Origin of the sequence: Legionella lansingensis (assembly GCF_900187355.1) — a bacterium.
GTDB classification, from domain to species: Bacteria; Pseudomonadota; Gammaproteobacteria; order Legionellales; family Legionellaceae; genus Tatlockia; species Tatlockia lansingensis.
In genome coordinates this window covers 1,773,358-2,234,730 of sequence record NZ_LT906451.1, presented here as the reverse complement: position 1 = coordinate 2,234,730, position 461,373 = coordinate 1,773,358, and the positions used below count along the sequence as shown (strand labels likewise).

Here is a 461,373-nt window from a genome sequence, read left to right as displayed (position 1 = left end):
ATTTCAAGTTGCAACATCAATTTGATGATTGTGGTTAAAACAAAAGAAGGAGTCCTTCATGCGTAAACTTGTACTTTGGGGACATCATATAGATGAATATCAGGAAATGTTTGCTTTAACTGATAAGGATAAGCACTCCCGGATCTTGGAGTACGGGTGTGGCCCCAGTGCAGTTAACGTTGAACTTACTCAACAAGAGCAGAAAATTGTAAGTGCAGATCCTTTGTTTAATTTGGATAAAGATACTTTATATAGCAAAGTTGATTTGGTTTTTGCAGACATGGTCGCTCGTGTCACAAAAGACCAGGACAAATTTAATTTTAGCCTCTATGGCAGTCTAGAGGGACTTATTAATAAACGGCGCGAGGGAATGAAACAATTTTTTGCAGATTATCAACAAGGTAAAAAAGAAAAGCGTTATTATGGCGTTAATCATTACGCCTTGCCGTTTAGTGATTTCTTCTTTGATTTTGCCTTAAGTTCACATTACTTATTTGCCGATCTTGATGATCAGGACGTCGACTTTCATCTACAAGTGATTAAAGAGCTGGCGCGTGTTGCTAAAGAGGTACGTATTTTTCCTCTAATTGATCGCCACCATCAACCATCCCCTTTCTTAGGCCCGGTGTTGTTGGGGTTGCAGCAAGAGAATTTTGGTGTGGAGGTAAAAGAAGTTACTTATCATTTACAACCTGGCGGTAATGCGATGTTAAGGGTCTGGGCACAACAGTGTAATCTCTAGAGGCTGTTGACATTTCTACTATCTTGGCCGCAAAGCCTTGATTTTCTGCGCTTCGCTGCTCACATACGTCTATGTATGCTGCGCTGCTCGAAAATCAAGGCTTGCAGCTCCAGCCAGCGAATGTCAACAGCCTCTAATTTTGCGCAGGGATTTTCTTATTCCTGTTTAACTTAGGTGTTAGTTTTAGTGGATAAAAGGTGAGTAGTAATACGAACAACAATCCCAGACTTAACCAACCCATTAAATAAAAGCAGTCGTCAAGTGCTAACGCCGTCGCTTGTCGTGTAAGGTATAGGTTTAATTGGGCTAAAGCTTGTTTCCCTTGTAGATTAAACTCCCTGGCTCTTTGAAAAAAATCCAAGGTTTGTTGCGAGAAAGATGTTAAGTCAGCTCCCAAGCGCTGATGGTAAAAATCCTGTCTACGGTGCCATAAAATGACAAAAAGAGAGGCACCCAAACCGCTACTTATTAGTCGTACTACATGGAAAAAATTTACACCTTCTTTTGCTTCCTCAGCTGAAAAAATCTGTGCCGATAAACGAAATAGGGGAGGCAAGAAAAAAGCAAGACCAATTCCTGCAAGAACTCGAGAAAAAGCGATGCGATTAAAATTAATCTCCACATTGAAATAAGTTGTATAAAAACTGGAGATAGCAAAAAACAACAAAGCAATGGCCAGGGGTAACCTTGGATCAAACTGTTCATAATCAAGGAAAATAGGGGCCCATGCTCCTAAAGCCATTGTTCCAATGATGATAGCGATCCAATTAGGCGTGTAATTTACGAATAGCTTAAGCCATAAAGCAAGAAGGAGCACCATGCCAAAATAAATCGCAAAAAGTAGAGCAATATTTAACATTGCGAAAGAAAAATAAAAATGTTTAAGCAGCCTAATATCAACAACGGGATGTGGAGAAAAGAAACTTTCTACAATAAACAAAAGCAAACTTATGCTACCAATTACAATAAGATAAGTAATTAATGTAGAGCGAAACCAGTCTAGTTCTTGTCCTGTAATTAGCGCTGTTCCAAGGCAAGTTAGGCTGATTACATACAAAAAGTAACCCAACTTATCTAATTGGGCTTTTTCTTGGGTATGGGGGTATGTTTTGAATTTACGGCTAATATAAATAATTAAGAAAAGGCAGAGAGGGATATTACTAAAAAAGAGAGTACGCCAATTGCCATCATAAGCAATCCATCCGCCCCAACTTGCACCAAGCACGGGGATAAATGAAAATAAAATAAATATAAAGGGCAGTAATTTTTCTTGTTTTTCGGCAGAGCAAATGTGGGGAATTAAACTCTGGGTAATGAGTAAATAGAGTGGTCCCGACGCAAAACCCTCTAAAAAGCGAAATAAAATAAAATAAAAATAATTCGGTGCAACAGCACACTGCCAGGAGAAAAGTGTCATGAAAGCCAAACATAATAAATAAAGTTGTACAGGATTTAGAGGTGTGGCTTCCGGTTTACCAAGAGGAACACTTAAGGCATTGCCGATACAAAAAAAGCTCACTCCATAAACACTTAGGAAGGTGCTACCTCCCAAATCACTCACAATATAAATGCCTGCCATGATAGGTAAGGTCAGGTTAAATATCACCGCCGCAAGAGACAAAATAAGAATGTATAAGCTCATTGAAGTCCCAATTCCTTAGCCGCTATTTCTTGGCCCAAAGGCTGATGTGCGTATCTTTCCAGAGTGGGATCGAGATTAGCAAGAATAATGGTGTTGATAAGTTCCTTGTCGCCAAGCTCTTCTTTTTGGAAAATCTCTGTGGTGTATGATGGGCCATCGTTGGTTAGTGGGATGCGGGGCCCTTGTTGATCAGTAAGATTGGCAGTTACTTCCATAGACAAACCGATGCGAAGAGGAAATTTTCTCAACTCATCAGCATCCAAGGCCACACGTACAGGCAAACGCTGGACAATCTTAATCCAATTGCCTGATAAATTCTCAGGAGGCAATAAAGAAAAAGCATTGCCCGCACCTCCAGGCAAACCAACAATCTTTCCATGGAAAACCACACCACGACCGTAAAGATCAGAGGTTATTCGAGCCGGTTGGCCGATGCGCATATGCTTTAGTTGTGTTTCTTTAAAATTAGCATTGATCCACATTTGATCGAGAGGAATAACGGCCATCAATGGTTGAGTTGGTGTCACTGTCATACCTACCTGAATTGTTCTTTGGGCAACAAGGCCCTCTACAGGTGCATAAATCTTGCAGCGATACAATTGTACCCATGCATCTCGAACCCTTTGTGCTGCTTTTTGCACCACGGGATGGTCAAAGATTGAGCTTCCTTGAACAAAAGCCAACGTTTTCTGATAACTATCTTTTGTACTTCTTAATGCTGCTGCACTTGCTTTTAAATCATCGGCTGCATTTTGATAGTCTTCCAGAGAAACACCTCTTGCCTTTATGACCCCAGCGCGATGTTGGAAATTTTGTTTGGCTTTTAAATACTCAGCTCTTCTAACTTCAATCTCTGCTGCCAGGCGAAACACATCATGAAAGGCTTGACAAACTTCGCGCACTGCTGTGGCCAGCTTTGTTTTCGATTTTTCAAGAGCAACCAAAGAATCTGTTTCATCAAGGGTTATAAGAAGCTGTCCTTTTTTGACAAGAAAACTATCATCGGTATAAATGCCAGTAACAAAGCCATTGCGCAAAGCTGTAATGAATACCTGATTGCCTTGAACATAAGCATCATTGGTGTATTCCCGAAATCGCCAAATAAATAACCAATATAGAAATATCAGAAAAGTCAAAAGCACGAGAGCAAGAACAATATAATAAATGCTTCTTCTTTCTGTCATGTTCGTTTCACCAATGGTACCTCGGTCTGACAATAGCCACCTCCCAAAGCTTTTGTTAATTTTATAGAGGCCAGGTACTGATTATAAAGAAGCGTAAGATTCGCCAGTTTTTTTTGAATCAAGTCTTCTTGTTGATCATACACGTCAAAGCCACTCGCTAAACCTTCTTTTTCGCGAAGGCGGACTAAACCGTAACGTTCTGTAGCATACTTTAAAATGTTTAGTTGTTCACGTTTCTGTTGATAAACCGATTGCGCAAAAGCCAAGAGATCGAGCACCTCCTGAGTGCTCTGTAATAGCAAATTATTGTACGCAAAAATGGCTGCATCAAATTCGGCTTTTGTCGCTCTAATATTGGCTCTGATGGCACCTGCTGTAAAAATAGGCAGATGAATGGCTGGTTTTAGGGCTGCAGTGAAACTTGACGAGCGGAAGAGCTTTTCCCATTTTGTGCTTTCAAGGCCAACCAAGCCGACAATATTCACGTCTGGATAATAGTCGGCCATGGCAGCGCCTGTCTCATAAGCCAAAGCTTTTGCTCGCCAGATTTGTGCCATGAGATCAGGCCGTCGTGCGATAAGGTCGAGAGATATTGTTTTGGGGATAGTTAGTTTTTTTGGCAAACCGGGGAGTTTTTTACTCGTGGATAGAGGGATTTCTGGATTACGTCCCGCTAAAATATTAACCAAATGTTTATCAACCGCGAGTTCTTCGTCAATATTGGCAAGTAACTTTTGCGCCTCCAGAACATTTTCAGCAGCAGTATAAGATAACAACTCATCTGACAGACCTTTGCGAACAAGTAAATTCTGTAAGGATGCCTTGTTTTGACGGACAACAACCAACTGTTGGAAAAATTGTTTTCTAATCAAGTTTACTTTATATGCAAAATAAGCTTGTGCGATGGCGGTCGTAGTAAGCAGTTGTACCTCAGCAGCTTCAGCTTGTTGTGCTTTTGCTTCGCCAATTGCGGCATAGAACAGATTACGATTCTTCCCCCAAAAATCAAAATCATACTGAAAAGACAGGGAGAGATCTATCAGATCAGTACGTAAGGGCAACTTAGGATTTAGAGCTCGTAACAAGCCATTCTTACTTAGGTACTGTCTAATTTCCTTGTAATCAAAAAAAACCAAAGGAAAAAGTTGCGATCGAGTGACTATTGCTTCTTGCTTGGCAGCCATGACACGGCTTTTAAACTCTTGAATGGTCGGATTGCAAGCAAGGGCTTGTTTGATTAAATCATTAAGTTCGGGTGAACCATAGGCAAGCCACCAATATTTATTGGGCCAATCCCCAGAAGTAAATGTTTGTGTTTTTTGCTTGGCGCTCACCGAGCGGTCTATATTTGGGAGCGCTTGCAAGTTTTTAAGCTGCTGCTGAGGTGGTAAAGAAATCCGGCAGGATATTAAAAAACAAAATAACAAATACATGCTTATCCTGAGGATACTTTGCATGAACCGATCCCTTGGTGAGTCTTAATAGATTAAAAATTTACTTTAACGCAGAATGATAAGAATGACTAGGGCACGAAGAGGGTGATTACTTCAATTGGAACTTGAGTTATTATGCGATTTTCTGAAAATAGTTATTATTCAATCTTCAAGTTTTTATTGCGTGACTTTTCAGAATGTCGAATTACCGTGGTCAAGCCACGGTAATTCGGTTTTTTGATTAGTCAAATTAAAAATTTGAAGATCGAGTATTATTCTGGAGTTTAAGATGTACTCACTTTTTCGTCCCTTCCTTTTTAGGATGGATGCTGAAAAAGCTCACGGATTGACGTTAGCCGCTTTACATTGGTTACCTAAGTTTTGTTTCAAACAACCTCCAAGAAAGCCACTATCGGTTATGGGGCTTGAGTTTGAGCATCCCATTGGTTTAGCAGCTGGTCTAGATAAAAATGGTGAACATCTTGATGCCCTAAATAAGTTAGGTTTTTCATTTATTGAGGTTGGAACCGTGACACCTCGCCCCCAGCTTGGCAACCCTAAACCCAGGCTTTTTCGTTTAGCGCAAGCCACTGCCCTCATTAATCGTATGGGGTTTAATAACCTTGGTGTCGACGCCTTGGTCGCTAATGTCAGAAAAGCAAAGTATAAAGGCATATTAGGAATTAATATCGGTAAAAACAAAGAAACAGCGATCACCTGTGCTGCTGATGATTATCTTTATTGTCTGCGTAAAGTGTATGAATATGCTTCCTATGTAACCATTAACATTTCATCTCCAAACACACCTGATTTACGCCTCTTGCAGCAGGATAAATTCTTTCGTGACTTGTTAGGTAAGCTCTGTGAAGAACAGCAACGCTTAGCCGATACTCACCAACGTTTTGTTCCTTTGGTTGTTAAATTATCACCGGATGAACCCGATGAAACACTTAAAGAAATCGCTGATGTTGTTCTTCAGATGGGTGTTTCTGGAATCATTGCCACAAATACAACCTGCTCTCGTGAGGGGGTGAATCATCTCCCACAGGCTAAAGAGCAGGGGGGGTTAAGCGGCCAGCCTCTTTTTGAACGCTCTACCCAATGTCTGCGAATTTTAAAGGAAATTGTTGGGAATGATGTAACGCTTATAGGTGTGGGGGGGATTGATAGTCCTAAAGCTGCACAAGAAAAACTATACGCGGGTGCGTCCTTATTGCAAGTTTATACGGGTTTGATCTATAAAGGACCAGCCTTAATTCCGGCTTTAGTTGCAGGGTGATTCATACTCAGTGTCAAGTTAAGTAATTATACCGTTCAGGCTGAGGAAGCACTTTAGCGCTGTCTCGAAGCCTTTGTCACTGACCAGAGAGCTTCGAGACGGCGTAAACACCTCCTCAGCCCGAACGGAGGAAGATTTTTATTGGGATTTTTTAAATCCCTCTATCGTTTACTTTTGCTCAAATCATCTCTATTGGCGTACCTCTTGTTTAGGAGTACAATTTGCCCTTCCGTAATGGCCCAACCGTAGCAGATGCATGAAAAACAAGCCCTATAACAAAACAGGTCCTCTTTATCGACGCTTGCTTGCTTATGTCAAACCCTTCTGGCCTATTTTGTTACTGGGCATATTCGCCAACGCATTATCTTCCGCCATTGATGCGGGCTTCACGTACATGATGCGCCCTTTTCTTGATAAGAGCTTTATTGATATTGATATGGCCTTCGTTAAACAAATCCCTTTCATTGTGCTTTTGGGTGTTACTATTCGTGGGCTTGTCAGTTCCGCGGGAAGTTATTGCATGACTTGGGTTGCCAGATCGGTAGTAAAAGTGCTGCGCCAACGCGTTTTTGCTCACATTATCAGACTCCCTGCTGATTATTATGATGAGGCAACCTCAGGGCAGTTATTATCGAAAATTCTTTATGACGTTGAGCAAGTCGCTCAGGTTAGTGCCGATGCCTTGACTGATTTTGTGCAAAACACCTGTCTAGTTATTGGCCTATTGATCGTGATGATAATTATTAATTGGCAACTGTCACTGATGTTTTTAGTAACTATCCCATTTGTTGGCCTTATTGTTAACTATACCAACAAACGTATACGACGGATTAGCCATAAAGTACAAAAAACAATGGGGGAAGTCACTGAGATCGCTGGGGAAGCAATTGATGGTTATCAGGTCGTGAGAATTTTCGGTGGTGCACAGTATGAAATCAAAAAATTCAATAAGGCCACGGAAAGTTCACGCAGAAACGACATGAAAGTTGCTACTAGCAAGGCGATTAATGTCTCGGGAGTCCAATTTGTTATTGCTGTGGGAATCACGGTAATTATGCTGGCTGCTATCCAGTTAGCAACAATTATTCCAATTACAGCGGGTTCATTTTTGGCCATTATTGCTGCCATGTTGCAGTTAATTAAACCGATGAAAACCCTAACAACGTTAAATGCGACGATCCAAAAAGGATTGGCAGGTGCTGAGAGTGTCTTTGCCTTATTAGACAAGCCAAGCGAAAAAGATGAAGGAAAGTTACTTAAACAAAGAGCAAGAGGTGATATTGAATTTGATCATGTCAGTTATGCTTACCGTGAAGGGCAGAGAGTTTTGCATGATATCTGTTTTAAGGTGGCAGCCGGCGAAACGGTTGCCTTAGTAGGCCATTCGGGTAGTGGGAAAACGACTATTGCGAGCCTCTTACCACGCTTTTATGAACTGAATCAGGGTTGTATACGCCTGGATGGTGAACCGATTGCCAACATCTCCTTGAGCAGTTTACGAGCGCAAATTGCTCTTGTCAGTCAACATGTGACCTTATTTAATGATAGTTTGGCAAACAATATCGCCTACGGTTCTTTTAATGCTACTCGCACGCAAATCATTCAGGCAGCAAAACTGGCCTTTGCTGATGAATTTATTTGTCAATTGCCTGAAGGTTATGACACCAAAATTGGTGAGAATGGGGTATTGTTATCTGGAGGTCAACGCCAACGTTTGGCTATTGCTAGGGCTATTTTAAAAGATGCACCAATCTTAATTCTGGATGAAGCAACCTCAGCTCTGGATAGTGAATCAGAGAGGTATATTCAAGCTGCCTTAGAACAGGTCATGCAAAATCGAACAACCCTTGTCATTGCACATCGATTATCAACAATTAAACAAGCGGATAAGATTGTGGTAATGAAGCGGGGACGAGTCGTTGAACAAGGCACCCACCAAGAATTGTTAGCTTTAGATGGATATTATGCTCAGCTGTATGGGACACAAAAATTGACCGTGGAATCTGAAGAAGAAATGATCGCTTCATGACGATGAATCTTAATAAATTATGGTATGGCAACCATCCCTTGTGTTGGTTTTTATGGCCTTTAGCACTCATTTATAGCTGCCTAAGCTGGATTCGTCGCAGTTATTTGTTGCGTTTTTCGCAACAGCAATTCCCAGTGCCTGTCATTGTTATTGGCAATTTGACTGTGGGTGGAGTGGGTAAAACACCGCTGGTAATTGCACTAGCGAAACAAATACAAGCCAAAGGATTACGGGTTGGTATTGTGAGTCGTGGCTATGGAGCGAGCATAAGAAACTTCCCACATGAAATTACCGTGACGGATGAAGCACGAATGGTAGGGGATGAACCCTTGCTTATTGCCAGAAAAACAGGTTGTCCAGTGGTGATTGCCCCAAAGAGAGTAGACGCCGTGCACTTCTTGCTTAGCAAATATCAGTGTCAAGTTATTATTAGCGATGATGGTTTGCAACACTACGCGATGGGGCGCTCGATTGAAATTGCTGTCATTGATGGGGTGCGCAAGTTAGGTAATGGATTATGTTTGCCGGCAGGACCGTTACGCGAAGGACCGCGACGATTACGACAAGTGGATTTCATTGTGGTAAATGGGGGTGAATGGCCAAAAGCCTATCCCATGCAGTTTGTCCCGGGCAACCTGATAAACATACTCACTGGACAAGAAATAAGTGCCGAAACGATCACATTTCCTGTGGCGGCCGTTGCAGGGATTGGAAACCCACAGCGTTTTTTTACAAGCTTGCATAATCTAGGAATATCCTTTAAAAAATATCCTTTTCCAGATCATCACCATTTTCAATTAAATGAACTACAATTCAAGGAAAAAACAGTAGTGATGACTGAAAAAGACGCCGTTAAGTGCCGCTCCTTTGCTGCGGATTCCTGGTATTTTTTACCAATAGAGGCAAAATTAAGCGACTCATTTTGGCAGGCATTATGGTCCCATAAACACTTACAAGGCTACAATTTGACATGAAAGTACGATTCCAGACGTGGTTTCTATGCGTTGCATTATCGACAGGAAGTTATTCCGCTGCAGCCAATACGACAGAACCTCAAGATGTTGCACCGGAGAATAAAATTCTTTCTTTAAGTGCTATACAAGGAGATTGGGTATTCTCTGGAACGGTGATAAATGAAAGTGGTGAGCGTTATAATTATTACTTCCAAATGCATCGGAAAGGCACGCAATTTAGTGCGGTAGCTGCACTGATTGATGGACAAACCAAAGCTGCTTTGGTATTTGAAGAAAGCTCTGCCACGATTGCGCAACCTGAGATTAGCAATTGGCGTGTTGGCCATACCTTTTTAAAATTTAATCCAATCAATAATAGCTGGATCTTCGGAGTCAAAACGAAAGACAAAAAGGGCTTTAATTTCAAAGCAGATATGTTAACACAAGTTGAACATAGGCCTGCTGTTCAAGATCTTCGTTCGGGTATGGAGCTATTAGTCAATCAAACGGGTCGTCTAAACGGTCATGTCCAACATGGGGCAGATGGTACTGAGGAATTTGTTACTGGCCAAAAAGCCTGGTTTAGGCAAATCTGGTTAAGTAAACCCCAGGAATCGTTACATCCTTTTACAGGCATTTTATGTCAATTTAATGATGGCAGCGGTTTTTATGCTGTAAATCTTCAAGAAGCAGATGCCTTGCGAGGAGCTATTGCAGGATGGCGTGATCCACAAGGAAAGCCTGGGTCTATGTCTCAGTTCGTTAGCATCAAAGAAGGTAAGGATGGGCTATGGAGCATTCATATTAATTCACCTAAAATTAACTTGCTTTTACAAGATGCTTTAGCTAAAGAAGGTGAGAAACATCACTTAATCGCAGGAGTTACCGATGATTTATGGCCAGGATTTTGTGCCATCAACAAGGATGAAATAGGACAACTTCCTGAACCTAAACCTGAACACATCAGCTAAAGTTACCTCTTCAGAGGTAATAAAACGACCAAACTAGCGGCTATGATGAGGCTCAAAGGAACTATTGAAAGCGCAATCTGATAAGCAAACAGGGTCGATTCTGGTGCCATTTCCTGCAATTTATCAAGTAAAAGCCCTAACAAAGGTTGTAGGATAGGTGCTGTAAGCATGGCCAGGGTATTGGTAAAACCAGTGCACGTTGATAGGGAGTCAATGGGAGCTAGTTCATTAGCTATAGAATAGGCGAGCATATAGGCCCCGCAACATACCCCTATTAAAAACATGAAGAAAGCCAACATAAAAATGTTGTTAAAGGGCAAATAAAGAATCACTAAAATTAAACCTGCGGTAGAAAAGCAGGAAACGATCATTAAGAATCGATAAGAGAATAAGCTTGCCAAGTAGCCAAAAAGAGGGCAACTTATGGCGGCGCCAAGAAAAATCATAGAGTCTACTGTGCTTGCAAGTTTCAGGCTGCAGGAAAGTTTGATTTGAATAAATGGGACCGCCCACATGGCACCAAAAACAGTGATGACAGTAAAGCTTAAACCGACAAATAGACCATTAACCCATGCGCTGCTGTTTTTAAAAATCTGTGTTAATTGTTGAGTATATTTCAAGCCTGTTATTTCTCGCGTAGTACCTGGAATGTATTGCCAACTGAGGAAAGCTATACAAAGACCAACAATGCCAGCACTATTGATGATACTTCTCCAACCCCATTGGGCGATGAACGCTCCCATGCCGATCATGCCAAACATCGTCGCAAGAAAGCCTAACGTTTCTGATAAGCCAATAATGAATGCAAATTGCTTTAAAGGGAAATGTTGTCTGAGCAGGTGAGATAAGCCAATAAAGGCAAAAGCTGAGCCTGCACCGATTAACATGCGTCCTATAATCAATAAAAACAAGTGATGACTATGTGCGAAAAAAAAGCAGCCAATGCTGCATAGAAGGGCATTAGCAGCCAAGAGTAGGCGGGTGTTTCTGCGATCGAATAATATGCCAACCGGAATTTGCATGCTCGTGTAAATATAGTAAAAGGCACTGCCCAAAATCCCGGCTTGCAAGGCAGAAAGTTGTTCTTCTTGCATGATGGCACCAATAATGACGCCGGATGACAATTGCAAAAAAAATTGGAACAATACAAAAGAGACACCAATGAGCCAAATACCATAAACCCTGGTTCTGGCTGTAATAGGAATACTTACAAAGCTCATTAAAACGTTTTGTTGCTTACATAAAAAATGGGTGACTATACACAACTTCCATGCGATTGGGTATATCTGCCAGACATTTTTAATCAGGTGAAGGAAAATGAATTTACGCGATTTGCATTATTTTGTTGTGCTTGCCGATGTTATGCATTTCGGTGAGGCTGCCAAGCGTTGTCATGTAAGTCAACCCACATTAAGTATGCAGATAAAAAAATTAGAAGAGGAGTTGGGGATTGTCCTTTTTGAACGTAATAACAAACAGGTGATGTTGACTGAGGCGGGTAGAGCATTGCTTGGTCGTGCGCAGCAAGTATTGACGAATGTTGCTGAAATGAAGGAATTGGCTCGGCAATCAGCGGATCCTTATGCAGGTGAACTGCACTTAGGCGTAATCCCTACACTTGCTCCCTACTTGCTGCCTCATGTCATGCCGGCGATTCAAGCTGCTTTTCCAAAGCTCAATATTTGGTTAATAGAGGACAAGACACATCGCTTAATTGAGAAATTGGCTGGAGGGCAATTGGATGCAGCGATCATGGCTACTCCTGTGGAGGCGGAGTTTTCCCAACGCATTCTTTTTGAGGAGCCGTTTTATTTTGTTTCTGCTAAAACCCCAAACCGCAAAAAAGCTGCAATGGAGGTAAATGACTTAGCGAATGAGCAAGTAATGCTTTTAGAAGAGGGGCATTGTCTGCGCGAGCAAGCGATGGCTGTATGTCAATTAGCCAAAGCAGAAATGCAAGCCAATTTCTCCGCAACCAGTCTTGAGACGTTGCGGTTTATGGTGCAAGCTGGATTAGGTGTAACACTTCTACCTGCTTTATCGATTTATGATAACCAACAAGGTTTACAAGTTATTCCTTTCGCCAAACCTGCCCCTTTTCGTACGATCGCTCTTTATAGTCGGCCAGGCTCAGCGAAATTGGCTTGCTTACAAGCGATAGGTGATATCATCAGAACGACGATCCAGAGGGTTATTGGAACTCATGGGTAATTAGAAGAGTTCTCGCTAGACGAGTAGGGCGTGTTGACAATTCATCCTCCGCCTACGTGCCACGACTTGTTCGCGGCATCCAGGAGATGGTCATATTAAAAACGAACTTAATTCATTGATCTAGTCCATTGATTAGGGACTGTTGACAATTCATTTATTCAATTTCTCGAAAACCTTACTTACCGCGGCTTGTCCGCGGTATTCACAAGATCCCTGGATGACGCGGACAAGCCGCGGCACGTAGGCGGGGATAAATTGTCAACACACCCTAAATACTTAGCTCTCGCGCGAAAAATATTAATTTATTTACATTTTCTGTCGCGGGAGAGGGAATGTCTGAATGCTTATTAGCTCTCTAACCCACTTGATGAACTTTAATGAGTATCCCTGCCTGTGGGTGATCAAGATAATATGTATCGCCGCCTTTTAATCGTTGTTTTTGTGCAAATACAAAAGAACCCTGACCGTAAACGGTGGAGAACAATAAATGAGTATCTAATAAATAATAATTTGATCGACGCACACGGATTGTCCCTTCAACTTGCCAACCATCTCGGCTCAGCTTGGGCAAGATCACCGTTTGTTGGTTATTAAAGGGTTGTAACCAACTGTAATGTAAGAGCACATGGTATTGTGGTTTACGATTTAAAGCCCAGTATTCTTGCTTTAATTTAGAGGCTGATGATGGGAGGAGTCTATAGGGTGTTGCTGTCCCCTTTCCTTCAGTTTTTAAATGAATCCCATGTAATGTGTTTTGGGGTACCTCTTTTAAATCATCCGCGATAGAAGAGGCATTTTGATGAGTGAAAACAATGAGATCCACTTGATAGAGTGAAGCGTTTTTTCCCTGAGCCAGGCATGAACAAATGATCATGCCCATGAAAATCAATTTTCTAATCATATTCTTCTTCTTTTTCTTGTCATATAGTTGGAGTCATTCTCGTGAAGGCGGGAACCTATCCAAAAACTTAAAAATTTAAACCAGAAAATAGTTTAAATGGGTATTTTGGTTAGAACAAGATTGGATTGCGTTTGCACCATGAATAACATGATATTTTATATGTGATCCCGTATTACGCTGCGCTAATACGGGCTACTTAAATAGCCCTCTAACAAACTTCTCGAGACCTAACAAAGAAACAAGATGAATTTCCTCCCTATCCCGCGCTTTATACTCGACAACATTCTCTTTCAAGTGCCGTTCACTCACCACTAAACGATGAGGAATACCAATCAAGTCGCTATCGGCAAATAAAACACCAGGACGCTCGTTTCGATCATCGAGGAGCACATCAAACCCTTGTTCGCTTAGTTGTTGATAAAGCGATTCAGCGGCTTCTTTAACGATAATGGAGCGATGACCATTGATAGGGATAATGACGATTTGAAAGGGGGATATCGTTTGTGGCCAAATAATCCCATTGGCATCATGGTGCTGCTCAATGGCTGCGGCGACAACACGAGTGATACCTAAACCATAACAACCCATGATCATGGTTTGCAAATGACCCTGTTCATTAATCACCGCCGCCTTCATCACCTCGGCATATTTATCCCCGAGTTGGAAGATATGACCCACTTCAATGCCGCGACAAGAGTGTAGTTTGCCCTTACTATCGGGACTTGTATCCCCTTCTTTGACATTGCGTAAATCATAAGCATCTTCATAATGTGCATCGCGACCCCAGGCAGTATGAAGGTAATGGGTATCGGGTTGATTGGCACCGCAAATAAAGGAGGGCATAGCCAGGGCAAAGTGATCAGCGATGACTGGAATACCAAGATGAACAGGACCGACAAAACCGACGGTGGTTTTCAATGACTTGGCAATCGTTTCATCATCAGCTAAACGCAAAGGCGATTTCACTAAAGGATGTTTGGCAGCTTTGACCTCATTTAATTCATCATCACCGCGCAGTACCAGTGCGACTAAAGGATGCTGGCTTCCTTCTACGATCAACGTTTTCACTGTGTCTTTGGGGTTGACCTTTAAGAAGTCCGCAACTTCGGCGATTGTTTTTTTGCCAGGTGTATTAACCGTCTTCATGTTTTCTGTTGGTGGCTGAGTAGCTTTTGCGGGGAGTAAGCAAGTCGCCTGTTCAATATTGGCAGCATAATCGCTACTATCGCTATAGAAAATCAAATCTTCACCTGAATCAGCCAATACTTGGAATTCATGCGAAGCGGAGCCCCCAATAGCCCCTGTATCTGCCTCAACTGCACGATAGCGTAGTCCTAGACGGTCAAAGATTCTGCAATACGTCTCATACATTATATTGTAGGTTTCTTGCAGCGATTCTTGGCTTAAATGAAAAGAATAGGCATCTTTCATGATGAATTCACGAGCACGCATTACGCCAAATCGTGGTCTGATTTCATCGCGAAATTTTGTCTGTATTTGGTAAAAATTAGCGGGTAGTTCTTTATAAGATTGCAATTCGTTACGTATTAAATCGGTAATCACCTCTTCATGGGTGGGGCCAAAACAATAATCTCGCCCATTACTATCTTTCATCGTTAATAATTGCCCACCAAAGGTCTCCCAGCGCCCGGTTTCTTGCCATAACTCTGCTGGCTGTATGGCAGGCATGAGAACTTCCATCGCATTAGCACGGTTCATCTCCTCACGAACAATCTGCTCCACCTTGCGCAATACTTTAAGACCTAAAGGAAGCCAGGTGTAAAGCCCGGAGCCAAGTTTGCGGATAAGTCCTGCTCTTAGCATAAGCTGATGTGAAACAATCTCCGCATCATTAGGCGTTTCTTTAAGAGTGGGCAAAAACCATTGCGATGCGCGCATTGTCTTCTCCTCTAGCTCTGGTAGGTAAAAAAAAGTCATTATACTCATTTGAGAAGTAAACAAAATAGTCTTTTTTACGTTGTTATGTTCTCTACGATCTCCATCGAGGTGGACTCTTTCAATTAGCCTTAAGTTTTTTGACTCCCTGAAAGCTCGACGTACCGCGGCTTGTCCGCGGTATCTATAAGTTCGAAGTTCATTACTTCACTTCTACCAAATGAATACCGCGGACAAGCCGCGGTACGTCGGCACTTAAAGTCAAGGTGAACTTAAGGTTAATTAGAGGTTAGTCTCCCAGGCGAATAAGCCTTCTCGAACGCACCTTTCTAGAATTTACAATATGTCTCTGCTAAGATTGTCCTCATTTTGATCATAGGGGTATATAATGGCAGAACTAGAGAAGCTTAAAGAAAACCAACTTGCGATTGAACATGCGCTAGACGAGTTAAAAATTGAACCTAAGAAGTTCGCCGAGCTCTATACAGGCACACCTGGTCTTCGTTTTAATACATGGTTACTCCGTTTAGGGGAAGCAGAAAAATCCCAGTCTCGTTGGACTGACTATCAAGGGGCTTTAAGGTTCATAACTCAAAAGCTAGAGGAATTAGCTAAAGAAAATGAGTTTGAGAAGCTGTTTCAACAACGACTATTATGCTGCACATTACTAAGTGCACTAAAATTACTTGGTTATATTATTGCCGCTGTTGAGCAAAAAGAAGATTCCAAGCAGAAAGAGCGTTTCCCGGAAATTCTGGCGTTTCAAAAATCGGTTGCGTTACATCTTCAGAAAGTGATGCCTCAATTTCAGTTACCTTATCAATCTCTTGAACCTGAAAAAAGAACTTATGTTCCAACCTTCGCCCTGAGAACAAATAAAATCGAAGAGGAATATGAGTCTGCTTATCTAAAAAATTTTAGTGGCGGCTGCTTGGGATTTTTCAAATTGGCGATCAAAACATCGTGCCGACACAAGAGTCGTACTGAGGAGTTGCAATTTCTTCAAAATGTTGATGGCTATCTAGAACAACAACGGGGTAAGATGCATATGAAAGACGCGAAACTCTTCAGACTTAGCGCGCTTAATTTAGTACGTTGGAAGATTGAGACGGAATGGTTTGGTCGCAACAGCTTATTGCATAAGATTATCGTAGGGAAACTAGAAGCAGCGGGTCTTAAACCTGATGATGATACCATGATAGAAGGGTTTTTGAAGATATGTAAGGAAAAAGCCATCCATGTACCTGATGGGTTGGTCTCATGTTATGAGAATGATCTGGTTGATGCTTCACCCGCGAATACTTTTTAATTACACACTTGAAATTTGACCTTGAGAGATTAGATTAGATTATCTCAGGGTCAAGCTTTAACTTTCTATTACGCTCTACTGATGATTGACTTCGATTCGCTTCCGTAAGAACTTTCTCCATTTTCTCACCAAGAAGCTTATATGTTTCCCCTTGTTGTTTTAATGCCTTGGAGTAATCATTGAAACTAACCTTGCCGGTAGTGACATCATAGATGGCACCGACAATAGCTATATCTTCGTGATTAATCATTCCTCTTAAAATGTCGCTATCATTGTAGATCTGTTTCAACGTATTGATAACATTGAGCTCAGTAATGTGTCCTACGAACTCAATGTTTTTACTGGTGCGATTCGTCTTTGTGTCCGTTTCAGCAGCAATGGCAGGTTTAATTTTATCTAGCAATTGGGTGATATGCCCTTTTTCGACACTGTCACAGGCAGCTTGAATGGCTCCGCAACGAGTATGGCCCAAGACAACAATCAATTTGGCACCAACAACGTGACAAGCATATTCAATACTTGCTAACACATCGTCATTAACAACATTTCCTGCGACGCGAACACAGAACAAATCGCCAAAACTCATATCGAATATGGTTTCTACCGGCACTCGTGAGTCAATACAACCTAAAATAACAGCCATGGGATGTTGTGTTTCGGCCGTGTACTGAATATCGATTTTTGTGCTTCTGTGGATTCTGGTATCTTGCAAGAAGCGCTGACTACCTTCCTGCAATATTCGCAAGACTTGATAGGGCTCTAAAGTAGCTAATACGTCGTAGGTCGTGACGTTAATAAAATCGATGTGATTATGAATATCATAATGATCTTGGAACCCAATTAAGTTTAAAGCAATTTGTTTTAGTGGTGCTTGTTCTTCTCTAAACTCTTTTAATAATTCGATGATTTCTTTATCAATATAATTGGAATAACGTGCATCAATAATAAGCTGAGAATTCTTGGGGATAGAATCAAGTTCAGCGACCAAGGACGCTTTATTTAAAAAAGTGATTTGCTGTGGTAGCACAAGCCGATTGGTAATACCTGTAGGATATATTTCTTTAATGATATCCAAACGTGCTCGACTATTGGATTTTAAAATATAAAACAGGCTGATGGCCAAGCCGATTAAAATACCAACTAAGAGATTAAAGGCGACAATGCTTACCACAGTGGCAAGAAAAGGAATAAATCTGTCCATTCCTTGTTCATAAGCCGCTTTGTAAATTGAGGGTTTTGTGAGCTTGTAACCTGTAAAAATTAAGATACTTGCCAAGGAGGAAAGAGGGATCTTATTTAGCCAGTTAGAGATTAGCAAAACGGCAAGAAGAATATAAATGCCATGCAAAACCGCAGACAATTTGGTCTTTGCACCCGATTGAATATTCACTGAAGTGCGCACGATTACCGAAGTAATTGGGATCCCACCAATTAAACCTGCTAAAAGATTGCCACAGCCTTGGGCCACGAGTTCACGGTCTTTTGAACAATAGCGTCGCTTTTTATCTAATTTTTCACCTGCTTTTACGTTAAGCAAACTCTCCAATGAAGCCACGGTAGCTATGATAAAAGCGTATAAATAGATTTTCGGATTGGTCCAAGAAGCCCAAGCAGGGAATTCGAGCTGACTAAAGAAATCCGCAAAACCATCTTGTTGGGGGATATTGACTAGATGCGGGTTATTTTGTGCAAATGAAGAGCCAGAAAAAATAAAAACCTCATTGAGCAAGATACCTAGAATGACCACGATGATTGGTGCAGGAATGCTCTGAACCCAGGCAGTCTTTGCTTTATCGGCATAAATTAAGATGGCAAAAGAAACAAGTGAAATGATCGCTGCGCCTTCATTGATGTGATAAGACAAATCATAAAGAGGGTTAAAAGCCAGGCTTTCAGTGGATTCCAGCAAATGGGCTTTTAATTCTTTCAGGTCGGTGGAGAGCGTAAAGGCCAATGGTAGTTGTTTAATAATCAATAAAAGGCCAATGGTAGTTGTTTAATAATCAATAAAATACCAATGGCGCATAATAAACCTTGGACTACATTGGAAGGTATGTAATCTGCGATAGAGCCTGAACGTAGGGCACCTACAATAATTTGTAAAATGCCAGCCAATGCCAAGGCAAGCAAAAAGGTATTAAAATCTCCCAATTGGGTAATGGCCGCAAGCACAACCGCAGCCATACCAGCGGCTGGACCACTGATACTGACTTGTGAACCGCTAATAGCACCAACGACGATTCCACCAATAATACCGCTTAGAATCCCTGAAAATAAGGGGGCGCCTGAAGCTAAAGCAATACCTAAACAGAGCGGAATGGCCACTAAAAAAACCACAATAGCGGCAATGAAATCATATTTAAAATAACGATTTCGATACACACGAAATTTACGAAAATTTGTAGTTAATGTCTCATTCATAATCTGTTGATACCGGATTTAGTGAACCCATGGTAGCGCAGTTTGTTTATTTTGTGAACCTTTTCCTTTACAAGAAAGAAAACTTTCTTAACTTAATTTCAAAGTGGGTGGGAGTCAATCTTCTTCTGCAAAAATCAGGTCTTTTTCGTCAAAAATGGCTCCCTGTTCAGCAAGGAAGGGTCGCAGTAATTCATTTTCCAAATCCCGGAAGCGCCAAAGCGTTTGGTCCATTAATTGACTTGGTTTAACACTTTGCAAAGCATGCAAGATGTTACTGGGAACTTTGGGGTTTTCTTCGGCTAATTGATCAATCAATTTAGCAACGCGTTTACGCATCAAATTTTCCTGTGAGCCACATAAATTACAGGGAATGATGGGGTAAGCCTGCTCTTGTGCAAAAGCAATAATATCTTTTTCTTGCACGTAACATAGTGGGCGGATGACAATATGTTTTTTATTATCACTTAGTAGCTTGGGGGGCATAGAGCGAATATCGCCATTGTAAAGAATAGACATCAGTAGCGTACGAATTAGATCGTCACGGTGATGGCCTAATGCAATTTTTGTAAATCCATGTTCTTCCGCATAACGATAGATAATGCCACGACGCAATCTTGAACATAAAGAACAATAGGTTTTACCTTCCGGGATTTTCTCTTTTACAATGCTGTAGGTGTCGCGGGTGAGAATTTCATAAGGAATATTTCTATCATTAAGCCAAGCACGTAAGCGGCTGTCGTCCCAACCAGGCTGTGCTTGATCAAGCGTAAAAGCAAAAATCTCGAATTTATTATTGGAGCGACGTTGTAAGCTGTGTAGAAGGGTCAGTAGGGTGAAGGAATCTTTGCCTCCAGAAAGACAAACCATAACCCTATCCCCACGCTGAATCATATTAAAGTCAGCGATAGCTTTACCTGTATAATGCAGTAATTTTTTTTCAATGGTGGAGGGTGTGGAAGACATATGTTACAACCTGGTAATGACTTAAAAGAGCAAGTTTATCGTAAATTTTACTTCATTACCTTAACAGCTATATCAATGGGGTGTGATTAAAGTGCGGTTTTCTTGGCCGACGCCCAGCAGCTTGACCGCGAGGTCCATGAATCTTCAAGATCACTGGATCCCGCGGTCAAGCCGCGGGACGTCGAGAATTATTGAAAATAAAACTTTAAATAAAAAAACCGCACTTTTAATCGCACTCTATATCAACAGGCGGTTGACAAAAAAGAAAAGTAGGCCAACATCCCAAGCAAGTTATCTTATCGAGTATTTTAAACCCCAAACTGGCAACCATTCGTTATGAGGCTAAATATTCCACAAACAAAAATTTGACTCTCATTTGATCCAGTTAAGAATGCATTACTATTGGTAGCTTGGGTCACAATGCTAGGATTAGTTAGTACAGCTGTACTGTCCAGATTTGCAAAAAAACCAGTTGCTGTGGATGAGGTTGTATTTAGAGCTGAAACGGAATAATAATCTCGCCTGTTAGCAGCAAGTTTCTCTATACTTGTAATATTATTAAATCGGCCCTCTATCTCTAACACAACTCCCACAGCTGATGCCGTATCAGGAGAGGATGCTGTAGCTGTGAAATAAGAGCTAACTGGCATATTTACATTATTTAAGATTTCTTGGATTTCGGCTGCAGCTGCACTAATCCCTTGAGCAGTACTATTAAGATCTGCGGATGCTTGGCTATTTAATCGGATGCCTGTAAAGAATAGAGTTGCTCTTCGTCCTGTTTCGGTGTTAATGAAGCCTCTTATCCGTATGCCAGTGGCTGTAGCGGTTCCTGCTGCTTCGGCCGTGGTATTAATTCGAGTTTGGCGGGTTGTAACGGTAGACAATGATTCATCAGTGGGATCATCGACTAAAAGACCTACAGCATCAGCTGAGCTGCTTGTCCCACCAAGGCTAGTGGAATTAACGCTCAGTGTGGAATTTTCTAGGGTGACACTGCCTTGCTCAACGCGTACCCCTTCAGCGATAGCATCTTGTCCTGCAGAATGATTCACTTGAACATTAACTTGTGAGTTCGATAGGGTGATATTTTCACTTTGATTAACAAATATTCCCCGACCCGTGATAGTACCTGCTGTTTGTCGCGTTGCATTGATTGAAATGATGTCATTAATAAGATTAACCCTGCTCGTTGGGCGTGTAGTTCCAATAAACACGCCGGTTGCTGTGCTGCCGTCATTTGTAAAAGCGTTTATTTGACTGTTTTCAATAGTGACATTAATGGGAGGGACATCAAGGGGTTCTTCAATAGAGACCGCTGTCCTAAATCCAAGAGAAGAACTGTTTGCACCAATGGCTGAATTGGAGATTTTCACTGAACCAGCGATAATAAGACCATTAGTGTATTGCCCATCATCATTTAATAAAAAAATAGAATCATAAGTGTTATCGCCCGTAAGAATAAAAGTACCTGTTACTACCTGTAACTGCCTCACAGAAAAATCGCCACTTCGTCCGTAAATGGATTGTCTCTCGTTCAATATAAGCGGAGAAGGCAATAATAATAAGCTAGCATGTGGAGCAAAAGCTGAAGCAAAAGAGGACGTGCCACTCTGGGTGTTGTAGGTACCAGGACCAAGATAAAGGTTGGCACCGGGCGAAAGATTGTCGATGGCATCGATGGTTAGTTGAGTAAATGAGGTATCGAGGCAATTGTTTTCAAAGGTACAATTGCTAAAGCCATTGGCAGCATCAAACGGGATGCCAGCGCCGCTGAAAAACCAAATATTGCCTCGGGTCAGTACACGAACACCAGTATCGATATAAGCCTGCTGACTGGGAATGCCAGAACCCGTATCCCAGGTGCCTAAATGCCTTGGAATGGGGTCTAATAAGCGATCATGGATATTAGAAGACTCACTCTTATCCATGCCACCTAATGTGAGGCGGATGGTTACTTGGGCGGTATTTTTTTGTACTCGGTCATAACTGTCACGAACAGAAACAGTAAAATACCTATTAAGCGGCATTTCTACACCACCGATAACACCATTGATATCCTGTGCTTCCTTAAAGGAGAAATGATAACCGCCAGTGTATAAACGAATGTTCTTGGCTGCTGGTAACGTTAACCCTATTTCACCGTCGACGCCATTACCAACTTCTTCCACTAAATTCACTAAATTATCAAACTGGTTGTGGCCGGCAAAGCTAATGTATTGCGTCGTCCCAAGTTGCTCACCTAAAAATGTGGCTTCTACTTTTTGTTTTGGTGAGGTTGGGAAATAACCATTGACATGGATGTCCCAAAGATTGGTCATAAATTCCAATCCCGGATTGACTACAGGGAAATGAGGACCTCGGGTTGTGCGGTTAAAGTCACCAAAGACATATGCACCCCATAAAAAGATATCATTACGAATGCCGCGATACCCACCACCAATACTTCCCAAATGACCATTATCACTGCCTGTCTTACCTAAGCCATCAATGTACAAAATACTATCGTGATTCCCATAAAGTGGTAATATGGCGTCGGCTTCACCAAGGGTATTATCACCAAAAAAACCTTCACTCAAGATACGAGGCATGAAAGGAAAAGCCCTAGGGCTGAATTCAGCATGCACTGTTGAATTAGCAAGTAATAGGGAAAGACTTAAAAAAGACAGCTTGTGAGTAAAACAATGCATGAAATCCCTTTTGCTTTTAAACTATTTCGTAATATCGGTCTTGACGACTACAGCCTTAACCGCAGGTTTCACTACTACTTTTTTCTTGGCTCTAGTGCTTTGCGGTGGAAAAGAGGATACTCTGGTTGTCGCTAACCATGAGTTAATCTCTTCAAGATCATTAACATTCAATGTTCCTGCAAGATACTTTAAGTTTAATATGGCATTAATTAAGCCGTATTGATCACGAGCAAGTTGCTCTTGTGCTTCAAAGAGGCGTTGTTGCGCATTGACAACGTCCACCATGGTGCGCGTTCCAACTTGGAATTGAGCTTCGGTGCTCTCCAAAGAGTTTTGTTGTGAAATGATGGTTTGCCTGTCTGCTTTAACTTTACTGATCCCATCGATGATCGTGTTGAAAGCAATGCGACTATTGACTACAACATCCCTATAAACTTGCTCAAGTTCTTGACTTGATGTCTGGAAGTTGAATTGTGCCTGGCGAGTCTGGGATTGTACCAATCCGCCTTGTACGACAGGAAAATTCATGGCTATGGCAATATTGGCTGTAGACTGCCTCGACGGGATGAAAAAAGAAGGGGGCGCTTGGTTATTGATCTGTTGTGCATTACCCTGAATAGCGAAGGTGGGCCAGTTACCCGCTGCTTGGACTTTAATATTTTCGCGTGCTGCTTGTAGACTGTATTTTGCTGAAAAAAGTTTATAATTTTGCAGCAACCCCGTATTTACCCACTCATCGGCGTTATCTGGTTCAGGTTTAATCAGAGGAATAGTACTATCGCGTAAAGGTGATAAATGTTCATAGATATGGTTTGTGAGCTTGCGTAAATCTTCATTCCTATTAATTTGATTATTTCTTGCTGAAATGACTTCAGCCACCGATTGGTCATAGGCAGCTTTTGCCTCATAGACAGAAGTGATAGCATCCAAGCCCACTTTGAAACGTTGTTCTGCCTGTTCGAATTGTCGTTTGTTTGCGCGTTTTTTTGCTTCGGCAAAGTTGAGGGTATCTCTGGCAAGCAAAACGTCAAAATACGCTTTTGCAGTTCGCAGGATTAAATCTTGAGCGGCATCATTAAAGGTTGCTTGTGCTGCTTTGACAGAATCCTTTGCCTGTTGAACCTGAGACCAAGCTTGGTAATTAAATACAGCCTGCGAAGTGGTTACTGTCCATTGATTGCTATTATAAGTGGCTGCAACCGAAGCACCTGCAGCTCTAACACTTTCGATATTGCGTGAAGCTTGACCACTTACAGTTAATTGGGGGTATAAAGCTGCTCGAGCTTGCGGAATAGCTTCTGTATTAGACATATAAGTACTGTATGCCTGCTTAAATGTCGGATCGTTTTCTAGTGCTTGCAGATAGATATCCATAAGGTCAGTGGCATGTACAAAAGGGGATAAACTAACAGTAAGTATCAAGCACAAAAGCGTTTTTTTCATACCAGCTTGTCCTAGAAAACAAATTCTTTCGGTTTTAATTTATCAATTAAAGGAGGGATGTGGGTTTCAAATAATTCTCTCGCGTGCCATGTGCCATCGTGATGTAAACGATGAAGTTGACCTTGCATTACAGGTTCTTTGCCTACAATGGCAAATAATCTCCCGCCCGGTAAAAGTTGTAAGCGTTGAGTATCGTTAATTTTTTCAATGGCACCTGTAAATACCATAACATCATAGGGAGCTTTATCAAGCCAACCACGACAGGCATCACCAGTAATCAACTCGACATTGGTACAATTGTGATCGTGCAATTTACGTTTGGCGTTGTTAGTAAAATCAGAGAAATAGTCGATACTAATGACTTTTTTGCAAAGTTTGCTTAACAATGCTGTCAAAAAACCAGTGCCTGTACCAACCTCCAGCACGAGTTCATTTTTTTTAAGATTCAAAGCTTGTAGCAAGCTACTCTCTTCTAATGGAGTCATCATGCGTTGATTGTGTGCTAATGGAATTTGCATATCGGAATAAGCAAAATGCTGCATGTTATGAGGCACAAATTCATGACGAGGTAACTCATCATAAAGAGAAAGAATGGTTTCATCCAGAACATCACCGGTGCGAAGTTGCTGTTTGATCATGTTAATTCGTGCATTTTGACTAGTCATTTGGGGACTCACCATCACTTTGAATAGACCTTTTCTAAAACTCATTCGAAAAAGGTATATGTAGGTTAAAACGTTGTGGGGATTTTAGCAAGAATTGATAAAAGGTGCGATTGCTCAAGTGTAAATTACCGGTGAAAAATACTGAGAAATCCTCTCATTTTGAGATCGAAGTAAGAGTCTCCTTGGCTCCGACTGGATTTCAGGAAAAACCGCGTCCTGCGGTCGGTGCGCACGTCCGTGTGCGCAACGTCCTGAAACCCAGTCGGAGCCAAGGAGACTCCGAGAGATCAAAAAAAATGAGAGGATTTCTCAGTATTTCTCACCGGGAATAACTGGATGAGGGATTTCATGGTGGAGCTGTGTAAAATTTGTTATCATTGTTGCTTTTGCTATTCAAAGGAACCTTAAGGAGACGAATGTGCTTGCGCGATTTACTGAGTACTTGCAATCCGAGTTAGATGCACTCAAGGGTGAGGGGTTATATAAAGGGGAACGTATAATAGCTAGTCAGCAACAAGCTGCCATAACAGTAAAAGGACATGAAGTCATTAATTTGTGTGCAAATAATTACTTGGGGCTTGCTAACCATCCAGTACTCATTGCTGAAGGGCAGAAGGCTTTACAAAAGTATGGTTATGGTATGGCCTCTGTGCGTTTTATCTGTGGTACGCAAACACCCCATAAAGAATTAGAAAAAAAGATTAGTCATTTTCTAGGCATGGAAGACACGATTCTGTATTCCTCCTGTTTCGATGCGAACACAGGATTATTTGAAACCTTGTTAGGACCTGAGGACGCCATCATTAGTGATGCCTTAAATCACGCGAGTATCATTGATGGTATTCGTTTATGTAAAGCCCAAAGATTCCGTTATGCTAACAATGACATGAAGGATTTGGAAGAGCAGCTTAAGGCCTCTAAAGGAGCGCGGTTCCGTTTAATAGCAACGGATGGTGTCTTTTCTATGGATGGTATTATTGCTAATTTACCAGCCATTTGCGAATTGGCAGAGCGCTATGATGCTATGGTGATGGTGGATGACTCTCATGCTGTCGGATTTATGGGGGATACTGGGCGTGGTACCCCAGAATATTGTGGGGTGGCGGACAAAATTACTATCATTACAGGAACATTAGGTAAAGCGCTTGGTGGTGCATCGGGAGGTTACACGGCGGCAAATGCGGTGATCATTGATTGGCTACGTCAACGTTCAAGACCCTACCTCTTTTCAAACACCTTAGCACCAATGATCGCTCAAACGTCTATTGCTGTACTAGACTTGCTGCAAAGTAGTAATGAGTTAGCGCAAAAACTGAAGCGAAACAGTGAGTATTTTCGCCATGGAATGACAAAGCTTGGCTTTGACCTTGTTCCTGGTGAGCATCCTATTATTCCAGTGATGCTAGGTGATGCAGCATTAGCAGGAAGAATGGCAGCTCGTTTGTTGGATGAGGGCATTTATGTGATCGGTTTTTCCTATCCTGTTGTTCCCAAAGGTAAAGCAAGAATTCGTACGCAAATGTCGGCAGCTCATGAACTAGAGCACCTTGATAAGGCAATGGAAGCTTTTGCAAAAGTTGGTAGAGAACTTGGTGTAATATCTTAGTCAAGTGCAACAACTGATCTAAAGTAATTAATCTCTTTCAGGGGAAGTGCATGAAATCATTAGTGAAAGCTAAACGTGAGCCCGGAATTTGGATGCAGGATAGTCCTGTACCCGAGTATGGGGTGAATGATGTTCTCATTAAAATTCATAAAACCGCAATTTGTGGAACAGATATCCATATTTATTCTTGGGACGATTGGGCACAGGCAACAATACCTGTTCCAATGGCTGTGGGTCATGAGTTCTATGGAGAGATTGTTGAAATTGGCCGAGAAGTAAGAGGATTGAGAGTAGGGCAACGTGTTTCGGGAGAAGGGCATATTACCTGTGGTATGTGTCGTAATTGTCGTGCCGGGAAACGTCATTTGTGCCGTAATACTCAGGGGGTAGGTGTTAATCGCCCCGGTTGCTTTGCCGAGTATCTTTCTATACCGGCCAGTAATGTTCTTGTTTTGCCTGACAATATTACAGGAGATCAGGCGGCTATTCTTGATCCTTTAGGTAATGCTACCCATTGCGCACTGTCCTTTGATGTTGTTGGTGAAGATGTCTTAATCACTGGTGCTGGCCCAATTGGCATCATGGCTGCTGCTATTGTGCGTCACATTGGTGCTCGCCATGTAGTCATTACTGATGTTAACGATTATCGCTTGGATTTAGCGCGCAAAATGGGTGTTACGCGCGCGGTCAATGTCAAATACCAACCTGTCAAGGATGTTATGGGTGAGTTAGGAATGACAGAAGGATTTGATGTTGGTCTAGAGATGTCTGGTAACCCCACGGCATTAAATGACATGGTAAAAGTCATGAATCATGGGGGACATATTGCCATGTTGGGTATCCCACCTCAGGAAACAGCCATCGACTGGAACCAGGTCATTTTTAAAGGACTAGTGATAAAAGGAATCTATGGCCGTGAAATGTTTGAAACATGGTACAAAATGATAACGATGCTCCAAAGCGGTTTGAATATAGAGCCAGTAATCACTCATCATTTCCCCGTAGCTGATTACCAACGGGCTTTTCAGATCATGGCATCTGGACAATCAGGTAAAGTCATTCTTGATTGGTCTTGAGAAATTAAGCTGATTGGTTTACCTTCTGCCCTTGCTTTAAAGAGGAGCATTTTATGTCGCAGTATATTTTTACTATGAACCGTGTAAGTAAAGTCGTTGACAACCAACGCTTTATTTTGAAAGACATTTCTTTAAGTTTTTTCCCAGGCGCCAAAATTGGTGTCTTAGGTTTAAATGGTTCGGGTAAGTCCACCTTATTGCGAATTATGGCAGGGGTTGACCAGCAATATGAGGGGGAGGCAAGACCACAGCCTGGCATCAAGATTGGTTATCTTGCGCAAGAACCACAATTGGATTTAGCTAAGACAGTTCGCGAGGTTGTTGAAGAAGGTGTTGCAGAAATCAAGAGCAAACTAGCTCAGTTTGATGAAATTAGCATGCGTTTTGCAGAACCCATGAGCGATGATGAAATGAATGCGCTATTGGCCCAACAGGGAGAGCTTCAGAATGAGATCGAAACCTGTGGTGGTTGGGATCTTGATCGTAAATTAGATATTGCTGCTGATGCACTTCGCTTACCCGATTGGGATGCAAAAATTAATCAACTTTCAGGTGGAGAACGCCGCCGAGTTGCTTTATGTCGCTTATTACTCTCAAGTCCGGATATGTTATTGCTGGATGAACCGACCAACCATTTAGATGCCGAAAGCGTTGCTTGGCTCGAGCGCTACTTGGAGGAGTTTCGTGGTACCGTTGTCGCCATCACTCATGATAGGTATTTTCTTGATAATGCTGCTGAGTGGATTCTAGAACTCGATCGCGGCGAGGGTATCCCTTATAAAGGAAATTACACGTCCTGGCTTGAGCAAAAAGAAGCACGCTTAAGCTTAGAGGACAAACAACAAGCTGCCCATCAACGTGCTATTAAAGCTGAATTAGAATGGGTGCGGACTTCTCCCAAAGGTCGTCATGCCAAGAACAAGGCAAGGCTGGCTCGTTTTGAAGAAATGAGTTCGAAAGAGTTTCAAAAACGCAATGAAACCAATGAACTATACATTCCTCCAGGAGAGCGCTTAGGTGATTTAGTCATTGAGGCCCATCATTTACGTAAAGCTTTTGGGGAGCGTCTGTTAATCGATGACTTAAGTTTCCAGTTGCCTAGAGGCGGAATTCTGGGGATCATTGGTCCCAATGGTGCTGGTAAGTCAACGTTTCTAAAAATGATTACTGGACAAGAAACGCCTGATAGTGGGGACATTCGCATTGGTGAAACTGTCGATCTCGCTTATGTGGACCAAATGCGAGATCATCTCGAGGATAACAAAACAGTCTGGGAAGAAATCTCCAATAATCAGGATATTATACAGGTAGGCTCTTTTCAGATGCCTTCCCGTGCTTATGTTGGACGATTTAACTTCAAAGGAGCCGATCAGCAAAAGAGAATGTCACAGCTTTCAGGTGGCGAGCGCAATCGCGTGCATTTGGCCAAACTTTTGAAACGCGGGGCGAATGTGATATTGCTTGATGAGCCAAGTAATGATCTTGATGTTGAAACGTTAAGAGCACTAGAAGAAGCCATATTGAATTTTCCTGGTTGTGCGATTGTCATTTCCCACGATCGCTGGTTTCTCGATCGAATTTGTACTCATTTAATGGCTTTTGAAGGTGACTCCCAGGTTGTTTTTATTGAAGGTAATTACACCGATTATGAGGCTGATAGAAGGCGAAGATTAGGTGATGAAGCGGATAGACCTTCTCGAATTAAATATCGTCGCTTAAAGGATTAATTTTGCAGAAGATGACAATGTCAACATAAGGATTTAATGATTTAAATAGGATATGCTTTGGGAAGTATTTAGAAATGTTACTGTTAATAACCAATAGAGAGAATGCGTTATCATGAATAAGTTGTTGTGGGTTGGCTTATTATGTCTTGGGCTTACGAGCTGTATGCAGTATTGCGATGAATCGTGCTATATCACTGATGATGTAGGTATGGTCCATCGTACTACCCATTATACACAAGATAAGCGTGGTCGCGAGTATTTCCCGGTAAAAGCCCCAGCAACTGGACGTAAACAATTCATATTTGACCCTAAGGCCTTTGCCTGGGCAGCTTATGATGCAGATGGCAATCGAGTAATGACTGGCAGTGCTTCTGGTGGTAAAGACGTTTGCGATGAAAATCCAAATGAGTCATGCCGTACCGTCACTGGAACCTTCCATGTTTATAACAAAAAAGGAATCGAATGTCGCTCTGGAGAATACCCTGTAGAGACCACAGGTGGGGCAAAAATGCCATACTGCATGTACTTCTTCCAAGGATACACGATTCATGCCGCTTATGACGTACCTTACGCCAATTCCAGCCATGGTTGTGTACGAGTCCTACCCAGTGCTGCTAAATGGTTGAATGAAGAGTTTATCACTGTAGGTACACAGGTAACGGTTCTTCCTTATACGGATGAGGAAAAAGTTTCGTAGGCATTGCTAATGTGTTGCTTTGATGTGTATCCCACAACAAAGTAGTTTAGTTAGTCGCTGTCGCGAAATTAAATTTTACACACTTATCGTCACCCTCCGCGAAAGCGGAGGGTCCAGAAGAGCCTTGCCAATACTGGATCCCCCGCTTTCGCGGAGTGACGTAATTACAAAGCGGAGGTGACGTAATTACAAAGAAAGTGTATTTCAGTCATTTCGCGACAGCGACTAGTTAATTGAAGATTATTTCAGAAAGGGGAGAGGATCTCGAAGTGGTTTAGAGAAATAAAATCCTTGCCCCAAAAGATGAGAATGGTTTTTTAAGATATTGAATTGAACTTGTGTTTCAATACCGGTCACTATGAATAACATATCCAGAGAGCGGATTAATAAATGGATCGCCTTAATCATTTTCGCATCATTTGGAGTTGTTGCGAGATTTTTTATAAAGGATCTATCCAGTTTCACGCCAGTGATGGGTAATTGACGAATTAAATTCAAAGAAGAGTAACCTGCGCCAAAATTATCAATCAAGAGATCACAACCCATAGTCGTTAAAGTGGCTAATTGCTCACCGATATCATTGACATTAAATACCATATCGGATTCGGCCAATTCAAAAATTAGCTCGCGAGGATCAATGTGATATTTGTTTATTAACGATTGAAAAGTTTGTAGCCAATTTCCATGGGCTAACTGATTAATAGACAGATTGATTGACAGTTTAAAAGGGCTTACTTTTATTTCTCGCCACGTTGATAATTGTTGGAATGTTTTTTCTAAAATCCAATTTCCTAAAGGTATAATTAATCCTGTTTTATTCGCAATCTCAATAAGGGTATTGACGGGAGTATGTTGCAGCACAGGATGATCTGAGCGCAATAATACTTCCATACCCAATAGTTGATTGGTTTCAATATGAATAATGGGTTGATAGCAAAGGTAGAAATTTTGCGTTTCTAATGCGTCATACAACGCATTTTCAGTTTCCATTTGTTGATTGGATTGGATCGTTAATTCTTCACTAAAACAGCGAAAGGTATTTCTACCGCTGTTTTTTGCCTTGTAGAGTGCTAAATCGGCATTGGAAAGCATTCTGGAAATGGTTGTGTTGGAATCTCGATAAATAGCAATCCCAATACTGGGTGACGTTTTTATTTTATGCCCATTGATGTTGAGTGGGACCGACAAAGCATCAATTAATTTCTTGGCAATGACCGCGATCTGTTCATGGTGTTCAATATGATCAGCAAGAACAGCGAATTCATCACCACCTAGCCTTGCCAGAATGTCGCTTTCTCGAAGGCATTGTTGAAAGCGTCGAGCCACTTGTTTTAAGAGACTATCGCCTGTTTCATGACCGTAATTATCATTGATCAATTTAAATCGATCGAGATCGATCAATAAGAGGGCAAAAGCGCGGCAATAGCGTTGTGCTCGAGCAAATACTTTTTTAAGATGTGTTTCAAATTGAGCACGATTGGGGATCCCGGTTAAAAAATCATGATAAGCCAAATAATTAATTTCTGACTCTTTTGCTTTTACTTTCCTGATCAACTGTGATTTTTCAACGGCGTTAGCGATAGCACTATAGAGAATCTCTGGCTTTAATTCACCTTTGTTAAGGTAATCGTAGGCGCCGATTTTTAAGGCCTCAATGGCAATCTTTTCATTGCCAGTGCCCGTTAACATAATCACAGGGGTAGAAATAACATCGCCGTCTTTAAGTTTTCTTAAAAAATCAAGTCCTGTCATATCCGGTAATTGATAATCTAATAAAATACAATCAACTTGATTGGTTTTAAGAAAATCAAGGGCAAGCTCCCCTTTCTCCATTGTTTGGATGCTCAGTTGTTGCTGAAACGTTTTTGAAATATAACGCTTATAGGCAACTTGATCTTCAATGTTGTCATCAACAATCAATAAGTGGTTCAGCTTATCCATAATAAGCACCTTACTTTCCTCTAGGTAAGATAACAATTTCAAACCAATAATCTTTTAAACGCCTGATGGCTTCAATAAAACGATTGAGATCGACTGGTTTTTGGATATAGCTGTTGGCACCCATTTGATAACAATAATTAATATCCCGTTCATCTAATGAGGTGGTTAACACGATAATGGGAATAATCTGCAAGTCAGGATCACTTTTAACGGTTTTTAAAACATCTCGGCCGTCTTTTTTGGGTAAATTGAGGTCGAGCAAAATCACATTTGGGCGAGGGGATGTGAGGGGATCAGCATATTTATCCCGACGATAAAGATAATCCAGTGCTTCTATCCCATCCGCGCAGCGATAAAGCTGATTAGCAACTCCTGATTTTTCAAAAGCACGTTTAGTCGCGTAATAATCTTCATTACTATCCTCAATCAGTAAAATCGTGCGGAATTTCTGCTCATCCATGATGATTTCCATTTAATAGTTCTGTAATTGCTACTTCATTGCCTGGTTTTAAGGCTTTAATAATGCTGAAGTAAAATGTAGTCCCTTTATCCACCTGCGAATCTAACCAAATTTTACCTTTATGGCGCTCAATAATTTTTTTAATCAACGTTAAGCCAAGTCCTGTACCCCCACCGTATTCATCACGGCCATGCAAGCGCTTAAAAATTTTAAATATATTGTCAAAATGTTCTGCTGCAATGCCTATGCCGTTGTCCTCAATGGAAAATACGTAGTGATCATTTGCTTCTTTGAAATCAATGGTCACGGTTTTTTCTTCACTGTTATTATATTTTATAGCATTAACAATGAGATTGTGAAAAATTTCGCCAACACGAGCTTTATCACAAACGATCATGGGTAAAGGACGTTTGATAATCACGTTGGCATTATTTTCTTTGAGGTATGAGTCCAATAACTGCAGCTTATTTTCTACAACTTCATTAAGATTACAGGGTTGATACACTAATTCAGCGCGTCCAGCTCTGGAATAAATTAACAGGTCGTTAATCAATGCTTCCATACGCTGACTAAGCCGCTTTAAGGTATTTAATTGTTCTTTTCCTTCTTCATCAAGCTTATCGTAATAATCTTCTAGTAAAAAAGATGAAAAATTATTAATGCCGCGCAAGGGTTCTTTTAAATCGTGTGAGGCGATGTAGGCAAAATCATCCAGTTCTTTATTGGATTGGTTTAAGGCTTCGTTCATTTTTTCAAGTTGCCACGGAGAAGGTATTTTAAATAAAATCGGTAATAGTGGCCAAATTAAAATCGCTGTTAGTAAAGAAACGATGCCGGTAAAGGCTAGAACGAGTGCTTCTAATCCGTACATGGGTTTCCACAGGGTAACAATGCTCATTACATGGGTAAGACCACAGGCAAGAATAAAAAGACCAAATAAGACAAACATCCATTTAAAGCCAATGTCTCTTCGTTTTAAAATGAGGTAAATTAATGCAATAGGAATAATAAAATAGGCTAGCGCAGTCACCGCATTACCAATCACCATCGTCCACAAAATAGCTGGTTTCCACAACAAACACATACCATGGGGCATAAATCCTTGTGTCTGAAAGAAATTATCAATTGCTTCCATGACGCTCATTCCAGTTCTCCTTTGATTAGCTTTTGAATGACTTGACTTAGATAGTCTGCACTGTGAATACCGTAAATTGTTTCTTGAATATCGCCTTTTTTGTTAATTAAAATAAGGGTTGGCCAGCCAATGATTTGATAAGCATTAAATAATTTGGCTTCCTTGTCATAAACAACAGGATAAGAAATACCAATTGATTTAACATAATAGCTTGCATCTAATTGGCCCAGTGGAGAATTCGGATTGGGTGTGTAAATACCGACTATATCAATGGATTTGCCATAATCGTTTTTTACTTTTGATAACGAAGATAATAATTGGATACAGCCTTCACAATCATTGGTTAAGAATTCAAGTAATAGAACCTGATTTGAAAAAGTAATATTCTGAATATTATCCGGATTGTTGAGCCAAATAATAGGTTTTGAAAGTGGGGGAGCTTTTTTAAGGGAATCATTCGAACAACCAATTAAAAAAATCCCTGCATAGGCTAGCCATAAAAAAATCATGAAAAATGATTTCCACTCGTTCTCTTTTGCCAAGACTGTCTCACAAATCCCTGTTTTTAAATGATAACCTTACCCTATAAAGAATCAATTTGACAGCGAGTCATTTATCTTACCATCCCTTACTAGCACAAATTTGTTCATAGGCTTTGCGGATTTTTTGTGTTTTATCGTTGGCAACTTTGATCATTTGTTCCGGGAGCCCCTGGGCAATGAGTTTATCAGGATGATTACGACTAATTAATCGCCGGTAAGCGCGTTTGACCTCTTGCTTGTTTGCGTGACTATCAATTTCTAAAATAGCGTAAGCGTGTGCAAGACTATTGGGGGGTGTTTGATAGTATCGCTGTTGGTTAGAAGAATATCGCGAAGATGATTCTTGAGATTGTGATGTCTCTCTAAAGCCAAAATCCTCATAAAAACGATACTGCTGGCGAACTGGAGCAAATCCCAAGCGTCTGAAGACAATATCTAAGGCTTGTAATTTTGCTTCAGAAAAATTATCCGTTTTAGCGGCACGGTATTGAATGTCCATGAAGAGCTTTAAAAGATCAGGATTGTCCCAACAAGCTTCATCTAATCGCGTGAGCACTGCGGCCAAATCAAAGGTCAGCGTTTTACCCTCATTAAAGAATTTCTTTGCCGCAATTTTTTGCTCACGGTTTAAGCGCATTTCATCCATAAGTGCTTTGGCCACGCGTATTTCTTCTTCTGAAATACGTCCATCAGATTTGGCAATATAGCCCATGATCGAGAACGTTGCTTCAAAAAAAATTTTTTGCACCGCTTCTCTTCTTTCTTGATAGTAATACTGATGGGGGCGGTTAAAATGCTCGATGATACCGCGATCAAAAAAGTTGCCAATGAGAATTCCAAACAAAGCTCCAGCCGGCCCGCCGATAAGATAGCCAAAAAATGCCCCAAGTAGTTTTCCCCACCAGTGATAGTGAGTAAAGAAATCGCGCAGATTCATGCAGTTTGAATATCCGATGTTATAAGGAAAAACTCCATTCTAAGTTTAATTATACGCCTAGAAACTTAACATAGGCTGAAATTAACTTTATCTTAGCAATGATAGCAATAATTATATTATACTTGTCCTTTTTTTAAGCCGGATAAGTGATGCGCCAGATTTATTCTCTTTTGCTGTATTTGCTCACACCCTATTTATTGCTGCGTTTATGGTGGAAAGGAAAACAAGCGCCTGCATATCGACAACGAATTTCGGAGCGCTTCGCCTTGAATGCAAAAAAGCCGGAGCAGTTCGATATATGGGTCCATGCTGTCTCTTTAGGAGAAGTGATTGCAGTAACCCCGCTCATTGATCATTTTCTGGACAAAGGTTACAAGCTGTTGGTCACGACAATGACCCCTACCGGTTCGGGGCGGGTACAGCAGCGCTTTGGTAATAAGGTTACACATCAATATGTACCTTATGATCTACCTTGGGTGGTACGCCGTTTTTATAAAAAAAATCAACCTAAAGTAGCTATCTTTGTGGAAACCGAGCTATGGCCAAATCTAGGGTTTTACGCTCAGCAGGCCAATATTTCCCTATTCATTGTGAATGCCAGGCTCTCAGAGCGTTCTTATCAAGGTTATCGGAAGGCAACATGTCTTTTTAAACCCGTATTGCAACGATTTGATCAGATTCTTGCTCAAAGCGAAGATGATGCTAAGCGATATATAGCGCTTGGTGCTCCAGCAAACAAGGTCTTGGTATTGGGAAATATGAAATTCGACCTGCAAACACAGAATATTAATGGTGAAAAATTTGCCGAATTAAAACAGAAGTGGGGGCAGGACCGCGTTGTTCTGATGGTTGCCAGTACCCATGATAATGAAGAGGAACTGATTTTATCACGATTAAAAGAGCTGCAAACCCATATCGCCAATCTAATTCTCTTGATTGCCCCACGGCATCCAGAGCGTTTTCACAAAATCTATGAATTAAGTGTGCAAATGGGATTTAACACGGGTCTTCGCTCCAATGTTGCAACATTAAACCCTAATAACGATGTGGTGGTACTCGACTGTTTGGGTGAATTATTAGGATTTTACCAGCTGAGTGACTATGCATTCGTGGGTGGTAGTTTTGTTCCTGTGGGGGGACACAATGTTCTTGAGCCCATAGCGATGAACGTTCCGGTTTTTAGTGGTCCTCATGTTCATAATTTTAAAACCATTTGCCGTGATTTGCAGGAAGCTCATGCGATCGAATTGGTTGCAGATGTTGAGGAGTTAATTGACAGGATTCTTATTCTCCACAAGGATGAAACCAGAAGGCAAGCTCTGGTTAGAAATGCTACTCAAGTCCTTGAAGCCAATAAAGGCGCTGTTGCCAAATATGCTGAGAAGGTGGAGTTGATTTTACAAGAGTAAAACCTTTAACTGTGTCATTCCCGCGTGGCATTGTTGCGTGGATAAATTCGGATGTAGAAACATTCGTCTTTGCGAGCGATAGCGAAGCAATCCAGAGCGAAACTTGAACAAAGCTCCGTACTGGATTGCTTCACTTCGTTCGCAATGACGGCAATTTGTTTGTTCTAATTTATCCACGCAACAATGCCACGCGAGGATGACACAGTTCGGTAAAACGCTCTCGTAAAACCCGGAGTTAGTGAAATGTTTTCTTGTCTTCATGTTGTTCTATCTCAGCAGACTCCTTTGGCTTTGTTTCAGAAAACATCGTTTTTACATGCCTGAAAGCCTCGATCGCTGTCTTATCCTTCAGTTTCTCGAGGGCATCTTGACCTAGCGGAGGATGGTCGCCATCTGCTGGGAGAGAAGGAATTTTTTCATGTAAAGATTCTTCTGCGCCAGTAATCTTGGGCAACACCTCTTGACGTACTTTACTTACTTTTTCTTCAAAAGTTCTTTCATACTCTTCTTTCTTGCTTTGTAACTCTTTTTTAGTTTCATGTGCTTCGTCAATGGTTGCAGCCGTATCTGTCTTAAACCAGCTTGATATGTTATCGGCTAACCAGTTAGACAGTTTAACGAACCAATCATCATGCCATTCGATAACTTTATCCAAAGCGGCTTCGTGGCTTTTAGCTTGCAGTAGGAGTTCCTTGTGCTCTTCAGCCTCCTTTAATAATTGTTGATATTCTTGCAAAACGTCTTTCATGACTTCATTGGCTTTCTGTGTTTTTTCTAGATCGTCAATGGTTGCATTAGCTAAGGAATCCTGTAATTTTTTATCATCCTCTGCGTCTATTGCTACAGGTATTGTTTCGTCAGGAGCTAATTTTTTAGTTAAATCCTCTATTGCTCCTTCGACTGTAGCTAATTCTTTACTTAACCTCTCTATCGTTTTTTCGGCTGTATCTAATTCTTTCTTTGAGCTCTCTATTGTTTTTTCAACTGTATCCAATTCTTGGCGCAGTCTGTTTAAATAATTTTGTGCTGAGTCTTTAAGTGTATCTTTACAATCACGGTCCTGAGTCTTAGGTAGCACACGAGAACTTGCAGTTTGTATGAATGTTGGAGTAACGCTCGAGAATGCATTCCCTAGAGAAGTATAGTAAGTAGGGTTTTGTAGTGATGCTATCTTTTCCTCCAAAAGCGCCCCTTCTTTAGTAGGCATTAAAAACAGAAAATCTTTTTTATGCTCATTAAGGAGGTCTGCGAACGTTTTTGTGTTTCCGGATTTGTCATTTTCTTCTACTGCATCTATTAGACCTTGCATGGCCTTCATTTTTCTTTCAATGCCTACTTTTTTACTGCTTTGTTGCTCTAATGTTTCCTCGTTTGCTTTTTTTGCTTTATCTTGAACCAATTTCTTTTCTTGAATCGATACTTTCGCTTCTTTCTTTTCTTGAATCGATGCTTTTGTTTTTTCTTGAATCAATTTAGTAATACGAGTATTTACTTTGTCGATTTCAGCAATGACTTCTCCGACCCCTGCAGCCGATTGTCCCTTGGAATTAAACATATCAGTTAAGTGCTTAGCAATGGTTGTGGAGACTTCAGATGGAGCGCTCTCTTCGGCAACTTTAGGTTGTGTTTCTGACGTTGTTTTATCCTCTACATCTAATGGTAGATCCCCTATATCTTCATCCTCTTTATCCTCTTCTATGTGAGGCACTATTTTTCCAGTCTGCGTTTTAATCCAATTCGCTGACTGTTTGATGATTGAATCAGTTGAATCGCCTTGCTGAATGGTAATTCCGGGAAAAGCTGTTTTAATCTTAGCGAGATTTTCCTCGTTTCTACAATAAGTATCAATTCTTCGTTTGATCTCTGTGGCATTCTCTTCTACGCGATCATTCTCTTTTCGGACACCCGACAAAAGGGCTCCTCTAACAGTAACGCCAGTGGTACTCGAATCAATCTTTTTATAACGAAGAAGGTGGTTGTAGTAGAGAACAGCAAACAAAAATTGCTCTGGGTCATTTACGTTGGGTAAGCCCTCATCCTTTTTACTTTTGCTATTGGAATAAGATTTGCCTAAATCTTTTGCAGCATTATCAATGTTAGATCCAAGAGTTTCTGCCGCTGTTTTATGCCACTGACCCGCCTCAAATTCTATTTGAATCCCATCAGTAGCCATTTTGCGAGCAGCATCAACCCATGGTTTAGTTTCCAATTTTTCTAGATCGTTCTTAAGATCTGTCCACCAGTCTGTTAACGTATAAGCCATTTGAGTAACCTGATAACTACAATACTTATGATAATTAATTGTATCATCTGAATATTACGCAAACATTAAGCATTTAAAATGGCTAAGTGGCACGAATTGCCTCAAATTATCTGTTGCCGAAGGATGACGTAAATAAGTCCATAAATTGCTTCGTTGCCTCAATATGGCTGTTGCCGAGCGAGAGGAACAGAAATGGGGCAAGTGAATATGGATTTGTATCTAAAAATACAGCGTATCCGCTATCAACGAGGCAATAGAGCGTTAAAAAAACGCATTCTGGATGAATTTTGCGAGACGCATCATTATCATCGCAAAGCAGCAGCTCGTTTATTAAGACAGTTACCCATTTCTGATAAAAGTCCGAAGAAAGTTGGAAAAAAGAAGACCTATGACCCATCCATATTGCTGGAGCCTTTAAAAAAGATATGGCTTGGCACGGATCAGATGTGTGGTAAACGATTAAAGAGAGCTCTTCCCTTATGGTTACCTCATTATCAAAATCATTATGAGCCTTTAGCGGCGGAGATATCCTCTCAACTGCTAACCATGAGCGCTGCTACAATTGATCGCTTACTCAAGCCTGTTAAAACTCGCTATGGAAAAGGCTTAAGTGGAACAAAGCCTGGAAGTATTCTCAGGAATCAAATTCCAGTCAATACGAATCAGTGGAATACTAACGAAGTGGGTTTTATGGAGGCCGACAGCGTTGCGCATTGTGGAGCATCACTAGCCGGTGATTTTGTTTGGTCTATTACGCTGACGGATATTTTAGTGGCTGGACAGAAATGCGGGCCACTTGGAATAAAGGAGCTCATGGTGTCTTGGGGGGTATTCAAGACATAGAAAAAAATTTACCTTTTGAAATCAAAGGGTTTGATTGTGATAACGGCTCAGAGTTTCTCAATTGGCATCTCATTCATTATTTTACTGAGCGGGACCCACAAAAAGCGGTTCAATTTACTCGCTCTCGTCCTTATAAAAAAGACGATAATGCACATGTTGAACAAAAGAACTGGACTCATGTGCGTCAACTGTTTGGTTATCATCGTTTTGGTAATCCAAAGCTCGTTGAGCTTATGAATGACTTATATTCTAACGAAGTCTCCTTGTTATTTAATTTTTTCTATCCTTGCATTAAGCTCATTGACAAAGTACGAATTCAATCCCGTGTAATCAAAAAATATGATCAACCCCAAACGCCCTATCAGCGACTGATGACGTCGAATGGTCTTACTCTCGCTCAGAAAACAAAATTACAAGAGACCTTTAATACACTCGACCCGTTTGACTTGCAAAAAAAGATTCAAAAAAAGCTAAAATTAATATTTAGATTAGTGAATATTCAACATGTAAAACAAAGAAAGGCTCTTTAATGAAAGTCTTATTCAATATTGTAAAAAGACAGGAACATAAAGCCTGTGGATATGATGGACGAGTCCTTCGGACCAGCCTGTGCCCTATGGGACGTGTGGACAAAACCATGAATAACAAAAAGACGTTATTCACAGTTATTGCCCACACTCACAGGCTTCTCGCCCACACACCCACCAGGCTCAATAGCAATTATTTTTTAATCGCAACAAAACCTCTCAAAAGCAACACCTATTCTGAGGCAACGACTCAGTATATTTTTTGTCCTTCGGCAACAGGTTCTATTGAGGCAACAGGGCAGAAAACAATCAAGAAATTGAAAATGGAGGTTTTTTAGACAGTAAGAGGTAGCCTGGTTGACGCTTTAGCGGCAACCGGGGAATGTCGAGGATTACTGTAATTTCTCCTTTATGATCCCGGATGTTCGCTAAAGCGACCATCCAGGCTACATAGGTGTATATGTATTAGAGAATATGTGGAATATAGAAAAAGATTATCCAGCGCAGGGCTTGATTTGTAACTTGCAAATTTACCCGCCTTGATTTTGACGTTCTTTGATTTCAGACAAAGTCTTACAATCTATACACAACGTAGCTGTAGGACGTGCTTCCAAGCGTCGTAATCCGATTTCAATGCCACAGGCTTCGCAATAACCAAAGTCTTCATCGCGTAGTCTTTCCAAGGCATCTTCGATCTTTTTAATGAGTTTTCTTTCCCGATCACGCGTTCTTAATTCAAGGCTAAATTCTTCTTCTTGGCTGGCGCGATCAGAGGGATCCGGGAAATTTGCCGCCTCATCTTTCATATGAATGACAGTTTTATCCACTTCTTCCATCAGTGATTGGCGCCAAGCAAGCAATATTTTCTCGATATGAGCGAGTTGTTTCTCGTTCATGTATTCTTCGCCAGCGGTTTCCTGATAGGGAGCTATTCCCATGCTGCTTACGGCGTCATTTTTCACGTTTCGTTTTCTCTCTTTGGGTGAATCGATTATTGGTTCTGGCATCTAAGCCTCCTGCTATTGCATTCCTATCAACAAGCCATATGGGCGTGATGATCGAAAAGGGCTAAGGTTATATCAAAAATCATCTCGGTCATCAACTAATTATTCGCCGGCCACCACTAACACGGTCATTGCCTTGCCAATCTTGCCAACATTGAATCTCTAAATACCCATAATCCTTAAGCATAGACGTTACTTTGGATTTTTGATCAAAACCATGCTCCAATAATAATAGCCCGCCAGGCTTAAGCCTAGCAAGACTATGTTTAATAATATGTTTTATCGCTGTGAGGCCGTCATCACCACTAACCAAAGCAAGCTGTGGTTCGAAGCGAACGTCTCCTTCACTTAAATGTGGATCATTTACCGCAATATAAGGGGGGTTTGCCACAATGGCATCAAAAAAAGATTGCGTTGTGATGTTTTCAAACCAATCAGAATGGTAGAAAAAAACATTGGTTAAATTTAAGCGAGCAGCATTTTCTTCAGCGGTTTGGATGGCACCCTGACTGCAATCGCAAGCGGTTATTTGCCAGCAAGGCCGTTCTGATGCACATGCGAGAGCAATGGCGCCACTGCCTGTACCCAAATCAAGAATGTTTGCTTGTGTTTTATCTGCGAGCAGGCTTAGCGTAAGTTCAACAAGAAGCTCAGTTTCAGGTCGTGGTATAAGCGTATCCTCACAGACTTTTAAAGGCAGTGACCAAAATTCACGTACACCTGTTAAGTATGCAATAGGCACGCCTTCTATTCGCTGAGCAATCAAACGTTGATAGGTTTGCCACTGTGCTTGCGTTAATTCTGCATCGGCATGGGCATAGAGGAAGCTACGGTTTTTCATCAATACATGTGCCAGTAAAATCTCTGCATCCAGCCGTGGACTAGCACTATGCGCTTTAAGCTGGTCTACCACATGTGTCAGTACATCTTTAATCTCCATCATGGTGGCCCAATTCAGCGAGCAATTCGGCGTGGTGCTCGCGTTGTAATGCATCAATGACTGGATTTAAATGACCTTCCATCACATCAGTCAATTGATAAAGCGTCAAGTTAATACGATGATCGGTCAAACGGCCCTGAGGAAAATTATAGGTGCGAATGCGCTCGGAACGATCCCCAGTCCCAACCAGGGATTTGCGCGTTTCGGCTTGCTGTTGACGTTGTTTACTTAATTCTGCATCCAGAAGTCTGGTTTTAAGCAAGGCCATTGCTTTGGCACGATTTTTATGCTGGGAGCGCTCATCCTGGCATTCCACGACAATGCCCGTTGGCAAATGAGTGATACGGATAGCTGAATCTGTCTTATTAACATGCTGACCTCCAGCCCCAGAAGACCGATAGGTATCGATACGCAATTCATCAGGGCTAATATCAACATCATCAATTTCTTCGAGTTCAGGCAAGACAGCGACAGTACAGGCAGACGTATGTACACGTCCTTGAGACTCCGTTTCTGGGACGCGCTGCACACGATGGGCTCCGGATTCAAATTTTAATTGTGAGTAAACGGAACCTCCACTGATGAGGGCGATAATTTCTTTATAGCCCCCATGTTCTCCATGGCTAGCACTAATCACTTCAACCTGCCAACCTTGAGTCTCCGCATAACGGTGATACATACGAAATAAATCTCCAGCAAAAATCGCCGCCTCATCGCCTCCAGTACCTGCCCGAATTTCCAAATAAATATTACGGGTGTCGTCGGGATCTTTCGGAATCAGATGCCACTGTAATTCTTCTTCCAATTTGTTAAGTGCTTTCTCCTCTGCATCAATTTCCTCAGCTGCCATGGTAGCTAATTCCTTGTCATCGCCGGCTGCTAGTTCTTGTAGAGATGTCAGATTATTGCGGGCTTGCACATAGTCGTTATAACAATTGGCTATTGGCTCTAGTTGCGCATACTCTTTAGATAACTGTTTAAATTGATTTTGGTCAGCAATCACTGAGGCTTCAGAAAGTAAACGCCCAACTTCTTGGAAACGCTCAAGCATTTGCTCGAGTTTCAATTCAATCGATTTTTTCATATGGAAATGGGTTGATAGAAGGATTAAATAAATATTGGGCTAAATCGAGCAGTTCTTCTCGTCCGTCCCAAGCTGCATGGCGTAAACCGACAGTTGGATGGTGGGTTAATTTGTTGACCAGGCGTTCACAAAACTCCTTAAGCACCATCGTTTGATCATGGCCAGCCGATAATTTACTCTGAGCCCGTTGTAATTCCTGCTGCGCCAAATTTTGCATATAAGCACGGTAATCACAAATGAGATTCTTTGCTCGCAATGAACGGTGCCGACGAATGAAATTATCAAGCTCGCTTTCTATCAATTGTTCAGCCTGCAACGCCGCCTCACGACGCTCGTCCATACCTTTTTCAATCATTGATTGTAAGTCATCAATATTATATAGATGAATGTTGTCTAATTCGGCAACATCTGCTTCGATATCTCTGGGTACTGCTAAATCCAGGAAAAACATCGGTGTTCCATCGCGTTTGGTTAAAGCATGTTGCACCAGACTTTTATTGATGAATGGCAGCGGGCAAGCAGTGGCCGAAATAATGACATCAGCTTGAGGAAGGTATTGCGGTATATCGCCAATCGTTAAGGCTTTTCCCCCAAAAACGGCTGCCAGTTGTTTGGCATTGTCGGTTGTGCGGCTAGCAATAACAAAATGCCTTGCACCTTGTTTATATAAATATCTGGCGACGAGGGAAGAGGTTTCACCTGAGCCAATGATAAAAACGTTCAACGTCTGATAATCTGAAAATAGCTCGCCAATAAGTTGTACCGCAGCGTAAGCAATGGAAACCGGGTTGTTACCAATACCACTGCGACTGCGTATCCGTTTACTGGCGCTGAAAATATACTGGAAAACATAACGCAAATTGGTTTTCACTGTGCCTAATTGACAAGCATGCTGATAAGCTTGTTTCATTTGCCCAAGAATCTGCGGTTCACCCAGCATCATGGAATCTAAACCACTTGCAACGCGTAGCGTGTGGCGAATACCATGATGTCCATGGTGAATATATAGTAATTCAGGGGCTAATTGATGCTGCTCTGCTAACCAAGTAGCGATGTTATCGGGTTCCTCAGTATCACAATAAATTTCTGTGCGGTTACATGTCGAGAGAATAGCTGCCTCATTCACTGCAGGCAATTCAATTAAATTGTGGAGCAAAGTCTCTTGCATAGGCAAAGGCAGAGCGACTTTTTCGCGCACATTGAGCGGAGCAGTCTTGTGATTTAGTCCACAGGCAACGAACATAGAGTATTTAAAAATAGCAGCAGAATAATCTTGGGATTGTAAACCATTAACTTTAGAATTTATAGACTTTTATCCTTTGCTATTAGGGCCTACGCATGAAAAAACACTTGACATCGACGTCCCGCGGCTTGACCGCGGGACGTCGAAATTAGGTAAATATCATGCGTAGGCCCTATCTGCACCACAAACTCAAGTAGTTTTTCTTTTGGCCGCTAACAAGAGCAAGCACTTTGCTCAGGAAATCTTTCCTGATAGGGAGCTTTTAGAATGGAAATCATTTTTCAAGGTCAACATAATAGTGAAGAAGCGGCCGAAAGTTTGTTAACCGTGCTACGCTTATTTAAACAACGATACCATATTGGACAATTTCGGGAGATGCATCTCACTGTAACGTTGGTGGATGAGAATGGAGATGAGGTAGAGCTTGTTGATAGCGAAACATCTAAACCCTATCGGACTTTTGAAGTTTACAGGCATGGGCATGAGTTGAAGGGTAAACGAGGGCATCCAGTTTTACAATTGGTAGTCGATAATACACGCTAACGGGGGTTTTAATGGTATGGGGTGTGCTTGCGTTTATTATAACCCTAATTTTGGTTGTAGGGATTCATGAGGCAGGCCATGCTATCGCTGCACGAATTTTTTCTGTAAAAATTCAACGCATTTTTATCGGTTTTGGCAGACCCTTATTTACCTGGAGAACAAAATCAGGTTATGAATTGGGTTGGGGTATTTTGCCGTTAGGCGGTTATGTGCACCTGCTCAATTCGCGTACCCAAACCGTATCCCCCGAAGAATTAAAATATTGTTTTGACAAAAAACCTGTTTGGATGCGTATTAGCATTCTAATCGCTGGAGCTTTGGCGAATTTAATTACTGCGTTGTTAGCGTTTACCATTATGTTCTCCATCGGTTACCGCGAAATTCCACCCATTATTCAATCTATCGTTCCTACGAGCGTTGCAGCAGAAGCGGGCCTAAACGCAGGGGATCGGATTGTGGCTCTCGATGGCAGAGAAATCCATTCATGGCAAGAAGCGGGGATGCGGGTGATTATGTCTCTTGGTAAAAAGAATGTTCTTGTTGTTGTTAGTAATAGGGAAGGAGTCTTACGAAACACGACGATTGATCTAAGCCGATGGTATTACCAAAAGCAAGATAGCTCCTTACTAAAAGGCTTGGGAATTGTACCTGATCCATCCACACATGCTATTCAGATAAAAAGAGAGCCATTGGGATATGCTTTTTACCATGCCGTCACCAAATCCATGCAGTTACTCATTTTCTTTTTAGTCATGATCAAGCAATTACTGACTGGAGTGCTCCCGTTTGCAGTACTTCTTGGACCAATCGGTCTATTGGAAGTTTCCACCACTTCTTTTTTGCAGGGGCTAGCGGTTTTTTTAAGTTTCATTGCAAGTTTCAGCCTCGCAGTTGGTTTGGTAAATTTATTTCCTATCCCCGGTCTCGATGGTGGTTCAATTGTGTATGCCTTAATTGAAAAAGTTCGCGGGCAGCCGGTTTCTGTTGAGATGGAGATTCTGCTACATCGTTTATTCGTGATTGCGTTTCTTGTTCTTTTGGTGCAACTGCTGCTAAATGACGCTCAGCGATATTTTACGTAGCACGCGCACAGCACCACACATCAACACGGTGTACTCCCTGTTTTTTGAAGAGCTTGGTTAATTCCGAAACAGTGCTGCCAGTGGTGAGTAAATCATCCACTAAAGTAATATGTTTATATTGCTGAGGTTTTACCGCAAAGGCATGACGTAAATTTCGCCTTCGTTCTTTTCCACTCAGTTGGGCCTGAGGTGCAGTGTGGTGAATTTTTCTGCACAAGGTTAACTCACACGGAATGTTCAAATGTTTTGCGAGTAGCTTGCAAAGCTCGGCAGCTTGATTAAACCCTCTTTCGCGCAACCTTTTAGGGTGTAAGGGAACTGGAACCAGGCATTGTGTTTGTATTTCAGGCCTAGGGAGCGCATCCAGCATTAATTTAACCAAGAAATGACGCAGAAAGAGTGCACCATTGTATTTATAGTCATGCAATAAAGTGCGCAATGGTTCTTCGAAGCGATATGCGATCAGTGTTTGATCAAAATTTGGTTTTGTTCTGCTGCAACGCCCACATACTAAAAACTGATCATCGAGTAAGGGAAAAGCACAATAATGACAAGCTGGTCCTAGTCGTGTGAAGAGTGTTATGCAACGTTTGCAAACGGCATAAGGTTCACGATGATAGCGATAACAAACGATACATACCGAGGGCAAACGTAACATTTGTGATATACTGCCCAATTTATGATACACGAGAGTTGGCTTCCTATCCTTTTACTTGCGCCTCTATGATGAATCTCCAAGCCGAAATTTGCAATACGTTTAACAAGCATGCAGCAGAATATGAACAAGCTGCCAAAATCCAGAATGAGATTGGTCAGCGTTTGTTCGAACGTTTGCATTATTTAAAAATTAATCCTCGCTATGTTCTTGATTTGGGTTGCGGCACAGGTCTTTTTACCCTACAACTGAAAAAGCGTTACCCAAAAGCTGAAATCATTGGCTTGGACTTAGCACAGGCGATGTTACTAGAGTCTCGAAAAAAGCAAAGCTGGCGGCGCAAATGGTCTTTAGTCAATGGCGACATGACAGCACTTCCATTTGCTACAGGGGCATTTGATCTCATTTTTGCTAATCAGGCTATCCATTGGTCTGAGTCATTAGACATGGTTATCCGTGAATTAAATCGTGTTATGAACGTTGCAGGCTGTTTAATGTTCTCAACCTTGGGTCCAGATACGTTCAAAGAACTAAAACAAGCTTGGCGATTAGCCGATGACCACCATGCTCATACGAATGAATTTATGGATATGCATGATATTGGTGATTGTTTATTACACGAGCGTTTTCTTGATCCAGTGGTTGACATGGAGTTAATAACTGTACATTATGGTAATTTAAAACAGTTATTAGCCAATTTAAAAGCACAGGGGGTGCGCAATATTAATCCCAAGCGTAATGAAGGATTGACAGGAAAGAATGCTTGGTTAGATTTTGAAAAAGCCTATAAAGAATTGCTTACCAAAGAGGGTAAATATCCTCTTACTTATGAAGTGATTTATGGTCATGCATGGAAAGGGGAACAGCGTCGAACGGGTGATATGACAGAAACGTTTATCCCGATATCGCAAATTTTACGAAGCGAGAAGTCGCCATAATAATCACCTAAACTTACAATTATTTCATTGAAAGAAATCTAGGCTTTAAGACCATTGCGCTTCAGTGTAAAGCGCTATAATTTAAGTGATCCAAGTTTACTGGTAATAGCATCTAGGAGTTCTCATGGAATTTGTCAGTCGTTATGTTGCTCATCAACCTGATGCCCAGGGTATGGTGGATTATTCAAATGAAGAGCATCGGATTTGGCAAATACTTTATGAACGTCAGATAAAAATTTTACCTGGAAGAGCGTGTGATGAATTTATCCAAGGTTTAGAAATGCTTGATCTTGGACCTCAAAGAATACCCCAGTTGCCAGAGATCACTCGTCGTCTTAAGGCTCTAACTGGCTGGGAAGTGGCGCCTGTTGCCGCATTAATTTCTGCACGTGAATTTTTTCAACTTTTAGCTGAGAGATGTTTTCCTGCGGCGACGTTTATTCGCTGTGAAGAAGAAGTTGATTATGTTAAAGAGCCGGACATTTTTCATGAGCTATTTGGGCATTGCCCTATGCTAACCCATCCTGTCTATGCTGATTTTGTTTGTAATTATGCCCGTAAGGTTTTAAGCCTGCCTGAGGAAAGATGGCCTCTTCTGCAACGTCTTTTCTGGTTTACAGTAGAATTCGGATTAATTAAAACGCACCAAGGTTTGAGAGCTTATGGTGGAGGTATTTTGTCTTCAATCAGTGAAACGCCTTATAGCGTCGAAAGCGATGCCGCTATGCGTGTACTTTTCGACCCAGTTGTTGCATTTCGCACACCTTACCGTATAGATATGCTGCAACGCGTTTACTTCGTCATTCATAGTTATCAAGAGCTTTATGATTTTGTTGAAGCTGACATTGTGAGACTTATGGATCGTGCCCAAGAATTAGGTGAGTATCCACCTTTCTTTCCTGTGGATAAGGATAACCCCAGTATTCACATTTTGGCTTGTTAGGGGCCCCCTAGTCCCTTTATCTTTATAGCGGGGACCTCAAAATGTGGACTATACTCAAAGTTGAACATTCCTGGTCCTTCCTTTTGATGAGGCAGGTAATGTTAGGGGACGTTTTAGCAAATTAACAAGGAATCAAGGTTAATTGAACGATAAATCAGCACCAATTGTAATGATTGATTACTCTTGCTAATATCGATGCATGTTTTGTGTTCATTGGCCGTGAGTCAAGGAGCATCGCTTGATTAAAGTTCTAATTGTTGATGACCATGCCCTAGTAAGAATGGGGATTCGACGATTATTGGAAGATCTGCCTGATGTAGAGGTGGTGGCTGACGCCGAGAGTGGTGAACAAGCTTTGACGTTAGTCAAATCACATAAGCCTGATGTTGTGTTGTTAGACATGAAAATGCCAGGCATAGATGGTTGGGAAGTAACAAGACGGCTTAAGAAAACGCATCCTCAAATAAAAGTTATTGCTGTGACGGCGGTATGTAGTGAACCTATGCCTACACGTGTTCTACAACTAGGCGCCATGGGTTACTTGACAAAAGAGTCGGGTGCGGAAGAAATGGCAGCAGCCATACGGAAAGTGGCTAAGGGCGAAAAATATCTCAGTGCTGAGATCGCACAAAAAATGGCGATCAGTAGTTTAGAAGCACCTCAGGAGTCTCCTTTTGATTTATTATCCGAACGCGAGATGCAGGTGATGTTAATGATCACCAGTGGCATGACCGTTCAAGACATTGCGGATAGGTTATTTTTAAGCTCCAAGACGATTAATGGGTATCGATATCGTATGTTTGAAAAATTAGGAATAAAAAATGATGTCGAGCTAACATTTCTAGCCATGAAACATCGTGTTATTGAGCAGCCCAATGACGCCCTGCATGACGAATAGGGGGCTGTCAACAGCCCCTGGTCTATTCTATATTTTATGCTGTTATAATTTTATAGATGAATGAAAATATACACTTCACGGACATAACGACTTTCTTAGCCAATCTTACGAACGACCCAGGCGTCTATCGCATGATAGACAAAGAAGGGACGGTACTATATGTAGGAAAAGCTGGCAACTTAAAAAAGAGAGTCAATAGCTATTTTAGTAAGCAAAATACTGGTGCTAAAACACGCTCACTGGTTAGCCAGATAGCTTCTATTGAAGTGACTATTACACGCAGTGAAACAGAGGCACTGTTATTAGAAAGCAATCTAATTAAAACGCTGCGACCCAAATACAATGTGCTATTGCGGGATGATAAAACTTATCCTTATATCCACGTAAGTACACATATTTTTCCACGCATGGAACTTTACCGCAGCAAAAAAAAGCCGCAAAAAGGTGAGTTTTATGGGCCTTATCCCAGCGTCGCTGCAGTTCGCGATACGCTGAGCACCATCCAAAAAGTGTTTAAGATCCGCAATTGCCGTGACAGCTATTTTAACGCCCGTTCCCGACCATGTTTACAATATCAAATCAAACGTTGCAGTGCCCCCTGCACTGGCTACATTTCTCCTGAGGATTATCAGCAATCTGTTAATGACGCGACTCGTTTTTTGCAAGGGAAATCACAACTGATTTTAGAAGAGCTGGCTAAACGAATGGAGCAAGCTGTAGCACGCTTGGCTTTTGAAGAAGCAGCAATTTTACGCGATCAAATCAAAAGCCTACGATTAATCCAAGAGCAGCAAGGCATTGTGCAATTAAGAGGGGATGCTGATGTCATTGCCATCGAGGCACAACCAGGTTTTGCATGCATTCAATGCGTAACAATCCGTGATGGTCGTGTCTTGGCAAGCCAAAGCTTTTTTCCGTCCGTTCCCCATCGTGAATTTATTGAAGATCAACAAGTCGAAAATGACTTGTGGCAACAGGTTTTTGAGGCTTTTGTTGCTTTCTACTATATTGACACTCCCGAACGAATTCCTGCTTTGATCGTGACTCACCAACCAATCGCGGATATTGAAGCGCTGCAAACGATGTTAGGTGAATTGCGAGGAAAGGCCTGCCAGATCCAAACAAAACCAAGAGGGGTAAAAGCTCGCTGGTTAGATTTCGCTCATAACAATTTGCGTTTGGCGGTTGCTGATTTTATTGCTTCTTCTGTGACCATGAAAAAGAGGTATGAGGCATTGGCTGAATTGCTACAACGAAAAGAGGCTATTCAACGCATGGAATGTTTCGATATCAGTCATACGCAAGGCAAAGCAACCGTGGCTTCTTGTGTCGTCTTTGATGCAGAGGGTCCGCGCAGAAGCGACTACCGACGTTTTAATATTCATGACATCACCCCGGGAGATGATTATGCAGCCATGGAGCAAGCGATTACCCGCCGATTTAAACGTTTACTACAAGAGCAACGCTTACCTGATGTCCTAGTCATTGATGGCGGTAAAGGGCAAGTTACTGTCGCAAAGCGTATTCTTGAAGCACTACAAATCACAACAATAACCTTATTGGGCATCGCCAAAGGTCCGGAAAGAAAAGCCGGTTGGGAACGTTTGATCTTGCTCACGCAGGAGAGAGAAATTAGCTTGCCCGCTGACTCACCTGCCTTGCACTTACTGCAACACATACGTGATGAGGCGCATCGTTTTGCGATCACCGCACATAGAAAGAAGCGCCAGCATGCTACCCTTGAATCGTCTCTCGAAACAATAGAAGGGGTAGGGCCTAAGCGACGACAAGCGTTATTGCGTCGTTTTGGTGGTCTGCGTGAATTGGCTCGCGCTTCTATCACTGAAATCATTAAGGTGAGCGGGATTAATGAGGAGCTTGCCAAGCGAATCTATCAACATTTCCATCCCTGATATTAGGGTGTGTTGACAATTTACCCCCCGCCTACGTGCCGCGAACAAGTCGCGGCACGTAGGTGGGGGAGATGAAATGTCAACAGACTCTAGAGAGTATGGTTATATAGGTGTTAAGAATACTCCATCACCCAATCCAAGACTTGTGGCCATAGTTCTTTGTGTGCCAGCGGAGAAACCAGTGGTCCAAGGTGCTGAAACATTGGTCCATAGTCGGCTTGATACGTAAGAACCGCTACTGGAAGGTTTGGGACAATTGCCAATGCCTTCAACAAGGAGTTGGGTGGGACGACTTTCCCAGGAGGATTAATAATGGCTAGTGTAGGCGTTTTTAATTTAGTGATACCTGTGCGGCGGTTGCCGATTTGTAGAGTGCCCTTGAGGAATCGATCCTTGCGAAAGAGCTGTTCAATGGTTTCTTCGAAGAGATGCCATGGCAAAGGCAACTCGTCATATGTCCAACGTCCAACGCGAGTATGAATTTCTAGAGCTTGGGGATCAAACCAACTCGCGGTAAGGTCAGTAAAACGCTGAAACTGAAAAACTTCAGGTGAGGCGGAAACACTCAGAATATTGATAAAAGAACCTGGAACAGGGCTTCCAACCAATAAATGAAGTGTTTCCAGTGAAGGTATGGCTGCTGCAGCATTAGCTATGGGGCCGCCATGCTCGCCGAATGCAAGGGGTGAATCAATAAGAACGAGTTTTTGCAAACGTTCTGGGAATAAGGTCGCAAAAATAGCTGCAAACGTTCCTCCAAGTGAGTGACCCGCAATAATTTGAACGCGCCCTCCGCTCTCTGCTTCAATCACCTCTATGGCGGCCATAGGCAAGTGATGAGCGTACTCAAGCAAACCAAAATCATCTTCTCTTTGGGTTGGTAATGTCCATTCAAGCGCGTAGACATTGATCCCTCGGCTTAGAAATTGACGTACCACACTTATATTCGGCATCAGATCCCAGATATAGACCTGTTTAAAAGGGGCAGGGATGATAAGCAGATTAAGTTCGGATTTTTCATTTTTATTGAGGTATTTGCGTACTCTGGCGCCAGGAAGATCGGCAATGACGTGATAGGCTGCTTCATGTGGGTCAAGACCACACTGGCCTAATAATCTACCAATATACTGACGTGTCTGGTCCATCCATTCCATGGTTTATATCACTATTTTTTCCCACTCTATTTAAGCTTACCAACGAATGCAGGTGGGTGCAAAAAAATGAACTTGAACGTTCAGCTAAGGGAGCGGATGGAGAAACGACATACTTCTGAAACACAAAATAAAAACAATTTCTAAACTTTTTAAACAGATGACCGAAATAGAACTTAGAAGGTAACTGCTTGTTTCGATATATCGCCGACGGCAAGGAATTTACCTTAGGAATATAAGTTTTGTATTTTAAGCACGTTTCTTGCATTGGAAACGTTATATTGTAAAGAGTAGGGGAATCACGATGAAGAAATTTCTAGAAGTGATTGCACTGATGATACCTGCATTTCTAGTAAATGCAAATAGTTATTATGGTACCGGGCTGTGTGCGTACCCACAATACGAGTGTATCAAAGTTGGTAGTGGGCAAACATGGGAAAAACTCTTCCCTGATCCACAGCAGCGAGATATTGTGCAGCGTATCAATCGTACATATAACCATCTTTGGGCTGGCAAAGAAATCGCTGTTCCCCGCAATCTAGTCAATAAGACCCTATTTGATTTTTCACCTTTTCCTTTAGAAGTTGATACTGAAGGTGAAAAACTCGTGGTTGTTGATCAAGATAAATTGGCTTGGGCGGCTTATGGTGCCGATGGGCAATTAGTGAGATGGGGGCCTATTTCCTCGGGTAGTGATATTTGTTCGGATCGCAGCAGTAAAACGTGCAGAACGATGACTGGAATTTTCCATTTCTTCAGTAGAGAAAATGAGAAATGTCGTTCCAACGTTTTCCCCATTGGTCGTGGAGGGGCAAGAATGCCTTATTGCATGTACTTCCATAAAGGGTTTGCTTTGCATGGTTCAGAGGATATTCCAGGTCACAGAGCAAGTCATGGTTGTGTACGAATGTTTACCGAAGATGCGAAATGGATGAACCATCACTTCATAGACTTAACCAATGATAAAACGCAAAAATTGGGTACGAAAGTGATTATTCGTCCTATCATGGCCACAGCAAGTGAGAAGAAGAAATGAAAACAAAAACGCCAATGCTTAAGAATATTGTTTTATTATCTGCCCTGTGTGTAGGAATGGGTGCCGGAAATGCTGCCAAGGAATCTAAGGAAGTAGAAGACAATAGAAATCCGCTTGGTTGCTATGACACAGGCTTTCAATTTGATTTAAAAACGTTGCATCTGCTTCCTGGAGAGGCGGGTCCAAGACAGTCAATGTATTTCATATTTAACACATTGGATCAAAAGATTAATCTTTACCAAATGCGTGATGAAGAAAGCTCACGTACGATGTATATGAATCACTCGATTAATGCACGTCAGTGGGCGGTACTATCCACTACCGAGAAAAAGGTTAAATTTATTTGTACCGTTCCAGATGGTAAGGAAGAGTATGGCAAGATAGTGGATTGTGCCGAAAGCCTGCGAGTGTGTGAATATACCAATGTGCGGTATGGTTTAAATAATCGAGGTAATTACTGGATAGTAAGTAGCAATACCAGAAGTGGCGCACTAAGGGCAGTTGTGCATTATGGCATTATTCCTGCGCAGTAAACCGTGATTAACAGCGGTACTAGAGAAGAGGGGAGTTACCATGAAATCATTTGCAACATGGTTTTGTCTGGTTGCAGCAACCGGAAGTCAGGTCGTATATGCGGCTAATGGCCTAGAGGCATACCGCCAAGGGAACTATCCTCTTGCGGCCCAGACACTCATCACTCAATCAGGTCAAGATCCTATTGCTGACTATTATTTAGGTCGAATGCGTTTGTATGGCTATGGTGAATTAAAAAATAATGCATTGGCGTTGCGTTATTTTGAGCAAGCTGCAGAAAAAGGGGTTTTGCCGGCGCAACTTTTACTTGCACGTTACAATTTGATTGCTGCAAATGATCCAGAAAAAGCATTGTATTGGTTTAAAAAGGCGGCTGCAGCAGGTGATCTTAGTGCACAATTATATTGTTCTGCTGCTAACCTATTTGGATTTGGTACCAAACCCAATGATGCTGGTAGACGTTACTTCATTGAGGCAGCCAAACGCGGTAACGCAATAGCCCAATACGCCTTAGGTGAACATTTTCTTGAGAGTCGTGACTCAAGAACTAAAAAATTGGGTGTAATCTGGCTAAATAAATCAGCCGAACAAGGGAATCCAAAGGCGCAGTTAAAATTAGCAGAATTACATGCTACTGGAGGCTTGGTACCTCGCAATGAAATTTTGTCTACTGACCTTCTACATAAATCTGCAGCCCAGGGATACTTACCAGCCATACGGAAATTAGGTGCGTTGGCTGCGGTAAAAAATGATATGGAAGCAGCGAAAGATTGGTACACCAAAGCTGCGGCCGCCAATGATACGCAAGCTGAAATTGCTTTGGCTGGTTTGTACTTGGATGATAAAAATAAATTATACAATCCTAAAACCGGCTTTATGTGGATGTTACAAGCTGCTCGCAACGGTTCTGCCGAAGCACAAGAGGCCTTAGCTCATATGTATGAGGAGGGGATTGGTGTTGCGGCTTCCCCACAGTTGGCTGAACAATGGCAACAAAAAGCAAAAGAGACGCTCGCTCAGCAAGCAAAATTAAATCCTGCGATAGAAGTATCCAAATGGTTAAGTAATGATAAGAGTAAACATTTTGATATTGATGGCTATCGTTTAGGTGGTATCTATAATGCCTGGAGGAATCCTCGTGCATTAAAGGAAAATAATTATAATGCGGCTCCGCAAATGCAAGCTGTCACTCGCACGGAGCTTTATAAGCCGCGTTTCACTATGATGGGGCCTAAACAAATTGCCATCAGTGAGTATTTTGATATGATTGCGCCGGCATTAAATCCTGATGATGCTACTTCCTTTTTGTTCCAACGCTACCCTCTAGATCCACAAATTGTAGCACTACAACAACATGAATCGTTGGCATTAGCTCATCCTCCAAGAGTTTCTATGGTTGAAGAAGGATTACCCTATCCGGTGAGTGGTGACCCTCAACCATTTGATTATTTTGAAGAAATGACGAGAGGATGGCAACATCAGGCCAATGTGCAAGCGGTTTTGAGTAAATTATATGGCCAGGCGATTTTAGGTGAATCTGCTTCTCAGTTCGAATTAGGCCAACTCTATCATTATGGTGTGGCAGTAGCTAAAAATATTCCGCAAGCAATCACTTATTATCAGTTGGCAGCCATGCAACAAGATGTCCGTGCTGAATATAATTTGGGTATTATATATCTGGAAGGAAAAACAGACCCAGTAGACTATAACCAGGGGCTTAATTGGCTCACTGATGCTGCTTTCAAAGGGAATGTTTACGCGCAATATGCACTGGCTAACATTTATGAAAAGGGATTTAAAGACCCGGCAGGCAACATGGTTATCCAACCCAATCCTCAGCAAGCAACGTCCATGTATTATCTCGCCTCATCGAATCATTATGGTCCGGCGCAATTCCGTTTAGCTGAGTATTTAGTGAAGCAGAAGAACGGAGGCTTAAGTGTTGCAGCCAAGCAAAATCGCATGCAATTAATTAAACGTTTGTATGAGGGAGCTGTTAAAGAGGGCGTCGCGGAAGCGAATCTGCCATTGGCCTTCTACAATGCAATGGATGGGGATCCAAAGAAACAACATCAAGCCTTTGAAGTTGCAAAAGAGGAGGCTAATAGAGGGAATGGCTATGCTGCTCTCTTGTTAGGCATTATGTTTGAAAGAGGGATTGCTGTCCCTACTAACGATGTTGAATCGTTATACTGGTATCAACAAGCTGGTTTAAATCCGGTTAATTCTTTTATTCTCGGAACTTATTATGCTCAAGGCTTAGGTGTTAATAAAGATCTGGAAAAAGGAAAGGCATTGTTGCAGCAAGCAGCTGATTCAGGTTTTTCTTATGCCGATCTTAATCTTGCTGTTTTAAAGCATGATGCCGGTGAGGATTTCATACAAGAGTTAGATAAAGCGCGTCAACTTGGCAATAGTACTGCTGGCCTGCTTCTCGCAGATTACTATCTTGCCCAGGCAGACAATCCAGAGAAAATGCAGCAAGCAAGGGATATTTATCAGCATTTTGCCGAAAAAGGTGACAAGGAAGCAGAGTTAAAGCTTGCATTCCTCTATGATAAGGGACTAGGTGGCGAGTCTAATACGGAACTGGCCGCAAGATGGTATCTCGCTTCTGCAGAACAAGGTCAGCCTGTTGCCCAATATTTATTAGGTCGTTTGTATCAACTTGGTAAAGTAGGCAAAGAACCTGATTATACTGAGGCAAAAAAATGGTATACCGCAGCTCGATCCAATTATCCTCGTGCGGCAGTTGCTCTTGGCTTCGTTTACGATACTGTCGATGATGATTATCAAAAAGCTTTAGAAAACTACCAAATGGCCGCGCAAAAGGGTGATAAGATCGGCCAGTTCAATTTGGGGTTAATTTATGAAGATGGTAAAGAAGTGCCTGTTGATTATGCCAAAGCTAAGGCCCTCTACAGCAAAGCAGCGGAGTTAGGTCATAAGCAAGCAATGACTCAACTCGCAGCGTTCTATTTTAATGGTTTTGCTGGTAAACGTGATGAACAACAAGCTCTGCATTGGTATAAAAAGGCTGCGGCTCTGGGTGATAGTGCAGCGCTATATCAGTTAGGGTTGCTTTCTGAGACAGGTGTTGCCACCAAGCTTGATTTTACCAATGCCGTTAAGTATTACGAAGAGGCTGCAAAAAAGGGAAATGAAAAGGCAAAACTGGCACTTGCTCGCATGTATCAATATGGATTAGGGGTGGTCAAAGACAGTCAAGCCGCAGCGCAATTATATACAGAGTTGGCTGCAAATAATAATGCTTATGCGCAGTATCAATTGGCTTTGCTTAATATAGAGGGTATTGATGGTGTACAAAAACCTGATGAAGGTAAACGTTTATTGCAACTGGCGAGTGCCAATGGCAGTCAACAAGCACGTAAGGTTCTGAATTGGCTTGATGCACAACAACAAGAACGTTTAAGTTTCATCGAACCAGTTATCATTCAACCAACACCTGTTTTAGCTGGTCAATCTGCTAATATGATGTATTTCGATGCCTTAAATGAATGGAATCGTGGAGATGAAACACTATCACGTATGATCTTGGATCGGATAATGAATCAATTCCCACAATACATACCAGCGAAGCGTGCTTATGAGCAATTAAACCAGGAGATTACTAACCCACTGCCTGTAAATTTAAGCTCTAATAATGAGTAACTCCCTATTAGGGCAACAATCAGAGAGGAATGACAATGCCGAATTTAATAGGACTTATCCTCGGTAATTTTGGTTTAGCCATGTTGGCTTTAGCTGTGTTGATGATTTTGATTAATTGTTTGGTGGACCGACAACTATCTTTTTTTGAGATCAGTTTTCGCTGGTTGAGTCTCTTACCTTTGGGCGTCACCGCAATTTACGCTTTTGCCATGCATGCTTTTTTCCCTAACTTTACCGCCGAGCAAATAGGGTGGCAAAATAGTCCCTTTCAGTTTGAGGTAGCAATGGCCAATTTGGGTTTTGGCGTTATCGCTATCCTCGCATTTAAAGCAAGTTTTGGTTTTCGTCTAGCCACGGTTATTGGGAATACACTGTGGCTATGGGGTGATGCTTTAGGGCACGCCGCACAGATCCTAGTCGCACGCAACTACACCATTGGTAACGCAGGTTCGTGGTTTTGGATGGACATTTTGATGCCGCTATTGCTGATTATTTGCTTAATCTTTATTGACCATAAGTCAGGATTGAAACGCCAAACCTCTCTGGAGATAAACCACACAAGAGGATAATTTTGTTTATTTCCCTAAAAAAAACCGAACCGGGGGGCCGGTTCGGAGTGTGTACAGACTAGAGCGACGGAAAAGATAGGATTAAGCAGCCATTCCCTTAACGCGGGCACAAAGACGGCTTTTTATGCGAGCAGCTTTATTTTTGTGAATTAGGCCTTTACCAGCTGCTTTGTCGATGATAGGTTGTGCTTTGGCATAGGCAGCGCGAGCGGCTTCTTGATCGCCGGCTTCAACGGCTTTAATCACATTTTTAACGTAGGTACGATACATTGAACGCGCACTGGCGTTATGTTTACGCAATTTTACGTTTTGGCGGGCACGCTTGATCGCTGATTTAATATTTGCCACTTAGAAATCTCCACTCATTATAAGATGTCAAAAAAGACGATGATCATGCACAATGTGTTAGAATTTGTCAACACACACAAGGGGTTAGTACAACTCTTACCTTTGAATTAAGACATTATAGCTTATTGAGAGTAAAATTGTATATAAGACTCTTGATTCTATTTTATATGTTTACCGAACCGTGAATAGTCTTGTATTAAGCCGTCATGTTTTCTAACAGCAAAATGCATAAAAAGCCGATGAAGAAACTTGCTGTAATGAATGGGGTTTCAATTGATCCTTCATGCGCTTCGACAAGTAATTCCTCAGTAACTAAATAAAGGAGAGCAGCTACCCCGAAGGCCAAGAGTCCCTCGGTCACCGCTGGCGGCAATTGGGATAATAGGCCAGCTCCAGTTATGCTCCCTAGTGGAATCAGTAAAGCAAGAAGGATAATAATCAGAAGTCGGAGTTTTATGCTAACAGCACGATTGCCCAAGGCGGCTGTTGTAGACACCCCTAAAAAAAGAATTTCCAAGGCTAAAGCAATGGCAATGAGAAGACCGCTTTGTGTACCTGCCAAAAAAGCGATGCCAATCAAAACCCCATCGATGAATAAATCAATACCAACGGTCGTAACTAAACCGGGTGAAACACCAGTTTGCTCTGTCTCTTTCTCTGTTAGTTTGTTGGCAAATAATTTAAGAACAAGCATACTGAAAATGCCGAAACAAAAACCAATGATTAGAGCCGGTAGGGGTTGATTAGCGCCTAATTTGGGAATAAGTTCTTTTGCTACTGCTGCCAAAACCACACCAGAAGCGAAGTGTTGTGCTGCACTGGTCAATTTATCACTAGGGCGATAAATCGTTGCAGCGAAACCGCCAACGATCATACTTAAGGTTGCCAAGAGAGAATAGAGACCGATGTTAAATAGTGAAACGGGCATGTGCCAAATCCTTTTTCTCTGTCCTTTTCTGTCGCAAAATGTAACATGAATTTTAGGATCTTAAAAAATCTTTATATGAAACTATAAAATTGGGCTGTTGAAGGTATATCATAGGCATTCTTTTTTTATTTGTTTGCGCCATGTCTGCAATTGAACAGATGATACCTAAACGACAAACGCTTTTACGCTCAACAACACTTGTCTCGGTGATGACGTTGCTCTCACGCGTGGTAGGGTTTATTCGTGACATGGTAATTGCTCAATTGTTTGGCGCACAGGCTGGTATGGATGCTTTTTATGTGGCTTTTCGCATCCCAAATTTTATGCGTCGTTTATTTGCGGAGGGGGCTTTTTCACAGGCCTTTGTTCCGGTGCTGGCCGAGTATCAACAAAAGCGTAGTTTCACCGAGGTACGTGAATTCGTAGCTCGTATTGCCGGTCAATTGGGAGCCGTGCTTTCTTTAGTAACTATCGTTGGTGTTTTAGGTGCTCCAATCATTATTTGGATCTTTGCTCCTGGTTTCGGAGAGCAGAGTGTGCGCTCAGTGTTGGCTACTGAAATGCTGCGCTTGACCTTTCCTTTCCTCATGTTAGTGTCTTTAACGGCTATGGCTGGAGCTGTCCTCAACACATACGGCTATTTTGGTGTACCTGCCTTTACTCCAGTATTATTGAATATCAGCATGATTCTGGCGGCACTTTATTTATGTCCTCACTTGGAGCAACCAGTGGTTGGCTTGGCCTGGGGAGTGTTGATTGCTGGGATTGCACAACTCTTGTTTCAACTGCCTTTCTTGTATCATCGCAAATTGCTTGTTAGGCCTAAATTGACTTGGAGTGATCCAGGTGTGAAACGGGTTCTGAAATTAATGGTTCCTGCATTATTTGGTGTTTCCATTGCGCAACTCAATTTAATGGTGGATTCCATTTTTGCTTCATTTTTGAAGGTAGGAAGTGTGACCTGGTTATATTACACCGACCGCTTAACCGATTTTCCTTTAGGGGTCTTCGGTGTTGCAATCGCAACCGTTATTTTACCCCATCTGTCGCGGCGTCATGCGGAACAAAGTAGCGAGAAATATTCACGAGCTTTGGATTGGGGTTTACGCTTAATTTTATTGATTGGTATACCTGCAGGTTTAGGATTGGCGATGTTTTCTATGCCTTTAATTGCTAGTTGTTTTGCTTATGGTGAATTTACACCGTATGATTTGATGCAAACACAAAAAAGTCTCATTGCTCTTGGTTCTGGTGTACCAGCATTCATGATGGTCAAGGTTCTTGCTTCTGGTTTTTATGCTCGCCAGGACATTAAAACACCAGTAAAAGTTGGTGCTCTGGCGATGATTATCAATAGCTTTTTATGTTTATTGCTGATTTGGCCTTTAGCACATGCTGGATTAGCTTTAGCTTCTGCCTTAGCAGGTTACGTCAACAGCGGTGTTTTGCTCTTTTTATTAGTACGTCGCGGAGTCTACCAACCCTCTGCTGGATGGCTGAAGTTTATATTGCAATTATTGTTAGCTAATGTTGCCATTGCTGGTTATTTGTTTTTCATGGCAGGTCAAAGTAACTATTGGCTAGCACAATCAGCTTTCTGGCGTTTATCTTTGTTGCTCGGTCACGTGTTTATGGCAGTTATTATTTATTTTGTAACCTTGCGCTTGGTTGGGGTGCATCCGGCTCAGTTTCGTGGCCAGGTGAAGGAGTAATTTTTATGCAAGCAAACCTTTTTTATCAATGTTTCCCTGAAAAAGCAGTGCCTTTATTTTTTATAACCCAAGCCCAATGGGAAAAGGGATTAGAATTAGCTCCCTCAGAGCGAAATGCATTTTCATTACAACAGTTTAAAGGCAACCCAGGTGATATCTGTTCGATTACCGATGCTGAGGGACATATTGCAAAAGCGTACGTCGGAACAGGGAACAACGACAAAAATTTAGCCATGGCCTGTGCTGCCTGCCGTTTACCTTATGGCAGCTATCTACCGCAGGAAAATTTATCACAAACGGCGATGATTAATTGGGCGCTTGCGCAATACCGTTTTACTAAATACAAAAAACAGGACATCATACCCAACCGACTCGTGGTGAAAGACGATCATCTGCCTGCTCTTCTTGATGAAGTTGATGCCATTTTTCTTGTGCGTGATTTAATTAATACGCCAACGAATGATTTAGGTCCAGAAGAACTCGGGACTGTATTGGCAAATTTAGCTAGAGATTTTGGCGCTACTTTTGAGCAATGGATCGGTGAGGGGTTGGTAAAAAACAATTTTCCTGCCGTGTATGCTGTTGGCCAAGCATCAGCTCAGGCACCGCGGTTGCTGAGTTTAACTTGGGGGAATGAAAACCATCCTAAGATTAGTCTAGTTGGCAAGGGTGTATGCTTTGATAGTGGCGGATTGGATGTTAAACCGGCTGTTGCCATGCGTTTGATGAAAAAAGACATGGGCGGAGCCGCTCATGTCATTGGTTTAGCGCAATGGATCATGAAACAAAATTTGCCTATTCGTTTGCAAGTTTTGATTCCAGCGGTGGAAAATGCCATCGGTCCCAATGCATTTCGACCGGGTGATATTTTAAAAATGCGCAACGGCTTAACAGTGGAAGTAGATAATACCGATGCCGAAGGGCGTTTGATTCTGGCTGATGCGATTGTAAAAGCTTGTGAAGAAGAGCCTGTATTATTGATTGATTTTGCGACACTAACGGGTGCTGCTCGTGCAGCAGTGGGAACCGAAATGGCAGCTATGTTTTGTAATGACGATGAGTTAGCACAAGCGTTGGCTGAATCCTCACATGACGTGAATGATCCTATATGGCGCTTGCCGCTTTTTAGTGGTTATGAATCCATGTTGGATTCAACACATGCAGATATAGCTAATGCAAGCGATTCACCGTTTGCAGGTGCGATTACCGCTGCTTTATTCTTACAACGCTTTATCTCTGCCTCTATTTCTTGGGTACATTTCGATATTATGGCGTGGAATCTTGGTAGCAAACCCGGTAAGCCTGAAGGGGGAGAAGCAATGGGTTTGCGGGCAGTTGCTCATTATTTGTTGAAGACCTATTCTCCAAGCGCTAAATGATCTCATGTGTGTGTATTTCGCATTGCTTTGCGCGATACTCTCGATAATGTTTTCTGCTTAATTCTTTGGCCTCATCATCATTAACCACAATTTCCATAATTCGCCGAAAACGCGAATAAAATGATGGGATTTCAGGGCTTAAATTTAACAAAATATCATCGAATCCTCGTGGTTGCCCCTGATAACCAATTTGTACGGGTGGGGGTGGTTCAGGTCCTTCCCCTTGCAAGTTATGTGGGATAAAGCTGTTGTCTTTAAACGTCCATAGGAGTTCATCAATGGTGTGAGCTTCTTGTTGGTTCCCGCAATGAACAAAGGCACGATGACCTCGAAGGTAGGCTTTTTCAAGTAGGCGACAAGCAACAAGCCAACGTGCATTACTTTCTTTGCTGCTTAATAAATAAAAATCAATGCGAACTGGCGACATGGCGTAATAACTGTATGAGTAAATGAACAGGACGACCGGTGGCATTGCGGTTCTTGCCTGTAACCCAGGCCGTGCCAGCAATGTCTAAGTGTGCCCAACGGTATTTTTTAGTAAAACGTGAGAGAAAACAAGCCGCTGTGATTGCTCCTGCAGCACGATCAAAAGAAGCGTTGATCATATCCGCCATTGGGCTCTCCAGAGCTTCTTCATAGGCTTCATCCAAGGGCATTCGCCAGGTTTTATCATCAGCGTCTTTAGCAGCAGCAAGAATTTGTGTTGCTAATTGTTCATCCTTGGTCATAAAGCCCGTGGTGATGTAGCCCAGTGCTACGACCATTGCTCCTGTTAATGTTGCGATATCAATGACAAAGGCTGGTTCCAATTGCTCAGCATAGGTTAATGCATCCGCCAAAACTAATCTACCTTCGGCATCGGTATTCAAAATTTCGATGGTTTGTCCAGACATTGAAGTAACAATGTCACCTGGCTTTACCGCTGAACCGCTAAGCATGTTTTCTGCACTAGCGATGATACCGATCACATTCACTGGGAGTTTCAGCAATGCACAAGCTTTAATTGTGCCGAATACACTTGCAGCGCCTGACATGTCATATTTCATTTCATCCATGGCATTGGCAGGCTTGATCGATAAACCACCCGAATCAAAAGTAATACCTTTGCCAACCAGAACGATTGGAGGGGAGTCGCCACCACCGCAATAATGCATTTCAATCAAACGTGGTTCCTGATTGCTTCCTTGGGCTACTGCCAAGAGTGCGCCCATACCCATGGAGCGCATATCCTCTGGACCCATGATTTTAGTGGATAAATAGTCATGTTGCTGCGCCAATTCCATAGCTTTTTCCCCTAAAAAAGTCGGGGTACAGATATTGGCGGGTAAATCCGCAAGGTGACGAGTGCATTTAATACCTTCTGCAATGGATTTGGCTGTCTTTACCGCTTTGGTGGTGGAATCAGCTAAATAAAATTGCACTGACTCAAGTTGATGGGGCTTGTTATCCTTGGTTTTAAAAGCCAAGGACTGATAAAGTCGAGCATCAATTTGTAAAATCATTTGCTCAATTTGCCAGTCTGCAGAGCGATCAATAACCTGCGGCAAGCAAATAGTAGCTGATTTAACCCGTTGTTTTATCAATGCAGTTGCTATGTCATTTAAACGTTTACGCAGGCCGGTTGCAGTGAATTCTGATTTTTTCCCACAATTGAGCAACATAAAATGGTGACCATCAAGGTCACCTTGCCATACCCAGTCACCCGCTTCATTAAGATTGGCAAATAATCGACTAATGAGTCCCTGGTATTGTTTATCAAGTGTTTTCGCAAAATCACTGAAGGTTGTGTCTGCGAAGAGCCCTAAGATCAAGCCGTCATTAGCTTTTAGACTGGGGCTTTCAGCGAGTCCATAATTCATTTTTATTTTCCTATTGTGGGTTAGGATCTAGTGTCATGGCGCTAAGTGTTCTCGAATCCCCGCGGCATCGACCGCGGGGTCCATCATGTCAATCTGGGTATGGATACCGCGGTCAAGACGCGGTAATTCGAGAATAGAAAAATCCATTAACTTAATGCCATTGGGATCTAGTGGTCTGCTGTCATTCTACTATAAGCCTTTAAAGGACAAAACTCAGAAAATGTTTTAAAATCGCAAAAATGATGATTGCTGTGAGTTGTCAAATTCCACCTCACCCGTAGTACCATAGGCATTTTGGAGACAAGTTGTTAATTTTTCGTTACTTAGCCAAAGAAGTATTTACGACGTTAATTGCGTTGACGGCTATTTTATTGCTCATTTTTATGAGTAACCAGTTTGTACAATACTTAAATCGTGCAGCTGCTGGCAGTATTCCTGGCATGGTTATCATGAGATTGATGATGTTGGAGCTCCCTAATCTTATGGGCTTGTTACTGCCACTTGGGTTTTATGTGTCTTTATTAATTGCTTATGGTCGTTTGTATGCAGAAAGTGAGATGACCGTTTTGCAAGCTTGTGGCTACGGACCCTCACAATTATTCAAACACAGTTTTATTATGGCAGCTGTGGTGAGTGTGATAGTGACTATCATTGTGTTGTGGGTGAATCCCATTATTGCCAAAGAAAGGACAAAACTGTTGCGCACATCTGGGGTGCAAACCTTGATTCAGACCATTGTTCCAGGTCGATTCCGGCAGGTTGCGGGGGGTAAGCAGGTTTTTTATGTTGAATCCATGAATCGCAATCATACCGACGCCCAACATATATTTCTGGCTCGTAAGGTCACTAAAGAAAATCAGCCACAGTGGAACATTCTTTGGGCGGAGCACGCTTTCGCAGAGACTGATTCTAAGACCTATGAAGACTATGTTGTTCTGCGGCAAGGCAGTGAATACGAAGGTCTACCGGGACAAGCTGATTATCAGATAGCGCAATTTGAACAATATAAGGTTCGGCTTCCTCACCCAACTTTGACTTTAATGCAGAGAGATATTCGTATGCTGCCTACAGCAAAGTTACTTCCTTTTGCAAATTCGGATTTGCGCAAAGCCGCTGAATTACAATGGCGATTGTCGATGCCTATTATGGTCTTCGTCCTGACCTTAATCGCTATTCCCTTAAGTCGAGTAAATCCACGCTCAGGAAAATATGCAAAACTCTTACCGGCAATTGTACTTTTCATTATCTATGCTAATTTCATGTTTGTTTCTCGCGATTGGTTGATAGCTGGTAAGATCCCCTTATGGATTGGCTTATGGTGGTTACATATTGTCGTGGTGATAATTGGTTTGTTTTTAATTTGGCGTAATCGGATAAAGCTATCATGAGATTATTGGATCGCTATATCGCCAAGAGTGTACTGTCTGCGATTGCCTTGGTCACATTGCTGCTCATTGGTTTGCAAGTCTTTATTCTTTTTGTTAATGAATTAGATAATCTTGGTAAAGCTGATTTTGGTATCGTGCAAACCGCCATCTATGTTCTGTTACAAGTGCCTTACCAAGTTTATTTATTCTTCCCTTTAGCCAGTTTGTTAGGATGTTTAATTGGTTTGGGCATCTTAGCTAACAATCGAGAGCTGGTGGTAATGCGGGCTGCTGGCATGTCCATTGCGCAAATTACATTGGGCGTACTAAAAGCGGCTTTGATTCTAATCGTTCTCGTCACTGTCATCGGTGAAACTGTTGTGCCCAGACTGGCACATTGGGGCAATGATCAGAAAATGCAGGCTTTGAATGGAGGTCAAGCGTTGCGGACGGCCTATGGGGTATGGTTACGTAATAAAGATGATTTCATTGCTATAGACACTATTCTATCAAGCAATGTCTTACAAAATGTTTATCAGTTCCATTTTGATAAAAACCATCATATGCGTCTTGCGCGGAAAATTGGAAAAATTACCTATGCCAATAATCAATGGCAAGCATACGATGTGGCGGAGACCATGATTGATGATGATAAGACAGTCGCACGGAGGCTGCCGCATATGATTTGGGATGTATCAGTCAAGCCCAATATTCTTCGGGTGAGCAGCAATGAACCTGATGAAATGACTTTACGTGAATTAGGTCAGTATGTGCGGGCACAAAAACAAAATCATCAGAGTGCCTTAAATTATCAGTTGGCTTATTGGCAACGCCTGATGCAACCTTTAACTACGGCGGTAATGATGATGCTTGCTATACCCTTTATTTTTGGACCATTGCGTTCCTCTACGATGGGCTCCAAGATAGTTGCCGGAGCAACCGTGGGATTTGGTTTTCATATCGTTAACCGTTTTTTTGGTCCAATCAGTCAAGTGTTGCAGTTGCCTGCTGAAATTGGTGCTATTGGTCCAACCTGTTTATTTGCGTTACTGGGCCTCTATTTAATGCGCAGAGTGAAGTGATGGTTATTCGTCATTTGCTGGAAACCATATTAAATCCCTTCTTTGTATGTTTGTTGCTATTTGCTTTTCTTTTGGCCTTGCTTTGGCTATGTGGGAACACGCGTATTGTTCGTTGGGGGTTTTTATTGGTATTGGTTTTATTGCTTATTTTTAGTACTGGATGGTTGCCAAGTACTTTGACTCACCAACTTGAGGACCGATATCCTGTAATAAAAAAAGTTGATCCTGATGTTCATTGGGTGGTGGTTTTAAGTGGTGGACAATCGGAAGTGAGAGATAGGCCAGTCAATACTCTTTTAAGTTCTGCGAGTCTTAAGCGTTTGCTAGAAGGTGTGCGTTTATATCGACAATTACCGCGAGCTAAATTGCTGTTGTCTGGTGGTGGATATGGTTTTGAGACACCGGAGGCTCAACGCTTGGCACAAATTGCTTCATGGTTTGCTATTCCTGCTACGGACATGATACTGGAAACCACTTCCATCAATACAGCCGATCAAGCGAAAGCGATCAAACCCTTAGTTCATGAGGAACGTTTCTATTTAGTCACGTCAGCAATTCACATGCCTCGTTCTATGAAACTCTTTTTAGCCCAAGGATTACATCCCATACCAGCACCCACCGATTATACGTATTTCTGGGATGATGAGCGTTGGAGGAAGATGTTTCTTCCAAATCCCTATAACCTCTTTTACTTAAGTATCGCCTTGCACGAATTATTAGGGACGTGGTGGAGTAAACTACACCATGATTATGCGAGAAGTTAATTCCGGTAGTAATACTAACATCATCTGATCTCTGCCTACGCCCCGCGGCTTGTCCGCGGGGTCCAGTGTTTTAGTGCCGTGCTCCTAGATCCCGCGGACAAGCCGCGGGACGTCGGAGAGCAGAGCTGGACTGGGTTTTCAGAGATGTGTAGAAGAGACAGGGACAAGCTGTTGAATTTTTTGAGATGAGGGATAGTGCCCTTAACAAGCATACTAAATAAATCCACTGCTAAAATTAAACAAATGGGTATAATCTTTAGGCAAAACTCGGTAAAATAGGCCATTTTATTCTTTATTTTGTAGTCGCTATGCCAAAACGAACTGATATTCAATCCATTCTGATTCTTGGTGCAGGCCCCATTGTCATAGGACAGGCTTGTGAATTTGATTACTCAGGAACCCAAGCAGTTCGTGCTCTTAAGGAAGAAGGTTATCGAGTTATTTTAGTTAATTCGAATCCAGCGACAATAATGACTGATCCAGAGCTTGCTAATGCTACTTACATTGAACCCATTCAATGGAAAGAAGTTGCACGCATTATTGAAAAAGAGCGGCCTGATGCTCTGCTGCCCACGATGGGTGGCCAGACAGCACTCAATTGTGCTTTAGATTTGGTTCGCGAAGGAGTATTAGCTAAGTATTCGGTGGAAATGATTGGGGCTACACGTGAAGCTATCGACAAGGCAGAAGACAGAGAAAAGTTCCGTCAATTAATGAAAAAAATTGGCTTAGACATGCCTCGTTCTGCAATAGCTCATAGCTTGGAGGAAGCCTTTCAGGTGCAAGCGCAATTAGGTTTTCCGGCCATCATACGTCCGTCTTTTACCATGGGTGGAAGTGGTGGTGGAATTGCCTACAATCGTGAAGAGTTTGAAGAAATTTGCTCTCGTGGTTTGCAGTTATCGCCTACTCATGAACTGTTAATTGATGAGTCAGTACTTGGATGGAAAGAGTATGAAATGGAAGTGGTACGCGATAAAAACGATAACTGTATCATCGTGTGTACTATTGAAAACTTCGATCCCATGGGGGTACACACCGGGGATTCAATTACTGTGGCTCCCGCACAAACCTTGACTGATAAAGAGTTTCAGCGCATGCGAAATGCTGCCATCAAAGTCTTAAGAGCCGTTGGTGTTGATACCGGAGGCTCTAATGTGCAATTTGCAGTTAATCCAGACGATGGTCGTATGTTGATTGTAGAAATGAATCCGCGGGTTTCACGAAGTTCAGCACTTGCCTCCAAAGCAACTGGTTTTCCTATTGCTAAAATAGCTGCCAAGCTTGCAGTCGGTTACACTTTGGATGAGCTTGCAAATGAAATCACTGGCGGTAAAACACCAGCTTCTTTTGAACCTACTATCGACTATGTCGTCACGAAGATACCGCGTTTCAATTTTGATAAATTCCCGCAAACATCAAATATCCTCACGACGCAAATGAAATCAGTGGGGGAGGTAATGGCTATCGGTTCTAATTTTCAGGAATCATTACAAAAAGCGATTCGAGGTCTGGAAATTGGTCGCACGGGTCTGGAGCCACTATTCCATAAGGGAGATATGGCACGCTTGCGAGGTCATTTACGTGAACCCACACCAGATAGATTGTGGTACATTGCTGATGCTTTTCGCAACGATTTATCACTGGAAGAAATTCATCAAGAAAGTAAGGTAGATCCTTGGTTTCTTGCGCAAATTCAAGAATTGGTGCTGTTAGAAAATACGATTCATGGCACCTCTCTTACAGACATTAGCAAAGCCACCATGCGACAATTTAAACGCCGCGGATTTTCTGATGCTTACCTTGCTCGCTTGCTCAATGATACGGAGGAACAGGTACGCTCCTACCGTTTAGATCTTGGAGTAGTACCAGTGTACAAGCGGATTGATTCTTGTGCAGGAGAGTTCCCTAGTGACACGGCTTATCTATATTCTTGTTATGAAACAGTATGTGAGGCAAGACCAGAAACAGACAAGAAAAAAATTATCATTTTGGGTGGTGGACCCAACCGCATTGGACAGGGAATTGAATTTGACTATTGCTGTGTACATGCCGCAATGGCTTTAAGAGAAGCTGGGTATCAAACCATCATGATCAATTGTAATCCAGAAACAGTTTCAACGGATTTTGATACCTCCGATCGTCTTTATTTCGAACCGGTAACACTTGAGGATGTTCTCTCTATTGTTGCTATCGAGAAACCAACAGGTGTGATCGTTCATTACGGCGGTCAAACCCCACTTAAATTGGCGCGTGATCTAGAATTAAATGGGGTGCCTATTATAGGCACTTCACCAGATGCTATCGATCAAGCTGAAGACAGAGAGCGCTTTCAGAAATTGGTATCAGAGCTGAATTTGCATCAACCTGTAAATGGAACGGTTCGCAGTGAAGCTGAAGCCATTGAGCTTGCTAAACGGATCGGTTATCCCTTGGTTGTTAGACCATCTTATGTCCTAGGAGGACGTGCGATGGAGGTCGTGTATCAAGAAGAGGATTTGCGTCAGTATTTATCTAATGCGGTAGCTGTTTCAAATGATTCACCCGTGTTATTAGATAAGTTTCTTAATGATGCGATTGAAGTAGATATTGATGCCATCTGTGATGGTGAGGACGTATTAATCGGTGGCATCATGGAACATATCGAACAAGCTGGCGTTCACTCTGGTGATTCCGCTTGTACCTTGCCACCGTTTAGTTTGAGTGTGGTGGTGCAACAGGATTTGATAGAACAAATTCGCCAATTAGCCTTAAAGTTGGGTGTTGTTGGTCTGATCAATGCCCAATTTGCTATCCAAGCAGACGATATTTATGTTCTTGAGGTCAATCCTCGGGCTTCACGGACTGTACCTTTTGTTTCCAAGGCAACCGGTTTACCCCTCGCAAAAATAGCTGCTCGCTGCAAAGTAGGGCAAACGTTAAAAGAACAAGGCTTAGCCATGAATTACCCTATGCCTGCTTTTTATTCCATCAAGCTTCCTGTTTTTCCATTTATTAAATTTTCTGGTGTGGATTCCATTTTAGGACCAGAAATGAAATCAACCGGTGAGGTGATGGGGATCGCGAGACGCTTTGGGCAGGCTTATGCGAAAGCGCAATTGGGAGCGGGTTGTAATATCGTAAAAAGACGACGCGCCTTTGTCTCTGTTCGTGATGCTGATAAAGCACGAGTGGGTGAGATTGTTAAACGTCTCATTGAGTTAGGTTTTGAAATCATTGCTACTCGAGGAACAGCTTTAGTATTGCAGGCAGCAGGCATTGAATGCCGACGAGTGTTTAAGGTAGCCGAAGGAAGACCTCATGTGGTAGATTTCATTAAAAATAATGAAATTGATTTCATTGTTAATACAACGGAAGGTAAGCAAGCTGTCGCTGATTCTTTTGCCATCAGACGCAATGCATTACAGCATAAGGTTAGCTATACTACTACTTTATCTGGTGCAGAAGCAGCGTGTTTAGCTATGAAATATGAAGATCGAGAAACAGTAACTCGATTGCAGGATTTACATTAGAGGTTAGTATGAACAAGCATCCAATGACAGTTAAAGGTGCAGAAGCGCTTAAAAAGGAATTACATCGATTAAAAACGGTAGAAAGGCCTCGGATTATTGAGGCTATTGCTACAGCTCGCGCACATGGTGATCTAAAAGAGAATGCTGAATATCATGCTGCCCGTGAGCAACAAAGTTTCAATGAAGGACGTATCAAAGAAATTGAGGCCAAGCTTGCTAATGCTCAAATTGTTGATATCAGCAAATTACCTAATAACGGCAAAGTTGTTTTTGGTGCAATCGTTCATGTGTGCCATATTGAAACAGAGGCTAGAATTCAGTATCAAATCGTTGGCGAGGATGAGGCTGATATTAAAGTAAATAAAATTTCCTATAGCTCGCCTATCGGCCGCGCCTTAATAGGCAAATTGGTAGATGATACGGTGACAGTCCAAACTCCTGGTGGTATGGTGGAGTATGAAATTGTGGATGTTGAATACTAAGGTGTTGACACCATACCCTCTTTCAAGTATGAAGATCTCTCCCCTTGTGGGAGAGGTCGACGCGCTTAAGCGCGGCGGGTGAGGGGGAAGTTAGTGAATATTAACAGATTCTAATCCCATCAAGAAATATGGTAAAAAGGATTAGGCAATTTAAATACTTTCTGCGTATATCCTCCCTCTAAATCGCTATATTGATCCCCAATAGAGGCAATGACCGTATAACCTTGGTCTGTGATTGATTTACGAGCTCTTGTCTTGAATGGAATAATAGAAGCTTGATGATAATTGTCAGGACGTAAATAAAGACCTGCCCAATTTGCGAATCCAGCGCGTAATAGATTATTGCGTGTGGCTTTAAGTTCCGACATAACACGACCGCTAACAAAAAAAATATGAACCCCATTTTTTTGGGCAGCATGATAGAGCGTTAAGGTTGCAGGGATTGCAGGTGAATTTGCAGCCAATATCTCTTGATGAATCTGCTTATGATTGTTCGTAAAATCACGGAGGGTGATTTTAGTGTAATTACTGAGACTTGTTTCATCAATATCAAGGACAATGGCTAATTTTTGCGGATTTTCTCGATGTTTATTGATCTTTACTTGTTTGAGAATATAATCCTGTGCCTGGGATAAAACTTGTTTCAGCTCTTTTTCATATAAGCCTGAATCGTGATACCGCCTGATCTCATGTTTTAAAAGGGCTAGGTTGTTAGGCTCAGAGAACGATGGACAGGAAAAAAATGTGGCAGTGGTGATTGCTATTAAAATGTGGGTTATCGTTTTAATAGTTCTTTTCATCATGAGTCCGTGACGTTAAAGAAGGCATGCATTATATAGCATAAAAATTTTGCCTGTCAATTGGTCATTATGCTCACATATTGTATTTTTTCAAGGAAGTTATTGTTGAGCAAACATAGGTTGGGCCTTGGCCCAACAAGCAGCATGTTGGGTCCTACAGAAAAAATTTTAGTTTTTAGAGAAAATTATGTCCCAACCTTTAATTAACATAAGTCGTAAGCAAGCACTCGTTTTTGCTGCTTTTTTAGTTCTTTATGAATTTCTGACTTATATTGCTAATGACATGATCATGCCTGGTATGGTCCAGGTTGTTGACTCCTTCCAGGGGCCAGAATCGGCTATAGCGACTTCACTAACAGCGTATATTTTAGGTGGGGCTAGTTTGCAATTGTTTTTAGGCCCAATCTCTGATCGTTATGGCCGTCGTCCCGTCATGATTTTTGGGGCTTCATTTTTCTTCGTTTGTACGATATTAATCGCTTGCTCGAACTCCATTGAGCAGTTTCTTTTGGCACGTTTTTTTCAAGGCATGGGGCTGTGCTTTATTGCTGTCATTGGTTATGCGACTTTGCAAGAAATCTTTGCTGAAATGGATGCCGTAAGATTAATAGCCATCATGGCGAATGCGGCTATATTGGCGCCACTGATTGGACCGCTATTGGGAGCTATCTTTGTCCACTATTATAATTGGCGTTTAATCTTTGTCATTATTGGTGCGATGGCTTTATTTGCCTTATGGGGTTTATGGCGATTTATGCCTGAGCCTGTCGGCCAAACAAAAACCAATGGAGAGGAAATCAAACCCATCTCCTTAGCTCCGAAGATGGTCGCTATCAACTATAAAAATTTATTATTCAACCCTTCAGTGTTCTTTGGCTCCGTCGCTCTAGGATTATTAGGTCTCCCATGTATCATCTGGATAGCCTTGGCGCCTGTGATTCTGATAAATGAGGCCAAGCTATCTGTCATACAATATGGCCTATGGCAAATGCCTTTGTTTGCTGCATCCATTGCTGGGAATTGGTTTCTGCAGAAACTGACTTATCATGGATCTTTAAAAAAAATCTTATTAATAGGCTCTCTTACTTCGAGCATTAGCCTATTGTTTGTCATGATTCTACCTTTACTTATGGGCAGTGATTTTTTATGGTTGATGCCAGGGTTGCTTGTGTATTTCTTTGGTTTGGGGGTGGCGACAGCACCTCTCAATCGTTTGATTCTCTTTTCCACCTCAGTTGGTAAAGGCACTACCTCCGCTTTTATGACGTTGGTAGGCATGTGTCTCCAGGCAGGAGGCATTGAAGTGGCAAATGTTTTATATAGCGCTCATAACAACATTGTTTTTGCAATGTTTTGTGCATTGGTAGGTATCATCTATTTTTTTGTGCTTGCTGTGACGTTTATGTTTGCTAAAACGGAACCTGATGTTGCTGTGCAGGGAGAAGGGGGTTGATTTAGATCTGTTGACAATTGCTCTACAAGGGCCTACGTGACGCGGCTTGTCCGCGTCATCCAGGGATCTTGTGGATACCGCGGACAAGCCGCAGTACGTAGGGATTTTCGAGAAATTGGATAAATAGAATTGTCAACAGACTCTAGATCGCATGATTTTATTTTACTTACCTTCGATTTTTGCTATCTTCTTGAATTGTGAATCATTATAAGCTACGGAAATTTAACACAATCAAGGGAATGATTAAGTGAAAATTTTAAATATAAAAGTTCTAAGAGGACCAAATTATTGGTCAAATTATCGTCAGAAACTGATTGTCATTAAACTCGACTTAGAACAATTTGAAACCCTCCCCACCAATCGTTTACCCGGATTTGCAGCAAGGCTCAAAGCGTTAATTCCAAGTCTCTATTATCATCAGTGTTCACCAGGTGTGGAAGGGGGGTTTTTTGAACGCCTAGATGAAGGTACTTGGCTTGGCCATGTGATTGAGCATATAGCCCTTGAGTTGCAATGTCTTGCAGGTATGGACTGTGGATTTGGCAGAACCTACAGCGCTCGTGAGTATGGTGTGTACCATGTTATTTTTTGTTATGAAATTGAAAAAGCAGGGCTCTATGCAGCTCAAGCTGCAATGAATATTGCAAAATGTTTGGCAGAAGGAAAAGACTATCATTCATTGGCTGAAGATATAGCCGAATTAAATCATTTATATGAGCAAGAAAAGCTGGGACCAAGTACCCATGCTATTGTTGAAGAAGCCAAAAAAAGAAAAATTCCTTACGCTCGCTTTGAAGATAGTTCTCTCGTCATCTTAGGACAGGGCCGCAATCAAAAAAAAATTTGGGCTACTGTGTCTTCAGAAACGAATGCGATTGCTGTTGATATCGCTGCAAACAAAGGAATGACTAAAAAATTGCTTGCTTCTAGTTTTATTCCTGTGCCAGCTTGGTTAACTATCCGAGATCTAGATGAGCTGGAAGGGGCAATAGCCACAATAGGTTTTCCCTTGGTTATTAAACCAATCAACGGGAATCATGGAAGAGGTATTACCACAAACATTTCTGCAAAAGAGAAAGCAATCATTGGTTTCAAGTTTGCACAGGAAGTTTCTAGCGAAGTGATCGTTGAAAAATTTGTTGAAGGCTTTGACTACCGCTTTCTCCTCATAAACAACCAAGTTGTTGCTGTTGCGAAGAGAACCCCTGCGATGATTGTGGGGAATGGAATCGATTCAATCCAAACGCTTATTGATGAAGCAAATAAAGATCCCAAGCGTGGTCATGCACATGAAAATGTCCTGACTTCCATAAAAACAGACGAAAATACCCTGGCTATTTTAGCAGAAAAAAAATTATCACTTCACTCAGTTCTTAAGAATGGTGAAGTTTTAATTCTCAAGGATACGGCTAATTTAAGTTCCGGAGGTACAGCAGCTGATGTCACGAATAAGGTCCATCCTTATAATATTTCTCTTGCTGAACGCATAGCACGATTAGTAGGCCTCGATGTCTGTGGGATTGACATTGTTTCTAAGGATATTGGATTACCACTGAATGGCAGCAATGGGGCCGTGATAGAAGTGAATGCAGCTCCTGGTCTTAGGATGCATTTGGCGCCTAATCAAGGTACTGGGCGCAATGTGGCTGCTCCTTTCATTGATATGCTTTACCCTAAAGGGAGCTCAGTTCGAATCCCAGTTGTCGCAGTAACAGGAACGAATGGCAAGACAACGGTTGTGCGCTTGATTGCTCATCTTGCCAAACAGGCTAAACATTACGTTGGTTTCACGACAACAGACGGCATCTATCTGGACGGTAAGCTAATTCATAGAGGAGATTGCAGCGGTCCTGTGAGTGCAATGGCCATTTTAAGGGAACCCACAGTTGACTTCGCTGTTTTGGAGTGTGCTCGTGGAGGGATTCTTCGTTCAGGTCTTGGTTTTGATCAGTGTGATATTAGTGTTATTACGAATATCACTAATGATCATTTAGGGCTGGATGATATCCATTCGATGGAAGAATTAGCTCGAGTCAAAGCGGTTGTGGCACATAGTACCTGTAAAAATGGCTATGCCATTTTAAATGCAGAGGATGATCTCGTGTATGCCATTCAAGATGATCTTCATTGCAACATAGCCCTATTTGCGCTGGCAGAGACACCTCGTATTAAGAGGCATTGTGATGTGGGAGGTTTGGCTGCTTTTATTGAGCGTGATGCGATTGTCATTAGCAGAGGTAAAGAGAGACAAATTTTAGCAAAAGTGAAGACTATTCCACTGACTTTTCACGGAACTGCCACATTGATGATCAAAAACATCTTACCTGCAGCTCTAGCTGGGGTAATTAGCGGCTTTACTCTTAAGGATATTGAGCAAGCGCTCTATAATTTTTATCCTTCTGTTGAGCATACTCCAGCCAGGATGAATATCTTTGATTTTGACGATTTCAAAATCATGGTTGATTACGCTCATAATGAAGATGCTTATGTGGAACTGCAAAAATTCTTTAGCCAGATAAACTGCAGCAAAAAAATTGGCATTATTGCTGCTTCGGGTGATAGAAGAGCTGAAGACATTCAAAAATTAGGGTACCGCTCCGCTCAAATGTTTGATGAAATTATTATATGGCATTATAAAGACAGCAGGGGGAGAATGAATCAGGAGATAACGGATTTACTCCTTCAAGGCATTGAATCAGCAAATTTCCATGCTCAGGTGCAGGTGATTTCTGATGAGTTCACGGCAGTAAGGTATGCGATAGCGACTGCGAAACAAAATAGCTTTATCTTTTATTCTGTCGATGATGTTTTTGATGCCGTAGAATTTATACTTGAAGAAAAACGAAAATTTAAGGAAGAAACGATAATCGCATGAGGCAGCCTAATTATGAAACCAAAAGGGAAGTTACTTATAATAGGTGGGGCCGAAGATAAAATTGACGAACCTCCTGATATTATGGAGCAAAGAAAGGAGTTTCCTCGATATGATATTTTAAGTGAGCTACTTCCTGATTCAAGAAATAAAAAGATAGAACTTATCACCACCGGTTCAGAGGTGCAGGAGGAGGTTAAAAAGACTTATCAAAAAGTCTTTGTTGAAATGGGTTATAGTAATGTGGGCTTTATTCCTATTAAAGAAAGGGAGGAAGCAAGAAAAAAGAATTACTTAACTCGCGCAGAAGAAGCTGGTGCTATTTTCTTTACCGGTGGCGATCAATTTCGACTTTCCACGATTTTGGGCGGCACTCCCATCATTGACATCATAAAAAATAGGTATCTTACTGATAGTACATTTATTGTGGCAGGCACGAGCGCAGGAGCAATGGTTATGTCTTCAGTCATGATCACCTGCGGTGGATTAACGGAAGCGTTGTTGTATCGTAACCTTGCTACTTCTTCCGGTTTAGGTTTACTGACTTCATGTATTATTGACACTCACTTCATTAAAAGAGGACGATTTAGTCGTCTTGCACACGCGATCATTATGAATCCTGAACAACTGGGAATAGGTTTGGGAGAGGATACGGCATTGATCATTAAAAATGGCTCTGAGGCCGAGTGTCGTGGTTCAGGAATGGTAGTCATCATTGATGGAAGAGATATTCGTCAAACCAATATAACCCAGATAAAAGAAGGAGAAGCGGTTTTTGTCGAGAATCTAAAAGTGCACATTCTGGTTAAAGGTTGTCATTTTTCACTTGCGACACGTAAGCTCGCGAAACCGGCAATGTCGCCTCACTTTGATTAGAGGTATATTGATATTTTCTACTATCTTGGAAGAATTTAGGACATCGAATTACCGTGGTCAAGCCACGGTAATTCGGTTTTTTGATTTGTGAAGTTAAAAAACTCGAGCTCGAGTATAAATCTAAAATCTAAGGAATCGGATAGAATTATGAAAATTGCAATCGCAGTCCATGGTGGCGCAGGAGATAATTCAGCATTCTTACAAAACAACATGAATGTAACGGAAGATGGCCTTGCTCAGGCGGCACAGTATGGTTACCAGCTTCTACAGGCAGGAGGGAGTGCACTGCAAGCGGTTGAAGAAGCCGTAAAATTGTTAGAGGACAATCCTTTATTCAATGCAGGCCGAGGTTCTGCTTTAAATTGCCTGGGTGAAGTGGAAATGGATGCTTCTATCATGGACGGAGAGAAATTAACGGCAGGTGCGGTGTCAATGGTGCGTGAAGTCAAAAATCCTGTTAGTCTAGCGCGCCTTATTATGGAAAGGACCAAGCATGTACTGCTTTCAGGATATGGTGCTCTGGATTTTGCAAAGTATCACGGACTTCTTTTAAGACCCGATTCTTATTTTATTACTGAGCATCAATATGACCAATATGAACACTTAAACCGTCGTGAACGTTATGAAGATCTTTTGCACAAGAAACGTCTTGGCACTGTTGGTGCTGTCGCTTTGGATAGCAAAGGCAACCTGGCAGCAGCTACGTCGACTGGAGGCACAAGTAATTGCTTGCCAGGCAGGGTTGGTGATAGTTGCCTCATCGGTGCGGGATGTTATGCCAATAATAGTGGCTGTGCTGTTTCAGGAACGGGAGATGGAGAGTATCTAATTACTGGCGTAATTGCACACACGATTTCAATGATGGTTGAAATGAAAATGAATGTCCGAGAGGCTTGCGATCATGTTCTGCATACTCGTAACAAAGCGAGCAAAGGAGAAATTGGAGTGATCTCTGTTGATACCCAGGGTGAAGTGGGTATTGCATTTAACACCGAAATCATGAAAAGGGCATGGATTGGTTTAGATGGTCAGTTGCAGGTAAAAATTAATAGGTAGCAAGCATTATCATCACATGAATATTTTCTCATCATATCGGTAAGAATGGTGTATTTGTTTTTGGTGGCGCCGAACTGAATATAGAAGCAAACAGCAACACAATAAAAATAAGCAAAGAGACATAAAAGATAAGTTTGGCGATATAAGTGGATGTGGACGGATTTCTATAACTAAATAGGGCAGTGACGGCCGCTATAGCTAAAAAAACGAAGGCTCCCCATAACATTATCTGTCCTTAGATTTGAATTGGTAGAGATTCTATTAAATAAATCCGTTGATTCATTTTACCATAATATTGCTTGACGGCCGATAACAAATCAACTTAACACATTCCTGTTTACTAATTTCTCTGTATGGCTTATAGTTGCTCAGTTTTTAGCCAATAAGAGTTAGTATGATAATTAAAATTCTATTCATTGGTGATACGAAAACGGGTAAAACTCAGTTAGTAAATCGGCTTGCTGGAAAACCTTTTGATATAAATTACCAAAAAACAATCGGTTTGGATTTTGCTGGTAAGACCATTGACGAAGAAACGAGGCAACGACTATGGAATACAACTGAAGAAATCAAATTACAACTATGGAGTACAGGAGGACTAGATAGTTATAGAGCTATTACCCTTGAGCTTTGCTCTAGTGCGCCATTTATTGTTTATTGCGTTGATTTATCAGAAGACATTAAGCAACAGCACATCGCTGAAGACCTTCAAGAGATAAGAAAGAAAAACCCAAAAGCTAAAATCATTCTGGTGGGGACCAAAAGTGATCTACCAGAAAGTCATCAAGAGCGACCTGCCGTGTTCGAGGGCGGTTTCGTTGCTCGTATCGTTACATCAAGTGATCTACCAGAAAGTCATCAACAGCGACTTGCCGAGATCGAGGGCGATTTTGTGGCTCGTATCGTTACATCAAGCCCAAATGATATTGGAATTGATGCACTTCTGCAGTCGATTGCAAAATGTACACCTGTGGAAAAAGACGAAGATACCTCTCAGATTGGGGGCCCACTTCCCCACGAAGAAGATAAGTTACTCGAAGCTAAAGATTTATTAGTCACCAATTCTCCTTTGTGGAAAGCATTAGATGATATGCATAAGGCTGTAGCAAACTTACCTGCAGCTAAATACAAAGTAGTCAGCTCGGAAGCACTTGCTTTAGTGAATGCTCTGCGAAATCCGGGAAAGTCCAACAAAGAAGAGGCTATTAAAAGATTTCTTGATAATTGCACAAAAACACTGAACGGTGAACACCCATACATCATGAAGACAATACTGGCTGTGGTAGCAACAGCGATTGTTACAGTGATTGTAGGGACACTTGCTTTTGCTATTGGCCTTGCCGCAGGAGCATGGAGTGGTCCTGGTGCGTTTTTCAGTGGTCTTGCGACGGGAAGTAGTGTTGCTGCGGTGACGGAAACTGCTGTAAGTGGTGCGTTCGGTTTAACCGCTGGTGCTTATACGTTCTTTAAAGAATCTGCTGCTATGAAGGCTTTAAAAGCAGTTGTTGCTGAAGCAGAGCATCCTGAGTTTGCAATCTAAGAATTCATCTTTCTATTCTTACCCCTTACCCTACCCTCTCCCACAAGGGGAGAGGGAAAAATGTATGTGGCCGCCCTCCTTCTCCCACAAGGGGAAGGGAAGATACCTCTCCCCTTGTGGGAGAGGTCGACGCGCTAGCGCGTCGGGTGAGGGGTTATCTCAATAGACACCTTCTCTTGTTAGGGCGTTTTGAATGACCAGCAATACCTCATTGATATTTCTGAGAACCTCATTATTCCAAAATCGTATGACCTGAAACCCATCTTTCTCAAGTCGTTGTGTTCGAATAGTATCGTTTACTGCTTGTTCAGCATGCTGTCCACCGTCAAGCTCTATAATCAATTTCTTTTCTAAGCACACAAAATCTACAATATGACCTTGTAATATGTGTTGTCGTCTAAATTTATAACCCAATAAACCTCGATTCCTCAGGTGATACCACAGTATGTGCTCTACATCCATTTGTGAGAGGCGCAATGTCTTTGAGAATTGTCTTAACTTATCCATAATGAGTCCTTGCTGCTATATCTTTTACCCCTCACCCGCCGCGCTACACGCGTCGACCTCTCCCACAAGGGGAGAGGTATTTTGAATTAATTCTTTTGATTTTTAAAGCAGGTTAAGTAATCCTTCTCCCATTGCCTTCCCATTCAAAAATAGAGTATTATTCGTACTTTGCTTTAAATAGAACCATTTCAGTACTATATTAAGAGTAGTAAATAAGACTTATTTGGTACTAGATTATTTGGGATGGGGGTGTTATGCTGCGCATCAGCAAATTGGCTGATTATGGAACAGTGGTAATGGTATATCTCGCCAAGCATTCGCAGGTATTATGCAATGCTCGAGATATTGCGCTACATACCCATCTGACCGTGCCGACAGTTAGTAAAATACTTAAACGTTTGACAGCAACAGGATTATTAACTTCTGTGCGTGGAGTCACTGGTGGGTATCGGTTGCAGCGACCGGCTTCAGAGATCTCAGTGGCGCAAATTATTTATTCCCTGGAAGAGCATCGTGGATTAACTGAGTGCAGTTTGCACCCAAACGTATGTTCTTTACAAAGCGTATGTCGTGTTCAGGGTAATTGGAGATTAATAAGTCAAGCTATAGAAACTGCACTGGATAGTGTGAGTTTAGAGGTGCTGGCAAAGCCAACACTCCAGACGGTTGAGATAGACCGCATTAAGCAGTTGGCAAGTGGAGTTAGTCATGGCGAAAGGCAATGAACAAATTCATTCCCTGCTGGAAAGGGAATATCAACATGGTTTTGTGACCGATATTGAAGTAGATACGTTTGAACCTGGTTTAAACGAAGATATTATTCGTCGTTTATCCGCAGTAAAAGGTGAACCTGAATTTTTGCTGGATTGGCGTTTAAAAGCGTTCAGGCATTGGCAAACCATGGTACAACCTAAATGGTCAAGTGTGCATTATCCACCGATTGATTATCAAACCATCTCCTATTACTCAGCACCAAAAAGTAAAAAAGATGCACCAAAAAGCCTGGATGAGGTGGACCCAGAACTGTTACGGACTTACGAAAAGTTAGGCATTCCGCTCAAAGAACAAGAGATGTTGGCAGGTGTGGCTATTGATGCTGTGTTTGACAGTGTTTCTGTGGCTACAACATTTAAAGCTAAACTTGCTGAGGTTGGTGTTATTTTTTGTCCTATGTCAGAAGCTGTGCATCAATACCCTGACTTGGTCCGCCAGTATTTAGGATCGGTCGTGCCTTATCGCGATAATTTTTATGCTGCACTTAATTCTGCAGTATTCAGCGATGGTTCCTTTGTTTATATCCCTAAAGGCGTTCGTTGTCCTATGGAATTATCAACGTACTTTCGTATTAATGCTGCCTCTACTGGGCAGTTTGAACGTACGTTAATCATTGCTGATACCGATAGTTATGTTTCCTATCTGGAAGGTTGTACCGCGCCAATGCGCGATGAAAATCAATTGCATGCCGCTGTTGTAGAACTTATTGCCTTGGATGGTGCGCAAATTAAATATTCAACAGTGCAAAACTGGTATCCAGGTGATAAAGAAGGTAAGGGTGGAATCTATAACTTTGTTACGAAGAGGGGAGCGTGCCGAGGAAAACGCTCTAAAATTTCATGGACACAAATTGAAACAGGCTCAGCAATTACCTGGAAATATCCAAGCGTTATTTTACAAGGTGATGATTCAGTGGGCGAATTCTATTCCGTGGCTTTGACAAATAATCTGCAACAGGCTGATACAGGCACGAAGATGATTCATTTGGGTAAAAATACCCGCTCTACGATTATTTCCAAGGGAATTAGTGCAGGTCGGGCTCATAATGCCTATCGTGGTTTAGTGCGTATCGCACCAACGGCAACCAATGCGCGTAATTATACTCAATGTGATTCCATGCTGATGGGGAGTGAGTGCTCAGCCCATACGTTTCCTTATATTGAAGTTAAAAATCCCACAGCAAAGGTCGAGCATGAGGCAACGACGTCAAAAATCAGCGAGGAACAATTATTTTATTGTCAACAACGTGGTATTGATACGGAAGATGCTGTATCGATGATTGTTAATGGCTTTTGTAAACAAGTGTTAAAAGAGCTACCCATGGAGTTTGCAGTCGAAGCCACGAAGTTGCTAGGTATTAGTTTGGAAGGGGCAGTAGGTTAATTATGTTAACAATCAAACAACTTAATGTTGCAATCAATGCACAACCCATTTTGAAAGGTATCAATCTAAGCATAAAGCCTGGAGAGGTTCATGCAATCATGGGACCTAATGGCTCTGGTAAAAGTACATTGTCAAAGATTTTAGCCGGACATCCTGCCTATGAAGTGACTCATGGTGAGATTCATTACCTCGATAAGGATTTGTTGCCTTTAGCTCCGGAAGAGCGAGCACAAGCGGGTATTTTCATGTCCTTTCAATACCCGGTTGAAATTCCTGGTGTTACCAATATTAACTTTCTGAAAGCATCAGTGAATGCTGTTCGTAAAGTGCAAGGTAAGAAGACCCTTGATGCCATTGAATTTCTAAGTTTTATACGCGAAAAATGTCAACTCTTGGACATGGACGAAAGCTTTTTGTATCGCAGTATCAATGAAGGATTTTCAGGGGGTGAAAAAAAACGTAATGAAATTTTGCAAATGATGGCTCTTGAGCCTAAATTGGCTATTCTTGATGAAACAGACTCAGGCTTGGATATTGATGCTCTGCGCATCATCTCGCAAGGCGTGAACGCCATGCGTTCACCTGAGCGTGCCATTATTTTGGTGACCCATTATCAGCGACTTTTAAATTATATTGAGCCTGACTTCATTCATGTTTTAGCCAATGGTCGGATTATTAAATCAGGCGATAAATCCCTGGCACTTGAGCTTGAGGAGAAAGGCTATAGTTGGCTTGAGGAGATGGAACAGGCATGAGTGAGGTACTTGATTTTTATCAAAAGCAAGCCAAAGCAGGATTGTCGACTATTCCCTGGGTAGCGGAACTGCAGGAGAAAAGCTTGCGTGAGTTAAGCTATTACGGTTTCCCCAAGCGCCATGATGAGGATTGGAAATACACCATTGTGGATGCGCTCTTGCAACATGGATTTGCCAAGCCGGCAAAGCGAGATGCAGAGATTATCGTGCAATCAGATATGCCCATAAAGAATCAGATTGTGATTCAAAACGGCCAAATTTTGGGCGTGGATGGAATAACAGCACATTTGCCTTCTGGTCTTTTGGTACAGCCGTTATTTGATGCCTTGCATCAGCATGAGGACAAGATTAGACCTTATTTTGATAAGTTATTAAAGCATGAGCATGGTTTTCATGCTTTAAATACGGCGCTCGTGCACACCGGCATGGTGATTTATGTGCCAGCTGGTATACGCGTTGAAGAACCCATTGTGCTTTCTCATTGGCAAGATAAAGAGCAGGCTACACATAGTCGCCATTTGATCATTCTCGAAGAAGGAAGTGAAGTGGCTGTGTGTGAAGAATATCGTGGTGCTGAGCAATGTAGTTATTTTACGAATACAATTACAGAAGTATTCACGGCAAAGAATGCAAAGCTAACGCATTATAAAATTCAGCGTGAAGGTCACATTGCCTATCATATTGGACAAATTGCTGTTCGTCAGGCTCAAAATAGTCAATTTGATAGTCATTCCTTAAGCCTTGGGGGCAAGCTAGTTCGCAGTGATATCCATTTGCAATTACAAGAAGAAGGCGGTCGATGTCTGTTGAATGGTATTTATGTGCCAACGGATGGACAACACATTGATCACCATACCATCATTCAGCATTTGGTCGGTCATTGCCACAGCGAGCAAGATTACAAGGGGATTTTAGCGGGTCGTTCACGTGCCGTGTTTAATGGTAAAGTTATTGTGTCCAAAGACGCTCAACACACAGAGGCTAGACAGCAGAATAAAAACGTATTGCTGTCTTCACAAGCTGAAATTGACACCAAGCCACAATTAGAGATTTTCGCGGATGACGTCATTTGCACTCATGGGGCGACGGTCGGACAACTCGATGAAGAAGCTTTATTTTATTTAGCAACACGCGGGATAGATAAGCAGGAAGCGAGTAATTATTTAATTCAGGCATTTGCTGCTGATAATTTACGCCTGGTTCCTCATCAGGCTCTTGCTGAGTGGATGAGAACGTTATTAATTCAGCAGTTGAGGTGAGATAGCTATGAGTACAGCAACCGCTTTAATTGAAACGCTGGATTTGGAAGCAATTCGTAATAATTTTCCAGCGCTCAAACAAAAAATAAATGATTATCCATTAACGTACTTAGATAATGCAGCGACCACACAGAAACCACAGTCAGTCATCGATGCGATAGCACGCTATTATGAACAGGATAATGCTAACGTTCACCGTGGTGTGCATGCTCTGAGTGTACGCGCAACCCAACAATTTGAAGGAGTACGCGATAAGGTACAACGTTTTATTAATGCTCGGGTTGCACGTGAATGCATTTTTGTACGTGGCACGACAGAGGCGATTAATCTGGTTGCTCAAAGTTTTGTGGCTCCTCGGATTTTACCGGGCGAGGAAATTTTGATTACCCACATGGAACACCATTCAAATATTGTACCCTGGCAGATGGTATGCAAGAAAACAGGAGCACTTTTGCAAGTTGCTCCTATCTCCATTGAAGGTGAAGTTCTATTAGAAGAATTCGAAAACAAACTAAATGAAAACACCAAATTTGTAGCGATTAACTATGTTTCTAATGCGTTAGGCACCATCAATCCAGTTAAAAAAATGATCGAAATGGCCCATGCCTATGGCGCGTTGGTACTTGTCGATGGTGCACAAGCCACTGCTCATTTACCTATTGATGTTCAAGATTTAGGTTGCGATTTTTATGCTTTTTCAGGCCATAAGATGTATGGACCAACAGGCATTGGCATTTTATGGGGTAAAGAGCAGTTATTAAATGACATGGTTCCTTACCAAGGTGGTGGTGAGATGATAAATTATGTCACCATGGAAGCCACAGAATATGCCCCCTTGCCTCATAAATTTGAAGCAGGGACACCAAACATTGCTGGCGCAATCGGACTTGGGGCAGCCATTGATTATCTTTGGTCTTTAGATATGGAAGCGATAGCAGCCTATGAAGCGCATTTACTTGATTATGCTACGCTTGCTGTACAATCGGTGAAAGGCTTTAATCTTGTTGGAACGGCAAAAAATAAGGTTCCCATCGTTTCTTTTGTGCATGGAAAAATTCATGCCCATGACATTGGTACCATTTTGGATAGCGCAGGTATTGCTATCCGCAGCGGTCATCATTGCGCTATGCCTTTGATGGATTTCTTTGGGGTTGCTGCAACCTCGAGAATTTCTTTGGCATTTTACAACACAAAAGAGGAGATCGATCGCTGTGTTAAAGCACTACACAAAGTAAAAGAGGTATTTGCATGATCATGGAATTGCGTGAGCTTTATCAAGAAATCATCATTGATCATAATCGCAATCCGCGAAATCATCATGTTATGTCTGATGCAACGGCACAAGCGCAGGGATTCAATCCGTTGTGTGGTGATAAGCTAACCCTTTTTTTAAAACTAGATGGCGATGTCGTTAAAGATGTAAGTTTTGTTGGTTCGGGCTGTGCGATTTCACAGGCTTCGGCTTCTTTAATGACGGAGACATTGATTGGTAAAACGATCAATGAGGCTCATGAACTATTTGAGCGTTTTCACACCATGGTCACAAGTGGCGAAGAACAAGTTGTCTCGCTTGATAAGCTTGCTGTACTTGCCGGAGTAAAGGCTTACCCTGCTCGCGTTAAATGCGCGACTTTAGCATGGCATACCCTGGAAGCTGCTCTCAACAAAAGTAGAGCAGTGGTTAGCACGGAGTGATGGTGATGTTTGGGTTTAGAAAAAAAGAGGATGATGACGTTCTGAAAGAAAAGGTGATTACCGCTTTGAGAACTGTGTTTGATCCTGAAATACCAGTAAATATTTATGATCTGGGGTTAATTTACGACATTGCTATTAATGAAGAACAACATGTTCATATACAAATGACGCTAACCACACCTGGGTGTCCTGTAGCCCAAACCTTCCCAGGAACCGTTGAACAGACAGTCAATCAAGTTGAAGGAGTAAACGACTGTACTGTCGAATTGGTGTGGGATCCCCCTTGGACACAGGAGCGAATGACAGAAGCAGCACGTCTTGAGCTGGGGATTTTTTATTAATGCAGGAACTTTGGCAATCATCAGCCTCCATTAAAACACTGAGAAAACGTGCCCAGCTTATTGCGCAAATCCGCCAATTTTTCCAACAGCGCGGGTATCTGGAAGTAGAGACCCCCGGGATGGCTCGTTTTGGTGTTACGGACGTTTACCTTGCGAATATCAAAGCAATCTTTCGTGGCGAAACCTATTGTTTACAGACTTCTCCTGAATACCACATGAAGCGCTTATTAGCTACTGGCAGTGGTCCCATTTTCCAGCTTGCACGCGTCTTTCGCGATGATGAGTTGGGTCGATGGCATAATCCGGAATTTACTTTGTTAGAATGGTATCAATTAGGCATTGATCACCATGCACTTATGAATGAAGTGGATGCTCTTTTGCAGCTTATTTTACAAGTGAAACCCATGCTGCGAAAAACTTACCGCGACAGTTTTCTTGAAATTTGTGATTTTGACCCGTTCACTGTAACTATCCCCGAACTAAAAAAAATTCTGCACCGTTATCAATTGGATAATGTTCTGCCGCCGGAAGAGGGCGACAACGATCAGTATTTATTTCTTCTTATGAGCCATGTGATTGAGCCCGAGCTGGGTAAAGAACAGGTACCTGTTGCTGTCTATGATTTTCCAGTATCACAAGCGTCTTTGGCTAAAATTCATCACGATGTGGCCGAGCGCTTTGAAGTCTATTTTAAAGGAGTAGAGCTTGCTAACGGTTTTCATGAGCTGACTGACGCTGACGCTCAGGCCTCTCGTTTTAAATGCGAGCTGGCTATTCGTAATCAAAAGGGTTTACCTCTTCCAGCTCCTGATGACTTTTTGCTACAAGCCTTAGAACATGGTTTGCCGTCTTGTAGCGGGGTTGCCTTAGGGGTAGACAGATTACTAGCCTTAGCTCTTCAAGAGTCAAGCATTGCAGGTGTCTTAGCTTTTGATTTTTCAAGGGCTTAAGGTCTAATCATTCCTTTATAACAGCGAATTACCGTGGTCAAGCCACGGTAATTCGGTTTTGATTTGTCAAATTAATATCGAGTCCAGATTTACTTCCTCTAACCACTATAATTAAGAAATATATAGTCGTAGGAGCCCAATAATGCTCACTGAGGAACTTTTACGGATGGCGGTTGAAGAAGGGAATGTGGAAGCTTTCACAAAGATTATAGCGAATTCTGATACGGAGAGTATTCTTGCTGTTGATAATAAAAGGAGAACTTTGGCTCATCTTGCAGCTAGGTTCAACCAGCCAGCTATTTTGGCGAAATTGATTACTGTTGTGGAAAAATTCGGTGAAAGCGGCCAAGCGATTTTGGAACAAACGGACAATGAGGGGTTCACACCTCTAGAATGCTCTTATTTGTACTCTGCACCTGAAATTACCGGGTTATTACGAGCAAAGACGCAGCTGTATTCAGGAAAACGAGCTCTTTTAACTGGCCGAAACAGACCGTTTGAGCAATTCTTTTCTCGTCTTGGAGAGGAGAAAAGAATACCGGCTGCTTTCTTTGCCATCATCCTTTGTGGGCTTCCTGTCCTTGAATCGATTACCAAATTTCAGAATGAAAATGAAATAATTTCATCTCAAACGAGTGAAGGATGGTCTCTTTTACATTTTTTGGTATTCAATCATAAAATTGACGTGATCAAGTATCTTTCTGATAAGTATAAGAATGAGCTAAACGCTGAAATAAGAGATCATGATGGCAATACACCTTTTTTGATAGCTGCGGAACGATATCATCCCGATGTGTTAAATTTTCTTCTGGAGGTTGGTTGTGACATTCACGCCAAAAACAATCAAGGTCAAAACGCAATTAGTATTGGCGCTAAACGAGGTCAGTTAGAATTGGTTAAAGTTCTGAGTGCAAAAGGAGTGGACTTAAATTCTAGCGATGAAAACGGTGAGAATGCCTTAATGTTGGCGGCCAGACATGGGCATGGTGACGTTGTTGCCTTTCTAAGGACGCAAGGGGTATCTTTGGATGCGAAGGATAAAGAAGGTAAATCTGCTTTTCAAAAGGCGTTAGATTCTGGACACTTGGATATTGCTAATCTTCTCATGGACACGGTCAGTCTTGAGGAAAAAAATGAGGCTTTAATAAAGGCGGTAACCACAGCAAATTTAGCAAATGTAAAATGGTTGATCGACAAAGGCGCTTCACCAGCAATTGTGGATGCCCATGGTGACTCATTATTAATGCTTGCTGCAGTTGGTGATGCCTCTTTTGTGGAGTACTTGCTGAGCTTGCCAGAGACACTCATAAACCATAAAAATAATGATGGTGATAATGCATTATTTGTGGCTATCAGACAGGGGCGTCAGAAGGTTGTTGAATGTTTATTAAAGCATGATTTTAATCCTCCCCAACATAACGCTTTGGGCCAAACCCCGTTGTTAGCTGCAGCCAAAAGCAATGATGCTGCTTTAATAGAGTTGTTTGCAAAACAAGGCTATTCTTTGGAGGACCAGGATAAGGAGGGTAACACAGCGCTGCATTTAGCTTTTACAAGTAACCAACTTGGAACTGCACCCGATTATCTTCTTAGTCATTCTCCGCAGTTAGTCTCAGTAACAAATCATCGTAAAGAAACGCCGCTTCATTGCGCCATTATTCATGGGCATACGGCTTACTTGCCCGAACTTGTGATGCATTCAGATCTTGAAAGTCGTGATAGCCTTGGAAATACCCCCTTATTGACGGCTGTTGCTGCAAGAGATTTTAAGGCCACAGAATTGCTGCTTAAACAAGGGGCAGATGTACTGGCAAAGAATGATAAAGAAGAAACGGTTACTAATATCACCGGTTTACATCACTTCCCTGAGGACATTCAACGACAGCTCCTTGGTGCCTATAAAATTGATTATGATGAATTCCAGTATCGACGCCGACTTTATTTTATTTTTGGCGGAGAGAAACTCAATGAGGTTCTTGCTTTTCCTCAAGGTAAAGTGAAGTTGGGAGCCGGTACCTTTGATGAGGGTATTGGAATTCTGCGTACCCACCTCAAAAACTTCCTACTTGAAAGACACCCTGAGTTGTCCACTCGTTTTGAAGGATTACTCAATGCTCTTGATAAGGTGGAATTCACTGATACCCCAAGCAGAATTTTAGCCCGCTTAGAAAGTGAGAGTGTTACTTTTCAAGCAACCGGTTTCACTGGACATCTCATACTTGCTGCATTGGCAAAACAAGGAGATGGCAATGTTAAATTGTCACTTGCAGAGCGAGGAGCAAGAGTGAGCGATGCCCCTTTGCTTCATTCTGAGAGTAAAAAATTTTCCTCTGTTAGAACGATTATTATCCTCAAAGAAAAGTGCCAAGAGGTTGTAGAGCTTCTCCATAATGCCAAAACCGAACCGCAGGGGGTAGCTCTTGATATTCTTTTTAAGCAAATTCCTGAAATAGCTGGAAGTGCTTATACTTTTCAGCCTATTTATCAAAAGAAATTCACTGACATTTGCTTCTATAGTAACCCCAAAACCGGTCTTTACGAACAGTTTATCAATATCTTGGGTGAAACCGAGGGCAGACCCTTTTATAAAAAATTTGAGCTTTACATGCGTGAAAAGGAATTGCATTCCTATGAAGATTTCTGGCAAGAAAAACATTCGGATGAGAGTTTGTTATCCAATCCTGTCATTGCAGAAGCACGTCATTTGATTGAAAGGCGAGCCGAGGGAAGTAAGGTAGATTTATCTACACGATCCAGTGGATAAATACAACGGAAGAGTGACTCATACGCCTATCAAAGATGTTGGTCGTAAAATTCCTTGGTACTTAAAACCTTTTTTCGAGACTGTTCATTAAACTGTGTCATCCCCGCCTACGCGGGGATGACACAGTTTGGTAAACACTCTCCTTTTCTGGAACCAAAAACGAAAATACGGTGCGTTGAACCTCAGGCGTTTTGCAATCGCATTACGAAAAGCCATAAAGGATAATAAAAACATATTTTGCTAATTAAAAATTCACAATGTATATTTTTTTATGATATATTTTGTTCCCTTGGCTAAATGCGACCTTCGAGTTTCCTTCTATTTTCGAACCAACAGGAAAAAATATGAAATTTAAACAAATAGTAGATAGATATAATCGTTATTGGAATGAAGTAGTTGTTCCTGCTTATAAGCAAATCAAACAGCTTGGAGGTACTAAAAACCATCCATTTTTTGCCTCAAATTCAAATGTTTCACCGGAACTGATGAGCCAATATTGTGACGGTGTACTTAACATATTACATAATATTTCTCGACAACTAGAAGCAGGACTATTTGAAGATCCTGAAAACGCGCGGGCTTATGTTGCGATCACTAGAGAGGCAGCAATCAAGGATCTCAAAAAATTTAAATCTTACCGACTTGATCCAGAGGTCAACAAAATAATTGACCGTATGCTCAATATACTCAATCCTGAGGTTCTAGAAGTCAGACCGCCCTCAGAAGATGTGCTGATGGAGCCTGTAGATGTAAATCATGAAGACAGGGCTGTTTACGAGTACGAGAAGGTCGATGATGATTTTGTTTTCAGCGTTAATCAGCAGGGATGGGAAAATTCCGTTAATATGGGGCATGAGCTTGATTTTGATGCAGAAGAAATTTTATCGACTACCACGTTTTCTCATAGGAATGAGGATGAGGATTTCGATTTCGAGGAGGAAATGAAGCGCTGGGTGGTAAGCTAACAAAAGAAAAGCATGAATGCAAGCATTCATGCTTTTGCCCCAAATTCCTTTTCCAACGCCAATCTCAATTCTGGGCTAAGGAATTGGTAACCAACTTCGGGTAACCTTTTTGAGATAACCCGTTGTCCTTTCAGCAATAAGTACTCTCCCATTTCGCCAAACAAACTGCGTACGATGAATGCCGGGGTTCTTAACCAAAGAGGTCGATGCATTGCTTTGGCTAACGTTCTAGCAAACTCTTCCTGGCTAACAGGATGAGGTGCTGTCACATTAAAAACACCTGTTAATTCTGGATGATTGAGTAGGAATTCAATGGCCCGAATAACATCTTGAATGTGCACCCAGGAGATGATTTGTTTACCGTTACCTAGAATACTTCCTAGTCCTAAGTAGAAACTTGGTGCTAATCTTTTTAGCATTCCCTGATTCTTTTTTAAAACCACACCAAACCGGGTAATTGTCACCCTCATACCATGATCGAATGCTGGGTTTAAAGCTTGCTGCCAACGTATGCCAATTTCGCTAAGAAAGTCACGGGGATGTTCAAAATCAATTGCAGTATCTTCATCTAAAACATCCGTATCGTTATCATTTTGTACACCATAAATGCCCACAGCATTGGCGCAATAAAAATGAGGTTTAGCTTGTTGTGATGTAGCCCAATTAATAAGTTGATGCGTTGTTTCCACCCGTGAATCAATGATTAGTTTTTTAACTTTTTCAGTCCAGCGAAATGCTGCAATATTATGGCCGCATAAATTAATCACAGCGTCATAGTTTTTTGCATCCAGGGTAGACAGATTTTCCCAAGTCGACTGTCTGACCTTGTTAGAGAAGTGATGTTGTAACTTTTGTTGTGAACGACCAACAACGATAATATCATGTTTAGGTAACAATAGATTAACGAGTTCGGTGCCAATAAAACCTGAAGCTCCTGCAATTAAAAGTTTCATATTTCGCATCCCTTTCAAATTATCCGTTCATGCTGAGGAGGAGCGTCCTCAGCATGAACGGATCGATAGTTACACAGAACATCATTCACTCGAATTACCCTCAAACCGACATAAAGCCTGATAATCACATTGCGTGCAAACAGCCAGACTATTCGGTCGCGGTGGACAATGCCCTTGAACGAATTCATGAGCGAGCTGAGTTAATTGTAGAGACCAGTATTGACGTAGGGCTGACCAACTTTGGTCTTTTTTTAATCCAACAATACCCAAGGTTGGATTTTTATTCTCACTTAAACCCTTCGGGGTAAACTTACCAGCTTTTAATTGCGCGAATAATAATGTGCTGATCGTTTCATCCAGTAAAGCATAGAGTAATAGTTGTGGTTCGCTAGGACGTTCTTCATTCCAAGGAAGGCTTTGGGGAAGGCTGGTCTTATAATCAATGACCCACTTGTCATCTTCAACCTTATCTAATCTGTCGACCCGAACATTAAACTCCATGTCAGCTAAGCGAATAGTAAATGCTGCTTCTAAGGCCTCAACTTCAAAAGGAGGACGCTGACGTTCCCAATCTAGGCAGGCATGCACCAGGCGCTTTAGTCGCTGGAATTCCACAGCCTGTACCAAGTTTGAAAAAGAGTGGGGTCGCTTTGCAATTAATGGTTGTAATGCAGTTTGAATGGAGGTTTCGATATGCTTATCTAACGCTTCATTATCAAGTTCCAATAAATTGCTCTGTTTTTTTAAAGCCCCCCATAAGAGTTCCATGACTTTGTGAATGACCTGTCCACGTTCCCTTTGATCGGGTCCCGCTGAATTTTCGATGCGAGCCTTAAGGTGCAGGCGGTGAGCTGCAAAGGCACGAAAAGGGCATTTTGCCTGATTGGCTAATATGGATGTTCCTCCTGCAAGCTTTTCTTCCGGCACAAAAGGAAGTACATAGCTCTCAGAGAAATGCTCTAGTTTAGATTCGCAGGCCTTGGCTTCATCTCTCATTGGTTGCAATGTTGCTAGGTGAGTGATGAAGGGACTGGGCATGTTGGGTTTATCATCTACTAAACGTGGGTAACTGAAAACAGCAAGAGAGCTAGCTCTTTGCAGACGTGATATCATTTTGTCTGCCAAATATAATTCCTTCGCAGAATGAGCGTGAGGCATCAGATTGTCGCGTTGGAGGGTAAGTGGGATAAATGCGGAGGGTTTGATTCCTTGTGGTAAACACTCATCAGTTAGACCGGTGAACCATAGGCTGTTAAATGTGCATCCCGAGGCTTCAAGCAGGCCTAAAATTTGAATAGGAGCATTTGCATTTTTAGGCTGAAAGATAGTGGTCTCAGCTAATTCTTTGAATGTGGCAAGAGCATCCCTTCTTTTCATCAGTGGAGATATTAATGCTAATTGCTTGAACTCTTCAAATAGCATTAAAAAACGTTGATAACATTGATAAGTCACTGAATTAAGCTCAAGTTCACCCGGAAATCCCAAGGATCTTAGCCTTAAATGAAATGCGTTTATCCAACCTTGAATACTCGCTTCTTTAGGATAAGGAATAACTTCTGTTAATGCATGGGCCAGCTTAGGTGCTATAGCCTTTAATTCAGCAACAAAAGCGCTTTGTTCGAACGTTGGTTCCGCTAGCGTTGTACTGTTCTCCAATATCTGCGCTCTTGCTAGTAATTCAGTCTGGGAGTAAGCAATAAAAGGGGAATGCAATAACAAGCGAGCTTGATGGACATCGAGCATTTTCCCATCGAGCTGAAGATAATTAAGTGCATGAGCCACCAAAGGGTACTCTGCTAATGGCTTCCCTAAAGAGATGTTAAATGTAGTTTGAGGGAAATGTTGTTGCAAGGTACGATGCAAATAGGACGATTTTTTCTCTAAGTCTGGGATGACTACTCCGAGTCGTCTTTCGCCACAGGCCAACCGTTCTTTTAACCAACAAAAGAGTTGCTGATATTCATCCTCTTCATTTTTTGCTGCATATTGGTAAAGATTGGTTGCTTGTGTAGCCAAATCATAATGATATAGCATGCAACCCTGATCATTGAGATAGTGTTGTAACTTTTTTTGCTGTGGAGTGTAATCGTCAAAACAGACCCATACGAGTTGGCTGACACTAAACGCGCTGTTTTGACTACATAGATACGGGGCTAATTGAGCTTCTGTTATTGCTCCAAGACAATCCAGCTCTCTAAGGAATTGCTGTGCCCATTGTTGAAATTGCCTCGTTTGCAAATTGTAGGCAAAGACAGAATGGTTTAAATCCAGCATCCATAAATGACACCTTGTCCAAGCCTCATGAATAGCATTTAACAAGCCTCGATTTACTTCAGTTTGTTTTGTCGCAATAATTTGGCGCCATAGATAACGGCATTGGAGTTCTGTAAGCAGCAGCGGATGGTTATTCCGTGAATACTTATGCCAAAATGTCTTGAAAGAATGTAGAAGGAAAGCAGTATAAGGTAAGCAGATTGGCTTCTTCTGAGCAGATTTAGGAAACGCGACTGCGAAATCATGCAGCAATTCATTGCTAAGACGGTTATTAGGTGTGATAACCGTGGCTCCGTTCTGCATTAACGCTAAGAGTTCTTCTTTATTAGTAAACGCTCCCCCTATTCCGACGTCCCGCCCCCACGATTTATTCGCAGGGTTGACCGCGGGCTCCGGTGATATTTCCAGATCGATGGATCCCGCGGTCAACCCTGCGAATAAATCGTGGGGGCGAGACGTCGATACATTAGGATGGGGAGAGCGGTTACCTTTATTATTCATCGGGCAGATCTATATCGGTTTTCTTAGACTGTCGTTTTTGATCGGCACTGGCTAGTCCTGGCCAAAAGCGTTTATTGAAATAAATAGCGACAAGTCCTGTAAAGGGTATAAGCCATATGCCAACCGTAAGTAGCAGCGCGACGAATATAGCTCCATAAAAGATAAAATAATCCTGCCAATGTTGAAAACGTTGTATCAAACTAGCGTCGGTCAGAGAGTAATGAGCAAACACAATAAAACCTAAAAGAATCAATACGATACAGGCAAGAACAACACCAAGTATAAAGGGTCGAATTAAGCTTCCTTTTTTAGCAAGTGCATTACCAAAGAGAGCGCCTAATAATAATCCTGTCACCAGAGAAAAAAGTAACGCGGGTAAAAGAGGTACAAGGGCACTATCTCTGAGGGATAGTAAAGTGTATTTGGTAAATAAAAGAAACAATAAAGCAAAAATAGCAAAAAAAACTGCTCCTGCAAATCTGGGATTCATTGATGTTTGGGGTTTTGTATTAGCTGTCATACCTTGTCTTTTCTTAATGAATTGTCCGTATCCTGTGGTGTGGCTTTCCGGATTTGGTTTTCGGTAAGCTTTTTTCCACGGGCTTTCTTCGCCGTTGGTTTTTTGAGTGTAGTATGTCGTAAACGAGATGTCCACGTAAATACATTGCTGCAAATCCCGCTGCTATCCCTAGCCAAAGCCCCGCTATAATAAAGCTATAGATAAGAACAAATAAATAAATAAGCACCATTTGCTGTGGATTTCCACCTTGGAATGAATTCCCCAGACGGTCATCGGAGAGTAATAGAAAACCTAAATCATAAACAGGCAAAGCTGCGATAACCATGATAAAACCCCATAAAAAAGCTTTTCTGCGGTAAGGTCTTTTGCTGTATATAATTTTTTCACCAAATAGCGCGCCAAAACAACTCGCTACGACAACAGCCAATAATATAGCTTTAAATAGCGGCAAAAATTGCTGCACGCCAATAAAATAAAGAATTCTGTCAATTACACACGTTGCAATGACAGCAAGTAAAGCAAAATAGACTGCCGCAAGAAGGCGAGGATTGGAAATAGTGAGGGCTTGATCGTCGTGACTCATGATGTTTACTCCCGATAACAACTTGGTGCAGTTACTTTTGCTTAATTCGGTGGTTTCTGTTTTAATTTTAGACTAAGCTCAGTAAAATATTGCACATTAAGTCTTGTTTTATTTCCCATGCCTGATTTCTATAACGATCATGAAATAACCTTGGGTTTAAAGGCAGGCCACTCAGGACATTTTGTTTTTAATGCCCTCCATAAAGGCATTCATCTATTTTATAAGTCAAATAAACGCAATAATCCTGATTTATCCCTCTACGAAGTGGCATTCAGCAATTTGCTCAGTGCTTTTTTAATGCCCTATCTCACTCCTAAGTATAAATTAGTCAAAGGTAATGGAGAGATACTTGGCTTAGCGTCTGAACATATGTGTTATTCTGCTGACAGTAAGGAAGCTGAAGAGAGCAAGTTTTATTACCTTAACTATGATGCTGAAACAGGCAACATATCCGCGGAAGTACAAGCCAAGCCGGATGACCAAATTTATTTTTTCAATGAGTTCCCCCCAGGCTTTTTTGCCGATTTCTATCAAACGGCAAGAAAAGGCGAGAAATTGGTTTTTGATATGGATTCCCTCGCCAGTGATTTATGTAGCGGTTATACCATGGAAGAAGACGATTTGCATAAAGGAAATATTGGTTTTTATATTGTTGACAGAAAAGGGGTGAAAACAGTTGTTTTCTTTAAGATTGATAATGGCTTGGTCCTGTCTGACAGTGTCATGTCTCATTATGAATCTCGGGTTGTGAATTGGCGTCATGGTGAACATGCTTTCAAAATTACTGCGCGTGATCTGATTAACTTTCCTAAGTTGCAGGATTCTAAAAATCATTATTGGCCCACTAGCAGGCGCTATCTTGTTAATCCCTGTGACCCCAAAGTTTATACCGATGCGGCTGAAATTGCAGCATTCGCTGAATTAGCCAATGATGAGGCATTTCAAAAAGCCAAATGGCGAGCTTGGTATAAACATATTTTGATTGAGTCTCGAGTAGTTGAAGAATACCTGGCACGTTCTCTTGATAGTCAGGATCCTGATGAGAGAGCCAAGATAGCTTTAATTACTCAGGCTACTGTTGCCAGGGTTTCTCGATTGAAAGCAGTGCTCTTTTCAATCTCTGATTTTCGTGATTATGTCCGAGATCTTGATGACACGGCAAAGGAGGCTTTAATTAAGGAAATTTTTCATGGCTTGAGTCAAGAAAGTCAAGTCCAGCTGCAGCCAGGCATTGTTGAGCAAATCAAAGGGTTTGATGCTTTGTGCCAGCCTGTAGGTGGTTTTGTGGGCGATGATACCCCGCTGCATGTTGCTATTCGTCTAGGTGACTATCGCTATCATGAAACTTGGAGTCATTTTAAAGAGTATGCAAATAAAGTGAATAAAAATGGAGAAACTCCTCTTGATGTCGCTGTGAAATTAGCTCAAATGCAATTAAGAAGCGAAAAGAGGGAGGAATCTCAAGATCGAGGAGTGCACTCGTTGGAGTCATCAATAGGAAGCACCGGAATAATCCATTCTCCGGATGTTCGAACAGATCCTTTTTTCATCATCAATCATCTGTTGAATGAAGGGGTAAATAGAACATGCTTTTATAGAGAATTCAGAAAAAAGTATCCGGATCTAAAGCTCATTTCTTATCGGTTTCGCACAGAGTACATCGATAGAGCACGAGATGCCAAAACTGCAGAAGAGCTAATCATGGTTTTTCATGGTTTAGGCGAAGATCACCGCTTTAGTCTTAAAATGAAAAAAGAGATTTCTGTTGTTTGCATGCAATACTTTCTGCGTAATAAAGACGCGAATGAGTCTTTGGGAGTTACTTTAGATCAATTAAAAATGGCTTTAAATGGCGGGAAGGGGAAAAAACCAAGACCAGAGTTGCAATTTATCCGCCAACTGCGCAGTAGTTTGTGGATAGTCCGCATCATTCGAGGGTTGTTAGGCGGTACGTCAACTCAGGTCGAATTGAATCATCTACTTGACGAGGCAAAGGCAACGATTCCGTCATCTTCTTGCTGTTCTTGTTTCTTTGGCCGAGAGGATAAGAGAGAAGTTGATTCCATAACAACCAGCAGCACCTGTCTTTCTTCTTGAGACAAGAAAAGATAATATCAAGCTAGGGCTGTTCCCTAATTACCTCATGATTATTTAGGATACTGATGGGTGTTTTATATAACCTAATTGAGAAATTGCGTTTTTTATTTCTTTTTGCCGTTCTTATCTTATTTTGCCTAACAAAAGCAGTGGATGCTCAATTTGGCTTTTTTGAATTCGGCAATCTTATATTTTTTGTTCTCATTGGTTTTAGTCTCTTCATTATTGGCAAAGGCTCCAAAGCACTTCTTCTCCTCATCGCTTTCCTTATGATGACAGAGGTTCTTTGTGTGCTGTTATCTTTTTTACTCGCGCATCCTATGGTGGAGCTTATCAAGACTTTCTTTGCCATGCTGTACTTTCTGTTGATGGCAATCGTTTCTCTGCGCTATACGTTGGCGGATAAAACCATTGATGTGACCACTTTATTTGGTTCGTTAACAGCCTATCTATTTATTGGTTTAGCCTATGCTCATCTTTATTTATTGATAGATCGTCTTGATCCGCAGGCGTTTTCAGGTATGTTAACGAATGACAGCTCAGTGATTTATTATTCATTTATCACTTTAACTACTGTTGGTTTTGGCGATATTTATCCGAAATCACCGATTGCGCAAACCCTTTCCTGGTTTGAATCGCTTACAGGACAGGCTTATCTAGCTATCATTATGGCACAATTAGTTGGTCGCTATGTGGCTGATACCTTGCATTTAAAAAATAAGCAATAGGGTTTTATACTGCTTCCAGAATGGCGGCAACACCCATTCCTCCTGCTGTACAAATGGAAATTAGTCCTCTTCCTTTGCCATGGTGGTGCAAAATTTTAGCAAGCCCACTCACGATGCGAGCACCTGTTGCGGCGAAGGGATGGCCAAGGGCAAGACTACCTCCTTTAATATTCATCTTCTCTCGATCAATGCTGCCTAAAGCCTCCTCACGATTGAGAGCGCGCTTGCAGTATTGTTCTGATTCCCATGCTTTTAATGTACAAAGCACTTGGCCCGCAAACGCTTCATGAATTTCATAGAAGTCAAAATCCTGAAGCTTTAACTGCTGACGTTTTAGTAACTCACTCACGGCGATTGTCGGAGCCATAAGTAAGCCTGCACCTTTTACAAAATCCACTGCGGCTACTTGCGCATCGACAAAGCGTGCTAAAATGGGATGCTGATAGTGATTGGCGATGGTTTCACTGACAAGATAGACCGTTGCAGAACCGTCAGTAAGAGGCGTGCTATTACCTGCTGTTAACGTGCCCTTGCCACTGGTATCAAAAACGGGCTTTAATTTAGCTAATTTGTCTATCGTTGTATCGGATCGTAAAATACCATCTTGCTTCAGACCTCTATATTCAATCAGTAAGTCGTCATAGAATCCTTCCAAGTAGGCCAACAACGCCATTTGATGGCTTCTCAATGCTAATTCATCTTGCTCTTCTCGCGAAATATTCCATTCCTTAACCATTTTTTCGGTATGTTCACCCATCGATAGGCCAGTACGTGGTTCCACTACAGCTGGAAATTCCGGTTTGAAATCCGCAGGTCTAAAGGATGCCATCGCTTTTAATTTCTCGAGGACGCCTCTTGCCTGTTTTAAGTGAAGGAGTTTGCGAGCAAAGCGGTTAGGGAACATGACAGGGATGTCACTATTTGTGTCTACTCCGCCGGCAATGCCATCGTCAATTTGATAATTGGCAATTTTAAGAGCAATCTGCAGGATTGTCTCGAGGCTAGTCCCACAAGCTCGCTGTAAAGTAAAGGCAGGTGTATAGGGATTCAGTTCTGTCCCAAGCACGCTTTCTCGAGCTAAATTCCAATTAAAGGAGCTGTTAATAACTGCACCTAATCCAACATCACCTACCTGCTTACCCTCAAGTTTCATTTTCCTTACTAAGGCTTGTAGCGAGGCGATCATTAAATCTTGAGTAGAAACATCCTTGTAAGTCGTCATTGATTTAACGAAGGGGGTACGAATTCCACCCGCAATGTAGACTGGTCTTGTTTTCATCAAGGATATCCTTATTACTTCAAGTAATCGTGTACTACCTTTCCATAGGGAAGTGTTAAGTCAGAAACAAAATGAAGTCCACTGATCACGCGTTTTACAGGTAATTTGGCAACAGGTGCCATGACATGATGATAGAGTTCTAACTCTGCTGGTCCAGTCCATGCTCCCTTTATTGTAATATCTGTAAGATGGTATTCCACCAACTCACAAATGCGAGTGCTGCCATCGACATGAGGAATAATCTTTAGCAAATAGGTCGGTCCACCTAAGGCTTCTGCTACTTTTTTATTATCAAGTGCTTGATATTTATACCCCATGGTCGCAGTGGCAACACGATTGCAGCCATAGTCCAAGGTACCAAGAAGGGTTTCTTTCTCAACCGTCAAACGGGGTTGGGCGAGTTTTTTAGGGAATCCCCAAATTTCGCGCCCCCCTGCGATGGGTGGATGATCATCCAGATACATAGCATGGGTATAGCCGCCTTCTTTACCCTTGAACCGAACAGGGATAACTTGACCTGACTCTGTGTAATCTCCGAATCCTGTTGAGTCTGGCATGCGAATGACTTCAAATTTAACTACCGGCTCCGTTACTTCTAGAGGAGCAGGAACGACTTCCCGCAACAAATCAATGTCCGTTTCATAAGTAACAATGAGATATTCGCGGTTGATAAAACGATAGGGCCCAGGAGGATAGGAAGGACTACAAAAAGGCATGTTAAAAGCATTTTTTTTGATCTGTGATTCGTTCATTCTCAACTCCTGTAATTGGCTAAATCTTTTTAATAGCGAACGGTTTCTTCTTATTCCATAAACCAGCCATGAGTAAGAATCATAGACTGTCCTGTTAATGCATTTGAAGGGAATGAAGCAAAAAACAATGCCGCTTGAGCAACATCATCAACCGTTGTAAATTCACCATCAACGGTTTCTTTAAGCATTACTTTTTTAATAACATCCTCTTCACTTATATTTAATGCTTTAGCCTGTTCAGGAATTTGCTTGTCTACGAGTGGTGTGCGCACAAAGCCAGGACAAATGACATTAGCACGGACTTTATATTGAGCTCCTTCCTTAGCCACCACCCTACATAGGCCAAGTAAGCCATGCTTGGCAGTCACATAAGGAGCTTTTAACACGGAAGCCTCTTTAGAATGTATGGAACCCATATAAATAATGCTACCGCCATTTCCTGCACCGTACATGTACTTCAGACAAGCTTTAGTGGTGAGGAAAGCTCCATCTAAATGAATAGCAAGCATTTTTTTCCAATCGGAGAAGGCGAGTTTATCTACAGACTCAATGATCTGAATACCAGCGTTGCTAACTAAAATATCAATTGTTCCATATTTGTTGGCTACGGAATCAACACCTGTATTCACTTGACCTTCGTTAGTGACATCCATAGCAACAGCCATGGCCTTGCCACCTTTAGATTGGATTTCATCAGCAACTTGCTGGGCTTGACTAAGATTAAGATCGGCAATAGCGACGCTTGCTCCTTCATGGGCATAGACAAGAGCAATTTCTTTACCAATTCCACTGGCAGCACCCGTAACGATAGCTACTTTGTTCTTTAATTTCATGTTTACATTCCTTTGTCATGATGTTTATTCTTATATGATTATAACAACGATTTTCCATTTTGCCTTAATAGTTTAGTAAAACTATTAATCAAGACAAAATGGAAGGGAGAGCTAGAAAAAAGACTCAGTGTGGTAAAGTATTAGTAGCAATAGTAACGCCCATAGCTCCACCAGCAACGTCTTCTTTCTTCTTCTCGGCCTATTGCATAACCGAGTAGTCCACCTGCACCGGCTCCAATAAGGGCTCCTCCTGCATCTCCACTAACAGCGTAACCGATACCTGCCCCTGCTGCAGCTCCAGTGGCAGTACCTACTTGCGTAGGAGTACAGGAAACCAAACCCATGGTCGATAACCCCAAGAAAAACATAACATAAATTAGTTTTTTCATGGTTAAGCTCCTCTTGATAGTTAGGTCCTTCATCAGAGATATTAGTACAAAAATGCCGCACTTGCTCAAAATGTGGTCAAATTCAGATTTGCTGTTCCAGGAAGAAAAGAAGATAAGTCATGTCTCTCATTGAACTATAATGAATAATGAAAAGACCGTTTGCATGATTTACAAACGGGGCTTTTTATGACTACTCGTAGGGGTATTCAGTCATTACATAGCAACGACGTTGAATAGATAGGGAAGTCTATGAAAGGAAAACACAATGGAATTGATTTTGAGTGTGTATCTCAAAAATGTAATGGAAAATATGCAGCAGAATATTCGCTCATCTTTCACTACGATCAATGTACTTATGTGGTTAGAAAATCAGTAGGAAAGGTATTTACAACAAAACAAGAAGCTGAAAGAAAAGCAATGGAAACTGCTAAAAGGCAAATCGAAAAAAGCCTTTTTTAACAAGACTGCTGCTTATTTAACTGTGTCATACCCGCATAGGTGGAAATCCATTCTGGGTGGTACGAGGCTTTAATCAGGATGGATCCCCGCCTACGCGGGTATGACATAGTTCGGTAAACGCTCTCTAATCCCTTTGTTTGATGTAGGACTCATTAGCTTTTTCTATTGCGCGCTTGAGAAATTCTCTATGCCCCAGTAGTATTGGCAAATATCCTAAGAAAAAGAGGGCGCTATGTTTCGAGGAAGTATGGTGGCACTAGTCACGCCGATGACGGAAGATCAAGTTGATGTTGCACGCCTACGGGAGTTGGTGGAATTTCATATCAGTGCAGGTACACATGCTATCATCGCGGCAGGAACTACAGGTGAGGCAGGTACCCTTTCTCACCAGGAAAAGCTTTTGGTTATAAAAACGGTTGTTGAACAGGTACGTGAGAGGTTACCAGTAATTGCCGGTACAGCCTCGAACGCCACAAAGGAGTGCATTGCTTTTGCACAAGAAGCAATGGAATGCGGGGCACATGCCGCGCTGATTATGACTCCCGCCTATATCAAACCCACGCAAGAAGGTCTTTATCAGCACTATAGTCAAATTGCCAAATCGGTGGCCATCCCGATTATTCTATATAATGTGCCAGGCCGTACTGCTTGCGACTTGCTCCCAGAAACGGTAGCTAGATTGGCAAAAGTTTCAAATATTATTGGTATTAAAGAGGCAACAGGACAAATAACTCGCCTGCAGCAAATATTGCGTTTGAGTGAGGGTCTTCTTGATGTGTACAGCGGTGATGATTTAACGGCTGCTCAGTGGATGCTAGCGGGAGCAAAAGGGGTGATTTCAGTTACTGCCAATGTCGCACCTCGTCAGATGGCAAAATTATCCGATGCTGCATTGGATAATGATCATGCAAACTGTCTACGTGTAAATGAGCAATTGGCCACGCTTCATGAATTACTATTTGTAGAATCAAATCCTATCCCTGTAAAATGGGCTCTAAGCCGGATGGGATTAATCAATGACGAACTGCGGTTACCCTTAACATCTTTATCTGCCGGTCATCACGCGGCATTAGAGCAAGTATTACATAACTTGCAGCTCGTTTAATGAGGAAAAATTGTTGTGAAAAAGATAGGTTTTGTAATCGTTTCAGTATCGTTATTATCAGCGTGTTCACAGTATGCCAAAAATGGGGAGTCACAATATTTAAACAGTAGGAATGGTCCGATTGTGGTAGTCCCATCGCCATTGACGGATAGTAATATAAGTCATTTTTATGATTTACCTCCGCAGAATCAAAATGCGCGAGTTAGTATTGCACCACCCTCTGATCCAACGATTACTGAGCAGGCGACTTAATTTAGAAGGTGACATATGGCCACTGAATCTGACGAGTTAGCAACCATCCAGGAATTATCTGCTCGTTTGGTAGAAGCACAGCGCACGATACGTATTTTGGATAGCATTAAGTGGGATGATTCAATCAAGCAAGAATTTTTTGCCAAGAAGGGGAATATCTTACCGAAGATAGATAAAGATTATTATCTCAGCAAGCCTCTGCCTTTTGATGCAACAGAAAAACAGGAAGAATTTCGCTTAATCTTGCGTGATGCCCAAAATAAACTTGGCCAATATTCGCCTGTGGCACGCTTAATTAAGCGTCAGTGTGAAGAGTATTCAAGGGCTGTACAGATGCTAGATGCTCGCGGTACACCTACATTCTGTGAGCTAGCCATGGAATTATATGGTAGTCCTCATGATGCTTTTTATTCTGGGGGACCACGTTTAAGCGAATTGGGTACAGTCTTGTTTGATGTGTTAACCGCACTTGATGTGCAATTGCAATCAGAGGCAGATGTCAAACGTTATACCCCAAAGCAAGCTCAGGAAATATTACAAGAACGTCTCAGCAATTTTTTCGAGCAACATCCTGGAAAAGTTACGGTTATGGTAAGTGATGGTATGGTTGCTGATGCCTCGGCTGGTGCTGATACCATTAAACTAAGCCAGCAAGCCATGTTTAGTGATCGGGATTTGACTTATCTAGAAGTTCATGAAGGTTGGGTGCATGTTGGCACTACACTTAACGGTGCTACACAACCTTATTGTTTCTTCTTGTCGAAAGGCTCACCATCAAGCAGTGTGATTCAAGAAGGATTGGCTGTTATTACTGAAGTAGTCACTTTCTCTTCTTATCCTGGTCGTGTCCGTAAGATTACTAACCGCGTTATCGCGCTTGATAAAGTTCGGGAAGGCGCAAACTTTATTGATATTTTTCGTTATTTTATTGAATGCGGTTTGAGTGAAGATGACAGCTATAATCATGCTGTTCGCGTATTTCGTGGTAGTACTCCTGATGGTGGTCCTTTTACTAAAGATTTGGCTTATGCCAAAGGCTTTCTCTTGATCTATAACTTTATGCGTTTTGCTATCAGTCAACACAAGATTAATTCCATTCCTTTACTGTTTACAGGTAAGTTGGTTCTGGATGACTTGCCTTTACTTGGTGAATTAAAGGAGCGCAATCTTTTGATCCCTCCTGTGTATTTACCCCCCCCATTTCGTGATTTGGCCGCTTTAGGCGCATGGATGAGTTTTTCACTATTCTTAAATAAGTTTGATCTTGCTGAGATACAAAAGAATTTTCGTTTTTTACTGGTTTAACTTGTAGCGATTTCTTTTTAACTTTGGGAGAGACGGATGGGCTTATTAATCGATGGGCATTGGCAGGATAAATGGTATGATACCGCCAAGACCGATGGGAAATTCAAACGCGAACCCACGCAGTTTAGAGAAGAAATACAAAGCTATCCCAATGCTCGTTTCCTCGCTGAAAAAGGACGTTATCATTTGTATGTTTCCTTAGCTTGCCCATGGGCACATCGCACACTCATCTTTAGGAAACTTAAGAAATTGGATCATTATATCGATATTTCTATTGTGCATCCTCATATGCTTGAACATGGTTGGGAATTTAAAGTAGGTATGGGAGCCACTGGAGATAACTTATATGGATTAAATTATCTTTATGAGATCTATATCAAGGCAGATAAAAACTATACAGGCCGAGTCACGGTACCCGTTTTATGGGACAAAAAAGAAAAGACCATCGTTAATAATGAATCGGCAGAGATTATTCGCCAGTTTAATCAGGCTTTTGATCATTTAACGGGTGATAAACAAGATTTTTACCCTGAGGCTTTGCGTGCCGAAATCGATGCCATAAATGATAAAGTTTATCAATCAGTTAATAATGGTGTTTACAAGTGCGGTTTTGCTACCACTCAAGAAGCTTATGAACAAGCCTATTATGAACTGTTTACTACCCTTAATGAGTTAGAAGGGCATTTGCAGCAGCACGAATATCTGGTTGGAGAAAGATTAACTGAAGCCGATTGGCGGTTGTTTACTACACTAATTCGTTTTGATGCGGTCTATTACAGCCATTTCAAAGCAAATCAACAGAGAATTACTGATTACCCAGCGCTGCAAGCTTATCTTAAAAGACTCTATCATCATCCAGGGGTGCGCGAAACAGTAAATTTTGAACAAATTAAGCAGCATTATTATTTCAGTCATAAAACAATTAATCCGACGCAAATTGTCCCGGTAGGTCCTCGATTGAATTTGGATTAAATTCGATAATTGTCAACACATCCTAGAACGCCGAATGATTTAAATTAAACCACCTCGACGTACCGCGACTTGTTCGCGGTATCCATAAGTTCGCAGCCACCAGTATTCTCCTGGATACTGCGGACAAGCCGCAGTACGTAGGGATAGGGAGCTATTGTTTTATTTAAATCATTCGGCGCTCTAGTTATAAACATTCTGTTTATTGCTCTTTATATCAATCTCAGCGGAAATATTAAAATCAAAAAAGCTTTGATAGCTTGGATTTGATAGAATATGCATATCCTCTAAATATTCTTTAGACTCAATTTTTTGTTTCCATGACAGATAATAAACGTCTACAAGACGTTTATAGAAAATATTTTCATCTTGAATATTGCCATGTAAATAATCATGTATTAATGAATGATGTGCTTTTTTCGAATCTGCATTTAAATCTTGATTTGCTAATAATTCTTTTAATTCTGCATCAGATTTAATATTCAACAAACCCACCATGCCAAGCCTAAGTTCAAATAACATTTGAGCAATATTGAGTAAAGCGATTTGCTTTCTTGAGGGTTCACCACTGAAATAAGATTTAAGTAGAGTTATTTTTTCATTTGCTCCTAAACCCATATAAGCAGCAAACTTTCCTAAATCTATAAATTTATCATCACAATGAGAATCAGTAAAATCTACTAAAAACGTTTTATTTTGTTGACTTAACAAAATATTCCCGGGATTTAAATCTAAATGACAAGGGCATAAATGACTATCTTTATAGAAAAATTCTCCCACCTGCTCAATCCAATGCCTTGCTCTTACAAGCAATTCTTCTTTTTCTGGATCAGAATTTTTTTCTTTAAGCATTTGTTTCAGCTGAAATAAAAAATGAGCATCAGATAAATTAATTGTTAAATCGGCAGAATGTAATATGCGAATGCTGTTTGCAATACTTGTTAGTTGTGGTTTGTCCAAAGTTTCTGGTAGCGGCCATTCTCCATGAATGAATTCCATTAATGTATAATCACTATCCCTATAAAGTATTTTAGGTCCAATTTCGGCAGCGGAACAAAAGTCTTGAAATAAAATCTCACGATTATAATCTCTTAAATCTATTTGCTCAGGATTCTTTCTTACAACAACACAATATTCCTTTCCTTCGTCTGATAGATTGACTTTGAATATTGTTGTAGCTATTCCTCCCTTGAGTGGAGCAATCTGCATATTTTCAAGATCACTATTGGGGTAATACTTATACAAAAAATCACGTACCTGTCTATGTTGCTCTGAACCTGGCATACTTCTGACTCAAACATTTAACTAAAGCATCGATGAGTTATCATATACTACAGTTATATGGTGTTGAAGCTATTTTCTGACTCTAAAATCCTGGCAGGAATAAGGTAATTTGTGCTTTAATAAACTATTATGTTAAGAATTAAGTATAGGGTTTGCTTATGACCTTTGTTGTTACCGAAAGTTGTATTAAGTGTAAGTATACCGACTGCGTCGAAGTTTGTCCGGTAGATTGTTTTTATGAAGGCCCCAATTTTTTAGTTATTCATCCTGATGAATGCATTGATTGCGCTTTATGTGAACCGGAGTGTCCTGTCGATGCTATTGTCTCTGAGGATGATCTCACGGACGATCAAAAGCAATTCCAGGAACTCAACGCAGAACTTGCAAAAGAGTGGCCTAATATCACTTCTAAAAAAGAGCCCCCGGAAGATGCAGAATCTTGGGAAGGGGTTGAGGGTAAGCTTAAGTACCTTGAAAAAGAGTGGAAGAAATAAGCTCTCTCGCGGGCGATGCTATCAACCATTGTCAGCGAGTTCTCGGTAATCATGGAAGGCTCTCTACTGCTATCCCTGGCTTTGTAGCGCGAGCACCACAAATTACTTTAGCAACAGCAATTGCACAAGCGATCACAGAGCAATCAACATTGATCGCCGAAGCCGGGACAGGTACTGGGAAAACGTTTGCTTATTTGATTCCCTGTTTGTTAAGTGGCAAAAAGGCGCTTATTTCAACAGCTACTAAGACATTGCAAGACCAGCTGTTCCATAAAGATTTACCCATGCTTATTCGCGCTTTAGGTATTGCTGTCTCTGTCCAAAATCTAAAGGGGCGAGCCAATTACCTTTGTCGGTATCGTATAGAACTACACGCTGAAGAAGGGCGTTTTAATTCTCCACAAGCTGTGCACGAGCTTTTACATATAAGGGAAAAGCTACCTCAGTTAGTCAATGGCGAGCGTTCAGAGTTACCGGAAATTAGTGAGGATTCTGCAGCATGGCCTTATGTAACATCGACAACAGAAAATTGCTTAGGCAGTGAATGTGAGTATCACGAAAGTTGTTTTTTAGTAAAAGCTCGCAAACGGGCCTTAGAAGCAGATATCGTTGTCATTAATCATCATCTTTTTTTTGCTGATTCCCGATTAAAGGAAGAAGGTTTTGGTGAATTACTTCCCGATATTGAGGTCGTCATCTTTGATGAAGCACATCAATTGGCCGAGATTGCTGCAAATTTTGATGGCGAGCGAGTAGGGACGCGACAGATCCGTGATCTGATTGATGATTTATTACGTGAATGGCCTGTACTTGATTTAGCGAATCAACCCTTAAAGGAATTAAGCTTAAAAACGGATCGAGTACTTGACCAGTTATTTCTGGCTCTACCAGCGCATGAAGAGCGAATAAGCTGGGACGTCGTGGAGCGCAATCAGGCGTTTATTACAGCCTGGATCATGCTATTGCAATTGATTGATGAATTTTTGGAATGTGTCAGGAGCGTGGATTTTGAGGTTACTGTTGGCTTGATGCGCTGTGCAAAGCGTTTTGAGGAATTGAAAGAGCGTTTATCGCATTTCAGCATGACCGAGAAAATACAAATCCGCTGGCTAGAGCGCTTTAAACATACACTGGTTTTTCACGCCACACCGTTTGATATAGCTGAGTCCTTTAGTGCATTGTTAGCACGTAAGCAAAGTGCTTATGTTTTTACCTCGGCCACATTAACGATGGCCTCCTCTTTTGATTGTTTTATGAAACCTTTGGGTTTATCGAGAGCGAAAACGTTATTATTGCCGAGTCCTTTCGATTATCAGCAACAAGCTTTACTTTATTTGCCACGTGATATACCTGATCCTAAAGATGCGCGCTACTATGATGTGTTACTAGAAAAAGCATTGCCTATCATCGAAGCCTGTGGTGGGCGTTGTTTTTTCTTGTTCACCAGTCATAAAGCGTTAAAGTTAGTTGCTCAAAGACTAAACAATGCCTTAAACTACCCTCTCTTAATTCAAGGAGAGGAAGCCAAACCTATTTTGTTGGCGCGTTTTCGGCAGTTGGGCAATGCAGTACTTCTGGGAACTGCTACGTTTTGGGAGGGTGTTGATGTCAAAGGTGAGGCATTATCATGTGTTATTATTGATAAATTACCTTTTGCAAGCCCAGGAGATCCTGTGATACGTGGTAAAATGGCTTATTTTAAATCGCAAGGACTATCAGGCTTTGATGAATTATCGTTGCCAAATGCCGTGTTGGCGTTGAAGCAGGGCATTGGACGACTCATTCGGGACGTTAATGATCGAGGCGTATTAATGATAGCTGATCCTCGTTTGACAGGAAGAGAGTATGGCCGTCATATCTTTGCTAGCTTCCCGGCGTTAAGGAAAACACGTGATGAGCAAACTGTACTAACGTTTATAAGTAAATTGGCTTTAAAAAATGAACCTGTTGGCAATTGATACTTCAACAGAATATATATCTGTCGGCTTAAGTGTAGGCGGCAAATTAAAAAATAGTGAGCTGCGAGGGCAGCGACAACATGCGCAAGTGATATTGCCTATGATTGAGCAGCTCTTAGCGGAAGGTGGACTTCAATTAAGTCAACTTGATGCTATTGTTTATGGTCGGGGGCCAGGCAGTTTTACTGGTCTTCGTATTGCTTGCAGTGTTGCGAAGGGCCTTGCTTATGCGCATGATCTTCCTTTATTCCCAGTAAGTAGTCTTGCAGCGATAGCCGAGGAAGCCTTTTATCATACCGAAGATGATGCAAGCAGCGTGCTTGCCATGATCGATGCCAGAATGAATCAAGTATACTGGGCATGTCTTGCACCTCACCAATATGAAGTGCAAGAGTCTGTGGATGCCGTTGCCAACATTACGGTCTCACCAGTTTCTCCCTTGATTCTTGCAGGGGTTGGATTTGAACCTTACTTCGATCAATTATCACCTGTAATTCAAGAAAGAATTATTAAAAAGTGCCTCATTTATCCTCAAGCACAAGCGATGATTCGTATCGCTTTGAGTGGTAAAATACAAGCTATTTCTGCTGCAAAAGCGTCACCTGTGTACATTCGCAACCAAGTAACCCAAGGAGAGCCCCGTGGATAAGCGATTGCTTGAAATTCTGGTCTGCCCACTTTGTAAAGGCAAATTGGTCATTAAAGAGAAAGAATTGATTTGTCGTTTTGATCGTCTAGCCTATCCTATCCGTGATGGCATACCTGTGATGCTGGAACAAGAAGCACGCTTGATTCCGTTAGAGGAAAAAGAACAATTATGAGTTGTGAGTTTCACGTCATCATTCCTGCGCGTTATCACTCATCTCGCTTACCCGGTAAGTTGATGATGGAGATTGAAGGGATCACGGTTATTGAACGGGTTTATCGACAAGCCTTGCAGGCTAAGCCAAAGTCCATCACCATTGCCACCGATCATTTGATCATTGCCAAGCATGCTGAATCGTTTGGGGCTCAGGTAAAAATGACGGCACTGAGTCATCAAACAGGCACTGATAGAATTGCGGAGGTAGTAGTGAGTGGTCAATTTTCTCCGCAAGATATTATTGTCAATGTGCAAGGTGATGAACCATTTATTGCTCCTGAATTAATTGCTCAGGTCGCACGAAGCTTATATGATTCACCAACCCCCATGGCCACGTTGTGTTGGCCTCTGGATCAACAGGAACAATTGCAGAATAGTAATGTTGTCAAAGTGGTGCGTGATTGCAATAACAATGCACTTTATTTTTCTAGAAGTGCTATTCCTGCAAATCGTGATAACCCAAATAGTATCAAGAATGTCTTTCGTCATATTGGATTGTATGCTTATCGTGCTTTCTTTTTGCTAGACTTTGTCAATTGGCCTGTATGCGAACTTGAAGCAACAGAAGCATTGGAGCAATTACGAGTACTTTGGGCAGGGCACCAAATTAGAGTTGAAACAGCCTGCGTTTCACCACTACAAGATATTAACACAAAAGAAGATCTTGTTTTGGCTCGTAAATTCGTTTCTTCTTTGTATGAGACAAATTAGGCCTGTTGACCATAACCCCTACGTACCGCGGCTTGTCCGCGGTACTCACAAGATCCCTGGATGACGCGGACAAGCCGCGTCACGTAGGCCTTGTAGAGCAGTTGTCAACAGACCCTAATAATTGGGTCTTGTGAGTGTTAGTGAACCCAGGTTCATCCTTCAGCCCATACTCTGAGGATAAGAACCTAGCAGAGTCATCATCACAGAGCGACTTGCTAACTCATTTAAGGCGGCCTGAATCTGGGGTTCGGATTGATGTCCTTCAAAATCAATAAAAAAGAGGTAGCTCCAATTTCTATGTCGGTATGGACGCGACTCTATCAATGTCATGTTGATTTTATATTTTTCAAAAGGAGATAGAAGCTGGATTAAGCTTCCTGGTTCATGGGGTGTAGAGATCACAATGGAGGTTTTATCACAACCACTAGGGCCTGGAAGTTGTTTGCCCAGAATAATGAAACGTGTGGTGTTATTGGGGTAATCTTCTATATGTTGATGGGATTTTTGCAATTTATAAATTTCAATCGCTTTATTGCCACATATGGCTGCTGATTCTGGATCTTGCGCCGCGAGTTGAGCTGCAAGCCCATTGCTGGCTACCTCTTTAAGCTCCACATTGTGGTAATGAACACCTAGCCAATGACGACATTGAGACAATGTTTGTTGGTGAGCATAAATGACTTTGAGAGGTTGGGAAGGAGCAATACGTGCCAGATGATGGTGGATACGTAAGGCAATTTCTCCACAAATCTGTACGTCACTAGTAACGAGATTATCGAGGGTGATATTAACCATGCCTTCTGTGCTATTTTCAATAGGGACAACCCCATAATGGACATTACCACTTTCTACCTGCTTAAATACTTCTGTGATCGAAAGTTCGGGAACCAAATTCACACTCTCCCCAAAATGTTTTTCCACTGCTTGTTGGGTAAACGTGCCTTCAGGACCAAGATAGGCAATGGATAGAGGTTGTTGCAAGGCAAGGCAAGCTGTCATGATATCACGGAAAATACGGGCTACTTCCCGATCGGGCAAGAGGCTATCATTGTTAGCCACAATTGAACGCAAGATCTGAGCTTCTCGCTCTGGACGATAATAAATAGGGGTGTGCTGCTGTTGTTTAATTTTGGCTATCTGTGCAGCTAAAGCAGCTCGCTCACGCACTAAGTTAAAAATGTCCTTATCTAACTTATCAATTTTTGTACGTATACTTGCAAGCTTATCGTCACCCTTCATGACAGGCTCCCAATTGCGTTTTTATCCAATCGCTTTTTACGTAAATACAATAGCAATGCTGGAAAAATCATAATGAAGATGCCGCTAGCAAAAATCAAGCGAAAATGCCCTGCTCCTCCCAGATCCATACTGGTTTCAGGGGGTATAAAACCTACAAACAAGGTAATAGCACAACCTGCCAAACCCAGAATGCACGTTGAATAGTAACCGAATGTTCTACCTGGTATCACAAAAGCACGTGGTAAGTGTGCAAATTTCTTCTTTAAAGACCAAGCTGCAATGAACATCAAGACGTACATCATAATATATAGTTCGGTGCTCAGATCAGTAAACAGCCAATAAATGGCATTGACACTTGGGAATAATAAAAATCCACTGCAAAGCAGTGTCACTAAAATGGCTTGTAAGACTAAAATACGGGAGGCCACTCCGTGACGATTTAGGCGATAGAGCCAATGTGGTAGGAAACCATTATCTGCCGCAAGCAATAAGCCTTTGGCGGGAGAGATAATCCAGTTAACCATACTTCCTAGGCTGCCAAGTAATAGTAAAACAACAATGAGCGGCATGAGTGCAGTTAGATGATAAGCCTGAAAAAAGTTCGTAAAAGCTTGCATCACTCCAGCAACCAAATTAATTTTTTCTTGAGGAAGAACAAATGCGATAGCTAATGAGCCCAGAATCATGGTGCTTAAAATTAGTAGAGCTGAAAAAAACATGGCTCGTGGGAAATTACGCTGGGGATCACGAACGTTGCGCACGTGTACTGCAGCAAGTTCCATTCCAAGAAAAGAGGTCATTATCGCCGTTAAGGATACCCAGGATTGTGTGTTCTTCCATTGAGGAATCAAGCTATGCAAGTGTAAGTCAATTGCAATCGGATTCCCTTTTACCAGCCATATAAGTGCAAGCAAAATAATTAACCCCATTGGTAAAATCATGCCAAAAATGGCACAAAAACTGGCGAAAGCCGCGGATGCGCGCAAACCTGCAAGCCCAAGAAAAGTAAGCGACCAAAAGACAATAAGGATAACCGTAATTAAGTAATATTTATTTTGTGCTAAAGCCGGGTTTATCAGATAAGCCAAGGTGCCGGCAATAAACGATAAAATGGTAGGATACCAAACCATGGTATTGATCCATTGCAGCCAGATGGTTATGAAAGCCATGCTTTCACCAAAGGCATGCTTCACCCAACTATAAACCCCGCCTTCTTCTTCAGGCCAAGTTGATGAAAGTTCTGCAGCAACCAAGGCTACAGGAATAAGAAATACAATGGCCGAAAAAATAAAAAAGAAAATGAGTGAGGAACCAAAAAGTGCTGTTGTGGGTAAATTACGAATACTATCGATGGCTCCGGTAATTAATAATACGAGGGCAACAACCGAAATTTTTTCCGAAGACCATGCTTTCATATAACAGTTCCAGTGGAGGTAATTGGCAAAAAGATAGACATTATAAGGGAAGGAGTATGGCTATGAAAAGTATTCCCGCGGTGAATTTAAAAGACAAATTTTGCTACAGAGCTTGTATCTTTGATGACATTTTGTTACAAAATTCTCACCTTCACGGAAAAGGAAAAATAAAATGCTAAGATTTTTTACAAGTTCATTTAATCGGCAAAACCTCGCACTAGCAAGTGTACAGGCATTAAATTTGGCTGCGATGGGAGCAGCAGCTTACAGCATGATTTCTAATCCCGAGACCGCTGGGGAGTTTTCTTTAGATTTCCTCGCTCATCTTATCAGTTTCAGAGCATTAGCTCCCAACTCAACAGAATCAATGGAACTGGGTGGTCTTTTTCTTAATACGGCAAGATTAGGTGCAATTTATATGGGGTTTGTCAACTCAGGCTGCTCTGATGTTCCAAGTGCAGCACTTGCGGGTGACGCTCTATTTCATGGTGTGAATATGATGTCTTCATTGCTCCATACTGGTGGTAAGAAGAGTGAAGAAAGGCAGCACACTCAAACTCAAGCCACTGTACACTAAAGTCAACATCCATGCACGGTGATAATAATTCGCCGTGCACTCGCTTGATTGCGATGTTCACATAGATAAATCCCTTGCCACTGGCCTAGTGCTAATTGTCCATCCTTAATGGGTATAGTAAGGTTGGTTCCAAGCAAGATGTTTTTAATGTGTGCTGGCATGTCATCTTCACCTTCCAGAGTATGTCGATATAATCGATTGTCTTCTGGTATGGCTTGATTAAAATAGGTTTCTAGATCCAGACGTACATCAGTACACGTATTTTCACTAATGGCTAAAGAAGCAGAAGTATGCTGTAGGAAAAAGTGAGCTAGGCCTGTTTTTATTTTTGGCATTGATAGCAATATGGGCTCTAGTTCTTTGGTGATCAGATGAAACCCTCGTGTTTTTGGGGCCAGGGTATGTTCTTTTTGCCAATAAAGAGGGTTATCCATGATGGTATCCATCCCGACATGATGGTGATTTTTGGGTTGTTCCGTTTCGTTGCTGCCATTCTTCTGGGGTATATAAATGAAGTGTTAGGGCATGTAACCCAGTCTTTAATTCATCGTCCAATAGGCTGTTAATTTTTCGATGGCGATTAATCATCGTCATCCCTTTGAAGGCATCGGAGACAACGAGCACCTTAAAATGGGTTTCTGACCCTAACGGAACATGGTGCTTACTGGATTCATTTTCTACAGACAAATGAGCCGCATCCAGTGCACCGTTAATTAACGTTATAATTCGATCTTGCCGCGACATAAAATGGTCCACCAAAGTAAATGTTTACTCTTTGCACAGGACAAAATTTTTATACTGTCATTGCGAACGAAGTGAAGCAATCTAGTACAAACCTTTGTTCAAAGTTCGATCTGGATTGCTTCGCTAACGCTCGCAAAGACGCCATTTTGATTTTTTGTCCTATACAAGATGTTTATTAAGTATACTCAATTTTCAAATGCTTTCTAAATTTAATTATGCTATCTTTTGCCAATTTTCTACAAACATGCCCAGGAGGGTCCGCATGAAGCAGAGAGGGTTCACACTCATTGAACTGATGATTGTTATTGCTATTTTAGGGATTCTTATTTCTATTGCTGTGCCTGCCTATAGACAGCATATTGTGCGCGCAAGGGTCATTGAAGGATTGAACTTGGCATCCCAGGCAAAAATTGCAGTGACAGAAACAGCAATGACCAATCGTGCTTTACCTGCAAATCAGGAGGCTGCTGGTTATACCAGCCCTTCACCTACTGTCAACGTGAAATCCATAACCATAGGAGATAAAGGGGTTATCACTATCACATACACACCTGAGGCAGGTGATGGCACCATCTTATTAGTGCCATCGATGAGGCAGAATGGCGAATTAACTTGGACTTGCACTGAAGGAACTTTACCAGAAAAATATCGTCCGTCTGGTTGTAGGTAAGAGCTCCTAAGATTTATTCATTCTCAAAACTCTTATGTCATTTGTCATCCCCGCGAAGGCGGGAATGACAAATGAGAATATGATCGTGAGGGTGATATTATTACGATCTAGAGTTTTTGCGCCACCAGTCTATTTTTAAGTCGCACATAATCAGGTAAACCGTTATTATAGGGTGGGTAAGCCTCGCCTTGTATTAATGGAGCCAGATAGCGGCGGCACTCTTCAGTAATCCCCATGCCATCCTCACTGATAAAACTTTTCGGCATGGTTTTTTCTTGATTGGCAACCTCAGCCAGCGGAACATGACTAATTGACCATCGATAAGGTGCATCTTGTTCACGTTTGATGATTGGCATGATGGCATTATGTCCTGATAAAGCCAAGTCAACGGCAGCTTTACCAAGTGCATAGGCTTGCTCAAGATCAACTTGAGAAGCGATATGTCTTGCGGCGCGTTGCAAATAATCGGCCACAGCCCAATGATATTTGTAGCCCAACTCGCTCTTGATTAATTGCGCAATGACAGGAGCGACACCCCCTAATTGCGCATGACCGAAGGCATCTCTTAAACCAGCTTCGCTTAAAAATTGCCCCTCTTCATTGCGAATACCCTCAGAAACAACCACAACGCAGTAACCATATTTTTTGACGCATTCATCAACCTTGCTTAAGAAATGTTGCTGTTTGAAAGGAACTTCGGGGAAGAGGATGATGTGAGGCGGCTCGTATGCATTTTGACCTGCAAGACCACTTGCTGCTGCTATCCAGCCCGCATGTCTTCCCATCACTTCAAGAATAAACACCTTTGTGGAAGAAGCTGCCATAGATGCCACATCGAAGCCAGCTTCTAATGTGGAGATGGCTACATATTTTGCAACTGAACCAAAGCCAGGACAAGCATCGGTGAAGGGTAAGTCATTATCCACGGTTTTGGGAATACCAATACAAGTGATTGGATAGCCCATATCACTACCTAATTTTGAGACCTTATAGGCAGTGTCCTGTGAGTCTCCACCACCATTATAAAAAAAGTATCCAATATCATGAGCCTTGAATACTTCTATTAGCCGTTGATATTCAGCGCCGCTATCCTTCAGTTTATAACGGCATGAGCCAAATGCACCAGAAGGGGTATGCATTAATTTGGCGATGTCTTCATCACTTTCTAAGGAGGTATCGATCAGTTGTTCATTTAAGGCTCCAATGATGCCATTTTGTGCGGCATATACTTTGCCTATTTTTTCCGGGTATCGCCGTGCCGTTTGAATGACTCCACAAGCTGAAGCATTAATAACTGCGGTAACGCCACCAGACTGGGCGTAAATTGCATTTTTGATTGACATGATTTCTCCGTGATAAAGATATACCCCATTCAGTTAGAAGGGTTAGTTTGATATAGATTGTCAAATTCATCGATGACTTCGTCAATACTTTGAATTAATTCTGCAAAGGCATTTTTAAGATCATCAATTTGTTTCGCCGTTTTTGCCTGTTTTTCTAAGCGAATGACCTGTGTTTGCAAATGAGGAACACCGCAGAAACAACAGGCTCCATGCAATTTATGAGCAGCACTCTCCAAACCTTTGATGTTCTTATCATGCAATAACTGGATAAATTCATCTCGGTTTTTACGTAATTCTTCAACAAAATGGCTAAGGAATTCTTCAGCCAAAGCCTGATTCCCTGAGACCTTTTGTACGCATAATTGCCAGTCTATGGCAGCCGATTTAGTCCCCTTTACTATGCGCAGCAAACAATTAAGCAATTGTTTTTCATCGATGGGTTTTTGTAAACAAAAATCTACCCCTGCTTTTTTTAGTTTTTCTTTGCTTAAATGGCTACTGTCTGCACTAATGACGATGGCAGGTGTTTGTTTATTTAATATGGATTGATGACGGATAAGACGAGCAGCATCAAGACCATTCAGTTTAGGCATCTGCAGATCCAGCAGAATAACACTATAGCGTTTGCCCTGACATGCCTTAACGGCTTCTTCGCCATTATCCACTGTCTCCATATTGCAGTTCTCTTGCAGTAACGATGTTAACAACATGCGGTTGATGGGATTATCCTCAGCAACGAGTACATCGGGATAAGCTAATCGCAATTGCGAGCGCAAATTATCTAATTCCTGGTTTGTATTTACTGATTGTGTTGCTTCATTAAGTAAAGATTCAATGGTTTCGTGCAGTTTCTGAATACTAATGGGTTTAAATAAGAAAGCCTTTGCACCTAGGGCTTGAGGGTTATGAATGACCCACTTGGATACCAAAATACAGGGAATGGTTTTTTTCTTAATACCTGCGCTACTTGTTTTTCACAACCTTCATTTACATTGATAAATGCCAAGGAGCAATCGCTATGTTCATTAAAGGCTTTTTCTAGTTGATTAAAGGCAGTAACACGGATGCATTCAATTCCCCAAAAACCTAAACCGTTACACATCGCTTCTAAATATAAAGGATTATCGTCAAAGCAGAGCACTTTTAGATTATCAAAACGATGGCTTTGTTCCTTCTCCACTTCATAAGCAGCCAATTTTTCCAATTTCATTCGTACAGAGAACGTTGAACCCTTATTGATTTCGCTGGTAAATGTAATGCGTCCTTGCATTTGTTCCGCCAGTTTCTTACATATGACCAAACCTAATCCTGAACCACCATAACGCCGAGTAATGGTTGTATCAGCTTGGTTAAATGCGTTAAATAATTTAGGTTGATCTTCAGGAGATATGCCAATGCCAGTATCGGTAACTGATAGACACAATGTGTAATCTTTGTCTGATTCTTGTTCAATGCAAGTACGAATCAACACATAGCCATGGTCGGTAAATTTGATGGCGTTATTTACCAGGTTGGTAATAATTTGTTTGATACGAATGGGATCACCGAGTACTTTGCGTGGCACATTGATTTCTGTTGCCGGGATAAGGTCTAGCCCCTTTCTGTGGGCGTTGGGTGCAGCCAACGCTAAAACTTCATCGATGCACGCACGAATATCAACAGGAATGCAATCTAAGTGCAATTTACCGGCATCCATTTTGGAATAGTCAAGAATATCATTAATAATTGTGAGCAAGTCTTGGGCTGAGGATTTAATCGTTTTCACATAATCTATCTGTAAACTATCGAGTTTTGATTCCAATAGCACATTGGTAAAACCGATAACCCCATTCATGGGATTACGAATTTCGTGGCTCATATTAGCTATAAACTCAGATTTTTGCCGGCTTTTTTCTTCACATTTCTTTTTTTCTAAAGATAATTCAATGTTTTTTTCTTCCAAAAGTTCCAAACTCTGTTGTAAATCTTCAGTAGCGACTTCAATGTGCTGATTCAAATCGCGTACGATATTTAGGTATTGTTTTTGTAAATGGGAGCAGCCTTTTTCAACAATTCCCAATTCCCCAGGACTTGATACATTAATATGGGTTTCAAACTCATTACTAAGAATTTGCTTCATGCTTCGTCGTAAACGAGAAATAGGAAGATAAATGCGTCTTGATAAGAAGAAATGAATAGTCAAACTAATGAGCAACCCCAGAAGTGTAATAAAAATGGTCACAATATACATTTGATAGCGTTTAATCAGCATGGATTGAGTATCAATATCAAGGGAAAGCCACCCCAAGATATCATCTGCCTGTAACGCCATAAGATAGGGGGATTTTTTAAAGGGGCTCGTTGAATAAAGATTAAATTTGGGAATGGTAATTGGTGCAAGGAAATTGATCGTATAAGGTTTGATTTGTTTGCTCTCAATGTAATCACCTGTATATTGAGGCGGTTTAAATGGTTTGTGAATGGCGTGCTTCCCGCCACGATAAGCCAGAAGTTGTCCTTGGGCATTATAGAATGCTATAGCTTGGATTTCAGGATTGATGGTAGATGCGTCAATTAAGCCCTGCAAGGTCTTACGATCATTACGCATCATGGCAAATTGTGCTGCAGGGAGTAGTTGACGAATATAGGACTCTCCCAGTCGTGACATATGTTGATTTAAATCTTTATTAAATTGGCCATTGTAGAAGACAGCAAAGAGGAGGGCGACTAAAAAAACAGGGATGAGTGTGGTGATGCGCAGTTGATATTTGATACCAAGTCGCTTCATAGGCGGCACCTATTGTAAATTAATTTGGATATAAGCGCTTCAGACATGGCAATTTCCTATGAAATAGTCCCAAAACGTTACTATGCGCTAATTGTTGACAATTCATGATGAACGATGGGCATCTTGCACTGTCAATTACAATCGCATCTTGATTAAGCTTAGCAAATTTAAAACCAGATCTTATAAGATACAAAGACAGAAAGCCCATGTGCGTTTATTTTGCGTTACTGGTAAAGTCGGCTATTATATACCCATTCAAAATGAAGTTGCTACTTTTTATGATTTTTAGAACTCGCTTTGCCCCTAGTCCCACGGGTTTTCTTCATGTAGGTGGAGTGCGCACCGCTTTATTTTCCTGGCTATATGCAAGACACCATAAAGGTGAATTTATCTTGCGAATTGAAGATACTGATCAAGAGCGCTCAACACAAGAATCCGTTCAAGCTATTCTCGATGGTATGGAATGGTTGGGCCTGAATTATGATGCGGGTCCTTTCTATCAAACGAAACGCTACGGGCGCTATCAGGAAATTGCGCAAACGCTCTTGGAAGAAGGTAAAGCTTATCGCTGCGAATGTAGTAAGGAGCGACTTGAAGCTTTACGCGAGGCTCAGCTCGCGGCTAAAGAAAAACCTCGCTATGATGGTCATTGTCGTGATAAAGATTTACCAGCAGGAGATGGACAAGTCATTCGCTTTAAAAATCCACACATGGGCACGGTCTCATTTACCGATCAGGTTTATGGTGAAATTCACATTGATAATAGCGAGCTGGATGATTTGATCCTGGTCCGCTCAGACGGTCACCCTACCTATAATTTTGCAGTGGTCATTGATGACTGGGACATGGAGATAACACATGTTATTCGTGGTGATGATCATATCAATAATACCCCTCGGCAAATTAACTTATTCAAAGCCTTGAATGCCCCGGTTCCTGTGTATGCACATTTACCTATGATCCTTGGGGATGATGGTAAGAGACTGTCGAAGCGTCATGGGGCAGTGAGTGTATTGCAATTTAAAGAACTGGGTTTTCTGCCTCATGCCTTGCTAAATTATCTGGTCCGTTTAGGTTGGTCCTATGGCGATCAAGAAATCTTTACACTTGATGAAATGATTAGCTTCTTTGATTTAAAGAATGTGAGTCGCGGCGTTTCAAGTTTTAATTATGAGAAACTAAATTGGTTAAATCAACATTACCAAAAAAACGATCCTCCAGAAGAAGTCGCAAAGGCTCTAAAATGGCATTTTGACCAACGTCACATCGATCTAAATCGAGGTCCCAAGTTGGCCGACCTGGTTAGCATACAGGCTGAACGTTGTAAAACCTTGGCAGAAATCTGCGAAAAAAGTCTCTATTTCTATCAAGATAAAATAGAATATGACGAAGACGCGGTAAAAAAACATTTAAGACCAGTGGTATTGCAGCCACTTGAAGCGTTGTATGAAAAATTAAGTCAATTGCAGAGCTGGGATAAAGACAGTTTGCAGACATGCATCAATGATGTTAGTGCGGCATTTGACATCAATATGAGTAAAATAGCTCAGCCTTTACGTGTTTCAGTGACAGGAAGCAGCACGTCCCCCGCCATTGATATGACCCTCACATTGTTGGGGAGGGAGCGTACTTTGATTCGCTTACAACAGGGTTTGGAACGTATTCGCGAACGAGCAGCTGCAGGGAATCAATAAACCCGAGACAAGTTCATGACTTTAGAGCAACTGATTAAGTTGTTGCACTGGCTTAGTAGTCCGGGCGGGAAGTGCCCGCTAGTTAATGACAATATCGTTTCTGAAGACCTCCATAAATTACATGCTGAATGTAAAGCCATGTTAGGAGACTTGTCTGTCACCGGCGAAAACGATCGAAGCTCGCAGCAAAAATCAACCGATCTGATCTCTGTAGAGAATACGGATCGGTTTTTACAATTCTGCCTTACGGAGTTAAATACCCAGAGTGATGAAGGGTCTATAAATCTGCATAAAGCAATTCTTCTTTGGCTTGTTCGCACACATGATGCTTTGAAGGGCAAGAAAGCGGAGCAAATGATATGCGGACAAAAAATTGCTGCTGTATTTAGTTGTTTTCTTGAGAGACAAGAAGAAGCTGTTATTTTTTATGAAGAAAATAAACCATTACAACAGATCTATCCCATAGGGGCGCAACTCATATCGGTTCACAAAAATAAACTGCAAGCAGAAGCAGAAGAGTTTACTCTGTCCATGCTCGTAGAAAACATTACAGAACAATTAGGAGAAATCAAAACGCCATTATCGATCGTATCTTTATTTAAAACATATTTTGACAGACCGCTATATCTAGCCGCTTATATTATTTGGATGTTAACGAAAGGGGTAGATGAACGCGATATTATTGGTTCCGGTTTATTGCATGATTTTTTTATGTTTCACGTGCACATGCTTGGTGAAGAAAATAATCCTATCCCTATACTTTATCGTCAACTAAGAGCAAGTGAAAGAGGACAAAAAATTGTTGAGCTTGCTATGCAAACAAGTGCAGGCTCGGAGGCTTTTAAACATTATAACTTACAAGGTAATCAGTCTTCTGCTACCGATCTTATCCAGGTCGAGTTGAATGAGCCTGTTTTTATAAAGATCGGTTCATCTTCCTTGTTTGACCAATTATACGAACGATTTGGAACAGAATTCCTCTATCAGGCATTTATCGCCAATTATAATGAGAAAAAAAATAACATCATACTAACGTCTGCTTTAAATCTTAAAGGTGCTGTCTTTGCAGCTGTACCACAGCTAATCAATAAATTATTGGATGCCTTTAGGGGGGAGGGGCTTTCTCTGAGGCTTAAAGCTCTCTCTAAGCTGATTTCATATGAATCTTTTGAAGTGCATCTGTTGGCTAAGAAGAACATGCTCGTTTTTTTTCTGATCGTTGATCGGGAGGACATGCGCACTTTGTTTACTTATGAGGATTTTGTTAGTTATATCCAAACGCTACTTGTTGATGACGTTATCCATAATAAGAAAAAATTTAAATTGCTTAAGAGACTTCAATCTTGGTACCACGAAAATGATGATCATGAGAAAAGTCATTATCTCTATCAGCAAATGGTTAATTTGTCATTAACTCATGAGGAAATAGGATGTAAAGACAGCACTATTCATCTACTTCGTGAGCGCTATGAAGAACTGATGGAGCAAGGTGACAACAGTGATGTTTCTTCCGAGATGGAGAGTGAGGATGAATCCATCACCTATGAATCTATCATGGCCAATGATAAGGAAGAGTCTAGTGATGCTGAGGAGAGTTTCCCTGAAGTCGAACTACAGTTTTCTACGTTAGAATTCCTAGAAAAACAGCAACATCAGTATGAAAGTCGATGGCAACAACGTTGCCAACGTATACTTGGGAAAGATGTCTTTGCTCAGAGGGATTATGAGGAGTTGCGTGAGGATTGGCAACTGATTGTGAGTAAGATGAATTTTTTTCTATCTATCCGTTCAGCGAATTCAACATTGTCTTCCGAATACACACAGCTAAAAGAAACCCTTATCAAAAAGCGTTTTCATCTGTTACAAGAGACGTTTGATCTGGAAACGATGCTACCTGCTTTATTTGATTTGAATGATGAGCAAGCCCTTTTTGAATGCCAACAAACGTTGGTCAATCTATTGTTGGAGAGTATTAGTGAGAAGCTAGCTATTCAAATAATCATGGTGCTGAGTCGTTACAATCGGCATTGGTGGTTGATCTCATGGCATAAGGATAAAAAATCGTTGTTGGAAGAGGCGGTTAGTCGCAAGAATGAATTCTTGATGACCTACCTGCTTGCTCAAGCTCGCATCTATTTTGATAAGTTGACTTTTTTAAAGGCATTTAGGGCTATTATCTGGGAAGAAGACCTCGCGTTGATTAACTTATTTCTAATTCCTGAAATGATTAGTCAATTGGATGAAGCAGATATTCGTTCCCTTTTTATGGCTGCCTTAAGTATAGAATCAACGCAAGTATTAGCGCTTTTACTTGAAAAGAAACAATTATGGGAATTGTCTGAAGAACTTCAAAGCACTCTCATATTCCAAGCAGTGGAACTCGGCTTTGATGAAGGATTGTCGCTAGTATGTCGAGCAGGTTCTGAACCTTTAGAATATGATCTTGCCAAAGCTCTAGGGTTAGCGGTGGTATGGGGTCATTGGCGGTGTGTGGAAGTCATATGTGCATTATCAGACAATTTTCCAACTCAGACGAGGTTGACTTCAATCTTTCGCCGCATTCTGAGAGAAATGGAGCCTAGGGAACAGCTACGTTTTATAGAAATTTGTAAGAGTCGTTTTACTTCTGACTTGATATGGGAAGGAGTACAGTACTGTCGTCATAATGGAAATAAGGAGACACTGGATTTTTTAATTTCTTTAAGAGAGGACAACGGGGAGAGAAAGTTAACCAAACAAGATGTTGCTGCTGCAATTCTTTCTGAGGTTGCGCCGAACGGTGACAGTGCTATGTTGAGCGCGATTTATAATGATTTTCCCGATGATTTATTGCCCGACTCAGCAGTAGAGCAAAAAGCGTTTGAAATAGCATGTCAAAATCACGATACCCAAATGATAAGGATCTTGATCGATAATGATCCTGAGCAATTATGGACTATGACCTTGACTGAAGCGGCTCCACGTATCAAAGATCAGATAATGTTTAGTCTTAGGCTAATTGATGCCAAGATTTTGGATAACCAACTGATACAAGCAGTCTCTAAGGGCAAATTGCAATGTGTCAAGGCAATTATGCTGGTCATTGCTCAGACTCACCGGCGAGTATCGCTGCATTCCTTGAGCGAACTGGCTGCAAAAGAAGGGCATCCACATCTGGTTGCTTGGTTTGATGAAATTCACGCTCTTGATAGCTATAGAAGGTTGAATCCTGTACGGGGAGACAAAACGCCGCTAGCTAAGGCTTATGAAATCCTTGAAGATTATACCAAGTGCGATTCACGACTTTTGCGTTTTTTTACTGGGCATTGGAACCGGCATCATATCGCTGATGTCAATAAAATCATGAGAGCCCCCCCGAAAAATCTAGAAACCTTGCTCTTAGAACTGCAAAAAATAAAGCTTGTGAATTCCCAGGGATCCTTAGCTCGGCGTATTACGTACATTAGAGATTTTCTCTTACCATTAGCTGATGACAATGACTTGTCATCAGAACGTAGCGAAGAATCTCTCCTGAATCTTGGTAGTTAATTTCTTATCAGACATTTATCCCTTTCTCTATTGAATGATAGTGAGCATTTTCAGGGTGATAACTGGATCTGATGTCAAAATGGGAGTGAGGAATGATTCTAAGATGTTTAATGTCATCCAATCGCAGATTTCTCCATTGCGGAAGACCGCCGGATTCGCTTTCACCACCAAATTGGTAGCAATGAAGGTGCTCCTTGCCTCCTAAAATGCCGTAGAGATAAGGTTCAAGCAATCTTTTCTTACCATGATAAATGCATTCTATTTGATGGTGTGATTCTATTGCTTGGCAGAGTATTTTTTTATCCTTCGCTTCCATAACCTTCATTTTTGGTTCATTTATATATATTGTAGCTATGCTATCCTCTAAAAAACGTTCCCGGGCAGCGGATGGATAGCACCAAGATGGCCTGCTGCGAATATTGTCTTTTCATTGCTCATTTCAAAGTGGCCACCTATTATTTATAGAATCATAGGAAATGAAGTTATGAAGAACACGACTAAAAAAATCTCAGATATTATTAGTCAAGAAGATATTCCGGCCATCATGGCTGATGAGGAAGGAATAATCACTCAGATTAATGATGCTTTTCATAAAGCATATGGCTGGAAACGACCACAAATTTTAGGCAAGCCTCTTATCACTATTATCCCCAAGGAGCTTCACACAGCACATGATATTGGTTTTTCTAGATTCTTAAACACAGAGCGACCAACACTTCTTGGCAAACCTTTAGTCCTGTCTGTTGTGCTTGCTAACGGTGGGAATTTAGCTTCTGAGCATGTCATTTATGCTGAAAAAAAACATGGGAAATGGACCTTTGCTGCAACCATTCAACCGTTGGAACATGAAGAATGAATGAAACACTTAATTATCAAATAAGCCAACTTAGAGACACCATTACAAAAATGGAGCTCATATTTAATGCCATTGATGAAGGGGTCATTTGGGTTAACAAAAAAGGGAATATTCAATGGTGTAATAAAGTCTTTGATGAGTTAGTTGGCGAGACCCATATTACGCTTTTAGGGAAGAATCTCTTTGAGGTATTTGATAAGATGCAGATTCACCCATTGGATTCCGCCTATGGTAAAGAACAATTATTTAATGAAGAACATGATGGGTGGATATCATTTGAGTTTTGCAAAATCGCCGAACAAGAAGAATATTACCTAATTTCTGTTAACAGGTTTGGAGCTACCGAAGAAGAGAAATCATATCTTATTATCTTTCGCAATATAACTGAACAGAGAAAAATTCAAAAACAATTAGAACACTTAGCACACTATGATTTGCTAACAAATCTTCCGAACCGTCGGCAATTTGAAGCCCAATTTGAACGTGAACTTGCTACGTCGCTGCGTCATAAAAGAAAATTCGCTGTACTTTTTATCGATGTTAATAAATTTAAACAGATTAATGATACCTTTGGCCATAAAGTTGGCGATTTATTTTTAGTAACTTTGGCTGAACGCCTAAAACGCTCTATACGTAATGAAGATTTTGCTGCACGAATTGGTGGTGATGAATTTATTGTTATCGTCACTGAAATTGAAAGTTATGATAAAGCGGAAAAGGTTGCCCAGAAAATTTCCAGGAAATTGTGCGCTACTTACACTTTATCTGGTAATAAGATCGAAGGTAGTGTGAGCATAGGTATAGCTTACGTGCCCAGAGATGGTCATACCATGGAAGAAATTATGGCGATGGCAGATGAAAGGATGTATCAACAAAAGAAAGAAAAATAAAGTCTTGAAATTTTATTCAGAGCCGCTATGCTTGTATGGCTGTGGGCCGTTAGCTCAGCTGGTAGAGCAGGAGGCTCTTAACCTCTGTGTCATAGGTTCGATCCCTATACGGCCCACCAATCTAGTCATCTGCGAAAATTTGTCCGTTATAGATAAAGTTCGTGGTGATTAAACCCTCCAAGCTTTTCAAAGAAATAAATCATGAAGCAAGATAGCGAAGTTATTACCAAGTATGAACTGAAGAAATTGCCACAATGGATTAGTCAGTTAATATTTATGGGGCGATGGTTACAGGCGCCCTTATATCTGGGTTTACTCTTTGTTTTAACGGCCTATGCTTATCGATTTATAACTGAACTTTTTCACTTAATGGCTCATATCAATAGTGCTGATAACACGCAAATCATGCTCGGTGTTTTAGATCTAATCGATGTGGTGATGATCGCGAATTTGTTAATCATGGTGATTATGGGAGGCTACGAGACTTTCGTCTCGAAGCTAAATTTACATGATCATCCCGACCAGCCAGAATGGCTTGATCATATCGATGCAGGTGCCATGAAAATTAAATTAGCACTCGCTTTAATCGGTATTTCTTCCATTCATTTATTGCGGACTTTTATCGATCCTAGCAAGCAAAGTTATGATAATGTCATGTGGCAAGTTGTCATCCATTTAACGTTGTTGGTATCTGCGTTAGCCATTGCATATACCAATAAGCTATTGGCACAAACAAATTAAGCTTGTGAAATGGATGAGGAGATTCTTTCCAGGATCGAGGATGTTTATCCAACTATGTCATCCCCGCATAGGCGATCAAAATCTCATGTCATTCCAGAATGGATTCCCGCCTACGCGGGAATGACACAATTTAATGAACAATTTTGTAATTGTCATCTCAAGCAGCAATTTTTAAATTTTTTACCACTCCCGCAAGAGCAAGGGGCATTCCGAGCTATCTTGGTTTTTGTTTTACCATCTTGATTCTTAGGCTGATGGCCTGTTGTGTAGAACCACGCTCCTTCATGATATTCAAATTCACTCAGTTCATGAATTTGGGTAATCTTATTATCGTCTTTAAAGGTGGCAATAAATTCAACATAGCCCTTATCAGGAATCATCTTGTCCAGATAGGCGTGTAGGACACGCAAGCTTATCCAGGTCACTTGTGCTGCCCAAGTAGTGGCTTCTATGGGATTGAAACCCGTTAATGCTTGTCCACGCATGGTTTTTTTTATGTAATCAATATTAGCTTGGGTATAAGCTGTATAGCGTGAGCGCATCAAGGCTTCAGGTGTTGTAGGTAGAGCACGATTCGTCACATATGGTTCACAGCAGGTCTGATAATCTCGTTGTGAACCACAAGGGCAGAGATTCATGTTTATTCCCTCATTATTTATCGCTTTCGTGGAAAAGAGTAGGTAAGTATAATCGCGGTCTCAACTATATAAAGAATAAATTACATAATCTAAAGGACTACCAGTATGATTATATTATACCAATTCCCTGGTGTTTGGGGCCTGCCAAATGCCAGCCCTTTTTGTTTGAAGGTTGAAACGTATTTACGTATGGCTGAAATTCCTTATGAAATCCGCTTTGTAAGGAACCCCAAAAAATCACCGAAAGGGAAACTTCCTTTTATCAAACTTGATGATAAGACGATTCCGGACAGTGAGTTAATCATTAATTATCTTATAAATAAGTTTGGGAATTCATTAGACAGGAATTTGACTAAAGAGCAAAGAGCGTTATCAGTCCTACTTGAGAATACTTTCTCTGAACATTTGTATTGGATCATGCTTTATTTTCGCTGGCAAGATGAGGCAGGTTGGTCCCATATACGCAAAGCTTTTTTTGCTAAATTGCCAACCCTTGCAAAGTTATTTATCCCTGATGCTGTGCGTAAGGAGACGAAAAACGCTTTATATTTACAAGTTAGTGGCCGTCATAGTGCTCAAGAAGTTCGTGAAATGGGTTTTAAAACATTAGATGCTATCGCGATTATGCTCGGTGAAAAAAAGTATTTTCATGGTAATGAAATTACTAGCATTGATGCTACAGCCTTTGCCTTTTTAGCAAATATAATCTGGCTACCTTTTGAAGATCCCTCAAAAATTCATCTGCGAAATCATAAAAATTTGCTTCATTATTGCGATAGAATTTGGGGTAGTTTTTATCCTGAAATGCCTAAACCATTTGCTATTATCTAGAGTGCGTTTGCGGCTGTACTTTGTAATTTAAATAAAATTTGTGACAAAACGATAAGCCTAGACTTTGCTTTGCAATGATAGTTTTATTTGTTAAGATTTAATTCGTTTAAATAACATTGAGGTCGGATATGCCAATCATTAACAGTACTCGTGTGCAAAAGAAAGAAAAAATTAAAGCTGAGATCAGCAGTGAAACCTTTGACATGATCAATGAGTATTGCGCCTGGGCGAATATTGATGATATCGGGTTTTTTATTGAAGAAGCAGCAAGTTTTGTTTTTGCAAAAGATCGTGATTGGAAACAATATAAAAAGGCAGCAAAAAGACGCGCCGAAGCTACTCAAGCTTAAAGGAAATATTAAAGGCGTGCCTATTATTTGGCCGCCTTTATTTTTACTCACATACTTCAGGACAGCCTGGCTTGGTAATAAATCCTTTGTTTAAAACGATAAGAGGAAAAAAGATCACGAAAATAAGGAATAACCCACTTAATAGAGCATAAAGGAATTTGAAATTTAAATACGAAGATGCGGGTGGAATAAAACTTACTCCAAGGCCGATACTAATTCCTAAAAGTCCCAGAAAAGACCAGATAATAACGATAATAGGGAGCTTGTTTGCGCTGAAACCAATCCTGAGTGCACTTAGAAAAAGCAAGATATACATCAATAAGTAAAGTTGTGTCGCAGCATTTAACAAGATCCTATAAGACGCATTTATTGAAGGGAAAATTAAAAACAGACAGCTAATAATCGATACAATCAACGCTTGTAATGTAAGAAGTCTTGCTGGCGCATGATTGGGATTCATTTGCATCAGCTTGGGACTAAGAAATCCTTCATCAATCGCAAAGCTTAGACCTTTAATTGGAGCGATGATCCAGTTATTTGCGGTTCCGATGCAACCCAAAGCAATTAAGCCATTGATGAAAAAAGCCATTTCGCCGCAATGCATTTCACGAAAAAACAAGTCAATTAATTGAGGAATACTGCTGATAAAGCTTAATTGTTGTAGAGGGATGATCATGGCCAAAGTTAGAGCGCCAAATAACATAGTAAGGAAGATCACGATAACCGAGATAATCATTGCCTTGGGAAAGGAGCCTGGCTGGCTTTCTTTTGCGTGAACTGCAGCTATTTCAAGCCCACAAAAAGATAGCATAATTGCTGTTAACGATGTCCAAGAAGAAGCATTAACCGTAGGGGACTGAATGATGATATTGTAACTATGGGTAAAATACCAAACTCCTCCCATGGCAAGAATAATCGTAAAAGGAAGCAATAATCCCACCAAAGTACAAAAACTATTGAAGCGGCTGGAGACATGTATTCCTTTTAAATTAATCCATGTTAACCCCCAAATGAGGCTTAGGATAATAAAAAAAACGAAATGATGGTTGGTGATTAATTTTGGTGAAAAACCATATAAAAGAGTACCAGCAATAAAGCTAAAAAAAGTAGGATAAATAAGAACATTTTGCACACACTGAAACCAAATGGCCATACAGGCAAACGGCTGCCCTAATCCTTGCTTAACCCAACCATAGATACCCTGATGGGATGTTGTTGAGAACCATATTGCAATGAAAGCACAAGGCAGTAAAAAAAATATCAAAGCAAGTAGAAAATAATGTACCAATTGATTACCCGCCATCGCTGCGGCCGGCAGATTGCGAATACTGTCTACTGAGCAAATTGTAATTAAACTGAGACTTAGTACAGAGAGTTGTTTGTTCATTTAAAATCTCAGGGATAAACAACTTAGGCCGCCATCAATTTTTCTAAATTCGCTGACATCTAAAGTGCGCACTGAGAGACCCATATCTTGTATCATCTTTTTTGTCTTAGGAAAGCCAGCAGGCATCAAAACAATTCCATTTACGAGGATGCAATTGGCAGCATAAATCTCTGTTGCTACAACAGGAAGTTGTTTAAACTGGCTAAATTGCGGATGATTTATCAATTCACCACTTACCAATAAATACCCATGGCCCAGATAGCTCACACCTGTCTTAAGATGCAGAAATTCTCTTAACACGATGGTAGAAGCGGTAAAACCAAGGGCTGTTAATAACTGACTTATTTGTTGAGCTCCCTCCACATTTGTTCTTTGTGACAAACCGATGTAAAAATGATCATCGATTCTAAGGATATCCCCAGCATCCACCGTTGCAGGTGTAGTTATTCTGGTTATGTTGTCCTTATAAAATGCATTAAGTATGGGGGCTATTTCGAAGACTTCTCCCTGTCTTGATTTGGCACCTGGATTGGTGAGTATGGCTAATTTTTCAGTCAATAATGCCACATCTTCAACAAAGCAAGAATCAGGATAAGCCTCGAGAGGATTAAGTACGCTCACTTCCACACCACAATCAACTAAAGCTTGAACATAGTTTTGATGTTGCACAATAGCTAAATCATAATCAGGTACACCGAGTTCTAAGAAAGTGGTTAGCCCAGCCACCAAAGAGGGTGCGGGGGGTCTGACAATCGCATTCACGAACATAATCTATCCTTAATTTAGTTGTCTTGCGCACTTTTTAGCGGCTGTAAAAGTCGCAATGTCCCGTGGCGTTGTTCGCGCTCCCCTCACCCGCCGCGCTGGGCGCGTCGACCTCTCCCCTCGTGGGAAAGGGCAGGATGAGGGGGTATTGGACGGGGATCACTTTAGCTCAAGCTTGTTAAGAAGACAATGACAGGGATTTTTAAAATCCCTGTCATCAAGATATTTTAGGCGAAACTAAAATTGGAGGAATGAAATTGAGTTGTTAATCGGTTAGAGGCGCTTTTAATTGATTCAAAACAGATTTGCTTTATTGTTTCGTAGTCCTCAGAAGAACATTTTTGCGCCAATGCTTCGAATACATTAGTAACAGCTGCATTAATGGTTGTATGGTTCAAATCAATAAGTCTTTCTTCTCGTGCCAATCTCCTGCCAATATTCGTTAGATATTGGTTAGAGTGCAAGGTTTCTTTTAGGAAGGGAACAATTGTAAATGGTTTGAGTAATTCAGCATATCGCCGTGATAATTTTTCCCTGGCTGCAGTTGCTGCATAAGGGGTATTGACCGCTAACTCCACTGATTTGAGTAAAAACTGAACGCCGAGATGCATGGCGGGATTAAGATTTTTACCTTGAAATATGAGACTTGATTGTTGAAGTTTACCTGCAGCCAACAATAAGATGTGGGCCAGTTTTTCGAAGATAAGGGCCTTTTTCATTTGTTCCCCTATGTCTTCTTGATGAGCAAAATATAGCTCACTCCAATTATCTAATAATCGACAACATTCATCACTGTCATTGGTCCACTGAGCTGGTTGTGCAGAGAAGTCAGAGGAAGAGGTAGTGCTTGGTTGGGTGGAGAAAGGAGATGTTTCGACAATCATTATTTCTTTAGGAATGGACATGGACTCAAGATTTAGAGGTAAAAAGTTAAGAGCCAATGTACTTAAAATCTCTAAACCTGACTCTGATTGCATGTTTGTGGGCGCTTCGTAAGAGGGTATTTCTCTGGATGAAACATCCGTATCTTGGGCCAATTCTGAGATTGAGGCAGAAGAAGAAGGAAGGTCTTCTTCTAGCTCATGAATGAAATCTTCATCTTCAGGTGCATGTGGCGCTTTAGCTTTGCCTTTGCTTTCATCGGAATTCTCAATCTCCATGCTTGTAATATTGGAGGAAGACGATGCTGTGTTTTCCAGGCTTATCTGCCCTAAAAGTTCTCTTGCTTCTTCTAACTCATGGTCAATTGAACCAATCAATTCATCATCGATGTTCAAAGCTTCGCGTAGGTAAGGATCTCTATAACTGTCTTTAATTAACTTTTTGAATTTGGAGCATATTGCAATAATAGTATTTAGGTCAGAGGCAAGGGTAGCAGAAGCATCATCAAGTGATTGTTTTTTAATAAAAAATAACTTCATTTCTGCTTGGTGGAACCTCATCTTTCTCTTATAAAATTGTGCTGCAGTATTCTGTTGCCCTAGTTCCTTTGGTAGGCTAAAAGGAGGGATTTGTTCTACGTAGTGACTGATAAAATTGTAACACTTAGTGGCCTTGGAAAGTATCCTATTAATTTGCTTTGAGGTTAGTTCGTTTCTTTTAGCGAAAACGTAAGCAGTGTATGTTTTTGCAACCAAAAATAAAACGTTGTTGCAACCTTCTAACTCGAAAACGTTTGCTTTTTGTAAATTTCTTTGAATGTCACGCTCTTGAATTTTCTCATACAGTCGTATACTGTTCTCTAGGGCATTTAGATCGCCGTTGCTTAAATATTTCTCATAATTATCATGTACTTTTCGAAATAATTTGATTAATGAAGGCATAAAAAAATCCTCGAGTGAATACTAAAAAGCAATAAAAAAGCAGCATTATAGTTGCCATCTCTTAAAAGCTTAAGAACTTTCAGCAAAATTAGGGCGCATTTACTGTGTCATCCCCGTGTAGGCGGGGATCCATCCTAATTAAAGCCTCATGTCACCCCAGAATGGATTCCCGCCTACGCGGGAATGACGCAGTTAAAATGAACAGTATCGCAAAATTTGCTTGACAGTGTTGAGGTGCCTCATTAAACTTCGATTCTCAATTTCGGGGCTATAGCTCAGCTGGGAGAGCGCTTGCATGGCATGCAAGAGGTCGGCGGTTCGATCCCGCCTAGCTCCACCATCATCAATTGCAATTGATGATGGTGAAACGTTTAGGGTCCCCATCGTCTAGAGGCCTAGGACATCGCCCTTTCACGGCGGTAACAGGGGTTCGAATCCCCTTGGGGACGCCATTTTTAGCGTTGATATAAAAAAATCAGTTTAGTAGGGGCTGTTACATTTCGCTAGCTTGAGCTGAAGAGCTTTGATTTTCGAGCATCGCAGCGCAGCATACACAAAGTATGTGAGCAGCGAAGCGCAGAAAATCAAGGCTCTTCAGCCAAGATAGTAGAAATGTAACAGCCCCGTCCAGGTCCCCATCGTCTAGAGGCCTAGGACATCGCCCTTTCACGGCGGTAACGGGGGTTCGAATCCCCCTGGGGACGCCATTTCATCCAATGAGTTCAACAAGCTCCTTTGAGCCAGTACTACAGTGGCCATCTAATTTTGATAGCTAACGATCTTGTTTTTCACCTAATAGCAATTCGTTCTCAACTTTTTGTGATAAGAGGTGAAAATGAGATGATATTCAAGGTACAATTTGTCATGCAGAAATTCATATATGCTTTAAGTGATTGAATTTACATATAGAAAAAAAACCATTGTTGATGAAAGATTCAGGTTAAAGGATTAATCAATATGCAAAGTCCAATACCTAAAGAGAAGCCATTATTATTTGTCTCACCATCACTTCCTGTTCAAGTTATTATTTCTTCTATTCTTGGTATTCTCGTTGGTTTATTTTTTGGTGATAAGGCAGCTCCGTTAGGATTCATTGGTACGATCTACACGATGTTATTAGAGTCAGTCGTTTTCCCTTATATTATTTGTACTTTGTTAAGTAGTCTAGGTGATTTATCGCCACATATTTCACTTAAATTACTAAAAAAAAGTTGGTGGATTTATTTATTATTAATCTTTATAACTTTGGGCATCTTAATCATATTGGGTTTGTCCATCCCCTTAAATATCCCTTTAACAAGTCCACAGCAAACTGATTACGCAACAAAATCTTCTATTCTTGAATTATTAATTCCATATAACTTATTTTATGCTTTGGCCAATAATTATGTGCCTGCCATCGTTATCTTTTGTATTTTTTTTGGCATTACACTACAGTTTATCGCTAACAAAACCATTTTTTTTAATATTTTAGAGATAATTAATAAGACTTGTTTGTCGTTTTGGAATTGGCTAGTTCGATTTGCTCCTTTGGCTGCTTTTTCTTTGTTGGCAAAAATCTCAGGGACTATTAGAATTGATCAACTGACTGCGCTTAGCGAATTTTTAATTTTATTCAGTATTGGAATCGTATTGCTAACATTTTGGCTGATTCCAGTTATTATTTCTTCATGTACTGATATTCATTACAAGTCTCTCTTTTTTGAACTCCGCAATGCTTTGATTATTTCTGTTTCTACCACCTTATCAGTTGTTGCGCTGCCTTATGTCCGCCAAGCAACTGTAAAATTTATTACACAAAAACAGCAAATAACGCCTAGCAGAGAGACAGTAGATATTATTCAGACGACGCTTTTAATCGGCTATCCAATTGCACAAGTTGGTAATTTTTTTGTTTATCTTTTTATGTTATTTGCCTTACTGTTCTTCAATCAAAACATTACTAACTTTAAGCACATCCTTTTACCTTTAATTTCATACTTGTCATCCATTGGCTCACCGACAACTTCTATTGATGCTGTTTTATTTCTTAGTGATTGGTTAAATCTACCTAATGATACTAATAATCTTTATTTAGGTATCATGCCCTTAATCCGTTATGGCCAAATACTTGCTTCCGTGATGGGGTTTTCTTTCGTGACTATTTTGGTTACCTTTGCTTTTACGGGTAATCTCACAATAAATTATAAAAGAATAGTAACTCACCTATTGATAGCCTGTTTCCTATTGGTTCTTTTGGTTCAATTTTTAAAATATTTTTTTCCTAATCCAGCCACAAAAAATTATAATCGCTTAAATTCGTTTTCTATCGATCAGGCATTAACCAATGGGGTTAAGGCGACTGTCATGCCGCCTTTTGATGAATCTAAAATTGCTCCTGTCAATACGGACGAAGATACATTATTCCGTATACAAAGGTCAGGTGTTTTGAGAGTTGGTTTTAATGCGGATATGCGTCCTTTTGTATTTTATAATGATAAACATCAATTGGTTGGATATGACATTGCATATGCTTATTCTCTTGCACAAGCGCTTCATGTTTCTCTAGAATTTGTTCCATTTACGTGGGAATATCTAATCAATGATCTTGAAGGCAATATGTTCGATATTGCCATGTCAGCAATCTATGTTACTGAGCAAAGATTACAAAATGTCATGTTCACAGAGTCTTATTTTCGTAGTCCTATTTCTTTGGTGGTACCTAAGCAATATCAAGATAACTATAAAGATGCTAATCAAATTCGAAATATAAACAATTTAAAGATAGGCGTATTTAACGATCCTGTGTTAATCCCTTTAATTAGACAAAATTTCCCTAATGCAAATATTATTATTTTGCAAAATGCAAGCGGTAATGCACCAGCCGTGGCTTTTGAGCAACAACGAATTAATGCCATGCTATGGAGTGAAGCACAAACCCGAGTTTGGGTTTTAGCTCATCCTGAATATGTTTCGGTCGTCCCATTTGGAGTCCCAGCTCCATTTTTAATGGCTTATATGATTCGAAGTAACTCTCCTCAATTTCTTAGATTTTTGAATTATTGGCTTGAGTTAAAGAAAAATGATGGTTTTCAAAAGAATATGTATAGCCAATGGATCTTAATAAGACCTATCAAAGATGAGCAGCCTCGTTGGAGCATTTGGAAGGCTTTAGTAAACTAGTACATGGCACGCTAATTTTGACGGGTACGATCTTGAACAGGGGGGTGGCACGGAAGGAGGGCTTCTTTTCTAGACTGATATCAACCAATCCTGGATAGCCTTTTTGGTTTCCATAATTACAGCATGAAGTTGGTGGTAAAGCTCTTCTTGCAAACGCAAATGCCCCGCTTTACGGTAGCGTTCTAAATACTGGCAAGCATACCGTAATTTTATTGTGCCACAGTATAAGGCACTGCTTTTTAATTTATGCGCGATTTTTTCAATGTTATCCCAGCGTTTTTCCTGGTAGGCTTTCCTAAGATCAAGTTCTTCTTGTGGTAAATTATCATGTAGCATGATGTCCAATAATTCTTTGACCGTTTCTTTTGACCCTAAGTTAATCAAAGCTGTATTAGCATCAAATAAAGGAAAGTTTTCCAGTTTAAACAGGTCCTGTTCTGTTTCTGGTAGCTCATAGCCTAGGTATCCGGGAGGTATGCTAGCCTTGAATTTTTTATTCGTTAGAAAGTCCTCTAAGATGTCTTGCAAAATCCTAATTGAGAGGGGTTTAGTTAGAATCTTATCCATCCCGGCTTTAAGACAGTCTTCTTCTACTTTCTTCACTGCATGTGCGGTTAAGCCGATAATAGGAATGCTATTTTTATTTGTTTCTGGCAAGCTTCGAATCGCAGCAGATAATTCTTGCCCTGACATCCCAGGTAAGCCAATATCGGTTAGCACTAAATCGAAGTCATTTTTCCCGATTAAGCTCAAAGCTTCTTCGCCATTCAATGCTGAAACATACCGACAACCCGTTCGCTGAATTAGTGATTCAGCAATGCGTAAAGCAACTGGATTATCTTCTACCAATAAGATGGTGGCCACCTCAAGTCGTTTATCCATCCTCCTGATCTCATGCTCAGATGAAGTGGAGGAGCTATCTGAAATGGACAAGGGTTCACCTAATTTAACCCGCAAGATAAAAGTGACTTTTGTGCCGACTTCAGGTTCACTTTCTAATTTAATTTCACTGCCTAAAAGGGTTAAATAGTTACGTACAATATGTAGACCTACTCCATGCCCGTCATATTTGCCTTTGTAGGAGGGGTTTACGCGATAAAACCTCTCAAAAACTTGCTGTTGCAATTCTGCCGGGATACCTATTCCTGTATCCCAGATAGTGAATTCAAGCAATTGATGATCATCTAATGTTTCAACTTCTCTTACATTTACACCGACGCTGCCTTTGTCAGTAAATTTAATCGCATTGCCAATCAAATTAAGTAAGATCCTCACTAGTTTAGTGCGGTCGGTAATAATGGCATTCTTAATTTTAGGGTCAAAATCAAGTTTTAATTCAAGTCCCTTGAGCTTGATAGTAGGTAGTTCAAGATTTACCAAATTTTTTAATGTTTGATGGAGATCAAATTCTTCTTCAATTAGATCTTTCTCTAGGCTATGACTAGCGGAGATAATATCCAATACGCTATTTAATAGACTTAGGAGCTGCTGTCCACTTTCATTAATCCAGTGCGCATATTGTTTCTCTTCGGGGTGTTCAAATCGTTCTTCTAATAACTTGGAGATGCCAATGATGCCACTGACTGGGGTGCGAATGTCATGGCTCATATTAGCAATAAATTCAGTCTTTGCTTTATTGGATAACTCAGCTTGTTCCTTGGCTTTAGCTAATGATCTCTCCATTTTAATTCTATCGGTAATATCAATATAGATACCCAATACCCCACAAACTTCACCTTTTTTATTAAGGAGGGGAACCTTGCTTGTACTTAGAACTCGCTCCGTGCCATCATTTAAAATTTGATATTCTTCAATACCAAGCTTGGGTTCTTTAGACTGGATGATTTTTCGATCGTCTGCCCGATAGCGGGCACTATTTTTCTCGGAAACAGGTAAGTCAAAGTCTGATTTGCCAATGATTTCCTCTTTGGAGTGCAACCCTAATGATTTAACGAAAGCAGTGTTGCAGCCCTGATAAATTAAATTGCAATCCTTCCAAAAAATCTGTGCAGGCAGATGATCAATGATAGTGTTGGTTAAATTTTCTTCAAATCCAATCAATGTTGTCGTCCTTTTTGACACTATAACTTCTACTCAGATCTTAGCATTGAGCCGTTGGAAAGGATCTCACAGGTTCAATGCCTTTCATATGCTCCCGTTGTTTGAGTAATGGACGGACTTTATTGGCATTACTACTGCAACAAGAGAAAAACGAATAAGGTGTGCTGGGAGTTCTTTCTCTCTTTAATGTTCTAGGCGGATTCAGGTCATCATCTCGTCCATCATCTTGTCGTTTAGTGTTAGTTTCCATCTTCGATGTTTTAGGTCCATCCGCGTCAACTAATGTAGCAGACTCTTCTGGCTTTAATGTTCTAGGCGGTGTACCCAGCTCATCTGGTCTAACCTTGGTTCCTATCTTTGTTTCTCCTTTTTCCCTCTTTCCAGTTTCTGTCTTTAATGTATCGTAGGTTTGTAGATTACAGGTGTTCGGTTCATTTAGCGTGGGTTTTGTCATAATTTCCGTCCTTGCTCCATCAAGTACGCCACCTCTCACAAACCGTATCCCGTTTTCAGTTAAACAATGACTATCCTCTAATAATGCCTGAACCTCTGGCCCCACGCTCATAACATTGCTTATCTTTCCAGGGATCATGTAGATAACACGATCTTTTGCGAATGTTACCGCACTGCGGAATTCTGTTTTGGTTCTAATTTTAGCGAGTACAGCTCCCTTCCAACCTTCATATTCAAATCGCTGACCAAACTCAGGCCAAAAACGCTTCATTTCGTCTTGAGAGCGTGTATTTATTTTTGTTTTAACAAAATCGTCAGTCAATTGATTTAAGACTGCATAAGCTTCCTCTGGCGTTTTACAGGAATTAAGAATCGTATAAGCGCCATTTGTTAAAATATATGTATTTTTAAAAGGATCATCTTCTATGCATGGCATCACACAGGGGAAAAAACCATCCATAACTATAAATGAAATAGGCTTTCCCTGAGGTTTGGTATCTCTATATTTCAAACCAAGACAAGGTTGATAAACAACCTCCATTGGAACTGGGAATTTATCTGTTATATCCGGCACCAAAGCTTGGAAACCTGTAGTATTAATCGCATAGTCATAGTTAATTTCGGCGCCATCCTTACCAGTAAGGATAACACCATCGGGATTGGATGATAGGTTCGAAACAGGGTGATTGCATACAACGTTAATACCAGCCTGTTTTAATTTATCTTTCATCAGATTACGTAACCGATCGCCGATCACAAGACTCGGTTCATCAAAATTGAACGCGGTATCAACCTCTTTAAAGCCATATTTATCTAATTCAACTTCTTCACATGTTGGGAAGCGATGACAAACTCTTTCAAACTCAGGTTGATCAACCCTGGATGGATGACCCAAGGCGTCATATTGTCCTAATGCATAGATAGAATATTCATGAGGCACAATGAATTCAGGATAAGCTTGGGAAAAGCTTGCCTTATCTTTTTGACAAGAATCTTGTGTGGCTTCTGAGCGAAGGTAATGAGCACCTACGTGTAACCTTATGGAAAAATCGCCAGATGTTCCTAGTAAGATATCTTCCTTTTTTTCATAAAGGGTAACATCATAACCAGCTTTCTTTAATTCTAGGGCTAAATGACACCCATACCAACCTGCACCAATAATAGCAATTTTCATACACTATACTTAAAACGTTGTTTAATTTCTCAAGATGTGAACATATTATACAATAATCGAACGTATTTGTACCCTTTTTTTTGCAGTTACTTTTCTTTTTGTTCTTCCTAAAGATGGTTTTTGCAATAATATCTTGAGGTTATGAAGATTGTTGATCAACAATTTTCTTAGGGTCGTTGCCTAGTATGTGTATTACAGCCTTTCGAATAAGGTTCGCGTGTTAAAGCCAAATAAGCGTTCATATATACGATAGGCATATTCATCAGTCATGTTGGCGATGTAATCACAAATGATTCTATAGACGGCTTTCTCTTCTTCGGCTTGGTGGAATAACTCACGATTTTTAGTGTCCAATAAACCACCTGGATTTGAGCTTATCGCTTCAAATAGGCGCAATATCACCGTTTGTCCACTATATTCGAACGTGCGTGCTGCTTGCGAGTCAATAACAAGTTGATAAATGAGTTTTTTAAAATAATCCAATAAAGCTCGAGCTTCTGGTACAAGGACAATATTATGCTTTAACAGATTATTCTCAAAATAGTCATTAGTAATGGTGATTTGCGTTGCAGTAATAAAATAATTCACCATTTCACCGATGGTTTGTTTACGCTCATGAGCTTCTCGGCTAAATAGAGAATGAATGAATCGGTGTTGATTTGCTGCAAGAGGTGTCTCGGCTAACAGTTGGTGAAAAAGGTGGTTGTCGAGTTGTTCACGGTGAATTAACCGTAAATGGATGGCATCTTCTAAATCGTGAACCCCATAAGCGATATCATCAGCCACATTCATGATGGAACAATCAAAACTGCGATAGGCTGACTCCCCATGTTCTCTTGCCTGTGGTTCCTTAACTAGGGACTGAAATAAGTTTTTGTCCTCCTCACTAAATGGTAACAAAAGCCAATCGACCTCTGCTTGCTCACTGTCAAAGTAGGCTTTAGGTGGGAGCCAATCATTGATTCGAGTCATCTTATTTGCGCCATCTACAGGATGAGGTAATTCCCGGGCAACCACTTTTGCACGAGTGACTGGGTATTTAAGTATTCCCAATAAAGAGCGCCTTGTTAAATCCATCCCGTAGGGACCGTAGCTATCCTCTGTTTTTGCTAATAGACGTAATGTTTGACCATTCCCTTCAAAGCCCCCGTGATTCCGCATCATATAATTCAAAGCGACTTCCCCTCCGTGTCCAAAAGGGGGATGTCCGATATCATGAAGAAGACAAATGACTGAAATTAAATCATCATTGGGTAGTAAGCTAGGCAATATGATTGGTTGCTGGTTGGTTGCAAGGTTACGAACGATGCTTCGACCTATGGAAGCCACCTCAAGTGAATGGGTGAGTCGTGTTCGATGAAAATCACCCTCGCCTGTCCCTAAAATTTGGGTTTTCCGCTGTAGTCGACGAAAGGCGGGGCAATGAATGACTCGCGTTCTATCTCGTTCGTAGGAATCTCGGTGATCCTGATTACCTCGCTGATGATTTTGTCCGGAGCGTCTATGGGTCCACATGTTCACTTCATCAATGAAAGTCTTATACTTTATTCGATCCGCTGAATTGAAACAACACAGATTGCTAAAGTTTTTTAGGATTTGAAAGATAACCATATTAGACACAAAATCATCTTAGAGTAGATGAAGGATCCCATATAAGAAAAAAAGCGACCCTGAGAAACTCAGGCAGCTTATAAGGGAGAAGGGCCATGAAAACGACGAAATTCCTGCCAGTCTGTGTTTGTGTTAGCAGTCTTTGTGCTTGCTCCACATTTGAGGGCAGTCAGTACACGAATTATCCAGCCTACCAGTATTATCCCCATCCGAGTACTTATTTCACAATCTATGGTGATGTTGATTATCGTTATCAACGTGGCGAGGTCAATATACCTGACTCCTATCATGTTGGGCCCGATCACTCCCCCGTTTCTCATAAAAATGTAGACAGCACTTGGGTGCATAGTCAAAATCCTCAAGGGTATACCATTGAAGTTGCTGGTGGGGAAAAAGCATCTGAAGTGGCACGCAAACTTTATAAAGTACCTAAGAATGATCGCACAGCACAAATTAAGTATCATGGAGGCGATGGAAGAGCATATTACAAAGGAGTTTATGGTAGTTACAATAGTTATGAAGAAGCTCAGAAAGCTCTAAACAATTTGCCGGAAGATATTAAACAAGGCGCTGATATTCAGCATTGGGGAAATATACAAAATAACGCAGAATAGGGGCACTGCCATTAAGTTAGGATTTTTCCATTCTCGAATTACCGCGGCTTGACCGCGATATCCATGTCCAGACTGACATGATGGACCCCGCGGTCGATGCCGCGGGGATTCGAGAAGGCTTAATTTAATGGCAGTGCAGAATAGGAGGGTCTCCCATAATATTATTTTGTAGCAATAAGAACCGTAAGTTTTACTACGCCCGGGGTATCTGTTTTCTCAGCACTAAATTGCTTTAGTGTAATGGCATAATTATTCGTTAAAGTCCATAACCAAGATAAAAATGAGTTAAAGGGAACCTGATCAAAAGATAATTGAACATCTCCTGAACCTGTTTGTTGTAATTGATAAGTAAACCGCTTTAACGTGCTACTAGTGAGCTGACCATCGATTAGGGCTAATAACTTGGCGTTGCTAATCACTTGCGGATTTTTTTTATTTTTTGGTTGTTGTCGAGCTTGCTGCATCCATGTGAGGGTTTCTTTTTTTTCTTTTAACTGCCCGGACTTGCTGTCGACCGCGGTAGTTAACGGAGAGTATATAAGAAGATAAAATAAATAAAAAAGAACACAAACAGCAGTGATACCCACCATCCATCGTTCTCTTTCATTTAGGTTATTCCAGTAATTCATCACAAGCTTAACTCCAATGTGCTAACAACTTTGTCATGCTCGGTTGATGCTTGTGTTTGTCGAACGTTTACGTTTGCTTTTTGTAAACGAGTCTGCAAGCTTTCCAATTCCTCAAAATTTGAAGTTGCCAAGGTCACCAAAAGGATTTGATTTTGAAAACGAATTTGTTCAAAACTCATGGAACTCGAGTTAAACGTTTTGGCTAAGGTATTTAGTAAATGCCAAAAACTACTGTCTGAATTACTTTGGTTGCTTTTTAGTAACTGTGTGATACGAAATTTCGGGCTGATGACTTGTTGTGCTTGGGGAAAAAATTCATGATAAATTACAGCGATTTGTGCATCTAATTCAGCTGTATCCTTATTTAATGCATGCAAAGTCGTCCAATAATTGCCGATAAAACTTATCAACCATAAAAAGCCCATAAGCCCCGCGGCTTGATACCAACGTTTTGTTGTCGTTTGCTTACTTCCGTGCTCTAGCCCACCTTGACATAGATTAATTGGTTTTATCTTTTGCAGCCGTTGTGCAAGCCAAATGTAAGAAGACTCTTTTATTTCTGTCACCTTTTGTTTCGGCAAACTGAGTAACACAGTATGGCTATCGTTGAAACTGTAAATAGGGTGTTCTTCTGGGGTTATTAGTGATTTGTTTAGATAAAATCCAGCTACATCAGGTTCTAGTGCACCTTGGAATTCTTCATCGTTGATAATCAAATTAGATTCTAGAATAGCCGCTTCATTGTTATTTAATGCAAACCAATCCAAGGTTAGGAGATTGAAAGTAATTCCAAGCTCATCAAGTTTTGCCATTAACTCCGAGAGATAAATTTTGTCCCCCACAATCACTAAATATTGTCCCTCGCTGTAATAGTTGCGATCGAAGGCAAAATGTAAAGTATTCACATTTTGGGCGAGCTTATCCTCAAGAGCGAAAGGAAGGGCCGCACGGGCTTTTTTCTCTGCAAGCCAGGGCAAACTTAGACGATGGATGCTAAAAAGCGATGTAGGAAGAACGACAATGGTCTGACAGTTCTTTTGTAGTTCTTTTATGTCGCTAAAACTGCGTTGCGCGAGCGGAGCTATTATCTGACCTTGAGGATCAAGGCCCAAACTCAGACAACCGTTGTCGTTAAGATGGTGAATAAATAGAAAGCATGTAGCCATGACATCCTTGGTAGATAAAGGTGGTTGCCATTAAATAGAATGAACAGTCTCTTAAATAACAGCTTACACGTAAGCGTATTTCCTGCCAACATTAGCGGCTGCCCATTGTAGCTTTAATTGTTGTGACAACAAGTAAACGACCATGGCATATTGGGGGCTGCTATTGTAGCGGGTAATAACATAAAAATTAGGATAGGCTAGCCAATATTCTGAACCATTCTGGTTGATTAACTCAACCAAACCAGCTTTACTCGGCTTATGGAAAGCGGCAGTTAGAGGTTTGATCCCTGCTGCAGTTAATTGTTGCCATTGATACGCGGCAGTTTTGTATGCTGTGTTAATTTTTTTATAACGGGTGCCTTCAACTTTTGCGGGTTGAGCAATTCCTTGATTCATCTGCCAACCATGTTTATGAAAATAATTGGCGATGCTGGCAATCACTGCTTCATCATCATTCATTAAATCTTTCTTAGTATTGCCGGTGAAGTTTACAGCATAATGGCGATAGCTACTCGGCATAAATTGCGGTTTCCCCATAGCACCTGCATAAGAACCCATGTATGTTGTGGGAGAAACATTGTGTTCCCGGCAAAGTAAAAGGTAGTGAGTTAATTCTTTAGTGAAGAATTTAGATCGTTTGGGGTAATTGAAAGCCAAGGTGGACAAAGCATCAATGACACGATAGTTACCCTGATGTTTGCCATAAAGGGTTTCGACTCCGAGAATGGCTACAATGATATTTGCAGGTACGCCATATTTTTTTTCAGCTTTTTCTAAGGCCTTTTGATTGTTTTTCCAGAAATCAATTCCGCTTTGTACTCGTTGAGGGGTTAAAAATAATTGTTTGTATGCATCCCAACTCTTTTTCTCATAAGGCTTATCCATTGATTCAATAATTTGTGGTTGCAGTTGAACTTCATTCATTACCGCAGTAAGCTCTGCTTTGTCAAAGCCGTACTGCTTAACCATAGAATTGATAAAATGTTGTACATCTTCGCGCTGTGTAAAGGCTGTGTCAGCCAGAGTAACAGCGCTCACTAAAAATGTAATCAAGGCCAAACAAAGCATAGTGAGTCGGCGCATTAGTTATCCTTATTCAATCATAAAGTGATGGATTTTAGTATAGAAAAGAATCAGCGGCAAATATTGGTATTATGCCTAGGGGATATTGAAATACTTTCTGGATACTAATAATTGAGCTAAAATAATTTATTTTTATGACCAGGTTTTTCAGTTGAGCGATTTAACGCGAATTCGTAATTTTTCCATTATTGCACATATTGATCATGGTAAATCCACATTAGCTGACCGTTTTATTCAGCTTTGTGGAGGATTGTCTGATCGAGAAATGGCTGATCAAGTCCTTGATTCCATGGATATCGAACGTGAACGCGGGATTACTATTAAGGCACAAAGTGTTTCCTTAAACTATACTGCGCGCGATGGCAAAACGTATTTGCTTAATTTTATTGATACCCCTGGTCATGTGGATTTTAGCTACGAGGTTTCACGCTCGCTTGCTGCCTGTGAGGGGGCAATTCTTGTTGTTGATGCTGCACAGGGTGTAGAAGCCCAAACGGTGGCTGTTTGCTATACAGCAATTGATCAGTCCCTGGAAATCTTGCCTGTTCTAAATAAGATTGATTTACCACAAGCTGAGCCTGAGCGAGTGATTAGCGAAATCGAAGATATTATCGGTCTTGAAGCAAAAGATGCTATTCGTGCTAGTGCCAAGAGTGGTTTCGGGGTCGAAGACGTTCTTGAAGCGCTTGTTGCTCGTATTCCTCCCCCGAAAGGCGATATCAATGCACCTCTTCAGGCTTTAATTATTGATTCCTGGTTTGATAGTTATCTCGGTGTAGTCTCTTTGGTTCGTATTGCCAATGGTTCTCTAAAAAAAGGCGATAAAATGCGGGTGATGTCAACGGGTAAAACCTATGAGGTTGACCAGGTTGGCATTTTCACTCCTAAACGCACCAAGCTTGATGTATTACAAGCTGGTGAAGTAGGTTATGTGGTGGCTGGAATCAAAGACATTCAAGGCGCTCCTGTGGGTGACACGCTAACACTTGAAAAGAATCAGGCCACGGCTCCTTTACCTGGTTTCCAAAAAGTTAAGCCACAAGTTTACGCAGGTCTTTTTCCTATTAGTGCTGATGATTTTGAAGCATTTCGTGAAGCTTTGGCCAAACTTAGTCTTAATGATGCTTCCCTATTTTATGAACCAGAGTCTTCCGAAGCATTGGGTTTTGGTTTTCGTTGTGGTTTTTTGGGTATGCTTCATATGGAAATCATTCAGGAAAGGTTGGAGCGTGAATATAACCTCGATCTGATTTCCACTGCACCGACTGTTGTTTACCAAGTTATAACAACAAAAGGGGAAACATTGATGATCGACAATCCATCACAGCTCCTCCCGTCACAACAAATTAAACAGATGTTTGAACCTATTGTACGTGCCAATATCCTGGTGCCACAGGATTACTTAGGCCAGATTATAACTTTGTGTGTGGAGCGTCGTGGCGTACAAGTGAATATGACCTACAGTGGACGTCAGGTTTCTGTTACCTATGATTTGCCCATGAGTGAGGTCGTATCCGATTTTTTTGATCGTTTAAAATCAGTAAGTCGCGGCTATGCCTCGCTTGATTATAACTTTATACGTTTTCAAGAAGCTGATTTGGTAAAAATGGATGTGTTGATTAATAGCGAGCGTGTGGATGCTCTCGCTGTTATTGTTCATCGATCGGATGCTTATAGTCGCGGCAAAGCATTGGTTGACAAAATGCGTGAGTTAATTCCACGTCAGATGTTTGATGTAGCTATTCAAGCTGCTTTAGGCAGCCATATCATTGCACGCCAAACCGTGAAAGCATTGCGCAAAAACGTTACCGCAAAATGCTACGGCGGAGATGTAACGCGCAAAAGGAAGCTGCTAGAGAAACAAAAAGCCGGTAAAAAACGCATGAAGCAGGTGGGGCAAGTAGAAATACCCCAAGAAGCATTTATGGCTGTATTTCAGACCGACAGAAAAAAATAGGAGGTCTGCTGCTATTTCTACTATCTTGGCCAAAATGGCTTGATTGTCGAGGTTTTTGCCCCTCACCCGCCGCGCTATGCGCGTCGACCTCTCCCACAAGGGGGAGAGGTACTCATTATTCTCCCTCTCCCCTTGTGGGAGGAGAGGGTAGGGGTGAGGGGTAAATCTCGACAATCAAGCCATTTTGGCCCAAGTTAGCGAAATGTCAGCAGACTCTCAGTGATGATAGGAACAGTTAAACTATGAATTTCGCTTTGTTATTAGTTATTCTTTCTTTAGTAAGTGGGTTTGTATACTTACTGGATGTTCTTTATTTTGCCAAAAGACGTAAACCTGAAGAGAAACCTGGTCGGATCATTGAATATTCCCGTTCTTTTTTTCCCGTATTTGTTCTTGTACTAATATTACGGTCTTTTTTAGTAGAGCCGTTTCGCATTCCCTCTGGTTCTTTGGAGCCTACTTTACTTGTGGGGGATTTTGTTGCAGTGAATAAATTTGCTTATGGATTGAGGCTTCCTGTTTTAGAAACAAAAATAATGCGCGTTTCTAATCCTAAGACTGGAGATGTGGCGGTGTTTCGTTGGCCTCCGGATCCTTCTTATGATTATATTAAAAGGGTTATTGGTGTGCCGGGCGACAAGGTGAGTTATCACAATAAAGTATTGTCTATCAATGGCAAAACAATGAAGCAGACCTTTGTCGAATACACAACGGATGAAAGCTCAGGTCATGCTGTGGCAAAATACCGTGAAAATCTGAACGGTGTTGTCCATGACATTTATATACGGCCTGATGTTCCTGCTGATGATTTTGATGTTGTCGTACCCCCAGGTCAATATTTTATGATGGGAGATAACCGAGACGACAGCGCAGATAGTCGTTTTTGGGGATTTACACCCAATGAATATTTGCGTGGTAGGGCCTTCTTGGTGTGGATGAGTTGGAATGGTAAGACGGATAGTATTCGTTGGTCGAAAATAGGTCGCCTTATCCACTAGGGGTCAGACCTATACATTAAGCGATGAGGTACGATATTGGTTCCAAAAGATTTGCAACGCCTAAGCAGACGATTGGGCTATACATTTAAAAACCCTGCTTTCTTGAAGCAGGCATTGACTCATTGTAGTGCAGGTGTTTTGAATAATGAGCGTTTTGAATTTTTGGGCGACTCCATTTTAAGTTTTATTATCGCATATGCTCTCTTTGAAAAGTTCCCTGAAGAAACCGAAGGTCAACTAAGCCGTTTGCGAGCTTTCTTGGTCAAAGGTGAAATGCTTGCCGAAATTGCCGCGGAATTAGAATTGGGGGATTGCTTGTTTTTGGGTCAAGGGGAGCTAAAAAGTGGTGGCTTTCGACGAGCTTCTATTCTTGCGGATGCACTAGAAGCAGTGATTGCTGCTGTTTTTCTTGATGGAGGTCTTGAAGCGAGTAAAGACTTAGTGCTCAAATTATATTGTTCACGACTAGAAGATGATAGTTTGCAAGATAATTTAAAAGATTCAAAAACTCAGCTGCAGGAATACTTGCAAGCAGTGAAAAAACCTCTTCCCGAATATAGCTTGATAAAGATTGAAGGTGAAGAGCATGAGCAAGTTTTTCATGTTGCTTGCAAAATCAGCGGTGTTAAGATGCCCGCTATCGGTATTGGGCCTAATCGTCGTAAAGCAGAACAAGAAGCTGCCAAGCTGTTGCTGCAACAACTTAAGGACTATTCCTAATGAGCAAGTGGCGAATGACTATTTTTTTCCTGCTAGTCCTGATGATTTTTCTATTAATCATTGGATGGTGGGAGTTTTTAGGTAAAAGAGCAAGCGCACTTCCTACAAGTCTTGGACAAGATGATGAGCAAAAACAAAATGCTCCTTTTATTTCCATACTGGCAAAGAAGCTGGATGTTCCTTGGGGTCTCGATTTTTTGCCGGACAACAAACTGATCTTCACTCAAAGGGCTGGGACAATCCATCTTATTGATTTAAAAGATAGCTCCCGTGAAGTCAAGCCAATTGCTCGGATCAATGATGTGGCAACTATTGGGGAGGGCGGATTACTTGGCATTGCCGTACATCCTCAATTTGCAAGTCAGCCTTTTGTTTATGTTTATTATACTTACGGCCGGCAAGATCATTACCTAAATAAGGTAGTTCGCTACCAGTTTGACAATAATCATTTATCGCATCCAATGATTATCATTGATGGTATTCCTGGTGCTGCAACGCATGATGGTGGCAGGATTCGTTTTGGTCCTGATGGCTATCTTTACATCACCACTGGTGATGCGCAGACTCCACAATCAGCTCAGGATCTTAATTCGTTGGCTGGAAAAATTTTAAGAGTCAAAGATGATGGTAATATTCCTGAAGATAACCCTTTTCCAAAATCAGCTGTTTATTCCTATGGTCATCGAAATCCTCAAGGACTCGCTTGGGATGAGCGTGGGCAATTATGGGCTACTGAACATGGCCCAACAGCGCATGACGAAATAAACTTAATCAAAGCAGGTGGGAACTACGGATGGCCGGTAATTACGGGTGAAGAGAGAAAACAAGGAATGGAAATGCCAATTCTTGAGAGTGGTTTTAGCACTTGGGCACCGTCAGGTGCAGAAATATTCAACGAGACACTCTATTTTTGTGGTTTGCGAGGAAGAACACTTTATGGGTTCAATTTGCAAACCAAACAACTGAACAAATACTTCCAGGGGGAGTTAGGTAGATTGCGTGCGATTAAATTAGGTCCGAATAAATTGTTTTATGTGGCTACGAATAATAGAGATGGTAGAGGGATCCCACAAAAAGATGATGATCTCATTGTTGTCATTAATCCAGAAAAATTAAACAAATAGCAGGACTTTCCTTTAAATAGTCCTACAGAAGATCCTCTCGCCTATAATTAAGAATAAATGAGCGAATGGAAGGCACTCATGGGCCTGGATCAATATCATCAAAAAAGAGATTTTAAAAAAACGCCTGAGCCACGCGGTCAAATCCATCATAATCAAAATTATCTCTTTATTATTCATAAACATGCTGCAAGCCATCTTCATTATGACTTCCGGTTAGAGCTTGATGGTGTATTGAAGAGCTGGGCTGTACCAAAAGGTCCATGTTTGGATCCAAAAGTAAAGCGTCTGGCGGTGCATGTCGAGGATCATCCAGTTGAGTACGGTTCCTTTGAGGGTATCATACCTAAAGAGGAATATGGTGGTGGGACAGTGATGCTGTGGGACAAGGGTAAGTGGGAACCTTTAGATAAAGATCCACGCAAAGCTTACGAAAAAGGGCATCTACGGTTTGAGTTAAATGCAAAAAAATTACATGGACGCTGGGATCTCGTGCGCTTTAAAAAAGAGGAGGAATCTTGGTTCCTCATAAAATATGATGACGAATTTGCGATACCTTTGCAGAAATATGACATTCTATTAGAAGAGCCTAATAGCGTGGTGACAAATCAATCCATCGATGAGATTGCCGAGAACTACGAAAAGGTGTGGAGCAGCAGTGAGGGGGGGCTAAAAAAAGTTGCCAATCCGAAGTCTCGACAAAAATCACTTAGCAAATTGTTACCGTCTGACCTAAAAGAAAGCTCTTTTCCGAAGAAAATTTCACCACAACTGACTACCTTGGTGGATAAGGCGCCTTTAGGAACCGAATGGTTACATGAGCTTAAGCTTGATGGTTATCGTATTATTGCTTTTAAGAATGGAACTTCCATCCGCTTAATGTCGCGAAATAATATAGAGTGGACGGAACATTTTAAGAATATCGTCAAGGAACTTAAAAAATTACCGGTAAAAAAAGTGGTTCTGGATGGGGAAATTGTCTTATTGGATGAACACCATCGATCTAGCTTTCAACTGTTACAAAATTCAATGAAGGGAGATAAAGACTATCCCTTTATCTACTACGTTTTTGATCTGCTTTACTATGATAAATATGATTTGAAGAAACGTCCTCTATTAGAACGAAAAGAAATACTTGAGTACGTCTTACCCGCCGCTCACCCAACGCTACGATATAGCGATCATATTATTGGTAATGGACAGGACGTTTTTGAGAAATCTTGTGAATTAAATCTAGAAGGAATTATTTCAAAAAATATTAATAGCTCTTACCAAGAAAAAAGAACAAAGCACTGGGTCAAGGTTAAATGCATTAAGCGTCAGGAGTTTGTGATTGGAGGTTATTCTAAAGGAACGAGGCAGTATTTTGGTTCTCTTTTCCTGGGAGTATTTAATGACGATAAGGAACTCGTTTATTGCGGTAATGTAGGGACAGGATTTACTGAAGCCTCTTTGAAAGACGTTTTTGAAGAGCTACAACAACATATTAGCAAAGAAAATCCTTTTAATTCAGAGCCATCTAGCCATAAAGATGCTGTTTGGGTCAAACCAACATTGGTTGCCGAAGTTGAATTTAGCGAGTGGACCGCAGAGGGGAAATTAAGGCATCCTAGTTTTAAAGGGTTAAGAAAGGATAAAAAAGCTTCCGCCGTTCATAAGGAAAAAGAGGTCAAAAACAAGACAAATCCTAAGCAAAAACATGTTATTTCCTTGTCGAATCCCAAAAAAATTCTTTACAAAGAAGATAAAATTACAAAACAGGACTTGTTTAATTATTACGATGAAATTAGCGAATTTATTTTACCGTTTATTGTGGATCGTCCCCTAACGTTGCTTAGATGTCCCAACAATTATGAAAAATGTTTTTATCAAAGACACTATTATAAGTCCACACCCAAGCAACTCCATCCTATTTCAATAGCCAATAAATCGGATAATGAGTTAGAACAGTATATTTATCTTAAAGATAAAAATGGTTTATTGAGTCTGGTGCAAATGGGTGCGTTGGAAATTCATCCTTGGGGAAGCAAAATCGACGATGTTGAATATCCCGATATGATTACCTTTGATCTTGATCCAGGACCTGACGTTCCGTGGGAAAAAGTCGTTGAAGCCGCTCGTGAAGTCAAGAAACATTTAGAAGACTTTAAATTAACTTGTTTTGTTAAAACCACAGGCGGTAAAGGGCTTCATGTAGTGATTCCAATACAACCTGAGTATGATTGGGAAGAGGTAAAAAATTTTGCAAAAGTGTTTGTTGAGTTTTTAGAGAAAATCGACCCCAATACGTATATTACTAATATGGCAAAATCCAAACGGAAAGGAAAAATATTTGTAGATTATTTGCGTAATCAGCGTGGGGCTACAGCGATTAGTGTTTACTCTTCTCGTGCACGTTTACATGCTCCAGTGGCTACTCCACTTCGTTGGGATGAATTAACCAGCAATCGTGAGGATAATTTTTATACTATATATACGTTGCCTATGAGATTAAAGAAATTAAAAGATGACCCTTGGAAGGATTTTTGGAAGCTCAAGCAATCTTTAAGGTTAAAGGAATTGTAGATGATTCAAAGAACCTTGATTATTGCCTCGCTTCTTATAGAGGAAAATATTGACGACAAAAAATAAAAACATGCTGGTAAAATCAAGCCAGTAATTCATAAATAGTAAATGAACGATTATCAAAACCAATACACTTCTAAAAAGCTCTGTATATTTGATATTGATAATCACACCACGATTGAGAATAAAACCAATCAAGTAAAGGGTGATTAAGACAAATAAGCCGAGCACCCAGCTTAAGGGGGTGTTTGGATTAAATATTATTAAATAATAGCTATACCCCAAAATACTAATAAGAACATTCAATAGAATATAGACTGTTGGATATTGCAAATGGTCCTTATCTCTCTCGATGTGGCATGAATGAAATGGCTCATGGAGCCTGTTCACTATCCATTCTGGTGGTCTAAAAAAAGCTTGGACACGTTCTTTCCATGAAGACAAATGTTTCCCATAGTAAAACGTATCATAGATAACTTTTATGTTGGCATAAAAAGGATTCCAGGAGTTTAAGGGTGCAGTCGTTCCATATTCTACAGGAACAGTTTCTCTCTCAAATGTATCAAATAATTTATCCCAGATAATGAGACTACCACCATAATTTTTATCAAGATATTGCTTGTTTTTGCCATGATGTACACGGTGGTGTGAAGGCGTATTAAAAAAAATTTCAAACCATCCCATGTTGTGAATGAGTTTAGTGTGGATCCAAAATTGATATAGGGTATTTAGAGAGGCAACAATTAAAAACATCCAGGTAGGAAAGCCAAGCAAAGCCAAAGGCAAATAAATGACCCATCCGAATAACGTTTGGATGATGCCTTGTCTCAAGGCGACTGAGAAGTTGTATTGTTCACTTTGATGATGTACTGAGTGCCCTGCCCATAAAAAGGTATTACGATGACTTGCCCGATGAAACCAATAATAAAGAAAGTCTACACCGAGCCATAATAGTACCCATGAATAAAATACTTTAGGGTTAATCGCAAAAAATGCGTGATGATGATAGAGATAATCGTAACTAAAGATAAGCAAGCCTTGCAATGGTAACATTGACACTTGTTCAAGAATGCCGCAACTGAGGTTATTGGCAAAATCGTTCAGATAATAGAGAGTCTGGTTACTCCGGATTGAGACCCAATATTCAATAGCGATCGCTATGAGAAAGATTGGGATCGCAAGAGCAATGAGATTAATTTCCATACTTGCAGAAACCGGAAGCATAAAACAAAAACAATAATTCATTAAGATAACTAAGGCAATAGCTTTGCTTGGTCTTTCACCCATTTCATTTTGTGCAATACTTCAATGAAGGGAGTTCATGGAGCGAAGCTATGAAACTGATGATAATTTTTTTTATTGGATTGATAAGTATCGCTTTTTCAATGTCGATCTTAGCAGTTGAGCCTTGCTTTAATGAAAAGAAGATTAAACCGATTGTAGGGGATCTTAAAAAAGCGATTCAAAAAGATTTTTGCAAGCAAGGCATCAAACCTGCACACTTACAATGGATTTCGCAAAAAGGTTTGCCACAAATAATGAATCGATCCTTTTTAGGCGTTGAGCCTCCGCCTAATTGGCAAATATTAACCGATGAGATTGTGCAAGATTGTTTTAAGGAAGGGGATCTATGTCAAAAAGCAACTCAAGAACAATTTGTTGAATGTTTGCGCGTAAAAACGCCAACTATCTTATTGCAACTTGGTCCATGGATGGCTGAAAATTGCAAAAAAATAAATGCAGAGGTGGTGGAAAAATGGCCCGATAAGAAAAGGCAAGTTTTAGAGTTAATCAATCAATTTGAAATTGAGTCTAAAACAGAGTAAACACTCACCTAAAATTTGCAAGGAATGCAATGAAAACAATATTAATAACTGGTAGCAACCGCGGGTTAGGTTTTGAATTTGTTAAACAACTTAGTCAACAGGACACACAGATCATTGCTACGTGTAGAAATCCTGACAAAGCAAGTGACTTACAGCACTATGCTAAAATCAGAAGAAATATTGCCATTTATCAATTGGATGTAACCAATGATAAGGAGATCAAACAATTAGAGAGAACATTAAACCATTTGGCTTTGGATTGGATTATCAATAATGCCGGGATTAGTGGTGAATCAGGGGTGACAGTTGGTAATATCGAGCGAGAAAATTTCCTAAACGTCATGAATGTGAATTGTCTAAGTCCTCTAAAAGTCAGTGAGGGTTTCTTACCTCTGCTATTGAAGGGAAAAGACAAATTAGTTATTAACATCAGTTCCAGTATGGGAAGTATTGGCGAAAACCAGCGGGGGAGAAGCTATGCTTATCGCGCAAGCAAGACAGCTCTTAATTGTGTAATGCGCTCCTTTGCTTTAGATGTTGCTGAAGACGGTGTAAACATTATGTTGTTACATCCAGGCTGGGTAAAAACAGGGATTGGAGGACCTGATGCCGAAATGGACGTCAAAGCAAGCGTTCAGGCTATGCTAGCTGTTATTGAAAAATATCATAAAAATAGCCATGCAGAAGCGCTGCGCAGTTATGACGGACAGCTCATTCCATGGTGAATGTTGTTTTTTATTGCTAACTTAAAATGTAGACTATTAATATCTTTTTAAGTTGTTGTACTTACTTGATTATTTAAAATTCGATAGAACATCGAATTACCGTGGCTTGACCACGGTATCCATGATTCATTGAAGATCGCTGGATACCATGGTCAAGCCACGGTAATTCGGGTGTTGAGTTGAAAGCCGAAAATTGGAGTAAAATAAACAAGTATATCTCATGCGAGACCTTTCAAATAGTAGATTTTGAGGAAAATAATGAATCAAAAAGTTTTTGTAAACCGCATATTGAATATGAAAAAAATCAAGTACATTGGTCTTGATATGGATCATACGCTGCTACGCTACAATACAAGAAATTTTGAGACCCTTGTTTACAAGTTAGTGGTTGAAAAGTTAATCAAAGATAAAAATTACCCGGTAGATATAAGAAAATTTAAATTTGATTTTGATAATGCCATTCGTGGTCTAATTATTGATAGTAAAAACGGTAATATTTTAAAACTAAGTCGTTATGCTGCCATTCGCCAAAGTTACCATGGTACGAAAGAAATTAGTTTTGCCGAACAAAAAGAAATCTATCGCAGTATTTATGTTGACTTAAAAGATCCCAATTACATCGCGATTGACACCTCTTTCTCGATCGCTTTTTGCGTTTTATATGGTCAGCTCATCGATCTTAAAGATGAGCGTCCACATGATTTACCCAGTTACACGGGTATTGCTCTGGATGTGTTAAGCGCTGTTGATGGTACGCATGCAGATGGAAGTTTGAAGGACTACATTACAGCACACATGGAAGAATACGTTTTGCGCGAAAAAGAAGTCGTTGATGGGCTCAAACGCTACATTCGCTATGGTAAAAAGTTTTTTTTACTGACCAACTCAGAATACTATTACACCAATCTCTTGTTGGGGTATTCCATCAGCCCATTTTTAGAGGAAGGAGAGAATTGGCGTGATCTTTTTGAATTTGTCATTACTTTAGCCCATAAGCCCCGCTTTTTCTATGACAATTTAAGGTTTCTAGCAATAGACCCGGAAGATGGTAGCATGTCGAATACCTATGGGCCTATTGTTCCTGGTGTTTATCAGGGAGGCAATGCGAGGAAGTTCACCGCAGATTTAGCGATTAGTGGTGATGAAATCTTATATATTGGGGACCACATCTATGGTGATATCCTCAGATTGAAAAAAGATTGTAATTGGCGTACAGCACTCGTTGTTGAAGAACTCGGTGAAGAGATAGACTCACAAAGAAGAGCCATTCCTGTCGAAAAGAAAATCGTTGAAGCGATGAATCTTAAAAAAGTACTAGAGCAAAGACATATTGAACTTTATAGCCGTCATGTAGAGGAAGAATCAACTGGATATAACGAGCAGATGGCTGAGATCCAAAAACAAGTTTCTACGCTTGATGCAGAGATCACCAAATTGTTACAGGAAGAACAAACTTTTTACAACGCACATTGGGGACGAGTATTTCGTTCAGGTGCAGAAGAAAGCTATTTTGCCTATCAAGTCGATCGTTATGCTTGCATCTATATGGAAAAATTTTCCGACTTGCTTGAGCACTCACCACTGACTTATTTCCGTGCTAATCGTCGGCTGTTGGCGCACGATATGGAGATTTTATCCCAGCCGTTGTTGTTTTAATGATATTAAGCAAAGTAGGTTGGGTTAAAATGACCAACCTACTTGCTACCAAATCACACAACGATTCTTATTCACCATTGGACTACCATCGGGAATGCTGAAGGCGGCTTGAAATTGTGGCATATTGGCTAATGTGCCATTAACACGATAGATCATCGGTGGGTGTGGATCAGTCGTGACCAAATTACGCGCTTGCTCGGGACGAATATTGTTAGCCCAAACATGTGCGGAACCTAAGAAGAATTGTTGATCAGGCGTGAAACCTTCAATTGTTTTGGCTTTCTCATAATCCTTTGATCCACGGAAAGCATTATAGGCAAGCGTGAGCCCTCCTAAGTCAGCTGTTGCTTCACCTACCACAAGATTGCCTTGTACCGGCAAATCGCCATTGACTTTATAATGAGAGAATTGTTCAGCAATACAGTTTGTTGCTGCTTGGAATCGTTTCAGGTCTTCAGGAGTCCACCAATTTTGTAGGTTGCCATAACCGTCAAATAAAGAGCCCTTATCATCAAAGCCATGAGTCATTTCATGGCCGATGATAAAGCCAATTGCTCCATAGTTCACAGCAGAGGGAGCTTTAGGATCAAAAAAGGGAGGTTGAAGGATTCCTGCTGGTAGATTAATGTTATTCATGGAGGGATCGTAATAGGCGTTGATGGTTTGTGGTGTCATCTGCCACTCTGTTGTATCGACAGGCTTGCCAATCTTATTGAGGTCACGTTTGATTAAGAACTCATTAGCTCTTAATACATTTAACACATAAGGACCTCGATTAATGACCAAGCTTGAATAATCCCACCACTTCTCGGGGTACCCGACGCGTTCTTGCATGAGATCCAATTTTTTAAGAGCGGCTTTGCGTGTGGCTGGTGTCATCCAGCTTAAGGTTTCCAAATCGTCCCTTAAGGCTTTGCGAATATTTTGCAAGATTTCTGCCACTTGTTGTTTTGATTCGGGTGGAAAATATTTTTCGACGTATAATTTTCCAACGGCGAAACCGAGTGCCCAATTTTCTGTGCTAACAACTCGCTTCCACCGTGGTAATAATTTTTCCGTACCAGAAATAACAGATGTCATACGGAAATTTTGATCGACAAAAGGCTGAGACAGATAAGGGGCAAAAGCATCTATCAAACGCCAGCGAAGATAAATTTTCCAATTATCAAGAGAAACGGTCTTTAATTGCTCATTCACTTTTTTAAAGAAGTCGGGGGTTGCTAAGTTAATGGATTTAAGCTGTGGTAATCCCATGGCAGTTAGATACTTTGGCCATGAAAAATTGGGCGTTGTTGCTTGCAGCTGCTTTTCATCCATGACATGGTAGATAGCATAAGGATCACGAAGCTCCACTTGTGATAAGGAAGCTTTCGCCAATGTGGTTTCGATAGCCATAACCACTTGGGCTTCTTGAGCGGCTTTATTGGTTGGATCACCTAGTAACTCAAACATCTTTGTTAAGTGATCGGTATAAGCTTCACGAATTTCAGCAAATTTTTTATCGTCTTTTAAATAATAATCTCTATCGGGTAAACCAATCCCACCTTGAATGGCTGCGCCAATCATTTGCTTGCTATCCTTAAAGTCTTGCATACTAGAGAAGTTGAAAACGGCATCAACACCAATCTTTTGTAAATGTACAATTGTCGCCTGCAAATCTTCGTTATTCTTGATAGATTCAATTCGCTCAAACTCTGGTTTGAGAGGGGTTATACCTACTTTATTGATCAAAGCCTCATCCATGCCGCTATAATAAAAATCGCCTACTTTCTGCTCTACACTTCCGGGTTTAGCGTTTTTATCATTGGCTGCCTCAATGAATAGCTGATGAAGAATATTCTGCATTTTTTCTTGTAAAATATGAAACGTACCCCAACTCTCATATTCAGGCGGAATAGGGTTTTGTTTTTGCCAAGTTCCATTGGCATAAGCAAAGAAATTTTGCGCGGGACTGATAGTATTATCGATCCAATCCAAATTTAAACTTGTTGTACTTTGGTTTGCTGCCGACATAGCTAAAAAAGAGATACACATACCAAGGATACTAGTAAAGATTTTGCATAAACGCATAGGTATTCCTTATTTTTCCCAACGGTTAATAACATCAAGATCAATATCAAATAAATCCAGAACACGCCCCACAGTATGCGTCACGATGTCTTCTATCGTTTGTGGGTGATTATAAAAGGCAGGAACAGGAGGAGCAACGATAGCCCCCATTTCTGTCACTTTTTTCATATTCTCAATATGGCCTAAATGGAAAGGTGTTTCACGAACCAATAATATGAGCTTGCGTCGTTCTTTCAAGACCACATCCGCAGCTCGAGTGAGCAAATTCGAGGTAATGCCGTTTGCAATGCTTGCCAGAGTGCGCATGGAGCAGGGGGCTATAATCATGCCAGTGGTTTTAAATGAGCCACTTGCTATAGAAGCTGCAATATCGTTGACATGATAGGAAACGTCAGCCAATGCAGAAAGCTCATGGGCAGACAATGTCGTTTCATAGGAGCGTGTTTGCTGTGCTGCTTTCGAAACGATGAGGTGCGTTTCATATTCGGTTTCAGCCAATAATTCTAGGAGACGAATGCCATAAACAATTCCTGATGCCCCAGAAATACCCACAATGATACGCTTTTTCTTCATGACAGTGCTCTTTAATGATGGCAATCTTCTTAAAACCAATTTGGCATGAAAAAATGACCGAGATCATACTTTTCTTTAAAAAGATATTATATCAGAAAAACGGTTATTAAAGATTTTCAAGTTCATCCACGAGAATTAACCATTCTTCCTCAGTCACTGTAAGTTCTTCTTTTAGCTGTTTTTGTAGATTAAGTAAGCTTTGCAATTGATCTTGTTGACCATCTTCGTAGAGAGATAAGTCAGCTAACCTATTCTCCAATTGCAAAAGGCGTTCATGAGATTGATTGACCATTTGTTCCAATTTCTTCATCCGATTTTGCAAGACCTTTTTTTCACGGTATTGATTGGTGTCTGGTGCACTTGTTTCTTTTTTCTGTTCTTTATTTTGTAGCCATTGGTGGTAGTCGTTCAGATCACCTTTAAACGCTTGCACTTGTTGATCATAAACGAGATAAAAATCATCAACGGTAGTGCGCAATAAATGGCGATCATGAGAGATTAGAATCATGGCGCCTTCATAACTTTGCAGCGCAATTTCTATCGCTGCGCGCATGCCTAAATCAAGATGGTTTGTGGGTTCGTCCAGTAATAAAAGATTGGGTTTTTGCCAAACAAGTTTTGCTAAAGCAAGCCTTGCTTTCTCACCTCCTGAAAAATAATGAATTGGCTTCGTTGCCATGTCGCCAATGAAGTTGAAACCGCCTAAAAAGTCACAAATCGACTGTTCTCTGGTTTCGGGGGATAGGCGTTGAATGGTTTCTATAGGACTTAATTTAATATCCAGCTCATCCAATTGATGCTGAGCATAGTAACCAACTTGTAGGTGCTGTGCGCGATGGATGGTTCCAGATAGCGGTGGCAGTGAACCGGTAAGTGTTTTAATCAGCGTTGATTTTCCTTGACCGTTAGGTCCGAGCAAGGCAATTCTGTCGCCAAGGTTAAGGGTTAAATTTAATTTTTTCAAAATAGGATGATACTCATCGTAACCTGCAGCCACCTGAGTACATTGAATTAAAGGATTACTGGCGCGAGGTGAAGAATAAAAATTAAATGAGAATGGGGAGTCTACCTGCGCTTGCGCAAGAAGCTCCATTTTGGCAATTGCATTCAGTCGACTTTGTGCTTGTTTTGCTTTAGATGCTTTAGCGCGAAAACGATTCACATAGGCCATCATATGGCTTATCTTCTGTTGTTGTTTTTCGTAAAGCGCCTGTTGTAAAGTCAATTGTTGAGCTCTTGTTTGCTCGAAACGACTATAGTTGCCATTGTATAAATGCAAACGCTGCTGCTCGATATGCAAGATATGGCTGACGAATGTATCCAGAAATTCGCGATCATGGGAAATAAGCAACATGCTGCTGGGACATTGTTTTAACCAGCGTTCCAGCCAAAAAATGGCTTCCATATCCAGGTGGTTTGTTGGCTCGTCCAGTAAGAGCAAGTCAGCAGGTTTCATCAAACAGCGAGCGAGACTCAAACGCATGCGCCATCCCCCGGAAAAGCTATTTACAGGCTTTATTTGCTCCTCTGTTTTGAATCCTAATCCAGACATAATGGAAGCGGCTTTTGCAGGTTTGCTATAACCACCACTTTGAGTAAGGAGTTCATGACAAAGAAGGACCTCGGCATGATCATTTTGTTCCTCAGCCAAAGCCAATCGCTTTTGTAAAGCGATATAATCGTCATCACCACCAAGCACAAAATCCAGCGCTCTCTCTTCACAATCCGGCAATTGTTGCGAAAGATGACTGATTCGTATTTGCGGGCTAACGAAATATTCTCCAGTATCAGGATGTAAATCACCAAGAATTAAGGCAAATAGGCTGGATTTGCCACAGCCATTGTGACCAACCACACCTATCTTTTGTTTCTCATATATCGTTGCACTGGCATTCTCAAGCAAAATCTTATTGCCACGAGAAAGGGTAATTTGCTGCAGACTCAACATGCGTTAAAAATCATGATTAAAATACAATATGATAGCATGAATGAAGGAACTCAGGGATCTTCTTAATCTAAAGTTAAATCAAAAATCGCCGCTAACAAATGAGTAGGCCCATTAAGAGAGGATGCCATGGTCGCTGAACGATTTGATGCAATTATTATTGGTACAGGACAAGCAGGGCCCTCTCTTGCCGTACGACTTGCTGATACAGGTTTAAAAATTGCAATTATTGAGCGCAAAAAATTCGGTGGCACATGTGTAAATACCGGATGTATTCCTACAAAAACGTTAGTAGCTAGTGCAGAAGTAGCTCATCTAATCCATAGAGCAAATGATTTCGGAATTGATATTATTGGATCAACTAATGCAAATTGGAAAAACATCAAAGCTCGGAAAGATGCAATCGTTCATAAAGCATCGCAAGGCGTTGAGCAATGGTTGAAAAACACGCCTAATATTACTGTTTTTCAGGGACATGCAAAATTTGTTGATAACTACACAGTCACCGTGAACGATCGCCAATTAACTGGCGCTAAAATTTTTATCAATGTCGGCGCACGTGCTTTTATACCCTCTATGAAAGGCGTGAACGAGATAAATTATTTGACCAATTCCTCTATTTTAGATATAGAAAAACTGCCAAAACATTTAATAGTCGTGGGCGGAAGTTACATTGGGCTAGAATTCGCCCAAGCCTTCAATTTTTTTGGATCAAAAGTTACTGTGATTGAAAAAGCTCCACGTTTAATCCCACGCGAAGATGAAGATGTCTCTGATACTGTATTGGCCATTATGAAAAATGCAAATATCAATGTGCATTTAAACACAGAATGTCTTGCTTTTAGCAGATCAGATCAAGATATCGATGTCCATATAGGCTGCGGTAATAATAAAGAAATGATTAATGGTTCTCATGTCTTAATGGCTATTGGTCGAAAACCGAATACTGATGATTTAGGTTTGGAAAATACTGACATTAAACTGGATAATCGCGGCATGATTCAGGTTGATGATTACCTTGCTACCTCAGTTAAAAATATTTGGGCAATGGGTGAGTGCAATGGTAGAGGTGCCTTTACTCATACTTCTTATAATGATTATCAAATTGTTGCTGATAATTTACTCAATCATACTCAACGTAAAGTCACCGATCGAATCATGGCATACGCCCTTTATATTGATCCTCCTTTAGGACGCTGTGGTTTGACTGAAAGTGAAATTCGTCAAGCTGGTTACAAAGCATTCGTTGCTAAAAGACCAATGACTCAAGTAAAACGTGCGGTTATTAAAGGTGAGCCGACGGGTTTCATTAAAATTTTAGTGGATGCTGATAGTCAAAAAATATTGGGAGCAACCGTTTTAGGTGTTGGTGGAGATGAAATTATTCACTCCATTTTAGATGCGATGTATGCTGATAAACCCTATAGTTTAATCAAAGACGCGGTTCATATCCATCCTACTGTCTCAGAGTTAATTCCAACGACTTTGGAACAATTGCAATCCCTGAAATAACACGAGATACGCTCCTTTTGGCGATCGAGATGATATGCTTTCCTCACTTCCACATGACATTGCATTTTTGGACACTGGCTGCTTTTAGCATGTTAATGAGAGGCAATGCACGATGGGCTAAACTAATTTCAGGTTCCTCATCATCGTTGGGTTTGCTTTTTGGGTTAGGGACTTGCTGTTTTTCTTTTTCAATTCCTTTCTCTAAGCGTGCTAAAGCTTCTGGCACGTCTTTAGCTAGAATAGCTCCCGGTACGCAGCCACTATGCCCCATGAGTTTTAAAAGGTGTTGGGCTATGTGGCCAAACATAACGATATTTTCATAGGCATCGCTGTAGAAAGTAATGAGCATAATTTTCCTAAATAATAATGTTTCCATCTCTATATCATACTTCAAATCGAAATAAGGTATATAATACTGCCAACGAGTTGTCAGGTTGGAAAATGAAGAAACAAGATTTTTATTTTGATTTGCCACAAGAATTGATTGCGCAATACCCCTTAGCAAACCGTAGTGACTCACGTTTATTAGTTTATGATCGGCGGACAGGAGAGCGTAATCACCATCAATTTAGAGAAATTACGCAATTTTTTCGAGCGGGTGATTTGCTGGTTATGAATAACACTAAAGTGATACCAGCACGTTTGTATGGACAAAAGGCGAGTGGCGGAAAAGTTGAGCTGCTGATAGAGCGATTTCAGGGTGATAATTTACTATTAGCTCATATGAAAGCCAGCAAATCACCTCAACCGGGTACGCTCATTTTTCTGGATAAAGGTTGGAAGATTGAAGTCATTAGTAAAAACGATGACTTATATTCCTGCAGAGTGTTAGGTGATGCTGAGACCATGCTGCAAGAAATAGGACATGTCCCTCTGCCCCCCTATATTTGTCGTGCCGATGAGTCCCTCGATCTCGATCGCTATCAAACCGTTTATGCTATGCATGATGGATCTGTCGCAGCACCCACTGCAGGATTGCATTTTGATGAATTTCTGCTACAACAATTGCAAGAACAGGGTATTCATTTGGCTTACCTAACCTTGCATGTGGGTGCTGGAACCTTCCGTCCCGTCCGCTGTGATAATATTAAAGAACATAAAATGCATCATGAGCGGTTCAGTATTAGTGAAGAATTGGCTGAAGCAGTCAATTCTACACGGGCAAAAGGCCATCGAGTAATCGCTGTAGGAACCACAACGTTGCGTAGTCTGGAAAGCGCTGCACAGGGAGGTATTTTAAAAGCTTATCAAGGCGATACGGATATCTTTATCTACCCGGGTTATCAATTTCAAATTTGTGATGGTTTGCTTACTAATTTTCATTTGCCTGAATCCACATTGTTGATGTTGGTCTCAGCATTTATAGGTCATCCAGAGGCAATGGCCCTTTATCAAGAAGCGATTGCTCAGCGATACCGTTTTTTTAGTTATGGTGATGCTAGTTTATTGTTGTGATAAGAATTCAATGAATAAAAGACTACAAAAACAAAACAGTTATATCCCAATATTGACCACGCCGGCGGGTGGTTGTTTAACACTAGCGAACTGGCAAGAAACAGGTGTGCAAACGGTATGTTTGCAGCTTCATATTCTGCTACTGAAACCTGGGGTTTCCCTCCTTAATTCTCTGCCAAATTTAAAGACCTATTATGGATGGCAAGGTACCATTGTTTTGGATGCTCGTTTAAGTCCTGCAAATAATGAAGGTGTTTATACTATTCTATCTCCCTATGATGGGAGTCGTGTACGAATAGAAAGAAGACAACTTGTTTCTCTAATCATCACCCTTCACCCAGATATCGTTCTTTTGCCTGACGATTTTGATGTACAATTCCTATCCTCAGCGCCAAAAAGCATACTACCCTTAATTCCACCACATGAGGTATATTCAATCTCTAGGGATAATTCTGTCTATTATGTACAGTACCAGCCAGAGATGTCATTTACCAACGTTCTCAATCAACTCAAACAATACGGGAAGAAAGTTGTTTATTTGGCTGGAGATTTTGCTTTAACGGAATTAGCGCCTTTAGCAGAATATCATCTGAAAATCATCTCAGATATGCCTGCGAAACAGGCTTTAGCAGGAGAAGTTTATAGTGAAGGTGGTCTCTTAGAGATACATCACATCGGTATGGCTCATCAACACATAACAATCGAGAAGCATTGCGCTTGTCCTACATGTCAGCAAAAACTCACACGTGCCTATCTTCACCATCTCTTTCTGCACACACCACTGCTGTGTCAGCGTTTTCTTATTCAACACAATGTTTATTATTATCAGCACGCTCTGCAGAAAAATATACGCATTACAAATACCGAATAAATAAGAATTTTTATCCTCAAATAATAAGCGGTACATCCCAAGTAATTACAAAAGATTAAGGCTATTTAATGTTATCAAAGTAAGCGTAGCAACTATCTTAAATTTAATTCAAGACAGTTGCTACGCTTGTTAAGTCGATGGTGTTAAGTGAGCTTCATTTGATTGGGACAATTCTTTTCTCGAACATTCCTCACTTTGGTCAAAAATTGAAGTACGCAATCTGTGCCCCCGCCTGTTGCCTCAATAGAACCTGTTGCCGAAGGACAAAAAATATACTGAGTCGTTGCCTCAGAATAGGTGTTGCTTTTGAGAGGTTTTGTTGCGATTAAAAAATAATTGCTATTGAGCCTGGTGGGTGTGTGGGCGAGAAGCCTGTGAGTGTGGGCAATAACTGTGAATAACGTCTTTTTGTTATTCATGGTTTTGTCCACACGTCCCATAGGGCACAGGCTGGTCCGAAGGACTCGTCCATCATATCCACAGGCTTTATGTTCCTGTCTTTTTACAATATTGAATAAGACTTTCATTAAAGAGCCTTTCTTTGTTTTACATGTTGAATATTCACTAATCTAAATATTAATTTTAGCTTTTTTTGAATCTTTTTTTGCAAGTCAAACGGGTCGAGTGTATTAAAGGTCTCTTGTAATTTTGTTTTCTGAGCGAGAGTAAGACCATTCGACGTCATCAGTCGCTGATAGGGCGTTTGGGGTTGATCATATTTTTTGATTACACGGGATTGAATTCGTACTTTGTCAATGAGCTTAATGCAAGGATAGAAAAAATTAAATAACAAGGAGACTTCGTTAGAATATAAGTCATTCATAAGCTCAACGAGCTTTGGATTACCAAAACGATGATAACCAAACAGTTGACGCACATGAGTCCAGTTCTTTTGTTCAACATGTGCATTATCGTCTTTTTTATAAGGACGAGAGCGAGTAAATTGAACCGCTTTTTGTGGGTCCCGCTCAGTAAAATAATGAATGAGATGCCAATTGAGAAACTCTGAGCCGTTATCACAATCAAACCCTTTGATTTCAAAAGGTAAATTTTTTTCTATGTCTTGAATACCCCCCAAGACACCATGAGCTCCTTTATTCCAAGTGGCCCGCATTTCTGTCCAGCCACTGAAAATATCCGTCAGCGTAATAGACCAAACAAAATCACCGGCTAGTGATGCTCCACAATGCGCAACGCTGTCGGCCTCCATAAAACCCACTTCGTTAGTATTCCACTGATTCGTATTGACTGGAATTTGATTCCTGAGAATACTTCCAGGCTTTGTTCCACTTAAGCCTTTTCCATAGCGAGTTTTAACAGGCTTGAGTAAGCGATCAATTGTAGCAGCGCTCATGGTTAGCAGTTGAGAGGATATCTCCGCCGCTAAAGGCTCATAATGATTTTGATAATGAGGTAACCATAAGGGAAGAGCTCTCTTTAATCGTTTACCACACATCTGATCCGTGCCAAGCCATATCTTTTTTAAAGGCTCCAGCAATATGGATGGGTCATAGGTCTTCTTTTTTCCAACTTTCTTCGGACTTTTATCAGAAATGGGTAACTGTCTTAATAAACGAGCTGCTGCTTTGCGATGATAATGATGCGTCTCGCAAAATTCATCCAGAATGCGTTTTTTTAACGCTCTATTGCCTCGTTGATAGCGGATACGCTGTATTTTTAGATACAAATCCATATTCACTTGCCCCATTTCTGTTCCTCTCGCTCGGCAACAGCCATATTGAGGCAACGAAGCAATTTATGGACTTATTTACGTCATCCTTCGGCAACAGATAATTTGAGGCAATTCGCCCGCCTGTTCATGGAATCATATTTAATCTTAGCTTAATAATAATTATGTACAATAACTACAGAAATTGCTCTCAAGTTTGCGGAAGTATGTGATGACTAAAAGCGCTTTTGAAACAATACCAACACATAAGACAGTATTTATTCCATTGCCAATTTATGATAAAGATGAGTTGTGGAGGCGTGAATGGAGAGCAAAGTTCCAACTTCTACTCCAAAAATTAGATAAAGAGAAGCAAGAAAAATTTGCTTCAAACTTCGATTTTACAAAGCTTTCTGAATTATTGACAAATTTTTTCAGGGGAAGGACATTTCAGGTTGGAGAATCATTTAAAGAAGCTGAAGATATTGTTAATCAACATAGTCATTACAGTTATTTTATTATAGTGAAAGTCAGAATTCCACTGGATCGTTTAGGGGCAAGAGCTTCTGCCAGTCCTAACATATATCGCAACGAATATTTATGGTTGAAAGAGAATACTGCATTCACTGCAAGTGACATAGTCTCGGCAAGACCAATGGAGCTCTATACAAACACGAAAAAGATGCTTCATCTTACAGAATCTGAATTACTGTGGCCTGAAAAATTAATTGTTGTAAATCCCAAGGCAGTAAAATTTTTATATCCACAAAGTTCTAGCACGTTAGAAATTGATCAATCTAAATTTAGTTCAGAACAACTTCAAAACATTCAAGATGTTATTAACCAACTTAATAAAGAAATTAACAGTCGCTGGCCTTATCCTAATAAACATATTAAGCAAGAAAAAGTTGACGCGTTGGAAGAACTCATAGAGCTATCTAAAACTAAAGAAATAGACGAGGCTATTCACCTAATTGAAGAAAAATATAAGAATGTTAGAAGCGGCAAAATAAGTACAAGAACAGCAGCTTTATTAGATGATCTGAAGTCACAAGTAAGTGTCGGCCTAAACCAGGGTTGACTTATTGAGGATTTAAGAGGGAATTGGTTTCCAGAACAATGGGAAATCACCACGCCTTACTGGTAGAACGATTCGACAGAAAACTAATCAGTTGTTATGGGCAGAATAGGACGAATTGCATACAACCTCCTTGGCGATCAAGATTATATGATTTCCATTGTATGTCAGTGAGTTATCTCAAATTACCTTAGTGCCAAACCCAAAATGGTTGCCTGCCTGCGCGGGCATGACAGCCTTTTTGTCATGTACAGAGATGGGAAACAATGTTAGGTTGTGGTGTGCTCAATAAGATGATAAAATTAAGAACACCTCAAGTTATAACAACACCTACTACACATCTAACATCTACTGTTAGAAGGCTAGAAAACAAAAACCCATTTAATGGTCGAATATATACGTAAAGATGGTATGAACGAAACTCAAAAACATTTATTAAATGAGCAATATGAGGATCGTATTGGTCCGTGCATCAAAGAGATTGTGACGTTGGCTAAATCGGATACAAGCAGGAGAGGATGTATCTATCTCATTCTTAAAGCTGTAGGAGGCTCATTAAATCCCAAGCAGTATTCTGATTTGCTAACCGAATACCTTGGTGATTCAAAAAAACAACTCTGGTTACGAGAGCGATTGATCAGTTTAAATAATTTATTTCAGCCTAATAATAGTGAGCATCTTTTCATAAAACACATAATAGATAAGCGTTTTTATTGTGATAAGGATATTTCTCTAGATGACTGGACTGTGTCCTGCATACATTATATTACCGCGGAATATACCCGCAGGATCCACGCGGAACTTCAAACATTGGCTCCTTCTGTTTATGAGGATGTCATGTCACTCATTAATTCCGAGAATGAAGATAAAATGGAACCTGATGAATTCTCCCCAGGGAACAGTTTTTATAGTCGCAGCCATTGAAAAACCAAGTTAGCATTTGAGCTAAACGATGGCTTAAACAACGTTCTTCTAGTTTTAATCCGCATTGTGTTTATAATAATCAAATTCATCAAATAAAAAACAATTTGTTTATTAAACATTTAGCTGTTGTTAAACGCATTAATAATGCCTTAATAAAAATCATGTTAATCTCTAATACATCAATTTGGACGTTAAGTATACAGGCATCTAATTTGTTACTTAATTAGATTTTATAGAGAAAAACAATTATGAAATATTTTTTTAGGGCAATACAATTTATTCAAAAAAATGAGCGCGTTGAGATACCGGGAGAAGGTGGTGGCCTTCCAGTGGTTCATATTACCCATTTAAATGGTGCATCTTACGAGCGAGATGGACTACGCACGACTGATCCGCTTGAACGTTCAACACTCCCTACAACGAATTCTGTGCAATCATGGTTTGAGGGGAAAATGGGACATTCGACCACGCGATATAACCCCGGTCAAAGGTATTATTATAGCCCGGTGGGTTATGTCTATGGGATTGAAAATGACAATGATGTCCTGGCTAATTTTAAGAGCGATGGAAATATAGGCCAAACCTGCACTTTAGACTTCAAAGATACCAATGATCTCACCGTGATACAGAGGGTTTGTAAGGCAATTGCTGACAACGAAGAAATACAAACACTACTTGCAACCCAAAAAGAGTACAAAGACTTCTTTGAAACGGTGCGCGCTAATGCTAAAACGATAGATGATTTAAATGGAAGAGTGTGCATTAACGGACTTCTATCTGAATACACGAATAAATCGGCATTAGGGAAAAAATTGCGTAGTTGTATTCGAGAGGCTGCTCATGGCGTTCTAAAAGAATATTATAAAAAAACAGGAAATAGCACGCGCTACTGCGAATCGGGCCTGAGTCCAGCTGCTGAATTTACCCAAGCAGAAGGTATTTATAAAACACTAAAACCAGGCTCAGAAGGAGCTATAGGGAAAAAATTGGTTGGTGGAGGATTGGAAGATGATAAGGGTAAGTATACTGAATCAGTAGTTCATGGTAGAGCGGACAATTTATATAGTGTTTTTGCATCCATGGATACAGAGGCAATACCCTATCCTGAGCTTATTGATGCGAAATTTGTCATTAAAGATGCTTCTGCTGCAGGAATAAAAACTGTTTTAAAAGAACGACTGAGAGCTATGCTTGCATTGCAAGATAAGCTTAAAGAAGTAAAGAAGGATTTGAAATTCGGTGTCATTGACCAACAAGGGGTATTGTATACCACAACCGACAAAGAGCACGTTGAGGAATTAATATTACTTTGCTCTAGTAAAAAAACATCTTTAACAACGTTGGATGAAAAAATTAAGGAGCATTTTACTCCAGTAGAAGCGCCCCCTGTATCTGAGGCACAAGTATGGGAAACTGGTCATGATGAGGAAATTGTTATAATTAAAGATGTTTCAGAAAAAAGAAAGACTCACAAGAAGGAATCTGGTGGGTATGGTTTCTTCTCTAAGAGGAACATTGGATTAGCAGCGGTAGCTGTAGTTGCTGCTGTAACAATAGGCGTTGTTGTATCAAGAAATAGAGGCAGTAGTTGATAGTATTCGCTATTCGCCTCGACCGACCGGCAAATTTAGCCTCAATTCCTCACTTTTTCACTCCTCGCGAAACTTTAGGGACGTTCCCTAATTCGGTAAATGGGATGAAATTCTTGGTTCTTTCATTTACGTGAGATAGAAATCTAGATATGATGTCACCCACCTTGCTCTACCCCTTGGGGACACGCCCTAAGTAGTGCAATGACTAAACAGCGAATGTGAGGAGAATGGTATGAGTTTTTTTATAAGCAATGCTATGGCTGCGGCCCCGACAACTCAAGCAGGACAAGCTGATGGAACGTTTTCGCTGATCATGATTGTTGCCATTTTTGTGCTTTTCTACTTTATGTTGATTCGGCCACAGAATAAGCGCGCTAAAGAACATCGTGAAATGATTAGTAAAATAAAAAAAGGCGATGAAATTGTAACTTCTGGTGGGATCTTAGGAAAAGTTGTCAACCTTGATGATCAATATATTAAAGTTGCTCTTTCCGAGAGCGTTGAGATTAATATCCAGCGAAGTGCAGTAAGTGCGGTATTGCCGAAGGGCACTATTAAATCCCTTTAAGTTGGGCTAGGGACAAAACATGCAGAATAAATATCCTCTGTGGAAAAATGTTATGCTGATCATCATTGCGGTGATCGGCTTGATTTATGCCATTCCTAATTTGTACAGTGAAGATCCCGCTGTACAAATCTCTTCACAATCCCCCGTAGATATGGGGCAATTGAGTCAGCATGTAGAAACCATATTGCACGATGCAAAGATAAGATATAACTCAATAACGACTTCTGGCGATCATTTGGAGATCCGATTTGCCTCAACTGATACGCAGCTTCTGGCGCGTGATACGATTAAAAATGCTTTAGGAGAGCAATATACAGTAGCATTGAATCTTGCACCAACTACTCCACAATGGATGAGCAGAATTGGTGCTGAACCTATGAAGCAGGGACTGGATTTGCGCGGTGGAGTGCATTTTTTGCTTGAGGTTGATGTCGATAGTGTTATTAGTCGCCGCTATGAAGGACTCATGAAAAGCATCGGTCAAGATCTAAGGGAAGAAGGCATTCGTTACACAGGTATTCGCTATATTGCTGACAAAGGAATTGATATACGATTTCGTACCCCTGAGGCGATGGATGCGGGTATAGCAGAAATCAAAGATAAGTTTCCTGATTTGTTAATCAGTCAGTCTCCTGTGACAAATACCATTCTTGCGGTTCTCTCTCCCACTGAATTAAATACCATTCGCCAAAATACCATCGAGCAAACGATGAGTATTCTACGTAATCGTGTTAATGAGTTGGGTGTAGGTGAAGCGGTCGTTCAGCAGCAAGGCGCAACGCGTGTTGGTGTTGATCTACCTGGAATTCAGGATGCTGCCCGAGCGAAACAGATTCTGGGGGGGACTGCTACTCTTCAATTTTATTTGGTAGATCAGGATAATGACGCACAAGTTGCTAAGCAAACGGGTGTTATTCCTGTGAATAGCAAATTATATATGATGGATGGGCAACCGATTCTATTGAAACGTCAAATTGTATTGAGCGGTGATTCAATAACCAGCGCTGTTTCAAGTTTCGATCAGCAAACGGGTACACCTGCGGTACAAGTCCAGCTAGGGGGTGGTGGAGAAAGCCTATTCACCAAGATCACTCGAGAAAATATTGGCAAACGCATGGCCATTGTGTTCGTAGAAAGCAAAACCGATACTTATAATATTGATGGTGTGGAAAAACGGATGACTAAGCGTGAAGAGCGTGTCATCAGCGCGCCCGTGATTCAGAGTGCTTTAGGGAACAATTTCCAAATTACCGGTTTGTCTGATAGTAAGGAAGCTAGCAATTTGGCCTTGCTTTTGCGTGCAGGTGCTTTGCCTGCTGTTATTTACCCTGTGGAAGAACGTACTGTTGGTCCTTCTCTTGGGAAAGAAAATATTCGCCGCGGCCTGGTTTCTCTAGAAGTGGGTATGGGCTTAATCATAGTATTAATGCTTGTTTATTACCGTTTCTTTGGGCTAGTGGCCAATATCGCTTTATTTTTGAATTTGATTCTGCTCAGTGCGCTGATGTCTTTAATTGGCAATACATTAACTTTGCCCGGGATAGCGGCATTCGTGCTAACTGTGGGTATGGCGGTAGATGCTAATGTTCTTATCTACGAGCGGATTCGTGAGGAATTGCGCAATGGAGTATCTCCACAGGCTGCCATTTATGCTGGCTATGATCGCGCGTTCGCAACGATTGTGGATGCGAATGTGACCACACTTATCGTTGGGATAATACTTTTTGCGATTGGTAGCGGTCCGATCCGTGGCTTTGCGGTGATCTTATCTTTGGGTTTACTAACATCCATGTTAACGAGCATCATATATACTCGTGCCATTGTAAATTGGTACTATGGTGGTCGAAGTGTGAAAAAACTTTCAATTGGTATTTGAGACGAGGCATAGATGGAATTTTTTAATCCCAATTCAAAAATAGACTTCATGGGGGCGCGTAAGTGGACCGCCCTGCTGTCTGCAATTATTTTTATAGTATCAATCCTTGCCTTGCTTATAAACGGTTTAAAATGGGGTTTAGACTTCACGGGAGGAACACAAATAGAGGTTTCCTATCCACAAGCGGCCAATTTAGAAGTCATGCGTGAAAACCTCTACAAAGCAGGTTTTAAGGAAGCACAAGTCATCAGTTATGGCACTTCAAAAGATGTTTTGATTAGCATTGCTCCTCGTGCTGATGTTGACCAAACCAAATTAGTTGACACTGTCATGCAACAACTTCCAGGTGCAACTAAACAACGAGTTGATTTTGTTGGACCACAGGTGGGTCAAGAATTGGCAACTAAGGGTGCCTTGGCTGTTCTTGTTGCTTTGTTGGCAACAATGATTTACATTGGCATGCGCTTTGAGTACCGCTTGGCCGTCAGTTCAGCCGTGGCTTTAATTCACGATCCGATATTGATCCTTGGTATATTTGCCATGTTTGGAATCGAGTTTGATTTAAAAGCCTTAGCAGGTTTGCTCGCTGTCATTGGTTATTCGTTAAATGATACCATTGTTGTTTTTGATCGTGTTCGCGAAAACTTCGTTAAGATTCGCCGAGCAACTCCCCTGGAGATTATGAATATCTCCATCAACCAAACGTTGTCACGAACCATCATGACCTCAATGCTAACGCTGTTTGTGGTTGTGGCTTTGTTTATCTATGGTGGGGAAACCATTCGCGGATTCTCATTAGCTTTAATCATCGGTATCGTTGTTGGTACCTACTCATCTATCTATGTTGCTGGAGCATTAGCCGTGGCTATGGGGCTGGATAGAAAAGATTTTCTCCCCAGTCAGCGTAAGGAAATTGACGATAGACCCTAGGGTCTATTGACATTTCTACTATCTTGGCCAAAATGATTCGATTTTCTGTGCTCCGCTACTCACATACTTATGTATGCTGCGTTGCGGTGCTCGAAAATCAAACCATTTTGGCGCAAGCTAGCGAAATGTCAACAGACCCTAAATAAATTAAGGTTCTATCGCGGGATGTTTTACTGCAACAGTGCGTCAATCTTGGCAGCACAAATAAAATCATTGTGGGATAAGCCTTTCAGGGCATGTGTCATGAAACGGACATGGCAGTAGTTGTAGCCGATTTCCAAGTCAGGGTGATGATTTTCAGTATTGGCAATCCAGGCAATTGCATTAACAAAGGCCATAGTCTCATAAAAATTGGCAAAACTAAAAGAGCGTTTGATTTCCTTATTGTCACTCTGTACTTTCCAATTGTTATCCAATTGCGGCATCAAATGATTAATTTGTTCAGCAGTTAATGGCTTTCCTATTCCTTCACAAGATTCACAATGTTTTTGACTTAAATCGGTTTTCACTTTAATAGGCTCCTTTAGGTTAGGGTCTTTAGACATCGGGCAAGACTATCAAGAAAGCGGGTGTTTTGAGCAGTATTTCCCGTGGTTACACGTAAGTGATTAGGTAAGTTGTAGGCATCAAGTGGGCGAACAATCACTCCTTGTCGTAATAAGCCTTCATAAATGGGCATGGCATTTGTTTTGCAATCAAAGGTAATAAAATTACAATGCGAAGGTAGATACCCCACGTTTAAGGTATTCAAGCCTGATTGCAATTGGTGCAAACCTTTCGCAGTTAAATCAAGGGTGTGTCGCACAAAATCTTCATCATCAAGGGCAGCGTTTGCTGCTTCAAGGGCTGCTTGATTGACTGCAAAGGGGGGGGTGACTCGCAATAAAAGCTTAGTGATCTCCGGGCTGGAGATAGCATACCCTAACCGCAACCCAGCAAGCCCGTAGGCTTTTGAGAAAGTACGAGTAATAATCAGATTAGGGTATTGGTGCAAGAGTTCAATACTGGCTTTATCTCCGTGTGGATAAGCATATTCATGATAGGCTTCATCAAGGACCACGATGGTATCCGCAGGGACCTGAGTTAAAAGTCGCTTCACGTCCTTGAGTTCAATAAGTATCCCTGTGGGATTATTGGGATTCGCTAAAAACACCAAGGCTGTTTTTTTTTGACTAGCTGCAATCATGGCATCGATATCAGGGTACCAATTGCTTAGTAAGGGGATTTTTTTAAAGGGTATGCCCAAGATTTGTGCTTGCAAGTGGTAGGAGATAAACGCCTGTTCATGCGTTACCATTTGCTTGCCACTATATAAAGCAAATGTGGTTAAGATGAGAGAAAATAAAGCATCGGAACCATTATTCAAGATAAGCATGTCTGTAGAGATGCCTAATTTCTCACACAATTTTTGATATAAGGGATGGTTCATAGGAGAAGGGTAACTTGCGATCTTAACCGGTGAAATTCGAGCCAGGGCTTCTTGAGCTTTGGCGCTACATCCTAAGAAATTTTCATTACTGGCGAGTTTAATAATATCTTGTATGCCTTGCTCGCGTGTCAAAGCTTCAATTGGTTTACCGGGTATGTAAGGTTTGAGAGACTGAATGCCGGGATGGGGTAGAAGGTGATAGTCACAGGACAACGGTATCTCCTTATCATTGCGAAGACTGAGATATTACCTAAGAGCTACTAAAAAGTGAATGTTTTGTTTGGGATGTAATTTGACTTCTTGATAACTGATTCGATATGATGCGCCAAATTAATTCAAAGAGGCGATATTATGTACGTAATTGCTATTTGTGGACCCCTGGAATCTGCTGTAAACGAGCTTGCAAAAAAATTACGCTTAAAGGTGGAAACTCCAATAACCATTCTTGATGAATCTAGCTATCGAGTTACTAATAGCATCGATTATGAAAAGCTAAAGAAAGACATCGAAACAAAAGAAGGGATTATCTTATTAGTCGGACATTCCCTTTATATCGACGATTCATTAAAAAAATTCCTGGGTGAAAGCCTAAAGATTAAGTTGTTTTTAGAGACATCACCAGAAAGCTGTCTGGCTAATTTTTTGCGCAGAAAGCTTGCTGAAGATGTCAAAAAAAATATTGATGAGTATAACCAGACAATTAAACCGTTTAATGACGAAGTTAATTTAACAAAGAAATACGCTGATGTTGTGATCCCTGAGAAAGGTAACCATGAAATCATATTGAATTTGCTTCACTCTAGCATCTTAGCCCAAAGCGCTCCAGAAAATGAAGAGCAAAAGAAACCCACTACGTCTGCTTTTTTCAGTTCAAATCGACTGTATTAAAGAGATAGGATGACAATCAAATTAAGGAAACCAAGTAGTACAGTGACAGCCTGTCATGTAAAAAACTTCTTTTTAATCGTTCCTAGGCTGTCGCTATAGTAGTACAGAGCATTAAAACTTGCTGCTAACTATTGCAAATCTACCCATCCAGAAGATAATCTATCGGTGCAAGACAACAATCGCATTATGGATGATAATGAAAATTCAAGGCTTTTCTTTCCTGGAAGTATTGGTTAGCTTAATATTAGTCACGAGCGTTTCTTTAGCCCTTTTACAACAACAATTGCAAGTCAGTCAGTTTCTGCAACGAGCCCTACAGCGTGCTTTTGCATCAACACTACTTGATAACAATTCTGAGCGCGTACTTGCGCGACAACCCTTAGCCAAACCGCAAAATCCCTATGAACTCACCAAAACAGAAATTTCACAGGGGCTGATATTAAGTCTTGCTTGGGGATTTGAACCTGCAAATTCTGGTTGCTGCCAACTGCAACGATCATTGATCACTAGGTAATGTGAACAATGTGCAAACAAAACGGCTTGAGTTTAGTGGAAATCATGCTAAGTCTCTTTTTAGGCATCTTACTGCTTACAGCCCTGGCAGAACATTATCTAACCGCCAAAAGTCGATATCGTCATGCCTATCTTTTATTCGAACAGGGTTTAGAACTTGAGTTGGTAGAAGATTTGATACGCAATAGCGCAAGACGTGCTGGCTTTACTCCTTGCTTGAATCTTAATTTATTAAATAGTTGTGATTACCGTAGGAAAAAGCCATTGAGAGCAATTGAAATAGGTGTAAGACCTGATGCTTTAAGTATCCAGCGGATGAGCGAATACTTTAGTTTGATATCAGAGGTAACACCGGAGATGCTTATTGTTCCGTCTGGTGTGCATTTTACAACAGGGGAATGGATCGTTATTGCTGATTGCTATCATGCCGAGGTGCAGCAAGTTTCCTATGTTCGACGTAACGCTGGCAAAACAGTTCTTGGACTAAGCAAGTCTTTAGGTTTCGAATACACAGCACCAGTCTATCTTGGGGAGTGGATAAAGGAGAACTTTTTCATTCAAAAAAATCATTTAGGAGAAAAAGCCTTATATTATCAAAGGGATCATGCGGAAGAATTAACACCAGCAGTCAACAAGTTGTCCGCGCAGTTGCAATATAATCACGGCCTGAGCTTGTTGCGAGTTGAGTTGGGGCTAAAAAATAAAGATAACTTAATTATTGAAACAAAAATACGATCATGAAAAGGCAAGGCGGGATCATTCTATTAACTACCATAATGATTCTTTTGATAGTTTCGATGGTGGTGCTGTCAGGAATGCAAAATATATTTTTATATTACAAAGGGCTGAACCAATTCTTAGAGGAAAAAGAGGTAATTTATCAACTGGAGTTCCAGGCACAGCAGTTGGCGCAAAAGGATTGGAAGAGAGGAGAAGAATGCTTGATAGGTGAGCAAAACCCTGCTCAGGTTATTGAACTCTTGCTATCTAGAGGCTGTCTACTTGCAGGTGAGAAAGCGCATTACCTTTATTTGGTTGAGGAGTTAGGAATCTATCCTTGTTTACAAACAACCTTGGGGGAACACGCATTTGGCACCAGACATTTAAGGATCAATATTTTAAGTAAAGAACCTAAGGCTGGCTTTTTACAATTACGTGTTGCTCGTCCGGCATCTTTATCAGCCTGTACAAAGCAACCAATACATATTCCCTTGGGGCTCTTGAGCTGGCGTTATCTGTCAACAGCCCCCATGACCCTTGTAACTTAAATATTAATGTCCTGAGAAATGATCTTGATTTCATTATCTTCATGACGAGCGATGATCAGGGTGTACTCAGGGACTTCGAGCCATGTCGTGGTGTCCTCGGTTAAGGGCTCGGAGGCAATGATAATGCTCGATTTTACATGACTACCTTTCATTTTATATTCATTATCGTAATAGCCATAACTCTCACCATAGGTATACCATAGGGAGTGATAACTTAAATGCGTGTTTGGCACAACATCTGCTGGTTGCCAGCCATAATCCAATACAAAGCGCGTCGCGGCGATAAATTCACCGTTGCTAATAAATAAATTGACTGGTGAATTGATTTTGATGTTCTTTTTATAACGTACACGCTGAAGGATTTTTAATGTTTCAGTAATGGCTGTTGTAATTTCTTCAATTCCGTAATTCCCTACTGGACTAGGTAGTTGAGATAGGAAAATGGCATAGATCCATTCACTATCCGTGGTACCAGTAATGTCTTTCCTATAGTCTGAATTGACATACTCTAAGAGATCATAGCGCATAAGAGCAAAATGACTTAAAGCACCGTTATGTGCTAAGGCTACATTGGAGCTGGGGAATACAAAAGGATGTACATTCTGATTAGAGATAATCTGTCTATCATGATATGAAACTCCACGTAAATGAGCCAAAAGGCAATGAGGTGAAATTTTCGAAGCTAAATTTTTTAAATTTTCATCATAAAAAGGCAGTTGAGGGGTCTTATATAAATGAGGGAATTTAGGGTTATGTGATGTCTCATCCCAAGCTGCAAGACCAAAGCCTGCTAGATTAAGCAAATGAGACATGTACTTAGGATGATAGCTTTGCTTAATAAACGAGTTATCAGGCTTATATAGTAATTCTTCAATCAAAATTGGTTTGCCGAGATAAGATAATATTCTGCACATAATTTTTTACCGGTTATAGGCTTCAATATGAAGCCGAATATCCAACTTATCAATAGATTTTTCTAAAGCAACTAAGGATGTGCAAATTAAAGTAAACAACTTATACCAGAGTTGGGGTTTCTCTTTTTGAATATCTGCTAGCAGAGTATCTGTTATTTTTAATAAGATGGCCTGTTCGCAGGTAGTAAAGGTAATGGTATAGGGGTAATCGGCATCCACACACGCCACCCCGGCAAACAGGGTTCCAGGGCCTATAACAGACAACTTGGCCAATTTATTATCATGAGCTATGCTTGATTGGACAGCACCAAGAAGAACAATATAACAAGAAGCTCTTTTTTCCCCTTCATAAATTAATTTGCAGTTTTTAGATGCCTCCAACAGTTCCATACGTGCAAACAACATTTCGAGCTCATCGTTATCAAATAACTTAAAGATGGGTTTCTGCATCATTTGTTCTTTACTTAAGTTCGCTCCTTCAAACGTGATTTGCTTGGGTTGATTGAAAGTAGAGACTACTTTTCCCAAAAAGGACAAACTCACCATGTCGGAATTGGTGATACACTCAGTCACTTTGTTATGGATACGTTGCAGGCGATCACATACCTGGCGTGAAAGTGTCTCTAGAAGCTTATATTTAATTTCTGGATAAGCCGATAACAGCTCAAAGTATGTGTCGTTAATAACCAGACATTTTACGTGAGTTTTTGCAATAACAGAGAAGGGACAAGGGACTTTTTCGATAAAACAAATTTCGCCCAAAAAACTACCAGGCCCAAGCGTCTCAATATTAGTGCTCCCTTGTATCATAGTGCGGGCTATCAAGCTAACCTGGCCTTCAATGATAATATAAATGCTATCCGTCTCTTCCCCTTGCTTAAGGATAATGTCACCGGATACAAATTCACTAAGCTTGCTATGTTGAATTAAAATATCTAATTCACTTTGTGTTAGATATTTCCCTAATATGCTATTCTCCAATTTACCAAGCAATATCTTTATTTGATTACGGTTGTTTATTCCTGGAAACGTGTTAACCATCACTATGATTTGCCCTCCTATTTAGTCTTTCTAAGAACTCAATAGCAATGAGTTATGCAAATTCATTAGTCCCTATTAGAAACATAGTACATTTTTTTGATTTAATTCAATGAAATAACGATCTGTTTTTTATTTTGTCCCGGTTTTTATTCGCAGCAAGGGGATAAATTGATTGACATAGGTGCGCATAAACGATTCATCTAGCATGGGCTCAGTGTAAGTAAAGGCAATCATTAACCTCTTGTTTAGAGTTAGAACATTTAAAAGAATGGGGATATCGGCATTTTGTCGCGATGTACAAAAGTAGCACTCAGACCACTCCAATTCTCCGTATCGATTGTTAAAAGGAAGTAGGCCGATGTTGGTTACCGTTGGTCCCATGGAGAAACGATCGATACTTCCCTTCCATAAAGCAGCTGCCTTGATAATATCCTCTTTATCATACTTGCAGGGGAAGATGGCATCGCCCGGTAGACGTACATTTTTTAGCTGGTGTTCATAATTGGAAGCGAGAACATTAATGTCACTCAATACAGTCACATTTGGATGGTAAGTCGTGACTACAGAGACGTAACAGCCGAAAAAATCATTTGGCATCTCTGGTTGACACCATTTTCGCAAATTGATGGGAGTATGCAGTGTTGTTGACAGGTTTTGGTTTAATGTTTTAACCAAACTTAGTAGAGTTGCTGCATTGACAAACGCATTGACAGAAAATCCCCTGTTTTTACAATGAGTCATTAGGGAGTGAGTCTGTTCGGCTGTAAAGGTATGGTAGAGGTTTCTGGTGACGCGTTCACCTAAAGGAACTGTTGCTTGGTAATAAATCGGCGTAGCGTCAAAATCAGACGGAGGAACGGTCTTTTGATTATCCATGTGTGTTAAAAGTTCCTCTACAGGAGGATAAAAGGGATGTTCTTGGATTGGGTTGAGATCTTGGTAAATTTTAAAGCAACTATCGAAAAAATAAGCAATGGATAACCCATCACCAATATTATGACCAGCGATCAAAATAAATTCATAATGCGGTTCAGTGTCATCGTATAACAACATTGATCGCCACTGATAATCTTGATTGCGTGGAGGCCGATTTAATTCTAACTCAATGATAGATTCCCATAAAAAATCCGATCGTCTACCAACAACTTGAAACGGAAGATAAGTTGCTCCAGGGGGATCAATAATAAATTGCTCAGCTTTAGCACCTTTTTTTATCCTCGCTCGTAGAAGAGGTTGTGATGCCTGACAAAGAGCAAGTGCTTGACGAAATCGTTTTAGATCAAGCTGGGGATGATAGAACTTCGCTACGGCTGCAATGAGGCCATTTCCATGAAAAATATCGTTTCCAGACTGGCAGAGCGCTTCCCAATAGCCTAATTTTCTTTTTTGCATCCGTATTCCTTATCTTATGGTTTGGGTTTGTATTTATAAGGCACATAGTCAGGCTTCCAAATATGACTGCGAATGCATTTTTCAATATCTTCATCACTCATGGGGTCAGCAAGACCAGAATTTACGGCTTCTTTGGCTACCGCAAAGGCTACTTGATAGGATACTTCACGAACTTGTGTGAGTGGTGGGAGTAGATTTGACTTCGGATTGTTTTTGGCTGGTGAACAGGCAGCAAGTGCTTTTGCCGCCATCATAAACATTTTATCAGTTACTCGTTTTGCTTTGATTGAGATAAGCCCAAGTCCCATGCCAGGGAAGATGTAGACATTATTTGTTTGATCGACACGGAATAGCTTCCCATCTTTTACAATTGTTCCAAAAGGACTACCCGTTCCGAGAACGGCACGATTGTCAGTCCACAGCATTAAATCGCTTGGTACAGCTTCACTATGCGTAATGGGATTAGATAGGGGCATAATGATTGGTTGTTTAACATGCTGAGCCATTTCCCGTACAATCGCCTCAGTAAATAAACCAGCCTGTCCTGAGACTCCAAGCAAAGCATTTGGATGCACATTTTTAATGACATCTTTCAAGCTGATGATGTCATTATGTTCACGAACCCAATTGGCGAGGGCTTTTTGAGGTTGTACCCATTTTTGTTGGAAGGGAAGCAAGTCTTTCGTGCCCTCGATGAGCAAACCATAACGATCGACCATGTAGATACGCTCTCTGGCTTGTTTTTCAGAAAGACCATCTTCCATCATGGCATGGACGATCAATTCAGCGATACCGCAACCAGCTGTGCCTGCACCAACAATGACAATTCGCTGCTCTTTTAAGTGTACGCCTGTAACTTGTACAGCTGATAAAAGCGTTCCTGTGGCAATGGCTGCAGTGCCTTGAACATCATCATTGAACGTACAAAGTTCATCGCGGTAGCGGTCTAATAGGCGCGTTGCGTTCTGCAATGCAAAATCTTCCCATTGTAAGAGTATATGTGGGAAACGCTTTTTTAGAACCTGAATGAAACGTTCAATAAAATCATCATAGTCTTGACCACGAACCCGTTCATGCCGCCAACCTATATATAAAGGATCCTTACGAAGCTCATCGTTATTCGTTCCCGTGTCGAGTAAAACAGGAAGGGTGGCAGAAGGATGGATGCCAGAACAAGCACAATACAAGGCCAACTTGCCAATAGGAATCCCCATTCCACCAGCCCCCTGATCACCCAAACCTAAGATACGTTCTCCGTCAGATACCACGATGGCTTTGATTTGATCGAAACGGGGATTCTCCAATATTTTATCAATACGATCACGGTAAGGATAAGCGATGAAAATACCACGAGGACGTCTATAAATATGGCTGAAATGTATACAGGCATCACCCACGACGGGTGTGTAAACAATGGGCATCATTTCAGTAATATGGTCGCAGAGTAAGCTGTAATACAGTGTTTCATTAGAGTCTTGCAGATCGCGTAAATAGATGTATTTTTCTAAATCCGTTCCCTTACTTTTGAAGGCCTCATAGGATCGAGACCGCTGCTCGACAATATTACTTTCTTCTGGTGGCAAAAGACCAAATAACCGAAACTCCTCACGCTCCTCATGTGAGAAGCCGGTGCCTTTATTGAGGATGGGATTGGAAGTGAGAGCAAAATCTTTAACATGGACTTCCAAGTAAGGGTTACCTTTTTCATCTACTTTCCGTGTGTAATCCATAATTCTCTCTCCTTTATTTTAATACCAGTATAGTATGCCCCCTCTAAATTGTGCTCAATCATGATTTTTAGAGTTCAGGTAGGTCCAAATTTTGCTTATTTAGATAGAGAGTGGAATTTTACTTTGGGGATCTACGCTAACATGTTAACTAACATAGGAAAACAGTCATCTAAACGATTGACTATATTGGCTTAAGTGGTTTAGCTAAGGATAGTGGTAAATGATTCGAGAGCGTTTAGCAGCGTTTCAATATTGGCCACATCTAGTTACGATAACCATCCTGATCTTATCTTTTGGTGGATACCGGTATTTTGCTTATCATTTTACCTGGTCTGATGACGCTTATGTTTCCGCCAATATCGTTAACATGGCTGCAATTGTTGAAGGCCCCATTACTAAAATCTATGTCGTTGAAAACCAAAACGTGAAAAAAGGCGATAAACTAATCGAGATCGACCCAAGACCATATAAATACGCGATGGATAAAGCCTTGGCCGAGCTTAACATAGCGAAATTAAACTACGAGATTGAGAAATTAGCTATAACAGTGGCGAAGGAAAAGTTAGAGCAAAATCTATCTGCAATTGCTCTAAGTAAAGATCATTATCAACGCTATCGGAAATTGCTAACGGAAGGGGCCTTACCTGAAATCCAGGTCATTAATATTGAAGCGAGAATAAAAGAGCAAGAAGCGATGGTCTTGGCTGCAAGCCAAGATCTTAGAATAGCAGATAAAAATTTTGATGATAATGCTGTTTTGGCAGCACAAGCTAAATACAATAAAGCGCGTTATCTGTATGAAAATACCACAGTGGTGGCATCCGTCGATGGATACATTACCAATTTTAATTTATTACCCGGTCAATACATAAAAACTGGTGAGGGCTTATTTGCGGTGGTTGATACAAGCCAATGGTGGGTGGTTACGCGCTATCGAGAAACCGTGATTCGGTTGATTAAACCAGGTGACAAAGCAAGAATTAAACTTGATATGTACCCAGGTAAAGTTTTTCATGGTCATGTGAACAGCATTGGTTGGGGGATCAATCGAGTGCAGGCCGGAGAAGTTGCCCCTTCCACATTGGCCTACCTGGAAGCAACTGAGGATTGGATTAAAATAGCCCAGCGCTTTCCTGTGCGGATTTACATTGATAATCCAAGTCCTGATTATCCGCTAAGAATAGGAGCTAGCGCTACCACAATAACTTATCCTACGAGGTAGTGAGAATTGATAGACTAATACCACATACCCTTGAAAACAGGGCGGCATTACGAACGGCTATTGCAGCGGTTAGTGCAATCTTTATTGCCTTTGCCTTGCATTTAGATAGACCTTACTGGGCGGGCATGACCGTGGTCATTACTTCAAATTTGTATGTTGGTAGTATTATTGATAAAGCCATTCTACGGGTTGTTGGTACGATAATCGGGGTATCCATTGGCTTTTTGTTAGCAAGGATGGTTGCTAACAGTTTATTTCTTTACCTCGTGGTCAATTTACTTCTGATTAGTGTTGCCGTTTATTATTATAACTTTAGCTCCCATGCGTATTCTTGGCTTTTAGGTGCTTTGGGCGCTTTTTTTGTTGTTGCCCAATTGGCTATTAATCCTGAGGAGGCTTTTTACATCGCATTGTGGCGGCCGATTGAAATTGGGCTGGGTGTACTCGTTTCTGCCGCTGCCGCTTTTTGCATTTTTCCAAATCGTATTGGTGATAATATGATCAAAGATGTGTCTTTGATCTTTGATTCCGTAAATACTCTCTTAGAGCAGTTAGAGAAATCTTTGTTAACCGGAACACCCTTCTTGGAAGAAACTAAAAAAAGCAATGTGCAACTCAAGAAAAAAATAAAAAAATCAATAGAAATGTTAGGCTTTATGCGGCGTGAATTCGGTATCAAAAAGGAAAAGATCGATCAATTCCGGGCATTGCTTGATTTATTTTACGATCTAGCCCGAGCCGTTACCTATTTTATTAATGTTTATCAAGGGGTAAAAGAGCGTTTTGAATTTGAGCAAGAAATGAATGATGTTTTCAGAAGTATGTACCATGATTTAACTACTCTAGAGAAAGCCTTCTTTGCCAGTTTACCTACGTCTGAAAGCTTACAAACAGGTATGGCCATCGAGGCTTTCAATAAGGCAATAGAGAAAGGGAGTCATCAGGAGGAGAAAACCAGTCCTTATTTTGATATTTTGTCGTTCTTTCAGCAAATTAATTATATTTTCAATAGCTTAGGAAATATCCTGATTCTTCATGAGGGTGTAGACCAACCTAAAAACAAATTAATTAGCCGTCAACAACAATTAAGTGGTGATCCAGATGTCATTCAGCACAGCCTTAAAACGGGTCTTGCAGCTGTTCTGGCTCTTGTTTTTTGGATTATAAGCAACTGGCCTGGCGGTATTAATGGGATAATTAGCAGCATTGTTATTTCTATTCGCAGAGACTTATTTGAGATGAAAAATATCAGCGTGCATCGATTACTCGGATGCATGCTTGGTGGTTTGGTCGCTTTGTTTCCTATTGGTTTTTTCCCGCTTGACTTATACACCTTGCTACTTATCCTTTTTTTCCCAATTTGGGTTTTTAGTTATTTTACCTTTAAGTCCGCAAAATATAGCTATATTGGTTTACAAGCAAACATTGCTTTAGTGATTTGTTTAGCTCAAGCAGGAGGGCCGCCCACTGATCTGTCGCCTCCTTTAGAACGATTCGGGGGAATCATTATTGGTATTTTTGCTTCTTTCCTAGTTGGCAATATCTTATGGCGTGCTCACCCTTTGGCGCTCTTTAAGAAAAATATAAAAAAAGTGTTTGCTTATCTTACTGCTAACATGGAGGCTTTGTTTATTGGGAAAGGAAACTTGTATGATTTGACCCATCTGTTTTGGCTTACCCGGGGTTTGATGGAATCAATTGATGAGGAAGCACTTAAACCAGCGGTGCATGTGGCTTTCTCTGTGGATAAAAAAAATTACACGCAGTTGGCGATCATGCAAGCTACTTTGAGTCAAATTTATCGCAGTATCAATCTAGAAAATGCTCACCTTTTTGCCACCGAGCTAGGCATAGAAGCTGAACTTCGCTCTATAGAGCAGGAATTGGTCACGCTATATAAAGAAGAGAAAGTAGATAAGAGAGAGGAGATTAAACATAGAATCACAGATTATTTTGCAGCTATTGACTTAGTTCCTTATGAGGGAACCTCAAGCAAGGCGCTCAATTTTCTAGGTTACCTCAGGGCTTTGAAACAATTACTGTCTTTATGTTCTAATTTTAGAGAGACGACAGTATTGTAGCCTGGGTGCAGCGAAGCGGAACCCGGGTTTCACCTTGGCTGCACCCAGGCTTGTATCTTTAAAAAGTGGGCAGAAAAGCTTAATCTCAAGGGCACTTGGGATGGGAGAAGAGATCTTGTACCCAGGCAAGGCATAAAGCCTGATGTGTAGATTAGGACCTTCTCCCCACTTATCAATCGACCGAACAGTATCTTAGGCCGCTCTCATCAAAGTAAGCCTGTATTTGCAAGCTTGGTCAACGATAAATAACCCCAAGTATTTTTACAGCCATTGGAGATTAGCATGAGTGCATATGAATTTGTAGGTATTGATATTGCCAAGGATAAATTTGATAGTGCTCTAAGCATCGATAATCGCTATAAACATGCTGTCTTCTCAAATTCAAAGAAAGGCTATGAAGATTTCCTTAAATGGCTTAATCAATATGCATCATCTCCTTGGGTGTGCATGGAAGCAACAGGTCATTATAGTGAGGGACTTGCTGATTTCTTAGTGGAGAAAGGTGTTCGCGTCAGTGTTGTAAATCCCTTCCAGGTTAAGAGTTTTGCTAAAGCCTGCCTAGCCCGTAATAAAAATGATACGATTGACGCCAAAATCACCGCTCAATTTTGTCAACGAATGGAACCACGCATTTATCAATCCAGCTCTGCAGAGCAAAAGGAAATCAAAGAATTAACCAAAGTATTGGATATGTTGAAAGTTCAGGTTATTCAATTAACAAACCAACTGCATAGTATTAGAGGTCGTGCGGCACAGAAAAGCTTAAAGAAAATGATAGAAAAGCGTAAGCAAGAAATAAAAGCGATTCAACAACAAATTGATGAGTTAATTAGCAATAATCAACAACTTCAAGAAAAATTGGACTTGTTACTTTCTATCAAAGGCATAGGCAAACTCACTGCTTATTATGTGCTGGCACGAATGCCTGATATCCAGTGCTTTCAAACAGCCAAACAATTTGCCGCCTATATAGGTATCACCCCCAAACAACATCAATCCGGCTCTCTCATTGGCAAAACAACTCTCTCAAGACTCGGAGATAGTCGATTAAGAAAGGCTCTTTACATGGCTGCTTTAGTCGCCAAACGCTACAATAAAGCTTTGGATGGCTTTGTCGAAAGACTCCAATGCAATGGAAAAACTCCAAAAACTATAATTTGTGCCGTGATGCGTAAATTGGCTCATATCATTTTTGGAGTCCTAAAAAATAAGCAACCTTTTAACGAAAATTTAGGTTGCTTTTGAAGACAGTATCTACAAACTGTTAATGATGATGTGTACTTCCATGTGTAGGAGGGTAAGAGCTGTCATGATGATGTGTACTTGCATGTGTAGAGGGGTAAGAACTGTCATGATGATGTGTTTGAGTAACTTGGCTGTGACTATGATAACGACTATCACCAGTGATGGAAACAGAAGGGACGGAAGGGTAAAAACTGGGGGAATAACTGGTGCTATAGGCATCAGTATAATAATTACCAGTGGAGACTCTATAGGAGGGACCTCTGAAACAACAAGGCAATACACAGATTGCACCAATCAGCAATAACACCCCCACTATTGGGAAGCCAGCGCCGATAACAATTCCTGTGGTGGCGGTAGCCGCAAAGGCGGTTGCGGTGACAGCGGTGGTTTTGAGGGCGAGTGCTAGTGTAATGCCTAAGGCTATTACCGCCGCTGTAGCTAATGCGGCCATGCATTTTAATAGAAAGTAATAATCAATCTGTTTTGCTAGTTCGCTCAGGTTTGCCATTTTAGTCACTCCATGTAAAATTTAATCCGCTCTATCTTCGTTTTCTTAATCAAAGGAGTCAACAATTTTTGCATCAATGGGCTAACTTAATAGGGATCACTCATTGATTCGCTTCGATATTTTTATTGTTGATTAAAAAAATAATTACATGGTTAAATCAAATTTGCTAGAAAAAAGGATAAACCATGGGCAAAAGATAAAGAGAAAGAAAATATTGAATTTATCGCCCACAAATCCTAACCTGGCCCCCGGAGTTCGGATACCTGTCTTCGCGGGGATAACAATTTTGAGGATAGTATGTAATCTTAATGCAGCAAAGCGTGATGAAGGAGTTTCATAACCACTATTATCTCCAAACCTGTCCCAAAGGAGTCTAAACTTAGCATGATGGATTATCACTAAACCAAGGAGAGGTATGAAAATTTATCTCGTCCAACATGGAGACAGTTTAGCCAAGGAAATTGATCCAGAAAGGTCTCTTAGTGAACAAGGAATGAAAGATGTTAAATCGCTAGGGTGCTTTCTTTCTCTGCTTAACATTGATGTTGCACACCTCTATCACAGTGGAAAATTTAGAGCACAACAAACGGCAGAACACTTAGCTGTAAATATTGCTATTAAACATGGCATTGAATCAAGAACAGGTCTTGATCCTCTTGATGATGTCATACCGATGGCCAAAGAGCTCAATCAATCCAATCAAAATCTAATGCTAGTCGGACATTTACCTTTTATGGACAAACTTATCAGTCAACTTGTTACCAACAATGAACATCACTCATTGGTTTCGTTTGAACCGGGCAGTATGGTGTGTTTGGAAAAAACAGAAGAACACCACTGGCGCATTGCCTGGATGATCCGCCCTGAATTATTGGGGAGTCTTGCTCTTGATTAGTGCTTATCGAATCAGATTTGAATGATTTTAAAGATCACGCCAGAGTATCGCTGATATAATTCCTTCATCTTGAAATATTTCTATTACATCAGTTATAGAATGCAATGCAACATCATTTACTACTAATTGATAAATAATTCTTCTTCCACTTTTGGTATCAATATAACCACCAAATGATTGGCCTTTTAATAAAATACCTTGTGGGGAACCTTGTATATACGTTCCAGTTTTTGCATGTACTTCCCCTTTTGCCCCTATAAGGGTAGGGTTAGTTTGAAATTCAGTCACTGTTGCAAGTGATCCATCAACGCCTAGAACAGGAAGAGCATCAAAAAATGCCGAGAAACTGGGAAGCTGAGTCATTATTTTTAACCATTCAGTTACAACTAGATTCGTTGCAGTCGTATTTCCACCACCACTACCATCCATGAAAGTAAATTGATTGCTAGGTATATTGTGGTGCGTCGTTAAGATGCTTTTTTCAACAGCTAATGCTTCCGCCATATTATTTACGCCTTGAGTAAGCCCAAATAGTATCAAGCTCACATCGGCACCGATATTATAGCTCACCTTAAGAATAAATTTTGCATACTCAGAAAAAGGGGGCGATACCAGTTCAGTAATGGGAGTGTAAGGTCCAATCGGTGGGGTTGGATTTTGAGCAATGGAAGAAGCATCGATCATAACACCAGCGTTTTTAAGCGCCTCAATAAAAACAGTACGCGCATAATTTGCGGGTTCCACTACTCTAAAGGTTTGTACAAGAGGAAATTGATAAGTAAACGGCGGAATGAAATTAATGGAGAGATTGCCAGTTACTTGACCTTGGCAAGGTGTGGTGCCTATACAAGAAGGAAGCTCTGGGTCTAACTTATAACTTGTTACAGTGTTTGGATCCGTAGTCAGAAGTTCAGAGGTTATAGTAAAGGCTGCTGAAACCGGACGCCAATTAACCGATGCAAGATTTCCGATACGAGTAGGCTCCATAGAGACATCAATAACATCATCATTTACAAAAATCGGCCTCACATTAAACTCATTGCGATATCTGAAAGGCACAAAAAGTCTATCATCAATTATCACATTGCCAGTAACACGTTTTATCCCAAAATCATATACGCGCTTTGCCAAGGTCTTATATCCTGCGAGTGGATCAGGGCTTGTGAGGATAGCATTACCCAGTGTATTTGCTTCATTGTGATCAAAATTAGAAATAGCAATAGTACCATTAGGTAATGTACGTCCTCCCATTGTTAAATCACCCGAAGCAATAAGAATTAAATCACCATTTAATACACCGTTAGCATCTAATGTTCCTTTATAGATAAGAGGGGTACGAAATCTGTAATTTGACCCTACCTGATTAAGTAATGCACCTACAGAAAATAGTTTTCGGACTGAGCCTATAAAAAATTGGTAGTGCGGTCTTAAATTGATTAATACACTTCCGGTCTTCAGATCAATAACACGCAATCCCCATTTGGAATTTTGATATAAGGGTTTATTTAATATTGCATCTATGTCCTTGTTCTTTTTAACCAAAAGAACATCTTGAGAAGCAGGTACAGAACAATATGCTGCATTATTGGAGGTCTGACAAATTTTGGGGCCTTCGTGTATATTCCCTTTCATTGCAGCTGCATTGATTTCTAGGATAAGGATACAGCCGGTACCTGGAAGAAGATTAAAAGAGTGCTGGCATGTTCTTTGCCCAGTAGTAATTTGTCTAACCCCAGAAGGAATATTAGTCAATGCATTATTCTTGAGAGTGAACGGTGTATTATTAATAACATCATACTTTGCCTGCACTTTTTGATTATTAATAAGGATGCTAGGAGCTTTCTCAATGGCATTAATAAGGAGAATTGACTTGGCTTCTATGGAAAAAACTTGAAGTAGTAAAACAGCAAAGATGAGATGTCTACAAATGTGCATAACCTAATTTCCTTATAAGGAATAATTTTTTGGTTCTTATGATATGTCATGATACGCCATCTCTTTTAATTTTTTATGCACTAGATTCATAGGGTTGATACGTTTAGTAAAATTTTGTAATAAATTTGAAGCAATTGATTATATTTGTGGTCTAATTGTTGTATCTATTTCCAAGATAGTAAAATCGTAGTATTTTAGGGTGAGATTTAATTAGAGAAGGGATTTTTTAAAATGTTTAGAATAGTAACGGGACTGATAACGGGTGGATACTTGAGGCCTGCTGTTACCTCAAGATTTATCAGAGGGGTGAGCCATTTTTTTAGTAGCAAGGGATGGTTATGGGATGCGTTAAACATTAAGCATTCATGGTTGAAAATTCTTCCTGGTAAAGAGCCACATTCTGTAGAAGGCACGGCAGCTTTAAAAAAATTGATCACGGATGAAACGACTAATGCAGAAAATATGTCAGTCACATCATTAGCGAAAGGAAAAAAAGTAGTCGGATTCTCCCCCGCCCCAGGTGTAGCTGATCATACCCTTGTGTTTGATAAGATGCCTAGTACACCTAATTTTAAAACCCAAGTGATTCCTAAAATTACTGTGAAGGGTTCTAAGCTGAGAGATTTTGAGCTTTCAGAAGGTATAGAGACCTGTTTATCTGAAAAAATAGATAAAGAAAGTAACGCTTATCTAATCCATATGCGTTTTCTAAAACCAGTTAATCGGCATGTAGAACATGCTTCCCAAGAAAAATTGTCTGATATTTTTTCTTATAAGTAATAAAAGTTGAAGGAGGTCGCTTGTGCTTTTAAATTTAGCACCAGTACCTCCTTCCAGTGGATTAATTAAAGATTATGTTGACAGGTCTTGCTGTCAAGTTCTTTTTCCTTCGCTCCGTCTCCTAAACAAATCACCTCGGATTTATTTTTGTAGAAACTATACATGGTGATAACGTTATCTCCATTTTCTTTTCTTTCAGAGATCTTCTGACAGTTGTATATATGCCTCCTATCATCTTGATAAATGATTTTAACTGAAGAAAAGTGGAGTAAGGAGAGCATGTCAGCTGGATTCATATAGACCTGATAAACACCCCCTTTACCCTTATCAACATTAGCTTTTGCTTCGCTAAAGGCAACTCTGATTTTGTGTTCCAACTCCTTTGGCACTGATATCAAAATAAGGGATGCTTTACGGCCAAGTGTAGGATGTGCTGCGATTTGTAACAATTGGTAGTAATCTTCAATTTTTCCTGTTCGAAGACCATTGGGAACAGCACACCATTGCGTATGGGCTAGCGGTAATTTGATATCCTTTGTACTTTCTTGCCAAAGATTGAGCAAATTATCGTCCAATTGAGCGTTTATCAACTGTTCAATTTTATCTTCTGATACTTTTTGTGCTTTCAACTCGGCTGCTAGCCTATCAGGAAACACTTTTCTTATTAAGCTGATAAACTTAACTAACTGCTCTTTGTCTTCAGCCAAATCACATGCTGGATGTGCAAATAAACTTTTGATTTGGTGAAGTAATACAGTGGAGTTGGTATTTTTTTCTGCATCAACCACCAAGTTTAACAACATGATTCGATTACGATTTGGCAGGTCAAGCTTTTCTCTGACTTCTTCAAGGGTATGCTCCCGATGATCATCAACTTTATAATTTCCTTTTATTTGGTCATCAGCAGCAAGGGTATCCATACCAGGGCTTTTTTTCCTTGATTCTAATACTTCATAACATTCCTTATAGACACAATATACAATTTTCATGCTGGCAACATAATCCTTCGAAATTAATGATTCTCTTGATTTGCTAGCAAACCTCTTTTCCATTTGTCTTGTGGAATCTTGATTTTCTGCATTTTCAGGTCGAGTATTATTCCCCGTGAAATTGAACCCTAGTAAATTTAGAACGCCAGAAAAAATATGAGATAAGAGCCCATATCCTTTCACTGTCGTATAGACAAACGCTCTTGTGTGTTCATCGGTGCGCAGATTAACATTTCCAGTAAATACCCGAGCTTTATTTGGATTCCACTTTGCTTCGAAGTGGTCTCTTGTATCATTCCCTTTGGGTTCAAGCTCCATCTGGTCATTGAGCTGGGTTTTTGTTAATATCTCTTCGTTATTTACTGGTTCATTGACTTCCTTTCCATGAGGGTTATGAACCGGCGCATGATAAGTCCGTTGATGAACTCTTTGACGAGTTCTGGTAATAACAGGGCGAGGAGCCCGAGTCACAATTCTAAACATGATACACCTCTATAAAATATTACTGTTCAATAGGAATAGACCTCTTGCATAACTGGTAGATTTTATTTGAGTGGAAGGTATCAATGTTTCGAGGAGCGGAGTTTACATGAAGTAAATGAGCACCGCAGAAACATTGATAACGCAGCAATCAAATAAAAGATGTCGGTTATGCAAGAGGTCTAATGGTATCTTTTTAAAATTAAGGGATTTTGATTGTCGCTACGTATTTTTTACATTTTTAGATTAAAAATTAATTAGTTTGATTATTTATTAAAACAGCTAAAATAACGATTTAATCATACATCACTTTTTCTTATCGACAGTTGAAGAGAGTTATCAAATCTCAATAGTGTAGGGATAATCTGACCACTGCTTTCACACTTCAATTTTTTTCTAATGTTTTCAAAATCTTTTTCTACAGTACGCTTTGAAATGTCTAATATTGCTGCTATACGACCTAAATTAAAACCATAATAATAAAGATAAATAATTTCCTTCTCTCGATAAGTAATCTCTTTTGAGGCTAAAAAACTAAAAGGAAGTTGATTAAAGTCAAATGCATTGTCATTAATAAATTGCGGTAATTTTGATGATTTATTGGCAGACTTTAAAATCCTTTTTTTTAAACTTAATTTAGATGTTTGTTTTTTATGTTCAAAAAACTCATTGGCACTGATCATGAAATCTTTTGGCAAAATTAGCGTATTTTCTTTAGTTATTAATCGACGACATCGAGCAGCCATGTTTTCGCTAATTTTATTTAATATATCTATATTATTTAATACAAAATTATTTGCCTCAATTGGATTGGAAAAAGAGGCAATAGTGACAATTTCTGTAGAAAAATTATTAGAAAAAGTATTTCTTTTTATAAAATCAACAAAATAAGAATAACCTCGATTAGTTAATACTTGCTTCATTGTATCAGCTAACAAACAATCATGAGTAACATCAGAAGAATAAAAAGTGCTGTCTATTATCTCAATATCACTCATTATTTGCTCAGCATACAGTTCTTTATGAAAGAGATCGTCTAATAAATATTGTTCTGATGCTAATTGAATGTAACGTCCAGTTAGATCGTAATACATATATCCCCAATGACAAATTGGAGTTTCTTCAAAAATATGACGATAGAGTTCAGTAATCCAACTCGTGTACATTTTCATTCTTGAAAACTTATGCATAGGAAAAATCTCAAAGCAGTTATTTATAATTATAAACTAAAGGTTTTTCTTCTATTACAGACGGGATTCTCTGGAACAGAGATAAATGCATAATGCGGTTATTACATAGTCCCACTCATATTTCCCTAACCGATTTCAATTATAGTAAATCCATAAGACAAAAGTTATACAAATTGATAATAATTTAATCTTATTTTTGCATCTACGTTTCGAAATAAATGAGATTAAAGTGTTTAAACGTTGTTGGGAGTATTTGTATGCGCCGGAAATTCGAATATACCTTATCACTTGATAAGTCGTACCAATCCTTCAAAGCCAAAGTGGACGTGATAAAAGCAGCCCAGCTTGGCCGAGAGTTAACGATTAAGCAAAGGATGAAAAACGTTGCTCAGCATGTGGCAGAAGGCGTGAAAGAATCCCTGGAAGACATTACCTCAGACCGAGACAACTCATCCAATAGCTCTCTTAAAACAAGAGCCTCAGAAATGGTTGGGTCTTTCAAAGAGCATATGTATGCCCCCATGAAAGAAGGTCAGGAATTATTTAAAGAAGCGGTTGGGAAGGTATCCAATCCTAATATTCTGTCTTTAGAAGAAGCAGTGCAATCGCTGTATCAAGCTATGAAAGATGGCCATTACTATTTAGCCATTAGTCAACTTGAGGCCATAGAGCGTCAGTATCCTATTCGCGATAAGAATTACTACGACGGAGGTTTGGTCAAGTCATTTCTTAAGATGCGAGAAGACGTCATTACAATGCTTTCGGAGGTTGCAGGTCTCGATCAGGACAGCAAGGAAAAGGTGACAAGATACCGTCAGCGTTTATTTGAAGAAAAGAAATCAGCCCTTGTAGGGATTTTGAGGTTGCGAAGGATGGGTCAGAAGACGACAGAAAGACGTTGGAAAAGGTATTCGAAGCGGTTGATTTATCCAAAGCGCATTCTAAAGAACGGCTAGAGCGCATGCGCCGGCATATGAATACTGATAGTCGCTCATCCATGGACTATTTGATGGCTGTTATCAGCAAGATTGAATTTAATGAAGGAAAAACAGACATTACAACGAATGAATTTTACCAAATGGCGCTGCAATTGGTAACGGTTGGTTCCAAGATAGCGGAATCGACGGTGAATCTTTCAATACTCAAAGGGTTGCAGCATGCTGGAGAGTATTTAACCGAATGGGCAGAAGACAAAAGTGAAAAAGACATACTTTTAGCGCCCTTGAGTCAATTCCATGCGAGCTTATCTAAGCGTATCGAATACATTGAGGCTGAGACGTCTTACGCTGCCATCATTGAAGAAGCCAAAGAGAAAAAGAATTATAAAGAGGCTGCGGGTCGCTTATTTGAATTAGCGCAAACCAAGAAAGAAAAGAAAGAAACGATGATAACCTCTTATATGCCACCGCAAATGGCAGAAGGGGAGCGTATTCAAGCCATTGCGAAGGCAACGGAGACTAAACTTGAAGAGCTATTTCATGAAGCCTTTAAGACAGACATAGGATTAGAGAGCGCAGAGCTGCTTCAAGGCGATGCTGCAAAGACGGCGTCAGGATTGACAGGCTCCGTGACGAAAGCCGTGGTGGGTGGTGTGGCCGGTTTAGCCAAAGGATTATTGCCTAAAGCATTTGGCATCAATGAAATGGCTGAGGGCAAACTCAAGGAGTTGGGGGATAAATACTTAACCAATCCTGCCACAGAGAAAGTGGAATCAACCCTCGATCAAACTGAAGGCAAGAACAGAGCGACGTTATTGCAATTCTTTTTATCGCTGGAGAAAACAGAAAGACAAGCGGTAGCTAAAGCCTTTTCCGAACTATTAGCAGCGACCTTCCCCTATGCAATGGAGCATATGGTTGTGAATCAATACGATGCGGCTTCCATGGACAAGATAGCGAATAAATTGGTGGAGACTTCGCTTTATAGATGTTCGAAACAGGGCACGAACGAAACGAACGGTAACAGGAAAAGCTCCAACACTAACTAACACAACAACTACTACTGTTACTTCAACACAAACAGGATATTCGAACTATAACCCTAATCGGTTTTACCAAAAACCATCCGATAACAATAATCAGGCTAATAAGGAGCCAACGGATAAGGAATCCTATCAATCGACAACTAACAAACAGTAAGCTCTTCAGTTTACATTGGAAGTAGTTATGATCCTGGTTGACGTGATTGCGGCAACCAGGATAACAATGTTTTTAGGCTGTCACTACAAGGTTAAGCAGTCATAAAACTGCAGAAAAGAGCACGGCTGGGTTTACACCGTGTGCGAGGGTGCTTCATCCATGACAGGATTTTCCGCTTCTGTTATAAATTTTGCTTTTCTATCTTTCCAGGATAAGGTTTGTATCAAGCTTGCAGCAACAACTGAAGATTGATCCAAATTATTTACTGGAACTTCTGTACTTCCACCACGGATACTGGTGCTAATTGCGCAGCAAATGATTAATCCTGTTGCTTCATTATACTGTTTTGAGGATAAAACCAAGGTAGGGCGGTATTTTCCTATTTCTTTGCCTTTTGTTGGTTCAAAATCACAAGCCATATAATATGATTTCGTTCTGGTATATAGGATTTTGCCATTACTGTTCAACCTCATTTGGTAAGGGTGAAGCCAGTAAATCGGCATGAGCTTTTTCAGGTGATAACCCTTTCAAAAGATCCACTTCCTTAAAAGGAAACCGATTTTTTCTTTTGGATTTTGTCACTGTAAAGCCATCTTTAGTAACTTCTATATCTACTTCAGTGCCTTCTTTGAAGTGGGGTATTTCACGCATCACACCACCTATGCGTAATGCTAAACCGTTACCCCACTTTTGAATTTTTGCAAGCAAGGCAGCCTAGTTGTTGCAACCGAGTTTTATTAGAAGCAGCGAAGTAAGGGCTATCGAACTCTTGCCAGATATAAAAAACTCAAGGAAATAATTCGATGCAGTAAGTCATTGACGCGGAAGAGCTTTCGAGTTTAACTAAGCTAAATACTAGGGATTACTTAAATCTTTATGAAAGCCGCGATTATTGAAAAATATGGTGATTGTAATCAATTAACCATCAAAGAAATACCTGATCCTGCTCCTCGTAACAATGAGGTTTTAGTTAGAATTAAGGCCTGTAGCATTAATCCTATTGATTGGAAGATTCGCTCTGGCGCCCTACGTTATATTTATCCGATTAAACTCCCAGCAATTTTGGGCTTTGACTTTTCTGGGGTAGTGGAAGCAGTGGGCAAAGATGTTAAGACTTTGCAAGTTGGGGATGAGGTTTATAGCTGTTCTAGCAAGAAAGAAGGGCAGGCTTATGCACAATTAATTGCTGTAAGCGAGGCAAGCCTTTCTGTGAAACCAAAGAACATGGATTTCAAACAAGCTGCAAGTGTGCCTTTAGCCGCGATGACTGCGTTACAGGCGTTAAGAGATAAAGGAGCGGTTAAACCTAACTATCGCGTCTTAATTCTTGGTGCTTCTGGTGGTGTTGGCATGTTTTCTGTGCAAATAGCTAAGTTGTTAGGAGCAAGGGTTACAGCCGTTTGTAGTACTGCGAATGTGGCCGTCGTCCAATTGTGGGGAGCTGATAAAGTCATTGATTATAAGAAAAATTCCCCTTTTATAAGCGAAGAAAAATACGATGTGATTTTTGATTGTGTGTCGGCTTACAGTTATTCCCAAGCCAAGAAATATCTAACTAAGCATGGTATTTATATTGCTACCTTGCCAAGTCTCTCATTGATTTTTAACAGTATTATCAACAAATTGACACGGAAAAAAGCAAGGATCATTTTGCTGCGAAAAAATAAAAATGACTTGGATACGATTACGCAATTTATTGAGGGAAATAAATTAAAAACGCATATCGACAGTGAGTTTAATTTGCAAGATATTGGTTTAGCTCATCAACGCAGTGAAACTCATCGGGCCGTAGGAAAGATAATCATTAATGTAGAAAATGATTCTGAGACCTCATCATAGCAAACGTAAGTTGGGCCTCGGCCCATAGCCGTCAGGCTAAGAGTTTAAAAGCACTCTCCTTCGCAGAAGTCAAAGGTCAAAAGAGGTTTCTTTTTTGAATCTTTGATAGCAAAGAGGGAGAGATTTTCATAGAAATCATTCAAGAAATGCTTTAATCGATAAGGAGACATGAGGGCGATAATCAATCCAGTAGCCTTGGAACTTAGTTGGTGACAGGCTTTATAAAAAGAGAGTTGTTTGCCTTCTATGTTGCGCATGGGATTGCATAGCAAAAACAAAAGCATCATTGCAATAAACTTACCATAGGTTTCAATAATCACTCGAGCAAACTTTTTAGTTTTGATAGAGTCAATATGCATTAAGGATTTACTTAATTTAAAGAGGAGTTCTACCTGCCATCGTAAAGCATACGTTTGATGAATTGCTTTATTATTGATTTGAGTTTCAGAGGTATTGGTAATATAAATAGACCAACTTTGTAAAGCCAACGATTCCTGGTTTGGTGTGGAACCACGGCGACGATGATCTTTTATAAGTCTTCTCCGCCTTTGCTCGGCAATGACTGGTGGTAATCGTTGAGCGACCAAGCGGACAGGAATTTTATGCGTTGCTCCCATAAGGACCTGCTGAGAAAAGAATGGTGCAGCATTCTCCAAGGTAACGAGTAAATCAAAAGGTTTCTTATCTTGTGTTAGAAGTTTAGTTCCGGTGAGCAAGCGGCTTATGAAGAAAGCGTTTTCTTCCATAATTTTCTTAAACGTGTTCAGTTTAAAATAACCTAAATCCATTAAATAAAGAGCTCCTTTTTCAATAGTATTAAAATAATTATCAAAGCCCTGATCGTTATCACAGCCCGAAGTTAGAGTAAGCTCTTTTATTTGTCCACCAAGATAATCAAACATCATTTGGATTTTCATAGCGGAACTGGATGCGGCTCCGCCACTGCCTTTAAAAAGCTCATTCAGCGCCTGATGTAAGGATATAGTACTGCTATCAATGATGTTAAGGCTACTAAATTGCTCCAATCCTTGGAGTTGAGGTAACTTTTTCATTTGAAAGTGCTTTAAACAGAATAATGAAAAGGCTTTAAGAAATCCGGCTGTTCGTTCGTTAAATCGCTCATGTAATGATTGTTTTTTGATATAAACTTTTTGCGTTTTTACCAATCCACAGAAAAGTTCCAAATTAAAATGTTCTGAAAAACAGAGCGTTATCAATGATTTTATAAAAACACTAGGTGTCAATTTTGAACGGCGTTTCTGAAAACCTGTTTCCTTTCCTATCCGATCCGCTTCATAAGTAAAAAATTTAAAGATTTCTTGAGGAATATTTGATAGGGTATCCAGCAGCATAGAGTCCCTTTTGGTTGTTTTCCTGGCGGGAAAAAATTTAAAAGGGTACTCTAGCTTTTTTTATTATTATTTCAATAAGTTAAACAAACAATTTCTTTCTTAGCCTGACGGCTATGGGCCTCGGCCCGACGATTCCTTGATTAAACTAAGGGACGATTACTTAGGTGCTCGAATAATTTAATTGGCTACTAGGTACACAACCTTCACCCTTTAATAACGTCACATACTCCTCTTTCTGCAGCTTAATAGCGTAATCGATTGGTTGCAGGCCATAGTGCTTATCAGGTTCATGTAAATTAGTGTTAGGATATATGAGCAGTTCTTTAAACACATCCGTTTCATTACAGTCCATGGCAAAGCAGAGTAAACTAGGGGAGTCTGGAGCGGAGTAATTGATATCAAGCAACTCTTTTTCTAAAAGATATTCAATAATTTCCAATTTTTCCTTTGAATCTAGTTTGTTACTAGCGATCGCGGCTTTCGCATAGTTATAATTTTCTTGAAGGAGATTATTCTTGCTGGCAATTGGATTTGCACCATAGTCATTAATTAGTAACTCTCTGATTTCATCATGACCTGCACTTTGAGCCTGTTTAAGCAAAATGGCATCTTTAAAAGGGAGGCCATAAGAGTTTCTTTCCTGTACACTATTTAGGAAGGAGGGATTTGATTTTATTTGATGAGAATTCATTTCTTTTGTGATAAAGCCAATGCTATCAAAGGTAGGAATGTTCTCTTTCTCATTACCAAACATATCAAATGAAATCGTATCGCCAAGAATTTCATAGATATAGCTTGCAGCCTGCGGATCAGATAAAGCAAAACTGCGAATAGCTTTATGATTTGGATCCCTTATATAAATCATGCCATCCCTAACAAGAGCCGCGATGGTATGATTCGAATTACTGCACTGCAATATAATGTTGTTTGGAAGTTGGCTAAGTAATCTTGTAATTCTGGGCTCATCAAATTTAAAAGTTATTTTTCCAACGTTTTCGAATTTAACTTTCTCAGAACTGCCGTCTACAATGAATAGGCCCAAGAGATTAAATAATGTTCTTAAATCGTTAAAATTTTGTTTTCCACTATTGGTGAAGTTATTGTGTATGGTTAATTTGGTCAGGATCCAGTGAAATTTGTTTTTAGTTTCGGAATCAAGATTTAGGCCTTTTGAAGCGACAAGATTGTCATAAAATGAAAAGAGATCTTGGTAGTTACCAGAATACAGGTGAAAAATATCAAAAACTGCAACGAAATTACATATTCCTCGCGGATTAACCTGAACATTCACACCTGCCTGGAGCAATGCATTTTGAAACGCATCGATTAAATTTCCTTGCTCGAAACTATGCATAACGGCATTCCATTTCTCCCTGCATGATAATATTATAGCAAAATGAGTAATTATGGATCATAATGGACGGCTATTTTGTATCTTTGTTGGGTGCTAAGAGGAAATGAGTTCAAACACAAGGTGTATTAGGGGCTAATTCCGATCCACTGCGTTGTCTGACAAGCCCAACCTGGATTGGGGGATATCATATAATTAAGGAAACCATCCCATGAATTTTTTTATAAAAGGACAACTTATTTCTACCTCCCTAGCTATAAGTTATACTCCTCCGCATTGATGCTACTGGGAGTATGTATGCCTTTTCATCTTATTGCTGATTGGTTAGCGCAGGAAGCTAAAGCGGGTTCAGTAAGTCCTGACAGAGCTGTTTTATCGACAGTAACTTCAGCAGGTATTCCTCATAGTCGTGTTGTGGCAATAAAAACAGTTGAGAACGAGAGTGTTTTATTTTTTACGCAACGAGGAACGAGAAAGTTTGTCGAGTTAACGGAGAATCCACAGGTCTCAATGACTTTTTGGTTCGCAATGCAACAACGGCAGATTATTTTGGAAGGCATCGCTAAGCCGCTTTCATTGCAAGACAATGAAGCTTATTGGCAAGCTCTACCACGAGAACGTCAATTACGTTTTTCTGCTTATGCGCCTACCTCGGGTAAACCTATTGTTTCTCTCGTTGAGCTAGAAGAAAACCTTGAGAAACTTAAGAAACAATATCAAGATTCCCTCTCGCTCCCATTGAGCGAGTTTTATCGCGGATTTCGTGTGATCCCCGATACCTTGTATTTTTATACCTTAGGCTCGGAATCATTTTCTGAATCGATAAAGTATTCCAAAAATACCACTGGTTGGCATCAACAATTACTTTCGCCTTAGCCAGCAGGGGTTCTTGCTTGGATCTTAAAATGAGAGGATTTCTCAGAGCTTGGTTACTTGCAACCAGGATTTTTTATTCTTCGTTCGAGTGATTAATCCCGTTTGCAACCAAACGGGATACCTTGCTTGTGCTGATGCTATGCTTATTCCTTATAAATACCAACATGGAAAATTATTTATGGAGCATGAAGTAACCATCATTGGTAGTGGCATATTAGGTGCGGTTTGTGCGCATCACTTGGCAAAAAAAGGCGTTAAGGTTTTGATACTTGAAGCAGGAGCACCAATATCAACACCTCCGGGTGAACATTTGCGCAATCAGCAAAAATACCGGGAACATCCAGATCAATTTTTTGATGAAATTGAGACATACTGTCAATTATTTGATGTTGATGCGCCGCCTGAAGGCCTACCAGGGGCCAACATTACTCATGCCTATGGTGGGCAAGCCACTTTATGGACGAACAACTGTCCCCGTCCAGCCAGGCACGAACAATGGCCTGAATTTGATGACATGAATATGAATGAGTATTTAAGTCGTGCTGAAAACATATTGCATGTGCAGAAAGATTTATTTGATTGTTCAATAAGACAAATGAATTTATTTGCTGCTATTGATCCCATTTTACGCATACAAAATCGAAGCTTAGCTAAAGTTCCTCTGGCGGGTAGAAAACGTAAAAATAATGACATTGAGTTTACCTCAACGTTACAGATTCTTGATTTGCCTAAAGAGGTGAGAGAGTTGATTACCATCCAAATGAATACGGAGGTGATTGAATTATTGCATAACAAGTCAACTATTTCTGGATTAAAAGTCAAGCAAAATCAACAGTTGAAAGACATTAAGGCAAATAGGATTATAATTGCTGCAGGGGCGTTTGATACAACCCAGTTGCTATATAATTCGCATATTCACTCAGCCGCATTAGGACATTATTTACATTTTCATCCTTTGCATCTTGCTCAAGTGGTTCTGAATAGCTCATTGGTGGCTACGGATGAGATTGCTGATATACCACCCAGGACATGTATATATCCAACGCCCAACTATCCGTGGCATGCTATGATTCTTCGCGATATTTTTCCGAATGTTTCTACTGAAGTTATTGATGAGAATAAATTAATTGATTTTCAATATTTTGTTCCTATTGATGTACAAGAAAAGAATCGAATGATTTTATCGAAAGATAAGCCGAAATTTGAGGTACGATTAACTGACAACGACAAACAAATAATAGATGCCGCGATGAAAGATTTAAAATCCCTGGCTAATCACTTAGGACGCTACAGAAAAGGCTGTGAACCCAGATCGATGGATTTTGGTTTCACTCATCCTATGGGCGTGTGCCGCATGGGAACTGATGTCAGCAACAGTGTCACCAATTTAAAAGGTAAAGTCCATGGTTTCAATAACTTATATCTTGCGACTGTGGGTTTAATACCAACGAAAATGGCAGTTAACCCAACCCTAACTGCTGCGGCTCTAGCCTTAATAACAACCGATTACATCACTGAGGAAGGTTTCAGATAAAGGCGTTGGGTCAAAATATCCCAAAGTCGAATCTTTGCAACCACCCTTAACCAATCTCGTCATTACATTACAACGTATCTTCACTCTTTATAAGCTAACGTAGACTGTTTGCTTTCAAACAGGATTTTATTCTCCATTCGAAGACACGATTGCATGAGGAGCAACTTTGCACCCTTATTGTATATTTAATATTCACTTAATACGGATATTATACAATAAAACACTGAAAAATTTATCGCGAATAACATGATTAATAATGAACAAATCCAAGACATGCTTTTAACTGATGAAAAAAAATTAAGTGATTTTCAATCAGTATTCCCAAAATCAGAAGGAAAAAGATGGGGGTTTATTGGAAAAATTGAAAAAGAAGAAGGAATGTATTTGGTAAAACGTGAGCTTGGAGGCTACGAGACTGTAACCACTGCGGTTGAAAATGACATGATCGTTTTAGAATGTCTCAGTGCTACTTTAATAAAATTAATTTTAGGGAGTTCCTTCGCAGCTGAGACAGCACCACTAAGACTTGATTGTGAAACGTTTACTCGCCATATAAAAACAGGTGAGGGGAGTGAGTTAGTTACTGAGACGCTCCCTGTGGGTGATTTTTCGAATTATGGATTATTTTCCAAAATATTAACGTCTGATAGCTATCAAAGGAATAAAAAATTAATTTCCGATAATGATGAGTTAGTAAAATTATCATTAATCGTTTGCTTACTTGGTATATCTGATGTGAAACAAGAGCATTTAATATGTCATTATAAGGATGAAGGCTCCTATTTAAAAAAACATACTGCTATTATTGATTGTGCTGCAGATTTAAATGGACATAATCGCTCGTTAGATTTTATTCTGACAGGAAATAAAAAAATTTATCCTATTAATCCAAAAGATTATGGTGTCGTTTTAAAAATATTTAATCGAATAATAGATATTGAATTTCATTTGATGCACGCTGTGGATAGGTATAAACACATTCAGGTTTCTGAGTTGTGCGAAAATTCAGTTTTAAAAAATAAGTTACATTTGCTCGTTAGTCATATAAAAAACTGTTTACCTCAGCTAGAGACGAAAATCCAATCAGCTATCTTAAATGGAGATTTGAAATTAGACCAATATGTTTATTTGGGGTTGGCTCGCTTGCTGGAACGATTTCCTGAGAAATATCGATTACAAATTTTATATAGTAATATAGCTATTTTTAAGAAAGAAGATGAAGAGGCTCAAGAAGAAATTTTAAAACTTCTGACTGTAGATGAACGCGAATTATTTATGCATTTAAATAATAAGGAGAATTCATCGATGCCTTCAATTGCCGAGAGTCATTATTCGCTTTTTAATTCTGATAAAAAAGATGAAAAACCACCTTCGCTGAATTTAACAGCTATAACAGCTAATGGGAGGGGTCAAGTCTTTTGATAATAGTATTTAATTTCAAGCTGAGCTCTGGGTTTACCTCTAATTTTTTAGATACCATGAAAATGGCATTTGCTACTCCACCATAGTGTGATAAACCAAATGCTTCTGTGATTTCTTTTAAGCGGTAACCCCATATTGTTTTGGCAATATACATGGCAATTTTCCTGGGTGTATTTTCGCGCCCCCTGCCTTTTTGAGACCGGATAGTTGTTTCAATACTCTGAGAAAACTCTTGAGCCGTTTCTTTGATAATAAGCAGTATTGGAGGTCTATTTAATAATCTATCCTCGCGAGGAATCTCTTTCGATTGATTTAAGACTTTTAGACTACTTATAAATAAATCACTTCCTAGAACTGGAGATTTGCGCTCCTTATGGTAAAAGACTTTTATTTTATTATTCAATTCCGTTTCATTCATAAATAATCGATAGGCTTCCATCTTATTTGAGGTATTTGTTAATTGACCATAAATTTCTGATTGAAACAGCCAGGTTGGAGGAGGGCAAGTACCAATGTAAGCGGGGTAACTAGACCATTTATATTTTCTTAACTCATCAACCATCCTTGCTTCCAAGGGATTAAGATGAATATATTTTGAGAGATGTAAAAGATAGGAGTCTGAGTCGACCAAAATAGATTTGTAGCGACCGCGAAATAAAGGGCCATCCGTTATATTCAGACGATTATACCGTTGAGTGTATACACCATTTATATGCCGCATAGCTCTGCTAAGATTGCCAGATGGGGTTTTAATCAACAAATGATAGTGATTTGTCATCAAGCAATAGGCATGTATTTCAATGTTAAATTGGAGATGAGCCTCAGAAATAATACTAAGAAACAACGTTCTCTCTTGGTCATTGTTGAAAATTTTTCGCCGACCAGCACCACGATTCATAACATGATAAAATGCATTTTCATATTCAATGCGTTGAGGTCTGGACATTATAAACGTACTCCAAGTCTTTCCATGCGAACTTGCAATATCATCCTAACCGAAATTTATATTGAAAATATATCCTTTTATCAAAAGACTTGACCCCTAGCTCTTTTTAAAAACTTTGAAAATTATAGAACAAGGGTTAGAGTATTATGTTGTTGATTGAGTGCCCCCGTAAATGGGAAAGACCCGAATTTGGAGCTAGAATGCGCCCCCCATGTCTTCGGAATAGATCCTAAATGCATGGTGGCCAGAGGCAGAATCGAACTGCCGACACGAGGATTTTCAGTCCTCTGCTCTACCGACTGAGCTATCTGGCCGAAGAGGTTGCTATTAAACTCTGAGAATGCTTTTGAGTCAAGTGGCCTTATTACCTTTTTATGAAAAAATCCTGAGAGAAAAATGATGCTGGTTAATTTGCCTTCTTAATGGTGTGAATTTGTTCGTTTTGCTTTGAGAGTTATTTTTGTTGTTGGTAAGCAATCGCTATTTCAGCTCCCAAACTGGCGTTGTTCTTGATTAACTCGATATTGGCTTGCAGACTTTGTCCCGCGGTCAACTCAGCGACGCGTCGCAGTAAAAATGGGGTAATGGCTTTACCTTGAATGTGATTAGCTTCTTTTTGCGCTTGCTTGATGATAGGCATGATTTTCTCATCAGGTATTTCCGCTTCTTTGGGGATAGGATTGGCGATAACGATACCATTGTTTAATTGTAGTTTCTGCTGATAGAACATGAGGTTTGCGATGTCCTTTGCGCTGTCTAAGCGGTGTAGCAGTGGGAGACCGCTGGAGTGACTATAAAAGGCGGGGAACTCATCCGTGCGGTAACCAATAACGGGCACACCATGGGTTTCAAGCACTTCTAACGTTTTAGGTAGATCCAGAATGGATTTGGCTCCAGAGCAGACCACGGTTATGGGGGTCGAAGCCAGTGCTATCAAGTCAGCTGAAATATCAAAATTTTCTTCAACACTATGATGAACTCCCCCAATGCCTCCCGTAGCAAATATAGATAGACCTGCAAGATGTGCACAATACATCGTTGCAGCAACCGTCGTACTCGCTGAAATTTTACGACTGAGGACAAAGGCGATGTCTCGGCGTGAAGCTTTAATCACTTCTTCACTATTTGCCAAGTGCCTCATAATGGCTTTATTAATGCCAATATGGATTTTTCCTTGATGCAAGGCAACAGTGGCAGGGGTTGCTCCTTTGTCACGGATAACTTGTTCAACCATCTGAGCCGTTATCAAATTATCAGGGTAGGGCATACCATGAGAAATGATGGTTGATTCTAAGACGACAATAGGTTGGTGTTTACAGATTGCTGTCTTAACCTCCTCACTGAAAGTGAGTGATTCACTGGGCATGATTTTTTCCCTTATTCCTTAGCCACATAGCCAGCAGGTTTTTCAGAACCCTCACCAAAAAAATACTTATTCATTTCTTCATTTAGAAATTCACGTGCTTTAGGATCAATCAAACTTAGACGATATTCATTGATTAGCATCGTTTGGTGTGCTAGCCACATTTTCCAAGCTTGTTTCGATACATGGTTGAAAATCTTTTCTCCTAAGGGCCCAGGGAAAGGTGGATTATCCAATCCTTCGGCTTCTTGTTGTAATTTGCAGCAGAAAATTCGCCTCGTCATAAACTACCTGAACTTTAAAGACAAGTGTTGATTATGCGCTAGTCTTTCACGACCAGCAATAGACCTCTTGCATAACCTGTATCTTTTTAGCTAATCTGCTCTGCATTTGGCTTGCGCCAACATAATGTGTTGTGAAAGCAATTGTTCTTGCTCTTTGCTGAGTTGTTCAAATTGGACCGCTGTGCGGTATTGATTTTCATTATGAAATTGACTGTAAACCACTACCGCATCTAGAACAATGGGCACCATTTTAGGTTTGGTATAGATGACAATTTTCATATGACTTTTTTCTTTAATGCGTTCCTTGGTTTTGAAGGACATTCCGCCAAGACTAATATTTACTTTACGTAAATGAATATTATCACTCATCATAAGATAACGAGCGAGATGATCAATTTTTGCGTTCAATAAATTTAAATAATGAGCTAAGGCTGGTTCTTGTAACGCCAAGGATTGCGTTAGCTCGGAGAGCTCATAATCCAAGCTTTGAAAATATTGTGCGGTTTCAAGATACTTCTTACCGTCTTGACCTAATAATTCTTCGGTGAGCGACTTGTCAGAGTAAAACTCATTATTCTCAATTAGCTTATAATCAAAATAGATTTGATCGTCTATGCGGAAATGTTGACGTCGTTCATGTATTGGCATAATCACTCCATAAAATTCCATTTTATTAAGGAGGTTAGACGTTTAAGATTAACCTTCCGTTTTCCAAATCATCCAATTTGAAGACACTTGGCTATGCCTTTTCTGACAGCCTTCTTATAAATAACTATAGACAGTATTATTAAATTAGTGAAAAAATGAACAAATTCGGATGACTAAGAATAGTGTTCCACGTTAAAGGGAATTGACCAAATTTCGCATTGCTTTCCGACGACATCGGGAAGAAAACCAATCTCTTTAAAGAGTTGTCGCAATAAAACAGCATCATTGATTTTATTATTTACATCCTGCATTAATGACTCAATGTGCTTTCTGATTTCTAATTTGTCGATATACGGTTCAAGAGTATGTACCGTGGCGAGGATATCGTCAGCAATTGCAATTTGTTTAAAGGTAAAGGGATTGAGGAGTTGTCCCTCTAAACCATAGCGACTAGCTTGAAAGCGATTATGAGTATATAGGTAATATAAGTCTTTGGTGATGACCATGGGTTTTTCTTCAATGAGGTAAAGACCAAGTGCTTGGACGTAGGCGGCGAGATTGACTGCTTTGTTCATGGTAAGGGGCGTGTCACAGACCCTAATTTCCACAGAACCATATTCATGTCTTGGTCTAATGTCCCAGTAAAAGTCTTTCATACTCATGATAATCCCTAAGTTTCGCATTTTATAGTAATATTCGGAAAACTCTTCCCAATTGAGCAGATGAGGAATATGGCCACTTTGGGGAAAGGAATTAAAGACGTTCGAGCGTGAAGAAGCAAAACCTGTATCAGCGCCTTGATAAAAAGGGGAAGAGGCAGAGATTGCAATAAAATGTGGTACATATCTGGCAAGGGCGTGGGTCAAGTAAAGCATGTCCTCGGGATTATCACAACCAAAATGAATATGTTGTCCGAAAACAGTGGAGCGTTTGGATAAGTAACGAAACTTGCTTGAAATTCGTTTATACCTTGGAGTTGGAAATATCTTTTGTCGTGTCCATTTTAAATAGGGATGTGTGCCCCCACCACAAATTAAAATATTTAGGGTCTTTGCTTTTTCTTGCAAGAAGGATTGTATTTGTGAGAGCTCTTGCAATAAGCTTTTCGTGGAATAATGAATCGAAGAATTGATTTCAATCATACTCTGAGTGATTTCAGGTTTGATGATGTGTTGATAATTGCTTTCTTTAATGCCACGAATGACGTCCTTTGATCGAGAAATCAAAAAAAATGTTTTCGGATCAATGATTTGAAACTCAAGTTCAATACCAATTGAGCCAAGTTTAGATTTTTTAAAAGGTAATTTCTTCATTCCAATCCTGTGGGTTCATCAAATGTAAGTTGCTCTCAATTTAAGTATAACTGACGGAAGGAGGGTGAGAAGACAATTTAGATAGGTGCTAGCTAAGAGACCCTATTAATGAATGTTTATCCATATTCTGACTATCCAGAAAAATGTCAGATGGGTAGGATAATAAACATAGAAAAAATAAGGTATACGGGGAATCTTTAAGTCTATCTTTGTAGCAAGGAAGATAAATGGCAAGCTCGCTAAAGCCCATTGATTCTCATTAAGCTTCCCCAGAAGTAAATAACAAACCAGGCAGAGGAGAACACGTAAAAGCGTTGGTTTTCGACAAAATAACCAACAACTTATGCAAAACAAGACGCCAACCCAGTTGTATTCCACAAAGGCTCCGCCAATGAAGAAAACAAAAGGCGTCATCATCATCTGCAAGAGACTACGGTTTTCGAAAAAGTAAAAAAGAATGGCCGCAATCAATAATAAAAACATAATATTAAAGGGCCATATGTGATGCAGGTTTTTCATGGCCATGTAGGCAGGGGTTGCCAAAACACCAAAGAGAAATAGGCGTTTGAATGATTTAAAATAAACGCCGTGAGCCAATGTGCCTGGGCGAGCAAGATTATAAGCAAAGATAAACGCAAAAAGAGGCATGGCGATACGGCCTGCACAATAAGCCCCATAAACGTTCGGGTTAAAAAAGAAGCGATTAAAATGATCAATTGTCATTGAGACAACACCTATCCATTTTAAGGCTTCCAGAGAGCCATTGCTAATGCGAATGGCGGGAAGAGTGTTAATACGGTTGGGTTCTACAGAGCTTGTCAAACCTAAAATCCTTGCTATTAGAGTAACTTAATCAATATACGATTTTATAAGTTTAATGACAAAGAATTTAATCAGAGCAAAACCATAGGTATGAATTTTGCTGAATAATCTCATTTCGCAGTTATCTAGTTGCTGTCGCGAAAGAAATGACTGAAATACACCTTCTTTGTAATGACGTCATCCTCCGCGAAAGCGGGGGATCCAGTATTGGCAAGGCTCTTCTGGACCCTCCGTTTTCGCGGAGGGTGACGATAAGTGTGTAAAACTTAATTTCGCGACAGCGACTATCTATCCACAAAATCTGTGGATAACTTTGTGTATTGCTTGCTAATTGTGGGATAATAACTCGGGAAGATAGGAAAAGTTGTATCCTGTCAGGATAATTTTCACTACAATGACTATTTAACAAATTTAGACCAACTATGTTTAAACCACTGGCCCTATTTATTGGATTACGTTATACGCGAGCCAAAAAGCGTAACCACTTTGTTTCTTTCATTTCCTTAAGCTCCATGCTCGGGATTGGTCTTGGGGTTATGGTTTTGATTACTGTGCTTTCAGTCATGAATGGCTTTGATGAAGAAATTCACAAGCGTTTTTTTGGTATGGCTCCGGAAATCACCATCAGTGGGAAAAATGGCAAGATCAGCGATTGGCCCAAATTGGAAAAGGAGCTGCGAACAACTCCTGGGGTTAAGGCAATAGCTCCTTTTGTTGGTGGCCAAGGCTTACTTACTCGTGAAGGGCAAGTTTTACCCATTGTATTGACAGGGGTGGATCCTATTCAGGAGCAAACAGTTAATCATCTTAACGAAAAACTTCTGGCAGGTAGTCTTGGGGATCTGAAAAACTTCGGCATCATCCTGGGTCGTGGTCTGGCTGACAGTTTAGGGGTATTCATGGGCGATAAAGTGACCATCATGATACCTCAGGCAACAGTTACTCCTGCTGGCATGATCCCTCGTTTTAAACGTTTTACGGTCGTGGGTGTCTTTTCTGCTGGTGCAGGCTTCAATTTTGACACCAAACTCGCATTTATCAATTTAAGGGATGCGCAAAAATTAATGCAATTGGGTAATGATGTCACTGGGCTTAAGATGAAAGTTGCCGATATCTACAAAGCACCAGCGATGTCTGATCAACTCGCTATCAAATTAGGTGAAAACTATGAGGTGGGCAATTGGACCCAGCAATTCGGTGCTTTTTTCCAGGCGGTAAAAATGGAAAAGACGATGATGTTTCTCATCTTATTGTTAATCATTGCCGTAGCTGCATTTAATCTGGTGTCATCTTTAGTAATGGTTGTTAATGACAAGCAAGCAGAAATTGCAATTCTGAGAACCATAGGCGCAACTCCGACGAAAATTCTTTGGATATTTATTGTTCAAGGGATGATGGTGGGCATTATTGGGACACTGTTAGGTTTAATCGGAGGATTAATTCTGGCTTCCAATGCAACAACCATTGTGAACAAATTGCAATCCTTTTTCGATACTCAAATTCTGTCTTCCAATATTTATTTTGTGGATTATTTACCCTCCAAAATACTCATCAGTGATTTATGGGAGGTGTGTTTAATGGCCCTATTGATGAGTTTCCTTGCAACGATATATCCAGCGTGGCGGGCATCAAAGACCGTTATCGCGGAGGCTTTACATTATGAGTAATGCGATTTTAAATTGCCAGAATTTGAATAAATCTTACCATGACGGTACCAGTTCAGTAGAGGTATTAAAAGGTATAAATCTTACGATCCAACCTGGGGAGCGTATTGCCATTGTCGGTCCTTCAGGATCAGGCAAGAGCACTTTATTGCACTTACTGGGAGGATTAGATAGACCTAGTGACGGCAAAGTGTTTATGAATAATACTGATTGGCAAAGTTTATCGGAAAAGCAGCGCTGTGTGTTACGTAACCGTCAGTTAGGTTTTGTTTATCAATTTCATCATTTATTACCTGAATTCACTGCATTGGAAAATGTTTCTTTGCCTCTTTTATTGGGACAACGCTCCGTTGAAGAAGCGCAATCTCAGGCGGAAAAAATATTGGATCAAGTCGGACTCTCTAAGAGGTTAGGACACAAACCTTCACAATTATCAGGTGGTGAGCGACAACGAGTTGCTATCGCTAGAGCATTAGTGCATCAACCGCAATGTGTTCTTGCTGATGAGCCGACAGGCAATCTGGATCATGCCACGGCGTTAAAAATTTTTGAGCTCATGCTTAGTTTGAATGAGAGTTTAAATACAGCGGTGATCATTGTAACGCATGATATGCAGTTGGCAGAAAAGATGGATAAGATATTGACCATACAAGATGGGTTGTTATCCAATTAGTGTTGTTGATTTTGCACGACTTTGCAGAATTGCAAATCCTCTACTATCCTTATAGTCCGGCCCTAGAATGCAATCATTCAAGGCCGAACCTTTATTCTTATCTATCATAAGGAGATATTATGAGAAAGGAAATCTTTCAAGGTCGATGGGAAGAAACAAAAGGTAAAATGAAACAATTTTGGGGATGGCTAACGGACGATGATTTAAAACAATTAGAAGGAGATCATCAAGAAATTTATGGCAAGCTACAGAAACATTATGGCTATTCAAAAGAACAAGCCGAAAGGGCTGTAAAAGAATTCCAACGTAAATATTGGCATTAAAAAATCAAGGATTCTGATTACATAATCAGAATCCTTTTTTTGCTTCCTTCTCAAGATAAGTTCTAAGTTGAGCTACCCATAAGTTGTCAATGTAATCAGGCAGTGTTATATCGTGATTGGTTCTGATATTTTTCTTAAGATGATCATGTAAATAGGGATGATAATGATTGAGGTCAGGGACATTTAGGCCAACCTCTTTTGCTTTTTCATCATTAATACGTACTCTTAAGATGTCTCTAAAATAAGTATGCGTTTCAAGATGAGATGTCTCTTCACCAGACATCACTCCACCCTGAAAGGTCAAAGTGCCTTTGCTTGCTTCAGACAAACGAGCGAAATAATTTTTCTTTTTGCCTGCCAGATAGCGCTTTGCATCAACATGATAACCAATTAACAAGGCCACTTTAGCAGAAAAACCTAGATCATAAGCCAGTTTTGCGCCTATCCATTCATGATTAACAATACCTAGATCGGCCATTTTATATTGCGGGGTCTTGGAGGCAAAATGTCCGATATCATGAAATAAGCAAGCAAGAATGACATCGCAATCGTGACCTGACTGCTCAGCAAAATAGGCGCATTGTAGAGCATGTTCACATTGGGATACTTGTTCCCCAATATAATCCATATCTTTCGCTAACGTTAGCCACTGAAAAGCGGTATGAATTTTTTGTTCTATATCCATCATGTCATTATAGGTTGAGTAATGGGGTTGGCGACGTTATAGATGGCAGCGCCTGCAGAATAATCTTTATTGGGATCGCGCTCACAGTCAGGAGGAAATTTTTCACGTTTATCCTGGTAATAAGCTTCTCGTTTACGCCCACCCTCGGAAAATTTATTAAAGGTAATAAAAATCGCTCTACGTGGATGATTGCTGTGGTTAGGTTCAGAATAATGAGGCAGATAAGAGTCAAATAAGATGATGTCTCCACTTTTACACTCAATGGGAGACCACTTCAGGGTAGCCGCAATCTTTTGTTGAATAGAGCCATCTGCTTCTTGAGGAAGGATCCTGGGAGTGTTTGCTCCACCTTGAACAATCTGCAAACAGCCATTTTCTAAAGTGCAATCATCGATCGCGACCATCATCGTAATATGAAATCGTTGATTAAAGCTTATGAAGGCAGGAGCATCTTGATGAGGTTTAAAACCACCGCCTCCAGGGAATTTATAATTGATCTTTTCTTTGAAAATTACGGCTTCTTCACCCATCAAGTCAGACACGAGTTTAAGAGTACGTGGGCCACTGGCAATATCATACATGCCTTTGTGATAATCGATAAAATTTTCCACGCGACAAAGTTGACGTTCTCCCTGAGTGTTTTTCTCATAATATTTCATCCACTTCCCAGGGGTTTCTGGCCAGGCAGTTAATTCATCGCACCAGGATTTCAACTGCTGTTTAACATCCGGATAGAGTAAATCATTGATAATGACAAAACCGTTTTCTTTCCAAAATGCCTTTTGTGCTTTCTTTAATTGGTAGTGCATGATCTCTCCCCTAGAGATGTTTTTTAGCGATAGCAATGTCTAAGTTGTCTGTCATCCTGGGAAGCTGATGACGTGGGATTTCCTCAAGACCCAGAAGATCCTTCACTTCACTTTGGATAACAGATGCTTTTTCTAAACGCTTTGTTAATAACCATCCAAGCAAAAGGGTGCTGGCCAGGATAGCCACTGTTAGATATATACCCAACTTAGCCTGAAAAATGGGTAGAAATACAGTGCCAATAAATGCCCCAAATTTCCCCGCTCCTGCTGCTAACCCATGACCGGTGGCTTTAAATTCCGGGTCATAGAGTTGGGCAGGCAATAAATAAGTGGTTATCCCTGGTCCAAAATTAATAAAAAAATTAAAGAGAATGAACCCTAGGAAAATCAACGTCATACTAGAAGATAGATAACTTACACTGAGGATTGATAGCCCCAGAAATGAAAATAAGAAACCTATTTTCTGTAGTCTCAGCAGAGGGATGGTGTTAACAAAAAATATCACTGCAAATGCACCCAAAGAAACAAAGATATTAACTACCAAGGTGCTCTTTAACACTTCGGTTTGCGCAGTCATAAAGTTAGCTTGACTGGAGAGATTGAAGGCTTGTAGTACATAGGGCGTGAATAAACCTATTCCGTAATAGGATATATCCAATAAAAACCAACAAAAACATAACCCCAAAGTGATTTTCATCATTTTTGGAGAGAAGATATGGCGATAATTATTGAAGATAGTCGTTTTATCTGCATCTGGCTTTAAGTGTTGATGGGCTTTCCATAAAAAGCTTTCTGGCAATTTAGCTCTAAACAGAAGACCAATGATCGCAGGAATTGCTCCGGAAGCAAATATCCATCGCCAAATATCCATATGGGGATGTATCTTAAACAGCAGCCAAGCAACCATAACGCCTATTGGAGAGGCAAGGCAATTTATAAACATGGCCGTCGCGATAAATTGACTGTTTTTTTGTTTGGGAATCATTTCTGCCAAATAAGCAGCACAAATGGGATAGTCGGCACCTACTCCAAATCCTAATAAGAATCGTAAAACACACAGTGATGTGATATTCCAGGCGCATGCAGAAAAAAGAGCGATAAAAACAAAAAAGACCAGGTTTAACATCAACATGCTCTTCCTGCCCATCATGTCAGCCAAACGACCAACAATAATTGCCCCGAAAACTGCACCAAGTGGTGCCGCAGCCTGGGTTAATCCTATCATCAGCGAAGAGGGATGATATAAGGCATTAATAAAGGGTTCAGCGACTGAGGTGATATACAAATCATATCCATCAATAAATAATCCCAAAGCGCAGACTATCCATACATGGATACTTAGTTGTTTATCATATCTTTCGTCCATGAAATCTCTTTTTCAATGGTACTGCAATCATCTTGATTGCGAACTTTTGTTGCTCATGCTTTTTAACATAATCACTGCTCGAAAACAAACGTTGTATTATCAATGCATAGTTGATTGCTAATTTTATCGTATAAGAAAAAATAATTATTGAAATTCGATAATATATTGTTACAATACAATCTCTTTTATTTGCTAAAGGATGTTTATGATGAAAAAAATACAATTTACAAGTCATATGTTCTATCTATTTTTTCGCTCTCTGTGTATTTTTCTACCACTTGTCACAACCTATCTAATTCTGTTCCATTTGCAGGGCATGTTATCCTTGGGATTTTGGAACTCTATTGTCTCTTCCTCTCATATTGAAAATACCTCCGATTTTTCTTTAGTTCATCGCTTGGTGATTTTGGGCATCCATTATCTCCCCCTCACAGTCACAGTGATGATTTGCTACAAATTAGCCAAATTATTTCGCTTATATGAACAGGGAGATTTATTTGAAGATGAGAATATTAAGCTTATCAAGCACATTGGTATCCTTATGCTGATAGGGCAGTTGGTGCAATTGATTTATCAACCGATGATAACAGCAGCTTTGAGTTTCAATAATCCGGTTGGGCACCGCTTTGCCAGCATAACCTTAGGTTCTACCAATGTATCCACCGTGATTACAGCATTAATAATCTTGATTGCTTCCTGGATTATAAAAGAAGCCAATCAGTTGAAGACTGAAGTCAAATTCACTATTTAAAGGAAATGCAATGTCTATTGTTGTAAATTTGGATGTGATGATGGCAAAGCGAAAGTGCCGCTCTAAAGAGTTGGCTGAAGCAATAGGTATTACCGAAGCCAACTTATCTATTCTAAAGAATGGCAAAGCGAAAGCCATCCGACTGACCACACTCGAAGCAATTTGTGCCTATCTGCGATGTCAACCCGGTGATATCCTCGAATACCAAGAGGATAAAGATAGTGTTTTAATGAGGGATAGTGCGTAGACTTACCAGTGGCCAACAGCCAGGAATTTGCGTTATATTGATCATCCTGGATCTAAAAAAGAAAAACAATGAAAAAATGGATAAGGTTTTCATTGCTGGTGGGCATGCTTTTAATGGTTGCTGTGCAACCCGCAGCTGCAGAGTATGTGACACCTACTGCATTTATGGATTTATACTTTGATTTCACAGGTACAGAAGAGCCAGATTTTCCTAAAGGAAAGACGACTATTGCTCAATATTTGCTGCAATCTGAAAAGAAAGACACGGATGTTAATTTGTTTAATGGTCCTTTGATCTTAATATTCGACTCTTCATTCTATATCTACGACCAAAATCGACGGTTGCTTTTTTCAAAATTATTACGCACAAACCGCTCCTCTGGTTTTTTTGAACTCACGGCTGTTTCTCACGTGGGACCAGCGCTGTCTTACCTGGCTAAAATCAAGGAAAATGGCGATCCCTCCTGGAAGTCTGCTATGGCAAATTTATTAAATGACATTAAAAAGGTTAAGGCCTTAAATGCGCAAAAGAATAATAATTGGTTAGATAGAGCGCAGATAAGGCCTTGGCTTCCATATAAGCAAGACATTCAAGCCATGATTGATTATGCGATGTCCATGGCAGGCAATTATATAGTAAAGGTACAAAGAGGAGCTGAGTTTGATTTAGACCATGTCCAGCAAGATTTTCTTCGTGGCAATAAGGATTATCCTATTCCCTATAACTCAGTCATGGTGGGAACATTTATGCTCACAGCGCTTGAGAGCATGATTGAAGTATATGAAGCCGTGAATAAATTACAGTTGGATTGGTCTCATGCTATGGTATTAGTTCGCAATGTAGCTGGTTCAAATGTATCTGCCGGCTTAACAAAAGGAACCGACTGGATGGTCCCTTTTGTGGACGCTCTGTCGCAGCATAAACTTCCTGCTGAACGTCTAATCATCGTTCCTTATGCACAAGTTCGCAATGATATTGGGCAAGATCCTTTATCGGCTGAGAGTTATAAATATTATGTTTATGGTGTATGGGGTAGTATTTATACTCGAACCAGAATAGCCAGAGAAGTTTTCACTGATTTGGAAACCATTTATCTTCCAGGTAGACCGCCTATTCCAGGAGATTATGGTTACACAACAGCAGATAACATCGTCGATTTCATGGTGCGCATTAAGCATTCTCTGGCAGATTCTCGTGAAATGCTGTCGAATTCAGTGGGTTTTTGGTTACCAGGGGAGCTACAAAATAAAAATTGGGATGTCACAAAGATTGACATCCCTGGATTGACTGTGGGTTTTCCTCTTGGGATCAAGGGCTATCCCAAAGTAAACCCAGAAATTGGATCAGCCTCCTAATATTCTGCGTGTCCGGGAGTGCGTGGAAAAGGAATAACATCACGCACGTTATTAACTCCCGTCATATAACTGATAAGGCGTTCTAAACCCAAACCGAATCCTGCATGAGGCACTGTACCATAACGGCGTAGATCTCTGTACCATTGGTAATATTCGCGATCTAAATTGCATTCATCGATGCGCTCGTCAAGTACCTCTAACCGCTCTTCGCGCTGGCTGCCACCAATGATTTCTCCTATCCCTGGGGCTAATACATCCATGGCAGCAACGGTACGACCATCGTCATTGAGTCGCATATAAAAACCTTTAATATCTTTAGGGTAATCAGTAAGAATCACTGGTTTTTTACAAAGTTCCTCTGCCAGATAGCGCTCGTGTTCTGATTGCAAATCAAGGCCCCAACTCACTGGATAGTCGAATTTACGATCGGCTTTCTCAAGAGCAATGATGGCATCAGTGTAAGACATGATTTCGAAATCTGATTCTACAATATGTTCTAGCCGCTCAATAGAGCCGGGAGAAACAAATTGATTGAAAAACGCCATGTCGTCCCCGCGTTCATCAAGTACTATTTTGCAGAGGAAACGTAACATCTCTTGGCTAAGATCGCAGATATCACTTAAAGAAGCAAAGGCTATTTCAGGCTCTACCATCCAGAATTCTGCGAGGTGGCGGCTGGTGTTGGAATTTTCTGCTCGAAACGTTGGGCCGAAGGTATATACCTTTGACATAGCCAAGCAATACGCTTCTACGTTGAGTTGACCAGAAACAGTCAGAAAAGCCTCACGGCCGAAGAAATCTTTAGAGAAGTCGATTTGACCATAAGCTGTCTTTGGTAAGTTCAGCAAATCCAACGTACTGACACGAAACATTTCGCCAGCGCCCTCACAATCACTCGAAGTGATTATTGGCGTATGGATCCAAAAGTAGCCACGCTCATGAAAAAATTGATGTATGGCTTGAGATAAACAATGACGAATACGAGTGACAGCACTGATGGTATTAGTACGTGGACGTAAGTGAGCAACTTCTCTTAAAAATTCCAGGGTATGACGTTTAGCTTGAATGGGGTAGTTATCAGGATGTTCAACCCAGCCCACGACCTCAATAGCATCAGCTTGGATTTCGAAAGATTGCCCCTTCCCTTGAGAAACCACTAGCTTTCCTTGAGCTGTAATCGCACATCCTGTCGTTATTTTTAAAATTTCGCTTGCATAATTTTCTAATTTATCGGTGGCGACGATTTGAATGGGAGCAAAACAAGAGCCGTCATGTAGACTAATAAACGATAAGCCAGTTTTGGAATCTCTTCTGGTTTTTACCCAACCTCTTACCATCACGGCTTCTTCGACACTAATTTCCCCCTCTAAACATTGTTTTACTGTGTAAACCTCTGTCATTATGTACTCCAAGAACGAATATGTGCTGTTTTAGCTTTTAATAGTCTGCTTTGCAACTCTATTTTGAGAACGAACGCAGGAAATAATAAAAATTGGATGATACACTAAATAAAATACATGGGGGAACATATGCTGCGCTTAGTTATAGCAGTTTTTGCAGTCGTTGTATCATTTAATTTGTGGGCAAATGACACAGAGTTAAAGCTTTATCGACCGTTTGGGGAAACGACCCAACAAGCACCAGTTGTGATACAAAAAGAGGTGGCTGGCCAGTGCTGGCAGCAATCGCAATTGCTCAAACGTGAAGATGCTTGGCGATGTACAGCAGAGGGGAAAACGCATGATCCATGTTTCGTGAGAAAATTTGGATCAAATAAAGAGGCCATCTGTCCGCAATCACCATGGACAGGTGATAGTATTAAGATTAACCTAATATCAGCAGTAGATAATAACCAGAATGTTGAATTAAATATGGCTGAGGCCTATCCCTGGGCAATGGAGCTAACCACGGGAGAAAAATGTCAAGCCATCGACGAAGGTGGGACTTATGATGGATTGCCTATCCACTATCAATGCGATAGTCAGACGGTTCTGTTGGGTCAATTGCAACGCTGTAAAACAGAATGGAGTATTTTGCAGAAAAACCCCAGGGGGGTTTCGACGGTTATGGTTGCGCGAGCGTGGTTTTAATTTTTTGTAATAAAAGAAATAATTAGTACTATAATAACTGGTGAAGACAAGTTTTAAGGAGCAAACTATGTTTTCGGCATTCTTTCACTCTTACCTTCTAGCTCAAATAATAGGTTTTTATCTAATTATAATGGCCATTATCATGTTGGCCAGGACACCTTTCTACCGTCGGCTTCTGGTGAATGCGACAGCAGAATATGCCACAATTGTGGTTTTTGCGTCTTTTGGTCTGGTAGTCGGGATCATCATGGTTCTTGTCCATAACTTCTGGATATTCGAGCATCTCCATATTTTGATTGTGACAATCATTGGTTGGTTGATTCTCATTAACTCGATTTTATGGTTGGCTATTCCAGATACCATGGCTGTATACAGTAAACGAGCCTGTGGTGGATGGGGTTATTACGTCATTATTGTTATTATGGCGATTGTCGGAGTTATATTGCTGACTAAAGGGTTTTACCTTTTCGATCCTGATTTTAATTTTTAAAGGAATCCCGGAAAACCTGAGAGTGTTCCGGGAACCATCTATTCTTGCGGACGTGCATCTCTGAACGCAGCTAGTGTGAGGCAATGGTCGTTAATATCATTAATGATAGGGTAGTTTTTCATCGAAAAGCCGAAACGATGCGCATTAAAAACTTGTGGAATGAGACAAATATCTGCTAAGGAAATTTCCGCACCATAGCATACGAGATTTTTATGCGGCAATGCTTGTAACTTGGCTTCTAAAGCATCAAATCCAAGTTTTAACCAATGATGATACCAGTCCGTGACTTGCTGCTCAGTAGCTTGAAATTGTTCGCGTAGACACGTGAGCACACGCAGGTTATTTAGTGGGTGCATATCACATGCTACGGTCAAAGCCATGCTTCTTACCTGAGCGCGACCCAAAGGTGTGGCTGGAAGCAGGGGGGGGGGGGGGCTTATTTCATCTAAATACTCGATGATGGCAAGAGACTGTGTAAGGATATGTCCATTCTCATCAAGGGTGGGTACTAAACCCTGAGGATTAAGTTGCAAATACTCTGGACGATGTTGCTCTCCGTCATGATTGATTAAATGGATAGAAAGTTTTTCATAGCTGATATTTTTCAAATTGAGGGCTATTCGGACACGGTAACATGCTGTTGAACGATAATAGTCGTAGAGCCTCATTTTCTCACCTCATAGCGGGTTACAGTTTGTTCGATAGCTCCAAATAAGGACATTCCTTGGGGAGAGAGCATTTCAATGCGAATGGTGTCCCCATAGGTCATATAAGGTGTTTTTGCTTTGCCATCTGCCAGAATTTCAAGCATACGTTTCTCAGCAATACAAGAGGATCCTTTAGAACGATCAAGATTAGAGACGGTACCAGAGCCAATAATTGTACCAGCTGATAAAAACCTTGTTTTTGCAGCATGCGCAATAAGTTCTGGGAAGGAAAACGTCATGTCCGTGCCAGCATTGGGTTGGCCAAAAAGCTCACCATTTAGATGGCTTAGTAACGGCAAATGCACGCGTTCTCCATCCCAGTATTGTCCTAACTCATCAGGCGTGATTGCAACGGGTGAAAAACTACTGGATGGTTTTGATTGGAAAAAACCAAAGCCTTTAGCAATTTCTGCAGGAATCAAATTGCGTAAAGAAACGTCATTAACCAGTAGAATCAGTTTGATATGTCGCGCCGCTTCCTTGCTACTCACACCCATTGGTACATCATCGGTAATGACCGCAACCTCAGCCTCAAAATCAACGCCATAGGCTTCGTCAGCGACGACGATAGGTTCTCTTGGACCTAGAAACATATCGGATCCGCCTTGATACATTAACGGATCTGTCCAGAAATTTTCTGGCATTTCTGCGCCTCGTGCTTTTCGTACTAATTCCACATGATTGACGTAGGCACTCCCATCTGCCCATTGATAAGCGCGAGGCAAGGGAGAAGCTACTTTGGTTGGTTCGAATGGAAAAGCAGTCTTTAACTGCCCTTTATTAAGAGCAAGGTATGCTTCTTGTAGTTGTGGTTCAACTTCATGCCAATGATCAAGAGCGTCTTGTAACGTTTTGGCAATATGTTCCACTTTGGTGGCTGCCGTTAATCCTTCATTAACAACACACAATTCACCATCACGGCACGTTTCTGATCGTAAGCTCGCTAATTTCATAGTTTTCTCAGTTAGTCTAAAAAATCGAGAGTGTTATCAACTGCTTAATGAGTCTCTTGCAAGGTACCACGCTTAATTTGATCGCGTTCTATTGCTTCAAATAAGGCTTGAAAGTTACCTTCACCAAAACCTTGGTTACCACGACGTTGTATAATTTCAAAAAACACTGGCCCGAATACATTTTCCGTAAAAATCTGCAATAATAAACCAGCGCTTGGATCATGCTCTCCATCAATCAGAATGCGTTCTTGTTGCAGTTTTGCCAGAGGTTCTTTGTGCCAAGGAATACGATTGTCAATCATCTCATAGTAAGTGTCAGGAACGTCAAGGAATTTAACGCCATGTTCTCTTAACCTACGAACAGTTTGATAAATATCTTCCGAATTAAGCGCTATATGCTGGATGCCTTCACCGTGGTATTCATGTAGAAACTCTTCAATTTGGGATAGGTCATCTTTTGATTCATTTAAGGGGATTTTGATCTTGCCACATGGGCTAGAGAGCGCGCGGCTAATCAACCCTGTTATTTGCCCCTTAATATTAAAAAATCTGATTTCATGAAAATTAAAGATTTTTTCATAAAACTCGGCCCATTTATCCATATTGCCTCGATAAACATTGTGCGTGAGGTGATCAATATAAGTGAGCCCACATCCCTTCTCAGCATTTAAAGGTTTGCGTTCCCAATGATTGGCGAAAGGTTGGTGCTCATCAACAAAATAAATCACACTACCACCGATAGCTTGAATGGCAAGTAAGCCATGATCAGCGTGTTTGCAATCCTGAAATGCAACAGCTCCTTGTTTTAGCGCATGTTTATAAGCTTGTTGAGCATCTTTTACTCTAAAACCCATTGCACAAGCTCCAGCTCCATGCGTAGCAGCGTGCTCTGCGGCTTGGCTATCTTTAGTGGCATTGACAATAAACTGAATGGCACCTTGTTGATAAAGTGTAATGTCCTGGTCTCGGTGAGTTGCTGCTATCTGAAAACCCATATCGCTAAATTGTTTTTCTAAAAGAGATTTGTCAGGGGCAGAGAACTCTAGAAATGCAAAACCATCTAATCCACATGGATTCCCACCAGGATGGGTCATTGTGTTTTCATGCATGTGTAACTCCCTTGTTAGTTTTCAGCCAGCAATGCGTGGCTTGATTAAAAAAAGTCCGTCAGCAATCGCCAATAAACTTATATCGACGCGATTATCTTGTTTAATCACTTCATTCAGGCGCCGAATCTCGCGAGTTTGAGCGCTATCATCTTGGTCATTAATGACGTTACCATCCCAGAATATATTATCAATGGCAATCACTCCCTGGGGATGGACTAACTTTAATGCGAATTCATAATAGTTTACATAATTCGTCTTATCCGCATCGATAAAAATAAAATCAAAGGTCTGTGCCTGCCCCTCTTCTATGAGATCGTGTAGAGTGGTTAGGGCTGGACCCAAACGCAATTCTATTTTTTTCTCTTGTTTTGCTTCGCGCCAAAATGGCTGTGCTTTTGATGTCCATTCAGCATTAATATCGCAAGTGATGACTCGCCCATCTTCAGGCAAGGCTAATGCCATTGCTAAAGCGCTATAACCCGTGAATGTCCCTAATTCGAGTACTTTTTTTGCCTTAAGTAAACGAAGCATAAATTGCATGAACTGCGCCTGCTCGGGGGCGATCTGCATGATAGCAAGCGGTAATTTTGCTGTATCCTCACGTAGGGCTAGCAAGATAGGGTCCTCACGTAATGAAATATCAAGCATGTAGTCATACAGTGGTGGGGTCACATTTAAATGCTTTATCATCCATATCATCCAATAAAAAGGAAAGTGCTTATCAAACTGTGTCATCCCCGCGAAGGCGGGGATCAGATTAAAGCCTCATGCCATTTCAGAATGGATTCCCGCCTTCGCGGGAATGACACAGTTTACAGTCTCATAAAAAGTTAGGCCTGTCACGCCAATTTTTCCTGGGCTAACGTATCGGCTATCTCACTAGTAGGACGATTTTCTTTCTGTGACCGAGCAAAAATTTCCAGCATCGAGCTACCAATGCCATTGATCTGTTTAGTGACCTCATCCTCAGGCGTATTAAAATATTTACTTGCCGCAAAAATCAATCCTCCTGCATTAAGCACGTAATCTGGAGCGTAAAGAATGCCTTTCTCATGCAGCGCTGCTCCATGGTAAGTATGGGCAAGCTGGTTATTGGCCGCGCCAGCTACAATTGGGGTTTGCAATTGATTGATGCTAATGTCATTGATGATAGCTCCTAAAGCGCAAGGTGCAAAAACATCACAAGGTATCTTATGAATCATATCTGTTGGAACAGCTGTTGCTCCAAATTCTTTTACAGCGCGTTCAACCGCTATGTCATTTACATCTGCCACAGACAGTTTTGCTCCGAGTTCATGTAAATGACCTGCTAATAAATAACCCACGTGTCCTAAGCCTTGAATGGCTACGTGAAGATTGTCTAAACGGCTTTTCCCTAATTTAAATTCAACCGCTGCCTGTATACCTCGCAAAACGCCTCTGGCAGTATAAGGCGATGGATCGCCATTATGACTAGATAAGCTTGCTACATGAGGGGTATGTTGAGCGATGATGTCCATGTCACTTAATTGCGTTCCGCTATCTAATGCGGTGATGTAACGACCACCTAGTTCTTCAACAAAGCGGCCAAAGGCGTGAAGATAGGCATTGCGATCATAAGGTACGGTGGGTTTTATAATTACTGCTTTGCCACCACCAAGGGGTAAATTCACTGAAGCTGCTTTATAGCTCATCCCCCGTGCAAGTCGCATGGCATCATAAATGGCACTGGCTGTGTTGGGATATTCAATAAAGCGGCAACCACCAAGCGCTGGCCCAAGCTTGGTGCTATGAATAGCAATAATAGCCTTCATCCCAGTTTCAGTGTCCACTTTAAAATGTAGATCCCCGAATCCGTGAGAAAGAGCATAATCAAGAAAATCTTCTTGAACCATAGTATTCATTTCACTTTTTGTTATTGTATCAACAGACATCATCCGGAAAGCTCCAAGAAATTCTCGTGCACATGTTATAGACTCATTCAGCAAGTAAATCAATGGCAGTGACCCTCACATTTATAGTCTATACCTTTTTTTGCGCAGTATTAGTTAAAAATGATTTTTATTTAAACATAAAGTGCTCGTAGATTGTACTGCTTGAACTTTTCAGAGGACAAATGAGTACAAGTTAGGAATGGAGCCAAAACAAATTGGAAGCATGCAAATGCTTAGTGTAAGATGACTCAAAACCCCCTGGGAGGATCAGAATGAAGAAATGGGCTGCGATATCTCTACTAACATTACATGGATCATTGGCAACAGCCGCAATACCTGTTCCGCCAGAAATGGTACTTGATAAAGTGATGTTTCAGATGTCTGCAAAACAGTGGGTGAGTACAAAAACAGCATTGTTAACTGTGAATGTTAACGCGACTTTGACCAGTGCTGACCTGGTAAAAGCTCGTGCTGACATCATGGCCATGCTTAATAAAATTGCACCAGGAGATTGGCATTTGACGCAGTTTGATCGCTCACAGGATAGTTCCGGTTTGGAAAAATTGTTTGTTGCAGCTGAAGCCAGGGTCCCACAGGAAAGTTTGACCAATATCTATCAGAATGCCAAGAATGTGAGTAAACCTGGTGCCACCTATACGATTAATGGTGTGGAATTTAAGCCGAGTCTTGAAGAAGTACAGCAGGTGAAGCAGCAGTTAAGAGAGCGTTTATATCAGCAAGTTAACCAAGAGATCGCCAGGATTAATAAAGTGTATACTAATCAAAATTACAGCGTTAGCAATATCTTATTTTTTGAAGGAGATACCCCTCCTGTGCCGATGGCTAAAGCTTACCAAGCTCGTGAAATGAATGTTATGGCATTAAGCGCTGCTGCCCCTGCACCAACCCTCACGGTCAGTAATGAATTAACGATGACTGCTATGGTTGAGTTAGCTTCTAATCGTCAAGGGAGTAATAATGCAGTGGCAACTCAATGAAAAAATAATTGGTCATAGAGGGGCTTCCGCCTACGCTCCTGAGAATACCCTGGCAGCATTTAATGAAGCCCTGGCTTTAGGTTGTCATTATCTCGAGTTTGATGTCATGATGAGTGTGGATGGTGAGCCCTTCATTTTCCATGATGATAACCTTAAGCGCACGACAAATGGTCAAGGTGAAGTCGGATTGGTCACTGCCGAATACTTGCGATCCCTCGATGCCGGTCGTTGGTTTTCTCGTCGCTATCAAGGTGAGAAAATACCGCATTTTCGTGAAGTCTTGGAATGGCTAACGTTTTCTAATATGCAGGCAAATATTGAAATTAAACCCTATCCAAGTACCACAGAGCAGACTACCGTAGCAGTACTCTCCCATATTAATCGTTATTGGCCACAAAATAAGCCCTTGCCTTTAGTTTCCAGTTTTGATCTTGCGGCATTAAGGTTATGCCGTGATCTTGCTCCCGAAATGCCCTTAGGTTTGCTGCTTGATAAGTGGGATGAGGATTGGTTGCAAAAAGCCAAAGAATTGCAATGCTATTCCGTACACTATAATAAACGCGCTATAACTGCGGCCCGGGTGAAAGACATCAAAGAGCAAGGTTATGCACTATTCGTTTATACCGTTAATCGGAAGCGGCAGGCCAAAAAATTTTTTGAATGGGGGGTGGATGCTGTGTTTAGTGATTACCCCGATTTATTAGTATGAAGAAGTCTATTCTTGGTCTTATTCTTCTCTTTAGTTTCCAGACCCTACAAGCGAAGGCAGTTGAAATTATTATGTGGCATTCACTTGCTGGACACCTGGGAGCTGAAATCAGACAATTGGTTGCAACGTTCAATAGCAGACAAAACGAATACATCATCAAGCTTGTTTATAAAGGTGAATACACGGAGGCCATTACCAGTTTTGCTGCAGCTTTTCGTGCCAAGAAAGCCCCGGCCATCATGCAAATTTTTGAGGTAGGGACAACAATCATGCTTTATCCGCAAGGGATTATCAAACCTGTGGATGATCTAATGAAGGAGCAAGGGTTAGCTTTACCTGAAGACAGCTTTCTTCCTGCTCTTCGTTCTTTTTATAGCCAGAATAACCGTCTTGTAGCCATGCCTTTTAACACATCTATTCCTGTTATTTATTACAATGCGGATATTTTGGCTAAAGTTGGCTATCATCAAGAGACATTTCCACGTACTTGGCAGGAAATGGAGGTGCTAGCAGAAAAGTTAAAACAGGCTGGGTTCCTTTGTACCTATACGACAGCCTATCCTGCTTGGGTGCAGATTGAGTCATTTTCGGCTATTCATGGTTTGCCAATGATTGATCCTCAACGCGCTGTTGCAACCTATAATAACAAAGCCATTGTTAAGCATCTTGAACGGTTAAAATCCTGGCAAAAGAAACATTATTTTGAATATGGGGGCCGTACCAGTGATGCTACTGTGTTATTTACCAGTGGACGCTGTGCCTTGTTTAGTCAATCTTCTGGCGCTTATAACAGTCTTTCCGAACTGGTTAAATTCAAAGTAGGGGTGGCTAGCTTACCGTTGGATACCTCGGTAACCTCAGTTCGCCACAACAATGTAGCTGGTGGAGCAGCTCTTTGGGCAGTAGCGGGTCAAAGTCCAGAAATTTACCGGGGAATTGCACTGTTTTTCGCCTATCTTGCCCAAGCTCAAACACAACAGTCATGGCACCAACATACAGGTTATTTGCCATTAGGGATTACGGGGGATTACGCTTTATTGGGGCGTGAAAGCAGACACCCCATTCTAAGACTGGCTAGATCCGATTTAGGCCAGCCACAAGCCGCAAATACAAAACATCATGCTGGACCACAAAATTTGATCAGAGCAATTAACGATGAGGCGTTGGAAGCTATCTTTGCGGGAATGAAGACGCCCAGACAAGCCATTGATGAGGCCGTGACTCGTGCCAATTACACGTTACTTCGGTTTGCTCGTAATGCGAAGCAGATTTCTTCGGTAATTTCAACAAATGTAGCCCGGGTGAAACGAAGTGAAACCAGGGTTTCGGTCCTTCAGACCTCCACCCAGGCTTGTATCTTTAAAAAGTGGGCAGAAAAGCTTAATCTCAAGGGCACTTGGGATGGGAGAAGAGATCTTGTACCCAGGCAAGGCATAAAGCCTGATGTGTAGATTAGGACCTTCTCCCCACTTATCAATCGACCGAACAGTATCTTAGGCCGCTCTCATCAAAGTAAGCCTGTATTTGCAAGCTTGGTCAACGATAAATAACCCCAAGTATTTTTACAGCCATTGGAGATTAACATGAGTGCATATGAATTTGTAGGTATTGATATTGCCAAGGATAAATTTGATAGTGCTCTAAGCATCGATAATCGCTATAAACATGCTGTCTTCTCAAATTCAAAGAAAGGCTATGAAGATTTCCTTAAATGGCTTAATCAATATGCATCATCTCCTTGGGTGTGCATGGAAGCAACAGGTCATTATAGTGAGGGACTTGCTGATTTCTTAGTGGAGAAAGGTGTTCGCGTCAGTGTTGTAAATCCCTTCCAGGTTAAGAGTTTTGCTAAAGCCTGCCTAGCCCGTAATAAAAATGATACGATTGACGCTAAAATCACCGCTCAATTTTGTCAACGAATGAAACCACGCATTTATCAATCCAGCTCTGCAGAGCAAAAGGAAATCAAAGAATTAACCAAAGTATTGGATATGTTGAAAGTTCAGGTTATTCAATTAACAAACCAACTGCATAGTATTAGAGGTCGTGCGGCACAGAAAAGCTTAAAGAAAATGATAGAAAAACGTAAGCAAGAAATAAAAGCGATTCAACAACAAATTGATGAGTTAATTAGCAATAATCAACAATTTCAAGAAAAATTGGACTTGTTACTTTCTATCAAAGGCATAGGCAAACTCACTGCTTATTATGTGCTGGCACGAATGCCTGATATCCAGTGCTTTCAAACAGCCAAACAATTTGCCGCCTATATAGGTATCACCCCCAAACAACATCAATCCGGCTCTCTCATTGGCAAAACAACTCTCTCAAGACTCGGAGATAGTCGATTAAGAAAGGCTCTTTACATGGCTGCTTTAGTCGCCAAACGCTACAATAAAGCTTTGGATGGCTTTGTCAAAAGACTCCAATGCAATGGAAAAACTCCAAAAACTATAATTTGTGCCGTGATGCGTAAATTGGCTCATATCATTTTTGGAGTCCTAAAAAATAAGCAACCTTTTAACGAAAATTTAGGTTGCTTTTGAAGACAGTATCTACTCTTGCTAAAAACGGGTGATCTTGATTAATTATGGGGGACTCCACCGCTCCCAAAACGTTTGAGGCAAATCCATTATACCTCCCTTCAAATAATGCACATTTTGGAACCCGGCTTTAATAAGCAAGTTAAGCGCATGCTCACTTCGCGGACCAGATTGACAGTAGACCAGGATGTTTTGCTTTGCATTAAGCTCTTTCATACGAGCATTCAATTCACAAAGAGGAATTAATTTCCCGCCTAAATTTTGTTGGTTGTGTTCCCTTACTGTTCGAACATCCAATAATAAAAGGTCAGTATGACTCTTAAGAAAAGAAGATAGTCTTTGAGATGAGACAGCGTAATCACTGAGAGTGATAGCATTTTGAGCGCTTGCGTTGTGGTTGATTCCGGGAAAACATAAATTGCAATCGGGATCCTGAGTTAATTGAATGTCTTGAAAATTCATTCCTAATACATCAATGACCAGCAAACGTTTGTGTAGTGGTTGACCATTACCCAATATCCATTTTAAAACTTCGGTCGCTTGTACCAAGCCTAAAATGCCTGGTACAACGCCCAGTACCCCGCTTTCTTGACAATTGGGAAGCCCATGAAGATCTCTTGGGAATAGGCATTGCAAACAGGGACTATTTTTGCCATAAAAAATAGAACAGTAACCACGAAACTGTACAGCGCTGGCAAAGACATAAGGTTTTTCGAGTTGCAAGCAAATTTCATGAGCGAGATAGCGTGTAGCAAAATTATCGCAACAATCTGCGACAATATCATACTGCTGAATGAGTGCCTTGGCATTTTCTGCGGTGAATCTAAAATCATACGCTTGTATATCGATCGTAGGATTTAGAGCCTCCAGCTGCTTTTTTGCCATAATGGCTTTCGATTGCTTGATATGCGTTGATTGATAGAGTAATTGCCGATGCAGATTACCCATCTCTACCTGATCAGGATCAACAATACCCAGTTTACCAACACCCGCGCCGGCTAAATATAAAAGCAATGGTGAGCCCAATCCGCCCGCGCCAATGCATAAAACGCGTGCTTGTTTTAGCCTTCGTTGTCCTGCGACACCGATCTGCGGCAACTTAATCTGCTGGTCATATCGTAACAATTCTTCAGGAGTGAGCATGACTGACCTCTTGCGCAGAAAGCAAGGTTTTTTTATGCGTGTTGACAAGCGCTAACAATTGTTGCGTGGCTAAAGCAGGGTTTTGGGCTTTAGTGATCGCTGAAATAAGTGCAATGCCTTCCACGCCTGTAGCTAACACAACAGGTAAGCGCTCCTGGTTAATGCCACCAATAGCAACCAATGGATAGTTCAATGTTCGACGCCACCGTTTGAGCTGCTCGAGCCCTTGAGGAGAAAAGGGCATGATTTTGCTGGTCGTAGAATAAATAGGGCCGCAAGCCAGGTAGGACGGACCGATTGCATGCGCACGAGCCACTTCATGATAACAGTGTGTACTGATGCCTAGTTGCAAGCCAGCATGATGAATTTTTTCCAAGTCCGCGCTTTGCAAATCCTCTTGACCTAAATGAATATTTTCGGCGCCATAGTGAATGGCAAGTTCCCAATAATCATTAATAAATAATTTCGCCTTATATTTTTTAGCTAATGCAATGCTGTTATGTATTTCTTTTTCAAATCCTGCTCGGCGATCTTTGATACGTAGCTGTATCGTTTTAACGCCGAGAGGTAATAATTTTTCTAACCAAGCGATGGAATCGACGACGGGATAAAGCCCCAAGTCAGCACAGGCATTAAATTTTTTGGGCTCCGCTTTTAGGGGTGATGAAGATAGATAAGGAAGATCCCATTCCTCTTCTGGCCAATTTGCATGAAAAAGCATTGCTATCGTTTTATCGATTCGATGCGCCAAGCGAATTCCCCGATGCGTGTACATGTGAGCAATCACGATGGCATCTTTTATATCATGCCCTAGGGCTAACGCCGCGGCGATGGCCGATGATAATGTACAACCAGTGCCACGATAATGTGCAATTGGATAACGTTTATTGCTTAGCCAAAATGATTCCTTTCCATTTGTCCAATAATCCTGGCTAAATGCATTGTCTTTCACATGCCCGCCTTTGAGAAGTATATTTTTGATACCCAAATGGATTAATTCATGCGCTGCCTCTTCGATATCAGTGTAGGAAGAAAGAGAACGATTCAAGAGAAGCTCAGCTTCCATTTTATTTGGAGTGAGTATGTCAACGAATGGAAAAAAACGTCTTAAGTCTGCTAAATAAGTTTTTAAGTCTGCTGGATACAGAGGAGTACCAGACGTTGCTTGGATCACGGGATCCAAAACAACGTTTCCGTCATAACGAGCTAAAAAACTCAACAGCACTTCATTGGCTGCAGAGGCGCCTAACATGCCAATTTTAATTGCCAGGGGTTTGGTATAAGCGGTTAAAGTTGCTAATTGGTTTGCCACATGCTCTGCAGAGACATATTCAATGGCAGAAACGTGATGGGCATTCTGTGCAGTGAGAGCGGTTGTTATTGAGCAAGCTCTGAGTCCTAATCCCCATATGGTTTGGATGTCGGTATGAATCCCTGCACATCCACTGGGATCAAGTCCTGCGATGGTCCAGACTGTTCTCATTGGGCTATCTCCTGCTGCCAAAACGGTGTATCAATCAAAGGAGTGCTGGCTTTTGCTGTAAGGCGTTCAGGCATCATCCCTGCCTCAAACGCATGGCGTCCTGCTGCAACCGCATGGCGAAATGCAGTAGCCATGACTACCGGATCACGTGCTTGAGCAACTGCTGTATTCAATAATACCGCATCAAATCCCAATTCCATGATTTGCACAGCATGAGACGGTTTGCCTATTCCTGCATCCACTATCAATAGGCTGTGAGGCAGTCGTTGGCGCAGGTTGCTTAACGCATAGGGATTCAGTAAACCTTTACCTGAGCCGATGGGAGCAGCCCATGGCATGAGAATTTTGCATCCACTATCCATTAAACGCTGGCACAACACGAGATCATCGGTACAATAAGGAAAAACGTCGAAGCCTTCTTTAACTAAAACCGTAGCCGCCTTCACCAATTCAAAGGGATCGGGTTGCAAACTATAATCATCGCCAATGACTTCCAATTTAATCCAGTTTGTGCCAAACAATTCACGCGCAAGCTGCGCTGTCATTATTGCTGTTTGAGCATCACGACAACCCGCTGTATTGGGTAATAGATGGCAGCCTAAGGATTGAATGATCTGCCAGAATGGATTAGAACCATTCTTTTGCGGTGTTTGGCGTTTCAAAGAAACGGTAAGGATCTGTGTTGCGGATGCCTGAATGGCCTGTTGCATGATATCCAATGTGGGATAACCTGAGGTTCCTAGCAGCAGACGACTTTCTAAGGTATGGTTAAGTAAACTCCACATAAGATTAACCTCCCTGCATCGGCACAATGAGGTCGATGCGATCACCGTCCTTTATCTTTGTTTGAATAAATTTTGCTCGCGGAATAACGCAGTTATTGACGGCAATGGCTACTGGCTTATCCACTTGATTGTATTGAAAAAGTAATTCCTGTAAGGACATTGCTTTTGTGATAGACATTCTTTCATTATTTAGATAAATGGTCATCATGATAGGCTCTCCCATAGTTGTGGATAACGAATGCCGCGTTGTTGTGTGGATAGCCAGTTCATGACTTCCTGTGCGAGTGTCGGTGCAATTAAAAAACCATGTCGATATAAACCGTTAATGGCAATCAATTGTGGCGCATATTTAATACAAGGCAAATGGTGCGGTAACGTGGGGCGGCAATGGGTGATGGTTTGTACGATCCTTGCCTCAGCAAACCCGGGATGTACGTAGTAAGCGGCTGTGAGTAACTCCAGGGTACTGCGCACGGAGATCGCACTTTGATCCTCTGTTTCCAGTTCAGTTGCGCCAATAAGATAATGATGGTTTGGTCGTGGAGCCAGATAAATTTTATAGCGAGGATGTAGCAGCCGGATCGGACGCCGAAAGCCAACATCAGGGGCATGCAAGTAAATTAATTCTCCACGAAGACCGCGTAATTTGGGATAGATTTCCTTTCCTCCCAAACCACGACAATCAAAGACCATGTCGAATTGTTGGCATACATTTTCTGCAATCACCTGACCTGCATGTACAGACAATACCTCTGTGTTTGCATACCAATCAACACCTTTGTTGCGTAAATAAGAACCCAACACCCTTAATACTGCCTGACTATCGAGATTACCTTCCGCGGCGAAATAATAGGCCTGTTCGAATTTGCCAAGCTCAGGTTCTAATTCTTGCAACTCATCTTGAGGTAAGCTTTGAAAATAATCATTCCCTAATTTTGATTTTATTCTGTCACTAAAGCATAACCATTCTGCTCCATCTTGCGGATGATGAACAACAAGGCTGCCAATACGATTCCAATAAATTGGTTCTGGAAGTTTCTGTAAAATCTCTGGCCAATGCTTTGTTATGGCTTCCAAGCCTAAGTGAAAAATCATTTCATCGGCATGATCGAGCTCGGAGACGGGTGTTAACAAGCCAGCTGCCGCAGAGCTACAACTTAACGCATCGCTATTCTCTTTGTTTTGATCAAATAAGGTCACCTGCCAACCTGCTTGATACAGACGCAAGGCAAGCAGACGTCCCATGATCCCCGCCCCAACAACGGCTGCCCTCATGACTTAATCAACACAACAGGCAATCGGCTTGAGGTCAGAATGAGGCTTGGTGGGCAACCATTCATTGGTGTAACAAGAAGCTACATTAAACGAATCATCAATGATCCCTAAGTGTTTGCAATAGCTTCCGACCTTACCCCAGTCACGTTCAACATTGAGTAAATTGCGCGAGAAAAAGGGCAGGGTGCGAGTGAAAATTGTTTTATACATGGGAGTGCGCAGCCCTGGTTGTGCTTGGCATAGTAATTCATAAGCTTCATCAGGCTGTTCGGTTGTAAACGCTGCACCTCGTTGGGTGGCATTTAAAAATCCCTTAACCAGCGCTGGTTGTTGCAGGGTTTGCTCAGGAACAATAAATTGAATGGAGCAAAAACAGCAACAGCCTAACCCAGCCAGTTGATCCAATCGCAGAAAAACGGTCTCCCCACGCAAGTGCTCCAATTCAACACGTTGGAAGTTAATAAAACCTATTCCAGTGTCGATGATGTCGCGACAAATGGCGTCAGTCACATTCATGCCAATTTTTACGGTCTCATAACTGTTGGTATCAATGCCTGCGAGGGTTGCCAAATTATCAAGGATTTTTTTGCCGAATTCGCCAATATAGCCGACACGTTTGCCGATAATATCTTGAAACGATGTGATACCACTGGACTTTAAGGCAATAAGTCCTGTAGGTGGTTCATCAAGTAACGTGCCGATAGAAGTGACAGGATAACCCTTTGCTCGTGCAGCCATCGTGTGAATCATTGCCTTCACACCAAAGTCCACTCGTCCTAAGCCTACAATTTCTGTTACATCGCTTGGATCGTTAGGTTCAAGAATAGCGAGTTTAATCCCTTCGTCTTGATAAAAGCCCAAGGCCTGAGCGACAAAGATTGGTGTGTGATAAGGGTTTGCATACCAATTAAGTAAGAGGGTTGTTCTTGAAGATAATGTAGACATGGCCATCCTTATGTTAAATGAAAAAAAGAGATGGCCAATAAATTTTCACTGGGACCAGGGAAAATTTTTTGAAGGCGTCCTTACGCTGGTATGAACCAGTTCAAGTTCGACGGGTAACTCTCAGCCGTTTAACGACACCCCGCGCCATCTGAAGGAATGTTAAATTTTGCTTATGGCGTTGTCAATTGATCACAAAAATTTTAAGAGCTCTAATAGTGATATCGACATTGCACAATATAAAGAGCCTCATCGGTTGCTTTGTAGATAATTCGATGTTCTCTATCAATTCGACGTGACCAATACCCGGACCAATGATGTTTCAAGGGCTCTGGGTCACCTATTCCATCGAAGGGATGTCGTTGAATGTCTTTTATAAGGGCATTAATCCGTTTAATCATTTTTTTATCAGTTGCTTGCCAATAAAGATAATCTTCCCATGCATTTTCAGCCCATGATAAAATCATTCTTCAATAATTCCATGTTCTTTTGTTTTTCCGGCCTCTACTTCGGCTATTGCTTGATTTAAACGTTCTACATTTTTCGGGCTTGACATTAAATAAGCTGTTTCTTCATAAGATTTGAAGTCTTCCAAAGACATAATGACTGCTGGTTTTCCATTTTGTCTGGTGATTAGTATAGAAACATGATCTTCATTTACTTTATCTAAAATACTTGCCAAATTATTTCTTAAAGCGGAGTAACTTAAAACGTCCATAGTAATTTCTCGATAATAGTAATATTTGTACTTATTATTGTACATGTACTTATTATTGTATGCAAGCAAAAAGCGTAGCCTGGATTAGACGAAGTCCTAATCCGGGCGGGGTTTTTATGAAACGGAGTGTGTAGTTTGTAGAGTCAGATACTTCCCGGATTAACTACCTTAGGTGGTTAATTCGGGCTATGGATTCTTTAGTTATCTCTAGTTGATTAAGCAGCAGAACCGTTGGCTCTAGCATTGCCGGGGATGGACACCTTGCCTCTATTTTCAATGACCTTGTATCTTAAGACGATTAACAGTGCAATGAATGAGATGATGAATAAAAACGACATAACGCCTATGAAACCATGAATAAATATCTTATTAAAAAGATGATGTACTAAGTCATGGGTGCTTAATGCTAAGGAATGTGCCGGATTAGAAACAAAGTCTTTTAAATATGAAAGTTGCGCACTGCTTAGGGCACTTTGAGTAGCAGAAATCGTGGCTAAAGAATTAGCCGTTACGAAATTATAAATAACAACCGCAATCGTTATTCCAATAGAGCCACCAATATTAAACATGGTCACTAGAGTCCCTGTTGCAACACTTGCTCGTTCAGGACCAACTGCAGTTTGTGCAGCAATGATTGACACGGTATTTCCCAGAGCCCACATACTGCCAAGACAAACGAAGGCGGATACAATATAGATTAATGAAGTATTGCTGGTAAAAAATACCTGTAATAAAGCTGCAAAACATGCCAATGCTAATCCTAATACGATCGTATGTAGCACACCAAGACGATTAATCAGCCATCCTACAAGGAAAGCGCTTAGAAAAACGGATACCGGAATCGCAAACAAAACAAAACCAGATAACTGCGGTGATTGATCTTTAATGATTTGCAAATAGAGTGGATCAAAAAAGAGAGTAACCGCGCTTAATACCCCTGCTAGAAAGCATAAAGCAGCCCCTGCAAAAAACAGCAAGTTTGCATAGTCGCTGAAATTAATTAATGGGTTTTGATGATTCCTCTCAGCTCTAACTAAAAGAATACTGGTAATCACACCAACGGCTAAGCAGGTAAGGGTAAGTGGATTAGTCCATCCCAGATTTTGGCTGTAAATTAAGCTCAACACGACACCACACATTGTTAAAGCCAATAACAGCATGCCTTTTATGTCTAAGGACACATGCTGATTATCAACATGAGACTCCCTGACCGATTTAAAACAGAGTAGATACCCTAATAAACAGATCGGTACATTCAGGAAGAAAATCCATCGCCATCCGCAATAGGTGACAATGAGTCCCCCTAAAAGAGGGCCCAAGGCCAGAGCAATACCGCCTATACTTCCAAACCATGCTACTGCTTTACCTCGTTCTCCTTCAGGGAACACATGAGGTAGTAAGGAAAGACCCAAAGGGAAAATGATTGCTGCACCAATACCTTGGAATAAACGCCCTAGAATTAACCAACCAATATTGAAAGACAGTCCTGCCACTAATGATGCGATAACAAAAATGCCAGCACCTATATATAAACAACGTCGACGACCATACAAATCACCAAAACGTCCCATAACTGTCGCCGAAACACAGAGGGCCAAAAAGTAAATATTCATCACCCATTGCATCGATACTAAATTCGCATGCAACTCAAGTTGTATCGTAGGAAGGGCAACATTAACGACGGTGTAATCCAAGTAAGCACCGAAAGAAAGAAGGGCGATCCCAATAAAGGCCAACCATTTATTTTGATAAGTATTTACTTTGCTAGTTTCCAACACGTTTTAAATCCTATTTTCTACTCTCGATCTTCAAAGTTTTTTAATTTGCCAAATCAAAAAACCGAATTACCGTGGCTTGACCACGGTACCCAGCGATCCTTAATGAACCGTGGATACCGTGGTCAAGCCACGGTAATTCGATATTCTAAAAAGTCAAGCAATAAAAAACTTGAATATCGAATATCAGTTTTAAATCTGTTGTCATTCAAAATTTTTTATCTGCGAACGTTTTATAAGCGTGAAATTCAGAGATAACTATTGATTGAAATTTTAAATAACATGAAAAAATTGTGAATACGATCAGCAAATAGCGCGGGATTGTAAATGAATATCTGGTCTAAAACAAGGCATATTGGAAGATAAAGGAGACTTAAGAGGAAGAGCGTCCAAGATTCAGTAGAATCTTCCTTCGCGATGTTCAGAATGAGCATTCGTACGGGGCATCGCGAAGAACTTTGAGCTTTATTATCATCACTTGGTTAATATTTTAAACGGGATACCCTAAAAAACTAGGAAACGTATGTTCTATTTCTGGGGTATTCAACCAAATTCGTAATAGATAACGAAGGCTTTGATTTTCTGGATGATCAAAGGTGGTTCGACCATGCAGAATTTCTTCATTATTAATAAAAATAATATTCCCTGGTTCTAACTTGGTTTCAAAGGCAATATCTTTTTGGAGCGAGACTTTATCAAATAATTCCAGCGCTTCGGATTGTTGTGGAGTATATCGAGGGATGTCTGGAAATTTTTTTTGCGCATCATTGTAAAATGGTTGGTGATATTGACATCTTAGTTGATTTCCATACATGGCAAAAACAGGACTCAGATCGTAAGGCAAGGAGCCTTCCAATTCATTTCCCCGTCTATCGGCATAAAAGCCCTGGTACAACACATCCAGTAAGTCGGGTCTAATTTTTTTTATTTCATCATGAACTGTACGCGAGCTTGAAAGCAAGGTGTGACCTCCAACGTCAGCTGAGGCAAAACAGTACATGCCAAGAATGGCTCCAGCATCCGTATGCATAGGCAAGGCTTCTTTAACATAGGGTCCACGTGAATTCTTGGTATCGAGTGTCATTCCCTCGATGCTTTTGACGTCGAATATAAGATCTTGATTCTTATTTTGTTTTAACGGTATACCTAAAGGTGAACAAAATGCCAAGAAGAATTTTTTAATAACTTCCGGGCTATATTTATCTTCAGATGAAGGCAGTCCTGTCAGTGTGATAAATCCTCTTATATGAATTAAAGCATGCATGATTTCATCATATAAAGCCTGCAGTTCAGTTAGTAAAAGGTTTTTAATGTCACTGTTGTCCCATGAAAGATTTTCATTTTCTAAAAGTACAAGAGCCTGCAGGATAATATCTTTTTCCCTGTTAGAGAGGTCACGAAGATGTGAGGAACCGTTCGTAATATCCTTACTGTGCCATTTTAAAGGGTTATTTATATTTGTTTGATTCATGTCTCATCTTGCCTGTCGTAGATCTCAGTTGTGTATTGCCATCTTACTTTCTCTGTGTAGGAAGAGCTGCGTAGAAATAATCCAGTAAAATTCAAAAACAATACATGACGCCGGGGGTGTATTAAAAACAAATTTTATGCATCAGTAAATACCAAACTGAATATTTTTATTGTCGAATGCAAAAATTTAGGTGAAAAAGAATTTAATGTTGATATAATGCGCTTCGCTCTCAGATTGACATTATTTTTAACAGTAAAATGAATTACTTGCCAGTATCGTGTAAAAATACAGCAAAAAGATGAAAGGACACGCATTTGAGAGGATTTTAAATCACTTTTTATGCGGGGATAGCAAGCATGTTTTCTTTGGAACGTAATTTAGAAGAAGAACGGATACCATTAAATACGGAGGAATTAAATACACATAAGGCTTCCTTCAGATATACGGATTTGGATATCGAAGGCGAAAATAAGAAGATGAACTTTGAGGGAAAAAAAGCCTTACTGTTTATTAGTGTTGGACAAGCCTATCATGAGCAAGGGAAGTTTTTAGCAACAATTGAATTGGTTAATAAACATCCATTCGCGCGTTGCGATATTGTCATGGCTGACACGCTGCAAAGACATAATCATTACGGCAGATTGGGTGAAGAAAAAGCTTGGGTATATGCCAAAGAAGCAGGTGATCACTGGTTAGAAAGAAGTGCGTTTGCGCTTAGTAAGCATACTATTCCGCATGATATTATTCGATGGGACGATTTGCTGTTTCATAAAGATTATCCAGAGTTAAAAGATAAGATTGTTAAGGCTTATCATGAAAATGAAGAATACAAAGCTGCTCTTCATACCAATGTTCTGACCTATATCGATCGCTTAAAATCGATTAATCCTTTAACGGATCAAGAGGCATTATTTAATTATGGTTTAAATTACCTCATAGAAGAATGTCCAATTGTCATGCCACTTTGGGCGCAAATGGGTTATGACTTCATTATTTATCCTAAACCGCTCACACCTGGTATGGAAAAAACTCGCGATTTATTCCTCCCTGAAGAACTCAGCGATAAATGTCAGTGGATTTATCTTCGCTTTAAAAAGAGATAATTAAATCTTAGGGGTGACATCCGGAAGGCTAGGATGTCGCCATAGCACTAAGGTTCTATTAATTTTTTCACTAATCTAGCTTTTAAAGAGCCACAATTAGAGATTTTTTTATGATAAAGGATACTCAAATTCCAGTGATTGATGTCTCGGCTTTATATTCTGCTCGCTCAGAACGAGACCTGCTTTCTTTAGCACAGATTTTTAGAGAAGTTTACACAACCATTGGTTTTGCCCATATCGTTAACCACGGTATCTCGCAACGAATGTTTGATGCAATTTTTGAGCAATCAAAACTATTCCACCATTTACCTGAAGAGGAAAAATTAAAAATAAAGCAAAATGAATTTTTCCGTGGTTACATGCCTATTGAGGGCTCTCGCTTTGCTCTTTCAACGCTAGGTGAAGCCATTATTCCTAATCAAAGTGCAGCTTTTATATTAGGCTTTGAAGTACCGGAAACCGATCCGGAATACAAATTGGGGATTAATCTTGCAGGTCCCAATCAGTGGCCCAGTGAAGAGTTATTACCAGATTTTAAGAATGTTTTACTCCATTATCGTGAAAATCTTACTACGCTTTTGCGAAACTTGGTTCGTGTTTTCTCTCTTTCTTTGGGGCAGAATTATTATGCTCTAGATAAGTGTTTCGTACGACCAACAACGTTTTTACGTCTTCAATATTACCCTGCACAACCTGACGTGATTCCCGAGCAGCAATACGGCATTGCTCCTCATACAGACTGGGGTGCTCTTACTTTGTTGGCACAAGATTCAGTGGGGGGGTTGCAAGTAAAGCAGTGTGATGGATCTTGGCTAGATGTACCTCCGTTAGAAGGATCCTTTATTTTAAATACCGGTGATATGATGCGTCGTATGAGTAATGACACTTATATATCTACCCCTCATCGGGTAATTAACACATCAGGAAAGGAAAGGTATTCCATTCCGTTTTTCTTTGAGCCAGATATGCATGCACTTATCTCGCCGCTTACGGAAAAAACGCCGCTATATGAACCGACAGAATATGCAGATCATATAATGAAGCAGATTAAAAACAATTACAAAATCGGCGCTAAGGGATACCAGGAAGTTATGCAAGAAAACTAATTTTTAAACATATCCTTTTTGAATGGTGTTCTTATTTTTCATATGAGCGAGATGGCTGAAAGTCATTTTTTTATGTAACTTTCCGAGATAAATATGTCCAGTTTGTTTTTAAGCGAAGATGATCAAAAAATATTATGTGATCGTTTTAATGAATTAGTTAAACATGTTAAGGAAAACTTTGCATTCTATAAACGTTTTTATGGAGATATTGAACAAACTGAGATTCATTCATTAAGTGATTTGGCTCGTTTCCCACTCATTGATAAACATGTGCCTGGGATATCCACTTTGGCTGATGAAGTGCTTGCCAAAAATCCTCCTGCTTATTTTGAAACCAGTGGTACTTCAGGCAATCCTTTTCCCGTCATCCCAGATTTAGGGCCGGAACGAGGTGGGGAGTTTGCCAATTTTATTTTTGATTGGCTTGGTTTGGATAAAACAGAAGTTAAGCGCGCAATCATTGCTTTGCCCTTCGAGATGAACCCTATTGGCATAAAGTATTTTGCTGCTTTAACGAAAGCAGGAATTACAGCAATTCCCGTTGGCGTTAAAACCCTTTTGTGTCCTCCGAAAAAAGTGTTGGAACTCTTTGATCGCTTAAAACCGGAGTTATTGATTGGCAGGCCTCTAGAAACATTACGTTATGCACAAGCCATGAAGGCGCAAGGAAAAGATCCAAGTAAATCATCGATCAAAAAAATTATTTTAACAGGTGAAATTATATCCAAATCCAAATGCAAGCGGATTAGTCACCTCTATGGTGGAGCATCCGTACATGGGGTATATGGTTTAACCGAATTGGATAGTGGTGGTTTGGTGGCCTGCAGTAAACATCAATACCATTTACCATCAAAACCTTATTTAGTTGTGGAATTGCTCAAAGATGATTTTAAAACCCCTGTGCAAAATGAAGGAGAAATCGGCAATATTGTATTAACCAATACCCACAGAAATTATATGCCGTTGTTGCGTTATAAAACAGGTGATTTTGGAACACTACACTTCAATTGTGGTTGTGAATATGATACGCCAGTCATAAATGTTTTAGGCCGATCGGCTGATTTAATCCGATGTAAGAAGAGTGGTAAATCCGTTTTTCCGATACAAATAGAAGAGATTTTATTTCAATACGATGAAATTGGTTGTGAATATCAAATCATTTCTCGAAACGGAGCGGTTGAGCTAAGAATTGAATTGACTGAAATGTTAGACCAGGACAAAACCACGACTTTGGTGGAGCGACTAAAAGCAGATATTACACGTCAACTCTCTATTGAAATAGCTGCTATTCAAGTATTTAACCCAGATCAATTGGCCAGCAAACTCGGGATTGCCAAGGCGAAAGCTGGAACGCTTTATGTTTTAGATGGTCTAAGTGATGAAGAAATAGCAGAGCGATTGCAAATTAATTTTTAGTGGTTGAGAGGTTTATAAGTAATGATAAATTGGGAAAAATACAGGGAGCTATTTCCTGTTGTAGCAAAGCAAACATATTTTATGACGGCAGGGGGTGGAGCGACACCAAAGCCGGTACTTAAGGCTATTCAGGAACGTTATCAACTTGTAGCCGAAAATGGCGGGCGAGTTTTCGGTGACAATATTAAAATGATGGAAGCCTGCCGTGAGAAAATCGCAAAATTAATCAATGCGGATAAAGAACATATTGCATTTATTCCTAATGTTTCATTTGGTATGAATGCATTGGCGCATTCTTTACCACGAGAAGGTTCCATTTTGCTTGCTAAAAACGATTTTGCTTCGTCTATCCTTCCCTGGAAAAATGCAGGTCATGCAATCACATGGGCTTCTTCTTCAGCTTCCCTGGTTGACAAGCTATCGTTATCGCAGCATACAGACGATGGTGTTTCGTCTATTGTTGCTAGTTATATCCATTATGCTAACGGCTACAAACTGGATTTAGAAAAGATTAAAGAACTAAAACAGGGTGCCAATTTTATCGTAAACGGTACTCAAGGCATTGGTGCTTTTCCTATTGACGTTAAAAAACAGGGCATCGATGCGCTGGTTTGCTCCTGCTATAAATGGATGTGTTGTGGAGAAGGGATAGCCTTTATTTATATTCATCCAGATTTGTTTGCAAAGCTAACCCCCGCGTTGGTCGGTTGGCGAAGTGTGGAAAGCGCCATGAATTTTGATAATGAGTGCCAACTGTATAAGTCTGCACGCATTTTTGAGCTGGGTTGGGACAACATGACCATTTTTTCTGGTTGTGATGCTGCCCTTGATTTAATTGAAGAAGTTGGTATTGCAAACATAGCACAGCGAATTTATTCACTAACGGATTACTTAATCGCCGGCTTGCAGGAGCTTAATATACCCATATTGTCTGATACAGAGGCAGAACACCGTTCTGGTATCGTGCTACTCGGTCCTTTTCCTCAATTAGACAATGTGGTCAAAATGTTAGAAAGCCAGAACATATGGGTGACTCAACGCGACGGTGGAATAAGGATTGCTTTGCATTTTTACAATAATGAGATGGATATTGATAATCTATTAAATGCGCTGAAAACGATAGCTTGATGATTTGCCCATCTCACATCGTGAAATAACGGCTAACTTTTTAAACTCGATCTTTAATGTGCTTGACTTTATAAATACCGAATTACCGTGGTCAAGCCACGGTAATTCGGTGTTCTAAAATGCTTAAAGATCGAGAAACCTACACAAACCTGCGATAATAAGGATAGGTGGCATGGTTTAAAAGTTCTTTATCCCCCCAACTATCACCATAAGCATAAATAACACGGGGAGAACCTACAAGGTCTAAAACGCGTCTTAATTTCTCTTTACCATTGCAGCTCTTTCCCTCCAGGCGACCAGTCGCTCGACCTTGAGTATTAAATTCGATTTTTGTTGACGCAATGGCATCAAATCCGGTTTTACATGCCCAGTAATCGACATAAACATTATAAGCGGATGTTGCTAAAACGCAGTGATGTCCTTGTTCTTTATGCCATTGTAAACGTGAGAACGCTGCATGTCTTATAAGCCCTGGGATAATTGAATTTGCAAATTCCTCACCATTTTTATAGAGAAAATCTCGGGATAAATCTTTCAGAAATGTCTTAGCAATGGCTGAATTCAATTGATCCACATCGATTAGACGAAGTTGATAGGCAATAGCGCTGGGCAATTTCATCATAAATTTCCAACCAAAGTGATTGCCTGAGATAAATTTTAAAAAGGGTATGGTTGTATTCTTTTGTGTAATCGTTCCATCGAAATCAAAAACGGCTACGGTTTCGTATTCTTTTTTCATGATCATGTCTACGATCCTTATATTCCGAACCGCAATTGCTATTACTATCTATGTTAGCCAAAATTTTAATATTTGCAGGCTTAAAATATGATAAGGAGGTGTCTTTTACTTTCAAAACCCTTTCGCTATGATAGGCGAAAATTTTTCTCAGGACGGAAAAATGCTACCCAAGGAATATGAGAACAACATTCAACAATGTAAGTCAAACATTGGGAACCTTCCCGCGACTGAAATCAAGTATCACCTGCTCTTGCTTGTTGAGACCATTAAACCCAAAAACAATGATGTCAACAGAAAAATCCTGGTGCAAACGTTGAAGTTCGTTGATGCTTTGTCCAAGGTAATGAATAAAGAGTCGTCAGAAGCTCGCCAGGGTAGAAATTCTTATCTTGATATTATCCGGAGATACCAGCATTTAATACATACAGCAAAAATCGGTGATGTCAGCACCCAAATTATCGATCAATTACTTAATATAGGGGGTGGGTTGCTTGCGTTCTTTGCAGGAACTCTTGGTGGGTTAATTGGTGGCTTTGCTGGTCTGGCAAGAGGGATTTTCAACCTTAATAACCCATTTACCTCTTTTACTATCGGTGTTCTTACAGGTGCATGCTTAGGCTCCACCATCGGTTTTAGACTTCCGCAAAAATTATTTCAAAATCCCATAATCAGACAATTAAGACTTTGCCTCGAAGGAATTCAGGAGTGTCTGAATGCATTGCAATCTGAGACTAAATCGTTTGCAGATTATCAAGAAGAAGCAAAAGCAGAGCTTTTGCAGGATTATTTTGCTGATGATGAAGAGGCTCTTAATAAGTTTTTAGAGAGACAAGACATCCTCTATGAGATAAATACCTTTTATGCACAGTTTGTGAGCCCAACCCTCGAGCGTTTTTTGGGCCACCATGCGTTTATTAAAATCAACATTAAGGACAACACCCCTCTCGTTATCGAGTTTTCTAATGGTAAAGCGGATTTTAAGCGGGCGGTTACCCAGAAAGATGAGCGATGTGTCAGTGGGGAAACCATCTTGAACATGCTCGCTCTTCATAAACAGCTTCAGGTGACACATGCTTGCACGACAAAATATATTGTTACCAAAATGAAAGCTGGTGAAAATGATTGCTTCACCTATGTGAATAAAATTCTCATTGGTACATCACAAAAACCGTCCTCCGTTAAACGCATTGATGGAAAAGAAAACTGGATAGGGCGAAATGTTGGATTTTTTGTGCAAAACCTTAGTGCTTTAAGTCCAGAGGTTTTTTCTGAAGAGAAGGCAATTACCCTCGGCTAATACTCAAGCTTGAAGTTTTTTAATCTGACAAATCATACACTGAATTACCGTGGTCAAGCCACGGTAATTCGATATTTTAAAAAGTTAATTCTAAAAAGCCAGATAAATAAAAGCTGAAGATCAAGTGTTAATGAAAAGCTCTTCTATGGTGACAAAGACTTGATTTGTGAATGAATTAGAGACCAAATAAAGATAGATAGTATCCGCGCGTCCAGTTGGTTATTAAAAGATGGATACCATCTTGAGGCATTTTAGGCTTGAATTGCGCACCATGTCTACAAATCAGGCTTCCTACAAATCAATGTTAGCTGAGTAGCAGATACTATCCATATTCAAATATTAGTTCAAAAAACGAACAATAGCAATGCTCTTGCACCATCAGGGTTAAAAATGATCTTTTTGTCTAAACTGGTATCAATCCGCAATTAATGGTGATAAAATGCCTGCTTCGTAAAAATTTTTGTCAATCTGACTTATTAAGATGAATTAAATTTACATATAGGAACTTAACGAATGAAAGAGAAAAGCTCAGCAGGTTTTTTTATTCCCAATATACCCTTACCCAGCAAAGAGGCTTACAGCATATTAGTCATGAATAACAATATGAAAAAGATTCATGAACTCGTCGAGCATTTCCTTGCTTTTGTAGACCCTAAAAAAAGTATTCTGGTTGACATCAAAAAAACGAATCCCAACCTCAATGCAGAGACGTTTATTAAAGAATTGCAGGCCACTGTCAAGAGATTAGACGATGCTGTAAGCGATGGAAAACCTTATCCGACTTTATTCGGTGATATTATGACGTTACAACAGCATCTACAAGTCATTTTACACTATTATGCGGATCAAATAAGTGATTATGAAAAGCGAATAAAGGCTAAACTATCTAGGGAAGCCTACGGTGCATTAGCTTTGCAAAAAACTCATGAACTAATTAAGTGTTCCCTTGCTTATGTGGACCCCAACCAACTCGATTCCAAACCTAATATAAAGAAAGAGTTATTAGCCCCTGCCAAGAGAATACATGATGCCATAAAGCATAGAATATCTTATTCGACTTTATTCGATGACGTCATGATGATACAGGAACATCTACCAAGCATTCTACCTTATTATCAGAGCTTAATAAGTTATTATGAAGAACTAATAAATGATGAACAAAATCAAGGTATGCAAGGTTCTTGTAAAAGGGTTATTGCCGAACGAGCCGCGGCTATACAAGATGCTAAAAAAGCGATTGCTGAACTAGCTATTATTAAACAAGATGCTGAAGCAGCTGTTGCGCAACAAACGCCTAGAATGAGACGTCATATTGCTCTGGATCATTTAGGGAAAGAAAAACGTTCAGATTTAAAAAGTCTGATGCGTAAGGTATCTGCCCACCAAAAAACCGAGCTCAACCCTGAGGAGTCTTTGTTGCTGCAGAGATATAATATGTATTTTTGTGCTGATGATATCATGAAGCAAGATATGGAAAAACTTGGGGAGTTAATCATGATGTCATTTTTGTTTGATCACACTAAAGAAAGTGAATTTTCTTACACTAATGTCTGTTGACAATTCATTTATTCATTCTTGAAATTCCTACGTATCGCGGCTTGTCCGCGATATCCACAAGATCCTTGGATGACGCGGACAAGCCGCGTCACGTAGGCCTTGAGACCCTACTGCCCCCTCTATGAATGTAATCACAAGGGCCGCATGAACGCCCGTAAGTCAGGTCTTGTTTGCATGCGATATTGATAAACAGTATAGAAGGCAATGACATTTTTCAGGTAATTGCGTGTTTCTTGCCAGGGAAGGGTTTCAATCCAAATATCGATTTGCTTAGGCGGATGATTTTTTAACCAAAAATTGACTTGGCGTGGACCTGCATTGTATGCCGCAGCGACGAGAAGGGGATGGCCGTAGTGATTAGCCAACTGTTTTAAGTAGGCAACACCGATATTAATATTTTTTTGCGATAAGAAAAGCTGAGCTTTATCGGCGTAGGAAATTCTTTCGCGTTTAGCCACCTGGCTTGCTGTAGTAGGCATCAGTTGCATTAATCCGCGCGCACCGGCAGGAGAAACAACATCTTCGCGAAAGCCGCTCTCTTGACGGATGATCGCGTAAATCAATTCTTGTGGAATATGATAATTTTTAGAGTACTCACTAATTGCCATACGATAGGCCAAGGGAAAGCGCAGCATCAATTGGTTATTCAGATCTTCTTCCGTATTGCTGAGATAAACGGATTTCCCGTGCCATTGCAGGTCATTAGCTATCCAATAAGCCAAAGCGCTTTTATCCTCTTTAGGTAGTTCAATAACAAACTCATTTAGAAGTCGCGAAGCTTGTAGGGACTGTTTGGTAAGATAGAGCGATTTTATGTTGTCTGTGAAAGGTTGATAAGGTTTTAGAATGGACATGTCATTGACAGGCGGCTCATTCTCAAAATTTGGTGACTTATTTAAACGTAGGCTGGCAAGAAAACCGTAATAATGTCTTGATTTTGCCACTGATTGATAAATTGCATTCGCTTTTGCTCTTTCTCCCCGTGCTTCAAGGGCTCGAGCTAACCAGTATTGCCAGCAAGGGCTGTCTTTGTCTTGGGAATAATTAACCAAGCGTTCAACTTGCGCCCATTCCTGGCGCTTAAGAGCATAACGAATTTGCCAATCAAGCAAAACATCGTTGTAATAGGCTGGTTGTACTTTTGCAAACCAATGGTTGGCATCCTCATGATTACGCATGGCCTTATACAAGGCAACATGAGCAAGAAAAGCCTGTTGTTGTGCATGGTTCAGCATTTTCTTGGTTTTTTCAGTTTGCGAAAGCTTGATAGCCTGATCCATATTGGTAGAAACCATGCGTTTTAAACCAAACAGATAGAAGATGTCATGCAACTCTCCAGGTTCAAGTTGTGTGATGCGCGCGGGGCTTTGATAGATACTAATTAATAACTGTTCATCTTTCAGGCGGGGTTGCTTGTATTGTTTTAATAAATAACGAGCCAGTCCAAGATTGCGTTTATCTAGAGCCAGCTTGATTCGCTCCGTAATCAGACGCTCATCAAAGCTTTCATTTTTTAGCAGTAAATTAAACAAATCATTGCAGGCCGGTGGTTGCGACGTGCCATTTAACCATAGTGGCTTAGCCGCTTGCAGTGCCTGTTGTTGTTTTCCTTGCTGATAATCAGCAATTAAGGCGTAACATTGCAAGCTAATATCTTTAGATGGTTTGTAGTGTTGGGTATAACTTTGCCAATTTTTTTGACGAGCCAATTGATATAGCCATTTTTCCCGCAGTTTTTGTGCAAGGGGTGTGTCACTGTCAATAAAAGCGAGGAATTCAGAATCAGGCTGAGTCGGTAAATTTTGACTCCATTGCATGTAGGCCATGAAGCGATTTAAATACTCCGTTCCGGATGAGGCATGAATGAACAGGGATAAGCCCATCATGCAAATGAATAATAGTGGTTTTCTCATAGCCTCTCAGTTATCACAACATTCATTATTCTAGGGTTTGTGCAACTTTTTTTTTGAACCACGAATTACCGCGGCTTGACCGCGGTATCCATTGACAGCCTCAATAGACCCCGGGGTCAAGCCACGGGGATTCGAAAAGTTGCATATCATGTTAATTAATTCAATCAAAGGGATAACAATTGATTGCGCATGGCTTTGATTGTTTTGCCATAATCGTCAGTTGAGAATATAGCAGAACCTGCAACAAATTGGGTAGCACCTGCTTTCGCTAAGTCAGCAATATTTTCGATGGTTACACCGCCATCAATGGTGATGGGTAATGTGGGGAAATGTTTGCTAATCCATGTTATTTTTTCTCTGACTGCAGGTATTAATTTTTGTCCACCAAAACCTGGATTAACTGTCATAACCAGGACAAAATCCAATCGATGCTGGCACCACTTTAGCCACTCAGGACTTGTGGCAGGATTTAAAACCAGCCCGGCTTGACAACCCTGCTGACGAATCAGTTCGAGGCTACGATCTAAATGAATCGTGGCATCAGGATGAATGCTGATGCGCGTAGCACCTGCTTTGGCAAAATGAACAATCAGGTCATCGACCGGAGTAGTCATTAGATGAACATCAAGGGTTATTTCCGGGAAGCGCTTGTGGAGTGCCGCGCATATGGGAGGACCAAAGGTGAGATTGGGCACATAGTGGTTGTCCATGACATCAAAGTGGATCAAATCCGCTCCCGCTTGCATGACGGCACTGACTTCCTCGCCAAGCCTTGTCATATCAGCTGAAAGAATGGAGGGGGCGATTAAATATGTCATGATGAAACCTTACATGGGTGATTAACACCATTATACCTCTTCCGTTAGGCATTAAACCAATAATTAAAGCCAAAGTTCAAGGTATGAAAGACCAGACGATCATTCGTGGTTTTTAACTGTCTGCTGGTTAAATAACGGTAATCAGCAAACACTGAAAAATAATCATCCATTTGATAACCAAGGCCCACAATAGCTTGGCCAACAGGTGTCGATTCACTGTCGTTGATGCGTATGACAGGTGTGAAAAACTGCCCTGCAGCATTAAATGAATTGATGTTAAGCACCCATTGATTTTGTACATTTGCATAGCCTATCCCTGCACCTAAGTAAGGAAACCAGCCTACTTGATCGGAATCATAACGGTAAAAATCGTAAAGAACATTAAACAGTCCAGATATGAGTTGCGTGTGACCACTCATACTGTATGGGTTAGTAAAGAACGTTACGGTACCTGCTGAGGTGGTTACTGTGGTTGTGACGTATTGTTGTCCAAATGTTACTCCGCCAATATTTAGGCTTTTGAACGTATTATAGTTAAACAATAATTCGCCTTCAAAACGAAAGCCACACCAGCGATAACCTGCTTGACCACCCACGCCACCTCCGAATGAATATTTAATTTCCCCATTAGGACTGGTGGGGAATGGAACGGCTGTAGCTGGAGGAACGAGGGTAGCATTATAAATGGCTATGCTTGATGGGCTTGTGAAATTAAGTGTAAAAAATTGTGCTGGGGTGAGCGTAAAATCCGCCGTAGGCACATAACTACCCACCAAAAACAAACCAGCATACCACCCATCGGCTGGGGTGCCCACGCAGAAGGCACTGCTGCTTGCAAGGAGTGCCGGTAATCCCAATTTCAGAAAATTTTTCATGCCTAAATCCTTATCTTATAGCTAGCTCTAATCAATAATCACTGAACCAGTAACTGAAGCTTAGATTCAGCGTATGAACAGTGAAGCGATCATTGAAATTGCTAATTTTTTTTGTCGTCACATAGCGATAATCAAGGGCAGCAGAAAAACTCTCATTAAATAAATAACTGACTCCCACAATGGCTTGGCCAACTGGAGTAGAGGTATTTTCCTTTAACGTGAATATGTTGGTGGAGTTGGAGGTTGTTGTTATTCCGGTAGCGCCGGTGAGACCCATACTCACGAAGTCAAGCTCAAATTTGTCTTGGATGTAACCATAACCTATTCCCAGGCCAACATAAGGCACAAAGCTTACATCATCGTAGTCATAATCATAAAAATCATAGTAAACATTGAATAGGGCTGCACCTAAAGACGTATTGCCATCAATGGTTAAATTGGAAAAAGGAAAAATCAGAGAGGAGTTTGTGTTTTTGGTTAGGGTAACACCGCCAATGGTTACCTTATCATATGGGCTATAGTTGAAGAGCAATTCCCCTTCAAAACGCCAGCCACAATAACGATAGCCAATATGACCACCACCTCCTCCGCCGGTTGAATAATCGATTTCTCCTATCCCAGAAGTGAGAGGAGGAACAATCCCAAACGTGGAGAAGAAACCATTAATCGCGAAGAAGCTTGAAGTAGTAATGGTAAAATCGATCTTAGGCGTATAATTTAACTCTCCAAACAAACCTGCATACCAACCATCGGGTGGGGAAACTGAAAATGCCGAACTGCTTGCTGTTAACAATCCTGCTAGTCCTAATTTAATATAAGTCTTCATCCTTGCATCCTTTACTTGTAGCTTACGCCGTCAAAACGAAAAATTGCTCCCGCAGATGCGAGATTAGCTTTAAATGGTTTATTGAAATCCGTAGCTTGGTCTGTTTGCATGTAGCGATAGGCAAGGTTAACAGCGTAACGTTCAGAAAAATTGTAAGTAAAACCAGCTGTTCCTTGAAATGCGAATACACTATCGTCGGCTTTAAATTGCGTATTAACAGCAGGACCGCCAGGAAAGAGCGGACCCTGGCTTTCAAGGCGAGCGGTTACATAACCATAACCGAGACCAACACCGAGAAAAGGTGCTAGGCATGGGATCATTTCTGGAAAGTCATAATAAACGTTGGCCATGGCAAAGGTCCCTGTGGTTCGACCGTCAACGCCGTTTTGCCTGACATTGTTGATTCTAAATTTATGAAGATTGGCATAGATATAGGTAACTTCACCTTCATACCTTAAAGGCATGCTTTGATACCCTATGCGCCCACCTCCATTCCAGCCATTGCTGTAGGAAGGGTGGGCGCGCAAAAGAATAAAAGGGGGAGTGGAAATAAGAGTGGTATTGGTCACATTGTCAGGCACATAGGCATAACCACCAAAGACACTGGCGTACCAGCCATTAATTGGCACTGCAGCAGATGCGAGGCTTGAGGCCAGCAACGCGGCAGAAAAGAATACAATTCTCATGAGCTCCCTTTTTTTTTATTATTATTTAACAGCATCCAATGTTAGCGATTTGACTTTATTTTGCAAGCAGCTTTGTTGTTTAATTTCGTTTTAGAGAAAGTAGATTGGACCTTGGCTTGAGTGTTGTTATCTTTTTGAAAAGTGTCTTTAAATTAAACTTTGACAAAATCGCCCTATATGATTAATATTTGTGCACACTTGATAATTTAGTAATTTCAGGATTCCCGCATGTTAGAATTTTACAAAAAGCAACTCGATTGTCAGGAGCTGCTTAAATCAGTTCTTAGCTCTACGGACTTTCCTAATGAGGTTCATGAAAGTTTATTTTTTCTTATAGAACAGCAACGTGAACGATTAAAGAGGCTAATCGCTTCACTAACGGAAGGTTTTGAAGTTGATTCAAAAGCTCTATTAAATGAATATGTGGCTACTTATCATAATCAAGAACGATTGATGAAGACGGTTTGGGGCGAATTAACAGAGGTATGGCTTCCTCCTTTAAATGCTCCAACGATGGATTGCAACAAAACTAAAGATTTTGTTGACAACTTTGAGGTTATTGAAGAGAGTTCTGTCCCTGAGTTCTTAAATCCTCTTCCGGTAATTGGAGGACAAGAGTTTTCTTTGCCTTTTGTGGCACCCACAAGTTACACTGGTGCATTCTTTCAGCAACCTCCTACCTCAAAATCACCTGTACTACCACCAACATTGACAACATCTGCAATGCTTCCCTCTGACGATGTGCATATGCATAAAAAACGAAAGCGAGGCTCTGAAAGAGCATCGTTAGAAGAGAACACATTACAACTCGCCCAACTTCAGACCAGAAAAGAAGCGGGAGAGAAGCTAACTGATCCAGAGAAAAAAGAATTTCGTCGTCTTCGAAATTTATTCGCAGCTAAGGCATCCAGAGAGAAGAGAAAAACGCATACCCAACAGCTAGAGCGCACGTACGCGGAGCTTTCTGAAGAAAACAAACAATTAGAGAATGATTGTATTTGGTTGGAGACAGAGAATCGTATTTTACGTGAGGAATTGAATGCAGATCTAAAGCTATTAAGCTGGATATCAACCCATATAGGCCCAGCTTCTTCTGAAAGCCAACGCTTGTTTCAGGAGCAATTAAGAGCAGTATTATTAAGATTCTCGATGAATCCTTCAGCAACACCAGAGGAGTTACGGGGAGCGTTTACTCCCAAGTAATCGAGGTATATTGGTTTATTTATACCCACGAAATTAAAACCACTACGTACCGCGCTTTATGCGCGGTATCTCTATTCAACGATTTGTATGTGGATATATCAAGTTAATAGCGGCACGCAGTATATAAGCGCATAAAAAATCCCGTGCTCGGTATCAAGATGCCAAATGCAAAAATGATAAGAGTAATTAATATAAATTGCTGCTTGTTATTATCAGTAACAATCATGTTTTTACCAGTAAATGTTTTCTTTAAAAAGAAGAAATAAGAAAGAAGCACCAAACCATAAAAATAAAAAGAAGAAAACATCATTAAGTCCATAATGCTAATGGCTTTTTTAGAACTTATGTTACTAAAAGTCATATTATTAATCGGAAAATTAATAAGAAATAAGCATAGAAGCCAAATCTGCTGTGATTTTTTTCCTAACGTGTTTCCTTCCAAAATCGCAACCCAGGTAAGTAATAAAGGAAAAATTAATAGAGGGAAATAATAAACCCAACTTAAAGGGCTAAGCATTAACATGACAACCAGTGTTAAGCAAAATGGTTGGTGATTAACGGGAACCGCATCATTTGGACCCATCTTTTTTAGATAGAGCATTAACAAAGCAACGAATAGGATGGGATAGAGTGTTGTAAGCCAGTGAAGACCAAATTTGCCACTGGGATCCAGCAAAACCAAACGGGAAAGAAAGCCATACAGGGAGCCGTTCCAGTTGTCTTTGTACCAGGAGATGTTTAGCATCATTGAGTAGTATTGCGCATAAATGCCAGGACCATAAATGATCAAAGGAAGTAGCCAACAAAGTACAAAAGTAACTATGATGACCCAAAAAACTCGAAAGCGACGTTGCTTCAAAACATAAAATAATAACAAGGCTGGAAAAAGCTTAAATGAGATGATAAATCCCCACATTATCCCAGCATAAGAATCACGATTTTTAAGATAAAAATGATAACCTAGCATAACGAAAAATAGTAATATTGTTCCTACTTGCGCTATGGAAATATTCATAATAGTAGGAAAAAAAGCCAAGTAGACCACATACAAGATCAAGCGGTATTTTTTCAATGATTCGGAAGACAAAGCCTGGTTAAAGGCAATGGTTGCGCCAATCAATCCCAATATGAAGCAAATCATTAGCCAGATAGTTAATCCTACAGGATAACTTAGTCGCGCTAGAGGACTAAATAACAACAAAAAAATGGGGGGATTTAAATTGAGGGCAAGTTCCTTGGTGACAGGAAGATAAGTGCTCAACCAGACCCTGTAAGGATTTTCGCCCTTAAAACTTGCTAATGCAGCCGAATAGAAGGAAGCAAAATCCAGGTTGTATTGACAAGTTAGAATGGTAAAAAAAAGAACATAGTAAATGCTCACAACAAAAATAAAAAGAATTAATGCTATGTGCGTAGATAGTTTGTTCATTTCTTTGGCAGTTACAATGTTATATCAAAGTATAATTGTAGCGAATAAGCCTGGGCAAGATAGGTTTTCAAAATATGTGAGTAACATCGTCATCCCCGCTCTCTAAAGATCAATCCCAAGTAGCTGACAGTTCTTCAATTTCTCACTGAGAGAATAAATAATGCTGATAGCACATTATTATTTCTATAAGTGGGCATGGACAAACCATTGTTCTCCAAGAATGATCAACTCAAATTTCTTTTCTACAAGAATTTGATTGTATTACAGCGCTGATCAGTTAAGATGATAGATGGACTATAGGAATGAGGAGCAAGGAAATGCCAAAAATTATTCACAATCTAGATGAGTTTGCTGAAAAACTAGTTACCGCAATTTCAGAAGGTGGACAAATATTAACCACCTGTTTGGAAAAAGCAAAAATAGACTATGGTAATGAAAACTCTCTATTTTGGTCCTGGCTATATAGTGTGTCCCGCAGACGTGGTGGTGACTTTGAGAAAGCGATACAAGCCTTAAAAGATTTTGATATGGGGGTTATACGGCTACAAGAGTTTCAGAAATTTTTTAGTGCCGGCACATGGAAGCAAAATTCGGCAAATACAAAATTATTTATTTTCTTAATCAATGCTGTACAAGGCTATGACAAGGAGACCGATGACTACCTTCGCCAAACGGTCATCCCTGATTTGAGAGTATTAATACTGGAAAAGATCAAGATTTTGCTACGACAAGAAGAACTTAATGCAAAAAGGGTTGCTGAACGAGAAGAAGAGAAGAAAAGAATTTGCGCTGAAAAAAACAGGCAATTGGATAGCATCGTTCTATTTAATGAGAAAGAATCTGCAAAATTATTTGCCTTAAAAAATCAAGATCATTATACCTTCTACTTAAATGTGCAAGATATAGATGCTGACAATCCTAAATGGGACTTAATTTGGTACGATCTAACCGGCAAAGCTATTCCTTTAACCATCAGTCCAGAGCTTACGATTATTTTGAAACGGATAGAAGACGAGCTTAAAAATTTCTTAAAATTTAAACCTGCGACTCAAGAGGTAGGCGAAGCAAGTCAAGCAAAGGATAAGCTGTTAGCAGAGTTGATGAAAAAATCAGCATCCGCCCATGAACTAAAGATAGGATGCAAGAATATAGTAGATGCCTTGTTGAAAAAAAACCAGGTTCTATTTAATCCAGATGCATCCCAATTACAGGATTTGGTTTCTACCTATGTTTTAAAAAAGGAATCTGATGCATTTCAATTATACTGGTATGACAGTTTAGGCAAAGAAAATTTGATAAAACTCAAAGACTACTCTGACCTGGATTCTTGGCTGGTTCAAAAGACAGATTTATCCGCCAATAATTTCTTAGCACTTAAAATGCAACTGAGGTATGTTAATACTCGCCAGAATGTGGACGAAAGCAAGCAAAAGAGCATCCAAAACTTATTAAATCAAAGGCATGGTATAACGTTAATTACAAGTGATGATTGGACAACTATTCCTCCATATAAACTTATTAAAGACACCTATATCTTGATACGTGAACCTAATCCAACAACAGGCAAATGGTCTTTATACCAAAGGCAAAGAGGAGGAAAGAACGCGGTTATTGAGTTGGCAAGCTGGACTAATGAGGAGGCTTCCAACAAATTTAAAAAGATTCTTGCAGACAACAATGGGTTATCCGCCGCAGGTTTAGGTGTTGAAGCCATACAAGGGTTACGTGACTGTATTAAACATTCCAACACCCCGACATCAGTACTAGCGTGCAGGGCCATGAAGGTATTCCCGCCTAAGGTCGACACGTATTGCAAACCCTGTTCCTATGTTCTCACTAAAGAAAATAATCATTGGCAACTTTATTATATCAATGCCTTCCAAGAAAATATAAAGGTGCAAATGTCTGCTTGTCCTCAAGAAACTCAGGATTTGTTGCTTCAATGGCAGGATGAAGTCGAAGCTGTAACCTTTGAGCAATTAAATAATTTAGTAAAAACGCTCACGGATTTTAAACCTGAGGCTACTAATCGCATAAATTTAGAGCAGTTTTCTAAGTTAGAAGCAGTATTGAGAGAAGGTCCTAAATCAGTAAATGAAGCTACTAAATTGGCAAACGAGGATTCTGAAATAGCACATAAAGAGGATAATGAAGAAACACCTGCTGTACTTGGTACTCCGAAGTCTGGAAAATTGGACATCAGCAAGTATGCTGCTGTTGCCACACTTTTTGGTGATAAAACGATCATGGCTAAGCGCAAGGCCTTAGCGCAAGAATCAGCAAAGGAACCTATAGTTACATCTCAGGAATCACCAGAAGGAGGAGTCGATCCTTCGCATTCAGCTGTTCTTGGTTGTTAAGATTCAATCTCCATGGTTTTATTGCTTGACTTTTAGAACATTGAATTACCGATGATACAGCGAAATTACCGTGGCTTACCACGGTATCCAGCGATCTTCAATGAACCATAGATACCGTGGTCAAGCCACGGTAATTCGGTTTTTTGAAGATCAAATAAGAAGAATAAAATTGTGTCATTATGTGCAACTATGGCACAAAGCCTGAAGTGATTGGCATGCGCCAATCACGACCGAAGGCGCGAGGAGAAACTTTAATGCCTGGAGGACCTTGTCGTCGTTTGTATTCATTCTGTTTAATTAAACGAATAACTTTATAGACAACTTCAGGAGCATAACCTGATGCGATGATTTCTTGTGCAGCGACATTGTTTTCCATGTAGGCTTTGATGATGGCGTCGAGAATGGCATAATCAGGCAAAGTATCTTGATCGGTTTGATTTTCGGCCAATTCTGCAGAGGGAGCTCGGGTGAACACCCTCTCGGGAATAATCGGTGCTATTGAATTGCGGTAACGTGCCAAAGCGTAAACCTGAGTTTTTAAGATATCCTTTAAGACGGCTAATCCACCAGCCATATCACCATATAAGGTGGCGTAACCGACGGCTGTTTCGCTTTTATTACTGGTGGTGAGTACCATTTTTCCTGTTTTGTTCGAAAGGGCCATTAATAAAATGCCACGAATCCTCGCCTGTATGTTTTCTTCAGTAGTGTCTGCTTTATAACCTACAAAAGAAGGGGCGAGGGTTTCAAGAAAGCTCTTGAAGGTCGGTTCAATAGAGAGAATTGAATTGGCTACGCCTAAGGTTTGAAGTTGTTTTTGCGCGTCTTCCACGCTAATACTGGCGGTAAATCGAGAAGGCATCATCACGGCATGAACCCGCGATGCTCCTAAAGCATCTACTGCAATTGCTAAGGTCAGGGCTGAATCCACCCCTCCTGATAAACCCAGCAATACGCCAGGAAAACCGTTTTTTTGCACATAATCCCGTGTACCACAAACCAAAGCGTCATAAATGAGTTTATCTTCAGCTGGCAAAGAGACAATTTCGCCAGTGATCGTTTGTTGGTTAAAGGTAATGGTTTGCAATGCCTCCTGAAAAAGGGGGGCGCGGGCGCATAGTACTCCCTGGGCATTAAATGCCATTGAGTGGCCATCAAAAACCAACTCATCTTGCCCTCCAACTTGATTGACGTAAAAAATACTTACACCTTTTTTAGCGTATTTCTTTAATAAATTTTCACGTAAACCTTGTTTCTTATAATCAAAAGGAGAAGCATTCAAGCAAAAAAAGCCATCCACTTTGGCTTCCAGTAACTGTTCAACGGGTCCTTTAAACCAAATATCTTCGCAAATACAAACACCAAATTGATAACCTTTAATGGGCAAAATACAAGGCTTTGCTTCTCCATGGTGAAAATAACGTTCCTCGTCAAATACGCCATAGTTGGGTAGATGTTGCTTATGGTAATGGGCGACTCGAGTGCCGTTATAAAAAATACTAGCGGCATTGAAACAGACACGGTCATCTTCTAAACAAGGATGTCCAACGATGACATGACATTCTTTTGTTATTTCCTGGATAACTTGCAGGGCTTGTTCAACTTGCTTATGAAAATCCTGTCGCAACAATAAATCTTCTGGGGGATAACCGCTGATAGCCAACTCTGGGAAAACAATAACATCATGTTGATCTTGATGCAGTTTTATAATATTGGCAATTTTTTCTGTATTCGCTCCAATCGCACCCACCAAGGGGTTGATCTGAGCCATAAGTATTTGGAGAACTTGGGACATTACAATGACTTCTATTTTGCCTTGTTTGTTGATTTTATAACGTTTGTTTTAAGTAAATAAATAAAAATCTAATACTTTTAGAGAAATGCCACGGATTTCAAGGATCTAATTTTATCCACTTAATGCAGCTCCTGGAATTTGTTTGGAGTCAAGTTTAGCAAAAAGCGATTCTAGACTTTTCTCTGGTATAGTACTTATCAATACTTCGCGCAGACTAGGTCCTTTTTCTCCCTTCCAATCTAACATCTCTGCCAAGGATATCTCAGGTGGTGCTTTGGTTAAATGGGATAAACTGACTTCAATTGCCTCATTCTTTAAAATTCTGGAATAAAACCCCGCATGGTAACCTAAATTTACACCTAAAGCTTGATAAATCATTTCTTTCAATTGATTAATTTTACCATTAATTTGCTGCTGTTTAGTTTCTATGATCTTAACAACATTATTAATATTACTAGTTGTTAACTCGACTTGTGATAACAATCCAAATGTTTGATCGTTTAACTGGTAAGCATCTGCCATTTTTTGCATTGCCCTTAAAGCAAGTTGTCCATGCCGAGTAAAAAGATGAGTTAAGAGTTGTAAATTAGCCTCTGTTGCCAAACGAGATCGTGACAAAAGAATTAGAGCAGTACTCAGTGCTTCAGAATAAGAAGCATTCTTACTGTAAGAGAGAACTTTAAAACTACCATCGTTTAGTTCACCAACACTAGCCAATCTACGCAATGCGTTGAGAAGTTGCGAAGAGTATTTAGCATTTTCGGTAAGTAATTGTTCAACAAATAATTTTCCATTCTCCTCCGTCAAAATACCCGCATCTGCCAAGGTTACTAATCCATCCGCAATATTTCTTGCTTGCAAGGGGTGTTCGAAAATAAAATGATTTTCTTTAGAGCGTTCTTCTCTATTAAGGGTTATAAGGGCTTGTACAAAATTTTCGACTGCAAGTTCCTTATTGAATACCAAGCTCTTTTCTTCTACTGTTAACTTTTCAAGATCAAATGAATGTTCTTCCAATCTTAATTGGTCAATATATTTTAAAAATTGAGAAAGTGCTTGTAGTGTTTCTGAAGTTAAACAATTTTTTGTAGAGAGGCTAGCGAGCATTTCGGCAATTATGGAACTATCAGCCTCTTCCGAGGCTTCTTCCGTAAGCATATGGAGAATTTTAGGAATTAGAAGTGCATGAGTGTCTAATATTTTTAGAGAATTGATCCATTCTTTTTCAATTGCAAGATGTTGTCTTAGATAATTATCATTTTTGTCTGTTGGTACGACAGGATTAGAGGATAAATCTCTAAGCAAAGGAATCGCTAAACCTTGAGCTGTGGCATCCATGATTTTTTGAAATACGGGTAAAGGAAGTTCTCTCCTCAATGCTACTTGATGAGCTATTTTTTCCTGGGTATCACGATGAGGTCCGGTAATTTTTTTGTCAAAAAAGACGCCATAATCTGAAGTATATTGACAAGAAAACATGTTCTGACTAGAGGAACGGTTTTTTGCAAATTTGATTCCTGGATTGCCGGGGTGCCTGAGCAAATTTTCAATTACATTTCGCTCCCCAAAACTTAACTCCTCCGGTTTCTTGTTTGGTGGCAACTGATCGAGAGCCTCTTGTAGACCGGGGATGGCATTAATCGCAATGGGTCGACTCGTTCTGTCTTTGTTAACATAGTGAAGAATCCATCGATTATTATCTTTGACAAGCAAATATTCATCAGGTATTAGCCTTAAATTGCTGTCGGGAATCTCAGATAAAAATTTGACACTTACTCCGCTTTTCCATAGGCCAAATCCCATCAATAAACCTTCTTTTCCGGCCTTATGTCCCAACTTCAAGATACTTGCTGCACGTGTATGCAGGTCACCTGCTCCACCACCTAAAGGCTGTTCTGTTGCTATCCAGCGAGAAAACTGTTTACCATTTTTATCAAGATGCAGCAAACCATCACCTTTATTAAAAGAGGGGACGAGATGAATTCTTCCTGTATCAACCTCCACAATTCCTATGTAACCTTGTCCATCAGCTCCTTTTTCAAACAACTCTTTTGACTCTTCTGTTAAAGTTAATGGAAAGCTATCTTCAATAAAATCGGGTTGTTTGTTTACAGTAAAATGAGAACCCTCAGTTGGTATTCTGCTCATAGAACACTAATAAATATGAAAGTCTTGTATTATTATAGATCTACAAGATAATTTTTTTACAAAAAGACAAATTCATGTGCGTTTATTGAGGCAGGAAATTTTGCAAAATTTTGATTATTGAGGAAGATATACGAAGGTGTTTGCGAATTGTGTATTATTTATTTATGCGTAAGTCTTTAAAATAGAATAAGTGTTATTGACAATACAAAGATAAGTCAATTCGTTATAATATACTGTTTAACCCCAAAGAGTAAGTTGTATGCTCAAAGATGCATTATCACGGATGGCCGATGTTTTTTTACCTACCGTTTTGATGCGAGGCCAAGAGTATCAGCAGACAGGCCATGTGCTTAATATTCGCTTAAGTGAAGGTTTACTTAAAGCGCGTGTTAAAGGGCACTCTAGCCAAATTTATGATGTTCATATTGATTTAAAATCCTGGCCTAGAACGCCAGCGCATTGTAGTTGCTCCTATAAAATGAATTGCAAACATGCAGCTGCAAGTTTGTTTTCTCTACAAGTGAGAGAGAACTATGTCATCCCGGGGCCGTCAACTGAAAAAAAAGCTCAATCTTTGGAATCGTGGCTTGATACACTGCGCACGAAGACAGAAGAAAAAATAGCTCGATCCGGTTCTCATGAAATTGCCTATCTTATCGAGCCACAATATATAGGTTATGAGCATCGCATTAGCATTAGACTAGCATTGGCAAAACGGCGTAAAAAAGGTGGATTGGGTAAAAAAATTCCCTTCAATAGCGTCACTGACAGTCGAAGAAAATATTTTTCTCCCGAAGACGATGCAATTATTAAAATCCTGCTGGACAAAAACAATATCCAAGTTTGGTTTGAGCGATTAACCATACGTAACAGTGATCTCTTAGAACAAATTCTCAAAACGGAAAGAGCCTATTTATCCACAATGGTAATTACTCGCTCATTCCCGACGTCCCGCCCCCACGATATAGATAGAGGCGAAAAGATACATTTGGGTGATGAGTTAGAGTCAACTTTAGTTTGGCAACTGACTACAGAAGGGAAACAATATGCTGTGTTAGAGTCGGCAGGTGAAGCGATGCACCCTCTCTTTTTAGATAAGCTTTGGTACCTGGATCAAGAGAGCAATTGTCTTGGTTTGTTGAAAGTGCCTTATAACCTTGGGCAGCTAAAAAAGATTATGAATATGCCGCCCATCGATTTGGATGCAGCTTCTACTGTTGCCATGCAAATGGAGCTAAGTCATTTTGAAATTCCTGCACCTACGATTTATGAGAGCAAAGAAGTACGCATGGTAAAGCCGCAGGTGATCATTCATTTTGATGCCATTGAATCGACACCAGGATTTCCTGGTGTCGTCCTCGAACAACGAGTACTCTTTATCGCTGATGTTTTTTTTGATTACGAAGGGATAACAGTAGACCCAGCTGACAACAACAGCAAATTGATTAAAGAGGAAGATAAAAAATTAATTGAAATTCCTCGTGATTTCGCTTTGGAAAAAAAGATATATAAAGAGATTGTACAAATTTTAAGCCTGCGCTGTCCCACGATAACAGAAAAATTGTGGGCAGATTATTATCTCGACAAGGAAAAGATTATAGCTCATTTACGTCATGAAAATGACTTGTCTAAATTTTATGATCAGATTCTGCCAGCGCTTGAAAAAAAGAATTGGCAGGTTGAATTTATTCACCCCATTTATGAAGAGATCGTTAATGCGGATGAGGTTGAGTGGTTTTCGGACATTCAAGATCAGGGAAATGATTTCTTCTCTTACCAGTTAGGGATTTTGGTAGAAGGGAAACAAGTCAACATCGTGCCCCTCGTCACCGAATTGATCAGCAAATTGAACAATAAGAAGATTGATGATTTGCCTGATGAAACGTTGGTGAGAATGCCTCTCCCTGATGGAAAAGCATTGCAAGTTGAATTGGGTCGTGTGAAACCCTTAATTCGTTTCCTGCTGCATTACGGAGCGCGTCAGCTTAAGAATGAAACACAACTTCGCATCTCTCGCTATCAATTAATATTAATGCGCGAAACGGAACTAGCAGTCGCTGCAGTTTCTACACGTTGGCTGGGCGCTGAAATCATACGTCGTCAGTTGCAGCAACTGACGAGCATGCAAAGCATTCCTGTGATTGAGGTCCCAAAGGGGTTGAAAACCAAGTTGCGAGATTACCAACATGAAGGCCTCAATTGGTTACAATTTTTACGGTTAAGCCATTTTGGGGGCGTGCTGGCAGATGACATGGGCTTGGGCAAAACAGTACAGACCTTGGCTCATTTACAAGTGGAGAAAGAGCAAGGGAGACTTCTAAAACCTAGTCTTATTGTTGTACCAACCAGTTTGGTTGGTAATTGGTTTGAAGAGGCGAAGCGATTTACCCCGGACTTAAAACTGTTGGTTTTCCATGGTACAGGACGTCATCAGGATAATTTTGCTGATTATGACGTTGTTGTTTCAACGTATGGACTTATTCAGCGGGATAAAACGCGTTTTATTGACTATCATTTCTACTATTTAATTTTGGATGAGGCACAATCCATAAAAAATGCGCGTACAAAAACGACACAAATTATTCAGCAAATAAAGGCAAATCATCGCTTATGTTTGTCAGGAACACCACTTGAGAATCATTTGGGTGAGTTGTGGTCACTGTTTCATTTTCTAATGCCTGGCTTATTGGGGGATAGTAAGCAATTCCGACAATTTTTCAAAAATCCGATTGAGAAAGAAGCGAATGCTGACAGAAAAAAGATTCTCGCCAAACGAGTTCAGCCATTTATATTGCGTCGTACTAAAAATCAAGTGGCTCGTGAATTGCCTGATAAAACAGAAATGACGCGGACCATCGAGTTGACGGGACCGCAGCGGGATCTCTACGAAGCAATAAGAATGAGCATGGAGAAAAAAGTCCGAGAAGCGATTGCCCAAAACGGTATGGAAAAAAGCCATATTCTTCTTTTAGATGCGCTTTTGAAATTGCGACAGGTTTGTTGTGATCCCAAATTGCTTTCAATACCGGAAGCAGAAATGGCTTATGGTACCTCTGCAAAACTTGAAGCATTGATGGAGTTGCTTGAAAGCTTAATTGATGAGGGGCGGCGAATATTGATTTTTTCACAATTTACTTCAATGCTTAAATTGATTGAAGAACAATTAGTAAAGCGTAACTATCATTATTTGAAATTAACTGGCCAGACACAAAACAGGCAGACTCTGGTAAATACTTTCCAAGAGGGAAATATCCCGATCTTTCTCATCAGTCTGAAAGCTGGTGGCACTGGTCTAAATTTAACGCGCGCAGATACTGTCATTCACTATGATCCTTGGTGGAACCCGGCTGTGGAAGATCAAGCCACGGATAGAAGCCATCGTATAGGACAAGAGAACCCTGTATTCGTGTATAAATTAATCACTTCAGGCACAGTCGAAGAGGCTATTTTAGCTATGCAAAATAAAAAAAGAGAGTTAGTGGAAGATATTTTGTCTGAGAATGTTAGTGGGATGATTCAGCTTAGCTCGCAAGATATTGAGCAATTTTTTATGCCCTTGTCCAAGGATTTATTGTCATTAAGTTAAGAAAATCGAATCCCCGCGGCATCGACCGCGGGATCCATGAAATAGCTCTGAGCATGGATACCGCGGTCAAGCCGCGGTAATTCAAGGCGAGAGAAATCCTTACTTAATGATAGTGGTTCAAGGACTAACCTATTAAAAAAAAGATATTTTTTAATTGCAAAGCTTGGATTCCTAGCCTATTCTTTTGATGAGAAAATTAAGGAGGAATCTCATGAGACAATGGAAGGGGTTATTAGCATTTGTACTAACAGTATTTTTCTTGCCTGTTGCTTTAGCTCAATCACCAGCCGGTACGTGGACAACTATCGATGATAAGACAGGACAAAAACGCGCTGTTGTTCGTTTAACTGTGTCAGGTGGTACTTTAAGTGGCACTATTGTAAAAGTTTATCCGCAACCCGGTGATACCGGTATTTGCTCTAAATGTCCGGGTGGTTTCAAAAACAAACCCATCAAAGGTCTGCAATTTGTATGGGGTCTAAAGGACAAGGGCAATGGTGAGTGGGAAGGTGGTCAAATTCTTGATCCTAAAACCGGAAAAATTTATCGCGCTAAAATGAGCCTTAAAGGCAACAAGCTTTATGTGCGTGGCTACCTTGGTGTTTCTATGCTTGGTCGCACTCAAGTTTGGGTTCGTTAATTTCGCTTTACCAAGATTATCTGTAAAAAAGACACACGTGAAGTGTGTCTTTTTTTTTATTCAGCATTAAAATAGCAGTGAAATAGCAAATGGTTTTTTAATAATATCATGGCAGCAGAAATAAAAACGCGTAAAAGCACTGTCGATCCACTTAAATTGCCTCCTCATTCGGTTGAAGCTGAACAGTCAATCCTTGGGGGATTGATGCTTGATAATCAGGTGTGGGATACGATTAGTCTGAAATTATGTGAAGCAGATTTTTATCGTATCGAGCATCGTGTTCTTTATCATGCCATTGTGGAGTTGGCAAGAAAGGATCAGCCTTTTGACGTTGTGACTTTACTTGATATTCTGAAATCCAACAATCAATTGGATGATGCCGGTGGCGAAACGTATCTCTTTGAGTTGGCCAATAACACGCCAAGTGTTGCTAATATTTCTGCTTATGCCGATATTGTTCGTGAAAAGTCGGTTCAACGTCAGCTCATTAGTGTTGCCAATGACATTGCAGATTCTGCTTATAATCCCATGGGCAGAGAGGTAACGGAATTACTTGATTATGCTGAAACTAAAGTGTTTGCCATTGCTGAACAGACTGGTGGAGATGGTGGCCCAGAAGGTATCAAATCCATTCTGGTAAAAACGGTAGAGAAAATTGATGCCCTTTATCATAATGGTAATGCTATAACCGGTTTAGCGACTGGTTTAACTGATTTTGATGAAAAAACATCGGGCTTGCAACCCTCTGATTTGATCATCGTCGCTGGACGACCTTCCATGGGTAAAACCACCTTAGTCATGAATATGGCTGAACATGCAGCTATTAATGCAAATAAGCCGGTACTGGTTTTTTCTATGGAAATGCCTGCTGATTCTTTGGCCATGCGCATGATGTCTTCCTTAGGAAGGATTGATCAACATCGATTGCGAACTGGCAAACTCGAAGATGATGATTGGCCAAGAGTAACTTCCGCTGTGCATTTATTATCGGAAGCCCCTTTGTTCATTGACGATACCGCAGCTTTAAGTCCCGCTGAAATGCGTGCTCGCTCTCGTCGATTAGCTAAGGAGCATGGGCAATTAGGTTTAGTTGTTGTTGACTATTTACAGCTAATGAAAGTACCGGGTTTTAAAGCTGACAACCGCACCGCGGAAATTTCTGAAATATCCCGCAGCCTAAAATCGTTGGCTAAAGAACTTGAAGTGCCGGTGATTGCTTTATCTCAGTTGAATCGTAGTCTTGAGCAACGGCAGGATAAGCGACCGGTAATGTCGGATTTGCGTGAGTCTGGTGCTATAGAGCAAGATGCTGATCTCATTTGTTTTATTTATCGTGATGAAGTATATAACGAAGACAGCCCCGATAAGGGAACCGCTGAACTTATTATTGCAAAGCAACGTAATGGCCCTATTGGGAAGGTCAAGGTAGCTTTCCTTGGTAAATACACCCGCTTTGAAGATTTAGCTTTTAATGGTTATTCTGGAGTAGATTGACGTGACAAGACCAACTCGAGTGCATATTAATGCGACTGCACTCTTGCATAATCTGAATCAGATAAAACGCTGTACCACAGCATCAAAAGTGATTGCGATGGTTAAAGCTCATGCCTATGGTTGTGGTCTGTCGGCAGTAGTGCCAGTCCTAGATGGGCAAGTCTATGCGTTTGGTGTGGCTTGTCTTGAAGAGGCTTTAGCTATTCGTGCTCTGGGGGTCAGAGGTGAGTGTGTTTTATTTCAGGGAATATTTAGCCCGGAAGAGCTGCAATTGGTTTCTACTCATCGCTTACAATGTGTAATTCATCAACCGCATCAACTTCAATGGTTATTAGCCAACCCATTGCCTAATAGAATTAAGGTCTGGGTAAAAGTAAATACGGGAATGCATCGTTTAGGTTTTCCGCCGCAGGATATTTATGAGGTCATGACCGCCTTGACGAATTGCCCGTGGGTTGATTCTGAAATTGGCTTGATGACTCATTTGGCATGTGCTGACGAACCGACCGATCCCAGTGTTCAAAAACAATTGCGCATGTTTAGAGAGCTTGATTTGCCACCTGTTAAGATAATCAAAAGTATCAGCAATTCTGCAGCCATCTTGGCTCTGCCAGATACGCATGAGGACGTGGTGCGCCCGGGCATCATGCTCTATGGGGTGTCTCCCTTTGCGGATAAAACGGGACAAGAATTAGGTTTGATGCCTGTCATGCGTTTTGTTTCTGCGATTAGTGCTATACATCATTATCCGGCTCATGTTCGTGTGGGCTATGGAGGAATTTGGCAAACCACAAGGCCTTCAATTATTGGCGTTGTTGCTGTAGGTTATGGGGATGGTTACCCTCGCCATGTTGCTCCTAATACACCGGTTTGGCTCAATGGTTTTCGTGTTCCTATTGTCGGACGAGTATCTATGGATATGTTGACTGTGGATTTAACAGACGTTCCATTAGTAAAGATTGGCGATCCTGTGGAGCTATGGGGACAACATATCCCTGTAGAATCAATAGCTTCCTCAGCGAGAACCATCGCATATGAGTTGCTTTGTCAGTTTTCGCCCAGAGTGCGACAAGAGTAAAGGCCGAAAATAAAGCAAAATTGTGGATAATATCTAAACGTGATGCTAGAATACGAACCGATTTTACACAATGATACTAGGTGAATCATGAAAAAAATAGCAATGGTATCTCTTTCCTTATCTGTTTTCCTTGCTGGTTGTGCACAAGTAACGAATGAGGGCGTGGGTACTGTCACAGGTGGTGTTGTGGGTGGACTTCTCGGCAGCCAATTTGGCGGTGGTTCAGGTAAAGTAGCTGCTGCGGCTGGTGGTGCTTTATTGGGCGCTTACCTAGGAGGTAATATTGGTCGTACCATGGACCGTCTTGACAGACTAGAGATGCAAAGAGCCCTGGAAACTGCGCCAACAGGACGTGCTGTCGTTTGGCAAAACCCTGATAATGGTAATCGTTACACCGTTCAACCTACCAGGACTTATTACACCAATAATCAACCCTGCCGTGAATACATCACAAGAGCCATCATTGGTGGTAAATCCCAACAAATCTACGGCAAAGCTTGTCGACAAGCAGACGGCTCCTGGAAAGTGGTCAGTTAATTATCTTATTTTGTCCTTCCTGGAATAATTTGTAGGTTGGGCCTTGGCCCATAGCCGTCAGGCTAAGAAAGAAATTGTTTGTTTAACTTATTGAAATAATAATAAAAAAAGCTAGAGTACCCTTTTAAATTTTTTCCCGCCAGGAAAACAACCAAAAGGGACTCTATGCTGCTGGATACCCTATCAAATATTCCTCAAGAAATCTTTAAATTTTTTACTTATGAAGCGGATCGGATAGGAAAGGAAACAGGTTTTCAGAAACGCCGTTCAAAATTGACACCTAGTGTTTTTATAAAATCATTGATAACGCTCTGTTTTTCAGAACATTTTAATTTGGAACTTTTCTGTGGATTGGTAAAAACGCAAAAAGTTTATATCAAAAAACAATCATTACATGAGCGATTTAACGAACGAACAGCCGGATTTCTTAAAGCCTTTTCATTATTCTGTTTAAAGCACTTTCAAATGAAAAAGTTACCTCAACTCCAAGGATTGGAGCAATTTAGTAGCCTTAACATCATTGATAGCAGTACTATATCCTTACATCAGGCGCTGAATGAGCTTTTTAAAGGCAGTGGCGGAGCCGCATCCAGTTCCGCTATGAAAATCCAAATGATGTTTGATTATCTTGGTGGACAAATAAAAGAGCTTACTCTAACTTCGGGCTGTGATAACGATCAGGGCTTTGATAATTATTTTAATACTATTGAAAAAGGAGCTCTTTATTTAATGGATTTAGGTTATTTTAAACTGAACACGTTTAAGAAAATTATGGAAGAAAACGCTTTCTTCATAAGCCGCTTGCTCACCGGAACTAAACTTCTAACACAAGATAAGAAACCTTTTGATTTACTCGTTACCTTGGAGAATGCTGCACCATTCTTTTCTCAGCAGGTCCTTATGGGAGCAACGCATAAAATTCCTGTCCGCTTGGTCGCTCAACGATTACCACCAGTCATTGCCGAGCAAAGGCGGAGAAGACTTATAAAAGATCATCGTCGCCGTGGTTCCACACCAAACCAGGAATCGTTGGCTTTACAAAGTTGGTCTATTTATATTACCAATACCTCTGAAACTCAAATCAATAATAAAGCAATTCATCAAACGTATGCTTTACGATGGCAGGTAGAACTCCTCTTTAAATTAAGTAAATCCTTAATGCATATTGACTCTATCAAAACTAAAAAGTTTGCTCGAGTGATTATTGAAACCTATGGTAAGTTTATTGCAATGATGCTTTTGTTTTTGCTATGCAATCCCATGCGCAACATAGAAGGCAAACAACTCTCTTTTTATAAAGCCTGTCACCAACTAAGTTCCAAGGCTACTGGATTGATTATCGCCCTCATGTCTCCTTATCGATTAAAGCATTTCTTGAATGATTTCTATGAAAATCTCTCCCTCTTTGCTATCAAAGATTCAAAAAAGAAACCTCTTTTGACCTTTGACTTCTGCGAAGGAGAGTGCTTTTAAACTCTTAGCCTGACGGCTATGGGCCTTGGCCCAACCTACTGCTTTTGAATAAAAACCCTTCTAAGATACTATTATTTATACGATGAATTACTGATTTTAGTAGAAAGATGCTAAATTTGTGATCAAAGTTGGATTTAGTCATCATGGAGAGTTAACTATTATGGAAGATTGTCGTATTGAAGATGGATTTCCTACGCTCATTACGGTCAACAAAAATTTAAATTCCCATGACTGGAAACAAAGACTTGCTATTTATAAAGCTCAGTTCAAACAACAGTTATTGAAAAGAGGCGCCTTAGTTTTTCGTGATTTTTCTATAGATTCTACTGAGAATTTTTCCGACTTTATCAAAACAATGGATTTAGGATCATTTGTAAATTACATAGGTGGAGATAGCCCCCGCGACAAAGTGACAAATGAAATTTATACGTCCACGGAGGCCCCGCCTAGTATTTATATTCCTCCACATCAAGAGCTGTCATACCTGAAAACGTATCCTAAATATATTTCTTTCTATTGTGAAATCGAACCGCAGATTCAGGGAGAAACCGTTATTGCTGATGCCAGGAAAGTTTACCAAAGGTTAGATTCCAATGTAATAAAACACTTCCAAGAAAAAGGTTTGACCTATATCTCACACTACTATCAACAAAGCAAATTCATGGATGTGATTAATTATTTTGCAAATTCACACAAATCCTGGGTTGATGTTTTCGAAACCGATAAAAAAGAAGAAGTAGAAGCATTCTGTCAAAGCAATGAAATTAGGTGGAAATGGTTGCGAAGCAATTGGATTGAGATAAGGCACACAAGACCTGCAACCCTTGAGCATCCAATTACTAAAGAGACTGTTTGGTTTAATCAAGCACATCTTTACGATTTTAACCCCAGGCTTCTGGGTCTAGTCAATTTCCTTGCAATGAAATTTATTTACTTTCGCCGTTTAACAAGATTACATGAGGTCACTTTTGCGGATGGCAGTATCATACCCCGCGAAGATTTATACCATATATTGGATGTATTAAGGAAAAACACCGTTTCTCTCCCCTGGAAAAAAGGAGATGTCATGATTTTAGATAATATACTTACCATGCATGGTAGGGCTACTTTTAAAGGGAAGCGTAGAATTTTAACGGCATTAATATCCTAGATAATTTATCCTGGAATAAGATATAAGATTCCCTTTCAGATTGTTCTTTAGAATGTAATTGCTCGCCCCCATCTATAGCGCCGACATCCCGCGGTCAAGCCGCGGGAAGTTGGGAGTGAGAGTAATTACCTTTGAATCTTATCTTGCTAAAGACATAATTCGAATGAGTCTACGAATAGTGCTTGATTCCAAAAAATAAGACAAGATAGAATCTTGTTGGGTAACAGGCAATAAGCAGATTTTATTTGTGCTATATTTAAAAAGTACACAAGGGTGCAATTCTTTTCCCTACCAGTTCAGGCATAGGGAGAGTTTATTCGAGGGAGTGTATTATGGCTCATTTAATTTTTTCCGCTTTACCGCAACCAAGACGTCCTATTGTTTTCATAAACGACGATGCTACTGTTGATGAATGTGTGAAAGTAATGACTGAGCTAGATATTGGTGCCTTGGTGATACGTAATAATAAAGATGATCTTCATGGCATAGTCAGCGAACGCGATGTAGTTCGAGCCTGCCTGCATCGAGGATTAGATCCACACACAACAACCGCTGGTGAAATTGCCTATACAGCTGTCAGTGTGCTGAATTTGTTTGATCCCATTGAAAAGGCGATGGAAGTAATCACGCAAACAAAAAGGCGTCATGTTCTCGTAAAAGAGGAAAGCGAGATCATAGCTATTCTTTCAATTGGGGACTTATTATTCCATCTACTTGAGGACAAAACACGAGTCATCGAGCAATTGGAAAATTACATTCATACTTATTAAAGAAGACATTTGTACTCGATCTTAACGTTTTTGCCTGACTTTTCATATTATTGAACTACCGTGGTCAAGCCACGGTAATTCGGTTTTTTGATTTGGCAAACTAAAAAACTTAAGATCAAATTATAGTTAATATTATCCGTGCCACAAAAGGGTTTACGTTCTTTATGAAAGGAATCATATCGTCTATTTTAATGCTTTTGTTTAGTGCCTGTGGCTACTCACAAGAAAGTCCGCTGAGAATTGGGACTCTTTATTTTAATCCACCTTTCGAACAAATCTTCCAGGGTAAGAAGTATTTTGGATTTGATATTGACATTCTTTTCAGTGTTTGTCTGGTAATGAAAAGAGAATGTGAATTGGTACCTATGCGCTTCGATAAGCTCTTAGTTGCTCTAAATAAAAATAAGATTGATGCAATGATTGTTGGTATTAGCTTGATGCCCGAAGATCCTAAAAATTATTTATTCAGTTATCCCTATTTTAAGAGTGAAGCAGTGTTCTTAACGTTACAAAGCAATCACCTGGAAACCCTAAATAACAAAACGGTAGGTATGGTCAAAAATACCCTTTTTCCTATGGCAAAGAATTACGAGATAGTTCTCACCGGAAAAGATGCATTACCCCCTCTAAATAAATTTGAAATTAATTTCAAATTTTATAATAACTTGCCTGAGTTACTGACGGCACTCGATAATCATGAAATCGATGCACTTATTCTTGATGCTGGGGCTGCAAATTTTTGGATTACTCAAACAGGTGATAAATATGAGCAAATAGGGCCGGTGGTTCATGTAGAAAACGGTATGGCGATTATGACGACAAAAGCTAATGGCGAGCTTATTCAACAAATTAATAAAGCCTTACTAACAATAGCAAATAATAACGATTTACTTGAGATTTACCAAAAATATTGGCAACTCATTTCTCCTGACGAGAGACCCTCAGCCTACTTGGTTATGCAATCGCAACTAGAACAGTAATTTTAACATCTGCTCCCTGTCCCTGGCTAATACAATTCCAATATACAATCTAGTAGAATGCGCTGTATAGTGGATGATTATAAGTACAAGGAATCTCCGTATGCGATTGATATTAAAACTGATCGTTAGCATTTGTTTAGCTGCTTCTCTAAGTGTTGGTTGGGGAGAGACACCTCCTCCTGTCTGGTTTAGTAAAGGAGAGAACAACCAAGTTAAGCTTCAGGTTTATCTCTTTCTATCCTCAACTTGTCCTCATTGCCATAAAGCAGATGACTATTTTCGAACTCTTGAAGCAACTACGCCGTGGATAGAGGTTCATCGTTACATCATTAACACCGATAGAAATGCACTAACGACTTTTAATGTCTTTCTGAGCCAGCAAAATACTGATGACTTTAGTGTTCCGGCTATCTTTTTTTGTAATTCACGTTGGGTTGGATTTGCTAATGCACAAACGACTGGCAAAGAATTGTTTCGGGCCTTGCATTACTGCCAACAGCAGGTTGTTAGAATGGACCAATTGACTCCAACAACAATAAGCGTATTAAGACAGTGGGCTAATGCAAATTGGTATGAAAGCAATGTCGCCAATAAGCCTTCAGTGGCTGTTTTTCTTCCTATGTTGGCCATTACCGATGGTTTAAATCCTTGTTCTCTCTTTTGCATTCTGGCTTTATTCGCATTCTTATGGCTAACCAATACACGCTCACTACAAATAACGATTGGTTTAGTATTCTCGCTGGTGGTAGGTTTGGTTCACGCTGTGCAGCAGGTGCACACTGCCTTCTTTTTTCATGCGTTAAGTTGGCTGCGTATTCCTATGATCATTATTGGTTTAGCGCTTCTCGCTTATACTCTGAATTATTTCAAAAAGTTAGGTAATAAGGCCTCTTGTGCTGTTGTCATTTTAGTTGCTTTGAGTGCTTTAGGTCTGCAAACCTATATGCAGACTTGTATGCCCAATTTTGCACTCATTTTTCAGCAATGGCTTTCTACGCAAGCATTATCGCCATTACAAGTTGTTTTAAGCCAAGTTATTTATCAAATCATTTACATATTGCCATTGCTTCTTCTGGTGTTCGTTCTTGTCTTTTGGCGTAAGTCTCCTCGTTTGATGAAACGAGAGAATGTCATAACAAAAGTTGCACGTATTTCATTAATCCTGACTGCAATTTTATTGATTGCTTACCCGAACTGGCTGGCGAATTTCGGAGTTTCTCTTGCTGCACTAGCACTTGCTATTATTATTGCCATTTTGATCAGGAAAAAATATATAGCCTGGGATGGCATTTAAGACTTTAATGAAGGGAAAGGTTTTCGGATACTTCGACTCCGATACCTTCCAGCTCTTGAGTTAGTCTGGAATTGATCTCTTTCAGTCTTCGGGGAGACGCGTCTTGACTCTGAGCAATAAGATGTAAGATTTGTTTAATGTCTTGAGTCTCAGACAACACTTTCTTTTTCTCCTCAAAAAATCCTGAACTTGATACGTCTCTTAGTTTTGCAATCCTTTCGATTGTCAGTGCAATATCAGCCTTTCTGTCAACAAAATCTTTCACGATTTCATGATAATTACCAGGAATTTCTCCTGTAAATTGGGTAAGCAAGAGATAACTTGTATAATAGAGGATTTGTTCTTGTACTCGTTTCTCAAGGTTATTCACCGCCCCTTGTCTACGAGATGTTTTTCCAGAAGTCTGGTGGTATTCATTCCAGTTATCAATCGCTTTAGCGACATTTTGTAATAAAGCCAACGTCTTGTCAGGTTGTGTGAAATCGCCAAATTTTGAAAACAATTCCACTGCTTGATTAAGCTGTGTGGTTTGAGGGGAAGGAAAGTCAATTATAACTGAGCTTTCTTTTTTCCAAGTTGCCAATTCATCATTAATTTTAGATTGCATGATGTACAACATATAGAGTTCTGGATTTTGTTCTTTTAAGTACTCAGGTGTAAGTTTGCGTATATCTATTCGATTTGAGTTGGCAAAATCCATTAAAATGGCTTGAAGCTGCGTACAATGAATGGGTGTGTAAACATATTCATTATGACGAGCATCGAACCTATAATAAGGGAGAAGCGTATGGTTATTTACTAATCCTAGTTTCTTAAAGAACGTTATCGCTTGCTGCGTTTGTTCATAATCAGGTGCATAGTGCCCACTGCCACTGTCCATCATTGTTGGCTCACCCTGAGGAATTTCAGTTTGCCCTGCCATAAACAGTCTTGTCTGCGAATAGTAATCAGCATAAGAAGGATGAAGAATGGGGTCTGGATCAAGTAGCCAGGATATTCTTTGGGGAGCAAGACTGCGTCCAATGAAAAAGCTTCCATTGGCGTGCACAGTATAGATGGCTCTTTTGGGGAAATCTTCAGTCGTTTGTGAGAAAGTGTCATAACCTTTGATGGACAATTTAGCTGTGGTGACGTAATCAAAAGTAAGCCGTCTATTGTCTGCTTTACCTGTGGTAGCGAGTTTAAGAAGCTTCCCTTGATAAGGGATAGCACGAAATCCTTCAAGCTCTTCCGGGCTGAATGTTTTTTCATCAACGTTAGAACGGAGTGTCCAGATGGTTTCTTCTTCCTTGGAGCCTCTGCCACCATAGACCAAGAGATTAGAACTTTTTCTTAGCTTGTCATAAAATTGCACGAAGATGCTTTCAAGCTCTTCCTTATCTTTATTGCGTGACTCTGCTTTATAAAGGGCCCATGGATCATTGCTAACATCACCGGGCTCGGGGCGTGCCCAAGGCATGTAATAAGGATCATATTGACGTAACCTTACTCTGGCCTCTATCTTCTCATGAATGTTTTCTATCGTATCTTCATTAACAATATGTCCAATAACGGTCAATATAGAAGAATGTAGATCGCTGTAATTCTTATTTTCAGAGAATGACTGCACGTGAGTCAAAAGATCAATTAAATTATCAAAGCGCTCATAGATTGTTTTTGCATCATAAATTTTGGTCAAGAGTTCTTCTACTCTAGGATCAGGTTGGCCTTTTTTCCGCCAATCATTAACCGATAAAAGGGTAGGAAATGGCATAGAAATAGTTATTTAGATTAATATAAAATAAATATAGTTTAAAAATTAACCATGTGGTTTATATTTTAATAACTTGATTTATGGAACGAGAAATGGCAGAGAAAAAAGGCAGACCTTCTTTCTTTCCTATTCCTTATGAGGTTGAAGAAGGGAAAACATACTATTGGTGTGGCTGTGGGAAGAGTAAAAATCAACCTCTATGCGATCAAAGTCAAAGTGATTGTGAAGAACAATGTGTCCCATACAAGGCTATACTTACAGAGACAGTATATTTTTGTGGTTGCAAGGAGACAAGGGATCCACCCTTATGTGATGGTTCTCATGCACGGTTGGTGCTTGCATCTTTAAAGAAAGACTAATTAGCAGATTAAAGGGATTTTAATGATGCTTGAACAACAGTCTAAAAAGAAAACGACTGATACCATTACTCAATACGAAGAGCAGTGTAATAGGCTTCAAAGTGAAGTTGATATGCTCAGAAATGCTATTGATCAATTAACGACTCTACCAAGTGGTATTCATCTTGATCTGGATAAACATTTACTCGATCTCAAGGATGCTCTTAAGGAAAATAAAGATTCAAAATCAATTCAAAAACGTATCGCATCCTTAGTGGATGTTATGTCCGATCTCCAACAACAAAAACAGGATGATAAAATTATCATCACTGATTTCATTAAACAGGGAGCAGATCTCTTAAGTCAAATGCTGATCGAGCTTAAAGACAAACATGCCTTTGAGCGTATGGAACAATTGCTTAAAACGGATGCTGACGAAAGAAAACTGATAAAGCATTTCAGTAAGTTGCTAACAGAATGTGTTACCACCGTTGCTGAACAAATTGAGTTTTGCGAACAGCACCATACGTTACCTGAAAAAGAAGCGCTTCTTAATACACGGATTAATGCAACTTTAGCGCAGATGATTAACTATATACCTCTCCCTAAGGATTTGACTTCAAAGCATAAATTTCTTAAGTCCAGCCTAGGGCATTCATTAACAGAGGAGTCTTTGGTTTCGCTATTAGAGGAGTTAAAACAATTCGTCATTACTGCATTTGGTTTTGAACAAACACGAACGAAGCGGTTTTTGGTTGAATTTGGCAATCACTTGCGAGATGTAGGTAAGTATCTAAAATTATTGAAGGATAGTCATGTTTTTGCCAGGGAAGATATGCAACGATTGGAAAATGACGTTTTGCTTAATATTCAAGAGATTGAGAATCAGACGAACAGTGCTAAAACCCGAGAGGAACTATCTATAGAAATAGGAGCGAAATTAACAGCGATACGCTCACAAGTTAAAAAATATAAGGAAATTGAATACAGACGCTTAGCAGAGTACGAGCAAAGGATGATGATCTTACAGGATAAGCTAATGGAAACAGAGCGTGGTATAAATGAAATAAAAAACATGCTGTCTTTCGAAAAACTAAAAAATAATCAAGATAGCGTGACCGGTCTACCGAACAGGGTTTCTTATGAGGAACATATCAAAGACGCCTATAACCGTTGGCACAGAGGGTTTGGTGATTTGAGTTTGGCTGTAGCAAATATCGATAATTTTAAGCAAATTAATGATAAATACGGGCATTTAGCGGGAGATAAAATCCTTAAAGAAATCGCTATGTTACTCAAATCTTCCATTCGTGCGGTTGATTTTCTTGCTCGTTATAACAATGAGGAGTTTGTATTTATTTTTGAACACACTCATATTCAGGATGCGGCTAAAGTGGCCGAAGGCTTACGCAATGTGATTGAGGAATCGGTGTTTAGTTACCGTGATAAGCGAATCTATGTGACGGTTTCATTTGGTTTGACAAACCTACAACATGGAGATGATATCGGAAGCATTTTTATGCGTGCTGATGAAGCAATGTTGCAAGCAAAGCAAAGTGGCCGTAATCGCGTAGTTACTCTTTAACATGGAATTACCGTGGCTTGACCACGGTATCCATGCGATCATCAATTAAGCCGCAGGCGTCGGCCAAGAAAACCCACTTTTAATCGTAGCCCACTTGATCTAGTCTTCCCATTTTGGGATCATCAGGGGCATGAAAATTTGTTGGTTGTCGTATGAGCAAACTAAATGATATTCCAGTTGTTGTTGAGAGTGGCCAAAAATATCGCACCCAGCAGGGGGTGATCGCTATCAAAGACGGTGTTAAGTCGGCTGGACATGCCTCTGAGCGTTTGCCTAAGCCGAAGTGGTTACGAATAGTTAACCATACGACCCCAGCTTACCAACAGGTCAAAGATCAAGTCACTAAACATCGATTGGCAACAGTCTGCGAAGAGGCAAAATGTCCCAATATTGGCGAATGTTGGTCACATGGGACTGCAACGATCATGCTTATGGGCGCCGTTTGTACGCGTGCTTGTCGTTTTTGCGCTGTCGATACTGGTAATCCACACGGCTGGCTGGATCTCGAAGAGCCTGAAAATACAGCAAATACTGTGGCTTTGATGAATCTTGATTATGTCGTATTAACCTCGGTAAATCGTGATGATCTAGCGGACGGTGGCGCTAAACATTATGCTGAGACAGTGAGAGCGATCAAAAGGCGATGTCCCAACACTAAAGTGGAAGCATTAACTCCTGATTTTCAGGGAGTAAAAGAAAGTGTTGCGGTTTTATTGGACAGTGGTGTTGATGTTTTTGCACAAAATGTAGAGACGGTGGAGCGTTTGACTCACCCTGTAAGAGACAATCGCGCTGGCTATTGGCAAACGCTCGAGGTTTTAGGTTATGCCAAGCAGTATCGTCCAGATGTATTGACAAAAACAAGCCTGATGTTAGGTTTAGGTGAAACTGATGAAGAAATCATCCAAACAATGGATGATTTACGTAGCCAAAACATTGATATTCTAACCTTAGGTCAATATCTGCAGCCCACCAAAAATCACTTGTCAGTTTCGCGTTATGTAACACCAGAGCAATTTCTAAGGTTGCGCGATATTGGATTGCAAAAGGGATTTTTCGAAGTCGCTTCGGGGCCTCTGGTACGCTCGAGCTATCGGGCGGATCGAGTGTTCAAGCGTGATAACTTAGGATTATAGGACGAATCGTGCCAAGACCCTTGATACCAACTATTCTATGTGGCGGAGCCGGATCACGCTTGTGGCCGGTTTCTCGTGAATTACATCCCAAGCCGTTTATCCGTCTTGAAGGTGGTCAAAGTTTGCTACAAAAAACATTCTTACGCGCTGCGGCACTTGATGATGTGCAGGAGATCCTGACTGTAACCAATCGCGATTTATTTTTTAAAACAGAAGATGAGTTTCGTGAAGTAGAACCGACAAGAATAAATTTATCATTTATTCTTGAACCTTTTGGTCGTAATACGGCAGCAGCTATTGCTGCTGCCGCATTACAAGTCGCTGAGAACCATGGTCCCGAAGCAGTGATACTGGTGCTACCTGCTGATCATTTGATTTCAGATCAAAGTGCTTTTGCGAAGGCCATTGCTCAAGGCGTAGAATTCGCGCTAGAAGCGAAAATCGTTACTTTTGGTATACAACCACAAAGCCCCGAAACGGGGTATGGCTATATTGAAGCTGAAGGTAATACGGTGTCGCGTTTTATCGAAAAGCCTACCTTGGAAGCGGCGCAAGAATATGTGAATACTGGACGTTTCCTATGGAACTCTGGCATGTTTTGTTTTATGGCGGGGACCATGTTGGCCGAAATGGAGCTTCATTGCCCTGACATTCTTTTTAAAACCAAAACTTGCATTGAGTTATCACGAACAGCCAAAGGCACGGGATTCACTCAGCTTGAGCTGGATTCCCAAACCTTTGATGATGTCCCTGACATTTCTATTGATTATGCTGTGATTGAAAAATCCACAGCGATCGCTGTTGTCCCATGCAATATTGGTTGGAGTGACATAGGTTCCTGGAATGCTCTTGGTGATTTGATTGATCCTGATGCAATGGGGAATCGTATCGAAGGAGAAGCCCATCTTCATGATGTGGCGAACTGCTATATTCGCAGTGACAGCAGATTATTATGTGCCCTTGGGGTTGATAATCTTTTTATTATTGATACCCCCGATGCTTTACTCGTGGCTGATAAATCTCGCGCCCAGGAGATTAAACATATTTATGCCAAGCTTAAGGCGCAAGGACATGAAGCGCATAAGCTTCACCGCACGGTACACCGTCCTTGGGGTTCTTATACGGTATTGGAAGAAGGTGCTCGTTTTAAAATAAAGCGCATCGAAGTACGACCTTACGCAAGTCTTAGCCTACAAATGCATTATCACCGAAGCGAACACTGGATTGTGGTCAGCGGTATGGCCAAAGTGATTAACGGCGAGCGCGAAATGCTTGTAAATACCAACGAATCCACTTATATCCCAGCAGGCCATAAACATCGTCTGGAAAATCCTGGGGTCATCCCTCTAGTGATGATCGAGGTACAAAGCGGTGAATATATGGGCGAGGATGATATTGTCCGTTTTGAAGATAAATATGGGCGGAGTTAAGCTTAATGGCTCTAAAAGGAGAAAATATTCTATCCTTCTCTCCCTTTGGGGAGCACTGCCATTAAGTTAAGGGTTTTCTCTATCTTCGAATTACCGCGGCTTGACCGCGGTATCCATACCCAAACTGATATAATGGACTCCGCGGTCGATGCCGCGGGGATTCGGGATTGCTTAACTTAATGGCAGTGCCCTTGGGGTGAGGGTATTTAAATTTCAAACAATCTCAATCCCTTGCTTACGAAACCGACGTTGTAAGACCCGAGCAAGAATAGTCATAATAATTCCCAAGCCCAAAGTAGTTATCCCCATAACCAAGTAGTAATGTTGGTAAATAACGATGCTTTCTAAAGCTGTAATATTCTCAGGAATAGCCACAAAACTTGCTATTCTCCCTGAGATAGCATTTGATAAGGAAGATGCTAAATACCAGACCCCCATGGCAAAAGCGATGGCTTCACTATCGCAATAAAGTCCTATCATGCTTAATCCTACGGCAGAAACCCACAGTTCAGCCAAGGTAATTAATATATAAGTGAGGCCAATAAAATTGCCATTCACATATCCTGTATGTGTGACAGTAGCGGCAAAAGCCATCAATAACAATGCGGCTCCTGCCAATAAAGTGCCTGCCGCAAATTGATAGGGGATAGTAAAACGAGGAAAGCGAGCATAAAATCGTGGTAATTGCGTGCCTAATGCGATAATTAACAAAGGGTTAAGTAGCTGATATTGGGCAGGAGACAGATGGATACCCAACAGTTGTAAATCAGAGTTATTTTTAGCAAAGAGTACTAGCGTACTGTTCATTTGGTTATAGATCACAAAGAAAACAACAGCTTCCAAGATCAACAATAAGGCAACCAATTGTTTACTGCGGCTTTCACCTGAAAGAGCCAATGTTCTCCAAAAAAACCAAAAAATTCCTAAACCACATCCTACACTGATCACAAAGCTGGCATGGTAAACATGCGAATAAGCAAATAACGTAAAAACATAAATGATCACTATATAGGTAAATAGAATAAGTTTATCCCTTAGTGAAAAGGGAACTTTATCTTGCCCCCAAATCACATTGTTATAAAGGGAGTAGCGTTTCGCAAAATTCAAGGCAGCAATGGATTTACCAATAAAAACCAAAGTCAGTACTGATAAAGGCCCATACTGACTATCCAAAAGTTGCGGGGCAATCAAAGTGGCTAATAAAGCGCCTACATTGATAGACATATAATAGAACGTCATGGCTGATTTGGCGGCAATGGCATCATCAGAATAAATGCGAGAAACCATGCTTGAAGCCGTACCCATCAACAAAGAATTGGTGGCCGGAACCAGGGCATAAGCGGCTATGAATAGATGATCTCCATGGGAGGCCAGAGTATAACCACTTAGCATCACCAACAAATAAGCTATAGCCAGGAGAATGCTGCCTAGAAGAATGGCACGACGCACACCGAGAATTTTATCAGCCATAAAACCACCGAGAATAGGCATTAAATAGCCAGTGGCCTGACTGATCCCCAGAAAGGCATAAGCTTTCTCTTGTGTATAACCTAATCCGTGAGCTAACAATGGTCGAGTTAGGAAAAGAATTAATATGGTATTAAGAGCATAAACCGAGAACTGACTCCAAAATGTAATGAAAACAATATTTGTTGTTTGTTTTTGGCGCAGAGTGAATTGGCGAAAGTACGTCTTGATGGTTTGCTCCATTATCGAGTCCTTCAGTGTTGCGGCTAAACCCGTTTAATTCAAACCGAATTACCGTGGCTTGACCATGGTATCCAGCGATCTTCAATGAGCCATGGATACCATGGTCAAGCCACGGTAATTCGATGAAGCTTGAAGATCGAGTTTAAAGAATTTACTTTAACCCAGGTTTTATTTTTTAGCTAATATCACGTCAATAATATGGGTATCGCGATAAGGGAAGGTAAAGATCTCACTAAAAAGGCGTTTCAATCGTTGTAACAAAAAATTCTTTGGTAACATGCGAATTGCAAGACTGTTTAAAAACCAGGTTCCTTCAATACCGAATTGAATTAACTCGTCAATATCATTGATTAGAATCGGTATATACAAACGTTCATGCCGCAACATTTTGAATTTATGTTGCGTAAAAACATGCATCAGCTCATCAAGCCCTGAGGCAACTGTGGTATTTTTTATCATGGTCTTATAATAATGACCGACCACAGTGCTTAACAACGAACCTTTGGCAATGAACTCCGCCAAGTATTGCTGAGCCACCGGGAAGGATTCATAGGTGGTCGTAATCAAAGAAAAATAACCATTGGCACGAGTCAATAAATCGGCCTCATCAAATAAGGTACGGATGGGAATATAGGCGTTGATAAAATGAGCCAATACTAAATCTTGACTGTGATGCGGAAGATAACGGCTTGCTTCTATAGCGCTGCCCTCAATCGTAGTAAGGGACAAGGCCTTTCGAGCAAGGACTAGCATTTTCGGAGAAATATCAATACCAGTGAAATCAGCCTCAGGCATAAATGTTTTAAGCTGTTTCAAAAAAGCACCATTACCCACACCAAAGTCCAACACTTTATAATGTGGTCTTAATCCTAAACGTTCCCGTCTGATTTGCGCAATGGCTGCACGATGGCTTTGTGTAATGGAGCCAAAACGATCGGCGGTGGCATAATGGCCCGCAATCTCATCATACATGGCCTTTAGGGACACCTAGTCTTTCCAACTTATAAACATCCAAACAGTATATCCCCATTTGATGTCATTATGCGAATACTCTTTATAATTGTTGACATAAACCAAGTCCACAAGCGTCTATAATCGTATATTTTCGACACATCTTTTGGGGAATTTCTTTAAATGACTTATGATTAACAAGCATTAATAAAATATCTGCTTCGGCTAAGGCTTTCTCAACAGTACTCAGCTCCACAATCTCAACTAAGTCTGATGGCAGTGTCTCGATATTAGGTTCAACAGCAAGCACATGTCCATGATGGTTGAATGTAATTTCTTTTACGATTTTTAAAGCTGGACTTTCTCGTAAATCATCGATGTCGGCCTTAAAAGTCAAACCAAAACAGGCAATGGTAATGTCTTTTGCTATCTTTTCAGGATTGTTCTGTAGAAATTCGGAAACGGCCAACCTAACTTTCTCAGCTACCCATGTTGGTTTATTATCATTGACTTCACGTGCAGTACGAATTAGCTGGGCTTCTTTAGGAGCTTGGCTCACAATGAACCATGGATCGACAGCAATGCAGTGCCCGCCAACACCTGGTCCTGGCCGAAGAATATTGACGCGCGGGTGATGATTGGCAAGTTGAATCAATTCCCAAACATCGACATTCATTTTGTCACAAATGAGAGATAACTCATTGGCAAAAGCGATATTGACATCACGAAAGCTGTTTTCAGTCAATTTGCACATTTCAGCGGTACGTGAATTAGTGACAATGCATTCACCCTCAACGAAAATTTTATAGAGTTGTACAGCCATGGCTGAACATTTAGGCGTCATACCCCCAATAACACGATCATTTTGGACTAATTCGCGCAAAATATGTCCAGGCAAAACTCGTTCCGGACAATAGGCAATTCTAATATCAGCATTCTCGCTATGAGTTTGTGGGAAAGTCAGATCTGGACGAGCGTTTGCGAGCCAGCCCGCCATCATCTCAGTTGTCCCAACTGGTGAGGTGGATTCGAGAATGACCAAATCACCACTCTTCAAAACGGGTGCAATTGATTGACTGGCGGCTTCAATATAACTCAAATCAGGAGAGTGGTTGTCTTTGAATGGTGTTGGTACGGCAATCAGGAATGCATCAGCAGATTCAGGTTTTTGGGTTGCGTGAAGATATCCCTCAGTAACAGCAGCGTGCACTACAATGTCTAACTCCGGCTCTACAATATGAATTTCACCGCGATTGATGGTATCAATTGTTTTTTGGCAAATATCGACACCGGTAACACGAATTTTACGAGAAGCGAATGCCGCAGCTGTTGGTAAGCCTATGTAGCCAAGGCCGACAACAGTTACTTTTGAAAATTGAGCTATATTTTGATTTTGTTCTAACATAACAGGGTTTCTTCCATATAACCGGTGATATTTTCAACCGGGGTCAACGAGTGGATGGAAGAAGCATTGCGATCCCTGGTTTTCAATTGTGAGATGATTTGCACAATCCGAGCTGATGCTTGTCCATCGCCATAAGGATTCTGGGCATGGCTCATCTGCTGATAGAGCTTTGTATCAGTTAAGAGCTCCTTGACATTGATGACTATTTTTTCAACATCTGTCCCTACTAATTTAACGGTACCTGCTTCAATGGCTTCTGGTCTCTCAGTTACGTCCCGCATGACTAAAATCGGTTTGCCGAGCGAGGGTGCTTCTTCTTGTATGCCCCCAGAATCGGTGAGAATCAGATAAGCAGACTTCATCAAATAAACGAACAGGGGGTAATCCACAGGTTCAATGAGATAAATGTTATCAATATTCTCCAGCAAAGATTTCACTGGCTGTTGTACTCGAGGATTTAAGTGTACCGGGTATACAACGTCCACCTCAGGAAATAATCGAGCAATTTTAGCTAATGCCTGGCAAATGCGTTCAAAACCTTTACCAAAATTTTCTCGTCTATGTCCGGTTACCAGAAGTAATTTACGCTCGTCTCTTAAAAAGGGAAATTTTTGCTTAAGCTCGTAAGCAAATTTGGGTTGCGACTCTATTTTGGCAACCATTTCTTGCAGCGCATCAATGACCGTATTGCCTACCACATGTATTGTTTCGGAAGCAATTCCTTCCTGGATAAGGTTGGAGCGTGAGCGCTCAGTAGGTGCGAAATGTGCTACAGCCAATGCACTTACTAACTTACGGTTAGCTTCCTCCGGCCAGGGAGAATTCAGGTCGCCTGTTCGAAGGCCTGCTTCAACGTGTGCGACAGGAATATGGTGATAGTAAGCGGAAAGAGAAGCCGCAAGTGTGGTTGTTGTATCGCCATGAACCAAAACCAAGTTGGGTTTGTATTGTTTGAAGACCTCTGCAAGTCTCAATAATATCTTGGCAGTAAGATCACTAAGATCCTGATTAGTCGTCATTACCTGCAAATTAAAGTCTGGCACTATCTCGAATTGATCAAGAACCGACTGCAGCATCTGCTGGTGCTGGCCTGTCACACATACTTTACTACAGATATTTTGATTGATTTCGAGTTGCTTGATGAGCGGGGCCATCTTAATTGCTTCAGGACGAGTACCAAAAACACAAAGTGTGTGGATAGTCATAACCATCTAATTCCATCTAAAAATCAATGCAAGCTTTATAAATCAAACTGGGGTCCAGTATGCGAATGCATTATTACATAGGTCACTAAATTGTGTCATTAAGCACGTGCAGAATTTAATGTAGTTATAACCACATAAAATTTTTATAAAAAAGGAGTTTAGAGCAGCTTAATTAATCCTTGACATATTTTTTCAATTTCACTAGATTGGGCCCAACTTTATAAGTAGATGAAGATAATCATGTTGGAGGGAAACCATGATTATCAGCAGCACTGGTTACTTTATTTTGCAGGGATTTTTCTAGTGAATCCGCGAAATAAAATGAATTCCATTGTTTGATGCTGGCAATTTGCTCGTGCTGGCTATTCTGGTTGCCAATTGTTGACTGTACAGAATTAAACATGGGAGAAGGACATTTTTTAAGCGTGTGATTAATATTCACGCGAAAGATAAAAACAAAAAGGAGTAGTTTTAGTGTGTAGCCTGGTGACAAGAAAAACGAGTGAATACCATGTTCAATAATAAGTCAATTCTCATTACTGGTGGCAGTGGATCGTTCGGAAATCAGTATGTCCGTACAATTTTAAATCGTTATCAGCCAAAGAAGCTCATCGTATATTCCCGAGATGAAATGAAGCAATATGAAATGGCTCAAATTTTTTCGGATAAACAGTACGATTGCATGCGTTATTTTATTGGCGATGTGCGTGATCAAGAACGCTTGACCATGGCTATGCGAGGTGTGGATTATGTTATTCATGCTGCAGCGCTTAAGCAGGTTCCTGCTGCTGAGTACAATCCAATGGAGTGTATAAAAACTAACATACATGGTGCGGAAAATGTAATTCAGGCTGCACTTGCAGCAGATGTAGAGAAGGTCATTGCTCTCTCGACAGATAAGGCAGCAAACCCAATTAATCTGTATGGTGCTACCAAATTAGCTTCAGACAAGCTATTTGTTGCAGCAAATAACGTAGCTGGTGGTCATCGCACACGCTTCGCAGTAGTACGTTATGGGAATGTCGTCGGTTCACGTGGTTCAGTAGTGCCTTTTTTCAAAAAACTCATTACCCAAAACGCTGAATATTTGCCCATCACTGATGTTCGCATGACTCGTTTTTGGATTACTTTGCAGCAAGGTGTTGATTTTGTTCTTAAAAATTTTGAGCGAATGAGTGGTGGTGAAATTTTTGTTCCCAAGATTCCATCCGTTCGTATTGTTGATTTAGCGACAGCAATGGCTCCTCATATGGAACAAAGAGTGATAGGCATTCGACCAGGGGAAAAAATTCATGAAGTGATGTGTCCTGCCGATGATTCTCATTTAACGCTTGAGTTTCTTGATCATTTTGTTATAACTCCTTCTATCTCATTTACTGATCATAATAATAAGTTTTCCTCTAATAAATTAGGTGAGAAGAGTTGCCCTGTGGAGCAAGGGTTTGAGTATAACTCAGGTAAAAACGAACATTTCCTTACTGTAGAAGAGATTGTTAAATTTAATCAAATGGCAGAGGCAGAGGCTGTATGATACCTTATGGCCGTCAAAACATTACGGAAGATGATATTGCTGCTGTAGTTGAGGTATTGCGGTCCGATTGGTTGACACAAGGTCCAATGGTTCCTCGCTTCGAACAAACAGTGGCTGATAAGGTTGGTGCTAAGTACGCTGTTGCTGCTAACTCTGCGACCAGTGCTTTGCATATTGCCTGTCTTGCTTTGGAGCTTGGTCCTGGTGATTGGCTTTGGACTTCACCAAATACGTTTGCTGCTTCTGCCAACTGTGGGCTTTATTGTGGAGCAAAAGTCGATTTTGTCGACATTGACCCTCATACTTACAATTTAAGTGTTAAAGCGCTTGCGGAAAAACTGGAGCACGCTGAACACTTAGGTACTCTCCCCAAAATCGTTGTCCCAGTACATTTTGCCGGTCAATCTTGCGAGATGGCTGAAATTCATGCGCTTGCTCAGCGTTATGGTTTTAAGATTATTGAAGATGCTTCACATGCAATTGGTGCACAATATAAGGATAAACCCGTAGGGAGTTGTATTTACAGCGACATTGCTGTTTTTAGTTTTCATCCAGTTAAGATTATTACAACTGGAGAAGGCGGCATAGCGTTAACCAACAACGCTAACTTAGCGGAGCGTATGCAACGTTTACGTTCTCATGGTATCACGCGCGATCTGAAGCAGATGCAAGATACTCAACAAGGTGCTTGGTTTTATGAGCAGATTGAGCTTGGGTTTAATTATCGCATGACGGATATTCAAGCCGCTCTTGGGGTAAAGCAGCTTGAGCGATTAGAGCAGTTCGTTACACAAAGACGGCATCTTGCTGCGGTATATGATCACTCTCTTGCACAGCTTCCTTTAAAACGACCGTTTCAGCATCAGAGCACTTGTTCGTCTTTTCATCTTTATGTTATTCAAGTTGATCCAAAGCACTCTCCTCTCGATCGCAACGCTTTGTTTGCTTATCTGCGAAAATCAGGGATTGGAGTTAACGTGCACTATATCCCGGTTTACAAACACCCTTATTATAGAAAATTGAATTTTGCAGAAATCTTCTGCAGTGAAGCAGAGCAATATTATGCTAATGCAATTACCCTCCCTTTATTTTTTGGTCTTGAAGCATCTCAACAATCCGAGATCATTGAGGTATTAACCAAGGTATTGCAAAAATGACACCATCCAATGTTCAGCTAGCCTTAGGAACAGTACAGTTTGGGGTAAAATATGGGATTGCTGGCCGTGGTGAGCCAGTTCCGCCAAAGGAAGTGCGACAAATTTTTGCAAGAGCATGGGAGCTAGGTATTCGCGCACTTGATACAGCCCCCGTTTATGGTGATATTGAAGAGCGTTTGGATGCCCTGGTAGGGGATTATCCGTTCAAGATGGTATCAAAGATACCAGCAATCCCTCATGAGTTAAGTGCTAATGCCATGGCTGATTTTGTCATTGAATCCATCGACAAAACACGCCAACGTCTAGGTAGACGGTTAGATACTCTCTTGTTTCATTGTAGTGATGATTTGCTTCATGAACAGGGCGAGTTTGTTTGGAATACAGCATCTAAAGCAATTTCTGATTCGACTATTCGTCTTGGCGTATCCTGTTATTCACCTTTAGAGCTTGAGATTTTGCACGGAAAATATCCTGTGGAGGTCGCTCAAGTACCCGGGAATGCATTTGATCAGCGTTTAATGTCAGCTACTCATTTGAACGGTGTAGAACTATATTTGCGTAGTGTTTTTCTGCAAGGAATCCTTTTGCTAGCTCCTGAAATTGTGGCTAAACGGTTACCCCAAGCAACAGGAATTATTAATGCCTGGCAAAATTGGTGCAACCACCATGGACTCAGTCCTCTACAGGCTGCTTTAAGTATTGCAAAGGGATTGCCTGGAGTTCGCTATTGCGTAGTAGGAGTAGACAGGTTATCTCATCTTGAAGAAATTATGAGCGCATGGGATAGTATCACTCCTATGAGTGACTTAGCGCTTGCTACGACTGATCAAGATATTATTGATCCGCGATGTTGGCATTCAAAAGAAACTAGATATGAGGTAAGCAAATGAAACGATGCTCCTTTTGTGGACTTCCTGAAACTCACGAAACGATTTCATTTGATGAGAGTGGTGTTTGTAATATTTGCCGACAACAAGAGTACAAGCGGGATTGTATTGATTGGTCAATGAATAAAAGAGCGCTTGATGAACTTATAGAGGAACACCGCGGGAAATATGATTACGATTGTATTATTCCGTTTAGCGGAGGAAAGGATAGTACTTGGACGCTTTATTATCTTGTTAAAGAATATAATATCAAGCCGCTAGTGGTACGGTTTGATCATGGCTTTATGAGGCCAAATCTTGAGGAAAATGTTAAGCGTACTGCTCGGACTTTGGGTGTCGATATTATGACATTTACGCCCAATTGGAAAGTCGTTCAAAAACTGATGCTCCAAAGTTTCCTTGAGAAGGGTGATTTTTGTTGGCACTGCCACACGGGTATTTTTTCCTACCCCATGTGGGTGGCGCTTGAGAAGAAGGTTCCATTAATATTCTGGGGGGAACGTTCGGCAGAATATACCGCTTACTTCAGTTACGACCAGGTCGAAGAGGTTGATGAAAAACGATTTAATCGCTACGTTAATCTTGGAATCAGTGCCGACGATATGTTCATTCGTCTTGGTGGACAGGTCGATATTCGTCATCTTAAACCTTATTCCTATCCTCCTCTAAAGGAGTTACGTGCACTGAATTACCGTTCGGTTTGTTTAGGTTCCTATATTCCTTGGGATGTAAAACGACAATCAGAAATCATTCAGCAAGAATTAGGTTGGAAAGGAGATCAGGTCGAGAATGTACCTCCTCAATACCAATACGAAAAAATTGAATGTTATATGCAAGGCGTTCGAGATTATATTAAGTACATTAAACGTGGTTATTCACGTCCATCTCACCTCGTAGCTCTTGATATTCGCCATGGTCGATTAACCCTTGAAGAAGGTAAAAAACTTATTGCAGAGTATGAAGGACGTAGACCACCCAGTCTTGATCTATTTTTGGATTTCATTGGTCTTACGGAAGAAGAGTTTCTTGACATCGCCATGAGTCATCAAGTAAGCCCCTATGAGCATGATCTGGAAAAGACGCAGCCTGGTAAAAAAACGTCTGATTTTGATTCATGGAGTCGCGATGGTGCGATGTTTCGCGTCGATGTTGAAGAAATAGTTGCCCGTTGGCGTGCTAGCAAAGTACGAGAAGAGATAGCTTAAATGCACACAGCCAAGAAGTCAGTCGTTGGTATCATCGATTATCAAGCCGGCAATATTCAATCCATTGAAAATGCATTTAACCATATTGGGGCGCGCGTGCTTCGAGTGACAACAGAGAAGCAGTTATTGGAATGTACACATCTTGTTTTACCGGGAGTGGGTGCTTTTGGTTTTTGTGTAGAAAATCTACGTTCAAGTGAATTTATACCAAGTATCGAGCGCTGGGCCTTTGAAGAGCGTAAGCCCCTATTAGGAATTTGTGTAGGGATGCAGCTTTTAACTGAATGCAGTGAAGAATCACCAGAAACACCAGGTCTTAGCTGGTTTAATGGTGATATTAAGCGAATTCCAACATACCCTGGCATTCGTGTTCCCCATGTTGGTTGGAACTCAGTGCAATTTGAATGTGATTTTGGTGAGTTTATTTCCGGGAATAAAGCTGATTTTTACTTTGATCATTCCTTCGCCTATCAAAATCCTACTGAAAAAGAGGTGGTTGGTTTTTGTACTCACGGGGTGCGCTTTGGTGCAATTATAAAACGAGATAATATTATTGCTGCACAATTTCACCCGGAAAAAAGTCAAGAAGCAGGGCTGCGATTTCTAAGAGGATTTCTTTTACAATGACGTTGACCTTACTTAAAAAAAGATTAATCCCAAAGTTGTTAATTAAATACCGCAAAATTGGTTCGGTTACTCGTCCTGTTCTTGTTACCACAAAGCAATATAAAGAAACCTATGATGTAGGGGATGCAGTATCACAAGCGAAGATCTACGAAGCACAACTGGCAGATGAGTTGATTGTTTTGAATATCAATGGCACAACAATAGGTGATGATGCAACCATGCTTAACCTTGTTGAGCGTCTTGCTTGCGAGACATTCATGCCATTGGCAGTAGGTGGCGGTGTATGTACCTTAGCCGATTTCTCTACTTTATTGCAGTATGGCGCAGATAAGGTGTGTATTAATTCCAAAGCCATCTCTCATCCCAATTTGATTAGTGAAGCCGCAAGTCGATTTGGTTCACAATGTGTAGTCGTTTCAATCGATTTTCAGAAGGATGCCGAAGGTCGGTATGTAGTATTTCAGCCACAACTCAAACAATCTAGCAAGATTGATGTTGTTGAGTGGGCACAAGAGGTTGCTAAGGCTGGGGCAGGAGAAATTCTTCTGACAGATGTTGAACGAGATGGCCTGGGTTTAGGACTTAACTATGCTATTGGTCGCATTGTGGCTGAAGCCGTTCCAATCCCTGTGATTTTATCCGGGGGTTGTGGTTTAATTGAGCATTTTGCTGAGGGTTTTCAACAGGGCGGTGTTGAAGCTGTTGCTGCCGGAACATTCTTCAGCTTTCGGGATCAAAACCCTATGCAATTAAGGGCTCATTTACGCAATGAGGGTATCTCAATCAGGATGAATACTTAATGAGCGATTCTTGGTCTAATGAATACATTAAGTTGTTTAGGCTTGAGGAAGCCGATGTGACGACTTCCTATGTCAATTGGCTAAACGATCCAGAGATTAATCGTTATCTTGAGAGTCGATTTGCGAGCCATACGCTTAAGAGTACGCAACAGTTTGTTAGTGACTGTAAGGCAAGAGAGCATACATTACTGCTTGGCATTCGTTGTATCGAGCTAGAGAACATGCATGTTGGTAATATCAAGCTTGAAATTAACCGATGGCATGGGCTTGGTGAGGTTGGAATCATGATTGGTGAGAAAAAGGCTCAGGGGAAAGGCATTGCTACTCATGCCATTAAATTGCTTTCTATTATTGCTCGTGACGAACTGAAATTACGTAAACTAACTGCTGGTTGTTATGCAAGTAATAAAGCAAGTGAACGCGCTTTTGTGAAGGCTGGATTTACAGTAGAAGGTCAACGTCCCGATTTTTTTCTAAACAATGGCTGTCTTGAAGGCCTTACATTAATGAGTCTTGTTTTATGAAAATAGTTGCTATCGTTCAAGCCCGTATGGGTTCTACACGCCTACCTAATAAAGTAATGCGTACCATTGGTGCTACCCCCATGATAGGTTTACTATTGCAGCGTTTATCTCGTGCTACAAAGCTTGATGAAATTGTTCTTGCTACTTCAGAAGATCCTCGTAATGCAAGTTTGACAGAGTATGTTCAGCAGCTTGGGTATGGTGTTTTTCGAGGCAGTGAAAAAGATGTACTGGCAAGATATTATCATGCTGCCCAATCCGTTAAGGCGGATGTGGTTGTGCGTATTACTGGTGACTGTCCTTTGGTCGATCCAGAACTTGTTGACACATTGATTGCGAAATTTATAGAAAATAATGTTGATTATGTCAGTAATATAGCCCCTCCGACATTTCCAGATGGCCTTGATATTGAAGTTTTTAGTTTTAGAGCATTGCAAACATGTTATTCTGAGGCAAAGCATTCTTCCTACCGTGAACACGTCACGCTCTTTATGCGCGAAACAGCAGGGTTTTCTAAGTTGAATCATAGCAATCCTGAAGATCACTCCTGTCAGCGCTGGACTGTAGATGAGCTAGATGATTTTACTGTTATTAAAAATATCTATGAGCATTTTCATCCGCGTCTGGATTTTTCTTGGGAGGAAGTTATTCGTTTGCATAATGAAAAACCAGAATTGTTTGTAGCGAATCAACATCTCATTCGAAATGAAGGGGCAAAAATGGGTACTGGACAAAAACTTTGGAAGCGAGCTAAGCAAGTAATCCCCGGTGGGAATATGTTATTGTCCAAGCGGGCCGAGATGTTTTTACCCGATTTATGGCCAGCTTACTATAGTAAAGCCAAGGGTTGTAAGGTATGGGATCTGGATAACAACGAATTCATTGATATGTCCATTATGGGTATTGGCACCAATATTCTCGGTTATGGCCATCCCGAAGTAGACGCAGCCGTGCATGCAACGATTGATGCTGGCAATATGAGCACACTGAATTGTCCGGAAGAGGTCTATCTTGCTGAGCGACTGATTGAGTTGCATCCTTGGGCGGATATGGTGCGTTTTGCGCGCTCTGGTGGTGAAGCCAATGCCATTGCTATTCGTATTGCCCGTGCTGCCAGTGGTAAAGATAAGGTGGCTTTCTGTGGCTATCATGGTTGGCATGATTGGTATTTGGCAGCGAATTTAAAAAGTGGTGAATCGTTAGGTGATCATTTGTTACCTGGATTGGAGCCTAATGGTGTACCTGCAAATTTACGCGATACCATTTATCCCTTTAACTATAACCGTTTTGATGAGCTTCAAAATTTAGTTAATAACCATGACATTGGTGTGATCAAAATGGAAGTGTCGCGCAATCAGGGACCAGAGCCTGGTTTTTTGGAAAATGTTCGTAAGTTGGCCTCTGATAAAGGGATTGTGCTGATTTTTGATGAATGTACCTCAGGGTTTCGTCAAACTTTTGGTGGTCTTCATAAACTCTATGGTGTTGAGCCCGACATGGCTATGTTTGGTAAGGCGATGGGGAATGGTTATGCCATCACCGCAACCATTGGGCGGCGCGAAATCATGGAGGCGGCTCAAACGAGCTTTATTAGCAGTACGTTCTGGACGGAACGTATTGGCCCTGCTGCGGGATTAAAAACGCTAGAGATTATGGAAAAATTGCGCTCTTGGGAAGCCATTACTCAAAAAGGAAATCAAATCAAAAAACGCTGGCAAGCACTAGCGAATGAGTATCATTTAAAGATTGAACTTTGGGGATTACCTGCCTTAGCTGGTTTTACCATAGCAAGTCCTAATGCTTTAGCCTACAAAACCTTAATCACCCAGGAAATGCTCGCAAAAGGCTATTTGGCAAGCAATTGTGTTTACACAAGTATTGCTCATACATCAGAAGTCATCGATGACTATTTTAATGAGCTTGCGCCAATTTTTGCTTTGATTGCTGAATGTGAAGAGGGTCGCGACGTGATGAGCCTACTCACAGGCCCAGTATGTCATGCTGGATTTAAACGGCTCAATTAACATGTGTGAATTTAATAGGATAAGTCAATGCGGGTTGCATTTCGGGTGGATAGTAGTGCACAAATAGGCAGTGGCCATTTGATGAGATGCTTGACGTTGGCTTCGGAGCTGCGTAGTCGAGGAGCTGAGGTATTGTTTTTAAGTCGTCAACATCCAGGCCACATGATTGACAGGATCGAAGACGGAGAATACCAGGTACATCGCCTTTCGATTCCAATCACAAAATCTAAGCTTGATCGCAATGAGTATTCGGCTTGGTTAGGAGTAACACAAGAAGAAGATGCTGCCGAGACACTCGCAAGTCTTGATGGTCAAGGGTACGATTGGTTGGTAGTAGACCATTATGGTCTGGATATCACCTGGGAGAAAATGATTCGTCCGGCAGTAGGACGGATTATGGCTATTGATGATCTGGCGAACCGCGATCACGATTGCGATCTTTTGCTCGATCAAAACTATTTTAGAGACTTGGTTCAACGTCGCTACAAGGGTCGAGTACCTGATTCTTGTCAATGTTTACTTGGACCATATAATGCCTTGCTCCAGCCGGAATATGCACAATTGCGTGCTATTTTGCCGCCCTGTGATGGACAAGTGCGTCGCGTTCTGGTTTTTTTTGGCAGCGGTGATGCTACCGGACAGACAAGCAAGGTACTCAAAGCCTTGAGTCAGGCTGATTTGCAGCACTTGGTTGTTGATGTGGTTATCGGGCCAAATCACCCCGAGCCCGATGAGATTATACAACAAGCCACTGTTCGACCAGGAACAACTGTATATCGCAATCTTCCTACACTGGCTGGGCTTCTTGCTCGTGCTGATCTTGTCATTGGCGCTGGTGGTGCAACCACTTGGGAGAGAATGTGCTTAGGCAAACCCTCCGTGGTGACCAGTGTTGCAGACAATCAAAAAGCATTTACTCAGATGCTGGCTGTCGACGGGTATCAAGTGTCTTTAAGTGATGAGTTACCTATTACCCCTGTCGATTGGCAGCAAGCGATTGCACAATTGCTCAAAGAGCCTGCAGCCTTAATCCGTTTATCAAGAATGGCGAGTCAATTAGTCGATGGCTTAGGTTGTAAGCGAATTGCTCGTATTTTGCTTGGCCATCCTACATTAAATATCTACATGCGCCGCGTTTCTCATGTGGATGAAGCACTGCTTCTAAAATGGGCGAACGATCCTGAAGTTCGCATGCAAAGCTTTTCCCAGGAAGCCATTGGTGAAGAAGCGCATGCTCGGTGGTTTGCATCAAAATTGGCTGATCCTAATTCGCTCATGCTGATTGGTGAAGACGAGGCTGGTCTTCCTTTGGGATTAGTGCGATTTGATCTTGACAAGAAACAAGAGGAAGCCTTGGTTAGCATTAGTATTGATCAGACACTGCGCGGTATCGGTCTTGCAGGAAAACTATTGCAAAATGCTTTGGATTATTGGCGAGCTATTAGACCGGCCATCAAGTTTGTTGCTGAGGTACGTGATGAAAACAGGCGTAGCCAACGGCTTTTTATGCGGCTACAGTTCAACGAAGCACCTTCTCGAAGAATGGGTGCCAAAGTGTTTGAATTGAAGCCTGTATCACGGAATGACGCATGCATCACAATGCCGACGTGCCGTGGCTCGTCCACGGCATCCATGGATCCCGCGAACAAGTCGCGGGACGTAGACTCTGAGATGAAATGTCAACAGGCACCTAGTATCTATCGAGAATTAAATAAAGAGGAGTAAATATGAGCTTTGCTATCGGAGGGGTGGCAGTTGGTAGTGCAGCACCTCCCTTCATTATTGCCGAGATGTCTGGTAATCATAATCAATCGCTTGAACGAGCATTGGCTATCGTCGATGCCATTGCAGATAGCGGTGCTCATGCACTTAAGCTACAGACGTATACTGCTGATACCATGACACTTGATCTTGCTGAGCGTGAGTTTTTTATTGAGGATCCCAAAAGCCTATGGAAAGGGAATAGTCTTTATAAACTGTACGAACAAGCGCATACCCCTTGGGAGTGGCATGAAGCCATTTTTAAACGAGCTCAAACTCGTGGATTAGTGGCATTCAGTACACCGTTTGATGCTACGGCTGTGGATTTCCTTGAATCACTTGATGTGCCCGCTTATAAAATTGCCTCGTTTGAGAATACGGATCTCCCTTTAATCCGCAAAGTGGCTGCTACAGGAAAACCTGTGATCATTTCTACGGGCATGGCAACATTAGCCGAAATTGATGAGGCAGTCCGTACTGCTCGTGAGGCAGGTTGTCAGAATTTGGTTCTGCTTAAATGTACCAGTAGTTATCCAGCAAGCCCTGCATCTTCTAACTTGGCAACCATTCCACATTTGAAGACATTGTTTCATTGTGAAGTCGGACTTTCTGATCATACATTAGGTATTGGCGCAGCAGTGGCCAGTGTCGCACTTGGTGCCTCAGTCATTGAGAAACATGTGACACTTAGTCGTGCTGAAGGTGGGGTTGATGCGGCTTTCTCTCTTGAACCTTCCGAACTAAAGCAATTGGTCACAGAAACACAAACTGCCTGGCAGGCTCTTGGTCAGATACAACTGGGACCAACCAAGGAAGAACAAGGTTCTTTAGTCTTTAGACGTACACTCTATATTTGTGAAGATTTGGAGGCAGGGGATGTTTTGACGTCTCAAAATCTGCGGGCAATTCGTCCGGGGTATGGCCTACCGCCCAAATTCATTGACCAGCTAATAGGAAAACGCGTTGCCAGACCAGTGAAGCGTGGTACGTGCATGGATTGGGATCTTATTAGCTAACTAACAGTTGAGGTATTCAACATGGCACAATTGGCAATCAACGGTGGACGTCCGGTAATAGCGCAACCTCTTCCGGCTGATAGTACGATCGGTAAAGATGATTTTGAAGCGGTAAAACGTGTGTTTGAGAGAGGTTCATTATCAGGATTTTATGGCAGTTGGGGGGAAGAATTTCTTGGCGGAGTAGAAGTTAAACGATTTGAACAGCTATGGGCCGAGCGATTTGAGATACCCTATGTCGTGTCCGTCAATTCGGCTACTTCTGGGTTGTATGCTGCCATTGGTGCCCTGGGTATTTCTCCTGGGGATGAAGTGATTGTTCCCCCATATACCATGTCTGCCACGGCAATGGCTCCTCTTATTTATGGTGCAATACCGGTCTTTGTCGATATTGATCCCGATACGTTTTGTCTGGATCCGGATGCGGTTCGAGCGGCGATCACACCAAAAACCAAAGCAATTCTAGCAGTGAACCTATTTGGTCATCCGGCTCCTCTGGCGAAGCTTGCCAACTTAGCGAAAGAATTTAAGATTGCGTTCATTGAAGATAATGCGCAAGGGCCCTTGGCAATGGAAGACGGTCGCTATGCTGGGACCATTGCAGATATTGGCGTGTTTAGTCTGAATTATCATAAACACATTCATACCGGAGAAGGGGGGATGTGTGTTACAAGAGATCCTGAACTCGCTTTGCGGCTCCAAGCCATTCGTAACCACGCTGAAAACATCGTAGCACCGGCTCAGATGAGCAGTCTTGTGAACATGGTGGGTTTCAACTACAGAATGACAGAGATGTCTGCTGCCGTCGGTATTTCGCAGCTTGGCAAGATTGATACCGAGGTAGGTCGTCGCCAACATCTTGCGGAACGCTTATCACAAGGGCTCGCTGATTTGGAAGGCTTCACCGTTCCTGCAGTTCGACCTGGATGTCGGCATGTTTACTACACCTGGGCTGCGAAAATAGATGAAGCTCGCTTGGGTGTATCACGCAAAATGTTTAGTACAGCACTGACAGCTGAAGGTTTTCCTCATTTTCTTGGGTATGTTAAGCCGCTGTATCTGCTTCCATTATTCCAGCAACGGGTAGCATTTGGCAGAGATGGATGGCCATTTACATTAACTCAACGTAGCTATAATAGGGGATTGTGTCCGGTAGCGGAGCGGATGCATGAGAAGGAATTGCTCTGTTTTGAGACTTGTGCCTACCGTGTTGATGAGCAGCATATCGATTTATTAATAGAAGCCGTACGTCAAGTTCATCAATATCGTCATACTATCCCTAGTCAGCAGGTGAGTTATGCCTAAAATTGTTGCCAGTATAGAAGCGCGAATGGGATCCTCTAGGCTTCCAGGGAAAGTGCTCATGGAGATTGGCGGTGTTCCAGCTTTAACGCGCTTGCTAAGACGATTGCGCAACTGTCAAACCATCGATGATATTGTACTTGCAACAACCACAATGCCAGCTGATGATGAATTAGTGCATTGGGCCAAATCGAATGATGTGGCTGTGTTTCGCGGCAGTGAAGAGGATGTTCTCAGTAGAGTAGTTGGTGCCCACCAAATGATGGGATCTGAGATTATTATTGAGGTGACAGGGGATTGTCCTCTGCTTGATCCAGATGTGATTGATCTCGGGGTGGAAACGTTTTTTGCAAATGACTGCCATGTGGTTACGAATGCCAGAGTGCCTTCTTACCCTCAAGGGGCTGATGTTCAAGTTTTTCGGTTAAGTGATTTGGCTGTGGTTGCGGAGTCTATAAATGATCCCGCTGTACGTGAGCATGTATCATTGTATTTTTATGAAAATCCAGAGAAATACAGAGTTACTCATCTGATTGCTCCTCGCGGATGGAAGGATGAGAATCAGAGATTGCAATTGGACTATCCAGAAGATCTTGCATTCATTCGCGCAGTCTATTCTCGTCTTGAGCCTCGATATGGTGATACCTTTGGAATTCACGAGATCATAGAGTTACTTAAACAAGAGCCTGAGCTTCGGGCAATTAATGCTCATTGTCTAGAAAAGGCAGTACGATGAACAGACCACTACGTACACTTGTCGTTGGCTTTGGCAAAATGTCAAGCAAATACGCTAATGATCCCGTTATGGCGAGGCATTATCGTTATGCTACCCATGCTCAGGTTCTTGTTGCCAATCCAAAGTTTGAATGGGTTGCTGTGGTTGACCCTGATGAGGCGGCTCGTGATGATGCAAAAATTCACTGGGGGATCTCGGCGGTCGAGAAAAATATAGCAAATTTAGGCTCATTTGCGTCGGAAATCGAGGTTGCGGTTCTTGCTACTCCGCCAGAAGCAAGACTGGGTATCATTGAAGCATTACCAAATCTTCGTGCCATTTTGGTAGAGAAGCCTCTTGGCCGTTCACTGAATGATAGTGCAGAATTTTTACGCAATTGTCGGATGCGAAATATACAGGTGCACGTTAATTTTTGGCGACGTGCGGATCAGCAATTTCAGCATCTTAGTCACGGTGGATTGAAGGATATAGTTGGTAAAACACAGATTGCACATGGTGTATATGGGAATGGCGTGTTGAATAACGGCATTCATCTTATTGATTTTATCAGAATGTTGTTAGGCGAAGTGGAATCAGTAGCCCCTTTAGGCAAGCAGCCTACTTTTGTAGAAGGTCCTATTGCTGGTGATATGAATTTTCCCTTTGTGCTGAATCTCATTAACGGTATGGTTGTGCCGATACAACCGATTCGATTCGCAAGTTATCGAGAGGTTGGTCTGGAAATATGGGGTGAGAATGGCCATCTCTCTATTTTAAATGAGGGTCTGACCATCGCTCACCGACAACGTCATCCTAACCGAGGCATGGCTTGCGAGCATGAGATAGCATTTGATGAAGCAAATTACCTGAAGTCAACAGTAGGAGAGGCACTTTTTCGTATGTATGATGATCTTGCTTTAGCGCTTTATACAAAGAGTAAGCCTTGTAGCCCCGGAGATTCCGCATTGCAAACGAGTATTGTTGTGGAAGCAGTACTAGAGTCATTTCGACGAAAAAAAATGACTCATATTAATGAATATATAGAGGAAGCCGTCTAGTGAACTTGCTGTTATTTGCTGAAGATCCTGGTGCGGTGAATTATATTGCGCCACTTGCGTTGGAATTGCAAACGCAGGGAAGCTCCATAACGTTGTTATCAGCAGGTGCTGCCACCCAGTTATTTCAAGAAAAGGGATTGTCTTCTCATGTAGTGTGCAATAGTGCTGAAGCTATAGAAATCTTATACAGGGAATTACCTGAGTTATTAATTACAGGTACATCGGAAAACCTTGACTCACCCGGACTTGCGTTTCTCTCTGCAGCGCAAGACATGCAAATTACTTCGATAGGTGTTGTTGATTTTTACGCCAATGCAGCGTTTCGTTTTCGTGGTCAAACCCATGATCCTCTTGCCCACGCTCCAGATTGGCTGATAGTGCCGGATGATTGGACTGCTGAGGAATACCAATCTTTAGGTTTCCCAAAACAAAAGATCTTGGTTGCGGGTCATCCACATTATGATCATCTGATGCAAATGAAAGAACGATTCGATAAAGAAGATCGCGATATTCTGCGTACAAAGTTGTTCCCACAAGTATCAGAGAATCAACTTGTTTTGGTTTTTGCTTCTGAATTGTCAACAGGCCTCAATCCCGCTCAGTATCAATACTCTGAGGAATACACATTAACTGGTCGCGGTCACTCGGTGGGGCGCACCGAGATAGTCATTGAGGAGTTGCTTGATGCTATTGCTGTGCTATCCGCGGAGGGAGTTCCCCGACCTTATTTGGTTTTGCGTCGCCATCCAAAAGAGGCAACAACAAGCTTGTCAGATTATCTTAATGCATTTGATTGTATAAGTGAGGGTGGTGATCCACACAGACTGATTTATACAGCTGATGCTGTCGTTGGAATGAGTTCAATGCTTCTCTTGGAAGCATATATACTTGGAGCACGAGTACTGTCTATTCTTCCTCGCGAAATAGAACGTTCATGGTTGCCTTTAACCAGAATGCAAACTATCAAATGTGCTACTCAGCGTGATATAGTGCGTGCTTATTTACGTGAGCTATTGTGTTCTTCCTTTTACCGAGCATCCACAGACTTAGGGGGGACACCGCTTGATTCAACAAAACGGATTATGGCATTCCTTAAGACAAGATGTGAGGCAATGCGTAAGGAGTATTATGTCTAAAATTTTCCCTGTTCTGGAATCAGGAGACATTCGGATTGTAAAGTTCGAGCGGAAGCATTTAACACAAAGATATGTTTCTTGGTTAAACGATCCGGAGGTTGTAAAATTTTCTGAACAGCGTTATTACGAACATACACTTGCAACGTGTACAAGCTATTTCGAAGCCGTTGAAAAAACGACTGACCACTTTTTAGCAATAGAAGCTCTGACACCAAATTTGGGTCATATTGGTAATATTGGTGTTGCAATTGATATCCACAATAGGGTGGCAGACATGTCGATTATTGTTGGTGAGAAAAAAGCTTGGGGAACCGGACTTGCAACAACAGCTTGGAGTGCTGTATTAAGAGAACTTCTTATGAATCAAGGCATTCGCAAGGTAACTGCAGGTACGATGGCAATGAATGAGTCAATGTTGCGACTTATGAAACGATCAGGTATGAAAATAGAGGCGAGGCGAGCACGTCATTTTATCTGGGAAGGGAAAGAGGTTGATTTGGTTCAATCTGCAATATTCAATAATGAGCTTATGTCTATTAGCAATTAAGAAAATTTAAATTAGGGAGATTGTAGGGTGCTTAAGTTAATTCATCGTATGAGAGGCTATAAATTAAACGCCGGTGCATTAAACGTTTTGCAAGAGATTGTTCCTAATCAGGTTCTTGAGATCTTATCTGAGCTGAAAGATAAACATTACTCATCTCGAGAGAAGTTCTTTAGTGCAATTCAGGCGATAAGAGGTGGTGTTTCTTTGGATGCATACATGAATAATATATTAAATGAAGCACGAGTGTTTCAGATTCGTCGATTGACCTGTTATATTAGATGGTATCTGAGTATGTTCTTCCCAAGATATTTTCCGAAATCTCGTCTTCTTCCCTCAATTTATCGATATGTCCTGTTGCAGCCATTAGTGCTGTCGCTGACTTTGAGAATAAGATGGCTCTTTTTTTTCTGCCTTGCTCAACTCCGTAGACAACCGCGGGTGCTGGAAGCTAACAATACCAATGTTAATGGTTTCATTCACAATTACAAACAGATCCTAAGTTTTGAATATGGGCACCGAAATCGTACAGAAAGTCTAATGAGTGTCATGAAAACGATCCAAGATATAGATTTTAAAAAATCAAAAGTACTTTGTGTAGGGCCAAGGAATGAGGGAGAAGTCCTATTACTTCGTTATTATGGGTTATCGTCTCACAATGTTGAAGCTATCGATCTTTTTTCATATAGTCCGTTGATTAAAGTGATGGATATGAATGATCTGAAATACGAGGACAATAGCTTCGATATTTACTATAGTTCAGCGGTTATTAAATATAGCCCAAACATTGCTTTAACGATTGCCGAGTCAATTCGTGTGACAAAGCCTGGAGGGTTGATGGTCTATGGCTTCATGTTTGGTGAAAAAACGAACATTATCCCTGACGGATCAGAGTTACAAGATGGAATTAAGGAGTTATTGTCATTCTATGAAGGCCATGTCGAGCATATCTTCTGGCAAGAGGAATTTGTATGCTCTCCGAAAGATATAAGAGCTACTTTAATTTTTCGATTAAAGAAATAAAAAGAAGGAAATATTTAGAGATGAGTCTTTCATCTAAATCGTTTAAGGTTCTGATTCGCGAAATTCTTCTATTTTTCTCTAATCTTGTAACAAGTCTCATCGTTGCACGCACTCTTGGCCCTTATCTATCAGGTTTGTGGATTATCCTTGCATTAATTCCATCTTATGCTGAAATGTTATTTCGTATTAAGAGTGATGCTGCAGCTATTTTTTATCTTGGGAAGGGGGGTTATGAATTGGGTGATGTGGTTTTCATGCTGAACTCAATTGCTGTAGTAACTAGTGCTATGCTGATTATTCCTATCATCATCTGGTTCGACGTTTTTAAGGAGGCTCTTTTTGGGGCTAATGTTGGTGATCTCAATGTATTAATTTACATCATGCTCATGCAGATCCCAATCAATTTTCTATATATGAATTACACCTATCTTCATATTCATAAAGAGGATGTTAAGTCATTAAATGCAATGGTTGCAACGCGTGCAATAGTGAGTTCAGGGGCAATTATAGCAATGCTGCTTATATTTAATACAGGTCTGGTAGGTGTGGTGGTTGGATCGACAATAGGACTTCTTTGTGCGTTGATTATAGGTGTATTTCGTTTAGGTATCATACCACGAATAGGCCGTCGTTTTAATTTGTCATTACTAAAGGATTTGTTAAAATATGGTAGCAAATTATATGTTGCTAATATAGCAACTCATCTTAATTTATATTCTAGCCAAGCTATCGTAGTTGCGTTCTGTCAACCTGCTCAAGTTGCGTTTTTCTCAATCGCCCAACAAATTGGTCAATTAATAAATAAGATAACGGATTCGATGGGTACTTTTTTATTCCCCAGTATCTCCAAGCAATCCAATGAACAGTCGGCAGCAGAACTTTCTGCGCTAGCATTTCGGGTTTCCATTGTTATTCTGATACCTGGTGCTGTTATTCTTGCAGCAATCATGCGACCTGCCATTATATTTTGTTATGGAGCGGCATACGAACCTGTACTAATCCCGTTTTTCATTATTCTTCCTGGTTTTGTATTGGCTGCTAGTGCAACAACTTTAATGTTATTTTTTCAAGGGATAGGTCGTGCGGACTTGGTGGCTAAAATAGCAGTAGTGCCTCTCTTTATTCAGGTTGTGACAGCTTTGATGCTAGTTCCAAAATGGACCGTGATAGGCGGTGCAGTATCTTTATTGCTCACGCTAATAATTACAGCAATTGTTGAGATTTTGGTCTTTATCAAATTAGCAGGACTCTCATGGAATGATCTTGTAGTGCAGTGGAGAGATATTCAATTGGTTAAAGAATTTATTTTTAACACAATTCAACGTGTCGTGCCGCGTGCTGCGGGAAGGAGAATTTAAGAGTGAGTGCTTCAATAAAAATGAAAAATTCACGTTTTACTCTAACAAAAATTATACGTGGGGTGTGGTACCGTACAAGAATTTGGGGGGAGGGTTTTCTTTCAATTCCAATTAAATTATGGTACGGCAATAGTGCTGGGTTCTCCAATAATTTTGGAGCAAAGAGACACTTGCAGCGTCTGCAGCAAGATTTTATATCACAATACAAACCGATCCCAGTTGTTCAAGCTGATTCCTTTGCTGCTGAATCACTACGTTCTCATGGTTACCTTATTTTACCAGCTCATTATGGTCGGACTTTTCTCTTAAATATTCAGAAGCATGTTGCTGAACTTATTGAAGATCCAGCGACTTCAATGACTTCACCTAATGGTGCAACCCGATTTTTACTTGATCCGACTGAAAAAATTCCAGAGTTGCGTATGCTTTTGAGAGATGAAATTTGTCGTATTATTGCTTCTTATTATGGTTGTGCTCTACGGGTTGAAAGTGTAAGAGTCTGGCGTAATTATCATGTCTCCAATATTGATGGTGATAGAGATGACAAATTTTCTAATACATTTCATCATGATAATTGTCCAGCGAATGGTCTTCGCGTTTTTGTTTTACTTACTGATGGTGTTACACGCGAGACAGGTGCATTTCGATTCCATGACAAAAACGCATCTAAAAAGATTATTCGTCAATTGGGCTATTTTCACCGAGTTAAATTGACTAGCTCAATGCGTCAGAGATTAGTCAATCCTTCAACCTTAAAATTTTTTGAAGGTGATTTAGGGGATGTTTGTATCTGTAATACACAAGAATGTCTTCATGCTGCCAGTGTCCCAAGAGCAGGTTCGTATAGAGATATTCTTCAGTTTGAAGTGTATCCTGCTTCCGGGGAATTGCGAATGGCTGATAAATTGCTAGAGACTGTGCCACCGGATAAAGCTTTGCAGATGATGAGAGGTTAAATATTATTTCATCTTTTAAGTGGTAAGGATCTCATGAACAAGCGATTGGTTATTCTTTCTGTTCCCAATATTCGAATAGCGCGAGTTCTTTTAAATGACCATATTTTAGGGGCTGTTAAAGATGATGCGGATATCGTTGTAGCTACCCCATTTGCTGATGATGATGCTTTTCGGAACGAGTATCGTTCTTCTAAGCTTGGCTTCTTCCCGATTAAGCTGCCCAAACAGCAACCCAGATTGATTCAGATATTGTATTCACTTTCTGAACTAATGCGCACAGTCGCATTCTACCGTCGAAACCGTCGTCGTGGTTTACAATATTATTGGTCAATAATGACAAAGCAGTTTGGTGAAGACGGCAAAGACACATCGGATCCCTGGTTAAGGCGCTTGGTGAAACAATTAACCAGCATCGTTGGTTTGTGGCGTGGAGCATGGAAAGTCCTGGATTGGCTAATTGGTCGCAGTGTATTTCGCTCACCGATGCTTGAAAATCTAGTTGGACAATACCAAGAAGTTACGCTAGTACAGGCTTCTTCATGGGGAGAGCAAGATAGGATGTTAGCATGGAATGCTCGTCGTTTCAGATTTCGTACAGTCCTTGTTCCTTACACGACTGATCAATTATGGGTAAATGGTTATCTACTGTGTAATTATGATGCAGTATGTGTTCAGGGGCCTTTTGAGGAACACTGCGCGCGTAATTACCATCAAGTTCCAGAGTCACGCATGATCCGCTTAGGTTCAATGTGGTTTCGTACGATAGATAGAATTGTCAAAAATAGTCCTGAGCTGAGGGAAGTAAATCAGAAAAAAGATAAACGTGTAATGCTTTATGCCGGAGTATCGCGAATATATTTCCCTCGGGAAAGTGAGTTTCAAGCCATCGATGCGCTGATCACAGCAAATAAAAACGGTTTGTTTGGCGAGAGCACGAAACTAGTATATCGTCCTTATGCCATGACATCAGAAGAACGTGCAGAAATTATGGAGCGTTACGGAGAAACACTGCTTCAATTGCAGTGGCCTGAGGAAGTTTGCGCCGGTTTGAGTAGTTATTCGGGCGGTTTGATTACAGCACAGCTTTTGAGTTACATTCAAGGGCTGATGGATGTTGATGTTTTGGTCATGTCGCATACCACTTCGTTAGGTATTGATGCGGCCTATTTAGGCTGTGCTGTTGTTGCTAATTTTGCAGATAATACAGGGGTGCTGGCACGTAGAAAAACGCATCTTCGATTTTTAAAGAATGGCCAACTCGATTTTGCACCAGGAACACCAATAAGCCGTTCTATTCCTGAACTTGTCTCATTAGTACAGGTTTTATTGCATGACAAAGCAGAAGCTAGAAAGTCAGGTGAAAAACTGGTGGCGCAGTGGGATTATCAATGCAATAATTCCCAAGATTTATTACGCACAGCTATTTTAGATGAAGTAGCGGTTGAATATGCAACTTCGGTTGAGAAACCAGTTGCTTATGACATGGAGTAACAGGTAAATTAGGTATGACACCAAAAGAATTCTTCAAAAAATTGGCACGTCGTGCCATTTGGGCTATTAAAGGACCTCCTGTTACACCGGCCCTTTTAGAGATGGTGTGGCCAGAGACACTAGAGTCTCCATCCGGGATCCAAGTGCCCGAAGAATACCGTTTACGTCAGTTTCGATCGGACGATACTCAAAGTTATTTGAAGCTGTTTATTGCAGCAGGCATGGAAGAGCCTCCCTTGCATTACTGGGACAAGCATTTACTTCCCGAAGGTTTCTTTGTGATAGAGCACGAGCCAAGCAACGCTATAGTCGCTGCCTGTTTTGCATCACATCATCCAACTCCAAGGCATCCGCGAGCAGGAAATTTTGGCTGGCTTGCCGTTGATCCTACTCACAGGGGACGAAAATTGGGACAAGCAGTAGCCGCTGCAGTAACGTCCCGGTTAGTTGCAGGAGGTTATCGGCGTATTTATTTAGAAACACACGATCATCGTCTGCCGGCTATTGCAATTTATCTCAAAATGGGGTGGGTCCCACTGCTGTATCTGCCAGAAATGGAGGCCCGCTGGGCTGCGGTTTGCAAAGTTTTAAAATGGCCTTATACTCCTGAGTCTTGGCCAAGATAGGCAGTTTGATAAAAAGTAAATGTTTTTAAGATTATTAGGCTAGAAATAATAAAATGATTCCAATTTCAAAACCCATCATCTCTAATCGCGAAATACAATTTGTTACTGATGCTGTGTCCTCAGGCTGGGTATCCTCTCTTGGTCCTTATCTCGAACGATTTGAACGAGAGTTTGCCGAGTACTGTGGTGTAAAACATTGCGTTTCAACCTCTAATGGAACCGTTGCTATTCATCTTGCTCTTAAAGCACTTGGTATTGGGTCAGGGGATGAGGTGATCATTCCTGATTTAACATTTGCAGCTACCGCAAATGCAGTGATACTTGCGGGGGCCAAGCCTGTGATTGTGGATGTTCGCAATAGCGATTGGTGTATTGATCCAGTCTTAGTTCGGCAAAATATTACAGCAAGAACCAAAGCGATTATTCCCGTGCATTTATATGGACATCCTTGCGCAATGAAGGAATTATGGGTCATTGCGAAAGAATATGATTTAAAGATCATTGAAGATGCTGCTGAAGCACATGGGGCAGAATACCAAGGTCGTCGAGTGGGTGGCTTGGGGGATTGTGCCACGTTTAGTTTTTATGGAAATAAGATTATTACTACCGGAGAGGGGGGATGTATCACCACAAATTCGGATACTGTTGCTGAGCGAGCACGTCTTCTGCGTGATCATGGCATGAGTAAACAACGACGCTATTGGCACACGGAAGTCGGATATAACTATCGCATGACCAATCTGCAAGCAGCTCTGGGTGTTGCCCAGCTTGAAAGAATCAATGATTTCATGAGAGAGCGAGATCGAATATTGCAAACGTATCGACATTATTTGACGCCGCATGGTTTTATGCTGAATCCACAAATGGAGGGCACAAAGCCTGTGAATTGGCTCACCTCGGCGTTGTTACCTCGTGCCAACCGGGATGAGCGTGACAAGTTGTTAAATCAACTTAAGGAGCAAGGCGTGGAAACAAGGCCTTTCTTCTATCCAATGACATCGATGCCCATCTATGAAGGTAAAGTTAATCCTGTTTCTGAAGATTTATCAGCTCGTGGTTTTAATTTACCCACATTTCCTGAATTGACTGATGAAATGATTCAGTCTGTCTCAGAAACGCTCGTAGAAACAGCAAAGCCTATTATATTTAAGGAAGTAAGAGGATATGAATACTCCGCGTAAAACCGCACTTATTACTGGAATAACAGGCCAGGATGGTGCTTATCTTGCCGAGTTCTTATTAGCAAAAGGCTACATTGTTCACGGTCTCAAACGACGATCGTCGTTGTTTAACACCAGTCGTATCGATCACTTAATTACCGATGAACGTGATCCGAGCTGCCGGTTTTTCTGTCATTTTGGAGACATGACTGATTCCATGAGTTTGGTGCATGTGATTCAAAAAGTTAAGCCTGATGAGATATATAATCTGGCGGCTCAATCGCATGTGGCAGTGTCTTTTGAAGAGCCAGAATACACTGCGAATTCCGACGCACTCGGAGCATTACGTATTCTTGAGGCTATTCGTATTTTAGGACTTGAAAAAACATGCCGTTTTTATCAGGCGTCTAGTTCAGAGCTCTATGGACTTGTGCAGGAAACTCCTCAAACTGAAAAGACTCCTTTTTACCCGCGTAGTCCTTATGCGGTTTCAAAATTGTATGCTTATTGGATTACGGTTAACTACCGTGAGGCATATAATATCTATGCATGTAATGGAATTTTATTTAACCATGAGTCACCCATTCGTGGAGAGACCTTCGTAACTCGCAAGATTACCCGAGCATTAGCACGTATTAAGCTAGGTTTGCAAGACTGCTTGTATCTGGGTAATTTGGACGCCAGGCGTGATTGGGGACATGCGAGAGATTACGTCGAAATGCAGTGGTTAATGTTACAGCAGGATTATCCCGAGGATTTCGTCATTGCGACTGGCATTCAACATAGTGTTCGTGATTTTGTGAACACGGCAGCTGGTGAATTGGGAATGAGACTAACCTGGTCAGGAGCTGGTGAGAATGAACGTGGTTACGATGAAGATGGCCGGTGTATTGTAGCAGTAGATCCCCGTTATTTTCGTCCTACAGAAGTGGATGCATTGTTAGGTGATGCCAGTAAAGCCAGAGCAAAACTGGGTTGGACACCAAAAACGTCATTTGTTGATTTGGTGGCAGAAATGGTTGCGGAAGATTTTAAAGCAGCACAACGAGATAATCTTGTGAAGCGACATGGTTATAAAGTTATGGATTACAGCGTATGAGAGTACTTTTTACGGAAGAACAAATTAAAGAACGGGTAAATTGTCTTGCAGAGCAAATCAATGCTGATTACGCTGGTTTGACTCTTGATGTTATTTGTCTTGTTAATAGTGCAAGCATGTTTTGTGCTGATCTTGTAAGACAGTTTACAGTGCCGAGCCGACTGCATTTCTTAAGTTTTAATAGCTATGCAAATGGCAATGCATCTGGTGAAGTTCGCATCATTCAAGACATCAATGAACCTCTCTATGCCCGAAATGTATTAGTGGTGGAAGGCATTGTGGTTAGTGGGCGAACCCCTCGTTATATTCTCGATATGCTTCGTTTACGTCAACCTCAAAGTCTTGCAATGTGTGCACTTGGAGTGAAGCCTGCGCAATTGTCTGTGGACTTACCATTAAAATATGTGGCGTTTGAATTGGGATCTGAAATTGCAACAGGCTATGGGATTGGTTCAGGCATTGAAAAAGTGCACCCACATCTTGTATCTGTTCAGTAATTATTAAAGTTAAAGGGTATTCATGAAAGAAAAACAGTGTGAAAACTTACGGCTATTATTAGTTGGACCTTATCCTCCACCTTATGGTGGTATTGCAACCCATCTGACTACTTTAATTCCAGGTATGTTTGCCCGTGGTGCACAGGATGTGGCTATTATCAGTTTTGGAGATAAAGAGGAAGTAAGTCAGATTGATGGCGCTACTCTTTATCGATTTGATACTCGACGTCATCTGCGAAAACTCGCTTCACATCCAGGTCGACGCATGGTAGCTGCGTCTTTAAAGACATTAGGAAAAGAAGGATTTGGAGTTCGCAGAGTGGTTTCAGAAGCTGTCAAAGCAATACTCATCAACCATATTGCTGAGCAGCACAGAAGTCAGGTTGTTAGTTTCTACCAAAGTGATTGCTCGCTTTCCTTATTACCTTGCAAGCATACCTGGGGTGCTTATCGTGGTGTCATGCTGATGATTTTTGGGGAAATATACGATAGCCCCAATTTTTTTATGAAACGTAAGACGTTTTTTGAACGATATCTTGCCAGTCCACAGGCAGTGGCCTCTTCGAGTAAACACTGCGCTTGTAGTTTTGCAAAGGTGTTAGGTATTTCACAGGAAATCGAGCCGGTGTATTTAGGTATCGATTTGGATCGTTTTGCAAAGAAAGAATTACGCGAACCTTATCGTGCAGAACTTGGTGTGACGTCAGATGAAATTTTGGCGACCTTTATGGGACGGTTTAATGAGGAAATGGGAATCGGACGTTTGCTTGAAATAGCCCCAACTCTTCTTGAGCACTTGCCAAAGGTTAAATTACTGTTTGCGGGAGCGAAAGGACCGTTTTCAGAAGCCGTTGCGGCATTTGCGAAGAAATATCAGGGACGAGTCCATGTTCTAAATAACATACCGTTTGAGTTGCAGCCCTCTATCTATGCAGCTAGTGATATTGTGCTAGCCCCTTCCCATGATCAACATGCCTGCATGGGGATGTCCATTAAAGAGGCCATGGCTGCTTCGCGACCAGTGATTGGCAGCGATGCGGGGGGTATCCCAGAAGCCATCGTACATGGGGAAACGGGATATCTTGTACCCCTGGATAAAGAGACTCAGCACATCGACGGAGAAGAGTTACTTCATTGCATTGAACGATTGGCATCAGACGCCAATTTGCGAGAGGCGATGGGTATTGCCGCACGGCGTCGTGCAGAGGCTATTTTTTCAGTAGAAAGAACAAATGACAGGATGGCTGAACTGTTTATGACTGTCATGCCTAAATCAGGGCATCAGATAGGTAGAAATCAATTTTAATTGCCTATTTAAGAATTTTTATTGAAATTTATGTTGTCTGACAATAAGCTTGTCCATAAAATTCGGGGTATTGGAGGAATCGCAAACATCTGAATCAAACGTTTGCAATAATTTATCTTATTCTCAGAGCTTGCATAAAAGCAAATTAAGGAAATGAAATGGATCAAGCGAAACAAGCCGTTTACAATTTTTGGAACACTGATTCATGTGGTGAATTGTATCTTGCGGGACTAGACAATAAAGAAGGATTTGAACGTCAGGCAAAAATCAGGTATGAGCTCGAGCCGTATATCCTGGATTTTGCTGAGTTTCATCGCTACCAACAAAAGAAAGTTCTGGAGATTGGAGTTGGTCTAGGGTCAGATCACCAAAAATTTGCTGAAGCCGGGGCTGAATTGAGCGGGATAGATCTTACTGATCGTGCGATAAGCTATACAAAAAAACGCTTGCAGTTGCTTGGCTTAAATTCTGATTTAAAAGTAGCTGATGCGGAGAAGTTATCTTTTTCCAATGATACATTTGATTTGGTTTATTCTTGGGGAGTTTTACATCATTCCCCTGATACCCCAAAAGCTATTTCAGAAGTTTTTAGAGTACTGAAAGAAGGGGGTACTGCCAAGATAATGATTTATCACAAGTATAGCTTTGTAGGGTATTTAGGATGGCTGAGACATGGTTTATTAAAAGGAAAGCCCTTTACTTCCCTAACAGAAATTTACGATAAGTATCAAGAAAGTCCTGGAACTAAAGCCTATTCTGTAAAAGAAGCTCGTGAGATGTTTAAAAAATTTCGTCAGGTGGAAATTAAAACGCTACTGTGTCATGGTGATCTGTTAACTTCGTATAATGGTCAACAGCATAAAGGAATGTTAATTAAGCTAATTAAATTTTTTTGGCCCCGACAAATTATAAAAACGTTTTTCAAATCGCAGGGTTTTTTTATGCTAATCAACGCTACAAAATAAGAGGTTCCGGTTAAGTTGAGATGGTTCAATCTGTAATTTGGATGCGAAGATTGAAATAGAAGGAACATTCTAGGGGTTTGATCGATGTGGAAGCGGCAAATATCACTCTATTTGGGCTCCATCACTATTTGGCGCTCTTTGCAGGGTATCGCTTTATGGTTGGCCAGTTTATGGAGAAATGCTGAGGCACAACGCCGTCGATTACATCAAGAAATTAAAAAGACTTATTGCTCTTCCAGCGCTGGCGTATTTTCATTTGGTAGTGGGCGATCAGCACTAACTGCTTGCCTTAAAGCGGCTGGCATTGGACCTGGTGACGAAGTACTGCTCTCGGCATATACTTGCTTAGCAGTGCCTACAGCTGTTATCGCTGTGGGAGCGAAGCCCATTTATGTTGATATTAGCGCAGACACACTCAATGTTGAATGGGATGCGGTTTCTAAGGTCTTATCGTCTCGTGTACGAGCTATTGTTGTGCAACATACCTTAGGCAAGCCAGTACCGCAGGTCATTATTGAGAATGCAAAAGCACAAGGGATCCTGGTTATTGAGGATTGTGCCTTATCTATTGGCTCAAAAGTGGATGACCGTTATGTGGGGACATTGGCAGATGCAGCCATCCTATCTATGGAGTTATCAAAAACGCTGTCTGTCGGATGGGGCGGTATTCTCATTGTTAATGATCAGCAACTTGTTCATGCCGTTGAAAAATTCTACGCTCAATTGCATGAACCGTCATGGTGGTCTGCAACCCGTGATTTGTGGCAAACGGTAATATCAGCTTGGTGTTACCATCCGCTTACCCCCTATGTAATTAAAAAATATACATTGGCTGTAGGGTTTAAGAGCCGTATCTTTAGGCCGTCCACGCCTAAACTGGAATTTGATGGCATTGTGAGTTCCAATTTTTTGATGAAGATGGGGGGCATTCAGGCTGCATTAGCAATTCTTCAATGGCGTGATTTTGCAAAAATCATTTCAGCTTGTGAGAGAAACGCCGCTGTCATAAGGGAGTCTCTCGCCAAGCTAAACATTTTCATACCAGGCTCTCCTTCCGAGGATGAGATCTCTGTGGCTCCACGTGTTTCTTTCCTGGTGGCTAATCGAGAGCTTGCCGTTCGTTATTTTGGGGAAAGAGGCGTCGAATTGGGTCAATGGTTTGATGGTCCATTATCGCCAATACCCACTTCTCCATTATTTAATTATCAGGCTGGTTCTTATCCATTGGCAGAGAGCGTTGCTAATCAGATAATTAATATACCTTGTCATAGTCGTTTAAAGCAGTATGATTTGCAACACATAGTGAATTTAGTAGAAAAATTTATTCAAGACCATCCAGGGTGTGCTGTTCAAGAGAAATAAATATTAACGAATTGGAATTTAAAATCGATGTGCGGAATTGTAGGGGTATTGTCCTTTAATGATTCACCTTTTGAAGTAAGTGAATCCTATCTGATTAATCTTCGCGACACGATGGCTCACCGTGGGCCTGATGGCGCAGGTGTTTGGATAGCACCCGATAAAAAAATTGGTTTAGGTCACCGTCGTTTATCCATCATTGATTTGTCCGATACTGCCAATCAGCCGATGTGTAATGAGGATGGCTCTATTTGGGTTGTTTTTAATGGTGAGATTTACAATCATGCCGATATTCGTAAAGAGTTAGAAGAGCTTGGTGGCCATACCTGGAAGACGAATCATTCCGACACTGAAGTCATCCTACATGCTTTTGAACACTGGGGTATCGATTGTTTGCATCGATTTCGTGGTATGTTCGCTATCGCCATTTGGGACAGTAGAAATCAAGAATTGTGGTTAGTCAGGGATCGCACCGGCATTAAACCACTGTATTATAGTATTCATAATGGCCGCATTGTATTCGCCTCTGAAATCAAGGCGCTACTGCGAGACCCAGAACAGATTCGAGCAGTCAACGAAGAGGGTTTTTTTCATTACATGTCCTTCCTGACGGTGCCAGCTCCAGGCACTCTTTTTGACGGTATTTATAAGCTACCTTGCGCAACGTGGATGTGCATTGATACAAATGGGAACATCAAAGAGCATCAATATTGGGACGTGCTCGATCATACCAAGCCGTTGAATGATAAATCTGATGAGGAAATCGCAAGCCAGCTATTGAGTGAGTTAAGAACGGCTGTACAGCTGTTAAAAGCAAGTGATGTTCCTGTAGGCATCTTTTTATCAGGAGGTATTGACTCCAGCACCAATGCAGCGCTTTTTTCTGAAAATCACGCAGGAGAGGTAAAAACATTCTCTATTGGCTATGAGGGTGATTATCAAAGTTATCAAAACGAGTTACATCATGCTCGGGCTGTTGCTGAAAAAGTCGGCGCGCAATATCACGAAAAATTACTAAATATCAGTGACTTGATTAATTTTCTACCAGAAATGGTGCATTTACAGGATGAACCTATCGGTGATTCTGTGTGTGTACCCTGTTATTACGTCGCTAAGCTTGCTCGTGATAATGGAGTGACTGTTTGTCAAGTGGGGGAGGGAGCAGATGAGCTATTTTGGGGTTACTCAAAATGGAAAATGAAACTGCGTCTACAGAAGCTGGATGATATCTGGGTGCCGCGAATTTTTAAGCGTATGGTTGTTAAAACCTTATCGCTTTTAGGATGGGATGACGATTGGCGCTACGAATATTTGCGGCGAAGTAGTTGCAAATTGCCGATTTTTTGGGGAGGGGCGGAATCATATACTCATACGCAAAAAATGCAATTGCTTTCCCCGAGAATGAAAAAAAGATTTGCAAATCGAACCTCATGGGAAGCCATAGCACCGATTCGAAAACGATTTGAAGAAAAATCAAAAACAAAATCCCATCTTGATTGGATGACTTATATCGATCTCAATATGCGCTTGCCTGAGTTATTGTTAATGAGAGTGGACAAGATGAGCATGGGGGTTTCTCTGGAAGGTCGTGTGCCTTTTTTGGATCATAAGTTTGTCGAGCTGGCAATGAGTATTCCGCCCCAAGTAAAAACCCGCAATGGCACACTCAAGTACATTCTGAAAAAAGCAGTACGTGGTATTATCCCGGATGAAATTATTGATCGAAAAAAGCAAGGTTTTGCAGCACCCATGCAAGAATGGTTTGACGATCGTTTAGCAGATGTCGCTAAACAGGAATTGAAGGATTTTTGTCATGAGACTGATTTGCTTGATTGGAGTGAGATCAAAAAATTACTCGAGAGTGAGAAAAGAGAGCGAGTTTGGCCTCTGTTAAATGTTGCTCAATGGTGGAACCATTATATTAAAAATAGTTCTCAAGATACTTTTTCTTCTGCAGAGCCCACGATGCAGGTGTCCAAACCTCTACCGTTATCAGAAATGGAGCCCGCGGTCGTGCCACAAAATTTTATAGGGATATCTGAAGTTACTACCAAATAAGGTCTAACAATGAAACAAGTTCTAATTCATAAAGGAAATGCCATTATTCGTGATGTTCCAGCACCACAGGTGGGCCCTGGCGAAGTCTTGGTGAAGGTTCATACGTCGTGCCTGTCTGTGGGTACAGAAATGAGTGGAATACGCCAAAGCGCTGTTCCTTTATGGAAAAAAGCATTGAAACAGCCTGAAAAAGTAGCTGCTACGCTTAAATTAGCCTCTTCAATGGGATTGCAACGTACCTTAAGTCTTTTAGAAGAGAAACGTGAGGCTGCTTACCCTACTGGTTATTCTGCTACTGGAATCGTAGTTAATGTTGGTGCAGATATTCATGATATTGCTATAGGTGATCGTGTAGCTTGCGCGGGTGCGCAATGTGCGCATCATGCGGAATTTATTCGGGTACCGCGCAATTTGTGTGCATCCTTGCCTGAGTCTTTAAGTTGGGAAAGTGCCTCTACTGTGACACTGGGTGCTATTGCCCTACAAGGCATACGTCGGGCTGAGCCTACTTTAGGTGAAAATTTTGCAGTTATTGGCCTGGGTATTCTTGGTCAACTGACCGTGCAATTGCTGAAGGCTAATGGTTGCCGTACCATTGGAATTGATATTGACTCTGAGCGAATAGCATTGGCTTTGAGCTTGGGAATGGATCTTGGCTTGAATCCGAATGAGGGCGATAATATTGAGCAAGTTCAAAGAGTTACTGATGGTTTGGGCGTTGACGGGGTCATTATTACAGCTGCAACGCCTTCGGATGCTGTCGTATCAACCGCATTTAAGCTATGCAGAAAAAAAGGAAGAGTGGTTCTAGTCGGTGATGTGGGTTTACATCTCAACCGTGCTGATTTTTATGTCAAGGAAATTGATTTTTTGATTTCCAGCTCTTATGGTCCTGGGCGCTATGATCATCGTTATGAAGAGCAGGGGTTAGATTACCCAGTAGCCTATGTAAGATGGACTGAGAATCGTAACATGAATGAGTATTTGCGTTTATTAGCTGAGAAACGCATACAAGTCGACCGGCTAATATCCGCACGCTATCCTATTTCTGAGGCTTCGAAAGCATATGCTTCTTTGAATGATGCTGCAATCAAGCCGATGATGGTCCTTTTAACTTATCCGGAGGATTCTAAGCCGATTCATACGGTTCATTTAAAACCAGCAGCAAAGCCAACTCAAGGTAAAATTCGTGTTGCTGTGTTGGGGGCAGGAGCATTTGCCCGCTCAGCTCACTTACCCAACTTGCAGAGTATGAGTGAGCGTTTTATTATCCAAGCCATTGTGACCCGTACTGGGCATAATGCTACGGCTGCTGCCAAACAATTTGGTGCCAGCTATTGTTCGACTGATTTTGATGAAGTACTGAGCGATCCAGATGTCGATGCCGTGATTATCGCTACTCGACACCATCAGCATGGTAGTATGGCGTTGGCTGCTCTTCAGGCTGGCAAGCATGTCTTAGTAGAAAAGCCTCTAGCATTAACAATTGAGGAACTTATTGCATTAGATGAATTTATCAATGCAACTAATGATAAGCCAAAACCAATTTTGCTAACGGGTTATAATCGTCGTTTCTCACCCTACGCACGACGTATGGCTGAATTATTACAAGGACGCAGTGCCCCTTTCATCGTCAATTACCGTATGAATGCTGGGTATATTCCACTTGATAATTGGGTTCATGGACCAGAAGGTGGTGGTCGTAATTTAGGGGAGGCCTGTCACATCTATGATCTTTTTACCTATCTAACGAATGCGGAAGTGATATCGGTGACCGCACAATCGATAATGCCTAAATCACATCATTATGGACGTCATGATAATTTTATTGCCACTATGACGTTTAATGATGGTTCGGTTGCTAGTCTGACTTATACAGCATTGGGGGCTAAAGATTTCCCTAAGGAAACAGCGGATCTCTATGTTGATGGCAAGCTCATGGTGTTATCCGATTATAAATCTCTCGAGGTACATGGGATTAAAGGAAAATCATTAAAAACGTCAGCTCAAGAAAAAGGATTACGAGAGGAGTTGATATCTTTTGCAGATGCTATTAACAATGGCAGTTGGCCTATACCCTGGTGGCAACAATTACAATCAGCCAAAATAGCCCTATTGGTTGAAGAGCAGATAGCTATGATGAGAGATGAAACAAGAGCCGTTAGTAAATAAAATGATAGGGCGGATACAACAAATCATTATTGAGTCAGGTTACCGAGGAGTATTCGAACGAATAGTCCTTCGTATCGAACGGGAATGGAACCAGTTATTATTTCTAACAAAAAGCACTTGTAAGAGTACTTATCAAAATAATAATAGATGTTATGTGTTAGAGCACAGAATAAATCCTGAAGATCTCATTTTACTTGAACAAGCAAATAAAATCCCAAGCGAAGTCATTGCTCACTATTTAGACCACCGATTTGATTTGCTTGGCTCTGGATGGGTTAACGTTTTTTATGGCATGAACTGTCGTGGTCTCGACCAATACCATTTTAAAATGGGACAAAATGTTAACCCAGATATTAATGGCTATTGGCTAAAAGGTCGAATTAACCGAGCCAACTTGTCGAAAGCGCAACAGATATGGCAATACGTTGATGAGGATTATCAACCAATCGATTGGCAGTTAGATTTTAAATCAGGTTACCGATGGTCGGAACGAACTTTGTCGAAAAAAATTCAATTTGGTCATAAGTTAGGGGTTGATGTGAAAGTGCCTTGGGAATTGGCACGAATGCAACATTTGCCACAAATGGCTTTGGCTGTTTGGGATTCTGAACTAGACGAGGGTATAAAGCATCAGATTCAAAAAGAATATCAAAATCAAGTACTTGATTTCATGGCCACTAACCCGCCTGGATTCGGTGTGAATTGGGTGTGTCCCATGGACATAGCAATCCGAGCAGTTAATTGGTTATTGGCGAAGGATTTATTTCTTGCTAGCCAAATTAGATTTCCTGAGTATTTTGAAACGCTTATGGCCAAGAGTATTTACGAGCACGGTAAGTATATCATTGCAAATTTAGAATGGTATCCACAGCGTTCTAATCATTATCTTGCCAATATTACTGGTTTGGCTTTTATTGCAAGCTATCTTCCCTCCGATGAAGAAGTCGATACCTGGTTAGCCTTTGCGGTACAAGAACTAAACATAGAAGTAGAGAGACAATTTTACAAAGATGGGGGCAATTTTGAAGGTTCTACGGCTTATCATCGCTTATCTGCTGAAATGGTTTATTATGCTACTGCGCTGATAATGGGTTTACCAAAAGAAAGGCTTGAAAAACTCAAGTCTTATGATCATAAGTTGTTCAAAAATAGATGGGGGAAGCCGCGCCTACAAGGTGCTCCACGATCGTTCTATTCAATACCTAATAGAGCTAAACATAGTCCATTTCCAGAAGAGTATTTTCAATGCATGGAGAGGATGGTTGAATTCATCATTGATATAACCAAACCCAACGGACATATTCCGCAAATTGGTGATAATGATAGTGGACGTTTCTTAAAGCTTGCCCCTAAATACCAAAAGATGAGTGTCAAACAGGCTCGAGAAAATTATGCTAATTTAGATGGTTATAAACATTTACACGATGATGCCAATTATTTTATGGAAGATCATCTTGATTGTAGTCACTTAATTGCTGGGGCTTTCGGCGTATTTGGTAAAGCTAATTATTATAATTGGCTTGGGGGGAAAGAAAGGGCATTATGCCATCCTGATAGTATCATTTTACGTATTCTGTCACAGAAGGAGTTGTTGATATCTCAGGACAATGAGGAATGCACAAATAATGCGCTTAAATTTTTTGAAATAGGTACGGAAGACATTCTAAATGAGAGCCTATTAAAGGTAGAGTCGCTTGCTGCTGATCATGTCCATAAAACCCAGTTTACAATTGCTGAGGGAGACTTACTGACGGATTTAAACGGTTATGCCTACCCACATTTTGGCTTATTTATCCTCAGATCGTCTCGTTTATATATGGCAATACGCTGTTGGGTTAGTATGGATATCATGCATTCCAGCCATATTCATCAAGATCAACTTTCTGTCGAACTATCAATTGATGGTCAAGATTTAGTTCGTGATCCCGGCACTTATCTTTATACTTCTTTACCATTCGAACGATATAATTATCGTAGTAGTAATAGTCATTTTTCCCCTTTTGCCAATTCTGATGATCCCAGTATTTGCTTAAAAAATGTTTTTAGAACTGTTCGCCCAGAAAGAGTATCTATAAGTTATTTTGGCAGGAGAGGTTTTGTTGCTCACACTCAGGAAATCAAAGATAATAGCCAACTTATCGTTTACCTGGAAAGTAACTCTGTAATCATTTACCAGGTAAATCATGCAGAACAACATTCGAAATTCATTAAGAAACAATTGCCATTTTCGCCTGGTTATGGCATTAAACTAAGACATGGAGGGAGTAGTACCGATGAGCAATTACAGTTCAGAAACAGTGCAACCAGCTAGGACGGCGAATTCTTGGAATTCCTTTGGTTTATATACTCTATTTCTACTTTTATTTTTACAGCCATTTCATTATCTCCTTTTTGACACCTTTATTTACTACCGAGAGTTATTTGCTGTTGTTTTTTCGGTGTTATGTTGTATGAAATTAAGCGATCTATTTTATAAGCGACATCCATCGGAACTTTTTCTGTTGATTTTTTTTCCAATGTTACTGGCTTTGTTTGCGATAGTAGACCCAGGTACAAACTTATATGGAAACGATGCGACAGGGGCATCTTTGCATCTTAAGACAATTAATTCAGATCTTTATATTTTACGGAATGCTTTGATTTATGTACCTATGGTGGTGTATTTTGCTTTGAGGGGACTATCAGAAAAGGAAGTACAAAAAATAGCTTTCATCGCGGTTGTAGTGGCTCCACTGAGTGTTTTAGAGTACCTTAATGTCCATCAAATTTATACTTTAAGTGCATTTGGAGCCATTATTGAGAATGGCGGAGGAGCCATCGAATACAACACTTATGTACCCTATTTAACATTTCCAGTTTTGTCTGCCATTTATTTATTAAGTTCCAGGATAAAAAATAGCCGTAAGTTAATTGTTCTTATCAGTTTATTATTTTTGTCAATTTATATCTTATTATCGAGCAGCCGTCAGTCAATCTTATTTATACTGTTCTGTGTAGGGGTTTTTACTGTATGGGAAAAAGAGAATGGTCTGGTAAAAAAAATATTATTTTTAGCGGTGTGTTTTCTATCCGTGTTTCTGGTGTTTAATTTAGTGAGTAAGAATATAGTACTGGAGCACGACACGCGAGTTAAGTATGAGAATAGATTGACCAGCATAGGATTGACCATAATTGACAGACATAGTTGGAAGCATCATTCACTTAAGGAAAGAAGTGAAGTTAATACTGCAGAAAAAGCCGTTCTTGACCTTAGGTGGAATCCAGTTCAATTTAATCGTAATTTGTCTGAACCTTTGTCTTGGATAATGCCTCTATCTCTTCCGTTATGGATTCAATCCACATCTGAAGTACAACCTGTTCAGATTGGACAAGGTGAGGAGGATATCGTTACTCTCAATAATAAGTTGCTTCATAAATATACGGGAACATCTGCTCCCCCTGGTGCAGGAAGATGGGAGATTATAAAAGATGGTTTGACGAGGCTAAAATCAAGTGAGTATTTAATTGGGGTTGGGCTAACAGCTGTTATCAACTCAGGTCCACATAATGACTATGTTAGATGGTTGCAGCGAATTGGAATATTTGCCATGATAATTGGCTTTGCTCCTTTTCTAATTGCTGCTAGTCGATCTTATCAAAGCAAATATCGAACAGAAAGAAATGGGTTTATGCTTTATTTGTTTTTATCGGTTATGTTCACTCTATATCATTCTTTATTCGGATATCCCAGGGAAGATGCTTATCAGGCACTTTATTGTTTTCTTGGTTTGGCAATGTGGCTGGGGGCTAAAAAGAATTTTATTTTTAGTTTAGAAACCAGGTCCAATCATGGTTGGCGCTTTTCTTTTATGAATATGCCAGAACGGGCTGTTTTAACAGGAAAATAGGTGCGTATCTTAGTTATTACTCATTCTTATTATCCCAAGCATGATCCACGTGCATTTCGTTGGAGTGCTGTTTGTGAACATTGGGCACAGAATGGGATTATCGTCGATGTTGTTTGTGCTTATGCGAATGCAACTTTAGCAAGATTTGAGCAAATTAGAGGGGTAAATGTTTATCGAGTCGTTGATCCATCGCAGCGGTTTGTCCCTGTAGGCTCTGCATCGACAGGGTATCAGACAGCCAGTTCAAAAACGTCTTCTTGGCTTGGTAAGATAAAGCAATTCGCTCACCCAATAATAAAAAAAATAGTTATTACGTTACGATGGCCTGATTACGCTTGGTTGTGGATACCAGGTGCATATCGACAGATCGTTCGTCTTGTAAAAACGCATCATTATGACGGAATTTTCTCTAGCGCCGTTCCATTTAGTTCACACATTCCAGTGATGATGCTTGGACAGAAGCGAAAAAACATCTCATGGGTATGTGATTATGGTGATCCTTTTTCTTGCTTGAGAGAATTGCCAATGAATAACACCAAACTTTATCAGGGTTTGAATAGATGGGTTGAATCGAAAGTTATTAACGCATCAAAAAAAATTTCAGTCACCACAAGGGAGACTGCACAAGAATATATTAAGTATTTAGGTGTTTGTGATAAGTGGCTTCATGTTATTCCTCCACTGGTCAAGAGCAATTATATTTATTTAGATAGGTATGAAAAAGAAGAAGAGTCTCTAGAAGAAAAAATCATTCATTTGGTATTTGCTGGTACTCTCTATGCCAAAATTCGCAACCCAAGATTTCTTCTTGAATTATTATCGGAAATACACGTAAAAATGACTTCTCCCAAGTTTATAATTCATTTTTATGGCAAGATTGGAGATTGTGAACAAGAGTTTGAGCCTTATAAGAAGGCTATTAATGACTGGATATATTTTCATGGCTCTGTAGACAGAGATCAGCTGATAAAGGTATATAGGAGTGCTGACATCCTTGTTAATATAGGTAATACGACAACTTATCAAGTTCCAAGTAAGGTAATTGAGTACATGTCTACTGGTTTACCAATACTGAATATTACTTCTGTCGCCAATGACTCCTCCATTCTAATGCTTCAGTCATACCCAAGTGTATTGACCTTAAGTCAGAATGCAGGAGTTACAGAAAAAATTGTCGATGAGTTTTGCTTATTTATGAAACAGTCTCAAAACGTTGATAGGGAAGTGGTTGAGGATATTCTCAGACAGTATCAGCCAACGACAATTGCTAATGCTTATTTGAGTCTGTTATCCTAAAATTTTTTAAGAATTAAGCATATATGTCTTCTTTAGTCATTTTGGGAGCAACTGGTTTTCTGGGCAAAGTTCTTATTGCTCAGAAGAATATACCCTCTTCAATAAAAGCGGTGGCCCGTAAAATTCCATCTGATGCTGATTTGCATTCAGAGAGAATTACATGGTATGACGTTGATCTCTTGAGCCCACGAGCACTCGATAAGGTACTAGAAAAAGACGATATTGTAATTAACACCGTTTATATTAATACGCACAGTGAGGTTGATAATCTTCGTTTGATCAATAATATTATTGATGCATGTGTGCGAAACGAAGTAAAAAGATTAATCCATTGTTCGACTGCGGTTGTTGTAGGCACTGCAAAAGAACCTCGTATTGATGAAACAGTGACCTGTGTACCCTGTACTCAATATGAAAAAGTTAAATTCGCAATAGAACAGCAGGTACTTAATGCTGTAGGAAAGGGATTTGAAATAGCTATTTTAAGGCCGACAGCTATGGTTGGTCCTCATGGTAAAAATTTGCTTAAGTTAGCTAATTCATTGATTAATGGTAATCAATTGGTTAATTATTTGCGGGCTTCTCTTTTTGGAAGGCGAAGAATGCATTTGGTTTCGGTGAGAAATGTCGCTGTAGCAATAGTACATTTAGCATTATTGGACCATTTACTGAGTGGCAGTATTTATTATGTTTCTTCTGATGATGATCCTGAAAATAATTACTTGGGTGTAGAAAAGATTCTATTGGAAACGCTTGGTCTTGGGGCACGTAAAATTCCAATCTTGCCAGTTCCCTTGCTATTTTTATCGATTCTACTCAAAATCAAGGGTCGTTCAGAGTCAAATTTAGCTCGAACCTATGATTCCAGAAAACTTCTAGCGACTCACTTTGTTCCCATCGATTCCTTGTATGATGCTGTTAGCGAGTTCGCCAAAAGTATAAGAAATTTGTTGTAATAAGGATTTTTGATTGTGACCTCTAATAGATTCCTCTTTAATTTTGCTGCTTCATATTCTGGGGGAGGCTTTAAACGACTTTATGCCTATGCTAAATGGTTTAATCATAATGGTGGTGCAGGATTTATAATACATCCTCAGTGTAGTTCTCTAATAAATGAATTCCCAAATAACCGCTTCACTGTCGTAGGTCAGTCAAGATTCCAACGGTTGCTCAATGATTGTGATTATCTGGATGAAATTCGCAAAACAATTGGCGTGCCAGATGTTTATTATTCTTATGGGATACCTGTTTATACGAAATTTGGACGAATAAACTGGTTTCATTTGAGTAATGTTTTACCTCTTGGTCCATGGAGTGTTCCTTTATCCTTATTTGATAAGGTGAAACTTAGTTATCTCGGTAAAAGAATCAAGAGTAATTTAGAGAATGTGGATATCATTTCAGCAGAGTCAGATTTTTCTTTAAGTTTGATTCATTCGAAGTATGCTAAAAAATTCTTTTTGTCTGTGAATGGGAGCGATGACGAGATATTATTTCAGAAATCTCAACATACCCAAAAACAAGATAATATTGCTGTGGTGGTTGGGACATATCGTTACAAAGCGATAGAAGATTCTTATCGTGTATTTGAAAGGTTAAGAGAGAATAATCCTAAGTTAAAATTGGTAGTTATTGGAGACGAGAAAAAAGTCCCTAAGCATCTCCATATTAATCAGAATATCACAATGACTGGTCGTCTGCAGAGAGACGATGTTATCAGCTATTTACGAAACTCTCAATATTATATTTCTACTACGCGTATAGAAAATTCATACAATGCAGCGTCAGAAGGCATTTTTTTTGCCAATGAATCATTTATTTCTGATATTGGACCTCACAGGGAATTGCTTGTGGGGATGCCTTTTGAGAGAATTTCTATCCCTAATATGGATAGGCAGGTGTTGCATGTAAAAAGACAGGATATTTCAACTCTGCATTTAAAGAACTGGGACACTGTTATCACAGAGATGATCAAACGAGTCTCGGAAACGTGAGGGCTTAATAAGCAGATTAATCGATTAAATAGTATTACTTAATGAACATTCTCTTGGTATCTCAATATTTTTGGCCCGAATCCTTTATTATTAATGAGTTAACTCACTGTCTTGTTATGCAGGGACATACGGTTGAAGTACTCACAGGAAAGCCTAACTATCCGGATGGGGATATCTTTAAAGGATATGCGGCCAAAGGATGCACCACAGAATATTTCAATGAAAAAGTCGCGGTGCATCGGGTGCCGATTTTTCCCAGAGGTAAAGGAGGGGGTAGGCGATTATTACTCAATTATCTTTCTTTTGTCTTAAGTGGCTTATTTTACTTTCATCGTTTGATTAAATTAAGACAATTTGATGTGATTTTTGTGTTTGCACCGTCTCCTATAACCTCTGCTATTCCTGCCATCTACTTAAAAAAGCGGCTTAAACTGCCGTTTGTATTATGGGTTCAGGATCTTTGGCCTGAAAGCTTAAGTGCTACGGGGTTCATAAAAAATCATCGGATACTCAGGTTTGTTGGGAAACTCGTTCGTTGGATTTATGCTTCTGCAGATATGTTGCTAGTGCAATCACAAGGTTTTGCAAAACCAGTCTCGCAATATGCACTTGCAAATAAAATAGTTTATTATCCAAATTCCTATCTTGACAAAGCCCCTGAGACAGTCGAAGAGGAGTTGATTCCAAACGATTTATTGCTGCAGTTGGAACGCAATTGTTGTCTTGTTTTTGCGGGCAACCTTGGTACTGCGCAGTCACTCCCCACCATCGTTCAGGCAGCTGAGCGGCTCAAGCATTTGTCCGATTGCAAGTTGATCCTGATTGGCAGTGGAAGTATGAGTGAGTGGATTGCGCGGCAGATCGTTGAAAAGGGTTTGAACAATCTGATTTTGGCAGGTCGTTTTCCCTCGTCAGTGATGCCCCATCTATTCTCCCGAGCAGCAGGACTATTGGTGACACTGAAGCGAGAGGAAATTTTTACCTATACGATTCCGAGCAAGATTCAAGCTTACTTAGCGGCTGGCCGTCCTGTGATTGCAGCCCTTGATGGTGAAGGTGCTCGCATTGTTCAGGAGGCTGGTGCAGGATTCGCATCTCCTGCTGAGGATGAAATAACATTGGCCAAAAATATAGAACGGCTTTACCATATGTCAAACTCAGAACGGGATAAACTAGGCCAATCTGGCCGTGCCTATTTTCTTGAGCATTTCGAGATGGTGCGTCAGAGTCAACGACTCATAGAAATTCTTAAGGAAAGAATCAGTAAAAAGGAGACATCTTAAGTGAAGATTTTAGTATTAGGTGCAACAGGCATGTTAGGCAGTGCCATCTTTCGGACACTTCAAAACAGTGAGCATTTTGATGTATATGGTACCTTGCGTGATATAGAGGCACTACGATATTTCCCCGTTCAAATGCATGCAAAACTGATTTCTAATATTGATGTGCTTGATGAAGACAAGCTGATTAGCGTATTTGAACGAGTTCGACCCAATCTAGTGATCAATTGTGTGGGGCTGATAAAACAACTAGCTTGCGCTAACGATCCTTTGATTGTACTACCGATTAATGCGATGTTCCCTCATCGCTTAGCCAAAGTATGTGCTCAATTTGAGACACGGATGATACACATCAGCACTGATTGCGTTTTCTCTGGACGAAAAGGAGCTTATGTTGAGTCTGATCGCTCTGATGCGGAAGATTTATATGGTAAATCAAAATTCATTGGTGAGATACCAGAGTTGTCGCACGTCCTTACGTTGCGTACGTCGATTATTGGTCATGAATTAAATAGTCATTACGCCTTGATTGACTGGTTTCTTTCGCAAAAAGAACAAGTGAAAGGATATGTGAATGCTATTTTCTCCGGATTGCCCACCGTAGAATTGACACGTGTGATGAGGGATTTTGTCATTCCTCGGTTTGATTTATCCGGTCTTTACCATGTGGCGGCAAAACCTATCAATAAGTACGATTTACTCAATTTAGTTGCTGAAATCTACGGAAAAAAAATCATTATCATACCTGATGAGCAGGTCGTCATTGACCGTTCATTGAACGCACAGCGTTTTAGAGAAGCCACTGGCTATGTTGCTCCCGAATGGCCACAGCTCATTGAAATGATGCATAAATCACATAACTTTAGTGGAGATGCATTGAATGCTTAAAGTAATGACATTGGTTGGAACACGGCCTGAGTTAATTAAAATGAGCCGTGTCATCGCTGAGTTGGATAATCAAGTTAATCATATTTTAGTTCATTCTGGTCAAAATTATGACTATGAGTTAAACCAGGTTTTTTTTGATGAGCTGGAAATTAGAAAACCGGATTATTTCCTGAATATCTCAAGAGATACGGTTGCAAAATCAATTGCGGATGTTATTACCAATGCAGATACTCTTTTTGAGGAAGTAAAGCCGGATGCATTACTTTTGTATGGTGATACGAATACTTGCCTTGCAATCATCGCCGCAAAGCGAAGGAAAATACCTGTATTTCACATGGAGGCGGGTAATCGTTGTTTTGATCAGAGAGTTCCTGAAGAGTTGAATCGTAAAATAGTGGATCATTTGAGTGATATCAATATGGTGCTGACGGAACATGCCCGGCGTTATTTGATTGCGGAAGGGATAAGGCAAGAGACTATTTTTAAAACAGGATCGCACATGGAAGAAGTTTTAAACTACTATATGCCTAAAATCCATGCTTCTAAAATCGTTGAGCAATACCAGTTTGAGCCAGAGAAATTTTTTGTTGTTAGTGCTCACCGCGAAGAAAATGTTGATTCTCCTGAAAATTTAAGCGATTTGGTTGAGAGTTTAAATGCATTGGTGGAAAAGTACCAATACCCTGTTTTTTTCTCAACCCATCCACGAACACGAAAGCGCATCGAGAATTATATTGGTAAGAATGCAACCGATCCAAAGATTCGATTTGAGAAGCCTCTAGGTCTTTTTGATTATATAAAACTTCAACTCTCGGCCTTTTGCGTATTGTCTGATAGCGGAACAATCATGGAAGAGGCTTCTTTGCTTAATCTTCCTGCGATAACAATAAGAAATGCACATGAACGGCCGGAAGGTATGGATGAAGGGACCTTAGTGATGAGTGGACTTCGGAAAGAAAGAGTACTTGAGGCTGTGGAGGTAGTGACTTCTCAGCACAATAGACTGTATCGCACCATACCTGTGGTTGGTGATTATCAGGCTGGAGCAGTGTCTAAACAAGTTGTTCGAATTGTTTTAAGCTATGTCGATTATATTAATCATACAGTATGGCGTAAGCAAAAATCCTGTATTCCTGATGTAGGTGTTACCACCTTCATTAAAGATAAAGGCGTTGTTTGTTAAGTAAGTTAAGCGGTCTGTAGCTCTGTAGGGGGAAGGTCATGAAAATGAAGACTAGAGTTACGTCAGAGTTTTTCTTTTTATTGACTACAGCTGTTTTGCTCGTATTGGCTGTTGGCAGCAGGCCTAATTTTGTAGGAAGTGATACAGCTGCTTATGCAAATTATTATGACAGATTACACAACCATTTATCTGTTTATATCAATTACGAATATTTTTTTCAAACGATAGCAAAACTACTTACCAGATTTTTTTCAACACCGGAATTCTTTTTTGCTTGCATTGCCATTATTAATTGTGCGTTGATTACCATTTTAGTGTTGAAACTTTCTGCCGTTATAGAACATAAGATAGAGACCTTCCAACTGTTTTTTCTAATGGGTGTGTTTTTATTGTTGTCCCCGTTCTTTTTTGCAGTAATGGCCAATGTGATCAGGCATGGTACTGCCATCCTTGCATTGTTTATTTTTTATGTGACGCTGATTTCCCGAACGAATCTCTTACTCTTAGCGCTATCTCTTATCATTGCTTTGGGGTTTCACTACACCTCGATAATTGGCATTGCTTTCTCCCCGCTACTTTTTCTGCGCTATCGGGCTATCTTTTATTTAGTATTAATAATGGTTTGTCTCTATATGTCTGGATTGAGTGAGAGGATGATTCACTTTATTTCCACTCTGACCCCTCTTGATTTATATAGCAAAATCCAGGGATATCGTTTAGATATAGGCTATAAGAGTGGCATACGACTTGATTTTGCCTTATTTACATTAGCGGCAGGGGTAATATCCAGTGGTTTTGGAAAGTATTTTTTAAATGCTGATGATAGAGCGGTTTTTTTCCCATTGATAAAAATTTATTGGGTTCTGGTTTTGCCGTTTTTCTTTTTTGGATTTGCTGCTTTTTCAGATCGTTATCTATTATCAGGATGGCTTTTCTTGTCTGTACTGGGGGCTGTTTTTTTAGGGCTTCTTCTAAGAAATTATCTTGTTTCTGCACGTTATCTTTACTCTGCATTTGGGGTATCGACCGTATATTTCTTATTAAGGATGCAAGGATTATTATAGCCATTGATACAAAAATATTGAGAGGAAGCATTTAGCATGAATGAAGCAGGTAAGCGAACTGTGTTAATAACAGGTGGGACAGGATTTGTTGGTAGACAATTGATTCAACGGATTCTTGAAAGAAATGATTATCTTGTGCGTGCTGTTATTAGAGAGAGTAATATCGAAACGCTTGGTGGCTGCGAATTAATACCTGTTCGGGATATTGCAACCCACGATGATTGGTCTAAGGCCCTGAAAGACTGTGAAGTAGTGATTCACATGGCGGCTCGTGTGCATGTGATGAAAGAAAATGCCTTAAATCCTTTGCAAGAATTCAGACGAGTAAATGTTGAAGGGACACTTAATCTAGCAAGACAAGCTGCACGCCTAGGTGTGAAACGGTTTGTCTATATTAGCTCAATCAAAGTAAACGGTGAAAAGACCCAGTTGGGTCATGCTTATAGACCTGAGGATCTTCCCGCTCCTGAAGACCCCTATGCGACTTCAAAATATGAAGCAGAACAGGGGTTACTGGCTTTATCAACAAAAACCGGGATGCAGGTTGTTATTATTCGTCCGCCTTTGGTTTATGGCCCTGGTGTGAAAGGTAATTTTCAACGCATGATGAATTGGCTCCAAAAAGGGTACCCGCTTCCTTTAAAGACAGTGAATAACAAGAGAAGTTTGGTTTCTGTTTATAACCTGACTGATCTTATTATTCAATGTATGGATCACCCACAAGCAGCTAATCAGGTTTTCCTGGTCAGTGACGGTGATGATCTGTCCACAGTAGAGCTTTTGCAAAAAATTGGTGAAATGATGAATAAGCCAGTGCGGCTGGTGCCAGTTCCTTATTGGATGTTAAACAGTATGGCGACGATCATTGGCAAACAGGCCTTTATTCAACGTTTGTGTGGCTCATTGCAGGTTGATATCAGCAAAACCTGTGAGCTGCTTGAGTGGAAACCAAAAGTAAGTGTTGATGAGACTCTGCGTAGGGTAGTACGAGATTCATGATCACTCTTAATAGAGCGCGTTGAACCCTAGGGTGTTGACAATTGATCCCCAACCTACGTGCCGCGACTTGTTCGCGGCATCCAGGAGATCTAATCAGCTGCAGATTTCTTCATAAAGATCGCGCCATTCTGGATTTAAATCTTCAATTAAATTTAACTTCCACTGTCTGCACCAATTTTTGAAACGCTTTTCCCGTCGAGCAGCTTCTACATAGGTTGAATGCACTTCATAATAGACTAGGATATGTACACTGTGCTGAGCTGTAAACCCTGAAGTCACCTTATTTTTGTGTTCCCAGACACGTTTAATCAAATCTGATGTTGAACCGACATACATAGGAAGCCAAATATATGAGCACGCTATCGTCAGCATTGAAGCATAATTTCGCTTATCATTCGAAGATTGGGCTTGTCATAAATCCTATGCTGTAGCATGCTCTTCCTCAGCTTGGACCAAAGCTCATCGTTGAGCATAAGTCTAAGCATTGCAAAACTCGTTTTGTACTTGGTGTCAGGACCTATAATACGAGTTCTTATTTATCAATGGATTAGACGCCTATTCAAAGAACGGACTTTAATTTGACCGTCTTCTGGATGCCGCGAACAAGTCGCGGCACGTAGGCGTTGGGGATCAATTGTCAACTAGTACAGTGGCTGTCCAATTTTGACAGGTAAAAATTGGGCAGCCACTGTACTAGTAGAAGGCAAGGCTAAATCTCCACTCCTGTTTTGGTGTCTAATGATAAGTTATTAAAGAATGCTTTTAATGAGAAGCGACTTATTCGGCGACTAACGTCTATCGCAAATCGTTCCATTGGATAAAGAAAATAGGCGCTAATAATTACTAAAGGCAGACTGGTTAAATAAACCATGCTATATGTCTGCAGCTGATTGAAACCTAAGCCGTAAAGCCAACTAATAAGCCAAGAAGAAAAGGTGCAGTAAATGGGTACGTGGATTAAATAAAGTGGAAATGAAATTTTTCCAAGAAACAGCGAAACTCGGTTGGAGAAAAAAGCAGAAAGTCGTTGCGAATAAAGCACTGACCACACAACAATAAGAGACATTCCAACTAATGGTAAGAAGACTGAGCGATCCGGTGAGCGAAAGGATGAAAAAATCATTAGCGCAATAAATGCCAGGAAAGCCACACGGTTATTGGGACTGGTTTGGTTAGAGGTGGTGTTGCTTTTGTAATACTCAGCAAGTAAATATCCATATAAGAAAAAGGCTGTGTAATGAAAACGTAGGTTAAGCACCAGGAATGCTGATACAGCAATCATTGTTATAAAAAGACGTCTGCGATTCCAGTAGTTATGAAAGCCCGCGATAAAGACAGTAGTATAAATGAAGTATGACCCCAATAACTCTCTAGGCATTGTCCAGGCTGGAGGAATGTACGTGTGGTTATTATCGTAATTCAAAAAGACGTTCCAGAATGAAAATTTAAGCGCATCTGTAAAAGATGGATTAAAAGTATAGAACGGATCATAGCCCCATTTAGGTTCAAGAGCAGTGGCCTTTATGTTATGTAGAAATGAGGAGTAGAAACCAAAGACAAGTACGAGTAATGATACAACAGCAATTGGTATCGTAAGGCGAATGTATCTGGCAACGAGCGTCTTAACGAAGGTGGCAGGTTCCATTCGATAACCAATAAAACGGTAACTCAGAACAAAACCCGAGATGATGAAGAAAATACCGACGGCTAGTCGACTATCAGTCAGAGGTGTCATGAAAAGGTAATTAAATGGTGCAATGGAAGCAGTTAAGTGTCCAATGGCAACGGTTAAAGCTGCTCAACCACGTAATCCATCAAGGCTGCTTAATCGATTCGTGAATGTTTGATTAAAGCCTTCTTTCCCAATATTCATAAATGACGTATCCATCTTATTTTTAGCTACAGCGGGTTATGATGATCCTCACAGATGTAGGGTTTGTCAAGCCAAGATGGTGATAATTTTAAAATAACTCCTTGATTCGATTATCAAGTTTTCCTTTGATGCTTTTTAAATTTAGTGAAATAAGTCTTCAATCTTTTCTATACCAAGAAATAAAAAATCTTTATTACTGGCGAGAAATGATTGAAAGAATAGAAAAGGCAGTAGAGAATAGAGCTAATTTAAAAATACATCCCTTAGTGGGAGTAATACGGGGTTAACTCTGAGGTGTAATTGCATCAGCAAGACGCTAATTTGTGTTGATCATGGAGGCATGTGTATGGTTTGGTTTGGTTTTTTTTTGTTTGTTTTTAGTTTGTGTTGGGTATTAACTGGATTATTACGTCGTTATGCCCTTGCGACTAATTTACTTGACATACCAAATCATCGCAGCTCACATGTGGTGCCGACTCCGCGAGGAGGAGGGTTGGCTTTTATTGTTAGTTTCCTGGCAGCGGTGCTGTTTTTATTTTATTTAGACCTCATCTCTTTTTCTTTATCTTTGGCTTTGTTAGGTTCAGGAACCTTTGTTGCCATTCTTGGGTTTCTGGATGACCGTCGTTCTATTCCAGCAAGATGGCGCTTATTGGGGCATTTTGTTGTCGCTGGTTTTTCTATTTATGTGTTGGGTGGAATGCCATCGATTTCTGTTTTTAATTGGATTTTCCCGGCTGGGGTCCTGATTAATATTCTTGCAGTATTTTATCTGGTCTGGTTGTTAAATTTATATAATTTCATGGATGGTATTGATGGCATTGCCGCAGTTGAAGCGGTGACGGTTTGTTTAGGGGGGGCTTTGCTTTATTATCTGTGTGGCGATGAAACGGAAATACGCTTACCGCTTACTTTAACCGTTGCTGTAGGTGGTTTCCTATGTTGGAATTTCCCTCCTGCCCGTATTTTTATGGGCGATGCAGGGAGTGGTTTCTTAGGAATGGTATTGGGGATATTGTCAATTCAGGCAGCAAGGATTGACGGTAACTTTTTTTGGGCTTGGCTGATTCTTTTGGGTGTTTTTATTGTTGATGCTACAATAACCCTGCTTTGCCGAGCGTATCGTGGAGAAGTTTTATTACAGGCGCATTGCAGCCACGCTTATCAAAATGCTTCTCGACGTTATAATACCCATTTGCCAGTGACGATGGGGGTATTGGTAATAAATCTTTTGTGGTTGTTCCCAATGGCTATGATGGTGGGATTGGGTTTTATTAATGGGAGTTTTGGATTATTAATTGCCTATCTGCCTTTGGTTGTTTTGGCCTTTAAATTTAATGCTGGGAAAAGAGAATAATTTGAGTAAACGTATATTTGATATTTTTTGTTCGTGTACATTATTGGTGTTAATGTCTCCCATCATATTAATAATTATTTTCCTTATTCGGTATAATTTGGGAGCCCCAGTATTCTTCCGTCAAGAACGTCCTGGTTTGCACGGTAAGATCTTTCGCATGATAAAATTTAGAACGATGCGAGATATTGCAGATGCGAGAGGAGAACTTTTGCCTGATTCTCAAAGGATGACCTCGTTGGGCAAGTTCTTAAGGGCGACCAGTCTGGATGAATTGCCTGAACTATGGAACGTTCTGAAAGGCGAGATGAGTATGGTTGGTCCAAGACCTTTATTAACTGAGTATTTACCACTCTACAGTATAGAGCAAAGAAGACGTCACGATGTAAAACCAGGCATCACAGGATTAGCCCAAATCAATGGGAGAAATGCTTTGTCGTGGGAAGAGAAATTTAAATTAGATGTTTGGTATGTGAACAATCAATCTTTGTGGTTAGATATCAAAATACTGCTCTTAACAGTCAAGAAAGTTTTGATATGTGATGGGATTACAAGTGAGGATAGCGTGACCGCTGAAAAATTCAAGGGGACGAAATCATGAAATCACTGGCAATTCTGGGGGCTGGTGGACATGGAAAAGTCATTGCCGATGCTGCTCTTTGTTCGGGATGGGAAGAGATCGTTTTTTTCGATGACAAATGGCCTGCGTTAAATTGTGTGGGTATTTGGGACGTTATAGGAGATTCTCAATCATTCAGTGCCAAAGCATCTTGCTTTGATGGGGTTATCGTTGGCATTGGAGATAATGCAATTCGCTTAAATAAGATGACTCATTTACTTAGAGATGATATTCCTTTGGCAACCATCATTCACCCTACAGCGACAGTCAGTCGTTTTACTACCTTGGGGCAAGGTTCCCTGGTTTGTGCAGGTGCAGTGATAAATCCGGATAGCCGTATTGGTATTGGCTCTATTATTAATACTGGGGCTACGGTAGATCATGATTGTTGTTTGGGTGATGTTGTTCACATTTCACCAGGTGCAAATTTGGCCAGTGGTGTTCAGGTTGGTGACTTAAGTTGGGTTGGTATAGGTTCATCTGTTCGCCAAATGATCACTATTGGTGCTAGGGTAATCGTCGGGGCTGGAGCAGTTGTGATTAAAGATATCCCTGATGATTGCACAGTAATTGGTGTTCCTGCAGAAATTATTGAAAATAAGAAGAGGTAACGTGTTAGATACAGCTTTTACTCCATGGCCTAATTATTCCGAAGATGAAGCAGAGGCAATAAGCAGAGTGCTTCTCTCAAATAGGGTGAATTATTGGACAGGAAATGAATGTCAAGCATTTGAGAGGGAGTTTGCTTCTTGGGTAGGGGTGGAATTCGCCATCGCCTTGTCTAATGGTACCGTTGCATTGGACGCTGCGCTTAAAGCGATAGGTATTGGTGCTGGGGATGAGGTGATTGTAACTTCTCGCACGTTTATTGCCTCAGCTTCTGCTATTGTAATGGCTGGAGGGACTCCCGTATTTGCTGATGTGGACGAAAATAGTCAAAATATCACAGCCGAAACCATTCAAAAAGTGTTAACGCCTCGTACCAAAGCAATTATCTGCGTTCATCTTGCCGGGTGGCCTTGCGATATGGATCCCATTTTGTCTATTGCTCAAGAACATGGCTTATTTGTTATTGAAGATTGTGCGCAAGCTCATGGGGCAAAGTATAAGGGACGCTCAGTTGGTTCATTAGGTCATATAGGAGCCTGGTCTTTTTGTCAGGACAAAATTATGACGACCGGTGGTGAAGGAGGTATGGTCACCACGAATGACCGTCAATTGTGGTCATTGATGTGGTCATATAAAGATCATGGAAAATCATGGGGTGAGGTGTTCAAATATAGCGGCCAGCCTGGGAGTGAGAGATTTAGACTGAACCACCAGTTTGAATTTCGCTGGTTACATCATAGCTTTGGCACCAATGGTAGGATGATCGAACTACAGGCTGTTCTTGGGCGATTGCAACTGCAGAAAATGCCAATCTGGCACCAACAACGTTTAGAAAATGCTCAACAAATTTGGAAAACGGCCTCTCAGTTAAGAGGTCTACGAGTGCCAAGTATTCCTTCAGATATAGAGCATGCAGCTTATAAGTGCTATTTATTTGTGAAAGACGATGAACTAAGAGCTGACTGGGGCCGAGCCCGTATTGCCGAGGCAATTAATAAAGAGGATGTCCCTTGCTATTATGGTTCTTGTCCAGAGGTCTATTTAGAACGGGCATTTGATAATACAAACTGTCGACCTGCAAAGCGTTTATCTGTCGCACAACGATTAGGTGAGACCAGTTTGATGTTTTTAGTTCACCCAACGTTGTCAAAATCAGAGATCGATAAAACCTGTCGTGTCTTAAAAATGGTGATGGCTGAAGCAGCTAGTCAAGAAGGGTGATAATGAGAATATTGGTAACTGGTGGCGCTGGTTTTATTGGATCTGCTTTGATTCGTTATCTATTGACGAATCAATTAGCCTCTGTAGTCAATGTCGATAAATTAACTTATGCTGCTAATCTTGCTTCTCTGAATAGTGTAAGCACAAGTAAGTACTACATCTTCGAGCACGCTGATATTTGTAGTCAAGAAAAAATGACTCAAATTTTTACTCGTTATCAACCCGATGCAGTGATGCACCTGGCTGCAGAAAGCCATGTTGATCGTTCTATTGCAGGTCCTGCTGACTTTATACAAACGAATATTGTTGGCACATACCATCTTCTTGAAGCAGCTCGTTCTTATTGGGAAATATTGCCACAGTCAAGAAAAGAGAAATTTCGCTTTCATCATATCTCTACAGATGAAGTTTATGGTGATTTGGACGAGTCAGATGACCTCTTTAAGGAAACTACTCCTTATGCTCCCAGTTCCCCTTACTCCGCAAGCAAGGCTAGTTCTGATCATTTAGTGCGAGCATGGCATCGAACGTATGATTTACCAGTTTTGATAACCAATTGCTCAAATAACTATGGTCCTTATCAATTTCCCGAGAAGTTGATTCCTTTAATGATTCTTAATGCGCTTCAGGGGAGCTCCTTGCCTATTTATGGTGATGGTAAGCAAGTTAGAGATTGGTTATATGTAGATGACCATACCCAGGCCCTCTATTGTGTTTTAACAAAAGGCAAAGTAGGCGAGACCTATAATATCGGCGGATGTAATGAGAAAATGAATGTGGATATTGTTCTCAAGATCTGTGAGCTGTTAGAGGAATTAATGCCGTCAAAGCCACAAGGAATTAAATCTTACAAAGAGTTGATTACTTATGTAAAGGATAGGCCAGGTCATGATCGACGCTACGCTATCGATGCAAGTAAGATAAAAAACGATCTAGGTTGGACTCCTCTGGAAAGTTTTGAGACGGGAATGCGAAAAACGGTGCAATGGTATCTGGATAATAGGCAATGGTGTCGGCATATTCTCGATGGCTCTTACCGTAAAGGGCAAACCAAGGAACCATGTGCATGAAAGGAATTATTCTAGCTGGTGGGGCAGGGACAAGGCTTCATCCTGTGACAAAAGGGATCTCCAAACAATTACTTCCTGTCTATGATAAGCCGATGATCTACTATCCTCTTTCCGTACTCATGTTGGCAGGAATTCGGGATATTTTAGTGATCACCACCATAGAGGATGAGGATTCATTTAAACGCTTGCTAGGGAATGGTGAGCAGTTTGGTATCCGCTTGAATTACGCTCTGCAACCAAAACCTGATGGTTTAGCTCAGGCATTTATTATCGGCGAGTCGTTTATTCAGGATGACTCTGTTTGTTTGATTCTGGGAGATAATATTTTTTATGGTCAGGGCTTTACGCCAAAGCTCAAAAACGTGGTAGCCCGTGCATTTGGAGCTACGATTTTTGCTTATCCAGTAAAGGATCCAGGACGTTTTGGTGTGATTGAATTTGATGAAAAAATGCGTGCACTTTCTATTGAGGAAAAACCTGCGAACCCGAAATCAAATCATGCCATCACCGGTTTATATTTCTATGACAATCAAGTGATTAACATTGCCAAACAAGTCAAACCATCGCCTAGAGGAGAGTTGGAAATTTCATGTATAAACCAAGCTTATCTTGAATCCGGTCAATTAAACATTGAGCTCCTTGGCCGTGGATTTGCCTGGCTCGACACAGGCACTCACGAAAGTCTTCTAGAAGCCAGCATGTTTGTCCAAACCATAGAGCATCGCCAAGGGTTAAAAATCGCTTGCTTGGAAGAAATTGCTTACCGTAATGGTTGGCTATCAAGAAATGATATCGAAGAATTAGGCAAATCTCTGTGTAAAAATAGCTACGGCACTTATTTGCTGGAGCTTTTACAAAATGAATGATCAATTTTTAGGAGAGGATTTACAGAACGTGTCATCCTCGCGTAAGCGGTGATCCATCTTGATTATAGTAAAAAATGGATTCCCGCCTACGCGGGAATAACAGTTTCATGAATCGTCTCATTTTAAGCTATACAGGTAGCAACCATGATTCTATTTAATAAGCCACCCGTAACAGGTAAAGAAATCGCCTACATTAATACCATTATTAAAAATAACGGCAAATTATGTGGCGATGGGCCTTTCACAAAAAAATGTGAACAGTGGCTCGAACAGCACTCAAGGGTTAAAAAAGCCTTACTTACGCCTTCATGCACTGCTGCTTTGGAAATGGCTGCCCTGTTAATTGATATCCGACCGGGCGATGAAGTGATCATGCCCAGTTATACCTTTGTAAGCACAGCCAATGCTTTTGTGTTACGCGGCGCAACCATCGTATTTGTTGATATTCGTCCTGATACAATGAATATCGATGAAAATAAGATAGAAGAGGCGATCACTCCCAATACCAAAGCCATAGTGCCAGTGCATTATGCCGGGGTCGCCTGTGAAATGGATAGCATCATGGCGATTGCGAAGAAGCATCAGTTATATGTGATAGAAGATGCTGCACAAGGAGTCGTGGCTACTTATAAAGGCCAACCATTAGGTTCAATCGGACATTTGGGTTGTTATAGCTTTCACGAGACCAAAAATTACACCGCAGGAGGCGAGGGTGGCGCCTTGCTAATTAACGATGAGCAATTTGTGGCGCGTGCAGAGATCATTCGTGAAAAAGGAACGAATCGATCGCAATTTTTAAGAGGGCAGGTAGATAAATATACGTGGCGAGATATTGGGTCAAGTTTTTTGCCATCAGAATTGCAAGCGGCCTATCTTTATGCTCAGCTTAAAGCCGCTGAATTGATAAATGACAGGCGATTATTATTATGGTCTCAATATCATGAGGCATTCGAGAGCCTTGAGTCGATAGGAATCGAAAGGCCCGTTATCCCTCAAGATTGTATACATAATGCGCATATGTATTATCTTAAACTGGCTACAAATAAAAAACGCGAGCAATTTATAGAACATATGAAAGCTCGTGAAATTCAGACTCCCTTTCATTACGTTCCCTTGCATTCAAGCCCTGCGGGATTGAAATATGGTCGATTTTCTGGAAAAGATTGTTTCACGACAGTTGAAAGTAAGAAACTTGTTCGCTTGCCACTTTGGTATAATTTACCCTTATCCGATCTTGAGTTGATCATTGAGCGAACCCTTGCCTACTTAAGAGAGGAACAGTGCAACAACTAAAGGTCGCTGGTCTCACTGCCATTTCACATTTGAGCAGATTACTTACTACCCTGTATATTATTAAGCAAATTGCTGTAACGCAGGGACCTGATGGCTTGGGGTTACTAGGCAATTTTATCACTTTGGTGACAGTTGCAGGCACGCTCGCAGGTGGAGGTATCTCTTCGGGGCTGATTAAGTATGTAGCGGAATATTCCGGGTCTATTTTTAGACAGCTGAGCTTTAGTGGCAGTGCACTGATTTACACAGGCGTCGCAAGCTTACTTACCCTGAGTGCAGGTCTGGTATTTATTCCCGGCCTAACCAATTATATTTTCTTAAGTCAGTCCTATCGCAGCTATATTTATTTTTTTCTAATCGCTCAACTATTAATCTCTTTTAATAATTTTGGTTATGGATTAATAAACGGTTTGCGGAAGAATAATGTCTATGCCTTGATTATTATCACCGGCAATATCCTGGCTGTTATCCTGGCCGCTTATACCATTAAACATTATGGTCAGTGGGGCGCAATAATTGCTGTCATTGCGCCTGTTATTTGTCCTTTTATACCTCTTGTATTATATGGTGTTTCCCAACGTTTCTTGCGCAATGTACGCTTTCGTTCATTGAAACAAGACAGTGTTTTATTATCAAAATTTAGCTTGATGTTATTGTGCAGCGCCATTTGTTTTCCTATTGTTGAAATGTATGTCAGGAATGAAATCATTCATGTTGTAGGTATAGAAGCAGCGGGATTTTGGCAGGCAATCACCAAATTGTCTTCTGCTTATTTGAGTTTTTACTCTTTATTTCTTACATTCTATTTCGTGCCTATTATTTCATCAGAATCGAGCCAGGCAAAAATTGTTGCCGAGGTTAAAAAAATGCTCTTTTTTGTAGCTGTCTTGTTTATCCTAATGTTTATTTTCTTTTTGTGCTTAAAGGAAACCATTATCAGAACGGTGTTTACTGATAAATTCCTATCTATTAGCGATTTATTCATGCTGCAAATGGTAGGGGATTTTTTTAGAGTTCTGGGGTGGGTTATTGGCTTTGTTGTGGTTGCGAAAGCAATCACCAAACTTTATATTCTAGGTGAGATCCTGCAAGCGGGGTTATTTATATTGCTAAGTTCTATTGAGTTGAGATATACCCAGGGATTACAGGGTGTTGTGATTTCTTACATAATGACGTGTTTCCTGTATTGTGTAATTTCTATTACTGCATTTTACTATGTTTTTCGTGGTCGACGAGTGCTGGTTAGCGAACGAAAAACGATAAGCAACGATAAGTATTAGGGCACGCCCTAATTTTATTGCTTTTATATCAATTGATTGTTTTGAAATTGAGCCTGAGAGTAAGTATACAATGTCGAAAAAAATTCACTTAACCCGCGTCGCAAGAGTGTCTACTGTTCCTCTTTTTATATTTACTTTGCTGCGAACACAAGTTGAAGCAATAAGAGATAGCGGGGCTTCAGTCACCATTATTACTAGTCCTGATGATGCAATTGATTCTTTTAAACCCATAGATAATTGTCAATTTAAGCCTGTGCTCATAGAAAGAGAGATTCGTTTATTCTCAGACATTTTTTCTTTGATTAATTTAGTCAAATTATTTCGCGCAGAAAAGTTTGATATTGTGCACTCAAATACACCAAAAGCAGGGCTTCTTTGTGCGATAGCAGCGAGATTGGCTGGAGTACCAATCAGAGTTCATACATTCACAGGACAAACTTGGGTGACCATGCGTGGTTTGAAAAAATCCCTGCTTAAATTCTGTGATAAATTAATTAGCACTCTAACCACCTGTTGTTATGCGGACAGTCCTAGTCAACGCGATTTTCTGGTGGCAAATAAAATCGTTAAACCAGAAAAAATTGCTGTTCTTGGTAGTGGGTCATTAGCGGGGGTTGATATAGGTAGATTTAATCGCGCTAATTTTCCTGGGCGAGAGAGAAAGCAAATTCGAGAAACGGCAAACGTTAGAGAAGGTGATTTGGTTTTATTGTTTATGGGTAGAGTGACTAAGGAAAAAGGAATTTTTGAGCTTATCGATGCTTTCGTGCAGTTGCTTAAGGTTAAATCAGATGTGGTGCTTTTAGTCGCTGGGCCTTTTGAACAAGGTATTGAGCAGGAGATTAGGGAATATAGCAAACGATGCATTGATAAGATGAATTTTCTAGGATTTTGTTCTGAACCTGAAAAATTGATTGCTATAGCCGATATCTTATGCCTTCCCAGTTATCGTGAAGGTTTTGGTAATGTAGTCATTGAGGCAGCTGCCATGGGGGTTCCTGCAGTGGGTACACGAATTTATGGTTTGACAGATGCCATTATTGATGGAGAGACAGGACTTTTAGTTGAGCCTAAGAATGTCGCGGAACTAACCAATGCCTTGCATACATTGGTTTCTAATGATGAATTACGTATAAGGATGGGAAAAAACGCCTGGCTAAGAGCAGTAAATGAGTTTGACAGTAAAAAGTTGGGTGCGTTGGTGGTGCATGAATACGAAAAATTGCTAGAACAGATGAATATTAGATAGTTGTTGTTACAATCTGCTCCTTTCGATATCATACCTTAAGATCCAGTTTTTGAAAAAACATATACCTTAAAACTTGACTTTAAGGTTTAATTCGACACATCAAAAAAACGAATTACCGTGGTCAAGCCACGGTAATTCGGTGTAATAAGATAGAGGTCCAGCATCAATGACAAACTTTCTAAGTGATATTGATAAAAAACGTTTTGGATTTAATGTAGCAAAAGTAGAAGAATGGGGTGATGTACCCGAGAATCTTATCGACCAATTGCGAAAAGAGAATGTGAAACTTATTATTTCACGCTTGCGCGCTGAGAATACGGACACAATCAATAAGTTGGAGAAATTAAGGTTTGAACTCAAAGATACCCAACTAACCTATCGCTTTAATTTAAATTCTTCGAATCTGAGTAACTTAGGCCTTCCTCCCCATCTTCAATTACGAGAAGCGGTTGAGGCTGATATTCCAGCTATCGGGCAGTTGGCCAGACAGTCTTTTGAAAACTATGGACATTATTCAAACAATCGAAAGCTGGATAAAAATAAGGTTGACGAGATCTACGAAGATTGGGCAATTAACAGCCTCATCAACAAAGATTTCGCGGACAAATTTTTTATCATTGCTTCATCGGATGAGGTGGCAGGTTTCCTCACCCTTAAAATCGTGCGCCAAGGTAAAGATAATTTTGCTAAAGGGGGAATAGGAGCTGTATCGGAAAAATACCGTAATCAGGGGATATTCAAGTTATTAACTCAGCAAAGCCTTATATGGGGCAAAGAATTGAATTTGGATTGGGTGGAGCATAATGCGCTTGCGACAAACTACCCCGTTGGAAGAGTATTTACTTCCCTTGGTTTTTATAATTCGGCTGCGTTTGTCACCTTGCATTGTTGGTTGGACTAAACATGCTAACAGCTACCGTTGTTGTCTCTTGTTACAATCAAAAGCATTACATTGACGAAGCATTGCAAAGTGTTCTCGGGCAGCAGACTAATTTTGACTTTAATATTCTCATCTCTGATGATTGCTCCACGGATGGAACCAGGGAAATCATAACCGATTATCAATCCCTTTATCCTGAAAAAATAACGGCTATCTCTCGCCGGCAAAACATTGGCGCTGGCAGAAATTATATTGAAGCGCACAAAATGGCCACAGGGGATATTATTTTTCACTTGGACGGTGATGATGTAATGCTGCCCGGGAAATTGCAAAAGCAATTTGATGTATTCCAGGAGGAAACAGTTAATTTAGTCTTCCATCGTGCTCTGTATTTCTCAGATGACGCTAGTTATCAAGCAGAAACAGGTAATCCAAATCAGGATAGGGAAGGGATCAAATACTTCGAGGCAAGCGATTTAGCAACATGGGGAACGGTAGCTGTCCATAGTTCTTATGCTTACCGCAGATCTGCTCGTAAAGTTATGGATCCCAAACGTGAGTTTATGGAGTGGTTTTTTGCCATGGATGCTTTAATTCCTACAGGAAAAGGCGCTTACCTAAATGAAATCCTAGTGAAGTATCGCTGCAATCCAACAGGAGGTGCCTATTTAGCCAGTAAAGCAGGGCGATACAAAGCCTATAACATCTATTTCGATGATTTGTTGCATTATTTTAAAGCCCAGCCTGCTTTGCGGAAAGAGTTATATGCCAACGGCTTGGTGACTACCCTTGCTATGCTTAAAAATGGCTCTGGTTATGCTAAAGGAGTGCCTTTTTTCTTATTAACCAATTTGTTGAATTTCCGTATGTCTAATTTTAAAGAGAGCATTAAGATGAGAGCAGCGGTGGCACCATCCAAAAGAATTCGCTAGAGAAAAGCACCCGAGGGAACCCGCTGTCGTTTTGCGCTCTCAACACCTGGTTGATCAAAGGCATTAATATTCCAAATAACACTTTGTGTATAAATCTTGTGTTCGTACATGGCAACCAATTGTCCCAGTGTAAAGGGAGAGCAGTCTGTTAATTGAATATGATTAAGTGGTTTATTGCCGTGAATATAGCCATTTGGATTCGCAACGTCATGAACACCATGGGCCAAGATTTGTTGTTTCGCTGTAGACATTTCATTAATTAACTCTGAGGCAAATGTTTTTACAGTGATGAAATCCACAGCCACATGATGCGTTCCCTGGCACAGGAGTTGATAATAGCTGTGTTGTGCTTGATTTCCCAACCCGCCCCACACGATAGGTCCTGTTGCATAGTTAACGGCGCGACCCCGTTTATCTATCGATTTGCCATTGCTTTCCATATCTAGCTGCTGTACATAAGGAACAAAATATTCAAGTTGTTGCAAGTAAACAAGGATAAGTAAGTTATGAGTATGTAAGAAATTATTGTTCCAAATGCCCAAAAGGCCCAAGAGAACAGGAAGATTATGCGCAAAATGAGTATCTTGAAAATGCTTATCCATGCTGTGGGCGCCAGCAAGAATCTGAAAGAATTGTTCATAACCAATGGCTATGGCTGTGATTAAACTGATGGCTGAGCACAGCGAATAACGTCCTCCTACCCACTCCCAGATGGGTAATACATTGATGAACCCAAGTTCTCTCGCTTTAGTAACATTGGCTGTCACAGCGATGAAATGCTTATCCATTTGTTGTGGGTTATTTATCCAAGCCAAAGCCTTGCGTGCATTGTATAAGGTTTCTTTCGTGGTAAACGATTTTGACGAAACGATAAACAGGGTCGTTTCTGGCTTAAGCTTCTTGATGACGTTTTTTAAGGCATTAGGATCAACATCAGAGACAAAATGATAGCCTAAATGATCCGCAGATAATTCTGAGAGAGCTTTTATACAAAAGCGGGGACCGAGATCGGATCCTCCCATACCAATATTTACGATGTCTTTAATTGGTTTACCTGAGAAACCTAACCATTCCCCTGCTCTTATTTTCTCAGAGATTGCTTTTATCTGTTCTCTGGTCGCCAAGATATCAGGGATGACGTCGTGAGCGTTTACTCGAATGGGTTTGCTATCCAGTGTCCGCAGAGCTGTATGTAAAGCTGGTCTGCCTTCACCGGGGTTGACAATTTCTCCCTCCATAAGGGCATCAATCTTTGTTTTTAGCTCACATTCATTTGCCAAGGCCAGCAATAATTCCAAGGTAGTATCACTCACACGTTGCTTGTTAAAATCGATGTGAATGTTGTGAGTAGAGACGTTCAATGCTTGGTTTCTAAATCTTGCACTATTTAGCTCAGTCGTTGTGGCTAATCGTAGTGAATGAACATGTTTTTCTAATTCGATCCAGGAATTGAGTTCAGGCAATGGCTTCATGCTTAACTATTTTTAAAAATTTTCACTAAAATACCACTAATAATCTTGCTAATAAATAGGATCTGATTTTTTCAAATTTTCCCGTATAATCCGCCCTCTGGGCTCTTTGCGGTTATAGAGGAAAACATTATAAAAATAATGCTCTTAATATTCTGTTAAGAATCCTTGTGTAAACTTACAATCGAACAACCTAAAATTGTTTATATTTTAATCATAATGTAGTCACCGAGGGCACCATGGAAGCTTCTATGGAATTAGATGGTGGCTCCATGTAAGGGAGAATTAGTCATGTTAATTTTGACACGGCGTATTGGTGAAACACTGATCATCGGTGATGATGTAAACATTACTGTGTTAGGTGTAAAAGGAAATCAGGTGCGATTGGGTATTAATGCACCAAAAGATGTTTCTGTTCATCGCGAAGAAATTTATTTACGTATCCAACAAGAAAAAGAAGCGTCAGACACTGAAGAAGCTGTATAACCGGATTTTTATTGCAGTCATCCAGTCCCGAGTCGTGACAAAAGGAGTTGTTAGCTCGGGCGAATTTCTCCTCATTATCTTTAATGACCTAGTCATCCCAAAATCAAAACGTTGGTTAACGGATCCCAATAATTCTTCTTTCAGGCAATGATTCACTACTAATCTATAATTATTTATACATCTGAACGTGTTTATGTTCAGAAATGAGTATCTCATGGACCAGAATCTTTATGCTGAAAGATCCTTCAAAAAAATACAAAATGTTTCTGCCTTTGGTATTGCAGGATCGCCAATGGCCGAATGCGGTTATTTCTGCACCACCCATTTGGTGTAGCGTGGATCTTCGCGATGGCAATCAAGCTTTGGTTGTACCTATGAATATAGCGCGCAAACTAGAAATGTTTAACTGTTTAACGCGCATTGGTTTTAAAGAAATTGAAGTGGGCTTTCCTTCTGCATCACAGGTGGAATACAACTTTGTAAGGCTTTTAATTGAAGAAAATCGAATCCCAAATGATGTTACTATTCAGGTATTAACCCAAGCACGTAGTCATCTTATCGAACATACATTCAAATCTCTCAAAGGCGTTAAACGGGCTATTTTACATTTCTACATGGCAACGTCGCCTACCATGCGACAAATTGTTTTCGATATCAAGAAATCTGAGCTTCTCAAGCTTATCGTTTCTCAAGCACAATTTATAAAACAACTAGCAGAAGAGGCCCCAGAAACCGAGTGGGTATTTGAGTACTCACCAGAGATGTTCTGCATAACAGAATTAGGTTTTGCTAAAGACGTTTGTGATGCTGTGGTTGAGACTTTTGGTGCAACCGCTGACAAGAAAGTCATTATTAATCTACCCTCTACTGTGGAATCAACAACGCCAAATGTTTTTGCAGACCAGGTTGAATGGATGCATCGTCATCTTAAGCGTCGCGAGGCAATCATCCTTTCAGTGCATGCGCATAATGATCGAGGGACTGGTATTGCATCGGCCGAACTTGCACTAATGGCTGGAGCTGAACGACTGGAAGGAACCTTATTTGGTAATGGTGAACGTACTGGTAATCTTGATCTTGTCAATGTAGCGCTGAATATGTACACACAAGGCATTTACCCTAATCTTGATTTTTCTCAAATTGATGAGATCAGAGAGGTCGTAGAGTATTGTAATGCCTTACCTGTCCATCCTCGACATCCTTATGTTGGAGATTTGGTCTACACTTCATTTTCGGGCTCACATCAAGACGCGATTAAAAAAGCCTTCAGTGCCCAGAAAATCGACACTCCCTGGAATATTCCTTATTTACCCATTGATCCTAAGGATTTAGGCCGTTCCTACTCCGCAATTATACGCATCAACAGTCAATCAGGAAAAGGAGGCGTTACCTGTTTATTAGAGTCAGAATATGGTTTGCGGCTACCCCGAGGATTACAAATGGAGTTCAGCAAAATAGTGAAAGCAAAAATGGACGAGAATGAACAAGAATTCACCCCTAAACAACTATGGTCACTATTCCGTGCAGAATATTTGAATGAAAAGCAAACAATTACCTATAAAAAGCATCGTGTAGAGCCTTTTAAAAACAAGAAGATGATTTCAGTTGCTGTTGAAATAGGTATTACAGCAGAGATTATTAAGTTATCTGGTATAGGGAATGGCCCTGTTGATGCTTTCACTAAGGCATTAAGTCAATATTTTGCGCGGCAAATTAGGATATTGGATTTTCAGCAACATGCGATAGACTCCGGATCGCATGCACCTGTAGCCTGTTACATCGAATTAGAGATTGAAGGATTTTCGTCTTTATTCGGTGTTGGTATAGATACAAATATTGTGACAGCTTCCTTTAAGGCAATCCTATCTTCTATTAATCGTTGTGCATTCATTAGGGATAAGATTTTGATAAATATACCCTAGGATTTATCCTTAATCTCATTTACCGAAGTATCTCCAGATGATAAATAATGAAAATTCCCTTGTTCGTCTTTTAAACAAAGCTGACCTAATTCATTAACACCATAAGCTTTACCACGCATCACTCCTGCTGCCTGAGAAACAGTAATATGCTTATCATATAAGTAATCAGCTTTTTGCCAGGCGTTGCTAAATTCGGCAAAACCCTTACTCAAAAAATTGTCTAGGTGCTTATGCAGTTGGTAAACTAGATTGGCTAAAAGCAGGTTGCGATCATAATACTTACCCGTGATTTCATAGAGGGAACACCATGGTTTCTCCAGAATAGGGAGTTCATGAGTAGGGGTGTTGACGTTTAAACCAATACCAATAATTACTTGTGCACAGCCATTGGTTTCCGCGATCACTTCAATCAGAATCCCGCATAATTTTTTATTGTTCCACAGCAAATCATTAGGCCATTTTAATTGGATGTTTTCATCGATATAACTATCTTTTAGACTAGCTAAGATGGCTAAACCAACAATAAGGCTTAAACCAGAAAGACGGGATAGGCAGCAAGTTAATTCCAGACGACTAGAACAGTAAATATTTTCTCCAAAAGGAGAAACCCAGTGACGGCCGAACCTGCCGCGGCCATTGGTTTGCGTTTCAGCACAACAAATGTCCAGACTTGATCCGCTCGGTAATTCTTTTAAAAACTGATTTGTAGAGTGAACGGTGGCAAACACATGAAAAGTGGTTGGTTGACTAAATGCCCGTGCATTTAGATGCTGCCGGATTTTTGCTTCATCAAGAAATTGCATAGGAGCGGTTAATTGATAACCTTGTTGTGGTATGCGGTTAATGGGTAACCCCAAATCAACCAATTGGCGGATGTGTTTCCAAACAGCTGTTCTGGAAATGCCTAGCTGTTTACCAATGCTATTACCGCTATAACAATTACCATCAGCAAGTTGCCTAAGTAATTCTAATTGAATGGGTGTGAATTGTTTCATCAGTAGGTTCTATAAAAACGGAATTTCAGAGACAATTATTATACACTCGATCTTCAAGTTTTATTGCTTAACTCTTAAGAACATCGAATTACCGTGGCTTGACCACGGTATCCATGGTTTCATGAAGATCACTGGATACCGTGATCAAGCCACGGTAATTCAGTTTATCAAGCGCGCCGAAACGCCAATGCAAGGAAGATATATGTCCAGCCATCGACAATTAATTCGATTGCAATGAACAACCCAATAACCCATAACCCACTTAAAGGCCACTGTAAGAGAATCATCACGCCAAGAGCGATAGCAATTATCCCTGCAAACAATAACCATCCCCAGCCTGAGGCTCCGCGAAGAAGAATAGCCATAAAAAATCGACTTATCCCAATAATAATTAATACGCTAGCCAATAAAGCAGTAATGAGGGCTGATGCTAAAAAAGGATCATAAATCACAAGCCCGCCACCAATGAGATAAAGGAGGGCTATGAAGGCGTGCCAGGCTACAGCTTTCCACCGTTTACATTTAAATACATCGATGATTTGTAAGATACCGCCAATGATTAGAAAAACACCTAAAACAAGCATACTAGCCAGCGTCAAACCTACAAGCATGCCTAAGCCAATGCAACCTAAGATCACGAATAAGATGCCCAAGGCTAACAACCAGCCCCAATTGCGCTTTAGTTCACGAGGTTCGCCTAATAGTATCGTTGCCATTAAATATCCTTATCTGTAGTTATCCCAAATAAATAATAAACAAAAATGACTTAACTCTTCCAGAGTAAATTCCAGACGCTACTGTTCTCTTGTTTTACTTTTTGTGGGAAGTGGATATCTTTAATCGGTGTTGCAGCTGGATTTTTATCTTTATGCCAGCGTTCTTCATCCCAGCGGAGAAAATGCATGGTCTCATAACCTAATTTTTTTAAAAGCGGGATCCCTTTCTCCTGTAATTTGTTCCTTTTGGCCTCAAATACTTCACTACAACGTAGTACGTAAAAAGGATTGTCAGGAACTGTTTTCATCGCGGCCTTGAAATGATCGTGGTAACCGGATGAGAAGAAGAAAAAGTTGATATCTCCTAAGAGGAAATAGGCTTTACCTAAAATTAACTTCAGCTCTTTGTCGTCTGTTCCTGCTAGCGATTCAACCAATTGATTAAGGAGGTTAATTGTTGTCCTAATCGTGTCCGTATGTTTCTCGTTGTGTTCCTTCAATTTATATTCAGCATCATAAGAGGAGGGTGAAATCGTATACACGAGATGGTCTATCTGACGCATTCGTCCTTTGGCTATTGCCAGGGAAAGCATTTTTTTCTCCTGCTTATTCTTAGGATCACATTGAGAAAGCAAATTGATGGCTTTGGTGATTTCTACAATCTCACAATCGGCTATGTCATGTTTATCAATGTCAATATCGATGATTAATTGCGCATAATGACGTTTGCGTGTATAAAATTTTTCTAACTTATCGGCGGATGAGTCTAATTCCGTGGCTTTTTTCATGAGTTCCATACTTTCCAAACAAAGTTGATTCGCCTCATCCCATTTTCTTTCCTTGATGAGGGCTAAGGCGTCTTTGTATTTGGTGTCGCTGAGGCTAGTGTAATGATTTGCTAGAAGGATAAGGTCTGATTTGTTAAAAGAAACGTCCTCTCTCTTTTCTTTAAATAGTTGATAGGCTTCTTCATATTTTTTGTCAGCAATGAGCAAACGAAAAGCTTGTGCTGGAAACGTAATCTTAAGTTCTGTATAGATACTGGCTACGAAGCGAATGGTCTCGAGATCTTCGTCGAAATAATAGTGTGCGAGAGCAACTGCGAGTGGCGAATCTTTCTTTACGTATTCCAACATTTGCTTTTGACTAAAATTATTTAATAAAAAATCTCGCGCTTCCTCAACGTTTTCATAAACGTCTATTAGAGCAAATGCGTTACTGAGCTCCTTTTTTCTTAAATAATATTCAATAAAGAAACGTTTCTCTTGCATAGCGATAGCAGGCGCAAGCTCAAGGGCTTCCTTTGCTAACGTTTCGCTATCAGTGGTACTAAAAACATAGTTTATAGCTTGTACAAGATAATTGGCTTCCATTCTTGCTTTGGCTTCTTGTATATTTTGCCTGGCAAGCGTAAAGGCATATTTACTACTTTGGTAAACAACATAGTTCACTGTGGGTTTTAAGTAAAATATCTCCTTTATGGTTTCAGCAATAAGCGTCTCATTTTGCGGATCCACTTTAGGGATTTCTGACCAGAGTCCAACTTCAGTCCAGGAGCGGCCAAAAGCATGATTGTAGGAAATTTGTTGATAGCTTGCTTCTCTGAGGTGTTGAACATTTTTAACATAAAAGGCAGTAAGCCTATCTTGAATTTGTTTGGTGTTATCATCGTTTCGGGGAGAGGTAATTTGGCTAATAAAGGTCTGATCCAAGCCAAAATGACGCAAATCGTTTAGATTTTTCAGTGAGTAACCTTGAACATAACCATAGTAAGCATATTTATAGAGCCCCAGCTGCACTGTATAAGGTTCGCAGTGGTTATTAAATCCTAGCCAGCCTTTAAAGGTTTCAAAGACATATCTAAAAACACTGACAGGCTTGAGATCATGGCCGTTTGTGTAAAGATACTTTGCTTCGGCTAACCTGCGTAATTCGGTCTGATATTCGTTTGCATCGTCCCGGTAAAAATAAATATCTGGACGATAGCGGAGTGAATAGAGTTGTTCTTGAGGTATCGTTTTTAGTAACGTTCGATTAACGAAAGGCATAAAGGATTCACAACGTTATGATGACTGTTCTAAAAGAGAGCTGATTGTACCATAAGCAAAGAGAAATGGAGTCACTTGATCTTCGAGTTTTAATTTGACAAATGAAATGTCGAATTACCGTGGCTTGACCACGGGATCCAGCGATCTTCAATGAACCATGGATACCGTGGTCAAGCCACGGTAATTCGAGGTCATGAAAAGTTAAGAAATAAAAACTTGAAGGTCGAGTGTCATTTTGTATGTAAAAAAGCTAAAGGATTTACTATCTCGTACCGAATTTGTTGAACCTCCGGATGAAAGCACAAGGCTGCACAGCATCCTGCTTTAGGCATGAAGGAGGTGATTTGCCATTCGGTTTGATGGAGACTGTCCGCAACACGGCTATTGGTGGGAGGCATTATGACGGGGACACTGAATGTTTTAGTTGGATAAGAGAGGCCTAAGCCGCATGCTTTAATGAAAGCCTCTTTTTGTGTCCAAAGGTGAAAAAAGGCTACGGGTGTGAGGTAATTTGGTAAGCTACAAAAAGCAGCAACTTCATTTTTAGAGAACAAATATTTTGCTATGCCTTCATAAGGACGAGCAGAAAAAAATTCCAAATCAATACCCAAAGGCAAGTGTTGTCCTATGGCTAATAAAGCTAGATCTCCGGAGTGGCTTAAATTAAATTCCAAGTGGCATGAATTTCTGACCTGCGGTTTGCCATGCGGACCATATGTAATGACCAAGGCATCGGCACTTTCTCCAAGGTAACGGGCCAAAATTGCACGTAACATGGCGTGAGCAACAGTAAAGCGTCGTTGGTGATGAGAGAAGTAGAATCGATTCGCTTGTGCTCGCTCTTTCTCATCAAGCAAAGAAATAGCTGTTTCGGGTAATAGGTCTAATGGGAACTCCCAGATATCAATGCGTGCAAGCTGCAGATGGCAGTCATCAATGGGCATCGATTCAAATAAAGACATGAAAAGGGCTTCTCCGAGTAGCTGATATTACTGACTTAGAACGGGTGGCATCAAAAGGCAGTTGCGGTTATCATAGCGTATCAAAGTAAATCCGCCAAATGAGTAACAAATGAGTCGACAATTTTTGGATTTTGAACAGCCTATTGAAGAGTTAAATCAAAAAATTCAAGCATTGCGCATGGTCGGTGATGACAATGAAGTCAATTTAACTGAAGAAATTGCGCGTCTTGAAGCCAAGTGTGAAGAGCTAACAGCTAATATTTTTTCTAATCTGGAGCCCTGGCAGATTGCACAGATGTCACGACACCCTCTGCGTCCTCAGACCACAGATTATATTGAGCACATTTTTACTGATTTCCAAGAATTGCATGGTGACAGGCATTATTCTTCTGCGCCCGCTATCATCGGTGGATTGGCGCGATTCAATGGTGAACCGGTTATGGTTTTGGGCCATCAAAAAGGAAAGCGCACGAAGGAAAAGGTTTATCGTAATTTTGGCATGGCACGACCTGAAGAGTATCGCAAGGCCTTGCGTTTAATGAAATTAGCTGAGAAATTCAAGTTACCTGTTTTTACCTTCATTGACACAGCAGGTGCTTATCCTGGCATCGGTGCTGAAGAACGAAACCAATCCGAGGCAATTGCCAGAAATTTGCTGGAAATGGCAAAGTTAAGAACCCTGGTGATTTGTACTGTCACCGGAGAAGCAGGTTCTGGTGGAGCACTGGCAATTGGGGTTGGTGATAGGGTGTTGATGTTGCAGTATGGTATTTATTCAGTGATTTCCCCAGAAGGTTGTGCTTCAATCCTTTGGAAAGATGCTTCTAAAGCTAGCGAAGCAGCAAGAGCTATGGGTATTACTGCTGATAGAATCATTGAATCAGGATTGATTGACGCTGTAATACCTGAACCTTTAGGTGGAGCCCATAGGAATGTAGTGGAGATGGCTGCTCGACTCAAGGAGGCGTTGCTTAATGAATTACGAATTTTGAAAACCTTTTCTGTTGATGAGCTTTTAGAACAACGCTACAAAAAATTCATGGCAATGGGGGCCTGTGACTAAGTCACTGCTAAATACCGACTTTCTGCAAAGTCTTAAACGGTATAATCACATCTTTGTAGGTTACAGTGGTGGTCTTGATTCCACTGTACTGCTTCATGCTCTTATCACACAAAAGCAATTTGCCTCGAAACTTACTGCTATTCATATTAATCATGGGCTTAGCCCCAACGCTCAAAAATGGGAAGAGCACTGCCAGCAATTTTGTCGCCTGTTAAATCTCCCTTTAATAGTAAAGTCCGTTCAGTTTAGACGGGATGCAAATATAGAGGATGCGGCTCGGCAAGCAAGGTACGATGCTTTCAGGAAATTACTCAAAAAGGATGATTGCCTATTGCTTGCCCATCACTTTGATGATCAGGCAGAAACGATGCTTTTACATCTTGTTCGTGGCACAGGAATTGCCGGTTTGGCGGCGATGAAATCATCCAAGAATTTTGCCAAAGGTCAGTTGTTACGTCCCCTGCTTCATCAACGCAGGACCGCACTTTTGAGTTATGCCAAACGTCATCAACTTGTATGGATTGACGATGAGAGCAATTTTGATATTGGTTTTTCCAGGAATTATCTTCGGCATGAAATCCTTCCACTATTAGCTGCCCGCTGGCCAAAGGTAGTGGATAATTTAGTACGAACCAGCCAACATTGTCGCCAAGCTCAAAACAATCTGGATGATTTGGCCAAAATGGACTGCCCTGAACTTAATGAAGCGTCGTCACAGTTAGCTATTACTCATTTAAAGCACCTAAGCAAAGCACGATTAGCAAATATCTTACGTGTGTGGCTCGAAGCCAACCACGTTAGAGCGCCGGGAACATTAACTTTTGATCGTTTAATTCCGGAAGTGATTTATGCCATGCCCGATGCTAATCCGTTGGTGACTTGGGGAGACATTTGCGTTCGACGTTATCAAGAAAACCTCTATTTACTTAAAAAGGATACTCCAACTCTGCCTGCACAGAGCGAGTGGGTCGCTTTCCCAGGGCGTTTGGACTTGGGGCAATTGGGACATTTATACGCCATTGCCAGTGATGAAGGTCTAGTAATTCCACAAGGAAGTAAGGTTACAGTCCGGTTTCGTCAGGGTGGAGAGTCATTTGCTTTTAGAGGCCAGACCAAGCAGTTAAAAAAATTATTCCAGGAATGGCAAATTCCTACCTGGCTTCGCGATCGCATCCCACTTGTTTATGTTAATGATCAACTGGCATGCGTGGTCGGATATGCTATCAGTGATAATTTTTTTCAATCAGAAGCGACTAAGGCTTATGAATTGCAGATAAAGTGACGAAGCGTTGTCATCCTGAGCAAAGCGAAGGACCTTCTGAATCTTGAAGCAGGTATCATTCTAGGAATTAGCACTCAGGATGATTGACAGCAAGACCCCCCATTGATGTTTCTTTGTAAATGCTTTGCATGTCTTTTCCTGTGTCTTTCATTGTGCGAATGACTTTGTCCAGAGAAATTTGATGTTGGCCATCGCCGATTAAAGCCATGCGTGAAGCATTGACTGCTTTCACCGCTCCCATTGCATTACGTTCAATACAAGGAATTTGAACCAATCCCATGACTGGATCGCAAGTCATTCCAAGATGGTGCTCCATGGCAATTTCGGCTGCATTTTCTATTTGCTCAACGGTGCCTCCCAAGACGGCGGTGAGTCCTGCAGCAGCCATAGAAGAAGCCACTCCAACCTCACCTTGACAACCGACCTCAGCTCCAGAAATAGAAGCCCCTTCCTTATACAGAATGCCAATGGCTGCAGCGGTTAGAAAATAAGTATAAATATCTTCCTTATTCCAGCGATCATGGGCTTCCTGACAATATCTAAGTACGGCAGGGATAATGCCTGCAGCGCCATTTGTGGGTGCCGTAACAATACGACCTCCAGCAGCGTTCTCTTCATTGACTGCCATGGCGAACAAGTTGAGTTTGTTCATAATGTCGGATTGTTCAAATACACTTGGAACCCCTTTATGCTCAATCAGTTTTTTGTATAAATCAGGTGCTCTGCGTTTGAGATTCAATCCGCCAGGTAAATTTCCCGGGTGTTTACAACCATTTTCGATACAATCATCCATGACTTTGGCAATAGCAAGGATCCCTTCCTGGATAGCTTCTGTTGTTCGCCAGGTTCGTTCATTGGTCATCATCAATTCAGTGATCGTCATTTTATGCTCATGACAGTGCTGTAGTAATTGACGTGCTGTTGTAAAAGGATAGGGTGGGGGACTGTTCGAACTTGCAGCTTGATCAAACTCTTCTTCTGTCGCGATAAAACCACCGCCGATTGAATAATACACTTGCGCTAATAAAGGTTTATTTTCTTGGCCATAGGCAGTAAAACGCATGCCGTTACTGTGTTTGGGAAGAAGCTCTTTTTGCAAGAATAAAAAATCGGTACTCTCATCAAAATAGATCGTTTTTTGTCCAGCAAGACAAAGCGCTTTGGAAGCAATAATTTCTTGCATCCGCGGGACCATGCTTTCAGGTACCACTGTTTCTGGCGCCTTGCCTTCCAACCCATTTAAAATGGCCTTATCTGTACCATGGCCTTTGCCTGTTAAAGCCAGTGAACCATAAAGCTCAATTTTAACGCGTGCAGTCTTATCGAATTGTTCTTCCCGGGTAAGCAAAGCCAAAAAAGCATTTGCGGCAAGCATAGGTCCCACCGTATGGGAGCTTGACGGGCCGATTCCTATGGAAAACAAATCAAATAAGCTAATACTCATTCCAAGAACTCTGTGGTTGAAATAACATCAATTTTAGAAGGAAATCTATACACACACAATATAAATCTCAGCCTGATATTAAAAGATTAGTCGAAAATTACATTTTTCTTTAGGAGTTTCAATGAAATGTCAACAGACCCTAGCAATTTCAATTAAATTTAGGCAGAATAACCGGGCATTTTTGCAAGTTCTATTCTGACCAAAGACAAAAGGGGAATTGTTTATGAAGATGAGACTGGTCGCTGCAGCTGTCATGGGTTTGGCGATGACAACAGCAATTGCTGCAAGCAACACACCAAACGCAGCAACGCCTACTACACCCGCAGCCGCAACATCTGCTACATCATTAAATAGCGACACGGATAAGCTGTCTTATAGTATCGGTGCTGACTTGGGTAAAAATTTTAAAAAGCAAGGGATTGATATTAATCCTTCAGCAATGGCTAAGGGCTTACAAGATGGTATGAGCGGTGGTCAGTTGTTACTCACAGAGCAGCAAATGAAAGAAGTTTTGAATAAATTTCAAAAAGATCTAATGGCAAAACGTAATGCTGAGTTCACTAAAAAGGCTGAAGAAAACAAGATTAAAGGCGAAGCCTTTTTAACTGCAAATAAAAACAAAGATGGTGTTATTAGTCTGCCAAGTGGTTTGCAATATAAAGTCCTTGAAAAAGGAAATGGCGCTAAACCTACAAAAAATGATACTGTGACTGTTGAATATACGGGCAAATTAATTGACGGCCAAGTTTTTGACAGTACCGAAAGAACCGGTAAACCAGCAACGTTCAAAGTATCTCAAGTAATACCAGGCTGGACTGAGGCTCTGCAATTAATGCCTGCTGGTTCAACTTGGGAAGTATATGTTCCTGCCGATTTAGCTTATGGTCCTCGAAGCGTAGGCGGCCCAATTGGTCCAAACGAAACGTTGATTTTCAAAATTCATCTGATATCTGTTAAAAAATCAGAGGCTTAATCGTAGCTACCCTCGATTTCGGTCGAGGGCTCACACCCGTTTAACTCCAATGTGAGTCGTTTAGCTATGAATAAACGCTTATTAATCATTTTCTTACTCGGATTCTCCTCAGGCCTTCCTTTAGCTTTAATCAGCGGAACTTTGCAAGCTTGGTATGCGGACGCGGGTATGTCGGTGTTGGCAACAGGGATGCTAAGTTTAATTAGCTTGCCCTATGCTTATCGCATGTTTTGGGGACCTTTATTAGATCGTTACTCTTTGCTCCCTATAGGCAGGCGACGAAGTTGGATGCTGATAATGCAGCTGGCGTTATTAGTAGGTTTTAACGTACTAGCATGGTTTTCACCGCAAACCTCACCGGAAGTGATGGCGCTTTTAGCGCTTGCTCTAGCCTGTTTTTCGGCCACACAAGATATGGCTATCGATGCGCACCGGGTGGAGTACTTGCCTATAGCAGAGCACGGATTAGGAGCCTCCATGGCGACCTTTGGCTATCGGCTTGCTCTCCTTATAGCAGGTGGCTTAGCTTTGGTGACTGCTAAGTATTTAGGTTGGGCGTTCACTTATCGACTCATGGGATTCCTAATGTTGCCTGGGATTCTGGCAACATTGTGGAGTGTGGAGCCTTCTAGTCAACTAATAACTCAGACCAGCTTAGTGAAATCGTTTATTGCGCCAGTGAAAGACTTATTCGCTCGCCGTGGTGTGATTCCTTTGCTACTTTTCATCTTGTTTTACAAACTGGGCGAAGCATTTACCACCACAACAAGTGGTATCGTCATGCCTTTTCTGATTCAAGGAATTGGTTTTTCTTTAGATACCATCGGCTATGTCAATAAGATGATAGGCATTAGCTCTATTTTGTTAGGCGGTTTAGCGGCCGGTCTCATTTTGATGCGTTATTCACTTTTCAGTTCGCTAATGGCTTTTGGTTTGCTGCAGGCAGTCACAAATATTTTGTTCGTTTTATTGGCTATGGTGGGCAAAAACTTAACGATGTTCGCTATCGCTGTGGTTTGTGATAACTTTGCTGCGGGCATGGGATCGACTGCCTTAGTGGCTTTATTTATGCGTCTCGTTAATCGATCATTTACCGGGACACAATTTTCCTTATTGGTCGCAATTTCTAGTTTACCTCGGATTTTCTCCGGACCTTTCGCTGCGATGGTGCAAATGTCACTTGGGTGGGTTGGCTTATATCAATTAGCTTTTATTCTTGCCTTAGGTTTTGTTCCTTTCTTAATTCTGATAAAAGAACAAGTCAACACCACCAATGAAGTCGAGTTCTCACCTACAGAGGTGAGGGTGGTGCATTAAAAATATCACTGATATCCATCGGATTATACGTATTCCATAACCTGATGATTAATTCATCTAAATAGCTGGGGAAAGGATGGTACCCAGCTGCATAATTGTTTTCCAATAACAGTTGTGCTGTTAGATTATGAGCATAGAAAACTGGATCAATGAAGTGAAGCAGAGTAGGGTGCTTTAGAGAGAAATTAATTGGCATGTGCGAACATAGGATTTTTTTGTGATTGAACTTAAGACCAATTTCATCACTAGCCCCCATGTTAGCAATGATGGCTTGCGGACAATCTTCTGGGCTTAAATACTTTGATAATAGTTGAGGTTGTCCGGTTGCTGTGACAAGGCAAAACATTTCCTTTGCGCGACGTTTAACTTCCTCAAGATGAGCAATGTCTAATGCTTCAACCCCTAGTTCCCTAGCTTTCTGTAATTGATAGGGAGACTGCTCAACAACAGTAATATGCGGAGTTTCTTTCAGCAAATATTTTACAATGCCTCGACCTACCTTACCGAAACCAAAGACCATAAAGCGCAAATTTTTTATCGATTGCTCTGTTCTTTCTTTAATTGCTCTGGTGAAGGCTTCACCTGTCCCGTACATACCCTCTAATTTTTTTAGATTAGACTCATCAATATTAATTACAGGAAAGGGGGTGTTCATTTGGCGATATTGCTCGCCACCACTTTGAGTTAATTCCGCAATCCCTTTACGAACCTTAACCTTAGGCATATTAGGAACTTCTGCGCAACAATCTAAAGCAATGTCAAATTCCCCTTCAACATCTTGATGTAGCTTTACATAATGCACACCTATATTAGCTAAGGTACCTATAATCTCTTCTGCAGGGGGAGTCTCAAGAAATTTGGGGTGTACTACCGTTAACTCTGCCCCGGCGGCCAATAAAGATTCCAGTTTTACTAATGTTTCATAGGTCACAGGAATATTGTGAAGTAGTTTGATACCTGCCAAAGGCTTAGTCGTAGCCCAATGATCGCGCAAGTCTCTCAATAAGTAGGTGTGCGTATCTGGAAATACTTTAAGATTGTGCTGAATTAGCAGAGAAAGATTGTGATCACTCACCATGATAAATCCTTTTTGGTACCGAGGGTGGGACTCGAACCCACACGGTGTCACCACCACCGGATTTTGAATCCGGCGCGTCTACCAATTCCGCCACCCCGGCATAGGCGGCCATTATAACAAAGAAACGAAGCGATACAATGGGAAGGATAAAATTATTTGTTGTGAGTAAAGCGTTTTTAGATAAACTATGAAAAGATACTTTCTGGACTTAAGTTGGGATAGATCATGAAACAAATTATTTTGGCTTTCTGTTTACTTAGTTTCTTTTTCGTTAGCTTATCAAGTAAAGCGCAAATATCAACCTGTCCAGATCCCAATACAACTTCGCTTAAGTGGGGTGTCATTCCTGAACCATGGGTTCTCAATCCATATTCTGCTCATCGACCACAGGGAGATAAAAATACGCGCTTTGTGCGTAGTAATATTGTTGTGGCTGGCACGGGGCGAGGTGTCGTTTGTAGCTATGAAAATTCAGTAGGGATATATTCCATTTGGTGGCCTGTTCCAGTAAAAATTCCAGCTCGTACCGATTACAATTGGATTGAAATTTATGGCGGTTATGTTTGCACTCAATCCCTTAGTGATTGCCAATTTAGTGTTGCCAGCTGAACACCTCTTGGCCTCTTTAGTAAAAAGCTTAACTCGGGGAGATAAGGCTGCATGCTGACTATACTGAGTAGAAATTTCCTGATTCCTTTAATTATAATCTCATGTCCTTCGGCTAACGTTTTTGCGCAAGAAGATAATCCCTGTCTTGGTCCTTCTGAGATTCTCAATATCACTCAGCGAGGTGGTAATATCAATAATGCCTGTGTTGTTCCATTTAAACGAGCCTTACTGGCAGGGGGTTGGGAGCGTCAGACATTAAAGCCTAATGGCTGGCTACAGGATTATCCGCAACTCGAATTCAGTTTGGGTTTGCCAGGCAATTCGGAAATAGATTTAACAGCACCTAATTATAATCGCACTAACCTCGCTCCTTTCTCAGGATATACTTCATTGAGCATGGATTTTAAACATCAGCTTGGTTATACCCAGCAATGGGCGACAGCAGTAAATGGTCTATTGATTTTCCCAGGAGGTAGCTCAGGATTCGGTAGTAGAGGTTTAGGCGTTGCCTTGAGTGGTATGATTAATTATAACCTTAATGATCAATGGAGCGTCACGGCAATGCTAGAAGGAGGCTCATACACGGATCCTACAAGTTTGGGAGGGGAACGCTATACCGTTTATACTCCTGATGTAGAAATAACTTATGCAGCCACAAGTAGTCTCAACTTTTATGGCGAAATGTTTGGGGATTCCAGAACGGGTCCTGGTGAGAAGGGTACGGTCATTTTAGATTGTGGCCTTCTTTATATGATTAACTCGAATATAGCGATTGATTTAGGGATTTATCGTCAGTTAACCAATAATCCTAATGTGTATCAGTATAGTTTTGTCGGAGGGATAACTCTGGAACTTTAGCTGGAAACCGAAGATGTCCTGGATGGCCGTGCTAACGGACATCCCGATGATTTGAACCTCTTACCCATGAACTTCAGCGGTGGCCAATAATTTCTCTACGTCTTTGCGGATCTTTTTAAACGATGCAATAGGTAAATATTGTTTCAATACATTGCCCTGTGCATCAACCAGTATTTTGGTAAAATTCCAGGGGATGAATTTCAGTGGTCGGCGCTTGATGTTTTTCAGGATGTAATTATATAAGGGCGCCTGATTTGCTCCTTTAACATCAATTTTTGCAAAGAGTGGAAAAGTCACGCGGAAACAACTTTCGGCGAACTCTTGAATTTCCTGGGGAGTGCCAGGCTCTTGATGCAAAAATTGGTTGCATGGGAAGCCAAGAACACTAAAGCCTTCATCTTTGTAATCCTGGTACATTGTCTCCAATTCTTTGTATTGAGGGGTAAAACCACAGCGGCTTGCCACATTGACAATGAGCATCACTTTTCCGCGGTAGGGTTTTAAGTTGGCTTGACTGCCATCCATTTTGGTTACGGGAACATCATAAATGGAATTAAGCGCTTTCTTTACTGTTTCTATAGGCATTTGCTAGTCCTTTACTCATGCATGAAGATCATAGACGATCTTCGGTGATATTGATCATCATTTCAAGTGCTTTTTTAGCATTATCAATAACCCATTGCTGCTCGTTTTCATCAAGCCGTTGCCTAAGACCTGTAAATTCATTCACTAAATCACCTGCTTTGACCTCATTATAGGTCATGGGTTTTCCTTGTCTTAATAGGTCAACCAAGGCTACAAGATGGGGTGGATCATTGCGAGACATGGTGGCACAGCCACAACCGATACCTTTCTCATGATCTTTTTTAGGTGCTTCGGCGAGATTGACCACTTCTATTCCGAGTTTTTTACAATGCTGCTTTAAGTTCTCAACCATATGATTCTCTGTGCCAATCGCATAATGCTTACTTTGCGCTCTGTCATTAACGACATAATCCCAGATAAATGCAGTGGAACCAGCATGTTGTGCAACACGAATCACTTCATTGCGGCATTCAGGGTGTACCACCGTTGTATAACCTTGGTTGTGCCAATATTCACACATTTCCGGTTGATAATGGCTATGTACTGCACATTCACTGGCAAATAAGATTAATTCTGCTTTATCAAATTGAGCAAGCGTATTGGCATCTTGTGCTTCTAAGGAATACTGCGCTCCAGCAGTCCCGCCAGGCCAGTAGGCGAGATCCTTGATGCCTAGCCAATAGGCAATATTTTCACCCATGTGACGATCAGGAATAAATAAAATTTTTTTATGTTGTTTCCTTGCCCACTCAAAAATTTTTTTAACGTTTGAGCTGGTACATACGGCACCTCCCTGAGCGCCTGTCATGGCTTTTACGCGCCCAGAGGTATTCATATAACACACAGGCAAAATGGCCTCAGAACCATACCGTTCATTTAGATCCAGAAAAGCAGGTTCTACCATGAAATCCTTTGCCAACATCTCCATGGTGCATCCTGATTTGGGGTTGGTAATATAAACATGTTGCTGTTTGTTCGCGAGGATAGAAATGGATTCAGCCATAAAATGCACCGCGGATTCAATGATCACGGATTTCTCAGGATGATTAGCAGCCATTAGAGCCAATTGGTAAGAATCCCCAATTTTGCCGCCAAATTGTTCGACCAGTCTGACAATATCACCACCCATATAATAATGAGCAAGCAAGAGTAATTTGTCGCCAAAATGAGCTTGGGCTTTTTTTATGTAAGGCGTCATCCATGCAAGAACTGTCGTTAGTTTACGGTCAGGCAAGGCCAAATATTCTTCTGCATAAGGAATAAAATCGTCTTGGTACCAGTCTAACGGGTAATCAGTTTGACAAATCGTCATGTCACTACGGACGTGCATGAGTGTCTTTTCGGGCTGATAATTAAAATGGCTTTCAAACATCCGGGGTACCTCAATTAAACAAATGGATTTTGCGGTGAGGTTAATCTGGCAATACTTTCTTCTGCTCGTGCACTTTTATAGGGGAAATCCTCACGATAATGCCCCCCACGGGATTCTCTTCTCGATAAAGCTGCTCTAACAATGAGTTCTGCATTCAAAACAATATTACGCAGTTCAATAAAATCACGCGTAATACAGTGCTTCCAATAATATTCCTCGATGATTTTTTTCCGCTTCATAATTAATTGTAGTAGATCTTGCAATCCGGCTTCCGTACGAACGATGCCAGCATAAGAGGTCATTTCGCCTCGTAAACCGCGCCAGTGCGCATTGATTTGGCTTGCTCTACGAGAATTAACTTCCCCTGGTGAATTCCAAATGGGAATATTGTCTATTTTGTAAGAGGTTGTCAGATCTTTTAAGCTGCAACGCGCAGCATTACCCGCCATCACGAGCGCTTCTAGCAAGGAATTACTTGCCAACCGATTTGCCCCGTGTAAGCCGGTAAAGGCTACTTCACCGATGGCGTAAAGTCGTTTTAGATCAGTGCGCCCATCTACATCTGTCAATACCCCTCCACATTGATAATGGGCAGCAGGAACAACGGGAATCATATCCTGACTCATGTCAATGCCAACGCTCATCAAGGTTTTATAAATTTGTGGGAAACGTTTTTTTAGGAATGATTTCGGTTGATGAGTAATATCTAGGTAAACAAAACCATTTTGGTTTTGCTCAATTTCACTGAAAATAGAACGTGCAACCACGTCGCGGGTCGCTAATTCCATTTGTTCCGGTGCATAGCGTTGCATAAAACGCTCTCCGGTCTCAGGAGTCTTTAATAAACCACCTTCGCCGCGTACAGCTTCTGAGATTAAGAAATTGTTTAAACTATGGTGATGTAACAGCGTAGGGTGGAATTGGTAAAATTCCATATTTCCAACCCGAGCTCCTGCCCGGTAAGCCATGGCAACGCCATCACCAGTGGCGACCATGGGATTAGTCGTATACCGATACGTTTTACCTGCCCCGCCGGTGGCAAGAATAACACAGCGACTTAGGAAGCTATGGATGCGGTTTTCATGACAATCTAAAATATAAGCACCCAGAACTTCTCCCTGGATATCTGTTCGGTGAGGATGGTAGTGAGTAATTAAATTCACCGCGATATGATGCTCAAAAAAATGAATTTGTGGGTATGCTTTCGCTGCATGCAATAGTGCTTCGGTGACAGTTAGACCCGTTTGATCACCGATATTGAAAATTCGTCGGTGAGAGTGACCACCCTCTTGCGCAAGAGTGAATTCACCATTTTCCCCTTTAGTAAAAGGGACAGCATAGGTTAATAAATCCTGGATGGCTTGCGGCGCTTGACGAATAATGAATTCAACCGCGGGTTGATAGCACAAACCATCGCCTGCATCCAATGTATCAGCAATATGAGATTCCAAAGAATCGCTTGGTGATACAGCAGCTGCTATCCCTCCTTGTGCGTAACGACTGTTACATTCGCTACTCTCTGCTTTGCTAACAAGGGCAATTTTTACATTGGGTTGGAGTTTTAATAATTGCAGGCAATAATTAAGACCAGCTAGACCTGTACCCAAAACCAGGACATCAAATTCTAATGTTTTTCCTTGTTGCGATAAATTTGTCATGAGAATGCTTTTACTAGTTGTGCTGCCAAACCAGTGTATTTTTCAGGGGTCAATTCCAGTAATTGCTTTTGTACCTCTTCGGGGATGGCAAGTGATTTGATGAAATGTCTTAAGCTTTCTGCGTCAACCCCTTGTCCTCGGGTTAAATTTTTTAATTGCTCATAGGCATTAGGTATATTATAGCGACGCATTACCGTTTGCACCGCTTCTGCTAGAACTTCCCAGTTTGATTCTAAATCCTGTTTTAAAGCGGATTCATTAATTTGTAACTTATCATTCCCCTTGGCAATTGCTTGGAAAGCGATTAGAGTATAGGCAAAAGCCACTCCTAAATTGCGCAAGACAGTGGAATCAGAGAGATCCCGTTGCATTCTTGATTGCGTGAGCTTGTTGGCAAAATGATTAAATAGAGCGTTAGCTATACCAAGATTGCCTTCCGCATTTTCAAAATCAATAGGATTTATCTTATGCGGCATAGTAGAGGAACCTACCTCATCAGCAACGGTTTTTTGCTTAAAGTAGTTAAGTGAAATATAGGTCCAAATATCACGTGTATAGTCCAGCAAGATGTTATTGATGCGTGTCATAATGTGCGAGACCTCAGCGATGCCATCGTGAGGTTCGATTTGTGTCGTATAAGCACTGAAAGATAAACCAAGCGAATTAACAAAATTTGCACAATGCTTACGCCAGTCAACTTCGGGATAAGCAATGATATGCGCATTATAATTTCCCACAGCACCATTGCATTTTGCAGGTATAAGGACTTCAGCCAATTGTTGCTGCGGACGCTTTAAGCGAGCTACAAAGTTAACTAGCTCTTTGCCAACCGTTGTGGGTGTTGCAGGTTGACCATGGGTTCGTGAAAGCATGGGAATGTCGCCATGCTGTTTGCCAAGTAGCATAATGCTGGCAATAATTTCGGCTAGTGTAGGTTGGATGACCTGAGCGATCGCTTCTTTAACCATTAAAGCATAGGCTAAATTATTAATATCTTCTGATGTGCAGGCAAAATGAATAAAAGCTGTGTATTTGCGTAAGCTTTCGAACTGCTCCAGTTTTTCCTGTAAATAATATTCTACTGCTTTTACGTCGTGATTCGTCTTTCTTTCGTACTCTTTGACTTTTTCAGCCTCTGCTTCATTAAAGTTGACTAGGATTTCTGCCAGGTAAACCTTGGCATTATTGTCCAGTTGTGCAATTTCTTTGATATCTTTATTGGCTGCCAAAGATTCAAGCCAGCGAATTTCAACCATGAGCCGATAATAAATCAGGGCAAATTCACTGAAATAAGGACTTAGGATGCTCGTTTTTTTTAGGTAACGTCCATCAATAGGGGAAATAACATTCAACGGGGATAAGCTCATGGTAAATCGCCACAATTATAAAGCGCATATAATAGTAGATGCAGCGATAGATGTGAATCAAAAACGATACCTAAACTGCTGCTCCATTCGAATCAAAATATAGCACAAGATAAATATTATGAACAAAACAAAGTATTTTGTTAGCAAAATCATGCTAGAATATCGTCCCATCGCATTAGACCATGTATCTCTCATGAGGATGATATAGAGCATCTGGTTAAACCAACCTGGGGTTTTGAGGACTCTTATGGCAACAAATTTAGGCCACCTTTCTTATCCTGCTAATGGCAATCTACGCATGTATAACATGCACCCATACCGTAGTTATGTGCCTCATAAAAGAGGTATCGACGGAATGATTGACTATGTTCCCGAAATAGGCATAGACGGTATGAAGTATAACGCGGCATGGATAAATCCAGTGCAATTAACCGGCACCTTACTTCATCCCCATCCTGATGGACTTAGCCAGGTCAGTGGCAGCTTCTATGCGATGACCGATGATGAAGCCTTTAATCCTTTAATATTCCCGAATTGCAACACGGAAGAATGCCAAGCAAAATTAAAAAAATGGACAGCCTCTGTGCGCCTGAATGGGATGTTTCCAATATTCGATTTAGTATTAAATCATATCGGCATTAATCAGGGCGAACCCTCTCCGTTACAAAAAAAATTAGGGGAAGCTGGTTTATTACTGGCAGAAGTCAATGAGCGCTGGCCAGACATTCAGGGTATCGATTATTACCGTGCAGGAAGTACCAATCGTGGCTTAACCACCCCAATGAGTGATTTGGATCCAGTTAAGATTGATAAAGTTTTCGAAATACTTTGGGAACCGTTTATTCGTCGTTACATTCTCGACTATGGTTTTATGGGTGTGCGCGTCGATGCTTTAACCCATGTTCCTGTGCCCGTTCAGCAACGCGCATACGCCTTAGTGCAAAAACTTGTTAACGTAGAATATGGCACTGATGCGATTGTTGTTGGTGAGTTAATGGTGGCTGTTTCTCCAAATCAGCTTAGTGCTCTAAGTGCATGTGGTTTGACCCATTGTCTAAATCCCTATAGCTTTTTTTGGGGACATTGTATGGAGGGTGGCTATGAAAAAACAGCTGAACGATCTCCTTTTATCAAACAAAACCAGAGATTAGCTGAAATTGTCCTCTCTCCGGAAGCAAAAAAGATTAGTGCTTATAAGATACAGATCATTGCTGAGTATAATAAAGAAAAACACAAGCAGCCGAACACGATATATATCGTTAATCAAAGTGGGAAATATCGTCTCGTTATCAATGGTGAATCAAGTTATGTAGCTTTGGGGATCACCCATGTTTTTCCATTGAGCGTATTAGAGGAATACTCCGAGATTGAGCAATTAATAGATTCTTATCGCAATGTTGGGACAGGGAAGCAGAAAGGGGAAGCGCAACTCGCTGTCAGGGCATGGTTGGAAGAATGTCCTGCGCTTCAGCGAGTTCTCGGTCAGATGCATTTTCAATCCAACAAAGGTAGCTTAATTGCTGTGAGTGGAAATCACGATGTAGGCACCTTAAAAGCAAAAGTCATGCTTGATATTGCTTATGGCAGGGCGATGACCAATGTTGGCGCGGACGAACGTAAAATAGAAGACATTCAAAATACCTACAAAGAGTTTAAGAATATTATCAAAGGAATCGTCAATACCAATGATTTAATGAGACGATTACAAGCTGCCTTTGGCTTAACTGAAAAGGAAAAGCAACACCTGTTTCTTGAAGTCAATATGCGTATGCGTGAGAAATTGTTCATCCAGGCCATGATGTGTCGTGGATGGTATTCGTTAGGTGGTGATGAAGTGGGTGTCTGTCATAAGCCAGAAGTCTTCGCCCAGTTTGGGGAAAACCCTGGACGGATTGGCTCTTCTTTACTCGAACGCGCGCATTCTAAATGTAGTCAACATGATTTGCGAGGGTTCATCCGCGGAGTTAACGAAATCATGGATGTACTTCCAAAGCCCGCTTATAATGACCGTGCAACCATGCATTACCTGGTATTGGAGAATGAAGAATTTGGTGTGAAAGCAGCTGAATTCTTATTCGTCGTGGTTCGCTATAGTGCCAAAGAGAATAAATACTGTCTTCTTGGGCACACAGCTGAACATCTGGGAGACGCTTTGTTAGCTGATAAGCTCAGAGCAATGCTAGCATCTGAACCTTGTTTAAACGAAGCAAGTTGCGATGTGTTGATGCTTGATCAACATGGCGAAGTTATCCGAACGGTTTTAGCGTTGGCAAAAGAAGAAAAGAAAAATAATCAGGGTATCATGAGGAGAACAGGGGCAAGCGCATCTGAAGCAGAGTATATTCCCGCATTAAGCTTTAATTTTAGAGATAGCTTTTTTAGTGATCCTACAAGGATAAAAAGAGACGATCGTTCGGAACAGTTATTGACAAATACTTTAAAATAACCTTTCCTCACCCATCAAGACGCGCAAAAAGATTCCTGAGTACTCCGGAATCTTTTTAGATATTATACGCTGTACTGAGTTGTTATTGCGTTTGACAAGCCTAACTCAAACTTCCCCGCTTCCTTCCGTTGTGGATTACCAAAAAATCCTATCTCCACTACCTCTTTTTCAGATTTGACTCGGCTCGTCTCAGGATCGTTCGCCTTACTAAGAGCAGCGGCGGTGATGGTGGCATTACTAGGAGCGGCGGGGACGGTGGCATTATTAGGAGCTGCGGGGATGGCAGTTTTTTTCACGAGTGCTGAGTTAGGATTCACATTTGAATTAAGGCTTGCATCTGTTACTTTCTCTTGCTTGGCGCCCCTGAGTCTCGTATGCATCACCTTACCATGTTGATCAACCATCAACACATCGCAACTTGCTTCGTTTAAACAAGGTTCAGATGCTAGCATTGCTCTGAGCTTATCAGCTAACAAAGCGTCTCCCAGATGTTCAGCTGTGTGCCCAAGAAGACAGTATTTATTCTCTTTGGCACTATAGCGAACCACGACGAATAAGAATTCAGCTGCTTTCACACCAAATTCTTCATTCTCCAATACCAGGTAATGCATGGTTGCACGGTCATTATAAGCGGGCTTTGGAAGTACATCCATGATTTCGTTAACTCCGCGGATGAACCCTCGCAAATCATGTTGACTACATTTAGAATGCGCGCGTTCGAGTAAAGAAGAGCCAATCCGTCCAGGGTTTTCCCCAAACTGGGCGAAGACTTCTGGCTTATGACAGACACCCACTTCATCACCACCTAACGAATACCATCCACGACACATCATGGCCTGGATGAACAATTTCTCACGCATACGCATATTGACTTCAAGAAACAGGTGTTGCTTTTCCTTTTCAGTTAAGCCAAAGGCAGCTTGTAATCGTCTCATTAAATCATTGGTATTGACGATTCCTTTGATAATATTCTTAAACTCTTTGTAGGTATTTTGAATGTCTTCTATTTTACGTTCGTCCGCGCCAGCATTGGTCATCGCCCTGCCATAAGCAATATCAAGCATGACTTTTGCTTTTAAGGTGCCTACATCGTGATTTCCACTCACAGCAATTAAGCTACCTTTGTTAGATTGAAAATGCATCTCATCGAGCACTTGCTGAAGTACCGGGCATTGTTCCAGCCATTCTTTCACAGCTTTTTGTACATCCCCTTTCTTCTTTCCAACAGACAGATAATAAGAGGTTATAAACGCTTCTACTGCCTCATACCCTCTGAGTATGTTTAATGGAAGAATAAGGGATCCACCAAAAGCTATATGGTGTGATTCACCATTGATGATTAGACAATATTTTTCTTTTTGCTGAGCGATAAATATTGTGTTCGGCTGCTTGTGTTTTTCTTTATCATATTCAGCAATGATCTGTATCTTATAAGCACTAACTTTTTTTGCCTCTGGAGAGAGAACAATTTCAGCTAATCTCTGATTTTGTTTGATAAAAGGAGACCGCTCCTCATTCAAACAATAACCGCCTTCCATGGCGTATCCCCAATAAAAAGAACAAGGGTGAAGGCAGTGAGTTAAACCACAGGCGCTCAATGCCGGTACATATTTTTCAGGATCACCCACCATTAATTCACCAACAACAATCGCATCAGTGCTATATTTTTCTTTAACAAGTTTTTGCACTAAGGCGTATGCGCGTTGCTGAACGGGCACAGGAACATGGGTTAAAGCATCGACGCGCACACCCATAAAACCATAGTCGAGAATGTAACGACGAATAAACGGTTCCCAAAGTATTTCGAAAACTTTATCAATCTTAACTGGATCCAAATCACTCATTGGGGTGGTTAAGCCACGATTGGTACTTCCTGCACGGTAATAATCGATACCCTGAATGTCTGGCCAGCGCTCATTGACTTCTGCCAGTAATAAACCAGCTTCCCCTAATTTTTTTTGTAACGGAGAGGGTTCGCCCTGATTAATGCCGATATGATTTAATACTAAATCGAATATTGGAAACATCCCATTCAGGCGCACAGAGGCTGTCCATTTTTTTAATTTTGCTTGGCATTCTTCCGTGTTGCAATTCGGGAATATTAAAGGATTAAAGGCTTCATCATCGGTCATCGCATAGAAGCTGCCACTGACCTGGCTAAGTCCATCAGGATGGGGATGAAGTAAGGTGCCGGTTAATTGCACTGGATTTATCCATGCCGCGTTATACTTCATACCGTCTATGCCTATTTCGGGAATATAGTCAATCATTCCGTCGATACCTCTTTTATGAGGCACATAACTACGGTATGGGTGCATGTTATACATGCGTAGATTGCCATTAGCAGGATACTTGGGTCTCATTTACAATTACCTAAAATAACAATTAACAACCAAATGGGTTTGGCATTATGCAGACAGAAGATTAACTGAGCATTAACAAATCATACATGGTTGGTATATTTTTAACAACAAAGGTTGAATAAGAAATTAAATGTAAAATTATGACCCAAATTTACTTTCCTCTAGTGGGTGCATAACGAGTGAAGGATTTGCTATAATCAACTCGAATAAATTACGAGCAAAGAAGATGTTTGAGAAAGAGTTGCATTTTTCGCCCTTGGGACAAAAAACGGTTTACATAGAAACGTATAATAATTCCCTTCTTTTCCCGATTTCTCGTCAGCCCAAACGCGATGCAATAGGCGTTAGTAGTCAAGCCTTGCCTTTCCATGGCTACGATTTATGGACTGCTTTTGAATTATCCTGGTTAAATGAAAAAGGAAAGCCGGTTGTAGCTGTTGCTGATATTATCATTCCTTGTGATTCGCCTAACTTGATTGAATCAAAATCGTTCAAACTCTATTTAAACTCATTTAATAATACGCACTTCAGTTCAGCAGTGGCAGTACAGGAAACCCTGGTCCACGATTTAAGCAAGGTGGCAGGTGAAGACGTTAAAGTGTCCATCTATCATCCTGAGAGCTTTGAATCTTGCACGATTGGACATATGGAAGGTATTTGCCTGGATGATTTAGATATTAGCTGTAATGAATACAGGGTTAACTCATCAATGCTCAAGACGTCAACAGAAATCGTAGAAAATGTTTCACTTTATAGCCACCTACTTAAATCGAATTGTCCTGTAACAGGTCAACCTGATTGGGGATCAATTGCAATAACTTATAGTGGTCCTCGTGTAGATAATGAAGCTTTATTGCAATATTTAGTCTCATTTCGTAATCATAATGAATTTCATGAGCAATGCGTTGAACGTATTTTTATCGATCTTATGACTTATTGTCATCCTGATAAGCTCACGGTTTATGCGCGTTATACTCGCAGAGGAGGATTGGATATTAATCCTATTCGTTCTAATCAAGCCATTAAGCCACCTAGTAATATCCGTTTATATCGACAGTAAAGGCGTTATTTGATTTCATTAAAACTGTGTCATTCCCATGTAGGCGGGAATCCATTCTGATTTTTCAATTGAGGCTATCATTCACATCACCTCTCAATTTAAGTAGAATGGGGGCATTTTGAGGAGCAGGGGTAGATTTATGGCAGTCAGCGCACATACAATTGATTTTCAACATCTAGGGATGCAAGCTCTTGAACAGGTGGGAGGAAAAAATGCTTCACTAGGAGAAATGATTAGCCATTTATCTTCCGCTGGTGTTTTGGTGCCTGCAGGTTTTGCCACAACAGCTGATTCTTTCCGAGAGTTTTTAACGCATAACAAATTAGACAAGAAAATCTACGATCTACTCGCTAAGCTAGACACAGATGATATTGCGCAATTAACCTCCGTTGGTAAAACCATTCGTGATATGGTCGTAAGTGCTTCCTTTTCTCCTGATTTTGAAAATGCAATTTGTAAGGCCTATGAGGATTTGGCTAAAAAAATTGGTCATAATGATTTTAGTGTGGCAGTTCGCTCTTCAGCGACAGCTGAAGATTTGCCAGATGCCTCTTTCGCTGGTCAGCAAGAAACGTTTTTAAATGTTCGCGGCGTACCAGCTATTTTAAAAGCTATCAAACAGGTTTTTGCTTCATTATTTAATGATCGCGCAATTGCTTATCGGGTTCATCATGGTTTTGCTCATCAGGATGTGGCTCTTTCAGCAGGTATCCAACAGATGATACGGAGTGACTTGGCAGTTAGTGGAGTCATGTTTACTATGGATACTGAATCTGGGTTTGATCAGGTGGTCTTTATTACCTCTTCCTATGGTTTAGGGGAGATGGTGGTGCAGGGTGCTGTAAATCCCGATGAATTTTATGTGTATAAGCCTACTTTAAAAGCCGGTAAGCCTGCAGTCATTCGTCGGAATTTGGGTAGCAAAGCAGTAAAAATGGTTTATTGCAATGATGCAGCTGCAGATAAAACAGTTAAAATCGAAGATGTTGAGGCGGAAGAGCGTTTATTGTTCTCTTTAACTCCGGAAGAAATTGAACAATTAGCACGACAAGCTTTAATCATTGAGACGCATTATGGTCGACCTATGGATATTGAATGGGCAAAGGACGGTCAAGATGGTAAGTTGTATATTTTGCAGGCCAGGCCTGAAACGGTGAATAGTCGCGCCACTGCCCAGGTTCTTGAGCGTTATTCCTTACAGGCTCAAGGCCAAGTCTTAACGGAAGGTCGAAGCATTGGTCAAAAAATTGGCCAAGGTCGCGCCAAAGTCATTAGGGATATCAGTGAAATGCATCGGGTGCAATCTGGGGATGTGTTAATCTCGGATATGACTGATCCTGATTGGGAGCCTATCATGAAAAGGGCATCTGCGATTGTCACAAATCGTGGTGGTCGAACTTGTCATGCAGCAATCATTGCTCGTGAGCTCGGGATTCCTGCTGTTGTCGGCTGTGGAGATGCTACCAAAACGATCAAAGATGGTGATGAAGTAACGGTTAGTTGCGCCGAAGGAGATACAGGGTATGTTTACCGTGGCTTGTTGCCCTTTGAACAAGTACGTCTTGATGTAGAGACTATGCCAGAGTTGCCTCTTAAGGTTATGCTTAATGTCGGTAATCCCGAACGTGCTTTTGCTTTTCAATCGATTCCCAATGCAGGTGTTGGTTTGGCCCGACTGGAATTTCTAATTTCCAATACCATTGGTATTCATCCCAAGGCCTTGCTGGAATATGACAAGCTAGACGATCAACAGTTAAAGAAGCTGATCAACGAAAAAACGGTGGCTTATGCCTCACCTGTTGAGTACTACATTGAACGCTTAAAAGAAGGTATTGCTACCATTGCTGCTGCTTTTTATCCTAAGCCTGTGATAGTCAGACTCTCAGACTTTAAATCCAATGAGTATGCCAATTTGGCGGGAGGCAAATATTATGAGCCCCATGAAGAAAATCCAATGCTAGGCTTCCGTGGTGCTTCACGTTATATTTCTAGTGATTTTGCCGAGTGTTTTGCTCTTGAGTGCCAAGCTGTGCGCCGTGTCCGGGAAGCGATGGGTCTTGATAATGTAGAAGTGATGATTCCATTTGTGAGGACCGTGGCTGAAGCTAAGCAAGTGATTGATGTATTGCAACAACATGGGCTTGAGCGAGGTAAGGCGGGTTTACGCATTATTATGATGTGCGAATTGCCTTCAAATGCCTTGCTGGCTAGTGAGTTTTTGGAGCATTTTGATGGTTTTTCCATTGGCTCGAATGATTTAACACAATTAACCTTAGGCTTGGATAGAGACTCGGGCTTGGTGGCTTCGCAGTTTGATGAACGTAATGATGCCGTTAAGGCTTTGTTGCATATGGCGATATCAACCTGTAAAAAAGCTGGAAAATACGTAGGGATTTGTGGGCAAGGTCCTTCTGATCATCAGGATTTTGCACAATGGCTGATGAAAGAAGAAATTGACAGTGTGTCTTTGAACCCAGATTCCGTATTAGAAACTTGTCTCTTTCTTGCTAAACAAGATAGCTTCTCCGAATGAATTTTAGGGATGTTCCTATTGCTTTTTTGTTCAGGCTACGTTTAAAAACTCGCAATAGAGCTTGCTATTACTCGCTTTTAAACGTAGTCTGAACAAAAAAATCAAGTCGCCTAAATTCCTAAAAACTCATTCAGAAACGGTATAATTGATGGCTCATCATTTAAAATACATTATCTTGCTGGCTATTTTCCCTGTCTTTTTATATGCAGGGGTACCACAAGATACACATCATGATCCTATCGCACCTATTTTGTTGTGGGTGACTCTCATTTTATTCTTTGCTTTGGTCGGGCGCTATCTGGCCCAACGGTTTAACCAACCTGGTGTCCTTGGTGAATTATTAATGGGAGTTTTGTTAGGCAATGTCTGTTATTACTTTGGCTTGCAACTGGCAGTTATTTTGCGCGAAGGTCCCGAAATTTTTGATATCATGCGAGAGATGTTGTCAGGGATTCCGCTACCCCAGGCAGTGAGTCTTAATATTCCCGATCCTTTTTATGCACACCAGGTTCTCGCTGTTTTAAGTGGCCCCCATGCACTTGATTTAATTAAGATAGGAAATATCCTCGAGGTCTTTTCTCGTTATGGTGTCATCTTCCTATTATTTATGGTTGGCTTGGAAAGCTCCATTGATGAATTAAAGCACACAGGGCGTGAATCCGTACTCGTGGCTATCCTTGGGATTGTTGCTCCCATTCTCCTTGGATTCATCGTTGCCCATCTCTTGTTGCCTACTGCATCATATAAAGTGGATCTATTTGTGGCAGCAACCTTGGCCGCAACAAGTGTTGGTATTACAGCCCGTGTTTTGTCCGAGATGAAGAAATTGCGCACGCGAGAAGCAAGGATCATTTTAGGCGCCGCCATGATAGATGATATTCTTGGTTTGATCATTCTGTCTGTGGTGAGCTCTTTGGTCGTTTATGACACCGTTAGTATGGGCTCCATAGCGCGCATTATTACAGCTGCAATTCTCTTTTTTGCTGTTGCTTTAACACTTGGCCCTGCGCTTCTGCGCTTAGTTGTTACTTTCTTCGAGTTTTTTCTGGAAAGTTGGGAAGTTAAATTATTCGCTGCCTTCATGTTTGTCATGCTTTTAGCATGGGTAGCTACTTTAGTTGATCTGGCTGCTATTATTGGTGCCTTTTGTGCAGGATTGGTATTGCATGATGGTTTTTTCACATCCAAAGGACAACAAACTGACGGCCGTAATATAAAAAGTTTAGTAGGTCCCTTGGAATCCATCTTAGCCCCCTTGTTTTTTATTTTAATTGGTATTCAGGTCAAAATAGAATCCTTTATGGATTGGCATGTATTGGTTATGTCTGCTGGACTTATCATTGCAGCCACAGTAGGTAAAGTCATAAGCGGTTTAGGCGGTAGCCGTAGAGATGATCGCCTATTAATTGGTATAGGGATGTTGCCTCGTGGTGAAGTAGGTTTGGTCTTTGCTTCTATTGGTAGAACACTAGGAGTGATTTCTGACCAACTTTTTTCTGCCATTATTCTTATGGTTATTGTGACAACATTTATTGCCCCTCCATTATTAAAGTCACGATACAAAAAGCAGCGAGATGTCAAGAATGATGCCCAAACAAGATGAAATCTTACTCGACGTAAGGCGGGCATTGCAGGAAGATATTGGAGATGGCGATGTTAGTGCTGCTTTGCTGTCATCACAATTAATGGCAGAAGCTGAAATTATTTCGCGAGAGCCGATGCTCGTCTGCGGTCGCCCATGGGTGGACGCGGTTTTCAAAGAAGTCAGCATGGCCATCGAATTAAACTGGCTTGTCAATGAGGGCGCTTGGCTCAATCAGCCGGCCACCTTGTGTTTGATACAAGGCCCGGCTGATCAAATTTTAACGGCAGAACGTACTGCTTTGAATTTTTTGCAAACGTTATCTGGAACAGCCACGCAAACCTACCACTATTTATTTAAACTGCGAGGGACAAAAACGCGCTTACTTGACACGCGTAAAACAATTCCCGGCCTTAGGATGGCGCAAAAATATGCTGTGTCCTGTGCAGGAGGTAATAATCATCGCATGGGTTTATTTGATGCGTTTTTGATCAAAGAAAATCATATTAAATCTTGTGGTTCTATTACAAAGGCAATCGCACAAGCACGAAAAATGCGTGGTGATCTTTTTGTTGAAGTTGAAGTTGAGACCCTTGAAGAGTTGCAAGAGGCTTTGGTTGCCAATCCCGATCGCATTTTGCTCGATAACTTTACAAATGACATGCTTGTGGAGGCAGTGAGACTCACTCAAAATCGTTGCGAATTAGAAGCATCAGGTGGTGTTAGTTTAAGTACAATTGCGTCCATTGCCCAAACTGGAGTTGACTATATTTCAGTTGGTGCAGTGACTAAATCAGTGCAAGCCATTGATCTCAGCTTATTGATTAGGAAGCTCAAATGAGTCCACGTATCGTTTTTACAGGTGGTGGTACTGCAGGCCACGTCACCCCAAATTTGCCGTTGATAGAAGTATTGCGAGCTCATGGTTGGCAAATTGATTACATTGGTTCGCAAGGCGGTGTAGAAAAAGCAATGATTCAGGTCTTGAATATTCCTTACCATGCAGTCAGTACCGGCAAATTGAGACGTTACTTTAGTTGGCAAAATTTTTTAGATCCCATAAAAATTGTTCTGGGAGTTAGTCAAGCCTATTGCTTATTGAGAAAACTGAAAGCGGATATGGTGTTTTCTAAAGGGGGTTTCGTTGCTTTCCCAATTGTTTTAGCTGCCTGGTTACAGCGTATTCCAGTGATTGCTCACGAATCGGATATGAGCCCTGGTTTGGCTAACCGGTTAAGCTTTCCTTTTGTTAATAAAATCTGCGTAACATTTGCAGCAGCAAAAAAGCATTTTAAAAATCAAGGAAAAATTGCGGTAACAGGTACACCCATACGACCAGAACTATTTCAAGGATCAAAGACCAAAGGTTTAGCATTATGTGGTTTTCGCGATGATAAACCTTGTATCTTGGTGATGGGGGGTAGTCAAGGCTCTACCGTGCTAAATGAGGCTTTAAGGCAGTGTTTACCTGCATTAAGTGAGCAGTATCAGATTATTCATCTCTGTGGGAAAGGGAAAATCGATAAGCGTTTATTGAACAAGAGTAATTATTACCAATTTGAATACGCAAATGAGGAATTGGCAGATTTATTTGCTGCCAGCCAATTGGTTGTTTCAAGAGCAGGTGCTAATGCATTGTACGAAATTCTTGCCTTGGAAAAACCGCATGTCTTAATCCCATTATCAGCAAGAGTCAGTCGCGGAGATCAAATTCAAAATGCTAACTATTTTAAAGAGCAGGGCATCAGCAGGGTTGTCGAGGAAGAGGTTTTAACTCCTGATACTCTTCTGGCCGCAATTAAAGAGGTGGATCAACAGCGTGAAGACATTATTGCCAAAATTAAGACTCTTCATATCGAATCCGCTACTGAAAAAATTATTGCTGTACTTCGCGAGGTGTATCAAGGAGAAGATGCATGTTGAATTCCCAGAAACTGTATGAGTACGTTGCTCAGCAATGGCAGGACAACATTCTACCTAGTCTTTGCGAGTATATTAAAATTCCCAATAAATCTCCTCATTTTGATGCACAATGGCAGGAACATGGTCATATGGAGCGTGCAGTAAGTCATGTTGCTGAGTGGTGCAGAAACCATGCGCCTGCAGGTATGACCTTAGAAATTGCTCGTCTTCCTGGACGTACACCTTTATTGCTAATGGAGGTTCCAGGGGAAAGCAAAGAAACCGTATTGCTTTATGGTCATTTAGACAAACAACCAGAGATGAGTGGCTGGCATGAGTCTTTGGGGCCGTGGAAGCCGGTTATTAAAGATGGTCGTCTTTATGGGCGTGGTAGTGCTGATGATGGCTACGCCACCTATGCCTCACTAACAGCGATAAACGCTTTGCGAGCACAAGGCTTGCCTCATGCACGATGTGTTTTGCTGATTGAAGCATGTGAAGAGAGCGGCAGCCATGATTTACCTTTTTATATTGACACTCTAAAAGAAAAAATTGGTGAGCCTTCTTTGGTGATTTGCCTGGATTCAGGCGCTGGGAATTATGATCAGCTCTGGATGACGACATCATTACGCGGTAACGTGACTGGTGAGTTAACGGTTGATGTTCTGACCGAGGGAGTGCATTCAGGTTATGCCAGTGGAATTGTTGCTGATAGTTTCCGTATAGCAAAGCAATTAATTAGCCGGATCGAAGATGAAACCACTGGTGAAATTAAATTGGAGGCTTTGTATTGCGATATCCCTGAAGATCGAGTGAGGCAGGCTGCTGCCTGTGCAGAAATTCTAGGCAATGAAGTTTACAGCAATATTCCTTTTCATTCTGGTGTCGAACCTGTTACGCATAACAGAAGAGAGTTAATTTTAAATCGAAGTTGGAGACCTGCTCTTGCTGTGACGGGTGCAATGGGTTTACCTGCTACTGCTGATGCAGGGAATGTGTTGAGACCAAAAACGTCGCTGAAACTCTCCATGCGTCTACCGCCATTGGTATTGCCCCAAAAAGCGCTAGCGGCAATGCAAGAAGCGCTAACCAGTAACCCACCTTATAACGCAAAAGTTGCTTTTCATGTGCATGATGGAGCTGTTGGCTGGAATGCACCAAAGATGGTTGAATGGTTAGAGAAAGCGATTAATGATGCTTCACTCACCTTTTATCAAAAACCTGCTGCTTACATTGGTGAAGGAGGAACCATTCCGTTCATGGGTATGCTAGGAGAAAAATTTCCCAAAGCACAGTTTATGATTACTGGGGTATTAGGACCCCACTCAAATGCCCACGGGCCTAATGAATTTTTGCACTTGGAAATGGCAAAGAAATTAACGGCTTGCGTCGCGTTCGTGCTCAATTCTCATTATCATCAGACAACTCTCGACAGATAAAAAAAATCTTGCGATACTCTTTTGCTTCTTGCAGGAAAAAGCAAGAAGTAAAAGGGCTGGTTGAAAACTCATCATGTTCTAAACTGGCCAAGTCCAACAATTAAGGAGAATGTAAATGAAAGCAAATTTATTTGCTGCTGTATTATCGTTGTGTGTTGTATCCTTTCCCATTCAGGCTGCTTCGCAAGCAAACAATTTATCTACTATAAAAAAAGAGCAATCGCGTGCCAAAATTAATCTAAACAAAGCTGATGTGCATAATCTTGCTAACTCAGTAAAAGGTATCGGTCAGAAACGTGCACAAGCTATTGTGAAGTATCGTGAAGAACACGGCGCTTTTAAATCCATTGAAGAATTATCTCAAGTACGTGGATTAGGCAAGCAATTTGTTAAGAGAAATCTTGCACAATTACAAGCAGTTTTTACCATCGATTGACGTTTCCCTCTCCACCGTGCGAAGCATGGGGGAGAGGGTAGGGTCACTGCCATTAAGTTAAGACACAAATTCCTTTGCCTACGTCCCGCGACTTGTTCGCGGGATCCAGCAGTCTCGGAGCATCGTTGGATCCCGCGAACAAGTCGCGGGACGTAGTGATTAAATTCCTTAATTATGGTCGTGGAGGGTAGGGTGAGGGGGCTCAAAAATCTTAATTAAAATTCTGTCGATTTTTATCCCAATATAGGGTAAAGTGTCTGCCAAAAAAGAACGAGGTAGTGTTGCACATGTTCAGGAAATTAAGGGGTGTTTTTTCCAATGATTTGTCGATTGATTTAGGCACGGCAAATACATTGATTTACGTAAGGGACAAAGGGATTGTGTTAAATGAGCCCTCAGTTGTGGCTTTACGTAACGAATCTGGCCAAAAGCGAGTAGCTGCTGTTGGTTTGGAAGCTAAGCGTATGCTAGGCAGAACACCTGGTAATATCAATGCGATCCGGCCAATGAAAGATGGAGTGATAGCGGATTTCTTTGTTACAGAAAAAATGCTGCAGCATTTTATTCACAAAGTTCATGAAAATCGTTTCTTAAGACCTAGTCCACGGGTATTGGTCTGTGTCCCTTGTGGTTCCACTCAAGTTGAGCGTCGTGCGATTCGCGAGTCTGCAATGGGTGCTGGTGCACGTGAAGTCTTCCTAATTGAAGAACCTATGGCTGCTGCTTTAGGCTCTGGCATGCCAGTGGAAGAAGCCAGTGGTTCTATGGTTGTGGACATTGGTGGTGGTACTACTGAGGTCGCTATTATTTCTTTAAGCGGGATTGTTTATCATCAGTCTGTACGTATTGGTGGCGACAAATTTGACGATGCGATTGTTTCTTATGTTCGCCGTAATTACGGTACTTTAATTGGGGAAACAACAGCTGAGCGTATTAAACATGAAATTGGTTCCGCCTTCCCTAGCCGCGATCTTTTCGAAATTGAAGTCAGAGGTCGAAATTTGGCAGAAGGAGTGCCTCGCAGTTTCACACTGACAAGTGCTGAGATTCTTGAAGCCTTACAAGAGCCTCTTTCAGGTATTGTTGGTGCTGTGCGAGCAGCTCTTGAATTGGCTCCACCTGAGTTGGCCGCAGATATTGCAGAGCGCGGTATGGTGTTGACTGGTGGGGGGGCTCTCCTAAAGAACATGGATACTCTATTGATGGAAGAAACAGGCCTGCCCGTGCTCGTTGCAGAAGATCCTCTAACCTGCGTTGCACGTGGTGGTGGTAAAGCATTAGAAACCATGGATCTGCGTGGTGGTGATTTCCTCTCAACAGAATAATCCTAAAGGCAGGATATTTGCTGATGAAAGCAAACACAGGGTCTTTGGCTTTGTGTTTGCTACCGTATTGTCTTTAGCCCTCATGTTTTCTGATTACCATTACAAATATCTAAGCAGCGTTCGTAGTGGGTTTGCTCTTATTATTTCACCCTTACAATTTGCTGTTGACTATCCAGTGCGTGTTGTGGGTTGGTTGCAGTCTTTGGTGAGTGCTAAAAAAGCGCTAATCAACGAAAACATGCAGCTTCGCTATCAACAAACGCTACTTGAAGCTGAGTTGCAAAAACTATTAGTTATCAAGGAAGAAAACTCACAACTCAGGGAATTATTGCTTACTTCTTCTAAAGCTAAAATGCAGGCTATGGCTGCTCAAATATTGGCGGTTGATACCAGTAGCTCACGCCAACTCGTTGTGCTAAATAAAGGTAAACGCGACGGGGTTTATGCAGGACAGCCCGTATTAGACGCAAAAGGAGTAATGGGGCAAATTATTGATGTCGGTTCCATGACGAGTACTGTTTTATTAATCTCCGATTCCAAAAGTGCTGTGCCTGTTAGAAATAACCGAACTGGAGAGCGGGCAATTTTAGTGGGTACAAATAACGTGAGCCAGTTATCTTTAATTAATTTGCCAAGAACATCTTCTATTAACAAGGGCGATCTTTTAGTGACTTCCGGCCTTGGGCGTTTATATCCAGAAGGGTATCCAGTTGGCCGTGTAGAGGCAGTTAAGAGTATTCCTGGAGAAGCTTTCATCAAAGTTGATGTCAGCCCCATTGCGTTATTGAATAGAAACCGTCTAGTGCTTCTTGTCTGGCCCGATAAGGAGCAAACCGCATTAACAGCCCAAATTAATGAGCGTTTGAATGTGATTGGAGAAAATGCATGAACGTCTTGTATCTGCGTTTATTCATCGCCGTAATTTTAGCGCTTGCTTTAACCATTCTACCTTTACCCGAGTTGTTAGTGGGACTTAGACCTCCCTGGGTTTTGATGCTGGTTTTATACTTACAATTTTTTTTACCGAACTATTTCAATATACCCCTTTTGATTATTATTGGCTTGCTCCTGGATGTCTTATTGTCTACCGTACTTGGAGAGCATGTCTTTGCCTTATCCTTAGTCACTTGGATTGCAAGCAATAAGGCGCGTCGCTTTAATTTCTTCTCAATGTGGCAACAAATGGCTTTAATTGGTTTTTTCTGTTTCCTCTATCAACTACTTATTTTCGTGATAGAGTCATTCTTGGGCTATCATGTTTCTTTTATGATGTTGGTGGGCAGTGCCTTCGTTAGTATGATTCTCTGGCCTTGGGTTAGGCTCATAGCTGATGATACATTACGAGCGAAAGCCTTTTATAGTCGTTGAGATAAGGCGATAATCCCCAGGGTGCAGTTCCCCTAAAGACCAGTTAGCTATACGATAGCGGACCAATCTTAGGGTAGGAAAACCTATGGCAGCTGTCATTCTACGAATTTGGTGATTCTTTCCTTCTCGTAAAACAATATCAAGCCAGGTCGTTGGTATTGTTTTACGGAAGCGTACCGGAGGAATCCTGGGCCACAATGTTGGCTCAGCAATAATTTTCACTTTGGCGGGTAAAAATCGTGTATCCTTAATAGCCAACCCTTGTTGAAAAGGCTTAAGATCTTTATCGGTAGGTTGGCCTTCAACTTGCACCCAATAGTATTTTTGTTTATTAAACTTAGGGTGGCTTAGTTGATGTTGCAATGTTCCATCATCAGTTAACAACACCAATCCTTCACTGTTTTTATCCAAACGACCTGCTGCGTAAAAATTAGGTCGATCAATATAATCAGCTAAGGTTTTTTCTCCTTCTTCACCCGTGAACTGACATAACACACCAAAAGGTTTATTAAACAGTAGAATGTTCGCCACGATTCTAACCAAGTTGTAAATAGTTTTATTATTACAAGCAAACGCATTTGGGACAAAGGATTTTCAATGCTATGATTATTGATTTTAAATTGATGGAGTTGCCAATGACGTTTGCAAAAATTCATGTCCCAGCCCAGGGGCAAGCCATTACAGTTGGTGCGGATTTATCTTTAAAAGTCCCTAATTTCCCAATTATTCCTTTTATTGAAGGTGATGGTATAGGCGTGGATGTGACTCCGCCGATGATTAATGTTGTTGACGCGGCAGTAGCAAAAGCTTATGGAAATCAAAAAAAGATTGCTTGGATGGAGGTCTATGCAGGTGAAAAAGCAACTAAAGTCTATGGTCCAGATCAGTGGCTACCACAAGAAACGTTGGAGGCGATGAAAAAATATGTTGTAGCTATTAAAGGGCCACTCACCACCCCGGTCGGCGGAGGAATTCGCTCCTTGAATGTCGCTATTCGCCAAGAACTCGATCTTTATACCTGCTTGCGTCCAATTCGTTATTTTGCCGGTACTCCAAGTCCAGTTAAAGAGCCTTGGAAAACCAATATGGTCATTTTCCGTGAAAATTCCGAGGATATTTATGCCGGGATCGAATGGCAGGCGGATTCCGCTGAAGCCAAGAAAATTATCCATTTTTTGCAGAAAGAAATGGGTGTCAAAAAAATTCGTTTCCCAGAACATTGTGGCATAGGTATTAAGCCTGTTTCCAAGGAAGGTACTTCTCGTTTAGTAAAGGCGGCCATTCAGTATGCCATCGATAATGATCGTGATTCGGTTACTTTGGTACACAAGGGTAATATCATGAAGTTTACTGAAGGTGCATTTAAAGATTGGGGCTATCAAGTTGCCCGTGAAGTATTTGGCGCTACAGAACATGAAGGTGGTCCATGGCTGCAATTAACCAATCCTAAAAATGGTAAACGCATTATTATCAAAGATGTGATTGCAGACGCTTTTCTACAACAAATTTTGCTAAGACCCGAGGACTATAGTGTTATTGCAACGCTTAATTTAAATGGAGACTATATTTCTGATGCTCTGGCGGCCCAGGTGGGAGGGATTGGTATTGCCCCAGGTGCTAACATCGGTGATAAGGTTGCGGTTTTTGAAGCTACCCATGGTACTGCTCCTAGATATGCGGGTCAAAACAAAGTTAACCCTGGCTCTTTAATTTTATCTGCTGAAATGATGCTGCGTCATTTGGGGTGGATTGAGGCAGCAGATTACATTATCAAAGGAACAGAAGGAGCCATCGAGGCGAAAACAGTAACTTATGATTTTGAGCGCTTAATGGAAAAGGCTACTTGTGTTAGCAGCTCAGGATTTGGACAGGAAATCATTAAACATATGTAATTGATACATATTCTTCATGCTGCAGACAGTAACTGAATACGCTCTGTTGTCATCCCTTAAGCTTGACCGGAAGATCTAAGCCCTTATGCTGGACTCCAGGTCTCTTGGTCAAGCCAAAATGAATGCAATCTAATCAAGGTGTTGTTCGTTGTCACAAGGTTTAATTTTTTTCAAGAATTAAATCAATTTTTACTGGCCAAATGCCCATTAGAAGTCTATAAAATTAGTAAAGGGTGTATGTTATGAGTGGATGGTCTTTAGAGGAAATTGTTGAGCATAAAACAGCTGAATCAGAGGTTGTCCCTAAGCTCAAACAACCTAGGAAATATAAGGTAATTTTGCTTAACGACGATTATACGCCAATGGAATTTGTGGTGGAGGTATTGAAGCGATTCTTCCATTTCAATGAAGAGGTAGCAACTCAGGTGATGTTACAGGTTCATATTTTGGGGAAGGGCGTTTGTGGTATTTTTACTAGGGACATAGCAGAAACAAAGGTTGCTTTAGTCAATGATCATGCGAGAAGCAATCAACACCCCCTGTTATGTGCCATGGAACCAGAATAGTGGTGGTGGCTGGAGAGGAGCACGACAATGTTAAACAAAGAACTTGAATTCACCTTAAATCTGGCGTTTAAGGAAGCAAAAGAGAAGCGTCATGAATTCATGACTGTGGAACATTTGCTACTGTCATTGCTTGATAATCCAGCTGCGGGTAACGTTTTACAGGCTTGCGATGCAAATATTGATGCTTTGCGTCGAGATTTAATTGAATTTATTGATGAAACCACTCCCAGGATCCCAGAGGATGAGCTAGATAGAGAGACCCAACCAACATTGGGTTTTCAACGTGTGTTACAACGAGCTGTTTTCCATGTTCAATCTGCAGGCAAAACAGAAGTTACAGGTGCCAATGTCTTGGCAGCCATCTTTAGTGAACAAGAAAGTCAAGCTGTTTATTTTTTGCGTCGTGAAAATATTACTCGCTTAGACGTTATCAATTATATTTCTCATGGTGTCTCTAAATATCATAACGATATGGGCGAAAGTATGAATCCTATGGACGAAGATACCCTGAGTAATGAAACCAGTGAATCTCCGCTTGAAAGTTACTGCATGAATCTCAATAAACGGGCCAGAATGGGCAAAATTGATCCATTAATTGGCCGTCACGAGGAGATCCAAAGAACGATTCAAGTATTATGTCGCCGCCGCAAGAATAACCCTTTGCTTGTTGGCGAAGCTGGGGTAGGTAAAACTGCGATTGCGGAAGGATTAGCTCGCCGCATCGTTGATGGGGAAGTGCCTGAGGCCATTCATCATTGCATCGTTTACTCTTTGGATTTGGGTGCATTATTGGCTGGTACGAAATACCGTGGGGACTTTGAGAAACGCTTGAAAGCGGTTTTAAAACAATTATCACAACAAGAAGGAGCTGTTCTTTTTATTGATGAAATCCATACTATTATTGGAGCTGGCGCTGCTTCAGGTGGGGTAATGGACGCATCAAACCTTATTAAACCGCTATTAGCAAATGGCGAATTAAAATGCATTGGCTCCACAACTTATCAAGAATATCGTGGTATTTTTGAAAAAGACAGAGCACTTGCTCGACGTTTCCAAAAAATAGATATTATAGAACCAAGCGTTGAGGAAACGTTTGAAATTCTTAAAGGCTTGAAAGGTCGTTTAGAAGATCATCATGGTGTTAAGTTCTCCATTCCTGCTCTAAAGGCTGCAGCAGAACTCTCTGCAAAATATATCAATGATCGTTTCTTACCAGATAAAGCCATTGATGTTGTGGATGAGGCAGGTGCCTATCAAAATTTACTCACAGCCAATAAGCGTAAAAAAATCATCGGTGTAACAGAAATTGAGAGCGTTGTGGCTAAAATTGCACGTATCCCAGTTAAGAAGGTTTCTGCTAGAGACAAAGACACTCTGCGTAACCTTGAGCGCGATTTAAAATTGCTCGTTTACGGTCAAGATGTGGCGATTACCGCTTTGGCCTCTGCCATAAAACTTGCTCGTTCAGGTCTTCGTGACCCACAAAAACCTGTTGGTTGTTTCTTATTTGCAGGACCGACGGGTGTTGGTAAAACAGAAGTTACCAAACAGCTTGCTAATGTGTTAGGTATTGAATTGCTGCGTTTTGATATGTCTGAGTACATGGAAAAACATACTGTTTCGCGTTTAATTGGCGCACCTCCAGGCTATGTTGGTTATGATCAAGGTGGATTATTAACCGAAGCAGTAACAAAAAACCCCCACGCGGTTCTACTACTGGATGAGATAGAAAAAGCTCATCCTGATGTGTTCAATTTATTGTTGCAAATTATGGATCATGGAACATTGACAGACACAAATGGACGCCAGGCTGATTTTAGGCATGTCATTCTGGTGATGACCTCTAATGCTGGAGCCACTGAAATCAGTAGGAATTCTATCGGTTTCTCATGGCAAGATAACAGCAACGATGGATTAGAAGTGATAAGAAGACAATTCAGCCCGGAATTTAGGAACAGGTTGGATGCCATCATTAATTTTGCGCCTTTGGACAATGTAACTATCGGTTTGGTTGTTGATAAATTTATCATGGAGCTTGATGAACAATTGAGCAATAAAGGAGTTAGCTTTAAAGTCGATAAGGCCGCTCGTGATTGGCTTATCGAGCATGGGTATGACAAAACGATGGGTGCTCGACCAATGGCAAGATTAATTCAAGAAAATGTGAAGAAGCCACTTGCTGATGAATTACTCTTTGGTAAATTGGCGAATGGTGGTCATGTAACCCTAAGAGTAAAAGATGGTAAATTGCATTTCGATAGTCATGATCATAGAGAAGGGGTATGTTAAATCCTGGTAAATTTCGTGCCTTAATGCGCTTTCATTAAAGCGCATTTTTTTTATATTTTCTTATAAATCATAAATATCCAGACCTAACAATCACGCTTTATCTAAGGTAGAATTGCCGCAATTACGTTAAGCTGGTTCTTCTATGCTGAGTGTCATCATTATTGTAAAAGATGAAGAAGCGAATATACGTCGTTGTTTAACATCCGTACAATGGGCAGATGAGATTATTGTTCTGGATTCAGGTAGTAGCGATAACACTGTTGCCATTGCGAAAGAATTCACAAAAAATGTTTATTGCACCGATTGGCAAGGCTATGGTATACAAAAACAGCGAACTTTATCTTATGCTACTGGTGATTGGGTATTGAATTTGGATGCCGATGAGACAGTAGATGAAAACTTAAAGAATGCCATTAAAAAAGCAATGAGCGATAATCAAGCTGATGCCTATCGTATTCCAATTCGCATGAATTTCTATGGTAAGCTGCTACGTTTCTCCATTTGTCCTAAAAGGCATATTCGACTTTTTAAACGCGCGGGTGCATGTTATAGCGATGATATCATTCATGAGAAAGTTATTTTACCTGCTTCTGCGAGAGTAGCGCGATTGAAAGCGGCAATACAGCATCATTCTTTTCAAGACGTTAGTCATGCTCTTTCCAAAATGAATAAGTATTCATCCTATACAGCCAGGATCAGAATCCAGCAGCAAAAATCACCAAGCTTGCTAAAAATTTTGGCAGCAAGCAGTTGGATGTTTTTTCGTTGTTATTTTTTACAACGAGGTTTTCTGGATGGTAAGGCTGGCTTCCTATTGGCTGTATTGAGCTCCCAAGGAACCTTTTATCGAGGCATCAAGCAACATTATCGTGATTCACACACAGACAAATTACCCAAAATACTTAAGGAATAAATGAGAAATGGAGACTTCACTTCATCTTGTAGAAAAATTCCCATGGCAAAAATGGGCATCGTTATTACTGGCAATAACATTGTTGGCAGTGCCAATAAGCTCAACTGCGAAAAGCATAGGCATAGCTTTGTCGGTTCTAACTATCTTACTGAGTCCAAGTTTACGGGCTGATATATGGAGCGTTCTCTCTGAGAAGTGGTGTATCGCCGCCTATATACTCTTCTTGCTAGCTGTCATTGCTTGTTTTTGGAGTCCGGCTGCTTTCGCAGATAAAGCATTTGTCATTGAAAAATATAGCAAATTACTTTATTTACCTATCCTCGTGGCGGGTTTTCAACATGGCAAAACCAGGCAAATGAGCATACATGCTTTCTTACTCGCCATGATAATCACGTCGACATTATCCATTCTGAAATTTCACGGCTATTTACAGTCTTTCAATTTTAAGCCTGATTTTGTCTTTCGTAACCACATCATGACGGGTTTCATGGTTGCTTTTGCCACGTACTTGTCCTGTTTACTTGCCCATCGCCGATCAGGCTATACACGTAGTGTCTATGTGCTGCTCGCAATATTCTTCACTTATCATGTGCTCTTCGTAAATAGTGGTCGTACCGGTTATGTGATGTATTTCCTTCTCATGGGTTTATTCACCTTCCAATTTCGTACCTTACGCCATATCGTCATGTGGCTCCTTCTTGTTATCAGTGTATTCTTGATGAGTTATTTTAAGGGTCACAATAGCGTCATGAAAACGCGGGTTAATGACGCGGCCCAACAGGTACAAAGCTATAAGCAAAACAAGAAAAAGAATACGGATATAGGTCACCGCTTACAGTTCCATCATTTTGCTCATGAGCTTCTCACACGACATGTTTTATTTGGTAATGGCACGGCGAGCTTCACTTATTATTTTCAAAAAGAGAAACCTGTCTCTAGCTGGACATGGAGATTATGGGAGCCGCATAGTCAATATTGGCTAGTTGCTGCTGAATTTGGTTTAACAGGTTTGGCAGCATTGCTATTTTTCTTTTTTAGCTTATTCATGACAAGCTTGCAACTTGATAAAACAAAAGCGGTAGCATTAGCCATGTTGATACCGTTTATGATAGGCAATTTGTCAGATTCACTGCTGTTTTATTCAGGTTCTGGTTACTTTTTTCTTCTATTTATGGCTCTTTGTTTGGGTGAGAAAGTCGAGATGGGTAAGCGCAAAAACGGTTAATCAGTTCTTGTATAAAGAAAACAAGAGCGTCTGGAACGCGATCTTCAAGTTAATCATAAAACCGAATTACCGTGGCTTGACCACGGTACCCATAGTTCCCATTAAGATCGTTGAATACCGTGGTCAAGCCACGGTAATTCGAGGTTCTAAGAGTGGCAATCAAGTAATTAAATTAAAAAGCTAACTTCAATTGCTGCCAGTATTTATTGTAGAGGGCCAGGGTTTCTTCGCCAACGTCACGCTGGAAATAGCCATGTTTAAGAACCTCATCAGAAGGATAGACAATAGGATTCTTACTAATTAATTCTGGTAAAAGAGCTCTGCTTTTTAGGTTGGTGATGGCGTGGCCCTCTGTGAGAGTTATTTTTGCACCGACATCGGGTCTGAGAATGAAGTTGATGAACTCATAGGCTTCCTTTGGATGAGGCGGGTTTTTAGGGATGGCAAGGCAATCCACCCAAATAACGAAACCTTCCTTGGGGTAATTAAATTTGATTTTGTTGTTTTCTGCCTGTGCTTTGAATGCATCGCCATTCCAAGCAGTACCTGCAATTGCATCCTCATCAATCATGATTGCTTGGATGCTATCACTAGCAAACAATTTTATGTTGGGCACAAGTTGTAGCAAATGATTGTAAGCGGCTGCAATGTGCTCTGGATTAGCATCATTGGGATCAAACCCTAAGCTCATTAACGCGATGGCAAAGACTTCTCGTGAGTCATCAAGAAGCATCAACTGTTTACGCCAGCGCTTTTGCCAAAGGTCACGCCATGCTTTTGGGGGATTAGTGATCAAAACCTGATTATAAAAAATGCCCGTGGCTCCCCAAATAATGGGTACGCTGTAGCGATTTCCGGGGTCATAATCGTTATGAGTAAAACGATTCTCAATATTTCCAATATTTGATAATTGATTATGATCGAGAGCTGAAAGCATCCCTTGCTTTCGCATGCGCTCGACGAAATAAGCAGACGGTAGGATGACATCATAGATGCTTTTGCTACTTGCCTTTAATTTGGCATACATGGTTTCATTACTGTCATAGGTGGAGAAATTTACAGTAATCCCTGTTTGATGTTCAAATTGTTGAATCACTTTTTTAGGAATTTCACCACCCCAGGCATAGACATTCACCACCCGTTGTGCATACAGCAAATGACTAGCTAGAAGCAATATCAACAAGAATAGCAGACGATTCATGCAGCTCTCCCGGATAATCGGTGGGAGATAACCACCAAGATCATGGAAAGAATTATGGTGATGGTACAAAGGGCATTAAGCTCGGGAGTCACCCCAGCTCTTACCAAAGAATAAATGGTCAAGGGTAAAATATTAAATTCGGGTCCGGCTACAAAATAACTAATAATGACGTCATCAAAAGATAAAGTAAAACAAAGCAAGAACGCGCTTAACACAGCAGGCCATAAGAGTGGTAGTAAAATTTTGATTAGCGCTATAGAACGGCTTGCACCCAAGTCCAGGGCACTAAAATAGATATTCGGATCCAAGGTATGGATCCGGCTATTAATGGTCAATACAACAAAAGGTATACAGAAAGTAATATGAGCAATCAATAGACTGAAAAAGCCAAGAGGTATGTTGCTTAGATTAAAAAAGATAAGTAAAGCAACGCCGAGAACCAAATCAGGAATAATAATTAATAAGAGCAACATAGCATGCAATGAACGACGTTGGTTGCTGCGGAAAAGAAATAAATTAACGCAAGCCAACAAGCCAATGATGGTCGCAACTGTCGAAGCACTAAACCCTAAAATCACTGAATGGATAAAAGAAGACCATAATCCACGGTCATGAAATAGTTCTGCATACCAACGCAAAGAAAAGCCATGCCATTGTAAAGAAAATTTGGCATTATTCACCGAATAGATAACTAAAACCAAGATTGGAAAATACAGCATTAAATAAACAAGAATAAGGAATAGTTTTTGGGTGGTTGTTTTCAATGTAACTCCTTCTTATTCTGACGTCGAAAGAGGATCAAGAGGAGTAACAATAGGGCAGTGAGTATCATACTGGTTGCCGAACCCTGGGGCCAATTTCCAAGGACCAGAAACTGATCCTGGATTAAATTGCCTAACAAGATGGAACGTGCTCCCCCCAATACGTTAGGAATATAAAATAATGTCATCGCTGGTAATAAGACTAAGAGACAGCCTGCTATTACGCCACTGGCCGTGTTAGGCAAAAACACACGGAAGAATATAGCTGACTTACTAGCGCCAAGATCTTTGGCGGCTTCGATAAGTCTAAAATCGAACCGCTCCATATTGGTAAAGATAGGCAATACCATAAAAGGAAATAAGTTATAAATTAACCCAGTGAGGACGGCGAAGTTCGAGTAAAGTAATGATAATGGGCTATCAATAAGATGTAGTTTTAAGAGAAGAGTGTTGAGGACTCCTTTTGCTTTAAGGATGGCAATTAAGGAATAGGTTCGCACGAGAGAACTGGTCCAAAAAGGGATAATAATCAACAGCAACAAGAGGGATTGCCGCTTGGATTTAACCAATAAGTAGCTGAATGGATAGGCAAGCAAGAGACAGACCGCAGTGGTTAGAAGAGCAATAAAAATAGAGCGCAGAAAAATCTTCAAGAACACTGGGGTGAATAAGGTCGTATAATTCTCGATTGTAAACGGCAGAGATACAAGATGCACATTATCTGTTGATAAAAAACTAGCCAATAGCATCAGACTTAGCGGGATGATGCTAAAGACAATAAGCCAAGTATAAATAATGTACATGGAGATGGATTTAGCCTTCATGTGGCAATAAAACCTCCCACCCCATTAACCAATGTACCCATACTGTCTCATTCAGTGAGTACTCCAGTTTGTCATCGTCTTCATCAAAAAACTCAGAGGCATTAATGATTTTTCCAGAGGCTAACTCTACCTTGAGGTCAACCGTGGAACCTTTATAAACAATATCGATGATTTTTCCAGGTATCATTTCATTGGTGTCATCAACCTCTGACAAGCTCCAGACCCGAATATCTTCTGGACGAACGATTAAATGGAGCTTTTGACCTGCTCGGTAATGATTGGTGTTCTTACAATGTAACTTAATCGCTTCAACCTCAGTTAATAAGGTTTGCTCATCTGTCTCTAGAACGTCAATATCAAAAATATTGGCTTCACCGATAAACTTAGCTACATAAAGATTTTTAGGGGTTTCATACACTTCTCGCGGTGTCCCTATCTGTTCTATGTGTCCATGATTAAAGATCACAATTCTATCTGACATAGAGAGCGCTTCTTCTTGATCATGGGTGACAAAGATAAACGTCATATTTAGAGCTTTTTGCAGTTGTTTTAACTCATACTGCATTGCTTTTCGTAATCGATAGTCGAGGGAACTTAAGGGCTCATCTAACAATAGAACTTGCGGGCGGTTAATAATGGCGCGCGCGATAGCAACCCTTTGCTGTTGGCCGCCACTTAATTGTTTAATATCGCGAGCAGAAAAGGCTTCTAACTGCACAAGACGCAGTGTTTCTAGTACACGCTCATGAATTTCTTTTTTATCAACACCACGACAACGTAGAGCAAAAGCCACATTTTCAAACACGGATAAATGAGGAAACAGGGCATAACTTTGAAACACAGTATGGACATCACGCTTTTGTGGTGGTAAGTAGTTTACACATTGACCATTGATATAAATATTGCCTGTTGTAGGCTGTTCGAAACCAGAAATTAAGCGCAAAAGCGTAGTCTTACCGCAGCCTGAGGGTCCAAGCAATGTCAGAAACTCACCGTTATAAACAGATAACGTTATGTCCTCAAGAATCGTTGCTGTTGCATATGATTTAGAAAGCTGTTTAATGTCTATGAGTGCTGTCATGTGGTTGATTATCAAAAGGACAAATTATGGTGTTTGCTGGGATACTTGTCCAGATCAATGATGTTTTAAGATGATAAGTAATACTGAGGGCCAAATTCTTGACCCAGTAGCACTGACCAACTAAAACATCATTAGGGGTCGAATTGTAAGGTACATATTTCAGAGATACCACCATTATTACAAATGACGACTCCTCTTTCATCCATGGTCAACACCCCACCTTGCCAGAGACAGCATCCTTCAAGTTTCTGTAAATCCATAACGGCGTGGCGTGTGCAATAGCAAGAAGAGTAATAACCATTATTGCAAACATAACGACCAGCAGAGGAATCACAATAACTGATACCTCCCATGGCACCGCAGCAATTCATTTTATCACATGTTGGTATGTACGTTGTGGATTCATCGCACACATAAATGTTCTTCACAAAGCCGAAAGCAAAGCCAAAAACAGGCACCAAAAAAAAGGAAATAGCGATGAATAACTTACACAATAACCGCATGTGTTCATTCCAACAATTGAGATATGTTTAGAATAACATAGGTACAAGTAAAAAAAAGCTCCGTAGCTGAGTGAAGCTACGGAATGCTTTGTAGAAGAGTTTTATGAAACAATGCACTTATGACATCCAGCTTGATTTTCTGTCATAAGGGTTAGCAATGACTCTATTTGTTTTCTCTCTTTTGGGGTAAGCCCCATTTTTCTAGAGCGCTCTTGCAATATCGAGATAGGTGAGCTCTGATAGTAATCCTTAAGATTAGGATCAAAACTATAATTTCTCCAGAGATAGGCGGCTGTTTTATAGGCGCGACCTTCCAAAGCGGCATGTAATGGTGTTTTACCGACGATGGATGTACTCGCATCAGTTGGATCTATTATATCTTTAGCGAGTATGGTTTTTACAGTATCGAGATCATTGTGGCGTGCGGCCACCATGAGATCGCCACGTAATTGATTTTTTAGACGCGCTTGCTTGCCTTTGGCTAGATCCAACGTTTTATCATTGGCTAAGCGATTAAAAAAGTGACAAGTTTGCGCCGTTCGAGCTAGAGTTTTAGTATTCAGTAGTTTAAAAATACCAAGAAGGGTTTCTTCAGGAAGGGTATAAAAGGACATAAGGGTTAATCCGGTTAATTTATAACGCAGCTATAATACATTTTGTTCATTAACTTAACATTAAGAGTGCTATTTGATTATCTCTGATAAGATCAGTAATGAGATACGAACCAGAGAAAGAGACATGAAGCTCAATTTAAACATTCCTATCCCCGCTAGAAAGGGGGTTTCTGCCACAACGATTTATCTTAAACTGGTGGCAAAGGATGCAGAGAGTCTCACAAGCAAGCCCTATGTGTTTATTCTACCAGGTGGCCCTGGTGCTAATCATTCACACTATGTTAGCTATGAAACGTTAAAGGATGTTGGTAACCTCCTCTTCTATGATCCACGGGGTTGTGGATTGAGTGAAAAGGGCGATGTGCAGAGCTATACCATGCAAAATTATATTGCCGACTTGCAATATGTTCAGGAATATCTGCAACTTAAGTCAGTCATTGTCATCGGCAAATCCTATGGCGCAATATGTGCTCTTGGTTATGTGCTCAAGTATCCACAATTGGTATCCAGATTAGTCTTGGCAGCGGGTTCACCTAGTCATAAAAATATAGAAACCGCCAAGCAACATTTATTGTCACGTGGAACCAAGGAGCAACAGGAAATCGCTGAAAAAGTATGGAATGGTACTTTTGCCAATGAAGATGAGCTTGAGGAGTACTTCACCATCATGAGAAACCTTTATTCTTATAAAGAAAGACATGGCATACCCACTGAACACGTCGCAGGGGAGTATCCTCATTGTTATGAGGCTTTAAACCTTGGGTTTAGGACTTTTTTACAAGATTTTGATTTTGAACGTGATTTAAGTAAGATTTTATGTCCAACCTTAATCCTCGTTGGTGAAGAGGATTGGATAACGGATAAAAAATATTCTCAATTGATGGCAGCCAAAATCCCCCACAGTCAGCTTAAAATTATCCCCCATGCGGATCATAAAATCGAAGTGGATGCTCCGGAGCTTTTCTTTGGCAGCATTAGGGAATTTATTTATGAGGGAACTCAGGCTCCAGAGGTACGACCAGCCACATAATAAGATAAACTAATATGGCTGAGCCACCAAGTAATAGAAGGAGAATAAAAATTAATCTCATCACAGTAGGGTCCATGGCAAAATATTCAGCCAACCCTCCGCAAACGCCAGCGATCATTCTCTCTTTACGCGAACGATAAAGTCTTTTAGGTGATTTAGATAATTGTTTCATGTTACAGCCTTTAATGACTATTGCCAATTTAGTTAGTATTCTAGCTATGGTGATGCAAAAAGAGAATGATTATGTTAAACGCAATCGGTTATTGTCTCATTTATTTACTCTTGTTTTTAGCTCCGCAGGCTATTTTTGCTCAAGATGCATCACAAGATCTATGTCAAGTCGCTTTGGAAAAAGTTTATGACAAAGATAGTGACAACGACGATCTAATTGCAGTCGTTAAGGTGAATACAACCAAGGATCGACTTTATTCAGCGACGACTGATATCAGTAAGGATTGCACTCATTTCACGCAGTTGCTCTCTGTTAAAGATCCGGATGTAGTTAAGGGGAAAAATGGTCTTTGTATGGTTTTACCTGCAGGAGAACTACAACCGGGTTTATGCAGTTTACGGGTTACTCTTTGCGTCTCGGAAGAGGATTGCCAATCACTTGACATCACGCTAAAGAAAGAAAATGAACATTACATTGCAGCAGATCCTGCTTATTCTGAAATAAATTTTCAGTGAGTGCGAAGATAAGACGGTATTTTAAAAAAACAGTAACTAATCGATATTTTTTAAAGTATATTACAGCTTTCCTTAACAAAGACACTACGATGCCACATAAACACAAACTTGTTCTTGGATTTGCACATTGGGGTAACACAGAAGTTCCTATTACTAAAATGATAGAAACAGTTAAATTTGCAGTAGCAAAAGGGATTGATGAGATTGATTGTGCACCTCACTATGGTGATGGCGCTCAAGAAAATGTCTTGGGTGTCGCTTTGTTATGTTTGCCCGAGGATGTTCGGGCACGTATTAAAATTTCGACGAAAGCTGGGCGAGTTATTGACCCTAATAGAAAATCAGAAAACAGTAATGGTTTCACCAACAGTAATGGTTTCACCAACAGTAGTGGTTTTTCCCAAGTTTTTGACTATAGCAAAGAGGGTATTGAAAAATCGTTTGGTCAAAGTCAATTGAGAATGCGTTTGTCAAGAGTTCATGCTTTGTATTTGCATGATATCGATAAAGGCACTCATGGGGCTATGCATGACTCTCATTTTCAAATATTTGTTCAGGAAGGCTATACTGCATTTGACATATTAAAAGAACAGAAAAAAATTGAAGTTGCAGGAATAGGTTCAAACGATGCTGAAATTTGTGTAAAACTCATTAAAGATGGTCGCTTTAATATTGACCGCATCATGATAGCCGGTTCTTATAACCTTCTTAATGTTTCTGCACTTGATGAATTATTCCCTCTTTGTAAAGAAAAAAATATCAAACTTTATGTTGCAGCACCCTATGGTGGTGGATTGTTAAGCGGTCAAACTGGAAATACTTTCTTTCGCTATGAGAAAGCTAATCCTGTTCTTCTTGAAAAAGTAGAACGAATTAAAGCTATATGCGAACAATATAAGGTCACGCTACCGCACGCTGCCATGCAATTTGTACACATGCATCCACAAATTGAAAAAGTCGTTGTTGGTGCACGTACCCCAGAAGAACTTGAAGCATCCTTGGAATATGCCTCTAAACCAATCACACCAAAATTTTGGGAGGCATTAAAAAAAGCAGAGCTGATACCCGCCAGCACACCCGTATCACCACTCAAACTCTCAGCATTAGCATCATCAGTGTTTGCAAAAGCAAAAAAGGAGCAGGAAATATCAACAACAAATTTATCAGAAAGCCCACTTTGTAATTAGGCAACGTCCCTAAAGTTTTTATTACCTCTGAACTCAAAGCCCCATAACTTAAGGAAATCCAAGCATGTAGGCTGGGCTGAAAAGCCAGCAATGAATGTGAATCGGAGTATCATTGCTGGGCTTTTCAGCCCAGCCTACGGTTTGGGTGCTAGAATATTTTCTTTAAGTTGACGTCATTGCGTGAACGGTTACTTTGAAGAGTATGATGATGTTTTTCGCGGGAGAGGGGGCCTTGAGTTCGGAGGCCATAAAATTTTAGGGACTCTGCCCAGGTAATTCTAATTAAACAAAGGAATTGGGCTAGCAACATCTGCATACTTCCATGCATTTTTAAACTCGGCATCCACTTTATTGGCTTCCTCGTCTTCTCCCAGTGCTCGCAAGGCTTTAGCAAGCCCAAAAAGTGCCCAACCATTGTTAGGGAATTGTTTTAGAGTTTGTCTATACAGTTCCACGGCTTTTTTAGGATTGCTCCATTTCAGATAAGCATCTGCAAGCATCTCTGTAACAGGGAAATACCAATCCGGAGGTTCATGATAGTGCATAGCTTGTTGTGTCTTCATTGCTAATTGTAGGGAAGCTAAGCTTGCTGCTTTGTCACCTTTGCTATTCGCAATCTGAGCATGCAATATAGCCTGAGCAATTTTCAAAAGAGAAATGCTATCGTCTTGTAAGGTCTTGTCCGCGGGGCCACTGGCAATAATTTTATCTAAGTGAGCTAATTCATCTGTCGCTTTAGCTTCATCCTTTGTGTGTACGAACGCCATTCCGCGGCCATAGTGCCACATGCCAACCGCATATTGGTATTGATCCTGCGGTTTTGGCTCAGCTAACAGCTCTTTCCACATGCCAAAGCGGGCTTTCACATAATAAGGGATAGGGATAAACCATTGCAGTTCTGGTTCATTTTTTAACCAATCAGGGAAAGGAGGAGCAAGCATGGATTGCACCGCTGACAAGGCAAGTGCTTTGCGTCCTTCGATGGTGGCAGTGCTTCTTAAAAAATCATAATTATGAAAATAAAGGTAATTAATCTCTGGTTCAAAACCTTGTTGACGGCAAAGGCTATTATAGATGTTGAAGGCATGAATAGCTTGTAGATTAGAATTCGTGCTTTCGTGATATTTACCTGTCCGGAGATAAATATGAGATGGCATATGTACCAGGTGTTCTGAGCCGGGAACAAGAGTCGTTAGACGATCGGCATTGGGGAGCGCTAATTCTGGCGTAGGAGATGCTTCTATTACATGAATGTAGAAATGATTAGCCCCAACATGGAGCTCATCATTTGCGAGAGCAGCTTCTAAGACAGAAATAATTTCGGGTGTAACGGGATTGATTTTCCCCGTACTATCCCAAAATTTCCACTCGATTGTTTCGAATAAAGCCCACGCATAGAGTGCTTTCATATTATTATCTAATGGGTATTTCTTAACCAGTTTTTTCATGGCATTTGAATAATCCAGCATCTCTTCAGGCGATGATTTGTCAAACGATGTGTTAGCAGTATGACAGCTAAACGTACCTGTTTTGCCGGGTGATATAGGCTTTGGTAGATGCTTAAAACGCAGTGCCAAGGCATTAATATAATCTTGCTCAGTTTCAGTGACAAAATTCCTCAGTGAAACTGCTTTATGAATAGCTGTTCTTGCATCCTGATATTCCTTGCCTGTCATGGGTGCATTCATCTTTGAACCTAGAGCTAAGGCAAGTCCCCAGTAGCACATAGCACAATTAGGGTCTAATCTTGTTGCTTCTCTGAATGATCGTATGGCTTCACCCCATTCAAAACCATAAAATAGGATCATGCCTTGATCAAAAAAACGTTGTGCAAGCGAAACCTTTGTGGAAATGGGAAAATGAAAACTACCTAGGTTGTCGAATAGAGGAGCTTGTAACTCAACCGTTGTTTCCTTGGCGAATGTCTGTGAAAGGCAAAATATCATTGCCGAAAATAAAATGAGTTTTATGCGCATATATGTATGAGCCTATTCTTCCAGTGCAGCAATTTTGTTGCCTAATTCTTGTAAGTCTAACTCAACAGACTCAATTTTTTGAAAACGTTGTGTTATTTTTTTGGCTGATGTGTTCACCTCGTTAACGTCTTGGTGTGCCTGATCAATATGTTTGGATAATTTATCCATGCGTTTTTCAAAGCGTTGAAAATCATCAGCAAGTGCGTGTAGGTGTTGCTGAATAATATGAACATGCTTGCGAGTTTCATCATCTTTTAGCACTGCCTTTGCAGTGGTTAATACCGCCATCAGGGTGCTTGGTGAAACCATCCAGACCTTTAAGCGTTGTGAAAGAGCAACAATTTCAGGATAATTTGCGTGTATCTCAGCAAAAATTGCTTCCGCCGGGATAAACATGACAGCACCATCCGCTGTTTCATTGGGAATAATATATTTCTCAGCAATATCTTTAATGTGTTTTTGTAAATCCTGGCGAAATTGCTGCTGCAACGTTTTTCTTTCTACTGAAGAAGCATCTGTATTCATCAATCGCTGATAGGTCTCTAAAGGAAACTTGGCATCAATCACAACATTGCCAGTCGGCTCTGGTAAAAACAAAATACAATCTGCTCGCTTTTGATTGCTTAAAGTATATTGCATGCGATAGTGGCTACTTGGAAGGACATTGGCAATAAGCGTTGATAATTGAACTTCACCGAATGCCCCACGAGCTCGTTTATCCACTAAGACATCTTGTAAGTTCACCACATGGGTTGATAGTTCTGTTATTTTTTTCTGAGCTTCGTCAATGATTGTTAGTCGTCTCACAACATCGGTAAAGGTTGCTGAGGTTTTTTCAAAACCTTCTGTTAGTTTGTGATTGACTTGTTGAGTCAGGCTATGCAAGTAACTGCGAATCTCTTCTGTTAGTGATTGTAGATGAGAGGTCAGGGCATCAGCATGTTGTTTAAAGCTATGGTTCATTTGCTCTCGGACATCAGCCATTTGCCGTTGTACCGTTTCACTGATTAATTGCTGACTACTTAACTGACCTTGAATAATTTTCTCCTGAATATGATGCTGGCTACCCTGATAAGCGTGTTGCAAATCAAGGTGAAGTTGATGCAGTTGTGAGATAAAGAGCTGCTGGGTTTTTTCAGATTGCAACGCAATAAGAGCACGTTGATTCCTCTGACTAAAAATGAGCCAGAGAATAAGCAAAAATTGAAGGGCAAGTGCGATAGCCATACCCTCCATCACGGAGAACGAAGATAGAAAAGCCATATTAACCTAACGCTGTTAATTCAATTGGTTGATTGTGCTCATATACTGGTTTTAATTGACCAAAGTCAATCAAATGCAGATAGCCAACATAGTAGGGTGCTTTATAGTCACTTTTTAAATCAGAATCAAATGAAAAATGGATATCGTGTTTTCCAGGTGCTAACCAAGCTGCGGACTGAACTGTTGTGATGGGATGCAGAGCACCTTGAGCATCACTGCCAAAAAGAACAGCCTCTACCGCATAGCGACTTCCTGTGGCCACTTCAACCTTCGCAGAAAAAGAAAATGGTTTTCCGATTTGCGTTTTAATCTTACGAATAGCGGCAGAAGGAATGACATAGGAAAATGCGGTATGTGCATGTCGAACAATGGTTTCATTGTTAATAACTGTCGACGTTTCTACTTCAATGTACCAATTTTCGCCTTGACTGTTTTTATCAGATTGTAAGTCAACTTTCGCCTCATAAAGATTATCGTTTGTTTGCTTCAGATTAAGTTCGATTGGATCGCCTGTCGGACTGATTAATGTCGCATTGATGTCATCAATAGGATAATTAAAATCCTTGTCACTTAAACGGACAGTTAGCTTTAACTGATCACCATGGCGATACCGTGCCTTGTCCGTTTCAATTTTTAAATAGGTTGGGGCGTCTTTATCATAAACACTGATGATAAAGGGGCCTTCATTTCCTTTTAGGGTTCCGGGGGTGCTACTCAGTATAAGTCTGCCAGCCCCTACTTCTTCTTTGAGTTGCAAGGCTAGGAGCCCGTCACTAAAGACAGTATTCTGTAAGCTTTCATCTTTAGAAAACAGACTGGAGGCTTCTTGCAGCTTGAGCTTCTCCCCCTTGTGGCTTGTGATGTAAAATTCGGGTTTGCTGGTTAATTGGCTTGCTGAAGTGATATGAATAACGGCACTAGGAGCTTGAGTATAAATGACAACTCCCTTATTTAATTGTTCTGCTGTTGCTTTTATGCGAAATTTTCGACTGATTCGACTATGAATAATTTCTTCATCAAAAGGCTTATCCTCTGTGAGCCAACTAGTGTTCAACTCATCATGTGATAACCCTTCGCACTGTTTGCAGTCATAGGGGGTAACGGGGGCCGTGGGTAAAGTTATCGCATGTAATTGAGTAAGCCACAGGATGGATAAAAACATTAAATGACGAGTTTTCATTGTGGCACTCCTTGTGCGTATAGGTCATTGCGAAGAATCTGTTCGAAGTCAAAACAGTTATGACGGCTTTGATTGTGGCTTAGCGGAATTCTGTCCTTGGTTTTCTGAACGTCATAGAACCAAATTTTCCCCGCAAGGGCTTGAGAACTGCAATTTAGAAAACCATCAGAACAGTCTGCCAAGTAGGTTTGTGTCAATTTTAATCCTGCATTAAGAATATAACCGTTACAATAACTTGCCTTTGTAACTGGGGAAGCGGTGACATCTGATCCAATAACAACCCGAAATGGCACGGGAAGGGAAGGACGGCCTGGAGTACCAAACAATATTTCTGCATTGAACAGCGCCATATCAGCGACCCGTTGTTGTTTTACGGAATTATTACAGTAGCCAAGTAACCAACCTACGGCTGATTCAAAACTATGTCCCTCCATGACTTCATCTGCCAAGGGAGTGCCACCACTTGAGGGAGCAATAGCGATGACTTGATTTATTTTTTTGGTCAGTATCGCATAGCGAGCATCATAGCTAGGGTTGGATAAAATCCAGCGAATGACATTGGCGCCATTGGAGTGGGTATAAATGATCAGCTTTGTGATTTGTTTTGTGTTAATGAACTCAATAAGTTGATCAGCAACACAACCTGCAGCAGCTTCATGCCACATGTATTCTCTAAAGTCGCAGGCCAGCACGATGTGATTTTCATAATTAGGTAGTGCATTGGCGAGGGAATTGATGAATTCTCTTTTCCAATATCCCCCATCAGCATCTTCACGATGGTCATTGGTACCATGTATGAAAGCTATACCCATGTTTTCAGTGAGCGGTGAAGCGTAGACCCAGGAAGTAAAAAGAAATAAAAAAAGATAGCTGAGAAGCCGTTTCAAGTCCATTTGTTTCAATTCCTTGTTGAAAACTCAAGGCTATCTATAGCATACCCTTACTGAAGACGGCAAGTAGGGGCATTAAAGAATGAGCAAGTTATATTTTGCTTATACAAGCATAACGGTGTCATCCTCTTCTCGACCGGTGTGCAAATAGGAACCTATTAATAGACACATATGCTAATTGCACTACCAATTTTTTGGGACATCAGTTGGATTATTGTCATCATCTCCTCGTTTTCTCTTTCTATTGGCTCTCTGTTTATCTTGTACTGAACTCCTCTCGATTTTATTTGAGAAAAACCTATCTTCATTTGGATTATTTTTATCCAATTCCTGTGTATTGCTAGTCTTGTTGCTTTGAGTCTCTTGACGACCTACCCGAAAATAGGTTCCTTGTTGTTTGAGAGAATTAAATACTAATTTGTATCTTTGCAAACGTTTTTTAAGAGCTTTGCTTAAATCATAACCGTGATCATCTATAAAAATATTGTCTGAAATCTCATCAATTGTCTCATCATTGATAGATATAATTTTTTCAATAAATTTTTTTATCTCGACAGGGTTGCTAAATAATGTTTCAAAATCCTTGTTTATTCGATTTTCTCTTGATTTATAATCAATATATTCAGACATATACTCTGGGTCAGAATCGCAACAAGCTGAAATTTGACTGAGGAAAAACTTGCTCACTAAATTGTACATATCACTGATAGTATAATCAGACGTGATTATTTGTGGGTGAAAGCTATTCGCGGGATCAATTCGAACTGCATAATAAGAATCGCCTATCTTAACAAATCCAAAATTGTCATCATCCCAGTCAATCTCACCAACAAATTGACAGGCTAATAAAAGAAAAGTTAATCCATGGATCGGTGCATCAATCATTTTTCCATGATACCCCCCTTCTTCATTCCAATTGAAATATAAATCTTCTCCGGAAAGAGAACAAACCTCAGACCATGGTTTAAAGCCTTTTATTTCTTCACTTACTCGAAAATATTCATTGTTTCTTGTCGTTGCCAAATAAACTCCTGGCTGTATATTTCCTAAAATTAGCCGAAGTAATTGACCTGAAAAAACGGCATATTCTGCTTGTAGTAAAGAAATGTTTTTTATGTTTTTTAATCTTAGAGTAGCTCTGTTGAAATTATTTTTTGATGCATAATACACATTCTTTTCTTCATCTTGATATTTCTCTTTGAATGGATTATTTTCTGGACATAAATTGATAAATTTTACTTTTTTTTTGAAGTTATAATCTAATATTTCAAGTTTTTCGTTCATGTTGTTCACTTGCAACAAATAAAAACAATATATTTAGAAATCAACGTTTAAATAATAGATCATTAGAGACAGAAAATCCAAAAAATCTAACTGGGGGAAAAATTTCGATTTTGCTTTTTGGGGCATTTAATAGGTGTTGTTTCTATTGCATAGGAATTAACTCATACTCTATATAACTTTTAGCAGCGCTTTGCCTGAAAAATCAGGATGTTTTATTAGTGTATCTTCTATCTACTTCATCTTTGATGCTAAACTTCTTCTTTTCTCAAGGTACTCTGGCTAAATGAGTGATAGTATTCAAAAAAAAATTCAGAATTTGCGAAATCGTATTCAGTTATATGATTACCATTATTATGTTCTTGATGAACCTTTAGTGCCTGATATTGAATACGACCGCTGCTTTAGAGAGTTACAGGCTCTTGAAAATGAGCATCCACAGTATATTACGGCTGACTCCCCAACCCAACGGGTAGGGGGCACTCCTGCAGGTGCTTTTGAAGAGATCACCCATATCAAACCCATGCTCTCCCTGGCGAATGTCTTTTCAGAAGAAGAGTTGCATGCTTTTCTAAAACGTGTGGCTGATAAATTGGAGGTCGATGAGGATTCTTTGCTATTTACTTGCGAACCGAAATTGGATGGTTTAGCTGTAAGCCTGACCTATAAAGAAGGTATGCTCGCTTATGCAGCCACCCGAGGAGATGGAGCCGTTGGTGAAAACATTAGCAATAATATCAAAACCATCGCTGCTGTCCCTCTAAAAATGATGAGCGATAATCCCCCGGAATTGATTGAAATTCGTGGTGAAGTATATATGCCAAAAGCAGGATTCGAGGCTTACAATGCTAAAGCAAGGATGACTGGAGAAAAGGTTTTTGCAAACCCACGGAATGCAGCGGCTGGTAGTCTGCGACAGTTGAATCCAGCCGTTACAGCTTCAAGACCATTAGCCGTTTATTTTTATGGGATTGGTGCTTGTGATCATTTTGATTTACCGAATAGTCATCTAGAGCAATTGCAGCTTTTGCGTAGCTGGGGATTTAGAACCCCCAAGGAAACAAAACGAGCCAAAGGCTTTGCGGGTTGTCTTTCTTGTTACCATGAGCTTTTAAAAGGGCGTTCGGAACTGCCTTATGAGATTGATGGTGTTGTCTATAAGATAGATGATATCGAATTGCAACAAGAGTTAGGTTATTTGGCTCGTGCCCCTCGTTTTGCCTGCGCCCATAAATTTCCAGCAAGTGAAGAAATGACTGAGTTATTGGCGGTGGATTTTCAAGTTGGACGCACTGGGGCTTTGACACCAGTTGCACGATTAAAACCGGTTAGCGTAGCGGGTGTCACGGTAAGTAATGCTACCTTGCATAATATGGATGAAATTCAACGTAAAGATATTCGTATAGGGGATACGGTAGTTATTCGTCGCGCTGGTGATGTTATCCCGGAAGTGGTTTCGGTTGTGCTTGAAAAACGACCTGCACACACAACGATTATTTCTCTTCCAGAGCATTGCCCGGTGTGTGGCGCGGATGTCATTAGGGAAGAGGACGAGGCCGTTGCTCGCTGTACAGGAGGATTATTTTGCAACGCCCAACTCAAACGGATGCTCTGGCATTATGCTTCACGTAGAGCAATGTCTATTGATGGTTTGGGTGCAGTAATCATCGATCAGCTTGTTGAAGAGAAATTAATTAAGGATGTTTCGGACCTTTACGCCTTGGATTTAGAAACATTAATTCGACTTCCTAGAATGGGTCGAAAGTCAGCAGAGAACTTGCTCTCGGCCATTGAAAAGAGCAAAAAAACCACATTCGCACGTTTTTTGTATGCCTTAGGAATTAGAGAGGTGGGAGAGGTCAGCGCGCGAGTCTTGGCTTTAGAATTTCCTGATATTGCATCTTTAAAAGCAGCTTCTGTTGAAAAGTTAATGGAAATAAAGGATATCGGCCCGGTAGGAGCTTATCATATTGTCCATTTCTTTGCACAAGACCATAACTGTGAAGTGATTGACAAATTGCTGGATTATGGTGTGCATTGGCCTAAAGATGAGCGAAAAGAGTTTGATAAACAGCATCCTTTTTACGGCAAAACGGTGGTTCTTACTGGTACGCTTGCCAGCATGGGACGCGAGGAGGCCAAAACCCATCTCCTTGCTCTAGGTGCTAAAGTGTCAGGGAGTGTTTCTAAAAAAACGGATTATGTAGTGGCGGGTAATGAGGCAGGGTCTAAACTAGAAAAAGCAACAGAACTGGGGGTAAGGGTATTGAATGAAGACGAATTTCTTGCTCTGCTTTGATGTTTGTCTCAAAAGGGCGCGGGCACTATGGATGATGATTACTTTGTTGCTTTGTGCACCGCTTACACATGCCAGTACTTGGGTTTTAAATAATCCTTATTCTGACGAAGAAGAATCAGGCAAGATTTATTACTCTTCTTTTGCTGAGCAACCCAAGACGCTTGATCCTGCTAAATCGTATTCTAGTAACGAGTATCAATTCATTGCTCAAATTTATGAGCCTGTTTTACAGTATGATTATTTCATAAGACCGTATACATTAGTGCCTTTAATTGCAACCTTGTTGCCAGAGGTACGTTATCTGGACCAATCGGGTAACCCAACTACTCCTGAAAATAAAGATATTGCCTTTTCTGTATACACAATTCGGATCAAAACAGGTATCTTCTTTCAGCCTCATCCCGCATTGGCCAAAGATGAAAAAGGAGAATATCTATATTTAACCCTACCTGATGATTATCTTGAAGATAATGACATTAATAAGCTCTCTGATTTTCCCAAAACTGGAACACGTGAGCTTCTCGCTGACGATTACATTTATCAGATTAAACGCTTAGCTAATCCAACAGTTAATTCCCCTATTTATGGGTTAATGAGTGAGTACATCGTTGGTTTTCGTGATTTTGGTCGCCGTTTGCCCTCTTCTTCAACCAATAAATTTATCGATTTAAGAAAATACCCTATGGCAGGGGTAAAAAAGATTGATGATTATACGTTCGAGATTACTATGAAGGGTCAATACCCTCAATTTATGTTCTGGTTAGCTATGCCCTTTTTTTCCCCCATTCCCTGGGAGGCTGATCGTTTTTATTCCCAAGCTGGTATGGACGATAAAAACTTAAGTTTTGATTGGTATCCCATCGGGACAGGGCCTTTTATGTTAAGTGAGAACAATCCCAACCGACGTATGGTTCTCGATAAAAATCCTAACTTTCGTAAAGAATATTTTCCTGGGAATGGTTCTAAGGAGGATCAAGAAACGGGTTATTTGCAGCATGCTGGAGAGTTATTGCCCTTAATCGATAAAGCTATTTTTACCCTGGAAAAGGAATCCATTCCTCGCTGGAATAAATTTTTACAGGGCTACTACGACTTATCAGGAATTAGCACGGATAGTTTTGATCAGGCGATTCAAATCAGTCCTTTGGGTAAACCTAAATTGACGCCAGCGATGCAGAAAAAAAAGATCCGTTTATCGCAAACAACTGATCCCAGTATTTTTTATCTGGGATTTAATATGCTCGATAGTGTCGTTGGCGGGAACAGCGAGAGGGCTCGCAAACTGCGACTTGCCATTTCCATTGCAGTCAATTTTGATGAAAACATTGCCATTTTTTATAATGGCCGTGGTACACCTGCCCAAGGTCCCATCCCACCTGGTATTTTCGGTTATAAACATGGCGCTGAAGGGATCAATTCTTATGTTTACGTATGGGATGGAGGTCGGCCAAAAAGACGATCACTTACAGAGGCCAAACGCTTGATGAAAGAAGCTGGCTACCCCGATGGTATCGATCCCAAAACCAACAAACCACTCATTTTGCATTATGATGTTCCTATTACTGGAGGACCTGATGATAAAGCGCAATTAGATTGGATGCGCAAGCAATTTGCTCATATCGGTATTGATTTGAATATTCGTGCCACTCAATACAATCGTTTTCAAGACAAGATGCGCACGGGTAATGCCCAAATCTTTAGTTGGGGATGGAACGCCGATTACCCGGATCCTGAAAATTTTCTCTTCATGCTGTATGGTCCCAATGGTAAGGTAAAATACAATGGTGAAAATGCTGCCAATTACGTAAATCCTCGTTATGATCGTCTGTTTGAACTAATGAAGAAGCGTGGCAATGATGAGCAGCGACAAAAACTAATTGAAGAAATGGTGGAAATAGTGCGGCATGATGCGCCTTGGGCATGGGGGGTGAATACACAAACACTCCTTTTAAGTCAGCAGTGGGTATCACCAACCAAGCCAAATACGATAAGTGCCAATTCATTGAAATACATGGCTATTGACGTTAACACACGAAATCAATTACGTACGTTATGGAATAACCCAATATTGTGGCCTATTGGACTATCCTTCTTGATTTTTATTTTATTGTTATTGCCATTACTCTTCGCCTATTACAAAAAAGAACGGCAAGTCGCTGTGAGAATGAAAACATGACCCGCTATTTATTGCGCCGAATCATATATGCTATCCCTATTTTATTAGGTATTAATATCATCACGTTTGCCCTTTTTTTTATGGTAAATTCGCCTGATGATATGGCACGCATGCAACTGGGGGAAAAGCATGTCAAACCCGAGGCTATTCTTCAGTGGAAAATACACCATGGCTATGATTTGCCGTTGTTTTTTAATGTGCAGCAAACTGGGTTAAAAAAAATTACTCAGACTCTCTTTTTTCAAAAATCGTTAAAACTCTTTGCCTTTGATTTCGGGGTGTCGGATGCAGGCAGAGATATTAGTTATGATATCTCTCATCGTATGTGGCCAAGTCTTGCCATCGCTTTACCTATCCTGATTTTTGGCATGATGGTTAACATTATTTTTGCCATGGCAATGGCCTTTTTTCGTTCCACTTACCTTGATTTAAGCGGGGTGGTGCTCTGTATCATTTTGATGTCTATCTCAAGCCTCTTTTATATTATTGGTGGACAATATTTGTTTGGTAAGTTGTTGCGTCTTGTGCCTATTTCTGGTTATGACAGTGGTTTAGAGAGTATTAAATTTATTATTTTGCCTATCTTTGTTGCTGTACTTGCTGGTATAGGGTCTGGAGGGCGATGGTACCGTAGTCTCTTTTTGGAGGAAATGAATCGCGATTATGTGAAAACAGCCAGAGCGAAGGGGTTGTCTGAAGAGCGTGTTTTATTTGGCCATGTACTAAAAAATGCAATGCTCCCAATACTTACTGGTGTTGTTGTTCTTATTCCTTCATTATTTATGGGAAGTTTGGTTCTGGAATCCTTTTTTGGCGTTCCAGGCCTTGGAAGTTACATCATTGATGCCATACAGCAACAAGATTTCGCCATTGTCAGAGCGATGGTCTTTTTAGGTTCTGTGCTCTATATCGTCGGTTTAATTTTGACTGACATTTCTTACACCTTGGTCGATCCGCGTGTGAGGTTTAGTTAAGGTCTAGATATGGAATTATTATGGACAGATAAGTGTTTTCTTGGAGTGTTGGTTATTGCTGCCGTAACTATCCTCTATAGCTTGCGGAAAAAACATATCAGATTAGCTTTCCAACGTATTATAACAAGACCTTTAGCTGTAAGCGCCGGTATTGTATTGTTATTTTTCTTGGCGATTGGAGTGCTTGATTCCATACATTTAAATTCCTCACTTTACCAGAGTAAAAATGCATCTGGGGGGCAGTATGACTCTATTTTGGATAGAATTCTCGCACCTTTGAGCTCTTTTTATGAGAAAACCTACTCCGCACCTTTGGCATTAAATTTATATAGTGTCGAGACGCGATTAATCAACGACAGGGCACAACAAGTTTATCCTCGTTTGCACTATGTGAAATCGACAATAAAAAAGAAGGATAAGCACAGGATAATCATCAATACGATCTACAAGGCAATCATTGTAAGCTTCTTGCTTATCCTGATTGGCTGGCTTCTCGTAGTCCTCCTAAGGTGGCTTTTCTACAGGAAGTTAAGCGTTTTACCCAGAAAAGTGGGAATAAGTGCTCTTATTACTTTTTTTGTTTGCTTTTTTATTGCTATTGCGAGCTACTGGATTTCGCGAGACTTTCATCTTCTTGGTACAGGTAAAATTGGTCAGGATATCTTTTATTACACCATCAAAAGTATTCGAACTGGACTAGTGATAGGAATTCTGACAACCCTTTTTATGCTCCCTTTGGCTTTATTTTTTGGTATTGCTGCGGGATATTTTGGTGGGTTGATTGATGACATCATTCAATACGTATACACGACGCTAAGTTCAATACCAGGAGTTTTGTTAATTACCGCCTCTGTTTTATCGATGCAGACGTATATCGCTAATCATCCTCAACAATTTGAGACGCTCGCGAAAAGTGCTGATGCGCGTTTACTTGCTTTGTGTTTAATTCTTGGAGTGACTAGTTGGACCAGTTTATGTCGTTTATTGCGCGCAGAAACGCTAAAGCTCAGAGAAATTGATTACGTCACTGCAGCACGTGCTTTAGGTAGTAGCTCCTTCGCTATTATTCTTAAGCACTTATTACCTAACGTTATGCATATTGTGTTAATCACCTTGGTTCTGGATTTTAGTTTTCTGGTTCTCGCGGAAGCGGTGCTTTCTTATGTTGGTGTCGGTGTATCTCCTTTAACCATAAGTTGGGGGAATATGATTAATGGTGCTCGCCTGGAATTGGCTAGAGAGCCTATTGTTTGGTGGCCTATGATGTCCGCCTTTGTGTTTATGTTCATTTTAGTGCTAGCTAGCAATCTTTTTGCTGATGCTGTTCGCGATGCGTTTGACCCACATCAAGCTACAGCTTAACCAAAATTCATTAAGTAAAGCCAGGGAATGTCTCTAAACACCGTTGGGCTGAGTGATTTTCTTATTACTCACTTAATTTGCTGATTTTATTATCAATAAGATCATTATAAATCTTGTCGATTGATTAAAGATCAATTTGGTTATAGAATTTTCCTCGGTTAACTATGCTTAAGGTGTAACAATAATGAAAAAAATCAGTTCTAGTTTAATCCTTGTTTCTCTGTTAAGTAGTTGTGCCTCAATAAAGTTAGACCCACAGGCAACACGTATCATTGCATCACCAAATCCAGCCCCAAAAGGCTGTAAATACGTAGGACAAGTTGTCGGTAATCAAGGTAATTTCTTCACAGGGGATTGGACATCTAATAAAAACCTGGAGGAAGGCGCCATGAATGATTTGAAAAACAAAGCAAGCCGATTAGGGGCTAATTATGTGCAGCTAATTACTAATCGTGCGGGTAATACAGGCTCAATGAGTGGTTTTGACGGGAGTGTAAGTGGTCATATGGCACAAACCAATGTGACTAATGTAGGGAACGCTTATATTTGTCCTGCGAAAGTGATCGGCTTGGAGTGATTAAACTCTTTTTATCCTTTATTCGTTGTCAATCCTGAGCGAAGCGTTGTGATAGATCACACCCTCCCGAATTACCGCGGCTCGACCGCGGTATCCACAAAGAAGCCAGTTTCCACTCAAATTTTATTATTCACTTTGTTTGTACTTACTGGTTATATGGTGGACCCGGTCAAGCCACGGGGATTCGAGATGTGATCTATTACGAAGCGCTCACACTCTTAAGTTTTTCTTGACAGCCTGAAAGATCGATGTGCAGCGGCTTGTCCGTGGCATCCATATGATGGATTAAGCAAGAATTTTTTTAATGGTTTCTAAACTGATATTCCCACCACTTAACACAACAACGACATTTTTACCATGAAACTGAATAGCATTTTTGAAAAGTGACGCAATGGCAACGCCTGCAGCTCCTTCAAGAGTGAGAGGCTGAATACTAAGCATGTTGATGAGGGCATTTTTAATTGCTTCCTCAGACACCAAGATAAAATCATCCACCCATCTTTTACACATCTCAAATGTTATGGAGCCAGATTCTATGCCACCAGCGGTAGCATCTGAAAGGGTAGGTAGTGTTTCCATTTCAACAATCTGGTTTGCTTTTACTGATTCAGCCATGACCGGTGAATTTTCTGGAAGACAGCCAATGATCATCGTATTTGGAGAAAGGGTTTTGACATATCCTGCAATGCCAGAAATTAATCCACCACCGCCAACAGGAACTAAAATGACATCAATGTTGTCTAATTGCTGCATAAGCTCTAAGCCTACTGTTCCTTGACCGGCTATCACCTGCAGATCATTATAGGGAGACACATAAATCATGTTGTGTTTTTTGGCATATTGCCTAGCATAAATTTCAGTTTGCACACAGTCCGTACCATAAAATTCAATCGGGATATTATAGTTACGAATATTGTTTACTTTGATGGAGGAGGTATTCTCTGGAAGAAACACTATTCCTGGAATGGTTAGTTTGCTTAAACCAAAGGCAACAGCTGTCCCATGATTGCCTGATGATGCTGTAACGATTCCTTGCTGACGTTCTGCTTTAGTTAAAGAGAGTAATTTACTAAAAGCCCCTCTTACTTTAAATGCTCCGGTATATTGCAGATTTTCACATTTTAAATAAATATTGCTTGTTAAAACGTTGCTTAATTGCACTGAAAAATCCAGCGGAGTTTGACGAATATACGGATGTATTCTTGCATGTGTATGGATTACTTCACTATGAATATCAAACATCTCAGTTCCCCAATTCATCATTTTTGCAGCCCTGCGATAATTTTAGGAGCGTGCCCTAGATAGTTATAAACAGTGGCGCGTGAAATCTTCAGAATTTGCGCAATATAATTTGCAGAATTTTTACCAGTGAAAGCGCCGTTTACATGCAAATGCTCGATAAGTTTCCTTTTCTCTTGCCGAGTAAGAACATCAAGCGAAAGATGATTTTTATTTAAATAATCATGAATAAAACGATTAATTCGCTCTTGCCAATCATCCTTAAACAGAAGAGCTGGTTGCGCTATCATTTGCGGGGAATGGAGGAATTCCAAGAGTGCTCTATTAAACTTTTCAAAGGATGAGACATCTAGATTAATGCATAACATGCCAACTGCTTTGTTGTCTTCATCTCTTATAACACTGCTCACAGATTTGAGTTTCCGACCATCCCAATTTAATTTCTCATAAGGACCAATACAATCCACCTCTGCTGCCATTTTTTCTTCTTTGCTAAAGAGTGATGGTTCACCGACTCTGCGTTTGGAAAAGGGATTAAAAATGGCCACGATTTGATCCTGCTGTAAATCATGGACAACCACTTCCGCATAGGGGTGAAATAGTTTTTGGATGGCCTCTGCTGTTGAGAGAATGTTATGAATGGATTTTTTCACAAAAAGAAGTAGTACAAAAATTGATTTTTACATTTTAGTCTAAATTTTACTAATTAGTCAATATTGAACTATGGCTTTATTTCAGTTAGAGAAAGTTACAATGCCACATGTTATGATAGCCAGCTTAATGTGGCATTGTCCCATTCGTAGGGCGCAGATACTTAGAAATAAGGAGTTAATCGATGACTAAAAGACTATTGTTTTTGTTTATCATCCTAAGCATGGGCTTATTATCCGGATGTTGGACAACAAAATCAGGTCAAAAATCTGGCATCATTGTCAAAGTCGCAAAGGAAGGTAGATATTGGGGAACCTATGAAGGAGAGCTTATCCGCGGTGGTCTTGAGGATGCTAGTGGAGCAACTGGCCGAGAATTTCACTTTACTTTAGGACAATTCAGATCCGAGCTTGTTAAAAAAGCTGAATTGGCCATGCAAAATAATGATCATGTTATTATTTTCTATCATTGTGAGGAGTTTGTGGCGCCGTGGCGTGGGGAAACCAAGTGTTTTGTCGATGATATAAAAATTTTAGACACTAAAGATAAAAAACATCCGCCTAAAGAGAGCAATGATAGTAGTGTGGATCAATGAAGGAATTTTAGATTGATAAAGAGCGGTAGCCTGGTTGCTTGCAACCAGGCTTGTATCTTTAAAAAGTAGGCAGAAATGCTTAATCTCAAGGGCACTTGAGATGGGAGAAGAGATCTTGTAACCAGGCAAGGCATAAAGCCTGAGGTGTAGATTAGGACCTTCTCCCCGCTTATCAATCGACCGAACAGTATCTTAGGCCGCTCCATCAAAGTAAGCCTGTATTCGCAAGCTTGGTCAATGATAAATATAACCTCAAGTATTTTTTACAGCCATTGGAGATTAGCATGAGTGCATATGAATTTGTAGGTGTTGATATTGCTAAGGATAAATTTGATAGTGCCCTGGAAATCAATAATCGCTGCAAGCATGCTGTTTTTTCTAATAACGAACAGGGATACAAAGCTTTCCTCAAATGGCTTGAGCAATACACGATATCTCCTTGGGTCTGTATGGAAGCGACTGGCCATTACAGTGAGGGACTGGCTGATTTCTTAGCTGAGAAAGGAATTCGTGTCAGTGTGGTTAATCCCTTTCAAATCAAGAGCTTTGCTAAAGCCTCCTTGGCACGCAATAAAAATGATAGGATTGATGCCAAAATCATTGCACAATTTGGTCAACGTATGGAACCACGCATTTATCAATCCAACTCTGCTGAGCAAAAAGAAATAAGAGAGTTAACCAAAGTCTTGGATATGCTGAAAGCTCAGGTTATTCAGTTAACCAATCAACTGCATAGCATTAGAGGTCATGCGGCACAGAAAAGCTTAAAGAAAATGATTGAGAAGCTTGAGCAAGAAATAAAGCGTATTCAACAACAAATTGATGAACTCATTAACAATAATCAGCAGCTTAAAGAAAAATTCGAATTGTTATTTTCCATTAAGGGAATAGGCAAACTCACCGCCTATCATGTGCTGGCTCGAATACCTGACATCCAGTGCTTTCAAACAGCTAAACAATTCGCTGCTTATATGGGCATTACGCCAAAACAACAGCAATCCGGATCTCTTATTGGCAAAACGACCATCTCAAGACTTGGAGATAGTCGATTAAGAAAAGCTCTTTATATGGCTGCTTTAGTTGCCAAACGTTACAACAAGTCTCTTCTGCCTTTTATCAATAAACTGCAAACTAAAGGCAAAACACCGAAAACAATCATTTGTGCCGTGATGCGTAAATTAGCTCACATCATTTTCGGTGTCTTAAAGAATAAACAACCTTTTAATGAAAATGTTGCTTGCTTTTAAAGACAGTATCTACACTTTTTCTATTGCTTGATTAATGATTGCCAAAGGGCTAAATGTGCGCCAGTGGGATCAGTGATAATCGCAAATTTCCCCATGTCGCCTGCTTTTGTTACACCCTTTATTTCCTTGGCACCATGTTGTTTTGCTTTATCCAGTGCTGAGGCAACATCTGATACCAGGATATAGGCCATCCAATGAGGAGGGATTTGATGTTGCTGATCAGAGGGGATGTGCCATATGCCGGCAAATTCTTTATTGTGCGTTTTAATAATGGTGTAGGTCATTTGGTCCATATCATGATCTTCAAATTGCCACCCAAAAACCTTCCCATAAAAATCTTTGGCTTTTTTAACATCTGGTGTGGCTAATTCATTCCAGCAAAACTGACCAAGCTCTGGTTGTGTCATAGCAATTGTCCTTTTGTGTGATTTATTTTTTCAGTCACCTAAGCTAATGACTCATTTCTATTCAAGAAATGTTTAGCTATAGGATAACTAAGAGTAATGTACACCATAAACATTTGCAATTATGCTTATCTGGTTTTGGAGTTATGGCTAAGGAATTGCAAATGGCATGTCGCTGGATGAGCAAGATTATACGTTCTTTATGTGTCTTTCTTTTGTGTTCAACAGCAGGCTGGACAGCTTGTTCGATTATAAATGAGTCCAATGAACAAGCTCCAAAGATGAACGATGTTTTGGGACTGTTATTGACGGAAATGGATTCATGTCCTAAAGATGTGTTCGCTCTACGCGAGTTACTTAAGCAATTAGGTCTAAAATTGGATACGACCATGGTGGCTAATAGAGGATTTCATAATCCTAGTCAAGGCAGTTTTAGTTTATTTGAAATGGTTAGTGGCAATGCTAAGTTAACTACAGCGACAACAGTAAGTCCAGGTGAGTTCTTTTTTGGTCACTTTACCGCAGTGGATGATGCCAATCATCTAATAGCTGACCAGAATCCAGTGAAAGACAGTTTAATGATCGAGGCGTTGGCTTGGGATCAGCAAAAAAGGGTCTTTAATTTTTATGAGTTGCGCGGTGAGGGGGAGCAAGGTCAGTGGTTCTATAGAGGGGACTCACAAGATATTTTTGCAGACAATGAATGGCTTCATCGACAAGAGGACCCATTTCACCCCAAATTTGGCAGGCGGCTGCGTTGCTCAGGATGCCATGGAGCGGGTGGACCTATCATGAAGGAACTGGATTCGCCTCATAACGATTGGTGGGAGCCAAACAGAAAATTGGATTTTGGAGGCAGGGAAGCCGATAAAAAACTTGCAGAGATCCTTGAAACATTGGTTCCGCCTGACTATTTAGCTAAGAATGTAGTGATAGGTTTGCGAAAACTCCTTGATACCCATTCAAGTCAACAACAATCTCTTTCCCTCCAGGAGCAATTAAGACCCTTATTTTGTCCGGTGGAATTAAATTTAGCTTCAGACAGTGCTACCAATGATGAGAACAAAGATGAAGTTATCATCCCTACTGGTTTTTTTGTTGATGAGCGATTAGTAGATACCCCCATAACGATTCTTGTTGCGAGAGCGTTTTATCAGCTGGCATACAAGAGGGTAGGAAGTAATTTTCCTGAGACGAATTTGGAAGATGCTGATCATGCTTGGCTTACTCCAGTTAAGGCTAGATCCGATAGAATGGCTATCGATGCTTTGATCGCTCGTGGTGTCATCGATGACAAATTTGTAGCGGATGTACTTGGCATAGACATGACGAACCCAGTATTCTCAAGCATACGTTGCCAACTTTTACGCTTTCTGCCAGAGCTTTCATTTGGATGGAGAGAGAAATTTATTGCTAATTTGGTAAAATCCTCCGAGCCGGTTGCTCACGAGTTGGCTCAGAATTTGGTTAATCCTGAATTAACCCCACGGTTTTATCGAGCACGGGCGCAGCAGTTCTTGGAGAATTGCAGAATCAAACTTAAGAATCCGGAAAACGTGGCAGAACTTTATAAGCTATTGGTACAAAGACGAAAAGAGATTAGAACCTCCGAAATTTCCGCCAATCCACGTGGGCAAATTTTAGAACCTGGGTTTCGAGTTATATTTCCGGAAAGTGAGATAGAGGATCAGCGAAAATTAACCCTAACCTTGGATTGTCATGTTGAGGAAGAAGCGTGAACAGCGATTTCAGATACAATGAACAGATGACTTGCTCTGAACAACCGAGTTCGGTAGAGTTCGGTCATTATTCTCAATGAGTCTTTAATTATGGATTCGCGTTTCGTTCATTTGCGTGTGCATACTGAATTTTCGATGGTGGATGGTTTAGTGCGCATTACGCCTCTCATGGAATCTTTGCCAAATAAGGGAATGAATGCGATAGCAATCACTGATTACTGTAATCTTTTTGCGGCTGTTAAAGTGTATACAGCTGCGGTTGAACTGGGAATTAAGCCTATCATAGGCAGCGACCTACCTTGTCATGCTCCGGACACCCCTGAACAGATAACCTCCCTTGTTTTGTTATGTCAAAACGATATTGGCTATCGTAACTTAACCTGCTTGGTCTCAAAAGCGTACCAAGAAGGCCAATACCAAGGTCAACCTCGAGTTCAGTATGGGTGGATAGCCGAACATGCTGAAGGATTAATTGCTTTATCCGGAGGACGTTTGGGTGCGATAGGAAGAGCTTTGTTAGCAGAGGATGAACCAACAGCTTATAAATTGGCCCAGTCCTTTATGACGATGTTTCCCAATCGTTTTTATCTAGAGATACAAAGAACAGGACGAGCAGATGAAATTGAATATAACCAGCAGGTGGTGCGTCTGGCCGAGGAATTGAATTTACCCTTAGTTGCCACCAATGATGTGCGTTTCTTGCATAAGGATGACTTTGAAGCTCACGAAGCTCGGGTCTGCATCCATGAAGGGTACACTTTGGCTGATCCTAGGCGAAATCACAATTACAGTGCTGAACAATATCTGCGATCAACCGATGAAATGGTCGAATTGTTTCAAGATCTTCCGCAAGCACTGGAAAATACCGTACAAATTGCCAAGCGTTGTACGGTTAAGCTTGAACTTGGCAATAATTATCTTCCCAAATTCCCCATCCCTGAAGGCTCAACGGTAGAACATTATTTATCACAATTATCCAAACAGGGGTTGGAGGAGCGCTTACACCAAATCTTTCACGACCGTTCTTTGGAGGCTATTAAAAGCTTACGAGAGCCCTATGATAAAAGGTTACAGGTGGAACTGGATGTGATTAACACAATGGGTTTCCCTGGCTATTTTCTTATCGTCGCGGATTTTATTCAATGGGCAAAACAAAATGGGGTTCCTGTAGGTCCTGGAAGGGGTTCAGGTGCTGGTTCGCTTGTGGCCTATGCTTTAAAGATAACCGATCTGGATCCTTTGCAGTATGAGTTGCTTTTTGAGCGCTTTTTAAATCCTGAGCGGGTGTCGATGCCAGACTTTGATATCGATTTTTGTATGGAAGGCCGAGATAGGGTAATTGACTATGTTGCCGAAAAATATGGCCGTCAAAGCGTTTCCCAGATTATCACTTTTGGTACCATGGCTGCTAAAGCAGTAGTGCGTGATGTTGGACGTGTTTTGGGACATCCTTACGGGTTTGTGGATAAAATAGCTAAATTGATCCCGTTTGAAATAGGGATGACGTTAGGCAAGGCGCTTGAGGAAGAGGAAGAATTAAAGCGTCGCTATCAAGAAGAAGACGATGTTAAGGAATTGATTGATTTAGCTTTAAAGCTGGAAGGTATTACCCGTAACGCAGGAAAACACGCAGGAGGGGTGGTGATTGCCCCTTCAAAACTAACCGATTTCACGGCCATTTATTGTGAAGAGGGCTCCACACAGTTGGTGAGTCAATTTGATAAAGATGATGTTGAAGCGGCCGGCTTGGTTAAATTTGATTTTTTAGGGCTGCGCACGCTGACCATTATTGATTGGGCATTAAAAATCATTAATAGCCAAAGGGTCAAAGCCGGTGAAAAAACAATTGATATCGCTCTTCTGCCCACCAATGATGAACGAACGTTTGAGTTATTGCAAGCATGTCAAACCACGGCCGTTTTCCAGTTAGAGTCGCGAGGCATGAAAGAATTAATTCATCGACTGCAACCGGATTGCTTTGAAGACATTATCGCTTTAGTTGCTCTTTTTAGACCTGGTCCATTGCAGTCTGGGATGGTGGATGATTTTATCGATCGAAAACATGGAAGATCTAAAGTTGAGTACCCACACCCTGATCTGGAACCCATTTTAAAACCCACTTATGGTGTCATTCTTTATCAAGAACAAGTCATGCAGATTGCTCAGGTTTTAGCAAATTACACGCTGGGTGGTGCCGATTTGTTACGGCGAGCAATGGGTAAGAAAAAGCCAGAAGAAATGGCGAAGCAAAGGGCAATTTTTACTGAGGGTGCAACGGCACGTGGCGTTGATGAGCAAACGGCAACCCATATTTTTGATCTCATGGAGAAATTCGCTGGTTATGGTTTCAATAAATCTCACTCAGCGGCTTATGCCTTGGTTGCTTATCAAACGGCGTGGTTAAAAGCTCACTACCCTGCTGCATTCATGGCGGCAGTGATGTCTTCCGATATGGATAACACAGACAAGATAGTGACTTTTATCGATGAATGTGTACAAATGCAATTGCAAGTGTTACCTCCGAACATCAATCAATCCAGTTATCAGTTTACCGTCGCTGATGATAAAACCATCCTCTACGGATTAGGAGCAATTAAAGGGGTTGGAGAGGCAGCTATTAATTCCATTATTGCAGAGAGAGCAGCAAGAGGTTCTTTCTCTGGGCTATTCAGCTTTTGCCAGCGAATGGATCTGCGCAAGGTAAATCGTCGGGTTTTAGAAGCATTGATCAAAAGTGGGGCAATGGATTGTTGGGGGGTAGAGCGTTCGGTGTTGTTTGGCTCTCTGGAGAAAGCGTTAAAAATAGCGGATAAAGCCCATCAAAATCAACACAGTGGTCAAACGGATTTATTCGCTTTGCTCGAAGACCATTCTAGTCATGAAGAAGACTATTTAGGAGCAAAGCCGTGGCCGGAAATGATCCGATTAAACGGAGAAAAGGAAACGCTAGGACTTTATCTTAGTGGACATCCAGCAAATCAATATTGCAAGGAATTTAAAACGTTTATTACTCCCATCGCACAACTTAATCCAGCTACCACCAAAAAGGCTTGCATTTGTGGGTTGGTACTTTCGCTGCGACGTGTGATGACAAAACGGGGTAAAAAATTAATTATCTTGAGTTTAGAAGATACCACGAATAAGTTGGATGTTGTTGTTTTCTCCGAAGTTTATGAGGCACAACGAGCGCAAGTCCTAGTCGGTCAAATGCTTGTTGTTGAAGGGGAAATTACCCCCGATGAATACAGCGGTGGAGTTAAAATGGCCGCTAGTCAACTCTATAGTATTGACGAAGCTCGCACACGATTTGCCAAATGCATCGCTATCGATTTAGCACCCACAGATAATGCGGTGCTCCCTTCCTTACAATCAATATTACAAGCGAATCGTGGTGAATGTGTGGTACAAGTGCGCTATTCAGGAGCGACAGTGCGTGCCAGTTTAAATTTGGGATCGCAATGGCGAGTTAAACCAAGTGACGAGTTACTCATGGTTCTTGGCGATCTGCTGGGGCATCACAAGGTAAATTTAAATTATTAACATCGAGTGGATAAAAATAGCTAGCCCTCACTTTTTTCGTAAGGGCTAGCTAATAAGCAATGCACTTAGGCAAACAGGATATCATTAATATTATTTATGGCGACACCAACCAGGGTTACAGAGTTGTTTGCATCAAAATTGACAACGGTATTGCCATTATCAATGAGCCATGATTGTACTTGTACATCCTGAAGAGTAAGGTGCTCACCAAGGGAGAGCTCAAAATTATGTATCTCATCCCTACCGGAGTTGGCACCAAAAACGAACTCATCAAGACCGCCACCGCCGTTTAAGAGATCATCTCCAGCTCCACCGGTTAGAGTATCAGTACCATCACCACCTACTAATTCATCATTGCCATCACCACCCACCAGGTTATCGTTACCTTGTCCACCATTAAGGGTATTGTTTTTATTGTTACCAACAATGTTATCATTAAAATGAGTACCGATAATTTCTTCGGTGCCAGTAATAGTCATGCTTGCATTATTACTTACCAAGACTCCGTCACCATTGACATTATAATTGGCCCCCGTACTTAGATTGCTTAGATCAAGAATGTCATGATCCTGATCATCGGCTCTATCTCCCATGAGAGCAGTATTATTGGATTGAGCGCTCATACTTGTAATGGTCAAGTAATCATTCGCCTCCGATAGTCTTAACTCATTAAAGCCTATAAGAACATGTGGATTTGACAACGCTACGTTATCAATTCCTTCTTGAAGAAAAATAGTGTTCTGGAAAAGACCACCGACATCCCAAGATACATTGAGTTCAGCGTGATCAGGATTGTTTTCATCTGTACTAGCTATAGAAGAGAAATCGGCAATACCTGTGGCTCCGGTTTGATTTTCTAGAAAGACAAAGGGTTCAAGAATTCCACTACCATCTGCTACTGGGATTGCGGCATCTCGAAGACCAGTAATGTTGGCTGTAACACCGTTGATTGGGTCAGCAGCCGTATCACTGAGAGTAATTTTTAATTCACCCAGGAGTTGTAGGCCTTGTGTTGCTATCAAAGCTGCAATTAGCGCATATTCAATCGCTGTAGCATTAAATGCATAGGAACCTTCGGCGAAATCCAATTGAGCAACATTATCACCGTTGGGTCCGGTATTATTGAATTCCATCTGCAGATTGATTTTCTGAATTTGTGCGCTCGTTGGCAAAGCATTGGGAGGATAAGCTTCGTAAGCGATACCAACGTTTGTTTGGCCTGTGCCTTCAATCATTTTTATTGTGCTTATTGGGTTTTGCGTGTAATCATTAGCTGTTGCAGCGAGGATAAAGTTATAGTTTCCACCTTGATCCAGGACAAAATTAGCTTCCTCTGTATCAATACGGAACGTGTCAGCATCCGTGATAGTCATGCTGTGGCCCTGAGCGTCGGTTAATACGCCTGTACTAGCGGTATATGTAGCACCTGCAACATCCACAAGATCGACGACGTCATTATCCGCACCATCCGCTCTTTCACCTAAATCGATGACAATATCACCATTCAAATTAGGAGCTATTAATTCGAGATCAGAGATCACTAAAGTGTCATTTGCATCAGATAGTTTTAGTTCATTAAAACCTGCGAGGATATGGGTATTTGATACGAATGTATTATTGAGTTCCTCCTGTAAACGAAACACATTTCGACCCAAAATGGTGCTGCCACCGTCCCAGTTTACAAAAAGCCCAGCGTGAGCAGGGTTGTTTTCATCTGTACTGGCCACAGAAGTTAAATCAGCAATCCCCCTGACACCGGTTTGATTGTCAACAATGATAAAAGGTTCAAACGTTCCATCACCATCTGCTACCGGGATTGATGCGTCTCGAAGACCAGTAATATTAGCTGTAACACCGGTGATCGGATCAGCAGCAGTGTCAGTCAAAGTGATCTTTAACTCACCTAAGAGTTGCAGGCCTTGTTGAGCTATCAAAGCTGCAATCAGTGCATATTCAATCGCTGTAGCATTAAAAGCGTAAGATCCTTCAGCGAAATTCAATTGAGCTACATTACTGCCATTGGGTCCAGCATTATTGAATTCCATCTGCAGATTGAGCTTCTGAATTTGCGCGCTCGTTGGTAAAGCATTGGGAGGATAAGCTTCATAGGTGACACCTACGTTTGTTTGGCCTGTGCCTTCAATCATTTTTATTGTGCTTATTGGATTTTGCGTGTAATCATTGGCTGTTGCAGCGAGAATAAAGTTATAGTTTCCACCTTGATCCAGGACAAAATTGGCTCCTTCTGTATCAATGCGAAACGTGTCAGCGTTTGTGATAGTCATGCTGTGACCCTGAGCGTCTGTTAATACGCCTGTACTAGCGGTATATGTAGCACCTGCAACATCCACAAGATCGACGATGTCATTATCTGCACCATCCGCTCTTTCACCTAAATCGATGACAATCTCACCATTCAAATTAGGAGCTATTAACTCGAGATCAGAGATCGCCAGAGTGTCATTTGCATCAGATAGTTTTAGTTCATTAAAACCTGCGAGAATATGTAAGTTTGATGCTGGTGCATTATTAAGTGTCTCAGATAAGAAAAACATGTTTCGTCCTGCAGCGGTAAAGCCACCAGCCCAGTCTACATTAAGCCCAGCATGAGCAGGGTTGTTTCCATCTGTACTATCCACAAAGGTCAAATCAGCAACTCCCCTGGCACCAGTCTGATTATCAACAATGATAAATGGTTCAAATGTTCCATCACCATCGACTACCGGAATTGAGACATCTCGAAGACCAGTGATTTTGGCTGTAACGCCACTAATTGGATCAGCAGCGGTGTCACTGAGGGTAATCTTTAACTCACCTAGCAGCTGTTGAGATATCAAAGCAGCAATCAGTGCATATTCGATCGCTGTAGCATTAAATGCATAGGAACCTTCTGCGAAGTTTAATTGAGCTACATTATCGGCATTGGGTCCAGTATTATTAAACTCCATCTGCAGATTGATTTTCTGAATTTGCGCGCTCGTTGGCAAAGCATTGGGAGGATAAGCTTCATAAGCGATACCAACATTTGTTTGGCCTGTGCCCTCAATCATTTTTATTGTGCTTATTGGATTTTGTGTGTAATCATTGGCTGTTGCAGCGAGGATAAAGTTATAGTTTCCACCTTGATCCAGGACAAAATTAGCTCCTTCGGTATCAATACGAAACGTTTCAGCATTAGCGATGGTCATCGCATTTCCCTGAGCGTCTGTTAACACGCCTGTACTAGCGGTATATGTGGCATCCTCAACTTCTGCGACATCGACTAGGTCATTGTCCGAACCATCCACTTTCTCACCCAGATCCACATCAAGCCCATCAATCAAATTGTGAGCGATTAAACTATCATCATGTTCGTCAGTGGTGATCGTTTGTACGCTAGGACTTTGCAGAATATCATTAACGTAAATATCGGAGCCAGCCAGTTCAATAACACTAGGTTCTGTAAAGGTAGCATCTGGGTCAGGAGCGACGGCTGCTGTAGCAGCAGAGGTCAAACTTTCAGCACTGTCATATTGATCCGCATAACTAACTTGGACGGTGATAACTTTCCCTATGTCCGCATAAACTAGGGTATAGTTGGCTGCATTTGCTCCGGCAATAGCAACACCATCCGCATACCATTGATAAGAAAATTCTCCCAGACCATCTAAATCCGCTACTGTGCTGGTATCAGCAACCAGGGTTTCATTTTCCTTGGCTTCGCCAACAATAACGACGGCCCCAGTAACTGGATCATTGACATTGGCGACAGCTGCTGTGGCAGCAGAGGTCAAACTTTCGGCACTGCCATATTGGTCCACATAATTAATTTGTACAGTGATGACTTTTCCAATTTCCGCAGCGGTTAAGGTATAGTTAGCTGCATTTGCCCCGGCAATGGCAACACCATTTGCATACCATTGGTAAGCAAATTCTCCCAGTCCATCTATATCTGCTACTGTGCTGGTATCGGCGACCAAAGTTTCATATTCTTTCGCTTCACCAACTATTGTTACGGCACCGGTAACCACATCATTGACATTAGCAACTGCTGCTGTTGCATCTGAGGTTAGGACAACTGTATTACCATTGACGTCAGTATACGTCAGCGATAGGGTAATTACCTTACCCACGTCATCTTGAGTTAGGGTATAACTGTCTTGTGTGGCGTTAGTGATGGCTTGATTATCTGCTAACCATTGGAAAGAAAATCCTGAGCCATCATCAAAATCAACATTAGTTAAATCTGCAGATAATGTTTCATTTTGTGCCGCCACACCATTAATAACGACACTATCGGGATCAAGATCGATTCCAAATTTGTCAGCGAGTTTTTGGATAACGCTTAAGAGTGCTTGTTGAGCTTTACCAGATAATTTTTCAGCCAAGTCTATCAATTTCTCAAGCAGAGCGAGTATGATTTGAGAGTGCATTGCCGTCTCCGATTACAACAATAAGTCACAACTTTACTTATGACCCTGCTGCTTTCCTTAGGCAAATTTCTCCTTATTGTAGTGGCGGGATAAGAAACCCTAATTGTACAATTTTAGCACATTTATTGGCTTGCAATGGTATCTCGGGATTTTTTTACTCTTCACGAAATGCATTACGAAAACTATCTCTAATAGGCGCGATGAGATAATCAAAAGCGGTTCTTTTTTCGGTAATTATCATGACTTGCACAGGCATTCCGGGATAGAGAGACACATGAGGTAGTTTCGCCAACTCATCCTTATTTAATGCAATGCGTGCCTTATAGAATTTTTTATGGGTGGCTTCATCTTCGAAGATATCAGCCGAAACATGAATTACTGTCCCTTCAAGGGTGGGCGTATATCGTTGTTTATAAGCGATTAAATGAACTTTTGCCGGTAAACCCGGTCGAACAGTGTTGATATCAAGAGGGTCTATTTCCGCTTCTATGATTAATTTATCTTCAGAAGGAATAATATCCAGAATATCCTGACCTGGGCTAATCACACCACCAATGGTATGTTTTTTTAAGCCGATTACCGTACCTGTTTGTGGTGCAAGGATGAGGGTTCTCTTAAGAACGTCTTCGGCTGCTTTTAATTTTTCCCACAGGTCGGCTAATTTTTGTTGCGTGTCACGTAATTCTTCAAGTAATTCTTTGCGACGGTTCTCTTCTAGAGTATAAATTTGAGATTTGGTTTCACCGATGGCCTGATGCGTTTTGGCAATTTGTCCCAAATGCTCTCCTCGGTTACCAATTAGTCTTGCTGCCTCGCGTTTTAGAGCCAGCAAACGAGGACGATCAATCAGTTTACGTGCTTCCAAATAGGCAACTGCTTCAATCTCTTCATTGATTAGCTTTAATTGTTCAGTTTCAGAAGTTACTTGTGCCTGCAGACTGGCTATTTCTTGGTTAAATTTATCTATGCGTTGGTTAAGAACCTTGTTTTGACCTTCGAAGGTGTTTTCATTGGCTGTGAACAAATTTTCTTGACCAGCAATAATTTTTTTTACTTTTGGATTGTTTGCGACCTTCATTAATTCATCTGGGAAATCAATTTTTGGTTTATTGTTTAATTCGGTAAAAATACGTGCCTCTGCGGCTAGATTCTCCCAAACTTGACCTTGGAGTACCTCCAAAGAAGCTTTGGCCTGCGTATCGTCTAGTTTGATAAGAGGAGTATTTTGTCTCACCACAGAACCTTCTGTAATGTAAATTTTGGCTATAATCCCACCTTCCAGATGTTGAATTGTTTTGTGTTGATATTCGACGATAAATTTACCTTCAGATACTGCGGCTGAATCCAATGGGAAGAAAACGGACCAGACGAAAAAACCCCCTATAAAAACAAGTAAAATGACTAAACCAAAGATCATCGGTACTGTGATAATTGGTTTTTCTGCTACAGGTGGCAGTTGATGAGACAGTTTATCCATGACTAATACCTTCTTGCGGTTTGGGCATAGAGGTTTTTGCGAGCTCGCGTAATTTCGCTAAAATTTGATCCCGTGGTCCTGAGAATTGCACCTTACCTTCATTAAGGACAATGATGGTGTCGACAAAACGAATGATACTGGGACGATGAGCGATGATGATCACCGTGACTCCGCGTTTTTTCAAAGTCTCCAGAGCATTAATGAGCGCATTTTCTCCTTCGCCGTCGAGATTAGAGTTTGGTTCATCGAACACGACCAATTGTGGATCCTTATACAAAGCCCTGGCCAAGGCGATGCGTTGTCGCTGTCCTCCTGATATTTGAAATCCTTCGCGGTGGATCAACGTATCGTAGCCATTACCGAGACGCAAAATCATATCGTGACAGCCTGCGAGTTGCGCAGCTTTTATAACTGCAGCGTCATCCACCTCTCCCATACGCGCAATATTGTCTTTCACCGTGCCGGCAAATAACTCGATGTCTTGTGGTAGATAACCAACATGCTGGCCAAAATCATCACGCTCCCATTGGTAAACATCGGCATTATCAAGTCTTACTGTACCAGAGCTTGGTTTTAATATGCCGACAATAAGCCGAGCAAGCGTTGATTTCCCTGCCGCTGATGCACCAATCAGGGCGACCATTTCACCTACTCTAATTTGCTGGTTGACATTATTGATAATAAATTTTTGTAGGTTTGGGGGAGAGTAGTATACGTTTTCAATAGAGATAGCCCCCTTAGGTTTAGGCAACCTTAAGCCAGAAGTTCTGCCGGAATTAAATAAGAAGTGAGGTTCAAGACGCTTTTTCGCTAATTGGAAGCTTTGAAACTGCTTCCAGGCAGCAATGGCCTGTTCTACAGGCGCAAGTGCACGCGACATCAAGATTGATGCTGCAATCATCATACCTGAAGTGATCTCATGAGTGAGTACAAGATAGGCACCTGCACCCAGGATTAAAATCTGTAAACTAAGGCGAAGAAACTTACTGAAGGATAAAATATTGCCTGATATTTGGCTTGATTTGGTTTGAAATAAAAGAACTTTTTCGTTATTTGCATACCATTGCTTTATTAAGGGAATTGACATTCCCATCGCCTGAATAACTTCAGCATTACGCAAAGTGGCTGTTGTTTCAAGATTATTGCTAATGGCTATGTCATTTGCTTTTTCTAATGCTTTGTTCGTTGCTAATTCATTAATCAAAGCACAAGCAAATAAAATAATAGCGCCTATAGTTGAACAAATACCGAGGATAGGATCGATTAAGAAAATAACAAGAAGATAAATCGGAACCCAAGGCGCATCAAAAAAAGTAAAAATAGAACTACCCCCCAAAAACTGACGTATGGTGGCTATATCACGTAATGTTTGTTCAGGATAGGGGTTACCTTGTAAGAGCTGATCCGGGCTCATTGCTAAGGCGACAGGAGTAACTTTCCTATCAAACCAGGTACTGATATGAATAAGGATATGTGTACGAACGGCATCTAATAAACTTAGAGCTAGCAAGGCAAGAACAGCGATCAAAGTTAAATAAAATAATGTTTCGTAACTGTGGCTAGATAGAACCCGATCAAAAATCTGCATCATGTAAATAGGCACGGTCAACATGAGGATATTGATAAAGAGACTAAAAAAACCGACATACAGGTAAGCGCTTTTACTGGATTGAAAAGTCTCTTTTAATAAACCTTGTGGTTGTTTTTTTGCCATTAGAATCAATAGAAGCCAATATGTAATTAACTATAGTTCACGTGATGATAATCTTCTAACCGAGTGCGATTAAACTGTGATTGGGAAAGGTATAGAAGATCCCTGGCTGCAAGCAGCCAGGCTACGCATCCTAACTGTAGTTCATGTGATGATAATCTTCTTACCTCTTTTTTTGCGAGCGGCCATAAGCTAACATGTCATAAAAAGTGCTAATGGATTGTAATAATGGTTTTTTTTTCAAGAATGGTAATGTTGTGTACATTGACCTGCCTGCTTGTAAGCACTGTTAGCTTTGGTGCTCGTAACGAGAAGAATATTTATAGAAATTTTTGGATGCCAAAGTATCATGGCGAACGTTTGAATTACTGTAGTTTTGATGGGAAAGAATGTGGACTAAAGTTAGCGACACGCTATTGTAAGCTCATGGGCTATGCCTATGCTGATCAGCAAGTGATTGATAATAATGTTGGATTGACGAATTACCTTTTCTGCAATGCACGCTGTAAAGGTTGGCGCTGCAATGGTTTTAAAACCATCCGCTGTGTTGCTAAAATGTCACATACTCCTCCTAAAACTTGGCATTACCGCTTAAGACGTTTTGTCTATCCCCGTTTTAATAATTATCGTGTTGCTTGGTGTTATGATGGTCGTCATGGATGTGGTCGCAAAGCGGCATTTTCTTTTTGTCGTCGCATGGGCTATTTGAATGTGAAGAACTTCGAGATACAGAAAAACATCGCTGCGACAAAGGCGATAGGTAATCAAAAGCTATGCTTTGGTGTTCTGTGTAATGCTTTTACCTACATCGATTGCTATCGTTAAATCAAGAATGTTTACCAAACTGTGCCATCTCTTCGGGTCACTGCCGTTAAGTTAAGCAATTTCGAATCCCCGCGGCATCGACCGCGGGGTCCATCATGTCAGTCTTGACATGGATGCCGTGGTCAAGCCACGGTAATTCAGCTTTTTTGGATTTATCAAATTAAACTTAAGATCGAGTTTTATGACGCTTATAAAAAATTTCGTCATTTATTTGACAGGGTCTGACTCGGTAACCAATACTCAAATTAGATAAGATGGACACGTAGTAGGGATAGGGTTATGGACCGCAATGAAGCCATTCTCATCATCGATGATAATGAAGAACGTCGTCATAAGCTCAGTACCATTTTAAATTTTGTTGGTGAAGACGGTCTCCTTGCAAATTATGCTGACTGGCGTAGTTTTCCTTACAAAAATGCGCACGCGATTTTAATCGGGGCGAAGCTTTCGCATGAAGATACCTTGGAATTTCTGGCTGAGGTAAGAAGTATTGCTCCGAAATTACCCATTATTCTTGTTGATGCCCCGCTGCCAGAGACCTATTATGCTTCCGCTAATGTTCTGGCTTGCCTTGGTTTTCCCTTCAGTTATGCGCAAATGCTTGAAGCTCTGCACAAATGTCAGATTGCACATGAAACGGCGTTGGCTGAGGAGAACAATAAAAAGCGCACTCCCTTATTTCGTAGTTTAGTAGGCAATAGCGAGGCAATTCGTCAGGTTCGCAAACTTATCGCACAAGTAGCAGATACTGAAGCCAGTGTTCTCATTCTTGGGGAATCTGGAACGGGTAAGGAAGTTATAGCAAGAAATATCCATGCTTTTTCTTCACGCTATAATAGACCGTTTATTCCTATTAACTGTGGTGCCATTCCTCCTGAATTATTGGAAAGTGAATTATTTGGCCATGAGAAAGGAGCTTTCACTGGAGCAATTACCTCCCGACAAGGCCGTTTTGAATTAGCCCATGGTGGCACCTTATTTCTTGATGAGATCGGTGATATGCCTTTAGCAATGCAGGTAAAGTTACTGCGTGTGCTACAAGAACGCTGTTTTGAACGCGTAGGAAGCAATAAGAGTATCGAAGTGAATGTGAGAATCATTGCCGCTACTCATCGAAATCTTGAAAAAGCCATCGAAGAAGGGAAGTTTCGTGAAGACCTTTTCTACCGTTTAAATGTTTTTCCTATTGATATGCCACCTTTACGGGCTCGACGCGAGGATCTGCCTTTACTAGTCAATGAGTTAATTTCAAGAATTGAAGGTGAAAATAGACCCAGTGTACGGCTGATGCCAGCAGCCCTTGAAGCTTTGAGTAGTTATGCATGGCCGGGTAATGTGCGTGAATTAGCAAACCTAGTAGAGCGTTTATCTATTTTATTCCCAAATGGCATCGTCGATGTGACTGATTTACCCCGCAGGTTTAGGAAAGATAGCAAAGCACTGCATCCAGGAAGCCTGCGTAGTGAGCGTGAGACTTTATTAGACATGCTAAATCCTGATTCAGTTCTAGGAGAGGAAGGGATTGATCTAAAAGAGTATTTGGTGAAGACAGAGCTAGCACTCATCAGTCAGGCATTGCATGAATCGGATTGGGTAGTGGCCCATGCAGCTAATTATTTAAACATGCGGCGTACTACGTTGGTTGAAAAGATGCGCAAATACGGATTAATACGCCCCCAACGTGCTTAATACATTCTGTAAGGAAATCCCTATTAGACCTCTTTCCAAACCTCGCACTTCGCTCTCCTCAGCGAGTTTGGAAAGAGGTCTATTATTCGGGCATTTTTGTTTCGGGGGGGGCTTCTTTCTTCTCTTTAGCAGACTTTGTTTTTTTGGTGGTAGCTACAGTTGCTACTTCTTCTTCTCCTGTTTCAGGTGATTTTTTGGTTGTAGTTATAATGACCTCTTCATCTTTCTTGGTGCTTTCAGGTTTGGAGGTCGTTACATCTTGAGCCTCTTGTTCACGTTTTTTCTTATAATCGGAAATAATTTCAGTAACACTTTGCTTTACATCTTTAAAAAGCTTGCCCGCCATGGAGGTTATTTCCTTAAAATCGGGTAATTTTGATTTGAGGTCGCTCATCATTAACTCCCTGTTAATATTTTTTGCTGTGATTTTTATTAATTATATCTCGACTTTAGCTATTTTAGTAAATAATCAAGTTCGAAATGAACTAAACTTGGGAACTGTGATCATCTGGGCTTTGTAAATCCATGTCATTCATTACGATAATAGATGAAATTAAATATTGGTCCATCATGCGTGGGACCATTGTCCTTTTGCCTTTTGCCTACCTTTTTTTGCTAACAAAGAACCCCCTTTGGCTACAATCATCCATTCTGACTATGTCAACCTTGATCATTGAGGAAAAACTTAAATTCACTGTTTTGGGTGTTCTTTTGCATGGTTTGGCGATAATTTTGGGCTTCTATTTATTGCTGCTTATGGAGGGCTACCCCGTTTTCTTTGTTTTTACGTGCGCTCTGTTTGCGTCTTCTATTATTTGGATTACTACGAAGGGAGATAAGTTACGATCACTTGCGAGTTGGTGTTTTATCCCTGCACTTTTTTTGGCTACTGAAATGAGAGAAACAGCGAACACTGCCACCCCGTCAGCGTTTTTATTCTACCTTTTTAGTGCTTTGCTACCAACGCTGGGGCTTGCAATAATCGATCAACTCAAATGGGTCTTAAAAGAAGGGGAAAAATATTATCCATTGCAATTATCGGTGTTGAATAATTTTGGTGAGCGAGGCTCTTATTTAGATAGCGTCATGGCCATGATCTTGGCTGTGGGTTTTTCGACATTTTTAGTTGAATTTTTTCAACTGGGTAACCCACAATGGATGATCTGGGGAGCTGCAAGTGTGGTGACGGGAAATATTCTGACCACGCCAACAAAATTCAGGCAACGTTTACAAGGCGTTTTGACGGGAGTGCCTCTGGGCATCCTTCTAGGACAATTTATCCCCAATACACCATTTGATTTAACGCTAATAACTTTTTTTATTTTTTTAACCCTGATTGGCTTTCATCGTTATGTCGTCGCTTATTTCTTACGTTGCACCGCCGTAGCCATAGCCGCCGTTGTTATCAGCAATTCAACAATTATTGCTTTTGAACGCATCACCCATGTGATCCTAGGCGGCCTGATTGGTTTGGCGTTTGTCATGATTTGTCATGTGGTGGTTGGAAGAGATGACTAAGCCCACGGATGAAGCAACTTCATCACTGGTTTCATCAGCTTTTCCACCAACGATTTTTTGCCATGAACAGTAATTTTAAAGGTATTAAAATCAGCCATTTTTTCAGTAAGATAATCATCACTTGTACTCAATTCATCAACGAGCTTTAAATCAAAGGCATCTTTAGCTAGCCAATGTTCGCCCGTAGAAACGTGATCGATATCTAATTGTGGTCGGTTTGCCAAAACATAGGCTCTGAATACTTGATGAATATTTTCCAGCTCTTCTTGAAATTTCTTTCGTCCCTTCTCTGTGTTTTCTGCAAATAGGGTCAAGGTGCGTTTATATTCGCCAGCGGTTAACAATTCAATGTCAATATCATTCTTCTTAAGCCAACGGTGGAAATTGGGAAGCTGGGCGACGACACCAATAGAACCAATGATGGCAAAAGGAGCGGCAATAATTTTATTGGCCACACAAGCCATTAAATATCCTCCGCTTGCGGCCATCTTATCAATACAAACGGTTAGTGGTATTTTTTTATTTCGAATGCGCTGTAATTGCGAGGCGGCTAAGCCATAAGCATTCACAGCACCTCCTGGGCTTTCCAGACGAACGACAATCTCATCCTTTTCTTCCGCAATAGAGAGAATGGCGGTGATCGCTTCGCGAAGTTCCTCGGCTTGGCTGGCTTTAATGTCGCCATGAAAATCAACCACATAAAGTGAGGCCTTTTCATCCTTGCTTTTCTTCTTTTTCTCCGCTTTTTTGTTTTTTATATCATGCGCCATGCGCTGCTTTGTTTCGTCATATTGTTTATTGAGTGAGGTTATCTCAAGCTTGGGCTTAGCCTTACGGCTCAAGACTATAATGCCTGCGACAGCCAACAATAAAGCAATCACTAGGGTCAACGCTTTTAAGAGAAACAAACCATATTCCGAGAGAAATTCCATCATTCACCTTAACTGCCAATTACAGAAAATACACGATTATGCGCATGATGGCTTTGAGGTGCAAGTGCTTCCAATCAGCTTCATTGAAAAATAGGAAATGAGGTTACTTTTTGAGATATCGATAATAGATAATAAGCCAGGTGACTGTGCCGCATGTGAGAAAACTTAACAAAATCCCACCTGCTAAAAGATAATCGTGGTTAATGAGACCATGCAATAAGGTAAATAACTGAATCACATTAAAACCGGCAAAGGTCAACAATGAAACTTCTTTGGTGGATTTGCATTGCAAGAGTGCTTTGATTTGGGGCAAAAAAAGCAGGGAGTTTACTAAAAGACTGATTGAAAAGGCCAATTCTATCAGTAAAACCATTTTAAATCCTTTTTTAGCTAAGAGTAAAAACATATATTGAATGTAAGTTACGCTTCCCCCTTTAAAAGTCAATGTCCATGTATAACAGCCGTGAATTATGGTAGTCTGCCCTTTTTAAATTTAGGGTCTAGGTGAATCCTATGCTCGAAGTCACCGCGCTTTCTTTTGATTACCAAGACAAGCCGCTTCTTCATCAAGTTGAATTTACATTACAACAGGGACAATTATTGCATTTGCGCGGAGGTAATGGGGCGGGTAAAACCACTTTGCTAAGACTGCTCGCAGGTCTTTTATGCCCTTTGTCTGGGGACATTCGTTATCAAGGTAGGCTGATCCATGAGGACTTGACATCTTATCATCAAAAGCTTTGTTTTGTGGGACATCGCACAGGGATAAATCAATTATTAACCGTGAAAGAGAATTGCCTTTTTGATATGCATTGGGGACGAAAAGACATTGATTTTGAGGCTTTACTTGAGCGTTTTGGATTGAGCGGTTTTGAAAATGAAGTGTGCTCTCACTTATCGGCGGGGCAGCGTCGACGTGTTGGATTATTACGTACAGCGATGACGGATGCCAAACTCTGGTTATTGGATGAGCCACTCGTCGCTTTAGATGCAAAGGCTGTCAAAATTTTCATGGATATTCTTGAAAATCATCTTCATAACCGAGGGTTAGCGATTGTCACATCGCATCAACCATTGCCGCTTAGCACCGGAAACTGTGTGGAGTATGTTTTATGAGTTTGACGGTGCTTTTTAAAAGACAATTCCAGCGCGAACTCCTCTTACACCTTCGTCAGCCAAGGCTCTTGCTACATGCCGCGCTATTTTTTTTGATGGTGACAGTTTTTTTCCCGCTGACCATGCCCTCTGAACTATCTATCCTGCGGATTGTTGCACCAGGTCTTGTGTGGATAGCCATGTTATTGGCTATCTTATTGTCCTCTGCTGGTTTATTTCAGCAGGATCACGAGGATGGTGTTATAGAACAATGGCTAATCTCAGGGTACCCGTTGGCCCTTATTATCAGTGCAAAATTGTGGGTGCATTGGCTACTTAATATCACCCCTATGCTTATCTTTTGCCCGTTATTGGCGCTCTTATTCAATTTTAGTCTTCATGAGACTATGATTTTAGTCATAAGTTTAATTGCAGGAACACCTGCCATTCTTTTTCTATGTGGATTAGCCTCTGCTTTCAGTACTGGGAAAGGGGTATTGATGGCTTTGATTTTATTGCCTTTAACTATACCCATTATGATCTTTGGTAGTGGTAGTTTAACTGCTGCTATGCAAGGTTTTGCTGCCCCAGGTTATCTGGCTATTTTGGTAGCTATTTCACTGTTAGCTGTCTGTTTCCTCCCTTTTGCTATCGCAACGGTTATTCGTATTAGCCTGGCTGATTAAGGCTTGCTCCTAGAAAAAGCAGTTACAAGCTACTGCGGCTACTTACTGCATTGAATCTAGACGCTTTTTTTATTATTTTTCGCTCACCGTAGTGGTGACTACTGCTTTCACGAAAAATAATAAAAAAAGCGCCTATCTTTAATACAATAAATAGCCTCGCTACGCTTGCAACTGCTTTTTCTAGGATGGTAAAATTCTGTCTTTTTCTGAAGCAATTATTCCCTATGTGGAAATTTTTATATCAAATGGCTTCGCCTAAAACGTTTTATCAACTTAGCAAACCCTGGTTGAGTTGGTTAGGCTTAAGTGCATTATTATTTTTAGCCATCGGCTTGGTTTGGGGACTTGTTTTTGCACCTGCTGATTACCAGCAAGGGGATGCATTTCGCATTATTTATGTGCATGTGCCAACGGCTTTTCTATCGATGGCTTTGTACGCTTGGATGGGGTTTTTAGCTGTTCTTTTGCTCGTCTGGCGGATTAAGATGGCTGGTTTAATTCTTGGTCTTGTCGCTCAGTTAGGGGCATCGATGGCATTTTTGGCTTTGGTGACAGGTAGTATCTGGGGAAAGCCAATGTGGGGGACATGGTGGGTGTGGGATGCTCGTTTAACGTCTGAACTTATCTTGCTATTTTTGTATCTGGCCATTTTGGCCACCCAAACCTCTTTTCAGGACAAAGAACAGGGTGATAAGATCGCTGCTATTCTAACGTTAGTTGGTTTGGTTGATTTACCGATCATCCATTATTCCGTGTATTGGTGGAACACCTTGCACCAAGGTGCGACCCTCTCTCTATTTGCTAAACCTAAAATTGCCATGCCAATGTTATGGCCACTATTAATGATGATTGTTGGTTTTTTTCTTTATTGTTTTTGGGTCATCTTGCATAAAGCCCGAAATGAAGTATTGCTACGCGAACGCAGACAAGACTGGGTAAAGCGTGTGCTGGAGGTAGAGAAGCTATGAGTCAGTTTATGCGATGGTTAGCTATGGGGGGGTATGCAATTTATATTTGGCCAACGTATGCCCTGGTCTGTGGTGTTCTCATTACACATGTTCTTATCGTAAAAGCCCAGCGTGTGCGAGTTCGTAAAAAATTACACCAGTGGTTTAAGAGACAATAGAATGAATCCAGTTCGTAAGCGTAAGTTAATGATCCTGGGATTCATCATCTCAGTGTTAATGGTTGTGACTGCTCTGATCTTGTATGCTTTACGGCAAAATATCAGCCTGTTTTATACCCCTACACAAGCTGTAAATGGAGAAGCCTCTTATGGGCATACCATTCGTTTGGGAGGCATGGTGGTGAAGGGAAGCATTCTTCGTTCCAAGGCTGATTTATCCGTACAATTTAAACTAACGGATTTTAAGCAAACGATCACTGTAAATTATCGCGGCATTTTGCCTGATCTTTTCCGTGAAGGGCAGGGTATCGTTGCTCTTGGAAAATTGACGGATAATCATCATTTTCAAGCCACAGAAGTGCTTGCAAAACATGATGCTAATTATATGCCACCGGAAGTAAGGACTGCTTTAATAAAAGCCAAAGAGAGTGGAGAAAAAACGCCCGCATGATAGCTGAAATTGGTTTATTTTGTTTATTGTTGGCTTTGCTTTTTGCTGTATTGCTTGCGGTGATTCCAACAGTAGGCCTGTGGCGAAATAAGGCTGATTGGATAGCGGCAGCGCCGTTATATGCTTGTGCTCAGTTTGCCTTTGTTGCTTTGGCTTATTGTGCGCTGACGGTATGTTTTTTAAAGGATGATTTTAGTGTTACTTACGTGTTAAGCAATTCCAGCATATCGTTACCCTGGTTTTATAAACTATGCGCGGTATGGGGCGGGCATGAAGGCTCCATGCTCTTGTGGGTAGCCATTTTAAGTTTTTGGATGTTGGCGATTAGTTTGTTCAGCTCAACTTTAGAGCGTGATATGCGGGCCAGGGTATTGGTGATACTTGGTTTAGTTAGCATCGGCTTTATTGTTTTTTTGCTGTCAACGTCAAATCCATTTGGTCGTCAATTTCAATTGCTGAACACACAAGGCCGTGATTTGAATCCTTTATTGCAGGATCCTGGTTTTTTATTTCATCCACCCATGCTTTATATGGGTTACGTGGGTTTTTCCGTAGCGTTTGCTTTTGCTATTGCTGCTCTTTGGGTTGGCAAAATGGAGACTTCTTGGGCCAAATGGACAAGACCTTGGACGCTTGCCGCGTGGTGTTGCTTAACCACCGGCATTACTTTAGGGAGTTGGTGGGCTTACCGTGAATTGGGTTGGGGAGGCTGGTGGTTTTGGGATCCTGTTGAGAATGCTTCCTTTATGCCTTGGTTAGTCGGAACAGCTTTACTACATTCATTGGCAGTGAGTGAACAGCGACAACAATTTAAAGCTTGGACTTTGCTTTTGGCCATTGCTGCTTTTTCTTTAAGTCTGATTGGTACTTTTTTGGTCCGTTCCGGTGTACTGACCTCGGTGCATGCTTTTGCTGTGGATCCCAAACGCGGTCTTTATATTCTGTGCTTCTTGCTGCTTGTAATAGGTGGATCCTTACTGTTATTTGCTCTGCGAGCGCAAACACTGCAAGGCCGTGATACTCCTGCAGCCATTTCTCGCGAAAGTGCTTTACTGTTAAATAATGTTTTTCTCGTGGTGATGATGCTAACCGTATTAATGGGGACGGTATATCCTCTCCTGATTGATGGTCTTGGTCTAGGTAAATTATCTGTGGGGGCACCTTATTTTAATTCCGTCTTCATACCTTTAATGATTCCTTTATTGGTACTCATGGGATTAGGGATTCATGTGCATTGGCAAAAGGATAGTTTGCAAAACCTGACACTGCGGTTACGTGGGGTGGGATTAATGGTTGTTATTTTGCCCTTTATTTTGTTGTATGTATTCACAGGGTCAATTAATGCTTACGCATTATTGGGATTGACCTTGTCGTTTTGGGTCATAGCAAGCACATGTAAATTCGTTGTTGCTCGCTGTAAACAACGAGGCATCCTGAATCTGGGGCAAGCATTTTGGGGTATGGTGCTTGCTCATTGTGGTGTGGCGATAACGGTGATTGGGATCAGTCTCTCTACCAATTATGGTATCCAGGATGATGTAAGAATGGCACCTGGGGATAGAGCCAATCTTGCGGGTTATACCATCCAATTTATTAATGAATCTTCATTAAAAGGCGCAAATTATCATGGAGCACGGGCTCGTTTTGCAGTCACTCACGATCATAAAACCAACATGATTTATCCAGAAAAACGAATTTATAATGTAGGTCAAATGGCCATGACGGAATCTGCCATTGATGTTAGTCCCTTTAGGGATATCTACGTTGCTTTAGGCGAACCCCTGGATGATAAAGCTTGGTCTGTGCGCTTATATTATAAACCCTTTGTGCGTTGGATCTGGGGCGGTGGTTTTATGATCCTCGTGGGTGGTCTATTTGCTTTGGCTGATAGACGGTATTATCGAAGACGTCAAAAAACAGTTGAGGCTCAGGAGGTGGCCGTATGAGCATTTGGCGTACGCTTCCTTTGCTTGTATTTGTCGTTCTGGTGGGTTTTCTTTGGAAAGGGTTGTCTTTGGAGCCTCAGAAGTTACCATCTGCCCAGCTGGGTAAATCTTTACCATCTTTTCAATTACCCATGTTAAACAACGAGCAATTATTTACTCCAAAGTTATTACAAGGCCAGGTTGCCTTATTAAATGTATGGGCTAGTTGGTGTGCGGCGTGCACCGAAGAGCAGGTTTTCTTGATGCACCTTGCACAACAAGGTGTACCTATTTACGGTTTAAATTACAAAGATGATAACCAAAATGCTCAACGTTGGCTTAAGGAGTGGGGAAATCCTTATCGTGCCGTTGGTGCCGATCATGATGGGAGAGTAGCAATCGATTTAGGTGTCTACGGGGCTCCTGAAACGTTCTTAATCGACAAAAAAGGTATCATTCGTTTCAGGCATGTTGGCATTCTTAGTGAAAAGGAATGGAATACAGATGTCTTGCCGTTACTCAAGCAGTTACGGGAGGAAGCATGAAAGATTTTAACTTGATTTACAAGTTTTTTAATTTGACAAATCAAAAAACCGAATTACCGTGGCTTGACCACGGTATCCATAGTTCATCGAAGATCGCTGGATATCGTGGTCAAGCCACCGTAATTCGAAGTTATAAAAAGTCAAGCATTAAAAACTTGAAGATTGAGTTTAAGATTCACCTGGTAGCTTTGCTTTGCTTGTTTTTTGTTTCCGCAGTCAATGCGAACAGCTTTTATCCTCTCGACACGCCAAAACAAGAAGCACAGTTTTCCCATTTGCTAAAAGAATTACGCTGTTTAGTCTGCCAAAATCAAGACCTGGCTGATTCCAATGCCAGTCTTGCAAAAGATTTGCGTGACCAGGTATACAATTTGGTTAAAGAAGGTAAAACAGACACAGAAATCATTGCTTATTTAACAGATCGTTACGGCGACTTCATCTTGTTTAGACCTCCAGTAAAATCTTTAACTGCATTATTATGGTTTGGTCCTGCGGTATTTCTGTTGCTGGGTCTGGGGATCTTTTGGCGTACCTGTTTAAGGCGAGGTACCAATGGATAAATGGTTATTCGTTTGCTTTAGCTTGTTGACACTCTTGGCTTTACCCATCGCTTTATATCCATTGCGTCGATCAAAAAAGAGCTTTTATTTTTTGATACCCACGGTAATTATTGGGCTGACCATTACTTATTGGCAGTGGGGAGGGATGGCAGATTGGGTGAGATTTCTGCAGAATCAAGAAAAACAAAAGCGAATTCAAACTGTATTACAAACGATTAAAAGCCCCGCGCAATTGATAAACAGGCTCAAGGCTAGCGTGGACGCTAATCCCGACAGTGCTCGTGGATGGTATTTGCTTGGGCGTCTTTATGCGAGTCAGGGTGAATGGCATGCTGCGCGTGATGCATTTGCGAAGGCACAGCAACTAAATCCTGGTGATGAAGCGGCGATAGTAAATTATGCACAAAGCCTCTGGCAACTTAATCAACAGCAATTCAATGACACAATCAGAGCGTTGTTTAAGAACTTATTGCAGAAAAATCCCAATCAGCCTGATGCCTTAGCGATGCTTGCGATGGATGCTTTTATGGGTCATGACTATCAGTTAGCGATTAATTATTGGCAACAGCTATTAAAACTGGCTCCAGAGCAATCGGAAGAGGCGCAAATGATTCGCAAAGCGATTGCTAAAGCTCAAGGAGAACTGCACTAATGCGAAAGCTACCTATTTTACAATCAGGCGATACGGTTGAAATTATTGCTCCTGCGTCACGATGTTCAGACCAACAACTTACCAATCTGCGAGAACTATTGTGCTCTTGGGGTTTGAATTGTATTGTTGATAGCACTATTTTTGGTGAAGATTTATTGTGTGCTAATCATGATAAAGCTCGCTTTGCCTCGTTTAAACGAGCGTTGTACAACCCAGAAGTAAAAGCAATTATTTGTGCGCGTGGAGGTTACGGCAGCATGCGTCTTATTCCAGAGTTGAGTAAGATGCAACCCCCACTCGAGCCTAAGCTCTTTGTGGGGATGAGTGATATTACTGCCCTGCAATTATTTTTGCAGCAAAAGTGGCAATGGCCAAGTCTTCATGGAGCTCTCGCGGCAGATAAGTTCTCTCCCGAATCCATTGCTGCGGTTAAAGCGATTTTATTTGGTGATATCGAAAAAGTGGTGTTCCAGGGGTTGGCTTTGAATTCGCAAGCAGAAAGAAATGATGCTATCGATGCGACAGTCATTGGTGGGAACTTAACGTTGGTTCAAGCCAGCATAGGTACCCAGTGGCAGTTGCAGGGGGAAGGTAGGATTATTTTATTGGAAGAAGTGGGGGAGCGGGCTTATCGAATTGACCGGATGTTGGAACATTTGCGACAAGCAGGGGTTTTCAATGGTGTTTTGGCCATTGTATTCGGCGACTTTCTTGGCGGAGAAGAGTCTGACGGCTCTTCATTGATTGAGCCAGTACTGCGTCGATTTGCGCAAAGTGTGAATCTTCCTGTTGTAAAAATAGATGGTATCGGCCATGGTTACGTCAATTTCCCTATCCCCTTAGGGACTGAAGCGACGATACATTGCGGGCAAGCGGTGGAATTGTTTTGTTCTATTTAATAAGATTAAACTCATCACTGCTTGACTTTTTAGACCATCAAATTACCGTGGCTTGACCACGGTATCCAGCGATCCTCAAGAAACCATGGATACCGTGGTCAAGCCACGGTAATTCGGTTTTTTGTTTTTGGCAAATTAAAAATTTGAAAATCAAGTTAAAGACTACCCATTATTTAATTTCTGTGTTAAATAGTTAAATTTCGTCTAGACTAAAATTGGTTGTTAAATATGCAAAAAGAATATTCAAGGAGCGAACATGAGTAATCGCGTTTATCAAATCGTTGAACTAGTTGGTACTTCGGAAGACGGAATTGAAGAAGCAATCAATAATGCTATTGCTCAAGCCGCTAAAGCCCATGGTAAATTGGATTGGTACGAGGTTATGGAAACGCGTGGTTTCATCGAAGGGGACAAGAGTCGCTACTACCAGGTTCATTTAAAAATAGGTTGTCACGCTCATTAAGTTAGAAAAGGCTAAGCCATTTCTTTAAATTCTCGTAATACCTTTAAAAAATGCAAGCCATAGTGATTTAGCTTGTGCTGACCAACGCCGGAAATGTTTAGCAATTCATCGAGGTTTTGTGGTTTGTCTCGGGCCATTTGCTGCAGCGTCATATCGCTGAAGATCATAAAAGGCGGTTTATTTTCTTCATCAGCAAGCTTGCGGCGCAAAGCACGCAAGGCTTCAAATAAGGGGTGATTTTCTGTCCCAAAATGCTCTCGCATGGCCTTGATTTTAGTTGTTTTGGGTTTTAATTCGACGGTAGGAAGAGAAAGCATTACTTTTTCTTTGCCCTTTAAGACATCAACGGCTTTTTTGGATAAACGCAAGACGTTGAAATGTGCGGTATCCTGAGAGCAAAAATCACGATGAATGAGTTGCCAGGCTAATTGTTTCCAGTAAACTGCCGATTTGTCTTTGCCAATCCCAAAGGTGCTCAAATGCTGATGTTGGGCCTTTTGAATTTTCTCCGCTGTGCTTCCGCGAAGGACATCAATCGTGTAAGTGAGGCCATAGCTTTGATTTAGTCTATAAATGCAAGAGAGAAATTTTTGGGCGTCTTCAGTGGCATCAACACTTTGCGGCGGGTTGTCGCAAACATCGCAATTTGCGCAAATATTATCCATTTGCTCATCAAAATAACGTAAAAGAATTTGACGGCGACAATGGGATGCTTCTGCAAAAGCCAGCATATGATTTAATTTGTTTGCTTCAATCCTTCGTTGTATTTCGCTTGAGGTTGCAGCGATGAAACCACGTAGTCTGCCACTATCTGCAGGATCATAGAGTAATAGAGCTTTAGCTGGTAAGCTGTCACGACCTGCTCGTCCGGTTTCCTGATAATAGCCTTCAATATTTTTGGGCAAATCATAATGAACAACAAAGCGGACATTGGGTTTATCTATACCCATGCCGAAGGCTAAGGTGGCGACAACGATATCAATGTGGTCGTGACGAAATAAATTTTGTACTTCACGTCTTTCACGATGAGCAAGACCAGCGTGGTAAGCTCTGGCTTTAAACCCTTGCTCTTGCAATTTGACCGTGACGCGCTCCACTTCATTTCGAGTGCCACAATAAACGATTCCTGACTGTTGCGCATGTGTTGTTAAAAATGCCTGTAGTTGCTTTAGCGGATTATTTTTCATAACCACGGCATAGTGGATATTGGGACGATTAAAGGAGGCAATAAAATGCTTAGGGGTATAGTTTAATTTTTCCACAATGTCTCGTCGCGTTTGCTTATCTGCTGTTGCTGTTAGAGCAATCATAGGTACTTCAGGAAATTGTGTTTTCAATAAACCGAGAGTGGCATATTCCGGGCGAAAATCATGTCCCCATTGTGAGATACAGTGTGCCTCGTCAATGGCAAATAGGGCGAGTGAGCAATCATGCAGACGCTCCAGAAAAGAGGAGCTCATTAACCGTTCAGGGGCAATGTAGAGTAAATCCAATGCATTATTGTGAAGTTGACTGAGAACCTGTCTTGCGTCGATGCTGGTTAGTGATGAATTATAGTAGGCCGCACGGATACCTTGTGATTTCAAGGCGGCAACTTGATCTTCCATCAAAGCGATAAGCGGTGAAACCACAATGGCTACGCCTGGACGTATCAGAGCAGGGATTTGATAACACAGTGATTTGCCACCTCCTGTTGGCATTAACACCAGCAAGTCGTTTCCGGCAATTAGATCGTGGATGATTTCTTCTTGAGGGTGACGGAAAGTATCATAACCAAAGTATTCTTTTAGAACACGAAGCGCTTCTGTCAGATGGTTTTCAGGTTGTCCTATGGTTTCCATACGTTTTTTTCTTATTTTTATTTCATGGACGCGAAAAATTGGCAATAATAGCTTTTTTATACCTTGAGCGTAAATAGAGAACGTCCCTAAAGTTATCGCGGGGGTGCAAAAGTGATAAATTGAGGCTAAATTTACGCTCCGCGCGAAACTTTAGGGGACGTGCCCTAATTTATCTATGTAAATTTTTGATCACTGAGGACAGCTATGGATTTTAAATTCAGTGAAGAGCATCTTGCTTTTCTAGATATGGCCGCTGAATTTGCCCGCAACAAATTGGCGCCCAATGCTGCGGCTTGGGATGAACATCATCATTTCCCCATTGATGTGATGCGCGAAGCAGCTAGTTTAGGTATGGCTGGAATAGTTGCGGCAGATGATGTTGGTGGTGCAAATTTAAAACGTCTTGACGCTGCAATCATTTTTGAGCAACTCGCTACGGGTTGTGTTAGCACCAGCGCTTATCTGTCCATTCATAATATGGTTACTTCTCTAGTTGATCGCTATGCCAACGAATCGTTGCGCAAGTTCTGGGGACCCAAATTAACCTCCATGGAAGCCTTTGCGAGCTATTGCTTAACGGAGCCTGAATCAGGGTCTGATGCTGCTTCCTTAAAAACTCGAGCGGTCAGAGACGGTGACGATTACATCTTAGATGGTGCGAAAGCATTTATTTCTGGCGGGAGTGTTAGCGATGTCTATTTATGCATGGTAAGAACTGGTGATGAGTCCCATCATGGCATTTCCTGTTTACTTATTGAAAAAAATACTCCCGGTTTAAGTTTTGGCAAATTGGAACGAAAATTGGGCTGGTGTAATCAACCGACTTGCATGGTCTATTTTGAGAATTGCCGAGTACCGGTAGCCAATCGCGTAGGTGATGAGGGCATGGGCTTTAAAATTGCATTAAATGCTCTAAATGGAGGACGAGTAAATATTGCTGCTTGTTCTTTAGGTGGCGCTAAGGCCTGCTTGCGGCTGACACAGCAATACATGCATGAACGTAAGCAATTTGGCAAACCCTTGACACAAATGCAAGCGTTACGCTTCTATTTTGCTGACATGCTAACCGACTTCGAGGCAGCTCGATTGCTGGTGTATCGAGCAGCGGATGCTTTGGATAAAAACGATACCCATGCCCCCATGTATTGTGCGATGGCTAAACGAGTAGCTACGGACGTAGCTTTTCGTATTAGTGACAAAGCGATGCAATTGCATGGCGGGTATGGTTATCTGCATGATTATCAGATTGAACGTATTTTCCGTGACCTGAGGGTACATCAAATACTTGAAGGTACGAATGAAATCATGCGTGAAATTATTGCTAAAGCAACGTTGGATGAAGATTATTTAATCGAATAACAGGAGTTTTCATGAATTTAATTGAACAAGAATTAGATAGTAATGGCATTCTTATCTTAACTTTAAATCGACCGGAAAAATTAAATGCCTTAAGCACTGAAGTACTGCACGCATTAGCAGAAATATTTTCAGCAGCTAAAGGCAATTCGCAAGTTAAAGCCTTATTGTTAACGGGATCCGGAAAAGCCTTTTGTGCAGGTGCAGATATTTCACGCTTGGCAGAATGTAATGCACAAACCGGCTATCAATTTGCTTGTGAAGGACAAGCTGTCTTTAGACAACTTGAAACCCTAGGTAAACCATCGCTTGCGGCAGTGAATGGGTTTGCCTTTGGTGGTGGTTGTGAGCTAGCGATTGCAGCAAGTTTACGCATTGCTTCAACCAATGCACAATTTGGACAGCCCGAGGTAAAGCTTGGTGTTATTCCTGGCTATGGTGGTACCCAGCGTTTAGCAAGGTTAATTGGCAAAGGTCGTGCAATGGATCTGTGTATGACGGGACGTTTTATTAACGCTGAAACGGCATTGAATTGGGGCTTGGTGAGTGCGGTGGTTGAACACGGGGCTTTGCTTGAAGAAGGGAAACGCATTCTAAATACTGTTTTGTCTATGGCGCCTTTAGCCGTTCGTAGTGTAATGGAAGTCATTGATCGTGGTTATGACATGAGCTTAACAGATGCGTTGCACCTGGAAGCGATTCATTTTGCTACGGTCTGTGCTAGTGAGGATAAAAAAGAGGGTGTTGCTGCATTTTTAAATAAACGTCAGCCTGCGTTTAAAGGAGAGTAGACGATGCATGAACATATTGTTTTTGCTCGCGAAGGCTCTATTGGCTTGATTATCTTAAACCGCCCGCAAGCATTGAATGCCTTAACATTGGAAATGATCCAAGCTTTGCAGCAGCAGTTATCCGTGTGGGAGAAGGATGCAGATGTTCATGCTGTTTTGGTACAAGCTGAGGGAGAGAAAGCTTTTTGTGCTGGAGGAGATGTTCGTTGGTTATATCAGACTGGTTTGTCGCAGGACCCGCAACAGATGCAGTTCTTTTGGCACGAGTACCGTCTGAATCATTATATTCATTGTTTTAGTAAACCTTATATATCACTGATGGATGGCATGACCATGGGAGGTGGGGTAGGGATTTCCCTTCATGGGTCACACCCTATTGCCACAGAGCGGTTTATTTTCGCGATGCCTGAAACCGGTATTGGCTTTTTTCCAGATATTGGAGCTAGCTATCTACTCTCGCGTTGTCCTGGTTTTACCGGCATTTACTTAGGTCTCACAGGAAATCGTCTGCAAGCTCAGGATGCTTATGCTCTTGGGTTGGTTAAGAGTGTTGTTCTCTCTAGTCAGATTCCAGAACTGATAAATGACTTACTCAAAACGGATTTATCAAGCCATGCCCACGAGCGTGTAAGTGCATGTTTAAAGAAATTCGCGAAGCCTTTAGAGTCTGCTACGATTAAGCATCAGCAAGAGGCCATCGATGAATGTTTTGCTTACAATACGGTGGAAGAAATTTTTGCTGCATTAAAGGCAAAAGGAGATGAATGGGCAACGACAACGTTAAATAATTTATCTCTTAAAGCCCCATTGAGTCTTAAAGTGACTTTGGCTCAAATCCAAAAAGCCAAATCCTTATCCATGGCAGAGTGTGTCATGATGGATTATGGTTTGGTTGGCCATTTCATGCATGGACATGATTTTTATGAAGGCATAAGAGCCTTACTGGTCGATAAGGATAAATTCCCCCGCTGGCAACCCGATCGTCTGGAGGATGTAACCGATGCTATGGTTGCTCATTACTTTGAGTCCCGAGAAGAGCTTAGTTTGATTGCTTCGTAGGTACGTCTCTTTGTAGATAATCACTTCGTCGTTGCATAACCAGTAATAAGAGATCGTTTGTCAAACTGTGTCATTCCCGCGTAGGCGGGAATCCATTCTGGGGTAGCGCAAGGCTTTAATCGGGATGGATCCCCGCCTGCGCGGGGATGACGAATAACCTAACGAGCGAGGCTGAAATTTAAACTGGGACGGTAATGCGCCCAAGATAAGCCATTTTTTGCTAATACTGCTTTTTTGAAAATTCTTATGATGAAATTTTTATCATCTGCGATATAATAGCCCCCAAATTTAGGCTAGGGGGATCGTATGACTGATGTAAAAATTGTAATGATGGGAGAAACGGGTTCTGGTAAAACAGAACTTGCAAAGGCGCTCACAGGAAAATCGTTTTCAGACAAATATAAAACTACATCTTTAATTGGTTTTCTTCATAAGAAATACACTGAAATTAATTTACAAATATGGGATACCTCTGCCAAAACAAATGCTGAGAATACGCGTAGAACCACTGGTTATGCCAATAAAAAATTTGCCCTGTATTGTATTGACCTAACCCAGCCAATTAATGAAGAACGCTTGCAATGGATGTGCAAAGAGTTAGCAGAATTTAAACAGAAAAGTCCAGAGGGTGAAATTATTCTGGTAGGCACAAAGGGTGAATCTCTTCAAAAGGAAGATGGAGAAAGAATATTAAATGGTATAAAAGAACACCTAGGAAATCAAGGTCTTAAGGTCTCTAGAACGCAGGTTACTTCAGCGAAAGAAAATCATGGGATAAAAGAGTTGCTGACGTTGGTATTATCTCCTTCTAAAATATCCTCAGAAGAAGAGGGGGCGAATAAAGAACAAAAACAAGAAAAGACAAAGAAAAAAGTAGCGTTTCAACTACCTGATACAGATACCAACGATTCTCAAGAAACAAAGTCAGATGCGGGAAGTGATTTAGAAGATAAAGCAAAACACACGTCAGCCCCTACTACGTCTTCAGAAATACACGAAAATCTAGATGGACCATCAATTCTCGTGGAGGCTCGAGGAAAACTAGAACAAGCCATGATTGGAATAGACTCGCAGAGAAAAGAGGCCATCGATAAGGAGCTAAAGCAGTTAATCCAAACCGTTGAACAAAAAGCGAAGGAACAAGATACGACTGGCATTCAAGAGGCGCTTAAAAGCTGTCTTGTAAGGTGTCAAATCATTTTAGAGGGTCCGCACCCACTCATTTTAGATGAAAAGCATCCACAATTAATGAAGTTAATCATATCTCTTGTAACTACAATCGCCATTACTTGTGCAGTTGCAATGATTGGCTTTGGTATTGGCTTTGCCGCAGGCTCATGGACAGGACCGGGTGCTTTTCTGTCTGGTCTGGTAACTGGAGGTAAGGCTGCCGTCACCGTTGCAACGAGTAGCACTGTCTCAGGAGTGGGGGCTGGAAGCTTGACGGCGTGGGGTTTATTTAGTCAACCCAAAGAAATGGATGCAATTAAAACGTATGCTAATGAAATTTGTAATAATGGATTAACTGCACACTAACTAGCGTGAGTTCGACATGAAAGGCATAAAAATGCCTTTTGTGTCGCTAAATGAACGTCAGTTTTATTGTTAGAGTAGTAACTGCCTTGATTTAGAATTTGTCTGTTACTACCATTTCTCTTAAAATGCCCTATCTCATGCATGAGCAGGTTTAGTATGTCTGATTTTTACCAGGATTTTTCCAAAAGGCGAACATTTGCCATTATTTCTCACCCTGATGCCGGTAAAACAACGGTTACTGAAAAATTATTGTTGTTCGGTGGTGCTATTCAGCTCGCAGGTACTGTCAAGGGGCGTAAGGCGGATCGACATGCTACTTCTGACTGGATGGAGATGGAAAAAGAAAGAGGTATTTCTATCACCACTTCCGTCATGCAATTTATGCATAATGACCATGTGATGAATTTGCTGGATACGCCAGGTCACGAAGATTTCTCGGAAGATACCTACCGCACGCTAACCGCTGTGGATTCTGCTTTAATGGTTATTGATGTTGCTAAAGGGGTGGAGGAAAGAACAGTAAAATTAATGGAGGTGTGCCGTTTGCGCGATACACCAATTATGACGTTTATCAACAAACTCGATCGCGAGGGTCGTGAACCAATCAGTCTGTTAGATGAGGTAGAAACCGTATTAGGTATCCAATGTGCCCCAGTGACTTGGCCTGTTGGTATGGGTAAGCGCTTTAAAGGCATTTATAATTTGTATCAAGATACCGTTTATTTATACCAGCCAGGTAAAAATATGCAAAAGCAAGATGCTTTGCAAATCAAAGGCTTAAATAACCCGCAATTGGATGAATTATTGGGTGATATAGCACAGGAATTGCGCGATGAAATTGAGCTGGTCAAAGGGGCTTCCCATACATTTAACCTTGAAGATTATCTGGCCGGTAAATTAACCCCAGTTTATTTTGGTTCAGCAATTAATAATTTCGGTATTAAGGAATTACTGGATGACTTTGCTGAGCATGCTCCAGGACCAAGGCCGCGTGCTGCTGTAGAACGATGCGTTAATCCCGAGGAAGATGCCTTTACCGGTTTTGTTTTTAAAATTCAGGCCAATATGGATCCCAAACATCGCGACCGCATTGCTTTTTTACGCATTTGTTCTGGAGTTTTTAGGAAAGGAATGAAGCTAAATCATTTGCGTATCGGCAAAGAAATACAAATTGCCAATGCTCTGACATTCATGGCTGGTGATAGAGCCCACGCAGAAGTGGCGATGGCAGGTGATATTATCGGTTTGCATAATCATGGTACCATTCGTATTGGTGATACTTTTACACAAGGTGAAAATTTAAAATTCACAGGCATACCAAATTTCGCTCCCGAGCTTTTTCGTTTAGTGCGTTTGCAAGATCCATTAAAGAGTAAAGCCTTATTAAAGGGCCTGATCGAACTCTCGGAAGAGGGGGCTACTCAGGTTTTTCGACCGCTCAACAGTAATCAATTAATTTTAGGGGCGGTAGGCGTTTTGCAATTTGATGTCGTTGCTCATCGGTTAAAGCATGAGTACAAAGTAGATTGTATTTATGAAACGGTAAATGTGACTTGTGCACGTTGGGTTTATTCAGATGATGGCAAAGCAATGGATGAGTTTCGTATAAAGGCTCATGACCATTTGGCCTTGGATGGTAGTGATTCGTTGATATATCTTGCGCCAACGAAAGTCAATCTTACTATGGCGCAGGAACGTTATCCAAAAATTCTTTTTTCTTCTACACGTGAACATTAATTATTTGCTGGTTTCACCGGTGCTACTGTAACGATAACTGACTTTTCCCTCACCTGCCGCGGCTACGCGCGTCGACCTCTCCCACGGGGGGGTAGGGTGAGGGGGGCTTAATCATTAAGAGGAACAACTGGCTGAGAGGATGCTAAACCCTTGGTTGGTTAATCTAACTTTACTGCCTGAATCGGCAATAATGATAAATGTGTCACCATTATGCACAGGCATATACAGGCTATCTCCCTGCTTAAGGGGAATATCATTGACTTTCCCTGATTTTTTTAAAACTTCAATGAAGATATTATCACTGTTGTCTTTTGTATGAACGATGCAAGTTGAGGTGATAGTCCAGAACCAGGAGTTAATGAATTCTTGCGGTTCGTTGGGGGGCAATTCGTAGTTTACAGTCATCCCTATAGCCAGCTGGTGGTAATTAATAGCTAAAGCATTAGAGCTAAACAGCGTACCCGCACAAAACAGGCTATAACCAAGCTTCCGCAACATAAAAACCCTCCTAGTTTCTAAAAAAGAACTAAGATACCTTTATTTTTTTGCTATGGCAAATTAGCGCACATGAGACAAAGTAGAGTGTCGATGCAGTCGTATTAAACTTGAGAAGATGGTGAAATATTCTCTTCACTAATAAAGTTTTTTAAATGTTGTGGCAGATACTCAGCAAAATTCTCTTTAAATCGACGCATTTCTCTTGGGTCGTTAGCGAGTTTTTCTTCTAGAAAATGTTGGATAACACTTTGCAATGCTCCTTCTGCAGACAGCATTTTACCAATCAGCTCTTTTTCCTTTGATGAGGTTTGCATCACTGGAGAATGGCGGAAAAACGAACGGGAAGTATCAGTAGTGCCTTCCATAGAAAAGAAGGAGTTCAAAACAAGTTCATTCATTTTTACATTGCAGGCTGCGATAGTTGGTTGGTCCGTGAGGAATAATTCTTCAGCTAAAATGACTGATGCGGTAGGATGATTCAGGATGATATTTACTAACTCGGAGCGATTTTTGATCCTAGAAAAGAGATTAGGCTTATAAATATCAAATGAAGCTCCGTCTTCTATGCTTCTATAGCAAGGGGTTGTGAATAATAATTTCAATGTTTCACGCCAGACGTGCTCATCCGTTTCATTTTCTAAAAATTGAAGCCAAAATTCTTCGCCCTCTTGCCCCTTCTTATCACTATAACTAAAAGCATTATAGCGCATTAATTTTTGTAAAATTGATAGCTTATCTTCTGGTGTAAACTTGCTGATATCTGCGAACTCCAAGAAATCAATATTACTTAAGCTAATCATTAACTCTTGTAACTGTTTACCCTCCTTTAAGATAGGAGAGAAGGTATTAACCTCAAAAATATCCTCCTCTAAAGGATTTAAAGTTTCTAAGCATTTTATAATGTTATAGGCAGGTAATGAGATGCGAAGGTCAGGATATTGGGATTTCACATCGGAATAGAACCAAACTTTTTCAGCATCTTCTAATTTAATTAGAAAATCCGTATTAGAATCAAAATAGTTTAACATTTTATTTTTTTCCTCAGCAGAAGTCGCTGTCTTTAGATAAAAAATTAGATGATTAATTAGATCTCCTTTGTTTAATGTATATCCCTTTCCAGTCCGATTTTTTACATTGGAGTAATACTCCGGGTGTCGATTTAAGTGATCTATAAATTGTGTAAAACGCTCATAGGGACTGCTTTGCAAAAAATTGTCGAGATAATTAGGGAAAAGAACAGACAAATTCTTGTTGGCCTCGAAATCTTTTAGTAAAGCTTGAGCTTCAGCATGTAAAATATCTTTATTTTTTTTATAAAATTCAACCAGAGATTTAATAGGTCTTGTCTTGCTATCAACCATTTTGAACCACTCTTGCAGCTTAGCGTATTTTTGAGAAGTTGTTATGAGTGCTTCATAAAATTTTTTCTTCCATGGCATGGCTTGATAAAACACTATTTTTAATAGAGACAATGCTTCAGATAAACTTTGGTCGCCAGTTATGAGATTCACAGGCTCTGAGGCCTCAACCAATGCTCTCATGGATTCCTTATGTAACGGAAAGGGATTGATAATTCGAATTAATTTATCAGCTACGCTCTTTTGACTTTCGAATTCTTCTCTGGATACCTCTTTTACAACCAAGTCGTTTCCTTCCCGTGCATACGCTAAATAAACAGGAGGGGATGGCTCCGGTGGGAAATAGGATATTAAAACGTGATTAAAATCTTCTAACTCCCTGATAAAACCAGTGCTAAACAAGACATTTACGTTGCTCTCTGAACTTACATTAGGAGTACCTTGGGGCTGTAATGGGAGGACAATATCCACCTCCTTTTTATCAGAATTATTGATTGCGAAAGCAATGAATCGACTTGGTGTGGCCCCAGTTCTCGAATCAAAGAGCTTATTAAAATATCCAAAGTACAGTTCCTTATTTTCTGACATTAAATCACTGGGCAACTTTCCATAATCTGTTGGATGAATTTTTGCGGGTTTGCTAAATTTTTCAATATATATGCCCAGGTTTCCTTCGCTAACACCGGAGCTGAGAAAAAAGGTTCCTGGAACTATCGAGATCCGCTTTTTTTGAAGAAGCTGAAATTCCATATCAAAGTTGTACTCAGTCAAAGAAATCACGGGTTTCATGCTATCTTTAAATAGTTCAATGACTGGTGGGACAAGAAAATGAGGTGTTGGATAGCTAATAATCAGATCTGCTTTGTCAATCGCTTTCCTCAGCTTAATTTGTCCGTCTGAAGTAGCAATTCCATCAATAAGTTCATATGGCATTCCATGCCCAAATAAATTCCTTACGGGTTCTTCATCGGATTTGCTAACATTTACTACCACCTCAACAACCAAATCTTCATAACGCTCAGCCAATTTTTCTACTAAAAGTTGCTGTAATTTGGCAGCAGCACTTGGATCGCCTAAAGTCTGCTGTGGAGCATGTGTGAGGATAATAATTTTGGGCATTTGATAATCTTAGGTAGTCAGTAGGGCATTTTAAGTGTAGCAAATATATTCAATTAGATTGAATTTTGTCGGGGCATGGAAAGGCCAGGATAGGCTTCGAGACGCTTCGCGCTTCCTCAGCCCGAAGGAGATGCAAGCTTTGATGCGGCGAAGCGTAGAGGAATTCTCACATTTTAGTTTGGAGCAGCCCCGTATTAGTGCTAATACGGGGATACTTAAGGGATCTCACTACATCTCTTCCAGGGCTTTTGCAATGGATTCTGTCATGTTTTTGGCATCACCAAAAAGCATGTAGGTGTTGTCTCGGAAAAATAAATCATTATCCACGCCAGCATAGCCGGGGGAGAGACTGCGCTTAACAAACAACACGGTCTTGGCTTTTTCCACCTCGAGTACAGGCATACCATAAATGGGTGAGTTTGGATCTGTTTTTGCAGCGGGATTGGTAATATCATTAGCCCCAATAACAAACGCAACATCTGCGGTGGCAAAATCTCGGTTAATTTCACTTTGCTCGAATACTCGATCGTAAGGAATGTTAGCTTCAGCCAGAAGAACGTTCATGTGTCCAGGCATGCGACCAGCAACAGGATGGATAGCAAATCGCACACGTATATCTCGATCCTCCAAAGCATCAACTAATTCCTTTACTGCGTGCTGAGCATGGGCAACCGCCATCCCATAACCGGGCACAATGATGACATCTTTGGCATTGCTTAACAGGAAAGCTGCATCCTCACCATTGGCTTGATGGATTTGTTGGTTATCGTGCTGGGCTGTGGCAGTGCTCGTGCCGCCTTTTATTCCCCCAAAAATCACATTGATGATAGAGCGATTCATGCCCACGCACATGATGTAACTCAAAATAGCCCCGCTGGCACCTACCAGAGCACCGGTAATTACCAAAAGATGATTGCTCAAGGTAAAACCAATACCGGCTGCAGCCCAACCAGAATAAGAGTTCAACATGGAAATAACAACCGGCATGTCAGCTCCACCAATGGGGATAATGAGCAAAAAGCCGATCAAGAAAGAAAACAATGCCATCATACTAAAAGCGTGTAAGGATTGGCTGGCTATAAAATAAACAAGAAGAACAAGGATGGCGAGAGCAATCAGCAGATTTCCTAAGTTTTGACCAGGATAACGCACGGGTTGTCCAGACATTATTCCTTGAAGCTTTAAGAACGCGATAACTGAGCCTGAAAAGGTGATTGCCCCAATGATGAGACCAAGACTCATTTCAATAAGACTTGCTACCTCAATTGCACCGGGACTACCAATATGGAAAGACGTTGGCGACAAATAAGCACAAAAAGCTACAAGCACAGCGGCAAGACCAACTAAAGAATGAAAGCCTGCGACTAGCTGCGGGATAGCAGTCATTTGGATTTTTAGTGCTATTACTGTACCTATAATTCCACCTGCCACAATTAATCCAAGCAACAACCAATGGTGATGAACGGATGGCATCATCAAGGTAGAGCCAATTGCGACAGTCATACCAAAAATACCTAGCAAGTTACCCTGGCGAGCAGAAGCAGGACTTGCTAAACCTTTCAAAGCCAGAATAAAACATACAGCAGCAACGAGGTATAAAAACGGAAACAAAGAAGTCATATGCTATCATCCTGTAGACATTATTTTTTATACATGCGTAACATGCGCTGAGTAACTACAAATCCACCAAAAATATTGATAGCCGTAATAAATATGGCCACCCCGCCTAATAAAGTAATGATGCCTGTGAACGTAGCCCCTGCCGCGATAAGTGCACCAAGAATGATAATACTGGAGATGGCATTGGTGACAGACATGAGTGGGGTGTGCAGGGCAGGTGTGACTTTCCACACCACGTAATAACCGACAAAGCAAGCCAGCACAAAAATGGTAAGAATAGCGATATACGGATTTGTAAGGGTATTAATACTAGGCATTTTCTGTTTCCTTGACCATTTGGAAAGGGAGGTATTTCCCACCATAACAAAGCATGGCTTGTTTGATAATTTCATCTTCTGAGTTGTATGAGAGTTCACCTTGTGCGGAAACGAATAAACGCAGAAGGTTAACTAAATTGGTGGCATACAGCTCACTCGCAGTGGCTGGAACTAAACCCGCAAGGTTACTGTAGCCTACCACGGTGATTTCACCATGTTTAATGATTTTATCTTTTCTACTTACCTCACAATTACCGCCACGCGCCGTTGCCAAATCAACAATGATTGAGCCGGGTTTCATTTGTTCCACCGTTTTCTTGGTGATTAAGATCGGTGCCTTTTTTCCTGGAATGAGTGCTGTAGAGATGGCAATATCCACCTGCTTCGCATACTTGTCGATAAGCTCAGCTTGTAAACGTTTATATTCCTCACTCGTTTCACCAGCATAACCTCCGGCTGTTTCTGCATCATGCTCTGCACTTACTTCGATAAATTCTGCGCCTAAGCTTTCTACCTGTTCTTTAGCAGCACGACGGACATCGAAAGCATAGACAATGGCCCCCAATCGTTTAGCGGTAGCTATTGCCTGTAAGCCAGCGACGCCTGCACCAAGTACTAACACTTTTGCTGGATGAATCATCCCTGCTGCGGTCATCATCATCGGAATGGCACGTTTAAAATGCGCTACTGCTTCGAGTACAGCACGATAACCTGCAAGGTTTGCTTGTGAAGATAAGCTATCCATGCTTTGAGCACGACTGATGCGCGGAATGAGATTCATGGAAAAAATGCTCATTTTTTCTTTGCATCCCCAGATCAATAACTCACTATCCGAAACATTATCAATCTGACTAATGATCAGCGTTTGTGGAGAAATACCAGCCAAATCCTTAACAGTTGGTTCATTGACCAATACGAGAACATTTGTTGATTTCAGTAAGGTGTTTCGATCACTTATTATTTTGGCACCTGCTTCCTCGTAGTCAGTGTCACTAAAACCTGATGCTTGACCTGCATTACTTTCACAAGTGATATCAAATCCCATTTTAAGATAATGCCTTACGGCATTTGGTGTAATAGCAACACGCGTGTCTCTATCACTTTCATTTAAAGCTGAAATAATCATGAAGAACTATCCCTATCCCCCGGACATTAACCTTATCCTATTGGAATCTGCTTGGTATTGCTAGCGTTTTTGAAGTGTTTTTATTAGCTTAATATTCAAATGTCTTATTTTAGATGGATGCAACAAATTTCATTAGGAATATGCTTTTACTTGATATACAATCCGACCGCCAAAAATGACATTGATTGGATGTGAGCGATGACACGGATGTTTGTTGCTGTTTTTCTGTTGCTATTTTCTTTATTTTTATTTGCACAACCTGTTATTCAGGTGGTGAAGGATGTAGATCCCGCATTAATATCTTTCGCTAAGCCTTTTATTCAGGCAAAGCGCTATCGTATTGTTGAAATTGATATTAATCAGCTCTATGCTGAATTAGAGCATGTCCCTCACCGAGACAATCCAAGTATAGGCGCCCCCCTTCTGTTAGAACTACCTCATCCTGATGGGACAATGCCCCGGTATAAGGTACTAGCAAATAGCACCATGGATCCTAAATTAGCCGCCCAATTTCCAGAAATTAAGACCTATGATGCCTATGGCCTGGGTAACGCCGGTGAGCTCGTAAAGCTTGATATTACCCCGCACGGATTTCATGCGATGATCATGGTCCCAGGTAAGCACACTATTTTTATTGATCCTTTGGAAAGAAATAATACGCAATATTACATGGTGTATTATCAAAAAGATTTTATTACGTCCAAAAAAATGAAATGTGGCGTTTCAGGTCAGAGTCAACCACTGAAGGATTTTAGCCAATTCAAGCATTTTGTTAATTTTGCTTCTTGCGAGTTAAGAAAATATCGTCTCGCCATGGCAGCGACTGCTCAATACACTGAATTTCATGGTGGGACTAAACCTTTGGCACTTGCGGCTCAAGTGACCACAATGAATCGCGTTAATGGCATCTTTGAACGCGACATTGCAATAACCATGCAACTTATTGCGAACAATACAGACATTATTTACACCGATCCGAATACGCAACCTTACACACATGGGGATCCTAAAAGTTTAATAGAGGAAAATCAAACGAACATCGATATGGTCATCGGTTCAGCGAATTATGACATTGGACATGTTGTGGATGCTGATGGTAGTGGACTAGCTAGCTTAGGCAGTGTTTGTGATGCTGACGAAAAGGCAAAAGGAACTACAGGACAACCAATGCCTGTGGGCGATCCGTTCGATGTTGATTATGTGGCGCATGAAATGGGGCATCAGTTTGGAGCTAACCATGTCCAAAATAACAATTGTGAACGAAATGACCCTACAGCAGTGGAACCGGGAAGCGGCAGTACCATTATGGGTTATGCAGGGATTTGTGCACCAAACGTGCAGGCTAATACGGACGCTTATTTTAATGGGATTAGCCTGCAAGAGATGGGTAACTTTATTTCTAGTCCTGGCCATACTTGCCCTGTCAAGACGCCTATTCTCCCTGCGCCGACGATCACTGGTACGAATGGTTTTACCTATATACCAGCAAGTACGCCTTTTAGTTTGATTGCTTCAGCCACTAATCCTTCAGGGAAAGTATTAACCTATGCATGGGAGCAGATGAATAATGAGGTTTCCCAGCAACCACCAGTGAGTACGGCAGTAGGTGGACCTAATTTTAGAAGTTTTTTCCCTTCTGTATTTTCCATACGTTTTTTCCCAAATCTAATTGCTCTAGCCAATAAGGGGCCGTTTACTTGGGAAGTATTGCCCTCTGTATCGCGAATTTTAAAATTTAGAGTATCAGTACGTGCGAATAATCCAGGGGGGGCTTGTAACGCTTTCACAGATGTCACGGTTACAACAATTAGCGGCTCAGGTCCTTTTTTAGTGTCGTATCCAACAGCAGGTGGGATAACTTGGCCAGCAGGAACCTCACAATCAGTTACTTGGATTGTGGCTAATACAAATTTACCACCAGTGAGTGCTACAATAGTTGATATTCTTTTATCTATCGACGGCGGTAACACTTATCCTTATATTCTATTACAAGGTGCACCTAATGTCGGCGTTGCGAACGTTACCGTTCCTAGCTTTGCTACTTCAATGGCCCGTATTATGGTGAGATCCTCGAAAGCCACTTTTTTTAACGTTTCCTCGAATAATTTCACTATTACCACCCAGTTGTATTTACTTCAGGCCGATCGTAATCCAATGAACAAGAGAGAAGCCTTTATAACTTACAGAAGCTTGGATAAACAATTTGTAACGAACTATGTCCTGAATGGTTTACCAAATGCGACACTCGTATTGGACGAAGCCAATCAGCGCTTTATTGTGAAGAATATTACTACCCCCCGTGCAGTTAGCGTTTCCATTACTGTAGTGAGACAAGGCGGTGGTGTCAGTGAAACATCCAATGTGATCACTATCCCAAGTATTTTATAGATGAGGTTAAATATGAATAGATACTCTACGCTAATAATCAGCCTGGGTTTGTTACCCTTTAATGTTAATGCTGGTTGGTACGGCGCTCTTAATCTTGGGATTAATGCCGTAAATGTAGAAAAAAATTTGACTTATCCTATTGGAGACCCGTTCGCTACCTCTGAAAACTTCCATAGTGGCTATACAAATTTTCATGGGCAATTAGCTGCAGGCTATGGTTTTTTATTAACCAATCAAATAGGCCTAAATATTGAAGGAAATGCTGATTTATTTACAGGAGAGGCAGAACATACAATTAAGAATTGGTTCTTTTCTGAGCCTGTTCAAACTGAGGAAAAATTAAAATATGGTTTTAGCTTATTTGCATTACCGGAATACCATTACAATGAATACGTCCGTTTTTTTGCAGGACCTGGGGTTTCTTGGAGCAAATTTGCAATTAGCTATGAGAATACCGCTGGCAATGTTGGAGTGACAGGTCATTTTGATGAATGGCTGACGGGTTGGGCGCTCAAGGCAGGCGTTGCAAATCAACTTACGCCGTGTACTGAATCTTTTTACTTACCAGTATACTCGATACGACAGTGTCACTTGGACTAATGCCGAGCCCTTATCCGATGCGTTGTTAACTGGGCGTTATGAACCTGAAGCGAATCTATTTATGGTAGGCCTTAGAGTGAGCTTCCCAGAGCCCCAAACGATTCATGGAAAATAGGGACGTTCCCTAGCTAATCCTTAATAATTTTATCAACGTCGTCTTTTTTAAGAAAAAAGAATTCTTTTTGACCATTTAATTTTAAATAAAATGCTGCTTTTAGTACTGCATTGAAACTATTCCCCCAAACTAGCCAGATTAGGATCCCAGAAAATAAGCCATAAAACCAAATGTCGTTCATTATTTCTTGGGGAACGAAATAGGGCGTAAAATGGATAAGAATGATTACCGGTAATAAATAGAGGGAAAGAAGCAATAGAATGTTTACTTGCAATATGGCCGACTGAGAAAAATATTGGCGAGATTTCTCAAAAGCAAGGCTAGGACTTAGTTTTTCAATAACAATAAAAGGCATGATTAAAAATGCGCAAATATGCCAGGACACATTAGCTGTGGTAAAAATTATTCTATTGAAATTACCTGTACGTTCGAGCAACGTTAAGATAAAGCCTGCACAAGTATAAAAAATGCCCCATGATAGCAAAGCAGCACGTTGGACCCAGCATTGCTTTAGTGCTTTTGCAAAGGAAATGGGTTTTTTGCATAATTTAAAATAAGCCATATAAACCAGTAGGGCATTCGTGAAGGTATTTATTCCCACGATCGCAGTAACTAAAATTAGAAAACTAGCCAGCTCCAGATACCAATAATAATGAGGTGGATTGAGGTATTGTTGATTAATTCGGGTGCTTAATTCGATGATATAACCCAACAATATAAAACAGAGAAAAGTAACAATAAATGAAAATAAAGGAAGAATAATAAATGATTTGTTTTTTCCCATGAGGCTAAGTATTTGTATTAACAAGCGATTGCTAGCTTTTAAATTAAAAAGAGGCATGTTGCTTTTTTATGAGAGCTCATTGAATAATTATAGACAATAAGCATGATGCAACTATTGCCGCTCCACGCAACATTGATATAAAGTAGCTCCTTTGTTCAAGTCCAACGAAAAAATATGGAAATTCTTTGCTTT

At 40.8% G+C, this 461,373-nt stretch carries 402 protein-coding genes, 6 tRNA genes, 2 pseudogenes and 1 riboswitch (1 of these 411 only partly in view); of the genes and pseudogenes, 247 read left to right on the top strand and 163 right to left on the bottom strand.

What is annotated here, in order from left to right:
• The first annotated feature begins 58 nt into the window (after window positions 1-58).
• On the top strand, window positions 59-742 hold the full coding sequence (locus CKV79_RS10140) for a hypothetical protein (RefSeq protein ID WP_028373419.1): 684 nt from the start codon (window positions 59-61) through the stop codon (window positions 740-742).
• Between the two features lie 133 nt (window positions 743-875).
• Here the strand turns inward: CKV79_RS10140 and CKV79_RS10135 are convergent, their stop codons facing one another.
• Genes CKV79_RS10135 through CKV79_RS10125 form a run of 3 tightly spaced genes read right to left on the bottom strand, consistent with a single transcriptional unit; the run spans window position 876 to window position 5,025 of the window.
• Window positions 876-2,384, bottom strand: coding sequence for an MFS transporter (locus tag CKV79_RS10135; RefSeq protein ID WP_028373420.1), 1,509 nt, complete (start codon window positions 2,382-2,384; stop codon window positions 876-878).
• Window positions 2,381-3,568, bottom strand: a complete 1,188-nt coding sequence (locus tag CKV79_RS10130) for an HlyD family secretion protein (protein ID WP_028373421.1) — start codon at window positions 3,566-3,568, stop codon at window positions 2,381-2,383. Before CKV79_RS10130 ends, CKV79_RS10135 begins: the two co-directional genes overlap by 4 nt.
• Window positions 3,565-5,025, bottom strand: a complete 1,461-nt coding sequence (locus tag CKV79_RS10125) for an efflux transporter outer membrane subunit (protein WP_028373422.1) — start codon at window positions 5,023-5,025, stop codon at window positions 3,565-3,567. The genes CKV79_RS10130 and CKV79_RS10125 overlap by 4 nt, the downstream gene beginning before the upstream one ends.
• 265 nt (window positions 5,026-5,290) lie before the next feature.
• Here CKV79_RS10125 and CKV79_RS10120 point away from each other — a divergent pair, with 265 nt between their 5' ends.
• From CKV79_RS10120 to CKV79_RS10105, 4 genes are all read left to right on the top strand, one after another.
• Window positions 5,291-6,280, top strand: coding sequence for a quinone-dependent dihydroorotate dehydrogenase (locus CKV79_RS10120; protein ID WP_028373423.1), 990 nt, complete (start codon window positions 5,291-5,293; stop codon window positions 6,278-6,280).
• Window positions 6,281-6,536: 256 nt separating this feature from the next.
• Complete coding sequence (gene msbA, locus CKV79_RS10115; RefSeq protein WP_028373424.1) at window positions 6,537-8,309, top strand: lipid A export permease/ATP-binding protein MsbA; 1,773 nt, start codon at window positions 6,537-6,539, stop codon at window positions 8,307-8,309.
• Window positions 8,306-9,283 carry a tetraacyldisaccharide 4'-kinase gene (gene lpxK / locus CKV79_RS10110; protein ID WP_028373425.1) on the top strand — a complete coding sequence of 326 codons (978 nt, stop codon included), beginning with the start codon at window positions 8,306-8,308 and terminating at the stop codon, window positions 9,281-9,283. The genes msbA and lpxK overlap by 4 nt, the downstream gene beginning before the upstream one ends.
• Window positions 9,280-10,233 carry a hypothetical protein gene (locus CKV79_RS10105; RefSeq protein ID WP_028373426.1) on the top strand — a complete coding sequence of 318 codons (954 nt, stop codon included), beginning with the start codon at window positions 9,280-9,282 and terminating at the stop codon, window positions 10,231-10,233. The genes lpxK and CKV79_RS10105 overlap by 4 nt, the downstream gene beginning before the upstream one ends.
• Window positions 10,234-10,235: 2 nt before the next feature.
• On the opposite strand, the gene CKV79_RS10100 is transcribed toward CKV79_RS10105, so the two are convergent.
• Window positions 10,236-11,453 carry an MFS transporter gene (locus CKV79_RS10100; protein ID WP_081778080.1) on the bottom strand — a complete coding sequence of 406 codons (1,218 nt, stop codon included), beginning with the start codon at window positions 11,451-11,453 and terminating at the stop codon, window positions 10,236-10,238.
• A 97-nt stretch (window positions 11,454-11,550) separates the two neighbouring features.
• Between CKV79_RS10100 and CKV79_RS10095 the strand changes: the two genes are divergently transcribed.
• On the top strand, window positions 11,551-12,444 hold the full coding sequence (locus tag CKV79_RS10095) for a LysR substrate-binding domain-containing protein (protein ID WP_028373428.1): 894 nt from the start codon (window positions 11,551-11,553) through the stop codon (window positions 12,442-12,444).
• Between the two features lie 355 nt (window positions 12,445-12,799).
• Here CKV79_RS10095 and CKV79_RS10090 read toward each other — a convergent pair whose 3' ends face one another.
• Window positions 12,800-13,345, bottom strand: a complete 546-nt coding sequence (locus CKV79_RS10090; RefSeq protein WP_028373429.1) for a CsiV family protein — start codon at window positions 13,343-13,345, stop codon at window positions 12,800-12,802.
• A 192-nt stretch (window positions 13,346-13,537) separates the two neighbouring features.
• Entirely contained in the window at window positions 13,538-15,244 is a 1,707-nt protein-coding gene (locus tag CKV79_RS10085; RefSeq protein ID WP_028373430.1) for a proline--tRNA ligase, read from the bottom strand.
• 385 nt (window positions 15,245-15,629) lie between these two features.
• Here CKV79_RS10085 and CKV79_RS10080 point away from each other — a divergent pair, with 385 nt between their 5' ends.
• The gene (locus tag CKV79_RS10080) at window positions 15,630-16,550 is read left to right on the top strand and encodes a hypothetical protein (RefSeq protein WP_028373431.1); all 921 of its coding nucleotides are present in this window, start codon (window positions 15,630-15,632) and stop codon (window positions 16,548-16,550) included.
• Between the two features lie 34 nt (window positions 16,551-16,584).
• On the opposite strand, the pseudogene CKV79_RS10075 reads toward CKV79_RS10080, so the two are convergent.
• The 5 genes and pseudogenes from CKV79_RS10075 to CKV79_RS10055 form a co-directional block, all read right to left on the bottom strand.
• Window positions 16,585-18,971, bottom strand: a pseudogene (locus tag CKV79_RS10075) (bifunctional SulP family inorganic anion transporter/carbonic anhydrase).
• Between the two features lie 114 nt (window positions 18,972-19,085).
• Window positions 19,086-19,934, bottom strand: a complete 849-nt coding sequence (gene ttcA, locus CKV79_RS10070) for a tRNA 2-thiocytidine(32) synthetase TtcA (protein ID WP_028373432.1) — start codon at window positions 19,932-19,934, stop codon at window positions 19,086-19,088.
• Between the two features lie 308 nt (window positions 19,935-20,242).
• Entirely contained in the window at window positions 20,243-22,624 is a 2,382-nt protein-coding gene (locus CKV79_RS10065; RefSeq protein ID WP_028373433.1) for an inverse autotransporter beta domain-containing protein, read from the bottom strand.
• A 21-nt stretch (window positions 22,625-22,645) separates the two neighbouring features.
• Complete coding sequence (locus CKV79_RS10060; RefSeq protein ID WP_051546166.1) at window positions 22,646-24,067, bottom strand: TolC family outer membrane protein; 1,422 nt, start codon at window positions 24,065-24,067, stop codon at window positions 22,646-22,648.
• A gap of 11 nt (window positions 24,068-24,078) precedes the next feature.
• On the bottom strand, window positions 24,079-24,732 hold the full coding sequence (locus CKV79_RS10055; protein WP_028373434.1) for a protein-L-isoaspartate O-methyltransferase family protein: 654 nt from the start codon (window positions 24,730-24,732) through the stop codon (window positions 24,079-24,081).
• A gap of 418 nt (window positions 24,733-25,150) precedes the next feature.
• Between CKV79_RS10055 and CKV79_RS10050 the strand changes: the two genes are divergently transcribed.
• From CKV79_RS10050 to CKV79_RS10035, 4 genes are all read left to right on the top strand, one after another.
• A complete protein-coding gene (locus tag CKV79_RS10050) occupies window positions 25,151-26,338 on the top strand; it encodes a glycine C-acetyltransferase (protein ID WP_028373435.1) in 1,188 nt (395 codons plus the stop codon).
• Window positions 26,339-26,388: 50 nt separating this feature from the next.
• Window positions 26,389-27,414 (top strand): L-threonine 3-dehydrogenase, encoded by a 1,026-nt coding sequence (gene tdh / locus CKV79_RS10045; protein ID WP_028373436.1) that lies wholly within the window; start codon window positions 26,389-26,391, stop codon window positions 27,412-27,414.
• Between the two features lie 53 nt (window positions 27,415-27,467).
• A complete protein-coding gene (gene ettA / locus CKV79_RS10040; protein WP_028373437.1) occupies window positions 27,468-29,141 on the top strand; it encodes an energy-dependent translational throttle protein EttA in 1,674 nt (557 codons plus the stop codon).
• 112 nt (window positions 29,142-29,253) lie between these two features.
• Entirely contained in the window at window positions 29,254-29,838 is a 585-nt protein-coding gene (locus CKV79_RS10035) for a L,D-transpeptidase (protein WP_028373438.1), read from the top strand.
• A gap of 240 nt (window positions 29,839-30,078) precedes the next feature.
• On the opposite strand, the gene CKV79_RS10030 is transcribed toward CKV79_RS10035, so the two are convergent.
• The 5 genes from CKV79_RS10030 to djlA form a co-directional block, all read right to left on the bottom strand.
• Window positions 30,079-31,779, bottom strand: a complete 1,701-nt coding sequence (locus CKV79_RS10030; protein WP_028373439.1) for a two-component system response regulator — start codon at window positions 31,777-31,779, stop codon at window positions 30,079-30,081.
• Between the two features lie 10 nt (window positions 31,780-31,789).
• Window positions 31,790-32,239 carry a response regulator gene (locus CKV79_RS10025; RefSeq protein ID WP_028373440.1) on the bottom strand — a complete coding sequence of 150 codons (450 nt, stop codon included), beginning with the start codon at window positions 32,237-32,239 and terminating at the stop codon, window positions 31,790-31,792.
• Complete coding sequence (locus CKV79_RS10020; RefSeq protein ID WP_028373441.1) at window positions 32,232-33,383, bottom strand: ATP-binding protein; 1,152 nt, start codon at window positions 33,381-33,383, stop codon at window positions 32,232-32,234. The genes CKV79_RS10025 and CKV79_RS10020 overlap by 8 nt, the downstream gene beginning before the upstream one ends.
• Complete coding sequence (locus tag CKV79_RS10015; protein ID WP_131796079.1) at window positions 33,380-33,916, bottom strand: TlpA family protein disulfide reductase; 537 nt, start codon at window positions 33,914-33,916, stop codon at window positions 33,380-33,382. Before CKV79_RS10015 ends, CKV79_RS10020 begins: the two co-directional genes overlap by 4 nt.
• 76 nt (window positions 33,917-33,992) lie before the next feature.
• On the bottom strand, window positions 33,993-34,853 hold the full coding sequence (gene djlA / locus CKV79_RS10010; protein ID WP_028373443.1) for a co-chaperone DjlA: 861 nt from the start codon (window positions 34,851-34,853) through the stop codon (window positions 33,993-33,995).
• A gap of 149 nt (window positions 34,854-35,002) precedes the next feature.
• On the opposite strand from djlA, the gene waaA reads away from it, so the two are divergent.
• Window positions 35,003-36,262, top strand: coding sequence for a lipid IV(A) 3-deoxy-D-manno-octulosonic acid transferase (gene waaA, locus CKV79_RS10005; RefSeq protein WP_028373444.1), 1,260 nt, complete (start codon window positions 35,003-35,005; stop codon window positions 36,260-36,262).
• 235 nt (window positions 36,263-36,497) lie between these two features.
• Here waaA and CKV79_RS10000 read toward each other — a convergent pair whose 3' ends face one another.
• Entirely contained in the window at window positions 36,498-38,525 is a 2,028-nt protein-coding gene (locus CKV79_RS10000) for a hypothetical protein (RefSeq protein WP_028373445.1), read from the bottom strand.
• A 192-nt stretch (window positions 38,526-38,717) separates the two neighbouring features.
• On the opposite strand from CKV79_RS10000, the gene CKV79_RS13925 reads away from it, so the two are divergent.
• Genes CKV79_RS13925 through CKV79_RS09990 form a run of 3 tightly spaced genes read left to right on the top strand, consistent with a single transcriptional unit; the run spans window position 38,718 to window position 40,233 of the window.
• Window positions 38,718-39,368 (top strand): hypothetical protein, encoded by a 651-nt coding sequence (locus tag CKV79_RS13925; protein ID WP_197697227.1) that lies wholly within the window; start codon window positions 38,718-38,720, stop codon window positions 39,366-39,368.
• Window positions 39,311-39,898, top strand: coding sequence for a hypothetical protein (locus CKV79_RS13920; RefSeq protein ID WP_095141825.1), 588 nt, complete (start codon window positions 39,311-39,313; stop codon window positions 39,896-39,898). The genes CKV79_RS13925 and CKV79_RS13920 overlap by 58 nt, the downstream gene beginning before the upstream one ends.
• Window positions 39,898-40,233: a hypothetical protein gene (locus CKV79_RS09990; protein ID WP_095141786.1), complete on the top strand. Its 336-nt coding sequence runs from the start codon at window positions 39,898-39,900 to the stop codon at window positions 40,231-40,233. The genes CKV79_RS13920 and CKV79_RS09990 overlap by 1 nt, the downstream gene beginning before the upstream one ends.
• Window positions 40,234-40,425: 192 nt before the next feature.
• Here the strand turns inward: CKV79_RS09990 and dksA are convergent, their stop codons facing one another.
• The 4 genes from dksA to hemA all read right to left on the bottom strand — a co-directional run bounded on the left by dksA (window position 40,426) and on the right by hemA (window position 44,166).
• A complete protein-coding gene (gene dksA / locus CKV79_RS09985; protein ID WP_028372655.1) occupies window positions 40,426-40,902 on the bottom strand; it encodes an RNA polymerase-binding protein DksA in 477 nt (158 codons plus the stop codon).
• A gap of 91 nt (window positions 40,903-40,993) precedes the next feature.
• Window positions 40,994-41,842, bottom strand: coding sequence for a peptide chain release factor N(5)-glutamine methyltransferase (gene prmC / locus CKV79_RS09980; protein ID WP_028372656.1), 849 nt, complete (start codon window positions 41,840-41,842; stop codon window positions 40,994-40,996).
• Complete coding sequence (gene prfA, locus CKV79_RS09975; protein ID WP_028372657.1) at window positions 41,829-42,923, bottom strand: peptide chain release factor 1; 1,095 nt, start codon at window positions 42,921-42,923, stop codon at window positions 41,829-41,831. Before prfA ends, prmC begins: the two co-directional genes overlap by 14 nt.
• Complete coding sequence (gene hemA, locus CKV79_RS09970; protein WP_028372658.1) at window positions 42,907-44,166, bottom strand: glutamyl-tRNA reductase; 1,260 nt, start codon at window positions 44,164-44,166, stop codon at window positions 42,907-42,909. Before hemA ends, prfA begins: the two co-directional genes overlap by 17 nt.
• A 267-nt stretch (window positions 44,167-44,433) precedes the next feature.
• Between hemA and CKV79_RS09965 the strand changes: the two genes are divergently transcribed.
• Together CKV79_RS09965 and CKV79_RS09960 are read left to right on the top strand one after the other, a co-directional pair.
• Window positions 44,434-44,709, top strand: coding sequence for a hypothetical protein (locus tag CKV79_RS09965; RefSeq protein ID WP_028372659.1), 276 nt, complete (start codon window positions 44,434-44,436; stop codon window positions 44,707-44,709).
• A gap of 11 nt (window positions 44,710-44,720) precedes the next feature.
• Window positions 44,721-45,791: a M50 family metallopeptidase gene (locus CKV79_RS09960; RefSeq protein ID WP_028372660.1), complete on the top strand. Its 1,071-nt coding sequence runs from the start codon at window positions 44,721-44,723 to the stop codon at window positions 45,789-45,791.
• Here CKV79_RS09960 and CKV79_RS09955 read toward each other — a convergent pair.
• Entirely contained in the window at window positions 45,784-46,449 is a 666-nt protein-coding gene (locus CKV79_RS09955; protein ID WP_231950098.1) for a ComF family protein, read from the bottom strand. The two genes, CKV79_RS09960 and CKV79_RS09955, sit on opposite strands and share 8 nt — an antisense overlap.
• 68 nt (window positions 46,450-46,517) lie before the next feature.
• Here CKV79_RS09955 and bioC point away from each other — a divergent pair, with 68 nt between their 5' ends.
• The 4 genes from bioC (at window position 46,518) to uvrC (ending at window position 51,138) form a co-directional block, all read left to right on the top strand.
• Entirely contained in the window at window positions 46,518-47,384 is an 867-nt protein-coding gene (bioC, locus tag CKV79_RS09950) for a malonyl-ACP O-methyltransferase BioC (protein ID WP_028372662.1), read from the top strand.
• A gap of 124 nt (window positions 47,385-47,508) precedes the next feature.
• Entirely contained in the window at window positions 47,509-48,327 is an 819-nt protein-coding gene (phhA, locus tag CKV79_RS09945; RefSeq protein WP_028372663.1) for a phenylalanine 4-monooxygenase, read from the top strand.
• 238 nt (window positions 48,328-48,565) lie between these two features.
• The gene (letA, locus tag CKV79_RS09940) at window positions 48,566-49,225 is read left to right on the top strand and encodes a two-component system response regulator LetA (RefSeq protein WP_028372664.1); all 660 of its coding nucleotides are present in this window, start codon (window positions 48,566-48,568) and stop codon (window positions 49,223-49,225) included.
• 56 nt (window positions 49,226-49,281) lie between these two features.
• Window positions 49,282-51,138, top strand: a complete 1,857-nt coding sequence (gene uvrC, locus CKV79_RS09935; protein WP_028372665.1) for an excinuclease ABC subunit UvrC — start codon at window positions 49,282-49,284, stop codon at window positions 51,136-51,138.
• A gap of 113 nt (window positions 51,139-51,251) precedes the next feature.
• On the opposite strand, the gene CKV79_RS09930 is transcribed toward uvrC, so the two are convergent.
• Window positions 51,252-52,283, bottom strand: a complete 1,032-nt coding sequence (locus tag CKV79_RS09930) for an alpha/beta fold hydrolase (RefSeq protein WP_035915127.1) — start codon at window positions 52,281-52,283, stop codon at window positions 51,252-51,254.
• Window positions 52,284-52,593: 310 nt separating this feature from the next.
• Here CKV79_RS09930 and CKV79_RS09925 point away from each other — a divergent pair, with 310 nt between their 5' ends.
• From CKV79_RS09925 to CKV79_RS09910, 4 genes are read left to right on the top strand one after another with little or no spacing between them, the layout of a single operon-like run.
• Window positions 52,594-53,325 carry a L,D-transpeptidase gene (locus tag CKV79_RS09925; protein ID WP_028372666.1) on the top strand — a complete coding sequence of 244 codons (732 nt, stop codon included), beginning with the start codon at window positions 52,594-52,596 and terminating at the stop codon, window positions 53,323-53,325.
• Window positions 53,322-53,858 (top strand): hypothetical protein, encoded by a 537-nt coding sequence (locus CKV79_RS09920; protein ID WP_028372667.1) that lies wholly within the window; start codon window positions 53,322-53,324, stop codon window positions 53,856-53,858. Before CKV79_RS09925 ends, CKV79_RS09920 begins: the two co-directional genes overlap by 4 nt.
• 40 nt (window positions 53,859-53,898) lie before the next feature.
• Window positions 53,899-57,531, top strand: coding sequence for an SEL1-like repeat protein (locus CKV79_RS09915; protein WP_028372668.1), 3,633 nt, complete (start codon window positions 53,899-53,901; stop codon window positions 57,529-57,531).
• 35 nt (window positions 57,532-57,566) lie between these two features.
• The gene (locus CKV79_RS09910; protein ID WP_051546095.1) at window positions 57,567-58,100 is read left to right on the top strand and encodes a DUF6790 family protein; all 534 of its coding nucleotides are present in this window, start codon (window positions 57,567-57,569) and stop codon (window positions 58,098-58,100) included.
• An 81-nt stretch (window positions 58,101-58,181) separates the two neighbouring features.
• Here CKV79_RS09910 and rpsT read toward each other — a convergent pair whose 3' ends face one another.
• The gene (rpsT, locus tag CKV79_RS09905) at window positions 58,182-58,448 is read right to left on the bottom strand and encodes a 30S ribosomal protein S20 (protein WP_028372669.1); all 267 of its coding nucleotides are present in this window, start codon (window positions 58,446-58,448) and stop codon (window positions 58,182-58,184) included.
• Window positions 58,449-58,644: 196 nt separating this feature from the next.
• Window positions 58,645-59,376: a ZIP family metal transporter gene (locus tag CKV79_RS09900; protein ID WP_028372670.1), complete on the bottom strand. Its 732-nt coding sequence runs from the start codon at window positions 59,374-59,376 to the stop codon at window positions 58,645-58,647.
• Between the two features lie 140 nt (window positions 59,377-59,516).
• Here CKV79_RS09900 and murJ point away from each other — a divergent pair, with 140 nt between their 5' ends.
• Both murJ and CKV79_RS09890 read left to right on the top strand, forming a co-directional pair.
• On the top strand, window positions 59,517-61,088 hold the full coding sequence (murJ, locus tag CKV79_RS09895) for a murein biosynthesis integral membrane protein MurJ (protein ID WP_028372671.1): 1,572 nt from the start codon (window positions 59,517-59,519) through the stop codon (window positions 61,086-61,088).
• Between the two features lie 5 nt (window positions 61,089-61,093).
• Window positions 61,094-62,467: a leucyl aminopeptidase family protein gene (locus tag CKV79_RS09890; RefSeq protein WP_028372672.1), complete on the top strand. Its 1,374-nt coding sequence runs from the start codon at window positions 61,094-61,096 to the stop codon at window positions 62,465-62,467.
• On the opposite strand, the gene CKV79_RS09885 is transcribed toward CKV79_RS09890, so the two are convergent.
• The gene (locus CKV79_RS09885; protein ID WP_028372673.1) at window positions 62,460-62,894 is read right to left on the bottom strand and encodes a DNA polymerase III subunit chi; all 435 of its coding nucleotides are present in this window, start codon (window positions 62,892-62,894) and stop codon (window positions 62,460-62,462) included. The two genes, CKV79_RS09890 and CKV79_RS09885, sit on opposite strands and share 8 nt — an antisense overlap.
• Window positions 62,875-64,326, bottom strand: a complete 1,452-nt coding sequence (locus tag CKV79_RS09880) for a leucyl aminopeptidase (RefSeq protein ID WP_028372674.1) — start codon at window positions 64,324-64,326, stop codon at window positions 62,875-62,877. Before CKV79_RS09880 ends, CKV79_RS09885 begins: the two co-directional genes overlap by 20 nt.
• A 305-nt stretch (window positions 64,327-64,631) precedes the next feature.
• On the opposite strand from CKV79_RS09880, the gene lptF reads away from it, so the two are divergent.
• From lptF to greA, 5 genes are all read left to right on the top strand, one after another.
• A complete protein-coding gene (lptF, locus tag CKV79_RS09875) occupies window positions 64,632-65,714 on the top strand; it encodes an LPS export ABC transporter permease LptF (RefSeq protein ID WP_028372675.1) in 1,083 nt (360 codons plus the stop codon).
• Complete coding sequence (gene lptG / locus CKV79_RS09870) at window positions 65,711-66,775, top strand: LPS export ABC transporter permease LptG (protein ID WP_028372676.1); 1,065 nt, start codon at window positions 65,711-65,713, stop codon at window positions 66,773-66,775. The genes lptF and lptG overlap by 4 nt, the downstream gene beginning before the upstream one ends.
• On the top strand, window positions 66,775-67,539 hold the full coding sequence (locus CKV79_RS09865) for a YdcF family protein (protein WP_035915101.1): 765 nt from the start codon (window positions 66,775-66,777) through the stop codon (window positions 67,537-67,539). Before lptG ends, CKV79_RS09865 begins: the two co-directional genes overlap by 1 nt.
• Window positions 67,540-67,847: 308 nt before the next feature.
• Window positions 67,848-71,051 (top strand): carbamoyl-phosphate synthase large subunit, encoded by a 3,204-nt coding sequence (gene carB / locus CKV79_RS09860; protein WP_028372678.1) that lies wholly within the window; start codon window positions 67,848-67,850, stop codon window positions 71,049-71,051.
• Window positions 71,052-71,059: 8 nt separating this feature from the next.
• Window positions 71,060-71,533 carry a transcription elongation factor GreA gene (gene greA / locus CKV79_RS09855; protein WP_028372679.1) on the top strand — a complete coding sequence of 158 codons (474 nt, stop codon included), beginning with the start codon at window positions 71,060-71,062 and terminating at the stop codon, window positions 71,531-71,533.
• Between the two features lie 119 nt (window positions 71,534-71,652).
• On the opposite strand, the gene CKV79_RS09850 is transcribed toward greA, so the two are convergent.
• Window positions 71,653-72,333, bottom strand: coding sequence for an HAD family acid phosphatase (locus tag CKV79_RS09850; RefSeq protein WP_028372680.1), 681 nt, complete (start codon window positions 72,331-72,333; stop codon window positions 71,653-71,655).
• Window positions 72,334-72,520: 187 nt separating this feature from the next.
• On the opposite strand from CKV79_RS09850, the gene CKV79_RS09845 reads away from it, so the two are divergent.
• From CKV79_RS09845 to CKV79_RS09820, 5 genes are all read left to right on the top strand, one after another.
• Window positions 72,521-73,786, top strand: coding sequence for an MFS transporter (locus CKV79_RS09845; protein WP_028372681.1), 1,266 nt, complete (start codon window positions 72,521-72,523; stop codon window positions 73,784-73,786).
• A gap of 247 nt (window positions 73,787-74,033) precedes the next feature.
• Window positions 74,034-76,661, top strand: coding sequence for a cyanophycin synthetase (cphA, locus tag CKV79_RS09840; RefSeq protein WP_028372682.1), 2,628 nt, complete (start codon window positions 74,034-74,036; stop codon window positions 76,659-76,661).
• A gap of 12 nt (window positions 76,662-76,673) precedes the next feature.
• Window positions 76,674-77,534, top strand: a complete 861-nt coding sequence (locus CKV79_RS09835) for a cyanophycinase (RefSeq protein ID WP_028372683.1) — start codon at window positions 76,674-76,676, stop codon at window positions 77,532-77,534.
• Between the two features lie 147 nt (window positions 77,535-77,681).
• Complete coding sequence (locus CKV79_RS09830) at window positions 77,682-78,590, top strand: isoaspartyl peptidase/L-asparaginase family protein (protein WP_231950096.1); 909 nt, start codon at window positions 77,682-77,684, stop codon at window positions 78,588-78,590.
• Between the two features lie 394 nt (window positions 78,591-78,984).
• On the top strand, window positions 78,985-80,130 hold the full coding sequence (locus CKV79_RS09820; RefSeq protein WP_028372685.1) for a GTP-binding protein: 1,146 nt from the start codon (window positions 78,985-78,987) through the stop codon (window positions 80,128-80,130).
• 159 nt (window positions 80,131-80,289) lie between these two features.
• On the opposite strand, the gene CKV79_RS09815 is transcribed toward CKV79_RS09820, so the two are convergent.
• Window positions 80,290-80,637: an endonuclease domain-containing protein gene (locus CKV79_RS09815; protein WP_028372686.1), complete on the bottom strand. Its 348-nt coding sequence runs from the start codon at window positions 80,635-80,637 to the stop codon at window positions 80,290-80,292.
• Window positions 80,638-80,891: 254 nt separating this feature from the next.
• On the opposite strand from CKV79_RS09815, the gene CKV79_RS09810 reads away from it, so the two are divergent.
• The 10 genes from CKV79_RS09810 (at window position 80,892) to CKV79_RS09765 (ending at window position 91,523) form a co-directional block, all read left to right on the top strand.
• Window positions 80,892-81,362, top strand: coding sequence for an SUF system Fe-S cluster assembly regulator (locus CKV79_RS09810; protein ID WP_028372687.1), 471 nt, complete (start codon window positions 80,892-80,894; stop codon window positions 81,360-81,362).
• On the top strand, window positions 81,346-82,794 hold the full coding sequence (gene sufB, locus CKV79_RS09805) for a Fe-S cluster assembly protein SufB (protein WP_028372688.1): 1,449 nt from the start codon (window positions 81,346-81,348) through the stop codon (window positions 82,792-82,794). Before CKV79_RS09810 ends, sufB begins: the two co-directional genes overlap by 17 nt.
• A 2-nt stretch (window positions 82,795-82,796) precedes the next feature.
• On the top strand, window positions 82,797-83,549 hold the full coding sequence (gene sufC / locus CKV79_RS09800; protein WP_028372689.1) for a Fe-S cluster assembly ATPase SufC: 753 nt from the start codon (window positions 82,797-82,799) through the stop codon (window positions 83,547-83,549).
• Entirely contained in the window at window positions 83,546-84,808 is a 1,263-nt protein-coding gene (sufD, locus tag CKV79_RS09795) for a Fe-S cluster assembly protein SufD (protein ID WP_028372690.1), read from the top strand. Before sufC ends, sufD begins: the two co-directional genes overlap by 4 nt.
• Before the next feature lie 7 nt (window positions 84,809-84,815).
• Entirely contained in the window at window positions 84,816-86,060 is a 1,245-nt protein-coding gene (locus tag CKV79_RS09790; RefSeq protein WP_028372691.1) for a cysteine desulfurase, read from the top strand.
• Window positions 86,057-86,503: a Fe-S cluster assembly sulfur transfer protein SufU gene (sufU, locus tag CKV79_RS09785; protein ID WP_028372692.1), complete on the top strand. Its 447-nt coding sequence runs from the start codon at window positions 86,057-86,059 to the stop codon at window positions 86,501-86,503. The genes CKV79_RS09790 and sufU overlap by 4 nt, the downstream gene beginning before the upstream one ends.
• 5 nt (window positions 86,504-86,508) lie before the next feature.
• Window positions 86,509-86,844, top strand: a complete 336-nt coding sequence (locus tag CKV79_RS09780) for an SUF system Fe-S cluster assembly protein (protein WP_028372693.1) — start codon at window positions 86,509-86,511, stop codon at window positions 86,842-86,844.
• Window positions 86,844-87,794, top strand: a complete 951-nt coding sequence (gene epmA, locus CKV79_RS09775) for an elongation factor P--(R)-beta-lysine ligase (protein WP_028372694.1) — start codon at window positions 86,844-86,846, stop codon at window positions 87,792-87,794. The genes CKV79_RS09780 and epmA overlap by 1 nt, the downstream gene beginning before the upstream one ends.
• A gap of 142 nt (window positions 87,795-87,936) precedes the next feature.
• A complete protein-coding gene (locus CKV79_RS09770) occupies window positions 87,937-90,558 on the top strand; it encodes an ankyrin repeat domain-containing protein (protein WP_051546096.1) in 2,622 nt (873 codons plus the stop codon).
• 344 nt (window positions 90,559-90,902) lie between these two features.
• A complete protein-coding gene (locus CKV79_RS09765) occupies window positions 90,903-91,523 on the top strand; it encodes a hypothetical protein (RefSeq protein ID WP_028372695.1) in 621 nt (206 codons plus the stop codon).
• Window positions 91,524-91,549: 26 nt separating this feature from the next.
• On the opposite strand, the gene CKV79_RS09760 is transcribed toward CKV79_RS09765, so the two are convergent.
• From CKV79_RS09760 to CKV79_RS09745, 4 genes are all read right to left on the bottom strand, one after another.
• Window positions 91,550-92,476, bottom strand: coding sequence for a TIGR01777 family oxidoreductase (locus CKV79_RS09760; RefSeq protein ID WP_028372696.1), 927 nt, complete (start codon window positions 92,474-92,476; stop codon window positions 91,550-91,552).
• A gap of 81 nt (window positions 92,477-92,557) precedes the next feature.
• A complete protein-coding gene (locus CKV79_RS09755) occupies window positions 92,558-95,251 on the bottom strand; it encodes a PD-(D/E)XK nuclease family protein (protein ID WP_231950094.1) in 2,694 nt (897 codons plus the stop codon).
• Window positions 95,244-95,771 carry a hypothetical protein gene (locus tag CKV79_RS09750; RefSeq protein ID WP_028372698.1) on the bottom strand — a complete coding sequence of 176 codons (528 nt, stop codon included), beginning with the start codon at window positions 95,769-95,771 and terminating at the stop codon, window positions 95,244-95,246. Before CKV79_RS09750 ends, CKV79_RS09755 begins: the two co-directional genes overlap by 8 nt.
• A gap of 13 nt (window positions 95,772-95,784) precedes the next feature.
• The gene (locus tag CKV79_RS09745) at window positions 95,785-96,354 is read right to left on the bottom strand and encodes a hypothetical protein (protein ID WP_028372699.1); all 570 of its coding nucleotides are present in this window, start codon (window positions 96,352-96,354) and stop codon (window positions 95,785-95,787) included.
• Window positions 96,355-96,471: 117 nt separating this feature from the next.
• On the opposite strand from CKV79_RS09745, the gene ankK reads away from it, so the two are divergent.
• Window positions 96,472-98,451, top strand: coding sequence for a Dot/Icm T4SS effector AnkK/LegA5 (gene ankK, locus CKV79_RS09740; RefSeq protein WP_028372700.1), 1,980 nt, complete (start codon window positions 96,472-96,474; stop codon window positions 98,449-98,451).
• Between the two features lie 65 nt (window positions 98,452-98,516).
• Window positions 98,517-99,179, top strand: coding sequence for an ion channel (locus CKV79_RS09735; RefSeq protein ID WP_051546097.1), 663 nt, complete (start codon window positions 98,517-98,519; stop codon window positions 99,177-99,179).
• A gap of 4 nt (window positions 99,180-99,183) precedes the next feature.
• On the opposite strand, the gene CKV79_RS09730 is transcribed toward CKV79_RS09735, so the two are convergent.
• The 4 genes from CKV79_RS09730 to CKV79_RS09715 form a co-directional block, all read right to left on the bottom strand.
• Complete coding sequence (locus CKV79_RS09730; RefSeq protein ID WP_028372701.1) at window positions 99,184-100,458, bottom strand: acetyl-CoA C-acetyltransferase; 1,275 nt, start codon at window positions 100,456-100,458, stop codon at window positions 99,184-99,186.
• Window positions 100,459-100,472: 14 nt separating this feature from the next.
• Complete coding sequence (locus CKV79_RS09725) at window positions 100,473-101,210, bottom strand: acetoacetate decarboxylase (protein WP_028372702.1); 738 nt, start codon at window positions 101,208-101,210, stop codon at window positions 100,473-100,475.
• Between the two features lie 50 nt (window positions 101,211-101,260).
• Window positions 101,261-102,043, bottom strand: a complete 783-nt coding sequence (locus CKV79_RS09720) for a 3-hydroxybutyrate dehydrogenase (protein WP_028372703.1) — start codon at window positions 102,041-102,043, stop codon at window positions 101,261-101,263.
• 140 nt (window positions 102,044-102,183) lie between these two features.
• Entirely contained in the window at window positions 102,184-102,432 is a 249-nt protein-coding gene (locus tag CKV79_RS09715) for a glycine zipper domain-containing protein (RefSeq protein ID WP_028372704.1), read from the bottom strand.
• A gap of 249 nt (window positions 102,433-102,681) precedes the next feature.
• Between CKV79_RS09715 and CKV79_RS09710 the strand changes: the two genes are divergently transcribed.
• From CKV79_RS09710 to CKV79_RS09690, 5 genes are all read left to right on the top strand, one after another.
• The gene (locus CKV79_RS09710) at window positions 102,682-102,891 is read left to right on the top strand and encodes a hypothetical protein (protein WP_028372705.1); all 210 of its coding nucleotides are present in this window, start codon (window positions 102,682-102,684) and stop codon (window positions 102,889-102,891) included.
• A 232-nt stretch (window positions 102,892-103,123) separates the two neighbouring features.
• Entirely contained in the window at window positions 103,124-103,996 is an 873-nt protein-coding gene (gene dapA, locus CKV79_RS09705) for a 4-hydroxy-tetrahydrodipicolinate synthase (RefSeq protein ID WP_028372706.1), read from the top strand.
• 15 nt (window positions 103,997-104,011) lie between these two features.
• Window positions 104,012-104,248 carry a hypothetical protein gene (locus tag CKV79_RS09700; RefSeq protein WP_081778038.1) on the top strand — a complete coding sequence of 79 codons (237 nt, stop codon included), beginning with the start codon at window positions 104,012-104,014 and terminating at the stop codon, window positions 104,246-104,248.
• A 15-nt stretch (window positions 104,249-104,263) separates the two neighbouring features.
• Complete coding sequence (locus CKV79_RS09695; protein ID WP_028372707.1) at window positions 104,264-105,553, top strand: flavohemoglobin expression-modulating QEGLA motif protein; 1,290 nt, start codon at window positions 104,264-104,266, stop codon at window positions 105,551-105,553.
• 36 nt (window positions 105,554-105,589) lie between these two features.
• A complete protein-coding gene (locus CKV79_RS09690) occupies window positions 105,590-106,525 on the top strand; it encodes a glutathione S-transferase family protein (RefSeq protein ID WP_028372708.1) in 936 nt (311 codons plus the stop codon).
• A gap of 180 nt (window positions 106,526-106,705) precedes the next feature.
• Here CKV79_RS09690 and CKV79_RS09685 read toward each other — a convergent pair whose 3' ends face one another.
• A complete protein-coding gene (locus CKV79_RS09685) occupies window positions 106,706-107,806 on the bottom strand; it encodes an aminoglycoside phosphotransferase family protein (protein WP_028372709.1) in 1,101 nt (366 codons plus the stop codon).
• Window positions 107,807-107,964: 158 nt separating this feature from the next.
• Here CKV79_RS09685 and fdxA point away from each other — a divergent pair, with 158 nt between their 5' ends.
• Genes fdxA through kdsB form a run of 5 tightly spaced genes read left to right on the top strand, consistent with a single transcriptional unit; the run spans window position 107,965 to window position 111,831 of the window.
• Window positions 107,965-108,300 (top strand): ferredoxin FdxA, encoded by a 336-nt coding sequence (gene fdxA / locus CKV79_RS09680; protein WP_028372710.1) that lies wholly within the window; start codon window positions 107,965-107,967, stop codon window positions 108,298-108,300.
• Window positions 108,288-110,258, top strand: a complete 1,971-nt coding sequence (locus CKV79_RS09675) for an ATP-dependent DNA helicase (protein WP_028372711.1) — start codon at window positions 108,288-108,290, stop codon at window positions 110,256-110,258. The genes fdxA and CKV79_RS09675 overlap by 13 nt, the downstream gene beginning before the upstream one ends.
• Entirely contained in the window at window positions 110,239-110,907 is a 669-nt protein-coding gene (gene tsaB / locus CKV79_RS09670; protein WP_028372712.1) for a tRNA (adenosine(37)-N6)-threonylcarbamoyltransferase complex dimerization subunit type 1 TsaB, read from the top strand. The genes CKV79_RS09675 and tsaB overlap by 20 nt, the downstream gene beginning before the upstream one ends.
• Window positions 110,900-111,079 carry a Trm112 family protein gene (locus CKV79_RS09665; protein ID WP_028372713.1) on the top strand — a complete coding sequence of 60 codons (180 nt, stop codon included), beginning with the start codon at window positions 110,900-110,902 and terminating at the stop codon, window positions 111,077-111,079. Before tsaB ends, CKV79_RS09665 begins: the two co-directional genes overlap by 8 nt.
• Window positions 111,076-111,831: a 3-deoxy-manno-octulosonate cytidylyltransferase gene (gene kdsB / locus CKV79_RS09660; RefSeq protein WP_028372714.1), complete on the top strand. Its 756-nt coding sequence runs from the start codon at window positions 111,076-111,078 to the stop codon at window positions 111,829-111,831. Before CKV79_RS09665 ends, kdsB begins: the two co-directional genes overlap by 4 nt.
• A 159-nt stretch (window positions 111,832-111,990) precedes the next feature.
• Here the strand turns inward: kdsB and pheA are convergent, their stop codons facing one another.
• Both pheA and CKV79_RS09650 read right to left on the bottom strand, forming a co-directional pair.
• Entirely contained in the window at window positions 111,991-113,070 is a 1,080-nt protein-coding gene (gene pheA, locus CKV79_RS09655; RefSeq protein ID WP_028372715.1) for a prephenate dehydratase, read from the bottom strand.
• Window positions 113,067-114,485 (bottom strand): APC family permease, encoded by a 1,419-nt coding sequence (locus CKV79_RS09650; RefSeq protein WP_028372716.1) that lies wholly within the window; start codon window positions 114,483-114,485, stop codon window positions 113,067-113,069. Before CKV79_RS09650 ends, pheA begins: the two co-directional genes overlap by 4 nt.
• 172 nt (window positions 114,486-114,657) lie before the next feature.
• Between CKV79_RS09650 and CKV79_RS09645 the strand changes: the two genes are divergently transcribed.
• Window positions 114,658-115,062 carry a hypothetical protein gene (locus tag CKV79_RS09645; RefSeq protein ID WP_028372717.1) on the top strand — a complete coding sequence of 135 codons (405 nt, stop codon included), beginning with the start codon at window positions 114,658-114,660 and terminating at the stop codon, window positions 115,060-115,062.
• Window positions 115,063-115,064: 2 nt separating this feature from the next.
• Here the strand turns inward: CKV79_RS09645 and CKV79_RS09640 are convergent, their stop codons facing one another.
• Together CKV79_RS09640 and CKV79_RS09635 are read right to left on the bottom strand one after the other, a co-directional pair.
• Entirely contained in the window at window positions 115,065-115,496 is a 432-nt protein-coding gene (locus CKV79_RS09640) for a secondary thiamine-phosphate synthase enzyme YjbQ (RefSeq protein WP_231950092.1), read from the bottom strand.
• Window positions 115,489-115,806: a BolA family protein gene (locus tag CKV79_RS09635; protein WP_028372719.1), complete on the bottom strand. Its 318-nt coding sequence runs from the start codon at window positions 115,804-115,806 to the stop codon at window positions 115,489-115,491. The genes CKV79_RS09640 and CKV79_RS09635 overlap by 8 nt, the downstream gene beginning before the upstream one ends.
• Before the next feature lie 262 nt (window positions 115,807-116,068).
• Between CKV79_RS09635 and CKV79_RS09630 the strand changes: the two genes are divergently transcribed.
• On the top strand, window positions 116,069-116,476 hold the full coding sequence (locus CKV79_RS09630) for a pilin (protein ID WP_028372720.1): 408 nt from the start codon (window positions 116,069-116,071) through the stop codon (window positions 116,474-116,476).
• Window positions 116,477-116,583: 107 nt separating this feature from the next.
• Here the strand turns inward: CKV79_RS09630 and CKV79_RS09625 are convergent, their stop codons facing one another.
• From CKV79_RS09625 to CKV79_RS09620, 3 genes are read right to left on the bottom strand one after another with little or no spacing between them, the layout of a single operon-like run.
• Window positions 116,584-117,819 (bottom strand): 6-phosphofructokinase, encoded by a 1,236-nt coding sequence (locus CKV79_RS09625; protein WP_028372721.1) that lies wholly within the window; start codon window positions 117,817-117,819, stop codon window positions 116,584-116,586.
• 29 nt (window positions 117,820-117,848) lie between these two features.
• Window positions 117,849-118,748, bottom strand: coding sequence for a response regulator (locus CKV79_RS14190; protein ID WP_408606906.1), 900 nt, complete (start codon window positions 118,746-118,748; stop codon window positions 117,849-117,851).
• On the bottom strand, window positions 118,709-120,586 hold the full coding sequence (locus tag CKV79_RS09620; RefSeq protein WP_408606905.1) for an ATP-binding protein: 1,878 nt from the start codon (window positions 120,584-120,586) through the stop codon (window positions 118,709-118,711). The genes CKV79_RS14190 and CKV79_RS09620 overlap by 40 nt, the downstream gene beginning before the upstream one ends.
• A 278-nt stretch (window positions 120,587-120,864) precedes the next feature.
• On the opposite strand from CKV79_RS09620, the gene gltX reads away from it, so the two are divergent.
• Both gltX and CKV79_RS09605 read left to right on the top strand, forming a co-directional pair.
• The gene (gene gltX / locus CKV79_RS09610; protein ID WP_028372723.1) at window positions 120,865-122,280 is read left to right on the top strand and encodes a glutamate--tRNA ligase; all 1,416 of its coding nucleotides are present in this window, start codon (window positions 120,865-120,867) and stop codon (window positions 122,278-122,280) included.
• 15 nt (window positions 122,281-122,295) lie between these two features.
• Entirely contained in the window at window positions 122,296-125,808 is a 3,513-nt protein-coding gene (locus CKV79_RS09605) for a DUF5617 domain-containing protein (protein WP_028372724.1), read from the top strand.
• Window positions 125,809-125,815: 7 nt separating this feature from the next.
• Here CKV79_RS09605 and CKV79_RS09600 read toward each other — a convergent pair whose 3' ends face one another.
• The gene (locus tag CKV79_RS09600; protein ID WP_051546098.1) at window positions 125,816-126,133 is read right to left on the bottom strand and encodes a WYL domain-containing protein; all 318 of its coding nucleotides are present in this window, start codon (window positions 126,131-126,133) and stop codon (window positions 125,816-125,818) included.
• Between the two features lie 159 nt (window positions 126,134-126,292).
• Here CKV79_RS09600 and CKV79_RS09595 point away from each other — a divergent pair, with 159 nt between their 5' ends.
• The 4 genes from CKV79_RS09595 (at window position 126,293) to CKV79_RS09580 (ending at window position 128,295) form a co-directional block, all read left to right on the top strand.
• Window positions 126,293-126,664 (top strand): PAS domain-containing protein, encoded by a 372-nt coding sequence (locus CKV79_RS09595; RefSeq protein ID WP_028372725.1) that lies wholly within the window; start codon window positions 126,293-126,295, stop codon window positions 126,662-126,664.
• The gene (locus tag CKV79_RS09590) at window positions 126,661-127,554 is read left to right on the top strand and encodes a diguanylate cyclase domain-containing protein (RefSeq protein ID WP_028372726.1); all 894 of its coding nucleotides are present in this window, start codon (window positions 126,661-126,663) and stop codon (window positions 127,552-127,554) included. The genes CKV79_RS09595 and CKV79_RS09590 overlap by 4 nt, the downstream gene beginning before the upstream one ends.
• A 43-nt stretch (window positions 127,555-127,597) precedes the next feature.
• Window positions 127,598-127,673: transfer RNA gene (locus tag CKV79_RS09585), tRNA-Lys, on the top strand.
• A gap of 82 nt (window positions 127,674-127,755) precedes the next feature.
• Entirely contained in the window at window positions 127,756-128,295 is a 540-nt protein-coding gene (locus tag CKV79_RS09580; RefSeq protein WP_051546099.1) for a TIGR00645 family protein, read from the top strand.
• Between the two features lie 152 nt (window positions 128,296-128,447).
• On the opposite strand, the gene CKV79_RS09575 is transcribed toward CKV79_RS09580, so the two are convergent.
• Window positions 128,448-128,933, bottom strand: coding sequence for a YchJ family protein (locus CKV79_RS09575; protein ID WP_028372728.1), 486 nt, complete (start codon window positions 128,931-128,933; stop codon window positions 128,448-128,450).
• Between the two features lie 105 nt (window positions 128,934-129,038).
• On the opposite strand from CKV79_RS09575, the gene CKV79_RS09570 reads away from it, so the two are divergent.
• Window positions 129,039-129,764: a glutathione S-transferase family protein gene (locus tag CKV79_RS09570; RefSeq protein WP_028372729.1), complete on the top strand. Its 726-nt coding sequence runs from the start codon at window positions 129,039-129,041 to the stop codon at window positions 129,762-129,764.
• Between the two features lie 128 nt (window positions 129,765-129,892).
• Window positions 129,893-130,114 (top strand): hypothetical protein, encoded by a 222-nt coding sequence (locus CKV79_RS09565; RefSeq protein WP_035915113.1) that lies wholly within the window; start codon window positions 129,893-129,895, stop codon window positions 130,112-130,114.
• A gap of 43 nt (window positions 130,115-130,157) precedes the next feature.
• Here CKV79_RS09565 and CKV79_RS09560 read toward each other — a convergent pair whose 3' ends face one another.
• From CKV79_RS09560 to CKV79_RS09550, 3 genes are all read right to left on the bottom strand, one after another.
• Window positions 130,158-131,501 (bottom strand): APC family permease, encoded by a 1,344-nt coding sequence (locus tag CKV79_RS09560; protein WP_028372730.1) that lies wholly within the window; start codon window positions 131,499-131,501, stop codon window positions 130,158-130,160.
• Window positions 131,502-132,269 (bottom strand): dimethylarginine dimethylaminohydrolase family protein, encoded by a 768-nt coding sequence (locus CKV79_RS09555; protein WP_028372731.1) that lies wholly within the window; start codon window positions 132,267-132,269, stop codon window positions 131,502-131,504.
• A 224-nt stretch (window positions 132,270-132,493) separates the two neighbouring features.
• On the bottom strand, window positions 132,494-134,089 hold the full coding sequence (locus CKV79_RS09550) for a hypothetical protein (RefSeq protein WP_028372732.1): 1,596 nt from the start codon (window positions 134,087-134,089) through the stop codon (window positions 132,494-132,496).
• Between the two features lie 264 nt (window positions 134,090-134,353).
• Between CKV79_RS09550 and CKV79_RS09545 the strand changes: the two genes are divergently transcribed.
• From CKV79_RS09545 to CKV79_RS09530, 4 genes are all read left to right on the top strand, one after another.
• Window positions 134,354-134,429 (top strand) — tRNA-Ala (locus CKV79_RS09545).
• Between the two features lie 36 nt (window positions 134,430-134,465).
• A tRNA-Glu gene (locus CKV79_RS09540) sits at window positions 134,466-134,541 on the top strand.
• Window positions 134,542-134,720: 179 nt separating this feature from the next.
• Window positions 134,721-134,796 (top strand) — tRNA-Glu (locus CKV79_RS09535).
• Window positions 134,797-135,046: 250 nt separating this feature from the next.
• On the top strand, window positions 135,047-137,251 hold the full coding sequence (locus tag CKV79_RS09530; protein WP_028372733.1) for a cation:dicarboxylate symporter family transporter: 2,205 nt from the start codon (window positions 135,047-135,049) through the stop codon (window positions 137,249-137,251).
• A gap of 69 nt (window positions 137,252-137,320) precedes the next feature.
• Here the strand turns inward: CKV79_RS09530 and CKV79_RS09525 are convergent, their stop codons facing one another.
• The 3 genes from CKV79_RS09525 to CKV79_RS09515 all read right to left on the bottom strand — a co-directional run bounded on the left by CKV79_RS09525 (window position 137,321) and on the right by CKV79_RS09515 (window position 142,454).
• Window positions 137,321-139,333: a PAS domain-containing hybrid sensor histidine kinase/response regulator gene (locus tag CKV79_RS09525; protein ID WP_081778039.1), complete on the bottom strand. Its 2,013-nt coding sequence runs from the start codon at window positions 139,331-139,333 to the stop codon at window positions 137,321-137,323.
• Between the two features lie 19 nt (window positions 139,334-139,352).
• Window positions 139,353-140,939: an FAD-dependent oxidoreductase gene (locus tag CKV79_RS09520; RefSeq protein WP_028372734.1), complete on the bottom strand. Its 1,587-nt coding sequence runs from the start codon at window positions 140,937-140,939 to the stop codon at window positions 139,353-139,355.
• 192 nt (window positions 140,940-141,131) lie between these two features.
• Window positions 141,132-142,454, bottom strand: a complete 1,323-nt coding sequence (locus CKV79_RS09515; RefSeq protein ID WP_028372735.1) for an anti-phage deoxyguanosine triphosphatase — start codon at window positions 142,452-142,454, stop codon at window positions 141,132-141,134.
• A gap of 191 nt (window positions 142,455-142,645) precedes the next feature.
• On the opposite strand from CKV79_RS09515, the gene CKV79_RS09510 reads away from it, so the two are divergent.
• Complete coding sequence (locus CKV79_RS09510) at window positions 142,646-143,164, top strand: SPOR domain-containing protein (protein WP_028372736.1); 519 nt, start codon at window positions 142,646-142,648, stop codon at window positions 143,162-143,164.
• 161 nt (window positions 143,165-143,325) lie between these two features.
• Here the strand turns inward: CKV79_RS09510 and gspM are convergent, their stop codons facing one another.
• The 3 genes from gspM to mltB form a co-directional block, all read right to left on the bottom strand.
• The gene (gspM, locus tag CKV79_RS09505; RefSeq protein WP_035915116.1) at window positions 143,326-143,793 is read right to left on the bottom strand and encodes a type II secretion system protein GspM; all 468 of its coding nucleotides are present in this window, start codon (window positions 143,791-143,793) and stop codon (window positions 143,326-143,328) included.
• A complete protein-coding gene (gspL, locus tag CKV79_RS09500; RefSeq protein ID WP_028372738.1) occupies window positions 143,793-144,959 on the bottom strand; it encodes a type II secretion system protein GspL in 1,167 nt (388 codons plus the stop codon). Before gspL ends, gspM begins: the two co-directional genes overlap by 1 nt.
• Window positions 144,960-145,022: 63 nt before the next feature.
• The gene (gene mltB, locus CKV79_RS09495; RefSeq protein WP_028372739.1) at window positions 145,023-146,042 is read right to left on the bottom strand and encodes a lytic murein transglycosylase B; all 1,020 of its coding nucleotides are present in this window, start codon (window positions 146,040-146,042) and stop codon (window positions 145,023-145,025) included.
• Window positions 146,043-146,193: 151 nt separating this feature from the next.
• Between mltB and lepA the strand changes: the two genes are divergently transcribed.
• The 5 genes from lepA to ligD all read left to right on the top strand — a co-directional run bounded on the left by lepA (window position 146,194) and on the right by ligD (window position 153,403).
• On the top strand, window positions 146,194-147,999 hold the full coding sequence (gene lepA / locus CKV79_RS09490) for a translation elongation factor 4 (RefSeq protein WP_028372740.1): 1,806 nt from the start codon (window positions 146,194-146,196) through the stop codon (window positions 147,997-147,999).
• Window positions 148,000-148,241: 242 nt separating this feature from the next.
• Window positions 148,242-148,997: a signal peptidase I gene (gene lepB / locus CKV79_RS09485; RefSeq protein WP_028372741.1), complete on the top strand. Its 756-nt coding sequence runs from the start codon at window positions 148,242-148,244 to the stop codon at window positions 148,995-148,997.
• A gap of 33 nt (window positions 148,998-149,030) precedes the next feature.
• Window positions 149,031-149,717, top strand: a complete 687-nt coding sequence (rnc, locus tag CKV79_RS09480; protein WP_028372742.1) for a ribonuclease III — start codon at window positions 149,031-149,033, stop codon at window positions 149,715-149,717.
• Window positions 149,717-150,841 (top strand): PQQ-dependent sugar dehydrogenase, encoded by a 1,125-nt coding sequence (locus CKV79_RS09475; RefSeq protein WP_035915121.1) that lies wholly within the window; start codon window positions 149,717-149,719, stop codon window positions 150,839-150,841. Before rnc ends, CKV79_RS09475 begins: the two co-directional genes overlap by 1 nt.
• A gap of 78 nt (window positions 150,842-150,919) precedes the next feature.
• Window positions 150,920-153,403 carry a DNA ligase D gene (gene ligD / locus CKV79_RS09470; protein ID WP_028372744.1) on the top strand — a complete coding sequence of 828 codons (2,484 nt, stop codon included), beginning with the start codon at window positions 150,920-150,922 and terminating at the stop codon, window positions 153,401-153,403.
• On the opposite strand, the gene CKV79_RS09465 is transcribed toward ligD, so the two are convergent.
• Entirely contained in the window at window positions 153,389-154,606 is a 1,218-nt protein-coding gene (locus CKV79_RS09465; protein ID WP_028372745.1) for a sterol desaturase family protein, read from the bottom strand. The genes ligD and CKV79_RS09465 overlap by 15 nt on opposite strands.
• A 131-nt stretch (window positions 154,607-154,737) precedes the next feature.
• Here CKV79_RS09465 and CKV79_RS09460 point away from each other — a divergent pair, with 131 nt between their 5' ends.
• From CKV79_RS09460 to CKV79_RS09450, 3 genes are all read left to right on the top strand, one after another.
• Window positions 154,738-155,229: a hypothetical protein gene (locus CKV79_RS09460; RefSeq protein WP_028372746.1), complete on the top strand. Its 492-nt coding sequence runs from the start codon at window positions 154,738-154,740 to the stop codon at window positions 155,227-155,229.
• 29 nt (window positions 155,230-155,258) lie between these two features.
• Window positions 155,259-155,954 carry an SDR family oxidoreductase gene (locus tag CKV79_RS09455; protein WP_028372747.1) on the top strand — a complete coding sequence of 232 codons (696 nt, stop codon included), beginning with the start codon at window positions 155,259-155,261 and terminating at the stop codon, window positions 155,952-155,954.
• A gap of 258 nt (window positions 155,955-156,212) precedes the next feature.
• Window positions 156,213-157,610, top strand: a complete 1,398-nt coding sequence (locus CKV79_RS09450) for an HAD-IG family 5'-nucleotidase (RefSeq protein ID WP_028372748.1) — start codon at window positions 156,213-156,215, stop codon at window positions 157,608-157,610.
• A gap of 45 nt (window positions 157,611-157,655) precedes the next feature.
• On the opposite strand, the gene CKV79_RS09445 is transcribed toward CKV79_RS09450, so the two are convergent.
• The 3 genes from CKV79_RS09445 to CKV79_RS09435 form a co-directional block, all read right to left on the bottom strand.
• Complete coding sequence (locus tag CKV79_RS09445) at window positions 157,656-159,644, bottom strand: M13 family metallopeptidase (RefSeq protein WP_408606924.1); 1,989 nt, start codon at window positions 159,642-159,644, stop codon at window positions 157,656-157,658.
• 45 nt (window positions 159,645-159,689) lie between these two features.
• A complete protein-coding gene (locus tag CKV79_RS09440; protein ID WP_028372750.1) occupies window positions 159,690-160,253 on the bottom strand; it encodes a UbiX family flavin prenyltransferase in 564 nt (187 codons plus the stop codon).
• A 106-nt stretch (window positions 160,254-160,359) separates the two neighbouring features.
• A complete protein-coding gene (locus CKV79_RS09435; protein ID WP_028372751.1) occupies window positions 160,360-162,201 on the bottom strand; it encodes an ABC-F family ATP-binding cassette domain-containing protein in 1,842 nt (613 codons plus the stop codon).
• A gap of 126 nt (window positions 162,202-162,327) precedes the next feature.
• On the opposite strand from CKV79_RS09435, the gene CKV79_RS09430 reads away from it, so the two are divergent.
• Window positions 162,328-163,710, top strand: coding sequence for an FAD-containing oxidoreductase (locus CKV79_RS09430; protein WP_028372752.1), 1,383 nt, complete (start codon window positions 162,328-162,330; stop codon window positions 163,708-163,710).
• Between the two features lie 43 nt (window positions 163,711-163,753).
• Here the strand turns inward: CKV79_RS09430 and CKV79_RS09425 are convergent, their stop codons facing one another.
• Window positions 163,754-164,086 carry a DUF1840 domain-containing protein gene (locus CKV79_RS09425; protein WP_231950089.1) on the bottom strand — a complete coding sequence of 111 codons (333 nt, stop codon included), beginning with the start codon at window positions 164,084-164,086 and terminating at the stop codon, window positions 163,754-163,756.
• Window positions 164,087-164,151: 65 nt separating this feature from the next.
• Between CKV79_RS09425 and queA the strand changes: the two genes are divergently transcribed.
• The gene (gene queA / locus CKV79_RS09420) at window positions 164,152-165,165 is read left to right on the top strand and encodes a tRNA preQ1(34) S-adenosylmethionine ribosyltransferase-isomerase QueA (RefSeq protein WP_028372754.1); all 1,014 of its coding nucleotides are present in this window, start codon (window positions 164,152-164,154) and stop codon (window positions 165,163-165,165) included.
• Window positions 165,166-165,175: 10 nt separating this feature from the next.
• On the top strand, window positions 165,176-166,036 hold the full coding sequence (locus CKV79_RS09415; protein WP_051546101.1) for a tRNA guanosine transglycosylase family protein: 861 nt from the start codon (window positions 165,176-165,178) through the stop codon (window positions 166,034-166,036).
• Window positions 166,037-166,179: 143 nt separating this feature from the next.
• Here CKV79_RS09415 and CKV79_RS09410 read toward each other — a convergent pair whose 3' ends face one another.
• Together CKV79_RS09410 and CKV79_RS09405 are read right to left on the bottom strand one after the other, a co-directional pair.
• Entirely contained in the window at window positions 166,180-166,563 is a 384-nt protein-coding gene (locus tag CKV79_RS09410) for a hypothetical protein (RefSeq protein WP_095141782.1), read from the bottom strand.
• A complete protein-coding gene (locus CKV79_RS09405) occupies window positions 166,563-167,744 on the bottom strand; it encodes an integrase (protein WP_095141685.1) in 1,182 nt (393 codons plus the stop codon). Before CKV79_RS09405 ends, CKV79_RS09410 begins: the two co-directional genes overlap by 1 nt.
• 193 nt (window positions 167,745-167,937) lie before the next feature.
• Here CKV79_RS09405 and CKV79_RS09400 point away from each other — a divergent pair, with 193 nt between their 5' ends.
• The 6 genes from CKV79_RS09400 (at window position 167,938) to secF (ending at window position 174,673) form a co-directional block, all read left to right on the top strand.
• Complete coding sequence (locus CKV79_RS09400; RefSeq protein WP_028374092.1) at window positions 167,938-168,786, top strand: hypothetical protein; 849 nt, start codon at window positions 167,938-167,940, stop codon at window positions 168,784-168,786.
• A gap of 381 nt (window positions 168,787-169,167) precedes the next feature.
• Complete coding sequence (locus tag CKV79_RS09395) at window positions 169,168-169,707, top strand: hypothetical protein (protein WP_028374091.1); 540 nt, start codon at window positions 169,168-169,170, stop codon at window positions 169,705-169,707.
• A gap of 248 nt (window positions 169,708-169,955) precedes the next feature.
• Entirely contained in the window at window positions 169,956-171,299 is a 1,344-nt protein-coding gene (locus tag CKV79_RS09390) for a hypothetical protein (protein WP_028374090.1), read from the top strand.
• A 232-nt stretch (window positions 171,300-171,531) separates the two neighbouring features.
• Window positions 171,532-171,867, top strand: coding sequence for a preprotein translocase subunit YajC (yajC, locus tag CKV79_RS09385; protein ID WP_028374089.1), 336 nt, complete (start codon window positions 171,532-171,534; stop codon window positions 171,865-171,867).
• A 19-nt stretch (window positions 171,868-171,886) separates the two neighbouring features.
• A complete protein-coding gene (gene secD, locus CKV79_RS09380; protein WP_028374088.1) occupies window positions 171,887-173,743 on the top strand; it encodes a protein translocase subunit SecD in 1,857 nt (618 codons plus the stop codon).
• A 12-nt stretch (window positions 173,744-173,755) separates the two neighbouring features.
• Window positions 173,756-174,673, top strand: a complete 918-nt coding sequence (gene secF / locus CKV79_RS09375; RefSeq protein WP_028374087.1) for a protein translocase subunit SecF — start codon at window positions 173,756-173,758, stop codon at window positions 174,671-174,673.
• A 170-nt stretch (window positions 174,674-174,843) separates the two neighbouring features.
• Here the strand turns inward: secF and CKV79_RS09370 are convergent, their stop codons facing one another.
• Together CKV79_RS09370 and hisC are read right to left on the bottom strand one after the other, a co-directional pair.
• Window positions 174,844-175,182: a 4a-hydroxytetrahydrobiopterin dehydratase gene (locus CKV79_RS09370; protein WP_028374086.1), complete on the bottom strand. Its 339-nt coding sequence runs from the start codon at window positions 175,180-175,182 to the stop codon at window positions 174,844-174,846.
• A gap of 14 nt (window positions 175,183-175,196) precedes the next feature.
• Window positions 175,197-176,315 (bottom strand): histidinol-phosphate transaminase, encoded by a 1,119-nt coding sequence (gene hisC, locus CKV79_RS09365; RefSeq protein WP_028374085.1) that lies wholly within the window; start codon window positions 176,313-176,315, stop codon window positions 175,197-175,199.
• Window positions 176,316-176,453: 138 nt separating this feature from the next.
• Here hisC and CKV79_RS09360 point away from each other — a divergent pair, with 138 nt between their 5' ends.
• The 4 genes from CKV79_RS09360 (at window position 176,454) to CKV79_RS09345 (ending at window position 178,771) form a co-directional block, all read left to right on the top strand.
• On the top strand, window positions 176,454-176,990 hold the full coding sequence (locus tag CKV79_RS09360; protein ID WP_028374084.1) for a hypothetical protein: 537 nt from the start codon (window positions 176,454-176,456) through the stop codon (window positions 176,988-176,990).
• 196 nt (window positions 176,991-177,186) lie between these two features.
• Window positions 177,187-177,504 carry a hypothetical protein gene (locus CKV79_RS09355; RefSeq protein WP_035916070.1) on the top strand — a complete coding sequence of 106 codons (318 nt, stop codon included), beginning with the start codon at window positions 177,187-177,189 and terminating at the stop codon, window positions 177,502-177,504.
• Window positions 177,505-177,512: 8 nt separating this feature from the next.
• On the top strand, window positions 177,513-178,244 hold the full coding sequence (locus tag CKV79_RS09350; protein WP_028374083.1) for a hypothetical protein: 732 nt from the start codon (window positions 177,513-177,515) through the stop codon (window positions 178,242-178,244).
• Window positions 178,245-178,318: 74 nt separating this feature from the next.
• Window positions 178,319-178,771, top strand: coding sequence for a hypothetical protein (locus CKV79_RS09345; protein ID WP_131796114.1), 453 nt, complete (start codon window positions 178,319-178,321; stop codon window positions 178,769-178,771).
• Here CKV79_RS09345 and CKV79_RS09340 read toward each other — a convergent pair.
• The 4 genes from CKV79_RS09340 to CKV79_RS09325 form a co-directional block, all read right to left on the bottom strand.
• A complete protein-coding gene (locus tag CKV79_RS09340; protein ID WP_028374081.1) occupies window positions 178,768-179,685 on the bottom strand; it encodes a class II glutamine amidotransferase in 918 nt (305 codons plus the stop codon). The two genes, CKV79_RS09345 and CKV79_RS09340, sit on opposite strands and share 4 nt — an antisense overlap.
• A gap of 6 nt (window positions 179,686-179,691) precedes the next feature.
• Complete coding sequence (locus tag CKV79_RS09335; RefSeq protein WP_035916067.1) at window positions 179,692-180,726, bottom strand: cyclic nucleotide-binding domain-containing protein; 1,035 nt, start codon at window positions 180,724-180,726, stop codon at window positions 179,692-179,694.
• A gap of 129 nt (window positions 180,727-180,855) precedes the next feature.
• A complete protein-coding gene (locus tag CKV79_RS09330) occupies window positions 180,856-182,118 on the bottom strand; it encodes a phthiocerol/phthiodiolone dimycocerosyl transferase family protein (protein ID WP_051546253.1) in 1,263 nt (420 codons plus the stop codon).
• 14 nt (window positions 182,119-182,132) lie between these two features.
• Window positions 182,133-183,848, bottom strand: a complete 1,716-nt coding sequence (locus tag CKV79_RS09325) for an NAD-dependent malic enzyme (RefSeq protein ID WP_051546251.1) — start codon at window positions 183,846-183,848, stop codon at window positions 182,133-182,135.
• Window positions 183,849-184,068: 220 nt separating this feature from the next.
• On the opposite strand from CKV79_RS09325, the gene CKV79_RS09320 reads away from it, so the two are divergent.
• The 3 genes from CKV79_RS09320 to CKV79_RS09310 all read left to right on the top strand — a co-directional run bounded on the left by CKV79_RS09320 (window position 184,069) and on the right by CKV79_RS09310 (window position 188,396).
• Window positions 184,069-185,070 (top strand): HlyD family secretion protein, encoded by a 1,002-nt coding sequence (locus CKV79_RS09320; RefSeq protein ID WP_028374078.1) that lies wholly within the window; start codon window positions 184,069-184,071, stop codon window positions 185,068-185,070.
• Window positions 185,070-187,151: an FUSC family protein gene (locus CKV79_RS09315; RefSeq protein ID WP_051546249.1), complete on the top strand. Its 2,082-nt coding sequence runs from the start codon at window positions 185,070-185,072 to the stop codon at window positions 187,149-187,151. Before CKV79_RS09320 ends, CKV79_RS09315 begins: the two co-directional genes overlap by 1 nt.
• Window positions 187,152-187,433: 282 nt before the next feature.
• Window positions 187,434-188,396: an IS110 family RNA-guided transposase gene (locus CKV79_RS09310; protein ID WP_095141706.1), complete on the top strand. Its 963-nt coding sequence runs from the start codon at window positions 187,434-187,436 to the stop codon at window positions 188,394-188,396.
• A gap of 19 nt (window positions 188,397-188,415) precedes the next feature.
• Here CKV79_RS09310 and CKV79_RS09305 read toward each other — a convergent pair whose 3' ends face one another.
• On the bottom strand, window positions 188,416-188,904 hold the full coding sequence (locus tag CKV79_RS09305) for a hypothetical protein (protein ID WP_051546269.1): 489 nt from the start codon (window positions 188,902-188,904) through the stop codon (window positions 188,416-188,418).
• 415 nt (window positions 188,905-189,319) lie between these two features.
• Here CKV79_RS09305 and sixA point away from each other — a divergent pair, with 415 nt between their 5' ends.
• Complete coding sequence (gene sixA, locus CKV79_RS09300; protein ID WP_028374196.1) at window positions 189,320-189,799, top strand: phosphohistidine phosphatase SixA; 480 nt, start codon at window positions 189,320-189,322, stop codon at window positions 189,797-189,799.
• Between the two features lie 27 nt (window positions 189,800-189,826).
• On the opposite strand, the gene CKV79_RS09295 is transcribed toward sixA, so the two are convergent.
• Entirely contained in the window at window positions 189,827-191,734 is a 1,908-nt protein-coding gene (locus CKV79_RS09295) for a D-alanyl-D-alanine carboxypeptidase/D-alanyl-D-alanine-endopeptidase (protein ID WP_231950087.1), read from the bottom strand.
• A gap of 231 nt (window positions 191,735-191,965) precedes the next feature.
• Here CKV79_RS09295 and CKV79_RS09290 point away from each other — a divergent pair, with 231 nt between their 5' ends.
• The gene (locus tag CKV79_RS09290) at window positions 191,966-192,514 is read left to right on the top strand and encodes a hypothetical protein (RefSeq protein ID WP_028374195.1); all 549 of its coding nucleotides are present in this window, start codon (window positions 191,966-191,968) and stop codon (window positions 192,512-192,514) included.
• Window positions 192,515-192,579: 65 nt separating this feature from the next.
• On the opposite strand, the gene CKV79_RS09285 is transcribed toward CKV79_RS09290, so the two are convergent.
• Window positions 192,580-193,986 carry a hypothetical protein gene (locus CKV79_RS09285; protein WP_028374194.1) on the bottom strand — a complete coding sequence of 469 codons (1,407 nt, stop codon included), beginning with the start codon at window positions 193,984-193,986 and terminating at the stop codon, window positions 192,580-192,582.
• Window positions 193,987-194,282: 296 nt separating this feature from the next.
• On the bottom strand, window positions 194,283-195,149 hold the full coding sequence (locus CKV79_RS09280; protein WP_231950086.1) for a helix-turn-helix transcriptional regulator: 867 nt from the start codon (window positions 195,147-195,149) through the stop codon (window positions 194,283-194,285).
• A 281-nt stretch (window positions 195,150-195,430) separates the two neighbouring features.
• Between CKV79_RS09280 and CKV79_RS09275 the strand changes: the two genes are divergently transcribed.
• Entirely contained in the window at window positions 195,431-196,129 is a 699-nt protein-coding gene (locus CKV79_RS09275; protein ID WP_028374192.1) for a hypothetical protein, read from the top strand.
• A 17-nt stretch (window positions 196,130-196,146) separates the two neighbouring features.
• Window positions 196,147-197,160, top strand: coding sequence for a hypothetical protein (locus CKV79_RS09270; RefSeq protein WP_131796117.1), 1,014 nt, complete (start codon window positions 196,147-196,149; stop codon window positions 197,158-197,160).
• A gap of 282 nt (window positions 197,161-197,442) precedes the next feature.
• Here the strand turns inward: CKV79_RS09270 and CKV79_RS09265 are convergent, their stop codons facing one another.
• Together CKV79_RS09265 and CKV79_RS09260 are read right to left on the bottom strand one after the other, a co-directional pair.
• Window positions 197,443-197,730: a type II toxin-antitoxin system PemK/MazF family toxin gene (locus tag CKV79_RS09265; protein ID WP_197697226.1), complete on the bottom strand. Its 288-nt coding sequence runs from the start codon at window positions 197,728-197,730 to the stop codon at window positions 197,443-197,445.
• Window positions 197,731-197,767: 37 nt separating this feature from the next.
• On the bottom strand, window positions 197,768-197,962 hold the full coding sequence (locus tag CKV79_RS09260) for an AbrB/MazE/SpoVT family DNA-binding domain-containing protein (RefSeq protein WP_051546267.1): 195 nt from the start codon (window positions 197,960-197,962) through the stop codon (window positions 197,768-197,770).
• Window positions 197,963-198,187: 225 nt separating this feature from the next.
• On the opposite strand from CKV79_RS09260, the gene CKV79_RS09255 reads away from it, so the two are divergent.
• On the top strand, window positions 198,188-199,150 hold the full coding sequence (locus tag CKV79_RS09255; protein WP_035916192.1) for an NAD(P)-dependent alcohol dehydrogenase: 963 nt from the start codon (window positions 198,188-198,190) through the stop codon (window positions 199,148-199,150).
• Between the two features lie 44 nt (window positions 199,151-199,194).
• Here the strand turns inward: CKV79_RS09255 and CKV79_RS09250 are convergent, their stop codons facing one another.
• Window positions 199,195-200,502: an IS4 family transposase gene (locus tag CKV79_RS09250; protein WP_095141691.1), complete on the bottom strand. Its 1,308-nt coding sequence runs from the start codon at window positions 200,500-200,502 to the stop codon at window positions 199,195-199,197.
• A gap of 160 nt (window positions 200,503-200,662) precedes the next feature.
• Entirely contained in the window at window positions 200,663-201,856 is a 1,194-nt protein-coding gene (locus tag CKV79_RS09245) for an ankyrin repeat domain-containing protein (protein WP_028373959.1), read from the bottom strand.
• A 294-nt stretch (window positions 201,857-202,150) separates the two neighbouring features.
• Between CKV79_RS09245 and CKV79_RS09240 the strand changes: the two genes are divergently transcribed.
• From CKV79_RS09240 to CKV79_RS09230, 3 genes are all read left to right on the top strand, one after another.
• Window positions 202,151-202,729, top strand: a complete 579-nt coding sequence (locus CKV79_RS09240) for a pyridoxine/pyridoxamine 5'-phosphate oxidase (protein ID WP_028373960.1) — start codon at window positions 202,151-202,153, stop codon at window positions 202,727-202,729.
• A gap of 49 nt (window positions 202,730-202,778) precedes the next feature.
• Window positions 202,779-204,263 carry an FAD-dependent oxidoreductase gene (locus CKV79_RS09235; RefSeq protein ID WP_131796111.1) on the top strand — a complete coding sequence of 495 codons (1,485 nt, stop codon included), beginning with the start codon at window positions 202,779-202,781 and terminating at the stop codon, window positions 204,261-204,263.
• Between the two features lie 246 nt (window positions 204,264-204,509).
• On the top strand, window positions 204,510-205,685 hold the full coding sequence (locus tag CKV79_RS09230) for a hypothetical protein (protein WP_028373962.1): 1,176 nt from the start codon (window positions 204,510-204,512) through the stop codon (window positions 205,683-205,685).
• Here CKV79_RS09230 and CKV79_RS09225 read toward each other — a convergent pair.
• From CKV79_RS09225 to CKV79_RS09195, 7 genes are all read right to left on the bottom strand, one after another.
• Window positions 205,660-206,631 carry a transposase gene (locus CKV79_RS09225; protein WP_028373963.1) on the bottom strand — a complete coding sequence of 324 codons (972 nt, stop codon included), beginning with the start codon at window positions 206,629-206,631 and terminating at the stop codon, window positions 205,660-205,662. The two genes, CKV79_RS09230 and CKV79_RS09225, sit on opposite strands and share 26 nt — an antisense overlap.
• A 238-nt stretch (window positions 206,632-206,869) precedes the next feature.
• Window positions 206,870-206,945: transfer RNA gene (locus CKV79_RS09220), tRNA-Phe, on the bottom strand.
• A gap of 140 nt (window positions 206,946-207,085) precedes the next feature.
• Window positions 207,086-207,997: a pseudouridine-5'-phosphate glycosidase gene (locus CKV79_RS09215; protein ID WP_028373964.1), complete on the bottom strand. Its 912-nt coding sequence runs from the start codon at window positions 207,995-207,997 to the stop codon at window positions 207,086-207,088.
• Between the two features lie 11 nt (window positions 207,998-208,008).
• Window positions 208,009-208,278, bottom strand: a complete 270-nt coding sequence (locus CKV79_RS09210) for an oxidative damage protection protein (protein WP_028373965.1) — start codon at window positions 208,276-208,278, stop codon at window positions 208,009-208,011.
• 90 nt (window positions 208,279-208,368) lie between these two features.
• The gene (locus tag CKV79_RS09205) at window positions 208,369-208,926 is read right to left on the bottom strand and encodes a PilZ domain-containing protein (protein WP_028373966.1); all 558 of its coding nucleotides are present in this window, start codon (window positions 208,924-208,926) and stop codon (window positions 208,369-208,371) included.
• Window positions 208,927-209,099: 173 nt separating this feature from the next.
• Window positions 209,100-210,239, bottom strand: a complete 1,140-nt coding sequence (locus CKV79_RS09200; RefSeq protein ID WP_028373967.1) for a YbdK family carboxylate-amine ligase — start codon at window positions 210,237-210,239, stop codon at window positions 209,100-209,102.
• A 105-nt stretch (window positions 210,240-210,344) separates the two neighbouring features.
• Window positions 210,345-211,061 (bottom strand): TraX family protein, encoded by a 717-nt coding sequence (locus CKV79_RS09195; RefSeq protein WP_035915971.1) that lies wholly within the window; start codon window positions 211,059-211,061, stop codon window positions 210,345-210,347.
• Window positions 211,062-211,483: 422 nt separating this feature from the next.
• On the opposite strand from CKV79_RS09195, the gene CKV79_RS09190 reads away from it, so the two are divergent.
• The 3 genes from CKV79_RS09190 to CKV79_RS09180 all read left to right on the top strand — a co-directional run bounded on the left by CKV79_RS09190 (window position 211,484) and on the right by CKV79_RS09180 (window position 213,721).
• A complete protein-coding gene (locus CKV79_RS09190; protein ID WP_028373969.1) occupies window positions 211,484-212,728 on the top strand; it encodes a lipoprotein-releasing ABC transporter permease subunit in 1,245 nt (414 codons plus the stop codon).
• The gene (gene lolD, locus CKV79_RS09185; protein ID WP_028373970.1) at window positions 212,721-213,398 is read left to right on the top strand and encodes a lipoprotein-releasing ABC transporter ATP-binding protein LolD; all 678 of its coding nucleotides are present in this window, start codon (window positions 212,721-212,723) and stop codon (window positions 213,396-213,398) included. The genes CKV79_RS09190 and lolD overlap by 8 nt, the downstream gene beginning before the upstream one ends.
• A 119-nt stretch (window positions 213,399-213,517) precedes the next feature.
• On the top strand, window positions 213,518-213,721 hold the full coding sequence (locus tag CKV79_RS09180; protein WP_028373971.1) for a CsbD family protein: 204 nt from the start codon (window positions 213,518-213,520) through the stop codon (window positions 213,719-213,721).
• Window positions 213,722-213,746: 25 nt separating this feature from the next.
• On the opposite strand, the gene CKV79_RS09175 is transcribed toward CKV79_RS09180, so the two are convergent.
• Genes CKV79_RS09175 through CKV79_RS09165 form a run of 3 tightly spaced genes read right to left on the bottom strand, consistent with a single transcriptional unit; the run spans window position 213,747 to window position 216,581 of the window.
• Window positions 213,747-214,409: an HD domain-containing protein gene (locus CKV79_RS09175; protein WP_028373972.1), complete on the bottom strand. Its 663-nt coding sequence runs from the start codon at window positions 214,407-214,409 to the stop codon at window positions 213,747-213,749.
• Window positions 214,406-215,215, bottom strand: a complete 810-nt coding sequence (locus tag CKV79_RS09170; protein WP_028373973.1) for a phytanoyl-CoA dioxygenase family protein — start codon at window positions 215,213-215,215, stop codon at window positions 214,406-214,408. Before CKV79_RS09170 ends, CKV79_RS09175 begins: the two co-directional genes overlap by 4 nt.
• Window positions 215,216-215,225: 10 nt before the next feature.
• Window positions 215,226-216,581 carry an MFS transporter gene (locus tag CKV79_RS09165; RefSeq protein ID WP_081778112.1) on the bottom strand — a complete coding sequence of 452 codons (1,356 nt, stop codon included), beginning with the start codon at window positions 216,579-216,581 and terminating at the stop codon, window positions 215,226-215,228.
• 205 nt (window positions 216,582-216,786) lie between these two features.
• Here CKV79_RS09165 and CKV79_RS09155 point away from each other — a divergent pair, with 205 nt between their 5' ends.
• From CKV79_RS09155 to CKV79_RS09145, 3 genes are all read left to right on the top strand, one after another.
• On the top strand, window positions 216,787-217,332 hold the full coding sequence (locus tag CKV79_RS09155; RefSeq protein ID WP_231950084.1) for a DUF2975 domain-containing protein: 546 nt from the start codon (window positions 216,787-216,789) through the stop codon (window positions 217,330-217,332).
• 10 nt (window positions 217,333-217,342) lie between these two features.
• Window positions 217,343-217,579: a helix-turn-helix domain-containing protein gene (locus CKV79_RS09150; protein WP_028373975.1), complete on the top strand. Its 237-nt coding sequence runs from the start codon at window positions 217,343-217,345 to the stop codon at window positions 217,577-217,579.
• Between the two features lie 68 nt (window positions 217,580-217,647).
• On the top strand, window positions 217,648-218,934 hold the full coding sequence (locus CKV79_RS09145; RefSeq protein WP_028373976.1) for a DUF5624 domain-containing protein: 1,287 nt from the start codon (window positions 217,648-217,650) through the stop codon (window positions 218,932-218,934).
• Here CKV79_RS09145 and asnS read toward each other — a convergent pair.
• Window positions 218,931-220,334 (bottom strand): asparagine--tRNA ligase, encoded by a 1,404-nt coding sequence (asnS, locus tag CKV79_RS09140; RefSeq protein ID WP_028373977.1) that lies wholly within the window; start codon window positions 220,332-220,334, stop codon window positions 218,931-218,933. The genes CKV79_RS09145 and asnS overlap by 4 nt on opposite strands.
• Window positions 220,335-220,463: 129 nt before the next feature.
• Between asnS and CKV79_RS09135 the strand changes: the two genes are divergently transcribed.
• Both CKV79_RS09135 and CKV79_RS09130 read left to right on the top strand, forming a co-directional pair.
• Complete coding sequence (locus CKV79_RS09135) at window positions 220,464-221,024, top strand: hypothetical protein (RefSeq protein ID WP_028373978.1); 561 nt, start codon at window positions 220,464-220,466, stop codon at window positions 221,022-221,024.
• 67 nt (window positions 221,025-221,091) lie between these two features.
• Window positions 221,092-221,514, top strand: a complete 423-nt coding sequence (locus CKV79_RS09130; RefSeq protein WP_028373979.1) for a hypothetical protein — start codon at window positions 221,092-221,094, stop codon at window positions 221,512-221,514.
• 38 nt (window positions 221,515-221,552) lie between these two features.
• Here CKV79_RS09130 and maiA read toward each other — a convergent pair whose 3' ends face one another.
• From maiA to CKV79_RS09105, 5 genes are all read right to left on the bottom strand, one after another.
• The gene (gene maiA, locus CKV79_RS09125; RefSeq protein ID WP_028373980.1) at window positions 221,553-222,182 is read right to left on the bottom strand and encodes a maleylacetoacetate isomerase; all 630 of its coding nucleotides are present in this window, start codon (window positions 222,180-222,182) and stop codon (window positions 221,553-221,555) included.
• Window positions 222,179-223,174, bottom strand: coding sequence for a fumarylacetoacetate hydrolase family protein (locus CKV79_RS09120; RefSeq protein ID WP_028373981.1), 996 nt, complete (start codon window positions 223,172-223,174; stop codon window positions 222,179-222,181). Before CKV79_RS09120 ends, maiA begins: the two co-directional genes overlap by 4 nt.
• 44 nt (window positions 223,175-223,218) lie before the next feature.
• On the bottom strand, window positions 223,219-224,283 hold the full coding sequence (hppD, locus tag CKV79_RS09115; protein ID WP_028373982.1) for a 4-hydroxyphenylpyruvate dioxygenase: 1,065 nt from the start codon (window positions 224,281-224,283) through the stop codon (window positions 223,219-223,221).
• A 21-nt stretch (window positions 224,284-224,304) separates the two neighbouring features.
• Window positions 224,305-224,970 (bottom strand): class I SAM-dependent methyltransferase, encoded by a 666-nt coding sequence (locus CKV79_RS09110; protein WP_028373983.1) that lies wholly within the window; start codon window positions 224,968-224,970, stop codon window positions 224,305-224,307.
• 152 nt (window positions 224,971-225,122) lie between these two features.
• Window positions 225,123-226,199 carry a Leu/Phe/Val dehydrogenase gene (locus tag CKV79_RS09105; protein WP_028373984.1) on the bottom strand — a complete coding sequence of 359 codons (1,077 nt, stop codon included), beginning with the start codon at window positions 226,197-226,199 and terminating at the stop codon, window positions 225,123-225,125.
• A gap of 269 nt (window positions 226,200-226,468) precedes the next feature.
• Here CKV79_RS09105 and CKV79_RS09100 point away from each other — a divergent pair, with 269 nt between their 5' ends.
• The 4 genes from CKV79_RS09100 to CKV79_RS09085 all read left to right on the top strand — a co-directional run bounded on the left by CKV79_RS09100 (window position 226,469) and on the right by CKV79_RS09085 (window position 230,449).
• Complete coding sequence (locus tag CKV79_RS09100; RefSeq protein ID WP_028373985.1) at window positions 226,469-227,194, top strand: hypothetical protein; 726 nt, start codon at window positions 226,469-226,471, stop codon at window positions 227,192-227,194.
• Complete coding sequence (gene ugpQ, locus CKV79_RS09095; RefSeq protein WP_028373986.1) at window positions 227,175-227,903, top strand: glycerophosphodiester phosphodiesterase; 729 nt, start codon at window positions 227,175-227,177, stop codon at window positions 227,901-227,903. The genes CKV79_RS09100 and ugpQ overlap by 20 nt, the downstream gene beginning before the upstream one ends.
• Window positions 227,900-229,354: an extracellular solute-binding protein gene (locus CKV79_RS09090; RefSeq protein WP_095141778.1), complete on the top strand. Its 1,455-nt coding sequence runs from the start codon at window positions 227,900-227,902 to the stop codon at window positions 229,352-229,354. Before ugpQ ends, CKV79_RS09090 begins: the two co-directional genes overlap by 4 nt.
• Before the next feature lie 132 nt (window positions 229,355-229,486).
• The gene (locus tag CKV79_RS09085; protein WP_095141776.1) at window positions 229,487-230,449 is read left to right on the top strand and encodes an IS110 family RNA-guided transposase; all 963 of its coding nucleotides are present in this window, start codon (window positions 229,487-229,489) and stop codon (window positions 230,447-230,449) included.
• 42 nt (window positions 230,450-230,491) lie between these two features.
• Here the strand turns inward: CKV79_RS09085 and CKV79_RS09080 are convergent, their stop codons facing one another.
• The 10 genes from CKV79_RS09080 to CKV79_RS09035 form a co-directional block, all read right to left on the bottom strand.
• Entirely contained in the window at window positions 230,492-231,589 is a 1,098-nt protein-coding gene (locus CKV79_RS09080) for a HesA/MoeB/ThiF family protein (RefSeq protein WP_028373801.1), read from the bottom strand.
• On the bottom strand, window positions 231,576-233,072 hold the full coding sequence (gene thiE / locus CKV79_RS09075) for a thiamine phosphate synthase (protein ID WP_065236361.1): 1,497 nt from the start codon (window positions 233,070-233,072) through the stop codon (window positions 231,576-231,578). The genes CKV79_RS09080 and thiE overlap by 14 nt, the downstream gene beginning before the upstream one ends.
• On the bottom strand, window positions 233,069-233,857 hold the full coding sequence (locus tag CKV79_RS09070) for a thiazole synthase (protein WP_028373802.1): 789 nt from the start codon (window positions 233,855-233,857) through the stop codon (window positions 233,069-233,071). Before CKV79_RS09070 ends, thiE begins: the two co-directional genes overlap by 4 nt.
• A 4-nt stretch (window positions 233,858-233,861) precedes the next feature.
• The gene (gene thiS, locus CKV79_RS09065) at window positions 233,862-234,065 is read right to left on the bottom strand and encodes a sulfur carrier protein ThiS (RefSeq protein WP_028373803.1); all 204 of its coding nucleotides are present in this window, start codon (window positions 234,063-234,065) and stop codon (window positions 233,862-233,864) included.
• On the bottom strand, window positions 234,062-235,132 hold the full coding sequence (gene thiO / locus CKV79_RS09060) for a glycine oxidase ThiO (protein ID WP_028373804.1): 1,071 nt from the start codon (window positions 235,130-235,132) through the stop codon (window positions 234,062-234,064). The genes thiS and thiO overlap by 4 nt, the downstream gene beginning before the upstream one ends.
• 3 nt (window positions 235,133-235,135) lie before the next feature.
• Entirely contained in the window at window positions 235,136-236,077 is a 942-nt protein-coding gene (locus CKV79_RS09055) for an ABC transporter substrate-binding protein (protein ID WP_028373805.1), read from the bottom strand.
• A 60-nt stretch (window positions 236,078-236,137) separates the two neighbouring features.
• Window positions 236,138-236,229: riboswitch (TPP riboswitch) on the bottom strand.
• A 57-nt stretch (window positions 236,230-236,286) separates the two neighbouring features.
• Window positions 236,287-236,541 carry a Txe/YoeB family addiction module toxin gene (locus tag CKV79_RS09050; protein ID WP_028373806.1) on the bottom strand — a complete coding sequence of 85 codons (255 nt, stop codon included), beginning with the start codon at window positions 236,539-236,541 and terminating at the stop codon, window positions 236,287-236,289.
• Window positions 236,538-236,792, bottom strand: a complete 255-nt coding sequence (locus CKV79_RS09045; protein WP_028373807.1) for a type II toxin-antitoxin system Phd/YefM family antitoxin — start codon at window positions 236,790-236,792, stop codon at window positions 236,538-236,540. Before CKV79_RS09045 ends, CKV79_RS09050 begins: the two co-directional genes overlap by 4 nt.
• A 215-nt stretch (window positions 236,793-237,007) precedes the next feature.
• On the bottom strand, window positions 237,008-238,570 hold the full coding sequence (locus tag CKV79_RS09040; protein WP_028373808.1) for an MFS transporter: 1,563 nt from the start codon (window positions 238,568-238,570) through the stop codon (window positions 237,008-237,010).
• Window positions 238,571-239,057: 487 nt separating this feature from the next.
• Window positions 239,058-240,038 (bottom strand): TauD/TfdA family dioxygenase, encoded by a 981-nt coding sequence (locus CKV79_RS09035; protein WP_028373809.1) that lies wholly within the window; start codon window positions 240,036-240,038, stop codon window positions 239,058-239,060.
• Window positions 240,039-240,394: 356 nt separating this feature from the next.
• Here CKV79_RS09035 and CKV79_RS09030 point away from each other — a divergent pair, with 356 nt between their 5' ends.
• The 4 genes from CKV79_RS09030 (at window position 240,395) to CKV79_RS09015 (ending at window position 244,791) form a co-directional block, all read left to right on the top strand.
• Complete coding sequence (locus CKV79_RS09030; RefSeq protein ID WP_051546209.1) at window positions 240,395-241,141, top strand: tRNA-dependent cyclodipeptide synthase; 747 nt, start codon at window positions 240,395-240,397, stop codon at window positions 241,139-241,141.
• A gap of 110 nt (window positions 241,142-241,251) precedes the next feature.
• A complete protein-coding gene (locus CKV79_RS09025) occupies window positions 241,252-242,247 on the top strand; it encodes an isopenicillin N synthase family dioxygenase (protein ID WP_028373811.1) in 996 nt (331 codons plus the stop codon).
• A 93-nt stretch (window positions 242,248-242,340) separates the two neighbouring features.
• A complete protein-coding gene (locus CKV79_RS09020) occupies window positions 242,341-243,663 on the top strand; it encodes a phenylacetate--CoA ligase family protein (protein ID WP_028373812.1) in 1,323 nt (440 codons plus the stop codon).
• A 21-nt stretch (window positions 243,664-243,684) separates the two neighbouring features.
• Window positions 243,685-244,791: an aminotransferase class V-fold PLP-dependent enzyme gene (locus CKV79_RS09015; protein ID WP_058387156.1), complete on the top strand. Its 1,107-nt coding sequence runs from the start codon at window positions 243,685-243,687 to the stop codon at window positions 244,789-244,791.
• A 139-nt stretch (window positions 244,792-244,930) separates the two neighbouring features.
• Here the strand turns inward: CKV79_RS09015 and CKV79_RS09010 are convergent, their stop codons facing one another.
• Window positions 244,931-245,536 (bottom strand): HAD-IB family hydrolase, encoded by a 606-nt coding sequence (locus CKV79_RS09010; protein ID WP_035915860.1) that lies wholly within the window; start codon window positions 245,534-245,536, stop codon window positions 244,931-244,933.
• A gap of 154 nt (window positions 245,537-245,690) precedes the next feature.
• On the opposite strand from CKV79_RS09010, the gene CKV79_RS09005 reads away from it, so the two are divergent.
• Together CKV79_RS09005 and CKV79_RS09000 are read left to right on the top strand one after the other, a co-directional pair.
• The gene (locus CKV79_RS09005) at window positions 245,691-246,827 is read left to right on the top strand and encodes a hypothetical protein (RefSeq protein ID WP_131796098.1); all 1,137 of its coding nucleotides are present in this window, start codon (window positions 245,691-245,693) and stop codon (window positions 246,825-246,827) included.
• A gap of 513 nt (window positions 246,828-247,340) precedes the next feature.
• Window positions 247,341-248,384, top strand: coding sequence for a hypothetical protein (locus CKV79_RS09000; protein WP_028373815.1), 1,044 nt, complete (start codon window positions 247,341-247,343; stop codon window positions 248,382-248,384).
• Window positions 248,385-248,515: 131 nt separating this feature from the next.
• On the opposite strand, the gene CKV79_RS08995 is transcribed toward CKV79_RS09000, so the two are convergent.
• The 5 genes from CKV79_RS08995 to CKV79_RS08975 all read right to left on the bottom strand — a co-directional run bounded on the left by CKV79_RS08995 (window position 248,516) and on the right by CKV79_RS08975 (window position 253,502).
• The gene (locus CKV79_RS08995) at window positions 248,516-250,297 is read right to left on the bottom strand and encodes a lytic transglycosylase domain-containing protein (RefSeq protein WP_028373816.1); all 1,782 of its coding nucleotides are present in this window, start codon (window positions 250,295-250,297) and stop codon (window positions 248,516-248,518) included.
• Between the two features lie 164 nt (window positions 250,298-250,461).
• Window positions 250,462-251,115 (bottom strand): ribulose-phosphate 3-epimerase, encoded by a 654-nt coding sequence (gene rpe, locus CKV79_RS08990; RefSeq protein ID WP_028373817.1) that lies wholly within the window; start codon window positions 251,113-251,115, stop codon window positions 250,462-250,464.
• A gap of 44 nt (window positions 251,116-251,159) precedes the next feature.
• On the bottom strand, window positions 251,160-251,990 hold the full coding sequence (locus tag CKV79_RS08985) for an outer membrane protein (protein ID WP_028373818.1): 831 nt from the start codon (window positions 251,988-251,990) through the stop codon (window positions 251,160-251,162).
• 31 nt (window positions 251,991-252,021) lie between these two features.
• Window positions 252,022-252,816, bottom strand: a complete 795-nt coding sequence (locus CKV79_RS08980; RefSeq protein ID WP_028373819.1) for an outer membrane protein — start codon at window positions 252,814-252,816, stop codon at window positions 252,022-252,024.
• Between the two features lie 11 nt (window positions 252,817-252,827).
• Entirely contained in the window at window positions 252,828-253,502 is a 675-nt protein-coding gene (locus tag CKV79_RS08975; RefSeq protein ID WP_028373820.1) for an outer membrane protein, read from the bottom strand.
• Window positions 253,503-253,730: 228 nt separating this feature from the next.
• Between CKV79_RS08975 and CKV79_RS08970 the strand changes: the two genes are divergently transcribed.
• The gene (locus CKV79_RS08970; protein WP_028373821.1) at window positions 253,731-254,705 is read left to right on the top strand and encodes a bZIP transcription factor; all 975 of its coding nucleotides are present in this window, start codon (window positions 253,731-253,733) and stop codon (window positions 254,703-254,705) included.
• 103 nt (window positions 254,706-254,808) lie between these two features.
• On the opposite strand, the gene CKV79_RS08965 is transcribed toward CKV79_RS08970, so the two are convergent.
• Window positions 254,809-256,134, bottom strand: coding sequence for a glycosyltransferase family 87 protein (locus CKV79_RS08965; protein WP_051546211.1), 1,326 nt, complete (start codon window positions 256,132-256,134; stop codon window positions 254,809-254,811).
• Between the two features lie 317 nt (window positions 256,135-256,451).
• Between CKV79_RS08965 and CKV79_RS08960 the strand changes: the two genes are divergently transcribed.
• Window positions 256,452-258,494 (top strand): hypothetical protein, encoded by a 2,043-nt coding sequence (locus tag CKV79_RS08960; protein WP_028373823.1) that lies wholly within the window; start codon window positions 256,452-256,454, stop codon window positions 258,492-258,494.
• 187 nt (window positions 258,495-258,681) lie between these two features.
• Here the strand turns inward: CKV79_RS08960 and CKV79_RS08955 are convergent, their stop codons facing one another.
• Entirely contained in the window at window positions 258,682-260,289 is a 1,608-nt protein-coding gene (locus tag CKV79_RS08955; RefSeq protein WP_028373824.1) for an NAD+ synthase, read from the bottom strand.
• A gap of 111 nt (window positions 260,290-260,400) precedes the next feature.
• Window positions 260,401-262,437, bottom strand: coding sequence for a hypothetical protein (locus tag CKV79_RS08950; RefSeq protein ID WP_028373825.1), 2,037 nt, complete (start codon window positions 262,435-262,437; stop codon window positions 260,401-260,403).
• 259 nt (window positions 262,438-262,696) lie between these two features.
• On the opposite strand from CKV79_RS08950, the gene CKV79_RS08945 reads away from it, so the two are divergent.
• The 10 genes from CKV79_RS08945 to CKV79_RS08900 all read left to right on the top strand — a co-directional run bounded on the left by CKV79_RS08945 (window position 262,697) and on the right by CKV79_RS08900 (window position 275,439).
• Complete coding sequence (locus tag CKV79_RS08945) at window positions 262,697-266,023, top strand: DEAD/DEAH box helicase (protein WP_028373826.1); 3,327 nt, start codon at window positions 262,697-262,699, stop codon at window positions 266,021-266,023.
• A gap of 211 nt (window positions 266,024-266,234) precedes the next feature.
• On the top strand, window positions 266,235-266,663 hold the full coding sequence (locus CKV79_RS08940; RefSeq protein WP_028373827.1) for a DUF2147 domain-containing protein: 429 nt from the start codon (window positions 266,235-266,237) through the stop codon (window positions 266,661-266,663).
• Window positions 266,664-266,771: 108 nt separating this feature from the next.
• Window positions 266,772-268,157 (top strand): replicative DNA helicase, encoded by a 1,386-nt coding sequence (gene dnaB / locus CKV79_RS08935; RefSeq protein WP_028373828.1) that lies wholly within the window; start codon window positions 266,772-266,774, stop codon window positions 268,155-268,157.
• Between the two features lies 1 nt (window position 268,158).
• On the top strand, window positions 268,159-269,235 hold the full coding sequence (gene alr, locus CKV79_RS08930) for an alanine racemase (protein ID WP_028373829.1): 1,077 nt from the start codon (window positions 268,159-268,161) through the stop codon (window positions 269,233-269,235).
• 87 nt (window positions 269,236-269,322) lie between these two features.
• Window positions 269,323-269,772, top strand: coding sequence for an RT0821/Lpp0805 family surface protein (locus CKV79_RS08925; RefSeq protein WP_028373830.1), 450 nt, complete (start codon window positions 269,323-269,325; stop codon window positions 269,770-269,772).
• Between the two features lie 165 nt (window positions 269,773-269,937).
• On the top strand, window positions 269,938-271,245 hold the full coding sequence (locus tag CKV79_RS08920; protein WP_095141691.1) for an IS4 family transposase: 1,308 nt from the start codon (window positions 269,938-269,940) through the stop codon (window positions 271,243-271,245).
• A gap of 118 nt (window positions 271,246-271,363) precedes the next feature.
• Entirely contained in the window at window positions 271,364-272,395 is a 1,032-nt protein-coding gene (locus CKV79_RS08915) for a TauD/TfdA family dioxygenase (RefSeq protein WP_157737140.1), read from the top strand.
• Window positions 272,396-272,727: 332 nt separating this feature from the next.
• Window positions 272,728-273,165: a CBS domain-containing protein gene (locus CKV79_RS08910; RefSeq protein ID WP_028373010.1), complete on the top strand. Its 438-nt coding sequence runs from the start codon at window positions 272,728-272,730 to the stop codon at window positions 273,163-273,165.
• Between the two features lie 164 nt (window positions 273,166-273,329).
• Window positions 273,330-274,145: a transporter substrate-binding domain-containing protein gene (locus CKV79_RS08905; RefSeq protein WP_081778059.1), complete on the top strand. Its 816-nt coding sequence runs from the start codon at window positions 273,330-273,332 to the stop codon at window positions 274,143-274,145.
• 100 nt (window positions 274,146-274,245) lie between these two features.
• Window positions 274,246-275,439, top strand: a complete 1,194-nt coding sequence (locus tag CKV79_RS08900; protein WP_051546135.1) for a hypothetical protein — start codon at window positions 274,246-274,248, stop codon at window positions 275,437-275,439.
• A gap of 4 nt (window positions 275,440-275,443) precedes the next feature.
• Here CKV79_RS08900 and CKV79_RS08895 read toward each other — a convergent pair whose 3' ends face one another.
• Window positions 275,444-277,192, bottom strand: coding sequence for a hypothetical protein (locus CKV79_RS08895; RefSeq protein ID WP_028373012.1), 1,749 nt, complete (start codon window positions 277,190-277,192; stop codon window positions 275,444-275,446).
• 92 nt (window positions 277,193-277,284) lie between these two features.
• On the opposite strand from CKV79_RS08895, the gene CKV79_RS08890 reads away from it, so the two are divergent.
• From CKV79_RS08890 to CKV79_RS08875, 4 genes are all read left to right on the top strand, one after another.
• Window positions 277,285-277,551, top strand: a complete 267-nt coding sequence (locus CKV79_RS08890) for a CDGSH iron-sulfur domain-containing protein (RefSeq protein WP_028373013.1) — start codon at window positions 277,285-277,287, stop codon at window positions 277,549-277,551.
• Between the two features lie 22 nt (window positions 277,552-277,573).
• Window positions 277,574-279,115 carry a GGDEF domain-containing protein gene (locus tag CKV79_RS08885; protein WP_058387137.1) on the top strand — a complete coding sequence of 514 codons (1,542 nt, stop codon included), beginning with the start codon at window positions 277,574-277,576 and terminating at the stop codon, window positions 279,113-279,115.
• A gap of 152 nt (window positions 279,116-279,267) precedes the next feature.
• Entirely contained in the window at window positions 279,268-280,251 is a 984-nt protein-coding gene (gene lipA, locus CKV79_RS08880; RefSeq protein WP_028373015.1) for a lipoyl synthase, read from the top strand.
• A gap of 8 nt (window positions 280,252-280,259) precedes the next feature.
• On the top strand, window positions 280,260-281,681 hold the full coding sequence (locus tag CKV79_RS08875; protein WP_095141772.1) for a mannose-1-phosphate guanylyltransferase/mannose-6-phosphate isomerase: 1,422 nt from the start codon (window positions 280,260-280,262) through the stop codon (window positions 281,679-281,681).
• Between the two features lie 213 nt (window positions 281,682-281,894).
• Here CKV79_RS08875 and CKV79_RS08870 read toward each other — a convergent pair whose 3' ends face one another.
• The 5 genes from CKV79_RS08870 to CKV79_RS13835 form a co-directional block, all read right to left on the bottom strand.
• Window positions 281,895-283,391 carry a peptide MFS transporter gene (locus CKV79_RS08870; protein WP_095141770.1) on the bottom strand — a complete coding sequence of 499 codons (1,497 nt, stop codon included), beginning with the start codon at window positions 283,389-283,391 and terminating at the stop codon, window positions 281,895-281,897.
• Between the two features lie 168 nt (window positions 283,392-283,559).
• Window positions 283,560-284,378, bottom strand: coding sequence for a class I SAM-dependent methyltransferase (locus CKV79_RS08865; protein ID WP_028373018.1), 819 nt, complete (start codon window positions 284,376-284,378; stop codon window positions 283,560-283,562).
• Window positions 284,379-284,445: 67 nt separating this feature from the next.
• Window positions 284,446-285,747 (bottom strand): UDP-N-acetyl-D-mannosamine dehydrogenase, encoded by a 1,302-nt coding sequence (wecC, locus tag CKV79_RS08860; protein ID WP_035915350.1) that lies wholly within the window; start codon window positions 285,745-285,747, stop codon window positions 284,446-284,448.
• A complete protein-coding gene (gene wecB / locus CKV79_RS08855; RefSeq protein WP_065236347.1) occupies window positions 285,741-286,958 on the bottom strand; it encodes a non-hydrolyzing UDP-N-acetylglucosamine 2-epimerase in 1,218 nt (405 codons plus the stop codon). Before wecB (CKV79_RS08855) ends, wecC begins: the two co-directional genes overlap by 7 nt.
• Before the next feature lie 232 nt (window positions 286,959-287,190).
• A complete protein-coding gene (locus CKV79_RS13835) occupies window positions 287,191-287,355 on the bottom strand; it encodes a hypothetical protein (RefSeq protein WP_154660307.1) in 165 nt (54 codons plus the stop codon).
• A gap of 108 nt (window positions 287,356-287,463) precedes the next feature.
• Between CKV79_RS13835 and pseB the strand changes: the two genes are divergently transcribed.
• The 38 genes from pseB (at window position 287,464) to CKV79_RS08665 (ending at window position 331,900) form a co-directional block, all read left to right on the top strand.
• Window positions 287,464-288,483 carry a UDP-N-acetylglucosamine 4,6-dehydratase (inverting) gene (gene pseB / locus CKV79_RS08850; protein ID WP_028373020.1) on the top strand — a complete coding sequence of 340 codons (1,020 nt, stop codon included), beginning with the start codon at window positions 287,464-287,466 and terminating at the stop codon, window positions 288,481-288,483.
• On the top strand, window positions 288,480-289,640 hold the full coding sequence (pseC, locus tag CKV79_RS08845) for a UDP-4-amino-4,6-dideoxy-N-acetyl-beta-L-altrosamine transaminase (protein ID WP_028373021.1): 1,161 nt from the start codon (window positions 288,480-288,482) through the stop codon (window positions 289,638-289,640). Before pseB ends, pseC begins: the two co-directional genes overlap by 4 nt.
• Window positions 289,637-290,530 (top strand): aldo/keto reductase, encoded by an 894-nt coding sequence (locus CKV79_RS08840; protein WP_028373022.1) that lies wholly within the window; start codon window positions 289,637-289,639, stop codon window positions 290,528-290,530. The genes pseC and CKV79_RS08840 overlap by 4 nt, the downstream gene beginning before the upstream one ends.
• The gene (locus tag CKV79_RS08835) at window positions 290,527-291,732 is read left to right on the top strand and encodes an N-acetyl sugar amidotransferase (protein WP_035915354.1); all 1,206 of its coding nucleotides are present in this window, start codon (window positions 290,527-290,529) and stop codon (window positions 291,730-291,732) included. The genes CKV79_RS08840 and CKV79_RS08835 overlap by 4 nt, the downstream gene beginning before the upstream one ends.
• Complete coding sequence (gene hisH, locus CKV79_RS08830) at window positions 291,733-292,359, top strand: imidazole glycerol phosphate synthase subunit HisH (RefSeq protein ID WP_028373023.1); 627 nt, start codon at window positions 291,733-291,735, stop codon at window positions 292,357-292,359. It abuts the gene before it with no gap.
• Window positions 292,356-293,159 carry an imidazole glycerol phosphate synthase subunit HisF gene (gene hisF / locus CKV79_RS08825; RefSeq protein WP_035915356.1) on the top strand — a complete coding sequence of 268 codons (804 nt, stop codon included), beginning with the start codon at window positions 292,356-292,358 and terminating at the stop codon, window positions 293,157-293,159. Before hisH ends, hisF begins: the two co-directional genes overlap by 4 nt.
• Window positions 293,159-293,683, top strand: a complete 525-nt coding sequence (locus CKV79_RS08820) for a GNAT family N-acetyltransferase (protein ID WP_035915358.1) — start codon at window positions 293,159-293,161, stop codon at window positions 293,681-293,683. Before hisF ends, CKV79_RS08820 begins: the two co-directional genes overlap by 1 nt.
• On the top strand, window positions 293,680-295,707 hold the full coding sequence (locus CKV79_RS08815; protein WP_028373026.1) for an aminotransferase class III-fold pyridoxal phosphate-dependent enzyme: 2,028 nt from the start codon (window positions 293,680-293,682) through the stop codon (window positions 295,705-295,707). The genes CKV79_RS08820 and CKV79_RS08815 overlap by 4 nt, the downstream gene beginning before the upstream one ends.
• A gap of 27 nt (window positions 295,708-295,734) precedes the next feature.
• Window positions 295,735-297,432 carry a UDP-2,4-diacetamido-2,4,6-trideoxy-beta-L-altropyranose hydrolase gene (gene pseG / locus CKV79_RS08810; RefSeq protein ID WP_051546137.1) on the top strand — a complete coding sequence of 566 codons (1,698 nt, stop codon included), beginning with the start codon at window positions 295,735-295,737 and terminating at the stop codon, window positions 297,430-297,432.
• A gap of 2 nt (window positions 297,433-297,434) precedes the next feature.
• Window positions 297,435-298,484, top strand: a complete 1,050-nt coding sequence (gene pseI / locus CKV79_RS08805) for a pseudaminic acid synthase (protein ID WP_028373027.1) — start codon at window positions 297,435-297,437, stop codon at window positions 298,482-298,484.
• Window positions 298,485-298,505: 21 nt separating this feature from the next.
• The gene (locus CKV79_RS08800) at window positions 298,506-299,789 is read left to right on the top strand and encodes a DegT/DnrJ/EryC1/StrS family aminotransferase (protein WP_035915362.1); all 1,284 of its coding nucleotides are present in this window, start codon (window positions 298,506-298,508) and stop codon (window positions 299,787-299,789) included.
• Complete coding sequence (locus CKV79_RS08795; protein ID WP_028373028.1) at window positions 299,782-300,522, top strand: cytidylyltransferase domain-containing protein; 741 nt, start codon at window positions 299,782-299,784, stop codon at window positions 300,520-300,522. The genes CKV79_RS08800 and CKV79_RS08795 overlap by 8 nt, the downstream gene beginning before the upstream one ends.
• A complete protein-coding gene (locus CKV79_RS08790; protein WP_028373029.1) occupies window positions 300,519-301,559 on the top strand; it encodes a Gfo/Idh/MocA family protein in 1,041 nt (346 codons plus the stop codon). The genes CKV79_RS08795 and CKV79_RS08790 overlap by 4 nt, the downstream gene beginning before the upstream one ends.
• Window positions 301,559-302,695: a hypothetical protein gene (locus CKV79_RS08785; RefSeq protein WP_028373030.1), complete on the top strand. Its 1,137-nt coding sequence runs from the start codon at window positions 301,559-301,561 to the stop codon at window positions 302,693-302,695. The genes CKV79_RS08790 and CKV79_RS08785 overlap by 1 nt, the downstream gene beginning before the upstream one ends.
• Window positions 302,688-303,242: a GNAT family N-acetyltransferase gene (locus CKV79_RS08780; RefSeq protein WP_051546138.1), complete on the top strand. Its 555-nt coding sequence runs from the start codon at window positions 302,688-302,690 to the stop codon at window positions 303,240-303,242. The genes CKV79_RS08785 and CKV79_RS08780 overlap by 8 nt, the downstream gene beginning before the upstream one ends.
• Before the next feature lie 27 nt (window positions 303,243-303,269).
• Window positions 303,270-304,262, top strand: coding sequence for a methyltransferase domain-containing protein (locus CKV79_RS08775; protein ID WP_028373031.1), 993 nt, complete (start codon window positions 303,270-303,272; stop codon window positions 304,260-304,262).
• A gap of 20 nt (window positions 304,263-304,282) precedes the next feature.
• Window positions 304,283-305,620, top strand: a complete 1,338-nt coding sequence (locus CKV79_RS08770) for an oligosaccharide flippase family protein (RefSeq protein WP_028373032.1) — start codon at window positions 304,283-304,285, stop codon at window positions 305,618-305,620.
• Window positions 305,621-305,622: 2 nt separating this feature from the next.
• Window positions 305,623-306,576, top strand: coding sequence for a hypothetical protein (locus tag CKV79_RS08765; protein WP_035915366.1), 954 nt, complete (start codon window positions 305,623-305,625; stop codon window positions 306,574-306,576).
• Between the two features lie 33 nt (window positions 306,577-306,609).
• Window positions 306,610-308,067, top strand: a complete 1,458-nt coding sequence (locus tag CKV79_RS08760) for a hypothetical protein (RefSeq protein WP_028373034.1) — start codon at window positions 306,610-306,612, stop codon at window positions 308,065-308,067.
• Between the two features lie 14 nt (window positions 308,068-308,081).
• Window positions 308,082-308,693, top strand: a complete 612-nt coding sequence (locus CKV79_RS08755) for a GNAT family N-acetyltransferase (RefSeq protein ID WP_028373035.1) — start codon at window positions 308,082-308,084, stop codon at window positions 308,691-308,693.
• A gap of 53 nt (window positions 308,694-308,746) precedes the next feature.
• The gene (locus tag CKV79_RS08750) at window positions 308,747-309,874 is read left to right on the top strand and encodes a DegT/DnrJ/EryC1/StrS family aminotransferase (RefSeq protein WP_051546139.1); all 1,128 of its coding nucleotides are present in this window, start codon (window positions 308,747-308,749) and stop codon (window positions 309,872-309,874) included.
• Complete coding sequence (gmd, locus tag CKV79_RS08745; protein WP_028373036.1) at window positions 309,858-310,952, top strand: GDP-mannose 4,6-dehydratase; 1,095 nt, start codon at window positions 309,858-309,860, stop codon at window positions 310,950-310,952. The genes CKV79_RS08750 and gmd overlap by 17 nt, the downstream gene beginning before the upstream one ends.
• Entirely contained in the window at window positions 310,949-311,449 is a 501-nt protein-coding gene (locus CKV79_RS08740; protein WP_028373037.1) for a phosphoribosyltransferase, read from the top strand. The genes gmd and CKV79_RS08740 overlap by 4 nt, the downstream gene beginning before the upstream one ends.
• A gap of 22 nt (window positions 311,450-311,471) precedes the next feature.
• Window positions 311,472-312,755, top strand: coding sequence for a glycosyltransferase family 4 protein (locus tag CKV79_RS08735; RefSeq protein WP_028373038.1), 1,284 nt, complete (start codon window positions 311,472-311,474; stop codon window positions 312,753-312,755).
• 158 nt (window positions 312,756-312,913) lie between these two features.
• Window positions 312,914-313,720, top strand: coding sequence for a class I SAM-dependent methyltransferase (locus tag CKV79_RS08730; protein ID WP_028373039.1), 807 nt, complete (start codon window positions 312,914-312,916; stop codon window positions 313,718-313,720).
• An 84-nt stretch (window positions 313,721-313,804) separates the two neighbouring features.
• The gene (locus CKV79_RS08725; protein WP_028373040.1) at window positions 313,805-315,082 is read left to right on the top strand and encodes a DegT/DnrJ/EryC1/StrS family aminotransferase; all 1,278 of its coding nucleotides are present in this window, start codon (window positions 313,805-313,807) and stop codon (window positions 315,080-315,082) included.
• Between the two features lie 27 nt (window positions 315,083-315,109).
• Window positions 315,110-317,137 (top strand): asparagine synthase (glutamine-hydrolyzing), encoded by a 2,028-nt coding sequence (gene asnB / locus CKV79_RS08720; protein WP_065236348.1) that lies wholly within the window; start codon window positions 315,110-315,112, stop codon window positions 317,135-317,137.
• Window positions 317,138-317,146: 9 nt separating this feature from the next.
• The gene (locus CKV79_RS08715) at window positions 317,147-319,309 is read left to right on the top strand and encodes a bi-domain-containing oxidoreductase (protein WP_051546140.1); all 2,163 of its coding nucleotides are present in this window, start codon (window positions 317,147-317,149) and stop codon (window positions 319,307-319,309) included.
• Entirely contained in the window at window positions 319,284-321,620 is a 2,337-nt protein-coding gene (locus tag CKV79_RS08710; protein ID WP_051546141.1) for a heparinase II/III family protein, read from the top strand. Before CKV79_RS08715 ends, CKV79_RS08710 begins: the two co-directional genes overlap by 26 nt.
• Window positions 321,583-323,196: an O-antigen ligase family protein gene (locus CKV79_RS08705; protein ID WP_028373041.1), complete on the top strand. Its 1,614-nt coding sequence runs from the start codon at window positions 321,583-321,585 to the stop codon at window positions 323,194-323,196. The genes CKV79_RS08710 and CKV79_RS08705 overlap by 38 nt, the downstream gene beginning before the upstream one ends.
• Complete coding sequence (locus CKV79_RS08700; protein WP_028373042.1) at window positions 323,197-324,492, top strand: glycosyltransferase; 1,296 nt, start codon at window positions 323,197-323,199, stop codon at window positions 324,490-324,492.
• Window positions 324,493-324,515: 23 nt separating this feature from the next.
• Window positions 324,516-325,448 (top strand): NAD-dependent epimerase/dehydratase family protein, encoded by a 933-nt coding sequence (locus tag CKV79_RS08695; protein WP_051546142.1) that lies wholly within the window; start codon window positions 324,516-324,518, stop codon window positions 325,446-325,448.
• Between the two features lie 15 nt (window positions 325,449-325,463).
• Window positions 325,464-326,486 carry a glycosyltransferase gene (locus CKV79_RS08690; protein WP_028373043.1) on the top strand — a complete coding sequence of 341 codons (1,023 nt, stop codon included), beginning with the start codon at window positions 325,464-325,466 and terminating at the stop codon, window positions 326,484-326,486.
• 41 nt (window positions 326,487-326,527) lie between these two features.
• Window positions 326,528-327,769, top strand: a complete 1,242-nt coding sequence (locus CKV79_RS08685) for a glycosyltransferase family 4 protein (RefSeq protein ID WP_028373044.1) — start codon at window positions 326,528-326,530, stop codon at window positions 327,767-327,769.
• A complete protein-coding gene (locus tag CKV79_RS08680) occupies window positions 327,770-328,654 on the top strand; it encodes a dTDP-4-dehydrorhamnose reductase family protein (protein ID WP_028373045.1) in 885 nt (294 codons plus the stop codon). It begins immediately after the preceding gene.
• A complete protein-coding gene (wecB, locus tag CKV79_RS08675) occupies window positions 328,647-329,837 on the top strand; it encodes a non-hydrolyzing UDP-N-acetylglucosamine 2-epimerase (protein WP_081778062.1) in 1,191 nt (396 codons plus the stop codon). The genes CKV79_RS08680 and wecB (CKV79_RS08675) overlap by 8 nt, the downstream gene beginning before the upstream one ends.
• 44 nt (window positions 329,838-329,881) lie before the next feature.
• The gene (locus CKV79_RS08670) at window positions 329,882-330,901 is read left to right on the top strand and encodes an EpsG family protein (protein ID WP_157737139.1); all 1,020 of its coding nucleotides are present in this window, start codon (window positions 329,882-329,884) and stop codon (window positions 330,899-330,901) included.
• A gap of 36 nt (window positions 330,902-330,937) precedes the next feature.
• A complete protein-coding gene (locus CKV79_RS08665; protein ID WP_028373047.1) occupies window positions 330,938-331,900 on the top strand; it encodes a UDP-glucose 4-epimerase family protein in 963 nt (320 codons plus the stop codon).
• 93 nt (window positions 331,901-331,993) lie between these two features.
• Here CKV79_RS08665 and CKV79_RS08660 read toward each other — a convergent pair whose 3' ends face one another.
• The 3 genes and pseudogenes from CKV79_RS08660 to CKV79_RS08650 form a co-directional block, all read right to left on the bottom strand.
• Window positions 331,994-332,272: a GIY-YIG nuclease family protein gene (locus CKV79_RS08660; RefSeq protein WP_051546143.1), complete on the bottom strand. Its 279-nt coding sequence runs from the start codon at window positions 332,270-332,272 to the stop codon at window positions 331,994-331,996.
• Window positions 332,273-332,274: 2 nt separating this feature from the next.
• Window positions 332,275-332,385, bottom strand: a pseudogene (locus CKV79_RS13915) (IS5/IS1182 family transposase); the annotation flags it as partial.
• A 224-nt stretch (window positions 332,386-332,609) separates the two neighbouring features.
• Window positions 332,610-333,659 (bottom strand): acyltransferase family protein, encoded by a 1,050-nt coding sequence (locus CKV79_RS08650; RefSeq protein ID WP_331712969.1) that lies wholly within the window; start codon window positions 333,657-333,659, stop codon window positions 332,610-332,612.
• Between the two features lie 460 nt (window positions 333,660-334,119).
• Between CKV79_RS08650 and CKV79_RS08645 the strand changes: the two genes are divergently transcribed.
• From CKV79_RS08645 to CKV79_RS08595, 11 genes are all read left to right on the top strand, one after another.
• Entirely contained in the window at window positions 334,120-335,130 is a 1,011-nt protein-coding gene (locus CKV79_RS08645; protein WP_197697225.1) for an MraY family glycosyltransferase, read from the top strand.
• Window positions 335,111-335,728 carry a sugar transferase gene (locus CKV79_RS08640; RefSeq protein ID WP_131796068.1) on the top strand — a complete coding sequence of 206 codons (618 nt, stop codon included), beginning with the start codon at window positions 335,111-335,113 and terminating at the stop codon, window positions 335,726-335,728. Before CKV79_RS08645 ends, CKV79_RS08640 begins: the two co-directional genes overlap by 20 nt.
• On the top strand, window positions 335,725-336,357 hold the full coding sequence (locus tag CKV79_RS08635; protein ID WP_028373052.1) for an acetyltransferase: 633 nt from the start codon (window positions 335,725-335,727) through the stop codon (window positions 336,355-336,357). Before CKV79_RS08640 ends, CKV79_RS08635 begins: the two co-directional genes overlap by 4 nt.
• Window position 336,358: 1 nt before the next feature.
• On the top strand, window positions 336,359-337,576 hold the full coding sequence (locus tag CKV79_RS08630; protein WP_028373053.1) for a DegT/DnrJ/EryC1/StrS family aminotransferase: 1,218 nt from the start codon (window positions 336,359-336,361) through the stop codon (window positions 337,574-337,576).
• A gap of 2 nt (window positions 337,577-337,578) precedes the next feature.
• A complete protein-coding gene (gene rfbB / locus CKV79_RS08625) occupies window positions 337,579-338,646 on the top strand; it encodes a dTDP-glucose 4,6-dehydratase (RefSeq protein ID WP_028373054.1) in 1,068 nt (355 codons plus the stop codon).
• Entirely contained in the window at window positions 338,643-339,512 is an 870-nt protein-coding gene (rfbA, locus tag CKV79_RS08620; protein WP_028373055.1) for a glucose-1-phosphate thymidylyltransferase RfbA, read from the top strand. The genes rfbB and rfbA overlap by 4 nt, the downstream gene beginning before the upstream one ends.
• Window positions 339,513-339,656: 144 nt before the next feature.
• Window positions 339,657-340,805: a dTDP-4-amino-4,6-dideoxygalactose transaminase gene (gene rffA, locus CKV79_RS08615; RefSeq protein ID WP_028373056.1), complete on the top strand. Its 1,149-nt coding sequence runs from the start codon at window positions 339,657-339,659 to the stop codon at window positions 340,803-340,805.
• The gene (locus CKV79_RS08610) at window positions 340,793-342,085 is read left to right on the top strand and encodes an O-antigen translocase (protein ID WP_028373057.1); all 1,293 of its coding nucleotides are present in this window, start codon (window positions 340,793-340,795) and stop codon (window positions 342,083-342,085) included. The genes rffA and CKV79_RS08610 overlap by 13 nt, the downstream gene beginning before the upstream one ends.
• Window positions 342,086-342,155: 70 nt before the next feature.
• Window positions 342,156-343,334 (top strand): glycosyltransferase family 4 protein, encoded by a 1,179-nt coding sequence (locus CKV79_RS08605; RefSeq protein ID WP_028373058.1) that lies wholly within the window; start codon window positions 342,156-342,158, stop codon window positions 343,332-343,334.
• 166 nt (window positions 343,335-343,500) lie between these two features.
• The gene (locus CKV79_RS08600) at window positions 343,501-344,235 is read left to right on the top strand and encodes a GNAT family N-acetyltransferase (RefSeq protein ID WP_028373059.1); all 735 of its coding nucleotides are present in this window, start codon (window positions 343,501-343,503) and stop codon (window positions 344,233-344,235) included.
• Between the two features lie 2 nt (window positions 344,236-344,237).
• Complete coding sequence (locus tag CKV79_RS08595) at window positions 344,238-345,146, top strand: glycosyltransferase (protein WP_028373060.1); 909 nt, start codon at window positions 344,238-344,240, stop codon at window positions 345,144-345,146.
• On the opposite strand, the gene pgi is transcribed toward CKV79_RS08595, so the two are convergent.
• Complete coding sequence (gene pgi / locus CKV79_RS08590) at window positions 345,143-346,618, bottom strand: glucose-6-phosphate isomerase (RefSeq protein ID WP_028373061.1); 1,476 nt, start codon at window positions 346,616-346,618, stop codon at window positions 345,143-345,145. The genes CKV79_RS08595 and pgi overlap by 4 nt on opposite strands.
• A gap of 288 nt (window positions 346,619-346,906) precedes the next feature.
• Between pgi and csrA the strand changes: the two genes are divergently transcribed.
• Entirely contained in the window at window positions 346,907-347,101 is a 195-nt protein-coding gene (gene csrA, locus CKV79_RS08585) for a carbon storage regulator CsrA (RefSeq protein WP_028373062.1), read from the top strand.
• 230 nt (window positions 347,102-347,331) lie between these two features.
• Window positions 347,332-349,023 carry a 2-isopropylmalate synthase gene (leuA, locus tag CKV79_RS08580; protein WP_028373063.1) on the top strand — a complete coding sequence of 564 codons (1,692 nt, stop codon included), beginning with the start codon at window positions 347,332-347,334 and terminating at the stop codon, window positions 349,021-349,023.
• Here the strand turns inward: leuA and CKV79_RS08575 are convergent.
• The 4 genes from CKV79_RS08575 to CKV79_RS08555 all read right to left on the bottom strand — a co-directional run bounded on the left by CKV79_RS08575 (window position 349,020) and on the right by CKV79_RS08555 (window position 353,744).
• Window positions 349,020-350,018 carry a biotin--[acetyl-CoA-carboxylase] ligase gene (locus tag CKV79_RS08575; protein ID WP_028373064.1) on the bottom strand — a complete coding sequence of 333 codons (999 nt, stop codon included), beginning with the start codon at window positions 350,016-350,018 and terminating at the stop codon, window positions 349,020-349,022. The two genes, leuA and CKV79_RS08575, sit on opposite strands and share 4 nt — an antisense overlap.
• Before the next feature lie 167 nt (window positions 350,019-350,185).
• Window positions 350,186-350,734 carry an HdeD family acid-resistance protein gene (locus CKV79_RS08565; RefSeq protein ID WP_028373065.1) on the bottom strand — a complete coding sequence of 183 codons (549 nt, stop codon included), beginning with the start codon at window positions 350,732-350,734 and terminating at the stop codon, window positions 350,186-350,188.
• A 50-nt stretch (window positions 350,735-350,784) separates the two neighbouring features.
• The gene (locus CKV79_RS08560; protein ID WP_028373066.1) at window positions 350,785-352,782 is read right to left on the bottom strand and encodes a hypothetical protein; all 1,998 of its coding nucleotides are present in this window, start codon (window positions 352,780-352,782) and stop codon (window positions 350,785-350,787) included.
• A gap of 230 nt (window positions 352,783-353,012) precedes the next feature.
• A complete protein-coding gene (locus CKV79_RS08555) occupies window positions 353,013-353,744 on the bottom strand; it encodes a 4'-phosphopantetheinyl transferase family protein (protein ID WP_028373067.1) in 732 nt (243 codons plus the stop codon).
• A 109-nt stretch (window positions 353,745-353,853) separates the two neighbouring features.
• Between CKV79_RS08555 and CKV79_RS08550 the strand changes: the two genes are divergently transcribed.
• Window positions 353,854-354,807 (top strand): acetyl-CoA carboxylase carboxyltransferase subunit alpha, encoded by a 954-nt coding sequence (locus tag CKV79_RS08550; protein WP_028373068.1) that lies wholly within the window; start codon window positions 353,854-353,856, stop codon window positions 354,805-354,807.
• Window positions 354,800-356,089, top strand: a complete 1,290-nt coding sequence (gene tilS, locus CKV79_RS08545) for a tRNA lysidine(34) synthetase TilS (protein WP_028373069.1) — start codon at window positions 354,800-354,802, stop codon at window positions 356,087-356,089. The genes CKV79_RS08550 and tilS overlap by 8 nt, the downstream gene beginning before the upstream one ends.
• Before the next feature lie 67 nt (window positions 356,090-356,156).
• On the opposite strand, the gene CKV79_RS08540 is transcribed toward tilS, so the two are convergent.
• Window positions 356,157-357,533, bottom strand: coding sequence for an L-serine ammonia-lyase (locus CKV79_RS08540; RefSeq protein WP_028373070.1), 1,377 nt, complete (start codon window positions 357,531-357,533; stop codon window positions 356,157-356,159).
• A gap of 223 nt (window positions 357,534-357,756) precedes the next feature.
• Between CKV79_RS08540 and CKV79_RS08535 the strand changes: the two genes are divergently transcribed.
• A complete protein-coding gene (locus CKV79_RS08535) occupies window positions 357,757-358,506 on the top strand; it encodes an FKBP-type peptidyl-prolyl cis-trans isomerase N-terminal domain-containing protein (protein ID WP_028373071.1) in 750 nt (249 codons plus the stop codon).
• Window positions 358,507-358,572: 66 nt separating this feature from the next.
• The gene (locus CKV79_RS08530; protein ID WP_028373072.1) at window positions 358,573-359,823 is read left to right on the top strand and encodes an AmpG family muropeptide MFS transporter; all 1,251 of its coding nucleotides are present in this window, start codon (window positions 358,573-358,575) and stop codon (window positions 359,821-359,823) included.
• On the opposite strand, the gene CKV79_RS08525 is transcribed toward CKV79_RS08530, so the two are convergent.
• Both CKV79_RS08525 and CKV79_RS08520 read right to left on the bottom strand, forming a co-directional pair.
• The gene (locus CKV79_RS08525) at window positions 359,798-360,901 is read right to left on the bottom strand and encodes an NAD(P)-dependent oxidoreductase (protein ID WP_028373073.1); all 1,104 of its coding nucleotides are present in this window, start codon (window positions 360,899-360,901) and stop codon (window positions 359,798-359,800) included. The two genes, CKV79_RS08530 and CKV79_RS08525, sit on opposite strands and share 26 nt — an antisense overlap.
• Before the next feature lie 13 nt (window positions 360,902-360,914).
• Window positions 360,915-361,001, bottom strand: a tRNA-Leu gene (locus CKV79_RS08520).
• A 125-nt stretch (window positions 361,002-361,126) separates the two neighbouring features.
• Between CKV79_RS08520 and CKV79_RS08515 the strand changes: the two genes are divergently transcribed.
• Both CKV79_RS08515 and CKV79_RS08510 read left to right on the top strand, forming a co-directional pair.
• The gene (locus CKV79_RS08515; RefSeq protein WP_028373074.1) at window positions 361,127-361,510 is read left to right on the top strand and encodes a DUF3757 domain-containing protein; all 384 of its coding nucleotides are present in this window, start codon (window positions 361,127-361,129) and stop codon (window positions 361,508-361,510) included.
• A 51-nt stretch (window positions 361,511-361,561) separates the two neighbouring features.
• Window positions 361,562-362,368 carry a transporter gene (locus tag CKV79_RS08510; protein WP_028373075.1) on the top strand — a complete coding sequence of 269 codons (807 nt, stop codon included), beginning with the start codon at window positions 361,562-361,564 and terminating at the stop codon, window positions 362,366-362,368.
• Between the two features lie 60 nt (window positions 362,369-362,428).
• Here CKV79_RS08510 and CKV79_RS08505 read toward each other — a convergent pair whose 3' ends face one another.
• The 4 genes from CKV79_RS08505 to purB are packed head-to-tail and all read right to left on the bottom strand — an operon-like array spanning window position 362,429 to window position 367,350.
• Window positions 362,429-362,953, bottom strand: a complete 525-nt coding sequence (locus CKV79_RS08505) for a glutathione peroxidase (RefSeq protein WP_051546144.1) — start codon at window positions 362,951-362,953, stop codon at window positions 362,429-362,431.
• Between the two features lie 28 nt (window positions 362,954-362,981).
• Window positions 362,982-364,325 carry a quinolinate synthase NadA gene (gene nadA, locus CKV79_RS08500; protein WP_028373077.1) on the bottom strand — a complete coding sequence of 448 codons (1,344 nt, stop codon included), beginning with the start codon at window positions 364,323-364,325 and terminating at the stop codon, window positions 362,982-362,984.
• A gap of 14 nt (window positions 364,326-364,339) precedes the next feature.
• A complete protein-coding gene (gene nadB, locus CKV79_RS08495) occupies window positions 364,340-365,983 on the bottom strand; it encodes an L-aspartate oxidase (RefSeq protein WP_028373078.1) in 1,644 nt (547 codons plus the stop codon).
• Window positions 365,980-367,350 carry an adenylosuccinate lyase gene (gene purB / locus CKV79_RS08490; protein ID WP_028373079.1) on the bottom strand — a complete coding sequence of 457 codons (1,371 nt, stop codon included), beginning with the start codon at window positions 367,348-367,350 and terminating at the stop codon, window positions 365,980-365,982. Before purB ends, nadB begins: the two co-directional genes overlap by 4 nt.
• A 247-nt stretch (window positions 367,351-367,597) precedes the next feature.
• Between purB and CKV79_RS08485 the strand changes: the two genes are divergently transcribed.
• A complete protein-coding gene (locus CKV79_RS08485) occupies window positions 367,598-369,796 on the top strand; it encodes an alpha-amylase family protein (protein WP_095141765.1) in 2,199 nt (732 codons plus the stop codon).
• 62 nt (window positions 369,797-369,858) lie between these two features.
• Here the strand turns inward: CKV79_RS08485 and CKV79_RS08480 are convergent, their stop codons facing one another.
• The gene (locus CKV79_RS08480) at window positions 369,859-372,159 is read right to left on the bottom strand and encodes an alpha-amylase family protein (protein ID WP_095141763.1); all 2,301 of its coding nucleotides are present in this window, start codon (window positions 372,157-372,159) and stop codon (window positions 369,859-369,861) included.
• 226 nt (window positions 372,160-372,385) lie between these two features.
• Between CKV79_RS08480 and queF the strand changes: the two genes are divergently transcribed.
• The 10 genes from queF (at window position 372,386) to mreD (ending at window position 383,804) form a co-directional block, all read left to right on the top strand.
• A complete protein-coding gene (queF, locus tag CKV79_RS08475; protein WP_028374255.1) occupies window positions 372,386-373,219 on the top strand; it encodes an NADPH-dependent 7-cyano-7-deazaguanine reductase QueF in 834 nt (277 codons plus the stop codon).
• A gap of 139 nt (window positions 373,220-373,358) precedes the next feature.
• The gene (gene ppsA / locus CKV79_RS08470) at window positions 373,359-375,752 is read left to right on the top strand and encodes a phosphoenolpyruvate synthase (RefSeq protein ID WP_028374256.1); all 2,394 of its coding nucleotides are present in this window, start codon (window positions 373,359-373,361) and stop codon (window positions 375,750-375,752) included.
• 148 nt (window positions 375,753-375,900) lie between these two features.
• The gene (locus CKV79_RS08465; protein WP_028374257.1) at window positions 375,901-377,355 is read left to right on the top strand and encodes a cation:proton antiporter; all 1,455 of its coding nucleotides are present in this window, start codon (window positions 375,901-375,903) and stop codon (window positions 377,353-377,355) included.
• The gene (gene nadC / locus CKV79_RS08460) at window positions 377,336-378,175 is read left to right on the top strand and encodes a carboxylating nicotinate-nucleotide diphosphorylase (protein WP_028374258.1); all 840 of its coding nucleotides are present in this window, start codon (window positions 377,336-377,338) and stop codon (window positions 378,173-378,175) included. The genes CKV79_RS08465 and nadC overlap by 20 nt, the downstream gene beginning before the upstream one ends.
• A complete protein-coding gene (locus CKV79_RS08455; protein WP_035916311.1) occupies window positions 378,172-379,257 on the top strand; it encodes an undecaprenyldiphospho-muramoylpentapeptide beta-N-acetylglucosaminyltransferase in 1,086 nt (361 codons plus the stop codon). The genes nadC and CKV79_RS08455 overlap by 4 nt, the downstream gene beginning before the upstream one ends.
• Entirely contained in the window at window positions 379,251-380,675 is a 1,425-nt protein-coding gene (locus tag CKV79_RS08450; protein ID WP_028374259.1) for a M20 family metallopeptidase, read from the top strand. Before CKV79_RS08455 ends, CKV79_RS08450 begins: the two co-directional genes overlap by 7 nt.
• 115 nt (window positions 380,676-380,790) lie before the next feature.
• Window positions 380,791-381,111 (top strand): ComEA family DNA-binding protein, encoded by a 321-nt coding sequence (locus CKV79_RS08445; RefSeq protein ID WP_028374260.1) that lies wholly within the window; start codon window positions 380,791-380,793, stop codon window positions 381,109-381,111.
• 287 nt (window positions 381,112-381,398) lie between these two features.
• Window positions 381,399-382,436 carry a rod shape-determining protein gene (locus CKV79_RS08440; protein ID WP_025385468.1) on the top strand — a complete coding sequence of 346 codons (1,038 nt, stop codon included), beginning with the start codon at window positions 381,399-381,401 and terminating at the stop codon, window positions 382,434-382,436.
• The gene (mreC, locus tag CKV79_RS08435; protein WP_028374261.1) at window positions 382,414-383,325 is read left to right on the top strand and encodes a rod shape-determining protein MreC; all 912 of its coding nucleotides are present in this window, start codon (window positions 382,414-382,416) and stop codon (window positions 383,323-383,325) included. Before CKV79_RS08440 ends, mreC begins: the two co-directional genes overlap by 23 nt.
• The gene (mreD, locus tag CKV79_RS08430) at window positions 383,322-383,804 is read left to right on the top strand and encodes a rod shape-determining protein MreD (protein WP_028374262.1); all 483 of its coding nucleotides are present in this window, start codon (window positions 383,322-383,324) and stop codon (window positions 383,802-383,804) included. The genes mreC and mreD overlap by 4 nt, the downstream gene beginning before the upstream one ends.
• On the opposite strand, the gene CKV79_RS08425 is transcribed toward mreD, so the two are convergent.
• On the bottom strand, window positions 383,775-384,335 hold the full coding sequence (locus tag CKV79_RS08425; protein WP_028374263.1) for a pseudouridine synthase: 561 nt from the start codon (window positions 384,333-384,335) through the stop codon (window positions 383,775-383,777). The two genes, mreD and CKV79_RS08425, sit on opposite strands and share 30 nt — an antisense overlap.
• A gap of 104 nt (window positions 384,336-384,439) precedes the next feature.
• Here CKV79_RS08425 and icd point away from each other — a divergent pair, with 104 nt between their 5' ends.
• From icd to CKV79_RS08400, 5 genes are all read left to right on the top strand, one after another.
• Window positions 384,440-385,696 (top strand): NADP-dependent isocitrate dehydrogenase, encoded by a 1,257-nt coding sequence (gene icd, locus CKV79_RS08420; RefSeq protein ID WP_028374264.1) that lies wholly within the window; start codon window positions 384,440-384,442, stop codon window positions 385,694-385,696.
• A gap of 242 nt (window positions 385,697-385,938) precedes the next feature.
• Window positions 385,939-386,262, top strand: a complete 324-nt coding sequence (gene clpS, locus CKV79_RS08415; protein WP_028374265.1) for an ATP-dependent Clp protease adapter ClpS — start codon at window positions 385,939-385,941, stop codon at window positions 386,260-386,262.
• 27 nt (window positions 386,263-386,289) lie between these two features.
• Window positions 386,290-388,551 carry an ATP-dependent Clp protease ATP-binding subunit ClpA gene (clpA, locus tag CKV79_RS08410; RefSeq protein WP_028374266.1) on the top strand — a complete coding sequence of 754 codons (2,262 nt, stop codon included), beginning with the start codon at window positions 386,290-386,292 and terminating at the stop codon, window positions 388,549-388,551.
• 142 nt (window positions 388,552-388,693) lie between these two features.
• Window positions 388,694-389,464 carry a glycosyltransferase family 2 protein gene (locus CKV79_RS08405; protein WP_028374267.1) on the top strand — a complete coding sequence of 257 codons (771 nt, stop codon included), beginning with the start codon at window positions 388,694-388,696 and terminating at the stop codon, window positions 389,462-389,464.
• A gap of 7 nt (window positions 389,465-389,471) precedes the next feature.
• On the top strand, window positions 389,472-390,689 hold the full coding sequence (locus tag CKV79_RS08400) for an O-antigen ligase family protein (protein WP_051546287.1): 1,218 nt from the start codon (window positions 389,472-389,474) through the stop codon (window positions 390,687-390,689).
• Between the two features lie 172 nt (window positions 390,690-390,861).
• Here CKV79_RS08400 and CKV79_RS08395 read toward each other — a convergent pair whose 3' ends face one another.
• The 6 genes from CKV79_RS08395 to CKV79_RS08370 all read right to left on the bottom strand — a co-directional run bounded on the left by CKV79_RS08395 (window position 390,862) and on the right by CKV79_RS08370 (window position 395,673).
• Window positions 390,862-391,890: an ABC transporter substrate-binding protein gene (locus tag CKV79_RS08395; protein WP_028374268.1), complete on the bottom strand. Its 1,029-nt coding sequence runs from the start codon at window positions 391,888-391,890 to the stop codon at window positions 390,862-390,864.
• Window positions 391,887-392,654: an ABC transporter permease subunit gene (locus CKV79_RS08390; RefSeq protein ID WP_028374269.1), complete on the bottom strand. Its 768-nt coding sequence runs from the start codon at window positions 392,652-392,654 to the stop codon at window positions 391,887-391,889. Before CKV79_RS08390 ends, CKV79_RS08395 begins: the two co-directional genes overlap by 4 nt.
• A complete protein-coding gene (locus CKV79_RS08385) occupies window positions 392,651-393,475 on the bottom strand; it encodes an ABC transporter permease (RefSeq protein WP_028374270.1) in 825 nt (274 codons plus the stop codon). The genes CKV79_RS08390 and CKV79_RS08385 overlap by 4 nt, the downstream gene beginning before the upstream one ends.
• Window positions 393,465-394,556, bottom strand: coding sequence for a spermidine/putrescine ABC transporter ATP-binding protein PotA (gene potA, locus CKV79_RS08380; RefSeq protein ID WP_035916315.1), 1,092 nt, complete (start codon window positions 394,554-394,556; stop codon window positions 393,465-393,467). The genes CKV79_RS08385 and potA overlap by 11 nt, the downstream gene beginning before the upstream one ends.
• 131 nt (window positions 394,557-394,687) lie before the next feature.
• The gene (locus CKV79_RS08375; protein ID WP_051546290.1) at window positions 394,688-395,059 is read right to left on the bottom strand and encodes a hypothetical protein; all 372 of its coding nucleotides are present in this window, start codon (window positions 395,057-395,059) and stop codon (window positions 394,688-394,690) included.
• 101 nt (window positions 395,060-395,160) lie between these two features.
• Window positions 395,161-395,673, bottom strand: coding sequence for an F-box-like domain-containing protein (locus CKV79_RS08370; RefSeq protein WP_028374272.1), 513 nt, complete (start codon window positions 395,671-395,673; stop codon window positions 395,161-395,163).
• A gap of 124 nt (window positions 395,674-395,797) precedes the next feature.
• On the opposite strand from CKV79_RS08370, the gene CKV79_RS08365 reads away from it, so the two are divergent.
• Window positions 395,798-396,703 carry an alpha/beta fold hydrolase gene (locus CKV79_RS08365; RefSeq protein WP_051546294.1) on the top strand — a complete coding sequence of 302 codons (906 nt, stop codon included), beginning with the start codon at window positions 395,798-395,800 and terminating at the stop codon, window positions 396,701-396,703.
• On the opposite strand, the gene CKV79_RS08360 is transcribed toward CKV79_RS08365, so the two are convergent.
• The gene (locus tag CKV79_RS08360; RefSeq protein WP_081778132.1) at window positions 396,657-396,875 is read right to left on the bottom strand and encodes a PspC domain-containing protein; all 219 of its coding nucleotides are present in this window, start codon (window positions 396,873-396,875) and stop codon (window positions 396,657-396,659) included. The two genes, CKV79_RS08365 and CKV79_RS08360, sit on opposite strands and share 47 nt — an antisense overlap.
• Window positions 396,876-396,946: 71 nt before the next feature.
• Between CKV79_RS08360 and CKV79_RS08355 the strand changes: the two genes are divergently transcribed.
• Entirely contained in the window at window positions 396,947-397,390 is a 444-nt protein-coding gene (locus tag CKV79_RS08355) for a hypothetical protein (RefSeq protein ID WP_035916318.1), read from the top strand.
• 89 nt (window positions 397,391-397,479) lie between these two features.
• On the top strand, window positions 397,480-398,577 hold the full coding sequence (locus CKV79_RS08350; protein ID WP_028374274.1) for an aldo/keto reductase: 1,098 nt from the start codon (window positions 397,480-397,482) through the stop codon (window positions 398,575-398,577).
• Between the two features lie 278 nt (window positions 398,578-398,855).
• Here CKV79_RS08350 and CKV79_RS08345 read toward each other — a convergent pair whose 3' ends face one another.
• The 5 genes from CKV79_RS08345 to CKV79_RS08325 form a co-directional block, all read right to left on the bottom strand.
• Window positions 398,856-400,553 carry a tetratricopeptide repeat protein gene (locus CKV79_RS08345; protein ID WP_035916321.1) on the bottom strand — a complete coding sequence of 566 codons (1,698 nt, stop codon included), beginning with the start codon at window positions 400,551-400,553 and terminating at the stop codon, window positions 398,856-398,858.
• 12 nt (window positions 400,554-400,565) lie between these two features.
• Complete coding sequence (locus CKV79_RS08340) at window positions 400,566-401,816, bottom strand: DNA recombination protein RmuC (protein ID WP_028374275.1); 1,251 nt, start codon at window positions 401,814-401,816, stop codon at window positions 400,566-400,568.
• 1 nt (window position 401,817) lies between these two features.
• On the bottom strand, window positions 401,818-402,996 hold the full coding sequence (locus CKV79_RS08335; protein WP_028374276.1) for a DUF4785 domain-containing protein: 1,179 nt from the start codon (window positions 402,994-402,996) through the stop codon (window positions 401,818-401,820).
• A complete protein-coding gene (locus tag CKV79_RS08330) occupies window positions 402,993-403,889 on the bottom strand; it encodes an alpha/beta fold hydrolase (protein ID WP_028374277.1) in 897 nt (298 codons plus the stop codon). Before CKV79_RS08330 ends, CKV79_RS08335 begins: the two co-directional genes overlap by 4 nt.
• Before the next feature lie 180 nt (window positions 403,890-404,069).
• Window positions 404,070-405,170, bottom strand: a complete 1,101-nt coding sequence (locus CKV79_RS08325; RefSeq protein ID WP_028374278.1) for a hypothetical protein — start codon at window positions 405,168-405,170, stop codon at window positions 404,070-404,072.
• 283 nt (window positions 405,171-405,453) lie between these two features.
• On the opposite strand from CKV79_RS08325, the gene ligA reads away from it, so the two are divergent.
• The 5 genes from ligA (at window position 405,454) to CKV79_RS08300 (ending at window position 412,555) form a co-directional block, all read left to right on the top strand.
• A complete protein-coding gene (ligA, locus tag CKV79_RS08320; protein WP_028374279.1) occupies window positions 405,454-407,466 on the top strand; it encodes an NAD-dependent DNA ligase LigA in 2,013 nt (670 codons plus the stop codon).
• The gene (locus CKV79_RS08315; RefSeq protein WP_408606903.1) at window positions 407,438-409,642 is read left to right on the top strand and encodes an ABC transporter substrate-binding protein; all 2,205 of its coding nucleotides are present in this window, start codon (window positions 407,438-407,440) and stop codon (window positions 409,640-409,642) included. Before ligA ends, CKV79_RS08315 begins: the two co-directional genes overlap by 29 nt.
• Window positions 409,639-410,616 carry an ABC transporter permease gene (locus tag CKV79_RS08310; RefSeq protein WP_028374281.1) on the top strand — a complete coding sequence of 326 codons (978 nt, stop codon included), beginning with the start codon at window positions 409,639-409,641 and terminating at the stop codon, window positions 410,614-410,616. Before CKV79_RS08315 ends, CKV79_RS08310 begins: the two co-directional genes overlap by 4 nt.
• A 9-nt stretch (window positions 410,617-410,625) precedes the next feature.
• Window positions 410,626-411,978: an ABC transporter permease gene (locus CKV79_RS08305; RefSeq protein WP_028374282.1), complete on the top strand. Its 1,353-nt coding sequence runs from the start codon at window positions 410,626-410,628 to the stop codon at window positions 411,976-411,978.
• Between the two features lie 184 nt (window positions 411,979-412,162).
• Window positions 412,163-412,555: a DUF4156 domain-containing protein gene (locus tag CKV79_RS08300; RefSeq protein WP_028374283.1), complete on the top strand. Its 393-nt coding sequence runs from the start codon at window positions 412,163-412,165 to the stop codon at window positions 412,553-412,555.
• Window positions 412,556-412,840: 285 nt separating this feature from the next.
• Here the strand turns inward: CKV79_RS08300 and CKV79_RS08295 are convergent, their stop codons facing one another.
• Both CKV79_RS08295 and CKV79_RS08290 read right to left on the bottom strand, forming a co-directional pair.
• Window positions 412,841-413,797, bottom strand: a complete 957-nt coding sequence (locus tag CKV79_RS08295; RefSeq protein ID WP_028374284.1) for a threonine/serine dehydratase — start codon at window positions 413,795-413,797, stop codon at window positions 412,841-412,843.
• Between the two features lie 17 nt (window positions 413,798-413,814).
• Window positions 413,815-414,447, bottom strand: coding sequence for a helix-turn-helix transcriptional regulator (locus CKV79_RS08290; RefSeq protein ID WP_028374285.1), 633 nt, complete (start codon window positions 414,445-414,447; stop codon window positions 413,815-413,817).
• A 182-nt stretch (window positions 414,448-414,629) separates the two neighbouring features.
• Between CKV79_RS08290 and CKV79_RS08285 the strand changes: the two genes are divergently transcribed.
• Both CKV79_RS08285 and CKV79_RS08280 read left to right on the top strand, forming a co-directional pair.
• On the top strand, window positions 414,630-415,040 hold the full coding sequence (locus CKV79_RS08285; protein WP_051546297.1) for a hypothetical protein: 411 nt from the start codon (window positions 414,630-414,632) through the stop codon (window positions 415,038-415,040).
• Between the two features lie 284 nt (window positions 415,041-415,324).
• Window positions 415,325-416,287, top strand: coding sequence for an IS110 family RNA-guided transposase (locus CKV79_RS08280; protein ID WP_095141761.1), 963 nt, complete (start codon window positions 415,325-415,327; stop codon window positions 416,285-416,287).
• A gap of 20 nt (window positions 416,288-416,307) precedes the next feature.
• On the opposite strand, the gene CKV79_RS08275 is transcribed toward CKV79_RS08280, so the two are convergent.
• A complete protein-coding gene (locus CKV79_RS08275) occupies window positions 416,308-416,694 on the bottom strand; it encodes a VOC family protein (protein WP_028374287.1) in 387 nt (128 codons plus the stop codon).
• A 161-nt stretch (window positions 416,695-416,855) separates the two neighbouring features.
• Here CKV79_RS08275 and CKV79_RS08270 point away from each other — a divergent pair, with 161 nt between their 5' ends.
• Both CKV79_RS08270 and dnaE read left to right on the top strand, forming a co-directional pair.
• A complete protein-coding gene (locus CKV79_RS08270) occupies window positions 416,856-418,430 on the top strand; it encodes a hypothetical protein (RefSeq protein ID WP_154660324.1) in 1,575 nt (524 codons plus the stop codon).
• A 90-nt stretch (window positions 418,431-418,520) separates the two neighbouring features.
• Window positions 418,521-421,970, top strand: coding sequence for a DNA polymerase III subunit alpha (gene dnaE, locus CKV79_RS08265; RefSeq protein WP_028374289.1), 3,450 nt, complete (start codon window positions 418,521-418,523; stop codon window positions 421,968-421,970).
• Window positions 421,971-422,035: 65 nt separating this feature from the next.
• Here the strand turns inward: dnaE and CKV79_RS13830 are convergent, their stop codons facing one another.
• The 3 genes from CKV79_RS13830 to CKV79_RS08250 form a co-directional block, all read right to left on the bottom strand.
• Entirely contained in the window at window positions 422,036-426,382 is a 4,347-nt protein-coding gene (locus CKV79_RS13830; protein WP_028374290.1) for a beta strand repeat-containing protein, read from the bottom strand.
• Window positions 426,383-426,536: 154 nt separating this feature from the next.
• A complete protein-coding gene (locus CKV79_RS08255) occupies window positions 426,537-427,859 on the bottom strand; it encodes an HlyD family type I secretion periplasmic adaptor subunit (RefSeq protein ID WP_051546303.1) in 1,323 nt (440 codons plus the stop codon).
• The gene (locus tag CKV79_RS08250; protein ID WP_051546306.1) at window positions 427,852-429,573 is read right to left on the bottom strand and encodes a type I secretion system permease/ATPase; all 1,722 of its coding nucleotides are present in this window, start codon (window positions 429,571-429,573) and stop codon (window positions 427,852-427,854) included. Before CKV79_RS08250 ends, CKV79_RS08255 begins: the two co-directional genes overlap by 8 nt.
• Window positions 429,574-429,906: 333 nt before the next feature.
• Here CKV79_RS08250 and CKV79_RS08245 point away from each other — a divergent pair, with 333 nt between their 5' ends.
• On the top strand, window positions 429,907-430,395 hold the full coding sequence (locus tag CKV79_RS08245) for a hypothetical protein (RefSeq protein WP_231950073.1): 489 nt from the start codon (window positions 429,907-429,909) through the stop codon (window positions 430,393-430,395).
• A gap of 279 nt (window positions 430,396-430,674) precedes the next feature.
• Window positions 430,675-432,084, top strand: a complete 1,410-nt coding sequence (locus CKV79_RS08240) for a sigma-54 dependent transcriptional regulator (protein WP_028374292.1) — start codon at window positions 430,675-430,677, stop codon at window positions 432,082-432,084.
• 82 nt (window positions 432,085-432,166) lie between these two features.
• Here the strand turns inward: CKV79_RS08240 and CKV79_RS13825 are convergent, their stop codons facing one another.
• The gene (locus tag CKV79_RS13825; RefSeq protein ID WP_169837463.1) at window positions 432,167-432,430 is read right to left on the bottom strand and encodes a hypothetical protein; all 264 of its coding nucleotides are present in this window, start codon (window positions 432,428-432,430) and stop codon (window positions 432,167-432,169) included.
• A 179-nt stretch (window positions 432,431-432,609) separates the two neighbouring features.
• Here CKV79_RS13825 and CKV79_RS08230 point away from each other — a divergent pair, with 179 nt between their 5' ends.
• Window positions 432,610-433,602 (top strand): FUSC family protein, encoded by a 993-nt coding sequence (locus CKV79_RS08230; RefSeq protein ID WP_028374294.1) that lies wholly within the window; start codon window positions 432,610-432,612, stop codon window positions 433,600-433,602.
• On the opposite strand, the gene sohB is transcribed toward CKV79_RS08230, so the two are convergent.
• Window positions 433,599-434,534 carry a protease SohB gene (sohB, locus tag CKV79_RS08225; protein WP_028374295.1) on the bottom strand — a complete coding sequence of 312 codons (936 nt, stop codon included), beginning with the start codon at window positions 434,532-434,534 and terminating at the stop codon, window positions 433,599-433,601. The two genes, CKV79_RS08230 and sohB, sit on opposite strands and share 4 nt — an antisense overlap.
• Before the next feature lie 103 nt (window positions 434,535-434,637).
• Window positions 434,638-434,907: a PQ-loop domain-containing transporter gene (locus CKV79_RS08220; protein WP_028374296.1), complete on the bottom strand. Its 270-nt coding sequence runs from the start codon at window positions 434,905-434,907 to the stop codon at window positions 434,638-434,640.
• 140 nt (window positions 434,908-435,047) lie between these two features.
• Here CKV79_RS08220 and ccmA point away from each other — a divergent pair, with 140 nt between their 5' ends.
• From ccmA to CKV79_RS08160, 11 genes are all read left to right on the top strand, one after another.
• Entirely contained in the window at window positions 435,048-435,650 is a 603-nt protein-coding gene (gene ccmA, locus CKV79_RS08215; protein ID WP_028374297.1) for a cytochrome c biogenesis heme-transporting ATPase CcmA, read from the top strand.
• A complete protein-coding gene (locus tag CKV79_RS08210; RefSeq protein ID WP_051546311.1) occupies window positions 435,647-436,315 on the top strand; it encodes a heme exporter protein CcmB in 669 nt (222 codons plus the stop codon). Before ccmA ends, CKV79_RS08210 begins: the two co-directional genes overlap by 4 nt.
• 224 nt (window positions 436,316-436,539) lie before the next feature.
• Entirely contained in the window at window positions 436,540-437,283 is a 744-nt protein-coding gene (gene ccmC / locus CKV79_RS08205; RefSeq protein WP_028374299.1) for a heme ABC transporter permease CcmC, read from the top strand.
• Window positions 437,280-437,441: a heme exporter protein CcmD gene (ccmD, locus tag CKV79_RS08200; protein ID WP_028374300.1), complete on the top strand. Its 162-nt coding sequence runs from the start codon at window positions 437,280-437,282 to the stop codon at window positions 437,439-437,441. The genes ccmC and ccmD overlap by 4 nt, the downstream gene beginning before the upstream one ends.
• A gap of 1 nt (window position 437,442) precedes the next feature.
• On the top strand, window positions 437,443-437,892 hold the full coding sequence (gene ccmE / locus CKV79_RS08195) for a cytochrome c maturation protein CcmE (RefSeq protein ID WP_028374301.1): 450 nt from the start codon (window positions 437,443-437,445) through the stop codon (window positions 437,890-437,892).
• Window positions 437,889-439,838 (top strand): heme lyase CcmF/NrfE family subunit, encoded by a 1,950-nt coding sequence (locus CKV79_RS08190; protein WP_028374302.1) that lies wholly within the window; start codon window positions 437,889-437,891, stop codon window positions 439,836-439,838. The genes ccmE and CKV79_RS08190 overlap by 4 nt, the downstream gene beginning before the upstream one ends.
• Complete coding sequence (locus CKV79_RS08185) at window positions 439,835-440,362, top strand: DsbE family thiol:disulfide interchange protein (protein WP_028374303.1); 528 nt, start codon at window positions 439,835-439,837, stop codon at window positions 440,360-440,362. Before CKV79_RS08190 ends, CKV79_RS08185 begins: the two co-directional genes overlap by 4 nt.
• 173 nt (window positions 440,363-440,535) lie before the next feature.
• A complete protein-coding gene (locus tag CKV79_RS08180; protein ID WP_231950251.1) occupies window positions 440,536-440,922 on the top strand; it encodes a cytochrome c-type biogenesis protein in 387 nt (128 codons plus the stop codon).
• Window positions 440,915-441,574, top strand: coding sequence for a tetratricopeptide repeat protein (locus tag CKV79_RS08175; protein WP_028374305.1), 660 nt, complete (start codon window positions 440,915-440,917; stop codon window positions 441,572-441,574). Before CKV79_RS08180 ends, CKV79_RS08175 begins: the two co-directional genes overlap by 8 nt.
• Entirely contained in the window at window positions 441,574-442,473 is a 900-nt protein-coding gene (locus CKV79_RS08170) for a S66 peptidase family protein (protein WP_028374306.1), read from the top strand. Before CKV79_RS08175 ends, CKV79_RS08170 begins: the two co-directional genes overlap by 1 nt.
• 256 nt (window positions 442,474-442,729) lie before the next feature.
• Window positions 442,730-442,936 carry a dodecin gene (locus tag CKV79_RS08160; RefSeq protein ID WP_028374307.1) on the top strand — a complete coding sequence of 69 codons (207 nt, stop codon included), beginning with the start codon at window positions 442,730-442,732 and terminating at the stop codon, window positions 442,934-442,936.
• 11 nt (window positions 442,937-442,947) lie between these two features.
• Here the strand turns inward: CKV79_RS08160 and recQ are convergent, their stop codons facing one another.
• On the bottom strand, window positions 442,948-444,777 hold the full coding sequence (recQ, locus tag CKV79_RS08155) for a DNA helicase RecQ (RefSeq protein ID WP_028374308.1): 1,830 nt from the start codon (window positions 444,775-444,777) through the stop codon (window positions 442,948-442,950).
• Window positions 444,778-444,981: 204 nt separating this feature from the next.
• Here recQ and CKV79_RS08150 point away from each other — a divergent pair, with 204 nt between their 5' ends.
• From CKV79_RS08150 to CKV79_RS08130, 5 genes are all read left to right on the top strand, one after another.
• Window positions 444,982-446,136, top strand: a complete 1,155-nt coding sequence (locus CKV79_RS08150; protein WP_028374309.1) for an acyl-CoA dehydrogenase family protein — start codon at window positions 444,982-444,984, stop codon at window positions 446,134-446,136.
• A gap of 11 nt (window positions 446,137-446,147) precedes the next feature.
• Complete coding sequence (locus tag CKV79_RS08145; protein WP_028374310.1) at window positions 446,148-446,924, top strand: enoyl-CoA hydratase/isomerase family protein; 777 nt, start codon at window positions 446,148-446,150, stop codon at window positions 446,922-446,924.
• Window positions 446,925-446,927: 3 nt separating this feature from the next.
• Window positions 446,928-447,983: an enoyl-CoA hydratase/isomerase family protein gene (locus tag CKV79_RS08140; RefSeq protein ID WP_028374311.1), complete on the top strand. Its 1,056-nt coding sequence runs from the start codon at window positions 446,928-446,930 to the stop codon at window positions 447,981-447,983.
• A gap of 306 nt (window positions 447,984-448,289) precedes the next feature.
• Window positions 448,290-449,519, top strand: coding sequence for a Rab family GTPase (locus tag CKV79_RS08135; RefSeq protein ID WP_028374312.1), 1,230 nt, complete (start codon window positions 448,290-448,292; stop codon window positions 449,517-449,519).
• A gap of 156 nt (window positions 449,520-449,675) precedes the next feature.
• Entirely contained in the window at window positions 449,676-451,256 is a 1,581-nt protein-coding gene (locus CKV79_RS08130) for a peptide chain release factor 3 (protein ID WP_028374313.1), read from the top strand.
• Between the two features lie 114 nt (window positions 451,257-451,370).
• Here CKV79_RS08130 and CKV79_RS08125 read toward each other — a convergent pair whose 3' ends face one another.
• From CKV79_RS08125 to CKV79_RS08105, 5 genes are all read right to left on the bottom strand, one after another.
• Window positions 451,371-451,754, bottom strand: a complete 384-nt coding sequence (locus CKV79_RS08125) for a hypothetical protein (protein WP_028374314.1) — start codon at window positions 451,752-451,754, stop codon at window positions 451,371-451,373.
• Window positions 451,755-451,855: 101 nt separating this feature from the next.
• The gene (locus CKV79_RS08120; protein ID WP_154660325.1) at window positions 451,856-453,892 is read right to left on the bottom strand and encodes a hypothetical protein; all 2,037 of its coding nucleotides are present in this window, start codon (window positions 453,890-453,892) and stop codon (window positions 451,856-451,858) included.
• A 567-nt stretch (window positions 453,893-454,459) separates the two neighbouring features.
• A complete protein-coding gene (locus CKV79_RS08115; RefSeq protein WP_028374316.1) occupies window positions 454,460-455,851 on the bottom strand; it encodes an NAD(P)(+) transhydrogenase (Re/Si-specific) subunit beta in 1,392 nt (463 codons plus the stop codon).
• Between the two features lie 20 nt (window positions 455,852-455,871).
• Window positions 455,872-456,168 (bottom strand): proton-translocating transhydrogenase family protein, encoded by a 297-nt coding sequence (locus tag CKV79_RS08110; protein WP_028374317.1) that lies wholly within the window; start codon window positions 456,166-456,168, stop codon window positions 455,872-455,874.
• A complete protein-coding gene (locus tag CKV79_RS08105) occupies window positions 456,161-457,294 on the bottom strand; it encodes a Re/Si-specific NAD(P)(+) transhydrogenase subunit alpha (RefSeq protein ID WP_028374318.1) in 1,134 nt (377 codons plus the stop codon). The genes CKV79_RS08110 and CKV79_RS08105 overlap by 8 nt, the downstream gene beginning before the upstream one ends.
• Before the next feature lie 198 nt (window positions 457,295-457,492).
• On the opposite strand from CKV79_RS08105, the gene CKV79_RS08100 reads away from it, so the two are divergent.
• Window positions 457,493-459,682 (top strand): reprolysin-like metallopeptidase, encoded by a 2,190-nt coding sequence (locus tag CKV79_RS08100; protein WP_028374319.1) that lies wholly within the window; start codon window positions 457,493-457,495, stop codon window positions 459,680-459,682.
• Window positions 459,683-459,694: 12 nt separating this feature from the next.
• On the top strand, window positions 459,695-460,282 hold the full coding sequence (locus CKV79_RS14005; protein ID WP_231950072.1) for an outer membrane protein: 588 nt from the start codon (window positions 459,695-459,697) through the stop codon (window positions 460,280-460,282).
• 128 nt (window positions 460,283-460,410) lie between these two features.
• Here the strand turns inward: CKV79_RS14005 and CKV79_RS08090 are convergent, their stop codons facing one another.
• A complete protein-coding gene (locus CKV79_RS08090) occupies window positions 460,411-461,238 on the bottom strand; it encodes a hypothetical protein (protein ID WP_028374320.1) in 828 nt (275 codons plus the stop codon).
• A 117-nt stretch (window positions 461,239-461,355) separates the two neighbouring features.
• Between CKV79_RS08090 and CKV79_RS08085 the strand changes: the two genes are divergently transcribed.
• Window positions 461,356-461,373: the 5' end (the start) of a DNA internalization-related competence protein ComEC/Rec2 gene (locus tag CKV79_RS08085; protein ID WP_028374321.1), read on the top strand. 2,202 nt of this gene lie beyond the right edge of the window; 18 of the gene's 2,220 nt are visible here — the first part of the coding sequence; its start codon is at window positions 461,356-461,358; its stop codon lies off the right edge, out of view.

Coding starts and splice junctions, on each gene's coding strand:
- CKV79_RS10140 (WP_028373419.1), top strand. CDS start 59: ATGCGTAAACTTGTACTTTGGGGACATCATATAGATGAATATCAGGAA.
- CKV79_RS10135 (WP_028373420.1), bottom strand. CDS start 2,384: ATGAGCTTATACATTCTTATTTTGTCTCTTGCGGCGGTGATATTTAAC.
- CKV79_RS10130 (WP_028373421.1), bottom strand. CDS start 3,568: ATGACAGAAAGAAGAAGCATTTATTATATTGTTCTTGCTCTCGTGCTT.
- CKV79_RS10125 (WP_028373422.1), bottom strand. CDS start 5,025: ATGCAAAGTATCCTCAGGATAAGCATGTATTTGTTATTTTGTTTTTTA.
- CKV79_RS10120 (WP_028373423.1), top strand. CDS start 5,291: ATGTACTCACTTTTTCGTCCCTTCCTTTTTAGGATGGATGCTGAAAAA.
- msbA (WP_028373424.1), top strand. CDS start 6,537: ATGAAAAACAAGCCCTATAACAAAACAGGTCCTCTTTATCGACGCTTG.
- lpxK (WP_028373425.1), top strand. CDS start 8,306: ATGACGATGAATCTTAATAAATTATGGTATGGCAACCATCCCTTGTGT.
- CKV79_RS10105 (WP_028373426.1), top strand. CDS start 9,280: ATGAAAGTACGATTCCAGACGTGGTTTCTATGCGTTGCATTATCGACA.
- CKV79_RS10100 (WP_081778080.1), bottom strand. CDS start 11,453: ATGAGCTTTGTAAGTATTCCTATTACAGCCAGAACCAGGGTTTATGGT.
- CKV79_RS10095 (WP_028373428.1), top strand. CDS start 11,551: ATGAATTTACGCGATTTGCATTATTTTGTTGTGCTTGCCGATGTTATG.
- CKV79_RS10090 (WP_028373429.1), bottom strand. CDS start 13,345: ATGATTAGAAAATTGATTTTCATGGGCATGATCATTTGTTCATGCCTG.
- CKV79_RS10085 (WP_028373430.1), bottom strand. CDS start 15,244: ATGCGCGCATCGCAATGGTTTTTGCCCACTCTTAAAGAAACGCCTAAT.
- CKV79_RS10080 (WP_028373431.1), top strand. CDS start 15,630: ATGGCAGAACTAGAGAAGCTTAAAGAAAACCAACTTGCGATTGAACAT.
- ttcA (WP_028373432.1), bottom strand. CDS start 19,934: ATGTCTTCCACACCCTCCACCATTGAAAAAAAATTACTGCATTATACA.
- CKV79_RS10065 (WP_028373433.1), bottom strand. CDS start 22,624: ATGCATTGTTTTACTCACAAGCTGTCTTTTTTAAGTCTTTCCCTATTA.
- CKV79_RS10060 (WP_051546166.1), bottom strand. CDS start 24,067: ATGAAAAAAACGCTTTTGTGCTTGATACTTACTGTTAGTTTATCCCCT.
- CKV79_RS10055 (WP_028373434.1), bottom strand. CDS start 24,732: ATGACTAGTCAAAATGCACGAATTAACATGATCAAACAGCAACTTCGC.
- tdh (WP_028373436.1), top strand. CDS start 26,389: ATGAAATCATTAGTGAAAGCTAAACGTGAGCCCGGAATTTGGATGCAG.
- ettA (WP_028373437.1), top strand. CDS start 27,468: ATGTCGCAGTATATTTTTACTATGAACCGTGTAAGTAAAGTCGTTGAC.
- CKV79_RS10035 (WP_028373438.1), top strand. CDS start 29,254: ATGAATAAGTTGTTGTGGGTTGGCTTATTATGTCTTGGGCTTACGAGC.
- CKV79_RS10030 (WP_028373439.1), bottom strand. CDS start 31,779: ATGGATAAGCTGAACCACTTATTGATTGTTGATGACAACATTGAAGAT.
- CKV79_RS10025 (WP_028373440.1), bottom strand. CDS start 32,239: ATGGATGAGCAGAAATTCCGCACGATTTTACTGATTGAGGATAGTAAT.
- CKV79_RS10020 (WP_028373441.1), bottom strand. CDS start 33,383: ATGAGCGTCATGGAAGCAATTGATAATTTCTTTCAGACACAAGGATTT.
- djlA (WP_028373443.1), bottom strand. CDS start 34,853: ATGAATCTGCGCGATTTCTTTACTCACTATCACTGGTGGGGAAAACTA.
- waaA (WP_028373444.1), top strand. CDS start 35,003: ATGCGCCAGATTTATTCTCTTTTGCTGTATTTGCTCACACCCTATTTA.
- CKV79_RS10000 (WP_028373445.1), bottom strand. CDS start 38,525: ATGGCTTATACGTTAACAGACTGGTGGACAGATCTTAAGAACGATCTA.
- CKV79_RS13925 (WP_197697227.1), top strand. CDS start 38,718: ATGGGGCAAGTGAATATGGATTTGTATCTAAAAATACAGCGTATCCGC.
- CKV79_RS13920 (WP_095141825.1), top strand. CDS start 39,311: ATGCGGGCCACTTGGAATAAAGGAGCTCATGGTGTCTTGGGGGGTATT.
- CKV79_RS09990 (WP_095141786.1), top strand. CDS start 39,898: ATGAAAGTCTTATTCAATATTGTAAAAAGACAGGAACATAAAGCCTGT.
- dksA (WP_028372655.1), bottom strand. CDS start 40,902: ATGCCAGAACCAATAATCGATTCACCCAAAGAGAGAAAACGAAACGTG.
- prmC (WP_028372656.1), bottom strand. CDS start 41,842: ATGATGGAGATTAAAGATGTACTGACACATGTGGTAGACCAGCTTAAA.
- prfA (WP_028372657.1), bottom strand. CDS start 42,923: ATGAAAAAATCGATTGAATTGAAACTCGAGCAAATGCTTGAGCGTTTC.
- hemA (WP_028372658.1), bottom strand. CDS start 44,166: ATGTTCGTTGCCTGTGGACTAAATCACAAGACTGCTCCGCTCAATGTG.
- CKV79_RS09965 (WP_028372659.1), top strand. CDS start 44,434: ATGGAAATCATTTTTCAAGGTCAACATAATAGTGAAGAAGCGGCCGAA.
- CKV79_RS09960 (WP_028372660.1), top strand. CDS start 44,721: ATGGTATGGGGTGTGCTTGCGTTTATTATAACCCTAATTTTGGTTGTA.
- CKV79_RS09955 (WP_231950098.1), bottom strand. CDS start 46,449: ATGTTACGTTTGCCCTCGGTATGTATCGTTTGTTATCGCTATCATCGT.
- bioC (WP_028372662.1), top strand. CDS start 46,518: ATGAATCTCCAAGCCGAAATTTGCAATACGTTTAACAAGCATGCAGCA.
- phhA (WP_028372663.1), top strand. CDS start 47,509: ATGGAATTTGTCAGTCGTTATGTTGCTCATCAACCTGATGCCCAGGGT.
- uvrC (WP_028372665.1), top strand. CDS start 49,282: ATGAATGAAAATATACACTTCACGGACATAACGACTTTCTTAGCCAAT.
- CKV79_RS09930 (WP_035915127.1), bottom strand. CDS start 52,283: ATGGACCAGACACGTCAGTATATTGGTAGATTATTAGGCCAGTGTGGT.
- CKV79_RS09925 (WP_028372666.1), top strand. CDS start 52,594: ATGAAGAAATTTCTAGAAGTGATTGCACTGATGATACCTGCATTTCTA.
- CKV79_RS09920 (WP_028372667.1), top strand. CDS start 53,322: ATGAAAACAAAAACGCCAATGCTTAAGAATATTGTTTTATTATCTGCC.
- CKV79_RS09915 (WP_028372668.1), top strand. CDS start 53,899: ATGAAATCATTTGCAACATGGTTTTGTCTGGTTGCAGCAACCGGAAGT.
- CKV79_RS09910 (WP_051546095.1), top strand. CDS start 57,567: ATGCCGAATTTAATAGGACTTATCCTCGGTAATTTTGGTTTAGCCATG.
- CKV79_RS09900 (WP_028372670.1), bottom strand. CDS start 59,376: ATGCCCGTTTCACTATTTAACATCGGTCTCTATTCTCTCTTGGCAACC.
- murJ (WP_028372671.1), top strand. CDS start 59,517: ATGTCTGCAATTGAACAGATGATACCTAAACGACAAACGCTTTTACGC.
- CKV79_RS09890 (WP_028372672.1), top strand. CDS start 61,094: ATGCAAGCAAACCTTTTTTATCAATGTTTCCCTGAAAAAGCAGTGCCT.
- CKV79_RS09885 (WP_028372673.1), bottom strand. CDS start 62,894: ATGTCGCCAGTTCGCATTGATTTTTATTTATTAAGCAGCAAAGAAAGT.
- CKV79_RS09880 (WP_028372674.1), bottom strand. CDS start 64,326: ATGAATTATGGACTCGCTGAAAGCCCCAGTCTAAAAGCTAATGACGGC.
- lptG (WP_028372676.1), top strand. CDS start 65,711: ATGAGATTATTGGATCGCTATATCGCCAAGAGTGTACTGTCTGCGATT.
- CKV79_RS09865 (WP_035915101.1), top strand. CDS start 66,775: ATGGTTATTCGTCATTTGCTGGAAACCATATTAAATCCCTTCTTTGTA.
- carB (WP_028372678.1), top strand. CDS start 67,848: ATGCCAAAACGAACTGATATTCAATCCATTCTGATTCTTGGTGCAGGC.
- greA (WP_028372679.1), top strand. CDS start 71,060: ATGAACAAGCATCCAATGACAGTTAAAGGTGCAGAAGCGCTTAAAAAG.
- CKV79_RS09850 (WP_028372680.1), bottom strand. CDS start 72,333: ATGAAAAGAACTATTAAAACGATAACCCACATTTTAATAGCAATCACC.
- CKV79_RS09845 (WP_028372681.1), top strand. CDS start 72,521: ATGTCCCAACCTTTAATTAACATAAGTCGTAAGCAAGCACTCGTTTTT.
- CKV79_RS09835 (WP_028372683.1), top strand. CDS start 76,674: ATGAAACCAAAAGGGAAGTTACTTATAATAGGTGGGGCCGAAGATAAA.
- CKV79_RS09830 (WP_231950096.1), top strand. CDS start 77,682: ATGAAAATTGCAATCGCAGTCCATGGTGGCGCAGGAGATAATTCAGCA.
- CKV79_RS09820 (WP_028372685.1), top strand. CDS start 78,985: ATGATAATTAAAATTCTATTCATTGGTGATACGAAAACGGGTAAAACT.
- CKV79_RS09815 (WP_028372686.1), bottom strand. CDS start 80,637: ATGGATAAGTTAAGACAATTCTCAAAGACATTGCGCCTCTCACAAATG.
- CKV79_RS09810 (WP_028372687.1), top strand. CDS start 80,892: ATGCTGCGCATCAGCAAATTGGCTGATTATGGAACAGTGGTAATGGTA.
- sufB (WP_028372688.1), top strand. CDS start 81,346: ATGGCGAAAGGCAATGAACAAATTCATTCCCTGCTGGAAAGGGAATAT.
- sufC (WP_028372689.1), top strand. CDS start 82,797: ATGTTAACAATCAAACAACTTAATGTTGCAATCAATGCACAACCCATT.
- sufD (WP_028372690.1), top strand. CDS start 83,546: ATGAGTGAGGTACTTGATTTTTATCAAAAGCAAGCCAAAGCAGGATTG.
- CKV79_RS09790 (WP_028372691.1), top strand. CDS start 84,816: ATGAGTACAGCAACCGCTTTAATTGAAACGCTGGATTTGGAAGCAATT.
- sufU (WP_028372692.1), top strand. CDS start 86,057: ATGATCATGGAATTGCGTGAGCTTTATCAAGAAATCATCATTGATCAT.
- CKV79_RS09780 (WP_028372693.1), top strand. CDS start 86,509: ATGTTTGGGTTTAGAAAAAAAGAGGATGATGACGTTCTGAAAGAAAAG.
- epmA (WP_028372694.1), top strand. CDS start 86,844: ATGCAGGAACTTTGGCAATCATCAGCCTCCATTAAAACACTGAGAAAA.
- CKV79_RS09770 (WP_051546096.1), top strand. CDS start 87,937: ATGCTCACTGAGGAACTTTTACGGATGGCGGTTGAAGAAGGGAATGTG.
- CKV79_RS09765 (WP_028372695.1), top strand. CDS start 90,903: ATGAAATTTAAACAAATAGTAGATAGATATAATCGTTATTGGAATGAA.
- CKV79_RS09760 (WP_028372696.1), bottom strand. CDS start 92,476: ATGAAACTTTTAATTGCAGGAGCTTCAGGTTTTATTGGCACCGAACTC.
- CKV79_RS09755 (WP_231950094.1), bottom strand. CDS start 95,251: ATGAATAATAAAGGTAACCGCTCTCCCCATCCTAATGTATCGACGTCT.
- CKV79_RS09750 (WP_028372698.1), bottom strand. CDS start 95,771: ATGACAGCTAATACAAAACCCCAAACATCAATGAATCCCAGATTTGCA.
- CKV79_RS09745 (WP_028372699.1), bottom strand. CDS start 96,354: ATGAGTCACGACGATCAAGCCCTCACTATTTCCAATCCTCGCCTTCTT.
- ankK (WP_028372700.1), top strand. CDS start 96,472: ATGCCTGATTTCTATAACGATCATGAAATAACCTTGGGTTTAAAGGCA.
- CKV79_RS09735 (WP_051546097.1), top strand. CDS start 98,517: ATGGGTGTTTTATATAACCTAATTGAGAAATTGCGTTTTTTATTTCTT.
- CKV79_RS09730 (WP_028372701.1), bottom strand. CDS start 100,458: ATGAAAACAAGACCAGTCTACATTGCGGGTGGAATTCGTACCCCCTTC.
- CKV79_RS09725 (WP_028372702.1), bottom strand. CDS start 101,210: ATGAACGAATCACAGATCAAAAAAAATGCTTTTAACATGCCTTTTTGT.
- CKV79_RS09720 (WP_028372703.1), bottom strand. CDS start 102,043: ATGAAATTAAAGAACAAAGTAGCTATCGTTACGGGTGCTGCCAGTGGA.
- CKV79_RS09715 (WP_028372704.1), bottom strand. CDS start 102,432: ATGAAAAAACTAATTTATGTTATGTTTTTCTTGGGGTTATCGACCATG.
- CKV79_RS09710 (WP_028372705.1), top strand. CDS start 102,682: ATGAAAGGAAAACACAATGGAATTGATTTTGAGTGTGTATCTCAAAAA.
- dapA (WP_028372706.1), top strand. CDS start 103,124: ATGTTTCGAGGAAGTATGGTGGCACTAGTCACGCCGATGACGGAAGAT.
- CKV79_RS09695 (WP_028372707.1), top strand. CDS start 104,264: ATGGCCACTGAATCTGACGAGTTAGCAACCATCCAGGAATTATCTGCT.
- CKV79_RS09690 (WP_028372708.1), top strand. CDS start 105,590: ATGGGCTTATTAATCGATGGGCATTGGCAGGATAAATGGTATGATACC.
- CKV79_RS09685 (WP_028372709.1), bottom strand. CDS start 107,806: ATGCCAGGTTCAGAGCAACATAGACAGGTACGTGATTTTTTGTATAAG.
- fdxA (WP_028372710.1), top strand. CDS start 107,965: ATGACCTTTGTTGTTACCGAAAGTTGTATTAAGTGTAAGTATACCGAC.
- tsaB (WP_028372712.1), top strand. CDS start 110,239: ATGAACCTGTTGGCAATTGATACTTCAACAGAATATATATCTGTCGGC.
- kdsB (WP_028372714.1), top strand. CDS start 111,076: ATGAGTTGTGAGTTTCACGTCATCATTCCTGCGCGTTATCACTCATCT.
- pheA (WP_028372715.1), bottom strand. CDS start 113,070: ATGAAGGGTGACGATAAGCTTGCAAGTATACGTACAAAAATTGATAAG.
- CKV79_RS09650 (WP_028372716.1), bottom strand. CDS start 114,485: ATGAAAGCATGGTCTTCGGAAAAAATTTCGGTTGTTGCCCTCGTATTA.
- CKV79_RS09645 (WP_028372717.1), top strand. CDS start 114,658: ATGCTAAGATTTTTTACAAGTTCATTTAATCGGCAAAACCTCGCACTA.
- CKV79_RS09640 (WP_231950092.1), bottom strand. CDS start 115,496: ATGGATAACCCTCTTTATTGGCAAAAAGAACATACCCTGGCCCCAAAA.
- CKV79_RS09635 (WP_028372719.1), bottom strand. CDS start 115,806: ATGTCGCGGCAAGATCGAATTATAACGTTAATTAACGGTGCACTGGAT.
- CKV79_RS09630 (WP_028372720.1), top strand. CDS start 116,069: ATGAAGCAGAGAGGGTTCACACTCATTGAACTGATGATTGTTATTGCT.
- CKV79_RS09625 (WP_028372721.1), bottom strand. CDS start 117,819: ATGTCAATCAAAAATGCAATTTACGCCCAGTCTGGTGGCGTTACCGCA.
- CKV79_RS09620 (WP_408606905.1), bottom strand. CDS start 120,586: ATGAAGCGACTTGGTATCAAATATCAACTGCGCATCACCACACTCATC.
- gltX (WP_028372723.1), top strand. CDS start 120,865: ATGATTTTTAGAACTCGCTTTGCCCCTAGTCCCACGGGTTTTCTTCAT.
- CKV79_RS09605 (WP_028372724.1), top strand. CDS start 122,296: ATGACTTTAGAGCAACTGATTAAGTTGTTGCACTGGCTTAGTAGTCCG.
- CKV79_RS09600 (WP_051546098.1), bottom strand. CDS start 126,133: ATGAAGGTTATGGAAGCGAAGGATAAAAAAATACTCTGCCAAGCAATA.
- CKV79_RS09595 (WP_028372725.1), top strand. CDS start 126,293: ATGAAGAACACGACTAAAAAAATCTCAGATATTATTAGTCAAGAAGAT.
- CKV79_RS09590 (WP_028372726.1), top strand. CDS start 126,661: ATGAATGAAACACTTAATTATCAAATAAGCCAACTTAGAGACACCATT.
- CKV79_RS09580 (WP_051546099.1), top strand. CDS start 127,756: ATGAAGCAAGATAGCGAAGTTATTACCAAGTATGAACTGAAGAAATTG.
- CKV79_RS09575 (WP_028372728.1), bottom strand. CDS start 128,933: ATGAATCTCTGCCCTTGTGGTTCACAACGAGATTATCAGACCTGCTGT.
- CKV79_RS09570 (WP_028372729.1), top strand. CDS start 129,039: ATGATTATATTATACCAATTCCCTGGTGTTTGGGGCCTGCCAAATGCC.
- CKV79_RS09565 (WP_035915113.1), top strand. CDS start 129,893: ATGCCAATCATTAACAGTACTCGTGTGCAAAAGAAAGAAAAAATTAAA.
- CKV79_RS09560 (WP_028372730.1), bottom strand. CDS start 131,501: ATGAACAAACAACTCTCTGTACTAAGTCTCAGTTTAATTACAATTTGC.
- CKV79_RS09555 (WP_028372731.1), bottom strand. CDS start 132,269: ATGTTCGTGAATGCGATTGTCAGACCCCCCGCACCCTCTTTGGTGGCT.
- CKV79_RS09550 (WP_028372732.1), bottom strand. CDS start 134,089: ATGCCTTCATTAATCAAATTATTTCGAAAAGTACATGATAATTATGAG.
- CKV79_RS09530 (WP_028372733.1), top strand. CDS start 135,047: ATGCAAAGTCCAATACCTAAAGAGAAGCCATTATTATTTGTCTCACCA.
- CKV79_RS09520 (WP_028372734.1), bottom strand. CDS start 140,939: ATGAAAATTGCTATTATTGGTGCAGGTTGGTATGGGTGTCATTTAGCC.
- CKV79_RS09515 (WP_028372735.1), bottom strand. CDS start 142,454: ATGTGGACCCATAGACGCTCCGGACAAAATCATCAGCGAGGTAATCAG.
- CKV79_RS09510 (WP_028372736.1), top strand. CDS start 142,646: ATGAAAACGACGAAATTCCTGCCAGTCTGTGTTTGTGTTAGCAGTCTT.
- gspM (WP_035915116.1), bottom strand. CDS start 143,793: ATGAATTACTGGAATAACCTAAATGAAAGAGAACGATGGATGGTGGGT.
- gspL (WP_028372738.1), bottom strand. CDS start 144,959: ATGGCTACATGCTTTCTATTTATTCACCATCTTAACGACAACGGTTGT.
- mltB (WP_028372739.1), bottom strand. CDS start 146,042: ATGCGCCGACTCACTATGCTTTGTTTGGCCTTGATTACATTTTTAGTG.
- lepB (WP_028372741.1), top strand. CDS start 148,242: ATGAATTTCGCTTTGTTATTAGTTATTCTTTCTTTAGTAAGTGGGTTT.
- CKV79_RS09475 (WP_035915121.1), top strand. CDS start 149,717: ATGAGCAAGTGGCGAATGACTATTTTTTTCCTGCTAGTCCTGATGATT.
- ligD (WP_028372744.1), top strand. CDS start 150,920: ATGGGCCTGGATCAATATCATCAAAAAAGAGATTTTAAAAAAACGCCT.
- CKV79_RS09465 (WP_028372745.1), bottom strand. CDS start 154,606: ATGGAAATTAATCTCATTGCTCTTGCGATCCCAATCTTTCTCATAGCG.
- CKV79_RS09460 (WP_028372746.1), top strand. CDS start 154,738: ATGAAACTGATGATAATTTTTTTTATTGGATTGATAAGTATCGCTTTT.
- CKV79_RS09455 (WP_028372747.1), top strand. CDS start 155,259: ATGAAAACAATATTAATAACTGGTAGCAACCGCGGGTTAGGTTTTGAA.
- CKV79_RS09450 (WP_028372748.1), top strand. CDS start 156,213: ATGAATCAAAAAGTTTTTGTAAACCGCATATTGAATATGAAAAAAATC.
- CKV79_RS09445 (WP_408606924.1), bottom strand. CDS start 159,644: ATGTGTATCTCTTTTTTAGCTATGTCGGCAGCAAACCAAAGTACAACA.
- CKV79_RS09440 (WP_028372750.1), bottom strand. CDS start 160,253: ATGAAGAAAAAGCGTATCATTGTGGGTATTTCTGGGGCATCAGGAATT.
- CKV79_RS09435 (WP_028372751.1), bottom strand. CDS start 162,201: ATGTTGAGTCTGCAGCAAATTACCCTTTCTCGTGGCAATAAGATTTTG.
- CKV79_RS09430 (WP_028372752.1), top strand. CDS start 162,328: ATGGTCGCTGAACGATTTGATGCAATTATTATTGGTACAGGACAAGCA.
- CKV79_RS09425 (WP_231950089.1), bottom strand. CDS start 164,086: ATGGAAACATTATTATTTAGGAAAATTATGCTCATTACTTTCTACAGC.
- queA (WP_028372754.1), top strand. CDS start 164,152: ATGAAGAAACAAGATTTTTATTTTGATTTGCCACAAGAATTGATTGCG.
- CKV79_RS09415 (WP_051546101.1), top strand. CDS start 165,176: ATGAATAAAAGACTACAAAAACAAAACAGTTATATCCCAATATTGACC.
- CKV79_RS09410 (WP_095141782.1), bottom strand. CDS start 166,563: ATGAAAGTCTTATTCAATATTGTAAAAAGACAGGAACATAAAGCCTGT.
- CKV79_RS09405 (WP_095141685.1), bottom strand. CDS start 167,744: ATGGGGCAAGTGAATATGGATTTGTATCTAAAAATACAGCGTATCCGC.
- CKV79_RS09400 (WP_028374092.1), top strand. CDS start 167,938: ATGACTAAAAGCGCTTTTGAAACAATACCAACACATAAGACAGTATTT.
- CKV79_RS09395 (WP_028374091.1), top strand. CDS start 169,168: ATGGTCGAATATATACGTAAAGATGGTATGAACGAAACTCAAAAACAT.
- CKV79_RS09390 (WP_028374090.1), top strand. CDS start 169,956: ATGAAATATTTTTTTAGGGCAATACAATTTATTCAAAAAAATGAGCGC.
- yajC (WP_028374089.1), top strand. CDS start 171,532: ATGAGTTTTTTTATAAGCAATGCTATGGCTGCGGCCCCGACAACTCAA.
- secD (WP_028374088.1), top strand. CDS start 171,887: ATGCAGAATAAATATCCTCTGTGGAAAAATGTTATGCTGATCATCATT.
- secF (WP_028374087.1), top strand. CDS start 173,756: ATGGAATTTTTTAATCCCAATTCAAAAATAGACTTCATGGGGGCGCGT.
- CKV79_RS09360 (WP_028374084.1), top strand. CDS start 176,454: ATGTACGTAATTGCTATTTGTGGACCCCTGGAATCTGCTGTAAACGAG.
- CKV79_RS09355 (WP_035916070.1), top strand. CDS start 177,187: ATGAAAATTCAAGGCTTTTCTTTCCTGGAAGTATTGGTTAGCTTAATA.
- CKV79_RS09350 (WP_028374083.1), top strand. CDS start 177,513: ATGTGCAAACAAAACGGCTTGAGTTTAGTGGAAATCATGCTAAGTCTC.
- CKV79_RS09345 (WP_131796114.1), top strand. CDS start 178,319: ATGCAAAATATATTTTTATATTACAAAGGGCTGAACCAATTCTTAGAG.
- CKV79_RS09340 (WP_028374081.1), bottom strand. CDS start 179,685: ATGTGCAGAATATTATCTTATCTCGGCAAACCAATTTTGATTGAAGAA.
- CKV79_RS09335 (WP_035916067.1), bottom strand. CDS start 180,726: ATGGTTAACACGTTTCCAGGAATAAACAACCGTAATCAAATAAAGATA.
- CKV79_RS09330 (WP_051546253.1), bottom strand. CDS start 182,118: ATGCAAAAAAGAAAATTAGGCTATTGGGAAGCGCTCTGCCAGTCTGGA.
- CKV79_RS09325 (WP_051546251.1), bottom strand. CDS start 183,848: ATGGATTACACACGGAAAGTAGATGAAAAAGGTAACCCTTACTTGGAA.
- CKV79_RS09320 (WP_028374078.1), top strand. CDS start 184,069: ATGATTCGAGAGCGTTTAGCAGCGTTTCAATATTGGCCACATCTAGTT.
- CKV79_RS09310 (WP_095141706.1), top strand. CDS start 187,434: ATGAGTGCATATGAATTTGTAGGTATTGATATTGCCAAGGATAAATTT.
- CKV79_RS09305 (WP_051546269.1), bottom strand. CDS start 188,904: ATGGCAAACCTGAGCGAACTAGCAAAACAGATTGATTATTACTTTCTA.
- sixA (WP_028374196.1), top strand. CDS start 189,320: ATGAAAATTTATCTCGTCCAACATGGAGACAGTTTAGCCAAGGAAATT.
- CKV79_RS09295 (WP_231950087.1), bottom strand. CDS start 191,734: ATGCACATTTGTAGACATCTCATCTTTGCTGTTTTACTACTTCAAGTT.
- CKV79_RS09290 (WP_028374195.1), top strand. CDS start 191,966: ATGTTTAGAATAGTAACGGGACTGATAACGGGTGGATACTTGAGGCCT.
- CKV79_RS09285 (WP_028374194.1), bottom strand. CDS start 193,986: ATGTTTAGAATTGTGACTCGGGCTCCTCGCCCTGTTATTACCAGAACT.
- CKV79_RS09280 (WP_231950086.1), bottom strand. CDS start 195,149: ATGTACACGAGTTGGATTACTGAACTCTATCGTCATATTTTTGAAGAA.
- CKV79_RS09275 (WP_028374192.1), top strand. CDS start 195,431: ATGCGCCGGAAATTCGAATATACCTTATCACTTGATAAGTCGTACCAA.
- CKV79_RS09270 (WP_131796117.1), top strand. CDS start 196,147: ATGAATACTGATAGTCGCTCATCCATGGACTATTTGATGGCTGTTATC.
- CKV79_RS09265 (WP_197697226.1), bottom strand. CDS start 197,730: ATGGCTTGTGATTTTGAACCAACAAAAGGCAAAGAAATAGGAAAATAC.
- CKV79_RS09260 (WP_051546267.1), bottom strand. CDS start 197,962: ATGCGTGAAATACCCCACTTCAAAGAAGGCACTGAAGTAGATATAGAA.
- CKV79_RS09255 (WP_035916192.1), top strand. CDS start 198,188: ATGAAAGCCGCGATTATTGAAAAATATGGTGATTGTAATCAATTAACC.
- CKV79_RS09250 (WP_095141691.1), bottom strand. CDS start 200,502: ATGCTGCTGGATACCCTATCAAATATTCCTCAAGAAATCTTTAAATTT.
- CKV79_RS09245 (WP_028373959.1), bottom strand. CDS start 201,856: ATGCATAGTTTCGAGCAAGGAAATTTAATCGATGCGTTTCAAAATGCA.
- CKV79_RS09240 (WP_028373960.1), top strand. CDS start 202,151: ATGCCTTTTCATCTTATTGCTGATTGGTTAGCGCAGGAAGCTAAAGCG.
- CKV79_RS09230 (WP_028373962.1), top strand. CDS start 204,510: ATGATTAATAATGAACAAATCCAAGACATGCTTTTAACTGATGAAAAA.
- CKV79_RS09225 (WP_028373963.1), bottom strand. CDS start 206,631: ATGTCCAGACCTCAACGCATTGAATATGAAAATGCATTTTATCATGTT.
- CKV79_RS09215 (WP_028373964.1), bottom strand. CDS start 207,997: ATGCCCAGTGAATCACTCACTTTCAGTGAGGAGGTTAAGACAGCAATC.
- CKV79_RS09210 (WP_028373965.1), bottom strand. CDS start 208,278: ATGACGAGGCGAATTTTCTGCTGCAAATTACAACAAGAAGCCGAAGGA.
- CKV79_RS09205 (WP_028373966.1), bottom strand. CDS start 208,926: ATGCCAATACATGAACGACGTCAACATTTCCGCATAGACGATCAAATC.
- CKV79_RS09200 (WP_028373967.1), bottom strand. CDS start 210,239: ATGAAGAAATTACCTTTTAAAAAATCTAAACTTGGCTCAATTGGTATT.
- CKV79_RS09190 (WP_028373969.1), top strand. CDS start 211,484: ATGTTTAAACCACTGGCCCTATTTATTGGATTACGTTATACGCGAGCC.
- lolD (WP_028373970.1), top strand. CDS start 212,721: ATGAGTAATGCGATTTTAAATTGCCAGAATTTGAATAAATCTTACCAT.
- CKV79_RS09180 (WP_028373971.1), top strand. CDS start 213,518: ATGAGAAAGGAAATCTTTCAAGGTCGATGGGAAGAAACAAAAGGTAAA.
- CKV79_RS09175 (WP_028373972.1), bottom strand. CDS start 214,409: ATGATGGATATAGAACAAAAAATTCATACCGCTTTTCAGTGGCTAACG.
- CKV79_RS09170 (WP_028373973.1), bottom strand. CDS start 215,215: ATGCACTACCAATTAAAGAAAGCACAAAAGGCATTTTGGAAAGAAAAC.
- CKV79_RS09165 (WP_081778112.1), bottom strand. CDS start 216,581: ATGGACGAAAGATATGATAAACAACTAAGTATCCATGTATGGATAGTC.
- CKV79_RS09155 (WP_231950084.1), top strand. CDS start 216,787: ATGATGAAAAAAATACAATTTACAAGTCATATGTTCTATCTATTTTTT.
- CKV79_RS09150 (WP_028373975.1), top strand. CDS start 217,343: ATGTCTATTGTTGTAAATTTGGATGTGATGATGGCAAAGCGAAAGTGC.
- CKV79_RS09145 (WP_028373976.1), top strand. CDS start 217,648: ATGAAAAAATGGATAAGGTTTTCATTGCTGGTGGGCATGCTTTTAATG.
- asnS (WP_028373977.1), bottom strand. CDS start 220,334: ATGACAGAGGTTTACACAGTAAAACAATGTTTAGAGGGGGAAATTAGT.
- CKV79_RS09135 (WP_028373978.1), top strand. CDS start 220,464: ATGCTGCGCTTAGTTATAGCAGTTTTTGCAGTCGTTGTATCATTTAAT.
- CKV79_RS09130 (WP_028373979.1), top strand. CDS start 221,092: ATGTTTTCGGCATTCTTTCACTCTTACCTTCTAGCTCAAATAATAGGT.
- maiA (WP_028373980.1), bottom strand. CDS start 222,182: ATGAGGCTCTACGACTATTATCGTTCAACAGCATGTTACCGTGTCCGA.
- CKV79_RS09120 (WP_028373981.1), bottom strand. CDS start 223,174: ATGAAATTAGCGAGCTTACGATCAGAAACGTGCCGTGATGGTGAATTG.
- hppD (WP_028373982.1), bottom strand. CDS start 224,283: ATGCATGAAAACACAATGACCCATCCTGGTGGGAATCCATGTGGATTA.
- CKV79_RS09105 (WP_028373984.1), bottom strand. CDS start 226,199: ATGATGTCTGTTGATACAATAACAAAAAGTGAAATGAATACTATGGTT.
- CKV79_RS09100 (WP_028373985.1), top strand. CDS start 226,469: ATGAAGAAATGGGCTGCGATATCTCTACTAACATTACATGGATCATTG.
- ugpQ (WP_028373986.1), top strand. CDS start 227,175: ATGCAGTGGCAACTCAATGAAAAAATAATTGGTCATAGAGGGGCTTCC.
- CKV79_RS09090 (WP_095141778.1), top strand. CDS start 227,900: ATGAAGAAGTCTATTCTTGGTCTTATTCTTCTCTTTAGTTTCCAGACC.
- CKV79_RS09085 (WP_095141776.1), top strand. CDS start 229,487: ATGAGTGCATATGAATTTGTAGGTATTGATATTGCCAAGGATAAATTT.
- CKV79_RS09080 (WP_028373801.1), bottom strand. CDS start 231,589: ATGCTCACTCCTGAAGAATTGTTACGATATGACCAGCAGATTAAGTTG.
- thiE (WP_065236361.1), bottom strand. CDS start 233,072: ATGAGAACAGTCTGGACCATCGCAGGACTTGATCCCAGTGGATGTGCA.
- CKV79_RS09070 (WP_028373802.1), bottom strand. CDS start 233,857: ATGTGGAGTTTACTTAACCATACCTTAGAAAGTCGTCTGCTGCTAGGA.
- thiS (WP_028373803.1), bottom strand. CDS start 234,065: ATGATGACCATTTATCTAAATAATGAAAGAATGTCTATCACAAAAGCA.
- thiO (WP_028373804.1), bottom strand. CDS start 235,132: ATGAGGGCAGCCGTTGTTGGGGCGGGGATCATGGGACGTCTGCTTGCC.
- CKV79_RS09055 (WP_028373805.1), bottom strand. CDS start 236,077: ATGTCTACATTATCTTCAAGAACAACCCTCTTACTTAATTGGTATGCA.
- CKV79_RS09050 (WP_028373806.1), bottom strand. CDS start 236,541: ATGATTTTATCATGGGCTGAAAATGCATGGGAAGATTATCTTTATTGG.
- CKV79_RS09045 (WP_028373807.1), bottom strand. CDS start 236,792: ATGGACGTTTTAAGTTACTCCGCTTTAAGAAATAATTTGGCAAGTATT.
- CKV79_RS09035 (WP_028373809.1), bottom strand. CDS start 240,038: ATGAATCAAACAAATATAAATAACCCTTTAAAATGGCACAGTAAGGAT.
- CKV79_RS09030 (WP_051546209.1), top strand. CDS start 240,395: ATGTTTTCTTTGGAACGTAATTTAGAAGAAGAACGGATACCATTAAAT.
- CKV79_RS09025 (WP_028373811.1), top strand. CDS start 241,252: ATGATAAAGGATACTCAAATTCCAGTGATTGATGTCTCGGCTTTATAT.
- CKV79_RS09020 (WP_028373812.1), top strand. CDS start 242,341: ATGTCCAGTTTGTTTTTAAGCGAAGATGATCAAAAAATATTATGTGAT.
- CKV79_RS09015 (WP_058387156.1), top strand. CDS start 243,685: ATGATAAATTGGGAAAAATACAGGGAGCTATTTCCTGTTGTAGCAAAG.
- CKV79_RS09010 (WP_035915860.1), bottom strand. CDS start 245,536: ATGATCATGAAAAAAGAATACGAAACCGTAGCCGTTTTTGATTTCGAT.
- CKV79_RS09005 (WP_131796098.1), top strand. CDS start 245,691: ATGCTACCCAAGGAATATGAGAACAACATTCAACAATGTAAGTCAAAC.
- CKV79_RS09000 (WP_028373815.1), top strand. CDS start 247,341: ATGAAAGAGAAAAGCTCAGCAGGTTTTTTTATTCCCAATATACCCTTA.
- CKV79_RS08995 (WP_028373816.1), bottom strand. CDS start 250,297: ATGAGAAAACCACTATTATTCATTTGCATGATGGGCTTATCCCTGTTC.
- rpe (WP_028373817.1), bottom strand. CDS start 251,115: ATGACATATTTAATCGCCCCCTCCATTCTTTCAGCTGATATGACAAGG.
- CKV79_RS08985 (WP_028373818.1), bottom strand. CDS start 251,990: ATGAAAAATTTTCTGAAATTGGGATTACCGGCACTCCTTGCAAGCAGC.
- CKV79_RS08980 (WP_028373819.1), bottom strand. CDS start 252,816: ATGAAGACTTATATTAAATTAGGACTAGCAGGATTGTTAACAGCAAGC.
- CKV79_RS08975 (WP_028373820.1), bottom strand. CDS start 253,502: ATGAGAATTGTATTCTTTTCTGCCGCGTTGCTGGCCTCAAGCCTCGCA.
- CKV79_RS08970 (WP_028373821.1), top strand. CDS start 253,731: ATGTTAGAATTTTACAAAAAGCAACTCGATTGTCAGGAGCTGCTTAAA.
- CKV79_RS08965 (WP_051546211.1), bottom strand. CDS start 256,134: ATGAACAAACTATCTACGCACATAGCATTAATTCTTTTTATTTTTGTT.
- CKV79_RS08960 (WP_028373823.1), top strand. CDS start 256,452: ATGCCAAAAATTATTCACAATCTAGATGAGTTTGCTGAAAAACTAGTT.
- CKV79_RS08955 (WP_028373824.1), bottom strand. CDS start 260,289: ATGTCCCAAGTTCTCCAAATACTTATGGCTCAGATCAACCCCTTGGTG.
- CKV79_RS08950 (WP_028373825.1), bottom strand. CDS start 262,437: ATGAGCAGAATACCAACTGAGGGTTCTCATTTTACTGTAAACAAACAA.
- CKV79_RS08945 (WP_028373826.1), top strand. CDS start 262,697: ATGCTCAAAGATGCATTATCACGGATGGCCGATGTTTTTTTACCTACC.
- CKV79_RS08940 (WP_028373827.1), top strand. CDS start 266,235: ATGAGACAATGGAAGGGGTTATTAGCATTTGTACTAACAGTATTTTTC.
- dnaB (WP_028373828.1), top strand. CDS start 266,772: ATGGCAGCAGAAATAAAAACGCGTAAAAGCACTGTCGATCCACTTAAA.
- CKV79_RS08925 (WP_028373830.1), top strand. CDS start 269,323: ATGAAAAAAATAGCAATGGTATCTCTTTCCTTATCTGTTTTCCTTGCT.
- CKV79_RS08920 (WP_095141691.1), top strand. CDS start 269,938: ATGCTGCTGGATACCCTATCAAATATTCCTCAAGAAATCTTTAAATTT.
- CKV79_RS08910 (WP_028373010.1), top strand. CDS start 272,728: ATGGCTCATTTAATTTTTTCCGCTTTACCGCAACCAAGACGTCCTATT.
- CKV79_RS08905 (WP_081778059.1), top strand. CDS start 273,330: ATGAAAGGAATCATATCGTCTATTTTAATGCTTTTGTTTAGTGCCTGT.
- CKV79_RS08900 (WP_051546135.1), top strand. CDS start 274,246: ATGCGATTGATATTAAAACTGATCGTTAGCATTTGTTTAGCTGCTTCT.
- CKV79_RS08895 (WP_028373012.1), bottom strand. CDS start 277,192: ATGCCATTTCCTACCCTTTTATCGGTTAATGATTGGCGGAAAAAAGGC.
- CKV79_RS08890 (WP_028373013.1), top strand. CDS start 277,285: ATGGCAGAGAAAAAAGGCAGACCTTCTTTCTTTCCTATTCCTTATGAG.
- CKV79_RS08885 (WP_058387137.1), top strand. CDS start 277,574: ATGATGCTTGAACAACAGTCTAAAAAGAAAACGACTGATACCATTACT.
- lipA (WP_028373015.1), top strand. CDS start 279,268: ATGAGCAAACTAAATGATATTCCAGTTGTTGTTGAGAGTGGCCAAAAA.
- CKV79_RS08870 (WP_095141770.1), bottom strand. CDS start 283,391: ATGGAGCAAACCATCAAGACGTACTTTCGCCAATTCACTCTGCGCCAA.
- wecC (WP_035915350.1), bottom strand. CDS start 285,747: ATGTTAGAACAAAATCAAAATATAGCTCAATTTTCAAAAGTAACTGTT.
- wecB (WP_065236347.1), bottom strand. CDS start 286,958: ATGGTTATGACTATCCACACACTTTGTGTTTTTGGTACTCGTCCTGAA.
- CKV79_RS13835 (WP_154660307.1), bottom strand. CDS start 287,355: ATGTTTAATTCTGTACAGTCAACAATTGGCAACCAGAATAGCCAGCAC.
- pseB (WP_028373020.1), top strand. CDS start 287,464: ATGTTCAATAATAAGTCAATTCTCATTACTGGTGGCAGTGGATCGTTC.
- pseC (WP_028373021.1), top strand. CDS start 288,480: ATGATACCTTATGGCCGTCAAAACATTACGGAAGATGATATTGCTGCT.
- CKV79_RS08840 (WP_028373022.1), top strand. CDS start 289,637: ATGACACCATCCAATGTTCAGCTAGCCTTAGGAACAGTACAGTTTGGG.
- CKV79_RS08835 (WP_035915354.1), top strand. CDS start 290,527: ATGAAACGATGCTCCTTTTGTGGACTTCCTGAAACTCACGAAACGATT.
- hisH (WP_028373023.1), top strand. CDS start 291,733: ATGCACACAGCCAAGAAGTCAGTCGTTGGTATCATCGATTATCAAGCC.
- hisF (WP_035915356.1), top strand. CDS start 292,356: ATGACGTTGACCTTACTTAAAAAAAGATTAATCCCAAAGTTGTTAATT.
- CKV79_RS08820 (WP_035915358.1), top strand. CDS start 293,159: ATGAGCGATTCTTGGTCTAATGAATACATTAAGTTGTTTAGGCTTGAG.
- CKV79_RS08815 (WP_028373026.1), top strand. CDS start 293,680: ATGAAAATAGTTGCTATCGTTCAAGCCCGTATGGGTTCTACACGCCTA.
- pseG (WP_051546137.1), top strand. CDS start 295,735: ATGCGGGTTGCATTTCGGGTGGATAGTAGTGCACAAATAGGCAGTGGC.
- pseI (WP_028373027.1), top strand. CDS start 297,435: ATGAGCTTTGCTATCGGAGGGGTGGCAGTTGGTAGTGCAGCACCTCCC.
- CKV79_RS08800 (WP_035915362.1), top strand. CDS start 298,506: ATGGCACAATTGGCAATCAACGGTGGACGTCCGGTAATAGCGCAACCT.
- CKV79_RS08795 (WP_028373028.1), top strand. CDS start 299,782: ATGCCTAAAATTGTTGCCAGTATAGAAGCGCGAATGGGATCCTCTAGG.
- CKV79_RS08790 (WP_028373029.1), top strand. CDS start 300,519: ATGAACAGACCACTACGTACACTTGTCGTTGGCTTTGGCAAAATGTCA.
- CKV79_RS08780 (WP_051546138.1), top strand. CDS start 302,688: ATGTCTAAAATTTTCCCTGTTCTGGAATCAGGAGACATTCGGATTGTA.
- CKV79_RS08770 (WP_028373032.1), top strand. CDS start 304,283: ATGAGTCTTTCATCTAAATCGTTTAAGGTTCTGATTCGCGAAATTCTT.
- CKV79_RS08760 (WP_028373034.1), top strand. CDS start 306,610: ATGAACAAGCGATTGGTTATTCTTTCTGTTCCCAATATTCGAATAGCG.
- CKV79_RS08755 (WP_028373035.1), top strand. CDS start 308,082: ATGACACCAAAAGAATTCTTCAAAAAATTGGCACGTCGTGCCATTTGG.
- CKV79_RS08750 (WP_051546139.1), top strand. CDS start 308,747: ATGATTCCAATTTCAAAACCCATCATCTCTAATCGCGAAATACAATTT.
- gmd (WP_028373036.1), top strand. CDS start 309,858: ATGAATACTCCGCGTAAAACCGCACTTATTACTGGAATAACAGGCCAG.
- CKV79_RS08740 (WP_028373037.1), top strand. CDS start 310,949: ATGAGAGTACTTTTTACGGAAGAACAAATTAAAGAACGGGTAAATTGT.
- CKV79_RS08735 (WP_028373038.1), top strand. CDS start 311,472: ATGAAAGAAAAACAGTGTGAAAACTTACGGCTATTATTAGTTGGACCT.
- CKV79_RS08730 (WP_028373039.1), top strand. CDS start 312,914: ATGGATCAAGCGAAACAAGCCGTTTACAATTTTTGGAACACTGATTCA.
- CKV79_RS08725 (WP_028373040.1), top strand. CDS start 313,805: ATGTGGAAGCGGCAAATATCACTCTATTTGGGCTCCATCACTATTTGG.
- asnB (WP_065236348.1), top strand. CDS start 315,110: ATGTGCGGAATTGTAGGGGTATTGTCCTTTAATGATTCACCTTTTGAA.
- CKV79_RS08715 (WP_051546140.1), top strand. CDS start 317,147: ATGAAACAAGTTCTAATTCATAAAGGAAATGCCATTATTCGTGATGTT.
- CKV79_RS08710 (WP_051546141.1), top strand. CDS start 319,284: ATGAAACAAGAGCCGTTAGTAAATAAAATGATAGGGCGGATACAACAA.
- CKV79_RS08705 (WP_028373041.1), top strand. CDS start 321,583: ATGAGCAATTACAGTTCAGAAACAGTGCAACCAGCTAGGACGGCGAAT.
- CKV79_RS08695 (WP_051546142.1), top strand. CDS start 324,516: ATGTCTTCTTTAGTCATTTTGGGAGCAACTGGTTTTCTGGGCAAAGTT.
- CKV79_RS08685 (WP_028373044.1), top strand. CDS start 326,528: ATGAACATTCTCTTGGTATCTCAATATTTTTGGCCCGAATCCTTTATT.
- wecB (WP_081778062.1), top strand. CDS start 328,647: ATGCTTAAAGTAATGACATTGGTTGGAACACGGCCTGAGTTAATTAAA.
- CKV79_RS08670 (WP_157737139.1), top strand. CDS start 329,882: ATGAAGACTAGAGTTACGTCAGAGTTTTTCTTTTTATTGACTACAGCT.
- CKV79_RS08665 (WP_028373047.1), top strand. CDS start 330,938: ATGAATGAAGCAGGTAAGCGAACTGTGTTAATAACAGGTGGGACAGGA.
- CKV79_RS08660 (WP_051546143.1), bottom strand. CDS start 332,272: ATGCTGACGATAGCGTGCTCATATATTTGGCTTCCTATGTATGTCGGT.
- CKV79_RS08645 (WP_197697225.1), top strand. CDS start 334,120: ATGGTTTGGTTTGGTTTTTTTTTGTTTGTTTTTAGTTTGTGTTGGGTA.
- CKV79_RS08640 (WP_131796068.1), top strand. CDS start 335,111: ATGCTGGGAAAAGAGAATAATTTGAGTAAACGTATATTTGATATTTTT.
- CKV79_RS08635 (WP_028373052.1), top strand. CDS start 335,725: ATGAAATCACTGGCAATTCTGGGGGCTGGTGGACATGGAAAAGTCATT.
- rfbB (WP_028373054.1), top strand. CDS start 337,579: ATGAGAATATTGGTAACTGGTGGCGCTGGTTTTATTGGATCTGCTTTG.
- rfbA (WP_028373055.1), top strand. CDS start 338,643: ATGAAAGGAATTATTCTAGCTGGTGGGGCAGGGACAAGGCTTCATCCT.
- rffA (WP_028373056.1), top strand. CDS start 339,657: ATGATTCTATTTAATAAGCCACCCGTAACAGGTAAAGAAATCGCCTAC.
- CKV79_RS08605 (WP_028373058.1), top strand. CDS start 342,156: ATGTCGAAAAAAATTCACTTAACCCGCGTCGCAAGAGTGTCTACTGTT.
- CKV79_RS08600 (WP_028373059.1), top strand. CDS start 343,501: ATGACAAACTTTCTAAGTGATATTGATAAAAAACGTTTTGGATTTAAT.
- CKV79_RS08595 (WP_028373060.1), top strand. CDS start 344,238: ATGCTAACAGCTACCGTTGTTGTCTCTTGTTACAATCAAAAGCATTAC.
- pgi (WP_028373061.1), bottom strand. CDS start 346,618: ATGAAGCCATTGCCTGAACTCAATTCCTGGATCGAATTAGAAAAACAT.
- csrA (WP_028373062.1), top strand. CDS start 346,907: ATGTTAATTTTGACACGGCGTATTGGTGAAACACTGATCATCGGTGAT.
- leuA (WP_028373063.1), top strand. CDS start 347,332: ATGCTGAAAGATCCTTCAAAAAAATACAAAATGTTTCTGCCTTTGGTA.
- CKV79_RS08575 (WP_028373064.1), bottom strand. CDS start 350,018: ATGAAACAATTCACACCCATTCAATTAGAATTACTTAGGCAACTTGCT.
- CKV79_RS08565 (WP_028373065.1), bottom strand. CDS start 350,734: ATGGCAACGATACTATTAGGCGAACCTCGTGAACTAAAGCGCAATTGG.
- CKV79_RS08560 (WP_028373066.1), bottom strand. CDS start 352,782: ATGCCTTTCGTTAATCGAACGTTACTAAAAACGATACCTCAAGAACAA.
- CKV79_RS08555 (WP_028373067.1), bottom strand. CDS start 353,744: ATGTCTTTATTTGAATCGATGCCCATTGATGACTGCCATCTGCAGCTT.
- CKV79_RS08550 (WP_028373068.1), top strand. CDS start 353,854: ATGAGTCGACAATTTTTGGATTTTGAACAGCCTATTGAAGAGTTAAAT.
- CKV79_RS08540 (WP_028373070.1), bottom strand. CDS start 357,533: ATGAGTATTAGCTTATTTGATTTGTTTTCCATAGGAATCGGCCCGTCA.
- CKV79_RS08535 (WP_028373071.1), top strand. CDS start 357,757: ATGAAGATGAGACTGGTCGCTGCAGCTGTCATGGGTTTGGCGATGACA.
- CKV79_RS08530 (WP_028373072.1), top strand. CDS start 358,573: ATGAATAAACGCTTATTAATCATTTTCTTACTCGGATTCTCCTCAGGC.
- CKV79_RS08525 (WP_028373073.1), bottom strand. CDS start 360,901: ATGGTGAGTGATCACAATCTTTCTCTGCTAATTCAGCACAATCTTAAA.
- CKV79_RS08515 (WP_028373074.1), top strand. CDS start 361,127: ATGAAACAAATTATTTTGGCTTTCTGTTTACTTAGTTTCTTTTTCGTT.
- CKV79_RS08510 (WP_028373075.1), top strand. CDS start 361,562: ATGCTGACTATACTGAGTAGAAATTTCCTGATTCCTTTAATTATAATC.
- CKV79_RS08505 (WP_051546144.1), bottom strand. CDS start 362,953: ATGCCTATAGAAACAGTAAAGAAAGCGCTTAATTCCATTTATGATGTT.
- nadA (WP_028373077.1), bottom strand. CDS start 364,325: ATGTTTGAAAGCCATTTTAATTATCAGCCCGAAAAGACACTCATGCAC.
- nadB (WP_028373078.1), bottom strand. CDS start 365,983: ATGACAAATTTATCGCAACAAGGAAAAACATTAGAATTTGATGTCCTG.
- purB (WP_028373079.1), bottom strand. CDS start 367,350: ATGAGCTTATCCCCGTTGAATGTTATTTCCCCTATTGATGGACGTTAC.
- CKV79_RS08485 (WP_095141765.1), top strand. CDS start 367,598: ATGGCAACAAATTTAGGCCACCTTTCTTATCCTGCTAATGGCAATCTA.
- CKV79_RS08480 (WP_095141763.1), bottom strand. CDS start 372,159: ATGAGACCCAAGTATCCTGCTAATGGCAATCTACGCATGTATAACATG.
- queF (WP_028374255.1), top strand. CDS start 372,386: ATGTTTGAGAAAGAGTTGCATTTTTCGCCCTTGGGACAAAAAACGGTT.
- ppsA (WP_028374256.1), top strand. CDS start 373,359: ATGGCAGTCAGCGCACATACAATTGATTTTCAACATCTAGGGATGCAA.
- CKV79_RS08465 (WP_028374257.1), top strand. CDS start 375,901: ATGGCTCATCATTTAAAATACATTATCTTGCTGGCTATTTTCCCTGTC.
- nadC (WP_028374258.1), top strand. CDS start 377,336: ATGATGCCCAAACAAGATGAAATCTTACTCGACGTAAGGCGGGCATTG.
- CKV79_RS08455 (WP_035916311.1), top strand. CDS start 378,172: ATGAGTCCACGTATCGTTTTTACAGGTGGTGGTACTGCAGGCCACGTC.
- CKV79_RS08450 (WP_028374259.1), top strand. CDS start 379,251: ATGTTGAATTCCCAGAAACTGTATGAGTACGTTGCTCAGCAATGGCAG.
- CKV79_RS08445 (WP_028374260.1), top strand. CDS start 380,791: ATGAAAGCAAATTTATTTGCTGCTGTATTATCGTTGTGTGTTGTATCC.
- CKV79_RS08440 (WP_025385468.1), top strand. CDS start 381,399: ATGTTCAGGAAATTAAGGGGTGTTTTTTCCAATGATTTGTCGATTGAT.
- mreD (WP_028374262.1), top strand. CDS start 383,322: ATGAACGTCTTGTATCTGCGTTTATTCATCGCCGTAATTTTAGCGCTT.
- icd (WP_028374264.1), top strand. CDS start 384,440: ATGACGTTTGCAAAAATTCATGTCCCAGCCCAGGGGCAAGCCATTACA.
- clpS (WP_028374265.1), top strand. CDS start 385,939: ATGAGTGGATGGTCTTTAGAGGAAATTGTTGAGCATAAAACAGCTGAA.
- clpA (WP_028374266.1), top strand. CDS start 386,290: ATGTTAAACAAAGAACTTGAATTCACCTTAAATCTGGCGTTTAAGGAA.
- CKV79_RS08405 (WP_028374267.1), top strand. CDS start 388,694: ATGCTGAGTGTCATCATTATTGTAAAAGATGAAGAAGCGAATATACGT.
- CKV79_RS08400 (WP_051546287.1), top strand. CDS start 389,472: ATGGAGACTTCACTTCATCTTGTAGAAAAATTCCCATGGCAAAAATGG.
- CKV79_RS08395 (WP_028374268.1), bottom strand. CDS start 391,890: ATGAATCGTCTGCTATTCTTGTTGATATTGCTTCTAGCTAGTCATTTG.
- CKV79_RS08385 (WP_028374270.1), bottom strand. CDS start 393,475: ATGAAGGCTAAATCCATCTCCATGTACATTATTTATACTTGGCTTATT.
- potA (WP_035916315.1), bottom strand. CDS start 394,556: ATGACAGCACTCATAGACATTAAACAGCTTTCTAAATCATATGCAACA.
- CKV79_RS08375 (WP_051546290.1), bottom strand. CDS start 395,059: ATGCGGTTATTGTGTAAGTTATTCATCGCTATTTCCTTTTTTTTGGTG.
- CKV79_RS08370 (WP_028374272.1), bottom strand. CDS start 395,673: ATGTCCTTTTATACCCTTCCTGAAGAAACCCTTCTTGGTATTTTTAAA.
- CKV79_RS08365 (WP_051546294.1), top strand. CDS start 395,798: ATGAAGCTCAATTTAAACATTCCTATCCCCGCTAGAAAGGGGGTTTCT.
- CKV79_RS08360 (WP_081778132.1), bottom strand. CDS start 396,875: ATGAAACAATTATCTAAATCACCTAAAAGACTTTATCGTTCGCGTAAA.
- CKV79_RS08355 (WP_035916318.1), top strand. CDS start 396,947: ATGTTAAACGCAATCGGTTATTGTCTCATTTATTTACTCTTGTTTTTA.
- CKV79_RS08350 (WP_028374274.1), top strand. CDS start 397,480: ATGCCACATAAACACAAACTTGTTCTTGGATTTGCACATTGGGGTAAC.
- CKV79_RS08345 (WP_035916321.1), bottom strand. CDS start 400,553: ATGCGCATAAAACTCATTTTATTTTCGGCAATGATATTTTGCCTTTCA.
- CKV79_RS08340 (WP_028374275.1), bottom strand. CDS start 401,816: ATGGCTTTTCTATCTTCGTTCTCCGTGATGGAGGGTATGGCTATCGCA.
- CKV79_RS08335 (WP_028374276.1), bottom strand. CDS start 402,996: ATGAAAACTCGTCATTTAATGTTTTTATCCATCCTGTGGCTTACTCAA.
- CKV79_RS08330 (WP_028374277.1), bottom strand. CDS start 403,889: ATGGACTTGAAACGGCTTCTCAGCTATCTTTTTTTATTTCTTTTTACT.
- CKV79_RS08325 (WP_028374278.1), bottom strand. CDS start 405,170: ATGAACGAAAAACTTGAAATATTAGATTATAACTTCAAAAAAAAAGTA.
- ligA (WP_028374279.1), top strand. CDS start 405,454: ATGAGTGATAGTATTCAAAAAAAAATTCAGAATTTGCGAAATCGTATT.
- CKV79_RS08315 (WP_408606903.1), top strand. CDS start 407,438: ATGAAGACGAATTTCTTGCTCTGCTTTGATGTTTGTCTCAAAAGGGCG.
- CKV79_RS08310 (WP_028374281.1), top strand. CDS start 409,639: ATGACCCGCTATTTATTGCGCCGAATCATATATGCTATCCCTATTTTA.
- CKV79_RS08305 (WP_028374282.1), top strand. CDS start 410,626: ATGGAATTATTATGGACAGATAAGTGTTTTCTTGGAGTGTTGGTTATT.
- CKV79_RS08300 (WP_028374283.1), top strand. CDS start 412,163: ATGAAAAAAATCAGTTCTAGTTTAATCCTTGTTTCTCTGTTAAGTAGT.
- CKV79_RS08295 (WP_028374284.1), bottom strand. CDS start 413,797: ATGTTTGATATTCATAGTGAAGTAATCCATACACATGCAAGAATACAT.
- CKV79_RS08285 (WP_051546297.1), top strand. CDS start 414,630: ATGACTAAAAGACTATTGTTTTTGTTTATCATCCTAAGCATGGGCTTA.
- CKV79_RS08280 (WP_095141761.1), top strand. CDS start 415,325: ATGAGTGCATATGAATTTGTAGGTGTTGATATTGCTAAGGATAAATTT.
- CKV79_RS08275 (WP_028374287.1), bottom strand. CDS start 416,694: ATGACACAACCAGAGCTTGGTCAGTTTTGCTGGAATGAATTAGCCACA.
- CKV79_RS08270 (WP_154660324.1), top strand. CDS start 416,856: ATGGCATGTCGCTGGATGAGCAAGATTATACGTTCTTTATGTGTCTTT.
- dnaE (WP_028374289.1), top strand. CDS start 418,521: ATGGATTCGCGTTTCGTTCATTTGCGTGTGCATACTGAATTTTCGATG.
- CKV79_RS13830 (WP_028374290.1), bottom strand. CDS start 426,382: ATGCACTCTCAAATCATACTCGCTCTGCTTGAGAAATTGATAGACTTG.
- CKV79_RS08255 (WP_051546303.1), bottom strand. CDS start 427,859: ATGGATAAACTGTCTCATCAACTGCCACCTGTAGCAGAAAAACCAATT.
- CKV79_RS08250 (WP_051546306.1), bottom strand. CDS start 429,573: ATGGCAAAAAAACAACCACAAGGTTTATTAAAAGAGACTTTTCAATCC.
- CKV79_RS08245 (WP_231950073.1), top strand. CDS start 429,907: ATGCCAAAGTATCATGGCGAACGTTTGAATTACTGTAGTTTTGATGGG.
- CKV79_RS08240 (WP_028374292.1), top strand. CDS start 430,675: ATGGACCGCAATGAAGCCATTCTCATCATCGATGATAATGAAGAACGT.
- CKV79_RS13825 (WP_169837463.1), bottom strand. CDS start 432,430: ATGGCGGGCAAGCTTTTTAAAGATGTAAAGCAAAGTGTTACTGAAATT.
- CKV79_RS08230 (WP_028374294.1), top strand. CDS start 432,610: ATGTCATTCATTACGATAATAGATGAAATTAAATATTGGTCCATCATG.
- sohB (WP_028374295.1), bottom strand. CDS start 434,534: ATGGAATTTCTCTCGGAATATGGTTTGTTTCTCTTAAAAGCGTTGACC.
- CKV79_RS08220 (WP_028374296.1), bottom strand. CDS start 434,907: ATGGTTTTACTGATAGAATTGGCCTTTTCAATCAGTCTTTTAGTAAAC.
- ccmA (WP_028374297.1), top strand. CDS start 435,048: ATGCTCGAAGTCACCGCGCTTTCTTTTGATTACCAAGACAAGCCGCTT.
- CKV79_RS08210 (WP_051546311.1), top strand. CDS start 435,647: ATGAGTTTGACGGTGCTTTTTAAAAGACAATTCCAGCGCGAACTCCTC.
- ccmC (WP_028374299.1), top strand. CDS start 436,540: ATGTGGAAATTTTTATATCAAATGGCTTCGCCTAAAACGTTTTATCAA.
- ccmD (WP_028374300.1), top strand. CDS start 437,280: ATGAGTCAGTTTATGCGATGGTTAGCTATGGGGGGGTATGCAATTTAT.
- ccmE (WP_028374301.1), top strand. CDS start 437,443: ATGAATCCAGTTCGTAAGCGTAAGTTAATGATCCTGGGATTCATCATC.
- CKV79_RS08190 (WP_028374302.1), top strand. CDS start 437,889: ATGATAGCTGAAATTGGTTTATTTTGTTTATTGTTGGCTTTGCTTTTT.
- CKV79_RS08185 (WP_028374303.1), top strand. CDS start 439,835: ATGAGCATTTGGCGTACGCTTCCTTTGCTTGTATTTGTCGTTCTGGTG.
- CKV79_RS08175 (WP_028374305.1), top strand. CDS start 440,915: ATGGATAAATGGTTATTCGTTTGCTTTAGCTTGTTGACACTCTTGGCT.
- CKV79_RS08170 (WP_028374306.1), top strand. CDS start 441,574: ATGCGAAAGCTACCTATTTTACAATCAGGCGATACGGTTGAAATTATT.
- CKV79_RS08160 (WP_028374307.1), top strand. CDS start 442,730: ATGAGTAATCGCGTTTATCAAATCGTTGAACTAGTTGGTACTTCGGAA.
- recQ (WP_028374308.1), bottom strand. CDS start 444,777: ATGGAAACCATAGGACAACCTGAAAACCATCTGACAGAAGCGCTTCGT.
- CKV79_RS08150 (WP_028374309.1), top strand. CDS start 444,982: ATGGATTTTAAATTCAGTGAAGAGCATCTTGCTTTTCTAGATATGGCC.
- CKV79_RS08145 (WP_028374310.1), top strand. CDS start 446,148: ATGAATTTAATTGAACAAGAATTAGATAGTAATGGCATTCTTATCTTA.
- CKV79_RS08140 (WP_028374311.1), top strand. CDS start 446,928: ATGCATGAACATATTGTTTTTGCTCGCGAAGGCTCTATTGGCTTGATT.
- CKV79_RS08135 (WP_028374312.1), top strand. CDS start 448,290: ATGACTGATGTAAAAATTGTAATGATGGGAGAAACGGGTTCTGGTAAA.
- CKV79_RS08130 (WP_028374313.1), top strand. CDS start 449,676: ATGTCTGATTTTTACCAGGATTTTTCCAAAAGGCGAACATTTGCCATT.
- CKV79_RS08125 (WP_028374314.1), bottom strand. CDS start 451,754: ATGTTGCGGAAGCTTGGTTATAGCCTGTTTTGTGCGGGTACGCTGTTT.
- CKV79_RS08115 (WP_028374316.1), bottom strand. CDS start 455,851: ATGACTTCTTTGTTTCCGTTTTTATACCTCGTTGCTGCTGTATGTTTT.
- CKV79_RS08110 (WP_028374317.1), bottom strand. CDS start 456,168: ATGCCTAGTATTAATACCCTTACAAATCCGTATATCGCTATTCTTACC.
- CKV79_RS08105 (WP_028374318.1), bottom strand. CDS start 457,294: ATGATTATTTCAGCTTTAAATGAAAGTGATAGAGACACGCGTGTTGCT.
- CKV79_RS08100 (WP_028374319.1), top strand. CDS start 457,493: ATGACACGGATGTTTGTTGCTGTTTTTCTGTTGCTATTTTCTTTATTT.
- CKV79_RS14005 (WP_231950072.1), top strand. CDS start 459,695: ATGAATAGATACTCTACGCTAATAATCAGCCTGGGTTTGTTACCCTTT.
- CKV79_RS08090 (WP_028374320.1), bottom strand. CDS start 461,238: ATGCCTCTTTTTAATTTAAAAGCTAGCAATCGCTTGTTAATACAAATA.